Raw genomic sequence first — 461,373 nt, forward strand, 5'->3', positions numbered from 1 at the left:
CCCCGGGGACGTCCTCGAGGAGCAGGTGTCCTTCGGCGAGCAGCACGGCGAGCGTGGTGCGGACGAGCTCGGGCCGTCCGGTCACGACGTGCTCGATGGCGGAACGCATCCGGTCGGTCGTGCCGACGAGGTCGGTGAGCTCGTCGGACGAGGGAACGGACTGCAGCATGGGCGCCTCCTTGCGGTCGGGTCCGAGCCTACGGTGCGCCTCGCCCGTCGCGGGACGACTCGGACGACTTCCACCCGGGTGCGGGTCCCCCCACTTCCCTCCACGGGTTCTCCCGGGCTCGTGAGCGCCGGCGTGGACATACCCGGACAGAGCGGTACGAGGTACCCGTGAAGCGCGTGTGACGGGCCTGTGCAGGAACGAAACAGGACGCGTGTCGGAAATTCTCCTCCACTTCTCACCACGGCTCTGACCTGCGATAACGCTGCTCCACCAGGGTGAAACCCCCGATTTTCGACGTGCTCGTGGAGGGAAGTGGAGTACCGTGGAGGCACGTGGTGAGGCGGGGAGCGGGTGCTCTCCGGGCGGTCGTCCCGCCGCCGCGTCGAGGGCTCGGAGGGAGGCGTGGTGTCGCATGAGACGGTCGGCGTCCTGGGCTCCGGCATGCCCTTCCTGGGCACCTACACACCGCGCCTCGACGACAAGGGCCGGCTCATCCTCCCGGCCAAGTTCCGGCCGCAGCTCGCGCAGGGACTGGTCATGACACGGGGTCAGGAGCGCTGCCTCTTCCTGCTGCCGCTGGACGAGTTCCGCCGCTACCACGACCAGCTGCGGCAGGCGCCCGTGACGAGCAAGCAGGCGCGCGACTACCTGCGCGTGTTCCTGTCCGGCGCGAACGACGAGCTGCCCGACAAGCAGGGCCGTGTGTCGATCCCGCCGATGCTCCGCCAGTACGCGGGTCTCGACCGCGACGTCGCCGTGATCGGCGCCGGCACGCGCGTCGAGATCTGGGACCTGCAGGCGTGGGAGACGTACCTCGCCGAGCAGGAGGCCGGATACGCCGACGCGACCGAGGAGGTCTTCCCGCAGGGGCGGTGGTGACACCCGTCGTGACACCAGCCCGGCTCCCGCCCGACGAGATCTCCTCCCGACCGCTCTGCCGCACTTCCCCGCGGCAGAGGGCCGGTGGGGGATCTGGTCGGACGGCGGAGGGGCTGACCGACCACCAACCACCGAGCACCCGGTCCACGCACCGGCACACCCACGACGACCGCGACCCAGCCGAGAGGAGGAGCCCGTGGGCCAGCAGAAGAACCCCGACGACCGCGGCGCCGCCTCGCGGCACGTGCCCGTCCTGCTCGAGCGTTGCCTGGAGCTGCTCGCGCCGGCGCTCGAGGTCGAGGGCGCGGTGATGGTCGACTCGACGCTCGGCATGGGCGGGCACACCGAGGGCGTGCTGCGCCGGTTCCCGCACGTGCGGGTCGTCGGCCTCGACCGGGACACGCAGGCGATCGCGCTCGCGAGCGAGCGGCTCGCGCCGTTCGGCGACCGGTTCACGGGCGTGCACGCGGTGTACGACGAGATCCGCGACGTGCTCGCCGACCTCGGGATCCCGGCGGTGCAGGGCGTGCTCATGGACCTGGGCGTGTCGTCGCTGCAGCTCGACGAGGTCGAGCGCGGCTTCTCGTACGCGCAGGACGCGCCGCTCGACATGCGCATGGACGCCACGACCGGCCTCACGGCCGCGGACGTGCTCAACACGTACGACGAGCGCGACCTCGCGCGGGTCCTGCGGACGTACGGCGAGGAGCGGTTCGCCCCGCGCATCGCCCGCGCGATCGTGCGGGCACGTGCGAGCGCGCCGCTGGCGCGCACGGGCGAGCTCGTCGACCTCGTGCGGTCCGCGATCCCCGCGGCGGCGCGCGCGACCGGCGGCCACCCGGCCAAGCGCACGTTCCAGGCGCTGCGCATCGAGGTCAACCACGAGCTGGACGCGCTGGCGCGGGCGCTGCCGGAGTCCGTCGAGGCCCTGGCGGTCGGCGGCCGGATCGTCGTCGAGGCGTATCAGTCCCTCGAGGACCGGATGGTCAAGCAGACGTTCGCGGCCGGCGCGACCGTGAGCGCGCCGCCCGACCTGCCCGTGGTCCCGGACACCCACCAGCCGTACCTGCGGCTGGTGACCCGCGGAGCGGAGGAGGCCGACGAGGCCGAGCTCGCCCGCAACCCCCGTTCGCAGTCGGTGCGGCTGCGCGCGGCAGAGCGTCTGCGCACCACACCGGACCACCTGCGTCCCGCACCGAGGAGGGCAGCATGAGCGCCAGCAGCGCAGCCCGCGCGTACCCCGCTCCGGCCCGTCCGTACGGCACGACGACGGCGCCGACCCCCGCCCGTCAGCCCGCGCCGCCGCGGCTGCGGCTCGTGCGCGCGCCCTCGCACGCCCGCACGCGCGTCCCGTTCGTGCTCGTGTGCATGGGCGTGCTCGCCGCGGCCCTGCTCGGCGCGCTCCTGCTCAACACGCAGATGGCGAAGAACTCGTACGAGAAGTACGACCTGGGCATCGAGCTGGGCCGCCTGGACCAGGACGCCAAGGACCTGTCCGCGGCGCTCGACGCCAAGGGCTCGCCGTCCCAGCTCGCCAAGGCGGCGAGCGCTCTCGGGATGGTCCCGTCGGAGGGCACCGGGTGGATCCGGCTGTCCGACGGCACGGTGCAGGGCGCTGCCGGCGGGCGCTGATGACGGACGTCACGACGCGGCGCGCGGACCGTGCCCCGCGTGGCGGTCCGGACGCACGGACCGGCAGCAGGCACAGTGGCTCCGTGAGCTCCACGACGGTGCGTCGGCCGCCGGGCGGCCGCCAGGCCCCCCGCGCGACGGCGTCGACCGTCCGCGCCGGGGCGCCCGCGCAGGCCGCCCCGGCGCGCGCGCGGGGCTCGGTGGCCCCGCCGATCGTCGTGCCCCGCCCCGCCCGGCCCGTCCGGGCGGGGCGGCGGGCGCGTCTCGTCGTCCTCGTGGTGGCGGTCGTGACCGTCGTGGCGGTGTTCGCGGGGCGACTCGTCTACGTGCAGGCGGTGCGCGGCCCGTCGGTCGCGCAGCAGGCGCGCGACGAGCGCCTGTCGACCATCTCGATCATCGGTGCGCGCGGCCAGATCACGGACCGGGACGGCGTGGCGCTCGCGACGTCGGTGGAGCGGTACGACATCTCGGTGAACCAGCGCCTCGTGGGCGAGTACCGGGGCAAGGGTGCGCCCGACGACCCGGACGGCGCGCTCGGCGTGGCCAAGCGGCTCGCGCCGCTGCTCGGGGTCGACGCCGCGCAGCTCGGCGGCGAGCTCGTCGGGAAGCGGAGCTTCAAGTACCTGCGCAAGGGCGTGCTGCCGCAGGTCGCGCGCGAGATCTTCGCGATGCGCCTGCCGGGCATCAACGTCGACAAGGTCGCGGACCGCGTCTACCCGAACGGCGCGCTCGCCGGGAACGTCATCGGCTTCGTCAACTCCAACGGCCAGGGCCTGGAAGGCCTGGAGGCGTCGCTCGACGACCGCCTCAAGGGCACGCCGGGCACCGAGGTGTTCGAGCGCGGCGCGAAGGGCCAGGAGGTGCCGGGCGGCTACTTCGAGGGGACGCCCGCGACGCAGGGCGACTCGGTCACGCTCACGATCGACTCCGACATCCAGTGGAAGGCCGAGAGCCTGCTCACCGAGCAGATCACGAAGACGGGCTCCGACTCGGGCACGATCGTCGTGATGGACGTCCGCACGGGCGAGGTGCTCGCACTCGCGGACTCCGGCACACGGGACCCGAACAAGCCGGGCGACTCGGCGGGCGGCTCGCTCGCGCCGTCGATCTCGAACGTGTTCGAGCCCGGCTCGACGGGCAAGGTCATCACGATGGCGGCGGTGCTCGAGGAGGGCCTCGTCACGCCGACCGACAAGTGGACGGTGCCGTACCGGCTGACGGTCGAGAACGGCCAGACGTTCAAGGACTCGCACGAGCACGAGACCCAGCACCTGACGACCGCGGGCGTGCTCGCGGAGTCGTCGAACACCGGGACCGTGCAGATCGGCTCGAAGCTGAGCATCGACCAGCGGTACCGGTGGCTGGAGCGGTTCGGCTTCGGGTCGAAGACCGGCATCGACCTCGCGGGGGAGTCCGCGGGGCTGTTCGGCGACCGCAACAACGCGCGCACGCCGTACGTGGTGCTGTTCGGGCAGGGTGTCTCGGTGAACGCGATCCAGGCGACGCAGGTGCTCGCCACCGTGGCCAACGACGGCGTGCGCGTGCAGCCGCACGTCGTCAAGGGCTGGACGTCACCCGACGGGACGTTCACGCCGTCGAAGGACGCCGCACGCACGCGCATCATCTCGAAGGAGACCGCGCGCACGGTCATGACGATGCTCGAGTCCGTGGTCGACGACGGCACCGGATCGACCGCGTCGATCCCGGGCTACCGCGTCGCGGGCAAGACCGGGACGGCCCAGAACTGGATCAACGGCGGCAAGCAGGGCATCACGGCGTCGTTCATCGGGGTGGTCCCCGCGGACTCGCCGCGGCTCGCGATCAGCGTGATCCTGCACAACCCGCGGACCTCGGAGTACGGCAGCGTGGTCGCGGCGCCCGTGTTCAGCAAGATCGGTGCGTACGCCCTGAGCGAGCTGGGCGTCCCGCCCTCGGGGACCAAGGCCACGCTGTTCCCGACGACGTGGTGAGCCCGGCCGCCGGGACGGGTGCCGGAGCGGTCCGCCGCGCGTCGGGCGACGGCGGCCACGGTAGATTCCTCCCCATGACCTCGACGGCCCGGATGCGACCTGCGCATCCCGTCGACCTCCCCCTGACCGCTCTCGCCGACGCGTTCTCGCTGGTCAGCGTCGGGTCGGACGGGTCGGGCACGACGATCCACGGTGTGAGCATGGCGTCCGACGACGTGCTGCCCGGCGAGCTGTTCGTCGCGGTGCCCGGCGCGCGCGTGCACGGCGCGCGGTTCGCCGCGCAGGCCGTCGACGCCGGTGCGGTGGCCGTCGTCACCGACGCGGCGGGACTCGAGGTCCTCGGCGACCTGGCGCAGCGGGTCCCTGTCCTGCTCGCCGACGACCCGCGCGCGCTCGCCGGGCCGCTCGCGGCGCACGTCGCGGGCGACCCCGCGCGGCACCTGCGCACGGTGGGCGTCACGGGCACCAACGGCAAGACCACCACCACGTACTTCGTCGACGCGGCGCTGCGCGCGGTCCACGCGACCACCGCGGTGCTCGGCACGGTCGAGCTGCGCATCGGGTCCGAGGCGATCGAGAGCCCGCGGACCACGGTCGAGGCGCCCGTGCTGCAGCACGTGCTCGCGCTGGCGGTCGAGCGCGGCGCGACCGCGGTCGCGATGGAGGTCTCGTCGCACGCGCTCGCGCTGCACCGCGTGGCCGGGACGACGTTCGACGTCGTCGGGTTCACCAACCTGCAGCGCGACCACCTGGACTTCCACGGCGACATGGACGGCTACTTCCGCGACAAGGCGCGGCTGTTCCAGCCGGGCCAGGCGCGCCGGGGCGTCGTCGTCGTCGACGACGAGTGGGGCCGCCGGCTGGTGCGCGAGGCACGGATCCCCGTCGAGTCCGTCGCGACGCACGTGGGTGACCCCACGGAGGCGGACTGGAAGGTCGTGTCGGCCGACGTCGGACTCGACGGCGTGGGCTCGACGTTCACGCTGCGCGGCCCGGACGGCACCGAGCACGTCGCCGCGAGCCCGCTGCCCGGTCTGGTCAACGTCTCGAACGCCGCGCTCGCGATCGTGCTCGCGCACGCCGCGGGCGTCGACCTGGCGACCGCGATCGACGCGGTCGGCCACGCGCACGCGGTGCCGGGACGCATGGAGCGCGTGATCGAGCGCGCACCGGGCCGCCCGCTCGGCATCGTCGACTACGCGCACACGCCCGACGCGCTCGTGCTCGCGCTCGAGGCCGTGCGGCCCATCACGCCGGGCCGCCTCGTCATCGTGTTCGGCTCCGACGGTGACCGGGACCGCGGCAAGCGCCCGATCATGGGCGAGATCGCCGCCCGGCTCGCCGACGTGCTCGTCGTGACCGACGAGAACCCTCGCTCGGAGGACCCGGGTGAGATCCGCGCCGCCATCCTGGCCGGCGTGCGTCAGGTGCGGCCCGACCTGGCGGACGTGCACGAGGTGTCCCCGCGCTCGGAGGCGCTGCGCCTCGGCGTCGCGCTCGCGGGCGAGGGGGACACCGTGATCGTCACGGGCAAGGGCCACGAACCGACCCAGGAGATCGCCGGAGTGTTCCACCGGTACAACGACCGAGACGTCTACCTGCAGGCCGTCGCCGACGGTCTCGCGGACGCGCCGCCGCTGCCCGCCACGGGCGGTGCCGCGTGATCGCGCTGACCGCGGCGCAGATCGCGGAGGCGACGGGCGGCACGCTGCACGGCGTCGCGCACGCGCAGGTGGTCGCGGGTGCGGTCGTCACGGACTCGCGGCAGGTCGAGCCGGGCGGGCTGTTCGTCGCGCTGCCCGGCGAGCACGTGGACGGTCACGACTTCGCGGCCGCGGCCGTCGCGGCGGGTGCCGCCGCCGTGCTCGCCGCGCGGCCCCTGACGGGCGAGGACGGCACGCCCCTGCCGACGGTCGTCGTGCCCGACGTCGAGGTCGCGCTCGGCGACCTGGCACGCGACGTGCTCGCGCAGCTGCGCGAGGCCTCCCTCGCCCCCGGTGGCAGCGGGCTGCAGGTCATCGGCGTCACCGGCTCGGTGGGCAAGACGACGACGAAGGACCTGCTCGCGCAGCTGTGCGGCGCGGCCGGCCCGACCGTCGCGCCCGTGCGGTCCTTCAACAACGAGATCGGCCTGCCGCTGACGGTCCTGCGCGCCGACGAGGGCACGCGCTTCCTCGTGCTCGAGATGGGCGCCTCCGGACCGGGCCACCTCACCTACCTCACGCGCATCGCGCCGCCCGACGTGGCGGTCGTGCTCGTCGTCGGCCACGCGCACCTCGGCGGGTTCGGCGGCGGCATCGAGGGCGTCGCGCGTGCGAAGTCCGAGATCGTCCAGGGGCTGCTGCCCGAGGGCGTCGCCGTGCTCAACGCCGACGACCCGCGCGTCGTCGCGATGGCCGAGCTCGCGCCCGGCGAGGTCGTGACGTTCGGCCAGTCGCAGGGTGCCCGCGTGCGCGCGACCGGTGTGAGCGTCGACCGGGCGGGCCGCGCGCGGTTCACGCTCGTCGTGGGCGACGGCACGCCCGAGCGCGAGCAGGCGGACGTCGCGCTGCGCCTCGTGGGGGAGCACCACGTGCACAACGCGCTCGCCGCGGCCGCCGCGGCGCTCACCGCGGGCCTCACGCTCGACGAGGTCGCGGCCGGGCTGTCCGCCGCGGACGCGCTGTCGCCGCACCGCATGCACGTCGTCGACCGCGCCGACGGCGTGACCGTCATCGACGACTCCTACAACGCGAACCCCGACTCGATGCGCGCCGCGCTCAAGGCGCTCGCGGTCGTCGCGGGGCGCGACCGGCGGTCGATCGCCGTGCTCGGCGAGATGCTCGAGCTCGGCGAGGGCTCCCGCGAGGCGCACGACGCGATCGGCCGGCTCGCGGTGCGCCTCAACATCGGCCTGACCGTCGTCGTCGGCGAGGGCGCGCGCGCCATCCGCGACGGCGCGAACCACGAGGGCAGCTGGGGCGACGAGGTCGCGCTCGCGGACGACGTCGACGCGGCCGCGGCGTTCCTGGCCGACGAGCTGCGCGCGGGCGACGTCGTGCTCGTGAAGTCGTCGTACGGCGCGGGGCTGTGGCGCCTGGGTGACATCCTCACCGCTGAGCCCACCGACGCGCCCACCGACGCGCCCACCGCGGCTGCGCAGGTGAGCGGCTCGTGAGGGCCGTCCTCATCTCGGGCGGCGTCGCGATGCTCGTCGCGCTGCTCGGGACGCCGCTGTTCATCCGGTTCCTCGTGCGCCGCCAGTACGGGCAGTTCATCCGCCAGGACGGGCCGACCGCGCACTTCACCAAGCGCGGCACCCCCACCATGGGCGGTGTCGTGATCATCGGCGCGACGCTGCTCGGCTGGGCGGCGGCCCTGCTGCTCACGGGCACGCGACCGTCGGTGTCCGAGATCCTCGTGCTGTTCCTCATGACCGGCCTCGGCCTGGTCGGGTTCCTCGACGACTTCATCAAGATCAGCCGCCAGCGCAGCCTCGGGCTCAAGGCCCGCTGGAAGATCGTCGGGCAGGGCCTGGTCGGCGTGGCGTTCGCGGTCGCCGCGCTGCAGTTCCCGAACGACCTGTTCCGCACGCCCGCGTCGACCAAGATCTCGTTCATCCGCGACACCGGGATCGACCTCGCGTTCGCGGGCGCGACCATCGGGCTGATCCTGTTCGTGATCTGGGCGAACTTCCTCATCACGGCCTGGTCCAACGCGGTCAACCTCACCGACGGGCTCGACGGGCTCGCCACGGGCGTCTCGCTCATCGTGTTCGGCGCGTACGTCGTGATCTGCGTGTGGCAGTTCAACCAGTCGTGCCAGATCCTCACGTCCGCCGGGCCGCGCTGCTACGAGACGCGCGACCCGCTCGCGCTCGCCGTCGTGGCCGCCGCGATCACGGGCGCGTGCTTCGGGTTCCTGTGGTGGAACGCGAGCCCCGCCAAGATCTTCATGGGCGACACGGGCTCGCTCGCGCTGGGCGGCGCGCTCGCGGGCCTGTCGATCCTCACGCGCACCGAGATCCTCGCGGCGATCGTCGGCGGCCTGTTCGTGCTCGAGGTCCTGTCGGACGTCATCCAGATCGGCTTCTTCAAGATGACCGGCAGACGCGTGTTCAAGATGGCGCCGCTGCACCACCACTTCGAGCTCGGGGGCTGGGGCGAGGTCACGATCGTCATCCGGTTCTGGATCATCGCGGGGCTGTTCGTCGCGCTCGGGGTCGGGATCTTCTACGCCGAGTGGGTGGCCGGCTAGGTGTCGCAGCAGGGACCTGCCCAGCCGGGGCCCGACGAGGCCGCCCAGCCGCCGCTCGACCTCGAGGGCGCGCGCGTCGTCGTCGCGGGGCTCGGCGTGTCCGGACGCGCCGCGGCGGAGGTGCTCGCGGCGCGCGGGGCCCGCGTCGTGCCGGTCGACGACGCGTCCGACGAGGCCGTCTCGAGCGCCGAGTACCTCGCCGGGGACGGGCTCGCGCGCGCCGACCTCGTCGTGACGTCGCCCGGGCTCGCACCGCACCACCCGCTGCTCGCGGCGGCCGCCGCCCAGGGGCTGCCGGTGTGGAGCGAGGTCGAGCTCGCGTGGCGCGTGCGCGTTCCGGGGCCGTCGGGGGCGCCTGCGCCGTGGCTCGCGCTCACGGGGACCAACGGCAAGACGACGACCGTCGGGATGCTCGAGTCGATCCTGGCGGCCGCGGGGCGCAGCGCGCTCGCCGTCGGCAACGTCGGCACGCCGATCGTGCACGCGGCGACCGACCCGACGCTGGACGTGCTCGCGGTCGAGCTGTCGAGCTTCCAGCTGCACTTCACGCGCAGCATGTCGGCGCAGGCCGCCGCGGTGCTCAACGTCGCGCCCGACCACCTCGACTGGCACGGCTCGCTCGAGGCGTACGCGGCCGACAAGGCGCGCGTGTACGAGCACGCGCAGCTCGCGTGCGTCTACAACCTCGCGGACCCGCGCACCGAGCAGATGGTGCGCGACGCGGACGTCGTCGACGGCGCCGTCGCGGTCGGCTTCACGCTCGGCACGCCGGGCGTCGGGCAGATCGGCCTCGTCGAGGACGTGCTCGTGGACCGCGGGTTCGCCCGGCTGCGGCACACGCACGCGGCCGAGCTCGGCACGCTCGACGACCTCGCGGCGCTGGCCGGCCCGGACGGCACCGTGCCGCCGCACGTCGTCGCCGACGCGCTCGCGGCCGCCGCGCTCGCGCTCGCGCACGGCGTCGAGCCGTCGCACGTGCGCGACGGGCTGCGAGCCTTCGCGCCGGGACGCCACCGCATCGAGACGGTCGCGACCGAGGTCGTCCCGGTCGGCGACCAGCCGGTGAGCGTGAGCTACGTCGACGACTCCAAGGCCACGAACGCCCACGCCGCCGCGGCGTCCCTGGGGGCGTTCCCCGCCGCGAGCGTGGTGTGGGTCGCGGGTGGCCTGGCGAAGGGCGCGCGGTTCGACGACCTCGTGCGCACGCGCCGCGACCGCCTCGCGGGCGTCGTCCTGATCGGCGTCGACCGCGAGCCGCTGCGGGACGCGCTCGCCCGACACGCGCCCGAGGTCCCCGTCGTCGAGATCGTCCCCGGTGAGACTGGGGACGTGATGACCTCCGCCGTGGCCGCCGCGCGCACCCTCGTGCGCCCCGGGCCCGCGACCGGCACCACGGTGCTGCTCGCGCCCGCCTGCGCGTCCATGGACCAGTTCGCCTCGTACGCCGCGCGCGGTGACGCGTTCGCCGCGGCCGCGCGTGCGGCGGTGGGCGAGGGAGGCGAGCGGGCGGGCGGACGCGCGTGAGCGCCGTGCCGCACGGCGTCGCCGCCGACGACGCAGCGACCGACCCGGCGACCGACCCGACGACCGCGCGCCCGCGCAGGTCGCTCCTGGGCCACTGGAACAGCGTCGTCACGAGCTACTACGTGCTGATCGGCGCGAGCGCGCTGCTGCTCGTCATCGGGCTCGTCATGGTGCTGTCGAGCTCGAGCGTCGAGTCTCTCGACAAGAACGGCAACGCGTACGCGGTGTTCCTCGACCAGGCGAAGTTCGCGCTCGTCGGGCTGCCCATCGCGGTCGTGCTGTCCCGCATGCCCGTGCGGTTCTTCAAGGCCATCGCGTGGCCCGCGCTCGGCGCCGCGGTCGCGTTCCAGTCGCTCGTGTTCCTCGGACTGGGCACCGGCGCGGGCGGCAACACGAACTGGGTGCGCCTGCCGGGCGGCATCACCGCGCAGCCGTCGGAGACGATCAAGCTCGCGCTCGCGCTGTGGCTGGGTGCCGTCCTCGCGCGCAAGCAGCCGTACCTCGAGCAGTGGAAGCACGTGTTCGTCCCCGCCGTGCCGGTCGCGGGGCTCGCGATCGGCGCGGTGCTCCTGGGCCACGACCTGGGCACGGCGCTCGTGCTGTTCGTGCTCGTCGCCGGCGCGATGTTCGTCGCCGGCGTGCCCTTGCGCATGTTCGCGGTCGCGGGCGTGCTCGCCGGCGGCGCGGTCGCCGCGCTCGTCGTGCTCAGCCCGAACCGGATGGCGCGCATCGGCAGCTGGCTCGGCGGGGACGAGTGCTCGGCCTCGGCGGACTGCTACCAGACGCTGCACGGCAGCTGGGGGCTCGCGAGCGGCGGGATCGGCGGGCTCGGGCTCGGCCAGAGCCGCGAGAAGTGGTCCTACCTGCCCGCGGCGCACAACGACTTCATCTTCGCGATCCTGGGCGAGGAGCTCGGCCTGGTCGGCACGCTCATCGTGCTCGGGCTGTTCGGCCTGCTCGCGTTCGCGATGATCCGCGTCATCAGCCGGCACCCGGACCCGTTCGTCAAGATCGCGACCGGTGCCGTGCTCGCGTGGATCGTCGGCCAGGCGTTCGTCAACATCGCGGTCGTCATCGGCCTCGCGCCGGTCATCGGCGTGCCGCTGCCGCTCGTCTCCGCGGGCGGCTCGGCACTCATCATGACGCTCGCCGCGCTCGGCGTGGTCATCGCGTTCGCGCGCGACGAGCCCGGGGCGGCGGACGCGCTCGCGGCGCGTGCCGGTGCCGTGCGACGCTCGCTCGCGGTCGTCGGGCTCGGCCGGGGCGCCACGCGTGCCGACCGGTCGCGGACGGCCGCAGCTTCCACGACGTCGAGAGGTGGTGGACGTGCCTGACGCACGCCCCGTGTCCGTACTCCTGGCGGGCGGCGGCACCGCCGGTCACGTCAACCCGCTCGTGGCGGTCGCCGACGAGCTGCGCCGCCGGCACCCCGACGCGACCCTCACCGCGCTCGGCACGGCGGAGGGCCTCGAGGCGCGCCTCGTGCCCGCCGCGGGGCTGCCGCTCGCAGAGGTCCCGCGCGTGCCGCTGCCGCGCCGCCCGTCCCTCGACCTGCTGCGGCTGCCCGGCCGCCTGCGCGCGGCGATCGCCGCGGCCGGCCGCGCGATCGACGACAGCGGCGCGCAGGTCGTCGTCGGCTTCGGCGGCTACGTCGCGACGCCCGCGTACCTCGCCGCGCGCCGGCGCGGCGTCCCGGTGGTGGTGCACGAGCAGAACGCGCGGCCGGGACTCGCGAACCGGCTGGGTGCGCGGTGGGCCCGCGCCGTCGCCGTGACGTTCCCGGGCACGTCCCTGCCCGGTGCGGTCGTCACCGGGCTCCCGCTGCGCGCTCCCGTCGCGGCGCTCGTCGCCGACCGGGCGGCCGACGCGGCCGGCGCGCGCCGGCGCGCGGCGCGGACGCTCGGGCTCGACCCCGACCTGCCGACGCTGCTCGTCACCGGCGGCTCGCTGGGCGCGGCGAGCGTCAACGCCGCCGTCGCGGCCGCGGCGGGCGACCTGCTCGCGGCGGGCGTCCAGGTGCTGCACCTCACGGGACGGGACAAGTCCGCGCCCGTCGTCGCGGCGCGCGACGCCCTCGTGGCGGGCGGCAGCGCGACGTCCGAGGACGTGGCGCGCTACCACGTGCTCGAGTACCTCGACGAGATGCACCTCGCGCTCGCGTGCGCGGACCTCGTGCTCGCACGCTCGGGTGCGGGCACCGTCTGCGAGGTCGCGGCGCTCGGGCTGCCCGCGGTGTACGTGCCGCTGCCGATCGGCAACGGCGAGCAGCGCCGCAACGCGGCGCCCGTGGTCGCCGCGGGCGGCGCGCTGCTCGTCGCCGACGACGACCTGGACGGCGCGTGGGTCACCGCGCACCTTCCCGCGCTGCTCGTCGGCCCGCAGGCCGAGGAGGCGCGGGCCCGCATGGCGGCCGCGGCCGCGTCGGTGGGCGTGCCCGACGCCGCGGGCCGCGTGGTCGACCTCGTCGAGGCACAGCTCACCGCCGGGAGCGCCGCGTGACCGGGGTCGACGGCACGACGCCCGTGCCCGTCGCGGAGCTCGGACGTGTCCACCTCGTGGGCGTCGGCGGCGCCGGCATGTCGGCGGTCGCGCTGCTGCTCGCCGCACGCGGGCTGTCGGTCAGCGGGTCCGACGCGGCCGACGGCCCGGCGCTGCCGGGGCTGCGCGCCGCGGGCGTGGACGTGCACGTGGGGCACGACGCCGCGCTCGTCGCGGGCGTCGACACGCTCGTCGTCTCGTCAGCGGTCCGCGAGACGAACCCCGAGCTCGCCGCGGCGCGCGCCGCGGGGCTGCGCGTGCTGCACCGCTCGCAGGCGCTCGCGTCCCTCATGGCGGACCGGGACGGTGTCGCGGTCGCGGGCGCGCACGGCAAGACCACGACGTCCGCGATGATCGCGACCGGCCTGCTCGCGGTGGGCGCCGACCCGTCGTTCGCGATCGGCGGCACGGTGCTGACCGACGACGGGCCCGTGGGAGGCGGCCGAGACGGGGCGGGTCCGGCGTTCGTCGCGGAGGCCGACGAGTCCGACGGCTCGTTCCTCGCGTACGCGCCGCTCGTGTCGGTGGTGACCAACGTCGAGCCCGACCATCTCGACCACTACGGCACCCGGGAGGCGTTCGAGGACGCGTTCGTCGCGTTCACGGCGCGCCTGCGCCCGGGCGGGCTGCTGGTCGCGTGCGGCGACGACGACGGGGCGCGCCGCCTCGTCGCGCGCGTGGCCGACGACCTCGCGGCCCGTGGCGTCGACGTCGTCACGTACGGCCGTTCGGACGACGCGGACGTGCGTGTGGGCGAGGTCGTCGCGGGGGAGACCGAGCGCTGGACGTTCGACCTCACGCCCCGCGACGCCGCACCGACGAGCGTCACGCTCGCGGCGCCCGGCGCGCACAACGCGCTCAACGCCGCCGCGGCGTGGGCGGTGCTCGTGCGCCTCGGCGTGGCCGGCGAGGATGCCGCGCGTGCGCTCGGCGCGTTCCGGGGGACCGGGCGCCGGTTCGAGGACCGCGGCACCGCCGACGGCGTGCGGGTGGTCGACGATTACGCGCACCACCCGACCGAGGTCGCCGCGCTGCTGCGGGCGGCGCGCACGGTCGCGGGTCCCGGGCGCGTGCTCGTGCTGTTCCAACCGCACCTGTTCTCGCGCACCCGGACGTTCGCGACCGAGTTCGGCGCGGCGCTCGACCTCGCGGACGTCGTCGTCGTGACCGACGTCTACGCGGCCCGCGAGGACCCGGACCCGAGCGTCACGGGCGCGCTCGTCGTCGACCGCGTGCCGGCGCCCGGCAAGGCGACGTTCGTGGCGGACCGGCACGAAGCCGCGCGCGCGATCGCGGACGCGGCGCGTCCCGGCGACCTGCTGCTGACGGTCGGCGCGGGCGACGTCACCGCGCTCGGACCCGAGATCCTCGACCACCTCGCCGCGCGGGGGCGGGACGCGTCATGAGCCCGTCCCGGCCGCCGCGGCCGCCCGTCCCGCGGCCGTCGCCGCGCCCGCGTCCGACCCCGCGGGTCGTGACGTCGCGCTCGACCGAGCCGTCTGCGCCCGAGGCTGGGACCCCGAAGGCCGGGACGCCGAAGGCTGGGACCCCGAAGGCGGGGACCCCGAAGGCTGAGACACCCGAGGCGGCGAGGCCGAGGTCGGCCACCGCCAGGGCGGCGACGCCGAAGGCTGCGCCGCCCGCCCCGGCGACACCGCCGGCCGGTGGCCGGACCGTCGTCCGCGGTGGGTCCACGGACGCGGCGCCCGCGAGCGTCCCGGTCCGCGGCGGCGGCCCGCCGAGCGTCGCGATCCGCGTCCCCCCGGTCGTGTCCACCACGTCGGCCGCGCGGTTCGAGGAGCGCGCACGCATGCGTCGCACGCTCGCGCGGCGCCAGGCGATCGGGCTCGTGAGCGCGGCGGCGGTGCTGGGTGCGCTCGCGTGGCTCCTGTTCTTCTCGCCCGTGCTCGCCCTCGACGCACGTGAGCTGACGATCGAGATCGAGGGTGCGAACTCGGTGGTGGCGGCGGACGAGGTGCGCGCGCTCGTCGAGGCACGCGACGAGACGCCGTTGCCGCGGCTGGACACGGGCGCGATCCGGCAGGACGTGCTCGACGTGCCGGGGGTCCGGGACGTCACGGTGTCGCGCGACTGGCCGCACGGGCTGACCGTCACGATCGTCGCCCGCGAGCCCGTGGCGGCGGTGCCCGCGGACGGCCGCAAGGGCTTCACGCTGCTCGACGAGGCGGGCGTGCAGGTCGGGCACGTCACGAAGGCGCCGCAGGACCTGCCGGTGGTCGACGTGCCTGCGGGTGACGCGCGCACGCTCGGGGCGGTGCTGGACGTCGTCGAGCAGCTGCCGCCGGAGCTCGCGGCGCGCGTGGGCTCGGTGTCGGCGCGCACGCAGGACACGGTGTCGATGAAGCTGCGCGGCGGTCTGCGGGTCGACTGGGGGAGCTCGGCGCAGACGCCGCTGAAGGCCGCGGTGCTGGCGACGCTGCTGGGCTCGGACGCGGTCGAGGGCGCGAAGGTCGTCGACGTGTCGGCGCCGCGCATGCCGATCGTCGAGTGACCCCGGGCCGGGGCCGGGGCGTCGAGAGCGGCCCGCGCACGCGCGGGCACCCGGTGCCGCACGGATGTGCGCAGGCTCGTCACGCGACACGCGCGCGCGGTCGTTGATCGAGGGGTGACCGCGACCTAGCGTCACGCCCTGACAGGACACCTGACATAACTATAACCCTCAAGTTGAGGGTGAAGGTTTGAGCGGTCGTCGCCGCGGCGTGTCGCGGGGGCGGACGTCGTGGGAGCGGCTCACCGCCCCGAACGACATCACCGGGCCCGCGCCCGACAGGCTCGCACGATCGGCACGAAACGAGAGGCACCCACCGTGGCAGCTCCGCAGAACTACCTGGCGGTCATCAAGGTCGTCGGGATCGGCGGCGGCGGCGTGAACGCCGTGAACCGCATGATCGAGGTCGGCCTCAAGGGTGTCGAGTTCATCGCCGTCAACACCGACGCCCAGGCCCTGCTGATGTCGGACGCCGACGTCAAGCTCGACGTCGGCCGCGAGCTCACGCGCGGCCTCGGCGCCGGCGCGGACCCCGAGGTCGGCAAGAAGGCCGCCGAGGACCACGCGGAGGAGATCGAGGACGTCCTGCGCGGCGCCGACATGGTCTTCGTCACCGCGGGCGAGGGCGGCGGCACCGGCACGGGCGGCGCGCCCGTCGTGGCCCGCATCGCGCGCTCGCTCGGCGCGCTGACGATCGGTGTCGTCACCCGCCCGTTCACGTTCGAGGGCCGGCGCCGCTCGGTGCAGGCCGACGCGGGCATCGACGCGCTGCGCGCCGAGGTCGACACGCTCATCGTCATCCCCAACGACCGCCTGCTGCAGATCTCCGACCGCTCGGTGTCCGTCCTCGACGCGTTCCACTCGGCCGACCAGGTGCTGCTGTCCGGTGTCCAGGGCATCACGGACCTCATCACCACGCCGGGCCTCATCAACCTCGACTTCGCGGACGTGAAGTCCGTCATGCAGGGCGCGGGCTCGGCGCTCATGGGCATCGGGTACGCACGCGGCGACGACCGCGCGGTGCAGGCCGCCGAGATGGCGATCAGCTCGCCGCTGCTCGAGGCCAGCATCGACGGCGCGCACGGCGTGCTGCTGTCGATCCAGGGCGGCTCGGACCTCGGTCTGTTCGAGATCAACGAGGCCGCGCGACTGGTCCAGGAGGCCGCGCACCCCGAGGCGAACATCATCTTCGGCGCGGTCATCGACGACGCCCTGGGCGACGAGGTGCGCGTGACCGTCATCGCGGCGGGCTTCGACGGGGGCTCGCCCGTGGTGCGGCGCGACGCGCGCGCGCTCGGCCAGGTCTCCGGTGCGGCGCCGCGCCAGGTCCCGAACGTGCCCGCGCCGCGCCCCGAGGTCGTCGACCCCGCGCCGGCGTTCGCGCCCGCGCCGGTGTCCGCGGCCACGGCACCCGTGCCCGAGGTCCCGGCGTTCCTCTCGACCGACGCCGAGCCGCGCCCCGTGACGGGCGCGCTCGAGGTGCCGCGGATCTTCACGGAGGACGAGCCGCGCCGTGAGCGTGAGCGCGAGGAGCTCGACGTGCCGGACTTCCTCAAGTGACGTCCCGCTCGTGACCGACCGCGACGGGGCCGGGATCCACCTCGACGAGGTCGATCTCGGCCCCGGCGTCGTCGCCGGGTTCACCGACCGCCGCGGCGGCGCGAGCCGGGCGCCGTTCGACGGGCTCGACCTCGGCGCGCACGTGGGGGACGACCCGGACGCCGTCGCCGAGAACCGTCGCCGGCTCGCGGCGCGCGTGGGCTGCCGCGTGGCCTTCGTCGACCAGGTGCACGGCGCCGACGTCCTCGCGGTGGGTCCCGGCGACCTGCCCGACGACGTGCTGGCCCCGGCCGGGACGGCGGACGCGCTCGTGACGACGAGCCGTGACGTCGCACTCGCGGTGCTCGTGGCCGACTGCGTGCCGGTTCTCCTCGCGGACGCCGACGCGGGCGTGGTCGCCGCCGCGCACGCGGGCCGCCGCGGGCTCGTCGAGGGGGTGGTCGGAGCGGCGCTCGACGCGCTCGTGGCGCGCGGCGGCGACGTCCGGCGCGTGCGAGCGGCGGTCGGCCCGGCCGTCGCGGGCGTGTCCTACGAGGTCCCGGCCGCGCTGCACGACGAGGTCGTGGCGCTCGTCCCCGCGGCAGCGGCCCGCACCGCGTGGGGGACGCCGGCGCTCGACCTGCCCGCGGGCGTCGAGGCCCAGCTGCGCGCCGCCGGGGTCCGGGAGGTCGTGCGGTCGGTGCGCGACACGTGGCTCGACGGCTCGCTGTTCTCCTACCGCAGGAACGCGGCGGACGGCGGCCGCACGGGTCGGTTCGCCGGGGTCGTGCGACTTGTCTGACATGTCCGTCATGGGACGACTGTGCGGATCCGCTCTTGACAGACGCGCACGAGACCCTCACACGACACGGCGTGTCGCGGGCCGAGCGATCCGCCGCCCGTTGCTAGCGTGACCAGCGGAGAAGGACGGCCCACGGTCGTCGTGGTGACGGGCCGCGGCAGACGTGGGGCGACGAGCAGGTCCGGACGACGTCCGGGGGAGGAGCGGGGCCATGGCCGGAGCGCTGCGCAAGACGATGCTGTACCTCGGCCTGGCCGACGACGGCGCCGCGAACGGCGAGTACCCCGACGAGTTCGAGGGGGCGGACGTGCCGATGGAGCACGAGGAGCACGAGGCGCAGGTCACGCCGTTCCGGCCGACCCGCGTCGCAGCGGTCGAGCAGCCGCAGCCGGTGTCCGAGCTGCGCCGGATCACGACGATCCACCCGCGCTCGTACAACGACGCGCGCAAGATCGGCGAGGCGTTCCGTGAGGGGACGCCCGTGATCATGAACCTGACCGACATGGACGACGCGGACGCCAAGCGTCTCGTCGACTTCTCCGCAGGGCTGATCTTCGGGCTGCACGGCGCGATCGAGCGGGTCACCAACAAGGTGTTCCTGCTGTCGCCCGCGCACGTCGAGGTCGCGGGCGACTCGGCGGCCGGTGCCGCGAGCCGCGCGGGGTTCTACAACCAGAGCTGACGCGTGGCCGTCGTCTTCCAGCTGCTGACGTTCGTCGTCTTCGTCTTCTTCCTGTTCCTGCTCGTGCGCCTCGTGCTGGACTGGGTGATGTTCTTCGCGCGCCAGTGGCGACCCCGCGGGGTGGCCCTGGTGGTCGCGGAGGCGACGTACACGGTGACCGACCCGCCGCTGCGGGCGCTGCGCCGCGTGCTGCCGCCGCTCACGCTGGGTCCGGTCCGCCTGGACCTGGCGTTCCTGGTGCTGTTCCTGCTGTGCAGCATCCTGTTGTCCGTGCTCCCGGGGCTCGCGGCGCGGTTCTGAACTCCGTCCTGACTCGCGTGCACGCGCGTCCCTGACGCGATCCGTCCGCTACGGTGGCCGAGGTGGACGAGTCACTGCCGGCCACCAGCTCCACCTACCCCGCACGACCGATCGAGGTGACGACGATGGCACTGCTGACCGCAGACGACGTCCTGAACAAGAAGTTCCAGGCGACCAAGTTCCGTGAGGGCTACGACCAGGACGAGGTCGACGACTTCCTGGACGAGGTGGTCAACACCCTGCGCGACCTCCAGGGCGAGAACGAGGACCTCAAGACCAAGCTCGCGGCCGCCGAGCGGCGCATCGCCGAGCTGAGCCGCGCGGGCGCGCAGCAGGCCGTCGCCGCGCCCGTGGCGCCCCCGAAGCCCGAGCCCGTGCCCGAGCCCGTCGTGCAGGCGCCCGCGCCCGTCGTGGCGGCTGCTCCTTCGCCCGTGCACTCGAGCGAGCCCGAGTCGGCCACCGGCATGCTGCAGCTCGCCCAGAAGCTCCACGACGACTACGTGCGCAGCGGCCAGGAGGAGTCCGAGCGGCTCATCGGCGAGGCCAAGACGCAGGCGAACCGCATCGTGCGGGAGGCCGAGGAGACGTCGCAGCGCACGCTCGGCCAGCTGGAGCAGGAGCGGTCCCTGCTCGAGCGCAAGATCGACGAGCTGCGCGTGTTCGAGCGCGATTACCGCACGCGCCTGAAGAGCTACCTCGAGAACCTGCTCGGCGACCTCGACAACCGTGGCAACGCGCTGCCGCCGCGCTCATCGGCCGCCCAGCCCGTGGGCGAGGGGCACAACCTCTAGACCTCCTGCCGCGCGGGCGGCCGACAGCCGGGGTACTGTCGGTCGTCTGCGCTGGTCAGCGCCATGGCACGCCGGGTTTTCACCCGGCGTGTCGTGTTGTGCGGACCCGTATGCACGTCTACAGTCACGTGACCTCACAGACAGGGGGCTGGCAGTGGTGAACGACTCGCTCAGCAGCACGGTCGTCGTTCCTGACGACACCAAGGAGCTCTCGCGGCTCGCCAAGCTCTTCCCGGTCCGTGACGGCGAGAAGCCGTGGACCGCGCGCGAGGTCAAGGACGTCGCCGACGACCTGGTCTCCGACGTCGACCGGCTCACAGGCGAGCTGGCCGCGGCGGACGCCGAGTTGTCCGACCTCCTGCGCAACTCGGGCGACGGCGCCGGCGACGACCAGGCCGACTCCGGCTCGTCGGCGCTCGAGCGCGAGCAGGAGCTCACGCTCGTCAACAACACGCGCGACATGCTGGGCCAGACGCAGCACGCTCTCGCACGGATCAGCGCGGGCACGTTCGCGACGTGCGAGTCGTGCGGCAAGGCGATCGGCAAGGCACGCCTGCAGGCCTTCCCGCGCGCCACGCTGTGCGTCGAGTGCAAGCAGCGTGAGGAGCGGCGCTGACGCGTCGTCCGTCGGGCGCGCGTCCGCAAGGACCGGGCGCCCGTAGACTCCTGCGGTGCCTTCCACCCTCCCCGACGGGGACCTCCCGGACGAGCCCACCGTCGACGCAGGCGTGAGGGTCGCGCCCGTGACCGACGCGCCGACGCGACGCCGCCGGCTGCTCGCGCTGCTGCTCGGCCTCGCCGCGGGCGTCCTCGTCGTCGACCAGCTCACCAAGGCGTGGGCGCTGAACGCGCTCGACGGTGAACGCCGCGACGTGCTCGGCTCGCTGCTCGGCCTGCAGCTCGTGTTCAACGAGGGCGCCGCGCTGTCGATCGCCGAGGGCATGACGTGGGTGCTGACGCTCGTCGCCGTCGTGGTCGTCGTCGTCATCGTGCGCGTCGCGCAGCGGATCGGCTCGACCGCGTGGGCGGTCGCGCTCGGTCTGCTGCTCGGCGGTGCGGTCGGCAACCTCGTGGACCGGCTCGTGCGTGAGCCCGGCTTCGCGCGCGGGCGCGTCATCGACTTCATCGCGTACCTCGACTGGTTCGTGGGCAACGTCGCCGACATCGCGATCGTCGTCGCCGCCGGGCTCGTCGTGCTGCTCGTGGCGCGCGGCATCCGCGTCGACGGCACGCGGGAGTCCGATCACCACGAGTCCGACCGTCACGGGCCCGAGAGCCCGGCCGAGAGCCCGGCCGAGAGCCCGTCCGACGACCACGGGTCGGACGCGGCGGACGAGGCGGAGCGTGCCCGTGGCTGACGTGCGGAGCCTGCCGGTGCCCGACGGGCTCGCGGGTGAGCGGGTCGACGCCGGCCTGTCGCGCCTGCTCGGCCTGTCGCGCACGCGCGCGGCGGAGATCGCGGAGGCGGGCGGCGTGCGGGTCGACGGACGTGAGGTCGGCAAGTCCGACCGGCTCGCCGCCGGCGCCTGGCTCGAGGTCGAGATCCCGTCGGCGGCCCCCGTGGCACCCGAGGTCGTGCCCGAGCCCGTGCCGGGCATGGCGATCGTGCACGACGACGACGACGTGGTCGTGGTGGACAAGCCGGTGGGCGTCGCTGCGCACCCGTCGCCGGGCTGGACCGGGCCGACGGTCGTCGGCGCGCTGGCCGCGGCGGGCTACCGGATCTCGACGTCCGGCGCGTCGGAGCGGCAGGGCGTGGTGCACCGCCTCGACGTCGGCACGAGCGGGCTGATGGTCGTGGCCAAGAGCGAGCACGCGTACACCGCGCTCAAGCGCGCGTTCAAGGAGCGCGCGGTCGACAAGGTCTACCACGCGCTCGTGCAGGGCCACCCGGAGCCGACGTCGGGCACGATCGACGCGCCCATCGGACGGCACCCGAGCCAGGACTGGAAGTTCGCGGTGGTCGCGGGCGGCAAGCCGTCGGTCACGCACTACGAGCTGCTCGAGGCGTTCCCGGCCGCGTCACTCGTCGAGGTGCATCTCGAGACGGGGCGCACGCACCAGATCCGCGTGCACTTCTCGGCGCTGCGGCACCCGTGCGTGGGCGACCTGACGTACGGCGCGGACCCCGCGCTCGCGAAGCGTGCGGGCGTCGAGCGGCAGTGGCTGCACGCGGTCCGCCTGGGCTTCGAGCATCCCGGCACGGGGCAGTGGCTCGAGGTCGAGAGCCGGTACCCGGACGACCTGCAGCGCGCACTCGACGTGATCTCCGCCGGCTACCGCTGAGTCGGGCCGGGGCTGTCCCCGCGGCGACCTAGACTCGCTCCGTGGCAGCCGGAGCAGCAGTGCAGGACCCGTCCTTCGTCCACCTCCACGTGCACACCGAGTACTCGATGCTCGACGGTGCCGCTCGGCTGCCTCAGCTGTTCCAGGAGGTCGAGCGGCTGGGCCAGACCGCGATCGCGACGACGGACCACGGCTACCTCTTCGGCGCGTTCGACTTCTGGTCCAAGGCCACCTCGGCGGGGATCAAGCCGATCATCGGGGTCGAGGCGTACGTGACGCCCGGCACGAGCCGGTTCGACCAGACGCGCGTGCGGTTCGGCCAGCAGGGCCAGGAGAGCGACGACGTCTCCGCGCGCGGCTCCTACACGCACATGACGTTGCTGGCCCGCAACAACGAGGGCCTGCTCAACCTGTTCCGGGCGAGCTCGCTCGCCTCGCTCGAGGGCCAGATGGGCAAGTGGCCGCGCATGGACCGCGACCTGCTCCAGCGGTACGGCAGCGGGCTGATCGCGACCACGGGCTGCCCGTCGGGCGAGGTGCAGACGCGCCTGCGCCTCGGGCAGTGGGACGAGGCGGTGCGGGCCGCGGGCGAGCTGCAGGACATCTTCGGCAAGGACTACTTCTACGTCGAGCTGATGGACCACGGGCTCGACATCGAGACGCGCGTGTTCAAGGACCTCCTGCGGCTCGCGGAGTCGATCGGCGCGCCCCTGGTGGCAACGAACGACCTGCATTACGTGACCGAGGAGGACGCGTCGTCGCAGGAGGCGCTGCTCGCGATCAACTCGGGCTCGGCGCTCACCGAGCCGACGTACGAGCAGGGCGGCAACCGGTTCGCGTTCGAGGGGTCGGGCTACTACGTGAAGTCGGCGCAGGAGATGCGCCGCATCTGGGCCGAGCTGCCGGAGGCGTGCGACAACACGCTGCGCATCGCCGAGCAGTGCGAGGTGTCGTTCAACACCAGGGCGAACTACATGCCGAACTACCCCGTCCCGGCGGGGGAGGACGAGACGAGCTGGTTCGTCAAGGAGGTCGAGAAGGGGCTGCACGAGCGGTACCCCGGCGGCATCCCCGACGACGTGCGCAAGCAGGCCGACTACGAGACCGGCGTCATCACGCAGATGGGCTTCCCGGGGTACTTTCTCGTCGTCGCCGACTTCATCAACTGGGCCAAGGACAACGGCATCCGCGTCGGGCCGGGTCGTGGCTCGGGTGCCGGCTCGATGGCCGCGTACGCGATGCGCATCACGGACCTCGACCCGCTGCGTCACGGCCTGATCTTCGAGCGGTTCCTCAACCCGGACCGCGTCTCGATGCCCGACTTCGACGTCGACTTCGACGAGCGTCGTCGCGGCGAGGTCATCAAGTACGTCACCGAGAAGTACGGCGAGGACCGTGTCGCGCAGATCGTCACGTACGGCACGATCAAGGCCAAGCAGGCCCTCAAGGACTCCTCGCGCCTGCTGGGCTTCCCGTTCGCGATGGGCGAGAAGCTCACGAAGGCGATGCCGCCCGCGATCATGGGCAAGGACATCAGCCTCACGGGCATCTTCGACCCGACCGACAAGCGGTACCACGAGGCGGAGGAGTTCCGGCAGGTCCACGCCGCGGACCCGGACGCGCAGCGTGTCGTCGAGCTCGCCAAGGGCATCGAGGGCCTGAAGCGGCAGTGGGGTGTGCACGCGGCCGGCGTCATCATGTCGAGCCACCCGCTGATCGACATCATCCCGATCATGCGCCGACCGCAGGACGGCGCGGTGATCACGCAGTTCGACTACCCCACGTGTGAGGGCCTCGGCCTGATCAAGATGGACTTCCTGGGGCTGCGCAACCTCACGATCCTCGACGACGCGCTCGAGAACATCGTGATGAACGGCAAGGACCCGCTGGTCCTGGAGGACCTCGAGCTCGACGACGCCGAGAGCTACCAGCTGCTCGCGCGCGGCGACACGCTCGGGGTGTTCCAGCTCGACGGCGGCCCGATGCGCTCGCTGCTGCGCCTGATGAAGCCCGACAACTTCGAGGACATCTCCGCCGTCCTCGCGCTGTACCGCCCCGGCCCGATGGGCGTGAACTCGCACACGAACTACGCGCTGCGCAAGAACGGCCAGCAGGAGATCACGCCCATCCACCCCGAGCTGGAGGAGCCGCTCGCGGAGATCCTCGGCCAGACCTACGGCCTGATCGTGTACCAGGAGCAGGTCATGGCCACGGCCCAGAAGGTCGCCGGCTTCACGCTCGGTCAGGCCGACGTGCTGCGCCGTGCCATGGGCAAGAAGAAGAAGTCCGAGCTCGACAAGCAGCAGGCGGACTTCTTCGCGGGCATGACCGAGCGGGGCTTCTCGAAGGACGCGCAGCAGGCGCTGTGGAACGTGCTCGAGTCGTTCGCGGACTACGCGTTCAACAAGGCGCACACCGCGGCGTACGGGCTCGTCTCGTACTGGACCGCGTACCTCAAGGCGCACTACCCGGCCGAGTACATGGCGGCGCTGCTGACGTCGGTGCGCGACGACAAGGACAAGTCGGCGCTGTACCTCAACGAGTGCCGTCGCATGGGCATCACGGTGCTGCCGCCGGACGTGAACTCCTCCGCCGCGAACTTCACGGCGGTCGGTGTCGACATCCGGTTCGGCCTCACGGCGATCCGCAACGTCGGCGCGAACGTCGTCGACGCGATCGTGCGCACACGCGAGGAGAAGGGCGCGTACACGTCGTTCACCGACTTCCTGGACAAGGTGCCGGCGGTCGTGTGCAACAAGCGGACCATCGAGTCGCTCGTCAAGGCGGGCGCGTTCGACTCGCTCGGGCACCCGCGCAAGGCGCTCCTGCTCATCCACGAGCAGGCGGTCGACGCGGTCATCGGCGTCAAGCGCAAGGAGGCCGAGGGTCAGTTCGACCTGTTCGCGGACGTGTTCGGGGGCGAGGACGAGGCCGGCTTCCAGGTCGCGATCCCGGACCTGCCCGACTGGGACAAGAAGCAGCGGCTCGCGTTCGAGCGCGAGATGCTCGGCCTGTACGTCTCCGACCACCCGCTGTCGGGGCTCGAGCACGTCCTCGCGCAGGCGGCGGACGTGTCGATCGCGACGCTCAACGCCGACGAGCTGCGGCCGGACGGCTCGACGGTCGTCGTCGCGGGGCTCATCACGAGCCTGCAGCGCAAGATGTCCAAGCAGGGCAACGCGTGGGCCGCGGTCACGCTCGAGGACCTGGAGGGCTCCGTCGAGGTCATGTTCTTCGGCGAGACCTACGTGGCGTACTCGACCGTGCTGGCGGAGGACGCGGTCGTCGTGGTCAAGGGCCGCGTGCGGCGGCGCGACGAGACGATGCAGCTGCAGGCGATGGAGGTCACGCTGCCGGACGTCAACGTGGCTGCGGACGCGCCCGTCGTCGTGACGCTGCCCGTGGCGCGTTGCACGCAGCCCGTGGTGGAGCGCCTCAAGGAGGTGCTCACGACGCACCCGGGCGTCACGGAGGTGCACCTGCGCCTCACGCAGCCCGGCCGCGCGACGGTCATGCGGCTCGACGACGGCCTGCGCGTGACCCGCAACCCCTCGCTGTTCGGCGACCTCAAGGCCCTGCTCGGACCGGGCTGCCTGACGGGCTGAGGGGGCCCGCTCAGAGCTCGACGGTCACGCGCTGCACGCCGCCGGGCAGGTCGACCTCGACGACGTCGCCGGCGCGCAGCTGGCGGCCGCGGCGCGTCTCGGGCTCGCCGTTGACCGTGACGGCGCCGTCGTCGAGGAGTGCGCGGGCGTGCCCGCCGGACTCGGCGAGGTTCACGAGCTTGAGGAACTGGCCGAGGCGGATCGGCTCGTCGGGGTGGCTCACGTGCCCAGTGTGCGGCACGCTCGGCGTGACACCCTTTATCTAACCCTTGCGTTATATAACGCGGTGCGCAAGCATGGTCGTCATGCACCCGATGGACGCTCTCGGTGACCCGGTCCGCCGGCGCCTCGTCGAGCTCGTCGGTGCGGGCGAGCAGCCCGCGGGCGACCTCGCGGCGGCCGTCGGTGCGGAGTTCGGGATCAGCCAGCCCGCGGTGTCCCGGCACCTGCGGGTCCTGCGCGAGGCCGGTCTCGTCGAGTCCCGTCCGCGCGGCACGGTCCGCCTGTACGCGCTGCGCCCGGACGCGGTCGACGAGGTGGGGCGCTGGGCCGACGAGGTCGTGCGGGCGTGGCGACCGCGCCTCGACGCCCTGGCGACCGAGGTCGCCCGCGGGCGTCGCGCGTCGCGCGTCGGCGACGAGGGCGCGGGACGACCCGACGCCGCTGGACCCAGCACGCCACGTCCCAGCACGGCACGTCCCAGCACGGCACGTCCCAGCACGGCACCGCACGAGGAGGACGCATGAGCACGCACACGCCCGACAGCACCCCGACGCCCAGCCCGACGTCCAGCCCGTCGCCCTCAGGGGTCCTCGGCCCGGACGGCACGGTGCACGTCGACGCCGACGGCGCCCGCGTCGAGTTCCGCCGCCGGTACCCGACGAGCCCGGACGACCTGTGGTCCGCGATCACGGAGCCCGCGCGCGCCCGACGGTGGCTCGGCGCGCTGCACGGCGACCTGCGGGCCGGCGGCGCGTACGAGCTGCGCATGGGCGAGGACCGTCCCGACGCGGAGGACGTCGCGCACGGCGACGTCCTCGCGTGCGAGCCGCCGCACGTGCTGGAGCTCACGTGGTCGTTCCCGGGCGAGCGGTCGTCGCACCTGCGGGCACGGGTCGAGCCCGACGACGACGGTGCCGTGCTCACGCTCGTCCACACCGCCCTGGACCCCGCGGCCGCGCGCGGGTACGGCGGCGGCTGGCACGTCGTGCTCGACCAGCTCGACGACCACTGCGCCGGGCGGCCCGTGCGCACGTGGCGGGCGCTGTACGACGAGCGGTGCGCCCGCTACCACCCCTGACCGCGGCCGACGGGGACGCCGCAGAAGCCTGCCGGCCGCCTGACCGGAGCCCGGACGGCCCGGCCCCGGGGACCGCTCGCGACCTAGACTCGGAGCATGATCTCCCGCATCGACCTGCGTGGTCGCACGCTGTCCCGCCGTGAGCTCCTCGCCGAGCTGCCCCGTGCGGAGGTCGACGTGGAGCACGCGGGCGCGCAGGTCGCGCCGATCCTCGACGCGGTGCGCGAGCAGGGCGCGGCCGCGCTGCGCCACCTCGCCGAGCGGTTCGACGGCGTGCGCCCCGAGCACCTGCGGGTTCCCGCTCGCGCTCTCGCGGACGCGGTCGACCAGCTGGACCCCCAGGTCCGCGCGGCGCTGGAGGAGACGATCGCGCGCGTGCGGAAGGTGCACGCGGCGCAGCGGCCCGCCGGGTTCACGGTCGAGGTCGCGCCGGGCGCCCAGGTGCGCCAGCGCTGGATCCCCGTGCGGCGCGTCGGGCTGTACGTGCCGGGCGGGCTCGCGGTGTACCCGTCGTCGGTCGTCATGAACGTCGTCGCCGCCCAGGAGGCGGGCGTGGAGGCGCTCGCGGTCGCGAGCCCTCCGCAGAAGGACCGCGGCGGCCTGCCGGACGCGACGGTCCTGGCGACGTGCGCGCTGCTCGGCGTCGACGAGGTGTACGCCGTGGGCGGCGCGCAGGCGGTCGGCATGTTCGCGTACGGCGCGGACGGCGAGACCGAGACGGACGGCGCGGTGCTGTGCGAGCCGGTCGACGTCGTGACGGGCCCGGGCAACGTGTACGTCGCGGCCGCGAAGCGCCTGGTGCGCGGCGTGGTCGGCATCGACGCCGAGGCGGGTCCCACCGAGATCGCGATCCTCGCGGACGGCACGGCGGATCCGGTGCACGTCGCGGCGGACCTCATCAGCCAGGCCGAGCACGACCCGCTGGCCGCCTCCGTGCTGGTCACGCCGAGCGTCGAGCTCGCGGGCGCGGTCGAGGCCAAGCTCGTCGACCTCGTCGAGTCGACGTTCCACCGGGCGCGCGTCGCCACCGCGCTGGACGGCACGCAGTCCGCCGTGGTGCTGGTCGACGACCTCGAGGCGGGCCTCGCCGTGGTCAACGCGTACGGTGCGGAGCACCTCGAGATCCAGACGGCCGACGCCGCGGCGGTGGCGGACCGGGTCACGAGCGCGGGGGCGATCTTCGTCGGCCCGTTCTCGCCCGTGTCGCTGGGCGACTACATGGCGGGCTCGAACCACGTCCTGCCGACGGGCGGCTGCGCGCACTTCACGAGCGGCCTGGGCGTGCACTCGTTCGTCCGCGCGGTCCAGGTGATCGAGTACGACGCGGACGCGCTCGGGGCCGTGGCCGACCGGATCGTCGCGTTCGCGAACGCCGAGGGCCTGCCCGCGCACGGCGACGCCGTGCGCGCGCGGTTCTGAGCGCGGTGCCCGCCGTGGACCGCGCCGACCTTCCGGTGGGCGGTCGGCCTAGGATCGCCGCCGTGAGCCAGCCCGTGACCGACGCCGCAGCATCGACCGCGCCCGGGGCGCCGCGCCTGCCGATCCGGCCCGAGCTCGCCGGGCTCGAGCCGTACGGCGCGCCTCAGCTGGACGTGCCGGTGCTGCTCAACGTCAACGAGAACCCGTACGCGCCGTCGGAGCAGGTCGTGGCGGACATCGCCGCGGCCGTCGCGGACGCCGCGCGGGGGCTCAACCGCTACCCGGACCGCGACTTCGAGGCGCTGCGCACGGACCTCGCGGCGTACCTGCTCGCGGAGTCGGGCGTCGTGCTGCGCGCGGAGCAGATCTGGGCCGCCAACGGGTCGAACGAGGTCATGCTGCACCTGCTGCAGGCGTTCGGCGGGCCGGGCCGGACCGCGCTGTCGTTCGCGCCCACGTACTCGATGTACCCGGAGTACGCGCGCGACACGAGCACCGCGTGGGTCGCGGGGCGGCGAGCCGAGGACTTCAGCCTCGACCCGCAGGCCGCGCGGGCCGCGATCGCCGACCACGCGCCGTCGGTCGTGCTGCTCGCGAGCCCCAACAACCCGACGGGCACCGCGCTGCCGCTCGAGACCGTCCGCGCGGTGCTCGACGCCGCCGCGCAGGTGCCGGGCGGCTGCGTCGTCGTGGTCGACGAGGCGTACGGCGAGTTCCGCCGTGCGGGCACGCCGTCGGCGCTCGAGCTCCTGGAGGAGCACCCGCACCTCGCGGTGAGCCGCACGATGTCCAAGGCGTTCGGGCTCGCGGGTGCCCGGGTGGGCTACCTGGCGGCGTCGCGCGCGCTCGTCGACGCGTTGCGCGTCGTGCGGCTGCCGTACCACCTGTCGGCGGTCACGCAGGCGGTCGCGCGCGCGGCGCTCGCGCACTCGGCCGAGCTGATGGCCCAGGTGGGCTCGCTGCGCGACGAGCGGGACGCGCTCGTGGCGTGGCTGCGCGGGCGTGGTCTGCAGGTCGCGGACTCCGACGCGAACTTCGTGCTGTTCGGCCTCTTCGACGACCGGCGTGCGGTGTGGCAAGGTCTGCTCGACCGCGGAGTCCTGGTCCGGGAGGTCGGACCGCCGGGATGGCTGCGGGTGTCGGTCGGGACCCCGGACGAGACGCAGGCGTTCAAGGACGCCCTGGTGGAGGTGGCAGGACTGTGAGCACTTCGTCGGAGCCCTCGACGGGAACGGAGCGCCCCGCGCGCCGCACGGCACGCATCGAGCGCACGACGAGCGAGTCGAACGTCGTGGTCGAGCTCGACCTCGACGGCACGGGCCGTACGGACATCTCGACGACCGTGCCGTTCTACGACCACATGCTCACGGCGCTGGGCAAGCACTCGCTCATCGACCTGACGGTCAAGGCGACGGGCGACACGCACATCGACGCGCACCACACGGTCGAGGACGTCGCGATCTGCCTGGGCGAGGCGCTGCGTGCGGCGCTCGGCGACAAGCGCGGCATCTCGCGGTTCGGCGACGCGCTCGTGCCGCTCGACGAGGCGCTCGCGCAGGCCGTCGTCGACGTGTCCGGCCGGCCGTACCTGGTGCACACGGGGGAGCCCGAGGGCCAGGAGTACCACCTCATCGGCGGGCACTTCACGGGCTCGCTGACGCGGCACGTGCTCGAGTCGATCGCGCACCACGCGGCGTTCTCGATCCACGTGCGCGTGCTCGAGGGGCGCGACCCGCACCACATCGTCGAGGCCCAGTTCAAGGCGCTCGCGCGTGCCCTGCGGTTCGCCGTCCAGCTCGACCCGCGCGTGGAGGGCGTCCCGTCGACCAAGGGCGCGCTGTGAGCGCGTCGGACGGCACGCGCCCCGAGGGCACCGAGCCCGACGAGCCGAGCGAGCCGGCCGAAGCCGCCGGGGCCGCGGCAGCGCCCCACGAGCTCGACGGCATCGTCGTGCCCGACGACCTGTCGAGCCTGCTCGACGGCCCGCAGGAGACCCCGAGCGTCGCGCTCGTCGTGACGCAGGTCGCCGCACCCGAGCCGCTCGCGGCCGCGTGCGCGATCGCGCACGTCGAGATCGACGCGGTCCCGACGCCCGTGGGCGCGGTCGCGGTCCTGCGGGACCCGGCCGCCGCCGACGCGGGCGCGGCCGCAATCTCGCAGCTGCTGCGCCAGACGCCGGTCGTCCTGCTGACGCGCCGCGAGGGGCAGATCGCCGCGGCGCGGTGGGTCGGTGGCGCACGGGACGACGAGCTGCCCGCGGGGCTCGTGCTCGCGGACGCCCCGCCCGTGCTCGAGGACCTGCTGCTGGGCTCGGAGCAGGCGTCCGCGGTGCCGGGCGTGGTGACGAGCGTCGGCATGTCCCGGTGGCAGGCGATGCGCGCGCTCGCGCGCGGTCGCAAGCGCTGACCGGCGGCCCGTCCGACGCCCCTCCTGGCGACGTGTCGAGAGGGTCGTCGAGGTCCCGTGTCACACGCGGCGCGAACCCGGACATCCCTGTGGTGAACGACGACCGACCACAGGAGGAACCGACGATGACGCTGCACGAGCCCCTGACCGACGACGACCTGCGCGCCCGCATCGCGGCCGCGGACCCGTGGTCCGCCCCGGACCTCGACGACGTGCTGGCCCCGCTCGTGGCCCGGCACGCGACGGCCGACCGCGCTCCCGCCCCGGTGACCCGCCTGCCGCTGCGCCACGCGCGGCGCTGGGCGGTCGCGGGCACCGGTACCGCGGTGGCCCTCGCGCTCACGGCGGCGGGGGTCGCGTCGGGTGCGTGGACCGGCGAGCACGCGGGCGGCACGCCCGACGGCCTGCTGGTGGTCGACAGCGTGACGTACCGGAACGAGAGCGGCACCGACACGTCCGAGATGCTCGACCTGTCGCACCCTGACGCCCCGGCGGTGGTCGCGTCGCTCGCACCGCGCCACGAGCCGCTGCCGGCGTGGCTGACCTGGGACGAGGTCGCGGCGTACGTCCTGCCCGTGCCCGTCGACGAGCCGAGCGTGACGTCCGCCGACGGCATCACGGCCTCCCTGCACTCGGTCGCGGGCGCCGCGTGGCAGGCGCAGTGGTTCGCTGCCCGCGCGGCGGGCGACGACGTGGCGGCCGCTCGCGCGCTCGACGCGTGGGAGGCGGCGCTCGAGGCGACGCGGTGGGCGTGGGAGGAGGAGTCGTGGAAGGGCCGGGAGCGGCTCGTCGCCGACGTGCGCGCGGGTGACGCGGCTGCGATGCTCCAGGACCTCGAGGCGAACGGGGTCGCGGACTTCGTCGAGCGGATCGGCGCGGACGGCGACCCCGCCACGACCGACGAGCTCCCGGGGCTCGACCCCGCGGGAGCCGGCCTCGCGGGGGACGGCCGGTGAGTGCGCAGGTCAGCGACCTGGTGGCGCCGCGAGACGAGATCGATGGCACCGAGCGGGCGGCGACCCCGGTCGCAGCCGTGACCCGATCGGACGACCGGGTCACGGTGCTCGTGCGGACGTTCGGGCCGCGCGTGCTGGGCTACCTCGCGCGGCGCGTGCGGCACCGGGAGGACGCCGCGGACGTGTTCTCGCAGACGCTCGCGACGGTGTGGCGTCGCCGCGACGACGTGCCGTCGGACGATGACGAGGCGCTCGCCTGGATGATCGGGGTCGCGCGGCTCACGCTGGCGAACGGCGCACGGGCCGCGCGACGGCGCGACGCGCTGGTGCGACGGCTGCGCGACGAGATCGTCGTGCGTGCGGCGCAGCGGCCCGGCAGCGAGGTGGGCGAGCAGGTGCGGGACGCCCTCGCGCGCCTGTCGGAGCAGGACCAGGAGATCCTGCGGCTCGACGCGTGGGACGGGCTGACCGGCGACCAGATCGCGACGGTGCTCGACCTGACGCCCGCGGCTGCGCGACAGCGGCTGTCGCGGGCGCGCGGGCGGCTGCGGGCCGTGCTCGAGGCGGACGGCGCGGCGGCGTCGCGCTAAACGATTCCGGGTCCCGCGGTCGGGGTGCGGCGGTGCTTGTCTCGGACCTGTTGGTCCGAGCGTCCGCCGCGCCCCGACACCGCCGTCGGGGACCGGTCTCCGGGCACCGTGCACGGCGGGCGTCACACGGAAGGACTCCTCCATGAGCCGCAGTCCACGACTCAGCCCCGCTCCACGAATCAGCCCACTTCCACGTCGCAGCCCACGTCTGCTGGCCGCCTCGGTCGCGCTCGCCGCGCTGCTGGCGCTGCTCACCCTCGCGACGGCCCGGCCGGCCGCGGCGGACACCGAGATCTGCGAGCAGTACGGCACGACGACCGTCCAGGGCGGCCGCTACGTCGTCGGGAACAACCGCTGGGGCACGAGCGCGACGCAGTGCATCTCGGTGGACGACCGGGGCTTCCGCATCACGCGCGCCGACGGGCAGACCGCGACGAACGGCGCCCCGAAGTCCTACCCGACGATCTACGCGGGCTGCCACTACGGCACGTGCTCGAGCTCCGAGGTCATCGGCCCGAACGGCGTGCGGGTGTCCGACTCGCGGTTCGCGTCGATCCAGACGAGCGTGTCGATGACGTACCCGTCCAGCGGCACGTACGACGCGGCGTACGACATCTGGTTCCACCGGTCGCAACCGAGCGCGACGACGGGCCAGAACGACGGCGCGGAGCTGATGATCTGGCTCAACCGGCAGGGGTCGATCCAGCCGATCGGCTCGAAGGTGGCCACCGTGAACCTCGCGGGCTCGACGTGGGACGTGTGGTTCGGCAACACCGGCTGGAACGTCGTCTCCTACGTGCGCACCTCGACGGCCGGCTCCGTGAGCTTCTCGGTCAAGACGTTCTTCGACGACATGCTCGCGCGCGGCTACGGGCAGTCGTCCTGGTACCTCACGAGCGTCCAGGCGGGCTTCGAGCCGTGGATCGGCGGGACGGGTCTCGCGGTGACGGACTTCTCGGTCACGGGCAACGGCCAGCCGCCGACGCAGACCACCCCGCCGCCGACCCAGACCACGCCGCCGCCGGGCGGCTCGTCCGGCTCGTGCTCGGCGACGTACGCGCTCGTCGGGTCGTGGGGCGGCGGGTTCCAGGCGAACGTCACCGTGAAGGCCGGGTCGAGCGGCGTCAACGGGTGGACGGTGCGCGGCACGCTGCCGTCCGGCTCGGGCGTGCAGAACGTCTGGAACGGCCGGTCGACGGGGTCGGGCTCGTCGCTCGTCGTGGCGAACGAGTCCTACAACGGCTCGCTCGCACCGGGCGCGTCGACGACGTTCGGGTTCGTCGGGACGGGCAACGCGCCGTCGTCCCTGGCGCTCACCTGCGGGTGACGCGCCGACGACGTCTCGCCCGCTGGTAGACGCGGCGGGTCGGTGGGCACGCGCGGGTAACCTGGGCGCGTGCCCACCCCCCGCGTCGTCGTGCTCGACTACGGCTTCGGCAACGTGCGCTCCGCGGTCCGCGCGCTCGCACGCGTCGGCGCCGATGTCGAGCTCACCGCCGACAAGACCGCCGCCGCCGAGGCCGACGGCCTCGTCGTGCCCGGTGTCGGGGCGTTCGCGGCCGTGATGGCCGGGCTGCGCGGCGTGGGCGGGGACCAGGTCGTCGACCGGCGCCTCGCGGGCGGCCGGCCCGTCCTCGGCATCTGCGTCGGCATGCAGGTGATGTTCGCCGAGGGCGTTGAGCACGGGAAGCGCACCGAGGGCCTGGGGGAGTGGCCCGGCGTGGTCGACCGGCTCGAGGCGGACGTCGTGCCGCACATGGGCTGGGCGACCGTCGAGCCCCCCGAGGGCTCGGTCCTGTTCGACGGCCTGCACGACGAGCGGTTCTACTTCGTGCACTCGTACGCCGCGCGCGCGTTCCCGCTCACGGACTCGCCGACGGAGCGCATGACCCCGCCGCTCGTGACGTGGTCCGAGCACGGTGACCGGTTCGTCGCGGCGGTCGAGAACGGCCCGCTGTCCGCGACCCAGTTCCACCCCGAGAAGTCCGGCGACGCGGGCGCGCAGCTGCTGCGCAACTGGCTCGACTCGCTGCGCTGACCCCGCGCTCCCGCGCGTGACCCGACCCGACCCGTCCGGAGGACGAACCCGCATGACCGACCCCCGCCTCGAGCTGCTGCCCGCCGTCGACGTCGCCGACGGGCAGGCCGTCCGACTCGTGCAGGGGGAGGCCGGCTCGGAGACCTCGTACGGCGACCCGCTGTCCGCCGCGCTCGACTGGCAGGTCGGCGGCGCCGAGTGGATCCACCTGGTCGACCTCGACGCGGCGTTCGGGCGCGGCTCGAACGCGCCGCTGCTCGCCGAGGTCACGGCCGAGCTCGCGGGCAGGGGCGTCAAGGTCGAGCTGTCGGGCGGCATCCGCGACGACGCGTCGCTCGAGCGCGCGCTCGCGACCGGCGCGACGCGCGTCAACCTCGGCACCGCGGCGCTCGAGGACCCCGAGTGGACGGCGCGGGTCATCGCCTCGCACGGCGCGCAGATCGCGGTCGGCCTCGACGTGCGCGGCACGACGCTCGCGGCGCGCGGCTGGACGCAGGAGGGCGGCGACCTCTGGGAGGTGCTCGCGCGCCTCGAGGACGCGGGCTGCGCGCGCTACGTCGTGACCGACGTGACGAAGGACGGCACGCTGCGCGGCCCGAACGTGCAGCTCCTGCGCGACGTGTGCGCGCGCACGCAGGCGCCCGTGGTCGCGTCGGGCGGCATCTCGAGCCTCGACGACCTGCGCGTGCTGCGCACGCTCGTCGGCGAGGGCGTCGAGGGCGCGATCGTGGGCAAGGCGCTGTACGCGGGGGCGTTCACGCTGCCCGAGGCGCTCGACGTCGCGGGGCGTCCCACGGCGGAGGGCTGACGCGTGGCCGGCCGCGAGCTGCCGCCCTCGTCGCCGTTCGCATCCGACGACGGCTCGGCGGACCCGGGGGTCGCCGCGGCGCTCGCGGCGTACGGCACGGGTGAGGGCTCGCTCGCGGGCGTCGTCGCGGCGCTCGCGGGCACGCGCGTGCTGGTGCCCGTGCTCGCGGAGCTCGAGCTCGCGGACGTGGTCGTGCACGACGGGCACGAGCACACGGTCGACAAGGAGGCGTCGGCCGGCATCGTGGCGCTGCAGACGCCCGACGGACGGCGCGCGCTGCCGGCGTTCACGTCGGTGTCGACGATGACCGCGTGGCGCGCCGACGCGCGTCCCGTGCCCACGGGCGTCGCGCGCGCCGCGCTGTCGGCGGTGCAGGAGGGCTGGGAGGTCGTGGTCGTGGACCCGGGCGGGCCCGTGACCGCGCTGCTGCCGCGCCCCGCGGTGTGGGCGCTCGCCAAGCAGGAGGAGTGGGTCCCGGCGGTCGACGGCGGCGCGGTCGCCGGCGACGTGGCCGCCGCGGTCGCCCGGGCGCTCGACGGCGTCCCCGCCGTGGTGCGAGCCGACGTCGAGCCCGGACGCCGGGCCGAGCTCGCGGTCGTCGCGACGCTCGTCGCCGGGCTCGACCGCCCCGCGCTCGAGCGCACGGTCGCGGGGATCAACGCCGCGCTCGCCGCGGAAGAGGTCGTGGCCGAGCGCGTCGACTCGCTCGAGCTGCGGCTGCGCAGCGCGTCCTGACCGCACCCGACCGTCGCACCCGGCCGTCGCATCCGGCCGTCACATCCGGCCCCGAGGAGTCGGGGGACCGGACGCGACGGCCGACTCGAGGGTGACCGCCGTCAGCGGTCGGCGAACGCCGAGACCGCGTGCGACACGGCCTTCGCGACGGCCGTGACCGCGAGGGCGGCGCCGACCGACGCGACCGCGGCCACGGCGACGAGCTGCCCGCCGAGGATCACGCGGTTGAGGTCCAGCGCGGGACGCCAGTGCACGCCGTCGTCATCGACGACGAACACGCCGACCGCCTTGACGTGCGCGCCGTAGCCACCGCCGCCGCCGTGCCCGCCCCCGTACCCGCCGTGCGGGTCGCCGTCCGTCGCCGTGTCGTCGGACTCACCCTCACCGCCCGTCTCGTCGCCGGGTGCCGTCGCGTCCCACGTGTCGGCACCCGAGCCGCGCGTCCAGTAGTCCCGGGCGCGCCGCGCCCACGAGCCCGTCGGGAGCGCGCCGCCGCCCTCCCCGTCGCCCGCGCCCAGGCCGGTCGCGGCCCACACCCGCGCGACCGGGATCACGGTCACGCCGTCGCGCTCGTACGCCTCGCCGAACACCCGGCGCACGGTGAAGGTCTCGTTGGCGGCGGTCGCGAGCGCCGACGGGTCGAAGCGAGGGACGTGTGCCATGGCTGCCTCCTGCGGTCGGGTGGTGCGCCGCGGTGCGACGCCCGTGCTCGATCCTGTCGCGCTCGCGCGCACCAGGTCCAGGGCTCCGGGCCGTCCGGCGTCGCTCGTGGACGATCCCCGTGCACGGCCCGCGGTCGCCGTGCGGTCAGTCGGTGCAGGTCGGGGCCGGGGAGACCTGCGACTCGTCGTCGAGCATCTCGCGCAGCGTGCTCACCGGGACGACGAAGCTCGCGCCGTCCTCGCCGCGTGCGTAGACCACGCCGACGACACGCCCCTGCGAGTCCAGCACCGGCGAGCCGGACGAGCCGAGCTCGACGCGCGCGTCGGTCACGAGCACCTCACCGAGGTTCTCGTTCAGGGGGTCGGTCGTCGCTCCGATCACGTTCCCGGTCGTCATGGTCAGCCGGCTCCCGCGCGGGTAGCCGACGATCGTGACCGACGCGCCGGGCACCGGGTCGGTCGGCGCGAGGCCGCCGAACGCGGGCAGCGGGTCGACGGTGCGGACGAACGCGAGGTCCGCGAGCGGAGCGGAGCTCGCGGCCTGCGCGCGCACGTCCCGCCCGTCGTACGTGCTGATCTCGAGCGCCGCGGACTCCGAGACGACGTGCCGGTTCGTGACGAGCGTGTGGTCGTCGATCGCGAATCCCGACCCGGTGGACAGCGACCCGCAGCCGACGTTGCGGATGCGCACGGACATGCGGATCGCGGCGTCGAAGCCGTCGGGCGACAGCGCACCGCCCGGCGACGACGACGGCAGCGACGACGACGGCAGCGGCTCGGCGATGACGGTCAGCGCGGTCGGCACCGGGTCGGGCAGCGGCGGCAGCGCACCGCACCCGGTGAGCGCGAGCGCCGCGGACGCGCAGGCCGCCGCGGCCCCCCACGCCCCGGGCGGGCGGCGCGCGCGCGTCACGGCTCGAGCTCGTGCTGGAGCTGCTCGTTCGCCTCGGTGGCCTGGCCGCACAGCGCGTCCACGTCGTCGCGGAACCGGCGCAGCGCGCCCGGCTCGTGGGCGTCGGCGCTGTCCATGTACGTGATGAGCTGCTGCTGGCCCGCGATGCAGGTGGCGAGCGCGGTGGCCACCTTGCCCGCGGCCTCGGAGACGCGCGCCTGGTAGTCGACGAGCTGCTGCTGCGCGGCCGAGTCGTCGCCGAGCTGGGCCTTCTCGTTCGCGAGCTCGGTGATCCGCTCCTGCGCGGTGCTCAGCTGCTCGCGCGTGTCGTCGAGGACCTGCTGCGCGGCGGTGAGGTCGCCACGCGTCCGCTCGAGGTCCGCGGCCGCGGTCGCGGCGAGCGACTCCCAGCCCGCGCTCGACGCGCGCCACTCGTCGGTCGCACGCCACAGGTACGCCACCAGCGCGCCGCCGGCGATCAGGACGAGCGCGAGGGTCGTCGCGAGCACGGGCACGACGCGCGAACGGCGCCGCCCGGGAGCCGCCTCGACCGCGGGCTCCGGCTCGGGCGCGGAGATCGGCACCGCCTCGAGGACCGGTGCCGGCTCGGGCTCCCGCTCGGGCGGCGGCGGAGGCGGCGTGGGTGCGGTCGGCGAGGGTGCGGTCGGCGAGGGTGCGGCCGGCAGGGGTGCGGCAGCCGAGTGCGCGTCGTCGTGGCCGCCGTGCGACGGTCCGCCGGCGCGCACGACCCACCCGGGGGTGCCCGACGTCCGTCCCCCGGTCGCGCGTGTGTCCTCCAGCGGCACCCGCACAGGATAGGCGCGCGGACCGGAGCACGCCCCGGGCCGGGTGACAATGATGGGATGTCTTCGTCCTCCTACGGGTCCGTGCTGCGCCTGCCCGCGGTCGCGCGGCTGTACGCGGTCGCGTTCGTGTGCCGCATCCCCGCGGCGATGGTGGGCGTCGTCCTCACGCTGCACGTGGTCACCTCGCTCGGGCGCGGGTACGGGCAGGCGGGCGTCGTCGCGGGCGCGTCGACCGTGGGCATCGCGATCGGTGCGCCGTGGCGCGGACGGCTGGTCGACCGGGTGGGGCTGCGCCGCGCGGTCGCGCCGTCGGTCGTCGTCGAGTCGGCGGTGTGGCTCGTCGCGCCGCACCTGGACTACCACGCGCTCGTCGGCGCCGCGTTCGTCGCCGGCTTGTTCCTCGTGCCCGTGTTCTCGGTCGCGCGCCAGTCGCTCGCCGTGCTCGTGCCGCCCGCGCAGCAGCGCACCGCCTTCGCGCTCGACTCGGTGCTCGTCGAGGTGACGTTCATGCTCGCGCCCGTCGTCGGCGTCCTGATCGCGACGCAGGTCTCGACGACGGCCGCGCTCACCGTCGTCGGCGTCGCGACCGTGGGCGGCGGTGTCCTGCTCATGTGGGCGGACCCGCCGACACGGTCGCAGCGCCCGGCGCCCGTGCTGCCCGCGCAGCTCGACGCGCCCGCGCACGGCCTGGGCGCCGCCGAGCCCGCGCCCGCGCGCCTGCGCGTCGTGACGCCCGAGCTCGTCGTGCTGCTCGTCGCCGCCGCGGCGGCGGCGTTCGTGCTCATCGGCACCGACGTGGCGCTCGTCGCGTCGCTCAACGACGCCGGCCGCCCCGGCGACGTCGGCTGGATGGTCGCGCTGTGGGCGGGCGGCTCGGTCGTCGGCGGCCTGGTGCACGGCGCACGGGCGAGTTCCCCGCCGCCGCTCGTGCTCGTCGTGCTGCTCGCGCTCGCGGTGGTCCCCGCGGCGTTCGCGCCCGTGCCCGTGTGGCTCGCGGTCGCGGTGTTCGTCGCGGGCCTGCCGTGCGCGCCGACGCTCGCGTCGATCAACGCGACGCTGGTGCGGATCGCGCCCGAGGAGCGGCGCGGCGAGGTCATGGGCTGGTCCGGGACCATGTCGACGGTCGGGAACGCGCTCGGCGCGCCGCTGTGCGGGTGGGTCATCGACCGCGTCCACCCAGGCGCGGGCTTCCTCACGGCGGCCGTCGTCGGCGGTGGCGTCGCGGTCGGCGGGCTCACGGTGCAGCACGTTGTCCGACGACGGCGCGCCCCGGCCGCGATCGCGGGCTGACCTCCGTCGGACCCCGAGGGGCGACCCGGTCAGGGGCGGTGTCAGCTCACCGGGCTGGTGAGCTTCTCCCCGGGGCCCTCGCCCGGCGCGTCCGGGAACGGGGACGCCTCGCGGAACGCGAGCTGCAGCGAGCGCAGCCCGTCGCGCAGCGAGCGGGCGTGCTGGTTGCCGATGTCGGGCGCCGACGCGGTCACGAGCGCGGCGAGCGCTGTGATGAGCTTGCGGGCCTCGTCGAGGTCCAGGTACTGCGCGCCGCCGCCGTCGGGTCCGTCCTCGGCGAGGCCGCACTTGACGGCCGCTGCGCTCATGAGGTGCACCGCGGCGGTGACGATCACCTCGACCGCGGCGACGTCCGCGATGTCCCGGGTCGCGTCGCCGGCGGGGTCGTGGGTCGTGGCCTCGTCGCTCATGCGCACATCCTCGCACCCGGTGCGCGTCGCCCTCGTCGTGCCCGACGTGGCGTGCGTCTCCCCACTCGGACGCGGACGACCCCCGCACCCGGGTGGGGTACGGGGGTCGTCGGGAGGGGCCGTGCGGGCCCCGTCCGGGGACGGCTCAGGCGACGGGCGTCGCCGAGGTCGCCGGCGTGCCGCTCTCGACGGGCGCGGTGCCGTCGAGTGCGGCGCGCAGCGCGGCACCGAGGCCGGCGTCGACGTGCGTCCAGTACTGGATCGCGCGCTCGCGGATGTCCGCGCGGCGCACCCCGCCGACGTGACCCGTGATCGTCTCGAGGAAGCGCGCACGGGCGGCGTCGTCGAAGACCTCGCGGTAGAGCGTGCCGGCCTGGCCGAAGTCGTCGTCCTGCGCGTGCAGCGTCGCCGCGGCGCGCGTCAGGTCGCCGTCCGACTCCCAGCCGCCGTCGGTCGCGCGGGTCGGGTCCGCCGCCGGACCGCCCGCCGAGTTGGGTGCGTACACCGGCGTCGTCGCCGACTCGAAGTGGTAGCGCGCCGCGCCGTCCTTCGAGTACGAGTGCACGGACGACTTCGGCGCGTTGACGGGCAGCTGTGCGTGGTTCGTGCCGACGCGGTACCGGTGCGCGTCCGCGTACGAGAAGATCCGCGCGAGGAGCATCTTGTCGGGGCTCGCCGCGATGCCCGGCACGAAGTTGCTCGGCGCGAACGTCGCCTGCTCGATCTGCGCGAAGTAGTTCTCCGGGTTGCGGTTGAGCTCCATCACGCCGACCTCGACGAGCGGGTAGTCCGCGTGCGGCCACACCTTCGTCAGGTCGAACGGGTTGAAGCGGTACGTCTTCGCGTCCTCGTACGGCATGACCTGGACGGACAGCGTCCAGCGCGGGAAGTCGCCCGCCTCGATGTGCTCGTACAGGTCGCGGATGTGCACGTCCGCGTCCGATCCCGCGAGCTGCGACGCCTCGTCGGCGCTCAGGTTCTTGATGCCCTGCTGCGTCTTGAAGTGGTACTTGACCCAGAACCGCTCGCCCGCGGCGTTGATCCACTGGTAGGTGTGCGAGCCGAACCCGTCCATGTGCCGCCACGACGCCGGGATGCCGCGGTCACCCATGAGCCACGTCACCTGGTGCGCCGACTCGGGCGACAGCGACCAGAAGTCCCACTGCATGTCGTTGTCGCGCAGGTGCGAGCCGGGCAGGCGCTTCTGCGAGTGGATGAAGTCGGGGAACTTGATGCCGTCGCGGATGAAGAAGACGGGCGTGTTGTTCCCGACGAGGTCGTAGTTGCCCTCGGACGTGTAGAACTTCAGCGCGAAGCCGCGCGGGTCGCGCCACGTGTCGGGGGAGCCGAGCTCGCCCGCGACCGTCGAGAAGCGCGCGAGCATCTCCGTCGAGGCGCCCGGCTGGAACACGGCGGCGCGCGTGTACGCCGAGACGTCCCCGGTCACCGTGAACGTGCCGAACGCGCCGCCGCCCTTGGCGTGCACGACGCGCTCGGGCACGCGCTCGCGGTTGAACTGCGCGAGCTTCTCGACGAGGTAGTGGTCGTGCAGGACGATCGGGCCGTCCGCGCCGACCGACAGCGCGTGCGCGTCGGACGCGACGGGCGCGCCGGAGTTCGTCGTGGTGGCGGGCACGTGAGACATGGGTGTCCTCTCGGTGGTGGGCATGGCAGGGCACGTCCCGGCGGAGCCGGTCCGTGGCGTGGGGGACCCGCTGCACGCTCGCGCGTGCTGCGGACGGGTGGGGGAGCGGCGGTCTAGGCCACGTGCTCCGGATCGGTGGCGGTGGTCGTGGTGCCGGTGGTCGTGGTGCCGGTGGTCGTGCCGGGGCCGTCGTCGCGGCAGGCCGCGCACAGGCCCCAGAACGTCACCTCGGCGGCCTCGATGGCGAAGCCGCTCGTCCCGCTCGGCTCGAGGCAGGGCGCCTCGCCGACGACGCAGTCGACGTCCTCGACCGCGCCGCACGAGCGGCACACGACGTGGTGGTGGTTGTCGTCGACCCGACGCTCGTAGCGCGCGGGGTGGCCCGCGGGCTCGATGCGCCGCACGATGCCGGCCTGCGTGAACGCGGCCAGCACGTCGTAGATCGCCTGGACCGAGACCGACGGCATGCGGGTGCGCACGCCGCGCAGCACCGCGTCCGCGTCGGCGTGCGGCGACGCCGTGAGGGCCTCGAGCACGGCGAGCCGCGGTGCGGTGACCCGCAGGCCCCGGCTGCGCAGGAGCTGGTCGTCGTCCATGTCCCACACCCCATCATATAAACTGGAACCATTCAAGTTATGGAACGACTCCAGATCACGGGTCGCGTGCCCCTCGACGACTGCCCGCCGACCCGCTGTCGGCAGGTGCCGGGGTGTCTGGTAGCCTGGTCCATCGACTGACCTGTGCCGTACCCGCCCGCGAGGGACCGGAGTGCGGAGCAGGTGCACAAGTGGAGTCTCTCCCACCTTGGACCCGACCGTCCGGCGCGAGCCGGCGACAGGGTCCGGGTCCCGGTCTACGACGGACGTCGACCCGGCTCGCGCCGGGAGGACGGGCGTCGTGCGTGCGCATGCTCGTCGTGCGCCGGATCGACAGAGGCCTCCACCTGTGCCCGGGGTGGAGGCCTTCTTCGTCCCCGGCGGTCAGTCACGACGAACCTGGAGGAGCACCCATCAGCGAGCCCCGCATCAACGATCGGATCCGCGTCGCCGAGGTCCGCCTGGTCGGCCCTGCCGGCGAGCAGGTCGGCATCGTCCGCGTGGAAGACGCACTGCGCCTGGCCCAGGACGCCGACCTCGACCTGGTCGAGGTCGCCCCCGACGCCCGCCCGCCCGTGGTCAAGATCATGGACTACGGGAAGTACAAGTACGAGGCGGACATGAAGGCCCGCGAGGCCCGGCGGAACCAGGCCAACACGGTCCTCAAGGAGATCCGCTTCCGGCTCAAGATCGATCCGCACGACTACGGCACCAAGAAGGGCCACGTCGAGCGGTTCCTCAAGGCCGGCGACAAGGTCAAGGTCATGATCATGTTCCGCGGCCGCGAGCAGTCGCGCCCGGAGATGGGCTTCCGTCTGCTGCAGCGGCTCGCCGCCGACGTCGCCGAGTTCGGCTTCGTCGAGAGCTCACCCAAGCAGGACGGGCGCAACATGATCATGGTGCTCGGGCCGACCAAGAAGAAGGCCGAGCAGCGCCAGGAGCAGCGTCGTCAGGCTCAGGCCGCCGCGGCGCGCGACGCCAACGCGACCGCGAAGGCCGCCCAGGCCGCCGCCCCGGAGGCCGACGAGGTCGACGAGGCGCCCGTGGTGAGCACGCCCGCCGCAGCGCCCGCGCCCGTCGAGGCCGCGCGTCCCGACGCGCAGGTCGAGGCGCAGGCCGAGACGACCCCGGAGGCGCCCGCCGTCGAGCCCGTGGTCGAGCCCGTGGTCGAGCCCGTGGTCGAGAAGGCCGCGCCCCGCCCGGCCACCGCCGAGAAGCGTGCGCCCAAGGCTCCCGCCGCGACGGCCGAGGCCGCCCCCGCGGCGCCGAAGCCTGCGGCAGCGCCGAAGCCTGCGGCGACGCCGAAGCCGACCGCCACGCCCAAGCCGAGCGCCGCGGCCGCCAAGCCCGCCGCGCCGCGGCCGGCACCGCGGCCCCGGCCGAGCGCGCCGCGCAGCACCGACTGACCCGAGACGGCCGGACGCCCCCCGCGGACCGGCCCCCGAACGAGTCGCACGAACCCGTGCGATGCGAACGACAAGGAGACACGGCAGCCATGCCGAAGAACAAGACGCACTCCGGTGCCAAGAAGCGCTTCCGCGTGACGGGGACGGGCAAGGTCATGCGCGAGCAGGCCAACGGTCGCCACCTGCTGGAGCACAAGTCGAGCCGCCGCACCCGCCGCATCGCCGGTGACGTGGTCGTCTCCGCTGCCGACACCCCGAAGATCAAGAAGCTGCTCGGCAAGTGACTCGTCCGGGCGCCCTCCGGCGCCCGGGGTCCTTCCGGCCCTGACCAAGCAAGGAGCATCACGTGGCACGCGTGAAGCGGGCGGTCAACGCCCAGAAGAAGCGTCGTTCGACCCTCGAGCGGGCCAGCGGTTACCGCGGCCAGCGCTCGCGCCTGTACCGCAAGGCGAAGGAGCAGGTCACCCACTCCCTCGTCTACTCGTACCGCGACCGCAAGGCGCGCAAGGCGGACTTCCGCAAGCTGTGGATCCAGCGCATCAACGCTGCGGCCCGCGCGGAGGGCATCACCTACAACCGCCTGATCCAGGGCCTCAAGCTCGCGGGCATCGAGGTCGACCGCCGTGTCCTCGCGGACCTCGCGGTCAACGACGTGGCGGCGTTCAACACGCTCGTCAAGGCGGCCAAGGACGCGCTCCCGGCCGACGTCAACGCCCCCAAGGCGGCCTGACGCGCCACGCGCGAGCAGTGCTGTCGACGAAGCCCCCGGCCCCGCGCCGGGGGCTTCGTCGTCCCCCCCGTCGTCCCCCCCGTCGTCCCCCCCGTCGTCCCCCCGTCGCCCCCGGCGTCCCCTCCGTCGTCCGGAGCCGCCGCGACCCGCGATGATGGACCCGTGGACGCACGAGACCTGCTGACCAACCCGCGCAGCGACCGGGTGCGTGCCGTACGCGCGCTCGCCGGGCGCGCGATGCGCGAGCGGCACGGCCGGTTCGTCGTCGAGGGACCGCAGGCCGTGCGCGAGGCCGTCTCGCCCGCCGGTCGCGTGCACGTGCGCGACCTGTACCTCACCTCGGCGGCGGCGCGGCGGTACGACGAGATCGTGGCCGCCGCGGCGCAGCGCGGCGTGCGGACCACGCTCGGCGACGAGGCCGTGCTCACCGCGATGAGCCCCGACGCGCAGGGCGTGGTCGCGGTGGCCGACCTGCTCGAACCCGGTCTCGACGCGGTGCTCGCCGCGGAGCCGCGGCTCGTCGCGCTGCTCGCTCAGGTCCGTGACCCCGGCAACGCGGGCACGGTGATCCGCGCCGCGGACGCCGCGGGCGCGGGCGGCGTGCTGCTGAGCGCGGCGAGCGTCGACGTGCACAACCCCAAGGTCGTGCGCTCGACCGCGGGCTCGCTGTTCCACCTCCCGGTCGGCCACGGCGTCGCCACGTCCGACGCGGTCGCGGCGCTGCGGCGCGCGGGGCTCACGGTCCTCGCCGCCGACGGCGCGGGCGAGCACGACCTCGACGACCTGCTCGACGTCGCGGGAGCGGCCCCCGCGGGCGTGCCCGACCTCGCCGCGCCGACGGCCTGGCTGTTCGGCAACGAGGCGTGGGGGTTGCCGGACGCGGAGCGCGCGCTGGCCGACGCGGTCGTGCGCGTGCCGCTGCACGGGCGGGCCGAGTCGCTCAACCTCGCGACGGCCGCGACGGTGTGCCTGTACGCGAGCGCGCGGGCGCAGCGCCGCGCACCGACCGGGACCCGGACGCCCGCGCCGACGGCGGGGGACCTGGCGTCGTGAGGACCTTCGCGGCCGTGTGGCCGCCCGACGAGGTGCTCGACCACCTGGACCTCACGCTCGCCACCGTGCGCGGGGGTCCGTCGGGGCGGTCGTCGGACGTGCGCTGGTCCGCGCGCGAGACGTGGCACCTGACCACCGCGTTCTACGGCGACGTGCCCGACGGGCTCGTGCCGGACCTCGTCGCGGGGCTCGGTGAGGCGTGCGCGGCGCTCGATCCGTACCCGGTGGGCCTGCGCGGCGCGGGGGTGTTCTCGCACCGCACGCTGTGGGTCGGCGCGGGCGGTGACCTCGACGCCCACCAGCGCGTGGTGCGTGCGTCGCGGGAGGCGGGGGAGTCGGTCGGTGCGCAGCAGGACGCGCGGGTGCGTGAGCGTCCGCACCTGACGATCGGGCGGGCCCGCCCGGGCAGCGGGCCGCCGCGGCGCCGCTCGTCGCGGCCCCCGTCGGACGGCGGGCGTGGGCCCGAGACCCGGGGCGTCGGCGAGGACCCGCTGGCGTCGCTCGTGCGCGCGCTCGCGGTGTACGAGGGTCCGCGCTGGACGGTCGACGAGGTGCGGGTCGTGGAGTCGATGCCCGGCGCGGGTCGCGGCGGCGGTCCCCTGTACCGCACGGTCGAGCGCCTCCCGTTGCGCGGCGCCGGTTCCTGACGCGCGGGACCGTGGACGCGGACCGTGCTGGCCCGGGTGGACGCGGCCGTGCCATGCTGGGTCCGTGATCGCTCGACGTGCGGCGGCTGGTCGCCGATTTCCGAGGCCCGTTCCCGGGCCGCGCTGACGCGCACGTGAGCTGAGCCGCGCCGGCTCGTCGCCCTGCGGGGTGGACGGGTGCCGCCGCGGGCTGGACCTCTCCGACGGCCCTGGAGCGGGCGCCCTAGACTTGCCCGCTGGTCGGGCGCGCTGGTGCGCGCCCGCCGCACGCCCACCTTCGGAAGGTTCGGATGTCCGAGACCCCTGCTGCTGCCGACGGCAGCGCACCTGACCTGTCCCCGCTCGACGAGGCCGGTGTCACCGCCGCCCTCGACGCGGCGCTCGCCGACGTCGCCGCTGCCGGCGACCTCGACGCGCTGAAGTCCGTGCGCCTGGCGCACACGGGCGACCGCAGCCCGCTGGCCGTCGCCAACCGTGCGATCGGCGGCCTCGCGCCCGCCGAGAAGGGCGCCGCCGGCCGCCTCGTCGGCCAGGCGCGCGGCCGCCTCAACCAGGCGATCGCCGCGCGGCAGACCGTGCTCGAGGCCGAGCGCGACGCGCGCGTGCTCGTCGAGGAGACGCTCGACGTCACGCTGCCCGTCGACCGCCGCCCGCGCGGCGCCCGTCACCCGCTCGAGGTGCTCGCGCAGCGCGTCGCCGACGTGTTCGTCGCGATGGGCTGGGAGATCGCCGAGGGCCCGGAGCTCGAGGCCGAGTGGTTCAACTTCGACGCGCTGAACTTCGGCGTCGACCACCCCGCGCGGCAGATGCAGGACACGTTCTACGTGGCGAACCCCGACGGTTCCGACGAGCCGTCGAACCTGGTGCTGCGTACGCACACGAGCCCCGTGCAGGCCCGTTCGCTGCTCGAGCGCGGCGTGCCGGTCTACATCGCGTGCCCCGGCAAGGTGTTCCGTACGGACGAGCTCGACGCGACGCACACGCCGGTGTTCCACCAGGTCGAGGGTCTCGCGATCGACAAGGGCCTGACGATGGCGCACCTCAAGGGCACGCTGGACCACTTCGCCAAGGCGATGTTCGGCCCCGACGCCCGCACCCGGCTGCGCCCGTCGTACTTCCCGTTCACCGAGCCGTCCGCCGAGATGGACCTGTGGTTCCCGCAGAAGAAGGGCGGGCCCGGCTGGATCGAGTGGGGCGGCTGCGGCATGGTCAACCCGAACGTGCTGCGGGCCTGCGGCGTGGACCCGGAGGTGTACTCGGGCTTCGCGTTCGGCATGGGCATCGAGCGCACCCTCATGCTCCGGCACGGCATCGGCCTCATGCACGACATGGTCGAGGGCGACGTGCGGTTCTCCACCCAGTTCCAGGCGGTGATCTGATGCCTCGCATCCCCCTGTCGTGGCTCGGCGAGCACGTCGAGCTCCCGGCCGGCCTGACGGCCGAGAAGCTCGCGGCCGACCTCGTGCGGGTCGGTCTCGAGGAGGAGGCGATCCACGCCGCCGCCGTGACGGGCCCGCTCGTCGTCGGTCGCGTCGTGGAGCGCAGCCCCGAGCCGCAGAAGAACGGCAAGACGATCAACTGGTGCCGCGTCGACGTCGGCGAGACGCACAACGAGGTCCGCGAGGACGGCACGCGCGGGCCCCGGGGCATCGTGTGCGGCGCGCACAACTTCGACGTGGGGGACCACGTCGTCGTCGCGCTGCCCGGCGCGGTGCTGCCCGGCCCGTTCCCGATCGCGTCGCGCAAGACGTACGGGCACGTGAGCGACGGGATGATCTGCTCGGCGCGCGAGCTGGGCCTGGGCGAGGACCACTCCGGGATCATCGTGCTGAGCGAGATCGGCCTCGACGCACCGGTCGGCACCGACGCGCGCGAGCTGCTCGGGCTCGGCGAGGAGGTCCTCGAGATCAACGTGACCCCGGACCGGGGCTACTGCTTCTCGATGCGGGGCGTCGCACGCGAGTACGCGCACTCGACGGGTGCCACGTTCACCGACCCGGGCCTGCCGGAGCCGCGGGACGCGCGCCCGGCCGGCTTCGCGGTCGAGATCGAGGACGAGGCGCCCATCCACGGCGTGCCCGGTGCGGACCGGTTCGTCGCGCAGGTCGTGCGGGGCGTGCGGGCGAACGACCCGTCGCCCGCGTGGATGCGGCGTCGGCTGCAGCAGGCGGGCATGCGCCCGATCTCGCTCGCGGTCGACGTCACGAACTACGTGATGCTCGACCTGGGGCAGCCGCTGCACGCGTACGACCTCGCGACGCTCGCGGAGCCGATCGTCGTGCGCCGGGCCCGCCCGGGCGAGACGATCCGCACGCTCGACGACCAGGTGCGCAGCCTCGACCCCGAGGACCTGCTCATCACGGACTCGCCCGACGGGCGCGGGTCGCGGCCGATCGGGCTCGCGGCCGTCATGGGTGGCGGCGAGACCGAGGTCGGGCCGACGACGAGCGACCTGCTGATCGAGGCCGCGCACTTCGACGCGGTGACGGTGGCGCGCACGGCGCGCCGGCACAAGCTGCCGTCCGAGGCGGCCAAGCGGTTCGAGCGTGGCGTGGACCCGCGGCTGCCGCGCGTCGCGGTGCAGCGGGTCGTCGACCTGCTCGTCGAGCACGGTGGCGGCACGGCGGACGACGCGCTGACCGACGTGGACCGGACGACACCCGTCGCGCCGTTCGAGCTCGACCTCGACCAGCCGGGCCGGCTCGTCGGCGTGGCGTACTCGCACGACGAGGTCCGCGGCGTGCTCGCCGAGATCGGCTGCGCCGTGCGGGACGTGCGCGAGGGCGTCGTCGCGGTCACGCCGCCCACGTGGCGGCCGGACCTCGCGACGGGCGTCGACCTGGTCGAGGAGGTCGCGCGCCTGCGCGGCTACGACGCGATCCCGTCGGTGGTGCCGCCGGCGCCCGCCGGGCTGGGCCTCACGTGGGAGCAGCGCACACGTCGGGCGGTCGCGGACTCGCTCGCGGAGTCGGGGCTCGTGGAGGTGCTGAGCTACCCGTTCGTCTCGACCGAGCAGCTCGACGCGCTCGCGCTGCCGGCCGACGACGAGCGTCGTCGCGCGGTCCGGCTGGTCAACCCGCTGTCGGACGCGCAGCCGCTCATGCGCACGGACCTGCTGGTGACGCTGCTGGACACCGCGCGCCGCAACGTGGCCCGAGGCAACGCCGACGTGTGCGTGTTCGAGGTCGGTCTCGTGACGCTGCCGGCGGCCGGTGCGGGCGCCGCGCCGGCGCTGCCCGGTGGGGTGCGGCCGTCCGACGAGGCCCTCGCGGCGCTCGCGGCGGCGGTCCCGGCGCAGCCCCGGCACGTCGCGGGAGTCCTCGCGGGTCGTCTCGAGCCCGCCGGCGTGTGGGGCCCGGGGCGCCGCGCGGACCACGGTGACGCGATCGCCGCCGCGCAGCGCGCGGCGCAGGTCGCGGGCCTCGAGGTCCGGCTCGTCGCCGACGCCTCCCGGGCGCCCTGGCACCCGGGCCGGTGCGCGCGCGTGGAGACGGTCGACGGCGTCGTGCTGGGCTGGGCGGGCGAGCTGCACCCGAACGTCGTCGCGGCGCACGACCTGCCGGCGCGGGCCGCGGCGTTCGAGCTCGACCTCGACGCGGTGCTCGCGGCCGCGCCGCGCGACGCGCGGCAGGCGCGCGGGGTCTCGACGTTCCCGGTCGCCAAGGAGGACGTCGCGCTCGTCGTGCCGTCCGACGTGCCGGCCGCGGACGTGCTGGACGCGGTGCGCACGGGGGCGGCGGCGAGTCCCGCGGGCGACGTGGTCGAGGACGTGCGGCTGTTCGACGTGTACGAGGGCGACCAGGTCGCCCCCGGGCACCGCTCGCTCGCGTTCTCGCTGCGGCTGCGCGCGGCGGACCGCACGCTCACGGCCGCCGAGACCGCGGGCGTGCGCGAGGCGGTCGTCGCGGAGGCGGGGGCGCGCTTCGGCGCGACGTTGCGCGCCTGACGTCGGCTCGAAGGCCCCGGTCGATCTCGACGGTCGGCCGGGGCCTTCGTCGTACCCACGCGGTCGTCATGGGACGTCCGATGAGTTCACCGCATCGTTACTCACCAGTAGTTGCGACAAAACGGGCCGCGCGACAGGGTGAACGCGGGTCGCCCTACCGGGTGACCGCTCGTGCGTTCCCCGACGAAGGAGAGCCCCCCGTGCTCCGTGGCACCAGATCGTTCACCGGGGGCATCGCCGCCCTCGCCGTCGTGCTCGCGGGAGGGCTCGCCGCCGCCCCCGCGCACGCAGCCGTCTCGACGGCCGCGCCGCTGCTGGTCAACGAGGTGTACGGCGGGGGAGGCAACTCCGGGGCGCCGTTCGACCGCGACTTCGTCGAGCTCTACAACCCGGGCGACGACGACATCGACCTCACGGCGTACTCGGTGCAGTACGCGTCGGTCACGGGGTCGACGTGGCAGGTGACGCGGCTGAGCGGGACCGTGCGCGCGGGTGGGACGTTCGTCGTCGGGCAGGCGTTCGGCAGCAACACCGACGCGCCCGACGTGCCGGTCGACCTCGAGGGCACGATCCCGATGAGCGGCACGGGCGGCAAGGTCGCCCTCGTGGCGGGCGTGAACCCGCTGACCTGCGGCACCGGCTGCGCGGCGCTGGACTCCGTCGTCGACCTCGTCGGCTGGGGACCCACGGCCTCGTCGTACGCGGGGTCCGGGCCCGCGCCGGCCACGACGAACCCGACCTCGGTCTCCCGCGACGCGGAGCACACGCACACCGCGGACAACGCCGCCGACTTCACGGTCGGTGCGCCGACCCCGCAGAAGTCGGACGGCGGCGGCGACCCGGACCCCGAGGGCCCGCTCACCATCGCGGAGATCCAGGGGACGGGTGCGGCCTCGCCGTACGTCGGTGCCACCGTCACCACGCAGGGCGTCGTGACGGCCGCCTACCCGACCGGCGGGCGCGACGGCTACGTGATCCAGACCGCCGGGACCGGCGGGACGCTCGGGGAGCGCACCGCGTCCGACGGCCTGTTCGTCTACTCCGCGAGCACCGACGACCTCGTGACGATCGGCGACGAGGTGCGGGTCACGGGCGCGGTGAGCGAGTTCAACGGGCTGACCGAGATCACGGTGACGAGCGCCGCCGACCTCGAGATCCTCGACTCCGACGCGACCGTGACCCCGCTGACGGGCGCGTGGCCGGCGACCGCCGCGGCGCGCGAGGCGATCGAGTCGATGCTGTTCGCCCCGACCGGCGACCTGACCGTCTCCAACACGTTCTCGACGAACCAGTACGGCGAGGTCGGCCTGGCGACGGGCACCACCCCGCTGCTGCAGTGGACCGAGGTCGCCGACCCGCAGGACACCGCCGCGGTCCAGGCCGTCAAGGACGACAACGCCGCGCGCGGCGTCGTGCTCGACGACGGCGCGACGACGAACTACCTCTCGTCCGCCAACCAGTCGCGCGTGCCGCCGTACGTGTCCCTGACGAACCCGGTGCGCGTCGGCGCGTCGGTCACGTTCGACGAGCCGGTCGTCGTCACGTACCTCAACAACGCGTGGAAGCTCGACCCGACGCAGCCCCTCGTCGGCCCGACCGACGGCCCCGTGACGTTCGAGAACACGCGCACCGAGCTGCCGCGTGACGTGGGCGGCGACCTGACCGTCGCGTCGTTCAACGTCCTCAACTACTTCACGACGCTCGGCGCGACCACGTCCGGCTGCGTGCCGTACACCGACCGCACGGGCGACCCCGTGACCGTCGACACCGGGTGCGACCCGCGCGGCGCGTGGGACCCCGAGGACCTGGCGCGTCAGCAGGCCAAGATCGTCACCGCGATCAACGACCTCGACGCGGACGTCGTCGGACTGCTCGAGATCGAGAACTCGGCGGTCGTCGACGGCGTGGACGACGAGGCGCTCGGCACGCTCGTCGACGCGCTCAACGACGCCGCGGGTGAGGACCGCTGGGCGTTCGTGCCGTCGTCGTCGGACCTGCCGCCCGTCGGCGAGATGGACGTCATCACGAACGCGTTGATCTACCAGCCGACCGCGGTCGAGCGCGTGGGAGACTCGCGTGCGCTCGGCACGCTGTCGGGCTCCGGCGAGGCGTTCGCGAACGCGCGCGAGCCGATCGCCCAGGCGTTCGCGCCCGTCGGCGGCGGCGAGCCGGTGCTCGTGGCGGTCAACCACTTCAAGTCCAAGGGCTCGGCGGGTCCGCTGCCGGGCGACGCGGACTCCGGCGACGGGCAGGGCGCGTCGAACGCGTCGCGCGTCGCGCAGGCCACCGCGCTGCGGGACTGGGTCGCGGACATCCGGGGCGACGTCGAGGCGGTCGCGCTCGTGGGCGACTTCAACGCCTACACGCTCGAGGACCCGCTCAAGGTGCTGTACGACGCGGGTTACACCGACGCGGCCGCCGAGCTCGCGCCGGGGGAGTACTCGTACTCGTTCGGCGGGCTGTCGGGATCGCTCGACCACGTGCTGCTCAACGAGGCGGCGCTCGAACGGGCCACGGGTGCCGACGTGTGGGAGATCAACGCCGAGGAGTCCATCGCGCTCGAGTACAGCCGGTACAACTACCACGGGGCGCTGTTCTACGCGGACGACGAGTACCGCTCGTCGGACCACGACCCGGTGCTCGTGGGGCTGAGCGCCGGTGAGAGCAACGGCGGTCCGCTCGACCTGACGTTCCTCAACATCAACGACTACCACGGGCGCATCGAGTCGGTGACGACCGCGGGCGTCACCTCGTCGAACACCGTGAAGTTCGCCGGGACCGTCGAGAAGCTGCGTGCGGAGGCGGCCGGACCGGTCGCGTTCCTGTCCGCGGGCGACAACATCGGCGCGTCGCTGTTCGCGTCAGCGGTCCAGAAGGACCAGCCGACGATCGACGTGCTCAACGCGCTCGAGCTGACGGCCTCCGCGGTCGGCAACCACGAGCTCGACCAGGGCTACGCGGACCTGACCGACCGCGTGATCGGCCCGGACGGCGCACGCAACGCGCAGTGGGCCTACCTCGGCGCGAACGTGTACCTCGACGGCACCACGACGCCCGCGCTGGACGAGTACACGACGTTCGACATGGACGGCGTGACGGTCGCGGTGATCGGCGCGATCACGGAGGAGACCCCGGCGCTCGTGACGCCCGCGGGCATCGCGAACCTCGACTTCGGGAACCCGGTCGAGGCCGTCAACCGCGTCGCGGCGCAGCTCACGGACGGTGACGAGAGCAACGGCGAGGCCGACGTGATCGTCGCCGAGTACCACGAGGGCGCGGGCTCGGGCACGCCCGACGGCTCGACGCTCGAGGAGGAGGTGGCCGCAGGCGGCGCGTTCGCGGAGATCGTCACCGAGACCTCGGCGGCGGTGGACGCGATCTTCACGGGTCACACCCACAAGCAGTACGCGTGGGCGGGCGACGTCCCCGGCGTGGCCGGCAAGACCCGTCCGATCGTGCAGACGGGCTCGTACGGCGAGTTCCTCGGCAAGGTCGTCCTGACCTACGACCCGGCGACCGACGAGGTCGTGTCGCACACCGAGGAGAACGTCGCGCGGGTCACCACCGCGGACGAGACGCTGATCGCGACCTACCCGCGCGTCGCGCAGGTCAAGGCGATCGTCGACGAGGCGATCGCGTTCGCCGACGTCATCGGGAGCGAGCCCGTGGGGTCGGTGACGGCCGACATCACGACCGCGTACACGGGCGGCTCGTACGTCGACGGCGTCTACGTGGGCTCCGGCCCGCTGCCGTCGACGGGTCGCGACGACCGGGCGAGCGAGTCGACGCTCGGCAACCTCGTCGCGAACGCGCTGCGGGACACGCTCGCCGACGAGCGGCTGGGCGGCGCGCAGATCGGCGTCGTCAACCCGGGCGGTCTGCGCAACGAGCTGTACTACGCGAGGTCGGGTGCCGAGGAGACCGACGGGATCGTCACGTTCGCCGAGGCGAACGCGGTGCTGCCGTTCGTGAACAACCTCTGGACGACGACGCTGACCGGTGAGCAGCTGCTCACGATGCTCAACCAGCAGTGGCAGCGGGACGCCGACGGCAACGTGCCGTCACGCGCGTACCTGCAGCTCGGGCTGTCCGACAACGTGTCGTACACCTACGACGCGACCCTGCCGGAGGGCAGCCGCATCACGTCCGTGACGATCGACGGCGAGCCGCTCGATCCCGAGGCGGACTACCGCGTCGGCACGTTCTCGTTCCTCGCGACGGGCGGCGACAACTTCCGGGTGTTCACGCAGGGCACCGACACGCGCGACTCGGGTCTCGTCGACCGCGACGCGTGGATCGCGTTCCTCGAGTCGCACCCCGACCTGTCGCCCGACTTCGCGCGGCACGCGGTCGCCGTGTCCGGCCTGCCGTCGACGGTCGCGGCCGGGGACTCGGTCGACCTCGGGGTGTCCCGCCTCGACCTCACGAGCCTGGGCTCGCCGCAGAACACGAGCCTCGACGTCCGCCTCGACGGGGAGTCGATCGGTGAGGTCGCCGTCACCGGCGGTGCGGCCACGGTCGCGGTGCAGATCCCGGTCGGGACCTCGGCGGGTGCGCACGAGCTCACGCTCGTCGCGGCGCCGAGCGGCACGACGGTGCACGTCCCGCTGACCGTCGAGGCGGCCACGCCGACGACGACGGTGCTCACGATGACCGGCGACCCGGTCGCGGGCGCGACGCAGACGCTGCACGCAGCGGTCTCGCCCGAGGCCGCCGTCGGCACCGTCACGTTCGTGGACGGCACGACCTGGCTCGGGACCGTGGCGGTCCGGGGCGGCGTCGCGACGCTCGACGTGCAGCTCGGGGCGGGCTCGCACGACCTGCGCGCCGTGTTCACCCCGACCGACGACCGGCACGACGCCTCGACGGGGACCCTGTCGGTGACGATCGTGACCACGTCGTCGTCGACCACGGTGCTCGAGGTCACGCCGCACAAGGTCGCCTTCGGCGGCCACGTCACGGCGAAGGTCACCGTGAAGGCGGACGGGGCCGTGCCCACGGGCGTCGTCCAGATCCGCGAAGGTCAGGAGGTGCTCGGGGCCGGGACGCTCGTGCCCGAGGGACCGGGCAGCGCGACGTCCGGCAAGGGCAGGCCGAAGCCGGCCACCGCGACGGCGACCGTCGTGCTCCCGCGCACGCTCGCGGTCGGCAAGCACTCGCTCACCGCCGTCTACGGGGGCGCGCCCGGAGTCGAGGCGTCGACCTCGAAGCCGGTCACCCTCACCGTCACCCAGGCGCGACCGACGATCACCCTGACGACCCCGAGCTGGACGGTGACCAAGGGCAGCACACCGGTCGTCACCGTCACGGTCGCGGGCGCGCCGGGTGCTCCGGCGCCGGGCGGCACGGTGGCGCTCGAGGTGGGCCGGACGACCTACCTGGGGACGTTGAGCGGTGGCACGGCGACGTTCACGCTCGCCAAGGTGACGAAGACCGTCAAGGTCACGGCGACGTACGCCGGCGACAGCGGCTACTCGAAGGCCTCCGCGAGCGAGCGGCTCGTGGTCGACCCGAAGGGCGGGCACCCGCACCCGAAGCCCAAGCCGTGATGCGCTGACCGCACCACCCGAGGGCGCCCGGCCGGACCACCTCCGGCCGGGCGCCCTCGTCGTGCGCCGTCCCACTGGGCGGTCGCGGGGCGGACGAACAGGACACGGCACCGCTAGCCTGGCCGCACTGACACGGGGTGCCCTGCGCGCAGGGCTGAGATCACACCCGCCGAACCTGATCTAGTTCGTACTAGCGAAGGGATGTCGTCTCCATGACGTCTGCCGTTCCGTCCTGCCCTCCTGCCGGCCGCTCCGCCGCCGGCCCCGACGAGGTCGGCGCCCGTCGCCCGAGCCGCAACGGCATCGCGGCCGACGCCGCGCAGGCGCTCGCGGCCCTGCGCTCGCGCACGCCGCTCGTGCAGTGCCTCACGAACGAGGTGACGACGAACCTCGTCGCCAACACGCTGCTGGCGGCGGGCGCGTCGCCCGCGATGACGGCGGTCCCGGGGGAGGCCGAGCAGCTCGCGGGCGTCGCGGGCGCGGTGCTCGCGAACCTCGGCACGCCCGGCCCGGACCTGCGCGCGTGCCTCGAGCCGGCGGTGACAGCGGCGCGCCGGGCGGGGGTGCCGTGGGTGCTCGACCCGGTCGCGGTCGGTGTGCTGTCGGTCCGCACGCAGCTCGCCGAGCAGCTCCTCGCCGCGCGGCCGACGGTCGTGCGCGGCAACGCGAGCGAGGTCCGCGCGCTCGCGGGCCTCGCGTCGTCGGGCCGTGGTGTGGACGCGCGCGACACGGTCGACGACGCGTACGGCGCGGCGGTGCGCCTCGCGCGTGCGACCGGCGGCGTGGTCGCGGTGTCGGGTGCGGTCGACCTCGTCGTCGCGGGGGACACCGTGGTGCGGGTCTCGGCGGGGGACCCGCTGCTGACCGCCATCACGGGTGCCGGGTGCGCACTCGGCGGGCTGGCGGCGGCATTCGCCGCGGTCGCCGACCCGCTGACCGCGGCCGTGGGCGCGTCGCTCGTGCTCGGCGTCGCGGCCGAGCGTGCCGCGCTCGCCGCGCGGGGACCGGCCTCGTTCCAGGTCGCGCTGCTCGACGAGCTCTACGGGCTGCGGCCCGAGCACGTCGTCGGGCTGGGCGACCGGCTGACGGTGGAGCCCGTGCCCGCCGACGAGCGTGTCGGGGCCCCCGCGTGAGCCGCGTGGCGGGCGTGCCGGGAGCCACGAGCGTGACCGGGACGGTGCGGCGCCCCGCGTTCCCCGGCGGGCCGTACCTGGTGCTCGACGCCGACGTGTGCGCGGCGGCGGGGCGCGCCCCGGCGGACGTCGCGGCCGACGCGGTGCGGGCGGGCGTCGGGGTCGTGCAGGTGCGCGCGACGCGCACGGGCGTGCGTGACCTCGTCGCGCTCACGGTCGCCGTGGCGGACGCGGTCCGCATCGCCGGGCCCGCCCGCCTCGTGGTCGACGACCGCGTGGACGTGGTGCTCGCGGCGCGGGCCCGCGGCGCCGTCGTCGACGGTGTGCACGTGGGCCAGCGGGACCTCGAGGCCGCCGACGCGCGCGCCCTGCTCGGGCCGGACGCGGTCGTCGGGGTCTCGGCGGCTCGGCCGCAGGACGTGCGCGCGGTCCCGGCCGACCTCATCGACTACATCGGCGCCGGCCCGGTGCGCCTCACGCCCACCAAACCGGAGGCCGCCGTCGCACTCGGCCTCGACGGGCTCGCCGCGGCGGTGGCGTGCACCGACCTGCCGGTCGTGGCCATCGGCGGGCTCGACGTGCACGACGTCGACGCGGTGCGCGCTGCGGGGGCGCGAGGGCTCGCGGTGGTCTCCGCGGTCTGCTCCGCCCCCGACCCGTCCGCCGCGGCCGCGGCGCTCGTCGCGGCGTGGAACGCGAGCCCGGTGGTCGTGTCGGCGTCGGCGGGTGCACGGTGACCGCCTCGCGCGTGCGTGCGCTGTCGATCGCCGGCACGGACCCGACCGGCGGCGCCGGGATCCAGGCCGACCTCAAGTCGTTCGCCGCGCACGGGGCCTACGGCATGGCCGTCGTGACGGCGCTCGTCGCGCAGAACACGCGGGGCGTGCGCGCGGTCCACGTACCGGAGCCGGACTTCCTGCGCGCGCAGCTCGACGCCGTGAGCGACGACGTGTCGGTGGACGCGGTGAAGATCGGCATGCTCGCGACGCCGCAGGTCGCGGCAGAGGTGACGGCGTGGCTCGACCGGCAGCGCGCCGCGGGCCGTCGGCCCGTCGTCGTGCTGGACCCGGTCATGGTCGCGACGAGCGGGGACCGGCTGCTCGAGCCGGAGGCCGAGGCCGCGGTGCGCGCGCTGGTGGCGCGTGCGGACCTGGTCACGCCGAACCTGCCCGAGCTGGCGGTGCTGGTGGACGAGCCGACCGCGGGCACGTGGGCGCACGCGCTCGACCAGGCCCACCGGCTCGCGAGCGGGTCCGGGACCACGGTGCTGCTCAAGGGCGGGCACCTGGGCGGGTCGACGAGCCCGGACGCGCTGGTCGGCCCGGACGGCCAGGTCGTCGAGATCGCGGCGCAGCGCGTCGTCTCGACGAGCACGCACGGCACGGGCTGCTCGCTGTCGGCCGCGGTCGCGGCGCTGCGGCCCGTGCGTGACGGCTGGCCCGAGACGGTCCGCGAGGCGAAGCGGTGGCTCACGGGTGCGATCGCCGCGGGCGAGGGCCTGCAGGTCGGCTCGGGGCACGGCCCGGTCGACCACCTGCACCACGCGCCCGGTCTGGGTGCGCGCGCCTTCACGGCGGACGTCGCGGGTCGCGTCGCCGACGCGACGCGCCGGTCGGCCGAGCTGCCGTTCGTGCGGGCGCTCGTCGAGGGCACGCTGCCTGCCGAGCGGTTCGAGGACTACGTGCGGCAGGACGCGCTGTACCTCACGGACTACTCGCGCGTCCTGGCGCGTGCGAGCCAGCTAGCGCCCGACGGGGAGGGCCAGGCGTTCTTCGCGCGCGGGGCCGCCGCGTGCCTCGACGTCGAGCGACGGCTGCACGACGAGCGCCTCGCGCGGGCCGGACGGCGCGCGGTCCGCGTCGCGGGGCCGTCGCGGGTGACGACCGCGTACGTCGACCACCTGCTCGCCGTCGCGGCGACGGGGTCGTACGCCGACGTCGTCGCGGCGGTGCTCCCGTGCTACTGGGTGTACGCCGACCTCGGGGCGCAGCTGCGTGCCCGGGTCACACACCTGTCGGCGGATCTCGCGACCCACCCGTACGGCGACTGGCTCGGGACGTACGGCGACACCGAGTTCGCCCAACTGGCGGTACGGGCACGCGAGCTGGCCGACGCCGCCGCCCGCCCGCTGGACGCCGCGGGCCGTGCCCGGATGCGGCACGTGCTCGCCGTCTCCTGCGAGCACGAGGTCGCGTTCTTCGCCCAGGTCGGCACCGCGCCGCATCCGGCTACCCAGGTGCAGGACGACCCCGCGGTGCCGGGCACGCTCGCACGCTCGTCGGCGGACGCCGTGCCCGTGGCGTGACACGACGAGCGGCCCGGCCGCAGGACCCGGGCCGCTCGTCGTCGAGGCGTCGACGGCGCGAGAGCGTCAGAGGAAGTCGTGGTACGCGGGCAGGTCGAGCACGCCGTTGCCCGAGAGCCCGATGACGATCGTCTCGTCGGTCGTCGCGGCCCGCGCGTGCGCGATCGCCCCGGCGACCGCGTGCGTCGACTCGGGGGCCGGGATGATGCCCTCGGCCCGCGCGAACTCGAGGCCCGCCGCGAACGCGGTCTCCTGGTCGACGGCGATCGCCTCGAGGAGCCCGAGCTCGAGCGCGTGCGACACCATCGGCGCCATGCCGTGGTAGCGCAGACCTCCCGCGTGGATGGGCGGCGGCACGAAGTCCTTGCCGAGCGTGTGCATCTTGAGCAGCGGCGTCAGGCCGGCGACGTCGCCGAAGTCGTACCGGTACTCGCCCTGCGTGAGCGAGGGGCACGCGGCGGGCTCGCACGCGACGACGCGCGTCGACGTGCCCTCGCGCAGGTTGCGGCCGATGAACGGGAAGCTGAGGCCCGCGAGGTTCGACCCGCCGCCCGCGCACCCGAACACGACGTCGGCGCTCGCGCCGATCTCGTCGAGCTGGGCGAGCGCCTCCTGACCGATCACGGACTGGTGCAGCAGCACGTGGTTGAGCACCGAGCCGAGCGCGTAGTGCGCGTCCGGGTCCTGCGCGGCGACCTCGACGGCCTCCGAGATGGCCATGCCGAGCGACCCGGTGGTGTCCGGGTCGGCCGCGAGCATCGCGCGCCCCGCCTCGGTGAGGTCCGACGGCGACGGGTGGCACACGCCCCCGTACGTCTCCATCTGCATGCGGCGGTACGGCTTCGCGTCGTACGACGCGCGCACCTGCCACACCTCGCACTGCAGGCCGAGCAGCGAGCACGCGAACGACAGCGACGCGCCCCACTGGCCGGCGCCCGTCTCGGTCGTGAGCTTCGTCGTGCCCTCGATCGCGTTGTAGTACGCCTGCGCGACCGCGGTGTTCGGCTTGTGCGAGCCCGCCGGGGAGACGCCCTCGTACTTGTAGTAGATCGTCGCGGGCGTGCCGAGGGCGCGCTCGAGGCGCAGCGCGCGGATCAGCGGCGACGGTCGCCACAGCGCGTAGATCTCCCGGACGGTCTGCGGGATCTCGACGTACCGCTCGGTGCTGACCTCCTGCGCGATGAGCGCCATCGGGAACAGCGGCGCGAGGTCGTCGGGTCCGAGCGGCTCACGCGTGCCGGGGTGCAGCGCGGGCGGTGCGGGCTCGGGCAGGTCCGCCGCGAGGTTGTACCAGTGCGTCGGGACCTGCGACGGCACGACGGTGCCGACGGGTTCCGTGAGCGGACGGGATGCGGGGCGGACGTCCGGGGATGTCGTCATGCGGGGGCCTCCTGGGCGCGTCGTGGTGCGGTGCGGGCCGCCGACGCGCGGAGCGAGAGACCACGACGCCGTGGGTCCGCAGGGCGAGCCTAGGGGAGAGCCCCGCTGCTCAGGCCCCGATCCAGCGTGCGCTCGAGCAGCTCGACCCGCACCGTGCCGTCCTTGGTGTCGAGCTCCCCGACGCGCCGGAACCCGAGCCGCGCGTGGAACGCCGACGAGCCGGGGTTGGGCGGGTCGAGGTTGACCTCGCACGTCACGCGCCCGAGCCCGAGCGCCCGGGCGCGGGCGTCGACGGCGGCGTAGAGGGCGCGCCCGACACCGCGGCCGTGCGCGTGGGGCGCGACGACGATGCGGTCGACGTACAGCGAGCCGGGCCGGTGCTGCGCGAACCACCGGTAGTTCTCGCTCGCGTACGCCGCGCCGGGCGCGAGCGCGAGCAGGAACCCGAGCACCTCGTCGTCCGTGTGCGCGACGACCGCGACGTCGCACCCCGGCACGTGCGCGGCCAGCCCGTCGAGCCCGAGCGCGTTGACGGCGGGCACCGCCGCGTCGTTGAGCGCGGCGAGCAGCGGCAGGTCGTCGGCCCGGACGTCCCGCACGACGACCACGCCCGTGACCTCGCCCGTGAGGTTGCCCGTGACGTCGCCCATGACGTCTTTCGTGGGGACCGGGGTCAGATCGCGCACGAGTCGTCGGTGCACGCGTCGGCGGCCGGGTCCCCGGCCAGGACCTGGAGCGGGTTCGCCTCACGCCAGCCCGCGTCGAGCAGCTGGGTGAACACCGGCGCGGGTTGGGCACCCGAGACCGCGTACCGGCGGTCGACGACGAAGAACGGCACGCCGCTCACGCCGAGCTCGCGCGCCGCGGCGATGTCCGCGTCGACGGCGGAGGACTGCGCGTCGCCCGCGAGGAACGCGGCGACGGCGTCGTCGTCGAGCCCGGCGAGCGCGAACCCGGCCTCGCGCGCGACCGCGACGAGCGCGTCGGTGACGCCGAGGTCCGCGCCGCGCTCGAAGTGCGCGGAGAACAGCGCCTCGAGCGTGCGCTCGACGAGCGCCTCGCCGCCGGTCTCGCGCGCGAGGTGCACGAGGCGGTGCGCGTCGTACGTGTTGAACGTCAGCACCGTGTCGAAGTCGTACGCGAGGCCCTCGCCCGCGGCGACGGCGGTGACGTGCTCGAACATCCGCTGCACCTGGTCGAGCGGGAGCCCCTTCAGCTCGGCGAGCGCCTCGGCCTCGGGGCGGCCCGGGCCGCGCGGGGTGTCCGGGGAGAGCTGGTAGGCGCGCCACACCACCTCGACGTGCGCGCGGTGCGGGAACGCCGCGAGGGCGGTCGCGAACCGGCGCTTGCCGATGTAGCACCACGGGCAGGCGACGTCGGACCACACCTCGACCGTGATCGTGCGGACGGGGCTCGGGGTGGACGTGCCCAGGTCAGGGCTCACAGCAGGGCTCACGGCAGGAGGAGGACCTTTCCGGTCGTGGCGCGCGACTCGAGCGCGCGGTGGGCGTCGGCCGCGGCCGACAGGGGGAAGCGGGCACCGACGCGCACGTCGAGGCGACCGTCGGCGACCGCGCCGAACAGCTCGGCGGCACGCCACTCGAGCTCGGAGCGGTCGGCGACGTAGTCCCCGAGCGTCGGACGCGTGAGGAACACGGACCCCGCGGCGTTGAGCCGCTGCGGGTCGATGGGCGGGACCGGACCGGAGGACGCGCCGTACAGCACGAGCGTGCCGCGGCGGGCGAGCGACGCGAGCGACGCGTCGAACGTGTCGCGGCCGACGCCGTCGTACACCGTGTCGACCCCGCGCCCGTCGGTCAGCTCACGCACGCGCGCGGGCAGGTCGGTGGTCAGGTCGTCGAGCTCGCGGTAGCGGATCACGTCGGCGGCGCCCGCTGCGCGCGCGAGCGCCTCCTTCTCGACCGACCCGACGGTCGCGATCACGTGCCCGCCGCGCTGGGTCGCGAGCTGCGTGAGCAGCAGGCCGACGCCGCCGGCGGCCGCGTGCACGAGCACCCGGGTGCCCGGCTCGACGGGGGCCGTGGAGGTGACGAGGTAGTGCGCGGTCATGCCCTGCAGCGGCAGCGCGGCCGCGACCTCGTCGTCCACGCCGTCCGGGACGTGCAGCAGCTCGCGCTGCGGGACGACGACGAGCTCGGCGTACGAGCCGGGAGCGGCGGACCACGCGACGCGGTCACCGGCGGTGAACCCGGTGACCTGCGCGCCGGTCGCGACGACCGTCCCGGCGCCCTCGGAGCCGGGGACGTGCGGGAACGGCGCGGGGTACACCCCGCCGCGACGGTAGGTGTCGATGAAGTTGACGCCGGCCGCGGCGACCCGCACGAGCACCTCGTGCGGCCCCGGCGTCGGGTCGGGTCGGGTGACGGACGACAGGACCTCGGGTCCACCGGCGCGGGTGGCTTCGACGGCGTGCACGTCGAGCCGAACACCCGGGGCGCGGCTTTTCATCCCGAGTCGTCATCCCGAGCCGGTGCGATCCTCGTCCTCGGCGGCATGAACCCCGCAGCGCGGCACCACTGCAGCACGGCACAATCCCGCAGCACGGCACAACCCCGCAGCACGGCACAACCCCGCGGCACGGCACAACCCCGCAGTGGTGTCCCGACGCTCTGGTGGTGAGGGAGCCGAGGAGGGGTCGTGGGGCGCAGCTGGGAACCGTTGCTGGAGCACGTCGTGCGGGAGCGCTATGCACGCCTGCTCTCGTACGCGGTGCTGTTGGTGGGCGCCGACGACGCGCCCGACGTGGTGCAGGACGCGCTGGTGTCGGCGTTCTCCGGCCGGGCGCGGTTCACGGTCGCCGCCGAGGCCGAGCAGTACGTGCGACGGGCGATCGCGATGCGTTCGATCGACACCGCGCGTCGGCGTCGTCGGGGGCGCGCGCTCGCGGACCGGCTCGCGAGCCTGCGCCAGGAGGTCGCGCACCTCGAGCCGACGACGCTGGCGACCCAGGTCTCCGAGGCGCTCGCGGAGCTGCCGCCCCGGATGCGGGCGTGCGTGGTGCTGCGGCACCTCGAGGACCTGTCGGTGCGCGACACCGCCACCGCGCTCGGCATCGGCGAGGGCTCGGTCAAGCGGTACACGGCCGACGGCGTCGCGCGCCTCGCGGCGCGCCTCGGCACGGCTCCCCCCGACGAGCAGATCCGCGTCATCCCCGCAGGAGGTGCGTCATGACCGACCTCGACGAGCTGCTGAACCGCGCGTGGGACGAGCACGCGCGCACCGCCGCGGACCTCGACACGTCGGCCGTGCTCGACGACGCGCGCGCGCAGGTGCGCCACCGCCGCGCCGTGCGGCACTCGGTGCTGTCCGTCGGGGGAGCCGCCGCTGTGGGCGTCCTCGTGTGGGGCGCGCTCGCGGTGCCGTCGCCGCGGCACGACGCCCCGCCGGCGTCCCCCACGCCCACGGTCACGACGACCCCGCCGACGACCCCGCCGACGTCGCCCACGCCGACGCCGGACCGCACGAGCGAGGCGACGTCGGCCCCGACGGTGAACGGGGTCGCCGGCGACCTCCCGCCGTACCGGCCCGCGCCCGAGGGTCTCCTGCGGTCCGCGGGTCGCGGCTGGGTGCTGTCGCTGTTCCCGGTGCTCGACGCGCCCGAGCCCGAACGTGCCGAGCCGGGCGACGAGGTCGGGTCCGACGAGCCCGTGTGGGTGCTGCGCGACGTGCTGGTCACGTCGCCGCAGGGCCAGACCTACCTGGTGCACCGGTACGACGAGCCCGTCCACCGGGTCCAGCTCGCTGCGTGGTCCGCGGGGTCGCCAACGGCGGTCGTCGTGGTCGACGACAACGACGGCCAGGCGAGGGCGGACCTGGACCTCACGACGGGCGGGGTCGAGCGCCGCGGCCCGGTGGGTTCGGGCCTGCGCCTGCTCGGCACGCGCGCCGACGGCACGGAGGTGTGGCAGGACTTCTCGGGCGACACGGGCGAGGTGCGGGTCCACACGTACCGTCCGGCCGACGGGGCGACGACGTCGGTCGAGGCGCCGCGTCGGGTACCGATGCTGGGGGTCGACGCCGAGCTCCGGCAGGCGGTGTCGCTCGACGGGGACGGCGAGGACGCGCTGCCCGTCGTGGACCTCGCGAGCGGTGCGCGGCGCGACGTCGCGATCGGCGACGGGCTCGGCTCGTGCCACCACTCCGGGGTCCTGGAACCCGGGACGGTGCTCGTGCGGTGCTACGACGGCAAGGAGGGGACCTCGGTGACCGTGTGGCGGGTCCCGCTCGACGGGGCCGGGGCGCAGCGGCTCGATCCCGAGGTCGTCGCCGGTCAGGAGTGGCTCGAGCGGGCGGTCGCCGTCTCGGCGATGGACGGGTCCGGGGGCTCGGCCCTCGTCGTGTCGGCGTTCCATGACCGTCCCACGCGCGTGTGGCGGTGGGACGGCGACGAGGCGGTGGCGCTGGACAGCCCGGCGCTGGCGGCGATGCTCACCGAGCGGACGATGTTCCGCAGCGAGGTCGTGCGGGACGGAGCGCTGTACCTGGCGCTGGGGGAGTTCGGCAACGGACCCTCGACCGAGCGTGTCGTCCGCATCTCGCTCGCGGACGGCGGGGCGAGCGAGCTGGTGGGGAGGTACGCGACGACCGTCGGCCTGGCACCCCAGCACACGGTGGCGAGGTGAGACCGCGGGAGGCCGGCGGACGCCACGTGCATGCATCGATTCGCGCGAACGTGTATGTTCATGCGCATGTCGTTCACAGTCGCGGTCGCGGGCGCGAGCGGGTACGCCGGGGGCGAGATGCTCCGGCTGCTGCTGCAGCACCCCGAGGCAAGCATCGGAGCGGTCACGGCCCACGCGAACGCGGGCTCGCGGCTCGGTGAGCACCAGCCCCACCTGCGACGTCTCGCCGACCGCGTGCTCGACCCGACGACGCCCGACTCGCTGGCCGGCCACGACGTCGTCGTCCTGGCGCTGCCGCACGGCGCGTCGGGCGCGGTCGCGGCCGAGCTCGCGCAGCGCGACCCCGGCACGGTCGTCGTCGACCTCGGGGCCGACCACCGGCTGACCGACGCGGCCGACTGGCTCGCGTACTACGGCAGCGAGCACGCCGGCACGTGGCCGTACGGCCTTCCGGAGCTGCTGCACGCGAGCGAGCAGGTGGCCGCACAGCAGCGCGCCGCGCTCGCGGGCACGACGCGCATCGCGGTCCCGGGCTGCAACGTCACGGCCGTGACGCTCGGCCTGCAGCCGGGCGTCGCCGCCGGGCTGATCGAGCCGACCGACCTCGTCGCGGTGCTCGCCAACGGCTACTCGGGCGCGGGCAAGAGCCTCAAGCCGCACCTGCTCGCGTCCGAGGGCCTGGGCATGGCGCAGCCGTACGCGGTCGGCGGCTCGCACCGGCACATCCCCGAGATCGCGCAGAACCTGCGCGCCGCGGGCGCGCCCGACGTCACGATCTCGTTCACCCCGACGCTCGTACCGATGTCGCGCGGCATCCTCGCCACGGCGACCGCGCGCCTCGTCCCGGGGACGGACCCGTCCGCGGTCCGCGCGGCGTGGGAGAGCGCGTACGCCGACGAGCCGTTCGTCCACCTGCTGCCCGAGGGCCAGTGGCCGACGACCGCCGCGACGCTCGGCGCGAACACCGCGCTCGTGCAGGTCGCGGTGGACGAGCGCGCCGGCCGCGTCGTGACCGTCACCGCGATCGACAACCTCGTCAAGGGCACCGCCGGCGGCGCCCTGCAGTCGCTCAACCTCGCGCTCGGCCTGCCCGAGCCGCTCGGCCTGCCCCTGGACGGAGTCGCACCGTGACCACGACCGAGACCGCTACCGGCTCCGAGCAGCGCTCGCCCGGCGTCACCGCCCCGCTCGGCTTCCGTGCGAGCGGCGTCACGGCGGGCCTCAAGCCGTCGGGCAAGCCCGACCTCGCGCTCGTCGTGAACGACGGCCCGCTGCAGGTGGGCGCCGCGGTGTTCACCTCCAACCGCGTCGTCGGCCACCCCGTGACCTGGTCGCGCCAGGTCGTCTCCGACGGCGTCGTCAGCGCGGTCGTCCTCAACTCCGGCGGCGCGAACGTCTGCACCGGGCCCGAGGGCTTCCTCGACGTGCACCGCACGGCCGAGACGGTCGCCGACGCGGTCGGCGTCTCCGCGGGCGACGTCGTCGTGTGCTCGACGGGCCTGATCGGCGAGCGCCTGCCGATCGACACGCTGCTCGCGGGCGTGGCCCCCGCCGCTGCCGCGCTGTCCGAGACCGGTGGCCCCGGCGCCGCGCAGGCGATCATGACCACGGACACCGTGCCGAAGACGGCCGACATGACGGTCGAGGGTGACGACGGCGTGTGGCGCGTCGGCGGGATGGCCAAGGGCGCGGGCATGCTCGCACCCGGCCTCGCGACGATGCTGTGCGTCATCACGACCGACGCCGTGGTCGACGCCGCGCTCGCGGACGCGGCGCTGCGCGCGGCCACCTCCCAGACGTTCGACCGCGTCGACTCCGACGGCTGCATGTCCACGTCCGACACGGTCACGCTCCTCGCGTCGGGTGCGTCGGGCGTGTCGCCGGACCCGGCCGGCTTCACCGCCGCCGTCACGGCCGTCGCCGCGCAGCTCGCGCGCCAGCTCGTCGCGGACGCCGAGGGCGCGACGCACGACATCGCGATCACCGTCACGGGCGCGTCCACCGAGGAGGCCGGGCTCGCGGTCGCGCGCGCGATCTCGCGCTCCAACCTGTTCAAGGCCGCGGTGTACGGCAACGACCCGAACTGGGGTCGCGTGCTCGCGTCGGTGGGGACGGTGCCGCCGCAGGTCGCGCCGTTCGACCCCGACGCGCTGGACGTCACGATCAACGGCGTGATGATCTGCCGTGCGGGCGGTGCGCACGAGCCCCGCACGAAGGTCGACCTCGCCTCGTCGCGCGAGGTGCACGTCCTGGTCGACCTGCACGCGGGCGACGAGGTCGTGACCCTGTGGACCAACGACCTCACGCACGCCTACGTCTCCGAGAACAGCGAGTACTCCACGTGAGCCACGACGACTCGAGCACCGACCCGAGCACCGACCCGAGCACGACGAGCGTCCCCGAGGACTTCGTCTTCGACACCCGCACCGACCTGCGCCCCGACCAGAAGGCCGAGGTGCTCATCCAGGCGCTCCCGTGGCTGCAGAAGTTCGCGGGCGCGCTCGTCGTCGTGAAGTACGGCGGCAACGCGATGGTGGACGAGGAGCTCAAGCGCGCGTTCGCGGAGGACATGGTCTTCCTGCGGCAGGTGGGCCTGCGTCCCGTCGTCGTGCACGGCGGCGGCCCGCAGATCAACGCGATGCTCGACCGGCTCGGCATCGAGTCCGAGTTCCGCGGCGGCCTGCGCGTCACCACCCCGGAGGCCATGGAGGTCGTCCGGATGGTGCTCACGGGCCAGGTGTCGCGCGAGCTCGTCGGCCTGCTCAACGCGCACGGCCCGCACGCGGTCGGCCTGTCCGGCGAGGACGGTGGCCTGTTCCAGGCGCGCCGCCGCAAGGCGTTCGTCGGCGGTGAGGCGGTCGACGTGGGCCTCGTCGGCGACGTCGTGCAGGTCAACCCCGGTGCGGTGCAGGACCTGCTCGACGCGGGCCGGATCCCGGTCGTCAGCACGGTCGCCCCCGACATGGACGACCCGACGCAGGTCCTCAACGTCAACGCCGACACCGCGGCGGCCGCGCTCGCGGTCGCGCTCGGCGCGCGCAAGCTCATCGTGCTCACCGACGTCGAGGGCCTGTACCTGAGCTGGCCGGACCGCTCGTCGCTCGTGCGCCGCCTGTCGGCGAGCCAGCTCGCCGAGGTCCTGCCCACGCTCGACTCGGGCATGCGGCCGAAGATGGAGGCCTGCTGGCGTGCCGTGACCGGTGGCGTCGGGCGGGCCCACGTCATCGACGGCCGCGCGCCGCACTCGATCCTCGTCGAGGTCTTCACCTCGGACGGCATCGGCACGATGGTGCTGCCCGACCAGGAGCCCGCGGACGCCCCGTTCACCGCCCCCATCCCCGTCGTCCACCCGGAGGTGCCCGCATGAGCGAGCCGACGACCACGCCGGCCGCCCCGGCACCCCCCGCCGCCCCGACGACCCGCCGCGCGCTGCGCCAGGCGGCCGCGACCGTCGACGGCCTGCCCGTCTCGGTCGCGGGCGGGTCCGTCGCGGAGTGGACCGAGCGCTACTCGCGCGCGGTCATGGACACGTTCGGCCCGCCGCAGCGCGTGCTCGTGCGCGGCGAGGGCCCGTACGTGTGGGACGCGGACGGCAACCGCTACCTCGACCTGCTGGGCGGCATCGCGGTGAACAGCCTGGGCCACGCGCACCCGACGCTCACGGCGGCGATCAGCGCGCAGCTCGGGACGCTCGGTCACGTGTCGAACTTCTTCGGCAGCCCGACGCAGATCGCGTTCGCCGAGCGTCTGCTCGAGCTCGCGCAGGCACCCGAGGGGTCGCGCGTGTTCTTCACCAACTCCGGCACGGAGGCCAACGAGGCGGCGTTCAAGCTCGCGCGCCGCACGGGCCGCACGCGGGTCCTCGCGCTCGAGGGCGCGTTCCACGGCCGCACGATGGGCGCGCTCGCGCTCACGCACAAGGCCGCGTACCGCGAGCCGTTCGAGCCGCTGCCCGGGGGCGTCGAGTGGGTGCCGTTCGGCGACGTCGACGCGCTCGAGGCCGCGCTCGAGCCGGGCGACGTCTCCGCGCTGTTCGTCGAGCCGCTGCAGGGCGAGGCGGGCGTGCTGCCGCTGCCCCCGGGCTACCTGGCCCGGGCGCGCGAGCTGACCGCGCGCCACGGGACGCTGCTCGTCGTCGACGAGGTGCAGACCGGCATGGGGCGCACGGGCGAGTGGTTCGCGCACCAGCTGCCGCACGTCGGCGGCGGCGTGGTGCCGGACGCGGTCACGGTCGCGAAGGGCCTGGGCGGGGGCTTCCCGGTCGGCGCGCTCATCGCGTTCGGCGACACGGCGGCGACGCTGCTGGGCCGCGGCCAGCACGGCACGACGTTCGGCGGCAACCCGGTCGCGGCGGCCGCGGGGCTCGCGACGATCGGCGTCATCGAGCGCGACGACCTGCTCGCGCACGTGCGCGACGTGGGCGCGGCGCTGCGCGCCCGCGTCACCGAGCTCGACCACCCGCTCGTGGCGGGCGTGCGCGGCGAGGGCCTGCTCATCGGGATCGGGCTGACGGCCGCCGTCGCCCCGGCGCTCGCGTCGCGCGCACTGGCCGCGGGGTTCATCGTGAACCCGGTGAACCCGACGTCGATCCGGCTCGCTCCGCCGCTCGTCGTGACGCACGAGCAGCTCGGCACGTTCGTCGACTTCCTCGCGGCGCTCGACCCGGGCGAGGTGGCGGCGTGACGCGGCACTTCCTGCGCGACGACGACCTGTCGCCCGCCGAGCAGCGGCAGGTGCTCGAGCTCGCGCTCGCGTTCCACGACGACCGGTACATCCGCACGCCGCTCGCGGGCCCGCGTGCGGTCGCGGTCATCTTCGACAAGCCGACGCTGCGCACGCAGGTGTCGTTCTCCACGGGGATCGCCGAGCTCGGCGGCTTCCCGCTCGCGGTGGACGGCAAGCTCGCGCAGATCGGCACGCGCGAGTCGATCCCGGACACCGCGCGCGTCCTGGGCCGGCAGGTCGCGGCCGTCGTGTGGCGCACGCACGCGCAGGAGCGCATCGAGGCGATGGCGCAGCACGCGGGCGTGCCCGTGGTGAACGCGCTCACCGACGACTTCCACCCGTGCCAGGTGCTCGCGGACCTGTCGGCCGTCGCGCTGCACCGCGGCGGGGTCGGCGCGCTGGCGGGGCTCACGCTCGCGTACGTGGGCGACGGCGCGAACAACATGGCGCACTCGTACCTGCTCGGCGGCGCGACCGCGGGGCTGCACGTGCGGATCGGCTCGCCCGAGGGCTACCGCCCGGCGCCCGAGGTCGTCGCCGCGGCGCAGCGCGTCGCCGAGCAGACCGGCGGGTCGGTCTCGGTGGTCGGCTCGATCGCCGAGGCGGTGACGGGTGCCGACGTGGTCGCGACCGACACGTGGGTCTCGATGGGCCAGGAGGACGAGGCGGACGAGCGCGAGCTGCCGTTCGTCCCGTTCCGGCTCGACGAGGCCGCGCTCGCGCTCGCCGCCCCCGGCGCGCAGGTGCTGCACTGCCTGCCCGCGTACCGCGGCAAGGAGATCACCGCGGGCGTGCTCGACGGCCCGCAGTCGATCGTGTGGGACGAGGCGGAGTTCCGCCTGCACGCCCAGAAGGCCCTCCTGACGTTCCTGCTCGAGGCCCGGTGACGGCCGTGTCCGTGTCGAGCACGACGAGCACCCCGTCGACCGCCGCCGGCGCCTCGGGTGGGCCGGGCGCCTCGTCGGCCTCGTCCGTGCCGCAGACGAAGGCGGCGCGGCAGGCGCTCGTCGCCTCGCTGCTCACCCGCGAGCAGGTGCACTCCCAGCAGCAGCTCGCGGACCTGCTCGCCGCGGCGGGCGTGAGCGTGACCCAGGCGACGCTGTCACGCGACCTCGTCGAGCTGCAGGCCGTCAAGGTGCGCACGCCGTCGGGCACGCTCGTCTACGCGGTGCCCGGCGAGGGCGCGGTGCGCTCCCTGCCGAGCGCTCCGGCGGCCGACACCGAGCACCTCGCGGCGCGGCTCGAGCGCCTGTGCGCGGAGCTCCTGCTCACCGCGGAGTCGTCCGGCAACCTCGTCGTGCTCCGCACCCCGCCCGGCGGCGCGCAGTACCTCGCCTCCGCGATCGACCACTCGGTCCTGCCCGCCGTGCTCGGCACGATCGCGGGCGACGACACCGTCCTCGTGGTGTCGCGCGACCCCGACGGCGCCGCGCTGGCGTCGCGCTTCCTGACCCTCGCGTCCGGCGAATGACGGCCGCGACCTCTCGTACGCCCCACCCACCCCAGCTCGTAGAAAGTGAACTCTCATGACTGAGCGCGTCGTCCTCGCGTACTCCGGCGGTCTGGACACGTCCGTCGGCATCGGCTGGATCGCCGAGGCCACCGGCGCCGAGGTGATCGCGGTCGCCGTCGACGTCGGCCAGGGCGGTGAGGACCTCAACGTCATCCGTCAGCGCGCGCTCGACTGCGGCGCCGTCGAGGCCTACGTGGCCGACGCGCGTGACGAGTTCGCCGAGGAGTACTGCATGCCGGCGCTGCAGGCCAACGGCCTGTACCTCGACCGGTACCCGCTCGTCTCGGCGCTGTCGCGTCCGGTGATCGTCAAGCACCTCGTGCGCGCCGCGCGCCAGTTCGGGGCGACGACCGTCGCGCACGGCTGCACCGGCAAGGGCAACGACCAGGTGCGCTTCGAGGTCGGCATCACGTCGATCGCGCCGGACCTGACGTGCCTCGCGCCGGTCCGCGACCTCGCGCTCACGCGCGACAAGGCGATCGAGTTCGCGGAGAAGCACAAGCTCCCGATCGCGACGACGAAGCACAACCCGTTCTCGATCGACCAGAACGTGTGGGGCCGCGCGGTGGAGACCGGCTTCCTCGAGGACATCTGGAACGGTCCGACGAAGGACGTCTACACCTACACCGACGACCCGACGTTCCCGCCGGTCGCCGACGAGGTCGTCATCACGTTCGAGCAGGGTGTCCCGGTCGCGCTCGACGGCGTGCCGGTCACGCCGCTGCAGGCGATCCAGGAGATGAACCGCCGCGCGGGTGCGCAGGGCGTCGGCCGGATCGACATCGTCGAGGACCGCCTGGTCGGCATCAAGTCCCGCGAGGTGTACGAGGCGCCGGGTGCGATCGCGCTGATCGCCGCGCACCAGGAGCTCGAGAACGTGACGGTCGAGCGCGAGCAGGCGCGGTTCAAGCGCCAGGTCGAGCAGCGCTGGACCGAGCTGGTCTACGACGGCCAGTGGTTCAGCCCGCTCAAGCGCTCGCTCGACACGTTCATCGCGGACACGCAGCGTTACGTCTCGGGCGACGTGCGCCTCGTGCTGCACGGCGGCCGCGCGACGGTCACGGGCCGCCGCTCGGACTCGTCGCTGTACGACTTCAACCTCGCGACGTACGACACGGGCGACACGTTCGACCAGGCGGCCGCGAAGGGCTTCATCGAGATCTACGGCCTGTCGAGCAAGCTCGCCGCGGCGCGCGACGTGAAGTTCGGCCACGGCGTGGACCTCGGCACGCAGGGCGGGATCGATGCCTGAGACGCCCGTGGCCGGTGAGCCGGACGCGCCGCTCGCCCTGTGGGGCGGCCGGTTCGCGTCCGGCCCGGCCGCGGCCCTCGCCGACCTGTCGCGTTCGACGCAGTTCGACTGGCGGCTCGCGGACGTCGACATCTCGGGCTCGGTCGCGCACGCGCACGTGCTGCACGCCGCGGGTCTGCTGTCCGACGACGAGGTCGCGGGCATGGTCGACGCGCTCGAGCGGCTGCGGGCCGACGTCGCGTCGGGAGCGTTCGGCCCGTCGCCCGACGACGAGGACGTGCACACCGCGCTCGAGCGCGGCCTGATCGAGCGCGCGGGCGCGGACCTGGGCGGCAAGCTGCGCGCGGGCCGCTCGCGCAACGACCAGATCGCGACGCTCGTGCGCATGTACCTGCGCCGCGAGGCGCGCGCGATCTCCGGCCTCGTGCTGGACGTCGTCGACGCCCTCGTCGCGCAGGCGCAGGCCGCGGGCGACGCGCCCATGCCGGGGCGCACGCACCTGCAGCACGCGCAGCCGGTGCTGCTCGCGCACAGCCTGCTCGCGCACGCGTGGCCGCTGCTGCGCGACGTCGAGCGGTACACCGACTGGGACCGACGCGCGGCGGTGTCGCCGTACGGCTCGGGTGCGCTGGCCGGCTCGTCGCTCGGCCTGGACCCGGCCGCCGTGGCCGCCGGGCTCGGGTTCGACGCGCCCGTCGAGAACTCGATCGACGGCACCGCGTCGCGCGACGTCGTCGCGGAGTTCGCGTTCGTCTCGGCGATGCTCGCGGTCGACCTGTCGCGGCTCGCCGAGGAGGTCATCCTCTGGGCGACCAAGGAGTTCGGCTTCGTCCGGCTGCACGACTCGTTCTCGACCGGGTCGAGCATCATGCCGCAGAAGAAGAACCCGGACGTCGCGGAGCTCGCGCGCGGCAAGGCGGGTCGGCTCGTCGGCGACCTCACGGGCCTGCTGACGACGCTCAAGGGTCTGCCGCTCGCGTACAACCGCGACCTGCAGGAGGACAAGGAGCCGGTGTTCGACCAGGTCGACCAGCTCACGGTCCTGCTGCCGGCGTTCGCGGGGATGATCGCCACGCTCACGTTCGACACCGAGCGCATGGCGTCGCTCGCGCCGCAGGGCTTCTCGCTCGCGACGGACATCGCCGAGTGGCTGGTGCGCGAGGGCGTGCCGTTCCGGGTCGCCCACGAGGTCGCGGGGGAGTGCGTCCGCGCGTGCGAGGCGCACACGCCGGCGATCGAGCTGTGGGAGCTGTCCGACGACGAGCTCGCGGCGATCTCGCCGCACCTGACACCGCAGGTGCGCTCGGTGCTCTCGGTCGAGGGCTCGCTCGCGTCCCGCTCGGCGCACGGCGGCACGGCACCCGTGCGCGTGCGTGAGCAGCTGGGCCGTGCGGCCGCGCGTGCCACGGAGCTGCGCGCCTGGGCGGCGCCGACGCGGTGACCGACGGTGTGACCACCGGGGCGACGACGGGCTCCGACGAGGGCGCGCTCGGGCTGGTGCTCGAGCGCGCCCTCGTCGCGTCACCCCGGCTCGGCCCCGTGCGCGTGGTGTGCGTCGACGGCCCCGCGGGCTCGGGCAAGACGACCGCGGCGGACGCGCTCGTCGCGCTGGCGTCCGCGCGGCGCGTGCGCGCGGTCGTCGTGCACCTCGACGACCTGTACGAGGGCTGGTCCGGCCTCGAGGGCTCGCTGTGGCCGCGGCTGTCCGCCCAGGTGCTCGAGCCGCTGCGCCGCGGCCTGCCCGGACGGTTCCAGCGGTACGACTGGTCCGCCGAGCGGTTCGCGGACTGGGTCGACGTCCCGCTTCCCGAGCTGCTCGTGGTCGAGGGCTGCGGCTCCGCGCGGCGCGCGTGCGACCCGGTCGCGGTGCTGCGCGTGTGGGTCGAGGCCGACCGCGCGCTGCGCCTGAACCGTGGGCTCGCGCGCGACGGCGAGGACGCCCGCGCGCACTGGCTGCGATGGATGGACGACGAGGCCGCGCACTTCGCCCGCGAACGCACGCGTGAACGCGCCGACGTCCGACTGGACGCGTTTGGCAGGATGACCCCATGACGCCCGCGGCGGACGCCCCCCGCGAACCGGTCCTCGAGGACCGGGAGCTCGCGCACGCCGCGATCCCGTCCGTCGTCCCGTCGGGTTCGTCGTCGGTCGCACCCTCGTCGGACGTGCCGCGCTCGCCGGACGCCGCGGACCCGCTGCGCTTCGTCGCGATCCCCGCCCGCACCTGGTACGCGCGGGACGTGCACACCGTGGCGCGCGACCTCCTGGGCGCGTACCTGACGTCGCGCACGCCCGAGGGCGAGGTGACGGTCCGGCTGACCGAGGTCGAGGCGTACGCGGGCTCCGACGACCCCGGCTCGCACGCGTTCCGCGGCCGCACCGCGCGCAACGCGGTGATGTTCGCCGAGCCCGGCAGGCTCTACGTGTACCGGCACCTCGGGCTGCACCACTGCGTCAACGTGGTCACCGAGCCGACGGGACGCGCGGCGGCGGTCCTGCTGCGCGCGGGCGAGGTCGTCTCCGGGGCCGAGCTCGCCTGGGCGCGGCGCGAGCACGTGGGCGTCGTCGACTCCCACCGCCAGCTCGCACGCGGCCCCGCACGGCTCGCCGTCTGCCTCGGGATCGACCGGTCCTGGAACGGCGACGACGTGACCGAGGCCGGCGGACGCGTCGTGCTGCACCGGCACGAGGGACCCGTCCTCTCGACGCAGGCGAGCGGCCCACGCGTGGGCGTGTCCGGCCCGGGCGGGGACGTGTCCCGGCACCCGTGGCGCTACTGGCTCGTCGGCGAGCCGAGCGTGTCGGCCTACCGCCCGGCGTACCGCTCCTCGGCCTCGCGCTCGCGCGGCTCGTCGGACGGGTATCGCCCGCCGGCGTCGGAAGACGTCCCGTGACGGGACGACGACGTCGGCCGCGCCGCGGATCCCCCGCGGCCCCTCTCGACCGTGACCTCGCCGCACGCCGTGCGGCCCCCTGACCGGAGACCAGACGTGACCCACATCCTCGACGAGCTCGCGTGGCGCGGGCTCATCGCCCACACGACCGACGTCGACGCGCTGCGCGAGGCGCTGTCCGGCGGGCCCGTGACGCTCTACTGCGGCTTCGACCCGACCGCGCCGAGCCTGCACATCGGCAACCTCGTCCAGATCCTCACCGTGCGCCGGCTCCAGGACGCCGGCCACCGTCCGATCGCGCTCGTCGGCGGCGCGACGGGCCTGATCGGCGACCCGAAGATGACGGGGGAGCGCACGCTCAACTCGCGTGACGTCGTCGCGGGCTGGGTCGAGCGGATCCGCGCCCAGATCGCACCGCTGCTGCGGTTCGACGGCGACAACGCCGCGACGCTGGTGAACAACCTGGACTGGACGGCGCCGCTGTCCGCCATCGACTTCCTGCGCGACGTCGGCCAGCACTTCCGGCTCGGCACGATGATCGCCAAGGACACGGTGGCCCGCCGCCTCGCGAGCGAGCAGGGGATCTCGTTCACGGAGTTCAGCTACCAGGTGCTCCAGGGCATGGACTTCCTCGAGCTGTACCGCCGGCACGGCGTCACGCTCCAGACAGGCGGGTCGGACCAGTGGGGCAACCTGCTGTCGGGCGTCGAGCTGATCCGCAAGGTCGAGGGCGCCGCGGTGCACGCGCTGACCACCCCGCTCATCACCAAGGCCGACGGCACCAAGTTCGGCAAGACGGAGTCGGGCACCGTGTGGCTCGACCCGCAGATGACGACGCCGTACGCCTTCTACCAGTTCTGGCTCAACGCGGACGACGCGGACGTGCTCGGGTACCTCAAGGTGTTCACGTTCCGCACGCGAGAGGAGATCGACGAGCTCGCCGAGGCCGTCGCGAGCCGGCCGGCAGCGCGTGAGGCGCAGCGCGCGCTGGCGTACGACGTGACGGCGCTCGTGCACGGGGCGGCGGCGGCCGACGCGGTCGTCGCCGCGTCGCAGGCGCTCTTCGGGCGCGGGTCGCTCGCCGACCTCGACGCCGGGACGCTCGGTGCCGCGGTGGCCGAGCTGCCCACGGCCTCGGGCAAGGTCGGCGACCTCGTCGTCGACCTGCTCGCGGCGACCGGCGTCGTCAAGAGCAAGTCCGAGGCGCGTCGCGCCGTCGCGGAGGGCGGGGCGTCGGTCAACAACGTCCGCGTCGCCGACGAGGACGCGACGCTCGGTGAGCAGGACCTGCTGCACGGCCGGTGGGCCGTGCTCCGCCGGGGCAAGCGCACGCTCGCGGTCGTCGACACCGCGGTCTGACCCGGCACCACCCGCGGTGCCGGCCGTCGCCCGTCCCGCCCACCGTGATCGGCCGAAGGCCGGGTCCGTACGCCCCGTGAGGGGGTCGGCGGACCCGGCCTTCGCCGTCCGGGGCCTCCGCCGACGGCCCCCGGGTGGGCGTTCGCGCAGGTCAGGCGCCAGATCGAGCCTGGTGAGCGGCGTCACGCCGCCGGCGATTTGGCGTTCGCCGCAACATCCGCGTAATGTTCTCGAGGTCGCCCGGCAGGGAGGAACGGACACGGAGCCGGATCCGCAAGGATCTGGATGTGGCTGGTCCCGCAGGCGAACAACCCCGACCAGATCGCAGGACGCTTCGTGCGCCCTCGGCCCGGTCGGGCCCAGGACCCTGGTCCAGGGCCGCTCGACAAGGCGGTTCCGAACGGCCGGGAGATAGGGTAGAATGGTGAAGCCCCGAGTGCGGAAAGCACGAGGGGAAACAACAAGCCTCTCGTCCAGGATCGCAAGATCCTGAGGAGATGCGCGTCTGTTCCTTGAGAACTCAACAGTGTGCCAAGTAGTCGATGCCATATGGCTCGCTTCGCGTTTGCGGGGTGGGTTGATGGTTGAGATCTGGATTCCTGCGTCCACCCCGTGGATGTGGGGTCCTTTTTGAAGCCGAATCTACGCGGCCTTTCGGGGTCGTTCGTAATGTTTGTTGCTGGTGCTTTCGGGTGCTGGTGGCGTTGAACATTGACGGAGAGTTTGATTCTGGCTCAGGACGAACGCTGGCGGCGTGCTTAACACATGCAAGTCGAACGGTGAAGACCAGCTTGCTGGTTGGATCAGTGGCGAACGGGTGAGTAACACGTGAGCAACCTGCCCTTCACTCTGGGATAAGCCCTGGAAACGGGGCCTAATACCGGATATGACACTGCTACGCATGTGGTGGTGTGGAAAGATTTATCGGTGGGGGATGGGCTCGCGGCCTATCAGCTTGTTGGTGGGGTGATGGCCTACCAAGGCGACGACGGGTAGCCGGCCTGAGAGGGCGACCGGCCACACTGGGACTGAGACACGGCCCAGACTCCTACGGGAGGCAGCAGTGGGGAATATTGCACAATGGGCGCAAGCCTGATGCAGCGACGCCGCGTGAGGGATGACGGCCTTCGGGTTGTAAACCTCTTTCAGCAGGGAAGAAGCGCAAGTGACGGTACCTGCAGAAGAAGCGCCGGCTAACTACGTGCCAGCAGCCGCGGTGATACGTAGGGCGCAAGCGTTGTCCGGAATTATTGGGCGTAAAGAGCTCGTAGGCGGTTAGTCGCGTCTGCTGTGAAAACTCGAGGCTCAACCTCGGGCTTGCAGTGGGTACGGGCTGACTAGAGTGCGGTAGGGGTGACTGGAATTCCTGGTGTAGCGGTGGAATGCGCAGATATCAGGAGGAACACCGATGGCGAAGGCAGGTCACTGGGCCGCAACTGACGCTGAGGAGCGAAAGCATGGGGAGCGAACAGGATTAGATACCCTGGTAGTCCATGCCGTAAACGTTGGGCACTAGGTGTGGGACCCATTCCACGGGTTCCGTGCCGCAGCTAACGCATTAAGTGCCCCGCCTGGGGAGTACGGCCGCAAGGCTAAAACTCAAAGAAATTGACGGGGGCCCGCACAAGCGGCGGAGCATGCGGATTAATTCGATGCAACGCGAAGAACCTTACCAAGGCTTGACATACACCGGAAAAGTGCAGAGATGTGCTCCCCGTAAGGTCGGTGTACAGGTGGTGCATGGTTGTCGTCAGCTCGTGTCGTGAGATGTTGGGTTAAGTCCCGCAACGAGCGCAACCCTCGTCCCATGTTGCCAGCGGGTTATGCCGGGGACTCATGGGAGACTGCCGGGGTCAACTCGGAGGAAGGTGGGGATGACGTCAAATCATCATGCCCCTTATGTCTTGGGCTTCACGCATGCTACAATGGCCGGTACAAAGGGCTGCGATACCGTAAGGTGGAGCGAATCCCAAAAAGCCGGTCTCAGTTCGGATTGGGGTCTGCAACTCGACCCCATGAAGTCGGAGTCGCTAGTAATCGCAGATCAGCAACGCTGCGGTGAATACGTTCCCGGGCCTTGTACACACCGCCCGTCAAGTCACGAAAGTCGGTAACACCCGAAGCCGGTGGCCCAACCCTTGGGGGGGAGCCGTCGAAGGTGGGACTGGCGATTGGGACTAAGTCGTAACAAGGTAGCCGTACCGGAAGGTGCGGCTGGATCACCTCCTTTCTAAGGAGCATCTGGCAGCTGGTCGGCCCTGTCGTGGGGTCGGGGTGGTTGTCCAGGCCCATGCCCGTGCCGAACGTGTGCGGGGTGGTGCTCACGGGTGGAACATCGACTACGGCTCATCTGGTGGTGGGTGGCGTCTAGTACGCCTGCGGTCTTCGGGTCGCGGGGAGGGAACGACGTTCGTCTGGTTGCTGGGTGGGCTTGGCACGCTGTTGGGTCCTGAGGGAACAGCCGGTTGGTTGTTGTCTCGGGGCGATGCCCGAGCCGGCGCCCTTGTGTGGGGTGTCGTGCTGGGGGGTGGCCTTCGGGTCGTCACGGGTTCACGTACCACGCCAGCTCTTCGGGGTCGGTGTCGGCGGGGCCGGGTGTGGCGGGTCGGTCGTTGCTTGAGAACTGCACAGTGGACGCGAGCATCTTTGTAAAGTCTTTGTGGTCAAGTTTATAAGGGCACAGGGTGGATGCCTTGGCACTAGGAGCCGAAGAAGGACGTTGTAGCCTGCGATAAGCCTCGGGGAGTTGGCAAACGAACCGTGATCCGAGGATCTCCGAATGGGGAAACCCCGCCGCAGTCATGTGCGGTGACCCACACCTGAATATATAGGGTGTGTGGAGGGAACGCCGGGAAGTGAAACATCTCAGTACCGGCAGGAAGAGATATTCCGTGAGTAGTGGCGAGCGAAAGCGGATCAGGCCAAACCGATCGCGTGTTCAAGCCGGCAGGCGTTGCGCGTTCGGGGTTGTGGGACCTTTCAGTCAGGACTGCCGTCCTGGCAGGGAGTCAGAAAGTCGCGTCATAGTCGAAGGGCATTGAAAGGCCCGGCACAGAGGGTGGTACCCCCGTAGACGAAATGGCGTGGCCTCCCGAGAGGGATCCCAAGTAGCTCCGGGCCCGAGAAACCTGGAGTGAATCTGCACAGACCACTGTGTAAGCCTAAATACTACCTAGTGACCGATAGCGGACAAGTACCGTGAGGGAAAGGTGAAAAGTACCCCGGGAGGGGAGTGAAATAGTACCTGAAACCGTGTGCCTACAATCCGTCGGAGCCTCCCTAGCAGGGGTGACGGCGTGCCTTTTGAAGAATGAGCCTGCGAGTTAGTGGTACGTGGCGAGGTTAACCCGTGTGGGGAAGCCGTAGCGAAAGCGAGTCCGAACAGGGCGTTTGAGTCGCGTGCTCTAGACCCGAAGCGAAGTGATCTAGCCATGGGCAGGTTGAAGCGCGGGTAAGACCGCGTGGAGGACCGAACCCACCTGGGTTGAAAACCGGGGGGATGACCTGTGGTTAGGGGTGAAAGGCCAATCAAACTTCGTGATAGCTGGTTCTCCCCGAAATGCATTTAGGTGCAGCGTCACGCGTTTCTTGCCGGAGGTAGAGCTACTGGATAGCCGATGGGCCCCACCAGGTTACTGACGTTAGCCAAACTCCGAATGCCGGTAAGCCAGAGCGTGGCAGTGAGACTGCGGGGGATAAGCTCCGTAGTCGAGAGGGAAACAGCCCAGACCACCAGCTAAGGCCCCTAAGCGTGTGCTAAGTGGGAAAGGATGTGGAGTTGCACAGACAACCAGGAGGTTGGCTTAGAAGCAGCCACCCTTGAAAGAGTGCGTAATAGCTCACTGGTCAAGTGATTCCGCGCCGACAATGTAGCGGGGCTCAAGCACACCGCCGAAGCTGTGGCATTCACACTTTCGACAAGCCTTCGTGGTTCAGTCGTGTGGATGGGTAGGGGAGCGTCGTGTGGCGGGTGAAGCAGCGGGGTAACCCAGTTGTGGACGCCACACGAGTGAGAATGCAGGCATGAGTAGCGAATGACGGGTGAGAAACCCGTCCGCCGAATGACCAAGGGTTCCAGGGCCAGGCTAATCCGCCCTGGGTAAGTCGGGACCTAAGGCGAGGCCGACAGGCGTAGTCGATGGACAACGGGTTGATATTCCCGTACCGGCGAAGGACCGCCCATACCGAGCCCGGTGATGCTGACCGTCCGAGCCGACGCACCGCACCTTCGGGTGCACCGCGTCGGGGAGCACGGGACCCGAACCGGTAGTAGGTAAGCGTATTAACAGGGGTGACGCAGGAAGGTAGCCAAGCGTGGCGATGGTTGTCCACGTCCAAGGTCGTAGGGCGAGGTGTAGGCAAATCCGCACCTCATGAAGCCTGAGAGCTGACGGTGACCGCGATAGCGGGAATCTGGTGATCCTATGCTGCCTAGAAAAGCCTCGACGCGAGGTCCTAGCCGCCCGTACCCCAAACCGACTCAGGTGGTCAGGTAGAGAATACCAAGGCGATCGAGCGAATCGTGGTTAAGGAACTCGGCAAAATGCCCCCGTAACTTCGGGAGAAGGGGGGCCTGAAGCGTGAACCGACTTGCTCGGGGAGCGTGGAGGGCCGCAGAGACCAGGGAGAAGCGACTGTTTACTAAAAACACAGGTCCGTGCGAAGTCGCAAGACGATGTATACGGACTGACGCCTGCCCGGTGCTGGAAGGTTAAGAGGACGGGTCAGCCGCAAGGCGAAGCTCAGAATTTAAGCCCCAGTAAACGGCGGTGGTAACTATAACCATCCTAAGGTAGCGAAATTCCTTGTCGGGTAAGTTCCGACCTGCACGAATGGCGTAACGACTTCTCCGCTGTCTCAACCGCGAACTCGGCGAAATTGCACTACGAGTAAAGATGCTCGTTACGCGCAGCAGGACGGAAAGACCCCGGGACCTTTACTATAGCTTGGTATTGGTGTTCGGTGCGGCTTGTGTAGGATAGGTGGGAGACTGTGAAGCCGGCACGCCAGTGTCGGTGGAGTCATCGTTGAAATACCACTCTGGTCGCTCTGGATATCTAACCTCGGTCCGTGATCCGGACCAGGGACAGTGCCTGGTGGGTAGTTTAACTGGGGCGGTTGCCTCCTAAAATGTAACGGAGGCGCTCAAAGGTTCCCTCAGCCTGGTTGGCAATCAGGTGGCGAGTGCAAGTGCACAAGGGAGCTTGACTGTGAGACAGACATGTCGAGCAGGGACGAAAGTCGGAACTAGTGATCCGGCGGTGGCTTGTGGAAGCGCCGTCGCTCAACGGATAAAAGGTACCCCGGGGATAACAGGCTGATCTTGCCCAAGAGTCCATATCGACGGCATGGTTTGGCACCTCGATGTCGGCTCGTCGCATCCTGGGGCTGGAGTAGGTCCCAAGGGTTGGGCTGTTCGCCCATTAAAGCGGTACGCGAGCTGGGTTTAGAACGTCGTGAGACAGTTCGGTCCCTATCCGCTGCGCGCGCAGGAAACTTGAGAAGGGCTGTCCCTAGTACGAGAGGACCGGGACGGACGAACCTCTGGTGTGCCAGTTGTTCCGCCAGGAGCACGGCTGGTTGGCTACGTTCGGAAGGGATAACCGCTGAAAGCATCTAAGCGGGAAGCCTGCTTCAAGATGAGGTTTCCACGCCCTCAGGGGCGAGAGGCTCCCAGCTAGAACACTGGGTCGATAGGCCGGATGTGGAAGGCAGGACTAACGACTGCCGCAGCTGACCGGTACTAATCAGCCGACAACTTCACCACAACTTACTTGCTACGCGTCCACTGTGCGGTTCCCGAGAAACGAACGACACCCGTTCGACCACGGTCGAACCGGTTCCCGTTCACAACTCGACAAAGTTACGGCGGTCATAGCGAAGGGGAAACGCCCGGTCCCATTCCGAACCCGGAAGCTAAGCCCTTCAGCGCCGATGGTACTGCACTCGCCAGGGTGTGGGAGAGTAGGACGCCGCCGGACACCATTCAGAAGAAGCCACCCCACACGGGGTGGCTTCTTCTGTTTCCCCTGCATTCTGGTCGTGGCTGTTCGGGCCGCATCCAGAGCAGCAGCCGAGGGCGGCGCGCCGGGGGTCGAGTGGCACGAGATGGCGAGGGCAGGAGCAGTTCCGGACCGCGTCACGCGTGCGCCACGCACGTGCGGGGCCGGCGTGAGCGGTTCGGCGGGGCGACCTTGCGGATGAGACGATGGCCGCTGAGACGAGGAGAGCATCAGATGAACAGCGACGGAACGGGTCGGCGCGACACGCGCGGCTCGAGCGAGCCGTACGGCTCGCGCAGCGGCGCCGGCGACCGGGGCGGCCGTCAGGGCGGCCAGGGTCAAGGCCGCGGCGGACGAGGTGCGAGCGGGGGCACGTCGAGCGATCGCCGCGCGGGCGGGCAGCGCGACTCTCGCCCCTCGCGTGACGGCCAGGGGTCGCGGGGCACGTCGGGCTACGACCGTTCGTCGGCGTACGACCGCTCGACGTCCGGGCGGTCGTCCGGTCGTCCGTCGTCGGGGCGTCCTTCCTACGACCGTTCCGCGTCCGAGGGCTCGTCGGGTGGCGAGCGCGGCGGGCAGCGCTGGAGCTCCTCCGGCGGACCGCGTCGCGGCACGGGCGGTCCTGGTGCGGCGTCGCGGGACGACGCGGGCGAGCGGCGGAGCCGTCCCTTCGTCGCGGGCGAGCGTTCGCGACGGGCCGACTGGAACGAGGGCGGTCGACGTGAGCAGGGCGGGCGCGACGACTCCCGTGGGCGCGAGACGGGCCGCCCGGCTCGCAGTGGTTCCGCGCCCGCTCGTCGGTACGGGCGCCCCGAGGGCGTCGGTCCGACGGGTGACGCGTTCGAGCGGCCGTCGTGGTCGCGCGGGACGGGGCGCAGCGACGACTCGTCGTCCTCGCGTCGTCCGACCGGTGGGCGACCCGACTCCGGGGAGCGCGGTGCCTACGGCGGCCGCGGCGGTCGACCGGACCGCGGTGAGCGCCCCGCGTACGGCGGCCGCCCCCAGCAGGGCGACCGCCGAGGTGTCGGCCGGCCCGAGTCGGGCGCGCGTGGCGGGTACGGCGACCGGCCTCAGGGCGGGGAGCGTCGTGGCGGGTACGGCGACCGGCCCGAGCCTGGTAGGCAGGGTGCGTCCGGTGGGCGCGGGGACTCCCGCGGACGGTATGGGCGCGGCGAGAGCCATGGGGGGTACCGCTCGGACGAGCGGTCCGGACGCGGCGGCTACGAGCAGCGCGCGGTCGAGGGCGGTCGCCGCCCGGCCGGCGACCGGTCCGAGCGTGGTGACCGGGCGCGCGGCTCGTACGGTCGGGACCGTGACGAGAGCCGTGGGGAGGCCGGCACGTACGGTCGTCCCGCCGGCGGTCGTCCGGAGCGTGGCGCCAGGCCGCGGCGCGGCGACGGACCCGGGCGTGGGTACGGTCGGTCGTACGGAGCCGGTGACGCGAGCGGTGACCGCGCCTCGCGGGGCCCGTCGCGCGGCGGCGAACGGTCGTTCGGCGGCCGTCCCGACCGTGACGCCGACACGCGCCGGCCGACGCGGCCGCCGCAGGACCAGCGCGTCGCGGGGCCCGAGATCCCGGAGGACGTGGTCTTCGGCGACCTCGACAGGGCCGCGCGGGCACCGCTTCGGACCCTCTCGAAGGACAACGCGAACCTCGTCGGCCGCCACCTGGTGATGGTCGGTCGACTCCTCGACGCGGACCCCGAGCTCGCGTACGAGCACGCGCAGGCGGCGGTGCGTCGTGGTGGGCGCGTGGACATCGTCCGTGAGGCCGCCGGTCTGGCCGCCTACCGCACGGGTCGCTTCGCGGAGGCGCTGCGTGAGCTGCGCACCGTGCGGCGGCTCAACGGCTCCTCGGAGCACCTGCCCGTGATGGCGGACTGCGAGCGTGGTCTCGGGCGGCCCGAGCGGGCGATCGCGCTCGCGCAGTCGCCCGAGGCGGAGACGCTCGACGCCGAGGCGCGGGTCGAGCTCGCGATCGTCGTGAGCGGCGCGCGCCTGGACCTCGACGAGGCCGAGGCGGCGGTCGCCGTCCTCGGCACGGCCGAGGTGCGGGCCGCGTCCGGCCCGCAGGCGGTGCGGGTCGCGGTCGCGCGGTCCGCGGCGCTCGAGGCGGCAGGGCGGGCGGACGAGGCGCAGGCCGAGCTCGCCCGGTTCAGCGCGGAGCAGGTCGCCGAGGTGACCGAGGGACCGTCCGAGGAGGACGACGACATCGTCGTGTTCGACGTCGAGGAGGACCTCGACGACGTCCCGGCCGACGAGGACGCGCGCGACGAGGGCGTGGTCAGCGGGGGCGCGGTCACCGAGGGCGCGGACACTCCGGGCGCGGGCGCCCGACCGGGTCACGAGACCGAGGACGACGTCCCGGGTGACGAGGACGCGGCGCTCGTCGTCGCTCCGTCGGCGCAGGGCACGTCCGCGCCGCATGTCGACGACACCGAGGTCGACGAGACCGACGTCGACGAGGCCGACGTCGACGAGACCGATGTCGACGGCACCGGTGCGGACGAGAGCGTGGAGGTCGACGACGAGGAGGACGCGCGCGCATGAGCGCACGGTTGATCGCGGCCCCGGTGCCGCCCGCGCAGGCGTACGACCTGGCGCTCGTCGACCTCGACGGCGTCGCGTACCGGGGGCACGAGCCGATCGAGCACGCGTCCGACGGGCTCACCGGCGCCCGCGAGGCGGGGATGCGGCTCGTGTTCGTGACGAACAACGCGTCGCGCGAGCCCGAGTCGGTCGCCGACCAGCTGACCGGGCTCGGCATCCCGACGACGCCCGGCGAGGTCATGACCGCGGCCCAGGCGTGCGCCCAGCTGTTGCGCACGCGCCTCGAGCGTGGGGCCCGGGTGCTCGTCGTCGGTGGTGCGGGTCTGCGCACGGCCGTGCGGCAGGCCGGGTTCGAGATCGTGGAGTCGGCCGACGACGAGCCGGTCGCGGTCGCTCAGGGCTTCGCTCCCGAGGTGGGGTGGACACAGCTCGCGGAGGCCGCGTACGCGATCGAGCGCGGCGCGTGGCACGTCGCGTCGAACCTGGACCTGAGCCTGCCGACCGCGCGCGGGTTCGCGCCGGGCAACGGCTCGCTCGTGGGCGCCGTGCGGGCCGCGACGGGCGTGCAGCCCGACAGCGCGGGCAAGCCGTCGCCGACCATGTACCACATGGCCGTCGAGCGGGCGAGGGCCCGCCAGGCGCTCGTCGTCGGCGACCGGCTCGACACGGACCTCGCGGGTGCGCGCTCCGGCGGGTTCGTCGGGCTGCACGTGCTCACGGGGGTGAGCTCGGCGCGCGACGACGTGCTGGCGCACCCGGGGGAGCGGCCGCACCTCATCGGTGCGGACCTGCGATCGCTGCACGAGACGCACCCGGAGCCCGAGCCGGGCGCCGACGGGTGGTGGACCTGCCGCGAGGCGGCTGCCCGCGTGGTCGACGGACGGCTCGAGCTGGGGCGTGGCGGGCAGGACTCGGACGCGCACCGGCTCGACCAGGTGCGCGCGGCGTGCGCCGCGGCCTGGGCGGCGGTCGACGGTGGTGACGAGCTCGAGGCGTCGTCGGTGCCCGAGCTCGGACCGTCTGCGGTCTAGCACCGGGACGTCGCGCGCCCTGCGGCCGGCTCCGCCCGCGCGCCTGTCGGCGGACGGGGCGTGCACCGACCTGTGGGTCACGCCGTGTCGCGTGGGCACGGGCGGGTAGCGTGGTGCAGCGGCCCGGGGCGGGTCGACGTGCCGGTGGGTAGTGACGACGAGCGGACGGAGGTCGACGTGAGCGACGACGAGCGTGAGGCACCGACGCCCGCCGGACTGGCGGCGCGCACTCAGTCGCGCACCGTCGTCCCGACCGCCCCGCAGGCCGTCCCGGCCGCCCCGCAGTCCGCCCCGAGCACCGAGCCGGTCGCCGAGCGGGCCGGCCTCGAACCGGCGCCGGTCGAGGACGCCTCTGCGGCCCGCGTCACGGGCGACGCCGCGGTCGACGAGGCGCTCAGCGTGCTCGACGGCCTCGCCGATCGGCCGCTCACCGAGCACGTCGCGGCGTTCGACGCGGTCCACTCCGCGCTGCAGGACCGGCTGGCCGAGGCGCAGGGCTGACCGCGTGACCACCCGACTCGACACGGAGCTGGTGCGTCGCGGCCTGGCCCGGTCGCGCCGCCACGCCGGTGAGCTCATCGCCGCCGGGCGCGTCAGCGTCGACGGGCGCCCCGTGCACCGCAGCGCGACGCAGGTCGACCCGGAGCGCGGCGTCACGGTCGCGCAGCACGACGACCCGGGGTACGCGTCGCGCGCCGGGCACAAGCTCGCGGGCGCGCTCGATGCGCTCGGCGACCTCGACGTCGCAGGTCGGCGCTGCCTGGACGCGGGCGCGAGCACGGGCGGCTTCACGGACGTCCTGCTGCGCCGCGGTGCGCTGTCGGTGTGCGCGGTCGACGTGGGGCACGACCAGCTCGTCGCCCGGCTGCGGGACGACCCGCGCGTCGAGGTGCGTGAGGGCGTCAACGTCCGCACGCTCGCGGCGGGCGACGTGGACCCCGCGCCGAGCCTCGTCGTCGCGGACCTGTCCTTCATCTCGCTGCCGCTGGTCCTGCCCGCTCTCGCCGCGGTCGCCGCGCCGGACGCGGACCTGCTCGCGATGGTCAAGCCGCAGTTCGAGGTCGGCCGGGGGCGGCTCGGCTCGGGCGGCGTGGTACGCGACCCGCGGCTGCGCGCGGAGGCTGTCGTGACCGTGGCGCGCGCCGCGGCCGACCTCGGGCTCGGGGTCCTCGGGGTCGTCCCGAGCCCGCTGCCGGGACCGAGCGGCAACGTCGAGTACTTCCTGTGGCTGCGGGCCGTGCCCGCGCCGCAGGTTCCCGTCGAGCGGATCGAGCGCGTCGTGAGCGGCGCGCTCCCCGGAGGTGTCCTGTGACGCGTCGTGCCCTGATCGTCACCCACCGCGGGCGGCTCGAGGCGGTGAGCGCCACGCGCGAGGCCGTGCGGGTGCTCCAAGGCGCCGGCATCGAGCCGGTCCTCGCCTCCGAGGAGACCGTGGCGGGGGACCTGCCCGACTTCGAGCTCGCGATCGTGCTCGGCGGGGACGGAACGATCCTGCGGGCGGCGGAGCTCACGCGTGGCACGGGCGTCCCGCTGCTGGGTGTGAACCTCGGGCACGTCGGGTTCCTCGCGGAGAGCGAGCGCGACGACGTGGGTGAGGCGGTCCGACGGCTGACGGAGGGCGACTTCGAGGTCGAGGAGCGTGTCACGCTGCGTGTGCGCGTGCTGCTCCCCGGCGGGGACGTCGTGGAGGACTGGGCGCTCAACGAGGCGGCGCTCGAGAAGGCGGAGCGCTCGCGTATCCTCGAGGTCGCGGTCGAGGTCGACGGACGGCCGCTGTCGAGCTTCGGCTGCGACGGCGTGGTCGCCGCGACGGCCACGGGCTCCACGGCGCACGCGTTCTCCGCGGGCGGTCCGGTCGTGTGGCCGGACGTGGACGGCATGATCCTGGTGCCGATCTCGGCGCACGCGCTGTTCGCGCGGCCGCTCGTCGTCGGCCCGGGCAGCCGCCTCGCGCTCGAGGTGCTGGAGCGCTCGCCCGCACCGGGACAGCTCACGTGCGACGGGCGCCGGGTGGTGGACGTGCCGCAGGGCGCGCGGGTCGAGGTGACGCGCAGCGACGTGCCGGTGCGGCTCGCGCGGCTGAGCCCCGCACCGTTCACCACGCGGCTCGTGCAGAAGTTCGCGCTGCCGGTCACGGGGTGGCGTGGTCTCGCTGCCGCGCGTCGCAACGGCGCGGGTGCGCCCGGAGTCGGCACCGACGAGGGCGACGGTGGTGCGCGGTGATCGAGGAGATCCGGATCAACGACCTGGGCGTGATCGGGGCCGCGGACGTGCGGCTCGGTCGCGGCCTGACGGTGCTCACGGGCGAGACCGGCGCCGGCAAGACGATGGTGCTCACCGCGTTGTCGCTGCTGCTCGGCGGCAAGGCCGACCCGGCGACCGTGCGCACGGGCGCGGGTTCGGCAGCCGTCGAGGGACGTGTCGTGCTCGCGCCGGGGCACCCCGCGCTCGAGCGTGCGGCCGAGGCCGGTGGTGCGGTGGACGACGACGGCAGCCTGCTGCTGGTGCGGACCGTCGGCGCCGCGGGGGAGGCCGGCTCGGGTCGCTCGCGCGCCTTCGTCGGGGGGCGGTCGGTGCCCCAGGCCGTGCTGGCCGAGCTCGCGGAGTCGCTCGTGACGGTGCACGGGCAGGCGGACCAGGCGCGGCTGCGCTCACCCGCGCACCAGCGCGCCGCTCTCGACGAGTTCGCGGGGCCGGACCACGCGCAGACGCTGCGCGCCTACCGCGACGCGTGGACCGAGCGCGTGCGGGTGCGCGCCGAGCGCGGGGAGCTCGTCGAGCGTGCGCAGGACCGCTCGCGCGAGGCCGAGCTGCTGCGGCTCGGGCTCGCTGAGGTCGAGCGCGTCGACCCGCAGCCCGGTGAGGACGTCGAGCTCGCGGCTGAGGAGGCGCGGCTGGCGCACGCGGAGGAGCTGCGGGTCGCGGCGGTCACGGCGCACGACGCGCTCGCGGGCGACACCGAGTCCGGCAGCGGGCTCGTGAGCGCCGCGGACCTCGTCGAGCAGGCGCGGCGTGCGCTCGAGCACGTCGGGACGCACGACCCCGCGCTGGCCGACCTCGCGACGCGTGTCGGCGAGGCGGGGTACGTCCTCGCGGACGCCGCCGCGGAGCTCTCGTCGTACGCGTCCGACCTGCAGGCCGACCCGCGCCGGCTCGAGGTCGTCAACCAGCGGCGCGCCGAGCTCGCGACGCTCACGCGCGCGTACGGCAAGGACGTCGCCGAGGTGCTCGAGTGGTCGCGCACCGCGAGCCTGCGGCTGCTCGAGCTCGAGGGCGGGGACCAGCGGATCGAGGAGCTGGACGCGCGGCTGGCCGAGCTCGACGCGCGGCTCGCCGAGCTCGCGGGCACCGTCTCGGCGGCGCGCACGGCCGCGGCGGAGCGGCTCGCGAAGGCGGTGTCCGCCGAGCTCGCGGGGCTCGCGATGGCCGGCGCGCGGGTCGAGGTCGTCGTGCGGCCCGCCGACGAGCCGGGCCCGCACGGGGCCGACGACGTCGAGATGCTGCTCGTGCCGCACGCGGGCGCGCCCGCCCGGCCGCTGGGCAAGGGCGCCTCCGGCGGCGAGCTGTCGCGCGTGATGCTCGCGCTCGAGGTGGCGCTGGCCGAGCGCGCGGGCGCCGAGCGGCCGGGTACGTTCGTGTTCGACGAGGTCGACGCCGGCGTCGGCGGCAAGGCCGCGGTCGAGGTCGGGCGGCGGCTCGCGGCGCTCGCGCGCGACGCGCAGGTGCTCGTCGTGACGCACCTCGCTCAGGTCGCGGCGTTCGCCGACCACCACCTCGTCGTGTCGAAGTCGAGCCACGGCGGGGTCGACGTCGTCACCGCATCGGACGTGAGGTCCGTCACGGACGACGAGCGTGTGCGCGAGCTCGCACGCATGCTGAGCGGTCAGGACGACTCGGACTCGGCACGCGCGCACGCGGCGGAGCTTCTGGAGCTGTCGGGCATGGGACGATGAACCACGATGAGAGCCACTCTGCGTCGTCGTCGTCCGCCCGCGCCTGAACCCGGGGTCGCCGGACCCGCCCGTGTCGACCGTCGGACCAAGTCGCTGACCAAGCGCCTGCGCCCCGGCGACATCGCCGTCATCGACCACGAGGACCTGGACCGCGTGTCGGCCGAGGCCCTCGTCGCGTGCCAGCCCGCGGCCGTGCTCAACGCGGCGCGCTCGACGTCCGGCCGGTACCCGAACCTCGGCCCCGAGATCCTCGTCGAGGCGGGCATCCCGCTGATCGACGACCTCGGTCCCGACGTCATGGGCATCACCGAGGGGCACCACGTCCGGGTCCTCGACGGTGCCGTGCACGACGGCGCGACCCTCGTCGCGGAGGGGGTCGAGCAGACCGAGGCGAGCGTCGCGCTCGCGATGGAGGAGGCGCGCGCCGGCCTCTCGGTGCAGCTCGAGTCGTTCGCCGCGAACACGATGGACTACCTGCGCCGCGAGCGGGACCTGCTGCTCGACGGCGTGGGCGTCCCCGACATCGACACGCGCATCGACGGCCGCCAGGTGCTCATCGTGGTGCGCGGGTACCACTACAAGGAGGACCTCGTCACGCTGCGCCCGTACATCCGTGAGTACCGCCCGGTGCTCATCGGCGTCGACGGCGGAGCGGACGCGATCCTCGAGGCCGGCTGGCGGCCCGACATGATCGTCGGCGACATGGACTCCGTCTCCGACCGGGCGCTGTCGTGCGGTGCGGAGGTCGTCGTGCACGCCTACCGCGACGGCCGCGCGCCCGGCATCGCGCGCGTCGAGCAGCTCGGCGTCCCGCACGTCGTGTTCCCGGCGACGGGCACGAGCGAGGACGTCGCGATGCTTCTCGCCGACGACAAGGGCGCCGAGCTGATCGTCGCGGTCGGCACGCACGCCACGCTCGTCGAGTTCCTCGACAAGGGCCGATCGGGCATGGCGAGCACGTTCCTCACGCGCCTGCGCGTCGGCGGCAAGCTCGTCGACGCCAAGGGCGTCTCGCGCCTGTACCGCCAGCGGATCTCGAACCTGCAGCTCACGCTCCTCGTGCTCGCCGGCCTGCTCGCTCTGGGCGTCGCGCTCGCCTCCACCGAGGCCGGGCAGACGTTCTTCGGGCTCGTGGGCGCGCGCGTCGACGACTTCACCTCGTGGGTCCGCGGCCTCTTCGGAGGCGCCGCATGAGCACCCACGCCGCCCCGGGCACGACCCACGGAGAGACCGCCTCGTGATCGACTTCCGCTACCACCTCGTCTCGCTCATCTCGGTGTTCCTCGCCCTCGCGGTGGGCATCGCGCTGGGCGCCGGCCCGCTCAAGGAGACGATCGGTGACACCCTCACCGGTCAGGTCGACCAGCTGCGCACCGAGAAGGACGAGCTGCGCGCACAGCTCGACGCGACCACGGGCGACCTCGCGGACGCGCGGACGTTCGTCGACGCGTCCGGCCCGGCGCTGCTCGACGGTGCGCTCGAGGAGCGCCGCATCGCGGTCGTCGCGCTGGGCGACGTGCCCGAGGCCGAGCGCACCGCGGTCGACCAGCGCCTCGCCGAGTCGGGTGCCGACGTCACCGCGCACGTGACGCTCACGGACGCCTGGTTCGACCCGGACCTGCGCTCGTACCGCAACGCGCTCGTCGGCCTCGTGCTCGAGAACCTCGACCCCGCGCCCGCCGACGACGCGACGCTCGACGAGCAGCTCGCGCAGGCGCTCGTGCAGGGCCTCACGGGCGCGGACCCGGCCTCGCCGGACACCCTGACGGCGGACGCCGGGAACGTCCTCGCGATCCTGTCTGAGGGCGACAACCCGATGATCTCGCTCGCGGACCCCGTCACGACCGGCGCGGACGCGATCGTCGTCCTCGCGGTCCCGGTCGAGCCCGCCGCCGACGACGCGGCGGCGACCCCGACGAACGAGGCGGACGCCGAGGCCTCGACCGACGCGCACGTCGCGGTGCTCCGTGCGGCACAGGACCTGTCGGAGGGCTCCGTGCTCGTCGACGGCCCGCGCGGCCCCGGCAGCCTCGTGGACGTCGTGCTCGCGGACGAGGCGCTCGCGTCGCGCCTGGCGACGGTCTCGGGCGCCGAGCTCGTCACCGGCCAGGTCACGGTGCCGCTCGCGCTCGCGGCGCGCATCGCGGGCGCCAACGGGCACTACGGGTTCGGCGACGGTGAGACGCCACTGCCCGTCCCGGTGCTCCTGCCGCCCGTCGACCGCACGCCCGTCACGGTCGACCCCGAGCAGGAGGGTGGACAGCCGCAGGGCGAGGCGACGGCGACCGCGACCGCAGGTGCCGGCGGATGAGCGTGACGCGACGGTTCGTCGCAGCGGCGACGGCGCGGACCGTCACCGCGGTCGTGCGGGCCGTGCTCGAGGAGCACGCACCCGGCGGGCAGCAGCGCTGGCTGCGCACGAACCACCGCGGTGAGCCCGTCAGCATGCTCGAGGGGCCGTCCGTCGCGGCGGGCGTGCTCGCGGGCGCGCTCGTCGCACCCGGACGTGCCGCGGCGGCGACCGCGGTCGCGACCGCGACGGGCGCGGCGTTCGGCATCGTCGACGACCTCGCGGAGGACACCGAGGACCGGCGCAAGGGTCTGCGCGGCCACCTCGGTGCGCTCGCGCAGGGGCGCGTCACGACGGGCGGGCTCAAGGTCCTCGGCATCGGCGCGGGCGCGCTGCTGGCCGCCGCGATCGCCACGCCGCGCACGTCGTCGACCGGCGAGCGCCGCGGGCTGCTCGGCTGGGGTGCGGACGTCGCGATGTCGGGCGCGCTCGTCGCGACGAGCGCGAACCTCGTCAACCTGCTCGACCTTCGCCCCGGGCGCGCGCTCAAGGCGAGCACGCTCACCGCGCTGCCGCTCGTCGCCGCACCCGGCGGGGGTGCCGTCGGCGCCGCGTCGGTGGTCGGCGCCTCGGCGGCGGCCGCGGGGGCGGACCTCGCGGAGACCGACATGCTCGGCGACGGGGGCGCGAACGCGCTCGGGGCAGCGCTCGGCGCGTCGCTCGTGCTGAGCGCACCCCGTCCGGTGCGGCTCGCCGCGCTCGCCGCGACGCTCGGCCTGACGCTCGCCAGCGAGAAGGTGAGCTTCACGACCGTCATCGAGTCGACGCCCGTGCTGCGCGACATCGACCGCTGGGGCCGGCGACCCGTGCACGTCCCGGCCGAGCCGCCGGGCGACGAGGGGTGAGCCCTCAGGTCCGCCGCGCGCTCGGCGGGCTCGCCGGGGCCGCGGCCATGATCGCCGCGGTCACGGTGCTCTCGCGGCTCCTGGGGTTCGCGCGGTGGCTCCTGCAGGCGTCGCAGGTCGGCGACGGCGCGATCGGCGACGCGTACAACTCGGCGAACCTGCTGCCCAACGTCCTGTTCGAGGTCGCGGCCGGCGGCGCGCTCGCGGGTGCGCTGATCCCGCTGCTCGCCGCGCCCATCGCGCGCGGTGACCGGCGCGAGGTCGAGCGGACCGCGTCCGGCGCGCTGGGCTGGACGCTGCTCGTCCTCGGTCCGCTCGCGCTGCTGCTCGCGGCGCTCGCGTCCCCGATCGCGCACGTGCTCGCGCACACGCCCGACCAGGTCGCGCTCATCCGGTTCTTCATCCTGGTCTTCGCGGTGCAGGTGCCGATGTACGGCGTGGCGGTGCTCCTGTACGCGGTGCTGCAGGCGCACAAGAAGTTCTTCTGGCCGGCGTTCGCGCCCGTCATCTCCTCGCTCGTCGTCATGACGACGTACCTCGTCTACGGCGCGCTCGCGAACGGCGAGCGGTCGGACCCCGACGCGCTCGCGGCGGGTGCGCTCGACGCGCTCGCGTGGGGCACGACCCTCGGCGTCGCGGCGATGTGCCTGCCGATGTTCGTGCCCGTGCACCGGCTCGGGGTGCGGCTGCGCGTGACGCTGCGGTTCCCTCCGGGCGTCGGGGCGCGCCTCCTGCGTCTCGCGCTCGCGGGCGTCGGGTCGGTCGCGGCGCAGCAGCTCGCGCTGCTCGTCGTCATGCTCGTCTCGTGGTGGCAGCCGTACGCCGAGACGGGGACGCTCACCCGCTTCCTCTACACGCAGCAGGTGTACCTGCTGCCGTACGCCGTGCTGGTCGTGCCGCTGGCGACGTCCACGTTCCCGCGGCTCGCGGCGCGCGCGTCCGCGGGGGACCGGGCCGGCTTCGCGACGATGGCCGCGGTCACGACGCGCGCCGTGCTCGTCGCCGCGGGGGTGGGCGTCGCGGTCGTCGTGGCCGCCGCTCCCGCCGTCGCGACCGTGTTCGCGCACATCGCCGGCAACGCCGCGATGGGCGACCAGATGAGTCTCGCGCTGACCTGGATGATGCCGGGGCTCGCCGGGTTCGCGCTGCTGTTCCACGTCTCGCGCTCGCTGTACGCCCTCGAGCGGGGCCGCGCGGCCGTCACGGCGAACGTGCTCGGCTGGGGTCTCATGGCGCTCGCCGCGGTCATCCTGGTGCGCATCGGTGTCCCGGACGGCGGTGCGGTCGTCTCGATCGGCGCCGCGAGCAGCGTCGGCATGCTCGTCGCCGGCGTGACCGCGCTCGTCCTGCTGCGACGCGCCGCCGGCCCGGGTGCGCTGCTCGGGCTCGCGCGCACGACCGCGGTGCTGCTGGCCGGCGTCGGCGTCGCGGCGGTCGCCGGGCGGTGGGTCGCGGACGCGGTCCAGGACGTCGCCGGCGACGGGGTGTGGACGGCGATCGGTGCCGGTGCGGGGGCGGGCACGCTCGCGCTCGCGGTCGTCGCCGCGGTCGTCGGGCTCGCGGACCGGTCCACGGTGGTCGGCGTGCTGCGGGCTGAGCGGCCGGCCGGGTCGACGCCGCCCACCCGCGTCCCGGGAACGCGGTGACGGACGTTCGGCGGCCGCCGCGCGCCGACGCGCGCGCCGCGGCCGGTACGTGGTCCGACTCACCGCGCGCCGAGCACCTCAGTGGCGACGACGTCGGGTAGGCTGGAATCCCGTGACAGAGCGCGCGCACCGACTCTCCGGGCGGTCGGACCACCTGACCCGGCACATCTTCGTCACCGGGGGAGTTGCCTCCTCTCTCGGCAAGGGCCTGACGGCGAGCAGCCTCGGCCGACTCCTCCGCTCGCGTGGCCTGACGGTCACCATGCAGAAGCTCGACCCGTACATCAACGTGGACCCGGGCACCATGAACCCGTTCCAGCACGGCGAGGTCTTCGTGACCGACGACGGCGCGGAGACGGACCTCGACGTCGGCCACTACGAGCGGTTCCTCGACGTGAACCTCGTCGGCTCGGCCAACGTCACCACCGGCCAGGTCTACTCGCAGGTCATCGCCAAGGAGCGCCGCGGCGAGTACCTCGGCGACACCGTGCAGGTCATCCCGCACATCACGGACGAGATCAAGGAGCGCATGCGCTCCCAGGCGTCCGAGGGCGTCGACGTGATCATCACCGAGATCGGCGGCACGGTGGGCGACATCGAGTCGCAGCCGTTCCTCGAGGCCGCCCGCCAGGTGCGCCACGACCTGGGCCGCGACAACGTGTTCTTCCTGCACGTGTCGCTGCTGCCGTACATCGGCCCGTCCGGTGAGCTCAAGACGAAGCCGACGCAGCACTCGGTCGCCGCGCTGCGCAGCATCGGCATCCAGCCCGACGCGATCGTGCTGCGTGCGGACCGCGAGGTCCCCGAGTCGATCAAGCGCAAGATCGCGCTGTTCTGCGACGTCGACGTCGACTCGGTCGCGATCGCCAAGGACGCGCCGAGCATCTACGACATCCCGCGCGTGCTGCACTCCGAGGGCCTCGACGCGTACGTCGTGCAGCGCCTCGGCCTGCCGTTCCGCGACGTCGAGTGGAGCGGCTGGGACGAGCTGCTCAAGCGCGTGCACGAGCCCGCGCACTCCGTCGAGGTCGCGCTCGTCGGCAAGTACATCGACCTGCCGGACGCGTACCTGTCCGTGACCGAGGCCCTGCGTGCCGGTGGTTTCCACCACGACGCGAAGGTCGTCATCCGCTGGGTCACCTCCGACGACTGCCAGACCCCCGAAGGCGCGCAGTCGGCGCTCGAGGGCGTCGACGCGGTGCTCGTGCCCGGCGGGTTCGGCGTGCGCGGCATCGAGGGCAAGCTCGGCGCGCTGCGCTGGGCCCGCGAGAACCAGGTGCCGACCCTCGGCCTGTGCCTCGGCCTGCAGTGCATGGTCATCGAGTACGCGCGCAACGTCCTGGGCCTCGAGGGCGCGTCGTCGTCGGAGTTCGACGACGACCCGGCGCACCCCGTCATCGCGACGATGGCCGAGCAGCTCGCGATCGTCGGCGGCGGCGGTGACCTGGGCGGCACCATGCGCCTGGGCGCGTACGACGCGGTCCTGACGCCGGGCTCGGTGGTCGCGGAGGCGTACGGCGCCACGCGGATCAGCGAGCGGCACCGCCACCGCTACGAGGTCAACAACGCCTACCGCGACAAGCTCGAGGAGGCCGGCCTGGTGATCTCGGGCGTCTCGCCCGACACCTCGCTCGTCGAGTTCGTCGAGCTGCCGCGGGAGACCCACCCGTACTACGTCTCGACGCAGGCGCACCCGGAGTTCAAGTCGCGGCCGAACCGTGCCCACCCGCTGTTCGCGGGTCTCATCGGTGCGGCGCTCGCGCAGCGGGACGACAGCTGAGCACCCCGCGCGACCGTGCCCAGGACCGCCCGGTCCTGGAGCACGACGTCGTGTACCGCGGACGCGTCTGGGGCGTCGCGCGTGACGTCGTCGACCTGGGGGATTCCCAGGTCGTGCGGGAGTACGTCGCGCACACGGGTGCGGTCGCGGTGATCGCGCTCGACGACGAGGACCGCGTCCTGCTGCTGTCGCAGTACCGCCACCCCGTGCGGCACGTGCTGTGGGAGCCTCCCGCGGGTCTGCTGGACGTGCCGGGCGAGGACCCGGTCCGCGCGGCGGCCCGCGAGCTCGCCGAGGAGGCCGACCTCGTGGCCGGCCGCTGGTGGCGGCTCGTGGACTTCTTCACCACGCCGGGCGGCTCGTCGGAGCGGATCACGGTGTTCCTGGCGCGTGAGCTGTCGCCCGTGCCGGACGCCGATCGGTTCGTCCGCGAGGACGAGGAGGCCGCCATGGTGCCCGAGTGGGTGCCGCTCGACGAGGCGGTCGCGGGCGTGCTGGGGGACCGGTTCGCGAGCCCGTCCACGGCGGTCGGCGTGCTCGCCGCGGCGGCGGCGCGCGCCCGCGGCTGGGACACCCTCGAGGCCGTCACCCTCTGAGCGCCGGGGCTGACGAGGGCCGAGCGAGGGCCGGGTCGGGAGTCGCATCCCGACCCGGCCTTCGTCGTCCGTCCTGGTTCAGCGGCTCGTGCTGCGCCGGTACTGCGCGTTGGCGAGCGGGATGAACACCGCCAGGAAGATCACCGCCCAGATGAGCGTGTAGAGCGCGGCGTTCTGCAGCGGCCAGGACGTGGGCTCGGGGACCCCCGCGGGGATGTTCCCGAACAGCTCGCGCGACGCCTGCGTGACGGCCGAGACCGGGTTCCACTCGGCGAACGTCTGCAGCACCTTCGGGAGCGTCTCGAGCGGGACGAACGTGTTCGCGACGAACGTCAGCGGGAAGATCACGATGAACGTCGCGTTGTTGAACACCTCGACGCTGGGCACGAGCATCCCGAGCCACGCCATGATCCAGGAGATCGCGTAGGCGAACACGATGAGCAGCGCGAAGCCGGCGATCGCCTCGAGCGGCGAGGAGTGGATGCTCCAGCCGACGAGCAGGCCGGTCAGCGACATCACGATCAGCACGAGCACGTTGTTGATGACGTCGGACAACGTGCGCCCCGTGAGCACCGCAGACGGTGCCATGGGCAGCGAGCGGAAGCGGTCGATGATGCCCTTCTTGACGTCCTCCGCGAGCCCCGCACCGGTGATCGTGGCGCCGAAGATGACCGTCTGGGCGAAGATGCCGGCCATGAGGAACTCGCGGTAGGCGCTCGGGTCCGTCCCGCCGGGCACCTGGATGGCCCCGCCGAACACGTACGCGAACAGCAGGACGAACATGATCGGCGAGAGCGTCGTGAAGACCAGCAGGTCCGGGACGCGCTTGATCTTGATGACGTTGCGGCGGGCGACGACGTTCGCGTCGCTCAGCACGGTGGGCAGTGCCATCACTCACCCTCCTTCGCGGGGTTCTCGTCGTCCTCCGCCGGGCGGCCGGTGAGAGCGAGGAACACGTCGTCGAGCGTCGGCCTGCGCAGGCCCACGTCGTCGAGCGCGATCTGCTCCGCGTCCAGCAGCCGCAGCGCCTCGGTCAGGGTGCGCGCACCGCCGGTCACCGGCATGAGGAACGTGCGCCGGTTCTCGTCCAGGGTCGGGTGGCCCACGCCCAGGGGGCCGAGCAGCTCGGCGGCGCGGTGCAGCGTCGTGGCGTCGGCGACGGACAGCTCGAGCCGCTCTCCGCCGACCTGGAGCTTGAGCTGGTCCGCCGTGCCCTGCGCGATCACCTTGCCGTGGTCGATGACCACGATCTCGTCGGCCAGCACGTCGGCCTCCTCGAGGTACTGCGTGGTGAGCAGGAGCGTCGTCCCGCCCGCGACCAGGGTCTGGATGACCTCCCACATGTCCGCGCGTCCGCGCGGGTCGAGGCCCGTGGTCGGCTCGTCGAGGAAGATCACGGGCGGGCTCGCGACGAGCGCGCCCGCGAGGTCGAGGCGGCGGCGCATGCCGCCCGAGTACGTGCGCGACGGCCGGTCCGCGGCGTCCTCGAGCCGGAACTGCGCGAGCAGCTCGCGCGCCCGCTCGCGGGACCGCTTCTTGCCGAGGTGGTAGAGGCGGCCGATCATCTCGAGGTTCTCGTACCCGGTGAGGTACTCGTCGACGGCCGCGTACTGCCCCGACAGGCCGATGCGACGGCGGACCGCGCGCGGGTCGTGCAGCACGTCGATGCCCGTGACGTGCGCCGAGCCCTCGTCGGGCCGCAGGAGCGTCGCGAGGACGCGGACGGTGGTGGTCTTGCCCGCACCGTTCGGGCCGAGCAGGCCCAGGACGCTGCCCTGGGGGACGGTGAGGTCGACGCCGTCGAGCGCGACGACCTCCTTGTACCGCTTCACGAGCCCCCGCGCGACGACGGCGGGCTGCGCCTGCGGTGCGACGTCCGGCGGGGCGGACCCCGCGGATGCGTGCCGGCCTGCGTGCCGGTCGATGGTGTCGTCGGTCATGGTCGCGACTCTAGGTGTGACGTCTGACACGGAACACCCCGTTTTGCCCGGTGTGCTCCCGGCGCCGGTGCGTGGCCGCCGCGGGGGTGCGGTCGCCCGGCGCGCGACCGGACGTCAGGACGTGGGCGTGACCTGCGTCGTCGCCCCGGCGGTCGCCCGGGTACGCGTGCACAGCCACACGCGCGTCGTGCCGGCGGCCAGCAGCGCGGCGCCCACGAGGTGCAGGTTCACGAGCGCGATCGGCAGACCGGTCGCCGTCTGGACGTACCCGATCGCGCCCTGCGCGACCGACAGCGCGAGCAGCACGAGCGCCGCCCGGTGCACGGCGGGGGCCTCGGTGCCAGCCGGGCCGCCGCGGCGGGTGCGCCAGAGCAGCACGAGCAGCACGGCGACGAACGCCCACACGGCCGCGGCGTGCACGCGCGCCATGACCAGCGGGTCGGCGGCGAGGCGGTAGCCGACCTCGTCGTCGCCCGAGTGCGGGCCCGCGCCGGTCGTCAGCGTGCCGAGCACGAGCACGACGACCATGAGGCCCGCGGCGACGTGCGCGAGCAGCCGGGTCGTGCGGTCGACGAGCAGGGTGGGGGCGCCGTCGGCGCCCTCGTCGGCGCGGTGCAGCAGCACGAGCGACGCGGAGACCAGCGCCATCGAGAGCAGGAAGTGCATCGAGACGAGGATCGGCGGCAGCTCCAGGAGCACGAGCACGCCACCGACGACGGCCTGCGCGACGACGCCGGCGAGCGGCACCCAGCCGAGCAGGCGGAACGAGCGCGAGCGAGTCCGGTCCGGCCACACCACGTACGCGACGGCGACCGCCGCGAGCGTGAGCACGAACGTCATGAGCCGGTTCCCGAACTCGACGAACACGTGGTAAGTCGTCGCGTCGTGAAGCACGGGGACGAAGCTGCCCGGCTCGCACTGCGGCCACGTGGAGCAGCCGAGCCCCGACGCGGTCAGCCGCACCGCGCCTCCGGTCCCGACGATCGCGATCTGCAGCACGAGGTTCGCGACGAGGACCGAGCGCGCGTGCTCGCGCAGCCAGGCCAGCAGCGCCGTCCAGCGACCGCGCAGGCCGCGGGCGGCGCCGCGCTCGGGGACGACAGACGTGGGGCTCGCACTCACGGGACCAGCCTAGGCGGCGCCGTCCCGGCCCCGGCTCGCGGGCGGACCGGTCCGGGTGTGACGTTGTGCGCGTCGACGAGAGGTCAGTGCCAGCGGAACAGGCGCGCGGCGCCCCACCCGAGCGCGGCGGTCCACGCGACGAGCACCACCACGGACCACGCCGGGAGCGTGCCGTCCTGGAACGCCCCGCGCATGGCCTCGCCCAGCGCACCCGAGGGCAGCAGGAGCGCCAGGTGGGCGAGCGCACCGGGCAGGCGGTCCGCGGGGACGATGACGCCACCGGCGACCGCGAGCAGCAGGAGCGCGAGGTTCGCGACCGCCAGCACGGCCTCGGCGCGCAGCGTGCCGGCGACCAGCAGCGCGAGCGACGTGAACGCCGCCGTCCCGAGCAGCACCGCCACGAGCGACAGGACGACACCGAGCGCGTCGGGCCGCCAGCCGAGCGCGACCGCCGTGAGCCCGATGACGAGCACCTGCACGAGCTCGACGACGAGCACGCCGAGCACCTTCCCCGCGAGCAGCCCGCCGCGCCCGAGCGGTGTGGTGGACAGCAGCCGCAGCACGCCGTTGCGCCGGTCGAACGCCGACGCGATCGCCTGCGACGTGAACGACGACGTCATGACGGCGAGCGCGAGGATGCCGGGGGTGAAGAAGTCGATGCGGCTCAGCCCGCCGGTGTCGACGTCGAGGACGTCGGCCTGCACGAGCCCGACGAGCGCGAGGACCGGGACGACGACCGTCACGAGCAGCTGCTCGCCGTTGCGCAGGATCGCGCGCGCCTCGAACGAGGTCTGCGCGACGACGCGGGAGCGGCGCGACGAGGCGCCGGCGTGCGCTGGCGAGCCGGTGGTGGGTCCGCTCATCGCAGGGTCCGTCCGGTGAGGTCGAGGAAGACGTCCTCGAGCGTGCGGCGGCCGACGGTGAGCCGCGTCGCGAGCACGTCCTGCTCGGCGAGCCACCGCGTCAGGGCGGCGACGGTCGTCGGGCCGACGGCCCCGACGACCGCGTACGAGCCGGGGGAGGTCTCCGTCGCCGTCACCGCGGGGGCGTCGCCGGCGGTGAGGGCCGCGGCGAGCGCGGCGAGGTCGAGCCCGGGTGCCGCGTCGAGGCGCAGCGTGCGGTCGTCGCCCGACGAGACGAGGTCGCGCACCGAGCCCTGCGCGATGACCCTGCCGTGGTCGACGACGACGACGTGGTCGGCGAGGTCCTCCGCCTCGTCCATGAGGTGCGTCGTGAGCACGACCGCCACGCCCTCGTCGCGCAGCTCGCGCACGAGGTCCCACACGGCGCGGCGGGACTGCGGGTCCATGCCCGCGCTCGGCTCGTCGAGGAACGCGACCTGCGGGCGCCCGACGACGGCCGCGGCGAGCGCGAGGCGCTGGCGTTGCCCGCCTGACAGGCGACGCACGGTGGTGCGCGCGAAGGACGCGAGCCCGAGGCGTTCGGTGAGCTCGTCGAGCGGACGCGGGTCGGCGTACATGCGGGCGACGTGCTCGAGCATGTGCGCGGCGGGCACGCCCGTGGGCAGGCCGCCGTCCTGCAGCATGACGCCGACGCGGGGGCGCAGCTCACGGGCGTCGTCGACCGGGTCCAGCCCGAGGACGCGCACCGTGCCCGCGTCGGGGCGGCGCAGCCCCTCGCAGCACTCGATCGTCGTCGTCTTGCCCGCGCCGTTCGGCCCGAGGACGGCGGTCACGGCACCGGGGCGCGCGACGAGGTCGAGACCGTCGACGACGGCGCGGTCGCCGTAGCGCTTGACGAGTGCGGAGATCTCGACGGCGTGCTCGGCGACGGGGGAGGCGGGCACGGACGACGAGTCTAGGTGGCCACGGACGCCGCGCGCCCGCGGGTCCGTGCGCCGTCGCGTGGGGCACGTCACACCGTGGACGGGAAGGCGCGAAGGGTTGCCTTGCTTGCGGATACTGAATTTGGCAACAACCATGTTGTCGATATCCGTCGTCGGGCTCGTCGTGCCTCGCATCGCCAACTCGGCACCCCGGCGGCTCTCGAACGGCCGTCCCCCGGGCCGACGCCCCGCACAGCGGGAGCGACGGACGCCGGGAACGGGCCGAACCGACCGGGGAGGTGGGATGAGCAAGGTCACGCACGTCGCGCGCACCCCGGACGCCCACGCCCCGGCCGCGCACGCCACCGCCCCGCACGCCACCGCCCCGCACGCCACCGCCCCGCACGCCACCGCCCCGCACGCCACGGCCCCGTACGCGGGCCACGGCGACGACACCGCCGACGCCTCGACGCGTCAGCGGGTCCTGCAGCTCGTCGCGGGCGAGGGGCCCATCACGGCCGCCGACCTCGCGGCCCGGCTCGACCTGACGCCCGCCGCGATCCGCCGTCACCTCGGCGTGCTCGAGGGCGTCGCGCAGATCGCGGTGCACGACGGCGTGGGTCTCGGCCCCGCACGGCGTGGCCGGCCCGCCAAGCGGTACGTCGTGACGGCGCAGGGTCAGAGCGCGCTGTCGCACCGGTACGCCGAGATCGCGACCGACGCGCTGCGGTTCCTCGCCGACACGGTGGGGACCGAGGCCGTCGAGCGGTTCGCGGCGCAGCGCGTCGCCGAGCTCGAGGCACGGCTCGCGCCGCGGGTCGACGAGGCCGCGGGCGACGACGTCACGGGACGCGTGGAGCGCCTCGCGGACGCGTTGTCCGACGACGGCTACGCGGCCACGGCGCGCACGGTGCCCGGCCTGCACGCCGTCCAGCTGTGCCAGGGCCACTGCCCGGTGCAGGACGTCGCGCACGAGTTCCCGCAGCTGTGCGACGCCGAGACGCGCGCGTTCTCGCGCCTGCTCGGCGTCCACGTGCAGCGGCTCGCGACCCTCGCGGGCGGCGGGCACGTGTGCACCACGAACATCCCGGTCGCCCAGCCGCCACCCGCGGCGGGCACCGCCCCGACCAGCAACCCCCCTGTGCTCGCCCCGGAAGGAACGAACGCATGAGCGCACCCACGCAGGACCCGGCACAGCCGATGACGCAGGACGAGGCCATCGCCTCGATCGGCAACTACACCTACGGCTGGCACGACCCGGACGTCGCGGGCGCGACCGCTCGGCGAGGGCTGGACGAGGACGTCGTCCGTGAGATCTCGCGGCTCAAGAACGAGCCCGAGTGGATGCTCAAGACGCGCCTGAAGGCGCTGCGCATGTTCGAGAAGAAGCCCATGCCCTGGTGGGGCGCGGACCTGTCGGGCATCGACTTCGACAACATCAAGTACTTCGTGCGGTCCACGGAGAAGCAGGCGGCCAGCTGGGACGACCTGCCCGAGGACATCAAGAGCACGTACGACCGGCTCGGCATCCCGGAGGCGGAGAAGCAGCGCCTCGTCGCGGGCGTCGCCGCGCAGTACGAGTCCGAGGTCGTCTACCACCAGATCCAGGAGTCGCTCGAGGAGCAGGGCGTCATCTTCCTCGACACCGACACGGGCCTGCGCGAGCACCCGGAGATCTTCGAGCAGTACTTCGGCTCCGTGATCCCCCCGGGCGACAACAAGTTCGCGTCGCTCAACACCGCCGTGTGGTCGGGCGGCTCGTTCGTCTACGTCCCGCCGGGCGTGCACGTCGAGATCCCGCTGCAGGCCTACTTCCGCATCAACACGGAGAACATGGGCCAGTTCGAGCGGACGCTGATCATCGCGGACGAGGGCTCGTACGTGCACTACGTCGAGGGCTGCACCGCGCCGGTGTACTCCTCGGACTCGCTGCACTCGGCCGTCGTCGAGATCATCGTCAAGAAGAACGCCCGCGTGCGGTACACGACGATCCAGAACTGGTCGAACAACGTGTACAACCTCGTGACCAAGCGGGCGACCGCCGCCGAGGGCGCGACCATGGAGTGGGTCGACGGCAACATCGGCTCGAAGGTCACCATGAAGTACCCGGCGATCTACCTCATGGGCGAGCACGCGCGCGGCGAGACGCTGTCGATCGCGTTCGCCGGCGAGGGCCAGCACCAGGACGCGGGCTCGAAGATGGTGCACGCCGCGCCGCACACCTCGAGCTCGATCGTCTCGAAGTCGGTCGCGCGCGGCGGTGGCCGCACGTCGTACCGCGGCCTCGTGCAGATCCTCGAGGGCGCCTCGCACTCCGCGTCCAACGTGCTGTGCGACGCGCTGCTCGTCGACCAGATCTCCCGCTCGGACACCTACCCGTACGTCGACGTCCGCGAGGACGACGTGTCGATGGGCCACGAGGCCACGGTGTCCCGCGTGAGCGAGGACCAGCTGTTCTACCTGATGTCCCGAGGCATGCCGGAGACGGAGGCCATGGCGATGATCGTGCGCGGGTTCGTCGAGCCCATCGCGCGTGAGCTGCCCATGGAGTACGCCCTCGAGCTGAACCGCCTCATCGAGCTGCAGATGGAAGGGGCCGTCGGCTGATGACGACCACCACGAACGAGTCGGGGCTGTCGACCGACCACTCCCGCGCGGTCGCGGACGGCGCGCACACCCACGGCGTGGGCGGCGTGCCCGAGGCGTCGCGCGCCGAGCGCCGTACCTCCTTCGACGTCACGGACTTCCCGGTCCCGAACGGTCGCGAGGAGGAGTGGCGGTTCACCCCGGTCGACCGCCTCGCGCCGCTGTTCGCGGCCGCGACCGACGGCGTGCTCGCCGGTCACGGCGTGCTGACCACGGTCGTCGAGTCGCCCGAGGCGGGCGTCGAGATCGTCGACCGCGGCGACGCGCGCCTCGGCACGGTCGGCAAGCCCGGTGACCGGGCCGCCGCCGTCGCGTGGGCCTCCGCGCCGCGCGCGACGCTCGTGACGATCCCGCGCGAGGCCGTGGCGTCCAAGGTCACGTCCGTGCGCATCGAGGGCGTCGAGGGCGCCGGCAGTAACGAGGCGCCGCTCGAGCCGAGCGCCGCGCACCTCGTCGTGAAGGCCGAGGCGCTGTCGCAGGGCACGGTCGTCATCGACCACGTCGGTCACGCCGCGCTCACCGAGACGGTCGAGATCGTCGCGGAGGACGGCGCGCACCTCACGGTCGTGTCCGTGCACGACTGGGCCGACGGCTCGGTGCACAACGCGTCGCACCGCCTCAAGGTCGGCCGCGACGCGACGGTCAAGCACATCGTCGTGACGCTCGGCGGCGACGTCGTGCGCGTGACGCCCGACGCGGAGTTCTCCGGCGAGGGCGGCTCGGTCACGATGCTCGGCCTGTACTTCGCCGACGCGTCGCAGCACCAGGAGCACCGCCTGTTCGTCGACCACGCGGTGCCGAACTGCGTCAGCCGCGTGACCTACAAGGGCGCGCTGCAGGGCGAGGGCGCGCACACCGTGTGGGTCGGCGACGTGCTGATCCGCGCCGAGGCCGAGGGCACCGACACGTACGAGCTCAACCGCAACCTCGTCCTCACGGACGGCGCGCGCGCGGACTCGGTGCCGAACCTCGAGATCGAGACCGGTGTCATCGAGGGCGCGGGTCACGCGTCCGCGACCGGACGGTTCGACGACGAGCAGCTGTTCTACCTGCGGGCCCGCGGCATCCCCGAGCCCGACGCACGTCGCCTCGTCGTGCGCGGGTTCTTCGCCGAGCTCGTGCACGAGATCGGCGTGCCGGAGGTCGAGGAGCGCCTCATCGCCGCGATCGAGGCCGAGCTCGAGGAGTCGATGTCCGTGCTCGACCAGGTCGCCGTCGAGGGCAGCGAGACGGGCGCCGTCGTGGAGCAGGCATGACCGCACAGCTCGCGTGCTACGCGTCCGACGTGCCCGTCGGCGGCACGCTGCGCGTCGAGCTCGAGGCCGAGACCGGGACGGTCGAGGTCGCGATCGTGCGCGACGACGACGGCGAGCTGCACGCGATCAGCGACATCTGCTCGCACGGCGCCGTCTCTCTGTCCGACGGCGAGGTCGAGGGCTGCACGATCGAGTGCTGGCTGCACGGCTCGCGGTTCGACCTGCGCTCCGGCAAGCCGCTCGGCCCGCCCGCCGTCACCCCCGTCCCCGTCTACCCGGTCACGCTGGACGGCGAGCGCGTGCTCGTCGACGTGGACCGGACTCTCTGACCTTTTCACTGAGGAGCAACCCCGCATGACCACCCTGGAGATCCGCGACCTGCACGTCAGCGTCGAGACCAAGGAGGGCCCCAAGCCCATCCTGCGCGGTGTCGACCTGACCGTGAACAGCGGCGAGACGCACGCGATCATGGGCCCCAACGGCTCGGGCAAGTCGACGCTCGCGTACTCGCTCGCCGGGCACCCGAAGTACCAGATCACGAGCGGCACCGTGCTGCTCGACGGCGAGGACGTCCTGGAGATGTCCGTCGACGAGCGCGCCCGCGCCGGCATGTTCCTCGCGATGCAGTACCCGGTCGAGGTGCCGGGCGTGTCGGTGTCGAACTTCCTGCGCACGGCGAAGACCGCGATCGACGGCGAGGCGCCCGCGCTGCGCTCGTGGGTCAAGGACGTCAAGAACGCCATGGAGAACCTGCGCATGGACTCGACGTTCGCGGAGCGCTCCGTGAACGAGGGCTTCTCCGGCGGTGAGAAGAAGCGCCACGAGATCCTGCAGATGGAGCTCCTCAAGCCGCGCATCGCGATCCTCGACGAGACCGACTCCGGCCTCGACGTCGACGCGCTGCGCATCGTGTCCGAGGGCGTCAACCGCGTCCGCTCGACGAGCGACGTGGGCGTCCTGCTCATCACGCACTACACGCGCATCCTGCGCTACATCAAGCCCGACTTCGTGCACGTCTTCGTCGACGGCCGCATCGCGGAGGAGGGCGGCCCGGAGCTCGCCGAGCGCCTCGAGAACGAGGGCTACGACCGGTTCCTGGTCACCTCCTGACCCGTTGGTCGACCCATCCGTGCCGGGCGGCGGTGACGTCGTCCGGCACTCCACCCACCTGGCCACGTCGAGGGGATCCGCAGTGAGCACCACCCTGGAGGCCGCCGAGCTGGCGGCGGTGCGGGCCGACTTCCCGCTGCTCGAGCGCACGCTGCGCGACGGCCGGCGGCTGGTCTACCTGGACTCGGGCGCCACGTCGCAGAAGCCCGACGTGGTGCTCGACGCGGAGCAGGACTTCTACCTGCAGCGCAACGCCGCGGTGCACCGCGGCGCGCACCAGCTCGCCGAGGAGGCGACCGAGGCGTTCGAGGACGCACGGGCGCGCGTCGCGTCGTTCGTCGGGGTCTCGCCCGGCGAGCTCGTCTGGACGAGCAACGCGACCGCGGGCATCAACCTCGTCGCGTACGCGCTGTCGAACGCGACCGCGGGCCGCGGGGGAGCGGCGGCGCAGCGGTTCGCGCTGCGGCCCGGCGACGAGATCGTCGTGACCGAGGCCGAGCACCACGCGAACCTCGTGCCGTGGCAGGAGCTCGCGCTGCGCACGGGCGCGACGCTGCGCTGGATCGGCGTGGACGACGACGGGCGGCTGCGCACCGACGAGCTCGCGAGCGTCGTGACGGACCGCACGCGCGTCCTGGCGTTCACGCACGCGTCCAACGTGACCGGCGCGATCACCGACGTGCCCGCGTTCGTCTCCCGGGCCCGCGAGGTCGGCGCGCTCACCGTGCTCGACGCGTGCCAGTCGGTGCCGCACCTGCCGGTCGACCTGCACGAGCTCGGCGTCGACTTCGCCGCGTTCTCGGGCCACAAGATGCTCGCCCCCACGGGCGTCGGCGCGCTGTACGGGCGGCGCGAGCTGCTCGAGGCGCTCCCGCCCGTGACCACGGGCGGCTCGATGGTCGAGGTCGTCACCATGACGGAGACGACGTACGCGCCGCCGCCGCAGCGCTTCGAGGCCGGGACGCAGATGGTGTCGCAGGCCGTCGCGATGGGCGCGGCCGCGACCTACCTGTCCGACCTGGGCATGGAGGCCGTCGCGGCGCACGAGCACCACCTCGCGGGCCTCCTGCTCGACGCGGTGGCGTCCGTACCGGGCGTGCGGGTCGTCGGCCCGACCGACACGCGCGACCGCCTCGCGGCCGTGTCGTTCGTCGTGGACGGCGTGCACGCGCACGACGTCGGCCAGGTGCTCGACGACGCGGGCGTCGCGGTGCGCGTCGGGCACCACTGCGCGCAGCCCCTGCACCGCAGGTTCGGCGTGGCCGCCACGGCGCGCGCCACCGCCGCGGTGTACACGACCGACGAGGAGATCGCCGTGTTCCGGGAAGCACTCGCGGGGGTCCGCGCGTTCTTCGGACTGACGGACTGACGGCGGAGAGGTCGCACATGAGCAGCTCGATGGAGCAGCTGTACCAGCAGGTGATCCTGGACCACGCGAAGTTCCCGCACGGGCGGGGGCTGGGCGACGCGGTCTCGGGCGCCCACTCGGCGCAGTCGCACCAGGTGAACCCCACGTGCGGCGACGAGGTGACGCTGCAGGTCGACGTCGACGACTCCGGTGTGGTCCGCGGGCTGCGCTGGGAGGGCCAGGGGTGCTCGATCTCGCAGGCCTCGGTCTCCGTCCTGCACGACCTGGTCCTCGACCAGCCGCTCACGACCGTCGACACCCTCGCCGCGTCGTTCCGTGACCTCATGCAGTCCAAGGGCCAGGGGCTCGACGACGACGACGCCGAGGAGGCGCTCGGCGACGCCGCCGCCTTCACGGGCGTCGGCAAGTACTCCGCACGCGTGAAGTGCGCCCTGCTCGGCTGGGTCGCCCTGAACGACGCACTCATCAAGACCGGCTCCCGGGAGGACGCATGACCAGCCCCACCACGGGCTCCCCGACGACCGTCGCCGACGTCGAGGAGGCGATGCGCGACGTGATCGACCCCGAGCTCGGGATCAACGTCGTGGACCTCGGCCTCGTGTACGGCATCGCGCTCGAGCAGAACACCGCCGTCATCGACATGACGCTCACCTCGGCGGCCTGCCCGCTGACGGACGTCATCGAGGACCAGTCCGCGCAGGCGCTCGACGGCATCGTCGACGGCTTCCGCATCAACTGGGTGTGGATGCCGCCGTGGGGCCCGGAGAAGATCACGGACGACGGCCGCGAGCAGATGCGGGCGCTCGGCTTCAACATCTGACACACCTCGCGCACAGGCGGTGGACGGCGGACTCGTCGTCCACCGCATCCGTTCGTGTGACGCTCCTTGCTCGGGCGAGCCCGCCCGCGTTAGCGTCTCGGCAGGTCAAGAGTGACCAGCGACACGCCCTCCGCGTGCTGGTCCGGCAACCGCGCAACCTCGCGCACGGTGCCCCGGGGGAAGACCGGCCCGACGGCGACCGCCGCCGGGAAGTGCGAAGGGAGTACACCCATGTCCGAGACGTACCTGCGCGCCGACGGTCTCGTCGAGCTGCGCCCCGACCCCGCGACCCTCGCGCAGGCCGCGCGCACCGGGGTCACCGTCATCACCCGCGGGGAGCTGTGCACCGCGTGCCTCGTCGGCGACTGGGGACAGTCGCTGCTCAAGGTCACCAAGACGCTGTGCGACGACTGCACGTGGCTCGAGTCCGAGGTCGCGCGCCGTGCCGGGACCGCGCGGTCGCGTGCGGGCCGGCCGGCCGGCGGCGGGGTCCTGCAGGTCGCCGGGAGGACGGACCCGTACGACGAGGCGTGGGCGCCGGTCCGGGCCGCGTACGGGGTGCGCACGCGGCGGCTGGTCGAGGTGTTCGACCGGGCCGTGGCGCTCGGCGTCCCGCTCGTCGACATCGACACGGGCGACGGTGACGGGCGCACCGTCCGCGCCGTCGCGCGGGAGGACCTGCGCCGGCACGAGCTGCTGGACGAGTCCGCGCCGGTGCGGGTGCGCCGGTTCGCCGCGTGGCTGCGCGTCCTGGCTCCCGAGGACCACGCCGCGCGCGCGGACGTGCTCGCGGACGTCCGGGGGCTCGCCCGCGCCCTGTGCGCGCACCAGGACGAGGTCCGTGCGGCGCGGGCGCGGGCGGACCTGGAACGCGCCACGCGCGAGGCGGTCCAGGGGCTCACGGCGGTCGGGCGCGCCCCCGTCGCGCTGGGAGCGGCGGCGGGACGGGTGGTCCGCACGCGGCTGACTCGGTCCGGCTCCCGGGCATGAGGCGGCCGCCCCACACCTGACCCCAAGCGAGGGACGGCGGTGCGACCCTCTGCGGGCGCGCACCGCCGTCCCCGCCGCCGTCAGCGGTAGCTGGGGCGCAGGCGCACGCGCTGCTGGTGCTTCGAGGTCTCCTTGGCGATCTCGACGATGCTCGAGCGCGAGGCGATGAAGTCGCTGAACGACGTGAACCCCAGCGGGCGCTCGGCGAACGCCGGGTCGAGGCGCATCATCTGGCTCTTGACCTCGCCGTACGAGAGCCAGGGCTCGTCGTCCTTCTTCGCGTGGATGAGGCGCATGGCGCGCATGAGCAGCTGCGTGGCGCGGCGCTGCGCGGCGCGGTCGCCGTTCGGCGCGGGCTGCGCGGCGCGTTCGTCGGACGTGTCGGCCGCGGGGGAGGGCTCGGGTGCGGCGGTGGCCGGCTCGTCGGGCTCGTCGTCCTCGGGCGGTGCGCTCGTGTCGAGGATCGCGTCGTAGTCCGCGTACTCGTCGCACGCGGACATCAGGGAGCGGCTCGTCGAGCCCGCGACGCCCACGCCGATGACGGTGCGGCCGAGGCGCTTGGCGCGCTGCGCGAGCGCGATGTAGTCGGAGTCGCCCGCGATGATCACGACGTGCGTGAGGTCCTCGAGGCGGAACAGGTCCTCGATGACGTCGACCGCGAGCCGGATGTCCGCGCCGTTCTTCATGCGCGGGCCGACGGGGAACAGCTGCGTGAGGTCGACCGCGCGGTCGATGAGCTGCTGGTGGTAGCCGGCGTTCACGGGCTGCGACCAGTCGGCGTACGCGCGGCTGACGACGACGCGGCCGAACGACGACGCGTAGTCGATGATCGCGTCCACGTCGACCCGCGCGGCGCGCAGCCTCGTGGCGACCTCGCCGTCGCCGTCGGGTCGGTGGCGGCGCGCGTCGTCGGACTGGAACGCGCCGCGGCGGTGCACCTGGTCGTACCGGGAGATGACGATGTTGTCGAAGTCGATGTAGACGCCCACGCGGGCGGAGCTGTCGTCGGTGCTCATGCCCGGAGTCTGCCGGACGCGAGAGTCACAGGCGTGACAGATGGTGTCACACGCGGTGTCACAGGCCGCGTCACAGGCGGCGTCACAGGTCGGTGGCGGCGAAGGTGTCGCACGCCGCGAGGTCGCGCTGCTGGTAGCCGGTGGTGAACCAGCGCTGGCGCTGCTCGCTCGAGCCGTGCGTCCAGGAGTCGGGGTTCACGCCGCCGCCGGACTGCTGCTGGATGTGGTCGTCGCCGACGGCCTCGGCCGCGTCGATGGCCTGCGCGAGCTCGTCGGCGGTGATGGGCTTGAGGTAGGTGACGCCGGTGTCCGGGTCCTTCGTCGTCGCGGCGGTGCCCGCCCACATGCCCGCGTAGCAGTCGGCCTGCAGCTCGACACGCACGGAGTCCGACTCCGCGCCGGAACCGCGCCGGTCGGAGGAGTCGAACACGCCCGTGACGTTCTGGATGTGGTGGCCGTACTCGTGCGCGTACACGTACATCTCCGCCAGCGGGCCGCCCTGTGCGCCGAACTGGCTGGTCAGCAGGTCGAAGAAGCCGAGGTCGAGGTAGATGCTCTGGTCGCCGGGGCAGTAGAACGGCCCGGACGACGAGGACGCGTTCCCGCACGCGGTGCTCACGGCGGACGTGAACTCGACGGCCTCGGGGATGGTCGCGTCGGCCTTGCGGAGCGTGGGTGCCCAGTACGTGTCGAGCGAGTCGAGCGTCGCGGACAGGCGGCACGCGCGGTCGGTGTTCGCCTGCTCGGCGGTGCACGCGCCGATCGTGCCGTCGTCGCCGGGCTCGCCGCCTCCGCCGAGCAGTGCGCCCGGGTCGACGTTGCCGCCCGACAGCAGCGTGATCGCGAGGATCACGAGCAGGCCGAGCCCGCCGACGCCGCCGCCGATCGCCATACCCTTGCCGCCCGCCGAGCGGCGCGACTGCACGCGCCCGCCGCCGAAGTTGCCACCCTCCTGGAACGTCACATCCGGGACGGTAGTCCGCGCACGCGCGCAACGCGATTCAGCCCGGCGTGATTCAGCCTGTCGGTGACGTCCGGCGCGTTCATCCCTCGCCCAGGCCGCGCGCGGCGAGAGCCTCGCCCGTGGCGCGCGCGTGCCCGACGATCCGCACGGCCGCGGGCACGACGACCGCTCGCGGCGAACGCTCGAGCCCGCGGGCACGCGCGGCGTCGCGGGACTCGCCCGCGGCCTGCAGGAGCAGCGGGACCGAGCGCAGCATGAGGCTCACCGCGAGCGCGACGGTCTCCGGCGCGAGGCCCACGTGGCGCAGGGGAGCGGCGGCCCGGCGCAGCGCGTCGAGCAGGTCGTCGGCGCGCGTGGTGGCGGTGACGACCGTGGCGAGCAGCACGAGCGCGACGAGGTCGGCCGCGGTCTCGACGCCCGACTCCCACCCGCGTGACCAGGTCTGGTACCCGCCGACGAGCAGCGCGACGACCCCGACACGTGCGAGCCCGGCGCGCGTGCGGTGCCAGGAGAGCCCCGCGACGACGTGGCACGCGAGCGCGACGGCGAGCGCGACGAGCGCGGACGCCGGCCCGCGGACCACGAGGACGACGACGCCCGCCACGGCGAGCGCGGCGAGCTTGGCGAGCGCCGGGGCGCGGTGCAGCACCGAGGTGCCCGGCTGGTGCAGCCCGAGCGGGCCGGTCCACGCGGGGCGCAGGGGTGCGCCGGCGCGCGTCACCGGCCCTCCGTCGCAGGCAGGCGCGGGCCCGCCATGAGCTCCCGGTACGCGGTGACGGCCGCGGCGGGCTCGCCGTCGTGCACGACGCGGCCGTCGTCGACGACGAGCACGCGGTCGGCCCGCAGCGCAGCGTCGAGGTCGTGCGTCACGACGACGACCTGCTGCGGCAGGCTCGCGAGCAGGTCGTCGACCGCGGACCGCCAGCGCAGGTCGAGCAGCGTCGTCGGCTCGTCGCACACCAGGACGTCCGGGTCGGTCGCGAGCACGGAGGTGAGCGCGAGGAGCTGGCGCTGGCCGCCGGACAGCGCGTGCACGGGCAGGTCGGCGCGGTCTGCGAGCCCGACGCGCGCGAGCGCCGCACGCGCCCGCGCGTCGCGCTCTCCCGCGTCGGGCACGGTGCGCCGCAGCGACAGCGCGACGTCCTCGACGGGCGTGGGCATGACGATCTGCGCGTCGGGGTCGGTGAACACGAACCCGACCCGCCGCCGGACGGCGGGGCCGTCGGACCGCGTGTCGAGGCCGTCGACGCGCACGGTCCCGGACGACGGCAGCACGAGCCCGTTGAGCAGGCGCGCGAGCGTCGACTTGCCCGAGCCGTTCGCGCCGACGACCGCGACGCGGCGCTCGGTGAGCCGCAGGGTGACCGGGCCGAGCAGGCGCGTCACGGTGTCCGGGCCGCCCGACGGGTCGGGGGTCCAAGCCGTGACGAGCGCCTCGCTCAGCTCGATCATCAGCGGCGCCGGCGCAGCAGGTCGGGGTAGCTCGCGAACACCGCGAGCGCGACCGCGGCCGCCAGGAGGTTCTTGACGGTGTCGCCCGGGAAGAACACCGAGCCCGCCGCGAACGCCTCGCCGGCCGTGAGGTCGGTGCGCGCGACGATGCCCGCGATGCCGAGCGGGTGGATCGTCAGCGCGGTGGCCGTCAGGCCGCTCGCCACGAGGACGAGGTAGCGCGCGGCGCCCGTCGCCTTGCGCGCGGCGCCCGCGAGCAGGCCGGCGAGCGCGGCCGCGAGCGGGAAGCCGACCAGGTAGCCGACGCTCGGCCCCGCGAGCACCGCGAGCCCGCCCGTGCCGCCGGAGAACACCGGGACGCCCGCGAGGCCCACCGCGAGGTAGAGGAGCACCGCGAGCGCGCCGCGGCGCCAGCCGAGCACGAGGCCCGCGAGGACGACGCCGAACGTCTGCAGCGTGACGGGCACCCCTGTGCCGGTCGGGATGCCCGGGATGATCGCGCACACGGTGATGAACGCCGCGAAGACCGCGACGAGGGCGACGTCGGTCGTGACGGGGGTGGCCCGCTCGGCGGGCTCCGGCAGCGCGGCGTCCAGGACGGCGGCGGGGTTGCCGGCCGTCGGGTCCGCGGCCTCGGCCGCGAGCACGGTCCCGGGCGCGCCTCCGGGCGCACCTCCGGACGCACCTCCGGACGCACCTCTGGGGGCGGTCGCGTGCGGTGCTCCGGGCGGTGCGGCGTTCTGGCGTGCGTCGGTCACGGGTGGCCCCCTCGGGTCGGTGTGTGCTCCGGTGCGTCGTCGTGCGGGTCGGTACGGGTCGTCGTCCACGCTCGTGCGCTCGTGCTCGTCGTCGGGCGGCTGCGGGACGCGCTGCCGGGTGCCCGCCGGTGGGCGGGGGAAAGGACGACGGTCGTCACGCTAGTGCTCGTTAGGATGGTCGGCGTTTGTGCGCCCGCCCAGAACGAGTGCGGGCTTTCCGGAGGAAACCACCACGTGATCACCGCCCACGGCGTCGGCCTGCGCATCGGCGCACGCGAGCTGCTCGCCGAGACCTCGTTCCGCATCGCTGCGGGCGACCGTATCGGTCTCGTCGGCCGCAACGGCGCCGGCAAGACGACGCTCACCAAGACGCTCGCGGGCCAGTCCCAGCCGACGAGCGGCACGATCACGCGCGGGGAGGTCGGCTACCTGCCGCAGGACCCCGCGACCGGCGACCTCGACGTGCTCGCCCTGGATCGCGTGCTGTCGGCGCGCGGCCTCGACGAGATCGTGCGCAACATGCGCGCGACCGAGCACCTCATGGCCGACGGCAGCGACGACGAGCGCGAGAAGGCCATGGCGCGCTACTCGCGCCTGGAGGCGCGGTTCACCGCGGCCGGCGGTTACGCGGCCGAGTCGGAGGCGCACCGGATCACCGCGAACCTCGGGCTGGACGACCGCGTGCTCGCCCAGACGCTCGGGACGCTCTCGGGCGGCCAGCGCCGCCGCGTGGAGCTCGCGCGCATCCTGTTCTCGGGCGTCGAGACGCTCCTGCTCGACGAGCCGACCAACCACCTGGACGCCGACTCGATCGCGTGGCTGCGGGACTACCTCAAGACGTACTCCGGCGGGTTCGTCGTGATCTCCCACGACGTCGAGCTGCTGCGCGCGACCGTGAACAAGGTGTTCCACCTCGACGCGAACCGGGCCGCGCTCGACCAGTACAACCTCGGCTGGGACGCGTACCTGCTGCAGCGCGAGACGGACGAGAAGCGCCGCCGCCGCGAGCGAGCCAACGCCGAGAAGAAGGCCGCGGCGCTCCTGGCGCAGGCCGACAAGATGCGCGCGAAGGCCACCAAGGCCGTCGCGGCGCAGAACATGGCGCGCCGCGCGGAGAAGATGCTCTCGGGCCTCGAGGAGGTCCGTGCGAGCGACAAGGTCGCCAAGCTGCGGTTCCCGGACCCGGCGCCGTGCGGGCGCACGCCGCTCACGGCGTCCGACCTGTCGAAGTCGTACGGGTCGCAGGAGGTCTTCACGGGCGTCGACCTCGCGATCGACCGCGGCTCGCGCGTCGTCGTGCTGGGCCTCAACGGCGCGGGCAAGACGACGCTGCTGCGACTGCTGGCCGGCATCGAGGCGCCGGACACCGGTGAGGTGCACCCGGGCCACGGGCTCAAGCTCGGGTACTACGCGCAGGAGCACGAGACGCTCGACCTCGAGCGCACCGTCGTGGAGAACCTGCGCTCCGCGGCACCCGACCTCACCGACACGCAGGTGCGCTCGGTGCTCGGGTCGTTCCTGTTCTCTGGCGACGACGCCGACAAGCCCGCGCGCGTGCTCTCGGGCGGCGAGAAGACGCGCCTCGCGCTCGCGGCGCTCGTCGTGTCGTCGGCGAACGTGCTGCTGCTCGACGAGCCCACGAACAACCTGGACCCCGCGAGCCGTGAGGAGATCCTGGCGGCGCTGCGCGGCTACCAGGGCGCGGTGGTGCTCGTGAGCCACGACGAGGGTGCCGTCGCGGCGCTCGACCCGGAGCGCGTCCTGCTGCTGCCGGACGGCGACGAGGACCTGTGGAGCGCGGACTACCTGGACCTCATCACGCTCGCCTGACCGCTCGCGGTCCGTGCGGCGGTCAGCCCGCCGTGCGGCTCGCGTCGTCGGACGTCTGCGCGTCGATGAGCGCGTCCTCCTCGGCCTCCGCGCGGCCCTCGCGCCGCCGCGGCCGGGCCGGGCGGACGGGCGCCGCGGGGGCGGTCCCCGGCCCGGGGGCGAACGGTGCGCCCGTCCCGTCGCGCTCCTCGACCAGCTCGCGGCGCGCGAGCCACGTGAAGCCGACGAGCCCGCCGAGTGCGAAGGCCCACCACTGGAACGCGTACGACAGGTGCGAGCCCGGGTCGAGGTCGGGCGCGGGCAGCGCGCCGAGCGTGCTCGTCGCAGCCGGCTCCTCGGTCACCGACTGCCCGAACGCGCCCGTGAACACGGGCTCGTCGGCCAGGCCCGCCGCCGTCATGACCTGCGCGGGGTGGATCGCCTGCACCGAGCCGGCGGGCGCGCCGCGGTCGGTCGCCGACTCGGCCTGCCGCACGCGCGCGACCAGCACGACCTCGCCCGCGGGCGGCGGCGGGACGTCGACGTCCGCGCTCGCGTCCGCACCGGTCGGCACCCAGCCGCGGTCGACGACGAGGACGCCGCCCGTCGGCGCGACCCGGAACGGCACGAGCACGTGGTACGCCGGGGTGCCGCCGACCGGGCGGTTGCGCAGCAGGACGGTCGCGTCCGGCAGGTACGTCCCGACGACGCGCACCTGCGACCACTCGTCGTCGTCGGCGAGCGCGGCGTCCGTCGACGGCAGCACGTCGGCCAGCGGGACCGGCGTCGCGTCGTAGTTGCGCTCCACGGTCGCGATCCGGGCGTCGCGCCACTCGTGCCGGTGCCACTGCCAGCGGCCCAGGAACGTGCACGCGACCGCGACGAGCACCCCGACGAGCACGAGCACGACCGCCCGGCGTCGGGCGGGGCTCACGGCGCGTCCGACGACGCGAGCTCGGTCACCGGGACGGTGTCCTTGAGGAAGCCGCGCACGTCGAGGAACTGCGTGAGGTGCTCGCGGTGCTCGTCGCACGCGAGCCACACCTTGCGGCGCTCGGGCACGTGCAGCTTGGGGTTGTTCCACAGCAGCGCCCAGGTCGCCTCGCTGCGGCAGCCGCGGGCGCTGCAGATCGGCTCGTCGACCGGGTCGGGCACGGGCAGGGTCACGGCCGGCCTCCGGCAGGGTCGTCGGGTGTGTCGCCGAGCTGCGCGGGCCGGCCGCCCGGGCCGATCTCGCGCGGGTCGACGAAGGGCTCCATCTCGTCGCGCCGCTCGCGTCCCGCGTTCGCGAAGATCACCGCGACGTAGGGCAGGACGACGGCGGCGACGACGAGCACCAGGGACACCCACGTCGGCACGTGCGACCACGTGACGATCGCGAGCACGAAGCACACGATGCGGATGCCCATCTGGGCGAGGTAGCGGCGCTGGCGCCGCGCGACGTCCTCGCCCAGGGGCTCGGGGGCAGCGGTGATCCGCTGGACCGGCTCCTCGCGACGACGTGACCTCACCGGTCGATCGTACGTTCCCCCACCGGACGACCTGCCCGCCGTCCACCTGCGTCGCCGCTTGTGGGGCTCCCACAACTGGCGGGCGACAACCTGTGCCGCGCCGGAACCGCGACGAGCGCACCCGCTCGGATACCGTCGTGACTCGTGCCTGAGACTTCCGACAACTCCAGCGTCCCGTCCGGCGACGAGCGACCCGCACCCCGGGTCGTGCTCGTCACGGGCGCCAACCGCGGCATCGGCCGGGCGATCGCGCAGCGGTTCGTCGCGGCGGGGGACCGGGTCGCGACGATCTACCGCTCCGGCGAGCTGCCCGAGGGCGTCTTCGGCGTGGTCGGCGACGTGCGCGACACCGCGTCGGTCGACGCCGCGTTCACGGCGATCGAGGCCGAGCTCGGCCCGGTCGAGGTGCTCGTCGCGAACGCGGGCGTGACCCGCGACCAGCTCCTCATGCGGATGACCGACGAGGAGTTCGACGAGGTCCTCGACGTCAACCTCAAGGGCGCGTTCCGCTGCGTGCGCCGCGCGAGCAAGCCCATGATCCGCCTGCGTCGCGGGCGCATCGTGCTCATCTCGTCGGTCGTCGGCCTGTACGGCGGGCCCGGCCAGGTGAACTACTCGTCGTCGAAGGCCGCGCTCGTCGGCATGGCCCGCTCGATCACGCGCGAGCTCGGCGGGCGCGGGATCACCGCGAACGTCGTCGCGCCCGGCTTCATCGACACCGACATGACGCGCGCGCTGCCCGAGGCGACGCAGGCGTCCTACAAGGCCGCGATCCCTGCGGGCCGGTTCGCCGCGCCCGACGAGGTCGCCGCGGCCGTCGAGTACCTCGCGTCCCCCGCCGCCGCGTACGTCAGCGGCGCCGTGCTGCCCGTCGACGGCGGCCTCGGCATGGGCCACTGACGCACCCCGAACCCGCACCACCGAGGAGAGACACACCATGGGCCTGCTCACCGGCAAGAAGCTCCTGATCACCGGCGTCCTGACGGACGGATCCATCGCGTTCCACGTCGCGCGCCTCGCGCAGGAGGAGGGTGCCGAGGTCGTCCTGACGTCCTTCGGCCGGCAGTTCCGGCTCACGCAGGTCATCGCGCGCCGCCTGCCCGTCGAGGCCCCCGTGGTGCAGCTCGACGTCACCGACGCCGACGACCTCGCGGCGCTCCCGGACCGCGTGCGCGAGGCCGGCTTCGACCGCCTCGACGGCGTCGTGCACTCGATCGGCTTCGCGCCGCAGTCCGTCATGGGCGGCAACTTCCTCGCGGGCGAGTGGGCGGACGTCGCCACCGCGCTCGAGGTGTCGGCGTACTCGCTGAAGTCCCTCGCGGTCGCCGCGCAGCCGCTGCTCACCGACGGCGGGTCGGTCGTCGGCCTGACGTTCGACGCGAAGTTCGCGTGGCCGGTCTACGACTGGATGGGCGTCGCCAAGGCGGCGTTCGAGGCCACGTCCCGCTACCTCGCGCGCGACCTCGGCCCGTCGGGCGTGCGCGTGAACCTCGTGTCCGCCGGCCCGATCCGCACGACGGCGGCCAAGTCGATCCCCGGCTTCGAGACCATGGAGTCGCGCTGGTCCGACCGCGCGCCCCTCGGCTGGGACGTCACGAACCCCGAGCCGGCCGCGCGCGCCGTGGCGGCGCTCCTGTCCGACTGGTTCCCCGCGACCACGGGCGAGATCGTGCACGTCGACGGCGGCGTGCACGCGATGGGTCAGTGACCACGGAGAGTGACGCGATGGGTGCGGCGGACGCCTCCGGGTGGCACGCTGGCCCCGTGAGCACGCGACGGCTCGTGCTGCTGCGCCACGCGAAGGCGGAGCACCCCGACGGCATCCCCGACCACGAACGACCGCTCGCCCTCGCCGGCCGTCGGCAGTGCCCGCTCGTCGGGGCGGCGATGGCGGAGTCCGGGATCTCGCCCGACCTCGTGTGGTGCTCGTCCGCGCTGCGCACGCGCCAGACGTGGGAGCTCGTGCGGGGCGCGCTCGGGCTCGAGCCGCCTGTCGAGTACCGCGGCGAGGTCTACGACGCCGGGGTGCGTTCGCTCGTCTCGCTCGTGGCGAGCGCGCCCGCCACCGTGCGCACCCTCGTCGTCGTGGGGCACGAGCCGACCATGTCGCACGCGGCGGCGACGCTCGCGGGTCCGGGTTCCGACGAGGCCGCGGTCGCGCGCGTGCAGGTCGGCGTGCCCACCGCGTCCTGGTCGTGGCTCGAGCTCGACGGCGCGTGGAGCGACCTGCAGCCGCGCACGGCGCGCCTGATGCGGCTCGTCACCGCGTCCTGACGCGGCTCACCGCGCGGCGGGCGTCGCGTGCGACCGACCTGCTCAGGCGAACGGGGCGAGCGCGAGCGCGGCGTCGAGCCGACCGTCGATCGTCGCGTCCGCGTGCTGCTGCACGACCGGCTTGGCGTTGAACGCGATGCCGAACCCGGCGGTCGCGAGCATGTCGAGGTCGTTCGCGCCGTCGCCGATCGCGACCGTGCGCGCGAGGTCGACCCCGACGCTCGCCGCGTAGTCGCGCAGCGCGACCGCCTTGGCGGCACGGTCCACCACGGCACCCGTGACCCGGCCCGTGAGCCGTCCGTCGGCGACCTCAAGCGCGTTGGCGCGCACGAGCGTGATGCCGAGCGTCGCGGCGAGCGGTCGCACGAGCTCGACGAACCCGCCCGAGACGAGGCCGACCACCCAGCCGCGCTGCTGCACCGCGGAGACGAGCTCGCGCGCGCCGGGGGAGAGCTCCATCTGCGCGCGCACGTCCGCGAGCACCGTGACCGGCAGCCCCGCGAGCGTCGCGACGCGCTCGTGCAGCGACGCCGCGAAGTCCAGCTCACCGCGCATCGCGCGCTCGGTGATCTCGGTGACGAGCTCGAGCGAGCCGGCGTGCGCGGCGAGCATCTCGATCACCTCGCCCGTGATGAGCGTGGAGTCGACGTCCATCACGAGCAGGCCGGCGGCAGGGTTCGTCACGGCGTGCAGGGTACCGAGCGGCGCTCGTCAGGACCCCGGCCGTCCACGGTGACGCACCCGCGCGGGCGACCGGTGGCCCGCGCGGGTACGGACCGGGTTCAGTCCGTGATGACGGAGCCCTTCGGGACGACCGTGAGGCCCGACTCGGTGACCGTGAAACCGCGCGCGCGGTCGTGCTCGTGGTCCAGCCCGATGCGCGCCCGCTCGGGCACGATCACGTTCTTGTCGAGGATCGCGCGGTGCACCTGCGCGTACCGGCTGACCTGCACGCCGTCCATCAGCACCGAGTCCGTGACCTGCGCCCACGAGTGCAGGCGGATGCCCGGCGACAGCACCGAGCCGGACACCGTCGCGCCCGACACCACGACACCAGGGGAGACGATCGAGTCCGCCGCGTGCCCGAGGCGCCCCGCGCCCGCGTGCACGAACTTCGCGGGCGGCAGGCCCGTGTACCCGGTGTGCAGCGGCCACTCGTCGTTGTAGAGGTTGAACACCGGCTCGACCGCGATGAGGTCGATGTTCGCCTCGTAGAACGCGTCGAGCGTCCCGACGTCGCGCCAGTAGTCGCGGTCGCGCGGCGTCGAGCCCGGCACGTCGTTGCGGATGAAGTCGTACACGCCCGCGGTCCCGCGCTCGACGAACCACGGGACGATGTCGCCGCCCATGTCGTGACGCGAGTTCACGTCCTCGGCGTCCACCGAGACGGCGTGGCGCAGCGCGTCCGCGTCGATCACGTAGTTGCCCATCGACGCGAGGACCTCGTGCGGCGAGTCGGCCAGGCCGACGGCGTCGGTCGGCTTCTCGCGGAACGCCTTGATGCGGGTCGGGTCGTCCGCCTGCGTCTCGATGACGCCGAACTGGTCGGCCTCGTCGAGCGGCTGGCGGATGCCCGCGACCGTGAGCTCGGCGCCCGACTCGACGTGCGCCTGCACCATCTGGGAGAAGTCCATGCGGTACACGTGGTCGGCGCCGACCACGACCACGATGTCGGGGCGCTCGTCGTCGATGATGTTCAGGCACTGGTAGATCGCGTCGGCCGAGCCGAGGTACCAGTGCTTGCCGACGCGCTGCTGCGCGGGCACGGCGGCGACGTAGTTGCCCAGCAGGGCCGACATGCGCCACGTCTTCGAGACGTGCCGGTCCAGGCTGTGGGACTTGTACTGCGTCAGCACGATGACGTGCAGGTAGTGGGAGTTGATGACGTTGGACAGGGCGAAGTCGATGAGCCGGTAGATCCCGCCGAACGGGACGGCCGGCTTCGCCCGGTGGGCCGTGAGCGGCATGAGTCGCTTGCCCTCGCCACCTGCGAGGACGATGGCCAGGACGCGCGGTTGTGCCATGCCCCGAACCCTAGGCCCGACGGGCGGTGCGAGCGAGGCCAGCGGCACTTCACGCGCTAGCGTGTCGCGCATCACGGCCCGCGGTTGACCGGGCCACCCGTCCACGGAGGTCGTCAGTGCGCGTCGACATGCTCACCCGGGAGTACCCCCCGCACGTCTACGGCGGAGCCGGGGTCCATGTCGCGGAGCTCGCGGCTGTCCTGCGGGTCAGCGTCGACGTGCGTGTGCACTGCTTCGACGGGCCGCGCGACGACGCGTCGCGCGAGCAGGGCGTGCACGGGTACGCGGTGCCCGGCGGGCTGTCCGGCACGAACGCCGCGCTGCAGACGCTCGGCGTCGACCTGGAGATCGTCGCGGGCATCGGCGCGGGCGTGGGCGAGGACGACGTCGCGACCGACCTGGTGCACTCCCACACCTGGTACGCCAACCTCGCCGGGCACCTCGCGAGCCTGCTGCACGACGTGCCGCACGTCCTGACCGCGCACAGCCTCGAGCCGCTGCGGCCGTGGAAGGCCGAGCAGCTCGGCGGCGGGTACGCCGTGTCGAGCTGGGTCGAGCGCACCGCGTACGAGAGCGCCGCCGGCGTCATCGCGGTCTCCGGCGGGATGCGCGAGGACATCCTGCGCAGCTACCCGGCCGTCGACCCCGACCGCGTGCACGTCGTGCACAACGGCATCGACCTCGCCGCGTGGCGCCGCCCGACGGCCGACGACGCGCTCGCGAGGGCTGACGCGACCGTGCGCGCCCTGGGCATCGACCCCGCGCGGCCCGCCGTGGTGTTCGTCGGGCGCATCACGCGCCAGAAGGGCCTGCCGTACCTGCTGCGGGCCGCCGAGTCGCTGCCGGCCGACGTGCAGCTCGTGCTGTGCGCCGGCGCGCCGGACACCCCCGAGATCGCCGCCGAGGTCACCGGGCTGGTCCAGGCGCTGCGCGAGCGGCGCACGGGCGTGGTGTGGATCGAGCAGATGCTGCCGCGCGAGGACCTGGTCGCGGTGCTGGCCGCGTCGACCGTGTTCGTCTGCCCCTCGGTCTACGAGCCGCTGGGCATCGTCAACCTCGAGGCGATGGCCGTCGGGCTGCCCGTCGTCGGGACCGCGACCGGCGGCATCCCCGAGGTCGTGGACGACGGCGTGACGGGCTGGCTCGTCCCGATCGACCAGGTGCAGGACGGCACGGGCACGCCGCGCGACCCCGAGCGGTTCGTCGCCGACCTCGCCGCCGCGCTCACCGAGGCCGTGACCGACGTCGAGCGCGCACGGCGCTGGGGCGTCGCGGCGCGCCGGCGCGTCGAGGACCACTTCTCGTGGGCCGCGGTCGCCGAGAGCACGCTCGAGGTCTACCGGCGCGTGCTGGCCTGAGCCCCGGGCCGCTACCGCGCGCCGCCACCGGGTCCCGACGCGGGTCCCGACGCGGGCCCCGCGAACGTCGCGGCCGACAGCGCGCGCCGCGCGAGGCGGTCGACGTCGCGCAGCGCCGCGGTGCGCTGGTCGGCCTGCCACAGGTTGACCGCGCCGCCGTCGTCGCGCGCGGCGAGGTCGACGATCGCGAGCAGCCGGGCGGCGCTCGCGAGGATGCGTGCGCGCCGCGCGTCCAGGCGGTCCGGCAGCCGCCACGTGGGCACGCCCGCGTCACGCAGCGCGACGACGTGCGCCGCGTGCTCGTCGTCCCAGTGCGCGACGTCGAGGCGCACGAGCGCGTCCGTGACGTCCGCGAGCCCGCGCCGCAGACCGCGGTCGGCGTCCTCGAGGGTGCCGAGCGCCTGCACCGCGAGCGTCCAGTCGGGCACCTCGGTCTCGTGCCACGTGACCAGGTGGCCCGGCTCGAGCGCCGAGCCGAACGTGGTGACCTCCGGGACGAGCGCGAGGCTGCGGCCGGCCGCGCGCAGCAGGACGACCTCGCGCGCGTCGAGCGCCGCGGCGCTCACCGCGGCGGGCACGCCCGCGACGTCGCCCGGCGCCGGCAGCAGCGCGACGACGTCGAGGTCGGGCGCCGTCCAGGACCGCACCGCCTCGGCCAGGTCGAGACGCGCGCCGGTCCTGTCGACGACCTCGTGCGGCTCGTCGTCGGCCTGCACACCGCGCAGCGCGGCGTCGGACGGGGCACGGCGTGCCGCGCCCGCTGCGAGCCACAGCGCGAGCACGACACCACGGGGCAGGTCCAGGTCGGGCACCCGCCCACGGTACGGCGTGCCGCGGCGGGCGCGCCGCGAGGGGCGTCGCGCGGGGCCGGCGCCCGCTCGCAGGTCACCCGGCCGGGCGTCGCCGCACCGGTGTGCCGACCGTCACGCGCGGGGCGTGTGCGCGGCAACGGGTGCGCGAACGTTAGGGTCGTGCCATGACCGACGTGCTCGACCTCCAGGACGTGACGATCAGACGGGGGACGACGACGATCCTCGACGGCGTGTCGTGGACGGTCCGCGAGGGCGAGCGCTGGGTCGTCCTGGGGCGCAACGGCGCGGGCAAGACGACGCTCCTGCAGGTCGCCTCGGGGCGCATGCACCCCACGAGCGGCTCGGCGCAGCTGCTCGGCAGCCGGCTCGGCAGCGTCGACGTGTTCGAGCTGCGGCCCCGCATCGGGCTGTCGAGCTCCGCGCTCGCGGACAAGATCCCCACGGGTGAGCTCGTGCGCGACGTCGTGCTGACCGCGGCGTACGGCATGACGGGACGCTGGCGCGAGGAGTACGAGGACCTCGACGAGACGCGCGCGACCGACCTGCTGCGCGCGTTCGGCGTCGAGCACCTCGGTGACCGGTACTTCGGCACCCTCAGCGAGGGCGAGCGCAAGCGCGTGCAGATCGCGCGTGCGCTCATGGCGGATCCCGAGCTGCTGCTGCTCGACGAGCCCGCCGCGGGCCTGGACCTGGGCGGCCGCGAGGAGCTCGTCGCCGCGCTCGCCGAGCTGGCCGACGACCGCCGTTCGCCCGTCCTGGTGCTCGTGACGCACCACGTGGAGGAGATCCCGCCGGGCTTCACGCACCTGCTGCTGCTGCGGGACGGCGCGGTGCACGCGTCGGGCCCGATCGACGAGGTCCTCACCGCCGAGCAGCTGTCGGGCGCGTTCGGCCTCGACCTCCTGCTCGACCGCCACGCGGGCCGCTGGTCCGCGCGCGCCGCGTCGCTCGCCTGACCGGCCCTCGTCTCGGTCCCGGACCGGGCGACGAACCGAGGAGACGAACCGAGGGACCGGCGCGAAACCTCACAAGACCGTCAAGCGTGTGCATAGGATCGGTGCACGACGACGATCGGGAGGTGCGCGCGGTGGAGTGGCTCTGGTGGGTCGGCAGCGCCCTGGTGCTCGGCATCCTCGAGATGCTCTCGCTCGAGCTCGTCTTCATCATGACCGCGGGCGGGGCACTCGCAGGCGGGATCGCCAGCGCGGCCGGAGCGCCGCTGTGGGCGCAGATCGTCATCGCGGCCGTCGTCTCGGTGCTGCTGCTCGTCACGCTGCGGCCGTGGCTGCTGCGGCACCTGCGCCGCCGTACGCCGCTCGTCGAGACCAACGCGTCCGCGCTCGTCGGGCGTGACGCCGTCGTCATCGCGACCGTCACGGGCGAGACGGGCCGGGTCAAGCTCGCGGGCGAGGTGTGGAGCGCCCGGACCACCGACCTGGACGCCCTGCCGCCCGGGACCGCGGTCACCGTCACGCGCATCGACGGCGCCACCGCGGTCGTCGTCCCCACGCCGCGCGCCTGACGCGGCACCCGAACCGGCCAGACCCCCACGGACCCAGGAGGCTCCATGAGCGAGGACACCACCACCGACGTCGGCCAGCTCGCGTTGATCGTCGTGGGCGGGCTCGTCCTGATCTTCGTGCTCGTCGCGCTGTTCCGGTCGGTGCGGATCGTGCCGCAGGCGGTCGCGGTCATCGTCGAGCGGCTCGGCCGCTACAGCCGCACGCTGGACGCGGGCCTGCACCTGCTGATCCCGTTCATCGACCGCGTGCGCGCGAGCGTCGACCTGCGCGAGCAGGTCGTCTCGTTCCCGCCGCAGCCCGTGATCACGTCCGACAACCTCGTGGTGAGCATCGACACCGTCATCTACTTCCAGGTGACGTCCCCGAAGGACGCGGTCTACGAGATCGCGAACTACATCACGGGTATCGAGCAGCTCACCGTCACCACGCTGCGCAACGTCATCGGCTCGATGGACCTCGAGCAGACGCTCACGAGCCGCGACCAGATCAACGGCCAGCTGCGCGGCGTCCTCGACGAGGCGACCGGCAAGTGGGGCATCCGCGTGAACCGCGTCGAGCTCAAGGCCATCGACCCGCCCGCGTCCGTGCAGGGCTCGATGGAGCAGCAGATGCGTGCCGAGCGTGACCGCCGTGCGGCGATCCTCACGGCCGAGGGCGTCAAGCAGTCGCAGATCCTCACGGCCGAGGGCGAGAAGCAGTCGGCGATCCTGAGGGCGGAGGGCGAGGCGCAGTCCGCGATCCTGCGCGCCGAGGGTGAGGCTCGCGCGATCCTGCAGGTGTTCGACGCCGTGCACCGTGGCGACGCCGACCCCAAGCTGCTCGCGTACCAGTACCTGCAGACGCTGCCGAAGATCGCGGCCTACCCGTCGAACAAGATGTGGTTCCTGCCCGCCGAGCTCACGGGCGCGCTCGGGCAGATGGCCAAGGGGTTCGGCGGGTGGCCGGCCCCGGGCGCCACGGGCTCGGAGCGTCCCGCGGGGGAGTCGCCGCTCGCGGACGACGACCTGCCGCCCGTGACGCTCACCGACCCGGCCGAGGCGCTCGCCGAGGCCCGGCGCGAGTCCGCGGCCGCGACGGCCGACGCGACGAGCGCCGGCACACTGTCGGGCCGTCCGTTCGACCCGGCCGCCGAGCTCGGGCAGCACCCGGGCGGTGCGGCGGTCCCGCCGCGTCCTGCGACCCCGCCCACCCCGCCGGTCCCGCCGCAGGCGACGCCGCCCGTGCCGCCGCAGGCGACCCCGCCGGCGCCGCCGCGCGACGAGCCGCCCGCACCGCCGCAGCCGCGCGACCAGGGCTGAGGCCCGCCGCACGCGCACCTCGAACGCACACCTCGAACGCACACCCCGAACGCGCACCCCCGTCCGGACCCGTCCGCGGCGGGGGTGTCGTGCTGTGCGCTGAGGGCGAACTCCGTTCACCTGCAGCCTGCAGTCACCTAGCGTGGCGGGGACGTGGTCGGTCCCCGCGCGTGCGCGGGCCCCGGCCGGGTGTGCCCCCGGGACGTGAGGAGCGTCGATGCTCAACCGGCTGCTGAAGGAGCACCTGCGCCCGTACTCGGGCGCGGTGACGGCCGTCGTCGTCCTGCAGCTCGTGCAGACGCTCGCGACGCTCTACCTGCCGAGCCTCAACGCGCGGATCATCGACGACGGCGTGGCGCAGGGGGACACCGACACGATCATGCGGCTCGGCGGCGTCATGCTCGTCGTGAGCCTCGTGCAGGTCGTCACGTCGATCGGCGCGGTCTGGTACGGCTCGTACGCCGCGACGGGCTTCGGACGTGACCTGCGTCGCCGGCTGTTCGCGCACGTGCAGACGTTCTCCGCGCGCGAGCTCGGGCAGTTCGGCGCACCGACGCTGATCACGCGCACCACCAACGACGTGCAGCAGATCCAGATGGTCGCGCTCATGACGTTCACGTTCGTGCTGATGGCGCCGATCATGCTCGTCGGCGGCGTGGTCATGGCGTTGCAGGAGGACCTCGGGCTGTCCTGGGTGCTGCTGGTCGCGGTGCCCGTGCTCGGGGTCGTCATCGCGTCGATCGTGTCGCGGATGATCCCGTACTTCCGGGTCATGCAGAAGCGCATCGACGCGATCAACCGCGTGCTGCGCGAGCAGATCGCGGGCGTGCGCGTGGTGCGCGCCTTCGTCCGGGAGGACCGCGAGGCCGCGAGGTTCGACGACGCCAACCGCGCGCTGTACGACACGTCGCTGCGTACCGGTCAGCTCATGGCGCTGATGTTCCCCGCGGTCATGCTGGTGCTCAACGTGACGAGCACGTCGGTCCTGTGGTTCGGCGGGCACCGCGTCGCGGACGGCGCGATGCAGATCGGCCAGCTCACCGCGTTCCTGTCGTACCTCGCGTACATCCTCATCGCCGTGATGATGAGCACGATGATGTTCGTCATGTTCCCGCGCGCGGTCGTCGCGGCGGGACGCGTCGGTGAGGTGCTCGACACGACGACGAGCGTGCTGCCGCCGGTCGCGCCGGTGCCGCTGCCCGCCGACGGGCGGGCCCGTGCCCGGCTCGAGCTGCGCGGCGTCGAGTTCCGGTACCCGGGTGCCGAGCGGGCCGTGCTCGAGGACGTCGACCTGGTGGTCGAGCCGGGCCGGACCACGGCGATCATCGGCTCGACGGGCTCGGGCAAGTCGACGCTGCTCAACCTCGTGCCCCGGCTCTACGACGTCACGGACGGGCAGGTGCTGCTCGGCGGGGTCGACGTGCGCGACGTCGCGCTGCCCGAGCTGTGGGCGCAGATCGGCCTGGTCCCGCAGAAGCCGTACCTGTTCGCCGGGACGGTGCGCTCCAACCTCGGGTACGGCGCACCGGGGGCGGACGACGACGAGCTGTGGCACGCGCTCGAGGTCGCGCAGGCACGCGAGTTCGTCGAGGCGATGCCCGGCGGGCTCGACGCGGCGATCGCGCAGGGCGGCACGAACGTCTCGGGCGGGCAGCGCCAGCGCCTCGCCATCGCGAGGGCGCTCGCGGCCCGGCCGCGCGTGTACCTGTTCGACGACTCGTTCTCGGCGCTCGACTACGCCACCGACGCCGCGCTGCGTGCCGCGCTGGTGCCCGAGACGCGCGACGCGGGCGTGCTCGTGGTCGCGCAGCGCGTCGCGACGATCCGGCACGCCGAGCACATCGTCGTGCTCGACGAGGGACGCGTGGTCGGGCAGGGCACGCACGACGAGCTGCTCGCGACGAACGCGACCTACCAGGAGATCGTGTACTCCCAGCTCAGCGCGCAGGAGGCGGCGTGAACGCGGCAGCGGGCCGTCCGGTGGCCCCGACCACGGCCCCGGGCGCGCCCGCGGCCGCCGCGCGTCCGGCCGGCCCGCGGCGTCCCGGTCCCGGGCACGGCCCGATGGGCGGCGGGATGGGCATGCCGGGCGAGAAGTCCATGAACTTCCGCACGTCCGGTCGGCGGTTCCTGCGCGACCTGCGGCCCGAGCGCGTGCGGCTCGTGGCGGTCGTGGTCCTCGGCGTCGCGTCGGTGGTGCTCGCGGTCGTCGGGCCCAAGCTGCTCGGCACGGCGACGGACGTGCTGTTCGAGGGCGTCGTCGGCTCGATGCTGCCCGCGGGCGTCTCGCAGGACGAGGCGGTCGCGGGGCTGCGCGCGCAGGGGCAGGACCAGCTCGCGGACATGGTCTCCGGCATGCAGGTGGTGCCCGGGCAGGGCGTGGACTTCGACCGCCTGGGCTCGGTCCTGCTGATCGTGCTCGCGGTGTACGTCGGCTCGTTCCTGTTCGGCTGGGCGCAGGGGCGCATGACCGCGGGCGTGGTGCAGCGCACCGTGCTGCGGCTGCGCGCCGACGTCGAGGCGAAGCTCTCGCGCGTCCCGCTGAGCTACGTCGACGGCCAGCCGCGCGGCGAGCTGCTCTCGCGCGTGACCAACGACATCGACAACGTCGCCCAGACCCTGCAGCAGACGCTCAGCCAGGTGATCACCTCGCTCCTGACGGTCGTCGGCGTGCTCGCGATGATGTTCTGGATCTCGCCGCTGCTCGCGGTCGTGGCGCTCGTGACCGTGCCGGCGTCGATGCTCGTGGCCGCGCTCATCGCGCGGCGCTCGCGACCGCGGTTCATCGAGCAGTGGACGTACACCGGGCAGGTCAACGCGCACATCGAGGAGATGTTCACCGGGCACACGCTCGTGCAGGTGTTCAACCGCTCCGACGACGCGGTGGCGACGTTCACGGAGCGCAACGAGGCGCTCTACGACTCGAGCCGGCGCGCGCAGTTCATCTCCGGCACGATCCAGCCGGCTCTCGGGTTCCTGTCGAACCTCAACTACGTCATCGTCGCGGTCGTCGGCGGCCTGCGGGTGGCGTCCGGGTCGATGACGCTCGGCGACGTCCAGGCGTTCATCCAGTACTCGCGCCAGTTCACCCAGCCGATCACGCAGCTCGCGAGCATGGCCAACCTCCTGCAGTCGGGTGTCGCCTCCGTCGAGCGGGTGTACGAGCTGCTGGACGCCCCGGAGCAGGAGCCCGACCTGCAGGTGCCCGCGCGCCTGCCGCGACCCGTGCGCGGACGCGTCGAGTTCGAGCACGTCGCGTTCTCGTACTCGCCCGACGCGCCGCTCATCACCGACCTGTCGCTCGTGGCGGAGCCGGGCCACACGGTCGCGATCGTCGGCCCCACCGGTGCGGGCAAGACGACGCTCGTCAACCTGCTCATGCGGTTCTACGAGATCGACGCGGGTCGGATCACGCTCGACGGCGTCGACACGCGCGACCTGACGCGTGACGAGCTGCGCCGCCAGACGGGCATGGTGCTGCAGGACACGTGGCTGTTCGGCGGCACGATCGAGGAGAACCTCGCGTACGGCGTGGACGGCGCGACCCGCGAGCAGGTGGTGGCGGCGGCCGAGGCGACGCACGTCGACCGGTTCGTGCGGACGCTGCCCGACGGGTACGACACGGTGATCGACGACGAGGGCACGGGCGTCTCGGCGGGGGAGAAGCAGCTCCTGACGATCGCGCGCGCGTTCCTGTCCGACCCGGCGATCCTCATCCTCGACGAGGCGACCTCGTCGGTCGACACCCGCACCGAGGTGCTCGTGCAGCGCGCGATGAACGCGCTGCGCGCGGGGCGCACGTCGTTCGTCATCGCGCACCGGCTGTCGACCATCCGGGACGCGGACGCGATCCTCGTCATGGAGCACGGGTCGATCGTCGAGCAGGGCACGCACGACGAGCTGCTCGCCGCGGGCGGCGCGTACGCGCGGCTCTACCAGAGCCAGTTCGCCGCCGCGGCGACGGACGAGGCCTGACCGGCGGACCGAAAGGGCGCTGCCGACGCGTATCCACGTCCGCGTGTCGGCATGAACCGTTTCGGGCGTTGTTCACCCAGGTCGCGGATGGGGACGGTGGTGGCGACCGCGCCCGCGCGCCGGGCCACATCGTGGCGGCCTGCCGCGGGGCACCGACTCCCCCTGGAGGAACGATGCGATCGTCCGCACCACCCGCCCGACGAGGTCTCCTGCGCCGTGTCGGCCGCGCCGCCCTGGCCGTTCCGATGGCCCTCGCCCTGGGCCTGGGCGCCCTGACGCTGGCGGCTCCGTCGGCGAGCGCGCACGGCTCGGTCACCGACCCGCCGACCCGCAACTACAGCTGCTGGGAGCGGTGGGGCGACGACCACCTCAACCCCCAGATGGCGACGGACGACCCGATGTGCTGGCAGGCGTTCCAGGACAACCCGAACGCGATGTGGAACTGGAACGGCCTGTTCCGCGAGAACGTCGGCGGCCAGCACCAGGCCGTGATCCCCGACGGGCAGCTCTGCAGCGGCGGCCGCACGCAGAACGGCCTGTACAAGTCGATGGACACGGTCGGCGCATGGACGGCGACGCGGGTGCCGAACTCGTTCCGCCTGACCCTGACGGACGGCGCGAAGCACGGGGCCGACTACCTGAAGATCTACGTCACGAAGCCGGGCTTCGACCCGACCACGCAGGCCCTCACATGGGGTTCGCTCGACCTGGTGAAGACCACCGGCTCGTACCCGACGACCGGCCTGTACCAGACCGACGTCTCGCTGCCGAACCGCAGCGGCCGGGCCGTGCTGTACACGATCTGGCAGGCGAGCCACCTCGACCAGCCGTACTACCTGTGCAGCGACATCATCATCGGTGAGGGCGGCGAGACCGACCCGACCGAGGAGCCCACGGAGGACCCGACGGACGAGCCCACAGACGACCCGACGGACGAGCCGACGGACGAGCCGACGGACGAGCCGACGGACGAGCCGACCGACGAGCCGACGCAGAACCCGACGGGCGCCTGCACCGCGACCGTGAAGGTCAGCTCGAGCTGGTCCGGCGGCTACGTCGCGGACGTGGTCGTCACGGCCGGGTCCGGCGGGGTCAACGGCTGGAAGGTCACCGTCAACGGCGGGACCATCACGCAGGCCTGGGGCGGGACCGCCTCCGGCAACGTGATCTCGAATGCGGAGTGGAACGGCAAGCTGGCCTCCGGCCAGACCGCGTCGGCCGGGTTCCTCGGCTCGGGATCCGGTTCCGGGCTGAGCGCGACCTGCGCGGCAGCCTGACCTGACGCACGAGGCCCGGGACGCACGCCGCGTCCCGGGCCTCGTCGCGCGTCGGGCCGAGCGGCACCGGGCGCGGCGCGGGAGACTGGCGCGAACCGGGACGAGACGGGCGTGGCCGCCGCTGCCCGAGGGTGGCTAGGGTCGGCCTGCGACGGCGGCAGGGGGCGGCCGCCGGAGAGGGGGCGAGCGTGCACCGGTGGCGGCGCGGGACGACCGAGCACGAGACGCCCGACGTGCTCGAGCTGCGGGTGCACGGCGTGGCGAACACCCCGCCGGCGAGCATGCTCGAGCTCGCGCCCGGACAGGTCGAGCAGGTCGACGGCGACGAGCTCGGCAGCTTCTGGACCCCGACGGCGGCTGCCGCGGCGGTCCCGAGACGTGCGGGTGACCCGCGCGAGGTGCCGCCCGGCGTGCGTCGGGAGGCGTACTCGTGGGGTGCGATGGCCCGGCTGTCGGCGGTGCCCGGCCTCGGGCGCGTGAGCGGGGTCGTCGCCGGGGTCGTGCGAGCGCTGTGGGTGCTGATCGTCCCGTTCGGCCTCGCCAACGTCGCGTACTGGTCCCGGGACGCGGACGAGCCGCACGGGCGTCGGTCGTCGGCGGGCGGCGGCCTCGTGCGGCTGTTCGGGCTGCTCCTGACGCTGCTGTGGCTCGCGACGGTCTCCACCGTCACGCTCGGCGTCGTCGCCGCGCAGTGCTACGGTCCGCGCGTGACGTCGGGCGAGGTCACGTACGTGCAGGTCTGCGCGGCGCTGCCGGGGTGGACCGACGCCGCGGCCCGCTGGTCCACGGGCGGACGCACGGCGGCGCTCGTCGGCCTGACCGCTGTGGTGCTCGTGGTGCTCGCGGCTGCGGGCTCGACGGGGCGGCTGCGGTACGAGCGGCGCATGTCGACGACGAAGGCGCGCGGGCTGGCCGAGGGCGAGCGCCTCGGCTCGCGCGGGCGGTGGCCGCTGCTGGCGCGACCGGGGTTCTGGACGCACGCGCGCCGGTCGTCGGTGCAGTGGTTCGCGCACCTCGCGGCCGCGTTCGCGACGCTCGCGGGGCTCGTGTCGTGGCACTACCTGTACCGGGACGTGCCGCAGTGCACGCGCTCCGACGGCTTCGGGACGCGCGGGTGCCTCGACGCCGCGGTGTGGGCGCACGACGGGCGCCTGCCGTGGGCGCTGGCCGTGCTCGCGGCGGGCGTGGTCGTCGCGCTGGCGGCCTGGCGCACGGGCCGGCTGCGGCTCGACCCGCTGCGCAGCGGAGGCTCGACCCTCGCCGCCGAGGTGCGCGTCCCGCGCACGGCGGAGGTGCTGCTCCTGCTCGCCTCGCTCGCGCTGCTCGGCTGGGTGGTCACGGCGGTCGCGCTCTCGGGCGACGAGCCGCTGCGCCCCGCGGACGCCGCGTCCCCCCCGTTCCTCGGGCTGCACGCGCTGCCGCGCACGGTCGTCGCGCTCATGGTGCTGCTCGTCCTCGCGGCCGTGGGGATCCGCGCGCACCTGCGCGCCACCGTCTGGGTCCCGCTCGTCCTGGTCACCGCGGCGAGCGGAGGCCTCGCGGTGCTGTGGTCCGACGGCACGTGGGGCGTCGTGTGGCGCACGGTGGCCGGCGTCGGGCTCGTCGTCCTCGGCGGTGTCGCGTGGGTCGTGAGCCGGCGCCGTCCGCAGCGCGCGAGCGAAGGCTGGTCGGGCCGTGGCCCGGCCGTGCTGCTCGCGCTCGCGGGCGGGCTCGCGATGGTGCTGAGCGCCGCGGCGGTGCTCGGGACGGTCGCGTGGCTGGACGCGCCCGCCGCCGCGGAGAACCAGCGCCTGTCGCCGCAGACCACGCAGGCGCTCGACGAGGCCGCGGCGCAGGACCCGCTGCGCGACCCGGTCGTCGTGCAGGGCCCGTCCGCGGCGCACCTGCATGTCCCGCCGGGGTACGAGCAGTTCGCGGTCGCGAGCGTCGCCGGGGTCCTGCTGCTCGTCCTCCTGCTGGTCGTGCTCGGGCTCCGCACGGCCGCGCTGCGGCACAGCGTCGTGCCCGCCGTGCCGGGCGGACCTCGACCGGACCCGGCCACCGGCGAGGAGCGGGCGGTGCAGGCGGCCCGACGACGAGCAGCGCTCGCGCAGCGCGCGGAGCGTCTGGTCGGCGCGCTCGCGGTGCTGCACGTGCTCGCGCTCGTCGGGTCGCTCGCGCTGCCCGACCCGCACGCCGCGTACGACGGGCCGTTCGGCACGCTGTGGGCGCTCGCGGTCGACCTGTCCGGTGCGGCGGTCGTCACCGCGTTCGGCCTCGTCGTCGCGAGCGTCGTGCTCGCCGGGTCGAAGAAGGCGCTCGCGCGACCGTGGGGGCTGCTCTGGGACCTCATGTGCTTCCTGCCGCGCGCCGCGCACCCGTTCGCGCCGCCGTGCTACGCCGAACGCGTCGTGCCCGAGCTCCGGGCGCGCATCGACGCGTGGCTCGGCGACGACGGGACGCCGCTGCCCGGTGGCGACGCGACGCGTGCGCGCCGCCGCGTGCTGCTCTCGGCGCACAGCCTCGGCGGGGTCGTCGCGGTCGCGACGCTGCTCGCGCGGTGGGACGGCCCGGCCGGTCCGCACGACCACCGGGTGGGTCTGCTGACGTACGGCACGCAGCTGCGCGCGTACTTCGGCCGGTTCTTCCCCGAGCTGTTCGGTCCGGCGGTGCTCGGTACGCGCCCGAGCCTCGGTGCCCGCATGTGGGCGGCCGACCCGTGGCAGCAGGAAGCCCCCGCCGAGCCGGGTCCGACGCCGGGGCCGACGGTGCTCGGCTCGCTCACGTCGTCCGACGGCGGGTCCGCGGCCGTGCGGTGGCGCAGCCTGTGGCGGCGGACCGACTTCATCGGCTTCCCGGTCGACGCCTACGCGGGATCGCCCGTCGACGCGCCCGCGAGCGAGATCGACGACGACGCGTACCTGCTGCAGGTCGTCGCGCACTCCGGCTACCCGCGGGCGCCGGAGTACCGCCGCGAGCTCGACACGCTCGTCGCGCGTCTGCGAGCCAGCCGCCCCGTCGCCCGGACGCGCCGGACGACGGTCCCGGGCCGCACGCGCCGGTGACACGTATCCTCAGCCGGTGCGCCGCGACCGCCTGACCTGGACGTTCTACGGGTGCTTCGTGGCGTGGGGCTGGTTCCTGTACAGCTTCAACCCGAGCGTCCCGCTCCTCGCCGACGAGCTCGGCATCTCCGACGCGCAGGCCGGCCTGCACGGCACCGCGATGGCGGTGGGCGCGATCGCGGCGAGCTGGGTCACGCCCCGGCTGGTGGCGCGCGAGGGGCGGCGCAGCGCCGTGGTCGTCGGTCTGGGGCTCGTCGCGGCGGGGGTCCTGGCGCTCGTGCTCGCGCGCTCGCTCGCCGTGAGCCTGCCCGCGGTGGCGCTGCTCGCGCTCGGCGGGAACGTCGCGATCGCGTCGTCGCAGGCCGGGCTCGCGCAGCACCACGGACCCGCGGCGTCCGCCGCGGTGACCGAGGCGAACGGTGTCGGGTCGAGCGTCGGGCTCGTCGGACCGCTCGCGGCCGGCGCGTGCGTCGCGATCGGGTGGGGGTGGCGGCCTGCGGTCGCGGTGACGATCGCGCTCACGGTCCTCACCGCGTGGGGAGCGTCCCGGCTGCCCGTCGGCGGTGCGATGACCCCGCCCGCCACGCCGCGCGGCCGGGCCGCGCGCGTGCGGCGACCGCTCGCGCCCGTGGGTGCGGACGTCCCCGTCCGCGGCTCGGTCGAGGCGCTGGCCCCGGTCGAGCCGCTGCCCGACGAGCTCGCCGACGGGCCCGGGTCCGCGCATGCGCCGGCCAGCCCGACCACCCGCCGGTCCGCCGGCGCGGCGTGGTGCTTCCTCGCGGCCGTCGTCGCGGCGATCGCGCTCGAGAACATCACCACGTACTGGTCCACCGACCTCGTGCGCGAGCAGACGGCGGCGGGCGCGGGCATCGCGACGGCCACGACCGCCGGCTTCGTTGCGGGTCTGTCCGGTGTGCGGTTCCTCGTCGGACCGCTGTCGCTGCGCGTGCGCCCCGCGATGCTGCTCGCCGCCTCGTTCGTCGTGACCGTGCTCGGCTGGGCGGTGCTGTGGACCGCGTCGTCGTCCACCGTGGCCGTCGTCGGGCTCGTCGTCGCCGGCTTCGGCTGCGGCGTCCAGTACCCGCTGTCGATCGCGCTCCTGCTGTCCACGGCCCCCGGCGCGCAGGACGCCGCGCAGGCGCGCGCGACGCTCGCCGGCGGCCTCGCGATCGGGCTCGCCCCCTTCCTGCTCGGCGCGCTCGCCGACGCCGTCGGCGTGCACACCGCCTTCCTCGTGCTGCCCGCCGTCGCGGTGGTCGGGGGAGCGGTCGCGCTCGTCGGTGGTCGGCTCGTCGCCCGCACGCCACTACCCTGACCGCCGACCCCCGACGAAGGAGATCGACCCATGGCCGCCCTCGACCACCGCACCACCTCGACCGTGCTCACCGTGCTGGACGAGCACGGCAGCCCGCTCGCGGACCGAGACGTGGTGATCGCGCAGACGCGGCACGCGTTCGGGTTCGGCTGCATCGCCTTCGACGAGGTCCGCCTCGCCCCCGGGGAGCGGCCACCGCTCGACGACCTGTGGCACGGGCTGTTCGACACCGCGACGCTGCCGTTCTACTGGCGGTACTTCGAGCCCGAGGAGGGCCGTCCGCGCACCGCGGCGCTCGAGGCGGCCGCGCGCCGGCTCGTCGAGCGAGGAGTGCGCGTCAAGGGGCACCCGCTGCTGTGGCACACGCTCGCGCCGCAGTGGCTGCTCGGCCGGCCCGTGGAGGAGGTCGAGCGGATCGCGCGCGAGCGGATCACGCGCGACGTCACGGCGTTCGCGGGCCTCGTCGACACGTGGGACGCGATCAACGAGGTCGTGATCATGCCCGTGTTCCGCGCCGAGGAGAACGCCGTCACCCCGCTCGCGTGGCAGCGCGGGCGCATCGAGACCATCCGGCTCGCGTTCGAGACCGCACGCGAGGCCAACCCGAACGCGACGCTGCTGCTCAACGACTTCGACATGTCGACCGCGTACGAGTGCCTCATCGAGGGTGTCCTCGAGGCCGGGATCCAGGTCGACGCGCTCGGGCTGCAGAGCCACATGCACCAGGGCTGGTGGGGCGAGGAGAAGACGCACCGCGTGCTGGAGCGCTTCTCGCGGTTCGGCCTGCCGCTGCACTTCACCGAGACGACGCTCGTGTCCGGCCACCTCATGCCGCCCGAGATCGACGACCTCAACGACTACGTCGTCGACTCGTGGCCCTCGACGCCCGAGGGGGAGGAGCGCCAGGCCGCCGAGCTCGCGCGGCACTACACGCTGCTCGCCGAGCACCCCGCGGTGCAGTCGGTGACGTACTGGGGGCTCGGCGACGAGGGCGCGTGGCTCGGTGCCCCCGCCGGGCTCGTGCGCCGCGACGGCACGCCGAAGCCCGCCTACCACGCGCTGCGCGACCTGGTGCGCGGCGAGTGGTGGCACGCACCGACCACGCTGCGCACCGACGCCGAGGGCCGGGTCACCGTCACCGGCTGGCGCGGCGACTACGAGGGGCGCGTGGCCGGCGAGCACGCGGCGTTCGTCGTCGACGACGACGCGCAGGCCGTGGTGCGCCTCGCCCGCGACTGACGCGGGAGACTGGGGCCCGTGCGTCTCGACCTGCTGACCGTCACCGACCCGTCCGACGAGCGGCTCGCCGACTACGTCTCGTTGACGGACGTCGCGCTGCGCTCGCGGCACGAGCCCGCCAAGGGTCTGTACATCGCGGAGAGCTCGACCGTGCTCGAGCGCGCGCTGCGCGCGGGGCACCGGCCGCGCTCGGTGCTGCTCGCGCCCCGGTGGGTGCCGGACCTCGAGCGGATGGTCGCGTCGCTGCCCTCCTCGGCTGGTGCGGGCGGGTCCGACGAGCCCGCCGTGCCGGTCTACGTCGCCGACGAGCCCGTGCTCGAGGCCATCACCGGCTTCCACGTGCACCGCGGCGCGCTCGCGGCCATGCACCGCCCGCCGCTGCCCGACCCGGCCGAGCTGCTCGCGGGGGCGCGCCGCGTCGCGGTGCTCGAGGACATCGTCGACCACACCAACGTGGGCGCCGCGTTCCGCTCGGCCGCCGCGCTCGGCGTGAACGCGGTGCTCGTGACGCCGCGCTGCGCCGACCCGCTCTACCGGCGCTCGGTGCGCGTGTCGATGGGCACCGTGTTCCAGGTGCCGTGGACGCGCGTCGACCCGTGGCCCGCGGGCGTCGAGACGCTCCGGGAGGCGGGGTTCGTCTCCGCGGCGCTCGCGCTGTCCGACGACGCGATCACGCTCGACGACCTCGTCGCGGACCTGCCGGACCGGCTGGCGCTCGTGCTCGGCGCGGAGGGCCACGGGCTGAAGCCGACGACCGTGGCGGCGTGCGACCTCGTCGTGCGCATCCCGATGGCCGGGGGAGTCGACTCGCTCAACGTCGCCGCGGCGGCTGCCGTCGCGTTCTGGGCGACGCGCGCCGCGGAGTGACCCCGCGCCGGATCACCGTCGTTCGGGCGCGGGGTCGGTCGGTTCCCGTCAGTCCCAGAAGGGCGGGAGCTCGTCGGCCTGCGCCTGCGCCACCGCGAGGAACGTGGTGACGACCGGCTCGTCGCGGCTCTCGTCGGCGGTCTCGAGGGTCTCGGTGGGGGCGGCCAGGAGGAGGTGCATGACTCGATGGTCTGACGTCCGGGAAGGGGTTCTCAGGGACGTCCGTCCCGACTCCGGCACGCGTGCCGGGAGGCGCTGACCACATCTCCACGAGCGCGCCACGGCCCGGTCACAAGCGCGTCAAGGAAGCGCGTGCTGCGGGCCAAGTCCGCTCACGAGAGCGCGATGCCCTCGATCACCTCGACCCCCGGCAGACGCGCGAGAAGCGCGCCCGGGAGGGCGATCTTCGACCGACGCAGACCGCTGCCGACCACCACGAGCTCGCCGGCCTCGTCGGGCACCGTCACGCGCGCGTCGACCAGCACGCGGTAGCCGTCCGGCAGCCCGACCGGCGTGATGCCGCCGTACTCCATGCCCGACTCGGCCGTCGCGCGGTCCATCGGGAGGAACGACGCCTTGCGCACGTCCAGCAGCCGCTTGACCGCGTTGTTGACGTCCGCCCGGGTGGTCGCGCGCACCACGGCCGCCGCGACGCGCTCCGCGCCCTCGCGGCGGCCCGCGACGAGCACGCAGTTGGCCGACGCGGACGGCGGCAGCGCGTACGCGTCGGTGAGCGCCGCCGTGTCGGCGAGGTCCGGGTCGATCTCCGCGACGAGCACGTGCTGCGCGACGTCGCCGTCGGCCGCGGCCCACGCGCTGATCGCGCGCGCCGTCGGCGGGGCGACGAGGTCGAGGTGCTCGATCGCCGGCTTCCAGTCCAGGGTCCCGAGAGTCACGCGCCGCACCCTACCGACCCACCCGAGCCCCCGACCCGCCCGTCCCGCCCGCCGGTCGCCGGGGGGCGGGTCAGCGCTGGTAGGTGCCGACCAGGACGCCGCGCGCGAGCGTGTGGAACACCAGCGCGCAGCTCACGGCCCCGGGCGGCGCGTCGGGCGTCAGGCCGAGGTCCGCGGAGTCGAGCGCGTGGACGACGAGGAAGTAGCGGTGCACCTGGTCGCCCGGAGGCGGCGCGCAGCCGATGTACCCGACCGTCCCGTCGTCGTTGCGGAGCTGGAACGCGCCCGTGGGCAGTCCGCCGCCGTCGGGCGAGCCCGCGCCGGCTGGCAGCGACGTGACGTCCGCGCCCAGGCCCAGCACGGTCCAGTGGAACCATCCGGCGACGCCCGGCGCGTCCGGGTCGAACACGCTCACGGCGAAGCCCGCGGTCTCGGCCGGGAACCCGGTCCACGAGACCTGCGGCGAGACGTTGCTCCCGGCGGGGGTGTTGGTGTGGACGTCCGGGACGCGCTCACCGTGCGTCCAGTCCGCGCTCGTGACCTCGAACGAGGGCACCGCGGGCAGCAGCGAGTACGGGTCCGGCGCGACGGGGCGGGTGATCGAGACCATGCGGTCCTCCGGGTCAGGCGGTGCTGTCGGGGTGGGTGGCCGAGCCCATCGTGGCGGGCACACGCGCGGCGCGCACGTGCTCACGCGCGTGGGCGAGCGCCGCGTCGAGGTCGTCGAACAGGTGCGACTCGTGGCGCAGCGCCGCGATGACGCCGATCGACTCCGCCACGCGCCGGTGCTCGGGGCGCAGCCCCTTGAGCAGCACGACGACGCCGCGCCGCTCGAGGTCGGTGACGATCTGCTCGAGCGCGTGCGCGCCGCTCGTGTCGATCACGGTGACGCGGGACAGGCGCAGCACCACGACGCGCACGTCGGTGACCGCCATGAGCTCGTCCAGGAAGCGCCGGACGTCGGCGAAGAACAGCGCGCCGTCGATCCGGTACACCGCGATGTGCTCGTGCAGCAGCTCGCGCTCGGTGTCCGCCGCGATCACCTCGTCGGGCGGGTCCTCGCGGTGCAGCCCGCTGGAGCGGGCGATCGCCCGCAGCGACAGCACGGCGGCGACGGCGACGCCGACCTCGACCGCGAGCACGAGGTCGAACGCGACGGTCACGACGAGCGTCGCGACGAGCACGAGCGTGCCCGCGCGTCCCGAGCGGCAGATGGCCTTCGCCGCGCGCAGGTCGACCATGCGGGCCGCGGTGACGAGCAGGACGGCGGCCAGCACGGCCACCGGGATGCGGCCGACGAGCGGCGCGGCGGCGTAGACGACGAGCGCGAGGACCGCGGCGTGGCTCAGCGCCGCGACGCGGGTGCGCGCGCCCGTGCGGACGTTGACCGCGGTCCGGGCGATCGCACCGGTCGCGGGCAGGCCGCCGAACAGCCCGGACGCGACGTTCGCGACGCCCTGGCCGACGAGCTCGCGGTTGGGGCGTGTGCGCGGCACGTCGTCGGCCATGCCGTCCGCGACGTGCGCCGACAGCAGGGACTCGAGCGCGGCGAGCGCGGCGACCGCCAGGGCGGAGGAGAACAGCGCGCTCGTCGTCGCGAGGTCCACGACGGGCAGGTGCGGTGCGGGCAGGCTCGACGGCAGCGCGCCGATGCGCTCCACGTCGAGGTGCGCGACCTCGACGACGACCGTGGCGACCGCGACGGCGACGAGCGACGCGGGGATCGCGCGGTGGACGCGCGGCAGGCCGACGACGAGCGCGACACCCAGGACGACGAGCAGGAGCGGCGCGACGGCCGCGGACCAGTCCGTGTCGGCGACGGTCTGCACGGCGACGAGCGCGGCGTTCTCGCCCTCGGCCTTGGGCGTGCCGAGCGCCAGCGGGACCTGCTGCAGCGCGATCACCACGCCGATCCCCATGGTGAACCCCTCGACCACGGGCCACGGCAGGTACGCGACCAGCCGGCCGAGCCCGAGCACGCCCGCGAGCACGACGATGCCGCCGGCCATGATCGCGACGACGGGCACCCACTGCGGCCCGTACCGCGCGACGATCGGCACGAGCACGACGGCCATCGCGCCGGTCGGGCCGCTGACCTGCAGGTGCGACCCGCCGAGCACGGCTGCCACGGCGCCCGCGACCACGGCGGTGACCAGCCCCGCGGCGGCGCCCGTGCCGGAGGACACGCCGAAGCCGAGCGCGAGGGGCAGCGCGACGACCGCGACCGTCAGCCCGGCGACCAGGTCGCGCCGCCATGAGCGGGAGAGTCCGGTGTAGTCGTCGCGGCCGGGCAGCAGCGCGCGCAGGCGGCGCAGGGTGAGCCAGGGGTCCTGCGGGGTGGGGGCTGAGGGGGTGGCTGCGGTGGCGGCGCTCACCGCGTCTCCTCGAGCAGCTCGGTGCGGCGGGTGGCGGCGTCGACGAGGACGGCGCGTGCGGCCGCGAGCATGTCCGCGACCGCGGGCAGCGCGAGCGTGTAGTGCACCGCGTTGCCGCGGCGGGTCGCGGTCACGACGCCGGCGCGTCGCAGGACGGCGAGGTGCTGCGAGAGGTGGGAGGCCTCGAGGTCGAGCTCGGTGAGCAGGTCGGCGACCTGGCGGTCGTGTTCGACGAGCAGCTCGAGGGTGCGCACGCGCACGGGGTGGCTCAGGGCCTTGAACAGCTCTGCCTTGACCTCGGCGAGGGGTCGGTCGATGCCGGACTGCGGCACGGGTGCTCCAGGGGTGGGGAGAACGCCTGATGGATTGATGAATCTGTCAAACCATACGCCTCCTCGGGTGGGGATCGCGACGTCGTCGTCCATGTGGGTGAGAGGGGGCCGCAGGGCCTCCCGCAGGTTGACATCACGATCCTCGGAGCGTGTACTAGAACTGTCGAACAGACGTTCGAACAGACGATCGCTGATGGTGAACCTGCAGGTCAGAGACGTCTGTGCAGGTGCCGGACTCCGGCGACGACGTCCACAGGGGTGCAGCGATGACGGTCGACGTGCTGTCGCGAGAGGAGCGGGTCGCGCGCGCCCGCCTCGCGCTCGCGCACGCCGAGCGCCGCACCGGGGCGCGCAGCGTGCTGCTGCACGAGCGGCCCGTCGCCGCGGTCCCGACCGTCCCTGAGACGGCGGTCCCCGAGCCGGCAGCGGCCGCTGTGCCGGTGGCTCCTGAGCCGACGGTCCACGCCCCGCAGGAGCAGCCCGTACGGGCGCCCGGTGTGCTGTCGACCGCGCTGCTCACCACCGAGCGTCCCGCGCTGCCCGTCCCGCCCGCGATCGCCCCGCTCCTGCCGGATGGGCTCCGGCGCGGCGCGACCACCGCGGTCCTGGGCTCGACGTCGCTCGCGCTCGCGCTCCTGGCCTCGGCGAGCGCCGCCGGGTCCTGGGCGGCCGTCGTCGGGCAGCCCGCGCTCGGGCTGCTCGCCGCCGCGGAGTCCGGCGTCGTGCTCGACCGCCTCGCGGTCGTCCCGCATCCGGGGCCGGACGCCGCGCTCGTCCTGTCGGCCCTGCTGGACGGGGTCGACGTGGTCGTCGTCGGACCGCAGGCGCGGCTCGTCGACGCGGACCGGCGCCGCCTGTCCGCCCGCGCGCGGGAACGCGGTGCGGTGCTGCTCGCCACCACGCCCTGGCCGGGCGCGCAGGCCGTGCTGACCGCGGAGCGCGGCGCCTGGTCGGGGCTCGGGGACGGGCACGGCCGCCTGCGGACCCACCGGGTGCGGGTCGCCCGCGCCGGGCGTGCCGGTGCCGGGGTACCGCTCGCGCTCGACCTGACGTTCCCGCTGCCCGTGCCCGGGCAGGACACCGCGGTCGCGGCCGCGGCGCCGCGCGCCGAGCGGCGGGCGCCCGCGCTGAGGCTCGTCGGATGAGGGGCGTCCGATGACGGGCGAGGACGAGGGACGTCGGCCGACGAGCACGCGCACCACGGTCCTGTGGGTGCCCGACTGGCCCGTGGTCGCGGCGTCGCAGTCGCTCGAGGTCCCGCGGCACGTGCCTGCCGCGGTGCTGCTCGGCCAGCACGTCGTCGCGGTGGGCGCGCTCGCGCGCGTCGAGGGCGTGCGGCGCGGCATGCGCCGCCGGCAGGCGCAGTCCGTGTGCCCCGAGCTCGAGCTGCTGCCCGCGGACGACGCCCGCGACACGCGCCTGTTCGAGCCCGTCGCGGTCGCGGCGGAGAGCGTGGTCGCCGGGGTCGAGGTGGTCCGCCCGGGGCTCCTGCTGCTGCCCGCCGGCGGCGCGAGCCGGTACCACGGCTCGGAGGAGAACCTCGCCGAGCGGCTCGTCGAGGCGGTCGCGCAGCACACGGGCCACGAGTGCGCCGTGGGCACGGCGGACGGTCTGCTCGCCGCGGTGGTCGCGGCCCGCACCGGGGCGCTCGTGCCGCCCGGCGGGTCGGCGCAGTTCCTCGCGTCCCGTCCGATGACGGAGCTCGGCTTCGCGGCGACCACCGAGGACACCGGGCGGCAGGTCGACGAGCTCGTGGACCTGCTGCACCGCCTCGGGCTGCGCCGGCTCGGGCACCTCGCGGCGCTGCCCGCCGCGGACGTGCACGCGAGGTTCGGGCGGCTCGGGACGTGGGCGCACGTGCTCGCGCGCGGCGAGGACGAACGCCCACCCGTGCGCCGCCGCCCCGAGGCGGACCTCGAGGTCACCACCGAGCTCGACCCGCCCGTCGACCGGGTCGACACCGCGACGTTCGCGGGCCGCCGGCTCGCCGAGGAGCTGCACGCCATGCTCGTCGAACGCTCGCTCACGTGCGGGCGGCTGGAGATCGCGGCACGCACCGACGAGGGGGCCGACCTGGTGCGCGCGTGGCGCACGGACCTCGGTGGCTGGGGCGGGCTGTCGCCGTCGCGCATCACGGACCGCATCCGCTGGCAGCTCGAGAGCTGGCTGTCGACCACGGCGGTCGCCACGGCCCGCTCGCGCGCGCTCGACGACCGTGCCGGAGGGCGGGGACGTCGGCAGGGCGCACATCAGGGCGGACGGCAGGGCCAGGACGGGCGCACCGACGAGGACGCGCAGTGGGCGCTCGACGCGCGCACCGCGCACGAGTCCGACGACACCCCGCCCGTCACGCTCGTGCGTCTGTCGGTCACGGCGCTCGACGTCGCACCCGCGGGCGCCGAGCAGGGGAGGCTGTGGGGCGGGCCGTCGGGCGGCGACCTGCGCGCGCACCGCGCGATGGACCGCGTGCAGGCGATCCTCGGCGGCAGCGGGCTGCTCGCCGCGAGCGTGCAGGGCGGGCGCGACGTGCGCGAGCAGGTGCACGTGCGCCCGTGGGGCGAGCAGGGTGCCGCGCCGCTGCCCCTCGACCGCCCCTGGCCGGGCCGGATCCCGCCCCCGGCGCCCGCGACCGTGCTGCCCGAGCCCGAGCCCGTGCAGGTGCACGACGCGGCGGGCGACGAGGTGCTGCTCGACGGCCGCGAGGGGCTCGCGGGCGAGCCGGCGTGGGTGCGCTGGTCGCAGGGGCGGCGCAGCCGCGTGCGCGGGTGGGCGGGGCCGTGGGTGCTGGCCGGACGGTGGTGGAGCGGCCAGGAGCCGCGCGCGCACCTGCAGGTCGCGTTCGACGACGAGCCCGCGGCGCTGCTCGTCGCGACGGCCGCCGGGTGGGCGTGCGAGGCCCGTTATGACTGAGCGGAGCCGCGAGGCGCGGTACGCCGAGCTGCACGCGCACTCCGCGTTCAGCTTCCTCGACGGCGCGAGCCAGCCCGAGGAGCTCGCCGCGGAGGCCGCACGGCTCGGGCTCGAGGCGCTCGCGCTCACCGACCACGACGGGCTGTACGGCGTGGTGCGGTTCGCGGAGGCCGCACGCAAGGTCGGCCTGCCGACCGTGTTCGGCGCCGAGCTGCACCTGCCCGCACCCACCGCGCGGCGCCACGGCCGCGAGCCCGCGCCGCCGCCCGGCCCGCCCGTGCTCGACGAGCCCACGGGCGTGCCCGACCCGCGATCGACCCACCTGCTGGTGCTCGCGCGCGGCCCGGACGGTTACCGCGCGCTGTCGCGCGCGATCGCGGAGGGCCACCTGCGCACGGGGCGCAAGGGCGCCGCGGAGTACGACCTGGAGCAGCTGGCGGAAACGGCGAGGGGTCAGTGGCTCGTCCTGACCGGGTGCCGCAAGGGCGCCGTGCGGCGCGCGCTCGCGGGCGGCGACCCCTCGGGCGTCGTCCCGGTCGCCCCCGACGGGCTGTCCGCGGCGGAGCGCGAGCTCGACCGGCTCGTCGCGCTGTTCGGGCGGGACAACGTCGCGGTCGAGGTCACGGCCGCGGGGGACGCGTACGACGACGAGCGCGCCGACGCGCTGGCCGAGCTCGCGCGCCGGGCGGGGCTCCCGCTCGTCGCCACCACCGCGGCGCACCACGCGAGCCCGCGCGACGCGGACCTCGCGGCGGCGCTCGCCGCGGTGCGGGCGCGCAGCTCGCTCGACGACCTCGACGGCTGGCTGCCCGCGGGCACGGGCGCGCACCTGCGTTCGGCGCGCGAGATGCTCGCGCGGCACCGCCGGCACCCGCAGGCGGTCGCGGCGGCCGCGGACCTCGCGGCGCAGTGCGCGTTCGACCTGTCACTCGTCGCGCCGACGCTGCCGCCGTACCCGGTCCCCGAGGGGCACACCGAGGCCACGTGGCTGCGCGAGCTCGTGCGCCGCGGTGCGCTCGAGCTCTACGGTCCGCCCGAGGCCGAGCGCGTGCCGGGCGCGTGGGCGCAGCTCGAGCACGAGCTGCGCGTCATCGAGGAGCTCGGGTTCCCGGGCTACTTCCTGGTGGTCTACGACCTGGTGAAGTTCTGCCGGGACAACGGGATCCTCGCGCAGGGCCGCGGCTCGGCCGCGAACTCCGCGGTCTGCTACGTGCTGCGCGTGACCGCTGTCGACGCGGTGCACCACGGCCTGCTGTTCGAGCGGTTCCTGGCGCCCGAGCGCGACGGCCCGCCGGACATCGACGTGGACATCGAGTCCGCGCGTCGCGAGGAGGTCATCCAGCACGTCTACGCGGTGCACGGGCGCGAGCACGCCGCGCAGGTCGCGAACGTCATCTCCTACCGCCCGCGCTCGGCGGTGCGGGACGCGGCGCGCGCGCTCGGGTACGACGCGGGCCAGCAGGACGCGTGGGCGAAGTCGATCGAACGGTGGGGGAGCCTGCGCGAGCGGCCCGCGGCCCCGCCGCCACCGGACGGCCCGAACGTGCTGGTCCGCCCCGCAGGACCGCACGCCGGCCACGCCGGCCCCTGGCCGGGGTCCGCGTCTGCGACGGCGGCGCCCGTGGTCACGGACCGCCACGAGCGCTCCGCGCGGCGTGGTGCCATGTGGACCTCGGGCACCCCCGGCTCGTCGGCGCCGCGACGTGCGCCCCGGGGTGCGGAGATCCCGGGGCTGGCGACCGCGGACGGGCACGACGTGGTCCCGACGACGCTGCCGCCCTCGGCCGACGACGAGGGGGAGATCCCCGAGCAGGTGATCGACCTCGCGGAGCGGTTCCTACGCCTACCGCGCCACCTGGGGATCCACTCGGGCGGCATGGTCATGTGCGACCGCCCCGTGATCGAGGTGTGCCCCGTGGAGTGGGCGCGCATGCCCGGGCGCACGGTGCTGCAGTGGGACAAGGAGGACTGCGCCGACGCGGGGCTCGTGAAGTTCGACCTGCTGGGCCTCGGGATGCTCACGGCACTGCGTATCGCGTTCGGCTACGTGCGCGAGCACGGCGGACCGGACCTCGACCTGCACGCACTGCCGCAGGACGACCCGCTGGTGTACGACCTGCTGAGCGCGGCGGACACCGTCGGGGTGTTCCAGGTGGAGTCGCGCGCGCAGATGGGCACCTTGCCGCGGCTGCAGCCCCGCACGTTCTACGACATCGTCATCGAGGTCGCGCTGATCCGCCCGGGTCCCATCCAGGGCAACTCCGTGCACCCGTACATCGAGCGGGCGCGCGGTCGGCAGCCCGTGACGTACCTGCACCCGCTGCTCGAGCCGTCGCTGAGCAAGACGCTCGGCGTGCCGCTGTTCCAGGAGCAGCTCATGCAGATGGCGATCGACGTCGCGGACTTCACGCCCGCGGAGGCCGACCAGCTGCGCCGCGCGATGGGTTCGAAGCGCTCGACGGAACGCATGCTCGCGCTCAAGGAGCGGCTCATGACGGGCATGGCGGGTCATGGGATCTCGCGCGAGGTCGGCGAGCAGATCTTCGACAAGCTCAAGGCGTTCGCCGACTTCGGGTTCCCCGAGTCGCACGCGTACTCGTTCGCGTTCCTCGTGTACGCGAGCGCGTGGCTCAAGGTGCACCACCCCGCCGCGTTCTACGCGGGGATCCTCGCGGCGCAGCCCATGGGCTTCTACTCGCCGCAGAGCCTCGCCGCGGACGCCCGCCGGCACGGGGTCGAGGTGCTGCGCCCGGACGTGCAGCACTCCCGCGGGCAGGCGTGCGTCGAGCGCGTCGCGCCGGAGCCCGCCGGGGGTGAGCCACGGCTCGTGCCCCGCCCGAGCGGCACGGGGCCGACCCCCGAGGCGGGCGTGCGCACCGGTCCTGCCACGGGTGCTGCGGGAGGGGTGCGCGCGCTCGCGGTCCGGCTCGGGCTGGTCGCGGTCCGGGGGATCGGGGAGCCGCTCGCGCAGCGCATCGTCGACGAGCGCGAGGCCCACGGCCCGTTCGTCGACCAGCGGGACCTGGCGCGTCGCGTGCGGCTCACGACCCCGCAGCTCGAGGCGCTCGCGACCGCGGGTGCGCTCGACTCGCTGGGCGTGAGCAGGCGCGAGGCGTTGTGGGCCGCGGGCGCGCTCGCGCAGGAGGGTCCCGAGACGCTCCCGGGCGTGAGCGTGGGCGTGGCCGCGCCGACCCTGCCGGGTCTGAGCCCGGTGGAGACCGCGACCGCTGACGTGTGGGCGACGGGTGTGTCCGTGGACTCCTACCCGACGCAGTTCGTGCGTGACGGGCTCGACGAGGCGGGGGTGCTGCGGGTCGTGCAGGCGTTCCGGCACGAGTCCGGGCGTCGCGTCGCGGTCGCGGGCGTGGTGACGCACCGCCAGCGCCCGGGCACGGCCGGCGGTGTGACGTTCCTGTCCCTGGAGGACGAGACGGGGCTGCTCAACATCGTCTGCTCGGCGGGCCTGTGGCAGCGGTTCCGACGCGTGGCGCGCACGAGCCGCGCGCTCGTCGTCCGGGGTCTGCTGGAACGCCAGGACGGCGCGACGAACCTCGTCGCGGAGCACCTGGCGCCGCTGTCGCTCAAGGTCCGCTCGTCGTCGCGCGACTTCCAGTGAGCCCCGACGACGGCGGCGTCACGGGGCGGCGAACGCCACCACGTCGGACGGCACGACCGCGGCCGTGCGGCCGGGTGCGCTCTGGAACGACCAGTACAGGTTCGTGTGCGAGACGACCTGATCGGGCTCGGGCGCGCCCCACTCCGTGAGGTCCTCGGTGGTGTGCGCGTCGGCCACCAGCGTCACGTCGTACCCGCGCGTGAACGCCCCGTGGATCGTCGAGCGGATGCATGCGTCGCTCTGCGCACCGGCGACGACGAGGTGCCCGACCCCGCGTTCCGCGAGCAGCGACTCGAGCGGCGTGTCCTCGAACGAGTCGCCGTACTGCTTGTCGACGCGCGCCTCGTCGGGGGAGAAGCCGACCTCCGGCACGATCTGCCAGCCGTCCTCGCCGGGGACGAGCCCTTCGGCGGGCGCCTGGTGCTGGACCCACACCACGGGGACGTCCTCCTGGCGCGCTCGGGTGACGAGCGACGCGATCCGGCCGAGCACGGCGTCACGTTCGTACGCCTGCGCGACCACGGCGTTCTGCACGTCGATGACGAGCAGTGCGGTACCGGGGCGGTTGTCGAATGTGGTCATGGTCACAGCCAAGCACGGGGGTCTGACAACGCCCGGGCATCGCGCGTCAGCCCAGGTCGGACGCCTGGTCAGCGCTGTGCGTGCCGTTCCGCGCGGTCCCGCACGCCCAGGAGCATGCGGCGCGTCATGACCGAGCTCGCCAGGCCGATCGCCTCGTTGACCGGTACTGCCCACCACTGCGGCCGCGCGTACCGCTCGCGCACGACGAGCCTCGTCGTGCGGTCCCGCCCCGGGTGCAGCGTGAACGACCAGCTGAACGTCGCGTCGGGAGCGGTGAGCACGAGCGCGTGCGGCGGGTCGACCGTCGTGACGGCGAGCGCCGCGGACGCGGCGAGGCGCACCTCGTCGCCCGGCGCGAGGTCCTGCCACCGCTCCTCGACGTGGTCCGCCGAGTGGATGCCGAGGCCTGCGAGGTTCTCGAGCCAGTCGTACGAGTAGAACCCGCCGCGCCCCTGACCGAGCTGCACGAGCCACGGCCACACGTCCCGCGCGGGGGCCGCGACGGTGATGGCGCGTGTCGCGACGAGGCCGGGGTCGTGGACGACGTCGTCGCCCGCGAGCGTCGCGTCGAGCTCGTCCTCCGTCGCGCCCCACTGCAGCCCCCACGTGCGCGCCACGGGCAGGAGCGCGACGGCCGCCGCGACCGTGAGCGCGCCCACCGCCCGGGGAGTGGGTCGACGAACAGGGGACATGCCCCCAGCGCACCGCACCCGCGCCCGACGAGCAAGCGACGAACGTCCCGCAGGACGCGCTCCCGGGTCGGCCCGGTGGTCGGTGTGGGCGGTCGGCGGGACGATGCGGACATGCTGCTCGCCGAGGTCGCCGACACGTCCCGCGCGCTCGCCGCGACGCGCTCGCACCTGGCGAAGCGCGCGCTGCTCGTCGACCTGTTGCGTCGTACCCCGCCGGCGGACGTGCCGATCGTGGCGCACTACCTCGGCGGTGAGCTGCGCCAGCGGCGCACCGGGCTGGGCTGGCGCTCGCTCGCGCAGCTCCCCGAGCCCGCGACCGAGCCGACCCTGACGCTCGCGGACGTCGACGCCACGTTCGCGCAGATGGCGCAGCTGTCCGGTCCGGGCTCGACGACTCAGCGCCAGGCGCTCACGGCGCGGATGTTCGCCGCGGCGACCGCGCCTGAGCAGGAGCTCCTGCGCGGCCTCGTCACCGGTGAGCTGCGCCAGGGTGCCCTCGACGCGCTGCTGCTCGACGCCGTCGCGGAGGCCGCGGGTGTGCCCGCGACGACCGTGCGACGCGCGGCGATGCTCGCGGGCGCCACCGCGCCGGTCGCGTCCGCCGCGCTCGGGGCGGGCGGTCCCGACGAGGCCGCGAGCGTCCTCGCCGGCTTCGGGCTCACCGTCGGCCGGGCGGTGCGGCCCATGCTCGCGCAGTCCGCGACAGACGTGGCGACCGCGCTGACCGACGTCGGGCCCGGGCCGGCGGTCGTCGACGCCAAGCTCGACGGCATCCGCATCCAGGTGCACCGCCACGACGACGACGTGCGCGTGTTCACCCGCAGCCTCGACGACATCACCGCGCGTGTCCCCGAGATCGTCGACCTCGTGCGCACCCTGCCGGGCGGCCCGCTCGTGCTCGACGGCGAGGCGCTCGTCGTCGACGACACCGGACGTCCCGTCGCGTTCCAGGACACCGCGGCCCGCGCCGCGAGCGGCGACGCGCAGGTCGCGGCGCAGTACGTGCTGCGCCCGTTCTTCTTCGACGTCCTGCACGCCGACGGCGACGACCTGCTCGACGAGCCCCTGCACGACCGGCTCGCGGTGCTCGGCCGCCTGCTCGCCGACCACCCCGCCGCGAGCATCGACCGCGTCGTGACGACCGACCCCGACGAGGCGGGCACCCACCTGCGCGGCGTGCTCGCCGCCGGCCACGAAGGGGTCGTCGTCAAGGCGCTCGACTCGCCCTACGAGGCCGGGCGTCGCGGCGGCGCGTGGGTCAAGGTCAAGCCCCGCCACACGCTCGACCTCGTCGTGCTCGCCGTCGAGTGGGGCTCGGGTCGCAGGCGCGGCCTGCTGTCGAACATCCACCTCGGCGCGCGCGACGGCGAGGGCGGCTTCGTCATGCTCGGCAAGACGTTCAAGGGCATGACCGACGAGATGCTGCGCTGGCAGACCGAGCGCTTCACCGAGCTCGCGACGACGCCGCTCGACGACTGGGTCGTCCACGTCCGCCCCGAGCAGGTCGTCGAGATCGCGTTCGACGGCCTTCAACGTTCGACCCGCTACCCGGGCGGCCTCGCCCTGCGGTTCGCCCGCGTCGTCCGCTACCGCGACGACAAGACCCCCGCCGAGGCGGACACGATCGACACGGTCCGCGCGCTCGCGACGGGAGCGTCGTGAGTCAGGCGGCGGTCGGGGCGGTGCGGCGGTGGGAGCGGGGGCGCGGGACGGGGACCTCGTGGCCGTCCATGGCCGCGTCCTCGAGCATGGCGCCCGCCTCGTCCTCGGGGATGCCGAGGGCGACGCTGAGCTCGGAGCTGAGGACCTCGCGCGCGGAGCGCAGGAGCTCGCGCTCGGCGGTGCCGGAGGCGTTGTGGCCCGAGTGGCGCAGGATCTCGCGCATGACGACGGCACGCTCGGTGGCGAGGCCGGTCTGCAGGCGCATCCCGTAGTCCTTGATGCGGCGGGACCAGCCGCTCTCGGGCGGCAGGCTGTCGCCGTGCAGGACGGCGATGACCTCGTCGACCTGGTCGCGCGTCATGACGGCGCGGATGCCGATCGTCTCGGCGCTCGGCATCGGCACGGAGACGTGCAGGTCGTGCTCGGGCTGCTCGAGCTCGAGGTAGTCGATCGCGCGGCCGCGGATGGTGCGCGTGACGACCGCGCTGATGCGCATCGGTCCGTGGTGGGGGTGGACGACTGTCTGACCGACGGTGAAGGGCACTGACTTCTCATTCGACGAGGCGATGCCGCGCCGTCGTCGTCGTGGTCTCGGTGGCCCGACGGCGGGTCGACGCGTGAGCCTCGCGCGTCGGCCGGGCTTCGGACGACCTCATGGGGCGGGGGTCCCGCGAGGACGCCGTGCAGCGCGACATCTCCCATTGTCCCTCACTTCGTCGCGCCAGGTCGGGTGGCGTCCCTCACCCCGCGCGGTCGTGGCGTGCGACCGCGCGGGCTCGGCGGTCGATCGCGGCCGCGACGACGTCCGTGACGTGGGGTGCGACGTGCAGGTTGAGGGCGGGCTCGAAGAGCTCGGCCTCGATGAGGACGATGCCGTGCTCAGCCGAGTCGACCAGGTCGACGCGCGCGTAGAGCGGGACGTCGAGTCCGGTGACCTCACTGACCGCGGCGAGCGTCCGCCGGGCGAACGCCTCCTCGTCGGCGGTCGTCGGGACTGGCTGCGGGTGCTCCTGGTAGACGCCGCCGATGAGCCCGCCGCCGGGGGCGAGCAGCGCGCCCTTGCCGATCGCGTGCGTGAGCTCGCCGTCGACGAGGTAGAGCGCCTTCTCCGCACCCGACGACAGCTCGGGCACCTCGGGCTGCACCATCACCACGCCGCCGGCGGCGACGATCCGCTCCGCGAGCTCGAGCGCGGCGGGGTCGTCGGCGGCGAACAGCCCGGTGTCCCGCGCACCGGCCGACACGGCGGGCTTGAGGACGACGAGCGCGCCCGCCGGGAACGCCGCGAGGTCGCGCACGACCTCGTCGGCCCGGGTGCGGTACGTCGTCGGGACCACCGCGACGCCCAGCGCCTCGAGCTGCGCGAGGTAGCGCTTGTCGAGGTTCCAGCGCACGAGCGCGGGGTCGTTGAGGACGGTCGTCGTCCTCTCCGCGTGCGCGAGCCAGGCGGTGAACTCGTCCAGCCGGTCCGGGTAGTCCCACGGGCTGCGCAGGACGAGCAGGTCGTACGACGCGACGTCGAGCGACTGGTCGTGCCACACGACGGGTCCGGCCTCGAGGCCGCGGGCGCGCAGGGCGGCGACGAGCGGGGCCGTGTCGTGGTCCAGGTCCTCGAGCGGGTAGGAGTCGGTGACGACGACCCCGACACGCGGGGCAGGGGAGGTGGGGGCGGGCGTGCTCACGAGCACGTGACTGTAGGCGCCTGCGGGCGCCCGACCGGGATCAGCGCTGCGCGTCGCGCCAGGAGACCCACTTCTGGGCGAGTGACAGGTCGTAGTCCGGCCCGCTCGTCCCGATCGTCAGGAGCGTCGCACCCGCGCCGAGCAGACCGTCGGCGACGTCCTCGGGCGGGGCCGAGACGCCGATGGAGCGCTCGACGAGCGTCGTGGTGTCGCGGCCGACCGCGGCGCCGTGCTCGTCGAGGATCGCGCTCTTGCGCGTGAGCGACTCGGCGTCGCCGAACGAGTGCCAGAGGTCCGCGTGCTCCGCGACGATCCGCAGCATCTTCTTCTCGCCGCTGCCGCCGATGAGCACGGGGATCTCACGCGTGGGCACCGGGTTGGACTTCGCCCACCGGGCCTTGATGCGCGGCAGCGCCTCCGCGAGCGCCGCGATGCGCTCGCCCGCGGTGCCGAACTCGTAGCCGAACTCGTCGTAGTCCCGCTCGAACCAGCCCGCGCCGATCCCCAGGATCAGCCGGCCGCCGCTGATGTGGTCGACCGTGCGGGCCATGTCCGCGAGCAGCTCGGGGTTGCGGTACGAGTTGCAGGTCACGAGCGCGCCGATCTCGACCCGCTCGGTCTGCTCGGCCCATGCACCGAGCATCGTCCAGCACTCGAAGTGCTTGCCGTCCGGGTCGCCCGACAGCGGGTAGAAGTGGTCCCAGTTGAAGACGACGTCGACGCCCAGGTCCTCGGCGCGGAGCACCGCGTCACGGATCTGGCCGTAGTCGGCGTGCTGGGGCGCGAGCTGGACACCGATGCGCACGGGGAAGGTCATGCGCGCCAACGTACGGCCCGATCCGCGGCGTGCGCCCCTGTTTCGCCTCTCAGTGAACGGCGGTCTCGTCGTCCGGACGCGCGACGCACGCCACGAGGGCGTCGACGACGTCCTCGACGGGGATCCGCTCCTGCTCGATCCGTCGTACGTCGGCGGGGCCCGATGTCGCGATCTGCGCGTAGGCGGCGCTCTCGGCGTCAGTGAGCTCGCGGAGCGGAGTCGAGGACGGCCGCAGCAGGCGGCCCCGGCGGTCTCTCGCGACGCCGCGCGACCGGTACCGCTCGAGCGCGACGGCGTCCATCAGGAGTGAGACGACGTCGTGCGCGGGACCGGCCGTGGGCGAGGCCTCGCGCAGCGCGGCGCGGAGGGAGTCCAGGATCGCGAAGCCGTCCGCGTCGATGTCTCCCCAGTACACGACCTTCTCGGCCGAGCGGACCCAGGGGATCTCGGCGATCAGCGTGGCAGCAGCGCGGCCGCCACCCTCGACGACGACAGCGTCGTCGACCGGCGGAAGCCGAAGCCGGCAGTCGCGGTTCTCGACCACCAGCACGAGCCGCGGCTCGTACGGCAGGGTGTGGCAGTCGCCCGCCGTCCAGGCGTCGTGCCGTCGGCCGCCGGTGGCGAGATAGCCGGGGTCCACGTACGTGAGATGAGCTACGGGTGGCCTGTGCATGGTCTCGGTGAGGACGTCGCGACCGGTGAGCAGCAGCAGCCGCCGCGCATGCTGGTCCACCCACTTCGCATGCGCTCCCGGGATCGGCAGCGACCGTGGTGTGTGCTCGGACAGGTCTGGATGCTCGGCGAGCCACGCCACCGCATCGAGCGCCACGCGCGCGTCGTCATCGTCCAGCCCCACCAGCGAGCGAAGCGCCGAAGCGTTCGCGGACCCGCCATGTTCGGTCAGGTCGAGAAGGAGCCGACGCGCACGAGCGGCGTCGAGCGCGAAGTCGTCGTACCCGCCGTGCGACCCCAGGAACGTGTCGAGCGCCTGAGTGCCTTCGACACGGAGCAAGGCAGGGAGCGGCGTCAGCACGCCCAGCAGCGGGACGGGGGCCCGGATCACACCGACCCCTGACGGCGCGGTGCGCTCCAGCTCTCGCCACTGGTCGTGCCACGTCCGACGGCGCTCGGCCGGCACGCGGAGGTGGTCGGCGCCGCTCCGCTCCCCGGGACGCAACGCCACCTCGACGACCCACGGCTCGTGCGAGAGGTGCTCGCTCACCAGGGCGTCCGCCCAGCTCGCGCGCCATCTGCGAGCCACCGCGGCAACGGCCTCGGACACGTCGAGGAGTCGGCTCATGCGGAGCCTTGGTCAGCGACGCCGGCGACGGGCTTCGCGCGTGAGCGCCCTGCAGCGTCCTTGAGGACGATGTACTGGAGATCGACATGGGGCTCGATCGCGCTGACCTTGTCGTTCGGCGCCCCGACCACGAGCTGGAACCCGAGGCCGCGCCACGCGCCGATCGCGCGACCGGTGAACCGCGCGTCGGCCTTGATGAGCGCCTCATCGAGGAACACAGGCGCGTACCGCGGGCGCTCCGCGCCTGCGTCTCCGAGCTGGTACCGCAGCGCGGCGCCGACGATGAAGGCCACGAGCTCCTGCGACTCGCCTCCCGACTTCTCACCGATGTGGTCGTACAACGCGACGTGCGCGCCCGCGAGGTCGACCTTCTCGGCGGACAGGCGGACGTGTCTGCGGACGTCGACGAGGTCGGCGTAGTCGGGTGAGTGGCGGCGGATGCGGTCGATGAGCCGCGACATGCGGAAGTACCGCCGCTCGCGCTCGGCATCGTTCGCCTCGGTCGCGAGGAGCTCACGCAGGTCGCGGAGCTCCTTGCGGAAGCGAGCGACGACCGTCGACTGGGTGTCTCTGGCGTCGATGCGCAGCCGGTGGTGGTCGTCCGCGAACGGGAGTTCGGCGAGGATCTCGTTGACGGGCCGGATTCGGTCCTTGATCTCTCTGACCGAGCGTGCCAGTGCGCTGTGCAGGTCCGTGAGGTCGTTGCCGGACAGCCGCAGCAGGCTCTTGCGCCACTCGGACTCGAGCTCGTGGAGGGCGTTCGTCTCGAGCTCGATCAGGATCCGCTCGAAGTCGATGTACGAACCCTCGGGGTCGGTCCCCAGGTTCGGGTCGCGCCACCGCTCGACGAAGGTCTCGAACGTCCGGCGCAGTGCGTCTCGCTGCGTGCTGATCGCCTGCTGCGCCGCGTGCCGGTCCGCGAGAAGGAGCGCCCCCGCCCTCGCGATGACGTCGTCGAACGCGCGCAGTGCCCGCTCGTCGTCGGGCGCTGTGGACCCCGAGATGGCGCTCGTCTGCTCTGCGAGAAGGCCCTCGAGGTATGCCCCTTGCGGCTCGGAGACGACGACGCCGGCAGACTCGGCAGCGTCGAGAGCACCTTGGGCTGCGTCGACCTCCTCGCTCGTGCCGGTCCACCGCACCTGCAGCTCGGCCGCCAGCCCCTTCGAGCGGCCGAGCTCCTCGGTGAGCGCCATGATCGTGGTGTCCAGCTCGCCGGCTCGGCGCTGTAGGCGCGTGACCTCGGGGTTGCCCGACGTGACCTCGTCGATCATCGCAGCCCACCGATCACGAGACTGCTCGACCGCTGCGACGTCGACCTGCGGCCAGGTCAGCTCGGTGACCGTCTCGTATGCCCGACGTGCCGCCTCGTATCCGTCCAGCGCATCGGCTGCCGTCGCGGCCCGTTGGTCGGCGGCGTCGAGGCGCTCCTGGGCGCGTTCGATGCGGCGGTCCAGATCCGCGAGGCGGCGGGTGTTCGTGAAGCCCAGGATGTTCGCCCGACCCTGACCGCCGTGTGCTCCACGCATGCCTTGCGAGACCTGGCCGGAGCGGGTGAGGGCCTGCGGATGCTGAGCCAGCTCCGCCGTGGTGTCGACGCACACGAAGTCGAACCGCCGAACGAGCTCGCTCCGCAGCCATCCCGTGAACGGCGTCCTGCGGTAGTCGAGCCGACCCGGCAGGGTCCGGGAGTCGACCGCGACGTCGTCGCGGACTCCGGTCTGAACACCCTGGAAGGAGATGCGATGCGTCGTGCGGACGGAGTCGATCGACGCCCGGAACGTCCGCACGTTGGCCGAGTCGACGAGCATGACCGTCGCGAAGCTGCCGAGCGCGAGGTTGAACGCGTCGCGCCAAGGCTCGTGCTCGGTGCGGACCTCGACGAGCTCGGCGACGAAGGGCAGGTCGTCGATCGACAGCCCAGCGGCCTCGGCCAGGGCGGCTCGCGCGCGGTGCAGGTCGGTCGGGATGTTGTCCCGACGCGCGGCAGCTGCGGCGCGCTCGGCTCGCAGGTCGGCGAGGTCGGCGACGGCCTCCTTCTTCTCCGACATCGCGTCGAACAGCGCCTGGCGGGCGGCGTTCTTCGCGTCCGCGTCGCGCAACGCGTCGTGCGCCAGGGCGACGAGCGCCGCGTGCTCGGCCGCGGTCGTCACCGACGCGTCGGGCAGGGCCGCGAGCGCCTCGTCGAGCCGGGCGCGTGCGCGCTCGACGGTCGCAAGGCGCTGCTCGGCGGCCGCGAGCTCGCGCTGCGCGGTCGCGAGGCGGTCGCCGCCCGAGGTCCACAGCGTCTCCTTGACGCCGTCGAGCTCCGCGCGTGCGGCGGCGATGCGGGCCTCGGTCTCCGCGACCAGGTCGCGTGCGCGGTGGTGGCGGTGCTGCAGGTCGGCCTCGGTTGCGCGCAGCAGGTCGAGGCGGTGCGCGTGCTTCCACAGCGCGGCGGGGGAGGTGCCGTCGTCGAACGTGCCGATCTCGTCGATGACGCGCAACCGGGCCGCGGCCTCGTCGATGTCCGCGCGGTAGGCGCGGATCGGCTCGAGCGCCTTGACCTGCTGGCGCGCCGTGATCATCTGGTCGCGCGTGCCGGTGAGCTTGTCGAACTGCTCGACGACCGCGTCGGCCGTCGCGAACGTGTCGGGCTCCTCGAGGACCATCGCCTTGTACAGCGCGTCGACGGTCGTGATCTGCTGGCCTGCCTGGATGCGGCCGAGCAGCGCGACGGCCTTGTGCCCGTCGCCCGCTGCACCGATGCCGAGCGTCGAGTGCAGGCGCGCGGTGAACTCGCGGTCCGTGTCGTAGACCGACAGCCCGGCCTCGGTCAGCGCCGGGCGGGAGAACCGCGTGGCCGCGGCGCGCTCCAGGTCACGCAGGTCGAGCTCGCCGTCACGCGTCGCACGCACCGCTGCGACGTCCTCGAGCGTGCGCGCGGCCGACGGCACGTACCAGGCGCGCACGGCGGTGAACTGCGTGCCCGACTGGTCGGCCCACGTCATCGCGATCGCCGACCACGTGTCCCGGCCGTCACCGCGCAGCACGCGCTGGCGCGTGCCGTCCTCGGTGCGCGACTCGTCGAGCTTGCCGCGCGCGTAGGACAGGATGTTGCGCTGGTCCTTGCCGCGCGGACGCCCGACGACCCCGCCGTTGGACGCGCCGTTGAACGGGGTCGTGTGCGGCATGAGGAGCGCGATGTACGCGTCCATGAGCGTGGACTTGCCCGAGCCGGAGCCGCCCGACAGCAGCGTCGCCGTGGCGGCGAGACGCACGCGGTGGTGGCCGTCGTAGCCGCCCCAGTTGACGAGCTGCAGGTCGCGCGCGACCCACTGCTGTCCCGTGGACGCGGCCGGGATCAGTCCGAACAGGGTGTCGACCATCGTCATCGCGCGGCCTCCTCGGTCTCGTCGTCGCCGGTCTCGTCGGACGGGGTCCCGACGACGCCCGCACGGCCCTCGGCGCGCTCGCGCAGCCAGTCGCGCAGCTCGGCCAGACGCTCGTTGCTGAGCACCACCTCGACGAGCGCCGTCACCCGGAACCGGCCCTCGGACTCCTCGTCGATGATCCCGTCCTTGGCGAGGCGCGCGACGGCCGCGCGGATCTCGCGCTGGTGCGTCGCGACGTTCGTGTCGTCGGGGTCGAAGTACGTCAGCGCGGTCGCCTCGATCTCCTCGACGTCGACGCGCACCGACGTCTCGCCCGCGCCGCGCTCCCGCTGGAACACGGTCCGCAGGTGCACCAGCACGAGGGTCTCGGCGCGCGAGTACGGCTCGTCGCGCAGCAGCACGGGCACGTCGAGCTCCGCCGAGCGCACCTGCCGCTTGTACGCGACGCCGCGCACGTGGTCGACGACGAGGTGCACGAACAGGTCGTGCAGGCGCGACTCGATCACCTGCTGGTTCTCCAGCAGCGTGCGCCACTGCGCGCGGTTGCGGTCCGCGACGAGGAAGCGGCGCTGCAGCAGCCGGACGAGCACGCGGCGCACGTCCGCGTCGAGCGCGCCGGTGTCGCCCGCGAACAGCTCCGCCGGGTCGTCCTCCATCGCGACGGGGGAGATGAAGCCGGCCTCGTCGGCGGTGGCGGTCGTCGTGTCAGTCATCGTCGTCCTTCGTGCGGGTGGTTCCCGTGCTCGTGCCCGTGCTCGTGGTGACCGCGCCGAATGCCAGGCGGCGGCGCGTGCCGTCGGGCCGGACCGCGTCGACGAACGCGAGCCGGTCCGTCTCGGTCATGCCGTGGGTGTGCGCGAGCTCGAGCAGCCCGAGCAGGTCGACGGGCCGGCGCAGCTCGTCGGGCGCGGCGTCGAACACGGCAGCGACGTCCACGTCGTCGTCCGACGAGGCCGCGAACGCCGCCAGGTGCGCATCGAGCTCCGCGTAGTGCGGGCCACCCCACGCGCGCGCGTCGTCGGCCGGGACACCGCCGTCCTCGTCATCCCAGTCCGTCAGCGGGTCCGGGGGCTCGGGGGAGCGCAGGTCGCCGACGGTCTGCCGCAGGTGCTCGACGTCCGCGACGGGCAGCCGCCGCACGGGCGGCACGGACTCGAACCGGCGCGCGTCCGGCATCCACGCCTGCATCCCCGTCATCACGTCGCGCAGCAGGGCGTCGACCTGGCGGTCGCGCAGCGGGTCGTGGTTGCGCACCTGAGCGGTGATCACGTACGACGCCTCGCGCTGCGCCGCGAACACCTGCTCCAGGCCCGCCTCGATGCGGCGCACCACGTCCCGCAGGTCGCCGCGCTGCTGCGCGTCGAGCCGCCGCGCGAAGCGGTGGCGCAGCACCACGTCGAGGTTGCTCGCGAGGTCGTCGAGCCGCTGCGGGTCACCGATGAGCCGCAGCGCACCGGCGAACGCGCGGCCCTCGACCGTCGACTCCATGACGTGCTCGCCGCGCTGCAGGTACTCGCGCAGCACGTCACCCGTCGGGCGCTCGTCCTGCCGTAGCGCGGTGACCACGTCGCGCTGCATCGCCTTGATCGACTCCGCGACGCGCGCGAAGTCCGCCGGCAGCTCGCGCATGAGGTGCACGACGTTCTCGGCCTGCTCGAGCAGCTCCTCGTCGTCGACCTCGTCGACCACGCCCGTGCGCTGCACGCGCTCCAGCTCCGTCTGCAACGCCTTGATCTGCGCGTCCAGCCGCGCGACGCGCACCATCGCGTCCGGGTCCGCGTCCTGCGCGAGCCGCTCGACCGCGTCCAGCAGCGTCCGCACGCGCGACTGCGACACGCGCGCCCGTGCACCGCCCGCGCGGCCCGCGACCTCGAGCGCCCCGACAGCGTGCGCCGACAGGCGGTAGACCTCGACGTCGTCGTCCAGCACCTGCCGCACCAGCCAGCCCGCATCCGCCCACTGCCGGCACAGGTCACGCGCCGTCCCGGTGGGCAGGTCGTCCCCGAACCCCGCCGAGCGGAGCTGGTCGAGCGCGTCGCCGACCTCGGTGTGAGCGTCTGCCACGGGGACCGTGGGGCGCTCGGCGGTGAACACGAGCGACAGCAGCGAGACGACGAGAGGCGCGTGCCGCTTGTGCAGGAGGTCCAGCATCGGGTTCTGGAAGGCCCGGACGGCGCCCAGGTACGCCGCTTCGGCACGAGTGATCATCGCGGGACACCTTAGGCGGCGCGGCCTGCGGCCCTCCGTAGGCTCTCGCGGGCGAGTTGCCCGGCTCGTCGGGCGCGGCGCGGGGAGTGCCGCCGGCAGCGGTGCGCCCGCAGCCGCCTGGCCTTCCTCGGGCGAGCCGGGACGACCTGGAGCGGTCAGGCGCGCCTGACGCAGGTCGTCTTCGTCCAGGCCGACCAGTTTCCCGCACGGTCGGCTGCGCGCACCGAGATACACACCCTGTTGGACCGCGCCACCGAGAACGTCCGGGTCTTCTTGCTGGTGGGAGACAGCACCTTCCATGCCGACAGCGGCTGGCCCACCCGCGACCGGGCGACGCGGACCTGGAACGACTTGACGCCGGTACCGCGGTCCGTCGCCGCCCAGCGCGCCTCGGTCTCGGGGCCGCGGATGACGGAGGTGGGGAACGAGGCGCGAGGGACGGGTGCGGTTCCGTCGTACGTGAATCGCACCCTGGCAGCCCCCGCCGTCGCGTAAGCGAGCCGGACCTCAAGGCTGTGCGGCCCGTCGGGCAGTCCGCGCGGCGACCATGGCGACGTGCACGACTTCTCAACCCCATCGACGCTGCAGACGAACTGAGGGTGGGGCTCGCTAGACGTGAACCGGTACAGCGCGTCACGGTTCACGATCGCGCCGCTCGCGGCTCCAGTGATCGTCACTGCAGGGTCGCTCACGGGTCGGAACACCGTGAGCGTCGAGCCTGCCGGGACAGCAAGGATGCCGTCGCCCTGAGCCATGCCGAGGCGCGGGGGGGCGGCCCACTCCGCGACGAACCGCATCGTGCTGGGCGCCTTTCCCCGCCAGACCAGCGCGCCCGTGCGCACATCGCGCATGTCAACCTTCCCGTCACGACGCCCCTCGAGCACGTAGCCGTTCACAACGAGCGGTGGGGTCACGTGGTCGGTACCGGGTGCCTGCCACAGCGGCTCGCCAGACCTTGCGTCGCGCACTGTAAGCAGCCCGCCCGCGACCGTGACCATGTGGGTCTGGTCGAACGCGGGCGTGGTCCAGGCCTGGTACGTCGCGATCTCGAGCTCGGAACCGGTTGCTGCGTCCAGGATGCTCGGCCAGGCGGTGACGTCGAGGTCCCGGACGTACACGCGACCGTCGTGCAGGACAGGGGTCGTGCCACCGCCGCCGGTGCACTTGCCCGAGTGCACCCAGGTGACGGAGCCGTCGAACGCCAGCTTGTAGGTGACCTTGCATGCGGAGGACACGTAGATGCCCTCGTCGTCGAGCGCAGGTGCGCTCGAGCCCCCGACGTCGACCGCCGTCATCCAGATGATGCGGCCGGTGTCCTGATCGACCGCGTACATGATCCCGCCGCTGCCGGTGCCGACGACGTACACGACGCCGTCGCGTGCCGCGGGCGGTGTGTCGAAGACGTGCTGGAAGGGCAGCTCGACGTTCCACTGCAGGGCGCCCGTTCTCGCGTCGAGCGCCATCATCCCGCCACGGTCGTTCGTCACGAAGATGCGTCCGGCGTCGTATGAGAACGAACTCGCTCCGCCGGTGACCCCGCCGACGAGCTGTGGGCCCCACACCACGTGCCCGTCGGATGCCGAGAGGGCCGTGACGCTGCGCCCCCGCTCGTACTTGTCGTCAGACATCGCGAACACGAGACCGTCCGCTATCAGGGGGTAGGCCACCTCGCCGATGAGCTGCACGGACCAGGCTTGGGAGAGCGGTCCGCGGAACGCAGGGTCCTGCGAGTGCCCGTCGTGCCGAGCGTTCTGCTGGAAGGTCACGGCGGGGTACGAGTCCGGTGCGGGGGGTGCCTCGGCCCCGGCGCTCGTCGAGGGGGCGGTCCCGAGGATGAGCACCATCACAGCAGTCGCCCCCACCGCACGTGCGTGCCTCAGCATCAATCCTCCAGCGTGGTGGTCGTGGGCGAACAGTACGCCGGCCGGGGGCCGGCGCCGTGGGACCGACCGGGGCGTGGGTTGCAGTCACCGGATCGGTGTGAGCGGTGGGCTCGTGCGTTCCGGTGCGGTTCAGTCTCGCCACGGGCACCTCCCTGGACCGCAGGGTGCGTGCGGCTCCCACGCGCCGGGATCTTCGTGGCACACGCCCCGGCCGGTGGACGAGGCGCCAAGCGGCATCAGGTGCGACTGCAGCGGAGCGTGCGTGAGCCGGCGCGTTCGTCGAGGGCAAGACGTGCGGTCACGTCACGTCGTCGAGGGCCGACCAGCCGGGCCAGGTGCGTGGAGAGTCCGGGGCGCGCTTGCCGAGACGGCGAACGGGCCGGGCACGACCTTGTCCCGGGGGATCCCGAAGACGTCGGTGCTCAGGTCCAGGTCGGACCCGTCGGGGTTGGTCCAGGGCATCTCGGCCTGGTAGCTCGTCCCGAGGCGCGTGGTCGTCACCGGGTCGACGACGTCGAGCTCGCCCGCGAAGCTGACGTCGACGCGGACGGTGCCGGCCTCGGCGTCGACCACCTCGACCCGCACGGGTGACGCGCCGACCACGAGTGCGGTGTCCTCCGCGCGGAACGGCTCGGCGCCCTCCGCGTAGAGGTTCCCCTCGACCCACACCGGGAGCCGTGGACCGGCCAGGTCGCTGCCCGGCTCGTTCGGGTACTCCTGCGGCGTCGGGTAGGCGTCGTACTGCGACGTGCCGACGGGGGTCGGGGTGAACGTCGCCTGACCGGGCACGCCGTCCATGTCGATCGCGCCGGACCAGAAGCTGGCGAGCGCGGGCTCGTCGTGCGCGTCCTCGTCGGACCCGGTCCCGCCGTCGCCGACGAAGACGTTGTTGTAGAACCGGTCGTCGCCGCCGAGGATGTTCGAGACGCCGAACACGGCCGTGGCGTGCGGGACGTGGTACGGCGTGTACCGCTGGTGCTCCGTGCAGTTCGCGATGCGACCCGCGACGTAGTTGTGCACGTACGCACCGCCTGAGGACATGTCCTTGACAGCCCACGGCGACAGGAAGAGGTTCGAGTCCACGAGGTACGGGCCGTGGCAGACCTCGACCATGAAGTCCTCGGCGGTCGAGGCGTAGAACACGTTGCGCCGCACCAGGGTGCCCTGGGCCTGCCAGTCGAGCCACAGCGCCCGGTGCGTGTGGTGGATCGTGTTCCCGCTGATCACGGTGTCGAGGGCGGCGTGCAGCTTGATCCCCGCGACCTCGGCGCCGTGCCACTGCCGCTTCACGTGGATGTGCGAGATGTGGTTGTCGGCGATGGTCGAGAACGCCGCCCCCAGGTGCCCGACGACGCCGGCCTGCTCGCAGTCCCGGATCGTGTTGCGGCGCACCGTGTGGGAGCCGATGTGGTCCCGGTGCCAGGGGAGCGGTTCGCCGGCGTCCGGCCCGCCGAGGACGAGGGCCCGCTGGATCACCTCGCGCTCACGCTGTGTGCCGCCCTTGGCGCCCGCGGCCCCCGCGGTCCACTCGTTCTGCCCGGTGCCGGCCTCCTTGCCGAGCGAGACGCCGACGTTCTTCGAGTCGGTGATCGTGTTGTCCTCGATCACCCAGCCCTTCGACCAGTGCGGACCGATGAGGCCCTCCTGCAGCGCGGTGGGCGGTGCCCACTGCGTGGCGGCCTTCGTCAGGGTGAACCCGCGCACCGTGATGTGGTCGACGCCCGTCTCCGCGGGCCAGAACACGAAGGTGCGGACGTTGATCTCGATCTCGTGGTCGGCCGGGTCCGCGCCGCCGAAGTTCGCCCAGATCGTCGTGACGTCGTCGCCCACCTCGCAGTACCAGGTCAGCAGCGAGCCCTGGGGGTCGAACGAGTCGGGGGTGACCTCGGGGTGCTCGACGCCGCCGAGCGTCAGCGCCTCGTACATCGACCTGCCGTCGAGGTACACCTCGCCCGTGTGCCAGGTGTTCACCCGGTCGAAGAACCAGTCCCCGCCGATGCGCTCCGCGTACGGGTTGCGATCCCCGAACAGGGCGTTCGGCACCTGGGCGACCCAGACGCGGCCCTCGGAACCGGGGTGGGGGCGCCAGTCGGTGACCACCTCGGCACCGGTGATCGTCACAGGCTCGAAGCGCCCGTCCGGGCCCACCGCGGCCTGGTAGGTGATCGGTGCGTCGGCCGTGCCGCCGCGCGGCGGGTTCACCCACTCGCGGTACACACCTTCGTGCACCGCGACGGTGTCGCCCGGCAGGGCGGCCTGAGCGGCACGGTTGATGGTCCGGAACGGGGTCTCGGCCGAGCCGTCAGCGCGGTCGGAGCCGGTGACGGCGACGTGCAGGATGGTCACGACAACGCCTTTCGTCGATCACGGGGGGTCGTGGGGTGGGGCGGGGGAGAGCGTCAGGCCTCCGCGGGCTCCTGCTCACGCTTCACGTACCCGCGGTCCACGAAGAACCGCTCGAGCAGGTAGCACCACCACACGAGGATCAGGCCTGGTGCCACGAACACCGCGGGCATGAAGTTCCAGACGGCGACGCCCGCGACGAACACGGCGATCCCGAGCAGGAACGTCAGGCTGGGTGTCGTCAGCCCCAAGGTGAACCCGTTGCGCAGCTGGCGCCAGGTCGGGTTGGTGAACCGGGCGACCAGGGGCAGGCACCAGAAGATCAGGAGCAGCAGGAACAGCCCGATGACGAGGAGGGGCACCAGGACCTCGGCCAGACCCAGGGTGGGCAGGTAGGAGAGCGTGAGGACGCCGAGGGCAGCGATCAGGACGGCCAGCAGGCCGACGACGGTCGCCTGCTTCCAGCTCTGCCGCCAGGCCTTCGTCGCGACCGCCCACGCACCCGCGTCCTTGCCCAGGACGTACCGCCGGCACACCTCGTAGGCGACGACCGTGCCCGCTCCCGCCGTCACGACGAGGCAGACGCTCACGAGCCAGAACAGGCTGATCAGGATGACGGAGCCCAGCGAGTCGAGGATGCGCCACAGCAGCGACGCGGGGTTGAAGCGGAAGATGGTCGGGCCTCTCGGTGGACGAAGCGGTGTGTCGGCGAGGACGGAGGTCGGCCTCCCGCGTCGCCGCGGGAGGCCGACGTCGTCAGCCCTTCACGGAGCCGATCATGAGACCGGACACGAAGTGCTTCTGCAGGAACGGGTAGACGAGCAGGATCGGGATGGCCGCCACCATGGTGATCGCCGAGCGCAGCGCGATCGGGGTGGTGAGCTGACCGCCGGCTCCCACCGCGGCCGCGTTGGCCGCGCTGTTCCCGGAGTTCGCGCCCGCGTTCATCGAGCTCGCCAGCAGCTTCTGCAGCTCGTACTGCAGGGTGGTCAGCGCCGGGTCACCCGAGTTGTAGAGCAGGGTGTCCAGCCACGCGTTCCAGCTGCCGACGGCCACGAACAGACCCACCACGGCCAGCACGGGCTTGCACAGCGGCATGATGATCTGCCACCACGTGCGGAACTCGCCCGCGCCGTCGATCCGTGCCGACTCGGTGATCTCCTCGGGGATCGACTTCATGTACGTGCGCAGGATGATCAGGTTGAACGCGCTGATGATCACCGGCACCCAGTAGGCCTGGAAGCTGTTCAGCATCCCCAGGTCCTTGATCAGCAGGTAGTTGGGGATCAGGCCGGCGTCGAAGTACAGCGTGAGCACGAAGATCAGCGTGATCGGGCGGCGGAAGATGAACTCCTTGCGGCTGAGCGCGTAGGCGAGCATCGAGGTGAACACGAGGTTCGTCGCGACGACCACGACCGTCTTCAGCACGCTCATGATGAACGCCTGGTAGATCGAGTCCATGTTGAACACGACCTCGTAGTTCTTCAGCGAGAAGACCCGGGGCCAGATGCCGATCCCGCCGCGGACGGCGTCCATGCCGTCGTTGAGGGAGATGGCGAGCGTGTTCAGCAGCGGGTAGAGCATGAGTGCCGCGAGGAGCACCAGGAAGGACGTGTTGAGCGTCGTGAAGATGATCCGCTCGGGCGTCCACTTGTTGCGCGGCGACCTGTTCTTCCGCGAGGCTCGCTGCTCCAGAGGCTTCGAGGCAACGGTGCTTGACATGAAGTCCTCCTAGACCAGCGTCTCTTGGTTGAGGCGCTTGGCCGCCATGTTCGCCGAGCCGACCAGGATGATGGCGACGACTGTCTTGAAGATGCCCGCGACGACGGCGAGTGAATAGTTCCCGAGCTGGTACCCGTAGCGCAGCACGAAGACGTCGATGGTCTCGGCCGTCTCCGAGATCAGGCCGTTCCCGAGGAAGTACGGCAGCTCGAAGTTGGTGGACAGGATCCAGCCGCTGTTGATGATGAGCAGCACGACGATCGTGGGACGGATCCCCGGGAGCGTGATGTTCCACATCTTGCGCCAGCGGCCCGCGCCGTCGACCTCGGCGGCCTCGTACAGGCTCGGGTCGATCGCGGTGATCGCGGCCAGGTAGAGGATCGTGTTCCAGCCGAGCTCCTTCCACAGGCTCGTCCCGGCGACGATCCCCCAGAAGTGGTTCGGCTCGGTCAGGAACAGGATGGGCTCGTCGACGAGCCCCAGGTTCATGAGTCCCTGGTTGATGAACCCGCCGGACGAGGGCAACGAGAGCGCCACCGACGCGAGGCTCGCCACGATGACCCAGCTGAGGAAGTGGGGCATGTACGTGATGTTCTGCATGATGCGCTTGAACGGGAGGTTCTTGACCTCGTTCAGCAGCAGCGCCAGGACGATCGCGCCCACGGTCCCGACGACGAGCGTCAGGATCGACTGCCCGAGCGTGTTGACCACGACTCGGCGGAACCGTTCGCCGTTGACGCCGGTGAACAGGTCGACGAAGTTCTCGAAGCCGACCCACTCCTGGTTCCAGATGCTGCCGCGACCCGGCTTGTAGTCCTGGAAGGCGATCGCCCACCCGTAGACGGGGACGTACTTGAACAGGATCTGGTACATCAGCAGCGGCACCGCCATCAGCAGGAGGACCCGCTGCGCCTTGATCCTGTCCCACGTGATCTTGCGCTTGGGCTCCTTGGGCGGCTTGGCCGCTCGCGTCCGGGGCTTGCGGCGTGGAGCACGCGAGCTGCTCGCGGGCTCGTCGGCCGGTTCGAGCCCGGTGGCGGTCACCAGGTTGACCGGTGCGTCCGTCATCTGTCCAACCTCGTCGTCAGAAGCAGTGGGGGGTCACCGAGAACGGACCGTGGTGGGGGGCTCGCGCCCCCCACCACGACCGCTCGCGGGCTGTTACCAGTTGGCCAGTCGCTCCTGGATGCCGGCGTTGATCGCGTCCTCGTACACCTTGACGTCGATCTTCTTGATGGTGTCGACGTACGCCTGCCAGTTCGAGTCGAAGTCGGCCGGGTTGCCGGCGATGATCTTCGGCAGGTTCTGGACGTTCGCGTCGGTCAGCTGCTGGTTGACCTGGTTGGCGTCGTCGGAGAGCGTGATGTTCCACGCCGGGTAGTACTTCGGGTTCTCCGGCTGCGGGTTCATGAACTCGAGCCAGGTCTTCTTGCCGTACGCGTCCATGACCTTGCGGTCGTACTCGCTCAGCGTCGCGAAGAACTCGGTCGGCTGGTCGTCGGGGCTGTACGCGTTGCCGTCGGAGAACTGGCCGTTGTGCTTGGGCAGCACGTCGAGCAGCGCCTCGAGACGGTTGGAGGCACGCCACGTCAGGTCGCGGGAGTTGGCGCGCTGCTCGTCCGTGCGGGTGAACATGCCGTCCTCGCCGACCTGGTAGTCCTCACCCTCGACGCCCCACGAGAGCACCTTCTGCCACGGCTCGCTGAGCATGAGGTCGAGGAACTTGAGCGCCTTCTCCGGCTGCTTGCTGGAGGTCGAGATGCCGAAGCCCTGGTTGGTGTTCATGACGGGACGGTCGGCGTACCACGGCTCGGCACCGTCGTAGACGGGCATGAGCGGCACGTAGGTGTACTCGTCCTTGCCGGCGCTGCGCAGCGAGTCCGTCGCGGTCTGGAAGTCCCAGCCCTGGTCGTGCATGCCGAGGACGGCGCCGGTCGCGAGCTTCGCGACGTACTGGTCGAACGTCAGCGTGAAGGACTCGCGGTCGACGAGACCGTCGGCGTACTTCTGGTTCAGGACCTTGTAGAAGTCCTTCGCGATGTCCTTGTCGGCGTAGATCTCGGCGTTGTCGCTGTCGTCGACGATGACGCCGCCGTTGTTCGGCGAGCCGGCCAGCAGCGCCGGCGGGTTCGTCATGCCCCACTCACGGCCGGTCGAGGCGAGGACCTCGAAGCCGATGGTCGGGGCACCCTCGGTCTGGGGGTTCTTCTCGAGGTAGTTCTCGATGAGCTCGAAGTAGCGCTCGAGCGTCATGTTGCTGAGGTCCGGCCAGCCGGCGTCCTCGAGCACGCGCTTCTGGATCCAGAACGCGGGACCGTAGTAGGTGCCGCCGGTCGGCTCGCCGTAGAAGCGGTTGTAGTTCGGGAAGATGTACAGGCCGTGCTCGACCTCTTCGCCCGAGTAGCTCATCTTCTTGATGTCGTCCTCGACGTGCGTGGCGAGGTTGGGGTAGTCCCCGGTCGCCAGCATGTCGTCGAGGCGCAGGAGGGCACCGCCCTCGAGCAGACGCATCTTCAGGTCGGTGGTCCCGATGAGGTCGGGGTACTGCCCGCCGGCGAGCATGACGCCGATCTTCTGGTCCACGTTGTCCGGGGTCACGATCTCGTACTCGAGGGTGACGCCGAGCTGGTCCTTGAGCAGCTTGGTGATCTTGTTGTCGGCGGCCGGAGCCTGCGAGGCCGTCGTGATCCAGGTCGTGAGGGTCGTCGGGTTGCTGGGGGTCAGGACGCCCGACTTGTCCGCGAGATCTCCCTCGGGGATGACGGCAGCCGTCGAGGGACCCTCTTCGGGGTCGGCGTCGGAGGTGCAGGCGACAAGGCCGGCGGACAGTGCCGCCACCATGGCGAGAGCTGACAACTTCGTTCTTGCGGTACGCACCGAGGTCTCTCCCTTGAGAACAGTTCCGGTCGGCCTTGACTGGAACCCGTGCACATCGGACGCCTAGGGGCTTGGCGTCCGCATCCCGGCGGGATTTTAGCGTTAAAGTAGAGACGCCCTTCGCGGCCCGTCAAGCCCTCGCAAGTCTCGAAATGATCACGGCCACTTTCGGGTGCCGCCGTCCGTGGCGGGGAGGGCGCGGAAGTCCCGGCGATGCGCCCGCCCGTACCGGACACGGCGGTGGTGCACTCGACGAGGGTGTCCGGCGCGGAGGTCGGCAGGGCGCCGCAAGTTTCGATCACGAGGTCCTCGACAGGGTCTTGCGGTCCCGCGTTTTATCGATATATTGAGCGCGCCCCGGCGGCGTGGCCGGGGCCTGCGGTCCGACGAGCGCTCGTCGGACAGGCAGGGCGTCGCGGGAAGGAGGATCCCCGTGGTGAGGATGGCGGACGTGGCCCGCGCGGCCGGCGTCTCGGTCATGACCGTGTCGAACGTCCTCAACGAGCGCATCCCCGTCGGCGAGTCGACGCGCGCCCGGGTCATGGAGGCGGTCGAGGCCCTCGGGTACGAGGTCAACCTGACCGCGCGGCATCTTCGGGCCGGACGGACCGACACCGTCGCCTTCGTCGTCCCGAGCTTCCACGACTACTTCGGCGAGCTCGCCGACCAGGTCGCCCCGCTGGTCGAGGCGGAGGGACGTCACCTCGTGCTCGAGCGCACGAGTGCGAACGCGCAGCAGGAGATGGAGGCGCTGAGCGTCGGGCGGCTGCAGACCTACGACGGGGTCCTGCTGTCCATCGCCGGCCTCGACCTGGAGCAGCTGAGCCGGGTGCGCACGTCCAAGCCCATCGTGCTGCTGGGCGAGCGCGACGTCCCCGACCACCTCGACCACGTGCGCCTCGCGAACGAGTCGGGTGGCCGCCTCGCCACAGCGCACATGATCGAGCGCGGATCGCGCCGCATCCTCGCCCTCGGGTGCTCGTCGGACGGCGCCCACATGATGACCACGGACCGCCGCGTCGGCTGGGAGGACGCGCACCGTGAGGCCGGTCTCACCGCAGATCCGGCCTACGTCGTGCCCGTCAGCGACTACACGTCGCTCGGCGGCCGCGACGCGATGCTCGAGGTCATCGCGTCAGGGCTGCCGTTCGACGGGGTCTTCGCCGTCACCGACATCGTCGCCCTCGGAGCGTTGTCCGCCCTCGCGGACGCCGGGCTGCGCGTACCCGACGACGTCCAGCTCGCCGGGTTCGACAACCTCGACATGTCGCGGTTCGTCCCTCCGGGTATCACGTCGGTCGACGCGAACCACGAGGGGGTGGCCGAGGCGGCCGTCCGGCTGCTGCACCGCCAGATGTCGGGCTGGTCCGGTCCGGCCGAGCACGTCGTCGCACCCGTCCGTCTCGTGGTGCGTGGATCCACCCGCGGCGGCGCCTAGCGGCCAGTCAGCTGCCCTCCGCGTCACCCCAGTCGATACCCGGTCGAAGGAGACCAACCCCGTGAGCACCCCTGCGCCTCCGCCTGCCCCTACGGCGGTCGAGACGACGACCACCACGACAGCGATCATCGACCTCGACCTGCCCGGCGCGACGATCAGCCGGCACGTGTACGGGCATTTCGCCGAGCACCTGGGCCGGTGCATCTACGGCGGGTTCTGGGTCGGTGAGGACTCCCCGGTGCCGAACGTGCGGGGCATCCGTTCGGACGTGGTCGAGGCGCTGCGCGCGCTGCAGATCCCGAACCTGCGCTGGCCGGGCGGGTGCTTCGCCGACGACTACCACTGGCGCGACGGCATCGGCCCGCGCGACCAGCGCCCCCGGATGGTCAACTCCCACTGGGGCGACGTCGTCGAGGACAACTCCTTCGGCACGCACGAGTTCATGGACCTGTGCGAGCTGCTCGGCGCCGACCCCTACGTCAGCGGCAACGTCGGCTCCGGCACCGTCGCGGAGATGTCGGACTGGGTCGAGTACCTGACCCGGGCGGACGACTCGCCGATGGCCGCGCTGCGCCGCGAGAACGGCCGCGACGAGCCCTGGCGGGTGCCGTTCTGGGGTCTGGGGAACGAGGCGTGGGGCTGCGGCGGACAGCTGCGTGCGGAGCAGTTCGCGTCGCTGGCCCGCCAGTACGCCACGTACTCGCGCAACCACGGCGGCAACACCCTGTACCGGATCGCGGCCGGCGCCGACTCGGGTGACCTGCACTGGACCGAGACGCTCATGCGCTCGTTCGACGACCTCGCCGCCGACCCGGCCGCGCCCGCCGGTCCGTTCCAGGCCGTCTCGCTGCACTACTACACGATGTCGGGCTCGTGGGGCGACAAGGGCGACGCCACGGGCTTCAGCACCGACGAGTGGTACACGACGATGGCCAGGGCGCACCGCATGGAGGAGCTGCTCACGCGCCACTCGACGGTGATGGACCGGTACGACCCGCACCGCAAGGTGGGCCTCGTCGTCGACGAGTGGGGCACCTGGTGGAACGTCGAGAAGGGCACCAACCCCGGGTTCCTGTACCAGCAGAACACGCTGCGCGACGCGCTCGTCGCGTCCACCCACTTCGACGCGTTCCACCGGCACGCCGAGCGGGTCGTCATGGCGAACATCGCGCAGACGGTCAACGTGCTGCAGGCCATGATCCTGACCGACCCCGACACGGGCGCGCTCGTCCTCACCCCGACGTACCACGTGTTCGCGATGAACGCCGGGCACCACGACGCCGCCGCGCTCGCCGTGCACCTGCGGGACGTGACGACCCGGACGGTCGACGGGACCGAGCTGCCGCTGGTCTCGGCGTCCGCGTCGGTCAAGGACGACACCGCGCTGGTCTCGCTGTCGAACCTCGACACCGACGCCGACCGCACGGTCGTGCTCGACCTGCGCGGTCGCGAGGTCGTGGGCCACGAGGCTCGCGTGCTGACCGCGCCCGCACTCGACGCGCACAACACCCCCGAGCACCTCGACGCCGTCGCGCCGACGGGGCACGCGGGCGTGCGACCCCATGCGCGCGGGCTCGAGGTCGACCTCCCGGCCCACTCCTACGTCACCGTCGGTCTCGACCTGCGCTGATGGGACAGGGCGACCGGGCGCTCACCTTCGCCGCCCCCGTCCTCTTCACGGACGTCCCGGATCCGGACGTCGTCCACGACGGTCGGTATTACTACATGGTCAGCACGACGATGTACTTCGCGCCGAGCGTGCCGATCATGCGCTCGAGCGACCTGGTGCACTGGTCGATCGCGGGCTACACCGGCCCGATCCTCGACGACACGGACGCGCTCGCGTTGCGCGACGGGCGCAGCGCGTACGGGCAGGGCAGCTGGGCCGCGAGCATCCGGTTCCACGCGGGCACGTACTACGTCTCGGTTGGCAGCCTGACCACCGACCGGACGTACGTGTACGCGACGCCGAGCATCGAGCACGGTCCGTGGACGAGGTCGGTCCTCGACGGCTACGCCCACGACCAGTCGCTCCTGTTCGACGACGGCGAGGTCTACCTCGTCCACGGCGCGGGGGCGATCGACCTGCGCCGGCTGCGGCGCCAGGCCGACGGGACGTTCGCCTGGGACGGCCCGGCGGCGCGGCTCGTCGAGGACGCCGACGTCGACCAGGCCGACGGGCTGCACGCGGAGGGCGCGCACGCCTACAAGATCGGCGACCACTACTACGTGTTCATGATCCAGTGGCCGACGGGCGGGATCCGCCAGCAGGTCGTGTGGCGGTCGACGTCGCTCACGCCGCAGTCCCAGGGCGGGACCTGGGAGGGTCGCGTCGTGCTCAGCCAGGCGGTGCCGGTCGCGGGGCGCCCGGGCGGAGGCGTGGCGCAGGGCGGCGTCGTCCAGGCGTCCGACGGGCAGTGGTACGCCGTGCTGTTCCAGGACGAGGGCCCGCTCGGGCGCTCGCCGCAGCTCGCGCGCGTGACCTGGCAGGACGGCTGGCCGGTCGTCAGGCTCGACCCGGCGGAGTCGCCGCCGACGGGGGAGAGGGAGCTCCTCGTCTCGGACGACTTCGACGACCGGCCCGCGCCGGCCGGCTACTGGAGCACGACGAACGCCGCAGCCCTGACGGCGTCGGACGAGAACGCCTGGAACGGGTCGAGCCTCGCTCTCCCGTGGCAGTGGAACCACAACCCGGACCAGCGCTTCTGGTCGCTCACCGCCCGGCCCGGCCACCTGCGCCTGACCACGGGCAGCATCGCGTCGGGCATCCTCGACGCCCGCAACACGCTCACCCAGCGCACGTACGGCCCGACGAGCGTCGCGGCGATCTCGCTCGACGTCTCCGGGATGAAGGACGGCGACGTCGCCGGCCTGGCCGCGTTCCAGCAGAAGTACGGGTACGTGGCTGTCGAGATGGCCGACGGTGCTCGCCGACTGGTGATGCGCCGTGCCGACCCGAACGGGCGCGTGGCCTTCACCAGCGCTCCCGTGCCGCTCGCGGCCGAGACCGTCCTGCTCCGCGTGGACGTGGACTTCCGGGACGCCGCCGACCGCGCGTCGTTCGCGTACTCGCTCGACGGCGACGGCTGGACGACGATCGGCGACGACCTCGCGATGGAGTACAGCCTCGACCACTTCACGGGGTACCGGTTCGCGATCTTCTGCTACGCGACCGCCGAGACCGGCGGGCACGTGGACGTCGACTGGTTCCGCGTCGACGACGACATCGACAGCACACTGCCGTCAGCACGACGCTGAGCGGCCGTCGTCAGAGCGTGACCGCTCGTGACTCGAGCCACGACGCGATCACGGCGAGCTCGGGGTGGACGTCTCCGGCGACCTCGCGGACGAAGGACCTTGTTCTCCTGCTCCAGCAGCCGAGTCCGGGCCACTACCGCTCTGACGCTGGACTTTGCGGTGGTGGCAAGCCGCCAACTCTTGTTTGCGATCGCCTAGTAAAGTTGGTGACCGCGTACTAACGTTTGCGCCAGAGGAGGTAGCCCATGGACGCGACCCACCCACTCGCTGTGGTCACTCCGACGCTCGACGGTGACGTGCTGACTCACCTCGCACTGACGCGAGCTGCGTTCACGCCAGGCCAACTCGCGCGCCTCCTGCCACCGAAGTCGCGGGGTGAGAACCAGGACCTCCGGCCGGTATCGGTCGAAGGTGTCCGCAAAGTACTCAACCGGCTCGCACACCAAGGCATCGTGACGGCGACCCGGGTGGGCAACTCTGCGGTGACGTACGAGTTGAACCGTGAGCACCTCGCAGCCGATGGGGTAGTCGCACTGGCGAACCAGGCGCGAACGCTGCGCACACGCCTCGAGGAGCACCTCGAAGGATGGGGTACCCCACCGGTGTATGCCGCGCTGTTCGGTTCGTGGGCTCGCGGTGCCGCGACGGTCGACTCGGACGTCGACCTCTTCCTGGTGCGGCCCGACGACGCGGACGAAGACGAGTGGGCTGACCAGGTCGACGAACTGCAGCACCGTGTCTCCCGGTGGACCGGCAACGATGCCCGGCCGTTTGTCATCGACGAGACGGACCTGCCGCCCATGGCAACCGAACCGGTCCTGGCGTCCATCCGAACGGAGGGCCTAACGGTGCACGGCGACCCCAACTGGTTGCGGAAGCGCGTCAAGCCGCGTCGACTGATCAAGCGGAACATGGAGACCTCATGAGCACCAAGAAGGCCGACGTGAACGTCCGTGCAGGCCGGCTCGCCAAGGCAAGACAGTTCGCTGCCGTCGCGCACGACGTCCTCGACCTCGCGGACGAAGCGCAGGACGTCGCCGACGCGTTCGTCACCCTCGCGGTCCACGCGGGCATCGCCGCCTCCGACGTGATCTGCAGCGCGCGGCTGGGCATATACCACCACGGCGAACGACACGAGGAAGCAGTTGCACTGCTGAAGAAGGCGGATGCTGACGCGGCGAAGCACCTCGACAGACTCCTCCAGATGAAGACGCTCGCGGGCTACTCCTACACGCCGGTGTCTGGCGAGAAGCGAGTGAAAGCCGAACGCGCGATGGACGCGCTCATCGCTACCGCTAACTCGGTGTAGGTCCGTGGGTCGACTGGAGGTGGTGGGCGGTCACAAGGGGACTGCTGCACGATCGGTTGACACCGGGTGAGTGGTGATCATGCCGCGAGAGCGGCGTTCTGGGCGGCAAAGGCGAGGGGACTGCTGCGGGGCTGGTCGACACTCCGTCTGTGCGACGAGGTCCCGCTGGAAGGATGTGGCTGTGCCCAAGAAGTTGCCGCCTGAGTTCAAGCGTGACGTCGTGCGGTCGCCCGCCGCGGCGACCTGACGCACGCCGAGGTCGCCGCCGACTTCGACATCTCGATTGAGTCGGTGCGGCGTTGGGTGCGCCAGGCCGACATCGACGACGGAGTCGTGGACGGCAAGACCACCAGTGAGCAGAACGAGCTGGTCCAGCTGCGCCGCTGCCGCTGACGGGTGCCGCCGCGGGTGACGCCGGGAGAAGCGCCGCCTGGAGCAGGAGAACGAGATCCTGCGCCGCGCGGCGGCCTACTTCGCCGCCGGCTCGCTCCCAAAATGAGCTACCCGCTGGTCCGTGACTTGGCTCCGATAAGCGATCGCGAGTTGCAGGACGCCTACCTGACCAACGCCCTGATCGACGCCCACGGCGACGACCCCGAGTTCGGCTACCGCTTGTGGGCCGACGAGCGCGAGCGCAGATGGACCATCTGCCCGCCGACGAGGGTCCGACCGGTGGGGTGCGCGTCGTGCACGTCGAGCGGTGCGTGCCAACCGGCAGTCTGCGCGTCGCGCATCGCGGGCATCACGATGCTCACGACGCTGCGCCGCCGAGGGCCGCGAGGATGAGCTCCCTCGCCCGGTTCAGGGTGCGTGGGTCGTCGTGCTCGGCCAGGTTCGCCGCCAGCACGAGTGGCGGCACGGGGTTCTCGGGCAACTCGTGGGCGACGTGCAGGACGACCGTGGCTCGGGGACCCCCGGGTCGCAGCAGGTGATCCGCGCGCAGCGCGTCGAGCTCGTCGTCGCGGACGTAACCCTCGACCGTGCTGCCCGCACCGAGGTGTGAGCGGGAGTCGGAGAGGCCGGAGGGGACGACCCGGGAGTCGTCGAGCAGCGCCGCGGCGGCGCGGGACTCGAACAGCATCCGCCGTGCGCGGGACGCGACCCATGACGAGAGAAGTCGCTCCGGCTCGCTGTCGTGGGCGAGCCGACGGCGCCGCTGGCGCCACCGGTACGCGTCCTGGGGTCCGTACTCCACCGGTGCGTCCGCCGCGAGGACCGCCCAGGCGACGTCGGGGGACATCGGACGCCCGCGGGCCCGCCCCGAGGGGAGCGACGTGGACTCGACGAGCCACTGGCCGCCCACTTGCCGGGCGCGGACCCGGCCTGCGCCGATGAGCTGACGCACGCGCTGCGGTGACACGTCGAGCAGCTCCGCTGCCTCCTTGACCGAGACCTCCATAGGCACAACCCCAGCGACAAGGAAAGAGAAGTGCCTATGTCGGCCATCGAGACGAGCACCTCGGCAGGTGCTTGGTTGCCGCCCTGATGCGAGGAGCGGTCTCGGCTGACGTGATGATGAACGAGAGACGCCCTCGACCGCGTCTCCGCGGTCGAGGGCGTCTTCGTCGCTGTCTCAACGAGTGTCCGGAGGGGGACTTGAACCCCCACGCCCTTTCGGGCACTAGCACCTCAAGCTAGCGCGTCTGCCATTCCGCCACCCGGACAGGTGGTCACTGCGGGATCCCGGAGGAGCCCCGCGGTGCGGCAGAAAACATAGCACGGTGCGTCGCCGGGACACGCATCGGCCCCGCGGGGCAGACTCGTCACGGCAGGGCGAGACATGACGACACAGGACGAACCGGGTGACCCCCAGCGGGTGACCCGAGGTGCGCGAGGAGAGGTGCCGGGATGGCGGAGCCGGGCGTCGGGTCGCAGGGCGCTCGTCCCGCACGACGGGTCGCGGGGACGGCCCGCAGGACGCCGCCACCTGCGGAGCCGGACGCGCCGCGCTGGCTGCGCTCGCTGGCGGGCGTCTCGTGGCGACTGATCGTCGCCGTCATCGCGGTCGGCATGGTGTTCTACGCGACGTCGCAGGTGAAGCTGCTGTTCATCGCGGTGTTCCTCGCGCTGGTCTTCACCGCGGTGCTGCGGCCGCTCGTCGAGTGGTTCAGCAAGGTCATGCCGCGGTTCCTCGCCACCGCCCTGGCGATCATCTCCGGGTTCCTGTTCTTCGCCGGCCTGCTCACGTACGTGGGGTACTCGGTGGCGAACGAGTGGGAGGACCTGTCCCAGCAGTTCAGCGACGGCATCGACCAGATCATCGAGTTCCTCGAGAGCGACACGCTGCCGTTCACCATCACGAGCGAGCAGATCGCCGGCTGGATCAGCGACGCGCAGCAGTGGGTGCAGGACCACGCGACCGAGCTCGCGGGCCAGGCCGCCGAGCGTGCCGGGTCCGTCGTCGAGGTGTTCACGGCGCTCGCGCTGGCGATCTTCTGCACGGTGTTCTTCCTGGCGCGCGGCCAGGAGATGTGGACGTGGTTCCTCAACCAGATCCCCGCGCGGTTCCGTGAGGGTTGGATCAAGGCCGGCGGTGCGGGCTGGTACACGTTCTCCGGCTACACGCGGGGAACCGTGATCATCGCAGTGACCGACGGGATGCTCGCGTTCGTGCTGCTGCTGGTCCTCGGTGTGCCGCTCGCGGCGCCGCTGGCGGTGCTCGTGTTCATCGGCGCCTTCATCCCGCTGATCGGCGCGCCCGCCGCGATGATCATCGCGATGATCGTGGCGCTCGCGGCCAACGGGTTCTGGTCCGCGGTGATCGTCGGCATCGGCATCGCGCTCATCGGGCAGTTCGAGGGGCACGTGCTGCAGCCGCTCGTCATGGGCAAGCAGGTGTCGATCCACCCGGTGGTGGTCGCGCTCGCGGTCGCGGGCGGGACGCTGACGGCGGGGATCCTCGGTGCGGTGGTGAGCGTGCCGCTCGTCGCGGTCGCGTGGGCGGTGTTCTCGCGGCTGCGCACGCTGGACCCGCCGATGGAGGCGGACGACGCGGACGACGAGGTGGGCCCGGTCGACACCGAGCGGCGACACGACCAGGACGCGGCGACGCCGTCCTGAGCCGCTGTTCCTCGGGGCCAGGACGGCGCCGCCACGCACCGCTGCGTCAGGACGTGGGAGCCTCGCCGTCGTCGCTCGCTTCGACGTCCTCGTCCGACGACGTGCCCGCCGGCTCCTCGGCGGCGGCGGTCGACGTGGGCGTCGGCTCGGCCTCGGCCGCCTCCCGGTCCGCCATGGTCCTCGTGGGGTCGTCGGGGTCGACGAGCGCCCCGAACGCGTCGGTGAACGCGCGGGCGAACGCGTCGGTGTCGGCGAGGTCGCCCCTGTACGGCTGACCGCCGACGATGATGACCGGCGACGTCGTCACCGTCGCCACGCCGAACGGCACGTAGCCCGCGGCGCGCTCGGTCGCCGCGCGCGCCCAGTCGGTGTGGTCGCCGTGGCGGACGCACTGCACGGCTGCGTCGCCGGCGCCCGCGCGGGAGACGAGCGAGGCGAGCTCGTCGGTCGACAGGCCGTCGGCGGGGAGCGTCGGGACCTCGTCGAGCAGCGCGGTGTGCGTGGCGAGGACGAGGTCGGGGGAGTGCTCGGCGACGCACGCGAGCGCACCGGCGGCGCGCACCGAGTAGTCACCGGTCGTCGCGATCGTCGTCGGCCCGTCGGTGGGTTGCGCCGATCGCGTGTCCGCGGCCTGGTCGACCGACCCTGCCGTGCTCGTCGGCGTCGGGACCGGTGTGGCGAGGACGTCCGTGCCGTCGAGGAGGGCGAGCGGGCGGATCTCGAACGTGGCGTTGCCGTCGGTCACCCACTCGGTGACCTGCTCACGGTTCATGGACCACCAGGTCGCGGCCATCGGGTCGCGGTAGTCGACGAATGCGACCACGGGCAGGACCCCGGGATCCGTGACGTACGGGCTGGGCACGTCGTCGGGCTCGAGCGCCGCGGTGCGCACGGTCGACAGCGTCGAGCCGTCGCCGCTGACGACCACGCCGTCGGACACCATGTTCGCGGGGCCGATCGCCGCGGCGCGGGCGCGGGACTGCGCGGTGACGACGACGGCGCCGACGAGAGCCGCGCACCCGACGACGGCGCCCGCGCGCAGCCCGATGCGGCGCAGCCGCGCCCGGCGTGCTCGTCGGGCCCGCTCGATCTCGGCGAGCTGACGGTCGATCGCGAGCCGCTGCTTGCGCGCGGCCTTGGCCTTGGCGGACCTGGCGTGGCTCATGTCGTGCTGTGCGTTTCTGTGAGGTGGGACACGTCGGGCCTTACCGTGCCCACGTCACCTGGACGCCACATGAGACGAGTCTGGGAGAAACCTGGGAATCGGTCCTCGCGCACGAGGGTCTAGCGCACGAGGGTCTAGCGCACGAGGGTCTAGCGCACGAGGGACTAGCGCACGAGGGACTAGCGCACGAGGGTGTCGACGAGCCGGGTGAGCTGGTGGACGTAGTGCCCGCCGAACAGCAGGACGTGGACCCCCACGGGGTAGAGCTGGTGCAGGCCGGTCCGGCGCTGCCAGCCCGGGCGCAGGGGCCACGCCTCGTCGTACGCGGCGAGGACGTCGTCGAGGAACGGCAGCCCGAACAGCGCGAGCATCGCGAGGTCCGTCTCGCGGTGCCCGCCGTGCGCCGCGGGGTCGATGAGCGTCGCGCCGTGGGCGGTCCACATGACGTTGCCCGCCCACAGGTCGCCGTGCAGGCGCGCGGGCGGCTCGCCGTCGTCCCACCGGCCCGCCTCGGCGCGGTCGGCGACGCGCAGCAGGTCGTCCAGCAGGTCGTCGGGCGCGAACCCGACGAGGTCGCGCGCGAGCGGTCGCAGCCGCGCCTGCGCGAGGTGCTCGCCCCAGTGCTCGGTCGCGCCCGCCGGCATCGTGAGCGGCGCCTCGAGCGGCCCGAACCACGTGTCGCCGGTCCAGCCGTCGGGCGGGATGCCGAACGCGTCGGCGCCCGCGGCATGCGTTCGCGCGAGCGAGCGGCCCAGCTCGACCGCGGCGGCACGCGTCGGCGGCACGGCCGTGAGCTGCTCGAGGTCGAGATGGTCCTCGCCGACGTCGAGGACCCGCACGACCGGCGCGCCGCCGGCGGCGCGCAGCCACTCGAGGCCCGCGGCCTCGCAACGGAAGAAGCCAGGCGGTGTGCCGGCGCGACTCTTGCGGAACACGTCGCCGATCCTCTCGCGTCGACGGCTCGCGCGGCGGATGCTGGGACCGGCAGGTCCGCGACCCGGCACCCGCCGCCGCCCCGAGGCACCACCACCGCCTGAAGGAGCCGACATGATCGTCGCCGTCCCCACCGAGACCAAGAACCGCGAGTACCGCGTCGCGCTGACGCCCGCAGGCGTGCACCACCTCGTGACCGAGGGCCACCGTGTCCTCGTCCAGTCCGGCGCGGGCGTGGGCTCCGCGATCGGCGACGACGAGTACCGGGCCGCCGGTGCGGAGGTCGTCGCGGACGCCGCGACCGTGTGGGGCGAGGCGGACCTCGTCTGCAAGGTCAAGGAGCCGACACCCGCGGAGTTCGTGCACCTGCGCGAGGACCTCGTGCTGTTCACCTACCTGCACCTGGCCGCCGACCGCCCCGCGACCGACGCGCTGCTCGCCGCCGGGACGACCGCGATCGCGTACGAGACCGTGCAGCTGCCCGACGGTTCGCTGCCGCTCCTGGCTCCCATGAGCGAGGTCGCCGGACGGCTCGCGGCGCAGGTCGGGGCGTACCACCTCATGCGCAACGAGGGCGGCGCGGGCGTGCTGCTCGGCGGCGTGCCGGGCGTGGACCCCGCGAAGGTCGTCGTCCTGGGCGGCGGGACGGTCGGGTGGCACGCCGCCCAGATCGCGCTCGGCATGCGCGCCGACGTCACGGTCCTCGACCTGTCGATGCCGCGGCTGCGGGAGATCGACGCGGCCAGCGCCGGACGCATCCGCACCCTCGCGTCGAACCGCTGGGCGCTGGAGCGCGAGGTCGCCGACGCGGACCTGGTCATCGGTGCCGTGCTCGTCCCGGGCGCGCGCGCCCCGCGCCTGGTCTCCGACGCGCTCGTCGCGCGGATGCGGCCCGGCTCGGTGCTCGTCGACGTGGCGGTCGATCAGGGCGGGTGCTTCGAGTCCACGCACCCCACCACGCACGACGACCCGACGTACCTCGTCGAGGGCTGCGTCTTCTACTGCGTGGCCAACATGCCCGGGGCCGTCCCCGTGACGTCCACGCGCGCGCTGACCAACGTCACGCTCCCGTACGTGCACGCGCTCGCGTCCCGCGGGTGGCGGGCCGCGGTGTCCGACGACCCCGCGCTCGCGAGCGGCCTGACCACGCACGGCGGGCGGCTCGTCAACGCCGCGGTCGCGGCCGCGCACGGGTACCCGTCGGTGTCCGTCGCCGACGCGACGGCCTGAACGCGGGGCACCCCGGTGGCCGGTCGCTACCGCAACGTGCGCGCAACGAACCGCGCCTAGTCTCACGCCATGGACGTGGCGGTGGTGGGAGCGACGGGAGACGTCGGGCGGCAGATCTGCACGCAGCTCGTCGAACGGCGCGTGCTGCCGCCGACCTCGCGGCTGCAGCTCGTCGGGCGGCCCGACGGACGGTCGGCGACCGCGACACACGGTCTCGCGGCCGACCTCGTGGACGCGTACGACGAGCACGCCCCGCTCCTCGACGTCGCGCTCGACCCGGCGGACGTGGTCGCCGACGTCGTGGTCGTCGCAGCCGGACGCACCGCGGGCACGCAGCCCGGGGAGTCGGTGGACCGCAGCGGGCTCGCCCGCGACAACGCGCGCGTGTTCGCCACCTACGCCGACGCGCTGGCCCGCCACGGGTCCGGACGCGAGGTCGTCGTCGTGGTGTCCAACCCCGTCGAGCTCGGCGTCGCGCTCCTCGGCGACGCGCTCGGCCGGCACCGGGTCATCGGCATGGGCGCGTGGCTCGACACGCTGCGGTTCCGCCGTGAGGTCGCGGCCTCGATCGGCGTGCGACGCCACCGGGTCGGCGGGTTCGCCGTCGGCCAGCACGGCGACGACCTCGTCCCGCTGTGGTCGACGGTCCGGATCGCGGGCCTCGACCCCGCCGAGCGCCGCGCCGAGGTCGGCCGCGTCCGGGGACCGCGCACGCTCGCGACGTACGACGACGAGATCGCCGCGGCCAAGCACGCCCTGTCGACCGCCGCGGTGCAGGACCTGGCCGGCGCGTTCCGGCTCGTCGACACCTGGCCGCCTGACGTGCGGCTCGCCGCACGACCCTGGATGACCCAGCAGAGCGGCGCCAAGACCGCCGCCGGCACCGCGAGCGCGACCATCGACCTCATCGAGACGGTGCTCGACGGCCGCGACACCGTCGTCGCGGGTCAGGTGCTGCTCGACGGCGAGGTCGCCCTCGCGGGCCAGCCCGTGCACGGCGTGCTCGGTGTCCCCGTGGTGCTCGGACCCGAGGGCTGGACGCAGGTGCTGCTGCCCGCGCTCGCGGACGACGAGCACGAGCGGCTCGCCGCGGTGGCCCGGCGCATCGCGGCCGGCGTGGCGCCGTGGACCGACGTCGTCGAGGTGGAGGAGCCGGAGGGGGCGGTGCGATGAACGAGATCGAGGACCTGCACGACGACCGCTGGGTCGTGTTCGTGCGCGGAGCCAACCGGCCGGGCACGGTCGCGGCCGTGACGGCGGTGTTCGCGACGCGCGGCATCAGCTTCGACGCGCTCGCCACGAGCGACGCCGGCCCGCAGGACGGGCTCGTGACGGTGACGTTCCGCACCACCGAGCGCCGTCAGCACGAGCTCGTGCGCGCCGTGGAGCGGCTCGCGGCCGTCTCGGGCGTCGTCGTGCGTCGCGCGGAGGACCTGGGGGTGCGCGCGGCGGGGGTCTGCCACCTGCCGCGCGACGTGACGTTCCGGCCGCCGCCGCACGCCGCGGTGAGCTGGTCGGGGGAGTCGCAGCTGGGTCAGCCCGTGCTCGTGGAGGGACCGCTCGTGGACGTCGAGCACGTCGTCGCGGCCGCGCAGGAGGCGGGCGCGCGCTCGTCGGCGATCGTCATCCAGCCGCCGTCCAGCCTCTGAGGTCCCCGGGCGGGGCCGGGCCGCGACCCGGCCCCGCCCGGGGCTCGCCGCGGCGTCAGGCCGCGCGCTCCAGCTGCCGGTGCTCGCCGCCCGGACCGTGCCCGTGACGCTTGCCGGGCTTGCCCGGACCGTGATGGTGCCCCGGCTTGCCGGGGCCGCTCACGCCGTTGATCGCGGACGTGTCGTGCGCGAGGCTCGCGGTCGCGTACGCCACCGCCGGGGCCATGATCCCGATCGCGGTACGGCTGACGTTCGCCAGGTCGTCGTCGGCCGTGTGGTAGTTCGGGTCGTGGCGGATGCCGGGCGTGCCGCCGAACAGCGCGACCTCCTCGTCGGTCTTGATGTCGTCGGCGCCCGTGAACAGGCCCGAGGCCGCGATGCCGTTGAGGATGAACGCCTGGTAGTCCGACCGGCCGGAGAACTCGGTGTCCACCCACGGCTGCCCGATGCCGTCGAAGTAGTCCGTCAGGACCGCCTCGGTCTGCGCCGAGCCCTCGGGCACGTCGACCGGCGCCTCGTACGTCGACTCGTCCGCGTCGTACACGCCGATGATGTAGTTCGGCGAGCCGACCATGTCGAAGTTGAGGTACGTCGCGATGCGGTCGAGCTCGCCGGGCTTCGTCGCGAGCTCGTTCACGTACTCCGTGGAGCCGATGAGGCCGAGCTCCTCGGCGCCCCACCACGCGAACCGCACGGTGTTGTTGTGCTTCTTGTGCTTGGCGAGCTGCACCGCGACCTCCAGCAGCACCGCGGACCCCGAGCCGTTGTCGTTGATCCCCGGTCCCTCCTCGACGCCGTCGAGGTGCGCGCCGAGCATGACGACGTTGTCGTCGCGCCCGGCCTTGGTCTCGGCGATGACGTTGAAGCTCGTGCGCTCCTCCTCGTGGAACCGCGTGTCGAGCGTGAGCGTCGCGCCGCCCTCCGTCACGGTCTCGACGACCGCGAGCCCGTCTGCCATCCCCATGCCCGCGACGGGGAGCGAGACCAGGTCCTCCTCGCCGAGGGTGCCGAACAGCATCTCCTCGACGTTGTTGTAGACGACGAGCCCCACGGCCCCGGCCGCCTCGGCCGTCACCGCCTTCTGCGCGAACGTGCAGGCGCCGCGGCTGACCACGGCGATCGTGCCGGCCGTCTCGACGTCCCCCCACGCGTCGGGGGTGCAGCCCGTCGGGTCGACGGGCACCGACGCCGGGGCGCTCACTCCGCCCGCGGGGCTGTTCGGCGCGTACTGCATCTGGTCGACCGCGTACGACTCGCCCGTCGAGAGCGTCAGGCTCGCGGCGTCGACGACCTCGAGCCCGAACGTGAACGGGTCCCGTGTCGTGCGGTAGCCGGCCTTCTTCAGCGTGCGCTCGACGTAGCGCGCGCTCGCCTCGTACCCCTCGGTGAGGGCCGCCCGGTTGCCGTCGTGGCGGTCGGCGATGCGCTGGAGCTCCTCGAGGTGCCGCCACACGCCGCGGGTCGTGACCTGCTGAGCGAAGCGGTCGGGGTCGAGGTGGTGCCCGCGGCCGTGCGCGGAGGCGGGCGGGGCGAGAAGCGCGCTCGTGCCGACCACGAGCGTGACCAGGGTGCCCGCGAGGGCGGTGGTGCGTCGTGCTGCCACGGTGGTGTCCCTTCGTCGCAGGACGGCGGCCGGTCGACCGCCGTCGGTGTCGCCCGAACGGGCGACACCGAGCCCACGGTGGCCGATCCGGTCCGAGATGTCACGACTTCCACCGACTTGCGTGTCCTGACGTGCCGTGCCCCAGCGGAGAGCGGGTGGCGTGGGCGATGATGCGGGGCATGAAGCGTGAGCCGCTCGACCCCGAGAACCCGTTCGCCGCACCGTCGCCGCTGCCGTACGGCCTGCCCGACTACACCCGCATCCGGACGGAGCACTACCTGCCCGCGGTCGTGCACGGCATGGCCGAGCACCGCGCGCAGGTCGAGGTCGTCGCGACCGACCCGAGCGAGCCGACGGCGGAGAACACGCTCGTCGCGCTCGAGCGCGCGGGCCGCACGCTGCACCGGGCGCTCACGGCGTTCTTCAACTCCTCGAGCGCGGACTCCTCACCCGAGCTCGATGCGCTCGAGGAGGAGATCGCCCCCCGCCTGGCGGCGCACCTCGACGCGATCCACCTCGACCGGCGGCTGTTCGCGCGGCTCGAGGCGCTCGTCGCGCAGGTCGAGGCGGGCACGCTCACGCTCGAGCCCGACACCGCCTGGCTGCTCGAGCGCACCCATACCGCGTTCGTGCGGGCGGGCGTCCGGCTGGACGAGGCGGCGCAGGAGCGTCTGCGCGAGCTCAACGCGCGCATCACGACGCTCGCCACGGTGTTCGGCCGCGAGGTCCTGGCCGCCACCAACGCCGCGGCCGTGCTCGTGACGGACGAGGCCGAGCTCGACGGTCTGCCCGACGACGCGCGCGCGGCCGCGGCCCGGGCGGCGCGCGAGCGGGGCCACGACTCGGGGTGGCTGCTCGAGCTGCAGCTGCCGACCGGCCAGCCGCAGCTCGTGACGCTGCGCGACCGCGGCGTGCGCGAGCGCCTGTTCCGCGCGTCGGTGTCCCGCGGGCTGTCGGGGGAGCACGACACGCGAGCGACGCTCCTGGAGCTCGCCCGGCTGCGTGCCGAGCGCGCGCAGCTGCTCGGCTACCGGCACCACGCCGCCTACGTCGCGGAGGACGCCACGGCGCGCTCCGCGGAGGCCGTGGCCGACATCCTGGGCCGGCTCGCGCCCGCGGCCGTCGCGAATGCGCGCCGCGAGGCCGACGAGCTGACCGCGGCGCTGCACGAGGACCACCCCGGCGCGACGCTCGAGCCGTGGGACTGGGCGTACTACGCCGAGCGGGTCCGCTCGCGCGCCCGGGCGCTCGACGAGACCGCGCTGCGCCCGTACCTGGAGCTCGACCGCGTGCTGCACGAGGGCGTGTTCCGCGCCGCGACCGCGCTGTACGGGCTGACGTTCACCGAGCGCACCGACCTCGTCGGGTACCACCCGGACGTGCGCGTGTTCGAGGTGCACGACGCCGACGGCTCGGGGCTGGGGCTGTTCCTCGCGGACTACTGGACGCGCGAGTCGAAGCGCGGCGGTGCGTGGATGAACAACCTCGTCGACCAGTCGACGCTGCTGGGCGAGCCGCCCGTCGTCGTGAACAACCTCAACATCCCCAAGCCCCCGGACGGCCAGCCCACGCTGCTCACGTGGGACGAGGTCACGACGATGTTCCACGAGTTCGGGCACGCGCTGCACGGGCTGCTGTCGGCGGTGCGCTACCCCTCGCAGTCGGGCACCGAGGTGCCGCGTGACTTCGTCGAGTACCCGTCGCAGGTCAACGAGATCTGGGCGTGGGAGCCGCAGGTGCTGCAGGCGTTCGCGGTGCACCACGAGACGGGCGAGCCCATGCCGTCGGCGTGGGTCGAGACACTGCTGGCCGGTCGGCAGGACGGCGAGGGCTTCAAGACCACCGAGTACCTCGCGGCCGCGCTGCTGGACCAGGCATGGTACCGCCTGTCGCCCGACGAGGTCCCGACCGACCCGGAGCAGGTCGAGGCGTTCGAGGCCGCGGCGCTCGAGCGGGCCGGGGTGGCGTTCGCGCCCGTGCCCCCGCGCTACCGCAGCGCGTACTTCAACCACGTGTTCTCGAGCGGGTACTCGGCGGGCTACTACTCGTACATCTGGTCCGAGGTGCTCGACGCCGACACCGTCGAGTGGTTCCGCGAGAACGGCGGCCTGCGCCGCGAGAACGGCGACGTGTTCCGCGCGCGGCTGCTGTCGCGCGGCGGGTCGGTCGACCCGATGGACTCGTTCCGCGACCTGCGCGGCCGCGACCCGCAGATCGCGCCGCTGCTCGAGCGGCGCGGCCTCACCGCGGCGGCGACCGCCTGAGCGCCGCGACCTCGGCCGCGGAGGGCGGGCTGCTGCGCGACCAGACACCGGCGTAGGCGTCCGCGAGCGTCGGCCAGACGAGGCGTCGGACCTCGTCGGCGGACGCCTGCGGGTCGCCGGGGACCGGCGCCAGGACGACGACGTCGTGCGGGATCGTGCGCCCGGCGGCGTCCCGGCGGCCCTCCGGGTCGGCGAAGCGCAGCACGACGAGCGACCCGACCCGCCGGGCGACCTCCCGCTCGCCCTCGAGGCCGGCGAACGCGCGGTCGTACGTCGCGAGCGGGTCCGCGAGCCCGCCGTCGAGCAGGAACCGGAAGCCCCACGTGCGTCCGCGCGTGGCCCACACGAGGTTCATCTCGTGCCGGTGACGAGCAGGTCGTCCTGCACACCCTGCTCGAGGTCGAGCCGGAACTGCGTCAGCACCGCGCGCAGGTGGTCCCCGTCGGCCCGTGCCTTCGCGTTGATCGACCTGAGCGTCGGGCCGCTGTGCTGGAGCGCGGCCGCGAGCAGCGGGAGCGTGCGCGCCGCGAACGGGCCGAACCGCGGGACCTTCGAGAACCACGGTGCCGCGCCGCCCACGAGCGGGGCGATCGCGGCCGCGTTGTCCGCGAGGCGGTCGAGCCACCGGCGCGGGATCTCGATCCGCTCGGCCCACCGCACGAGCCGCTCCAGCGGCAGGAGGCACGCCACGGGCAGCAGCAGGTCGAGCCCGACGCGCCGGTCGACCTCGATCCGGTCCGCCTCGAACCGGGCCGACGAGAGCAGCATGAAGTCCTCGCCCAGCGACAGCGCCTCGGGCACCTGCACGAGCTCCTTGAGGACCTGGTGCAGCGCGTCGACGTCGCCCGCGGCCTTCTCGATCAGCAGGTCCTGGAAGGCGTGCACGTCCATGTCCGGGTGCAGGTCCGCCTTGGACAGCGCCAGGATCCAGATGCGCGGGAAGTCCACGAGCGGCTCACCGTCGTCGAGCAGGTCCGCCGTGAACCGGACGACGCCCTCGCGCAGACCCCACAGCAGCGACTTGAGGTACTTCTCCTCCTCGCCGGCGCGGTCCAGCAGCTTCTGGCCGTCGACGAGGATCACGGCCACGTCGGAGCGCAGCAGGGCGCGGAACGACTCGAGGCGGCGCGCGGCCTCCTGCTCGGTGCTCGGCTCCTCCTCGAACCACTCGCCCGGGTAGTCGTGCCACACGAGCCGGAGCTCGTCGAACGCGGCGGCCGACGACGAGCCCTTCGGGTGCTTCTTGAGCTGCAGCGTGAACGCGTACGCGGTGGACGCGAAGCGCGTCGGCTCGGGGGCGCGCGCGGCGTTCTTCATCCCGAGGTAGTTCTGCCGCAGCCGGTTGCCCTGACCCACGTCGTCGGCGACGAGGCGGTACAGACCCTCCTTCTGGAACGTCTGCTCCTGCGCCGCGCCGTAGAAGGACGAGACCAGGACGGTCTTGCCGCTCCCGCTCTCCCCGAACACCGCGACGTGCTGCTCCCGCACGCGAAGGGTCGCCATCCGCGCACTGTACCGACGGCACCGGCCGCCGGGCGGGGCAGCGGTCGGGCGTCCTCCGACTGCCCGTTCTCGCGCCGTGAGACGGGGCTGGACGCCGTGGGGGGCCGCGCGGTGCGCGGGTACGGTGGACGTGTGCCCAGCAGCCAGACCACCCCGACGTCCCCGACCCTGACGGCCGCCGACGAGGTCGTCGACATCTGTCGCGAGCTCATCCGGTTCGACACGTCGAACTACGGCGACAACAGCGGACCGGGGGAGCGGGCCGCCGCGGAGTACACCGCGACACTGCTGAGCGACGTCGGCATCGAGCCCGAGGTGTTCGAGAGCGCGCCGGGCCGCACGAGCCTCGTCGCCCGCATCGAGGGCGCGGACCGCTCGCGCCCCGCGCTCGTCCTGCACGGACACCTCGACGTCGTCCCGGCGCGCGCGCAGGACTGGACCGTCGACCCGTTCGCGGGCCACGTCGACGGGGACCTGCTGTGGGGCCGCGGTGCGGTCGACATGAAGGACATGGACGCGATGATCCTGTCGGTCGTGCGGCAGATGGCCCGCGAGGGCCGCAGGCCCGCTCGCGACGTCGTCCTCGCGATGTTCGCCGACGAGGAGGCGGGCGGCGCGTACGGCGCGCGCTGGGCCGTCGACAACCGTCCCGAGCTGTTCGAGGGCGCGACCGAGGCGATCAGCGAGGTCGGCGGCTTCTCGGTCGCGATCGGCGACCGTCGGGCCTACCTGCTGCAGACCGCCGAGAAGGGCCTCGCGTGGCTGCGGCTCGTCGCGGACGGGCGCGCGGGGCACGGCAGCCAGGTCTCGCCCGACAACGCGGTGACCCACGTCGCCGAGGCCGTCGCGCGGATCGGCCGGCACGCGTGGCCGCTCGACCTCACCCCGACGGTGCGCGCGCTGCTCGAGGGTGTCGCAGACCTCACCGGTCTGCCGTTCGACCCCGAGGACGAGCACGGGATCGACGCGCTCGTCGCGGCGCTCGGGTCGGCGAGCCGGTTCGTCGGCGCGACGCTGCGGCACACCACCAACCCGACGCAGCTCACGGCGGGGTACAAGGCGAACGTCATTCCCGGCCGCGCGGAGGCCGCGGTCGACACGCGGTTCCTGCCGGGGCGCGAGGAGGAGTTCTGGTCCACGTTCGGCGAGCTCGCCGGGCCGCACGTGCGTGTCGAGAAGATCCACCACGACGTCGCGCTCGAGGCGCCCACGTCGGGTGCGCTCGTCGACGCGATGACGGACGCGCTCGTGGCGGAGGACCCGCAGGCCGTGGTCCTGCCGTACACGCTCTCGGCCGGCACGGACAACAAGTCGCTGTCCCGGCTGGGGATCACCGGCTACGGGTTCGTGCCGCTGCGGCTGCCCGCCGACCTGGACTTCGCGGGCATGTTCCACGGCGTCGACGAGCGCGTGTCGATCGACGCCCTGAAGTTCGGCACGCGCGTCCTGGACCGCCTGCTCGCGACCGCCTGAGCGGTCCTCGTCGCGCGAGCCCGCTCAGTCGAGCGTGCTGCGCACGCGCAGGACCTTGCGGCGCAGCCACACGCGCCGCTCACCGCCCTCGTAGAGCACGGTCCGGGCCAGCTCCCAGCGGCCGTACTCGGCCTGCTCGGTGAGCAGCTGACGTGCCTCGCTGCGGCTCGTGCTGCGCGGCAGGGTGATCACCCGGTACTCGTACTGCCCGCCTTGGGCGACCCAGTCCCGGCGCCGCGGACGTGTCCCGACCGTCATCCGTCACCTCGTCCCCTGTCGTGGCTCGCGTCGGACGTGCGGCCATTGTGCCCCCTCGACCCGTCCGATCCACGCAGGCGGAGAGATGCGTCACAGCGGCCCGGCCGTGGGACCGGGCACGTCGGCCCTGCCGGGTGACGCGTTGCGGCGGTAGCGTTCGGGGCATGACCGTCGACCCCCGTGCCGCGCTGGACCGATTCATCGCCGCGCTCGAGGCGCACTACAACGCCGTCGTCGCGCGCAAGGGCGAGGACGACCCTGCGGTCGACGACGCCTACGACGTGCTCGCGGACGCGTTCGAGGTGTACGACGACGCGCTCGGCACGATCCACGGGGAGGCCACGCCGTTCTACCTCGCCGAGGAGGAGGACGACGAGGACGAGTACGAGGACGACGTCGACGACGCGGACGACGCCGACGACGACACCGACGGCGACTTCGACGACGAGTACGACGACGAGATCGAGGTCGAGCCGGCGCGCTGAGCGGCCTCAGAACCGCTCGGGGTAGCCCACCGTCGGCGCGGAGACGTCGTCGAGCGCCTGGACGATCTCGTCCGGCAGCTCGAGGTCGAGCGACGAGAGCGCACCGCGCAGCTGCGCCGACGTGCGCGCCCCGACGACCGCACCCGCCACGCCCTCGCGGTGGGCGAGCCACGCGAGCGCGACCTCGAGGGGCTGGCGCTGCAGGCCGCTCGCGGCGGTGACGACCGCGTCGACCACGGCCGACGCGGACCCCGTCAGGTACGGCTGCACGAAGCCCGCGAGGTGCGGTGAGGCCGCGCGCGAGTCGGCGGGGACCGTGCGGCGGTACTTGCCGGTGAGCACGCCCCGCCCGAGCGGCGACCACGCGAGGACACCGGCACCCAGCGCCCGCGCGGCGGGCAGCACCTCGCGCTCGATGCCGCGCTGCAGCAGCGAGTACTCCATCTCGACGGCGGCGAGCCCGACGTGGTCACGCACGTCGTCGAGCAGTCCGGCGAGCCGCGCGACCTGCCAGCCGGGGTGGTTCGCGACGCCCACGTAGCGCGCGCGGCCCGACAGCACGGCCTGGCGCAGCGCGGACGCGGTCTCCTCGAGCGGCGTGCGCGGGTCGGGCGTCTGCACGAGGAACAGGTCGACGTGGTCGGTGCGCAGGCGCGCGAGGGACGCGTCGAGCGAGGCGAGCAGGCCACCGCGGGACGCGTCGACCGTTGGGCCGTCGGCGGTGCGCCGCACGCCCGCCTTGGTGCACAGCACGAGGTCCTCGCGCGGCACCACGTCGCCGATGAGCGAGCCCAGGAGCTCCTCGGCCCCGCCGTCCGCGTACGAGGCCGAGGTGTCGACGAGCGAGCCGCCCGCGCCGACGAGGTCGCGCAGCAGCTCGGCCGCCTCGTGCTCGTCGGTGTCGCGGCTCCAGGTCATCGTGCCCAGGCCGATCCGCGACACGCGCAGGCCCGTGCGGCCCACGTGACGATGCTCCATGGTGCGCCACCCTAGCCCGGCGACCTGCGCGTTGAGGGAGGTCGGGCGTTCGGGAGATATCGTGGCGGCCCGTGGCAGAGATCAGCGGGTTCGACGCAATCATCTTGGGTCTGGTGCAGGGGCTCACCGAGTTCCTGCCCGTCTCGTCCAGCGCGCACCTGCGGATCGTGGGCGACCTGATGGGCGGCGACCCGGGCGCGGCGTTCACCGCGATCACCCAGCTCGGCACCGAGACGGCGGTGCTCCTGTACTTCCGCCACGACATCAAGCGGATCGTGCTCGCGTGGTGGCACGCGCTGCGCGGGCGCTACGGCACGGACATGCGCGCACGCCTCGGCGCCCCGCGCGGCGAGCGGCCGGACCACGACGCGCTCATGGCGTGGTTCATCGCGGCGGGCTCGGTGCCGATCGTCGTGCTCGGCCTGGCGTTCCAGGACTCGATCGAGAACACGTTCCGCAACCTGTGGCTCGTCGTCGCGACGCTCGCGATCTTCGCGGTCCTGCTCGGCTGGGCCGACAAGGTCGGACGGCACGCGCGGCCGCTCGAGGAGCTGACCGTGCGCGACGCGGTGAAGTTCGGGTTCTGGCAGGCGCTCGCGCTCATCCCGGGCGTCTCGCGGTCGGGCGGCACCATCACCGGCGGTCTGCTCATGGGCTACACCCGCGAGGCTGCCGCCCGGTACTCGTTCCTGCTGGCCATCCCCGCCGTGTTCGGCTCGGGGCTGTACCAGCTCGCGAAGTCGGTCGACGACTTCGGGAAGGCCGGGACGCCCGGCTTCGGGGTCACGCTGCTCGCGACCGTCGTCGCGTTCGCCGTCGGCTACCTCGTGATCATCGCGTTCCTGAAGATCGTCTCGACGTTCAGCTACAAGCCGTTCGTCTACTACCGCCTCGGCCTGGCCGCGCTCGTCGTCGTGCTCCTGCTCACGGGTGCGGTCGACGCGATGCCCGCCGAGGTCGCCGCGGAGTGACTCCCGGCGCTCACAGCCAGCCGGAGCGCCGGAACGCGTGGTGCAGCAGGCCGCACGCCACCGCCATGAGCGCGAGCGCGAGCGGGTAGCCGAGCCGCCAGTCGAGCTCCGGCATGTACCGGAAGTTCATGCCGTAGACCCCCGCGACGAGCGTGGGCACGGTGATCATCGCGGCCCACGCGGAGATCTTGCGCATGTCCTCGTTCTGCCGCACCGACACCGCGCTCAGGTGGACCGAGAGCATCGCGTCGAGCAGGCCGTCGTGCGCGTCCAGGTGGGCGTCGACGCGGTCCGAGCGCTCGCGCACGCGACGCAGCCACGCGCTCGACGCCGCCAGGCCCGGCACGGGTCGGTCCTCGGCACGCGCCTCCTGCGCCTCGGCCTCGAGCTCGGGAAGCGCGCTCGTCATCGGGCCGAGCGCACGCCGGGCCTCGGCGATCTCGCGCTTGAGCCCGTACACGGCACCCAGCGAGTCCTCGTCGCGGTCGGGCCGTCGGCCGCGGACCGGCGGCTCCACGACGAGCTGCTCGAGCCGTGCGACCGCGTCACCCAGCCCGGTCTCCACGTCGGACGCGCGTGTCACGAGCGTCAGCAGGATCGCGGCGAGCACCTGCCGGGTCCCGGTATCCGGCACGGGCAGCCCGCCGCACAGCCGGTGCGCCGCGGACGCGAGCACGCCCGCGTCGCCCTGCTCCCACGCGATGACGAGCCGGTCCGTCATGACGCAGGTCAGCGCGCCCGTGCGCACGTCTTGGGACGCCTCGACGTAGGTCACGGTCGGGACGGTCAGCAGGATCTCGCCGGCGCCTGACCGGTTCACGTGCCCGCGCACGTGCCGCCCCGAGTCGTCCACCTGGCCGCCCGGGCTCCGCCCCAGGGTCGTGAGCGGGTGCTCGTCGAGCATCGCCAGGCCCTGCTCGCTGACGCCGCCGCGGCGCGCCAGGTCGAGCAGCGCGGCGCCGTCTCCCACGACGACCCACGCCAGCCCGGGCCCCGGGACACCCGGCACCTGGGACACCTCGCGCCACCCGTGCTCGTCGCGCACGTACGCGCGCCGTTCGCCGCTCACCCGGCGATTGTGTCGCGGACCGCACCGCGGCGCTTCGCAGCGGGCCCTCACGCCCCGTTAGGCTGCGCTCGTGCTCACCTGGCCGGCCCCGCAGATCCCCGAGCTCCCCGGCCACGGCGGCCCCGTCCGCGTGCGCGACTCGTCCTCGGGCGAGCTCGTCGTGGCGGCACCCGGCGAGGACGCGTCGCTGTACGTGTGCGGCATCACGCCGTACGACGCGACGCACCTCGGCCACGCGGCGACCTACGTCGCGTTCGACGTCCTGGGTCGGGCTTGGCGCGACGAGGGCAAGAAGGTGCGCTACGCGTCGAACGTCACCGACGTCGACGACCCGCTGCTCGAGCGCGCGACCGCGACGGGCGTCGACTGGCGCGAGCTCGCCGACGACCAGGTCGCGCTGTACTGCGAGGACATGACCGCGCTCGGCGTCGTCCCGCCCGACGCGTGGGCCGGGGTCGTGGAGTCGATCCCGCGGATCGTCGCCGCCGTCGAGAAGCTCGTCGCGGACGGCGCCGCCTACCGGGTGCCCGCGCCCGATGCGGCCGGCGACGACGTGTACGCCGACCTCACGGCCGACGAGCGCTTCGGCGGCGTCGCGCACCTCGACGGCTCGACGATGCTCGCCCAGTTCGCCGAGCGCGGGGGAGACCCCGACCGGGCCGGCAAGCGCGCACCGCTCGACCCGCTGCTGTGGCGCGCCGCGCGCGACGGCGAGCCGTCGTGGGACGGCGGGTCGCTCGGCGCGGGTCGTCCCGGCTGGCACATCGAGTGCGCCGTGATCGCGGGCGACGCGCTCGGTGGCTCGTTCGACGTCGAGGGGGGCGGGTCCGACCTGCTGTTCCCGCACCACGAGATGAGCACCTCGCACCTGCGCCTGCTGTCCGGCGGCACCGGTGGTCGGGTCCACGTGCACGCCGGCATGGTCGGCCTCGACGGCGAGAAGATGAGCAAGTCGCGCGGCAACCTCGTGCTCGTCTCCGCGCTGCGCGCGGCCGGTGTCGACCCGATGGCGATCCGGCTCGCGATCCTGGCGCACCGCTACCGCGACGACTGGGACTGGACCGACGCCGGGCTCGTCGCCGCGCAGGAGCGACTCGCGCGGTGGCGCCGGGCGATGTCCGGCAACGGCGGCGCGGACTCCGCGCCCGTGCTCGACGCCGTGCGTGCCGCCGTGGCCGACGACCTCGACACGCCGCGCGCGCTGGCGGTCGTCGACGCGTGGGCCGCGCAGACGCTCGCCGACTCGCAGGACGGCGGCGCGTGCTTCGTCGAGGGCGCACCCGGCGTCGTGGCGCGCACGATCGACGCGCTGCTCGGCGTCCGTCTCTAGCCCGACGGTCGTCCGGCGCCGCGGACCCCCGGCGGTCGGCGTGCGTCAGGCGCTGCCCGTGCCCTTGTCGCGGCGGCGCAGGTAGCGCTCGAACTCCTCGGCGATCGCGTCGCCGGACGCCTCGGGCAGGTCGACCGTGTCCTTGGCCTCCTCGAGCTGGCGCACGTACTCGCCGATCTCGCCGTCCTCGCCCGCGAGCTCGTCGACGCCCGCCTGCCACGCCGCGGCCTCGTCGGGCAGGTCGCCCATCGCGATGGGCTCGCCGAGCACCTCCTCGAGGCGACGCAGGATCGCGAGCGTCGCCTTGGGCGACGGCGGGTGCGCCACGTAGTGCGGCACCGCGGCCCAGAGCGACATCGCCGCCAGGCCGCGCGCGCCCGCCTCGTGCTGCAGCACGCCGACGATGCCCGTCGGGCCCTCGTACGTGCTCGGCTCGACGCCGAGCAGGTCGCGCACGTCCCCGTCGTCCGACGTCACCGTCACGGGGATCGGACGGCTGTGCGGCACGTCCGCCAGCAGCGCGCCGACCGTCACGACGGTGTCCACCTCGAGCGTCGCCGCGATGTCGAGCAGCTCGTGGCAGTACCGGCGCCACCGCATCGACGGCTCGATGCCGTGCACGAGCACGACGCGCCGACCCGAGTGCGGCGCGGTCGCGACGACCACCGCGGTCGTCGGCCACGTGATCTCACGCGTGCCGTCCTCGCGCAGCGCGACGTGCGGGCGGTTGACCTGGAAGTCGTGGTACTCCTCCGGATCGAGCTCGTCGACGTGCTCGGCGTGCCACGCGTCGTGCAGGTGCTCGAGCGCGTGCGTCGCGGCACCGCCCGCGTCGTTCCAGCCCTCGAAGGCGGCGAGCAGGACCGTGCGGTCCGCGGGCAGCTCGTGGGAGTCGCTCATCGGTCCAGCGTAGGCCGCGCACGCCGACGGGCACCCGCGGGGCGCCGCCGGACGGGTGACGCGAGGGCCACGCGGGTGCCGCCGCGAAAGCCGACGTGCGCGCCGACGCGCGGGCCGACGCGCGGGCCGACGCGGCGTCAGTGGCGGCGGCTGCCGGCGATCACGGGTCCCGAGAACAGCGCGATCCCGAGCATGAAGCCGAAGTCGTACCAGTTCCCGTTGTTGTCGACCTCGTAGATCGAGACCGTGTCGGTGAACAGCGACACGATGAACGTGACCGGCAGGATCATGCCGTGCCACAGGCCCCACCAGAAGTTCGCGCCGCTCGGCGTCTGCTCGACGTTCGCGCCCGCGGCGCACGCGCCCAGGAGCACGAGCACCCCCAGGACGACGACCAGCGCGGTACCCGTCCGACGGGCCATGGCCCCCACCTCCGTGCCGAGCGACGTCACCGGCGACGCGCCGGTGACGAGCCCAGTGAACCGCGCGCTCCGCTCGGCGTCGAGGGCAACCGCGCGCTCGGCGCGGCAGGGCCGCCGGGTGGACCGGCGTAGGGTCGACCGCGACTGCGAGCCACCCGGACCGACCGCTGCACTGCTCGCGCCGACACCCCACGGAGACGACGTGACCAGCCCGCGCACGACCATGCCCGCCTCGAGCATGCCCGCCTCGAGCACGCCCGCCTCGAGCACGGCCGCCTCGAGCACGACCGGCGGGCGACCGCTCCCCGCGGCCGTGCTGTGGGACATGGACGGCACGCTCATCGACACCGAGCCGCTGTGGATGGCCGCGGAGATCGAGCTGACCTCGCGGTTCGGCGTGCCGTGGACCGCGCAGGACGCGACCGAGCTCGTCGGGTCCGCGATGGTGCACTCCGCGGGCGTCCTGCGGGCACGGGGTGTGGACCTGCCCGTCCCGACGATCGTCGACGAGCTGACCGCGTCGGTCGCGCGCGGTGTCGCGCGGCAGGTGCCGTGGCAGCCCGGCGCCCGCGACGCCCTGGCGACCCTGCGCGCCGCGGGCGTCCCGCTCGCGCTCGTCACGTCGTCGTACCGGCCGCTCGCCGAGCCGTTCGCGACCGTCGCGGGCGTGTTCGACGTCGTCGTCGCCGGGGACGACGTGTCGCGCCCCAAGCCCGAACCCGAGCCGTACCTGGCCGCCGCCCGTGCGCTGGGCGTGCCCGTCGAGCGGTGCGTCGCGGTCGAGGACTCGCGTTCGGGGATCGCCTCGGCGCTCGCGTCGGGTGCGCGCACGCTCGCGGTCGACGGCGTCCAGCCGGTCGCCGACCGCCCGGGCCTGAGCCGCATCCGCACGCTGCGTGACCTCACGCTCGACGTGCTGCGCGACCTCGCCGCGGGAGTCGTGCTCGAGGTCCCGCCGACCCGCTGACCCGCCGGCCGTTCCGCCGCGTCAGGCGACGGTGACGGCGTCGGCCTCGACGGTGGCGGCGGTGCCCGCCGAGCGCGGACGCACGCCGATGGCGCGCTCGACCGCGTCGGGATCGACGAGCGGGGGAGTGCCGCCGTACTCGGGGCAGTGCGCGCGGAACGAGCACCAGTCGCACAGGCGTGAGCGGCGCGTGCGCCAGTCGTCGGCCGCGGCAGCCTCCTGGATACCTGCCCAGATCGAGCGGATGCGCGCCTCGAACGTCAGCATCTCGGGCTCGGTCGGCTCGTGCTGCAGCATCGTCCCGTCGCCCAGGTACTCGAGCTGCAGGCGCTTGGGGAGCACGCCGCGCGTGCGCCACAGCACGTACGCGTAGAACCGCATCTGGAACAGCGCCGAGCTCTCGTAGCCCGCGCGGGGCGACTTCCCGGTCTTGTAGTCGACCACGCGCACCCACCCGTTGGGTGCGACGTCGACCCGGTCGACGATGCCGCGCAGCTGCGGGCCGTCCTCGAGGTCGGTGACCACGTACAGCTCGCGCTCGGCGGGCTCGAGGCGCCGCGGGTCCTCGAGCGTGAAGTACGTCGCGAGCAGCGAGCGGGCCGAGTCGAGCCAGTCGGCGAGCGCGCCGTCGTCAGCGAACAGCTCCGCGACCTCGGGCGTGCGCTCGCGCAGCAGGTCCCACTGCTCGGGGAGGAGTCCGTGCGCCGCCTGGAGCGTGCGCTGCACGGCCGGCAGGCCGAACAGGTTCTCCAGCACCGCGTGGACGAGCGTGCCGCGCGCGGCGGCGCTGCTGGGCGGCTCGGGGAGACGGTCGACCACGCGGAACCGGAACAGCAGCGGGCACTGCAGGAAGTCGCCCGCACGCGAGGGCGAGAGCCCCGGCCGGGTCGCGGGCCGCGCGGTCGTCGTCCCGTCGGTGGTCGCCGAGGGATCTGCCGAGGAACCTCCCGTGGGAGCGTCCGCGGAAGCGTCTGCGGCAACCGCCACGGACGTCTCCGAGGAGACCTCCGCGACGTCCGCCGGGACGGGGTCGGCGGGAGCGGTCGGCGCGAGCGCGGGCGGAGCAGGTGTCACCCCGCCAGGCTAGGTCGTGCCGCCCACACCACGGCACGACGCGCGGGAGGACCCGGCGTCCGGTCCGCCTAGGCTGGTGCGGTGAGCACCCCCGCGCCGCCTCGTCGGACCACCCAGGGCTGGGTCATCGGGCACGTCGCAGGCGCACCCGTGATCCTCGCGCCGAGCTGGCTGCTGGCGGTCGCGGTGCTGACCGCGCTGTCGGTGCCCGCGGCGCGCGCGCTGACCGGGCTCGACGGGTCCGCGGTGTGGGTCGTGGCGCTCGCGTTCGTCGTGCTGCTGTTCGCGTCGGTGTTCCTGCACGAGGTCGCGCACGGTCTCGTCGCGCGCGCCCGAGGCCAGCAGCCGCACGAGTTCGTCCTCACGCTGTGGGGCGGGCACACCGCGTTCGGCGGCGCCGCGCCGACGCCGGCGACCAACGCGCTCGTCGCGATCGTCGGACCGGTCGTGAACCTCGCGCTCGGCGCGCTGTTCGGCGGCCTGCTCGCGCTCGACGTCGCGCCGCGCGGCACGGTCGTCTGGGCGCTGCTGTGGTCGGGCGCCGTGACCAACGGGTTCGTCGGGCTGTTCAACCTGCTGCCCGGTCTGCCGCTCGACGGCGGCCGCGTGCTCGAGGCGGCCGTGTGGTCGGCGACCAAGAGCCGGTACACCGGGACGGTCGCGGCCGGCTGGGTCGGTCGCGTGGTCGCGGCGGGCGTCGTGGTGTGGGCCCTGTGGATCCCCGTCACCGGCGGCGGGGGCGACGTCCTCGACGTCATGTGGGCCGTCCTCATCGGCGCGTTCCTGTGGGCGGGCGCGTCCGGCGCGATCCGCGGCGCGCGTGCGCAGCGCAACGTCGACGGCGTGACCGTGGAGTCCGTCGGGCACCGCGCGGTGACCGTCGGGCACGGCGACTCGCTCGCGCACGCGGGCTCGGTGGCCGCGGCCGCGGGCGTCGCCGACGTCGTCGTGCTCGCGCCCGACGGCCGTCCCGCGGCGTACGTCGACCGTGCCGCGGCCGCGAGCGTCCCGCCCGAGGCGGCGGGCACGACGCCAGTGACGGCCGTGTGCGTCCCGCTGCCCGTCGGCGCGACGGTCGACGGCACGCTCGTCGGGCAGGAGCTGCTGCGGGACCTCGCGCGCGCCACCCGGCTGTCGCCCGTCGTCGTCGCGCTCGTCGACGGGCGCGTCACGGGGCTCCTGCACGCGAACGAGGTCGTCGCCGCGATCCGAGCGTGAGCCCGGGCGTGAGCCCGCGTGGACCCGCCTGACCCCCGTGTCCCGGGGGCGGACCCCGCGCACCTAGACTCGACCGCCGTGACCACGACCCCCGCGCCCTCCGCCCCCACACCCCGGCCGACGGGCGCCGACCTGCGCCGCGGACCGTTCCGCGCCCGCGACCGCGTGCAGCTCACCGACCCGCGCGGCCGGCTGCACACCATCACGCTCGCGCCGGACGCGACGTTCCACACGCACAAGGGCTACTTCCGCCACGACGAGCTCATCGGCAAGCCCGAGGGGTCGGTCGTGGTGAGCAGCGGCGGCGTCGAGTACCTCGCGCTGCGGCCGCTGCTCGCGGACCACGTGCTGTCGATGCCGCGCGGCGCGGCGGTGGTGTACCCCAAGGACGCGGGCCAGATCGTGACGATGGCGGACATCTACCCGGGCGCGACCGTCGTCGAGGCGGGCGTCGGCTCGGGAGCGCTCACGATGTCGCTGCTGCGCGCCGTCGGGGACGGCGGGTCGCTGCACTCGATCGAGCGCCGCGAGGACTTCGCGGACATCGCGCGCGGCAACGTCGAGGGCTTCTTCGGCGGGCCGCACCCCGCGTGGCAGCTGTCCATCGGCGACCTCGCGGACGTGCTGCCGCAGGTCGCCGCGCCCGGCAGCGTCGACCGGGTCGTGCTCGACATGCTCGCGCCGTGGGAGAACCTCGAGGCGGTCGCGGACGCGCTCGTGCCCGGCGGCGTGCTGGTCTGCTACGTCGCGACGACGACGCAGCTGTCGCGGCTCGCGGAGGACGTGCGCGCCGACGGCCGGTACACCGAGCCCGCGGCGTGGGAGTCGATGGTGCGCGGCTGGCACCTCGAGGGCCTCGCGGTGCGCCCCGAGCACCGGATGATCGGCCACACGGGGTTCCTGCTGACGACCCGCCGGCTCGCCGACGGCGTCGACGCGCCGCTGCGCAAGCGCCGCCCCGCCAAGGGCTCGTACCCGGTCGCGGAGGACGGCGCGCCCGTCGAGGACCCCACGCTGTGGACGCCGGAGGCGCTCGGTGAGCGCGAGACGTCGGCGAAGAAGGTGCGCCGCGCGCAGCGCGACGCCCACCCGGAGCGCCCCCGCCCCTGACGCCGAGCCCGGACGTCGAGACCGGACGTCGAGCCGCGTGCGGCGTTGCGCGGGGGTTCCGTCGCGGTGACGGTTGCGTCACGGGATTCGGACACGGCGGCATTCGGCCTGCCACGGGCACAGACTGGTGGTTAGGGTGGCGACCCCACGGCGGGCACGCCGGCCGTGGCACGACGCGAGGAGGCCGACATGACCGAACCGGCACCGACGGGACGAGACCTGCAGCGCGAGCTCGCGCTGCTGGCGGCCAAGAACGAGCGGCTCTCGGACGCTCTGCTGGCCGCGCGTGAGCAGATCGTCGAGCTCAAGCGCCAGGTGGACGACCTCGCCAAGCCCCCGGGCACGTACGCCGTGTTCCTCGGCGCGCGCCGCGACGGCTCGGTGGACGTCATCTCCGCGGGGCGCAAGATGCACGTGGGCGCGAGCCCGGCGGTCGACCTCACGCGGCTGCGGCCGGGCCAGGAGGTCATGCTCAACGAGGCGCTCACGGTCGTCGAGGCCGGCGGCTACGAGAACGTCGGCGAGATCGTCACGGTCAAGGAGCTGCTCGGCCAGGGCCGCGCGCTCGTCGTGGGACGCGGCGACGAGGAGCGCGTGGTGCGCTTCGCGGGGCAGGTGTCCGACGCGGGAGTGCGCGTGGGCGACGCGCTGACGATCGACTCCCGCAGCGGGTTCGTGTTCGAGGTGATCCCGCGGGCCGAGGTCGAGGAGCTCGTCCTCGAGGAGGTCCCGGATATCGAGTACGAGGACATCGGGGGCCTGGGCCCGCAGATCGAGGCGATCAAGGACGCCGTCGAGCTGCCGTTCCTGCACCCGGAGCTGTTCCGCGAGCACGGCCTGCGCCCGCCCAAGGGCGTGCTGCTGTACGGCCCGCCCGGATGCGGCAAGACGCTGATCGCGAAGGCGGTCGCGCACTCGCTCGCCGCGACGGCGGCGCGGGCGCGCGGCGAGGAGGGCCAGGAGGCCAAGAGCTACTTCCTGAACGTCAAGGGCCCTGAGCTGTTGAACAAGTACGTGGGCGAGACCGAGCGGCACATCCGCCTGATCTTCGCCCGGGCCCGCGAGAAGGCGTCGCAGGGGCACCCGGTCGTCGTGTTCTTCGACGAGATGGAGTCGCTGTTCCGCACGCGCGGCACGGGCGTCTCGTCCGACGTGGAGACGACGATCGTGCCGCAGCTGCTCGCCGAGATCGACGGCGTCGAGCGGCTCGAGAACGTCATCGTGATCGGCGCGTCGAACCGCGAGGACATGATCGACCCGGCGATCCTGCGGCCCGGCCGCCTCGACGTGAAGATCAAGATCGAGCGGCCCGACGCCGAGGGCGCGAAGGAGATCTTCTCGAAGTACCTCACGCCCGACCTGCCGATCCACCCCGACGACCTGGCCGAGCACGGCGACTCGAAGGCCGCGGCGGTCGAGGCGATGGTGGCGCGCGTCGTCGAGCGCATGTACTCCGAGTCCGACGAGAACCGGTTCCTCGAGGTCACGTACGCGTCGGGCGACAAGGAGGTCCTGTACTTCAAGGACTTCAACTCGGGCGCGATGATCCAGAACGTCGTGGACCGTGCCAAGAAGCAGGCGATCAAGGACCTGCTCGCCACGGGCCAGCGCGGTATCCGGGTCGAGCACCTGCTGGCGGCGTGCGTCGACGAGTTCAAGGAGAACGAGGACCTGCCGAACACGACGAACCCCGACGACTGGGCGCGCATCTCCGGCAAGAAGGGGGAGCGCATCGTCTTCATCCGCACGATCGTGCAGGGCAAGAAGGGCACGGACGGCTCGCGCACGATCGAGACCGTCACGAGCACGGGGCAGTACCTCTAGCGCCGACGACGACGCAGCCGACGGCGACGGCCGGCCGGCCCGGTCCGCGGACCAGGTCGTCCGGCCGTCGCGCGCCGTCCTAGGGTGGGCGCCGTGACCGTGCGCCGTGTGATGGGGATCGAGACCGAGTACGGCGTGCTGCAGCCAGGCCGGCCGATGGCCAACCCGATGCTGCTGTCGAGCCACGTGGTCGCGGTGCACGCCGCGGCGCGCGGGGCGGGCCGGACCAAGGCGCGCTGGGACTACGACGACGAGGACCCGCTCATGGACGCGCGCGGGTTCCACCTGCAGCGCGCCTCCGCCCACCCGTCGCTGCTGACGGACGACCCGACGCGACCCGCGCCCTCGGGCGACGGCCCGCAGGAGCTCGAGCGTCCCGAGGTCGAGGAGTACGAGGACCCGGGCGCCGCGAACGTCATCCTGTCGAACGGCGCCCGCCTGTACGTCGACCACGCGCACCCGGAGTACTCCTCGCCCGAGGTCACGAACCCGCGCGACGCGGTGGTGTGGGACCGCGCGGGCGAGCAGGTGATGCTCGCCTCGGTGCGCGCGCTCGCGTCGGTACCCGCGCTGCCGGACGTCGCGCTGTACAAGAACAACGTCGACGGCAAGGGCGCGACCTACGGCACGCACGAGAACTACCTCGTGGACCGTGCCGTGCCGTTCGGCGACCTCGCGGCGCGGCTCATCCCGTTCTTCGTCACGCGCCAGGTGTTCACCGGCGCCGGGCGCGTCGGGATCGGCCAGCGCGGCGAGCACGCGGGCTTCCAGCTGTCGCAGCGCGCGGACTACGTCGAGGCCGAGATCGGCCTGGAGACCACGCTGCGTCGTCCGATCGTCAACACTCGCGACGAGCCGCACGCCGACCCGGCGCGCTGGCGTCGCCTGCACGTGATCGTCGGCGACGCGACGATGCTCGAGGCCGCGACGTACGTGCGGCTCGGCACGACGTCCCTGGTGCTCTGGCTCATCGAGCGTGCGGTCGCCGAGGGCGGCGCGGGTGGGGCGCTCGCCGCGGTCGACCGGCTCACGCTGCGCGACCCGGTCGCGGCCGTGCACCAGGTCAGCCACGACACGACGCTGACCGCGCGTGTCGAGCTCGCGGACGGGCGCCGGCTCACGGCGCTCGAGGTGCAGCGCGAGTACCTGGGCGCGGTCCGGACGGCGCTGGACCACGTGGGGGCGCCGCTCGACGACGACACGCGCGACGTGCTGGCGCGCTGGGACTCGCTGCTCGACCGCCTCGGCACGGACCCGTCGTCGTGCGCGCGCGAGGTCGAGTGGCTCGCCAAGCTGCGGCTGCTCGACGGCATGCGGCGGCGCGAGGACCTGCCGTGGGACCACCCGCGGCTCGCCGCGGTCGACCTGCAGTGGTCGGACGTGCGCCCGGAGCGGGGGTTGTACCACCGGCTCCGCGCCGCGGGTGCGGTCGAGCTTCTCGTGACGCCGCAGGAGGTGGACCGCGCGGTCGCGCACGCCCCGACCGACACGCGCGCGTTCTTCCGCGGCGAGGCGGTCGCGCGGTACGGCGACCAGGTCTCGGCCGCGTCGTGGGACTCGGTCGTGTTCGACGTGCCGGGCGCGGCGACGTTGCAGCGCGTCCCGATGCGCGACCCGCTGCGCGGGACGCAGGCGCACGTCGGCGCGCTGCTCGACGCGAGCCCCGACGCCGCGTCGCTGCTCGCCGCCCTGGGGGCCTGACCGCCCCCGTCCCGCGTTCGCCCCGCGGCGGCGGCGTCAGCGGAGCCGGGCGACGAACCGCGTGGCCTCGCGCGCGTCGCGCAGCCGGCGCTCGTAGGTCACGCCGACGACGGTGAGCACGACGCCGCCGGCGAACAGCAGCGGCCACCAGCCGACGTGCGAGACCACCGAGGCGCCGGCGGCCACGAGCTGCAGGGCGACCTCGGCCGCGAGCACGGCGGCGCCGACGACGAACGGTGCCTGCAACCGGCGGGCCGCTCCGACGAGCACCGCGGCGACGCCACCGACGAGCGCGACCGTCCACCGCCACGGCGTCGGTGCGGCCTGGAGACCGACGAGCGCGGGCACGAGCACGAGCCCGCACGGGACCCCGAGCGCGGGCCAGGAGCGCGCGGCGGGGTCGTGCGCGAGCCGCGCCGCCCCGACGGCCCCCGCGAGCACGCCCGCGACGCCCAGCACCGCGTCGAGCGGGAGCGGGCCGGCGCTCACGACGCCGGTGAGCGTCGCGAGGCCGAGCAGCGTGAGCCCCTGCCCGACCAGGACGGGCCGGTCCCGGCGCACGCCGACGAGCGCGAGGGCCGTGCCGACCACGGCGACCGCGGCGAGCCGCGCGACCGCGAACGGCTCGACGCCGTCGGCCGCCGTCGTGCCGGCGGCGGTGCCGGCGACGACGAGGGTGGGGAGCGCGGCGACGAGCAGGGCGGCCCACGCGCCGGCGAGCACGCTCGTGCGCGGCGCGCCCGCGCGGTTCGCGGCGAGGGTCGCGAGACCGAGGACCGCCGCCGCGGCGAGGCCCCACGCCTCGCCTCCGGAGCCGTCGGCGACGGCCGTGGCGGCGCGTCGCACGGGCCCCAGGACCGCGAGCAGCCCGACGCACCCGGCCAGCGCGGTGGCCACGGACCGGCTCGCGGGCACGCGCGAGCCCGCGAGCCACCAGGCCGCCGCGGCCAGGAGCACGAGCCCGCCGGTCAGCAGCGCGGTGCGGTCGAGGTGCGCCGAGCCGACGGTGAGGGAGTCGCTGACGAGCGCCGGGGGGACGCCGACGAGCAGCACGCCGGCGATGAGGAACGACACGGCGGACGCGCTCCGCTGCCGCGAGAGCTCCGCTCCGTCCGGCTGCGGGGGTGCGGCGGCCCGGCGCAGCCGCGCGACGCCGATGCCGGCGAGCACCAGGCCGAGCGGTGCGGCGTAGGCCTCGGGGAGGCCGACGTCCCGCGCGGCGAGCCCCGTCCACGACGCGACGACCGCGAGGCCCAGCGCCCACCACCGCAGCGCACGGCGGTCCGGCGCCAGGGCGACGACGCCGGCCGTCACGGCCAGCAGGACGAGCTCGAGCGTCACGACCCCCGCGGCGGGCGCGGCGGCGAGCGCGAGTCCCGCGACGACCGCCCCGCTGACCTCGAGCGCGGACCGCAGGCCGCGCGCGGCGCCGCCGACGGCGCGGGCCACGAGCGCCCCGGCGCACGCGAGCACGCACGCCACCAGCGACGTCGTCCCGGCCGCGGGACGCCCGGTCGCGAGGTGCGCGGTGAGCACGACCGTGGCCGCGGCCGGCACGACGAGCCCGGTGGCGACGCGCCGCGCGGCGGGTCCGACGCGACCGCGCCCGAGCAGCGCGAGCGCGAGGCACTGGACCGCGGCGGCGAGGGGGAGCGCCACGAGCGGCAGGGCCGGACGGAGGTCGGCGCCGGCCGGACCGGCGTCGACGGCCGCGGCCGTCGCGACGAGCCACGTGACCGACTGCACGGCCGCGGCGGTCGGGAGCAGGACGATCCGCCGCGGTCGGGAGACGAGCCGCGGCAGGACGAGCGCGACGACCGTGAGGCCGAGCGCGGCGGCGGCGAGCAGCGCCGCGTCACGGGCGCCCGCACCGGCGAGCCGCAGCGCGGTCGCGACCGCGGCGGTCGCCAGCACGGCGGCGACGCCGGTGCCCGCGGCGCGCGCCGACCGACCGCCCCAGTTCGCCGCGACGAGCGCGACGCCCGTCCCGACGGCCAGCGTGACCGTCAGTGCGACGCGCTCGGCCGTCGTCGCGTCGGCCGCGACGCCGGTGGCCGACGCGACGACCGCGGCCGCGGACGCGAGGACGGCAAGCGTGCGCGTGTGGCGGCGCCAGGGCGACGGCAGCGGCACGACGAGCGCGGCGAGCGTGACCGCCGCGAACGCGGCGACCGCCTGGGGCGGCGAGCCGACGAGCAGGGCGACGCCCTCGAGCACGGCGACGCAGGCCAGCGCGGCCGCGACGTGCCGGACGACCGGCGCGAGCCGGAGCCCGACGGCGGCCGCCACCAGGACGCTCGACGCCGTGGTCACGACCGCCCCCGCGGCCCACGCGAAGTCGTCGCCGCCGGGCTCGAGCACGGCCGCGGTCGCGGCGAGCGCGAGGAGGACCACCTCGGGCAGCGCGGACGCGGCGGCGGCGACCGCGGCGACCGCGGATGCGACGTCGGTGCGCGAGCGCACGGCCGGGGGAGCGACGAGCGCGGCCAGGGCTGCGAGGACCGCGACGGCCGCCGCGCCGGGCGCGGACCACGGCACGGCGGCCTCGGTGACGGGCGGCACGGCGACCGCGGCGGTCGCGACCGCGAGCAGGCCGGCGCCGCCGGCCCAGGCGCCGGCGGCGGCTGCGCGGGTGACCGCGCTCTGCACCGCGAACGCCGCGACCGCGACGACCGCGAGCACGACGAGCGCGGCCGTGGGTCCCGCGTCGTCGGTCCTCGCGAGCGCCACCACCGGCACGACGACGAGCGGGACCGCGAGAGCGACCGCACCGGTCGCGAGCACGCGACGCTCCGCGACGCGCGCTCGCACGGCCGGCAGATGCCGGGTGGACGTCGCGGCGAACGCGAGCAGCAGCCCGCCCATCGCACCGGCCGCGGTGCGGGCGTCGAGCACGGCGGGCAGCGGCGCGACCGGGACGAGCACGGCCGCCGCGACCGTCCCCGCCCGCAGACCGGTGCGGGCGCCGTAGAGCGCGAGCAGGCCGCCGCACGCGGCGAGGCCGACCCCGCCCACGAGCCAGCCGGGTGCACCCCCGAGCAGCCCGGTGGCCCACAGCGCCCAGACGTCGAGCGTCAGCAGCACGGACCCGAGCGCGGCCACCGCCTCCGCCGAGACGCGCAGCCCGCGGCGGCGCAGCACGACGGCGAGCGCGAGGACGGCGGCCGTGCCGAGCGCGATGACCGCGGCGCGCGCGCCCAGGGTCAGCAGCTCCCAGGTGAACACGAGGAACACGAGGCTCGCCACGGCGAGCAGCGCGGCGCCGAGCGCGACCAGGACGGTCTGCACGGGCCACGGCTGGCGCGCGGGCTGCCGGGCCGGCGGCGGCGTCGACGCTCCCGGGGGTGCGTACGGCGCCGGCCCGACGGCGGGGGCGGGCCGTGGCACGGACGGCGGCGGGGTCGACGGTCGCGGCGGGGGCGGGGGCGGGCCCAACGGACCGACCGGGGTGGTGGCCGGGGCACCCGCCGTGACGCGGGCCGCGGCGGGCGCCGCAGCGCTGCGCCGCACGGCACCGACGACGTCGGCCTGGTGCGCGAGCGCCGCCGCGGCCGCGCGCGAGGCCTCCCACACGGCCGCACCCGCCGGTCCGGCGAGCCCGAGGCCGCAGCCGTCGCAGCGTGTGCCGGCCAGGCGTGCGCCGCACCCCGGGCAACGGCCGGGGTCGAGCAGCAGCCGTCGCGCCTCCTCGAGCGCACCGGCGCGGGGGTGGGGGACGGGTGGGCGGGTCATGGCGGGCATCATGGCAGCAAGCCGGGCGTGACGAGCGCGTCTCGCCCACCTGTCACCCGAGGCAGTCGTGTCCGGGATGGGCCTAGGGTGGGCGCAGGAGCACCAAGCGACGCCGAGGAGGTCCTCATGGCAGGTCAGGAGCGGATCAACCCGCGCCGGGACGACGACGAGCCGGTCGACGACGCGCCGGAGCCCGTCGCGCCCGCCGCGCAGAGCCGGGACGCCGAGGTCGACGCGCTGCTCGACGAGATCGACGACGTGCTGGAGCAGAACGCGGAGCAGTTCGTCCGCGGCTTCGTCCAGAAGGGTGGTCAGTGAGCGCCCATGACGCACCCTGACCCGCTCGCGGCGGGCCGACTCCCGGCCGCCTTCATGACCCCGGGCTCGTCGTCGTTCGTCGACTTCCTCGCCGCCCATGCGCCGTCGCTGCTGCCCGGGAACCGCCCGCTCGTCGGCGCCGAGCAGCTGCACGCCCCGCACGGCACGACGATCGTGGCGGTCGTGTGCACGGGCGGCATCGTCATGGCCGGGGACCGTCGCGCGACGATGGGCTCGATGATCGCGAGCCGCGAGATCGAGAAGGTCTTCCCGGCCGACGAGTACTCGGCGGTGGGCATCGCGGGCACCGCGGGCCTCGCGGTCGAGCTCGTGCGGCTGTTCCAGCTCGAGCTCGAGCACTACGAGAAGATCGAGGGCAGCCTGCTGTCGCTCGACGGCAAGGCGAACCGCCTGTCCACGATGATCCGCGGCAACCTGGGCCTCGCGCTGCAGGGTCTGGCGGTCGTGCCGCTGTTCGGCGGCTACGACCTCGAGCGCGGCATCGGCCGGATCTTCTCGTACGACGTCACGGGCGGCCGGTACGAGGAGCACGACCACCACGCGGTCGGGTCGGGCTCGGTGTTCGCACGCGGCTCGCTCAAGAAGCTGTGGCGTCCCGGCCTGTCGCCGGTCGACGCCGTGCGGGTCGCGGTCGAGGCGCTCGTCGACGCCGCGGACGACGACTCCGCCACGGGCGGTCCCGACACGACGCGCCGCATCTGGCCGGTCGTCGCGACCGTCACCGAGTCCGGCTACCTGCGGGTGCCGGACGCCGAGCTCGAGCAGGTCGCCGAGGCCGTCGTCGCGGAACGCCGCGCGCAGCACGCACGAGGGGGTGAGCGCGCGTGAGCATGCCGTTCTACGTCTCGCCCGAGCAGCTCATGAAGGACCGGGCCGACTACGCGCGCAAGGGCATCGCGCGCGGCCGCAGCGTCGTCGTCGTGCAGTACGACGAGGGCATCGCGTTCGCCACCGAGAACGCGTCGCGCGCGCTGCACAAGGTCTCGGAGATCTACGACCGCATCGCGTTCGCGGCGGTCGGCAAGTACAACGAGTTCGAGAACCTGCGCGTCGCGGGCGTGCGGTACGCGGACCTGCGCGGCTACTCCTACGACCGCGAGGACGTCACGGCCCGGGCCCTGGCGAACGCGTACACGCAGACGCTCGGCACGGTGTTCACCACCGAGTCCAAGCCGCTCGAGGTCGAGCTCGTCGTGGCCGAGGTGGGCCGCGAGGCCGAGGGCGACCAGATCTACCGGCTGACGTACGACGGCTCGGTGGCCGACGAGCACGGCTGGGTCGTCATGGGCGGCCAGGCGGAGCGCCTCGGCACGCTCGTGGGCGACGCGTGGCAGCCGGGCATGACGCTGCCGCAGGTGCTGCGGCTCGCGGTGCGCGCGCTCGGTGCGCCGCCCGAGGACGGCGGCGAGCAGCGCACGATCCCCGCGGCCCAGCTCGAGGTCGCCGTGCTGGACCGGACCCGTCCGCGCCGCGCGTTCCGCCGTCTGGCGGGGCCGCTGCTGGAGGACCTGCTGGAGGGCTGATGGACAAGCGGATCTTCGGCCTCGAGACGGAGTACGGCGTCACGTGCGCCGCCACGGACGGGCGCGGGCTGTCGGCCGACGAGGTCGCGCGCTACCTGTTCCGCAAGGTGGTGGCGTGGGGGCGCTCGTCGAACGTGTTCCTGCGCAACGGGTCACGGCTGTACCTCGACGTCGGCTCGCACCCCGAGTACGCGACGGCGGAGTGCGACGACGTGCGCCAGCTCGTCACGCACGACCGCGCGGGTGAGCGGATCCTCGAGGGGCTGGTGGCGGACGCGCAGCAGCGCCTCGAGCACGAGGGCCTGCCGGGCACCATCCACCTGTTCAAGAACAACACGGACTCCGCGGGCAACTCCTACGGCTGCCACGAGAACTACCTCGTGCGGCGCCAGGGTGACTTCGCGCGGTTGTCGGACGTGCTCGTGCCGTTCCTCATCACGCGGCAGGTGCTCACGGGCGCGGGCAAGGTCCTGGCGACCCCGCGGGGCGCGGTGTACTGCCTGTCGCAGCGCGCCGACCACATCTGGGAGGCCGTCTCGAGCGCGACGACCCGCTCGCGCCCGATCATCAACACGCGCGACGAGCCGCACGCCGACGCCGAGCACTTCCGCCGGCTGCACGTGATCGTGGGCGACTCCTCGATGTCCGAGTCGACGACGATGCTCAAGGTCGGGGCGACCGACCTGGTGCTGCGCCTCGTCGAGGCGGGCATCCCGATCCGCGACATGTCGCTCGAGAACCCGATCCGCGCGATCCGCGAGATCAGCCACGACATGACGGGCACCGCGCCGATCACGCTCGCGAGCGGGCGCACGACCACCGCGCTCGACCTGCAGGAGGAGTACCTGTCCCGCGTGAGCGACTTCGTCGCGCAGCGCGGCGGGGGGTCGCCGCAGGACAAGCAGGTGCTCGAGCTGTGGGAGCGCGGGCTGCACGCGCTGCGGACGCAGGACCTGTCGCTCGTGGAGCGCGAGCTCGACTGGGTCATCAAGTACCGGCTCATCGAGCGCTACCGCGCCAAGCACGACCTGCCGCTGTCGGACGTACGCGTCCAGCGCCTCGACCTGGCGTACCACGACATCTCGCGCACCGAGGGCCTGTACAACCTGCTGGCCGCGAAGGGCCTGGTCGAGCGCCTGACGACCGACCTCGAGGTGTTCGAGGCGACGAGCGTGCCGCCGCAGACGACCCGTGCCAAGCTGCGCGGCGACTTCGTGCGCGCCGCCCAGGAGGCGCGCCGGGACTACACGGTCGACTGGGTGCACCTCAAGCTCAACGACCAGGCGCAGCGCACCGTGCTGTGCAAGGACCCGTTCCGCAACGTCGACGAGCGCGTGGAGAGGCTCATCGAGTCGATGTGACGTGCGGCGGTCACGTCACCGGCCGATCACCGGCCGTCACCGGCCATCGACCTGCGGCGGCCGGCACCGGCCTGCCGGGTCCACGCCGTAGAGTGTCGGCCGTTCACCGCCGGACCACCGGCGCGGCGACGACGAGGGGACGAACGGCAGGTGCGAGGACTGCGACGCGCGCGAGGCGCGCTGGCCGCCGTGTGCGTGGCGGCGGTCGCGCTGACCGGCTGCTCGGACTCCGAGGAGGCCCCGCCCGACGTCGTCGTGACGGGCGACGCGGGCGTCGCGCCGACGCTCACGTACGTCGCGCCGCTGCAGGTGACCGAGACCTACCGCGAGGCCGTGTGGCAGGGGACCGGGCCCGCGCTCGTCGACGGTGCGCCGATCCTCATCGACTACTGGCTCGAGAACGCGTCGGAGGCGACGCTCGTGCGCGACAGCTTCTCGGGCAGCCCGCGCTCGCAGCTCCTCACGCGCGCGGACCTCGGCGCGGACCTGTACGAGACGCTCAGCGGGCAGCGTGTCGGAGCGCGCCTGCTGCAGGTCGCCCCGGCGTCCGAGCGGGGCGACGAGTACCCGACCGCGACCGTCATCGACGTGCTGCCGACGCGCGCCGAGGGCAGCGAGGTCGAGCCTCTCGAGGGGTTCCCCGCGGTGGGCGAGGCGAAGGACGGTGCCCCGACGTTCACCCCCGTGGAGTCGAAGCCCCCCGCGACGCTGCGCGTGCAGCCCGTCCTGCGCGGCGCCGGCAAGCAGGTCGTCGCGAGCGACACGGTCACGGTGCAGTTCACCGGCTGGGCGTGGACCAGCGGTGAGGAGTTCGACTCGACCTGGGCGTCGGGCGGCCTGCCGCTGTCGTTCTCGCTGCAGGACGTGCCCGCGTGGCAGGAAGGGCTCGTCGACCAGCCCGTCGGCAGCCGCGTCATGCTCATCGTGCCGCCGTCGTACGCGCTCGGCGTGACCCAGAGCGAGGAGCTCTCCGGTCAGACCGTCGTGTTCGTCGTCGACATCCTCAACGCCCGCACCCCCGGAGGGACTGCCCCGTGAGCCTCGCCCTGCGCGTCATCCCGTGCCTCGACGTCGACGCAGGTCGCGTCGTCAAGGGCGTGAACTTCGAGAACCTGCGCGACGCGGGCGACCCGGTCGAGCTCGCGCACCGCTACGACGCGGAGGGTGCCGACGAGCTGACGTTCCTCGACGTGTCCGCGTCGTCGGGCAACCGCGAGACGACCTACGACGTCGTGCGCCGCACCGCGGAGGAGGTGTTCGTCCCGCTCACGGTGGGTGGAGGCGTGCGCTCGGCCGACGACGTGGACCGCCTGCTGCGCGCGGGCGCCGACAAGGTCGGCGTGAACACCGCGGCGATCGCCCGCGCCGAGCTGATCGCCGAGATCGCGGACCGGTTCGGCTCGCAGGTGCTCGTGCTGTCGGTCGACGCGCGGCGCGTGACCGGTGACGTGCGGACCGACTCGGGCTACGAGGTGACGACGCACGGCGGGCGCCGCGGCACCGGGATCGACGCGGTCGCGTGGGCGGCGCGCGCCGCCGAGCTGGGCGCGGGGGAGATCCTGCTCAACTCGATGGACGCCGACGGCACGACCTCGGGTTTCGACCTGCAGATGCTGCGCGACGTGCGGGCCCAGGTGTCGGTGCCGCTCATCGCGAGCGGCGGCGCGGGGACGCCCGAGCACTTCGTCGAGGCCGCGCGGGCGGGTGCGGACGCCGTGCTCGCCGCGAGCGTGTTCCACTTCGGCACGCTCACCGTCGGTGACGTCAAGCACGCGCTGCGCGAGGCCGGCATCACGGTCCGCTGAGGCCGGGGCCCGTCAGGGCAGCGGCAGGCGCGCGGCGAGCGCCGCGACGTCGGCGTCCTCGCCCTGCACGACGAGCGTCGTGGCCGCGCCCCGTCCCGCGAGCCACAGCACGAGCTCGCCGGCGGCGCCCCGCACGACGACCGTGCCGTGGTCGCCGCGCGGACGCCGCACGTGGGTGCGCGGACCGTCGTGGCGCACGAGCACCAGCCCGACGGGCACGCGCGAGGTCCGCAACCGGGCGAACCGGGCCGCGTCCCGCCACAACGCCTCGACGAGCCCGGGCTCGAGCGGCCGCTCGCGGGGCGTGCCGTCGCCGCGGCGCACGTCCTCGCCGTGCACGTACAGCTCGGTGAGGTTCGCGGCGTCGCCGGCCAGGGCGGTGGGGTGCCAGCGCGGCGGACCGGCCTCCACGCGGTCGACGAGCGCGGCGTACCCGGCCTCGTCGGCGGCGGTCGCCGCGAGCTCGTCGACCGCGCGGTCGGCGACGTCCGTGACGCGCGCCGCGGCGAGCCCGAGACCGACGCGCACCGAGCGCTCCCGCAGCACGACGTGCGCCGCGAGGTGGCGTGCCTGCCACCCGTCGCACAGCGTCGGCGCGTCCGGCGGGACCGCCCGCAGGGCCTCGACGAGATCGGCGCGCAGCGCGGGGTGCCAGGTCATGCGCGTCATCGTGCCATCGCGCGACGCGTCCTCGCGCGGCGAACGGTGCCCGGGGAAACCTGTTGGTCCGCCGTGAGACGATGACCGTCCCCCTCTCGGACCGGAAGGTGTTCGCCATGCCCTCGCCCCGTTCGTCGTCGACGTCGACGCAGGGTCCGGGGATGCGCCTGACGGGGTCCACGGCGCGGCGCGCGGTGACGCTGATCTGGCGGGGCATGCGGGCGCACCCGTGGACGTACGCCGCGGCGGTCGGCACGGCCGCGCTGTTCGGCGCCACGACCGTCGTGCTGAGCCGCGCGCTCGGCTGGGCGACCGACGACGTCGTGGTCCCGGCGCTCGCCGGGGACGCGGCCGCGCGCGGGCGCATCTGGTGGGCGGGTGGCGTCATCGCGCTCGTCGCGGTGACGCTCGCGGTCGGGGTCGCGGGCCGGCGCATCTTCGCCGGGCTCGGGTACGCCCAGATCCAGGAGGACCACCGCCTGCGCGTCACGCGCCAGTACCTACGCCTGCCCATGTCGTGGCACCGGCGGCACCCGACGGGGCAGCTGCTGTCCAACGCGGGCGCGGACGTCGAGGCCGCGACCTCGGTGTTCAACCCCCTGCCGTTCGCGCTCGGGGTCGTCGTCATGCTCGTGGTCGCGACCGTCGCGCTGCTGCGCACCGACGTGTGGCTCGCGCTGGCCGCGCTCGTCGTCGTGCCGCTCGCGGTCGTCGCCAACGCCTGGTTCCAGCGCCGCATGTCGCCCGCGATCACCCACGCGCAGCAGCTGCGCGCCGAGGTGGCGGACGTCGCGCACGAGAGCTTCGAGGCGGGACTGCTCGTCACGTCGCTCGGCACGCAGGCGCGCGAGGAGCGACGCTTCGCGGAGCGGTCGAGCGCGCTCGCCGACGCGAACGTGCGCGTCGGCGTGGTGCGCGCGTTCTTCGACCCGGTGATCGACCTGCTGCCGAACGTCGGGACGCTGACGGTCCTGGTCGTCGGGACGTGGCGCGTCGCGGAGGGCGGCATCGGCACGGGCGACGTGGTCGCCGCGGCGTACCTGCTGACGCTCCTCGCGGTGCCGGTGCGCGCGTTCGGCTGGGTCCTCGGCGAGATCCCGCGCGCGCTCGTCGGCTACGACCGGGTCGCGCGCGTCGTGGACAGCCGCGGCGCGCTGCCCGAGGGGCGCACGCCGTGGGCCGGCACCGGGGCGGGTGCGCGCGTGACGTTCGAGCACGCGACGCGGCGCGTGGACACGCCGCAGGGACCGCTGACGCTCGTCGACGACGTCGACCTCGACGTCGAGCCCGGGCGCGTCGTCGCGGTCGTCGGGCCGACGGGTGCGGGCAAGACGAGCCTCGTCGCGCTCGTGTCACGCCTCGCGGACCCCGACGAGGGTGCGGTGCGCGTGGACGGCGTCGACCTGCGCGACCTCGCCCCGGACGCCCTGACACGGCACGTCGCGCTCGTCGCGCAGCACGCGTTCGTGTTCGAGGACACGGTGCGCGGCAACGTCACGCTCGCAGACCCGGAGGACACCGACGCCCCGTCCGACGACGAGGTGTGGGACGCGCTGCGCGTCGCGCGCGTCGACGACGTGGTCCGTGAGCTGCCCGGCGGTCTCGACGCGCACCTCGGTGAGCGCGGCGCGAACCTGTCCGGAGGGCAGCGCCAGCGGCTCGCGCTCGCGCGTGCCCTCGTGCGCCGGCCCCGCGTGCTCCTGCTCGACGACGCGACCTCGGCGGTCGACCCGCGCGTCGAGCAGGAGATCCTGCGCGGGCTGCGCGGCACTGCCGCGCGCCAGGGACCCACCGTCCTGCTCGTGGCCTACCGGATGTCGTCGGTGCTGCTCGCGGACGAGGTCGTGCACCTCGACGGCGGGCGCGTCGTCGACCGCGGGTCGCACGCCGAGCTGCTCGCGCGCGACCCGGGTTACCGCGACCTCGCGACCGCGTACGAGCGCGAGAGCGAGCGACGCGCCCGACGGGACTGGGACGAGGGCGACGGGCCGGGCGACGGCGTGGAGGACGACGAGCCGTACGCCGAGCTCGACGAGGTGGACGCACGATGACGACGACGCAGACCCCCGCGCAGGACCAGCCGCAGACCACGCAGCGTGGGCACGCGATGGCGCCCGCCTCGACCCTCGGCGTGCTCGCCACCCTGCGCCGCGGCGTCGAGGTCTCGCCACGGCTCGTCGAGGGACTCGGCCTGACCGTCCTGCTCGCGACGGCCGCGGCCGTCGGCAGGGTGCTCGTGCCCGTCGCCGTCCAGCAGACCATCGACACGGGCATCCTCGCCGAGGGCGGGCCGGACGTGCGTCGCGTCGCGGCGCTCGCGGGCTTCGCGGCGCTCGGGCTCGTGCTGGGCGCCCTGTGCTCGGCCGCGGTGAACATCCGGCTGTTCCGCTCGAGCGAGGCGGGCCTGCTGCAGCTGCGCACCCGCGCGTTCCGGCACGTGCACGACCTGTCGGTCCTCACGCGCGGCACCGAGCGCCGCGGCAGCCTCGTCTCGCGCGTCACCTCGGACGTCGACACGATCTCGCTGTTCGTGCAGTGGGGCGGGATCATGCTGCTCGTCTCGGTGCTGCAGATCATCGTCGCGACCGCGCTCATGTCGGTGTACTCCTGGCAGCTCACGCTGCTGGTCTGGCTCGGGTTCGTCCCGCTCGTCGCGGCTCTGCAGCCGTTGCAGAAGCGCGTCAACGCCCGGTACTCCGCGGTGCGCGAGCGGTACGGCGCGATGCTCGGCGCGGTGTCCGAGTCCGTCGTCGGCGCCGAGACCATCCGGGCGTACGGCGTCGCCGCCCGCACGCAGCGCGCGACCGACGCCGCCATCCACGCGACGCGCAAGGCGATGGTCCGTGCGCAGAACCTCGTCGCGGTCGTGTTCTCCTCCGGGGTGCTGACCGCGAACCTCGTGCTCGCCCTCGTGGTCGTCGCCGGCACGTCGCTCGGCGTCACGGGCGACCTCACGCCGGGCCGGCTGCTGGCGTTCCTGTTCCTCGTGCAGCTGTTCACCGGGCCGGTCCAGATGGCCACCGAGATCCTCAACGAGCTGCAGAACGCGGTCGCGGGCTGGCGGCGCGTGCTGGGCGTGCTCGAGACGCCCGTCGAGGTCGCGGACCCCGTCGACGGCGTGGCCAGCCCGCGCGGACCGGCGGCGCTCGAGCTGCGGGGCGTCGGCTTCGCGTACCCCGACGGCCCGCCCGTGCTGCAGGGCGTGGACGTGACCGTGCCCCCGGGCTCGTCGCTCGCGGTCGTCGGCGCGACCGGGTCGGGCAAGACGACGATCGCGCGGCTCGTCGCGCGCCTCGTCGACCCCACGCACGGGCAGGTGCTGCTCGACGGCACGGACCTGCGCACCGTCCGACGCGCCGACCTGCGCCGGCGCGTCGTGCTCGTGCCCCAGGAGGGGTTCCTGTTCGACGGCACGCTCGCGGAGAACATCGCCTACGGGCTGCGCCGCGACGACGACCCCGCGTGGGCGCCCGCCGCCGACGACCCGCGCGTGCGCGACGCGGTCGACGCCCTCGGGCTCGGCCCGTGGGTCGACGAGCTCGGCGCGGGGCTCGCGACCCCGGTCGGGCAGCGCGGCGAGTCGCTCTCGGCGGGGGAGCGGCAGCTCGTCGCGCTCGCGCGGGCGTACCTCGCCGACGCGGACCTGCTGCTGCTCGACGAGGCGACGTCCGCGGTCGACCCGGCCACCGAGGTCCGGCTCGCGCGTGCGCTCGCCGGGCTCACCGCGGGGCGCACGACCATCACGATCGCGCACCGCCTGTCGACGGCCGAGGCCGCGGACGCCGTGCTCGTCGTCGACTCCGGCCGGGTGGTCGAGCACGGTCCGCACGACGAGCTCGTCGCGGCCGGCGGGCTGTACGCGACCATGCACGGGGCGTGGGTCGCGCAGACCCGCTGAGCGCCGCGCTGCGCACGTCCAGGTCCGTGGACGCTGCCCGAGGTCGCGGGCACCGGCGTGGCAGGATTCTCGGGTGCCCACCCTGGACCCCGCAGTCGCGTCGCGTCTCAAGCGCGACGACCACGGCCTCGTCGCCGCGATCGTGCAGCAGCACGACACGCGTGAGGTGCTCATGCTCGGCTGGATGGACGACGAGGCGCTGCGCCGCACCCTCACGTCCGGTCGCGTGACGTTCTGGTCCCGCTCGCGCCAGGAGTACTGGCGCAAGGGCGACACGTCCGGCCACGTGCAGCACGTGAAGGCCGTGAGCATCGACTGCGACGGCGACGCGCTGCTCGTCGAGGTCGACCAGGTGGGCGCCGCGTGCCACACCGGCACGCGGACGTGCTTCGAGGCGGGCGGCCCGCTGCCGGTGACGGCCGACGAGGCGGGCCACGAGACGGCCACCGAGACGCAGGAGCGGGCATGAGCACGACGTCCGGCACGACGACCGTCCCCGACGCGACCGCGCAGGTCCCGTGGGGGAGCACGTGGCCGTCGCTCGACGGGTTCCGCGACCTGGCCCGGGACCGCCGCGTCGTCCCCGTGGTGCGCCGCCTGCTGGCCGACGACGTGACCCCGGTCGGGCTGTACCGCACGCTCGCGGCGGGACGCCCCGGCACGTTCGTCCTCGAGTCGGCCGAGGCCGACGGGACGTGGGCGCGCTGGTCGTTCGTCGGCGTGCGCTCGCGCGCGACGCTCACGGTGCGGGACGGCCAGGCCGTCTGGACGGGTGACGTCCCGGTCGGGGTCCCGACGGACGGGGACGTGCTCGACGTGCTCGGCGACACCCTCGACGTGCTGCGCACGCCCGTGCTGCCCGGCCTGCCGCCGCTGACCGGCGGGCTCGTCGGCGCGCTCGGGTGGGACGTCGTGCACCACTGGGAGCCGACCCTGCCGCGCAAGGCGCCCGAGGAGCTCGACGTCCCCGAGGTGACGCTGCTGCTCGCCACCGACCTCGCGGTCGTCGACCACCAGGACGGGTCGGTGTGGCTCGTCGCGAACGCGATCAACTTCGACGACACCGACGAACGCGTCGACGAGGCGTACGCGGACGCCGTCGCGCGGCTCGACGCGATGCAGGCGTCACTGCTGCACCCCGCGCCCTCCGCGGTCGCGGTCCTCGCGGACGCACCCGAGCCCGAGCTGCGGTTCCGCAGCACGCGCGAGGAGTTCGACCAGGCCGTGCGGTTCGGCAAGGAGGCGATCCGCGACGGCGAGGTGTTCCAGGTCGTCATCTCCCAGCGCCTCGACCTGGACTGCCCGGCCGACCCGCTCGACGTGTACCGCGTGCTGCGCACCATCAACCCGAGCCCGTACATGTACTACCTGCAGCTGCAGGACGCGGACGGCTCGGACTTCGCGGTCGTCGGTTCGAGCCCCGAGACGCTCGTGAAGGTCGACGACGGGCACGTCACGACGTTCCCGATCGCCGGTTCGCGGCCGCGGGGCGCGACGCCCGAGGAGGACCGCGCGCTCGCCGACGAGGTGCTCGCCGACCCGAAGGAGCGCGCGGAGCACATCATGCTCGTCGACCTGTCGCGCAACGACATGGTCAAGGTCTGCGAGCCGACGAGCGTCGAGGTCGTCGAGTTCATGGCCGTGCGCCGGTTCTCGCACATCATGCACATCACGTCGACCGTCGTCGGGCGGCTGCGTGCGGGCGCGACCGCGCTGCAGACGCTCATGGCGACGTTCCCCGCGGGCACGCTCTCCGGTGCGCCCAAGCCCCGGGCGATCGCGCTCATCGACGAGGTCGAGCCCGCGCGCCGCGGCATCTACGGCGGGACGGTCGGCTACTTCGACTTCGCGGGCAACATGGACATGGCCATCGCGATCCGCACCGCGCTCATCCGCGACGGGCGGGCGTCCGTGCAGGCCGGCGGCGGGATCGTCGCGGACTCGGTGCCCGAGCTCGAGTACCTCGAGTCGCGTAACAAGGCCCAGGCGGCGGTGCGCGCGATCCAGGTCGCGTCCCGCCTGCGACGAGCGGATGGCTGAGACGCCCCGTCGGGCGGGGCGTGGCCGCGCCGCGGGGCTCCTGGTCCTCGCGGCCGGGCTGACGGGGCTCGTGGCCGTCGTCCCGTGGCTCACGGTCGACACGACGACGGTGCTGGGCGTGCCGCGCACGATCTCGGTGTCGGGCTCCTCGGCCGCGCCGTCGCTCGTCGCGGCCGCGCTCGTGCTGCTCGCCGCCGCAGGGGCGGTGGCGCTCGTCGGCCGTGCCGGGCGGTGGGTCGTGGCCGGCGCCGTCGCGCTGGCCGGCGCGCTCGTGGTCGTCGACGCCGTGGGGGTGCTGCGCGCGCCCGTCGACACGGCCGCGCCCCGCGTGGTCGAGGAGCTGGGCCTCGAGCGCGCGCTGGAGGCCGCGGTGTCGCCGTGGCCGTGGGTCGCGGTCGTCGTCGGGGTGCTGGACGTGCTGCTGGCGGTGTGGCTCGTGCGGGCGAGCGCGGCGTGGTCGACCGGGCGCCGCCACGAGAGCGGGACGACGGACGCGCCCCCCGCCGGCCGCGGCGGTGCGCCGCTCTCCGAGCGCGACCAGTGGGACGCGCTGACGCGCGGCGACGACCCGACCGAGGGGTCGGACGGCGTCCCGCGCGCCGACGACTGACGCCGGTCCTGGGCGCGGGCGCGCGCGCCGGACCGCCCCGGCCGGGCTGTGGTCCGCGTCGCAGCGGACGTGCCGGAGCGCACGGTCGGGCGCACGCTAGGGTGAGCGGCGAACCTCGTACGGAAAGGTCGACGATGGCCGACAACACCCTCGCGCACCGCGCGCAGAACCCCACGACCACCGAGGCGGTGCACCTGCCGCCGACGGCCCCGCCGACGAACCACGGTCATACCGTGGCGGCCTGGACCACCACGTGGGTCGTGGTCGGGGGCGCGCTGGTCGCCGCGCTCGCGATGGTCTTCGCGCAGGTCTGGCTGTTCTGGGTGGGTCTCGCCGTGTGCGTGCTCGGCCTGGTGATCGGCAAGGTGCTGCAGGTCGTCGGCTACGGCCAGGGCGGTGCCCAGACGCTCGCGCGCCAGAAGGCGCGCGGGGGCCACTGACCCGATGAACGCGCCCGTGCCGCCCTCGCCCGACGAGCCGCGCGACCCGTCGGCCCCGTCCGAGCCCCTTCAGCCGTCCGTCCCCGACGAGCCGGGTGCCGCGGCGCCCGCGAGCTCCGACCAGGGCGGCACGAGCGACCCCAGCACGCGGGAGAGCAGCACGGCGGAGAGCGCCGCGGAGAGCCCCTCCGACCCGACACCGACGGGGTACACCCCGCCGTCCTACGAGGCGCCGGCGGGCTACGTCGCGCGCCCGGTCTACGAGCCGCCCGCGACGTTCGGCGTGCCCTCCTCGTCGGCCGGCACACCCTCGTCGGCCGGCACACCCGCATCGGCCGCCTCGCCCTCGTCGTCGGACGACGACACCGACGAGCCCTCGTCGCCGGTCGCGACGCCCCCCGACACGCAGCCCGCGTCCGAGGTCCCGCTCTACGGCACCCCGCCCGAGCCCGGCGCCGACCCGTACGCCGCGCCCGCCTACGGCACTGCGCCCGTGGCCCCGCCCGGGTACGGCACCGCGCCGTCCGGCGGCCCCGCCTACGGCGCGCCGCAGTCGCCGTACGGCGCGTGGCCCACGGACCCGTACGCGACGCCGCCGCGGGCGAGCAGCCCGCTGGCGACGTGGTCGCTCGTGCTCGGGATCCTCGGCGTCGTGCTCGCGTGCGGCTGCTCGTTCGTCGGTCTCGCCGCCGCCGTGCCCGCGATCCTGCTCGGCAACCGCGCCAAGTCGGACGCGGCCCGGGGCCTCGTCTCGAACGTGTCCGCCGCGCGGGCGGGCGTGATCCTCGGCTGGGTCGGCGTGGGGCTCGCGGTCCTGCGCACCGTCAGCGGCATCGCCACGTACACCCAGAGCTCGCTCTAGGCGCGGCATGGGCGCGCCGGTCGTGGGCCAGCAGGTCACCACACCGCCCGCGACGGCGCCCCGCCGTCGTGCGTGGCGTGGTCCCGCGCTCACCGCGGGGATCGTGCTCGCCGGGACCGCCGTGGTCGCGCTGCGCGACCCCCACGTGTCGGGGAGCTACGGCTACTGCCCGCTGTACGCGGCCGCGGGGCTGTTCTGCCCGGCGTGCGGCGGCCTGCGCGCCACGCACGACCTCGCGCACGGCGACCTCGCCGCGGCGTGGGCGATGAACCCGCTGTGGGTCGCGCTCGTCCCCGTCGTCGTGGCGCTGTGGGGGTGGTGGGCCGTGCGCGTGGCGCGCGGTCGGACCGCGCCGGTGCTGCCGTCGTGGTCGGCGTGGGTGTTCCTCGCGCTGCTCCTGGTGTTCGGCGTGCTGCGCAACCTGCCGGGTCTCGAGGCTCTCGCGCCCTGATCGTCCCGGTCCGCCGGGAAGGTCCTCGTCCGCCCCGGGGGCGTCGGGACGCGCGCCCGCTCCGCGCCGTCCCCAGCGGCCTCGTCCTGCGTCGGGATCGGTCCTCGGCCTGGCAGAGTGTCCCCAGCACGTCCCGAACCGCACCCACGACTGGAGCACCGCGATGAGCACGCCCGACCAGCCGACCGAGCCGCAGCAGCCGAGCGAGCCGTCGTCGCCGTACGCGCCGCCGTCGGCGGGGTCGTCGGGCGGGTCCCAGCCCACGCCGCCCGTCGACCAGCCCCCGGCGTACGACCAGCCGCCCGCCTACGGGCAGCCCGCGGCGGACCAGCCGCCCGCGTACGGTCAGCAGCCGTCCTACGGCCAGCCTCCTGCCTACGGTCAGGCTCCCGCGTACGGTCAGCAGCCCTACGGCCAGGCTCAGTACGGGCAGGCTCCGTACGGCCAGGCTCCGTACGGCCAGGGTCCGTACGGCCAGCAGCCGTACGGGCAGGCTCCCGGGTACGGCGGCTACCCGGGGTACCCGCCCGGCGCCTTCCCCAAGAACAGCCTCGGGGTGTGGGCGCTCGTCCTCGGCATCGCCAGCCTCGTGATGTGCGGCCCGTTCTCGGGCATCGCGGCGATCATCGTCGGCAACCACGCCAAGCGGGCCGTCGCCGCCGGTCAGGCCGACAACGGCAGCCTCGCGACCGCCGGCGTCGTCACCGGCTGGATCGGCACGGCCCTGTGGGTCGTCCTCATCGGGTTCGCCCTGCTCGCCGTGATCGCGGCGCCCGGCAGCACCGTCAGGGGCTACTGACCACGCCCGCGCGCGACCTGGTCCACCTGTCGGGCCGTGGTCCGGGTCACTCCGCGGCGCCTCTACGATGACCGGGGGACGGACCTCGCACGGCCGCACGGCAGCGGGTCCGCCCGGGACGCGAACGAGGGGTGTGGTGGCCATGAGCGTGCTCGACGAGATCGTCGCGGGGGTCCGGGAGGACCTCGCGGCACGGGAGGCGCGCACGCCGCTCGCCGAGGTCAAGGAGCTCGCGGCACGTCGCGAGTCGGCGATCGACGCGGTCGCGCGCCTGCGGGTCGAGGACGCGGTCACGGTCATCGCCGAGGTCAAGCGCTCGAGCCCGTCGAAGGGTGCGCTCGCGCAGATCTCCGACCCGGCCGCGCTGGCCGCGGAGTACGAGAAGGGCGGAGCGGCCGCGATCTCGGTGCTCACCGAGGAGCGCCGGTTCAACGGCTCGCTCGCGGACCTCGACGCGGTGCGCGCCCGGGTCGACATCCCGGTGCTGCGCAAGGACTTCATCGTGTCGCCCTACCAGGTGTGGGAGGCCCGCGCGCACGGGGCCGACGTGTGCCTGCTCATCGTCGCGGCGCTCGAGCAGACGGTGCTCGAGTCGCTCGTCGAGCGCGTGCACTCGCTCGGCATGACCGCGCTCGTCGAGGTCCACGACGTGGACGAGGTCGACCGCGCGGTCGACGCGGGCGCCCGGGTCATCGGCGTGAACGCGCGCGACCTGCGCTCGCTCGAGGTCGACCGCGGGACGTTCGCGCGCGTCGCGCCCCGGATCCCGTCCGACGTCGTGAAGATCGCCGAGTCGGGCGTGCGCGGACCGCACGACGTCGTCGACTACGCGCGCGCCGGTGCCGACGCGGTGCTCGTCGGCGAGGCGCTCGTCACCGACGACGCGCCGCGGCAGTCCGTCGCCGACCTCGTCGCGGCCGGCGCCCACCCGTCCCTGCGCGCGGTGCGCCAGTGAGCGGGGTCGACAGCGGTCGGCCGGTCGTCCCGGGCCAGGAGCCCCGGCTCGGCTCGCTCGCCACGCACGTCGGGCCGTACTGGGGCGACTTCGGCGGCCGGTTCGTGCCCGAGGCGCTCATCGCGGCCCTCGACGAGCTCGACACGGCGTATCACAAGGCCCTGGCGGACCCGGCGTTCGGTGCCGAGCTCGCGCGCCTGCACCGCACGTACACCGGTCGTCCCAGCCCGCTGACCGAGGTGCCGCGGTTCGCGGCGCACGTCGGCGGCGGCGCCCGCGTGTTCCTCAAGCGCGAGGACCTCAACCACACGGGCTCGCACAAGATCAACAACGTGCTCGGCCAGGCGCTGCTCGTGAAGCGACTGGGCAAGTCGCGCGTGATCGCGGAGACGGGCGCCGGGCAGCACGGCGTCGCGACGGCCACGGCCGCCGCGCTGCTGGGCCTGGAGTGCACCGTGTACATGGGCGAGGAGGACACGCAGCGCCAGGCGCTCAACGTCGCCCGCATGCGCCTGCTCGGCGCCGAGGTCGTCCCGGTGACGATCGGCACGCGCACGCTCAAGGACGCGATCAACGAGGCGCTGCGCGACTGGGTCGCGAACGTCGAGACGACGCACTACCTGCTCGGCACGGTCACGGGCCCGCACCCGTTCCCGGAGATGGTGCGCGACTTCCACAAGCTCATCGGCGAGGAGGCGCGCGCGCAGCTGCTCGGCGAGATCGGCCGGCTGCCCGACGCCGTGGCGGCGTGCGTGGGCGGCGGCTCGAACGCGATGGGCATCTTCAACGCGTTCCTGGACGACGAGGGTGTGCGGCTGTTCGGCTTCGAGGCGGGCGGTCGCGGGCTCGGCCCCGGGGACCACGCGGCGCGGTTCTCGGGCGGTGCCCCGGGTGTGCTGCACGGCGCGCGCTCGTACCTGCTGCAGGACGAGGACGGGCAGACGATCCCGAGCCACTCGGTCTCGGCGGGCCTCGACTACCCGAGCGTCGGCCCGGAGCACTCGTGGCTGCACGACATCGGCCGCGCGACGTACCTGCCGGTCTCGGACGCCGAGGCCATGGATGCGTTCCGGCTCCTGTGCCGGACCGAGGGGATCATCCCCGCGATCGAGTCCGCGCACGCGCTGGCGGGCGCGATCCAGCTCGGGCCGCAGGTCGGCGAGTGGTCCGACGAGCCCGTGGTCCTGGTGAACCTGTCGGGGCGCGGTGACAAGGACGTGGCCACGGCCGCGCGGTGGTTCGGCCTGCTCGACGCGGGCGACGAGGGCGAGGGGGACCGGTGAGCGGCGGGCAGACGACGAGCGCGACGCCGGGTGCCACGACGGGCGCCACGACCGGCGCCACGACGGGACCGCTCCTCGACGGTCTCGCGGCCCAGGGCCGCGCGGCGCTCGTCGGCTACCTCCCGGTCGGGTACCCGTCGGTGCCGGGCTCGGTCCAGGCGGTGCGCACGATGATCGACGCCGGAGTGGACGTCGTCGAGCTCGGCATGCCGTACACCGACCCGGTCATGGACGGCCCCGTCATCCAGCGCGCGGTCGACCACGCGCTGCGGGGCGGCACGCGCGTGCGGGACACGCTCACGGCGGTCGAGCAGGTCGCGGGCCGCGGCGCCCCGGTGCTCGTCATGACGTACTGGAACCTGGTCCTGCGCTACGGCGTCGAGGCGTACGCGCGCGACCTCGCGGCGGCCGGCGGAGCCGGCCTCATCACGCCGGACCTCGTGCCCGACGAGGCCGAGGCGTGGATCGCGGCGTCGGACGCGCACGGCCTCGACCGGGTGTTCCTGGTCGCCCCGAGCTCGACGCCCGAGCGGCTCGCGAGCACGGTCGCCGCGTCGCGCGGCTTCGTGTACGCGGCGTCGACCATGGGCGTCACGGGGGAGCGTGCGACAGTGGGCTCGCGGGCCGAGCAGCTCGTCGCCGACACCCGCGCGGCGGGCGCGCCGCGGGTGTGCGTCGGCCTGGGCGTGTCGCGCCCCGAGCAGGCGGCGCAGGTGGCCTCGTACGCCGACGGCGTGATCGTCGGCTCGGCGTTCGTCCGCTCGCTGCTGGACGTGTCCGACGAGGCCACGGGTCTCGACCGTCTCGCCGAGGTCACGGCCGCGCTCGCCGCGGGGGTGCGCTCGGCGCAGCGTCCGGCGGGCGGTTCGGTCGACGGGTCCGCGCGGTGAGCCTCGCGTCGCTCGTCGGGACCGCGCCCGCGGGCGGGCTTGTCGAGGGCGGGTTCGTCGACGGCGGGTTCGTCCACGGCGTCCGCGCCGCGATCCCGAGCCCGTCGCACGGCGTGTGGTACCTCGGCCCCCTGCCGCTGCGTGCGTACGCGCTCGCGATCCTCGTCGGGATCGTGGCCGCGGTGCTCCTGACGCAGCGCCGGTGGGAGGAGCGCGGCGGTGACCGGGACCAGGTCGTCGAGATCGCGTTCTGGGCCGTGCCGTTCGGCATCCTCGGCGGGCGGATCTACCACCTGGTCACGTCGCCGGACGCGTACTTCGGCGAGGGCGGCGACCCCTGGAAGGCGTTCGCGATCTGGGAGGGCGGCCTCGGGATCTGGGGCGCCGTCGCTCTCGGCGCGGTCGGCGCTTGGATCGGGTGCCGCCGGCAGGGCGTGCGACTCGCCCCGTTCGCCGACGCGCTCGCGCCCGGTCTGCTCGTGGCCCAGGCGATCGGCCGGCTCGGCAACTGGTTCAACCAGGAGCTGTTCGGCGGTCCGACGACCCTGCCGTGGGGCCTGCGGGTCGACGACTCGGTCGCCGAGGCGGCCGGGTACGCCGCCGGGACGCTGTTCCACCCGACGTTCCTGTACGAGATGGCGTGGAACCTCGCCGGCGCCGCGCTGCTGGTGTGGGCGGACCGCAGGTTCCGGCTCGGGCACGGCCGGGTGTTCTGGCTGTACGTCGTGGTGTACACCTCGGGCCGCCTGTGGATCGAGGCGCTGCGCATCGACCCCGCCCACGGCTTCCTGGGGTTGCGCCTCAACGTCTGGACGTCGATGCTGGTCGGCCTCGGGGCGCTGGTAGCGTTCGTGGTGGTCGGGCGTCGGCATCCTGGACGCGACACGACCGTCCTGCTGGACCCGTCGGCGGAACCCACGCAACAGGCCTCCCAGCAGGAGGACGTCCCGCAGGACACGGACACCGACTCGGCGGCCGTCCCTGCGGACGACGAGGACGGTCATCCGGCCCGTTGACGACGGGCCCGGACCGGCCCCGGACGTGGCCGATCATCAGTGATCCGAGTCACACAGGGCGATGCGGCCACCCGTTCAGGCGGGTTGTATCGTCGCCCACCACAAGGGCCGACGACGTCCCGATCCCCCCAAGTTCGTGCGAGCCCCGGTCCGGCCGGGGCACTGTGAGGACGGTAGAGATGACGTCGCCCAGCGGTCTGCCGAGCACGTCGCTCGACCACGCGGCGTACCCCCTGTACGACCCGTCGGCCGAGCACGACGCCTGCGGCTTCGCGTTCGTCGCGACGCTGCGCGGAACTCCTGGGCGCGACATCGTCGACGCCGGGCTCACCGCGCTGCTCAACCTGGACCACCGCGGCGCCGTCGGCGCCGAGGAGGACTCCGGCGACGGCGCCGGCATCCTGACCCAGATCCCCGACGCGTTCCTGCGCGACGTGGTGGACGCGGACCTGCCTCCCGTCGGCTACTACGCGATCGGCATGGCGTTCCTGTCGCAGGACGAGGCCGAGCGCACCGCGGCGATCGCCGCGATCGAGGCCGTGGCCGCCGAGGAGAAGCTCGACGTGCTCGCCTGGCGCGACGTCGTCGTCACCGCGGACCTCGTCGGGCCCACGGCGCGCGCGTCGATGCCGGTGTTCCGCCAGCTCGTCGTCGCGGACCCGTCGCGCGAGCTGTCCGGGATCGACCTCGACCGCCGCGCGTACCGCCTGCGCAAGCGCGCGGAGCGCGAGCACGGCGTCTACTTCGCGTCGCTGTCGGCCCGCACCATCACGTACAAGGGCATGCTCACGACCGGCCAGCTCGAGCCGTTCTTCGCGGACCTGTCCGACCCGCGCTACGCGTCCGAGATCGCGCTCGTGCACTCGCGCTTCTCGACGAACACGTTCCCGTCGTGGGAGCTCGCGCAGCCGTTCCGGATGGTCGCGCACAACGGCGAGATCAACACGGTGCGCGGCAACCGCAACTGGATGGCCGCCCGCGAGGGCATGCTCGCGTCCGACGAGCTCGGCGACCTCGCCCCGCTGCTGCCGGTCTGTACGCCCGGCGGCTCGGACTCGGGCAGCTTCGACGAGGTGCTCGAGCTGCTGCACCTGTCGGGCCGCTCGCTGCCGCACTCCGTGATGATGATGATCCCGGAGCCGTGGGAGAACCACGCGCAGATGGATCCCGCCACGCGCGCGTTCTTCGAGTACCACTCGACGCTCATGGAGCCGTGGGACGGCCCGGCCGCCATGACGTTCACCGACGGCACGCTCATCGGCGCGGTGCAGGACCGCAACGGCCTGCGCCCCGGCCGCTACTGGGTGACCGAGGACGGCCTCGTCGTGTGCGCGTCGGAGTCCGGCGTGCTCGACATCGACCCCGCGTCGGTCGTCGCGAAGGGCCGCCTCGAGCCCGGCCTGTTCTTCCTCGTCGACACCGGCCAGGGCCGGATCATCGCCGACGCCGAGGTCATGTCCCAGCTCGCGGCGCAGCGCCCGTACGCGCAGTGGGTCGAGGAGAACTCGGTCTACCTCGAGCAGCTGCCGGAGCGCGAGCACGTCGCGCACTCCGCCGCCTCGGTGCGCCGCCGCCAGCGCGCGTTCGGGTACACCGAGGAGGAGCTCAAGATCCTCCTCACGCCCATGGCCGCGACCGGCGCCGAGCCGCTGGGCGCCATGGGGTCCGACACGCCGGTCGCGGTGCTCTCGCAGCGCCCGCGGCTGCTGTTCGACTACTTCACGCAGATGTTCGCGCAGGTGACCAACCCGCCGCTGGACGCGATCCGCGAGGAGCTCGTGACCGCGATCGGCGGCGCGATCGGCCCCGAGCCGAACCTGCTGGCCGACGGCCCGGAGCACGCGCGCAAGCTCGTCCTGCCGTTCCCGGTGCTCGACAACGACCAGCTCGCCAAGATCGTGCACGTCGACAAGGAGCCCCGCCACGGGTTCCGCACGACGACGATCCGCGGCCTGTACAAGGCGTCCGGCGGGGGAGCGGCGCTCGAGGCGCGCCTCGAGGAGATCTTCGCCGAGGTCGACCGCGCGGTCGCCGACGGCGTCAGCTTCGTCGTGCTGTCCGACCGCAACTCCGACGCGGAGCTCGCGCCGATCCCGTCGCTCCTGCTGCTGAGCGCGGTGCACCACCACACGCTGCGGCGCCACACCCGCACGCAGATCTCGCTCGTCGTCGAGGCCGGCGACGTGCGCGAGGTGCACCACGTCGCGCTGCTCATCGGGTTCGGGGCGGCCGCGGTCAACCCGTACCTCGCGATGGAGACCGTCGAGGACCTCTCGCGGCACGGCTACCTCGGCGACGTCACGCCCGAGAAGGCCGTCAAGAACCTCATCAAGGCGCTCGGCAAGGGCGTCCTGAAGGTCATGTCGAAGATGGGCATCTCGACGATCGCGTCGTACCGCGGCGCGCAGGTGTTCGAGGCGATCGGCCTGTCGCAGGCGCTCGTCGACCGGTACTTCACCGGGACGACGAGCCGGCTCGGCGGGATCGGGCTGGACGTCATCGCGGCCGAGGTCGCGGCGCGGCACGCCGACGCGTACCCCGCGTCCGGCAACCGCCAGCCGCACCAGCGGCTCGCAGTCGGTGGCGAGTACCAGTGGCGCCGGGACGGCGAGGACCACCTCTTCGACCCCGAGACTGTCTTCCGCCTGCAGCACTCGACGCGCACGCGCCAGATGGACGTGTTCCGCCAGTACACGCAGCGCGTCGACGACCAGGCGAAGCGCCTCATGACGCTGCGCGGTCTGCTCGCCTTCAAGGAGGGCGTGCGCGAGCCCGTGCCGCTCGACGAGGTCGAGCCCGTGAGCGAGATCGTCAAGCGGTTCAGCACGGGCGCGATGTCCTACGGCTCGATCTCGGCCGAGGCGCACGAGACGCTCGCGATCGCGATGAACCGCCTCGGCGCGAAGTCCAACACGGGCGAGGGCGGCGAGGACCCGGAGCGCCTGCACGACCCGGAGCGGCGCTCCGCGATCAAGCAGATCGCCTCGGGCCGGTTCGGCGTGACGTCGGAGTACCTCACGAACGCCGACGACATCCAGATCAAGCTCGCGCAGGGCGCCAAGCCCGGCGAGGGCGGTCAGCTGCCCGGTCACAAGGTGTACCCGTGGGTCGCGAAGACGAGGCACTCGACGCCGGGCGTCGGCCTCATCTCGCCGCCGCCGCACCACGACATCTACTCGATCGAGGACCTCGCGCAGCTCATCCACGACGCGAAGAACGCGAACCCGCGCGCCCGGATCCACACCAAGCTCGTCTCCGAGTTCGGCGTGGGCACGATCGCCGCGGGCGTGGCCAAGGCGCACTCGGACGTCATCCTCATCTCGGGCCACGACGGCGGCACGGGCGCGAGCCCGCTGACGTCGCTCAAGCACGCGGGCACGCCGTGGGAGATCGGCCTGGCCGAGACGCAGCAGACGCTCGTCCTCAACGACCTGCGCGACCGCGTCGTCGTCCAGGTGGACGGCCAGCTCAAGACGGGCCGCGACGTCGTGGTCGGCGCGCTGCTCGGCGCGGAGGAGTTCGGCTTCGCGACCGCCCCGCTCGTCGTGTCCGGCTGCGTCATGATGCGCGTCTGCCACCTCGACACCTGCCCGGTGGGCGTCGCGACGCAGAACCCGGAGCTGCGCGCGCGCTTCACGGGCAAGCCGGAGTTCGTCGAGGCGTTCTTCGAGTTCATCGCGACCGAGGTGCGCGAGCACCTCGCGGCGCTCGGGTTCCGGACGCTCGAGGAGGCCGTCGGTCACGTCGAGCTGCTCGAGACGCGCAGCGCGATCGAGCACTGGAAGGCCGAGGGTCTCGACCTGGAGCCGGTGCTGGCCGTGCCGCAGCCCAAGCCGGGCTCGGCGCTGCACCACACCAAGAACCAGGACCACGGCCTGGAGCGCGCGCTCGACAACCGCCTCATCGCGCTGTCGGCCGACGCCCTGGAGCGCCGCGAGCCGGTGCGGATCGCGCTGCCCGTGCGCAACGTCAACCGGACGGTCGGCACGATGCTCGGCCACGAGGTCACGCGGCGATTCGGCGGCGAGGGCCTGCCCGACGACACGATCGACGTCACGCTGACGGGCTCGGCCGGCCAGTCGTTCGGCGCGTTCGTGCCGCGCGGCATCACGCTGCGGCTGTTCGGCGACGCGAACGACTACGTCGCCAAGGGCCTGTCGGGCGGCCGCATCATCGTGCGGCCCGACCGCAGCGCGGTGCTCTCGTCGAGCCACAACGTGATCGCGGGCAACGTGATCGGCTACGGCGCGACGTCCGGCGAGGTGTTCCTGCGGGGCCTGACCGGTGAGCGGTTCGCGGTCCGCAACTCGGGTGCGACGCTCGTCGTCGAGGGCGTGGGCGACCACGCGTGCGAGTACATGACCGGCGGGACCGTCGTCGTCCTCGGGCGCACCGGCCGCAACTTCGGTGCAGGCATGTCGGGCGGCACGGCCTACGTGGTCGACCTGCAGACCGAGCTCGTCAACACCGACGCGGTCCGCACCGGGGAGCTGTCCCTCGCGCCGCTCGACGACGAGGACGCCGCGGTCGTCGGCGACCTGCTGCGGCGCTACGCCGAGGAGACCGGCTCGCCGGTCGCCGTCGAGCTGCTCCAGGGTGACTGGCGCTCGCGCTTCACCCGTGTCCTGCCCACCGAGTTCTCGCGCGTCCGGCGTGCGCTCGCGCAGGCCGAGGCCGAGGGCCTCGACCCGACGGCGCCCGGCGTGTGGGACCAGATCCTGGAGGTGGCGCGTGGCTGACCCCCGTGGCTTCCTGAAGGTGCGGGAGCGCGAGCTCCCGCCGAACCGGCCCGTCGAGGTGCGCCTGCGCGACTGGAAGGACGTGCACGCCCACCTGCAGGAGGGCCAGCCGTACCTCAAGGAGCAGGCCGGCCGCTGCATGGACTGCGGCATCCCGTTCTGCCACAACGGCTGCCCCCTCGGGAACCTCATCCCCGAGTGGAACGACCTCGTGTGGCGCGGGCAGTGGGCGGACGCGATCGACCGCCTGCACGCGACGAACAACTTCCCCGAGTTCACGGGGCGCATCTGCCCGGCGCCGTGCGAGTCGTCGTGCGTGCTGGGCATCAACCAGCCGCCGGTGACGATCAAGAACGTCGAGGTCTCGATCATCGACGAGGCGTTCGACCGCGGACTGGTCACACCGCAGGTGCCGCAGCGGCTCACGGGTCACACGGTGGCGGTCGTCGGCTCGGGCCCGGCCGGTCTGGCCGCCGCGCAGCAGCTCACGCGCGCCGGTCACACCGTCGCGGTGTACGAGCGGGACGACGCGATCGGCGGCCTGCTGCGGTACGGCGTGCCGGACTTCAAGCTCGAGAAGGTCCACATCGACCGGCGCATCGCGCAGATGGAGGCCGAGGGCACGCGGTTCCGGCCCGGCGTCGAGATCGGCCGCGACGTCACGTGGGCGCAGCTGCAGGCCCGCTACGACGCGATCGTGATCGCGACGGGTGCGACCGTGCCGCGCGAGCTGCGCGTCCCGGGCACCGAGCTCGACGGTGTGATGTTCGCGATGGACTTCCTGCACCCGGCGAACGCCGCGGCCGCGGGCAGGACCGTCGAGGGCCAGGTGACGGCGGAGGGCAAGCACGTCGTCATCATCGGCGGCGGCGACACCGGCTCGGACTGCCTCGGCACCGCGCTGCGCCAGGGTGCCGCGTCGGTCACGACGCTCGCCATCGGCAAGAAGCCGCCGACGGAGCGCCCCGCGCACCAGCCGTGGCCCACGGACCCGATCCTGTTCGAGGTCTCGTCCTCGCACGAGGAGGGCGGTGAGCGCGCGTACCTCGCGTCGACCGTCGGCTTCCTGCCCGACGAGACGGGCTCGCGCGTCGGCGCGCTGCGCCTGGCGACCACCGAGTACCTGCCGGACGGCCGCCGCGTGCCGACCGCCGGGACCGAGCGCGACATCCCGGCGGACCTCGTGCTCATCGCGATGGGCTTCACCGGCCCGGAGACGCAGGCCGTCGTCGAGCAGCTCGGCGTCGAGGTCACGCCGCGCGGCGCGTTCGCGCGGACCGACGACTTCGCGACCGCCGTCCCCGGCGTGTTCGTCGCGGGTGACGCCGGCCGCGGCCAGTCGCTCGTCGTGTGGGCGATCGCCGAGGGCCGCGCGGCGGCCGCCGCGGTGGACACCTACCTGTCCGGCGCGACGGAGCTCCCGCGTCCCGTCGAGGCCGACACGGTGGCCCTGCGACCCTGAACCCACCCCCCAGCCCGGCGAGTCGTCCAGACACGCCGGGTCCACTACCGGGACGGCGCCCTGACCTGTCAGGACGTTCGGACCGGCCAGACATACCCGAAAGGCATAGGCTCGCCTTCATGCGTAGAGCAAAGATCGTCTGCACCCTCGGCCCGGCCACGGAGTCGCTCGACATGATCCAGGCGCTGGTCGACGCCGGCATGGACGTGGCGCGCATCAACCGGAGCCACGGCGAGCCCGAGGAGCACGCCAAGGTCATCCAGAACGTCCGTGCCGCGGCGCAGGCCTCGGGCCGCTCGGTCGCCGTGCTCGTGGACCTGCAGGGTCCGAAGATCCGCCTCGGTCGCTTCATCGAGGGCGGCCACGACGTCGCCGTCGGCGACACGCTGACCATCACGACCGACGACGTCGAGGGCACCAAGGACCGCGTCTCGACGACGTTCAAGGGCCTGCCGGGCGACGTGAAGCCGGGCGACCCGATCCTCATCGACGACGGCAAGGTGCTCGTGCGCGTCGTCGAGGTCAACGGCAATGACGTCGTCACGCGCGTCGAGGTGCCGGGCCGCGTCTCCAACAACAAGGGCCTCAACCTGCCCGGCGTCGCGGTGTCCGTGCCCGCGCTGAGCGACAAGGACGAGACCGACCTGCGGTGGGGCCTCGCGCAGGGCGCGGACTTCATCGCCCTGTCCTTCGTGCGCAACGCCGCGGACTACGACCGCGTGCGTCAGATCATGGAGGAGGAGGGCCGGATCGTCCCGGTCGTCGCCAAGATCGAGAAGCCGCAGGCGGTCGAGAACCTCGCCGAGATCGTGCAGGCGTTCGACGGCATCATGGTCGCCCGCGGTGACCTGGGCGTCGAGCTGCCGCTCGAGCAGGTGCCGCTCGTGCAGAAGCGCGCGGTCGAGCTCGCGCGCCGTAACGCCAAGCCGGTCATCGTGGCGACGCAGGTGCTCGAGTCCATGACGACGAACCCGCGCCCGACGCGCGCGGAGGCGTCCGACTGCGCCAACGCCGTGCTCGACGGCGCGGACGCGGTCATGCTCTCGGGCGAGACCAGCGTGGGCGACTACCCGATCGAGACGGTGCGCACGATGGCGCGCATCATCGAGGCCACCGAGCAGCTCGGCCGTGAGCGCATCGCGCCCCTCGGCTCGACGCCGCACACGCGCGGTGGCGCGATCACCCGCGCCGCGGCCGAGATCGGTGAGCGGATCGGCGTGAAGTACCTCGTGACGTTCACGCAGTCCGGAGACTCGGCGCGCCGCATGTCGCGCCTGCGCTCGCCCATCCCGCTGCTCGCCTTCACGCCGGTCGAGTCGGTGCGCAACGTGCTGTCGCTGTCGTGGGGCACGCAGACGTACCAGGTGCCGCAGGTCGCGAGCACCGACGAGATGGTCGACCAGGTCGACAAGACGCTGCAGGCGCACGGTCTCGCGGAGACCGGTGACTACGTCGTCGTCGTGTCCGGTGCCCCGGTGGGCGTCGTCGGGTCCACGAACTCGATCGTGGTGCACAAGATCGGCGACGAGTCGGACCGCGTCGCCTGACGCGGCACCGCCTGACACGGAGGCCCGCTCCGCCCGACCCTCACCGGTCCGGTCGGCGCGGGCCTTCGTCGTGCGGGAGCCGGTGCGCAGCCCCCGCGCGGGTCAGGACCGCGGCGCGAGCTCCTGGAGCGCGGCGACCAGGACACGGTTGAACTCCTGCGGCGCGTGCGTGTTGACGTCGTGGCCCGCGCCGGGCACCACGGTGAGCCGTGCGCCGGCGTGCGCGCGCAGGTAGCGGCGCTCCTCGAGCCGGAGCGGGTCGCGCCGGCCGTTGACGAGCCAGACGGGCAGGCTGAGGCGGCGCAGGTCGGCCAGCGGGGAGCAGGTCGCGAGCGCGGCGAGCATGTCGGTCACGACGTACCAGGTCCCGCCGCCCAGGTGCAGCGCGTCCGTCACCCACGTGGACACGCGGCGGTACGCACGCAGCAGCGGTCCGCGGGTCTGCGTCGAGCAGCCCGCGGCGACGACGCCGGCGATCGTGCGCTCGTGGCGGCCGGCGTACGCGAGGCTCACGTAGCCGCCCAGCGAGAGCCCGACGAGCAGGGGCGGCGTGCCGAACGAGCGGACCGCCGCGTCGACGGCCTCCAGCGCGCCGTCGAGCGTGAACCGCTCGTGTGCGCGGGCGCCGTGCCCGGGCAGGTCGATCGCGAGCGTAGGGTGCCCGAGCCGCTCGAGCTCGGCGACCTGCGGTGCCCAGATCGCCGACGACGTGCGCGTGCCGTGCACCATGACGATCGGGCGCGCCGAGCCGGCGCCGCCGGACTCGGCGTGCGAGGCGGCGACGGCGGCGGCCACGACGACTTCGGGGACCTCGGGGACGACGACGGCGTCGTGCGTGCGGTCCCAGGGCGCGCGCCCGTCGGCAGGCGTGCGCTGGTGCGGCAGGGCGGGTGCGGCGACCGGGGTGGTGGTACCGGACGGGCCGTGCGGGGTGCTGCTGATGATCTCTCCCGGGTCGCGAGGTGCGGTGAGCATACGCGCGGCACCTGGGAACGGCGGGGGAGAGCGGACGGTGCGCACAGGACCTGCGCACGTCGTCCCGAAGGGCGTGACACGCGGCCCCGGACCCCACGGTGACGTGCGCCGCTCGTCGGGATCTGCGCGTTCACCTCAGGCGTGGGCCGCCGGGTGCCGATAGGTGCGAAGACGACCGTCGTGCCATGGGAGGTGCCGTGAAGCAGCTGGGCGAGATCCTGCTCGAGGAAGGCCTGGTGACCGAGGCGCAGCTCCTGTCCGCCCTGGACGAGCAGCTGACGTCCGGCGGGTCGCTCGGCCGGACGCTGGTCGAGCTCGGGATGCTCACCGAGAACCAGCTGGTCCAGGCCCTCGCGGCGCAGGTCGGCATGCAGTTCGTCGACCTCGACGAGTACCCCGTTGACCGGGCCGCGGTGTCCATGGTCCCGGGTGCGCTGTGCCGCCGGTACACCGTGCTGCCCGTCGGGATCCAGAACGGCGTGCTGATCCTGGCGACCGCAGACCCGGGCAACGTCATGGCGGTCGACGACGTGCGCTCGGTGTCCGGCATGCAGGTCACGCCCGTGATCTCCACGTACGACAACATGGTGCGGGCGATCGACCGGTACGTGCGCGCCGACGGCGAGATGGAGAACCTCTCGTCGGCGTTCGAGGAGTCGCAGCCGGAACCCGAGGCCGACCTGTCGCGCATGGGCGACATCGTCGACGACGACGCGCCCATCGTCCGGTACGTCAACCTGCTCGTGACGCAGGCGATCACCGACCGCGCGTCCGACATCCACATCGAGCCGACCGAGCACGACCTGCGCGTGCGGTACCGCATCGACGGCGTGCTGCACGAGACGCAGCGCTCGCCGAAGAACATCACCGGTGGCGTCATCTCGCGCGTGAAGATCATGAGCGACATCGACATCGCCGAGAAGCGCAAGCCGCAGGACGGCCGCATGTCCGTCATGCACAACGGGCGCAAGATCGACCTCCGCGTGGCGACGCTGCCGACCGTGTGGGGCGAGAAGATCGTCATGCGCATCCTCGACAACTCCACGGCGAGCCTCGACCTGCGCGACCTGTCGTTCCTCGACCACAACTACGAGACGTACAAGGAGTCGTACACCAAGCCGTACGGCATGATCCTGGTCACCGGCCCCACCGGTTCGGGCAAGTCGACGACGCTGTACGCGACGCTCAACGCCGTCTCGAAGCCCGACATCAACGTCATCACGGTCGAGGACCCGGTCGAGTACCGGCTCGCGGGCATCAACCAGGTGCAGGTCAACCCGAAGGCCGGTCTGACGTTCGCCGCCGCGCTGCGCTCGATCCTGCGCTCCGACCCCGACGTCGTGCTCCTCGGTGAGATCCGTGACCACGAGACCGCGCAGATCGCGGTCGAGGCGGCCCTCACCGGTCACCTCGTGCTCTCGACGCTGCACACCAACGACGCACCGTCGGCCGTGACGCGTCTGACCGAGATGGGCATCGAGCCGTTCCTCGTCGGCTCGGCGCTCGACTGCGTGGTCGCCCAGCGACTCGCGCGTCGCCTGTGCCCGAAGTGCAAGGTGCCCTACCAGCCGACGCCCGGCGAGATGGAGGCCGCGCGCTTCCCGTGGGTGCCGGGGGAGCCGATCCCGGAGCTGTACCGGCCGGGCGGCTGCAGCACGTGCTCGAAGACCGGCTACAAGGGCCGGCTCGCGCTGCACGAGGTCATGCGCGTCACCGAGGAGATCGAGCGGCACGCCGTCGCGCACTCCTCCGCGGCGGACATCGCGAGCACCGCGGTGCACCAGGGGATGATCTCGCTGCGCAACGACGGCTGGTACAAGGTCGCGATGGGACTGACGTCGATCGAGGAGATCCTGCGCGTCGTCGCCTGACCTGCACGAAGGGGCGATACGTCCGGTGTGATCCGCTCAAGTCGGGCCTGACGACCGCCGATGAACCGACCGTGGCCGCTTTCGGCCCGACGCGAGGTCGCGGGACGCGCGACTCCCGAGAGGGGAATGACGTGAGCGAGTACTACCAGCCGCAGGGCGAGCCCGCGCGACCCCTGCCCCCCTACCGCCCGGCCGGCCCCCAGGCGGGCGCGCCCGCGGCCCCGGGGCAGACGGTGTTCTCGCCGATCCCGTCGCAGTCGACCGCGCACCCCGTGGCGCCCGGCGCGCCCGCGGAGCCGCTGCCGACCGTGCCGGCGCAGCCCGCGCCCGGGGCGCCGCTGCGCGTGTCGACGCAGGCCCCGGTCAGCGCACCGCAGTCGGTCGCGGCCGTCCGCGAGCAGTTCCGTCCCGCGCAGGCCTCGGCCGCTGGCACGCCCGCGCACCCCACGTTCTCGGGCGCCACGTTCACGCCGGACAGCACGGGCGCCCCCGCCGGTCCCGCGACGTTCACGCCGGGTGGGACGCGGACGTTCAACCCCGTCCCGTCGCAGTCGCCCTCCGCACCGCTCCCCTCGGCACCGCTGCCCTCCGCACCGCTGCCCGCGGCGCCCGCCGTGCCGGGTGGCGCGGCGTTCATGCCGGCTCCCCAGGCCCCCGCGGCCCCCGCGGCTCCCGTGGCACCCTCGGGGCCGGCGGCTCCCGCGGGTGGTGCGCCCGGGGGAGCGGGCGCGCCGAAGCGCGAGCGCGGTGCGGCGCGCGTCGGCATGGCGCAGGAGCGCCAGGAGGGCGACGTCCAGGTCGACGAGGTGCTCGCGAAGATGGTCGAGCTCGGGGCCTCGGACGCGCACTTCACGACCGGCGCGCCGCCCATGGTGCGGATCTCCGGCTCGCTCAAGCCGCTCGAGGGCTTCGGCCCGCTGATGCCGGACCCGCTGCGCCGCGCGCTGTACGCGATCCTCACGCAGAAGCAGCGCGAGACGTTCGAGGCGAACCTCGAGCTCGACTTCTCGCACGCCGTGCGCGGCCTCGCGCGGTTCCGCGTGAACCTCTACCAGCAGCGCGAGTCCATCGGTGCCGCGTTCCGTGTGATCCCCTACGAGATCAAGCCGCTCGAGGACCTGGGTGTCCCCGCGGTCGTCGCGAACTTCGCCGGCCTGCCGCGCGGGCTCGTGCTCGTCACGGGTCCGACGGGTTCCGGCAAGTCGACGACGCTCGCCGCGATCGTCGACCTCGCGAACCGCACCCGCGAGGACCACATCATGACGGTCGAGGACCCGATCGAGTTCCTCCACCGGCACAAGAAGTCGCTCATCAACCAGCGCGAGGTCGGTGCGGACACGCTGTCGTTCGCGAACGCGCTCAAGCACGTGCTGCGCCAGGACCCGGACATCATCCTGGTCGGTGAGATGCGTGACCTCGAGACGATCTCGGTCGCGCTGACCGCGGCCGAGACCGGTCACCTCGTGTTCGCCACGCTGCACACGCAGGACGCGGCGCAGACGATCGACCGCGTGATCGACGTGTTCCCCGCGCACCAGCAGGACCAGGTGCGCACGCAGCTCGCCGGTGCGATCCAGGGCGTCGTCTGCCAGACCCTGTGCAAGCGCGCCGACGGCCCGGGCCGCGCGGTCGCGACCGAGGTGCTCGTCGCGACCCCCGCGATCCGCAACCTCATCCGTGAGGGCAAGACGCACCAGATCTACTCGTCGATGCAGGCCGGCGCGAAGCAGGGCATGCACACGATGGACCAGCACCTCGCCGAGCTCGTCAAGCAGGGGAAGATCTCGTACGAGGTCGGGCTCGAGAAGGCGCACCACGCCGAGGACTTCAACCGGCTCACCGGGCGGTTCTCGGGCGCGACCCAGGGCAGCGCGAACGTCGCCGACCCCGTGCTCACGGGTGAGGCGATGCTCGGCGCTCCCATGAACCCCGGACAGGTGATGTGATGGCAGCCGAGGCCAAGACGTTCGAGTACGCGGTCCGGGACAAGTCCGGCAAGCTCGTCAAGGGCCGCGTCGAGGCGCCCAACCAGGCAGCGGTCGCCAACCGTCTGCGGGACATGGGTCTCGCGGCGGTCTCGATCTCCGAGGTCAGCTCCTCGGGCCTCAACCGCGAGATCAGCATCGGCGGCGACAAGATCTCGCTCAAGGACCTCGCGGTCATGTCGCGTCAGCTGTCGACGATGATCGACTCGGGCCTGTCGCTGCTGCGCGCGCTGTCGATCCTCGCCGAGCAGACCGAGAACAAGGCGCTCGCCAAGATCATCGGGCAGGTGCGCAGCGACGTCGAGGTCGGTGGCGCCCTGTCGGTCGCGCTGCAGAAGCACGAGCAGGTGTTCCCGCCGCTCATGATCAACATGGTCAAGGCCGGCGAGGTCGGCGGCTTCCTCGACAAGGCGCTCGTCTCGGTGGCGAACAACTTCGAGGCCGAGGTGAAGCTGCGCAACAAGATCAAGTCGGCGATGACCTACCCCGTGGTCGTCTTCGTCTTCGCGATCCTCGCGTCGATCGGCATGCTGCTGTTCATCGTCCCGGTCTTCTCGGGGATGTTCACGACGCTCGGCGGCACGCTGCCGTTGCCGACGCAGATCCTCGTCAACCTGTCGCAGGCGCTGAAGATCATCATCGGGCCGCTCGTGGTGGGGCTCGTGGTGTTCTCGGTCTGGTGGGGCAAGCACAAGAACGACCGGGCGGTCCGCGAGCGGCTCGACCCCATCAAGCTCAAGCTGCCCGTGTTCGGCAACCTGTTCCGCAAGATCGCGGTGGCGCGCTTCACGCGCAACTTCGGCACCATGATCCACTCGGGCGTGCCGCTGCTGCAGGCGCTCGAGGTCGTCGGCGAGACGAGCGGCAGCACCGTGATCGAGCGCGCAGCGAAGGACGTGCAGGAGTCGGTGCGGCGCGGTGAGTCCCTCGCCGGGCCGCTGGGCGAGCACACGGTCTTCCCGCCCATGGTCGTGCAGATGATGGCCGTCGGTGAGGACACCGGTGCGTTGGACACGATGCTCGGCAAGGTCGCGGACTTCTACGACGACGAGGTCGAGTCGACCACCGAGCAGCTCACGAGCCTCATCGAGCCGCTCATGATCGTCGTCATCGGCGCGATCATCGGCTCGATGGTCATCGCGCTGTACATGCCGATCTTCGGGATCTTCGACCTCATCAACTGAGCTTTGTGCGTCGCATTCGTGCGCACGACCTGGGCGCGGTCCGTTTTGTCGGGACCGCGCCCAAGTCGTGCCATCCGAGGGTGTCTGCGCCGTTCGGGTGAAACTCGCGACGGCGGGGAACCGGCGCTCAAGTGGGGGTGGTCCGCGGACGATGAAGCGGATGCAGTTCTGAACCGGCCCTCCGGGGTCGGAGTGGCATTGAAACCGTTATTCAGACCCGACTTCAGGAGCTCAGCAATGATCGCTCGCATCCGCAAGTCCATGGAGGAGAAGGACCAGGGCTTCACCCTGATCGAGCTCCTCGTCGTCATGATCATCATCGGCATCCTCGCGGCCATCGCGATCCCGGTGTTCCTCAACCAGCGCAAGAAGGCCGAGGACTCGGCGGCCAAGGCCGACGTCTCCACCCTCGGCAAGGAGATCGCCACCTACTTCGTCGACTGGGACGGCGCCACCGCCGTGACCGCGGGCATCACGGCCCCCCCGAACGCGAAGCTCCAGGTCAACGGCGAGGACGTCGGCAACGCGTCCAAGAACGTCGAGTTCGGCGGCCTCACCGGCGCGGCTGACGACCAGGACTGGTGCGTCTACGTCACCAACGCCAAGGGCGACAAGGCGGCGACCGGCTACAAGTACTCGGCGGCCGGCGGCCTCGAAGAGGGCACCTGCTGACCTAGGTAGCTCGGAAAGGGCGGGAGCGACTGCTCCCGCCCTTTCTTCGCCCCTCGGTGCCCGATTGCGACGGTGTTGTCGGAATCGGCGCGGTACCGGGTGGGAATCACTCTTCCTGCCTATTCCCACACCATTCCCACGAGGATTGGATAGGACGACGACCGCAACCACGCGGTACGGAGAAAGGCCTGGCACATGATCGTTCGTGCGCTGCGACGACGCAGCCGCGCCGTCGCCGAGCAGGGCGACGCGGGGTTCTCGATGGTCGAGCTGGTCGTGGCGATGCTGGTCCTCGGGATGATGTCGACGGTCGTCATCGCGATCGTCCTGCAGACCCAGGCGCTGGGCGTGTCCAACCGCTCGCGCGTCGCGGCGGCGAACCTCGCCGCGCGGGAGATCGACATCGTCCGCGAGGAGTTCTCCCGGACGGCCGACTCGCCGGCCGCGGTCGCGGACGAGGGCACCGTCCTCAACCCCCACCCGTTGCAGGGTCAGACCGCGGGCCAGCCGCTCGTCGTCGACGGCACCGCGTACACCGTGCGCCGCACGAGCGCGTGGAACCTCACGGGGACCGGCGTCTCGGCGTGCGACGGCGGCAGCGTCGTGAACTACCCGACGCTGCGCGTGGCGGTCAGCGTCACGTGGGACGGGATGGGTCGGGTGGCCCCGGTGACGTCGGTGGCGGCGCTGGCCCCCAAGAAGGACGACAAGGTCGTCGGGACCCACGGCTACGTCGCGGTGAAGGTCACGAACGCGAAGGGGCAGCCCAACGCGGGCCGCACCGTGGTGGTCTACTCCGCGTCCGAGTCGCGCACGGGCATGACGGACGTGACCGGGTGCGCCGTCGTGCAGGTGAACCCGGCGGGCTCGGGGACGATGTACTCGGCGAAGCTCGCGGACGCCGGCCACGTGGACCTGTCGGGCACGGCGGAGCCGGTCAAGTCGGTCGGGATGGTCGAGCGCGGCAAGCTCAACAACAACGTGACGTTCGCGTACGACGCGGCGATGCAGCTGCGGGTCCGGTTCGTCGACGAGTCGGGTGCGCTGGTCGACGACGCGGCGATCGCGGGCCAGCCCTACACGCTCGTCGCGGCCGAGTTCGCGGGGGCGACCGGATCGACGCTGCTCGTCGCCGACCACAACGAGGTGCTGCTCGAGGGGCTGTGGCCGACGCAGTACGGCGCGTACTTCGGTGTCACGGCGCCGGTCGACGGCTACGTGACGGTCGGCCCGGAGGGGCCCGGGACGCCGACGATCGACGTCGAGGTGCCCTGGTGACCGGGCTCGTGCGCCGGTGGCGCGAGCGGACCATGGACAGGGGGGTCGACGACCGAGGGACGACGCTCGCCGAGCTGCTCATCGGCATGACGATCTTCTCGATCCTCATGGCGGCCGTCACGACGATGGCGGTCGGCTACCACCGCGTGCACGCCGAGAACGTCGCGCGGCAGGACCAGGTCGACGCGACGCGCACCGCGAGCGAGCGACTCACGAAGGTCATCCGCACGGTCGTCAAGCCCAGCCAGCTCATCAGCTGCACGACGTCGGTGTGCTCGGAGATCGACGCGTTCGTGAGCGCGTCGAGCACCGCGATGAAGTTCTACGCGAACCTCGACAACGCGGGGAACGCCGTCGGTCCGCGCCAGGTCACGTACATGCTCGACCCGACGGGAGCGGGTGAGGCGCGGCTCGTGGAGCGCGTGCAGGTCCCGGACTCGGCGACGCCGGGTGCGAACGGCTACACGTACTGCGACGCCCTCGCGGCGGGCGCGAGCGCCGCGTGCAAGGGCCGGATGACGACGCGCGTCCTGGTCGAGGGGGTGCGCACGGACGGGCCTGTCGCGACGTTCGTGTACTTCGACAACGCGGGGCAGCGGATGACGCCCGCCTCGGGCGCGGCGCTGTCCGCCGCCCAGATCGACCAGGTGCTGTCGATCGAGCTCACCCTGCGAGTCCGGTCGCACGACCGGAACTCGACCGGGCCCACCACCTACATCCAGCGCATCCTGCTGCCGAACTCGCAGGCGGTGCTGCGTCCCGGGGAGGACGAATGAGCACGGACCGTCGGTCCCGACACCCGCAGCACGCACGGCGTGCCTCGCGTCGTGGCGGCCTGCTGCGCCTGCGCGCGGCGGGCGACGACGAGCAGGGCTCGACGCTCGTCGTCGTGGTCGGCACGATGCTCATCCTGGGCATGCTCGCGATGACCGGCCTCGCGTACACGATCAGCAGCCAGCGGTTCGCGCGCTACGACCAGGACTACTCGGCGGCCATGGCGGCCGCGCAGTCCGGCGTCGAGGACTTCATCAGCCGCATCAACCGCATGGACGCGTACGGCTACACGCCGGACTGCTCGAACCCCGCGTGGCGCGGTCCCATGCCGTCGAGCAGCAACTCGTGCGGGTGGAACCCCTCGACGACGCCCGGCTGGTCGCCCGTCGAGCCCGGGCAGACGAACCCGGCCGCGCCGCACTTCCACTACGCGATCGACGGCTCGCAGCGCGCGCAGGGCACGTACCGGCTCGTCGTCACGGGCCGGGTGAACGACACGTTCCGCACGATCGACACGACGGTCGGCAAGGGCGGCTCGACCGACTACGTGTACTACACGGACTTCGAGTCGGCGGACCCCGCGAACGTGCAGGCGTACGGCCCGGGCGGGACGTCGGTCGTCGCGTGCGGCTCGCTCGGGTCCGGCTCGGCCTCGTACTGGCACTCCAGCCCGAGCCGCTCGGGCAAGGGCTGCACGGAGATCACGTTCATCGGCGGCGACGAGCTCGACGGTGAGGTGTTCACGAACGACACGATGCTCGGCACGTCGTACGGCGGGAAGAAGCCCTCGTTCCTCAAGCAGGTGTGGACCGCGGACCGCAAGTGCGCGAACGCGACGGCGTCGTCCTCGTCGTGGGAGTCGAACTGCATGCGGTCCGGCTCGGTCGGCAACTTCAACGGCATCAAGCCGAAGTACCACGATCCGCTGTACCTCCCGGACAACTCGGCGGCGTTCGCCTCGACGCCGGGATGCCACTACTACGGCTCGACGCGGATCGTGTTCAACGCGAACGGCACGATGACCGTCTGGAACAAGAAGTCGGTCAACGGCGACACGCCGCCACTCGCGACGCCGGTGCCCGGCGGCCCCACCCCGAGCTGCGGCTCGCTCAGCGCGCTCGACAGCACGGCGGGTGCGACCGTCCCCGTGCCGACCGACATGGTGGTCTACGTCGACCACTCGGGTACGGCCAACCGTCAGTGCTTCGGTGGGGAGCTGGGCGGCCCGTCGGGGCAGACGCTGCCTGTCGGCACGTACACGGGCGCTGCGCCGACCTCTCTGTCGTCGACGTACACGGCCGACGAGAACATGACCGAGCTCACCAAGTACTGCGGCCAGGGCAACCTCTACGCGCAGGGCGTGGTGAACGGCCGCGTCACCCTCGCGTCCGCGCAGTCGATCGTCGTCACGGGGGACCTCGTCCTCGCGGGCGGCACCGTGACGGGCACCGACCTGCTCGGCCTGGTGGCCACGAACTCGGTCGAGATCTTCCACCCGCGGCAGGGCACGATGAAGGCGCAGAAGAAGTGCACCGCCTACTACTGGAACGGCACCTGCAAGACGTACTCGTCGACGCAGTTCGAGTGGAAGGGGACGCTCGAGAGCGTCGGTGAGGTGAGCGGCTGGCCGAAGCGCTACAAGGAGCCGGGTGCCACGGCGAACCACCCGACGGACGGCATCCAGATCGCCGGCTCCATCCAGACGCTCCAGCACTCGTTCTACGTCCAGAAGTACAACGTGGGCGGCGACAAGGGCACGCTCCTGGTCAAGGGCTCGATCGCCCAGCGCTGGCGCGGGATCGTCGGCCAGACCGTGAGCGGGACGCAGAACGGCTACACGAAGCTCTACCAGTACGACACCCGTCTGCAGTTCACGACCCCGCCGTACTTCCCCAAGTGGGCGAACGCGAAGTACACGCTGCGCTACTCCGGGGAGGTGAGCACGGACCCTGCGCTGCGGTCGTGAGGGTCCGGTTCAGCCTGCACGGTCCGCTTCGCCCGTCTCGCAGGACGAGATGCGCGTCCGATCGGGTCACATGCCCTCATGCCTGCCCCGACCTGCGCCGATATGTCCTGCGAGCTTCCGGGTGCCCAGCGGCGGGGGAGCGATTTCACCGACGTGGGAGGGCGCATGACGGTCGACCGAGGCGTCGACGTCCGCGACGACTCCGGATTCACGCTCATGGAGCTCCTCGTCGCGATGATGCTCATCGGGGGCGTGCTCCTGGGGCTCGCCGCGGTGCAGACCTCCGCGCTCGTGACGACCGCGCAGACACGCCAGCGCACGCTCGGCACCGCCGTGACCAACCAGGTCATGGAGGAGCTGCGCGCGCTGCCCTGGAACACGCTCAACAAGGGTCTGCACGCGTCGTTCGCGTCGGCCGCCGGGGGAGACCCGAACGTCGACGGCGCACGGCTGCGCCCGCCCGTCGAACCCATGATCGACGAGGTGCTCGTGACCAGCACGACGCAGGCGACCGACAAGGCGCCGCTGTCGGGCTCGGGCGGCACCAACGTCACGGCCACGTCGAACCCCGAGGCGCCCGGCATCGTCTTCACGTCCCGGTCGTACGTCACGCGTCCCGCGGCGGGTGGTGAGTCGCTCGCCCTGACGGTGATCACGACCTGGCGCGCGAACCAGACCGCCGACGAGCGGCACGTGCTCATGCGGTCGACCGCGTACGCCCCGAGCGGCGGCTGCGGCGACCCGAACAACCAGCCGTACCTCGGGGCGTGCCAGGCGCTGTTCTCCGCGAGCGCGGGCGGCACGGCTCCGCAGACGACGATCACGGCGGCGTTCGGCGGTGAGACGACCGACCCGGAGGTCGACGCGACGACGCCGATCCTGCCCGGCACGGACATCACGGTCGCGACGATGCGCGGCGGGCAGACGGGCGTCGGCGTGACCGCGCAGCAGTCCACGGCGGTCGAGTCGAGCGCACTGCACGCGGCGGGTTCGCTCACCGCCGCCGGCGCGCCGTCGGCGAGCGCGTCGACGGGCGGCGAGGCCGTCGAGAACCAGGCGTCGAACGACGTCGGTTCCGAGGGCGCCGCGCCCACGGACCCGTCGCCGGTCACCTCGAACGGCGTCGCCGGGTCGCTCGCGATCGACGGCGGGGACCTGCGCATGGTGATCACCCCCGGTTCGGGGAGCCAGGCCAAGGTCAGCGCGTCCACGGTCACCAAGTGCACGGCGGCGCTGCCCGCGGGCGTGCCGTGCGCGGCGTCCGACCTGGCGAGCGCGGTCGCGTCGACCACGACGCTCTCGGTGGGCGCCACCAACCTGCAGCTCGTCCGCGTCGCGTCGTCGTCGATCACGGGCTGGGGTGCGCGGTTCGCGGGCGTCGCGGGCGTCGCCGCCACGGGCTGCTCCACGGTGTCCGGTCCGGGCTGCGTCGCCGCCGGTGCCTCGCGCAGCGTCGGTGCCGTCCAGCTCGGGTCCGCGTCGTGGAGCGGTGGGGCCGCGAGCAGCGGGCTGATCCAGGTCACGTCCTATTCGGACTCCACGCGCGTCGAGCGTGGGCTCTCGCAGCGCACGGCCGCGCCGGTGACGGCGCGCTCGGGGTCGCTGCGCTACTGGAACGGCTCCGCGTACACGACCGTGTCGATCACGGGCTCCACGAGCGTCACGGCGAGCACCGGGACCGTCACCTGGACCGGCGGCGGCTACACGGTGCGCGCGACCGGGCAGGTCGCGGTGACCCCGGTGACGGACCTCGCGTCCGCCCCGGACCCGGCCGGCTGCACCGGCGAGGGCTGCTCGATCTCGACCGAGACGGGCACGGTGTCGCTCTCGGTGCACTACCGCGTCGAGGGCCCCTCGGGCGTGTCCGCGTTCGTGACGACGACGACGCTCGGCGCCGCGCGCGCCGCGGCCGGCTTCAAGGCGGCGCCCGGTGCCTGACCTGATGACGCGCGTGCGCGCGCTGCGCGACCGCCGGGGCGACGAGTCCGGCTACACGCTGGCCGAGCTCCTCGTCGTGATGTCGATCTTCATCGGGCTCATGACGATCGTGTTCTCGATCATGCTCATGATGTCCCGCCAGACGAAGGACAACCTCGCGCGGACCGAGGCGGCCGACCAGGTCCGGATCGGGCTCATGCAGATCGACCGGCAGGTCCGGTCCGGCAACGTGATCTCCGACCCTGCGGCCGAGTCGTTCGGCATGTCCGGCGCCGACACCTACTACTCGCTGCGCGTCTACACGCAGACCGACGGTGTCTACCAGTGCGTGCAGTGGCGTGTGGTGTTCGACGCCGACGGCTTCGGCCGGCTCGAGTACCGGTCCTGGAAGCCCTCGTGGCAGTCGACGGGCGGGGTGGAGGCGTGGCGGACCGTCGCGCGCGACCTCGTCAAGCCGTCCGCGACGACCGTCGACGTCGACGACCCGTCGACGTGGCCGCCGTTCTTCGTCGAGAGCAGCGACGCGGAGACGTCGTCGACCGCCCAGACCATCCGGGTGACCCTGCGCGTCAAGGACCCCGACCAGAGCGAGGGCTCGAAGCCCGCGACCGTCACGTCGACCCTGACGGGCCGCAACACGATCTTCGGCTACCCGGCCGACACGTGCTCGCCCGTCCCGGCGCCGTAGGAGAAGGAGGAGCAGCATGAGTGCAGCGATCCGCCGACGGCTCGGCGACGCGCGCGACGACCGGGGGAGCGTGCTGGTGGCCGCGGTCGCAGTCGCACTTGTGGGCGCGATGCTCGCGGTCCTGGTCGTCGCGACCGTGATCAGCGCGGCCCGCAGCTCGGGCAAGGACCGGGCGCGCAGCACCGAGGTGCACTCGGCCGAGGGCGTCGTCGACACCGTCTACGAGCTGCTCGAGACCACGACGCCGTGCCGGTGGCCCGCGACGGGCTCCGCGGTGACGGGGACGTCGCCGTCGGTCGTGCGCGGCTCGGCCGACGTCGCCTACTTCGACAAGGACGGCCACGCGCTCACGTGCGCGGGCGGCGCGGTCACGGGCGGCGTGCCGGCCACCGCGGTCGTGACCGCGACCGCGACCGCGGGCGACGGCTCGACACGGACCATGCAGTCGAAGGTCGCGCTCACGCCGACCGTCGTCAACGGCCGCGGCGCCGCGATCTTCGCCGCCAACAGCATCCTCACGACGAACTCGTTCACCGTGACGACGGCGCTCCCGGACACGCAGGTCGACGTGTGGGTCGACTCGGGTGACGTGGACTGCAACTCGAACGTCACGGTGAACGGCAACATGATCGTCGCGAACGGCGGGGTGCGGATGGCGAACGCGTGCCGCATCACCGGGAACCTGTGGAGCAAGAAGAACGTCGAGATCTCGCAGGCCCACTCCGGTGGCCTGCAGAGCGTCGGTGGTTCGCTGTTCGCCACCGCCGACGCGCGCATGAACTCGGGCGTCAAGATCGGCGGCGACATCGTCCTGACCGGCTCGCTCACGCAGTGGGGTCCGATCCAGGTGGGCGGCGCGATCCGCACCGGTGTCGCGGGGTCGCAGATCCCGCAGTACGTCTCCAAGCGTCTTCCGGAGGTCACGTACCGCCCCGACGACTGGACGGGCTTCGTGATCTCGGGCGACCGGCAGGCCGCGTACCGCAGCTGGGTCCGGTCCAACGCCGCGGCGAACGGCGCGCAGTCGTGGGCGGCGTCGATGAACGCCTCGGGCACGCAGTGCAGCGTCGCGGGTGCGAGCTACGACCTCAACGGCCCCCTCGTCGGCCCCACGGTGCCCACGCTGTTCGACACGCGCAACTGCTCGCAGACGCGGTTCGAGAACGGGCTGAACATCAAGCTGCGCTCCGACCTCGTGCTGTTCGTCAACAGCTTCTACTCGACGGGCAACTTCCGGGTCACCTCGGCGGACGGCAACCAGCACAACTTCTGGATCATCGTCGCCGACAAGAACCCCAACGGCGTCGCGGAGTGCTCCGGCGGCATCGGTGACATCAAGGGTGACTCGGGCAGCCTCGCGGTCTCGCCCATCACGGTCTTCATGTACACGCCGTGCACGATCGACACGAACAACGACACGCAGCTCTCGGGGCAGCTCTACGGTGGCACCGTCAACCTCCGCAACCCCGTGACCATCAACTACGTCCCCATCGGCATCCCGGGCGTCGAACTGCCGTCGACCGAGCCCGAGGGGGACGCGGGCTACCGCGTGGACGTCGTCTACAAGCGCGAGATCGGAACCCCCTGAGCGCATGACCGCAGCACTCGCCGTCGCGGCCGGCATCGTGGGCCTCGCGATCGGCTCGTTCCTCAACGTCGTCGTCTGGCGCGTCCCGAGGGGCGAGTCGGTCGTCTCCCCGCCGTCGGCGTGCCCGCGGTGCGGCCACGCGATCCGTCGGCGCGACAACGTCCCGGTGCTGTCGTGGCTCGTGCTGCGGGGCCGCTGCCGCGACTGCGGCGAGCCGATCTCGGTGCGCTACCCGCTCGTCGAGCTCGCGACCGGGGTGCTGTTCGCGCTGACGGCGTGGTGGGCGGGACCCGTCTGGGTCCTCCCGGCGCTGCTGTACCTCGCGGCGATCTCGGTCGCGCTCGCGCTCATCGACCTCGACACCAGCCGGCTTCCGGACGCCATCGTCCTGCCGTCCTACCCCGTCGCCCTCGTGCTCCTCGCGCTCGGCAGCGCGAACCCCGGGGGAGAGGCGGACTGGTGGGCCCTCGTGCGCGCGGTGATCGGCGGCGTGGCGATGTTCACCGCCTACCTCGTCACGGTCCTCGTGAAGCCGGGCGGCATGGGTCTCGGCGACGTCAAGCTCGCGGGCGTGCTCGGGCTGTACCTGGGCTGGTTCGGCTGGGGTGCGCTCGCCGTGGGGTGGTTCGCGGCCTTCGTGTTCGGCGGGGTGTTCTCGATCGCGCTCATGGCGATGCGTCGCGCGGGCCGCACGTCGCGCATCCCGTTCGGCCCCTGGATGCTGCTCGGCGCCGCGTTCGGGATCGTCGTCGGGCCCGCGCTGTCGTCCTGGTACCTGGGCAGCCTCTGACCTGGGACGGCGCGCCGCCCGGATGGTCGTCGACGGACCGGGCGAACGCTCGCTCATTCGGCTCAAGTCGGGACCGATCGCGCCCGATACGTCAGTGAATCCGCTCGTCGGCTCAGCATGAAGGGACACTCGTGGCCAACACACGTGTCATCGGCCTCGACATCGGGACGACCGCGGTCCGCGCGGCGGAGCTCGAGTTCGGCGCCGGTGGGCCGAAGGGCAAGACACCCCCCACGCTCGTGCGCTACGGCGAGGTCGCCGTCCCGCTCGGTGCCGTGCGCGACGGTGAGGTCATCCAGCCCGAGAGCGTGGCGACCGCGCTGCGCCAGCTCTGGTCGCAGACGAAGTTCGAGTCCAAGGACGTGATCCTGGGCGTCGGCAACCAGCGCGTGCTCGTGCGCGAGCTCGAGGTGCCGTGGATGCCGCTCGCGCAGATCAAGGAGTCGCTGCCCTACCAGGTCGGCGAGATGCTCCCGATGGCCGTCGACGACGCGCTGCTCGACTTCTACCCCACGGGCGAGTCCGACGGTCAGCAGGGCCGCCAGGCGCGCGGCATGCTGGTCGCTGCGCAGCGCGACACGGTCACCGCGAACGTCCTCGCCGCCGAGGGGGCCGGCCTGCACCCGCAGATGGTCGACCTCAACGCGTTCGCCCTCCTGCGGGCGCTCGCGCGCGGCGACCTCGCGAACGCGACGGTCGCCTTCGTCGACGTCGGCGCGACGATCACCACGGTCGTGATCGCGGCGCGCGGCGTCCCGCGTCTCGTGCGTTCGCTGCCCTCGGGCGGCCAGCAGGTGACCAACGCGGTCGCGACCGCGCGCGGCATCTCGGCCCCCGAGGCGGAGGCGCTCAAGCGTGAGATCGGCATCGGCTACGCGGTCTCGCCCGACCGCCAGGACGCCGCCGAGGCCATCGGGCACGTCGTGCGCGGGCTGGTCGAGTCGGTGCGCAACACGTTCGTGTACTACGCGGGCAACAACCCCGGCGCGGGCATCGACGTCGTCGTCCTGTCCGGCGGCGGCTCGCACCTGCCGGGCTTCGGGCAGTACCTGTCGAGCGCGAGCCGCCTGCCGGTGACGCTCGCCGACCCGCTCGCGGGGCTGCGCACGGCGAAGACCGCGCGCCGCGACCAGATCACGGGGCGTGAGTCGTTCGTGGCTCTGCCCGTCGGACTCGCCTACGGAGTTGCAGCATGAGCGCGCTGCTGGAGCGGCCCCTCGTCAAGGGCAGGTCGAAGTCGTCGCAGCCGTCGATCGTCGGCACGACCCTGCCGCAGGTCAACCTGCTGCCGCCGGAGGTCCGCGCGGCCCGCGGCCTGCGCAAGACCAAGCGCATGCTCGTGTTCGTGCTGCTCGGCACGCTCGCGCTGTGCGTGCTCGCCTGGCTGTTCTCCCTGTTCGAGGCGACGAGCGCGCAGTCGGAGCTCGACGCTGCGAACGCCGAGACGGAGCGGATCCAGGGCCAGCTGTCGGACCCGAAGTACGCGGAGGTCCCGAGGGTGCTCGGTGCGCTCGACGCGAGCCGGAAGGCCCTTCCGCTCGCGATGGCGACCGACGTCAACTGGTCGGCCTACGTCGGTGCGATCGCAGCCGTCCTGCCCGAGGGGGCGAGCATCGACTCGTTCACCGTCACCTACGCGACGCCCATGACGGGTGCTGCAGACCCGACGGACCCCCTGCAGTCGCCGAGCCTGGGGCAGATCGCGTTCACGGGCCGTTCCGTCACCGTGCCGGACACGGCCGCGTGGCTCAAGGCGCTCAACTCCGTCCCGGGGTTCCAGGACGCGTGGCTCGCGTCCGCGGCCGTCACCGGTGACGAGGAGTACGGCGACTACTACGCGTTCTCGTCGACCGTCCAGGTCTCCGAGGCAGCGCTGACGCACCGGTTCGACCCGGTGGCCCCGGCCGAGGACGCCGACAGCACCGACGAGTCGGCGACCGCCGAAGGCACGGAGGACTGACGTGGGCAGCAGCAAGAAGACCTGGATCGGTGGCGCGGCGTTCGTCGCCGTGCTGCTCGCGGCGGCGACGTACCTCCTGCTCGTCTCTCCGAACATAACCGTCGCCTCCGAGCGGCGTGCCGAGGCAGAGGACGCGCGCGCCTTCAACGACGTGCTCGGGCTCAAGCTCACGAAGCTGAAGTCGGACTTCGACAAGCTCGACGACTACAAGGCCGAGCTGGCCGCCGCCGAGACCAAGATCCCCGCGACCGCGCAGCTCGAGACGTACCTCGACGGCCTGGATGCCATCGCGGTCGCACGCAGCGTGACGATCACCGCGGTGACGGCAGGAACCCCCGAGGAGTTCGTCCTGCCGAAGGTGGAGGAGCCTGCGCCCGCCGCGAGCGAGGGCTCGGAGGGCTCGTCCGAGGAGTCCTCGGAGTCGAGCGAGGACCCCGACCCGTCGAGCGGTGAGAAGGACGACGAGGACAAGGGCCCGAAGATCCCGGCGGGCCTCACCGCGATCCCGGTGTCCGTCACGGTGCTCGGCACGTACGAGAACACGATGGCGTTCCTCGACGACGTCCACAAGACGAGCCCGCGCGTGTTCCTCGTCTCCGCGCTGACGGGCACGTCGCAGAAGGAGTCCGAGGGCAACGGCGGCAAGCCCGCCACCGCGGACGGTGACCAGGAGCTCGTCATCACCGGCTACATCTACGTGCTGCCGAACGGGCTCGTCGCCCCGGCGCCGACGGACCCGCAGGAGCCGGTCCAGCTGCCGTCGAACCCCGGCAAGAACCCGCTCCTGCCGGTGCAGGGCGGCTGATCAGGGGCTCGCGCACACGATCGACGGTGGGCGCCCGGGGTGTGGACTCGCACCCGGGGCGCCCACCGTCGCATGGGAGGATCACGTCATGCTGCGGTGGTTGACGTCGGGTGAGTCGCACGGTCCGGCGCTGGTCGGGGTCCTCGAGGGGCTCCCGGCCGGCGTGGAGGTCGTGACGCAGGACATCCAGGACGCGCTCGCGCGGCGCCGGCTCGGGTACGGGCGTGGCGCGCGCATGAAGTTCGAGCAGGACGAGGTCCGCGTGCTCGCCGGCCTGCGGCACGGTCTCACGCAGGGCGGGCCGGTCGCGATCGAGGTCGGCAACACCGAGTGGCCCAAGTGGGTCGAGGTCATGTCCGCCGACCCGGTCGAGGACCCGGCCGTGCTGCAGCGCGCGCGCAACGCGCCGCTCACGCGTCCGCGCCCGGGCCACGCCGACCTGGTGGGCATGCGCAAGTACGGCTTCGACGACGCGCGTCCCGTCCTCGAGCGCGCCTCGGCGCGCGAGACCGCGACGCGCGTGGCGCTCGGGACCGTCGCCGCGAAGCTCCTCGAGCAGGCGGCCGGGATCCGGCTCGTGTCGCACGTCGTCGGCATCGGTCCGGTGGCCGTGCCCGACGACGCGGCGCTGCCGCACCCCGACGACGTCGCGGCGCTCGACGCGGACCCGGTGCGCTGCTTCCACGCCGAGACGTCGGCCGCGATGGTCGCCGAGATCGACGAGTGCCACAAGGACGGCGACACGCTCGGTGGTGTCGTCGAGGTGCTCGCGTACGGCGTCCCGTCCGGCCTCGGCTCGTACGTGCACGCCGACCGTCGTCTCGACGCGCGTCTCGCGGCCGCGCTCATGGGCATCCAGGCCATCAAGGGCGTCGAGGTGGGTGACGGGTTCCGCACCGCGACTCGTAGGGGCTCGCAGGCGCACGACGAGATCGAGCGTGTCGACGGGCGCGTGCAGCGCCGGTCGAACCGTGCCGGTGGCCTCGAGGGCGGGATGACGAACGGGGAGATCCTGCGCGTGCGCGCGGCGATGAAGCCGATCTCGACGGTCCCGCGGGCGCTCGCGACGATCGACACGAGCACGGGCGAGGCGGCCAAGGCGCAGCACCAGCGCTCGGACGTCTGCGCCGTGCCGCCGGCGGCCGTTGTGGCCGAGGCGATGGTCGCGCTCGTGCTCGCCGACGCCCTCCTGGAGAAGACCGGCGGCGACTCGGTCGCCGAGGTGCGCCGCAACCTCCAGGCGTACCTGGACGCGGTGCCCGAGCTGCTGCGCTGAGCCCCTCGGGCGTCCGCGGGAGCGGGCGACACCCGGGACGACGAAGGTCCGGTCACCCTCGGGGGTGCCGGACCTTCGTCGTGCAGCGGGCCGCCGGTCAGCGGGCGACGACCCGCACGGTGGCGCTCGCCGGGCTGTTCCCGAGGTTGCTGGTCGCCAGGACCCGGAACCAGTAGGTCTTGCCCTTGGTCGCCTTCTTCCACGTGTAGCTCGTCGTGGTCGGGGTGAGCGTCGTCAGCGTCGTGAACGTCGAGCCGTTCGTCGAGTACTGGACCTTGTACGCGGAGATCTTCGACCCGTTGGCCGCCGACGCCTTCCACGCGACCTTGACGGTCTTCGTGGCCGGCGTCGTGACCTTGACGCTCGTCGGGGCGGACGGCTTGGTCGCGGGCGTGACGGCCACGCTCGTCGACCAGGCGCCGTCGCCGAGCTGCGTGCGCGCCGCGACGCGCAGCTGGTAGTACGAGCCGTTCTTGAGTCCCGTCACCTTGAGGGTGCGGGCGGACGCCGAGGCGGTGGGCCCGACGCGCCAGGTCGTCCACCCGGTCGTCGCGCTCTTCGCGCGGTACTGGATGGCGTACGCCGTGATGGCCGCGCCGCCGTTGGACGCCGGGGGAGACCACGTGAGCGTCGCGGACGCGTTGCCGCGCGCCACCTTGACGTTCAGCGGGGCGGTCGGCACGCCGAGCGTCGCGGCGCTGAGCGTCGCCGAGGGGCCCTCGCCGACCGCGTTGATCGGCGCGACGCTGATCGTGTAGCCGGACTTCGCGGTCAGGCCGGTGATCGTGACGTTCGGGGTGGTGGACGTCGCGGCGGCCGGCACGGTGACCCAGCTTCCCGTGCCCTTGGCGTACTTGACCGCGTAGCCCGTGATCGCGGACCCTCCGGTCCCCGCGCCGCTCGGCGCGCTCCACGTGACCCGCAGCGAGCTCGCGGTCGCGGTCGCGGCGAGGTTCGTCACGGGGGACTTCGGGGCGCTCGCCGTGGTGCCGGACTTGATGCCGGACCACGGGCTGCCGCCCTCGGAGTTGTACGCCTGGAGCTGGAACTCGTACGTCGTGGCGACCGCGAGCCCGGTGAGCGTGCGGGACTCGGCGCCCGCGGGGACCTCGACGACGGTCCACTCGGTGGTGGTGCCCGTGGTGTTCGACGCGCGGTACGCGAGCCGGTACGCGGGCGCCGCGACCGCGCCGCGGTTCGCGCCCGTGGGCGTCGCCCACACGACCTCCGCCTGCGTGCCGGTGATCGTCAGCTTCGAGATCGTCACGCCGGCGGGCGGGTTCGTCACGCTGAACGTGCCGACCGAGGACTTGCCGAGCTTGACCCGCGTGCTCGCCGTGCTGGCCTTCTCCGGCACGGCCGTGACCTGCCAGTAGTAGGTGGTGCCGTACGCGAGTGTCGCCGGGATGGCGTACGAGGTCGCGAGCGTCTCGGCGGGAGTCACCGAGTCGAGCGTGCCGGCCGCGGTCCCGTACTGCACGAGGTAGCGCGACGCGTCCGGGACGGGCTCCCAGTCGAGGACGCGGTTCGCGCTGGTGAGGACGGCCCCGTCGGCGGTCACGCGCGCCGGCGCCGGCGCCGCGACCGTGAACGTGCCGGAGGTCGCCTCGAGCGACGCGTAGCCGCTGCTGTCGTAGCTGACGACGAGCCACTCGTAGGTGCCGTCGTCGAGGTCGCGGACCGTGGCTGCGGTCTGGGTGACCTGCGTGAAGCTCGTCGGCCACTGCGTGCCGACCGCGCGCACCTTGTAGCCGTACTTCGCGGCCGCCGTGGTGCCGGTCCACGACAGCGTCGCGGAGGTGCCGTCCACCTGCGTGGACAGTCCGGTGGGCTTGGGGGCCGCGACCGTGAACGACTGCGGGCCCGTGTAGTTGCCCGGGTTGCCGAGCGCGTCGAGCGCCGCGACCTTGAACGTGTACACGCCGGGCGCGAGCGGCTTCTGCGCGGCGTCGAGCGTCTTGGCCACGTACCACGGGTACTCGACCTTGAGCACGCCCTTCGAGACGTTGGACGAGTCGAGGACGGTGACCGCGTACCCGCGGCTCCCGCCGTCCGCGGGCGCCGAGAGCGACTGCGGGCGCCAGGACAGCACGACCGAGCCGTCGGCCGACGTCGTGACGGGCGTGACGCCCTCGAAGTCGATCGGCGTGCTGTCCTTCTGCCAGAAGTGGCCGGTGGTGAACGTCGAGCCGACAGGGACGGTGTACTCGCTGAACTGGTCGTTCATCGAGATCCCGCGCACCCGCCAGCAGTACTCGCCCGACGTCTCGTCGTCGAACACGCCGTTGACCCGCAGGTGGGTCTGCATGGTCCACTGCGTCGTCACGTGCACGCTGCAGTCGTAGTCGTGGAAGACCTCGACCTGGTAGGCGTTCGCGCCCAGGACGGGGGCCCACCTCATGAGGGGGGCGGGCTTGCCCGTCGTCGTGCTCGACTCCGAGGCCCACGACGCCTCGTCGACGACCGCCGTCGTCGCGGTCGCCGCGCGGGCAGGGAGCACCTCGAAGTAGCGCTTGCGGGAGGTGTCACCGTCGTCCACGTCGGACCACAGCGACTCCTGCGAGCCGGCCGGCGTCGCGGCCTGCAGCGTCGTCGTCGCCGAGCCCGAGTAGTCGACCGCGCGCACGCGCCACTCGTAGAGGCCGCCCGCGTCCATGCGCTGGGACTTCGTCGCCAGCCAGAGGCAGGTGGAGTCGCCGTCGAGCGCGCCGCCGTCGACGGTGCCCTCGGTCACCTTCGCGACGACCGACACGGACGTCGAGGCCGTGCGGCACGTGAGCGTCTTGCGGGTGTCCTCCGGGCCTCCGCTCAGGATCGGGATGGCCTGGACCTCGTAGAGGGTCGCACGCGGGACCGGGTTCCAGGTCAGCAGCACCTCGTCGAGCGCGACCTGCGTGGGGTTGCCGTAGTCGGTCGAGCCGAACGTCGGCACGGGGTACGTCTTGGTGAAGCCGTCGGCGGGCGTCGTCGGCTCGTCCTGACCGCCCCATGCCTTGCGGAACTGCTTCGCGACCGACGGCTGCCCGGGGTTGCCGAGGGGGTCGTACGCGGTGACCTGCCACCAGTAGTTGCCGTCGACGAGCTGCGTGAGCGGCACGTACGTGGTGCTCGTGGACTCCGCCGTGACCTTGGCCGTCGTGACGAGACCCGTGGCGCCGTCGACCGACTGTCCGATCACGATCGTGTACCGCATGGCCCCGGCGACGGGCGTCCACGAGAACCTCAGGTCGCTGAGCACCGGGTCGGTGCTGGTCGGCTCGAGGAGCGTCGGCGCGGAGTCGTCGGCCGTCCAGCGGACCGTGAACACGCCCGGCTCGGTCTGCGCGGGGCCCGTGACCGGGTCGGTGGTCGCCGTCGCGGACGTGGGGTTCGCGAAGACGGCCTGGACCTTCCAGTACCACTGCACCGGCGCGTCGGGGGACGTGCGCGCGAGCGGGCCCGTCGGCGTGTGCGCGGTGCCCGTGAGGCCCGGGACGGTCGTCGTCACCCCGGTGGCCCACTCGGGGCTCGACGAGTACGTCAGCGTGTAGGAGACCGCACCGCGGACCGCGGACCACCGGAACGTCACCGGGTCCGGGTAGTCCACGACCGCGTCGCGTGCGGGCGACAGCAGGGTCGGGACCTCGGCGGCCGGGGCGTCGACGAGCGCGGGCGCGGAGAAGTCGCCACGCGACGCGTCGGTCGTGCCGGAGGTGTGGGCGGCGACGCGCCAGTACAGCCCGCGGTCCTCGAGGCTGCCGAGCGAGCGCTCGGGGATCCAGGTGCGCGCCGTGGTGGTCCGGGTCGCGACGATGTTCGACGTCGCGAACTGGTCGTCCGTCGCGAGCTGGATCGTGTACCCGGTCGCGCCGTCCACGCCGCTCCACGTGAAGCGCGTGTCACCGTCCACGACCCGCGTCTGCAGGTCGTCGGGGACGGCGACGAGGACGGTTGCGGCGGTCGCGGGGGCGACGAACGTCGCGGCACCTCCCACGGCCACCAGGGCGGCCGTCACGAGGGCGGCGGCGGTCTTGCGCAGGATCACGATGCCTCCAGGCACGCGGGTCACACGGGTCGTCCAGTCATCGGCACGGGCGAACGCCGAGGTGAGGGCAAGGTTCGCGTTGATCGGACGATTCACTCGTCCGGCGCCTTTCCGCCCGTCAGACCTGCGCGCCTCGGTCGCCATGCGGACGCACCGGGCGGCGCGGGGACGCTGGACTAGGCTCCGGGCGTGCCTCTCGCCGACCATCCCGGGCCCCGCGTCGTCCTCGTCGGACCGCCCGGTTCGGGCAAGTCCACGGTGGGGGCGGCGTTGGCCCAGCGGTGGCAGCTCGCGCTGCGCGACACGGACGCGGACGTCGAGGCGGTGGCGGGCAAGCCGATCGCGGAGATCTTCGTCGACGACGGCGAGCCGGCGTTCCGCGCGCTCGAGCGGGCTGCGGTCGCGGCAGCCGTCGCGGAGCACACGGGGGTGCTCGCGCTGGGCGGCGGCGCCGTGCTCGACGAGAGCACGCGACGGGTCCTCGCGGAGTACTGCGACGCGGGTGGCGTCGTCGTGTTCCTCGACGTGACGCTCGCGCACGCCGCGCCGCGCGTCGGGCTGAACCGGTCCCGCCCGCTCCTGCTCGGCAACCCGCGCGCGCAGTGGCAGGCGCTCATGGAGGCGCGCCGCCCGGTGTACGAGGACGTGGCGACGCTGCGGGTGCTCACCGACGGGTTGCGGCCCGCGGAGGTCGCCGAGGCGGTGGAGACGGCGCTGGCGCAGGCTCGCGCGCAGGGGACGGACGAGCCGTCGGGGACACCGGCGGACGAGGCGACGACGAGGCAGGGGGACGCGTGAGCGACGTACGACGGGTGACGGTGCAGGGGGAGCAGCCCTACGACGTGGTGATCGGGCGCAACCTGCTCGCCGAGCTGCCGGCGACGCTGGGGGAGTCGGTGCGGCGCGTGCTCGTCGTGCACCCCGCGGCGCTCGCGACGACGGCGGACGTGATCATCGAGGACCTGCGCGCGCACGGCTACGAGACGTTCGGCGCGGAGGTGCCCGACGCGGAGGAGTCGAAGACCGCGCAGGTCGCGGCGTTCCTGTGGGGCGTGCTGGGCCAGGCGGACTTCACGCGTTCGGACGCGATCGTCGCGGTGGGCGGCGGCGCGACCACGGACCTCGGTGGGTTCGTCGCGGCGACGTGGCTGCGCGGCATCCGGGTCGTGCAGGTCCCGACGACGGTGCTCGCGATGGTCGACGCCGCCGTGGGCGGCAAGACCGGCATCAACACCGCGGAGGGCAAGAACCTCGTCGGCGCGTTCCACCCGCCGGCGGCCGTGCTGTGCGACCTGGCGGCGCTCGAGTCGATGCAACGGTTCGACTTCGTCGCGGGGCTCGCAGAGGTCGTCAAGACGGGCTTCATCGCCGACCCGCGCATCCTCGAGCTCGTCGAGGCGAACGTCGAGCTGCTGCAGGACCCGGTCGCCGCGGCGCGCTCGGAGGTGCTGCTCGAGCTCGTCGAGCGTGCGGTCGTCGTGAAGGCGAGGGTCGTGGGGGAGGACCTCAAGGAGGCCGGCCTGCGCGAGATCCTCAACTACGGCCACACGTTCGGTCACGCGATCGAGCAGGTCGAGCGCTACCAGTGGCGGCACGGCGCGGCGGTGTCGGTCGGCATGGTGTACGTCGCGGAGCTGTCCCGGCTCGCGGGCAAGCTGTCCGACGAGGTCGTGGACCGGCACCGCGCGGTGCTCACCTCGCTCGGGCTGCCGACGACGTACCCCGGCGACCGCTGGGAGCGGCTGCTGGGGGCGATGCGCCGCGACAAGAAGTCGCGCGGCGACCTGCTGCGGTTCGTCGTGCTGGAGGACATCGGCCACCCCACGCGGCTGGAGGGTCCCGACCCGACGCTGCTCGCGGCGGCGTACGCCGAGGTCGCGGAGGGGGCGACGTCGTCGTCCGCAGTCTCGCTGTGAGGACGCCCGTCGTGCCGCACGGCGCGTCGCCGCGTCCCCGGCGGGCGGGGCGCGGCCCCGTCGATAGGCTTCCCGTATGACGCGAGTGCTGGTGCTCAACGGTCCGAACCTGGCCCGGTTGGGCACTCGCGAGCCGGAGGTGTACGGCTCGACGTCGTACACGGACCTCGAGTCGGCCGTGCGGCGCTGGGGAGCCGCGCTCGGCCTCGAGGTCGACGTGCGGCAGACCGACGACGAGGCCGAGCTCATCGGCTGGCTGCACGAGGCGGTCGACACGCGGTCCGACGTGGTGCTCAACCCGGCGGCGTTCACGCACTACTCGTACGGGATGCGGGACGCGGCGGCGCAGGTCACGGGCGCGCACCTGCGGCTCGTCGAGGTGCACATCACGAACCCGTACGCGCGGGAGGCGTTCCGCCACACGTCGGTCGTCGGCGCGGTGGCGACGGGCACGGTCGCCGGCTTCGGGCTCGACTCGTACCGGCTGGCGCTGTCGGCGCTCGCCCCCGTGGACTGAACAAGTCCCAGTACTTGTGCGCTGCTGAACAAGGCTTCACACTGGTGGCATGCTCGTCCTGACGATCGACCAGCGGGGCAGCCGCCGCGACGGCGACCGGGTGCCCGAGCTCCTGCGCGCGTTCGAGGACGCCTGGCCCGGGATCGTGGCCGGCTCGCCCGCGCCGACGCCTGAGGGCGTCGCCCTCGGCTTCGAGCGCACGGTGGGGGACGAGGTCCAGGGCGTCCTCGAGGACGGCACGCTCGCCGTCGCGCTCACGCTGCGCGTCCTGCGGACCGGGGGCTGGAGCGTCGGCATCGGCTGCGGGCGCGTCGACGAGCCGCTCGCCGAGACGTCCCGCGCGGCGTCCGGCACCGCGTTCGTGCTCGCCCGCGACGCCGTCGAGGCCGCCAAGAGCCGCCAGCGCGTGGTCCCGTTCGCGGTGCGCGGCGCGCACCACCAGGCGGGGCTCGACGCCGAGGCCGTCCTCACGCTGGTCGCCGCGACCGCCGCGCGGCGCACCACCGCGGGCTGGGAGGCGGTCGACGCGGTCGACGCTGCGGGTCCCGACGCGCGTCAGGAGGACGTGGCCTCCGCGATGGGGATCACGCAGCAGGCCGTGAGCCAGCGCCTGCGCACCGCGCTGTACGACGAGGCGCGCGCCGCGTCCGGGGCCGCCGCGCGGCTCCTGCTCGCGGCGCAGGGCTGAGCGCGCGGGCCCTAGAACGTGAGCGTCGCGAGCAGCCCGCACCCCGCGGCCCACAGCAGCGACGCGAGCGTGCCGATCACGAACCGCTCCGACGCGCCGGGGTTCTCCTTCAGCTCGGGGTAGCGACCCAGACCCTTGACCGCGACGACGATCGCCACCCCGGCAGGCTGGCCGAGCAGCACGCACGCGGTCACCGCTGCGCGCTCGAGGAAGCCGATCCACGTGCCGCCGCGCAGCGCGGCACGCGCCGCCGGGCCGTCCGGGCCGGCCGGGTCGAGCGACGACGCGGGCGCGGGCGGGGGCGGCACGGGTCCGGGGTCGACGGGCGCACCGCGAGGTCCGGGCACGGGGTCCGCGCCCGGCCGGGAGGCGAGGCGCAGCACGCCGGAGACGAACCACCAGCCGCCGCCGACGGAGACGACGAGCGCGCCGAGGACCGCGAGCACCGTGAGCATGCGCCTACCGAACCACAGTCCACCCGCGCACGTGGCCGTTCGCGCTCCCGAACCCGGCCGACCCCGCGGATGCTCCGGCCACCAGCCGCGACACCCGGAGCAACAGCGGGCTGGGGGGCGGGCGGGTCGCGGCGGACGGTGGCGCGCGTGGCGGGACGGTACGATGGTCGGCGGCCTGCGGCCGGACGCGACCACCCCGGATCACCAGCGAGGAGACCCGTCGGGTGCGGGGCGCGCGAGCCGCCTCGATCCACCTCGACAGGAAGCGACGAACCGTGGCGACCACCAACGACCTCAAGAACGGCACCGTGCTGCGCATCGACGGCCAGCTCTGGACCGTCATCGAGTTCCAGCACGTCAAGCCCGGCAAGGGCGGCGCGTTCGTGCGCACCAAGCTGAAGAACGTCCTGTCCGGCAAGGTCGTCGACCGCACGTTCAACGCCGGCGTGAAGGTCGAGACGGCCAACGTCGACAAGCGCGAGATGCAGTACCTGTACAAGGACGGCGACGACTTCGTGTTCATGGACACGGACACGTACGACCAGCTGCACGTCCCGGCCGCGACGGTCGGCGACGCCGCGAACTTCCTGCTCGAGAACCAGAACGCGCTCGTCGCGACGAACGAGGGCGCGCCGCTCTACGTCGAGCTGCCGCCGTCGGTGACCCTGCTGGTCACGTACACCGAGCCCGGCCTGCAGGGCGACCGGTCGAGCGCCGGCACCAAGCCGGCGACGCTCGAGACCGGCTACGAGATCCAGGTCCCGCTGTTCCTCGAGGCCGACACCAAGGTCAAGGTCGACACGCGCGACGGCTCCTACCTGGGTCGCGTGAACGACTGACGTGGGAGCCCGGTCCAAGGCCCGCAAGCGGGCCGTCGACGTCCTCTTCGAGGCCGACCAGCGCGGTGTCGAACCCGTGACGCTGCTCGCGCAGCGCATCGCCGAGCCCGGCACCGAGGCGGCGCTGCCGCAGTACGCGGTCGAGATCGTCGAGGGCGTCGTCGCGCGCCTCGCCCGCATCGACGAGGTCCTCGCCTCGCACTCGCACGGCTGGACGATCGAGCGGATGCCGGCGGTCGACCGCGCGGTGCTGCGGGTCGGCACGTGGGAGGTGCTGTTCAACGACGAGGTGCCGGACGCGGTCGCGGTCGACGAGGCGGTGGACCTGGTCCGTGCGCTGTCGACGGACGAGTCCCCGACGTTCGTGAACGGCCTGCTGGGCCGGATCGTCGAGCTCAAGCCGATGCTGCTGGCCTGAGCCCGCCCGCACGCCCGCCCGCACGTCACGAGGCGCGTCGTCCCCGCCGGGCGGCGCGCCTCGCCGGGCGTGACCCGGCGGCGCCCGAACCGGCACCGGATCGTGACCAGGACCGGCCACCGGCGGACCGGCGATCGGCTACACCTGGTCCCGTGACGGACCAGCAGAGGACGCCGGGGCGCGGGCGACGCGCCAGGACGTGGAAGATCGCCGCCGGAGCGGGGGCGGTCACGATCGTCCTGGGTGCGGCCGGGGTGGCCTCCGGCTGCCTGCCGCTCGCGTCGGCGTGCCCGGGGCCGACCGTGCAGGTCCGACCCGAGGGCCAGGCCTCGTACGGCTCGGGACCGGACCTCACGTCGGCGACGGCAGGTGAGCCGATCACCGTGGCCGGCTACGGGTTCGGCTTCTGCGACGACACGGGCGGTGAGCTGTGCTCGCGCGACGGCCGGGTGTCCGGCCCGCGGGACGTGACCGTGACGTGGCAGGTCCCGGGGCACGAGCCCAGCACGGTCGGGACCGGGAAGATCGACGGCGCGGCGTCGTTCCGCATCGACGTCGTCCTGCCCGAGCAGGACGCCGGGCAGTCGGGGCTGCTCGTCGTGCGGCGCGGCGACGTCGGGGACCGGTACGAGCCCTACTCGTTCCCCCTGCTCGTCGAGCAGGCCTGAGCCGCCGCGCTCAGGCGCGGTGGTGCATCAGGTCGAACCGGTCGTCCGCGCGCGGTGACGGCACGACGCGCAGCGGACGCGTGTCCTCCCACTGCGAGCCCGGGCGCGGGCCGCGGACGGGGATCGTCGGCGCCGCCCGTCCGAGGAAGTTGCCCTGCACCCGTCGGACGCCGAGCTCCACGAGCGCGTCCAGGTCCGCGGCGCGTTCCACGCCTTCGGCGACGACGTCGAGCCCGTGCGCGGACGCCAGCTCGAGTATCGCCCGCACCACGGAGGCACCGCGCTCGGTGTCGACCTCGCGGACGAACGAGCGGTCGATCTTGAGGACGTCGACGGGCAGCCGTGCGAGCCGCGCGAGCGAGGAGTAGCCGGTGCCGAAGTCGTCGACGGCGATGCGCGTGCCCCGTGCGCGCAGCTCGGACAGCACCGGCACCGCGGCGACGGTCTGCACGAGCGCGCTCTCGGTGATCTCGAGCGTGAGGTGCTCCCAGTACGTGGTGCCCCACGCGGTCTCGATCTGCTCGAGCGCGTCCGGCTCCGAGAGGTGGCGGGCGGCGAGGTTCACGGACACGGGCATCTGGAACCGGTCGAGCGCGCGCCGGGCCTGGCTCAGCATCGACAGTCCGATGGGCACGATGAGGCCGGTCTCCTCGGCGAGCTCCAGCCAGTCGACGGGCAGCAGCAGCCGGCCGTGGTGGTCCCAGCGGGCCAGCGCCTCGACCTGGAGCACCTCGAGCGTGCGCGCGTCGACGATCGGCTGGTAGTGCGCGGTGAAGAGGCCGTCCGCGACCGCGGCCTCGAGCGCGGAGCGCTGCACGCGCTCGGCCTCGACGGCGCGGCGCAGCGCGCGGTCGAACACCCGGAAGCCGGAGCGCGAGCGCTTGGCCTCGAGCATCGCGGTGTCGGCGTGCCGCACGAGCGCCTCGACGTCGACGACGTCGCCGGGCTGCCAGGTCGCGATGCCGACGGACAGGCGCGACGGCCGGTTGCCGGGGGAGCGGTCGACGAAGCCCTCGCGCAGCGAGCGGGCGATCGAGACGAGCTCGGGGTCGAGCGGCGCGCGCGAGATCACCACGACGAACTCGTCGCCGCCGAGCCGTCCGACGAACGTCTCCTCGTCCGGGATCGCGCCGCGCAGGAACGTCGCGACGCGGCACAGCATGTCGTCGCCGCCCGCGTGCCCGTGCACGTCGTTGTAGCGCTTGAAGCCGTCGAGGTCGCAGTAGACGAGCGAGACGCGCGTGCGCTCGACGTTGGCGCGCTCGAGCACCTCGTGCAGGTGCTTCTGCACGGCGCGACGGTTCGGCAGGCCGGTGAGCGCGTCGGCGAACGCGGTGCGGTTGAGCTGGCGCGTGAGCGTGTAGCGCTCCGCTGCGGCGGAGACGATCTGCGCGAGGTCGACGAGGAACGCCCGCTGGTGGGCGTCGCGCACCTGCGTGCTGTAGAGCTCGCACACGTACCGGCCGTGCGCGATGGGCCGCAGCGTGCCCTCGACCGCGGGGTCGCCGAGGACCTTGCGGGCCTCGTCGCGTGCCTGGAGCAGCAGGGTGTCGGCGTCGCGCGCGAACCACGCGGCGTTGGAGACGCGTGCGATGGCGTCGCGCATCCGGTGCTGCCGGCTCGCCTCGTCCTGCGACTGGCGCACGCGCACGAGCGCGAGCGCGGCGAGCCCGAACGCGATCGGGACGGCCCACAGCGCGGCGAGCAGGGAGCTGATGTCGCGGTCCGGCATGAACCCGCTCGCGACGAGCATGCTGACGGACTCGAGCCCCGCGGCGACGAGGAGCGCGCCCCACACCGTGACGGAGTGCCGCCCGAGCGTGACGACCACGTAGGACAGGACGACGAGGGTCGCGACGACGAGCGTCGAGCCGACCACGAGGTCGCTGCGCGGGCCGGCGTCGCGGACCTCGGGCACGAGCCACGCGATCGCGTGCGCGGCGAGCGGGACGGCCGCCCCGGCGACCCACCACGACGTGCGCGGACCCTGCGCGAAGGCGCGGGTCGTCGGGAGCGCGAGGAGCAGGAAGCCGGCGACGAGCAGGATGTGCGCGAAGGTCAGGACGGTCTGCGTGGTCCCGGGTGCGAGGTATCCGGCGACCGCGCCGACGAGAAGCATGAGGCCGATGTCCGCGGACCAGGCGAGCCCCCACACGGCGCCCACGGGCCGACGGTCGGTGCGCCACCAGAGCCACTGCAGCACGAGGAGGCCCGCCACCAGACCTGCCGCCAGCAGCTGGACCGCGCAGACCCACGTGGGAACCGACCCGAGCACGGTGGTTGCTTCGGCGCGCACGGGCCCCGACATGACCCGGCATTCGGGTGACGTGGCCCCCAACGGGCGAAATGTTCTTCTCATCCGGACACTCCCTGCGCATGGGGCAACTGAGGCAATACGCTCTCTGGGGCCCGGTGGACACAAGCCCTGGGTGCGACGACGAGCGGAGAAGACTTCATGACGACCTGGACCCGCGCCAGACGAGCGATCGCGACGGTCGCCTGCGGCGGCCTCGCGGCGACCCTGGTGGGTGCCGCGCTCGCGCCGGCGGCCACCGCGGCAGGCGGCGACGGCACGCTCCCGAAGAAGGAGGCGCCGGCCGTCGAGAAGGAGGAGACGCTCGTCGCGGGCGTCGTCTACAGCTTCAAGGGCGGCCTGGCCGCTGCCGCGGGCTCGGCCGACGCGGTCGCGGCGCGCGCCTCGGTGCACGCGTCGGTCCAGTCGGCCCTCAAGGCCAGCGGCGCCCGGGTCACGAACGGCGCGCACGCGGTCGACGCGGGCGGCACGTGGGCCGTCGAGTTCGCGACCCCCGTTCCCGCGGCGCAGGCGCGCGCGGCGATCGAGGCGCTCGACGGGGTCCCCGGGATCTCGGACGTGGAGCCGAACTACATCTCGACGGCCGACGCCGCGGCGCCGATCGTCCCGAAGGACCCGTACGTCAAGCAGTACCAGTGGAACATCTGGGACTACTCGTCGCGCGGCACCATCGACGGCGTCGCCTGGCCCACGGGCGGGTACTCGAGCCACGCGACGGCGCTGTGGCCCGCGACCAAGGGCAAGAACGTCGTGGTCGCCGTGCTCGACACGGGCCGCACCGCGCACCCGCAGCTCGACGACGTGACGGTCGCGGGCTACGACATGATCTCGAACAAGGACCGCGCGCGTGACGGCAACGGTCGCGACTCCAACCCGCAGGACCAGGGTGACTGGGACGACGAGGGCCCGAGCTCGTGGCACGGGACGCACGTGGCGGGCATCGTCGCCGCGAAGTGGGACGGTGCGCGAGGCGTCGGCGTCGCGCCCGGTGTCCGGATCCAGCACGTGCGCGTGCTCGGCTACGAGGGCGGCACGTCGGCGGACATCGCCGCGGCCATCACGTGGGCGTCCGGCGGCACGGTGAGCGGCACGTCGAAGAACAAGACGCCCGCGAAGGTCATCAACCTGTCGCTCGGCGGCAAGCACGAGTGCGGTGCCATGACGCAGCGCGCGATCGACAACGCGCGCAAGCGCGGCGCGGTGATCGTGGTCTCGGCCGGCAACTCGGCCACCAGCGCGTCGCTGTACGGGCCCGCCAACTGCAAGAACGTCATCACGGTCGCGGCGCTCGACGAGTACGGCCAGCGCGCCAGCTACTCGAACTACGGCAAGGACGTGGAGATCGGGGCACCCGGCGGCGAGTACGCCTCGGGCTACCGCATGATCCTGTCCACGCTGAACACGGGCACCACGCGCCCGGCCACGCAGACGTGGGGCACGAACATGGGCACGAGCCAGGCGGCGCCGCACGTCTCCGCCGCGGCGGCGATGCTCACGTCGCTGGGCCTCAAGGGCAGCGCGGTCGAGTCGGCGGTGAAGAAGGCCACCTCGCCCTTCCCGAACTACCCGAACTACCCCGAGTACAACTGCACGACGTCCAAGTGCGGCGCCGGCTACCTCAACCTGCAGAAGGTGCTCGCGCCGGCCGGTGACGTCACCATCTCGGGCACGGCGAAGGTCGGCAGCACCGTCACGGCGAAGTACAACTTCGCGGGCAAGGTCAACGGGTACAAGTTCCAGTGGTACCGCGACGGCAAGGCGATCTCGGGCGCGACGGGCAAGACCCGCACCCTGACGTCCAACGACAAGGGCAAGGTCATCAAGGTCCGCGTGGTCCCGGTCGGCACCGGCTCGTACGTGTCGATCTCGAAGTACTCGGCGGGCACCAAGGTCGGCTGAGTCCTGCCGTTCTGGTCAGGAGGGGCGGGTGCGTCGACGACGCGCCCGCCCCTCGTGCGTCCCGCGGCGGACGCCGCGCGTCAGCGGGCGCCGCTCGTGGCAGGGTGACCGCGTGACGCGTGCGCAGGAGGTCGCCACGAGGCTGCGGGCGGCGGGGTGCGTGTTCGCCGAGGACGAGGCCGCGCTCCTGCTCGGTCACGCGCGCGAGACCGGCGCCGACGAGCGCGAGCTCGACGCGCTCGTCGCGCGGCGGTGCGCGGGCGAGCCGCTCGAGCTCGTCGTCGGGTGGGCGGCGTTCGCGGGGCTGCGGGTGACGGTCGCGCCGGGCGTGTTCGTTCCGCGGCGTCGCACCGAGCTGCTCGTGGCGGTCGTGGACGGCCTCCTGCAGGCCCGGGGCGTGCAGGGCGGGCCGCCCGTGGTCGTGGACCTGTGCTGCGGGACGGGCGCGCTGGCGGCGGCGGTGCAGGCACGGTGGCCGCACGCGGACGTGCACGCGGCGGACGTCGACCCGGCCGCGGTCGCGTGCGCGCGCCGCAACGTGCGCACCGTCCACGAGGGGGACCTGTTCGCGGCGCTCCCGGAGGCGCTGCGCGGGTCCGTCGACGTGCTCGTCGCGAACGCACCGTACGTCCCGTCGCACGCGGTGGCGACGATGCCGAGCGAGGCGCGCGACCACGAGGCACTGGTCGCGCTCGACGGGGGCGCCGACGGGCTCGACCTGCACCGCCGGATCGCGGCGGACGTCGGCGCGTGGCTCGTGCCCGGCGGTCACGTCGTGGTCGAGACGAGCCCGCGCCAGGCCGCGACGAGCGCGCGGCTGCTGCGCGACCGGGGCCTCGTGGTCCGCACCGTGCGCGACGACGAGCGCGACGGGACGGCGGTCGTCGGGCGCCGCGTGAGCCACGTCGCACGGACGCTCGGCAGGTCCGCGGCGACCAGGCGGTAGGGTGACGAGGACCGCTGACCTTCCTTTAACTCCCGTCCTGTGAGGCGGGGAAGGAGTCGCTCATGAGCACTGCCCTGCCCACTCCGTCCGACGGTGGCACTCCCGTGGTTCCCCCTGTGGTCGACCCTGTGGTCGACCCCCTCGTCCACTCCCCGACACCACCCTCCGGCAGTCCCGCGGACCCCCCCGAGAGCGCGACGGCGACCGTCGTCCTCGGCGAGGCGGAGATCGCCCGGGCGCTGACCCGCATCGCGCACGAGATCCTCGAGCGCAACAAGGGCGGCCAGGACGTGGTCCTGCTCGGCATCCCGACGCGCGGCGTCCCGCTGGCCCACCGGCTCGCGGCGCGCATCGCCGACGTGGAGCCCGGCCTCGACGCCGAGCAGCTCGTCGGCAGCCTCGACGTGACGATGTACCGCGACGACCTGCACCAGCAGCCGACCCGGACGATCGGCGCGACGCACGTACCGGGCGACCTCGAGGACAAGGTCGTCGTGCTCGTCGACGACGTGCTGTTCTCGGGCCGCACGATCCGCGCGGCGCTCGACGCGATCTCCGACCTGGGCCGCCCGCGCGCGGTGCAGCTCGCGGCGCTCGTCGACCGCGGCCACCGCGAGCTGCCGATCCGCGCGGACTTCGTCGGCAAGAACCTGCCCACCTCGCTGTCGGAGCGCGTGCGCGTGCTGCTGAGCGAGCGCGACGGCCGCGACGCGGTCCTGATCGAGGGTCCGGCGCACGAGTCGCCGGCGCCGACGCAGGGAGGTGCGGCGTGAGGCACCTGCTGTCCGCGGGCGACCTGACCCGCGACGAGGCGGTCCTGATCCTCGACACGGCCGGCCAGATGGCCGCCACGCAGGCGCGAGAGATCAAGAAGCTCCCGACGCTGCGCGGCCGCACGGTCGTCAACCTGTTCTTCGAGGACTCGACGCGGACGCGCATCAGCTTCGAGACGGCCGCGAAGCGCCTGTCGGCGGACGTCATCAACTTCTCGGCCAAGGGCTCGAGCGTGTCGAAGGGCGAGTCGCTCAAGGACACCGCGCTGACGCTGCAGGCCATGGGCGCGGACGCGGTCGTCATCCGCCACCAGGCGAGCGGCGCGCCGCACACGCTCGCGACGTCGGGCTGGACGCACGGCGCGGTGGTCAACGCCGGCGACGGGACGCACCAGCACCCCACGCAGGCGCTGCTCGACGCCTACACCCTGCGCCGGCACCTCGTCGGCGCGGGCGGCACGCAGGACGCGACCGGGCGCGACCTCGACGGCCTGCACGTGACGATCGTCGGCGACGTGCTGCACAGCCGCGTCGCGCGCTCGAACGTGCAGCTGCTGCACACGCTCGGCGCGCGCGTCACGCTCGTCGCGCCCCCGACGCTCGTGCCCGTGGGCGTCGAGGCGTGGCCGTGCGACGTGAGCTACCGCCTGGACGACGTGATCGCCGACGGCAAGCCCGACGCGGTCATGATGCTGCGCGTCCAGCGCGAGCGGATGTCGAGCGCGGGCGGCGGCTTCTTCCCGAGCCCGCTGGAGTACACGCGGGGCTACGGCCTCGACGCGCGCCGCCTCGACGCGCTGCCGGAGCACGCGGTCGTGCTGCACCCGGGCCCGATGAACCGGGGCCTGGAGATCTCCGCGGACGCGGCGGACAGCCCGCGTGCCGTCATCGTCGAGCAGGTCGCGAACGGCGTCGCGGTCCGCATGGCGGTGCTGTACCTGCTGCTGGCGGGTGGGCAGCCCACGCCCGCTGCCGGCCAGCCCCTCTCGAACAGGAGTGCCGAGTGACCACGTACCTGCTGCGCGACGTCTCCCCGCTGGGCGGGGACCGCACGGACGTCCTGCTCGCCGACGGCGTCGTGGCGCAGATCGGCGACGGGCTGGAGGCGCCGCAGGACGCGGTCGTCGTCGACGCCGCGGGCCTGGTGGCGCTGCCCGGTCTCGTCGACCTGCACACCCACCTGCGCGAGCCGGGGCGGGAGGACGCCGAGACCATCGCGACGGGCACGCGCGCCGCGGCCGTCGGCGGGTTCACCGCGGTGCACGCCATGGCGAACACGTCGCCGACGCAGGACACCGCGGGCGTCGTCGAGCAGGTGTGGCACCTCGGGCGCCGCGCGGGCTGGGTCGACGTGTTCCCCGTCGGCGCTGTCACCGTCGGCCTCGAGGGCGAGCGGCTCGCCGAGCTCGGCGCGATGGCCGACTCGGCCGCGCGCGTGCGCGTGTTCTCCGACGACGGCAAGTGCGTGCACGACCCGGTGGTCATGCGCCGCGCGCTCGAGTACGTCAAGGCGTTCGACGGCGTCGTCGCGCAGCACGCGCAGGAGCCGCGACTGACGGCCGGCTCGCAGATGCACGAGGGCGTCGTCTCGGCCGAGCTCGGGCTCGCGGGCTGGCCCGCGGTCGCCGAGGAGGCGATCATCGCGCGCGACGTGCTGCTCGCCGAGCACGTGGGCTCGCGGCTGCACGTGTGCCACCTGTCGACCGCCGGCTCGGTCGAGATCGTGCGCTGGGCCAAGTCGCGGGGCATCGACGTCACGGCCGAGGTCACGCCGCACCACCTGGTGCTGACCGACGAGCTCGCGCGCGGGTACGACCCGATCTACAAGGTCAACCCGCCGCTGCGCACGCAGGCGGACGTCGAGGCGGTGCGCGAGGGCCTCGCGGACGGCACGATCGACATCGTCGCGACCGACCACGCGCCGCACCCGCGCGAGGACAAGGACTGCGAGTGGGCCGCGGCCGCGTTCGGCATGACCGGCCTGGAGACCGCGCTGTCCGTCGTGCAGGAGACGATGGTCGACACCGGCCGCATGACATGGGCGGACGTGGCGCGGGTCCTGTCGACCGCTCCCGCGCGCATCGGGCGCGTCGACGACCGGCACGGCCGACCGATCGCGGTCGGCGAGCCGGCGAACCTCACGCTCGTCGACCCGGCCGCGCGGCGCGTCGTGCGCCCCGAGGCGCAGGCCACCAAGTCGGTGAACTCCCCGTTCCGCGGGCGTGAGCTGCCGGGCGTGGTCGTCGCGACGTTCCTGCGCGGTCGGGCGACCGTGCTCGACGGCGTGCCGCGCGACGACGACGCGGCGGTGGCGCGGTGAGCCCGCGCCAGTCCGTCACGGCAGTCGTCCTCCTCGTCGTCGTGGTGCTCGTCTGGTGGGGGATGCGCGCCGGCTGGGAGCACCGACGACGACGCACGCAGGACGTGGTGCCCACGATCCCCGCGGTGCGCGACGACCTCGGGGCGCTGCTCGCCGGGCCGTTCGAGGCGGTCTACGTCTCGACGACGCTCGCGGGCGACTGGCTCGAGCGCGTCGTGGCGAACGACCTCGGTGTGCGCAGCCGGGCCGAGGTCAGCGTGCACGCGACCGGGGTGCTCGTGCGGCGCACCGGGGCGCACGACGTGTTCGTCCCGCGCGAGTCGTTGCGCGGTGCCGGGCGCGCGTCCGGGATCGCCGGCAAGGTCGTCGGTCGCGACGGCCTCGTCGTGGTGAGCTGGCTGCCGCCCGGCGCGCCCGACGACCGCGGCCTCGACACCGGACTGCTGCCGCGCCACGCGGCCGACCGCGACGCCCTGCTGGCCGCGGTCGCCGCCCTCGAGACCCAGAACCCCGCCGCGCCGAGCGGCAACCAGGAGACGCCATGACCGAGACCACCACCCCCACGCCGACCACCGCCGCCACGGGCGTCCGTGTCCCGGCGCGCCTCGTCCTCGAGGACGGCCGCAGCTTCGCGGGCCACGCGTTCGGCGCCCGCGGCACGACGCTGGGCGAGATCGTCTTCAACACCGGCATGACCGGCTACCAGGAGACGCTGACCGACCCGAGCTACCACCGCCAGATCGTCGTGATGACCGCGCCGCACATCGGCAACACCGGCGTCAACGACGAGGACCCCGAGTCGGGGCGCATCTGGGTGGCCGGGTACGTCGTGCGGGACCCCGCGCGGGTGCCGTCGAACTGGCGCTCGCGCCGGTCGCTGGACGACGAGCTCGCGGCGCAGGGCGTCGTGGGCATCTCTGGCCTGGACACGCGTGCCCTCACGCGCCACCTGCGGGAGCGGGGCGTCATGCGCGCCGGGATCTTCTCGGGTGACGCGCTGGGCGACAAGACCGACTCGGAGCTGCTCGAGGAGGTCCTGACCGCGCCCGCGATGGTGGGCGCCGACCTCGCGGGCGAGGTCACGACGAGCGAGCCCTACGTGGTCGACGCGCTCGACGAGGACGGCTCGCCGCTCGCGCAGCCGCGTGCGGTCGTCGCCGCGGTCGACCTCGGCATCAAGGCCATGACGCCGCAGCGCATGGCGGAGCGCGGCATCCGCGTCCACGTGCTGCCCTCGACGTCGACGATCGAGGACGTCCTCGCGGTCGAGCCCGACGGCGTGTTCTTCTCCAACGGCCCGGGTGACCCCGGCGCCGCGACGCACGAGATCGAGCTGCTGCGCGACGTGCTCGACCGCCGGATCCCGTTCTTCGGCATCTGCTACGGCAACCAGCTGCTGGGCCGTGCGCTCGGGTTCGGCACGTACAAGCTGGGCTACGGCCACCGCGGCGTGAACCAGCCGGTCGTCGACCGCGCCACGGGCAAGGTCGAGATCACCGCGCACAACCACGGCTTCGCGGTCGACGCGCCGCTCGACGGCGAGACCGTCGCGCCGCACGACGGCGGTCGGTACGGGCGCGTCGTCGTGTCGCACGTCGACCTCAACGACGACGTGGTCGAGGGTCTGCGGGCGCTCGACCTGCCGGCGTTCTCGGTGCAGTACCACCCCGAGGCCGCGGCCGGCCCGCACGACGCCGCGTACCTGTTCGACCGCTTCCTCGACCTCATGCACTCGACCACGAAGGGCGCCGCCTGATGCCTCGCCGCACCGACATCTCCAGCGTCCTGGTCATCGGGTCCGGCCCGATCGTCATCGGCCAGGCGTGCGAGTTCGACTACTCGGGCACGCAGGCGTGCCGCGTGCTCAAGGAGGAGGGCCTGCGCGTCGTCCTCGTGAACTCGAACCCGGCCACGATCATGACCGACCCCGAGTTCGCGGACGCGACGTACGTCGAGCCCATCACGACCGAGGTGCTGACCTCGATCATCGCCAAGGAGCGCCCGGACGCGATCCTGCCGACCCTCGGCGGGCAGACCGCGCTCAACGCGGCGATCGCGCTCGACGAGGCGGGCGTCCTGGCGAAGTACGACGTCGAGCTCATCGGCGCGAACATCCCCGCGATCCAGAAGGGCGAGGACCGCGAGCAGTTCAAGCAGGTCGTCGAGGTGTGCGGCGGCGAGTCCGCGCGCTCCGCGATCGTGCACACGATGGACGACGCGCTCGCCGCGGTCGAGGACCTCGGCTACCCGGTGGTCGTGCGCCCGTCGTTCACGATGGGCGGCCTGGGCTCGGGCATCGCGTACGACGAGGAGGACCTGCGCCGGATCGTCGGGCAGGGCCTGCACTACTCGCCGACCACCGAGGTGCTCCTCGAGGAGTCGATCCTCGGCTGGAAGGAGTACGAGCTCGAGCTCATGCGCGACAAGCACGACAACGTCGTGGTCGTCTGCTCGATCGAGAACGTGGACCCGGTCGGCGTGCACACGGGCGACTCGGTCACCGTCGCGCCCGCGTTGACGCTCACGGACCGCGAGTACCAGAAGCTGCGCGACATCGGCATCGCGGTGATCCGCGAGGTCGGCGTCGACACCGGCGGCTGCAACATCCAGTTCGCGGTCGAGCCGACCACGGGCCGCGTCGTCGTCATCGAGATGAACCCGCGCGTGTCGCGCTCGTCGGCGCTCGCGTCGAAGGCCACGGGCTTCCCGATCGCGAAGATCGCCGCGAAGCTCGCGGTGGGGTACACGCTCGACGAGATCCCGAACGACATCACGGGCTCGACGCCCGCGAGCTTCGAGCCGACGCTCGACTACGTCGTCGTGAAGGTCCCGCGGTTCGCGTTCGAGAAGTTCCCGGCCGCCGACGCGACGCTCACGACGACCATGAAGTCCGTCGGCGAGGCCATGGCGCTGGGCCGCAACTTCACCGAGGCGCTCGGCAAGGCGATGCGCTCGATCGACAAGAAGGGCTCGGTGTTCCACTGGGCGGGCGAGGCGCCGTCGGGGGACGAGCTCGACGCGCTCGTCGAGAGCATCGCGCGTCCCACCGAGCACCGGTTGATCGACGTGCAGCAGGTGCTGCGCGCGGGCGTGAGCGTCGAGAAGGTCTACGAGCGCACGGGCATCGACCCGTGGTTCCTCGACCAGCTCGTGCTGATCAACGAGGTCGCCGAGGAGACCCGCACGGCGCCTGCGCTGACGCGCGACGTGCTCGAGCACGCCAAGCGGCACGGCCTGTCCGACGTGCAGGTCGCGCAGCTGCGCGGCACCACCGAGGACGCGGTGCGCGGCGCGCGCCACGCGGTCGGCCTCCGCCCGGTCTACAAGACGGTCGACACGTGCGCGGCCGAGTTCGCGGCGCTCACGCCGTACCACTACTCGACGTACGACGAGGAGAGCGAGGTCGCCCCTCGCGAGCGTCCGGCGATCCTCATCCTCGGCTCGGGTCCGAACCGCATCGGCCAGGGCATCGAGTTCGACTACTCGTGCGTGCACGCCGCGCTCACGCTCAAGGGCGAGTACGAGACCGTCATGGTCAACTGCAACCCCGAGACCGTGTCGACGGACTACGACACGTCCGACCGCCTGTACTTCGAGCCGCTCACGTTCGAGGACGTGCTCGAGGTCTACACCGCGGAGCTCGCGGCCGGTCCGGTCGCGGGCGTCATCGTGACGCTCGGCGGCCAGACGCCGTTGTCGCTCGCGCAGCGCCTGCAGGACGCGGGGCTGCCGATCCTCGGCACCGCGCCGGACGCGATCGACGCCGCCGAGGACCGCGGCGAGTTCGGCAAGGTGCTCGAGGCGGCCGGCCTGCCCGCGCCCGCGTTCGGCACCGCGACCACGCTCGCCGGCGCGCGGGACACCGCACGCCGGATCGGCTTCCCGGTGCTCGTGCGCCCGTCGTACGTCCTGGGTGGCCGCGGCATGGAGATCGTCTACGACGAGGCGCACCTCACCGAGTACGTCGAGCGCGCGCTCGAGAACGCCGCCGACGGCGGTCGTGCGGGCACGCTCTCGCCGCTGCTGATCGACCGGTTCCTCGACGACGCGATCGAGATCGACGTCGACGCGCTGTTCGACGGCGAGGAGCTGTTCCTCGGCGGCGTGATGGAGCACATCGAGGAGGCCGGCATCCACTCCGGCGACTCGGCGTGCGTGCTGCCGCCCGTCACGCTCTCGCTGGCCGAGCTCGAGCGGATCCGCCTCTCGACCGAGGCGATCGCCCGGGGCGTCGGGGTGCGCGGGCTGCTCAACATCCAGTTCGCGCTCGTGAGCGACGTGCTCTACGTGCTCGAGGCCAACCCGCGCGCGTCGCGCACCGTGCCGTTCGTGTCGAAGGCGACGGGCGTCTCGCTCGCGAAGGCCGCGGCGCACGTCATGACGGGCAAGACGATCGCGCAGCTCAAGGCCGAGGGCCTGCTCCCGGCCGCGGACGCCTCCGTGCTCGACCTGGAGGCGCCGATCGCCGTCAAGGAGGCCGTGCTGCCGTTCAAGCGGTTCCGCACGGGCGAGGGGCACGTGGTCGACACGGTGCTCGGGCCGGAGATGCGCTCGACCGGCGAGGTCATGGGCTTCGACACCGACTTCCCGACGGCGTTCGCGAAGTCCCAGGACGCGGCGTTCGGCGGCCTGCCGTCGTCGGGCAAGGCGTTCATCTCGGTCGCGGACCGGGACAAGCGCTCGATCGTGTTCCCGGTCAAGCGCCTCACGGAGCTCGGCTTCGAGATCCTCGCGACCGAGGGCACCGCGACGGTGCTGCGCCGCAACGGCATCCGCTCGACGGTCGTGCGCAAGCACTCGGCGGGGCGCGGCGCGGCCGGCGAGCCGACGATCGTCGACCTGATCGTCGCGGGCGAGGTCGACATGATCGTCAACACGCCGTCCGGCCAGGGCGCGCGTGCCGACGGGTACGAGATCCGCGCGGCCACGGTCGCGGCGGACAAGGCGCTCGTCACGACGGTCCAGCAGCTCGGTGCTGCCGTGCAGGCGATCGAGGCGGCCCAGGCGGGCCCGTACGCGGTCACGAGCCTGCAGGAGCACGAGAGCGCGACGGTGGCCCGCCGCGAGGCGGTCACCGCGTGAGCGCGACGGGGGAGCGGGCGCCCTTCGGGGCTCGGCTCGCGGACGCGATGGCCGCGCACGGTCCGCTGTGCGTCGGCATCGACCCGCACGCGAGCCTGCTCGACGCGTGGGGCCTGCCCGACGACGCCGAGGGGCTGCGCCGGTTCGCGCTGACCGTCATGGAGGCCGTGGGCGGCCGCGTGGCGGCGGTCAAGCCGCAGGCGGCGTTCTTCGAGCGCCACGGCTCGCGCGGGCTCGCGGTGCTCGAGGAGGTCGTCGCGGCGGGGCGCGAGACGGGCACGCTCGTCGTCGTCGACGCCAAGCGCGGGGACATCGGCTCGACCATGGGCGCGTACGCGGACGCGTTCCTGCGCGACGGCTCGCCGCTGGCGGGCGACGCGCTCACGGTCTCGCCGTTCCTCGGGTTCGGCTCGCTCGCGCCCGCGGTGGACCTGGCGCTCGCCACGGGGCGCGGCCTGTTCGTGCTGTGCCTCACGTCGAACCCCGAGGGGCGCGACGTGCAGCACGCGGTGGCGCCGGACCCGGCGACGGGTGCACCGCGGTCCGTGGCGGCCGCGGTGGCCGCGCAGGCCGCCGCGCTCAACCAGGGAGCGCAGCCCCTCGGGTCGATCGGCCTCGTGGTCGGCGCGACCGTCGGCGACGCCGCGCAGGTCACCGGCACCGACCTGCTGGCCGTCAACGGCCCGTTCCTCGCGCCGGGCGTGGGCGCGCAGGGCGCCGGTCCCGACGAGCTGCGCGCGGTGTTCGGTGACGCGCGCGGACGCGTGCTGGCGTCCTCCTCGCGCGGCGTGCTGCGTGCCGGGCCCGACGTGGCGGCCCTGCGGGACGCCGCCCTGACGGCCGCTCAGGAGGCCGCGACGGCGTTGAGCTGACCCGACCGGAGGGGGAGCCGAACCACTCGGCGAGCGGGGTGCGTCCGCGGGGGCCGCGCACCTCGCTCGTCGTCGTGCCCGGCGCGGGCCGTTCCCGCAGGTCGCGGGTCCGTCTTGTCGGGCGTGTTCACATTGCCGACCCCTGAGGCGGTCGCTAGGTTCACAGGTGCGGCCCGCGATCACGCGGGCGCCGGTCCGGTCAGGGGGCGGGCTCAACGCCCCACGTCCGCTCCGTTCAGGCAGCTGGGCTGGTGAAGCTCTGGATGAGAAGGTGACGCGCGTGGCACTCCCTCCGCTGACTCCCGAACAGCGCGCTGCAGCGCTGCAGAAGGCCGCCGCTGCCCGGCAGGCCCGTGCCGAGGTGAAGAACCGCCTCAAGTACTCCCAGGGCAGCCTCTCCGAGGTCATCGCCCAGGGTCAGCAGGACGAGACGATCGGCAAGCTCAAGGTCGTGTCCCTGCTCGAGTCCCTCCCGGGCGTGGGGAAGGTCAAGGCCCGGGCGATCATGTCCGACATCGGCATCTCCGAGACGCGCCGCGTGCGCGGGCTCGGCCCGCACCAGGTCGACGAGCTCGTCAAGAGGTTCGGCTGAGGTAGGGTCGCGCTGCGTCGTCGGACGTCCGTCAGCGGGCGGTCCGGCGACGCAGCAGCGCATCCCCGAGCGAGGAGTTCTCAGCCGCCATGACGACGACGCCTGCGCGGCTCACCGTGCTCGCGGGACCCACGGCGGTCGGCAAGGGGACGGTCTCGGCCGACGTCCGTGCGCGCTACCCGCAGGTGTGGCTGTCGGTGTCCGCGACGACGCGTGCGCCGCGCCCCGGCGAGGTCGACGGGGTGCACTACCACTTCGTCTCCGCGCAGGAGTTCGACCGCATGGTCGCGGACGGCGAGCTCCTCGAGTGGGCCGTGGTGCACGGGCGCAACCGCTACGGCACGCCGCGCGGACCCGTCCAGGAGCGCCTCGCGGCGGGCGTGCCGACGCTGCTCGAGATCGACCTGCAGGGTGCGCGGCAGGTCCGCGAGACCATGCCGGACGCGCGTTTCGTCTTCCTCGCGCCGCCGTCGTTCGACGAGCTCGTGCGACGCCTCGTGGGCCGCGGCACCGAGGACGCCGAGGAGCGTGAGCGCCGGCTGGCCACGGCGCGCGTCGAGCTCGCGGCGGAGCCGGAGTTCGACCACGTGATCGTCAACGACGACGTGACCCGCGCCACGGACGAGCTGGTGCGCGTCATGGGCGTGGTCCCCGCGTGACCCGCGGGTAGACTGCTCTCAGCTCGTCCCCTGATCCCACCCTCGAACTCGGGAGTTCCTCCGTGTCCGGAACCGTCGCCGCCCCCACGGGCATCACCGACCCGCCGATCGACCAGCTCCTCGAGCGTGCTGACTCGAAGTACGCGCTCGTGCTCTACTCGGCCAAGCGCGCGCGCCAGATCAACGCGTACTACTCGCAGCTCAACGAGGGCCTGCTGGAGTACGTCGGCCCGCTCGTCGAGACGCGTCCGCAGGAGAAGCCGCTGTCGATCGCGATGCGCGAGATCGACAAGGGTCTCCTGACGGTCGAGGCCACCGAGGGCTGAGCCCCACGCCCGTGCGCGTCGTCCTGGGTGTCGCGGGCGGCATCGCCGCCTACAAGGCGGTCCTGCTGCTGCGCCTGCTGCGTGAGGCGGGCCACGAGGTGCGGGTCGTGCCGACGCGCGCGGCCCTCGAGTTCGTGGGGCGTCCCACGTGGGAGGCCCTGTCGGGCCGGCGCGTGACGACGGACGTGTTCGAGGACGTCGACGAGGTCGCGCACGTCGCGATCGGCCAGCACGCGGACCTCGTCGTCGTCGCACCCGCGACCGCGGACCTGCTCGCGCGGGCCGCGACGGGCCAGGCCGACGACCTGCTGACAGCGACGCTCCTGGTCACGCGCGCGCCGGTGCTGCTCGCGCCGGCGATGCACACCGAGATGTGGGAGCACCCCGCGACGGTCGCCAACGTCGCCACCCTGCGCTCGCGTGGCGTGCACGTGCTGGACCCCGCCTCCGGCCGGCTCACGGGCACCGACACGGGCCCGGGGCGGCTCCCGGAGCCCGAGGAGATCGCCGCGGCGGCCCTCGCGCTCGTCGCCGACGCGGGACGACCGGCCGCACCGGCACCCGCACCCACCGTTGCACCCGCGCGCCCCGCCGACCTCGCGGGACGGCACGTCGTCGTGTCCGCGGGCGGCACGCGCGAGCCCATCGACCCGGTGCGGTACCTCGGCAACCGCTCGTCCGGGAGGCAGGGCGTCGCACTCGCGCGAGCCGCTCTCGAGCGCGGTGCGCGTGTGACGCTCGTCGCGGCGAACCTGTCCGTCGCGCCGCCGGCGGGGGCCGAGGTCGTGACGGTCGAGACCGCGGCGCAGCTGCGCGACGCGGTGCGCACGTCCGCCAAGGACGCCGACGTCGTGGTGATGGCCGCGGCCGTCGCGGACTTCCGGCCGGTGAGCCCGGCAGACGCCAAGATCAAGAAGCGCGAGGGCACGGCGGCCCCCACGATCGAGCTGGTCGAGACCGTCGACGTGCTCGCCGAGCTCGCGCGCGACCGCGTCCGCCCTGGTCAGGTCGTCGTCGGCTTCGCCGCCGAGACCGGTGACGCGCAGGGGAGCGTGCTCGAGCACGGCCGCGCGAAGGCGCGGCGCAAGCGCGCCGACCTGCTGGCCGTCAACGCCGTGGGCGACGGCCTCGGCTTCGGCACCGACGACAACGAGGTGACGATCCTCGACGCCGCGGGCGACCCCGTGGCGAGCGCGCGCGGCAGCAAGGACGACGTCGCGCACGCGCTGTGGGACGCCGTCCGCGCGCTGGGCTGAGCGCAGGACGCGTCCCGCACGCGATTACGCTGGTCCCATGACTGATCCCGCGATGCGCCTCTTCACGTCCGAGTCGGTGACGGAGGGGCATCCGGACAAGGTCTGCGACCAGATCTCGGACGCGATCCTGGACGCGATCCTGGAGCAGGACCCGGTCGCCCGGGTCGCGGTCGAGACCATGGTGACCACCGGCCTCGTGCACGTGGCCGGAGAGGTCACCACCGAGGCGTACGTCGAGATCCCGCAGATCATCCGGCAGGTCGTGCGCGGCATCGGCTACACGTCGTCGCACATCGGGTTCGACGGCGAGTCGTGCGGCGTGTCGGTCTCGATCGGGCAGCAGTCGCCCGACATCGCGATGGGCGTCGACAAGTCCATCGAGGTCCGGCAGGACGCCGACGACCACGACGAGCTGGACCTGCAGGGTGCGGGCGACCAGGGCCTGATGTTCGGCTACGCGTCCGACGACACGCCGTCGCTCATGCCGCTGCCGATCTGGCTCGCGCACCGCCTGTCCGAGCGGCTCGCGCGCGTCCGCAAGGAGGGGATCGTCCCCGGCCTGCGGCCCGACGGGAAGACGCAGGTGACGATCGGCTACGAGGGCGACCGCCCGGTCCGGCTCGACGCGCTCGTCCTGTCGACGCAGCACGAGCCCGACGTCCAGCTCGACACGCACCTGCGCCCGGGGATCCTCGAGCACGTGATCCGCCCGGTGCTCGACCAGGTGGACCTCGACACCTCGTCGTACGACCTGTTCGTCAACCCGACCGGCCAGTTCGTCGTCGGCGGTCCGCAGGGTGACGCCGGCCTCACGGGGCGCAAGATCATCGTCGACACGTACGGCGGCTGGGCGCGGCACGGCGGCGGCGCGTTCTCCGGCAAGGACCCGTCGAAGGTCGACCGGTCGGCGGCGTACGCGATGCGGTGGGTCGCCAAGAACGTCGTCGCGGCAGGGCTCGCGCGGCGGTGCGAGGTCCAGGTCGCGTACGCGATCGGCAAGGCGCACCCCGTGGGTCTGTACGTCGAGACGTTCGGCACGGGCGTCGTGGACGACGCGCGGCTCACCGACGCGATCCGGCAGGTCTTCGACCTGCGGCCCGCGGCGATCATCCGCACGCTCGACCTCCAGCGGCCCATCTACCGCCGGACGGCGGCGTACGGGCACTTCGGCCGCGAGCTGCCGGACTTCACGTGGGAGCGCACGGACCGCGTCGACGACCTGCGCGCGGCCGTCGGCTGACACCGCCCGTCGCCCGTGCGGCGGCCGTGGCCCCGAGGTGATGCCGCCGCGTGGGCCGCTGATGGTGAGATGAGCGCGTGGACCCGGAGCAGCTGACGCTCGAGGGCGTGCCCGCGCCGCGCGCACGCCGGCGTCCGCGCGCCGCCGCGCTCGAGGTGGCGGACGTGCTCCCGGTCGCCCGCGTGTGCGTCGACCTGCCGCCCGCGCACCTCGACCGGTCGTTCGAGTACCTCGTGCCCGCCGCGATGGCCGACGACGCCGTGCCCGGCACGCGCGTCAAGGTGCGGTTCGGCGGGCAGGACGTCGACGGGTACCTGCTCGAGCGTGTCGCCGACGCCGAGCACGAGGGGCGCCTGGTGCCGGTACGCCGGCTCGTGTCGCCCGAGCCCGTGCTCACGCCGCAGGTCGCACGCCTCGCGCGGGCGGTCGCCGACCGGTGGGCGGGCACGCTCGCCGACGTGCTGCGGCTCGCCGTGCCGCCGCGCCACGCGCGCGTCGAGGCGGAGCCGCAGGCCGCGGAGCCCGCCGTCGTCCCGCCGCCGTCGCCCGACGCGACGGCGTGGGCGGACTACCGCGGCGGGGCCGCGTTCGTGCAGCACGTGCGCGGCGGGGGAGCGCCCCGTGCGGTGTGGACCGCGCTGCCGGGCGGACCGGAGCAGGGGTGGCCCGCAGCGGTCGCGCAGGCCGTCGCCGCCGCCGTGCTGGGCGGCCGCGGCGCGCTCGTGGTCCTGCCCGACGGGCGCGACGTGGACCGGGCGCTCGACGCGCTCGCCGCCGCCGGTGTCCCGCGCTGGGAGGCGGGGGTCCGGGGCGGTGCCGTCCGGCTCACGGCCGAGGAGGGACCGGCCGCGCGCTACCGCGCGTTCCTCGCGGCCGTCCGGGGGCACGCGGACGTCGTCGTCGGGACGCGGGCGGCCGCGTTCGCGCCCGTGCGCGACCTGGGCCTGGCCGTCTGCTGGGACGACGGCGACTCGCTGCACGCCGAGCCGCGCGCGCCGTACCCGCACGTGCGCGAGGTCCTCGCGCTGCGCTCCGACCTCGAGGGCGCGGCGCTGCTCGTCGGCGCGCACGGGCGCACGGTCGAGGCCCAGGCGCTCGTCGCGTCCGGGTGGGCGCGCGACGTGAGTGCCGACCGTCCTCGCGTGCGTGCCCGGGCGCCGCGCGTGCAGGCGCTCACGTCCACCGAGCTCGCACGCGAAGGTGCCGCCGCGGCGGCACGCCTGCCGACACCCGCGTGGCGCACCATCCGGGACCGGCTCGCGGACGGGCCCGTGCTCGTCCAGGTGCCGCGCGCGGGCTACCTGCCCGCGGTGGCGTGCGGGCGGTGCCGCGCGTCCGCACGCTGCACGGCGTGCCACGGTCCGCTCGGGCTGCACCGCGCGGACGGCACCCCGACGTGCGGCTGGTGCGGGCGGATGGCGACCGACTGGCGGTGCGACGAGTGCGGGGCGTCCGCGCTGCGGTCGGTCCGCGTCGGCTCGGAGCGCACCGCCGAGGAGCTGGGGCGCGCGTTCCCGGGCGTGCCGGTCGTCGTGTCCGGGGCGCGCGCCGCGGCGGGCGTCGTCGCGCAGGTCGCCGACCGTCCGGCGCTCGTCGTCGCGACCCCGGGCGCCGAGCCCGTCGCACCCGCGGGCTACGCCGCCGCCGTGCTGCTCGACGCCGCGGTCTCGACGGCGGGCTCGTCGCTCGGCGTCCTGCCCGACGCCGTCCGGCGCTGGCTCGCGGCGGCCGCGCTCGTGCGGCCCGCGGGGGCGGGCGGCGTCGTTCTGCTGGTCGGTGACGCCGAGCCGCGCGCGTCGCAGGCGCTCGTGCGCTGGGACCCGGTGGGCCTCGCGGAGCGCGAGCTCGACGAGCGCGGCGAGCTCGGGCTCCCGCCGAGCGTGCGGATCGCGTCCGTCACGGGCACCCGCGAGGCGGTCACCGCCGTCGTGCAACGCGTCCGTGCCGCGACCCTGCCGACACCGCTCGACGTGCTCGGGCCCGTGCCGGTCCCGGGCGCCGAGCGAGGCGCGTTCGAGCCGGACGTGCGCACGCTGCTGCGCGTGCCGCGCGTGGGCGGTGCCGCGCTCGCGACCGCGGTCGCGGCGTCGCTCGCGGTGCGGTCCGCGAAGCGCGAGGGCGGCACCGTGCGCGTCCAGCTCGACCCGTCGGACCTCGGCTGACGGTCGCGGGACCGCACGCGACCGACCCGGTCTCGGGGCCTGCCCCGGAGCCGGTGCGGCCCCGACCCCCGCGCGCTCCTAGGATCGAGCCCATGCGTCTGCTGTTCGCCGGTACCCCGTCGCCCGCGCTGGCGAGCCTCGAGGCCCTCCTCGCGTCACGTCACGAGGTCGTGGCCGTCCTCACGCGCCCCGACGCGCGCTCGGGCCGCGGGCGGTCGCTCGCCCCGAGCCCCGTCAAGGAGCGCGCGCTCGAGGCGGGCATCCCCGTTCTCACGCCGCGCACGCTGCGCGACGACGCGGTGGTCGAGGAGATCCGCGCGCTCGGCGTCGACGCCGCGCCCGTCGTCGCGTACGGCAACCTCGTGCCCGCGTCGCTGCTCGCGGTGCCCACGCACGGCTGGGTCAACCTGCACTTCTCGGTGCTGCCCGCCTGGCGCGGGGCGGCACCCGTCCAGCACGCGATCATGGCGGGCGACGAGGTCACGGGCGCCACGACGTTCCTGCTGGAGGAAGGGCTGGACACCGGACCCGTGCTCGGCACGCTCACCGAGACCATCCGACCGCGCGACACGGCGGGCGACCTGCTCGACCGCCTCGCGGTCGCCGGCGCGACGCTCCTGGTGCGCACGCTCGACGCGCTCGAGGACGGGCACCTCACGCCCGTCGCGCAGCCGCTCGACGGCATCAGCCACGCGCCGAAGGTCGAGGTCGAGGACGCGCGCGTGCGGTGGGGCGCGCCCGCGCACGTCGTCGACCGCCGCATCCGCGGCTGCACGCCGGCGCCCGGAGCCTGGACGACGCTGCCGGACGGGACGCGTCTGGGACTCGGACCGGTCACGCAGGTCGCGGACGTGAGCGACCTCGCGCCGGGCGAGGTGCGCGCGGGCAAGCGCGAGGTGCTCGTCGGGACTGCGGGGCACGCCGTGCGGCTCGGCGAGGTGACGCCTCCCGGCAAGCGCGCGATGCCCGCGGCGGACTGGGCACGCGGCGCGCGCCTTGCGGAGGGCACGGTGCTCGGCACGGATCTCGGCACGGACCTCGGCACGGATCTCGGCACGGATCTCGGCACGGTCCCGGGCGCGGGCGTCGGCACGGCCGGCGGTGCCGCATGAGTCCGCACGAGCACGGCGGGAGCCACCCGCGGCGCGGCCAGGGCGGTGGGCCGGGTCGGTCCGGCTCCGGTCGTCCCGGCTCCGGTCGTCCGGGTTCCGGCGAGCGTGGTTCCGGCGAGCGGGGTTCCGACGAGCGTCGGGACGCACGCGGGCGGCAGCGCGGCGCGGCGCGTGTCGAGGGACGCGGGCAGCGCTCCGCGCAGGTACCGTCGCAGCGCGCGCGGACGGCCGACGTCGCGCGCGCGACGGCGTACGACGTGCTGCGCGCGGTCGACGAGGGCGACTCGTACGCCAACCTCGTCCTGCCGCCGCTGCTGCGCGAGCGCGGCGTGCGCGGCCGGGACGCGGCGTTCGCGACCGAGCTGACGTACGGGACGCTGCGCCTGCGCGGGCGGTACGACGCGGTGGTCGAGCAGGCGGCGGGCCGTGAGGTCACGCGCATCGACCCGCCCGTGCTCGACCTGCTGCGCCTGGGCGCGCACCAGCTGCTCGGCATGCGCGTGCCGGCGCACGCGGCGGTCTCGCAGACCGTCGGCCTCGCGCGCGAGCGCGTCGGGGCGGGCGCGTCGCAGTTCGTCAACGCCGTGCTTCGCGCGGTCGCGCGCGACGAGCTGGACGCGTGGCTGACGCTGATCGGTGACGCGGCGGACCCGCAGGAGTCCGACGCGGTCGCGCGGCTCGCGGTCACGCAGAGCCACCCCGAGTGGGTCGTGCGGGCGCTGCGCGAGGCCTTGGTGGGCGACGGCCGGGCGCCGGACGACGTCGCGGACCTGCTCGCCGCGGACAACGCGGCGCCACGCGTCGCGCTCGTCGCGCGGCCGGGCCTGGTGACGCCCGAGGAGCTGCGCGAGCAGGCGGGCGCCGAGGCCGTGCCGGGCCGCGTCTCGCCCGTCGCGGTGCTCCCGGGCGGCGGCGACCCCGCGGGTGTCGACGCGGTGCGCACGGGACGCGCGGGCGTGCAGGACGAGGGCAGCCAGCTCGTCGCGCTGGCCCTCGCGGCGGCACCGCTGGACGGCCGTGACGAGCGCTGGCTCGACCTGTGCGCGGGTCCCGGCGGCAAGGCCGCGCTCCTGGCCGCGCTCGCCGCGCAGCGTGGCGCGCGGCTCGTCGCGAACGAGGTCCAGCCGCACCGCGCCCGACTCGTCGAGCAGTCCCTGCGGGCGGTCGCGACGAGCGCGGTCGAGGCGGTGCGGACGGGCGACGGGCGCGAGGTGGGGGCGACCGAGCCGGGCGCGTACGACCGTGTGATGGTCGACGCGCCGTGCACGGGCCTCGGCGCGCTGCGACGCCGCCCGGAGTCGCGGTGGCGGCGCACGCCCGCGGACCTCGTGGGCCTGGCGGCGCTGCAGCGCGAGCTCCTGGGCTCGGCGCTGCGCGCGGTGCGGCCCGGCGGCGTGGTCGCGTACGTGACGTGCTCCCCGCACCTCGCGGAGACGCGCCTGGTGGTGACGGACGCGGTGCGCGCCGCGGCCAAGGTGGGGATCGTGGTCGAGACGCTCGACGCGCGGGCCGTGGCGCGCGACGTCGCGGCGGGGCCGCTCGACCTCGTCGGCGACCGGCTCGACCTGCAGCTGTGGCCGCACGTGCACGGCACCGACGCGATGCACCTGACGCTGCTGCGGCGGCGCTGACCCCGCGGGACGTGGGGTGCCACGCCGGGTCGGCGACCTGCCGAGACGCCCCGGCGCGGTCACCGCGTCGCCTGGCTAGGCTGACCGCGTGCCCGCCAAGATCGCGCCCAGCATCCTGTCCGCCGACTTCGTCAACCTCGAGCGCGAGCTCGGTCGCATCGCCAACGCGGACCTCGTGCACGTCGACGTCATGGACAACCACTTCGTGCCGAACCTGACGCTCGGCCTGCCCGTGGTGCGGCGTATCGCCGAGATCTCGCCGGTGCCGGTGGACGTCCACCTCATGATCGAGGACGCCGACCGGTGGGCGCCGGAGTTCGCGCGCGCGGGCGCCGCGTCGGTGACGTTCCACGCCGAGGCGACGCAGGCCCCCGTGCGGCTCGCACGCGAGCTGCGCGCGCTCGGGGCGCGCGCGGGCGTCGCGCTGCGGCCCGCGTCGCCCGTGGAGCCGTTCCTCGACCTGCTGTCCGAGCTCGACATGGTGCTCGTCATGACGGTCGAGCCGGGGTTCGGCGGGCAGTCGTTCATCGAGGGCACGCTGCCGAAGATCCGCCGTACGCGGCAGGCGATCACCGAGGCGGGCACGGACACGTGGCTGCAGGTCGACGGCGGGATCTCGCGAGAGACGATCGCGCGCGTCGCGCAGGCCGGGGCCGACGTGTTCGTCGCCGGCTCGGCGGTGTACGGCGCCGACGACGTCGCGGGCGAGATCGACGCGCTGCGTGGTCTCGCGTCCACGATCTGGGCCTGACGCGCTCGTCGTCCGACGCACCCCGCCGGGTGTGGCATCATCCAGACAAGGCCACGGCGTCCGTCGCGGCCGAGTACACGTGCTCCGGGGTCGGTGAAAGTCCGAGCCGGCGGTGACAGTCCGCGACCCGCTGAGGGCGACGAGAGTCGTCCGAGGCGGTTGACCTGGTGGAACTCCAGGACCGACGGTGAAAGTCCGGATGGGAGGAAGTACGTGGCGGCGCGCCCGGTGGCGTGCCGTTGACGCGTGGTGCTCTCCCACGCGCACCCCCGGAGCCCGCACGGGCCGGGAGGTGGACATGACGAGCACAGGCGACGAGCGCGCGGCGATGACGCGCGCGTTCGAGCTCGCGCGGCGCGGCCCCGAGCACGACCCGAACCCCCGCGTCGGCTGCGTCCTGCTGCGGCCCGACCCGTCGGGCACCGGCGCGGCGACCGTGGGCGAGGGCTGGCACCGCGGCGCGGGCACGCCGCATGCCGAGGTCGCGGCCCTCGCCGACGCGGTCGCGCGCGGCGAGGACACGCGCGGCGTCACCGCGGTCGTCACGCTCGAGCCCTGCTCGCACACCGGCCGCACGGGCCCGTGCACCGAGGCGCTGCTCGCGGCGGGCGTCGCGCGCATCGTCGTCGCGGTGCGGGACCCCAACCCCGTCGCGGCGGGCGGCGTCGAGATCCTGCGCGCGGCGGGCGTCGACGTCGTCACGGACGTGCTGGCCGACGAGGGGCGCGCGCTGCTGGGCTCGTGGCTGCCGTCGGTGGGCGCCGACCGACCGTTCGTCACGCTCAAGACCGCCACCACGCTCGACGGCCGGATCGCCGCTGCGGACGGGTCGAGCCGGTGGATCACGTCGTCCGTGGCGCGTCGCCACGCGCACGAGCTGCGGGCCCAGGTCGACGCGATCGTCGTCGGCACGGGCACCGCGCTGCGCGACGACCCCTCGCTCACGGCCCGCACCGCGGACGGAGCCCTCGCCGCAACCCAGCCGTTGCGCGTCGTGGTCGGGCACCGCGACGTCCCGCCGGGCGCGCGTCTGCACGGCCCCGGCGGCGCACTCGTCCAGGTGCGCACGCACGACCCCGCCCAGGTGCTGCGCGAGCTCGCGTGGCGCGGCGCCCGGCGCGTGCTCGTCGAGGGCGGTCCGACGCTCGCCGCCGCGTTCCTGCGCGCGGGCCTCGTCGACGAGGTGCACGCGTACGTCGCACCCGTCCTGCTGGGTGCCGGGCCGTCCGCCGTCGGCGACCTCGGCATCACGTCCATCGCCGCAGCCGTGCGGCTCGAGCCGGTCAGCGTGCTGCCGCTCGGGCCGGACGTGCTCGTCGTCGCCACACCCCTGCGGGAGGTCTGACATGTTCACCGGGATCGTCGAGGAGCTGGGCTCCGTCGTCGCCGTCGAGGACCGCGGGCAGGACGCCCGCCTGGTCGTGCGGGGGCCGCTCGTCGTGTCCGACGCGCACCGGGGCGACTCGATCGCCGTCGACGGCGTGTGTCTCACGGTGAGCGAGCTGCCGGGGGACGGGACGTTCGCCGCCGACGTCATGCCGGAGTCGTTGCGGCGCACCGCGCTCGGCACGCTGCGGGCGGGTGCACCGGTCAACCTCGAGCGCGCGCTGGCCGTCGGCGGGCGGTACGGCGGGCACGTCGTGCAGGGGCACGTCGACGGCGTCGGCGCCGTGCTGCGGCGCGATCCGGGGGAGCGGTGGGACGAGGTCGAGATCGGCCTGCCGGGCGAGCTCGCGCGGTACGTCGCCGAGAAGGGCTCGATCGCGGTGTCGGGCGTCTCCTTGACCGTGACGCACGTCGGCGACGAGTCGTTCGGGGTCTCGCTCATCCCGACGACGCTCGCGCACACGACCCTGGGCACGCTCGTCGTGGGCTCGCCCGTGAACCTGGAGGTGGACGTGCTCGCGAAGTACGCCGAGCGGCTGCTGACGGCGGTGGCGCGATGACCGACGTCGTGACGGGCACCGTCGAGGACGCGCTCGAGGCGCTGCGGCGGGGCCGCCCCGTGCTGGTCGCGGACTCGCCCGACCGCGAGAACGAGGCCGACGTCATCCTGGCCGCCGAGTCCGCGACACCCGAGTGGGTGGCCTGGACCATCCGCCACTCGTCGGGCTACCTGTGCGCGCCGATGCCCGCGAGCCGCGCCGACGCGCTCGACCTGCCGCTCATGGTCCCGCACAGCCAGGACCCGCGTCGCACCGCCTACACCGTGACGGTCGACGCCGCGACGGGCGTGACCACCGGGATCTCGGCCGCGGACCGCGCCCGGACGCTGCGCGTCCTGGCGGACCCCGCGAGCGGGCCCGTCGACCTCATCCGGCCCGGGCACGTGCTCCCGCTGCGCGCGGTGCCCGGCGGCGTGCTGCACCGCGCGGGGCACACCGAGGCGGCCGTCGACCTGTGCCGGCTCGCGGGCCTGCGGCCCGTGGGCGCGATCGCCGAGCTCGTGAACGACGACGGCACGATGGTCCGGCTCACGCAGGCGTCCCGGATCGCGCAGGACGAGGGCCTCGTGCTGCTGACGATCGCGGACCTGGTCGCGTGGCGGCGCGAGCACGACGACACCGTCGAGCCGCCCACCGCCGGCGACGGACGCCCGCGCGTGCACGCGACGCACACCGCGTACCTGCCGACCAGGCACGGCGACTTCCGCATCCACGGCTTCCGCGACCTGCGTACGGGCGACGAGCACGTCGCGCTCGTGCCGACGCGCGGCCTCGCCGCGGTGCCCGTCGTGCGCGTGCACTCGGAGTGCCTCACGGGAGACGCGTTCGGCTCGGCGCGCTGCGACTGCGGTCCGCAGCTCGACGCCGCGCTGCGGCTCGCCGCCGAGCAGGGCGGCGCCGTCGTGTACCTGCGCGGGCACGAGGGCCGGGGGATCGGGCTGCTCGCCAAGGTCGCGGCGTACGCGCTGCAGGACGAGGGCCGCGACACGGTCGAGGCGAACCTCGACCTCGGCTGGCCCGCCGACCGGCGCGAGTACGGCGCCGCGGCCGCGATCCTGCGCGACCTCGGCGTCGACCGCGTCCAGCTCCTGACGAACAACCCCGCCAAGGTCGCGGGGCTGCGCGCGCACGGGGTGGACGTGGTCGAGGTGCGCGGCCTCGAGGTGGGCCGCACGCCCCAGAACGAGGAGTACCTGCGCACCAAGGCGCGCTCGATGGGGCACCTGCTGCACCTCGACGACCCGGCCGACGTGCGCGAGCCGATCCCGGTCAACCCGGTGCACGCGGCACCCGCGACCCCCGGTGCGGACCGCACCGACCACACCTACGCACCCCTGGAGGAGCTCGCATGAGCGGCGCCGGAGCACCCAGCATCACCGTCGACGGGACCGGCCTGCGCGTCGTCGTCGTCGCGGCCTCGTGGCACCAGGTCGTCATGGACGGCCTGATCGACGGCGCGGTGCGCGCGCTGGCCGAGGCGCACGTCGAGAACCTCACGGTCGTGCGCGTGCCGGGCACGTTCGAGCTACCCGTCGCGGCGGCCGTCGCGGCGCGCGGCGGCGCGGACGCCGTGGTCGCGCTCGGCGTCGTGATCCGGGGTGGGACCCCGCACTTCGAGTACGTGTGCGCGGGCGCGACGAACGGCCTGACGGACGTCGCGGTGACCACGGGCGTGCCCGTCGGGTTCGGCGTCCTGACGTGCGACGACGAGCAGCAGGCGCTCGACCGTGCCGGGCTGCCCGGCTCGAGCGAGGACAAGGGCTACGAGGCGGCGCAGGCCGCGGTCGCCACGGTGGCCGCGCTGCGCGGGCTGGGTCCCGCGTGACCGGACCGCTCGGCTGGCTGTTCGACGCGACCGTGACGGTCGCGGGCCACGACATCCTCTGGCGGGAGGTCGTCGGGAACCTGTTCGGCCTCGCGTCCGCCGTCGGTGGGCTGCGCCGGCGGGTGTGGGCGTGGCCGGTCGGGATCGTCGGCAACGTCCTGCTGTTCACGGTCTTCCTCGGTGCCGTGTTCGGCACGCCGCAGGACCGGGACCTGTACGGGCAGGCCGGGCGGCAGGTGTTCTTCGTCGTCGTGTCGGTGTACGGCTGGGTGCGCTGGAGCCGGACGCGCCGCGACGCGCGTGCCTCCGGAGTCCCCGACGCGCCCGCCGTCGAGCCACGATGGGCGGGACTGCGCGGGTGGGCGGTGCTCGGCCCCGCAGCGGTCGTCGGGACGGTGGGGTTCGCCTGGGTGTTCCGCGAGCTCGGCTCGTGGGGTCCGTGGGCCGACGCCTGGATCTTCACCGGCTCGCTGCTCGCGACGTACGGCATGGCGCGCGGGTACATCGAGTTCTGGCTCATCTGGATCGCGGTGGACATCGTCGGCGTCCCGCTCCTGCTCTCGGCGGGCTACTACCCGTCCGCCGTCCTGTACCTGGTCTACGGCGGCGTCGTCACCTACGGGTTCGTCGTGTGGTGGCGCGCGCGGCGCGTCGGACCGGCGCTGCAGGTCCGGGCGGACGCGGTGACGGGGCCGGTGACGGACGCGGCGACCGTCCCAGCCGCCGAACCTGCGACGAGCGCCCTGGGCGCAACGTCTACCCTTGGGCGACGTGAAGACGTTTGAGTCGCTGTTCGCCGAGCTGTCCGAGAAGGCGGTGACCAGGCCCGCGGGCTCGGGCACGGTCGCCGAGCTGGACGCCGGCGTGCACGCGATCGGCAAGAAGATCGTCGAGGAGGCGGCCGAGGTCTGGATGGCCGCGGAGCACGAGGGTGACGAGCGCACGGCCGAGGAGATCTCGCAGCTCCTCTACCACCTGCAGGTGCTCATGGTGGCGCGCGGGCTCACGCTCGACGACGTCTACGCGCACCTGTAGAGCGCGCCCCCGCCCGTCGTCACCCCTGACCCGAAGGAACCCCCCGTGCTGCGCATCGCCGTCCCCAACAAGGGCTCGCTGTCCGAGCCCGCCGTCGAGATGCTGCGGGAGGCGGGCTACCGCCAGCGCCGCGACTCGCGCGAGCTCGTCCTGCCCGACCCGGACAACGACGTCGAGTTCTTCTTCCTGCGGCCGCGCGACATCGCGGTCTACGTGGGGGCGGGGACCGTCGACGTCGGCATCACCGGTCGTGACCTGCTGCTCGACTCCGAGTCCGCCGCGGTCGAGCACCTGGGGCTCGGCTTCGCGCGCTCGACGTTCCGGTTCGCGACGACCGCGGGCGCGATGAGCGACATCGCACAGATCGCCGGCAAGCGCGTCGCCACGTCCTACCCGGTGCTCGTGCGCAGCACGCTCGCCCAGCGGGGTGTGGAGCCCGCGGGCGTCGTGCGCCTGGACGGCGCGGTCGAGTCCGCGATCCGCCTGGGCGTCGCGGACGTCATCGCGGACGTCGTCGAGACCGGCTCGACGCTGCGGGCCGCCGGGCTCGAGGTGTTCGGCGAGGCCCTGCTGCACTCCGAGGCCGTCCTCGCGCGCCGCTCGGACGTCGAGGCGCCCGAGGGGCTCGACGTGCTCACGCGTCGCCTGCAGGGTGTGCTCACCGCGCGCCAGTACGTCCTCATGGACTACGACTGCCCGATCGACCTCGTCGAGCAGGCCGTCGCGATCACGCCCGGCCTCGAGTCGCCGACCGTCTCGCCGCTGCACAACCGCGAGTGGGCCGCCGTGCGCGCGATGGTGCGCCGCGACCAGACGAACCGCGTGATGGACCAGCTCTACGACCTGGGTGCGCGCGCCATCCTCGTCACGTCGATCCACGCCTGCAGGCTCTAGTGGACCTGACCCCGTTCCGGCCCCGGCTCGCGCGGCTCGCGTCGCTGGGGCTCGCGGGTGTCGTGGTGGTCGCCACCGTCGTGCTCGTCGTGCTCATGCCCGGTCTGACGTCGCTCGACGTCGCGAGCTTCGCGCTGTTCGCCCTCGCGATCGTCTGGTTCTGCTGGCGGCAGGCGTCCGTGGCGGCGGTGCCCGACGAGAACGGGATCACGGTCCGCAACCTGCTCGTCACCACGCGGCTGACGTGGGCGCAGGTCGTGGCGGTGCGGTTCGGCGACAGCCCGTGGGTCCAGCTCGACCTCGCGGACGGCGACACGCTCGCGGTCATGGGCATCCAGCGCGCCGACGGCGAGCGTGCGCAGGCCGAGGCGCGCCGGCTGTCGACACTCGTCGCCGCACGGACGCGGACCGACCGGGACGACTGAGCGCCGACGACGACGCCGCGCGCCCCCGGCGCACGTCAGGGCAGCGTCGTCAGGGCAGCCTCGTCACAGCAGCGTCGTCGCGTGCACGCCCGCGGCGCCTGCCGCGAGGAACGCCGCGGGGTCCTGGTCCAGGCCGCGGCCCATGGTCGACAGGCGCACGGGTGACGTGGCGAGCGCACGGCGCAGCTCGTCGCCCGCCTCGACCTCGACCAGGCGGTGCCGCCCGACGGGCTCGACGAGCGAGGCGGCCTGGTGGCGCACGCGCTCCGCGAGCGGCCCGAGCACCTCGTCGGACGGGTCGAGCAGCGGCACGACGACGTCCGCGGGGCACAGCGCGACACGGCCGTACGCGGTCAGCGAGTGGTGCGAGATCCCGAGGTGCCGCTCGCGCGGGTCGGCGCCCGAGACGCGCAGCGACGCGACGGGCCGCCCACCGAGCACCGCGGCGGCGTTGACCGCCTCGCCCGCGGCGACGCCGGAGAAGCCCCAGCGCGTGCCGGTCCCGAGGTTGCCGGGGCCCTGCACGACGACCGCGAGGTCCGCACCCGCCACGTGCCGCGCGGCCAGCAGCGCGGTGTGCACCGAGACGGCCTCGAGGTCGCCCCCGAAGGCCTGCCCGGCCGTGATGCACGTCGAGATCCACCCCGCGTCGCGCAGGCCCGCGACGGCGCGCGAGAACCAGGCGGGCAGCGCGCCTCCGTCGGTCATGACGTACGCGACGCTCGGTGCCGGCCGACCGCGCCGCTCGGCCTCGAGCCGCGCGCCCGCGACGACCGCCGGCAGCGCGGAGTGCAGGTCGGCGACGACGACGGGGAGCTCCGCGAGGTCGTCGGCGTCGCGCATGGTCTCGTGGTGCTCGGACTCCTGGTCGTCGACCCCCAGCACCATGGCCTGCAGCGGCGTGTAGCGCGCCTTGACGAGGTGCCCGGGGGTGGGCGGCGGGTCGACGGGCTTGCCGTCGGCGGGCGCGATGACCAGGGCGTACCCGCCCGTCCCGAGCCCGCGCGCGAGTGCGGACACGTTGAGCCAGACGCGGCGTCCCGCCGCGACCTCGCCGACGAGCGCGGGGTAGGCGAGCGCCTTGACCCGGGCGGGCAGGGTGGGGTCCGCCCAGGGTTGGTCGAGGGCCACGGTGAGCTCGGTGGCCCCCTGCCACGACGTTCCGACCTGCTCGACGACACCGACGCGCCACGTGATCACGTCGGTAACGCTACCGGCCACTACGGTGGACCCGATGCCCAGTCCGATCGACCCCGCCGAGCGCCTGCTCAACCTCCTCATCGCCCTCGTGAACTCGCGCGGACGTATGACCAAGGAGCAGGTGCGTGCCTCCGTCGCCGGCTACGCCGACGCGCCGTCCGACGACGCCTTCGAGCGGATGTTCGAGCGCGACAAGGACACGCTGCGCGAGCTCGGCATCCCGCTCGTGACGGTCACCGACGCGGGGCACGGCGACGACATCGGCTACCGGATCGACCTCGACGCGTACGCGCTGCCGCCGATCGACCTCACGGCCGCCGAGCTCGGCGTGCTCACCCTCGCCGCGCAGACGTGGCAGGACCGCACGATGCGCGGCGACACGTCGCGCGCCCTGACCAAGCTGCGCGCGGTGGGGCAGGGGCCCGGTGCGACCGACCTCGTCGCGGGCCTCGCGCCGCGCGTGCGGTCGGGCGGGAGCGTGTTCGCGCCGCTGCTGGACGCCGCGCAGGCGCGCCAGCTCGTGCGGCTCACGTACCGCGCGGCGAGCACGGGCGAGGTGCGCGAGCGTCGCGTCGAGCCGTGGCAGCTCGTCGCGCGCCGTGGCGGCTGGGTGCTCGTCGGCTGGGACCAGGACCGGGAGGCGCCGCGCTCGTTCCGGCTGAGCCGCATCGAGGGCTCGATCCGTGCGCTCGGCGAGCCCGGGGCGTTCCCGCCGCCCGACCCCGAGGTCGTCGACCGGGCGCTCGCCGCGTGGCGCGCGGGCCCGCCGCGCGTCGCGACGCTCGCCGTCCTCCCCGAGCGCGCGGAGGCGACGCGCGTGCGTGCCGTCGCGCCGCCCGCCGACGCCGAGGACCGGGTGACCGACGCGCTCGTCGCACCCCTGCTGGCGGGCCGCGACGTCGTGCACGTCGAGTACCGCAACGCCTGGGAGCTGGCGGAGGAGCTCGTCGGGTACGGCGACGCGGTGCTCGTCATCGACCCGCCCGAGGTGCGCGGGCACGTGCTCAGCCTGCTGCGCCGCGCGGCCGCGCTCGCGTCGCAGGCCGACGAGGCCGGTGGGGACGGGCGGGTGCAGGACGACGTGCAGGACCTCGCGGTGGCCGACGGCGCGTCGGAGGTGCGTCGTGGCTGAGCGCGCGAGCGACCGCGTCGTGCGGCTGCTGGGCATGATCGCGTTCCTCGACCGGCACGAGGGTGCCTCGGTCGAGGAGCTCGCGCACCAGTTCGGCGTCTCGACGCAGCAGGTCATGGCCGACGTCGACACGCTCTGGGTCAGCGGGACGCCCGGCTACCTGCCCTACGACCTCATCGACTTCGACTTCTCGTCGTACGAGCGCGGCGTCGTGCGGCTCACCGAGTCGCGTGGCATGACCCGCCCGCTGCGGCTGTCCGCCCGCGAGGGCGTCGCGCTCGTCGCGGCGCTGCGTGCTCTCGACGCCGGGCTGGGCGGCGCTCTCGACGACGAGCGCGCGCAGGTCGTGCGCTCGGCGCTCGCCAAGCTGACCGCCGCAGTGGGTGACGCGGCCGGCACCGTGGACGTGTCGCTCACGCTCGCCGCCGCGCCCGCGGTGGCGTCCGCGCTCGCGACCGCGCTGCGGGAGGGCCGTCGCCTGCACGTGCGCTACGTCAACGCGGCCGACGTGGCCTCGGAGCGCGACGTCGACCCGATCCGGCTCGTGACGGACACCGACCGCTCCTACCTGCTCGGCTGGTGCTACGCGGTGGAGGGCGAGCGGCTGTTCCGCGTCGACCGGATCCTGTCCGCGCGTGTGCTGGACGTGCCCGCCGAGCACCACCCCGTGCCCCCGGGCGGGGGAGAGTTCGTCCCCGGCGACGACGGCGCGCTCGTGACGCTGCACCTGACGAGCCACGGCCGGTGGGTCGCGGAGAGCACGCCCGTGCAGGAGGTGCGCAACCTGCCCGACGGGTCGTTCGAGATCGACCTGCGCATCGTCAGCCCGGCCTGGCTGCGCCACCTGGTGCTGCAGGCCGCCGACGACGTGCTCGACGTGCGGCCCGCGTCGGTCGCCGCCGAGGTGGCGCGCGTCGCGCGTGCCGCGCTCGCCGCGTACGGCCCGCTCGCGGACCTGCCCGCTCCGGTCGGGGACCAGGGCCACGAGGGCGGTGCCTGACGTGTGGTTCGCGCTGTGGTCCGTGCTCGTCGTCGGGACGCTCGTCGGCGCGTTCTTCCTGGGGCGGCGCCTGTGGCGCTCGCTCGTGGCGCTCGGGCGCGAGCTCGCGCGGGCGGGTGAGGTGAGCGCCGAGCTCGCCGACCGGGCGGCCGAGCTCGCCGACCTGGCCGCGCAGCAGCGCGCGAGCACCGACCCCACGCTGTTCGCCGACCGCGACGAGCTGCGCGACGCCGTGCGGGGGCTGCGCCGCGAGCGGGCGGCACGGCGCGAGGAGCGCGCGCGCCGGCACGCCGAGACCGCGCGGGGCTGGCGCGCCTACTGGACCTGACCCGCCGGCCCGCGGGTGCGGGGACGACCCTGACCCGCCGACCGGGCCGGCGGACCTGGTCGCGCTGCGGCGGCGGTTAGGATCACGTGGTCGCGCATCGTCCGTCGAGGGGCTGTCATGGGTAGGAATGCACTGCAGGGCTGGCACATCGTCGTCCTGGTCGTGGTGATCCTGCTCCTGTTCGGAGCCAAGCGGCTGCCCGACCTGGCCAAGAGCGTCGGCCAGTCGATGAAGATCTTCAAGCGTGAGGTCAAGGACCTCACCACGGACGCGCCGGCGCCCGCGCCGCCCGCCTCGTCGTCGACCGCGCCCGCCGCGCCGCCCGTGACGCCGCCGGAGCCGCCCGTCGCGCAGCCGCCCACGACGCCCGGGCCGGCCGCCCCCACGCCGCAGGACCAGCCGGGCGAGAGCGGCCCGAGCACGTCCGCCTGAGGGCGGCGTGTCCACCGATCGCCGCGGTGCCGCCCCCGGCGGGCGCATGCCGCTGCGCCAGCACCTGCTGGAGCTGCGCCGACGCCTGTTCTTCGCCGCGCTCGGCCTCGTGGTCGGCGCGGTGGCGGGCTGGTTCCTCTACGACCCCGTGCTCGACCTGCTCCAGCAGCCGCTGCGTGACGTCGCGCAGGAGCGGGACTCGATCGTCGCGCTGAACTTCGCGGGCGTCGCGACGTCGTTCGACATGAAGATCAAGGTCTCGCTGTTCCTCGGGGTGTTCGTCTCGAGCCCGTGGTGGCTGTACCAGCTGTGGGCGTTCGTCACCCCGGGGCTCACGCGCAAGGAGCGGCACTACGCCGTCGGCTTCCTCGCCGCGGCCGTCCCGCTGTTCCTCGCCGGCGCCGCGCTCGCGTTCTGGGCGCTGCCGACCGCGGTGCGGGTCCTGACGGAGTTCACGCCCGACGAGGCCACGAACCTCATCGACGCGCAGACGTACCTCAGCTTCGTCATGCGGCTGCTGCTCGCGTTCGGGCTCGCCTTCCTGCTGCCCGTGCTCATGGTCGCGATGAACTTCGCCGGCATCGGCCGCGCCGCGACCTGGCGGCGCGGGTGGCGATGGGCCGTGGTCGTCGCGTTCACGTTCGCCGCCGTCATGACCCCCACGCCCGACGCGCTGACGATGATCGCGGTCGCGCTGCCCATCTGCGGCCTGTACTTCGTCGCGCTCGGCGTGTGCACGCTGCACGACCGGCGCGTCGACCGCCGGCGCGCGGACCAGGGCCTGCCGACGCTCGACGGGACGCTCCCGTCGGAGCCGGAGCCGCGCGCGTGACGGCCCGCATCGGGCTGGTCGTGAACCCGACCGCGGGCAAGGGGCGTGGCACGACCGCAGGACCGGACGCGCACGCGCGCCTGCGCGCGCTCGGCCTGGACGTCGAGGACCTGTCGGGCCCGTCGCTCGCGCAGGCCACCGACCGGGCGCGCGCCGCGGCCGTCGCCGGTCTCGACGCGGTCGTCGTCGTCGGTGGGGACGGCATGGTGCACCTCGGGGCGAACGTCGTCGCGGGCACCGACGTGCCGCTCGGCATCATCGCCGCGGGGACGGGCAACGACGTCGCGCGCACGCTCGGCCTGCCACGCGGGGACGTGGCGGCGTCCGTCGAGGCGATCGGCCGGGCGCTGGCGGGCACGCCGCGGCGCGTCGACGCGGTGCGCGTCGGGCCGCCCGGGACGTCGGCGCGCGAGTGGTACGTCGGGGTGCTGTCGTGCGGCCTCGACGCGGCCGTCAACGCGCGCGCCAACGGGTACACGTGGCCGCGCGGCGAGAGCCGGTACGTGCGCGCGCTCGTCGCGGAGGTCGGGCGCTACCGGCCGTTCGGCTACCGCGTCACGTACGACGGGACCGTCTGGGAGTCCGGCAGCCCGATCGTGGCGGTCGCGAACTGCGGCTGGTTCGGCGGGGGCGTGAACATCGCCCCGCAGGCGCGCGTCGACGACGGCCTGCTCGACATCGTCGTCGCCGCACCCCTCGCGCGGCCCGGTGTCCTGAAGATCCTGCCGCGGGTGTACCGCGGCACGCACACGGCCGACCCGGCGGTGCGGGTGCTGCAGGCGCGCAGCGTCCTGGTCGAGCCGCTGACCGCGCTCGGCGCCGCTCCGCCGCCGGCGTTCGCGGACGGGGAGCGGGCCGGTCCGCTCCCGCTGCAGCTCGACGTGGTGCCCGGTGCGCTGAGGGTGCTCGCCTGAGTGCCTAGGGTGGTGGCGTGCCCTCCCGTTCCCGTCACCGCAGGCATCGCGCCGCTGGTCCCGCCGGTTCTCCCGCCGCGGCGACCTCGCCGTCCACGCCCTCGTCGACCTTCGCGCCACGCGACCCCGACGAGCCGTCGCCGGCCGAGCGCTACGCCGCGGCGCGCCGGCGCGCGCAGGACGAGGCGAGCGAGCTCGCGCAGTTCCGCGAGCTGATCGGCTTCCAGCTGGACGAGTTCCAGCTCGAGTCGTGCCGGGCGCTCGAGCGCGGCAGCGGCGTGCTGGTCGCGGCACCGACCGGAGCGGGCAAGACCGTCGTCGGTGAGTTCGCGGTCCACCTCGCGCTGCGCGCGGGACGCAAGGCGTTCTACACGACGCCCATCAAGGCGCTGTCGAACCAGAAGTACAACGACCTGGTCCGCCGCTACGGCCCGGACCAGGTGGGGCTGCTCACGGGTGACACGACGATCAACTCCGAGGCGCCCGTGGTCGTCATGACCACCGAGGTGCTCCGCAACATGCTGTACGCGGGGTCCGGGACGCTCGTCGGGCTCGGCTTCGTCGTCATGGACGAGGTGCACTACCTCGCGGACCGGTTCCGTGGACCGGTCTGGGAGGAGGTCATCATCCACCTGCCCGACGACGTGCAGCTCGTCTCGCTGTCGGCGACGGTCTCCAACGCCGAGGAGTTCGGCGACTGGCTCGCGATGGTGCGGGGCGACACGACAGTGGTCGTGAGCGAGCACCGGCCCGTGCCGCTCGGGCAGCACGTCCTGGTACGGGACGAGCTGCTCGAGCTGTACGCCGGGCACGTCGACCCGACGGACCCGGGCGTGGACCCGCCCATCAACCCCGACCTGCGGCGCCTGCTGTCCAGCCGGTCGTCCGACGAGCGGCGCGGGCCGGGCGACCGCGGGTACCGCGGCCGCGGCGGTCACCGGCCCGGCGGCGGACGGCCCGTCGGCGTGGGCGTGCGCCCCGTGCCGCGGTTCGCGATGGTCGACCTGCTCGACCGCGAGGGACTGCTGCCCGCGATCGTGTTCATCTTCTCCCGCGCGGGGTGCGAAGCCGCGGTGCAGCAGTGCCTCGCGGCGGGCGTGCGCCTGACGACGCCGGCCGAGCAGTCCGAGATCCGCCAGGTCGTCGAGGAGCGCTGCGCGGCCGTGCCGCCCGAGGACCTCGACGTGCTCGGGTACTGGCAGCTGGCCGACGCCCTCACGCGCGGCGTGGCGGCGCACCACGCGGGGATGCTGCCGCTGTTCAAGGAGACCGTCGAGGAGCTGTTCTCGCGCGGCCTGGTCAAGGTCGTGTTCGCGACCGAGACGCTCGCGCTCGGCATCAACATGCCCGCGCGCTCCGTCGTGCTCGAGAAGCTCGTGAAGTGGGACGGCTCGCGGCACGTCGACATCACGCCGGGGGAGTACACGCAGCTCACCGGCCGCGCGGGGCGGCGCGGCATCGACGTCGAGGGCCACGCGGTCGTCGTCGCGCACCAGGGACTGGACCCGGTGCAGCTCGCGGGCCTCGCGTCGAAGCGGCTGTACCCGCTGCGCTCGAGCTTCCGCCCGACGTACAACATGGCCGTCAACCTCGTGGCGCAGGTCGGCCGCGAGCGTGCGCGTGAGGTGCTCGAGACGTCCTTCGCGCAGTTCCAGGCCGACCGGGGGGTCGTCGGGCTCGCGCGGCAGGCGCAGGCGCACACCGAGGCGCTCGAGGGGTACGCCGAGGCGATGCAGTGCCACCTGGGCGACTTCGCGGAGTACGCCGCGCTGCGCCGGGAGATCTCGCGCGCGGAGAAGGACGCGACGCGACAGGAGGCGGGGGCGCGCCGTGCGCGTGCGGTCGCCTCGCTCGAGGGCCTGCGGCCCGGGGACGTGCTGGAGGTGCCCACCGGGCGCCGCAGCGGCTTCGTCGTGGTGGTCGACCCCGGCCAGAAGGGTGGGTTCGACGGCCCGCGCCCCACCGTGCTGACGACCGACCGTCAGGTCCGCAAGCTCACCGCGGCGGACGTGGGCGCCGGCGTGCGGACCGTGGGCCACGTGCGCGTGCCGCGCGACCTCAACGTGCGGGTGCCTGCCGCCCGACGGGACCTGGCCGCCCGGCTGCGCGCCGCGGTCGAGGACGTCGTCCCCGAGCGCCGCGCGCGCACCCGTGGACCGTCACCGGCGCAGGAGGACGCGCGTGCGGCCGAGCTGCGGCGGAGGCTGCGTGCGCACCCCTGCCACGCGTGCCCGGAGCGGGAGGACCACGCGCGCTGGGCCGAGCGCTGGGCGCGCCTGAAGTCCGAGCACGACGCGCTCGTCGGACGGATCCAGGGCCGCACCGGCTCGATCTCGGCGGTGTTCGACCGCACGTGCGACGTGCTCGTGACGCTCGGCTACCTCGAGCCCTCCGACGACCCCGCGGGCGACCCGGCAGGGGAGCGGGGGGACCGGCGCGGCCTGCGGGTCACGCCCGACGGCCGCTGGCTGCGCCGCCTGTACGCCGAGAACGACCTGCTGCTCGCCGAGTGCCTGCGCCGGGGGGTGTGGGACGAGCTCGACCCGCCGGCCCTCGCGGCGGCCGTCTCGACGCTCGTGTACCGCTCGCGCCGTGACGAGGACACCGAGCCGCACGTGCCCGGCGGTCCCCGCTCACGCCTGGGTGTGGCGCTCGAGGGCACGGTGCGCGCGTGGTCCGAGCTCGAGGACCTGGAGTCGGCGCACCAGCTCGAGACGATCCAGCCGCTCGACCTGGGCCTCGTCGAGGCCGTGCACCGGTGGGCCGCGGGTCGCAGCCTCGACGCGGTGCTGCGCGGCGGGGAGCTGACCGCGGGCGACTTCGTGCGGTGGTGCAAGCAGGTGATCGACGTCCTCGACCAGCTCTCGCAGGCGGCGCCGCACACGCGGCTGCGCGCGACCGCGGACCGCGCGGTGGACGCGCTGCGCCGCGGGGTCGTCGCGTACTCCTCGGTCTGACGTCCCTCCCGTGCCCTATCGTGCGCGTGTGAGCTCCACCCTCTACCGCGGCGGCGTCGTCCACTCGCCCGCCGACCCGTTCGCCGAGGCCGTGCTCGTCGAGGACGGCACGATCGCGTGGCTCGGGGCGGACGACACCGCCGACGGCTTCGCGTCGCGCGCCGACGAGGTGGTCGACCTCGACGGCGCGCTCGTCACGCCGGGCTTCGTCGACGCGCACGTGCACGTGCTCGAGACCGGGCTCGCGCTCGAGTCGGTCGACCTCAGCGGGACGCGTTCGCTGGGCGAGGCGCTCGACGCCGTCCGGCGCGTCGCCGACGCGCGGGGCGGCCGCGACGAGGTGCTGCTGGGCTTCGGCTGGGACGAGACCTCCTGGCCCGAGGGGCGCGCGCCCACGGCTGCGGAGGTCGACGCCGCGGCGGGCGGGCGGGCGGTCTACCTCGGTCGTGCCGACCTGCACAGCGCCGTCGTCTCGAGCGAGCTCGCGCGGCGCCACGGGCTCACGGCCCTGGCGGGCTGGTCCGCCGACGGCCGCGTCGAGGGCGACGCGCACCACGTGGCGCGGGACGCCGCTCGGGAGGTCGACGCGGAGCGCCGCACGCGCCTGTACCGCCGCGCGCTGACGGAGGCCGCCGCGCGCGGCGTGGTGTCGGTGCACGAGCACTCGGCGCCGCACATCGACACGCGCGCGGGGCTGGTCGAGCTCCTCGACCTCACGCGCGACGCCGTGAGCGGGCTGCCGCACCTCGTCGGCTACCGCGGCGAGGCGTGCGTGACCGTCGACGACGCCCGTGAGGTGCTCGAGGCGATCCCGGGCCTGACGGGCCTCGGGGGTGACCTCAACGTCGACGGCTCGATCGGCTCGCGGACCGCGGCGTTGCGCGCGCCCTACGCGGACGCCCCGGGGGACGGCGTGCTGCACCTGACGGCCGAGCGCATCGCGAACCACATCACGGCCGCGTCCCGCGCGGGCGTGCAGGCCGGCTTCCACGTGACCGGCGACCGCGCGATGGACGAGCTGCTGATCGGGCTGCGCGCGGCGGTCGACGTCGACGGGCCGGCCGCGATCGCGCGGACGGGCGTGCGTGTCGAGCACGCGGAGATGGTCGACGCGCCGACGCTCGCGGCGCTCGTGCTGCTCGGCGTCCGGCTGTCGGTGCAGCCCGCGTTCGACGCGTGGTGGGGCGGCCCGGACGGCATGTACGCGGCGCGCCTCGGGGCGGGCCGCGCGGCCGCGCTCAACCCGCTCGCGGATCTCGCGAGCGCGGGCGTGCCGCTCGCGTTCGGCTCGGACTCGCCCGTGACGCCCGTCGACGGGTGGGCGGGCGTGCGCGCGGCCGTCGAGCACCACGCGGTCGAGCAGCGGCTGTCCGCCCGCGCCGCGTTCCGCGCCGCGACCCGTGGCGGGTGGCGGCTCGCGGGTCACGACCAGGTCGGCGAGCTGCGGGTCGGCTCGCCCGCCCACCTGGCGGTCTGGCGCGCCGACCACCTCGCGGTGCAGGCGCCCGACGGTCGGCTGTCGGCGTGGAACCCCGACGCCCAGGCGGGCACGCCGTTGCTGCCGCTCCTCGGTGCGGACGAGCCGCCGCCGCGGTGTCTGCGCACCGTGCGCGACGGGGTCGTCCTGTACGACACGCTGGCCTGACGTCGACGGGCTCGCCTCGGCTCGGCCGGGGTGGGCTCGGGCTCTGGTGCGACCGGGTGAAACCGGGCGTGCGGAGGGTGGAATCTCCCGCGGTCCCGGCGCCCCGTGGGGTCACCCGTTCGGCGCAGTTCCTGGACGCGTGTCCGTGTATACCGCGACACGCGGCGCGACACGCCGGGCAACGGTTCGGGTAAGCAGCAAATCCGGGCATGCTGACCTGCGGCGAGTCCCGTGGCCTGCGGGGACGCCGGGCTTGACACCGTTCTCCAGAGCGGTAGTTTTCCGGGTGACCCGCCGCCCAAGGCGAAGCAGACGACGACGAGGTCCCGCCCAGGACGAGCCGACGACGCCCGTCCGGGGGACGCCTCTCGAGGCGGTTCGCTGGCTCCGACCGGGCCCGCGTGTTCAGTAGACAACGGTCAACGCGCCGCGGCGCCCGACCGGTACGAAGGACACGCGGGCCGGTCGGTCGGCCGGCACCCGGGCCGGCGCGACGATCGCGAGCGGACGGCCGTCGCGGTGCCCGCGCGGCACGGGTCCGACGTCCGTCGGGACCCTGGGTTTTCTCGCCTAGGCTGGCGCGGTGTCCGCCGCCGTCGCCCGCCCGTCCCGCTGGTGGACCCTGCTGCTCGCGGTCGCCGGTGGGCTGCTGACGCGGTTGTCGTTCCCCGACCCGGGTGTCTGGCCGGCGGCGTTCGGCGGCATCGCTCTGCTGTACCTCGCGCTGCGCCGCGACGGCGCGTGGTGGAACGCGCTCGTCGGCCTCGTGTGGGGGATGGCGTTCTTCCCCGCGCTCATCACCTGGGCCGACGACGCGGTCGGTCCCGTGCCCTGGCTCGCGCTGTCGCTCGCGTGCGCGGCCTACGTGGCGCTGTTCGGCGCGGCCTGGACGTGGGCCCGGCGCGGCGAGGCCGTGTGGCGCAGCGTGTGGTGGCAGCTGCCCGTGTTCGTCGTCGTGTGGGTCGCCCTCGAGGAGGCCCTCGCGGCGTGGCCGTTCGGCGGGTTCCCGTGGGGGCGGATGGCGTTCTCGCAGTCGGACTCGCCGCTCGTGGCGTTCGCCTCCCTTGGCGGCGTACCGGCGCTCAGCGCGGTCACGGTGGGCGCCGGCGTGCTGCTGGGCACCAGCCTGGGTGCCGTGCGCCACGCGCGCCTGGTGCGGGCGGGCAGCGCGGGGCTGGCCGCGGTCCTGCTCGTCGTCGTGGGCGTCGCCATCCCGCTGCCCACGGCCGCGCAGAGCGGCGTCCTTCGGGTCGGCGCGGTGCAGGGGAACGTCCCCGGTCAGGGGCTCGACGCGTTCGGGCGGCGCGCGGTCGTGCTGGACAACCACGTCCAGGGCACGCGTGCGCTGCTCGAGAGGGTCGGTCCGGGCGAGCTCGACCTGGTGCTGTGGCCCGAGAACGGCACGGACATCGACCCGCAGGTCGACGACGAGGCGGCCGCCGCGATCGACGGCGCCGCCGAGGCCGTGGGCGCGCCGATGCTCGTCGGGACGGTGCAGTACCCCGAGTCAGGAGGCCGGTACAACACCTCGGTCTTGTGGGAGCCCGGACAAGGCGTGGTCGCGTCGTACTCCAAGCAGCACCCCGCGCCGTTCGCCGAGTACATCCCGATGCGACCGGTCGCACGCTTCTTCTCCGACGCCGTCGACCTCGTGACGCGCGACATGCTCCCCGGGACGCGTCCCGGGTTCGTCCCGCTCGAGTCCGCGCGCCTCGAGCGCACGGTCGGCATCGGGGACGTCATCTGCTTCGAGGTCGCGTACGACAGCCTCGTGCGGTCCGCCGTCCGCGCGGGCGGCGAGGTGCTCGTCGTGCAGACCAACAACGCGACGTTCGGCTGGTCCGACGAGTCGACGCAGCAGCTCGCGATGTCGCGCATCCGCGCCGTCGAGCACGGACGGGCCACCGTCCAGGTCTCCACGGTGGGCGTCAGTGCGGTCATCGAGCCCAACGGGGCCGTCACGCAACGCACCGAGCTGTTCACGGCGGACCAGATGATCGCTAGCCTTCCGCTGCGCACGTCGCAGACGTGGGCGACGCGCCTGGGGGGCTGGCCGGCGTGGGTCATCGACGCCCTCGCGCTGGCTGCCGTGGTCTCAGGCGCCGTAGGAGCCGCGCGTCTGCGCGGCACGAACCGGGGGGAGCCCGCGTGAGTTCTCGAGTGCTCGTCGTCGTCCCGACGTACAACGAGAAGGAGTCGATCCCCGGCGCGCTCGCCCGCCTGCTGGAGCACGTCCCGACGGCGGACGTCCTGGTGGTCGACGACGCGTCGCCCGACGGCACCGGCCCGCTCGTCGAGCAGATCGCCGCCGACGAGCGCGCGGCGGGCGTGGCCCGCGGCGTCAGCGTGCTGCACCGCGCCGGCAAGCAGGGCCTGGGCGCCGCGTACGTCGCGGGCTTCGCGTGGGCGCTCGAGCGCGACTACGACGTCGTGGTCGAGATGGACGCCGACGGCTCGCACCGCGCGCAGGACCTGCCGGCGCTGCTCGCCGCGGTGCCCGACGCGGACCTGGTGCTCGGATCGCGCTGGGTCCCCGGCGGCGAGGTCGTCAACTGGCCCAAGAACCGCGAGGTCCTGTCCCGCGGTGCGAACACCTACACGCGCATCCTGCTCGGCATCCCGGTGCACGACGCCACGGGCGGCTTCCGCGCCTACCGCGCGAGCCTGCTGCGTGAGCTCCGGCTCTCGGACGTCGCGTCGCGCGGCTACTGCTTCCAGATCGACATGACGCTGCGGTCGTTGCGTGCCGGCGCGCGCGTGGTCGAGGTGCCCATCACGTTCGTCGAGCGTGAGCTCGGGGCGTCGAAGATGAGCCGCGACATCGTCGTCGAGGCCCTGCTCAAGGTCACCGGGTGGGGAATCGCAGAACGCTCCCGCCAGGTGGCGGGAGCGTTCCGGAAGCTGACGGGCCGACGCGTGGAGCAGCCGACCGGGTCCTAAGGCGACCGAGGGGGAGTCGGGCGCCTCAGGGGGTCAGGCGCTGCGGCGGAGCTTGCCGGCGCGCAGCAGGTCGAGGCGCTCGTCCAGGAGCTCCTCGAGCTCACCGATCGTGCGGCGCTCGAGCAGCATGTCCCAGTGGGTACGCGGGGGCTTGGTGGCCTTGGCCTCGGGCTTGGACGCGTCCCGCAGGAGCGCCTCGGCGCCGCAGCGGCACTCCCAGACGACCGGGACGTCCGCCTCGACCGAGAACGGGAGGATGATCGTGTGGCCGTTCGGGCAGTCGTAGTGCGCCTGGAGACGAGGGGCGAAGTCGACGCCCTCCTCGGTCTCCATGCTCTGCGACCCGATGCGCATGCCGCGCAGGGACCTGTTCGCCATGGGTGTGACCTCCGTGCCGGATCGCGGCCGTCGAGTGTGGGTTTCCACCGACGTCAACGGTGGTGAGCTCTTCAGTGTTCCAGCGTGACGTGAAGGCTTCGTGAACGCACGCGGAGAGCGGCGCGCAGGTTTACCGTGCGGGGGTGACGTTCCCCACGCCTGCACCCACCCCGACGCCGCCCGCACGGGACGAACCGCTCCCGACCATGACGTTCCGCCGGCTGGGCGACTCCGGACTGGTCGTGTCGACCGCCGGGCTCGGCTGCAACACGTTCGGCGCCACGCTCCCTGACGAGGGGGTCGGCCCGCTCGTCGACGCCGCGATCGACGCGGGCGTGACGTTCTTCGACACCGCGGACGTGTACGGTGACCGGCCGGGTCGCAGCGAGGAGCTGTTGGGAGAGGCGCTGCGCGGTCGCCGCGACGACGTCGTGGTCGCGACGAAGTTCGGACTCGACGTCGGTGGCCTGAACGGCCCGGACTGGGGCGCCCGCGGCTCGCGGCGGTACGTCCGCCGTGCGGTCGAGGGGTCGCTGCGCCGCCTCCGGACGGACTGGATCGACCTGTACCAGCTGCACCGGCCCGACCCGGCCACGCCGGTCGAGGAGACGCTCGCGGCACTGCACGAGCTCGTCGTCGAGGGCAAGGTGCGCTACGTCGGGTCGTCCAACTTCGCCGCATGGCAGGTGGTCGAGGCCGACTGGACGGCGCGCACGGCAGGGCTGACACCGTTCGTCTCGGCGCAGAACCGGTACAGCCTGCTCGACCGCTCGGTCGAGGCCGAGCTGGTCCCGGCCGCCGAGGCATCGGGCGTCGGCGTCCTTCCGTACACGCCGCTCGCGTCCGGTCTGCTCACGGGCAAGTACCGCCGCGGCGAGGCCGCTCCGGCGGGCTCCCGGCTCACCCGCATGCCGGAGCGGCTGCGCGCCGCGGACTTCGACCGCATCGAGGCCCTCGACGCGCTGGCGGCCGAGTGGGGCGTGGACCTGCCGACCGTCGCGCTGGGTGGGCTCGCCGCGCAGCCGGCCGTCGCCTCGGTGATCGCGGGGGCCCGGACGCCCGAGCAGCTGCGGGCCAACGTCGCCTCGATCCTCTGGGAGCCGGACCTGGCGCAGCTCGCCGCGATCGACGACGCGGCACCCGGCCCGGCCTGACGCCGCGCCGCGTTCAGAGCTCGTCCCAGAGGGCGGCCTCGGGGTCGTCGTCCGGGCCGGTCGCCGGCCAGGGCACCAGCACCGTCGGTCCGTGCGGTCCGACCGTCACGACGGCGGCGAGCGGCACGCCCGCGCGCTGCGCGGACCGCTCGAGCTCGGTCGACCACGTGAGCTGGTCGCACACGTCCTCGTCGGTGTCACCGACGAGCGCCGCGACCACGGAGCCGCCCGCCGCGTGGTGCTCCAGGAGCGACGCGAGGTCGTCGCACAGCAGGTCCGCGAAGCCGGGATCGGGCGCGAGCGGCCGGTCGCTGATGGCGAGCACGAACGGCAGGAGCCGGTCGTCGGCGTCGAGCAGCACGCACCACAGCGCGGCGGGCCCGCGTGCCTCGGGTCCGACGAGCAGGCGCAGGACGCGCGCGGCGTCGGTGGGGGTGCGGATCGGCGAGCCGGACAGCTCGGCGAGGTCGGCGAGGTCGTCGTCGGGACCGTGGGCGTCCCAGTGGCGTGGGGTCATGCGCGCCACGGTGCCCGCCCGCGAGCGCCCGTGGGCGGCCCCGTACGGCGTCTGTGGAGCGGCCGGACGTGGCGCGGGGCTGGGGTCGGGTGGCGACCGGACCGCTAGTCGAGCGGCAGGTCGCCCGCGAAGACCCGGTCGGGGTCGTAGGCGGCGAGCACGCCGCGCAGCCGCGCCATCGTCGCGGGTGGGTACGTCAGCGCCCACCGGCCCGGCGAGGTGTCGAAGCTGCGGTACACGCCCGTCACGGCGCCGCCCAGGCCCGACCAGAGCGCGTCCAGCCTCGGCGCCGAGACCTCGTCGGAGACGGCGGACAGCGAGAAGTTCTGCGTCCGGTGCGCGTACGCGGTCGCGTCGGCCGGCACGTCGTTGACGGCGCCACCGACCGCGCGGAGCTGGGCCATCGGGGCGACGCCGGCGCGCAGGACCTCGGCCAGCGTCGCCGCCACGTCGGGCGTGACGTGCTCGACGAGCCCACCGCGGACGTACGGGCGTCCCTGGCCGTGGTGGCGGGCGTGGTGCGCGGGCACCACGGCGGCGTACGGCAGCTGCTGCGCCTGCTGCTGGAGGACCGGTCCCGCTGCGAGCAGAGGCTCGATCGCCCGCACGGCGGCCTGGGTGTCGTCGCCCGCCCACACGGTCATCGCGTACCCGATCGGCTGCGAGCGGCCGCCGGGGGTGAGCGTGAGGAAGCTCGTGAGCTCGCGTGGCGCGGCCTCGACGAGCGCGGCCCAGTCGGTCACGAGCCGTTCCGGGTCGTGCGCGTCGTACGTGACGACCGCGAGGACGACCTCGTCGAGCGGGACGGCCTCGACGTCGACCGAGGTCACGACGCCCACGTTCGACCCGGCACCGCGCACCGCCCAGAACAGGTCGGGGTCGTGCTCGTCGTCGGTGCGCACCACCGTCCCGTCGGCGAGCACGACCTCCGCGGCGCGGACGCGGTCGAGCGTGAGACCGGTCGAGCGGCCCAGGAGCCCGTGCCCGCCCGCCGTGACGAGCCCACCCACGCCCACGTCACCCATGTCGCCGGACGACACCGCGAGCCCGTGCGGTGCGAGCGCCGCGGCGACGTCGCCCCAGCGGGCGCCCGCCCCCAGCCGCACGAGTCGGCGCTCGGCGTCGAGCACGCGCACGTCCGCCAGTCGCCCGACGTCGAGGACGACTCCTCCGTCGTTGGTGGCCTTGCCTCCGATGCCGTGCCCGCCGGACCGCACGGCGAGCGGCACGTCCTGGCCGCGAGCGAACCGCAGCGCCGCGGCGACCTGGTCGGTCGAGGCGGGCTGGAGCACGAGCCCGGGGGAGCCGGGCCAGATGTACGTCGAGCGGACGGAGCCGTACGCGCGGTCGCCGGGCTCCACGGTGCGCACGCCCGCCGGGACGTGGTCGTACGCGATGCCCGGGAGCCGCGCCGCGAGCGCGGCGACCGAGCGGACGGGACCGCCCGGCGTCCCCGCGGCCTCCCGCTCGGCGGCGACGGCCTCGCGCAGCGCGGGTGCGACCTCCTGGCCGAAGACCTCGAGCGTGTGCGCGTCGTCGCCACCGAGCACGAACGTCGAGAACCCGTGCTCGAGCACCAGCGGGAGCAGCTCGTCGACCCACTGGTCGACGGGACCCTGCAGGAAGCCGGACGACGACGGCGCGAACCCGCCGCTGCCCAGGTTGAGCAGGCGTCGCACCTCGCGCGGGTCGCGCCCGGCCGCGAGCGCGGCCTCGTCGATGCGCGCGTTCGCGGCGGGCACGTCGGTGAGCGTCAGGTAGCCGAGGCTCGGCAGCCAGCCGTCGGCCTGTCGCCCGACGAGCGCGAGCATGCGTGGCTTGTACGCGCCGACCCAGATCGGCACGTCGTGCGCGGGTGCCGGGCCGCGCTTGGCGCCCGTCACGGCGTGGAACGTCCCGCCCGCTCGCAGCACGCCGGCGGCGTCGGTGTCCCACAGACCGCGGATGACGTCGATCGCCTCGTCGAGCGCCTGGACAGCGTCCCCGGGGGACAGGCGCGGCGCGCCCATCGCCTCGATGGCGTCCCAGAACGCGCCGGCGCCCAGGCCGAGCACGGCGCGGCCGCCGGACAGGAGGTCCAGGCTCGCCACCGCCTTGGCGAGCACGGCGGGCGGGCGCAGCGGGAGGTTGAGCACGTTGCCGGCGACCTGGACGCGTTCGGTCGCGGCCGCGACCCACGTCAGCAGGGTCCACGTGTCGAGGAACGCGGGCTGGTACGGGTGGTCCTGGAACGTCACGAGGTCGAGCCCCGCGGCCTCCGAGGTCCGCGCGAGCGCGACGACGCGCTGCGGGTCGGCGGCGGCGGGCGTGAGGAAGCTGCCGAAGGCGAGCTCGTGACCGTAGTCCGGCATCTGTCAGACCTTCCGTGGGGGACGTGCACCTGACGCAACCGTGGGTCGTGCGCGGCTGTTCCACGCGGGGCCCGGCGGCGAATCGTTTCGGGAGGGAACGCGCTTCCCGACGGGTCTTGCGGTCGCCTGTGCACGCTCCCGTACGTTGCGGAGCATGCGACGGACGACGACGTACCGGGCACGATCCGCGATGGCACCGGCCGCCCTCGGCGCTGCGGGCGCGCTGGTGGTGGCGGGGCTCGCCGCGAGCCCCGCGACCGCCGCAGCGGGCTGCTCGGCCTCGTACGCCGTGACGAGCCAGTGGTCCGGCGGGTTCGGCGCGGACGTCGTCGTCCGGAACCTGGGGGACCCGCTGTCCGGCTGGACCGTCTCCTGGTCCTTCCCGGACGGACAGACCGTGAGCCAGGCCTGGAACGCGACCGTCACGCAGTCCGGCAGCACAGCCACGGCGCGCAACGTCGACTGGAACGCGGGCCTCGCGACGGGCGGCTCGGCGTCGTTCGGGTTCATCGGCACGTGGCAGTCGGCCAACGGCGTCCCGACGAGCGTGTCCCTCAACGGGACGCCCTGCACGGGCGCGGTGTCGCCGACGAGCACACCGACCTCGACCCCGTCGAGCAGCCCCAGCAGCACGCCCTCGCCCACGCCCACGGCGTCACCCACGCCCGACCCGACCCCGACGAGCACGACCCCGCCCGCGGGCGCGTGGCAGGCCGAACGCCTGGACCGCGGCCTCATCAGCGTGCGGTCCGGCAGCGGCAACCTCGTGCAGTGGCGGCTGCTCGGTACGGACCCGCGCGACGTCGCGTTCCACGTCTACCGTGACGGCGCGCGCCTGACCGCTTCGCCCCTGACCACCACCACGAGCTACCTCGACGCGGGCGCCTCGTCGTCGGCGCGCTACACGGTGCGCGCGGTCGTGAACGGGATCGAGCAGGCGGCCTCCGCGGCGAGCCTCACGTTCGCGAACGGGTACCTGGACGTGCCGATCTCCAAGCCCGGCGGTGACTACACCGCGAACGACGCGAGCGTCGGCGACCTCGACGGGGACGGGGACCTCGACCTCGTCCTCAAGTGGGACCCGACGAACGCGAAGGACAACTCGCAGTCCGGCGTGACCGGCAACGTGTACCTCGACGGGTACCGGCTCGACGGCACGCGGCTGTGGCGCATCGACCTGGGCCGCAACATCCGCGCCGGCGCGCACTACACGCAGTTCCAGGTGTACGACTTCGACGGCGACGGGGGAGCGGAGGTCGCAGTCAAGACCGCGGACGGCACGCGGTCCGGCACCGGCCAGGTCATCGGCGACGCGAACGCCGACCACCGCAACTCGTCGGGCTACGTGCTGAGCGGTCCCGAGTACTTCACGGTGTTCGAGGGCGCCGACGGCCGGATCGGGGCGACCACGTCGTACGTCCCCGCGCGCGGCACGGTCTCGAGCTGGGGCGACTCGTACGGCAACCGCGTCGACCGGTTCCTCGCCGGCACCGCGTACCTCGACGGTGTGCGCCCGTCGATCATCATGGCGCGCGGCTACTACACGCGGGCCGTCGTCGTCGCGTGGGACTACCGCGGCGGCACCCTCACTCGCCGGTGGACGTTCGACTCGAACAGCTCGAGCAGCGGCAACGCGTCCGTCGCGGGACAGGGCAACCACTCGCTCGCGATCGCGGACGTCGACGCCGACGGGCGTCAGGAGATCCTCTACGGCGCCGCCGCGATCGACGACGACGGGCGCTTCCTGTGGAGCAACGGCACGGGCCACGGCGACGCCGGCCATGTGGGCGACCTCATCCCGAGCCGACCCGGCCTCGAGTACTACAAGGTCACCGAGGACACCTCGCAGCCGAACTCGTGGATGGCCGACGCGCGCACGGGGCAGATCCTGTGGCGTACCGGCTCGGGCAGCGACAACGGCCGCGGCGTCTCCGACGACGTGTGGGCCGGGTCCCCGGGCGCCGAGTCCTGGTCGTCGTCGGACTCGCAGCTGCGCAGCACGTCCGGCCAGGAGATCGGCCGCAAGCCCTCGTCGGCGAACTTCCTCGCCTGGTGGGACGGCGACCCGGTGCGCGAGCTGCTCGACCAGACGCGGATCGACAAGTACGGCACGGGCGGCGACACGCGCCTGCTCACGGCCTCCGGGGTGCACTCGAACAACGGCACGAAGGCCACGCCGTCGCTGTCCGGCGACCTGCTGGGGGACTGGCGCGAGGAGGTCGTCTGGCCGACGAGCGACGACTCCGCGCTGCGCATCTACGCGACCCCGATCACGACGAGCCTGCGGCTGCCGACCCTGCTGCACGACCAGACGTACCGTGTCGCGATCGCGTGGCAGAACACGGCGTACAACCAGCCGCCGCACACCGGCTTCTTCCTCGGCGACGGGTTCAGCGCCCCCGCCTGGCCGGTGATCTACACGCCCTGACGAGCGCCGACGCGGGTCGCGGCGACCGCCGCGCAGAAGGCAGCGACCGCCGGGTCGGTGCCCTCGACCGTGCTCGGGGCGTCACCGGGCGCCAGGAACACCGCGACGAGGCGCGCGCCCGGGTCGGTGTCGAGCCGCGGCAGGTAGGTGTCCCGCCAGGTCCACAGGTTCGGGTGCCGGTACACGTCGCACGCCTCGGCGGGGGAGAGCATCGCGACCGCCCGCTCGAGCTGGGTCCGCGAGAGCGGGAAGGCGGCCGTCCCGTGGGCGTACCCGACGACGTGCGCGACGACCACCCCGGGCAACGGGTGCTCGCCGGAGTTCACGAGCGGGAAGTGCTCGGGCTGTGGACCGGAGGCGCCGGACGGGACGAGCCCCACGCCGTGCGCGGCGGGGCGCACCCACCCGTCGATCGCCAGCTCGAAGGCCTCGCGTGCTGCCGTGATCTCGTCCGCCGTCACCCATCGCGCCATGACCGGCACCCTGTCACGGCCCGCGCCGGGCACCCAGGCATTTCGCGCGGGCCGAGCGCACCGCCTCGCGCGGCACAGGGGTGTCGCGCGAAGGCACGGAGCGGGAGCATGGGCCGATGAGCCTCGTGCAGGTCGCCCAGCGCGCCACCGACCTCGACCGGTCCGCCGCGTTCTACGCCGATCTCCTCGGCCGGGCTCCCGCGGCACGGTTCGAGCCACCATGCCTGGTGTTCTTCGACCTCGACGGGGTCCGGCTGCTGCTCGAGGCGGGTGCGCCGTCGGCGACCCTGTACCTGCGCGTCGACGACGTCGCCGCGACGGTGGAACGACTGCGCGGCGCCGGTGTGCCCGTCGAGGGCGAGCCGCACGTGATCTTCCACCACGCGGACGACGCCCTCGGCCCTGCGGGTACCGACGAGTGGCAGGCGTTCGTCCGTGACCCCGACGGCAACCTCGTCGGACTCGTCGAGCACCGCCGTTGAACCGCGCGCGCGACGACGTCGGGAGCCGCGTCGTCGCTGCTCAGGAACTCGTCGGACGGCGCGTCGCCGTATCGGCGAGCTCGGGCGGCCACACGACCGCGAACCGCTCGCACACGATCTCGTCCTGCTCCGACCACGTGACCCCGCGCGCGGCGCACGTCCGGGTCCAGTAGCGGCGGTGCTCGCGGCGCCACGACTCGAGCGTCCGGTCGTCCTCGCCCTCGTCGTACGCGAAGTCCGCGTCGACCTCGTCGAACGTCGCGAGCCGCAGCTCCGTCGTGCGCAGGACCACGACCGGCCGCCCGGTGCCGTCGCACGCGATCCAGTGCCCGCCGATGCGCGGCAGCGGGTCGCCCACCGCCGTGAACGCGTCGACGAGCTCGGCGGTCGCGCGCTTGGGGCCGTGCGTGACGGCGCGCAGCAGCGCGTCGGCGAGGGCGGGGGAGTCGCCGAAGTGCTCGACGCTGTAGTCGGACGCCGCGGCGGCGCTCGGGTGCGCGGCCGCGTACGCCGCCCACAGCGCGCCGGCGGCCTCGCGGTCGACCTCGGGCAGGGCATCGCTCATGCACGCAGCGTGCCAGCCCGGCGCCGAGGGATCGAGCCGGGGCCGTCCTGCGCGCCGCGCTGTCAGTCGCGCACGTCCGTCAGTCGCGCACGTCGCCGATGCGGATGTGGTTGCCGAACGGGTCGCGGATCGCGAAGTCGCGGCCGTACGGCTGATCCGTGGGCTCCTGCGTGACGTCGACCCCCGCCTCGACCAGCCGGGCGAACGTCCCGTCGACGTCGTCCGTCGTGAACGCGAGCCAGCCACCGCCCGCACCCTTGGTCACCAGGTCGCGCACCTGCTCGGCCGTGGCGTCGTCGTGCGCCGGCGGGCCGGGTCGCTCGAGCAGGATCTGCTTGCGGTCGCCCGGCACCCGGACGGTGAGCCAGCGCATGGCGCCGAAGTCGACGTCGGCACCGACCTCGAGGCCCAGCACGTCGACGTAGAACGCCAGCGCCTCGTCCTGGTCGAGGACGAAGATCGACGAGAGGTTGTTGCGTTCGAGCACGAGAGGCGTCCTGACCTGCGGTTTCATCGATCGTTTGCCGACGACGACCACGCTAGGGGAGCCGGGGGAGATGCGCTTCTCCGAAACTGCTCGGTCGCCCCCACCGCATCGACCACGAGCCCGAGCCAGGCTCCGGCGTCCCGGCCAGCGTCTCGCGGTAGGCCGTGGGGGAGCACCCCACCACCTCGGCGAACGTGCGGCTGAACGTGCCGAGGCTCGTGAACCCGACCGCGAGGCACACGTCGGTGACGCTCGTGCTCGTCGTCCGCAGCAGGAACATCGCGCGCTCGACCCGGCGGCGCTGCAGGTACCGGTACGGCGTCTCGCCGAACACGCGTCGGAACTCGTGCGCGAAGTGCGACGTGGACATCAACGCCACGCGCGCGAGCGATGCGACGTCCAGCGGTGCCGCGTAGGCGCGGTCCATGGCGTCACGTGCACGCAGCAGCCGACGGTTGAGGTCCTCGGCGTCGCGGTTCACGAGCGGCCTGGCGAACCGTGGGCACAGGCGGGGTCGAACGGACGTGCGAACGTCCTGGCAGGCAGCGTCATGCCGGCTGCCAGAGCTCAATGCGGTTACCGTCCGGGTCGGTGACCCAGCCGAAGCGTTCCACGCCGTCCATGTCCTGCGTCTCGTCGTCGACGGTCGCGCCGTGGGCGCGCAGCTGCGCGAGCATCGCGTCCAGGTCGCGGACCCGGAAGTCGAGCATCGTGCGCTGCGTCGGCGCGCCCTCGCTCTGGCAGGGCCCTGGGAGCAAGCCGATAATGCACATTATGTCAGAACGGCCAGAGAGAACGACGGCCCATCTCCGGGACGCCGTCCCCTGTCGTCAGAGGTGGCGCGGGAGCTTGAGGACGTAGCGCTCCTCCGTGACGTCCGGGTCGCGCGGCACCGCCATGCGCTCACCGGTACGCGCGAAGCCCGCGCGCACGTACAGGTCGCCGGCCGCGTTGTTGCCGTCGACGAGCCACAGCGACAGCGTGCGGGCCTTCTCGGCGATCGCGGCCTGGCGCACGGCGTCCAGGAGCGCCCACGCGATCCCCCGGCGACGCGCCTCGGGCGCGACCCAGAGGCTGACGATGTGCCGGTCGTCCGTCGGCGACCCGGGCTCCAGCAGCGTCGAGACGAGCGCACGGACCTCGCCGTCGTCGTCGATCGCGATCCACGTCGGCACGGTGCGCGTGCGCATCCGCCAGTGCTTCTCCTTGAAGCGCTCCTCGCGCTCCAGTGACGAGCCGAAGGCGTCCGGGTCCTCGCGGAGCGCACGCAGACGGATGTCGCGCACTCGTGCCCAGTCGTCCTCAGTTGCCCGCGTGATCTGCACGTTCACAGGATGCCGTACGAACAGGCGCTCACTCGCCACCGCCATGCCCGAGCGGGTCGGGCACGGAGCGCGCCACGTCGGCGACCTCCTCCTCGGGGCGCGGCGGGATCGTCTCGTCCTCCTCGAGGAGCGGGATCTCCTCGGTGCTCCCGGGCAGGTCAGGGTGCTGCTCGGTCATGAGGTCACCTCCTGGTTCGCGAGCTCGACGGACTCCCCCGTGGCCAGCGCGACGAGCTCGGAGCCACGCACGAGGCGGCCGACCAGGGTGTGCAGCAGGCCGAGCCCGCGCTCGTTGAGCAGCCCGTCGTGGATCGGCACGATGCGCCGCGCGCCGACGTCCCTGGCGCGGTCCACGGCCTCCGTCAGGGTGAACCACGGGCCGGAGATCGGCAGCAGGTGGACGTCGGGCCGGTCGGTGGGCTGCACGTGCGCATCACCGGGGTGGAGCACGCCCTCGACGAGGTACGCGACGTTGGGGATGCGCGGGATGTCGGGGTGGATCACCGCGTGCCACTCCCCCAGGACCCGGACCGAGAAGCCCGCGGCCTCGACGTGATCGCCGCCGCTGACGACGTGCAGGAGGTCCTGCGGTGCGTCCGCCTCGCGCAGCAGCGCCACGGCGGGTGCCGGGCCCCACAGGGGGATCCCGCCCCGGACGGCCTCGGCGACCCGGTCGACCGCGAGGTGGTCGGCGTGCTCGTGCGTCACGAGGATCGCCTGGGCCCCGTCGAGCGCGTCGTCGAGCGCGCAGAACGAGCCGGGGTCGATCAGCAGGTGGCGACGGTCGTCGTCGAGCCGGACGCAGGAGTGGCCCCACCGGGTCAGGCGCAGTGTCATGTGGGTGATTCTGCGCGTCCACCAGCGCGGACGCACGCTGCCACGCCCACCTTCGTCCCGGTCCGCACCGTTCGCGCCGGTGGGACACGGTCCCCTCGGGCACGCCGCAGCCGATACGGTTGCCGGGTGCTCGTGCTCGGTGTGTGCAGCCTCAAGGGTGGCGTCGGCAAGACGTCCGTGACGCTCGGTCTGGCCTCCGCGGCCCTCGAACGAGGGTTGCGCACCCTCGTCGTCGACATGGACCCGCAGGGTGACTGCACCATGTCGCTCGGCGCGCGTCCCGAGCAGGGCGACGTGTCCGACGTGCTCGACGCGCCGAGCGCCGAGACCGTGCGGTCCGCGACGGTGGCGAGCTCGTGGGCGGAGGACGGGCTCGACGTGCTCGTCGGCTCGGAACGCAACGCCAAGCACGACCGCCTCGGTGACAGCGACTTCGACCGGCTGCGGTTCGCGCTGTCCTGGGTGCAGGACTACGACCTGGTGCTCGTGGACTGCCCGCCGTCGCTCGGCTCGCTCACGCGCACCGGCCTGACCGCGTGCGACCGCGCGATGGTCGTCACGGAGCCCGGCCTGTTCGCCGTCATGGCCGTCGGCCGCGCCATGCGCACGATCGACGAGCTGCGCCGCGGCCCCGCGCCCCAGCTGCAGCCGCTCGGCATCGCGGTCAACCGCGTGCGCGCGCGCTCGCTGGAGCAGGCCTACCGGCTCGAGGAGCTCGGCTCGCTGTACGGGCCGCTGCTGCTGTCCCCCTCGGTCCCCGAGCGTGCCGCACTGCAGCAGGCTCAGGGCGCCGCGCAGCCCGTGCACGCCTGGCCGGGCCAGGCGGCCGCGGAGCTGTCCGGCATCTTCGACGCGCTGCTGGACCGCGCGCTGCGCGCCCCGCGCCGGTAACTCTCTCCCCCGGGGTCCGGCCTGCGCATGACGAAGGCCCGGGGTCCCACGGACCACGGGCCTTCGGTACGTCAGGGGTCGTCGGGCTCAGCCCGCCGAGCGTGCGCGCCGGCGCATCGCCAGCTCGTCGTGCACGTTCTCGCCGGCCGGCGGGGCCGCCTCCTCCTCGGCGCGCTCCGTCGGGAGCTCCGCGAGGGTGCCCTCGACCTCGCGCCACACGCGGCCGACCGCGATGCCGAACACGCCCTGCCCGCCCTGGACCAGGTCGATGACCTCGTCGGCCGACGTGCACTCGTAGACCGAGGCGCCGTCGGACATGAGCGTGATCTGGGCCAGGTCGTCCACGCCGCGCTCGCGCAGGTGGCCGACCGCGGTGCGGATCTGCTGCAGCGAGACGCCCGTGTCGAGCAGTCGCTTCACGACCTTGAGCACCAGGATGTCGCGGAACGAGTAGAGCCGCTGGGTGCCCGAGCCGGTGGCCGGGCGCACGGACGGCTCCACGAGGCCCGTGCGGGCCCAGTAGTCGAGCTGCCGGTACGTGATGCCGGCGGCGCGGCACGCGGTCGGGCCGCGGTAGCCGGTCGCGTCGTCCAGGTCCGGCAGGTCGTCGTCGAACAGGAGGCCCTGCGCGCGCTGCGGGACGATCGTCACGTCCTCCGCGTTCTCGTTGGCCACGCTTCCTCCAGTCGTCGTGCGGTCGTGCGATCGCCCGACCGCCTGTGGGCAACGCTAGGGACCCCGACCCCCGGACGCAACGACACGCGGGGCGTGTCGCGGTCGGCGTGTCTGAAGTTCAACCTCAAGGTGAAGGTTGAGGTCCCGATCCCCTCTCCCCCGGCTCGTCACCGGTCTCGAAGTCCTCCGGCGTGACCTGGTCGAGGAACTCGCGGAACCGCTCGACGTCCTCGTCCGGACTGTCCTCGCGCTGCACCTCGACCCCCGCCACGGCGACCACCTCGGCCGAGCACAGCACCGGGATGCCGAACCGCAGCGCGACCGCGATCGCGTCCGACGCGCGCGAGTCGACCCGCGCGCCGTTGCCCAGCAGCAGCTCCGCGTAGAAGACGCCGTCCTCGAGCCGGGTGATCGCGGCGCGCTGCACCTGGTCGCCCTCGGCGAGGATCACGTCGCGCAGCAGGTCGTGCGTCATCGGACGCGGCGGGACCACGCCCGCCTGGGCCGCGGCGATCGCGCCCGCCTCGTGCGGCCCCACCAGGATCGGGACGACGAGCTCGGAGTCCGGGTCCAGGAGCAGCACGACGTTCTCGTCCACGGTCGGGTGCCGTCGCACCCCGACCACCTCGACGACGACGAGATCCGGGTCCACAGGGTCCACGCTACGTCTCCCGGCGCCGCTTCGCGCCGGACGCGCGACGACCGGGCACGCGTCCGCGTCCGGCGCCCGGGCGGCCGTCCCTCACGGCAGGAGGTCGGCCACCGACGAGCGCACGAGAGCCGTGTGCATGCGCGCGCACAACTCCCCCAGCTCCGCGGCGATCGTCGCCGCGCGGGCCCGGGCCGACGCGTTGCGCTGGCCCTTCCAGGGCGCCACGGCCTGCTCGACGAGGTCGGCCTGCCGCTCCGCGGCAGCACGGAACTGCCGCAGGTGCCGCACGTCGATGCCGTGCTCGGCGAGCGCCGCCGCCGTCACGACGATCTCGCGCGCCCACGGCTCGAATCCCCCGCCGGGACCGGGCGTCAGGACGCCGGCCTCGACCAGCTCGGCGACGAGCGACGCCTCGACCCCCGCGTCGCGCGCGAGCGCGTCGGCGGACAGCCGTGCGTCGGGACGCGTCAGGACGCCGTCCGCGGCGGCCAGGCGGGCGCGCGGCGCGGGCTCGTCCTCCTCGCCCGCGTCGAGCGCCGCGAGGCGCTCACCGATCACCTTGAGCGGCATGTAGCGGTCGCGCTGCTGGCGCAGCACGAAGCGCAGGCGCTCCACGTCGGCCGGCGAGTACTGCCGGTAGCCGGCCGGCGTGCGGACCGGCTCCACGAGCCCCTGCTCCTCGAGGAACCGCAGCTTCGAGGGCGTGACCGCCGGGAACTCGATCTGCAGCGCCTGGAGCACGTCCGAGATGCGCATGCTGGCGCGGCGCGAGATGCCCCGCGGCCACGGCTCGTGCGTCGCGGCCTGCTCCTCGGTCGGCGCGACGCCCGCGTCGACCGGCTCCGGGGCGGAGCGGCGCGCGCTCACCGCAGCGCCCGTCGACTGGCTCACGCGCGGGTCCCCGTGCGCGTCATGCGTCCTCGCGGTGCGGGCTCGGGTGGAACGTCATGCGGTACTTGCCGATCTGCACCTCGTCGCCCGCGCGCAGCACGGCCGACTCGATGCGCTGCCGGTTGACGTACGTGCCGTTCAGCGAGCCGATGTCCCGCACGGCGAACTGCGCGCCCTCGCGCACGAACTCCGCGTGCTTGCGCGAGACCGTCACGTCGTCGAGGAAGATGTCCGCCTGCGTCGACCGACCCGCGACCGTGCGCTCCGCGTCCAGCAGGAACCGGGCACCCGCGCTCGGCCCACGCTGCATCACGAGCAGCGCGGACGTCGGCGGCAGCGCCTGCACCGCGGCCGACTCCTCGGGCGTGAGCCCGACCGGTGCACCCTGCTCGATCTCGACCGGGCCGATCTGGCCGAAGTTGACGGTCGTCTCCGGGCCGGCGGCGCGCGTGGTCCGCTCGTCGTCGGTCATTAGGCCTCCCGTGTCCGTCATCGGTTGTCTGGTCGAACCCGTCGTCGGGTCGCGTCCCGATCGCTCCACCCTATGCAACGCCACGCCCTGGCGCAGCCCTCCGTCCGAGTCACGAACGCCCTCGTCAGCCCGCCTCGACCGGCACCGGGCTCGCGTACGCCGGGTCGGGCAGCGAGCGGACCGCGGTGACGACGACCTCGTCGCGCTCCTCGACGGTCCCCGTGGCCCCCGTGCCGCGCACCGTGGCCATCGCGCCGCCCGGGATCTGCAGCGCGATCGACAAGGTCGACGGGTCGCCGATCGCGAGCCACACGTACGGCGGCTCGAGCCGCTCGCCGTCGAGCAGCACGTCGCCACGCGTCCCCGTGAACGCCGAGCTCGCCGTCACGCGGTGGTCGTTGAGCTGGATCGCCTCAGCGCCCGCGTTGCGCAGCTCCTCGAGCATGTTGAGCATCGTGACGGGCTGCAGGTCCCGGCCCGGGTCGAGCAGCGTCACCTGGACGCCCGGCCCCTGCGCCGGCAGACGGCCCGAGAGGATGCCCTGCGTGATCGCGCTGCGGCGCAGCGAGTCGATCGCCGCGGCCTGGCCGTCCGAGCCCGACGCGAGCCGGTCCCGCTCGCCGCGCAGCTCCGAGACCTCGCGACGCAGCTGGTCGCCGCGCTCGGTCGTCTCGTCGAGCACGCGCACGAGCTCCGACTGCCGCAGGCCCGACAGCGCGCTCTCGTCGTTCTGGCGCACCTGGACGACGACCGCGAAGCCGAGCAGCGCGCACAGCACGCCGGCGACCAGCTGCGCGCGCGTCGCGCGGGGAGCCATCGCGCGCGCGAGCGCCGCCCACCCGCTGCGTGCGGGGACGTCGACGAGTGCTGCGCTCGCCGACGGGACGGGGACCCGCTCGACCGGCTCGTCCCCCTCGGCGCCGTCGTGTGCCGCGCCGTCCGGGTCGTCCGCGAGGATCTCGCCCTCGAGATCGACGTCGAGATCGGCTCCGAGACGATCGGTGCCGGACTCGTCGGCACCGGGCTCCGTGCCGCCGAGCGTGTCCTCCGCGAGCTCGGCGTAGACCGGCTCGAAGCTCTCGGGCTCGTCGTCCGCGGGCGGGAGGGGGTCGTACAGCGGCCGGGCGAGCTCGTCGTCCGAAGGTCGCAGGTCGACGGACGTGTCGTCGGCGAGGTCCTCGAGCACGGAGCCGTCGGGCACACCCTCGGCGGGCACAGCGTCGGCGGGCACACCCTCGGCGGGCACAGCGTCGGCGGGCACACCCTCGGCGGGCACGGCGTCGTCGGGCACGGCGTCGTCGGGCATGAGGTCCTCGGGCCCCGGGTCGTCCGCACGGTCGTCATGGCCGGCGTGCTCGTCCGCGGGGTCGACCGGGACGACGGCGTCGTCCGCGGGGTCGTCGTGCACGACGTCGTCACCCGGGGGGTCGTCGTGCACGACGTCGTCACCCGTGGGGTCGCCGCTCCGCACGTCGAGCGGCTCCTCGGCAGGCCGGAGGGTGGGGTCGTCGTCGCCCGCGGGACGCGCGTCGGCGAGCGGGTCGAACACCGCGGGTACGACGCCGTCGCGGGCGGGCGCCGCGACGCGGTCCTGGCCCGCGGGCTCGTCGTCGGCGTCGCGTGCGGTCATGGTCAGGCCTTGAACAGGTGGCGGCGGATCGACGCGGCGTTGGAGAAGATGCGGATGCCGAGCACGACGACGACGGCGGTCGACAGCTGGCTGCCGACCCCGAGCTGGTCGCCCAGGAAGACGATGAGCGCGGCGACGATCACGTTCGACAGGAACGAGATGAGGAAGACGCGGTCGTCGAAGATGCCGTCGAGCATCGCGCGCACGCCGCCGAAGATCGCGTCGAGCGCGGCGACGACCGCGATCGGCAGGTACGGCTGCAGCTCGGCGGGCACGGTGGGCTGCAGGACGAGTCCGGCGACCACGCCGACGACGAGTCCGATCACCGCGATCACGGCTGTCCCTCCCCACGCTCACGCACGGTTGCGACGTGCGGCTCGGCGGGCAGCGCGGCCGCGTGCGTGGCCGACCCTGCCACACGCGCCGCGCGGGACGAAACTGACCTGCTCGGCGCGTCGCCCGCCCGGTGGACGGCGGACGCGTCGAGCGACATCTCGCCGTCGCCGCTCCCCGGGTCGACCGTGCCGCCCGACGGCGAGTCCACGGCCGCGTCCGGGGTGTTCTTCGGGGTGGGCGTCGGGCGCAGCTCGGCCGGCAGCCCGTCGTCGGGCACGGTCGCGTGCCGCAGCGTCACCTGCCCGGCGCCCGGGAGCCACAGCGAGTCCTGGCGCGAGATGTCCACGCCGATGCCGTACGTGCTCCGCAGCGCGGTGAGGAGCTGGCCGGCGGTGTCGCGTGCGAGGCCCGTCTGGAGCTCCACGGGGTTGCCGAGCGCCTCGACGCGGTACGGGCCCGACAGGGGCACGAGGTCGACGAGGACCGCGCTGCCCGCGCTGCGGATCGCGGTCGTGGCCGTGACGCGCTGGTCGTTGATCGCGATCGCCTCGGCGCCCGCGGACCACAGGCCGTTCACGACGATCTGGAGGTCGACGTCCTGCACGCGCGCGTCGTCGTCGCCCGCGTCCGGGTCGGCGTCGGGCGCGTCGGACAGCTCGACGCGCAGCCCGGGGCCCGCGACGGGGACCTGGCCCGCCTCGACGGCTCCGACGGTCGCGGCCTGCTGCAGCGCGGTGCTCTCCGGGCCGATGAGCGCGGACTGCAGCGCGGCGATCTGCGAGCTGAGCGACGCGACCTCCTCCTGCAGCTCGGCGGCCTCGTCGTTGCGCTCGACGATGCTCGACTCGAGGAGCTCGCGGGCCTCCTGCGCGGCGGCGGTCGGCTGGTGCAGCGCGATCGCGGCCGCCGAGCTCGCGAGGCCCACGCCGACGGCGACGACGAGGATGACCGCGCGACGCGCGGCGTGCGGGCGGGGTGCGGTCCCCGCGGCCCGGCGCGCGGCGACCAGTGCGTAGCCCTCGTCGAGCGAGGAGCTGTAGACCTCGTTGAGCAGCGTCATCGACGCGTCGGGCCGACGCCCGGCGCCACCCGCCGTGGTGTGCCGCGTCGTCACGCGGTGGCCTCCTGCGCGGGCGGCCCGTGCAGCAGGCGCCGGGCCTGGAGCAGGTACAGCGCGCCGGCGAACCAGTACAGCCCGACCCCCCACAGCGCGAACGCCCATCCGGCGACCTCGGCGACGGTGCCGACCCAGGAGTCCCACGACGCGAGCAGCAGGAGCGGGAACGCGTACAGCAGCGCGAACGTGCCGGCCTTGCCCGCGAGGTGCACCTGCGGCGGCGGGTAGCCCGCGCGCCCGAGCACGATCAGCATGACCCCGAGCACGACCTCGCGCGCGAGGATCACGACGAGCAGCCACAACGGCACGACACCCCGCCAGACGAGCCCGACGAGCGTCACGGCGATGAACAGGCGGTCCGCCGCCGGGTCGAGGAGCTGGCCGAGCCTGCTGACCTGACCGAGGCGCCGGGCGAGCACGCCGTCGAGCCAGTCGCTCGCCCCGGAGACCGCGAGCACCACGACGGCCCAGCCGTCGCGGCCGGACGCGATCAGGACGCCGAACACGGGCACCAGCAGCAGGCGCGCGAAGCTGATGGCGTTGGGCACCGTCAGCACGCGCGTGCTGATCTCGGGGCCGTCGCCGTGCTCGCCCCGTGTGCCCTGCTGTGCCTTCTCCGTCACGCGCGTGCCGCTCCCTCGTCGTGTGCGCGCCCGATCCTATGCGGCCGGGACGTGCGCCCCGCGCACCCGGCGCGCTCGCGTGCGAGGCTGTCGCCGTGCACTCCAACGACCCGGACGTGATCGACCGCCTGCTGCGCTCCCCCGGCCGGTGGGCCGTCGTCGGGCTGTCGCAGAACACGGCTCGCGCCGCGTACGGCGTCTCGGCGTACCTGCAGCGACTCGGCCACGAGGTCGTCCCCGTGCACCCGTCGGCCGCGACCGTGCACGGCGCGCCGGGGTACGCGACGCTCGCGGACGTCCCGGGCGACGTCGACGTCGTCGACGTGTTCGTCAACGCGAGGCTCGCGGGCGCCGTCGTGGACGAGGCGATCGCGCGCGGTGCTCGCGCGGTGTGGCTGCAGCTCGACGTCGTCGACGAGGCCGCGGCGGCACGTGCGCGGGACGCCGGGCTGGACGTCGTGATGGACGCGTGCCCCGCGATCGAGGGGCCCGCACGCGGCCTGTGACCGTCGACGGTCCGCGGGTGTGCGCGAACTCACCCGGCTCGCGGCGTGCCCTGGCCTGCCCGGACGGCCGCGCGACCGGTAGGCTGTCGCCGATCGCGGAGTTCGTCGCGTCCCCCCAGAAGTTCGAGTCGACAGACGCCCTGGCCACCGGCCGGCGTCGCGTCGCGTGCGTGAGGCACCTGCCAGGTGCGTGTCGGGGCTGCGACAGCCGTGCGCCATCCGGGCGCCGGTTCAGTCCTCCCTCGAACGGAACGGCCTTCCATGTCGCTGCCCTCGGGCACCCGTGCGCCTTCGCACGTCCTCACCACCTCCTCGACTGACGCGAGCACGCCCGCGCCCGCCGGTCCCGACTCCCCCGTCGGCGCGCCCGCGCCGACGTTCGACGACCTGGGTCTGCCCGCCGCGCTGCACCGTGCGGTCACGGACCTCGGCTTCACCACGCCGTCCGCCATCCAGGAGCGCGCCGTCCCGGCCCTGCTCGGCGGGCGCGACCTGCTCGGCGTCGCCCAGACCGGCACCGGCAAGACCGCCGCGTTCGGCCTCCCGCTGCTCGCCGCGGTGGACCCGGAGCTGCGCGCCGTGCAGGCCGTGGTGCTCGCCCCCACGCGTGAGCTCGCGATGCAGGTCGCGGACGCGATCTCGTCGTTCGCGGCGCACCTTCCCGGCGTCGACGTCGTGCCCGTGTACGGCGGCTCGCCGTACCTGCCGCAGCAGCGCGCGCTGCAGCGCGGCGCGCAGGTCGTCGTCGGGACGCCCGGCCGCGTGATCGACCACCTGGAGCGCGGGTCGCTCGTGCTCGACCAGGTGCGCTTCCTCGTGCTCGACGAGGCCGACGAGATGCTGCGCATGGGCTTCGCGGAGGACGTCGACAAGGTCCTCTCGCGCGCGCCGCGCGAGCGTCAGGTCGCGCTGTTCTCGGCCACGATGCCCGCGCCGATCCGCCGCGTCGCGGAGCAGCACATGGTCGACCCGGTCGAGGTGACCGTGGCCCGTCAGTCCTCGACCGTGACGACCGTGCGCCAGACGTACGCGGTGGTCCCGCACCGGCACAAGGCGGGTGCGCTCGCACGCGTCCTCGCCGTGACGGAGGCGGACGCCGCGATCGTGTTCGTCCGCACGCGCGGCAACGCCGAGGAGCTCGGCTCGGCGCTCGTCGAGCGCGGCGTGTCGGCGGCCTACATCTCGGGCGACGTCGCCCAGGGCGAGCGGGAGAAGATCGTCGAGCGGCTGCGCAGCGGCGCGCTCGACGTGCTCGTCGCCACCGACGTCGCGGCCCGCGGGCTCGACGTCGAGCGCATCGGCCTCGTCGTGAACTACGACGTCCCGCGCGAGCCGGAGACGTACGTGCACCGCATCGGCCGTACGGGCCGCGCGGGCCGCGACGGCACCGCGCTGACGTTCGTGACGCCCGCGGAGCAGTCCCGCCTGCGCACGATCGAGCGCACGACCCGGACCACGCTCGAGCAGGTGGCCATCCCGTCCCCCGCCGAGGTCAGCGCGCACCGCGTGCGCACGCTGCTGGCGCGCGTCCCGCAGCGCACGGAGGCCGGGCGCCTCGACGTGTACCGCACCGCGGTCGCCGACCTCGTGCGCCAGGAGCCCGGTACGGACCTCGCCGAGCTGCTCGCGACCGTGCTCGCGCTCGCCGTGGGCGACGAGGGCCCCGCCGCGGCGGACGACCTCGACGACGCGCTCGCGCGCGCCGCGGCGATGCCGACCCGCGACCGGGTCGGGGCGCACCGCGACGGCGCGCCGCCGCGCGAGCGCCGCCGCACGAGCACGCACATCGCGGGCGGTCCGCCGCGCTGGCGCGTCGCCGTGGGTCACCGGGACGGCCTGCAGCCGGGTGCGCTGGTCGGCGCGCTCACCGGCGAGGGCGGCCTGACCGGCGCGGACGTCGGCAAGATCGACATCTTCCCCAGCTTCGCGCTCGTCGACATCCCCGGCGGGCTCTCCCCCGAGGCCGTCGACCGCCTGTCGCGCACGCGCGTCGCGGGTCGGCCGCTGCGCATCCGCGTGGACTCCGGCCCGCGCGGCGGTCAGGGCGCGAGCCGCGCCGGCCACGCGCCGTCGCGCGCCCGGTCCTGACGCCCGGCCGGCACCGTCCGACGGTGCACGGCCGACCCGAGCCGCACGAACGCCCCTCGCCCGCATCCGCCGGGCGAGGGGCGTTCGCCGTCAGGTCACAGGTGGGTGCGCACCGGTCCTCCCGCGGCGCGCGCCAGGGCGATGTCCGCCTCGCGCAGCACGGCCGAGACGTCCGCGCAGCCCCGCACGCTCGGCACGACGCCCACGCGCACGCGTTCGCCCAGCTCGGCCTCGAGGGAGTCGATGACGCGACGCACGCGCATCGGCACGCCCGCACCCGCGGTGTCCTCGAGGAGCAGCGCGATCTGGTCCTCCGCGATGCGCGCCGCCGTGTCGCCAGCGCGGACCGCGGCCTGCAGCCGCTCCGCGAGCTGCCGGACCGAGAGCGTCGGCTCGCCGCGCGACACCTGGTCCAGCCCCGGCAGGCGCACCACGACGAGCGCGCAGTCGAACTCGTGCACGCGGTGCGCACGCACGACCGCACCGCCGAGCCGGTCGAGGAACAGCAGCCGCGTCGCCAGGCCCGTCTCGGACTCGCGCAGCGCGTCCTGCTGCTGCGCGATCTCCGACTGCTTGCGCTCGGTGATGTCGACGATCGTCCCGACGACCCGCGCCGGGCAGCCCGCGTCGTCGAGCACCGTCATCGCACGGCACATGAGCCAGCGGTACTCGCCCGTCGCGGACCGCACGCGGTGCTCGATCTCGAGCGTGGTGTCGACGCCCGCGAGCGTGGCCGCGATCGCGGTGGAGACCTCGTCGCGGTCGGCCGGGTGCACGCGCTCGAGCCACTCGGTCGGCGACGAGCCGACGGCCTCGTCGTCGTAGCCGAGCGTCCGCTTCCAGCGCGGCGAGTAGTAGACCGTGCCGGCCGAGACGTCCCAGTCCCACGTGCCGTCGTCGGCCGCCATCGACGCGAGCGCGTAGTGCTCCTCGCTCGCACGGACGGCGTCGGCGAGCGCCCGCTCGCGCGCGGCGGCCTGCTCGAGCTGCACCCGCTGCTCGTGCAGGGACTCGAGCATGCTCTGCTGGTCCAGCGCGACGGCGAGCAGCGCCGCCCAGTGGTTGGCCCGGTCGCGTGCCGTGGTGGAGCGTGCGTCGACGGCGCCCTCGAGGGCGAGCAGCCCCCAGTCGCTGTGCCCGCAGGTCACGGGGACGACGAACGTCGCCTCGGCGGTCATGCCGCCGCGCAGCATCGCGGCGGGCGGGAACTCCGCGGCCACCGTCCGGCTCCCGACGAGCCGCGCGAGCCCGCCCGAGCCGTCGCGGACCCCCACGATCTCGAGCGGGCGGTCCGGACCGGTCGTGTCGTCGGCCCAGAGCGCGAGACACGCGCGGCCCCGCAGGGAGCGCGGCAGCCAGTCGAGCGTGCGCGGGTCGGCGCCGTCGCTGCGCAGCAGGTCGGTCGCCACCTCGTACTGGTGCACCAGCGTCGACTCCAGGCGGCCGGAGCGTTGCAGCAGCGCGGCGGTGCAGCCACGGGTGAGCGCGAGGATGACCTCGGTGGTCGCGGACTCGACGGCCTCGCGGGCGCGGGCGTCGAGGTCGTCACCGGCGAGCAGCTGGTCGTGCGCGCGGCGCACGACCGCGACGAGCAGCTCGAGAGCGTCCGGGTAGGGCTGCAGGCCCGTCGTGAGCTCGGTCAGGCGCGACATCGCGAGGTCCTCGGGCAGCACTCCGCCGCGTGCCGCGGTGAGCGGCTCGACGACCGCGCGCCACCAGGCCTCCTGGGGCGATCGCCGCTCGTGCCGCTCACCGCCTCGGACGCCGCGGCCGTCGGTGTGGCCGTCGCGGTGCCCGGCACGCGCCGCGTGCGGCGTCGGCACGGTGACCCGACCGCCCGCGAACGCGGTCCGCACGAGGTCGAGCAGCTCGTCGCGCCAGTCGGTGCCGGAGTCCTCGATGCGGCGCAGCGGCGTGCACCCGCACGACTCGCGCACCACGAGCGACGTGGGCGTGCGGTGCTCGCCCACGGGCACGGCCTCGCCGCGCAGACGCGCGAGCAGGAGCCGCACGGCGGCCTCGCCGACGCGGTCGAAGTGCGCGTCGACCGTGGTCAGGCGCGGTGTGAGCCGCGCACCGAAGTCGGCGTGGTCGAACGCCACGACCGCCTGGTCGCGCGGGACCGACAGCCCGGCCTGACGCAGCCCCGCCACGAAGCCGGACGCGTTGCGGTCGGTCGCGACGACGACCGCGGTCGTGCGCATCCCGTCGGCGAGCATGAGCCGGGCGGCGGCCTGGCCACCGGCCTCGTTGTTGTCGCTCGCCGGGTAGACCCAGCCGTCGTCGGGGGCGATGTCGTTGGCCAGGAGCGTCTCGCGGTAGGCCTCGAATCGTTCCCGCATGTCCCGCTGGTCGAGACAGCCGATGAAGCCGATGGACCGGTGACCGTGCGCGACGAGGTGCTCGACGGACGCCCGGACGCCGTGCGCGTTGTCCGGCAGGACGACCGGTGCGGTGCCCGCGGACTCGTCCTCGCTGACCAGCACGACGGGGATCCCGGAGTGCTCGATGGCGAGCAGCCGGTTCGCCGGGAGGGCCCCCGAGAGGACCACGAGACCGTCCACCGCGTCGATCGCCACGGGGACGTCGTCCGAGGTCACGACGGGTTCACGCTCGAGTCCGGCGCGGTACGTCTGCACCGCGACCACACGGTGCCCCCCTGCCCGGCACGCGCGTGCCACCCCGGCGATGACCGCGCCGAAGTAGAAGCCGCCCACGACGGGGGCGAGCACGCCCACCGTGCGTCGAGCAGGTCCGGGAAGAGGGCCCCGTCGCCCAGGTGTCGCTGCCGTCACCGGTCACCCCGTCCACATCGTCGGAGCCGAGATGATGCCATTCGTCCGCATCGGGCGACAGACTAGGTGATCGTGGCAACTCCGGCAGCCCCCAGATCAGGACGACGACCGACCATCGCCGACGTGGCTCGCGCCGCGGGCGTGTCGACGGCGGTCGTGTCGTACGCCCTCAACGACCGACGCGGTGTCTCCGTGGCGACTCGGGAACGCGTCCTGCGCGTGGCCGACGAGCTCGGCTGGCGCCCCAACCCCGCCGCACGCTCGATGCGCGCCGGCGCGCAGGCCGTGGGACTCGCGGTCGTCGCGGGTGAGACGCTGCACGGCGCGCCCGTGCTCGACGTCGTCGCGGTCCTGCAGAGCGCACTGCACGAGCGCGGGCTCGGCGTGGACCTGCGTGTCGTGCCCGACGTGGCAGCCGCGGCGGAGCTCTACCGCCGCTGGGGCGCGGAACGGCGCTGCGAGGTCGTCGTCGTGCCCGAGGTGCGGGCCGACGACGTGCGGCTGCGCGCCGCCGCGGACGCCGGGCTGCGGCCCGTGGCGATCGGCCCCGTCGGCGTCGCACCGGGCCTCGCGGCCGTCGAGGTGGACGACGAGGAGGCGTACGCGCGCGTCGCGCGGTACCTGCTGGGCCTGGGGCACACGCGGGTCGCGCTCGTGGCCGACCCGGCGGACCGGCTGCGCACCGCGGCGTGCGAGCGCGGGATGCGCGAGGGGCTGGGCGACGGCGAGGGCTCGGTGGACGTCGTCGTGACGGACGGCAGCGTCGAGGGCGCCGCGGGCGCGACCCGCCGGCTGCTGACGCAGACCGTGCGTCCGACGGCGGTGGTGCTGGCGAGCGACGTCATGGCGCTCGCCGGTCTGGACGTGGCGCGCCGGACGGGGCTCGTCGTCCCGTGGGACGTGTCGGTGGTGGCGGGCGCGGACAGCGTGCTGTGCCGGCTCGCGACGCCCGCGCTCACGAGCCTGCCCTCGCTCGCGCACGACCTGGGCGACGCGCTCGCGGCGGCCGTGACGGGGACGCTCGACGCGGGCGAGGACCCCGAGCCGACGCGCGTCCCGCTGTCGGTGGGTGCGCTCGCGGTGCGCGGGAGCACGGCGCCGCACGCGCACTGACGGTCGCGCGTCCGCGTCCGGCGGCTTCCGCAGGCGCGGACGCACCGTGACGGACCGAGGTGAACCGTGTCACGGAACCGCTTCCGCGACTGTCCCGTATCCGCGAATCGATTAGGTCGCTCCCGCCGGGATCGCGTAGATGGTGGGTTGAGTCCTGGTCACCGACGACCCCGGCGACCCTCGCCCGCGCACTGTCGCGCGGGCGTGCCGTTCGACCCACACGGAGGACCACGTGTCCCGACACGGACCCAGCGTCGCCAGGCGACGCCGTCGTACCGTCGGCGCAGCCACGACGGCCGCACTCGTCGCACTTCCCCTCTCCCTGGCGTTCCTGTCGCCGGCCACGGCCGCCGAGGCGCGCGTCGACAACCCGTACGCCGGTGCCGTCCAGTACGTGAACCCCACGTGGGCGAACTCGGTGCGCAGCTCGGCCGCCAAGCAGAGCGACGCGTCGCTCGCGGCGAAGATGCAGACCGTCGCCAAGCAGCCGACCGCCGTCTGGATGGACCGCATCAGCGCCATCACGGGCAACGCGGACGGCAAGGGCCTGAAGTTCCACCTCGACAACGCGGTGCAGCAGCAGAAGGCCGCGGGCAAGCCGCTGGTCTTCAACCTGGTCATCTACAACCTGCCGGGTCGTGACTGCTACGCGCTCGCCTCGAACGGCGAGCTCCCCGCGACGGATGCGGGCTTCGCGCGGTACAAGAGCGAGTACATCGACCCGATCGTCGACCTCCTCGGCCAGCCCGAGTACTCGAACCTGCGGATCTCCGCGACGATCGAGCCCGACTCGCTGCCGAACCTCATCACCAACATCAGCGAGTCGGCGTGCCAGCAGGCCGCGCCGTACTACCGCCAGGGCGTGAAGTACGCGCTCGACGAGCTGTACTCGCTGGGCAACGTCTACAGCTACATCGACATCGGCCACTCCGGCTGGCTCGGCTGGGACTCGAACGCGGGCCCGTCGGCGAAGATCTTCGCCGAGGTCGCCAAGTCGACCAAGGCCGGCTTCGCGTCGATCACGGGCTTCGTGTCCGACGTCGCGAACACCACGCCGCTCGTCGAGCCGTTCCTCACGGACCCGACGCTCAACATCGGTGGCAACCCGATCCGCTCGAGCAAGTTCTACGAGTGGAACACGGACTTCGACGAGGCCGACTTCACGGCGCACATGCACCGTCTGCTGGTCGCCGAGGGCTTCCCGTCGAGCCTCGGCATGCTCGTCGACACCTCGCGCAACGGCTGGGGCGGCCCGAACCGTCCGACGAAGGTCTCGTCGAGCACGAGCCTCGAGACGTACGTGAACGAGTCGCGCGTCGACCGTCGCGTGCACCGCGGTGCCTGGTGCAACCCGCTCGGCGCGGGCATCGGTGAGCTCCCGCAGGCGTCGCCGTCCGGCTACAGCGAGTCGCACCTCGACGCGTTCGTCTGGATCAAGCCCCCGGGCGAGTCCGACGGTGCCTCGACGGAGATCGACAACGACCAGGGCAAGCGGTTCGACCGCATGTGCGACCCGACGTTCGTCTCGCCGAAGCTGAGCAACAACCTCACGGGCGCCACGCCCAACGCGCCGCTCGCCGGCCAGTGGTTCGAGGACCAGTTCGTCACGCTCGTGAAGAACGCGTACCCGGCCATCTCCGGCTCGGACGGCCCTGGCCCGGACCCGACGGACGAGCCGACCGAGGACCCGACGGACGACCCCACGGACGACCCCACGGACGACCCGACGGACGACCCGACCGACGACCCGACGGACGACCCCACTGAGGACCCGACCGACACGCAGGCGCCGTCGGTGCCCAGCGGCCTGACGGCCGGCACGGTCACCGAGACCTCCGTGGCGCTGTCCTGGACCGCCTCGACCGACAACGTCGGCGTGACGGGCTACGACGTCTACCGCAACGGGTCGAAGGTCGGCTCGTCGTCCGGCACGACGTACTCGGACACCGGCCTGACCGCTGCCACCGCGTACCAGTACTCGGTCGCCGCGAAGGACGCCGCGGGCAACGTCTCGCAGCGCTCGTCCGCGCTGTCGGTCACGACGAAGTCCCCGGTCACGACCGGCTCGTGCAAGGTCGAGTACAACGCGTCGAGCTGGAACACGGGCTTCACCGCCTCGGTCCGGGTGACCAACACCGGCACGACCGCGCTCAACGGCTGGACCCTGACGTTCCCGTTCGCCAACGGCCAGACGGTCCAGCAGGGCTGGTCGGCTGACTGGAGCCAGTCCGGGACGACCGTGACCGCCAAGAACGCCGCGTGGAACGGGTCGCTGGCCGCCGGCCAGACCGTCGACATCGGCTTCAACGGTGCGCACAACGGCACGAACAACAAGCCGGCGAGCTTCACGCTCAACGGCGCCACCTGCACCGTCGGGTGACCTCGACCGCGGGCGGTCGTGCTCCGGCACGGCCGCCCGCGGCTCGTCCCGCCCGCCGCTCACGAGCGGCGGGCACCACCACCGAACGCCCCCGCACCTCATGTCCCGACGAGGAGAACCGTGTCCGTTCCCGCTTCCGTGACCCGACGACGCTCGCTGCGTGCGCGCGTCGTCGCCGGCATCGCCGCCGTCGCGGCGATCGCCGCTCCCCTGGCCGTCGCCGCCGCGAGCCCGGTGGCGGCCGCCTCCACCAGCGACTGGCTGCACGTGCAGGGCAACAAGATCGTCGACGAGTCAGGCAAGGAGGTCTGGCTCACCGGCGCGAACTGGTTCGGCTTCAACGCGACCGAGCGCGTCTTCCACGGCCTGTGGGCGGTGAACCTCGAGGACGTCACCCGCTCGATGGCGGAGCACGGCATCAACATCGTGCGCGTGCCGATCTCGACCCAGCTGCTGCTCGAGTGGAAGGCCGGCAAGGCGGCGGTCTCCTCGGGCGTCAACACGTACGTGAACCCCGAGCTCGAGGGCAAGACCTCGCTCGAGGTGTTCGACCGCTTCCTCGCGCTGTCGGAGAAGTACGGCCTGAAGGTCATGCTCGACCTGCACAGCGCGGAGGCCGACAACGCCGGCCACTTCCACCCCGTGTGGTGGAAGGGCACGATCACGGTCGACGACTTCTACGCCGGCTGGGAGTGGGTCACGGCCCGCTACAAGAACAACGACACGCTCGTCGCGATGGACATCAAGAACGAGCCGCACGGCACGGCGAGCTCCTCGCCGCGCGCGAAGTGGGACTCGTCGACGGACCAGGACAACTTCAAGTACCTCTGCGAGACCACGGGCAAGAAGATCCTCGCGATCAACCCCAAGGTCCTCATCCTGTGCGAGGGCATCGAGGTCTATCCCAAGCCGGGCGTCTCGTGGTCGTCGACCAACAACAAGGAGTTCTACGGCACCTGGTGGGGCGGCAACCTGCGCGGCGTCACCGACCACCCGATCAAGCTCGGTGCGAACCAGCTCGTGTACTCCCCGCACGACTACGGGCCGCTCGTGTTCGAGCAGGACTGGTTCCAGAAGCCGTTCACGAAGGCGACGCTCGAGTCGGACGTCTGGGACCCGAACTGGCTGTTCATCCACAAGCAGGGCATCGCGCCGCTGCTCATCGGCGAGTGGGGCGGCCGTGTCGGCCAGGACGAGCGTCAGGACCGCTGGCTGACCGCGCTGCGCGACCTCATGATCGAGCGCCGCATCTCGCACACGTTCTGGTCGCTCAACCCGAACTCGGGTGACACGGGCGGCCTGCTGCTCGACGACTGGAAGACGTGGGACTCCGCCAAGTACGAGCTGCTCAAGCCCGGCCTGTGGCAGGACGGCGGCAAGTTCGTGAGCCTCGACCACCAGGTGAAGCTCGGTGGCCCGAACAGCACGACCGGCAAGTCCCTCAGCGAGGTCGGCGACCGGCCGGACCCGACGGACGACCCGACGCAGGACCCGACGGACGACCCGACCGAGGATCCCACCGAGGACCCCACGGACGACCCCACCGAGGACCCGACGGACGACCCGACGCAGGACCCGACCGGGTCGTGCACGGTCACCTACCAGGCGAACGCGTGGAGCACCGGCATGTCGGTGGGCGTGAAGGTGAAGAACACCGGGACCAGCTCCCTGAACGGCTGGACGCTGCAGTTCACGCTGCCGTCGGGCCAGAAGCTCGAGCAGGGCTGGAGCGGCACCTGGTCGCAGTCGGGCCAGACGGTGTCCGTGACGAACGCCCCGTGGAACGGCACGCTCGCCGCGGGCGGGACCGTCGAGGTCGGGTTCAACGGCTCGCACACCGGCTCGTCCACCGCACCGACCGCGTTCACGCTCAACGGCGCGGCCTGCACGACCGCCTGACCGGCGGCCACGATCGGGCGCCGGTGGTGGGAGGAGACGGCTCCCCCACCACCGGCGCCGTCCAACGTCCCGCCCCGCGGAGCCGACGACCGCGGGGCGGGACCGACGTCCGCGGTCCGACGAGCATGCGCACGTTCGTCGGACCGCGGTCGCACACGTGCGCCGGGCTGCTCGGCGGCGACTGAGCGGCGACGGAGCGCTCAGGAGTGCCGCGAGAGCGCGGCGCGCGTCGCGGCGAGCAGGTCGTCGACGTCCTGCTCGGTCGTGTCGAACGCGCACATGAGACGCACGGTGCCGTGCGTCCAGTCGTAGAACCGCCAGCGCCGACGCAGGTCGTCGGCCACGGCCGGGGCGAGCCGGGCGAACACGCCGTTCGCCTGCGCGGGGTGCAGCAGCTCGACCCCCGCGTCCCGCAGCCCGGCGGCGAGCCGGGCGGCCATCGCGTTCGCGTGCGCCGCGGAGCGCAGCCACAGGTCGCCCTCGTACAGCGCGACGAGCTGCGCGGACAGGAACCGCATCTTCGACGCGAGCTGCATGTCCATCTTGCGCAGGTAGGGCATGCCGGTCGCGGCGGCGGGGTCGAGCACGACGACGGCCTCCGCGAACAGCGTGCCGTTCTTGGTGCCGCCGAGCGAGACGACGTCGACGCCCGCGTCGGTCGTGAGCGCCCGCAACGGGACGCCGAGCGACGCGGCCGCGTTCGCGAGCCGGGCCCCGTCGACGTGCACCTTGAGGCCGAGCGCGTGCGCGTGCTGGGCGACCGCACGGATCTCGTCGGGCGTGTACACCGTGCCGACCTCGGTCGACTCGGTCAGCGACACGACGCCGGGCTGTGCGCGGTGCTCGTCGCCGAACCCCCACGCCTCGCGGTCGACGAGCTCGGGCGTGAGCTTGCCGTCGGACGTCGGGACGGGCAGCAGCTTGAGGCCCGCGACGCGCTCGGGCGCGCCGTTCTCGTCGGTGTGGATGTGCGCGTCGCTCGAGCACACGACCGCGCCCCACGGCGGCAGGACCGCCTGCAGGCTGAGGACGTTCGCGCCCGTGCCGTTGAACACCGGGAACGCCTCGGCCAGCTCACCGAAGTGCGCCCGCACGACGTCCTGCAGCCGCGCGGTCCACGCGTCGGCACCGTAGGACGTCTCGTGCCCGCCGTTCGCGGCGACGAGCGCGGCCATGACCTCGGGGTGGGCTCCCGCGTAGTTGTCGGACGCGAAGTCGCGGCGCGTCGGGTCGTGCGCCGGTGCGAGGTCGGTGCTCGTGGTGGGTTCCGTCGTGGGGTGCGCAGTCACGCCCCCAGTCTCCCCCGTGCGCGCCGCGCTCCGGCCACGCGGGGGTCGCGGACGGCTGTCGGGCGGCTGTCGGGTGTTCGTGGAGGGATGGTCGCCGCGCGCGCCCGGCCGGGCTGCGGGATGATCCAGGCCGACCGCGAGGAGGACAGGTGCGCCCCGACGACCGCAACGAGACCTTCACCGAGCGCATGGACCGCAACTGGGACGAGCTGCTGCAGGAGCTGCGGGTCACCCAGACCGGTGCGCAGATCCTCACCGGCTTCCTGCTGACGATCCCGTTCCAGCAGCGGTTCGGCGACCTGGACGCCTACCAGCAGGACCTGTACCTGGTGCTGGTGCTGCTGGCGATCCTCGCGACCGCGCTGATCGTCGCGCCCGTGAGCCTGCACCGCGTGCTGTTCCGCAGGCGCATGAAGCCCCAGCTCGTGGACGCGGGGAACGTGCTCGCGCGGCTCGGGCTCGCGGTGCTGGCGGTCACGCTCGCCGGCAGCGCGTCGTTCGTGTTCGACGTCGTGCTCGACCGCGTCGCCGGGGTCGTCGTCGGCGTGAGCGGGCTCGTGGTGCTCGCCGTGTGCTGGTGGGTGCTGCCGCAGCTGCTCGCGCGCCGCGCGCAGGGACGACGAAGGCCCGACCCCCGCACTGCGGGGACCGGGCCTTCGTGAGGCTGCGTCAGCCCTGGACGGCGCGCTTGAGCGTGCTGCCCGCGGTCAGCTTCACGCGGTGGCCGGCCGGGATGTCGAGCTTCTCGCCGGTCTGGGGGTTGATGCCCGTGCGCGCGGCGCGCTCGGCGCTCCCGATCGCCAGGAAGCCCGGGATCGAGACGGTCTCGCCGGCGGCGAGCTGCTCGACGACGACGTCCTGGAACGCGCGCAGCACCTTGTCGGTGTCGGTCGCGGTCAGGCCCGCCTTGGCGGCAACTGCCTGGACGAGCTCGGTGCGGTTGAGGCTCACGTGAGTTCGACTCCTGTCTTGTCCTACGGCCGGCGGTCTCGGCGGCCGCAGGGGCGACCCTAGCCCGCCGGACGGGGGCCTTCGCGCACGTCAGACGTCGTGGCGTGCGATCTTCGTCACGCGTGCGTGCGCGCCAGGAGCCGCTCGACCGGCCAGGTGTTGACCACACGCGCCGAGTCGATGCCGTGCCGGACGGCCCGCAGGCACCCCGTGAGCTGCCAGTCGAGCTGACCGGGCGCGTGCGCGTCGGTGTCGATCGCGAAGTCGCAGCCGGCCTCGACCGCGAGCGCGAGCAGGTCGTGCGGGGGGTCGAGGCGGTCGGGGCGGCAGTTGATCTCGACGGCGACGCCGTTCTCGGCGCACGCCGCGAACACGGCGCGCGCGTCGAACTCGCTCTGGGGCCGTTCGCGGCCCAGCAGCCGGCGCCCGGTGCAGTGGCCGAGCACGTCGGTGGCCGGGTCGCGCACGGCGGCGATCATCCGCCGGGTCATGGCTGCGCGGTCCATGCGGAGCTTGGAGTGCACGGAAGCGACGACGACGTCGAGCTCGCCGAGCAGGTCCGGGTCCTGGTCGAGCGTGCCGTCGTCGAGGATGTCGACCTCGATGCCGGTCAGGACACGGAACGGTGTGACGGCGCGGTTGAGCGCCGCGACCTGGTCGAGCTGGGCGCGCAGGCGTGCGGCGGACAGCCCGTTGGCGACGGTGAGGCGTGGCGAGTGGTCGGTGATCGCCTGGTACTCGTGGCCGAGCTCGAGCGCGGCGAGCAGCATCTCCTGGACGGAGGCGCCGCCGTCGCTCGCGTCGGAGTGCGCGTGCAGGTCGCCTCGGAGCGCGTCGCGCAGCGTGCGGGCGGCCGCGGCGTCCGCGCCCGCGGAGTCGAGCGCGGCGGTGACGGACTCCCCGAGCTCGCGCTCGAGCTGAACGAGATAGGGGACGTCCTTGCCGCGCCAGGCGAGCTCGACGACCCCGGCGGTGCGGGCGCCGACCGACGGCAGCTCGGTGAGCCCGCCTGCTGCGACGAGCGCGGCGACGCGTGCGGGTGTCTGCTGCTCGACGACGCTCGCGGCGGTGCGGAACGCCTCGCTGCGGTAGGACGTGGCCTGCGCGCGCTCGAGCAGGAACGCCACGCGTCGCAGGGCCGCGACGGCGCGGTCGCGGCGCTGCGCGTCGTCGGCTCCGGTGGCGCGCGACGAGACCGGCGGGGTCACGACGCCTTGGCCTTGGCCTTCTTGCGGGTCGGCTTGGGCGCGTCGTCGTCGGACGCCTTCTTGCGCGAGCGCGACTTCGCGGCGGGCTTGTCGGCGGCGGGCTCGTCGGCGTCGGCCCCCTGCTCACGGCCCTCGTCGGCGGGTCCCTCGCCGCGGGCGGTGCGCGCCTTCTCGACGCTGCGCTGCAGCGCGGCGAGCAGGTCGACGACCTCGGCGCCCTCGCCGCCCTCGGGCGCGGCGGGCTGCGGCAGCGACCGGGTGTCGCCCGAGGACACCTTGGCCTCGATGAGCTGCGTGAGCGCCGCCTCGTACCGGTCCTCGAACTGCGAGGGGTCGAAGTCCGAGGCGAGCGAGTCGACGAGCGACTTCGCCATCGACAGCTCGGCGGGCTTGACGGTGACGTCGGCGTCGAGGATCGGGAAGTCCGCGGCGCGCACCTCGTCGGGCCACAGCAGGGTCTGCAGGCAGATGACCTTGTCGCGCACGCGCAGCACCGCCATCGTCTCGCGCTGGCGCAGGGCGACCTTGACGACCGCCATCCGGTCGGCCTCCTCGAGCGCACCGCGCAGCAGCGCGTACGGCTTCGCGGCGGTCTTGTCGGGCTCGAGGTAGTACGTCTTGCCGAGCAGGATCGGGTCGACCTGGTCGGCGGGCACGAACTCGAGCACCTCGATCTCGCGCTCGGTCGAGAGCGGCAGGCGCGAGAAGTCCTCGTCGGTGAGGATCACGAGCTCGCCGTCCGCGGTCTCGTAGCCCTTGGAGATCTCGTCCATCGTCACGGGCTCGCCGTCCACGCTGCAGACCTTGCGGTAGCGGATGCGCCCGCCGTCGGCGGCGTGCACCTGGTGCAGCGTGACCTCGTGCTCCCCGGTCGCGGCGTACAGCCGGACCGGGACGTTGACGAGGCCGAACGCGACCGCGCCCTTCCAGATCGCCCGCATCGTGCGCCTCCGTCGTTCGTGCGTCCCGCCTGACCTGCGGTCCGACCTGTTCTCCAGCCTGCCAGGGGCACGCCGTCCGCGCTCGTGGCGACGCGCGGCATCCCCCGTCGGGGTGCACCGCGGATCTGTGCGGCGCTCCCCCGCGCGCCCGCGGACCCCGTCCTGGGCAGGATGGACCCGTGCTCCCCATGCTGGCCACCCCCGCGACCTCGGGCGAGCTGCCGCGCGGTCCCGCGTGGGCGTTCGAGGTCAAGTGGGACGGCGTGCGCGTGATCGCGGACACCACGGGCGGTGGGCTGCGGCTGTGGAGCCGCGCCGAGCGTGAGGTGACGCCCGCGTACCCGGAGCTCGCGGGCCTCGTGTCCCTGCCGGACACGTTGCTCGACGGCGAGGTCGTCGCGATGGACGCGGGCATCCCGTCGTTCCCGGCGATCGCGGAGCGCATGCACGTGCGTGACCCGCGCCGCGCGGCCGAGCTCGCGCGCGTGCGACCGGTGACGTACCTCGTGTTCGACGCGCTGCGGGTCGCGGGCGTGGACCTCGCGTCGCGCCCGTACGACGAGCGCCGCGCGGTGCTCGAGGCGCTCACGCTGCCCGACCACGTGGCACTCTCACCGGTCTACACCGACGGCGACGAGCTCTGGTCGGTCACGGGGGCGCACGGGCTGGAGGGCGTCGTCGCGAAGCGTCGTGCGTCGCCGTACCGGCCGGGCGTCCGCTCGCCCGACTGGGTCAAGGCGGCGCACCGCCACCACGTCGCGGTGCTCGTGGGCGGGTGGCGCGAGGAGACCAACGGGTCGGGCCGGCTCGGCGCGCTGCTGCTCGGCGCGCGTGACGCCGCGGGGTCCCTGCGATATCTCGGCCGTGCGGGCAGCGGGATCACGGGCGCGCTCGCGCGCCGCCTGCACGACGCGGTCGCGCCGCTCGGCACGGCTGTGAGCCCGTTCGACGACGAGGTACCGCGCGTCGACGCGCGCGGCACGCACTGGTGCACGCCGACGCTCGTCGTGCAGGTGCGCTACCTGACCCGCACACCCCAGGGCCGGCTGCGCCAGCCGGTCGTGCTGGGCGCGCGGGACGACACGAGCCCGGACCCCTGGGAGGCGGCATGACACCGGAGCGCCAGACGTTCGACGTGGGCGGCACGCAGGTGCGCGTCTCGCACCTCGACAAGGTGCTGTACCCGTCGACGGGCACGACGAAGGCGGAGCTCATCGACTACGTCGTGCGCGTCGCGCCCGCGCTGCTGCGTCAGCTCGAGGACCGGCCGGTCACCCGCATCCGGTTCCCCGACGGCGTGGACGGCCAGCCGTTCTTCGAGAAGAACGTGCCTCGGGGTGCGCCGGACTGGCTGCGGCACCGGGTGCTGCCGGCCGCGCCGGGCAACGACGACGAGGGCACGGAGCTCGACCTGCCGTTCCTCGACGACCTCGCGGGCCTGGTGTGGGCGACGAACGCGGGTGCGCTCGAGCTGCACACGCCGCAGTGGTCCGTCACGCGCGGCGGCAAGGTGCGGGGCGCGGACCGGCTCGTCGTCGACCTCGACCCGGGCACGGGCGCGGGTCTCGCGGAGTGCGTGCAGGTCGCGCACCTCGTCGCGCGGCGGCTCGCGAAGGACGGCCTGACGACGACCGTGCCCGTCACGTCGGGCAGCAAGGGCATGCAGCTGTACGCGCCGCTCCCCCGCCGTCGCCCCGCGGTCGAGGTGCGTCAGTACGCGCGGGACCTGGCGCACGAGCTCGCGCGCGAGCACCCGCAGCTCGTCGTCGCCGTCATGCGCAAGGACCTGCGCGGGGGCAAGGTGCTGCTCGACTGGTCGCAGAACCACCCCGCGAAGACGACGATCACGCCGTACTCGCTGCGCGGGCGGCACGAGCCGCGGGTAGCGGCGCCGCGCTGGTGGGACGAGGTGGGCCCGGGCCTGGCGCAGCTGTCCCCCACGGACGTCGCGCGGCGGCTCGCGGAGCGTGGCGACCCGTTCGAGGACGGGGCCGGCCGGCCCTCGGCCACCTGATCGGTTCGTGCGCCGTGGTCGCCCGGGGCGTCGTCCCGTCTGCGATGGCGAGGCGTCGCGACGTGCGGCAGCGTGGACTCCCCGGGCCGACGACGACGGCCCGCGACGACGAGACGAGGAGCCCGACATGGCGCGCAAGGACCTGCCGAAGTACACCGTCCCTTCGCTGACCCCCGAGGACGGCGCGGCGGTCGCGGCGATCCTCCAGGAGCGGCTGGACGCCCTCAACGACCTCGCGCTGACGCTGAAGCACATCCACTGGAACGTCGTGGGCCCGCACTTCATCGCGGTGCACGAGATGATCGACCCTCAGGTCGACGCCGTGCGTGCCATGGTGGACGCGATCGCCGAGAGGATCGCTACGCTCGGCGTCGCACCGGTGGGAACTCCGGGTGCGCTCGTGAAGAACCGCACGTGGGACGACTACAGCATCGGCCGTGCGTCCACCACGGAGCACCTGGGCGCGCTCGACGAGGTCTACGTCGGCGTCATCACCGCGCACCGCAAGGCCGCCGCCGACACCGAGGAGCTCGACACCGTGACCAACGACCTGCTGGTCGGCCACCTGCACGAGCTGGAGCTGTTCCACTGGTTCGTCCGCGCGCACCTCGAGTCGTCGGGCGGCGCGCTGAGCACCGCCGGCGCGACCACCGAGAAGGAGGCCGCACGTGCGGCCTCGGGCGCGGCGCGCAAGGCCTCGGCGGCCAGGTGAGCCCACGCACGACGGACGGAGCCCGGCCGGGCGCCCACGACGAGCGGGCCGACGAGCGCGGCGACGACCTGCGCGCGGTCCGGCCCGGGGCGTCGCGGCCGGGCTCGGCCGACCCCGCGGCGCGGCTGCACCTCGCGGCCCGGCTCGAGGACGCGATCGACCGCCGGGTCGCGGCGGTGCTGCGGCGACGCGGCTGGACGCTGCGGATCGAGCCGTACGCGGGGTACGGCGCTCCGGGCTGGGTCCGGGTGTTCGCCCGCACGCTGCTGGCCGCGCCCGTGGTGCACGAGGAGGACCTGCCCGGCGCGGGCGCTGCCGCGCAGGCCGGCGCGCGCACCGCAGCGGCGCTGCGCGGCTGGCGGTCGTTCGCGACCGCGCAGGTCGCGGGCGCGCACCTCGAGGTGCGGGTCGGTGAGCGGGTGCACCACGTGGTCACCGACCGCGGCGGCTACCTGGACGTGCGGCTCGAGAGCGACCTGGAGCCCGGGTGGCACGACGTCGAGCTGCGCGCGGCGGACGGCGCCTTCGCGACCGCGCCGGTGCACGTCATCGGGCCCGACGTGCGCTCGGGCATCGTGAGCGACATCGACGACACGGTGCTCGTCACGCGCCTGCCCCGCATCTTCGTCGCGGCGTGGAACACGCTCGTGCGGCACGAGAACGCCCGCGAGCCCGTCCCCGGCATGGCCGGCCTGTACGCACGGCTCGTCGCCGGTCGGGACCTGCCGGTGGTGTACCTGTCGACCGGGGCGTGGAACGCCGCGCCCGCGATCGGTCGCTTCCTGCGGCGCTTCGGTTTCCCCCCGGGTCCGATGCTGCTGACCGACTGGGGCCCGACGAACACGGGCTGGTTCCGCAGCGGGCGCGAGCACAAGCTGTCGCAGCTGCGCCGGCTGACCGAGGAGCTCCCCCAGGTGTCCTGGGTGCTGGTCGGCGACGACGGGCAGCACGACCCGCAGATCTACGCGCACGCCGCGCAGGAGCGCCCCGAGCGGGTCCGCGCGATCCTCGTGCGCCAGCTGACGTTCGCCGAGCACGTGCTCGCGCACGGGCTGCCCGTCCCGGCCTCGGGCTCGGTGCGCGCGGAGGACCGCGCGTCGCGCGGCGGGATCCCCGTGCTGCAGGGCGCGGACGGCTACGAGCTGCTGCGCGCCGTGCAGCGCGCGCAGATCACCCTCGAGTAGGGCCCTCGAGTAGGGCCCTCGAGCAGGATCAGAGCCGGTCCGGGTCGTCCCACTCGTCGTTGCTCGAGACGGGCTCGTCGTCGGGCAGGAGCTCGGTCGCGGTGAGCGAGCGCGGTGCCCTGCTCGGGTCTCCCCCGGACCGCGCGTCGGCGGCGGCGAGCACCGCGTCGTCGGGGAGGCGCTCGGCGATGCGCTCGGCGGCCGGGTTCGAGACGAGGTCGTGATCGCGCGGCATGCCAACGTTCTACCCGGTCAGGGGCGGTCCCGCACCCTTTCGGGCACATCGGGCGGGACCGACGCGCGACATCCGCCCTGCTCAGGGCACCGCCAGAGACCAAGGTCACATGTCGGGAAGATCACAGATGCCTCGCGGTGAAGATTCTCGACATCAACTTACGATCGAGAGCGTGCCTCCCCGGAACACCGCCCCCGGAACCGATCCCCGCACCGACACGGACCTCGACGTCCTGCTCGTCGGCGGGGGGATCATGAGCGCGACGCTCGCGAGCCTCCTGAGCACGCTCGAGCCGTCCTGGCGCATCGAGATCCACGAGAGACGCGACGCCGTCGCGCAGGAGAGCTCGAACCCCTGGAACAACGCGGGCACCGGCCACGCCGCGCTCTGCGAGCTCAACTACACGCCTCAGCGCCCCGACGGCACGGTCGACATCACCAAGGCCGTGACGATCAACGAGCAGTTCGAGCTGTCGCGCGAGCTGTGGCACTACCTCGCCGGCAAGGACCGCCTGCCCGGCGGCACCGGCTTCCTGTCCGCCACGCCGCACATGACGTTCGTGCGCGGCGCCGAGGGCGTCGACTACCTGCGCCGCCGCTACGAGGCGCTCAGCAGCCACCCGCTGTTCTCGGACCTCGAGTTCTCGACGGACCCGGAGCAGATCCGCGAGTGGGCCCCGCTGCTGGTCGCGGACCGCGACCCCGACGAGCCGGTCGCCGCGACGCGCGCCACCGCGGGGACGGACGTCGACTTCGGCGCCCTGACGCGGTCGATGGTCGACGACACGGTGCGCCGCGGCGCGTCGCTGCACCTCGAGTCCGAGGTCACCCGCCTGCGCCGTCGCAAGGACGGCACGTGGCGCGTGACGCTGCGTGACCGTCGCTGGAACGGGCACGGGCGCGCGCGGACCGTCACGGCGCGGTTCGTCTTCATCGGCGCCGGAGGTGGCGCGCTCGGCCTGCTGCAGAAGTCCGGCATCCCCGAGATCAAGGGCTACGCGGGCTTCCCGATCAGCGGCCAGTTCCTGCGCACGACGAACCCCGCGATCGTCGCGGAGCACCACGCCAAGGTCTACGGCCGTGCCGAGATCGGCGCTCCCCCGATGTCCGTGCCGCACCTCGACACGCGCGTCGTCGACGGCGAGACCGCGATCATGTTCGGCCCGTACGCGGGCTGGAGCATGAAGTTCCTCAAGCACGGCTCGTGGCTCGACCTGGTCAAGTCGATCCGCCCGGGCAACCTCGTCCCGATGCTCGCGGTCGGCCTGCACAACCTGGACCTGCTGAAGTACCTCATCAGCGAGGTCACCGCGTCGCGCGAGGCCCGCTTCGCCGCACTCCGCACGTTCGTGCCGGCGGCACGCGCGCGCGACTGGGAGCTCATCACCGCGGGGCAGCGCGTCCAGGTCATCAAGAAGGGCAAGGGCGGCGGCGTCCTCGAGTTCGGCACGGAGCTCGTGACGTCCGCGGACGGCTCGATCGCGGGTCTCCTCGGCGCGTCGCCGGGTGCCTCGACCGCGGTCGCGACGATGGTCACGCTGCTCGAGCGCTGCTTCGCGGAGCGCCTGGAGTCCTGGCAGCCCACGCTGCGCGAGATGATGCCGAGCCTCGGCGGCGGCACCTGGGACGAGTCGTTCGAGCTCGACCGCTTGGTCGACGAGGCGTTCTCGTCCGATCATTCAGCGTGACCCCGGACGAACCCACCGCCCCCGAGGCCGTCAGCGCCCAGATGCGCCGCGCGAAGGCGCAGGCGTTCACGGACCACACGACGGTCGGTCTCGTGCACAACGAGCCGGACGGACGCGTGACGATCGCGTGCGCCTGCGGCATGCAGCTCACGAACGGCCCGACGTGGTCGCTCGACGAGCACATCCGCCTGCACCGCGCCGAGGCGCGCTTCCTCGCGCTCGCCGCGGTCGCACCCGCGGGCATCCCGCGCCTCGTGCCGTGGCCGGTGCCGGGCGTCGAGACGCACGCCTAGCACCGGCCGCGGTCTCGGCCGCGCGGGCCGTGGGACGCGTCAGTCGTGCACGACGACGAGCGCGTCGTCGTGCTCGTGCGGCAGCCCCAGCTCGTGAGCGCGCTCGTGCGCCTCGCGCGCCGCCATCCGCTCCGCGATGCGCGCCTGCACCTCGGGCCGCCGCAGGGGCGGGACGGTCGGTGGCGGGGTGCGGCGCTCGGGCAGCTCGGCGAGGATCGCCGCGGTCGCGGCGGCCACCGCACGGACGGCCGCCTCGAACGGCTCGCGGGTCGCGGCCGACGGGGTGCGCACACCCGTCACCTTGCGCACGTACTGGACGGCCGCCGCCTCGATCTCGGCGTCGGTCGCGGGCGGCTCGAGCCCGCGCAGGGTCGTGATGTTCCGGCACATGCTCCCGACGCTACGCCGTGGTCACGGCGACGTCAGGAGGTCGCGGGGACTCGCTGCTCGAGCTCGAGCAGCGCCGTCTTGGCGGCGTCGCCGCCCGCGTACCGGCCCGGCGAGCCGTCGGAGCGCACCACCCGGTGGCACGGCACGACGAGCGGCACGGGGTTGAGCGCGCACGCCGTCCCCACGGCGCGCACCGCGCGCGGACTGCCCGCCGCGGCCGCCACCTGCGCGTAGCTCTCGGTGCGCCCGTAGCCGATCCGCGGCAGGTGCTCGACGACCGCGCGCCGGAACCCCGTCGCGAGCCGCAGGTCGAGGGGCACGTCGAACCGCCGGCGTGTGCCGGCGAAGTACTCGTCCAGCTGGCGCGCGACCGCGTCCAGCCGGCGGGGCGCCGCGAGCACGCGTGGGCTGACGCGGGCCGCGAGGTCGGCCAGCACGGCCTCGTGGTCCTGCACCGCGAACGCGACGCGCACGAGCCCGACCGGCGTGGCCGCGAGCAGGAGCGCGCCGACCGGGGCGTCGAGCGTGCGGTACGCGACGTCGAGGAGCCCGGCGTCCTCGGCTCGTGCGGCCAGCAGCGCACGCAGGTCGTCCAGCTCGCCGGGTCCGGGTGCGGGCACGGCCCCCAGCAGGCGTGCGGTCTCGTCGTCGACGGCGCTCATCGTCGTCCTCCCCTCTCCTTGTCCGCGGCGGGCGCGTCGCCCTCCTCGTCCGACCACCACCGCGGCGCCGTGCGACGCAGCGTCGCGACACCGTCGGCCGCCGCCCGCCGCGCGGCCTCGACGCTCCCGCCGAGCTCCGCGGCGACGTCCGCGTACGGCAGGCCGGCGAGGTGGTGCAGCGCGACCGCGTGCCGCTGCTTGTCCGGGAGCGTCGCCAGCGCGCCCCACAGGTCCAGGTCGCGGTACGCGTCACGCGTGGGCGCGTCCGGGAGGTCGCCGACGGGCACGGCCCGGCGACGCGTGGCACGCCACACGTCGACCGCCTTGCGGCGCGCGATCGTCACGAGCCAGGCCTCGACGTTCACACCGGGCTCGAGCGTCGGCCACGCGCGCAGCGCCGCGAGGAACGTCTCGGCCCACGCGTCCTGCGCGTCGTGCGGCCCGACGACCGCGCGGCACACGCGCAGCACCGTCGCGCCGTGCGCGCGCACGACCTCCTCGAACGGTCCCGGCATGGTCACAGTGTGCAGACGTCGGGGGTCGCCGTGGCGTGAGGTCCCGTCCGGGATCCGACGCACGGGCGGTCGCCGCGGCGCGCACGGCGGCCCGGCGTGCACGCCATCGGGTGCCGGCTGCGGCAGGATGTCGCCGTGACCTCGACGAACTCCCTGCCGGCCCGGTCCCGGGTCGTCGCCCAGGCCCTCGCGGACGCAGGAGTCGAGGGCGAGGTGATCGAGCTGCCGGACTCCGCACGGACGGCGGCCGAGGCCGCCGCGGCCCTCGGCTGCCAGGTCGGGCAGATCGCCAACAGCCTCGTGTTCTGGGCGGACGGCGCGCCGCTGCTGGTGATGACCAGCGGCCGGCACCGCGTGGACACGACCGCGCTCGCCCGTCGGCTCGGCAAGGCGACGCTCGAGCGCGCGACGCCCGACCAGGTGCGGCTCGCGACGGGTCAGGCGATCGGCGGCGTCGCGCCCGTGGGTCACCCGACGCCGCTCGAGACGGTCGTCGACGAGACGCTCGCCGAGTACACGCGCGTGTGGACCGCAGGCGGCACACCGCACACGGTCTTCCCGACGACGTTCGAGGAGCTCGTGCGGCTCACGGGCGCCTCGGTGCATCCCGTCACGAGCTGACGCGACGCGCGTCACGCACGCGCCGGGACCTTCGTGCCGACTCCGCGCACCGACGCGGGAGGATGCTGTCAGCGTCATCACCGGCAGTGTCAGCGAGGTGATCGAGATGCGGATCGACGGACCGGTGGTCGTGGCCGTCGACGGCACGCAGCGCAGCGCGCGGACGCTGCGCTGGGGCGTGGAGGCCGCGGTGCAGCGCCGAGCCCGGCTCGTCGTCGCCCACGTGGCGGCCCCGGCGGTCGGACCGTGGACGTGGGCGGGTGCCCCTGCCGTCCCGCCGGACGACGACGCGCTCGCCGACGAGCTGCGCCAGGTGTGCTCCACGGTCGCCCGCGACCACCCGGACCTCGAGGTCACGGCCGCACTGCTGCACGGGTCCACGGTCCCGGCGCTGACCGAGTACACACGGGACGCGCAGCTGCTCGTCACGGGCCGGCGAGGCTCGCAGCCCGCGACGCTCACGGTGGGCACGGCCCTGTCCTGGCGCGCCCGGTGCCCCGTCGCGATCGTCCGCGAGGACCTCGTGACGTCCGGGCCCGTGGTCGTCGGGGTCGACGACACGCCCGGGTCCTGGTTCGCGGCCGGGCTCGCGGCGCGCGAGGCGCAGCACCGCGGCGTGCCGCTGCACGTGCTGCACGTGCGGCGCACGCGCGACGACGACGCGGGCCGGCGGACCGCGCTCGACGTCGCGGCGGACCTCGCCGAGACCTACCCGACGCTGCCGGTGCGCACGTTCCTGTCGGACGGCGACCCGGTGCGGACCCTCGTCGACGCGTCGCGGACCGCCGGGCTCGTCGTCGTGGGCACGCACCAGGTGCGCGGGTTGCGCCGGCTCGTCGGGCGGCGCGTGGCGGGACTCGCGTCGTGCCCCGTGCTCGTCGTGCGCGACGAGGCGCCGTAGCGCCGGCGCCGACGTATCTGGGGGCAGGCTGCGGGTTCCTCATCGACGACCGCCGCGGGCGGAGGGCGAGGAGGCCTGCCATGTCGTACACGGGCGACGGGCGGCTGCCCGTCATCTACGTCCGAGGGTTCGCGGGAGGGCGCGGCGGCATCAACAACGCGGTCGCGGACCCGTTCTACGGGTTCAACGAGGGCTCGGTGCAGGTCCGCGTCGTCGACTCGGTGCGTCCGCAGTTCCACCAGTTCGAGAGCCCTCTGCTACGGCTGATGATCGACCACCAGTACCAGTTGCTCGTGGAGGGGAACCAGGCGGCCTACCTGCAGAACAAGGCCGACGGCGCGATCCCCGCCGCGACGATCTGGGTGCACCGCTTCTACGACGCCTACGCGACCGACATGGTCGAGGGCGCACCGGACTTCAGCATCGAGTCCGCGTCGAAGAAGCTGTTCGAGATGGTGCAGCTCGTGCGGCGCAGGACGGGCGCGCCGCGGGTCTTCCTGGTCGCGCACTCGATGGGCGGGCTCGTCGTGCGCGGCATGCTGCAGCGCGTGATCCCCGACCTGCGCGGTGCGGACGGGACGCCCCTGGCCGCCGAGGACTTCGTGGACCGGGTGTTCACGTACGCGACACCGCACGGTGGGATCGAGTTCGACTTCGGGTTCGGGCTCGTCGAGAAGCTGCGGGACACGCTGGGCGTGCAGGGCGCCGACATCTTCGGACCGCGCCGCATGCGCGAGTACCTGACCCCGACGACCGCGCCGGCCCCGGAGGGTGCGTTCACGGCGACCGCGCTCCCGCAGGGGGGCTTCCCGCGCGAGCGGTTCTTCTGCCTCGTCGGGACGAACGCGTCCGACTACGACGTCGCGCTCGGGCTGTCGGCGCGCGCGGTGGGCCCGCGCAGCGACGGCCTCGTGCAGATCGACAACGCCTACCTCGAGGGCACGCCACGCGCGTTCGTGCACCGCAGCCACTCGGGCCGCTACGGGATCGTCAACTCCGAGGAGGGCTACCAGAACCTGCGCCGCTTCCTGTTCGGTGACCTGGAGGTCACGGCCGACCTCACGGGGCTGCAGCTGCCCGGGAACGAGAAGGACGACACCGTGTGGCAGCTCGAGAGCCAGATGTCGATCCGCGGCCTGCCCGTCGTGCTGCACGAGCAGAGCGCCGCGCACCTGTGCCCGATCCAGATCGAGCGCCCGAAGAACAAGGACGACGCCACGCGGCCGGTGCCGCTCGTCCGCACCTACCTGTCCTCGAAGGCGACCCGGCCGGACGACCCGCTCACGGGCGAGAAGTCGACGACCATGCGGCACGTGCTGCGCCTGCGGCTGCTGTCGCTGCGCAAGTCCGGGGGCCTGCTGTCGTTCCTCGACCACCTCGAGCAGGCCGAGGACTGGTCCGACGTCCTCGTGGTCGACATCGAGATGAGGAAGGACGCCGCGCCGCGCACGTGGGCCGCGTGGGGGTCCCAGATCACCGGCGCGCTGCGCGACTGGGCGCCGGACCCGGAGACGACTGCGCCGCTGAGGGACGAGGAGGCCGCGCCCGGGGTCTGGCGCGCGTGCGTCGCCGTGCCGGACGCCGCGCGTGAGCTGCTCGGCGAGGGGGCGGCCGTCACGATCCAGGTGCAGGGCCGCGCCACGCTCGACCGCCCGGTGCCCGTGTGACCGACCTGACCGGAGGGTCCCGTCCTCGCGCGTGCGCCGTGTGAGAGCCTGGGGTCCAGAGCCCGCAGACGGGCTCCCGGACGAGGGTGCCGTACCCGGACAGCGACAAGACGGCACGTCGGAGCTCGCCATGGCATGGTTCGTCCTCGTCCTGTCCGGAGCCCTCGAAGCCGTCTGGGCCACCGCCCTCGGCCGCTCGGAGGGTCTGCACCGTCTCGCCCCGACGGTCGTGTTCGTGGTCGCGCTGACCGCGAGCATGCTGGGGCTCGGCTACGCGATGCGCACGCTGCCCGTGGGCACGGCGTACGCCGTGTGGGTCGGCATCGGCGCGTCCCTCACGGTCGGCTGGGCGATGCTCAGCGGCGCCGAGCCCGTGAGCGCGGTGCGTCTGCTCCTGGTGCTCGGCATCGTGGCGTGCGTGGTCGGGCTCAAGCTCGTCCACTGACGCCCGTCGGGATCAGGCGGGCATCGCCTTCGGGCCGGTCGCCCGGGGAGTCTGCGGCGGCCCGACGAACCAGCTCACCGACCGGGCGACGTCTCCGGCCCGCAGCCACTCGTGCCGCTCGGAGCGCGGGTCGTCCTGGTCGTCGCGCCACGCCACCATGACGTGCTCCGCGGTCCACCGCACCGCACGCGCGGGACGCCACTCCTCGGTCCCGTCGAGCCAGACGACGCGGACGATGACCGGGATGTCGCCCTGGGGGCGGACCGGGATGCGCTCGGGAGCCTCCCGGTTCGCGACCTCGCGCCGGGTGCCGCGCGGCGCCCATGCCCCGGCGCGGGGGTTCGTGCTGTGCTCCACGCGACCATGCTACTCGCACACCTGTTCGAACGACGAGCTGCCCTGCCGCTCTCACCCGGCCGCCGTGCGGGCGCAGGCCGCACCAGGTGCCATCCTGTCCCCGTGACCGCCGAGCAGACCGCACCCGAGGTGCGCCGCGGGTACGCCCGTGGCCGGGCGACGCGCGAGGAGATCCTCGAGGCCGCGCTCGTGCTGTTCGGCGAGGTCGGCTACCACACGGCGTCGCTGCGGGAGATCGCCGCGCGCGTCGGGATCTCCCACCCGGGGCTGCTGCACCACTTCCCCAGCAAGGCGGCGCTGCTGGAGGCCGTGCTGCAGCGGCGCGACGACGTCGACGACGCCGCGATGGCGCGTGACCTCGCGTCCGGAGTGGACTACCTCGAGGCGCTCGTGCGCGTGGTCGAGCGCAACGCGGCACGTCCGGGCATCGTCGAGCTGTTCGCGACGCTGTCGAGCGAGGCGACCGCGCCTTCGCACCCCGCGCACGCGTACTTCGAGCGCCGGTACGCCCGCACGCTCGCGGACCTGGTGCACGTGTTCGAGCAGCACCGCGCGGAGGGCAGGCTGCGCGAGGGTCTCGAGCCGGTCGCGGCGGCGCGGCGCATGATCGCCGTCATGGACGGTCTCCAGGTGCAGTGGCTGCTCGGCGCAGGCTCCCCCGCGACGCGCGTCGACATGGTCGAGCACGTGCGCGCGCAGTACCTGTCCTACCTGCGCGACTAGCGCTCGTCGTCGCCCTCGTCGTCGCCCTCGTCGGCGTTCGCGAGCGCGACGAGCGCCGCGAGGTCGTCGTGGTCGACGGGCGCGAAGCCGGAGTCGACGAGCGCACGCGCGGGCATCTGCAGGATCATCGCGCGCATCGTCTCGTCGAGGTCCGTGAGGCCCTGCTCCCCCTCGGGCGGCGCGAGCAGCGGCGCCAGGACCTGCGCGCCGCGCGGGTGGTCGAGCCATTCGCCGATGGTCGACATCGCGGTGAGCTCGCCCCACAGCGGCTCGCCGTCGACCTCGACCTCGGCCGCGCCGCGCACGTCGCGCGACGACGCGCCGACCTCGACGACGAACGTGCCGCCCTCGACGACCCATCGCCGCAGGCCCGGGTGCCAGTAGGACAGGTCCCGGGCGGTGAGCGTGAACGACGCGGTGGCCGACTCACCCGGGTCGAGCACGAGCTTGGTGAACGCCTTGAGCTCGCGCACGGGACGCATCACGCTCGCCTGCGGGTCGCGCACGTACACCTGCACGACCTCCGCCCCGGTGCGCGCGCCGAGGTTGGTGACGCGCACGTCGACGTCGAGCGCGACGTCGGCGCCCGAGCCGCGGACCTGCACGCGCACGTCGTCGTACCCGAACGTCGTGTACGTCAGGCCGTGCCCGAACGGGAACGCGACGTCGAGCTTGCGCGTGTCGTACCAGCGGTACCCGACGAGCACGCCCTCGCCGTACCGCACGTGCCCGAACTCGCCCGGGAAGGCCCCGAACGCCGGGGTGTCCTCGAGCCGCAACGGGACGGTCTCCGCGAGCCGGCCGGACGGCGCCACGGCGCCCGTGAGCACGTCGGCGACGGCCGAGCCGCCCGCCTGCCCGCCGAGCCACGTCACGAGGATCGCGGCGGCGTCGTCGCGCCACGGCATGTCGACCACCGAGCCGCCCGCGAGCACGACGACGACCCGGCGGGTGACGGCGGCGACGGCGTGCAGCAGCGCGACCTGGTTCTCGGGCAGGCCGAGGCGGGGCCGGTCGTAGCCCTCGGACTCGTCGGGCGCCGGCAGGCCGAGGTGCACGACGACGGTGCCCGCGTCGCGCGCGGCGGCGACCGCCGACTCGAGCAGCGCTGCGTCGTCCCCCGGGCGTCCGTCGGGCAGCGTGTAGCCGGGTTCGAACGCGACGTCCCCGAGCTCCGCACGCAGCGCGGTCAGCGCGTCGTCGAGCTGCGTCGGGTTGACCTGCGAGGACCCCGCACCCTGGTAGCGCGGCGTGCGGGCGAGCTCGCCGACGACGAGCACGCGGCCGCCGGCCAGCGGCAGGAGCGGGGCACCGTCGACCGGCTCGTTCTTCAGCAGCACCGTGCCGGCGGCGGCGGCCTCGCGGGCGAGGGCGTGGTGCGCGTGGGCGTCGTAGGTCCCGGGCGCGTCGAGCGCGGGCTGGGCGCGTGCGACGACCTCGAGGACGCGGCGCACGGCGCGGTCGAGCACGGCCTCGTCCAGCCGTCCCTCGCGCACGGCCGCGACGACCGCCTCGTCGGCCCGCGGTCCTGCCGACGGCATCTGCAGGTCGAGCCCGGCGGCGAGCGAGACCGCGCGGTCCTGGACGGCACCCCAGTCGGAGACGACGAGGCCGTCGAAGCCCCACTCGTCGCGCAGCACCTGCGTGAGCAGCCAGTCGTGCTCGGACGCGTACGTGCCGTTGATCTTGTTGTAGGCGCACATCACGGTCCAGGGCCGCGCGCGCGTCACGACGCGCTCGAACGCGGGCAGGTAGATCTCGCGCAGGGTGCGCTCGTCGACGTCCACCGACACGCGCATGCGGTCGGTCTCCTGGTTGTTGGCGGCGAAGTGCTTGAGCGAGGTGCCGACGCCCTGCGACTGGACGCCCGCGACGAGCGCCGCGGCGAGCTCGCCCGAGACCACCGGGTCCTCGGCGAGGTACTCGAAGTTCCGCCCGCACAGCGGCGTGCGCTTCATGTTGACGCCCGGTCCGAGCAGCACGGCGACCTGCGCGGCCCGCGTCTCGCGACCGAGGGCCTCCCCGACGCGACGGGCGAGGTCGACGTCCCACGTCGAGCCGAGCGCTGCCGCGGTCGGGAAGCAGGTCGCGGGGTCCGCACCGCCGAGCCCCAGGCCGGCCGAGGCGGCCGACTGCTTGCGCAGGCCGTGCGGGCCGTCGGTGACCATGACCGACGGCACGTCGAGGCGTTCGACGCCCTTGAGGTGCCAGAAGTCGGCACCCGACGTGAGCGCCGCCTTCTCCTCGAGCGTGAGCCGGGTCAGGACGTCGTCGACGTCGAACATGGCACCTCCTCGTGCGGGTCCGTCAGCCGAGGCTAGCCGATCACCTACCGGGTGGTAGGTGTGACGTGGGTAGCACGTGCTTGCGTGTCGCCGGACCCGGGTCTACCTTGGTAGTTGAACGTGCAACTATCTCGCCGCCCATGCTGGAGCCCCGCCCCATGACCACCCCCCACGTCGCCGCCGTCACCGACGAGCAGGTCATCAACCCCGACACGACGATGGACGCGGTCACCCTGCGCGTCGGCGACCTCGAGCGCATGACCGCCTACTACTCCGGCGCGCTCGCCATGGAGCCGCTCGAGGAGCGCAGCCGCGGGCGCGAGGTGCACCGCGTGCTCGGCCGAGGCGCGACGCCGATGCTCCGGCTCGTCCACACCCCCGACCTGCCGCCGGTCGACCCGCGCCAGTCCGGCCTGTTCCACACCGCGTTCCTGTTCGACGACCGGACGAGCCTCGCCGCGACCGTCTACCGCGCCGCGCAGGACCCGCTCAGCCGGTTCGTCGGCTCCAGCGACCACTCCGTGAGCGAGGCGTTCTACTTCACCGACCCCGAGGGCAACGGGATCGAGCTCTACACCGACCGGGACCGCGACCTGTGGCTCCACCAGCGCGGCCAGATCATGATGACCAGCGACTACCTCGACCCGAACCAGTTCCTGCGCGAGCACCTCACGCAGGAGGCGGTCGACGCGGGCCCCCGTCTCGCCGGGCGCGTCGGGCACGTGCACCTGCAGGTGGGCGACATCGCGCGCGCCGACGACTTCTACGTCCACGCCCTCGGCTTCGAGGCGACCATGCGCGAGTACCCGGGTGCGCTGTTCGCGTCCGCCGGCGGGTACCACCACCACATCGCGATGAACGTGTGGAACAGCCAAGGCGCCGGTCCGCGCGCCTCGACGCTCGGCCTCGGCGACGTCGCGGTCACCGTGCCGACGCGCGACGACCTCGACGCGCTCGCGGCCCGGCTGCGCGCGCGGGGCGTGGCGTTCGCCGACGACGGCCGCGCCGTCACGACGCGCGACCCGTGGGACACCCAGGTCACCGTCTCGCTGCCCGGCTCGACCACCGAGGACGTGCTCGCGCGCTGACGGCGCGATCACCCGCTGATCGTCGCGACGAGTTCGTCGACGTCCGCGGTCGCCACCTCGACCGTCAGGGCGCCCGCACGCAGCTCGTCGTCGACGGTCACGAGGACGTCCGCCTGGAGCCGGGCCACCGCCAGGTACTCCGCCCGGCGCACGTCCGGCCAGCCCAGCCGGTCGGCCAGCTGCCACGCGACGCGCCGGGACACCCGGTCCGCGAGCAGCCGCATGCGCAGCGTCGCGATCCCGTCGAGGTCCGCGAACCCCTCGCGTTCGGTGCGATCGCCGCGCCGCACCTCGTCGCGCAGGAGTGCGAGCGCGTCGGACCGCAGGAGCCCCGGCCCGACGAGGCTGTGCTCGGCCGGCACTCTGAGGCCCGTGCGCACGAGCCGGACCGCGACGGGTGCGTCGATCGCGTAACGAGTCACGTGCCGAGCGTGCCACGCGGGGTGCGCGGCGACCAGGCCGCGCACCCCGCGCGACCGGTCAGCGTCCGGGCAGCCCGGACGGACCCGCGCGGTGCCCGACGACCGCGGGAACCGCGGCCGCCGGGTGCACCTCGCGCCGCAGGGTCGGCCGCCAGCCCGCGTCCGACCCCACGTCTGTGCCGTGCGCCGCGTCGTACGCGGCCAGCAGGTCCACCGGCCGGTGGTTCACGACGTTCCCCCGCTCAGTGAGCGCCGTCCCCTTGTAGAGGCCGATGACGGACGACGGGTCGAACGGGCCGGTGAACGCGTTCTTCTCGGCCACGAGCCGGGACTCGACACCCAGACCCCAGCTGTAGACGTACTCGTAGTCGTCCCGCGGGGAGGCGACGTAGCTGTTGTTGTAGACGTCCACCTGCCCGAACCGCACGCGCGGGGTGCGCTGCCCGAGGTCACGGAACTCGTTGTGGTGCAGCGTGACGCGCAGCAGACCACGGTCGGTCGTGCGCGAGTCGCTGTTGCCGATGAGCATGACCTTGTCGTGGTCGTGGAACCTGTTCCAGGAGATCGTCACCTGGTCGGACGCCCGCACGACGTCGAGCAGTCCGTCGTGCGCCTGCATCGGGCGGCCGAACGCGACCGGCTGGGCGGCGTCGAGGTTGTCGCCGTCGGACAGGTCGTTGTGGTCGATCCAGACGTTCGTCGCGCCGTAGACCGTCAGCAGGTCCCACTCGGAGTTCCAGTTCCCGAGCTCGCCGTCGGTCGGGTCCCAGGCCGGGAAGCAGTCGTAGGCGTCCGTCAGCGTGAGTCCTCGGACGATCACGTTGCGCACGTCCCGGACCTGCAGTGCGGCCCCCGTGATCTCGGCTCCGGGCAGCCCGACGAGCGTGGTGTTGGCGCCGATGCGGATCTCGATCCGCGCACGCTGCGCGGCCGCCGACGCGACGCGCGCGTCCTCGACCGGGCCCGACGGCTCGGTGTCGCGGCCCCAGACCTGCGGGTCGTAGGCCGCGAGGTAGTCGTCGTAGGAGAACCCGTCGCGTGCGTAGTCCGCGCACGTGAGCGGGTGTCCCTCGTCGTCCGTGTTGGCGTCGATCGTGCCGCGGACGAGCACGATCTTGGGCCCGTCGCCCGCGACGGCCGCGACGAGCTCGGCGCGCGTGCTCACGACGACCGGCGTGAGGGCGGCGCTCCCGCCCGTGGTGCCGGCGCCGGCGGACCCCCACCCGTCGCCCGGCCGCAGCGTCTGCCGCGCGAGCGCGAGGTCGCGCGGGGACGGGGCCCCGCGCCGCGGGTCGTGCGGTCCGTGCCTGCCGGGGCCGCCCGTGTCGGGTGCCGGACCGGGCCCCGCGACGGCAGGGGCGGCCGTCAGGGCGAACGTCGCGGCTGCTGCGACCGCGACGAGCGTGCGTCGCAGGTGGGGACCGCGTCGGATGGTGCGTCGTCTCATCGTCGTCGACCCTTCGACGAGCGCCGCCGGACGCCGTCGTCCGACGAGGGAAAGCGCTTTCTGGACGGTAGCAGTGCGATCCGTCGCACGGAAAGCGCCTTCCGCGGGTTGGTCAGCCCACCCGGCTGTCGTCGGGCTCGACCCACGCCGCGGCTCGGGAAGGGCCGTCAGTCGCGCGCCACCGGCACGAGCGTGACATCCCGCAGCACGGTCCCGTCCACGACCGCCGTCATCATGGTGCACACCGGCTGCCGCCGCCGGTCCGTCGGCGAGCCGGGGTTGAGCAGGCGCGTGCCTGCCGGTGTCACGGCGTCCCACGGGATGTGGCTGTGCCCGAACACGAGCAGGTCGGGCCGGTCGTCCGCGAACCGCCCGTCGACGCGCCGCGCCCGTCCGTCCGCGGGTCCCGTCTCGTGCACGACCGCCACCCGCAGACCCTCGACGACGACCCGGGCGACCTCGGGGAGCCGCGCGCGAAGCCCCGGCCCGTCGTTGTTGCCGAACACCCCGACGAGCCGCGCGGCACGGTCCTCGAACGCGTCGAGCGTCGCGACGTCCACCCAGTCTCCCGCGTGCACCACCACGTCGGCCTCGTCCACCGCACGCCACACGTCGTCCGGCACGCGCCGGGCGCGAGCAGGCACGTGCGTGTCCGACACCAGGAGCAGTCGCGCGACCATGGCCCCATCGTGCCCGTCGCTCGTCCGGGCCTGCCGGTCCGACGCCCGCCGTTCAGCCCGACGGCGCGGTGGACGGCGCGGTGTACGGCGCGGTGGACGCCTCGTCGACCCTGGTCGAGGCAGCGGGCGTGCGGTGCTCGGTCAGCGCCTCCTGGAAGGCACCGACCGTCGCCGCGTCGACGGTCCCGGTCACGGGGACGCCCAGGGCCTCCTGCGCCTCCCCGAGCGCGGCCGCGAGGTCGTCGGTCCATCGGCCGTCCACCGGGCCGTCCCAGTACCCCGCGAGCGCGAGCGTCTGCTGCAGGGCGGCCGTCGTGACGAGCGCCTCGTCGGCCGCGTCGTCGCCCAGGGCCGCCAGCTCCTCCTCGAGCGCCGCCGCCGTCGCCTTGTCGACGGTGCCGGTCTGCGGCAGGCCGTGCGCCTCCTGCAGGGCCTCGACGGCCGCGACCGTCACGGGTCCGTAGATGCCGTCGACCTCCTCGGCGTAGTACCCCGCGTCCGCAAGGGACTGCTGCAACGCGCTCGTGTAGTCGCTCGCGGCCGCGACCGCCTGCGCCTGCTCGTCGTCGCTCAGGCAGCCGGACTGCGCGAGGACCTGCAGCCACGCCGTCTCGAGCGCGACGGCGGCAGCGTTGAACTGCTCGGCGGCCTGGGCGAGCGGAGTCTCGGCGGTGATCCCGGCGACGGTGCTCGTGAAGTCGGCCTCGGCTCGCTCGACGCGCTCCACCGTGGCCGGCGCGACGGCCGGGGCCGGGCTCGTCGGCCGAGGTATCGGCGCGGGTGGTGCCTGGCTCGCGGCGACCGCCTGGGCGCTCGCGAGCCGGTCCTGCGCGTCGGCCAGGTCGCCCTGCGCGGTGAGCACCGCGTCGCGTGTGTCGACCACCGCCTCACTGGCGCGGTGGGCCTCTTGCGACGGCGCCAGCAGGTCCGCGCCCGCGTCCTGCACGTCGCCGACGGTCGGGGAGGTCGCGTGCAGCACGTCGCCGTACCGGTCGAGCGACGACACGTACGAGGCGGACGCGTCGCAGAAGTCGGCCACCGCGTCGGCCGCGGCCTTCTCGGCTCCGTCCAGGGCGCGCTCAGCCGCCTTCACCTCGGCCTCGGCGGCGGCCACCGGCGACGCCGTGCTGCTGCACGCGACCAGAGCCAGGACGACGCACACGGACCCGAGCCCCACGAAGGGACGCCGTGCGACGCCGGCGCGCGGCGCGCGGCGAGGCCTCGGCGCCCGCAACCAGACGCCGCGCCGTGTCGAGGTCCCTCGCGCAGGTCGCGGCACGGGCATGCCCCTCTCAGGAGTGCGACGACCGGGGCGGGCCGCGACACGTGCCGAGTCGGTGCCGCCGGATCTGGCCCACAGCCATCGTCGAAGCGTCACCGGGACCGCAGCACCACCCGGCACGGGTGATCGAGCCCGGTTCGAGCGCGAGGAGGGCACGACGTGCACGAAGGTCCCAGGTCACCCGTGCGCGGGACGGCTAGCGTCGAGGAGGAAGACACCCCGCCAGCGACGACGAGAGGTCTCCCATCAGCTCCGCAACGGTCCCCGCCGCCGCGCACCCTCCGGCAGACAGGAGGCGCGGGGGGACGGTGCCGCGCGCCGAGCGGCTGCGGCGGCCCAGCCGGTCCACCATCGGCCTGGTCGCCGGACCGGTCCTCGCGGCGCTCACGGCATGGCTCGTGCCGGACATGACGCCGCAGGCCGCCGACACGCCGCACCACGCCGGCGCGCTCACCGCCGCGACGCTCGTCCTCATGGGCGTGTGGTGGATGACCGAGGCGCTCCCGCTCGCGGTCACCGCGCTGCTCCCGCTCGTCGTGCTGCCCGTCGCGGGCGTCGCGCCCATGTCGGACGTCGCCGCGCCGTACGCGAACAAGGTCATCTTCCTGTTCCTGGGCGGGTTCGTGCTCGCGATCGCGCTGCAGCGCTGGGACGTGCACCTGCGCATCGCGCTGGGCGTCGTGCGCCTCGTCGGCACCGCCCCGCGCCGGCTCGTGCTCGGCATGATGACCGCGACCGCGCTGGTCAGCATGTGGGTGTCCAACACCGCGACCGCGGTCATGATGCTGCCCATCGGGGTGTCCGTCCTCGCGATGCTCGGACGCGAGCGCGGCAGCGTCGACCCCCGGCTGTCGTCGGCGCTCATGCTCGGCATCGCGTACTCCGCGACGATCGGCTCGTTCGGGACCGTCATCGCGAGCCCGCCGAACGCCCTCCTGGTCGGGTACCTGTCGGAGACGTACGGCATCGAGATCGGCTTCGGTCGGTGGATGGCGGTCGGGCTCCCGCTGTCGGTCGTGTTCCTCGTGCTCGCCTGGCTCGTGCTCACGCGCGTCGTCTTCCGGTTCGACCCCGCTCCCCTGTGCTCCGACGACTCGGTGGTCCGTCGCGAGCTGCGCCGCCTCGGGCCCATGGGTGCGCCCCAGCACCGCGTCGTCGCGGTGTTCGCGCTCGCGGCCGTCTCGTGGATCGCCCTGCCGTTCGTCTGGCCCGGGTCGCCCGTGTCCGACGAGGTCGTGGCCGTCGTCGTCGCGGTCCTGCTGTTCCTGCTGCCCTCGGGCGCCGACTGCGGCGGGCGGCTGCTCGACTGGTCGGACACCCGGGACCTGCCGTGGGGCATCCTGCTGCTGTTCGGCGGCGGCCTCGCGCTCGCGTCGCAGATCACCGCGTCCGGGCTGTCGGTGTGGATCGGCGAGCGCGCGCACGGGCTCGACGGGCTGCCGCCGGTCGTGGTGGTCGCGGCCGTGTGTGCGCTGACCGTGCTGCTCACCGAGTTCATGTCGAACACCGCGACGGCCGCGACGCTGCTGCCGATCATGAGCGGCGTCGGCGTCGCGCTCGGCCTCGGGCCGCTGCTGCTGGCCGCGCCCGTGGCGCTGGCCGCCGGGTGCACGTTCATGATGCCCGCAGCCACGCCGCCCAACGCGATCGCGTACTCGTCGGGCTACGTCCGCGTCCCCGACATGCTGCGTGCCGGACTGCCGCTGAGCGTCGCGTCGATCGTGCTCGTGACGCTCACGGTCACGACGCTGGGACGGTGGGTGCTGGGCGCCTGAGACGGGGCATGCGGCGGCGCGAGAGCGAGTCCCCACACGCGCGGCGTCACCGAAGCTCGGACGGGTGTGTGCCGGGCAGCGGTCGTCAGGTGACCAGGATCTGGGTCGCGGCCTGCTTCGCCTCGGCGGCGGCCCACTGCGCCTGACGCAGCGACTGCGGACGGCAGCGCTGCTCGAGCGCCGCCAGGTCGTCGTCGTGCGTCGTCCTCGCCGCCTTGCCGACGAGCTGCCAGACGCCTCAGGCCTGGTGAGACGACGTCTCACCAGGCCTGATGTCGTCGGGCTGACAGGATTTGAACCTGCGACCCCTTGACCCCCAGTCAAGTGCGCTACCAAGCTGCGCCACAGCCCGATGGCTCCCGAAGAAGCCTGCGACAGCCTACCGTACGTGCGCGGGTGCCCCCGACTCCCCCGACGCGGTGCGCCTGCCCTGCCGGATGACGTCGAGCTCGGCGGAGATGAGGCCGAGCATGAGGACGTCCAGCGCGAGCCCGCCGTAGCCGGCCCACTCGTCGACCCGCAGCAGCGCGACCTGCGTGACGAGCAGGCTGACGAGGACGCCGCGCCGGAACCAGCCGAACGCCTGCTCGCGGTCGTGGGCGAGGAGCCCCAGCACGCACGCGGTGACGGTCCCGACGCCCCCGGCGACGAGCGTCACTACGAGCCACGCGGCGGTCCCGCCCTCACGCGCGAGCCACAGCCCGCGCCCGACGCCGACGACCGCGGTCCCGACGACGACGGCGACGGCGACCCGCGGGAGCCAGGCCGCGCGGACCAGGTGCCGCGTGAACCGCACGACCGCGCGGGAGACCGCCGCGACGGGGTCGGGCAGCTCGCTGCCGTCGGGCCGCACGGTCGCGACGAGCCCGGCCGCCTCGTCGTGCCCCGGCACGCCCTCGGCACGCTCGACGAGCGACGAGGCGTGCGACCGGACGCGCGGCGAGAAGCCCCCGGCGACGCCCGCGACGGCCTGGTCGACCCCGGCGGCGAGGTACTCGACGGGGTCGTGACGCCCGCCCGTGACGGCCTCGCCGACGAGCGCGAGGACCACGACGGCGACGTACACGAGCATCGCGGTGGGCCCGTAGAAGTAGTCGTAGTCGTCGGTGACGAACTTGCCGACCTCGTCGATGAACAGGCCGAAGCCGACGCCGGCGAGCAGCACGACGGCGGGCCGCACGACCGGACCGAGGAAGGACAGCGCCAGCACCACGGCCAGGGCCAGCAGCAGCCCGCCCCACAGCACGTGGGAGATGTGCAGCCCCTCGCCGCCGACCTGCGGGAAGCCGGTCGCGGCCAGCGCTCCGCGCGTGACGAGCACGGTCAGCACGGTGACGACGAGGAACCCCGTCAGGTGGCGCGAGGCGTCCGGGTCGCGCGGCAGACCCCAGCGCAGCAGGGTGCCGCGCACCCCACGCCGACCGGACCCCGCCGCAGCCGTCACCGCTTGCGCTTCTCCCGCACGCGCACCGAGATCGAGATGGGCGTGCCCTCGAACCCGAACGTCTCGCGCAGCCGGCGCTCGATGTACCGGCGGTAGCCGGGGTCGAGGAAGCCCGTGGTGAAGATGACGAACCGCGGCGGGCGCGTCGAGGCCTGCGTCGCGAACAGGATGCGCGGCTGCTTGCCGCCGCGCAGCGGGTGCGGGTGCGCGGCGACGAGCTCGCCGAGGAAGGCGTTGAGCCGGCCGGTGGGGATGCGCATGTCCCACGAGTCGAGCGCGGTCTCGAGCGCGGGCACGAGGCGTTCGGCGTGCCAGCCGGTCTTCGCGGAGATGTTGACCCGCGGCGCCCAGGTGACCTGCACGAGCTCCTTCTCGATCTCCCGCTCGAGGTACGGGCGGCGGTCCGCGTCCATGAGGTCCCACTTGTTGTACGCGATGACGAGCGCGCGCCCGGCGTCGATGACCTGCTGCACGACACGCGTGTCCTGCTCGGTCATGGGCTGCGACGCGTCGAGCAGGACGACCGCGACCTCGGCCTTCTCGATCGCGGCCTGCGTGCGCAGGCTCGCGTAGAAGTCCGCGCCGGACGTCTGGTGCACGCGGCGGCGGATGCCCGCGGTGTCGACGAACACCCACGGCACGCCCTTGAGCTCGATGAGCTCGTCGACCGGGTCGCGCGTGGTCCCCGCGATGTCGTCGACGACGACGCGCTCGGCACCGGCCACCTTGTTGAGCAGCGAGGACTTGCCGACGTTGGGGCGTCCGACGAGCGCGACGCGGCGCGGGCCGGTCGGGCGGACGACGCCGTGCTCGGACGTCTCGGGCAGCGCGTCGAGGATCGCGTCGAGCAGGTCGCCGGTGCCGCGGCCGTGCAGGGCCGAGACGGGGTACGGCTCGCCGAGCCCGAGGCTCCACAGCACGGCGGCGTCGGCCTCGGCGGCGGGCCCGTCGACCTTGTTGGCACAGAGCACGACGGGCTTGCCGGACCGGCGCAGCAGCCGCACGACCTGCTCGTCGGTGTCCGTGGACCCCACGGTCGCGTCGACGACGAACACGACGGCGTCGGCCAGGGCGATCGCGACCTCCGCCTGCTCGGCGACGCGCTTGTCGATCCCGGCGACGTCGACCTCCCAGCCGCCGGTGTCGACGAGCGTGAACCGGCGGCCGGACCACTCCGCCGGGTAGCTCACGCGGTCGCGCGTCACGCCGGGCTTGTCCTCGACGACCGCCTCGCGACGGCCGAGGATCCGGTTGACGAGGGTCGACTTGCCGACGTTCGGGCGCCCGACGATCGCGAGGACCGGCAGTGCCGCCTCGGCGCCGGCGCCGTCCTCGTCGTCGCCCTCGGCGTGCAGGAGCGCGAGGTCGTCGTCCTCGAGCTCGTACTCGGCCAGACCGGCACGCAGCGCACGCTCACGCTCGGCGTCCCCGGCCTCGTCGGGCAGGACGAACTCGACCTCAGGCTCACTCATGGAGCCCATTGTCCCTGACGAACGCCCTGGACCGGACCTCGGGACGACGCCCGCGACGAGTCGTGGCCCACAGTGGGGCCGTCAGAGCGCCTCGGCGGCCAGCGGCGAGTCGGTCGGCAGCGTCAGGCCGGTCGCCTCCACCGTCGCGGCGACGTGCAGCGCGAGCGCGTCGCGCAGCTGCTCGTTCGCGAGCGCCATCGCCTGCTTCCCGGGCACGCCGACCGGCTTCTCGACGACGACGGGCACGCCGAACGCGATCACGATCCGGCGCCGCGGGCGCGGGATGTGGTTCACGCCCTCGCCCGTGCGCCGCGTGCCGAGCACCGCGACGGGCACGACCGGGGCCTTGCCGTTGAGCGCGAGCCACGTGATGCCCGCGCGCGAGTCCGACGCGTCACCCCGCCCGCGCGAGCCCTCGGGGAAGATCCCGACGACTCCCCCGCGCTTCAGCACGCCCAGCGCGGTGGACAGCGCGCGCCGGCCCCCGTCGCGGTCGACGGGGATCTGCCCGGCGGCCCGCAGGACCCACCCGACCGGCCCGGAGAACATCTCCTCCTTGACCAGGATGTGCGTGCCGCGCGGTGCTGCCCCGGCGAGCAGCGGGCCGTCGATCACGCTCGTGTGGTTCGCGGCGAGCAGCACGGGTCCCTCGTGGGGCACGTGCTCGCGTCCGACGACGCGCGTGTCCCACACGACGTGCGCGAGGAACCACCCGAGCCACCGGGACCAGCGCGGGCCCCACGGCGAGGGCAGGTCGGGACCGGCCACGCGCGTCACCGCCCCGTGACCTGCGCGACCACCGCGAGCACGGCCTGCACGGTCTGCTCGAAGTCCAGGTCGGAGGAGTCGACGGTCACGACGCCGTCCGCGGCGACGTGGAACTGCACGACCGTGGAGTCGTCCGCGTCGCGGCGCAGCACCTGGTCGCGCGTCGCCTCGACGGACGCGGCGTCGTCGGACCCGTGCACGTCGCGCGCGCGGCGCGCGAGCCGGGCCTCCTCGGACGCCGTGAGCAGCACGCGCACGTCCGCGTCGGGCGCGACGACGGTGGTGATGTCGCGGCCCTCCGCGACGATCCCGCGACCTGCCGAGTACGACGAGGCGGCGGCCTGCTCCGCGATCGCGGCACGCTGCCGGCGGCGCAGCTCGTCGCGCACCTCGAGGTTCGTCGCGACCGCGCTCACCGCGGCCGAGATCCGGGTCTCACGGATCGCCTCGCCCACGTCGGTCCCGCCGACGACGACGTGCGGCGCGTCCGGGTCGACGCCCTGGTCGAGCGGCAGGTCACGCACCGTCTGAGCGACCGCCGCCTGGTCGTCGAGCGCCACGCCCGTGTGCAGGCACCACCAGGTCGCGGCGCGGTACATCGCACCCGTGTCGAGGTACGCCAGGCCCAGGCGCCGCGCGACCTCGCGGGACACGCTCGACTTGCCCGACCCCGAGGGTCCGTCCACCGCGACGACGAGCGCGCTCACACGACCAGCCTCCATCCACGTTCCGCCAGCTCCCACTCGAGCTTGGTCGCACTGCCCGGCAGCACCGAGATGACCGCCATGCCCACCTGTCGGCCCGCGGCGTGCTCGAGGCGCAGGTCCTCGAGGTTGACGCCGGTCTCGCCGACCTCGGTGAGCAGGCGCGCGAGCTCGCCGGGCGAGTCGGGCACGAGCACCGTGACCTCCTCGTAGGCCCGCTGCGCGCCGCCGTGCTTGCCGGGGATGCGCGCGACGCCCTCGTTGCCCGCCGCGATCGCGCGTGCGATCGTCACGAGCACACCCGCGCCCACCGTCTCGGGGCCCGTCGCGTCGTCGGCGTGCGCGAGCGCCGCGATCACCGCGTCCAGGTCGGTGCGCAGCGACTCGAGGACCGGCCGGACCGCCGCGGAGTTCGCCGCGAGGATCGAGGTCCACAGCTCGGGGTCGGACGCCGCGATGCGCGTGACGTCCCGCAAGCCCTGACCCGCCAGCCCGAGCGCGCTCTCGTCGACGTCCACGAGCCGCGCCGCGACCAGCGACGAGACGACCTGGGGCACGTGCGACACGGCCGCGACCGCCGCGTCGTGCGCGTCGGCGTCCATCGTGACGGGCACGGCCCCCAGGTCCACGGCGAGCGCGCGCACCGCGAGCACCGCGTCGGGCGACGACTCCTCGGACTGCGCGATGACCCACGGCCGGCCCAGGAACAGGTCCGGCACGGCGGCCGACGGGCCCGAGCGCTCACGCCCGGCCATCGGGTGCGAGCCGACGTACCGGGCGAGCGGCGCACCGTGCTCCCGCAGCTCGGCGAGCACGTGCCCCTTGACCGACGCCACGTCGGTGACGACGGCGTGCGGGTACGCCTCGAGCTGACGGCGCACGACGCTCGCGGTGACGTCCGGCGGCGCCGCGACGACGACGAGCGCGGGCTCGTCGTCGTCCGGGCTCGCGGGACGGCCCGCGCCCACGTCACGCGCGAGCGCGACCGCGGTGCGGGACGGGTCCTCCAGGCGCACGTCCACGCCCTCCGCGCGCAGGCGCAGCCCCACGGACGCGCCGATCAGCCCGGCGCCGACGACGAGGACGGGGCCGCGGGTCGCGGCCGTCACATCCCCGCCTGGGACATGAGCGACCCCAGCTCGACCTGCGAAAGCACGCGCGTGCGGCCCTGCTTGAGGTCGCCCAGGCGGATCGGCCCGATGCGCGTGCGGACGAGCTTGGTGACCGGGTGGCCGACCTCGTCGAGCATGCGCCGCACGATGCGGTTGCGACCCTCGTGGATCACGATCTCCACGAGCGACAGGTGCGGCAGGGCCTGGACGATCGTCACCTTGTCCGCCTTGGCGGGGCCGTCGTCGAGCTCGACTCCCCGCTGCAGGCGCGTGGCCGTCGCGGGCGTCACGCGGCCCTGGACCTCGGCCAGGTACGTCTTGGCGACGCCGTGCGACGGGTGCGACAGGTGGTTCGCGAGCTCGCCGTCGCTCGTGAGCAGCAGCAGGCCCTCGGTGTCGGCGTCGAGCCGCCCGACGTGGAACAGCCGCTCGGAGCGGTCGCGCACGAACTGCGCGACCGACGGGCGACCCTGCTCGTCGTGCATGGTCGACACGACGCCCTTGGGCTTGTTCAGCGCGATCGTGACGTGCGACGTGTCGAGCTGGACGCGCAGGCCGTCGACGAGGACGACCGCGTTCTTCGGGTCGACACGCACCCCGAGCTCGAGCACGACCTGCCCGTCCACCTCGACGCGACCCGAGGTGATGAGCGTCTCGCACGCGCGCCGCGAGCCGAGGCCCGCCGCCGCGAGGAGCTTCTGCAGGCGCACGCCGTCGGGGTCGTGCACGTCGATCGTGACCGGCGCGGGCGCGCGACGAGCAGGCTGCGGGCGGCCCGTGCGGGTCGACGCCGGCTTCCCGCGCGACGCACCGCCGGCGGCCTGCCCGCGGTGCGGCTTCTTGCCGCCGCCCGAGGCACCGCCACGCGAGGCGCCCGGTCGTCCGGGTCGTCCGCCGTCCGAGCGCCGAGGCTGGGGGGTCATGCGGGTCCTCCGATCGTGGCGCCGGTGTCGTCGACGCCCTCGAGGGCGTCGATCTCCGGCAGGTAAGGCGCGAGCGGGGGCAGCTCGTCCAGGCTGGACAGGCCCATCCGCTCCAAGAAGTATCCCGTGGTCCCGTACAGGAGCGCACCGCTCGTCGGCTCCGTGCCCACCTCGACGACGAGCCCGCGTGCCGTGAGCGTGCGCATCACGCCGTCCACGTTCACGCCTCGCACGGCCGAGACCTGCCCGCGGGTGACCGGTTGACGGTACGCCACGACCGCGAGCGTCTCGAGCGCCGCCTGCGTGAGCCGCGCCGTCTGGCCGTCGAGCACGAACCGTCCGACGACGTCCGCGTACGCCGGTGCGGAGTAGATGCGCCAGCCCTCCCCCGCGTGACGCAGCTCGAACCCGCGCGCGCGGCCGCCGTGCTCGCCGCGGTACTCCGCCGCGAGCTCGGCGAGCAGCTCCTCGACGCGGCCGGTCGGCAGCGCGAGCACGCTCGCGAGCCGGACGGTCGCGATCGGCTCGTCGGCGACCATGAGGACCGCCTCGAGCGCGGCCAGGGCGCCGCCCGGGAGGGCGTCGACGTCGACCTGCGGGGTCTCGGGCGTCACGGCGCCCGTCTCGTCGTCCTGCACGCTCATGCGTCCTCCCCGTCGTGCGTGTCGTGCGCGGTGCTGGCCGTGACGGCGCCCGTCGAGCCGGCAGATGTGTCGTCCGTCGGCGCGTCGCTCGACGGCGGCGGCGCGGCGTCGTCCTGGTCGAAGTCGTCGGACACCGTGACCTCGCCCTCGGCCGCGCCCGTCCACCGCACGGTGAGCTCGCCGAGCGGGCTGACCTGGTCGAAGCCCACGGCACCCTCGCGGAACAGCTCGAGCAGCGCGAGGAAGCGCGTGACCACGACGATCGTCGACCCCGCGTCCGCGACGAGCGCGCGGAACGACGCGGAGCCGTGGTGCCGCAGGCGGTCGACGAGCACCGCGGCCTGCTCGCGCACCGAGACCGGGGGCGCGTGCAGGTGACTGATGTCGACCCCCGGCGGCGGCGCCTTGGGCGTCAGGGCCTTCGCGGCGAGGGCTGCGAGCTGGTCCGGGCCGACCTGCCACACGAGCTCCGGCAGCAGCGCGGCCAGGTGCGGCTCGAGCGCGACCGTGCGCGGGAAGCGCCGGCCCTCCGTGGCCCACCGGTGCGCGAGGTCCGCGGCCACCTGCTTGTACGCGCGGTACTGCAGCAGCCGCGCGAACAGCAGGTCGCGCGCCTCGAGCAGCTCGAGGTCCTCGGCGTCCTCCACGTCCGCCGAAGGCAGCAGCCGCGCCGCCTTGAGGTCGAGCAACGTCGCGGCGACCACGAGGAACTCCGAGGCGCGGTTGAGGTCCCATGCCGCCTCGGCCGCGCGGATGTACGCGATGAACTCGTCCGTCACGCGCGCGAGCGCGACCTCGGTGATGTCGAGCTTGTGCTTCGCGATCAGCCCCAGCAGCAGGTCGAACGGGCCGCTGAAGTTGTCGAGGTGCACCTCGAAGCCCGCGGTGCCGGCGGGAGAGCCGTCCGCCGGGGTGCCGGTCGCCTGCGCGGGCTCCTCGGCCGTGCGGGTGTCGCCGTCGCCGCCGGGCGCGGCCTCAGGCCGCGTCGCCACGGGCGACGAGCTCGCGCGCGAGCTGGCGGTAGGCCGCGGCGCCCGAGTGCGTGGGTGCGTACGTCGTGATCGGCTCGGCAGCCACGGTCGCGTCGGGGAACTTCACGGTGCGCCCGATCACGGTCTGCAGCAGCGTGTCGCCGAACGCCTCGTGGACGCGCGCGACGACCTCGCGCGCGTGCAGCGTGCGCGAGTCGTACATCGTGGCGAGGATGCCGTCGACCTCGAGGCGCGGGTTGAGCCGGTCGCGCACCTTCTCGATCGTCTCGATGAGCAGCGCGACACCGCGCAGCGCGAAGAACTCGCACTCCAGCGGGATGAGCACGCCGTGCGCGGCCGTCAGGGCGTTCACGGTGAGCAGGCCGAGCGACGGCTGGCAGTCGATGAGGACGACGTCGTAGTCGTCGAGGACCGGGCGCAGCGCGCGCGAGAGCACCGACTCACGGGCCACCTCGCCGACGAGCTGGACCTCGGCGGCGGACAGGTCGATGTTCGCGGGCAGCAGGTCGAGCCCGGGGGTGGCGGTCTGGCGCAGGACGTCGGCGACCTGCGCGTCGCGCTCCATGAGCAGGTTGTAGACCGTGAGGTCGAGCTCGTGCGGGCTGATGCCGAGGCCGACGGACGCGGCACCCTGCGGGTCGAAGTCGACGATGAGCACGCGGCGGCCGTACTCGGCGAGCGCGGCGGCCAGGTTGATGGTGGTCGTCGTCTTGCCGACGCCGCCCTTCTGGTTGCACATCGCGATCACGCGCGCAGGCCCGTGCGAGGCGAGCGGCGCCGGCTCCGGGAAGTGCGGGAGCGGACGCCCGACGGCGTCGACCTGGTCCTGCGTCGTCTCGCTGGTCACCACGACGGACAACCTACCGGAGCATGCGCCCCTGGTGCGGGTACCGCGCCAGGTCCGTGGACGACCGCGCGCTCACCGCGCCCGCGGGTGGCTGAGCTGGTACACCTCGCGCAGCGTGTCGGGCGTCACCAGCGTGTAGATCTGCGTGGTGGTGACCGACGCGTGCCCCAGCAGCTCCTGCACGACGCGCACGTCGGCGCCACCCTGCAGCAGGTGCGTCGCGAACGAGTGTCGCAGCGTGTGCGGGGACAGGTGCGCCGCAGCGGCATCCGGGTCGCCGTCCTTCCCGACGAGCCCCGCACGCTCGGCCGCGGTGCGCAGCGCCGCCCACGCGGACTGGCGCGACAGTCGCGCGCCGCGCGTGTTGAGGAAGACCGCCGGCGTGCCCCGGCCGTGCGCGGCGAGCGCGGGCCGTCCCCGCACCAGGTAGGCCTCGACCGCCTCGAGCGCGAACGAGCCGAGCGGGACGACGCGCTCCTTGGAGCCCTTGCCGAACAGGCGCACCGCCGCGCGCCCGGGGGTGGCGTCGACGTCGTCGACGTCCAGGCCCACGGCCTCGGAGATCCGGGCTCCGGTCGCGTAGAGCAGCTCGAGCAGGGCACGGTCCCGCAGCGCGGTCGGTCCGTCGCCGAGCCCCGCGGCGTCGATGAGGCGCCCGACCTCCTCGACCGTGATGGCCTTGGGCAGCCGCCGCGGCTGCGCGGGCGGGCGCACCGCGCGGGCCGCGTCGCTCGTCGTGACCCCGTCCCGCACCCAGAACCGGTGCCAGCCGCGCACCGCGACCACGGCGCGCGCCGACGACGACGCGGACAGCACGCTGCCCCCGTCCGCGCCCGTGCGCACCGCCACCAGGAAGTCCTCGACGTCCTGCTCGACGACGTCGTCGGGCGAGCGACGCCCCCGCGACTCGAGGTACGCGACGTACCGGCCGAGGTCGCGGCGGTACGCCGCGGTGGTGTTGCGCGACAGGCCGCGCTCCACGGTCAGGTGCGCGAGGTAGTCCTCGAGCGCACGCGCGAGCGGCGAGCGCGAGACGTCGTCCGCCACCGCGCGCCCGACGTCACAGGGGCAGGAACACGTCGACCGACACGGCGACCGACAGGAGCGTGAGGTAGGTGATCGACGCGTGGAACACGCTCATCGCGCGCAGCTTGCCGCGCGCCGGGTCCTCCGCGCGCCGCAGCAGGCGGATGCACGAGACCAGGAACCACGCGCCGAGCGCGGTCGCGACGAGCGCGTACACCCACGTCATGCCCGCGGCGGGCACCAGGAGCAGCGAGCACGCGATCATCGCGAGCGTGTAGCCGATCATCTCGCGCGCGACCTTGGTGTCCTTCGCGACGACCGGGAGCATCGGCACGCCCGCGGCCGCGTAGTCCTTGCGGAACTTCATCGACAGCGGCCAGTAGTGCGGCGGGGTCCAGAAGAAGATGACGCCGAACAGCAGCACCGCGGGCCAGCCCACGCCGCCCGTCACCGCCGACCAGCCGATGAGGACCGGCATGCAGCCGGCCGCGCCGCCCCACACGATGTTCTGCGGCGTGCGGCGCTTGAGGATCATCGTGTAGCCCACGACGTAGATGAGGATCGCGCCGGCGGTCAGCATCGAGGACACCGGGTTCGCCAGGAACCACAGCCACACGAGGCTCACGACGCCGAGCACCAGCCCGAACGTCAGCGCCGCGCGGGGGCTGATCTCACCCGTCGCCGTGGGCCGGCGGCGCGTGCGGTTCATGACCTTGTCGATGTCGCGGTCGATGTAGCAGTTCAGGACGTTCGCCGAGCCGGCCGCGGCGGCACCGCCGACGAGCGTGGCGACGACGAGCCCCAGGCTCGGCCAGCCGCCCTGCGCGAGGATCATCGTCGGGATCGTCGTGACGAGCAGCAGCTCGATGACGCGCGGCTTGGTCAGCGTCACGTACGGCCCGACGACCGCGCCCACGCGGTGCAGCACGCCGCCGCGGAACTCCCCCGCCGTCGTGCCCTCGGCCGCACCGTCGGCCGCACCATCGGACGTGCGAGCCGTCGCTCCGTGCGTCGTCGAACCGTGCGTCGAGCCGTGCACGCGCCGCGCGCCGGTCGGGGACGCGGCGTCGACCGACCGGTCGTCGACGGACGAGGGGCTCGTGAGGCGCACGCGGGACGGTTCCGTTCGTTTCGTGCCGACCGGGCGGCGCGGCCCGTCGTCGGGACTCACGCGCGCGTCGCTCGGGGATCTGACGTCGCCTCGCCATGCTACGCCCCGGTGCAGGACGAAAGCCCCTCGGACGGGGGGCGCGCGTCGTGTGAGATGGGTCGCTCGCCGCACAGCCACTCCCACGGGGCTGTGAGAGTGGCCGGAGACTGGTCACGGGTACGGCCCTCGTGCGCGTGCGCTATAGGCTCGAGCGGCGAGCCGGAGTCCGTCCGGATGCCCGTCACGTCCCGACCCGTCCCCCGGACGGTGCGAGGACGAGAGCGGCGCCGGGCCAGCCACGGACGAGGACGCGTCCCGGGACCTGCCCGGGCGCGCGCGGCCAGCAAGCACGCAAGTCGGAGAACGTCACCCGGCTCCCCCCGGGTGGGAATGAGGTGCGGTGAACGCGAAGGCTCCCCTGGCGCAGACGGTCGGCTGGACCGACCTGGACGTGAAGGCCGTGGACACGGTGCGCGTCCTGGCCGCTGACGCCGTCGAGAAGGTGGGCAACGGCCACCCGGGGACGGCGATCAGCCTCGCCCCCGTGGCGTACCTGCTGTACCAGAACGTGCTGCGGCACGACCCGAAGGACACCCACTGGCTCGGCCGCGACCGCTTCGTGCTGTCGGCCGGCCACTCGTGCCTGACCCAGTACATCCAGCTCTACCTCGGCGGGTTCGGCCTCGAGCTCGAGGACCTGCAGGCGCTGCGGACCTGGGGCTCGAAGACCCCGGGGCACCCCGAGTACAAGCACACGGCGGGCGTCGAGATCACGACCGGCCCTCTCGGCCAGGGCCTGGCCTCGGCCGTCGGCTTCGCGATGGCGCAGCGGCGCGAGCGCAACCTGCTCGACCCCGACGCGGCGCCCGGCACGAGCCCGTTCGACCACTACACGTACGTCATCGTGTCCGACGGCGACCTGCAGGAAGGCGTCACGAGCGAGGCGTCGTCGATCGCCGGCACGCAGGAGCTCGGCAACCTGATCGTGCTGTGGGACGACAACCACATCTCGATCGAGGGCGACACGCAGATCGCGTTCACCGAGGACGTCCTGGCCCGCTACGAGGCGTACGGCTGGCACGTCCAGTTCGTCGACTGGACGGCCGGCGGCGAGTACCGCGAGGACGTCGACGCGCTGCACGCGGCGATCGAGGCGGCCAAGGCCGTCACCGACAAGCCCTCGTTCATCGGCATCCGCACGCTCATCGCGTGGCCGACCCCGGGCAAGACCGACGACCACTCGTCGCACGGCTCGAAGCTCGGCTCGGACTCGATCCGCGGCCTCAAGGAGCTGCTCGGCTTCGACCCCGACGCCGCGTTCGAGGTCGCACCCGAGGTGCTCGCGCACACGCGCTCGCTCGCCGACCGCGCCGCAGCCGCGCGCGACGAGTGGCAGGAGTCGTTCGACGCGTGGGCCGCCGCGAACCCCGAGCGCAAGGCGCTGCTCGACCGCCTCGTCGCGCACGAGCTGCCCGAGGGCTGGGAGGCCTCGCTGCCGGTGTTCACGGCGGGCAAGGCCGTGGCGACCCGCGCCGCGTCGGGTGAGGTGCTCTCCGCGATCGCGGACGCGCTGCCCGAGCTGTGGGGCGGCTCGGCCGACCTCGCGGGCTCGAACAACACGACGATGAAGGGCCAGCCGTCCTTCATCCCGGCGAAGCGCTCGACGCACGAGTTCGCGGGCGACGAGGGCGGCCGCACCCTGCACTTCGGCATCCGCGAGCACGGCATGGGCGCGATCCTGTCCGGCATCACGCTGCACGGCCTGACGCGCGCGTACGGCGGGACGTTCCTGCAGTTCGCCGACTACATGCGCGGATCGGTCCGCCTGGCCGCGCTCATGGGCGTGCCGTCCGTGTACGTCTGGACGCACGACTCCATCGGCCTCGGCGAGGACGGCCCGACGCACCAGCCGGTCGAGCACCTGACCGCGCTGCGCGCGATCCCCGGCCTGTCCGTGGTCCGCCCGGCGGACGCGAACGAGACCGCGCAGGCGTGGAAGGCCGTCCTCGAGCACCGTGACGGGCCGGTCGGCCTCATCCTCACGCGCCAGAACGTCCCCACGTTCCCGCGCGGCGAGGAGGGCTTCGCGGGCGCCGAGGGCGTCGCCAAGGGCGCGTACGTGCTGCTCGAGGCGAGCACCGGCGCGCCCGAGGTCATCCTCATCGGCACGGGCTCCGAGGTGCAGCTCGCGGTCGAGGCGCGCGAGGTCCTCGAGGCCGCCGGCGTCCCGACGCGCGTCGTCTCGGCGCCGTCGCTCGAGTGGTTCGCGGCGCAGGACGCCGAGTACCGCGAGTCGGTGCTCCCGTCGTCCGTCCGGGCTCGTGTCTCGGTCGAGGCGGGCATCGCCCTGTCGTGGCACAAGATCGTGGGCGACGCGGGCCGCACGGTCTCGCTCGAGCACTTCGGCGCCTCGGCGGACTACCAGACCCTGTACCGCGAGTTCGGCATCACGACGGAGGCCGTGGTCGCGGCCGCGCACGAGTCGATCGCCGCGGCGCGGGGTGACGCGGCGCCGTCCGCCGAGCAGGCCGCCCCGACGGCCGTCGGCACCGGCGACCAGCAGGGCTGACCAGCACGACCTGCCCAGCAGGACTGACGCAGGACTGATCCGGCGCGGTCGCGGGGTGCCCTCCAGCAGGCACTCCGCGACCGCCCGGACCAGGATGATCGAGAGGCCTCGCGGCTCGGCCGCGCGCAGCCGGCGGCTGCATGAGGGAAGGAACGACCATGGCACCGAGCGGACCCCTCGCACGGCTCACCGAGGCGGGAGTCGCCGTCTGGCTCGACGACCTGTCGCGCGAGCGCCTGCGCTCCGGCAACCTCGCCGCGCTCGTCGAGCGTGGCGTGGTGGGCGTGACGACGAACCCCACGATCTTCGCCGCGGCGATCAGCCAGGGCGACGCGTACGACGAGCAGCTGCGTGCTCTCGCGGCGCAGGGCGCGGACGTCGACCAGGCCGTCTTCGCGATCACCACCGACGACGTGCGGGCCGCGGCCGACGTGCTGCGCCCCGTCCACGACGCCACCCAGGGCCAGGACGGTCGCGTCTCGATCGAGGTCGACCCGCGGCTCGCGCACGACACGGACGCCACGGTCGAGTCCGCGAAGGCGCTGTGGGCGACGGTCGACCGGCCCAACGTGTTCATCAAGATCCCCGCGACGCTCGAGGGCCTGCCGGCGATCACCGCGGTGCTCGCCGAGGGCATCAGCGTCAACGTCACGCTGATCTTCTCGCTGCAGCGGTACGCCGCGGTGCTCGACGCCTTCCAGGAGGGCCTCGAGCAGGCGCGCGCGAACGGCCACGACCTCGCACCGATCGCCTCGGTCGCCTCGTTCTTCGTCTCGCGCGTGGACACGGCGATCGACCCGCGCCTCGACGCGCTCGGCACGCCCGAGGCCACCGAGCTGCGCGGCAAGGCGGCGATCGCGAACGCGCGGCTCGCCTACGGGATCTACGAGGAGGTCGTGGCGTCCGAGCGGTGGCAGGCCCTGGCCGCGGCCGGCGCGCGCCCGCAGCGCCCGCTGTGGGCGTCGACCGGCGTCAAGGACCCGGCCTACCCGGACACGCTGTACGTCGACGAGCTCGTCGTCGCGGGCGTCGTCAACACGATGCCCGAGAAGACGCTCGAGGCCGTGGCCGACCACGGCGGCGACGCGCACGACACGGTGACGGGCACGCAGGCCGACGCCGCACGCCTGCTCGACCGCCTCGTCGCGCTCGGCATCGACATCGACGACGTCGCGCACGAGCTCGAGGTCGAGGGCGTCGCCAAGTTCGAGGCGAGCTGGGAGCAGCTCCTCGCGAAGGTGTCCGAGGGCCTCGAGCAGGCCGCCGCGCGCGCGGCGGACGCCTCGTGAGCCTCGCGAAGGTCGCCCAGGGCGTCAACCCGCTGCGCGACCCGCGCGACCGCCGCCTGCCTCGCATCGCCGGCCCGTGCGGCCTGGTGATCTTCGGCGTGACGGGCGACCTGGCGCGCAAGAAGCTCATGCCCGCGGTGTACGACCTGACCAACCGCGGCCTGCTCCCCCCGGGCTTCGCGCTCACCGGGTTCGCCCGCCGCGACTGGGAGACGCAGGACTTCGCGCAGATCGTGCACGACTCCGTCAAGGAGCACGCCCGCACGCCGTTCCGCGAGTCGACGTGGCGGCAGCTGTCCGAGGGCATCCGTTTCGTGCAGGGCACCTTCGACGACCCGTCGGCGTTCGACCGTCTGCGCGAGACGGTCGAGGAGCTCGACGTGTCCCGCGGCACCGGCGGCAACCACGCGTTCTACCTGTCGGTGCCGCCGTCGTCGTTCCCGATCGTCTGCGAGCAGCTGTCCCGCTCGGGCCTGTCGCAGCCGCAGGACGGCCGCTGGCGCCGCGTGGTGATCGAGAAGCCGTTCGGCCACGACCTGGCGAGCGCGCGTGAGCTGCAGGACATCGTCTCGTCCGTGTTCCGGCCGGACGACATCTTCCGGATCGACCACTACCTGGGCAAGGAGACGGTCCAGAACCTGCTGGCGCTGCGCTTCGCGAACCAGCTGTTCGAGCCGATCTGGAACGCCAACTACGTCGACCACGTGCAGATCACGATGGCCGAGGACATCGGCATCGGTGGCCGCGCGGGGTACTACGACGGCATCGGCGCGGCGCGCGACGTCATCCAGAACCACCTGCTGCAGCTCCTCGCGCTGACCGCGATGGAGGAGCCGGTGTCGTTCGACGCCGCGGCGCTGCGGGCCGAGAAGGAGAAGGTGCTCTCGGCCGTGCGCGTGCCGCGCGACATCGCGCGCCACACCGCGCGCGGGCAGTACACCGCCGGCTGGCAGGGTGGCGAGCCGGTCGTCGGATTCCTCGAGGAGGAGGGCTTCAACCCGCACTCCACCACCGAGACGTATGCAGCCATCCGCGTGGACATCGACACACGCCGCTGGGCGGGCGTGCCGTTCTACCTCCGGACCGGCAAGCGGCTCGGCAAGCGCGTCACGGAGATCGCGGTCGTCTTCAAGAAGGCGCCGCACCTGCCGTTCGAGTCGACGGCCACCGAGGAGCTCGGGAAGAACGCGCTGGTCATCCGGGTGCAGCCCGACGAGGGCGTCACGCTGCGGTTCGGCGCGAAGGTGCCCGGCACGCAGATGGAGGTCCGCGACGTCACGATGGACTTCGGCTACGGGCACGCGTTCACCGAGGCGTCGCCCGAGGCGTACGAGCGCCTCATCCTCGACGTCCTCCTGGGCGACCCGCCGCTGTTCCCGCAGAACACCGAGGTCGAGCTGTCCTGGAAGATCCTGGACCCGATCATCGAGTACTGGTCGCGCCACGGGAAGCCGGACGGTTACCGCGCCGGCACGTGGGGACCGGCCTCGGCCGACGAGATGATGGCCCGCGACGGGCGCCAGTGGAGGCTGCCGTGATCATCGACATGCCGGGCACGACGACCCGCGCGGTCGCCAAGCGCCTGCTCACCGAGCGCGACGAGGGTGGCGCGGTCGCCCTCGGCCGCGTGCTGACGCTCGTCGTCGACACGGGCGACCACGACCCGGAGCACGCGATCGCCGCCGCGAACGACGCGAGCCGCGAGCACCCGTGCCGGGTCATCCTCATCACGTCGCAGCAGCCTGGCGGCGCGCCCGTCGACGTCGGCCTGGACGCCCAGATCCGCCTCGGCGGTGACGCGGGCGCGAGCGAGGTCATCATCCTGCGTCCGACGGGCGAGGTCGCCGAGCACCTCGACACGCTCGTCATGCCGCTGCTGCTGCCGGACGCGCCGATCGTCGCGTGGTGGCCGTACGAGCCCCCCGAGGTCCCCTCGGAGCACCCGCTCGGACGCATGGCGCAGCGCCGCATCACCGACTCGGTCCGCTCGTCGGACCCCGGCCGGTGGCTGCGGACGCTCGCGGGCTCGTACCAGGAGGGCGACACCGACCTCGCATGGACCCGGTCGACCCTGTGGCGCGGGCTCATCGCCGCGACGCTCGAGCAGCCGCCGTACGAGCCCGTGCGGCGCGCGGTGGTCTCCGGCCAGGGCACGCACACGTCGGTGGACATGGTCGCGGCCTGGCTCGCGCACGCGCTGCGGTGCCCGGTCGAGGTCGAGCGGATCGACGACGCCCCGGCGATCACGCAGGTGCGGCTCGAGCGCGCGTCCGGCGACATCGTGCTCGACAGGCCCGACGGCAAGACCGCCGCGCTGCGCCAGCCCGAGCAGCCCGAGCACCGCATCGCGCTGCCGATCCGGCACCTGCGCGAGTGCCTCGCGGAAGAGCTGCGGCGCCTCGACCCCGACGAGGTCTACGGTGACGTGCTCACCAAGGGCCTGACCAAGATCCCGGCCGCATGAGCGCGGCACGCGAGGTCGTCGTCCACCCCGACGCGGAGGTGCTCGCGCAGGCCACCGCGGCGCGGCTGCTCGTCGCGCTCGTCGACGCGCAGTCGCACCGCGCTCCCCTGCACGTCGTCCTGACCGGCGGGACCGTCGGCATCCGCACGCTCGCGGCCGTCGCGGCCTCCCCCGTGCGTGACGCCGTCGACTGGACGCAGGTGCACCTCTGGTGGGGCGACGAGCGGTTCCTGCCGGACGGCGACGCGGACCGCAACGAGACGCAGGCGCGGGACGCGCTCCTGACCGCCCTCGCGGACGCCCTGCCCGCTGAGAACATCCACGCCGTCCCCGCGCTCGACACGCTCGTGACGACACCGGAGGCGGCCGCTGAGGCGTACGCCGCCGAGCTCGCGAGGTTCGCGCCCGAGGGCTCGGACGTCCCCGCGTTCGACGTGCTGCTGCTCGGCATGGGGCCGGACGGGCACGTCGCGTCCCTGTTCCCGGAGCACCCGGCGCTCGCGGCGCAGGGCGCGACGACGGGGGTGCACGGCTCCCCCAAGCCGCCGCCGCTGCGCGTCTCCCTCACGTTCGACGCGATCCGGGCCGCGCGCCAGGTGTGGGTCGTGGCCGCGGGAGCCGAGAAGGCGCCCGCCGTCGCCTCCGCGCTCGCGTCGGACCCGGTCGAGACCACGCCCGCCGCCGGTGCGCTCGGTGCCGAGCGCACGCTGTGGCTCGTCGACGCGGCCGCCGCCGCCCAGCTACCTGCAGGCGGGCCCACCGCCTGAGACCGAAGGGAGCGCACGTGACCGACAGCCCGACGCAGGACCACCCCCCGGACGACAGCGGGCTGTGGGCCCGTGTGGACGACTACTTCGCGGTCCTGGCACCGGAGGACGACGCGCTCGTCGCGACCCGGCGGCGCGCCGACGAGGCGGGCCTGCCCGACATCGCGGTCGCACCCAACCAGGGCAAGCTGCTGCAGCTGCTCGCAACGCTCACGGGCGCGCGGCGGGTGCTCGAGATCGGCACGCTCGGCGGGTACAGCACGCTCTGGCTCACGCGGGCGCTGCCCGCGGACGGGCGGGTCGTCACGCTCGAGCTCGAGCAGCACCACGCGCAGGTCGCGCGGGAGTCGCTCGACGCCGCAGGCGTCGGGGAGCGGGTCGACGTGCTCGTCGGTCCCGCGGCCGACTCTCTCTCCGCCCTCGCCGAGCAGGACGTCGAGCCGTTCGACCTCGTGTTCGTGGACGCGGACAAGCAGCAGCTCGCGCTCTACCTCGAGCGCACGCTCCCCCTCGTCCGGCCCGGCGCGGTCGTCGTGGTGGACAACGTCGTGCGCCTGGGAGCGGTGGTCGAGCCAGACCACCCCGACGACCGCGTGCAGGGCGTGCGACGGATGGTCGACCTGCTGACGGACCACCCGCGCTTCGACGCGACCGTCGTCCAGACCGTCGGCGTCAAGGGCTACGACGGCTTCGCGCTGCTCCGCGTCCTGCCCTGAGCCCGTGGCTTGAGCCCGTGTCCTGAGCCCGCGTCCTGAGACCTGTCCTGACGGCACGGACGACGAAGGGGCCGCTGCAGTCCGTGCAGCGGCCCCTTCCGGGTCTCGGTGTGCGGTCGACGACCGCGGTGGGCGGCGGTGCTCAGCCGCCGCGGCGCGCCCGCAGGGCGGCCAGCGCCTCGTCCAGGATGGCCGCGCCGTCCTCGTCGGACCGGCGCTCCTTCACGTACGCGAGGTGCGTCTTGTACGGCTCGTTGCGGACCGGCGCCGGCGGGTTCTCCTGGTCCTGCCCCGCGGGGAACCCGCAGCGCGGGCAGTCCCACGTGACGGGGGCCTCCTCGGCCGCCTCCTCCGCGAAGCTCGGCCGCGTCTCGTGGCCGTTCGCGCACCAGTAGGAGATCCAGATGCGGGGAGCCGCGTCGCCGCGCTCCGCCTCGCCCATCGGGCCCGCGCCGACGCGGGAGCCCCGGATCGCGTTGCCGCTCGCCATGGTCGCCCGCCTCAGCCGTCGTAGCGCTCGATGAGGCCGAGCACGACGATGACCGCGGTCCACACGAGCGCGACACCCACCGTGATCCGGTTGAGGTTGCGCTCGGCGACTCCGGAGCTGCCGGCGCTGGACGTGATGCCGCCGCCGAACATGTCGGAGAGGCCACCGCCCTTGCCCTTGTGGAGGAGCACCAGCGGGACGAGGAGCAGGCTGGTCAGGACCAGCAGCGCCTGCATCGAGATCTTCAGGGCGGTCACGTCGGTGTCGTTCCTCACTAGCGATCCGGTCGCCCGCGCGAGGAGTGCGGGCCGGGGTACAGGGTAGGCGACGAGTCGCCCGGGAATCCACATCGACGCCCCGGTACGCCCGTCCGTGAGACGGGAGCACCGGGGCGCCGATCAGGTCAGGTCAGAGACCGACCGCGTGGGACTGGTAGCGCACGATCTTCGCGAACTCCTCGGGGTCGAGGCTCGCGCCGCCGACGAGCGCACCGTCGACGTCCGGCTTCGCCATGATCGACGCGACGTTCGACGACTTCACCGAGCCGCCGTACAGCACGCGCACGGCGTCCGCCGTCTCGGCGTCGTACAGCTCCGCGACGCGCGTGCGGATCGCCTCGGCGAGCTCCTGCGCGTCCTCGGGGGTCGCGGTCTCGCCCGTGCCGATGGCCCAGACGGGCTCGTACGCCACGACGACCTCGCGCACCTGCTCGGCCGTGAGGCCGTCGAGACCGCCGTCGAGCTGCGCGAGCGTCACCTGGACGTGCTCGCCCGCCTTGCGCGACTCGAGCTTCTCGCCCACGCACAGGATCGGCTTGAGGCCGGCAGCCAGCGCGTTCTTGACCTTCGCGTTGACGAGCGCGTCGTCCTCCGCGTGGTACTCACGACGCTCCGAGTGACCGACGAGCGCGTAGGTCACGCCGAGCTTGGTGAGGAACGCGGGCGCGATCTCACCCGTGTACGCGCCGGAGGTGTGCGCCGACACGTCCTGCGCGCCGTACACGATCTCGAGCTTGTCCGCGTCGACGAGCGTCTGCACGCTGCGCAGGTCGGTGAACGGCGGCACGACCGCGACCTCGACGGTCGAGTAGTCGTGCTTGCCGTCCTTGAGCGTCCACGCGAGCTTCTGGAGCGTGTGGACCGCCTCGTGGTGGTCCAGGTTCATCTTCCAGTTGCCCGCCATCAGGGGGGTGCGTGCCATGCGTCAGTCCTCCAGGACGGCGATGCCGGGGAGGGTCTTGCCCTCCAGGAACTCCAGGCTCGCGCCGCCACCGGTGGAGATGTGGCCGAACCCGGACTCGTCGAAGCCGAGCGTGCGCACGGCCGCGGCCGAGTCGCCGCCGCCGACGATGGTGAACGCGCCGGCCTTGCCCGCGTCGATCAGCGCCTGCGCGACGGCCTTGGTGCCGCCCGCGAACGCCTCGAACTCGAACACGCCCGCAGGGCCGTTCCAGACGACGGTCTTCGCGTCCACGATCTTCGACGCGAACAGCTTCTCCGACTCGGGGCCGATGTCGAGGCCCATCTTGCCGTCGGGGATCTGGTCGGCGGCCACGACCGCCACCGGGGTGTCCGCGGCGAACGAGTCGCCCACGCGGATGTCCACCGGCAGGACGATCTCGACGCCGTCCTTCTCGGCCTGCGCGAGGTAGCCCTTGACCGTCTCGATCTGGTCCTCCTCGAGCAGCGAGGAGCCCACGGAGTAGCCCTTGGCGGCGAGGAACGTGAACAGCATGCCGCCGCCGATCACGAGGCGGTTCGCCTTGCCCAGCAGGTTCGAGATGACGCCGAGCTTGTCCGAGACCTTCGAGCCGCCGAGGACGACGACGTAGGGGCGGGCCGGGTCGTCGGTCGCCTTGCGCAGCGACGAGACCTCGTTGAGGACGAGCTTGCCGACAGCGTGGGGCAGCTTGAGCGCGACGTCGTAGACCGAGGCCTGCTTGCGGTGCACGACGCCGAAGCCGTCGGACACGAACGCGTCCGCGAGGGCCGCGAGGTCGTCCGCGAGGGAGCCGCGCTCCGCCTCGTCCTTGCTGGTCTCGCGCGCGTCGAAGCGGATGTTCTCGAGCAGCGCGATGTCGCCGTCCTGCAGCGCGGCGACGGTCTCCTTGGCGGACTCGCCGACCGTGTCCTGCGCGAGCGCGACGGGCTTGCCGAGCAGCTCGCCCAGGCGCGCGGCGACCGGCGCGAGCGAGTACTTGGCCTCGGGCGCGCCCTTCGGGCGGCCGAGGTGCGCGGTCACCACGACGCGCGCGCCGGCGTCGAGCAGCGCGCTCAGCGTGGGCAGCGCGGCGCGGATGCGGCCGTCGTCGGTGATGGTCGTGCCGTCGAGCGGCACGTTGAAGTCGGAGCGGACGAGCACGCGCTTGCCGCGCAGGTCGCCGAGGTCCTCGATGGTCTTCATGGTCTCCTACCAGGGGTACCGGGTGGTCAGTGGCTCAGCCGGGCTCACAACGACAGCGTCCGCGTGCGCCGAGGCCGTGGCCGGGGCGCACGCGGACGCATGTGCTGTGGTGCTACGAGTGCCGCAGGGGCGTCAGAGACGCTCGCCCACGTACGACGTCAGCGCGACGAGCGAGTTGGAGTAGCCCCACTCGTTGTCGTACCAGGAGACGACCTTGACCAGGTCGCCCGACACCTTCGTGAGCTTCGAGTCGAAGATGCTCTGGTGCGGGTCGGTCACGATGTCGCTCGAGACGATCTCGTCCTCGACGTAGGACAGCACGCCCTTGAGCGGGCCCTCGGCGGCGGCCTTGACCGCGGCGTTGACCTCCTCGACCGTGACCTCGCGCGAGGCGGTGAAGGTCAGGTCGGTGGCCGAGCCGGTGATCGTCGGCACGCGCAGCGCGTAGCCGTCGAGCTTGCCCTTGAGCTCCGGGAGCACGAGCGCGACGGCCTTGGCCGCACCCGTCGAGGTCGGGACGATGTTCTGCGCGGCGGCGCGGGCGCGACGCAGGTCGCGGTGCGGGCCGTCCTGCAGGTTCTGGTCGCCCGTGTACGCGTGGATCGTGGTCATGAGGCCACGCTCGATGCCGATCGCGTCGTTGAGCGCCTTCGCCAGCGGGGCGAGGCAGTTCGTCGTGCAGGACGCGTTCGAGATGATGTGCTGCGTCGCCGGGTCGTACAGCTCGTGGTTCACGCCGACGACGAACGTGCCGTCCTCGTTCTTGGCGGGAGCCGAGATGATGACCTTCTTGGCGCCGGCGTCGATGTGCGCCTTGGCCTTGGTCGCGTCGGTGAAGAAGCCCGTCGACTCGATGACGATGTCCGCGCCCAGGTCGGCCCAGGGAAGGTCGGCCGGGTTGCGCTCCGCGAGCGCACGGATCTTCTTGCCGTCGACGATGATGTTCTCGTCGTCGAAGTCCACGCTCAGGGGGAAGCGACCGAGGACCGTGTCGTACTTCAGCAGGTGCGCGAGCGTCTTGTTGTCCGTGAGGTCGTTGACGCCCACGATCTCGATGTCCGCGCCCGACGCGATGATGGCCCGGTAGAAGTTCCGGCCGATGCGGCCGAAGCCGTTGATGCCGACCTTGATGGTCACGTGCCCTCCTCGGCAGCGCCGACGGGGTCGGCGCACAATGTGGTGGTGGGTTCCCGCACGCCGATGTGCGTGCCTCACGCCTTGGGCCGCCGCGGTTCCGGGCGGCGGTCTTGACCAGACCGGTTCGTGCCCAGAGCGTGACGACCGTGTGACGATCGGATGTCCCGAGCCTATACCCCCGGGCCGTAGGACCATGCAGCGAAGGTCCCAGACCGCCCCGCTGTCCACGTGCTGGGATGCGGCGCGACCTGCATCGACGGGTGTCGCCGACACCCCGCCGCGCCGGGCCTCAGAGGTCCAGCAGCTCCGGCGACAGACCCGCCTCGGTGTCGGGGATGCCGAGCTCCGCGGCCCGCTTGTCGGCGGTCGCGAGCAGGCGCCGGATGCGGCCGGCGACCGCGTCCTTGGTGAGCGGCGGGTCCGCGAGCTTGCCCAGCTCCTCGAGCGACGCGTCCTTGTGCGCGAGCCGCAGCTGACCGGCCTCGCGCAGGTGGTCGGGCAGGTCGTCGGCCAGGATCTCGAACGCGCGCTCCACGCGCGCGCCGGCCGCGACGGCCGCACGGGCCGAGCGGCGCAGGTTCGCGTCGTCGAAGTTCGCGAGCCGGTTCGCGGTCCCCCGCACCTCGCGGCGCACGCGACGCTCCTCCCACACGAGCATCGCCTCGTGCGCGCCGATCCGCGTGAGCATCGCGCCGATCGCATCGCCGTCGCGGATGACCACGCGGTCCACGCCGCGCACCTCGCGCGCCTTCGCGGGGATGTTCATGCGCCGTGCCGCACCGACGAGCGCGAGCGCCGCCTCCGGCCCCGGGCACGTGACCTCGAGCGACGACGAGCGCCCCGGCTCCGTCAGCGAGCCGTGCGCCAGGAAGGCTCCGCGCCACGCCGCCTCGGCCTCCGCGATGCCGCCCGCGACGACCTGCGGCGGCAACCCGCGCACGGGCCGGCCGCGGTTGTCGAGCAGACCGGTCTGCCGCGCGAGCGACTCACCGTCCTTCACGACCCGCACCACGTAGTGGCTGCCGCGGCGCAGACCGCCGCCGGACACGACGATGATCTCGCTCTCGTGCCCGTAGACCTCGGAGATCGCCTGGCGCAGGCGACGCGCGGCGATGGCGGTGTCGAGCTCGGCCTCGATGACGATGCGGCCGGAGATGATGTGCAGCCCGCCCGCGAACCTGAGGGTCGCGGCGACCTCGGCCTTGCGGCAGGAGGTCTTGTCCACCTGGAGTCGGGCGAGCTCGTCCTTCACCTGTGCCGTCAACGCCATGGGCGTCATCCTGCCATTCTCGCGAGGCCGTGGTGGACGGTTGTCCTCATCGCGGCCGCCGGCCCACCCCGTCCTGGACGTCGCCGAGCACTCCCTCGACGACGTCGCGCAGCGCGGCGGCCAGTCGCAACGGGTCGTGCCGCGGCGTCCCGTCCGACCGGCCGACCTGTCGCAGCAGGAGACGAGCGTCACGGGCCTCGCAGTGCGCCGACAGCCGGGACACGTCCTCCACCGCGCGTGGGTCGGCGACCACCGCGTGGACGGCGAGCTCGGGCGCGTGGTCGTGCAGCACCGACAGGTAGTCCTCCGCCCGCAGCCCCGCGGTCTCGCCGTGCTCCTCGGGCGAGAGGTTGAGCACGACGACGACGCGCGCTGCCGAGCGGTGCAGCGCCGCCCGCAGCTCGGGGACGAGCAAGTTGGGCAGCACGGACGTGAACCAGGAGCCCGGGCCGAGCACCACCCACTCCGCGCGCTCGACCGCCGCCACCGCGTGCCGGCACGCGGGCGGGTCGGACGGCACGAGCCGGACGTGCGTGATGGGGTCCGTGGTGCGCGCGACCGCGCTCTGCCCGCGCACGGTCTCGACGACGCCCGACGGACGGCGCACGTCGGCCTCGATGAGCAGCGGCACCTCCGTCATCGGCAGCACGCGCCCGCGCGCACCGAGCAGGCGGCCGACCCAGTCCAGGCCCGCGACAGGGTCGCCCAGCAGCTCCCACAGCGTCACGATCAGCAGGTTGCCCATCGCGTGCTCGTCCAGCGGCCCGTCGGTGTGGAACCGGTGCTGCAGCACGTCGCGCCACGTGCGGCCCCAGTCGGAGTCGTCACACAGCGCCGCCAGGGCCATCCGCAGGTCGCCCGGCGGCAGCACCGCGAGCTCGGCCCGCAGCCGACCCGAGGAGCCGCCGTCGTCGGCGACCGTCACCACGGCCGTGATCTGGTCGGTCATGAGCCGCAGCGCGGACAACGTCGCGGACACCCCGTGCCCGCCGCCGAACGCGACCACGGCCGGGCCGCGGTGCGTCGAGCGGACACCCGGGACCGGCCCCACGCCGCTCGCGGGCGTCGGTGCCCCGCGGACCTCGGCGCTCACCGGTCCGCCTCGCGGCCTCGTCGTCCTCCCGTGGTCGGGCTCCCGGCCCGGGTTACCTGCCCGTTCACTCTTTGCCCAGGTCACGCGCCGCGACCGTGACCCGGTGCCCCGCGTCGCGCAGGCGCGCCGCGATCGCCTCGCTGATCGCGACCGACCGGTGCTTGCCCCCCGTGCAGCCGACCGCGATGGTCACGTAGCGCTTCTCCTCGTTGAGGTACCCCGACAGCACCGGCTCGAGCGCCTCGACGTACCGGTCCACGAACTGCGTCGCGCCCGGCAGCCCCAGCACGTAGTCCCGCACCGGCGCGTCGCGCCCCGTGAGGTGGCGCAGCTCGCTCACCCAGTACGGGTTGGCCAGGAATCGCACGTCGACCACGTGGTCGGCGTCGAGCGGGATGCCGTACTTGAACCCGAACGACGTGATCGTGACCCGCAGGTGGTCGTCGGCGTCGCCCGCGACGAGCGAGCGGACCTGCCGCGCGAGGTCGTGCACGTTGAGCTCGGACGTGTCGATGACGTTGTCGGCGCGCTCCCGGATGTCGGAGAGCACCGAGCGCTCCTCGCGGATGCCGTCGAGCAGCGTGCCGGTCCCCTGCAGCGGGTGCGGCCGACGCACCTGCTCGTAGCGGCGCACGAGCACCTCGTCGGACGCGTCGAGGAACAGGATCCGGTACTCGACGCCCGCCGCCCGCAGCCCGCCGAGCACCTCCGCCAGGTCGTCGAAGAACCCGCGACCACGCACGTCGATCACCGCGGCGACGCGGTGCGCACGGGTCTCGGGCGGGCCGCTCGTGAGCATCCCGACGAGGTGCGTGAGCATCTGCGCGGGGAGGTTGTCCACGACGTACCAGTCGAGGTCCTCGAGGACGGCCGCCGCGCGCGTGCGACCCGCGCCCGACATGCCCGTGATGATGAGCACCTGCGGCTGGTGGAGCCGGGGGTGCTCGGTCGCGGCGTCGATCGCCGGGATCCCGGCCGGGACCGTGATGGGCGAGGGCTCGTCGGTCATGTCCCCAGCATGCCAGCGGACCCGGCGAGAGCCTCGGTGAAGGGCCCGGTGGGCGGGTCGTCGGGCAGGTCGGTGGGCGGGTCGGTGGGCGGGTCGGTGGAAGGGCCACCGTCGTCGGATGCCGGCGCGAGCGCCGCCACCACCGCGGCCGCCGTCCGCTCCCCCATGCCCGGGACCGACGCGATCTCCTCGACGCTCGCCGCACGCAGCCGCTTCACCGAGCCGAAGTGCCGCAGCAGCGCCTTCTGGCGTGCCGGACCGAGGCCGGGCACGTCGTCGAGCACCGAGGTCGTCATCCCCTTGCTGCGGCGCTTGCGGTGCGCGTTGATCGCGAACCGGTGCGCCTCGTCGCGCACGCGCTGCAGCAGGTACAGGCCCTCGGAGCTGCGCTGCAGGATCACCGGGTAGTCGTCACCCGGAACCCACACCTCCTCGAGCCGCTTCGCGAGCCCGCACAGGGCCACGTCGTCGATCCCGAGCTCCTCGAGCGCGCGCGCGGCCGCGGCGACCTGCGGCGGGCCGCCGTCCACGACGACGAGGTTGGGCGGGTACGCGAACCGCCGCGGCCGGCCCGTCGTCTCGTCGATCGGCCCCGAGGCCAGCCGCTCCCCGTCCTCGGCGTCCGCGTCCCCGAGCTCGACGTCCCCGGACTCGGAGCGCTCGGCCAGGTAGCGGCGGAACCGGCGCGTGATGACCTCGTGCATCGCCTCGGTGTCGTCCGCCGCGCCCTCGCCGTGCCGCCCGCGCACCGAGAACAGGCGGTACTCGCTCTTGCGCGCGAGCCCGTCCTCGAACACCACCATCGACGCCGACTGGTACGTGCCCTGGTTGTGCGACACGTCGTAGCACTCGATGCGCAGCGGGGCGGTGGCCAGCCCCAGCGCCTCCTGGATCTCGCGCAGCGCCTGGCTGCGTGAGGTCAGGTCCCCCGCACGCCGCGTGCGGTGCAGGTTCAGCGCGTGCTCGGCGTTGCGGTGCACGGTCTGCGCGAGCTCGCGCTTGTCCCCGCGCTGCGGCACGCGGACCCGCACCCGCGAGCCGCGCAGCCCCGTGAGCCACGACTCGACCTGCTCGACGTCGGTCGGCAGCACCGGGACCAGCACCTCACGCGGGACCGCGCCGCCGTCCGCCTCGTCGGTGCCGTACACCTGCTGCAGCAGGTGCTCCACCAGGCCCGCGTCGTCGACGTCCTCGACCTTCTCGACGACCCAGCCACGCTGGCCGCGGATGCGCCCGTCGCGCACGTGGAACACCTGCACGGCCGCCTCGAGGTCGTCTCCCGCGAGGCCGAACACGTCCGCCTCCGTGCCGTCGGGGAGCACGACCGCGTTGCGCTCGGTCGCGCGCCGCAGCGTCTGGATGTCGTCGCGCAGCCGTGCGGCGCGCTCGTAGTCGAGCTCGGCGGCCGCCTCCTGCATGCGACGCGTCAGCCGCTTCTCGAACTTCGTCGTGTCGCCCGCCATGAAGTCGCAGAAGTCCTGCGCGAGCTTGTGGTGGTCGTCGGGCGAGATGCGCCCCACGCAGGGCGCCGAGCACTTGTCGATGTAGCCGAGCAGGCACGGGCGGCCCTGCTGGTGCGCGCGCTTGAACACGCCCGCGGAACACGTGCGCACCGGGAACACCCGCAGCAGCAGGTCGACCGTCTCGCGGATCGCCCACGCGTGCGCGTACGGGCCGAAGTACCGCGTGCCCTTGCGCTTGGCACCGCGCATGACCTGCACGCGCGGGAACTCGTCCGCGAGCGTCACCGCGAGGTACGGGTACGACTTGTCGTCCCGGTACTTCACGTTGAAGCGGGGGTCGAACTCCTTGATCCACGAGTACTCGAGCGCGAGCGCCTCGACCTCCGTGCCGACCACGGTCCACTGGACGGACGCCGCGGTGGTCACCATCGTCTGGGTGCGCGGGTGCAGCCCCGCGACGTCCTGGAAGTAGCTGTTCAGGCGCTGCCGCAGGCTCTTGGCCTTGCCGACGTAGATGACGCGGCCGTTGCCGTCGCGGAACCGGTACACGCCCGGCGAGTCGGGGATCTCCCCCGGCGCGGGTCGGTACGTCGCGGGATCAGCCATGGTCCGAGCCTAGTTCGCACCGGTGACACACCCTGCGCCCGGACCGTCGCCCCGGGACGCGGTGGACCGGCCTGCACGCCGCGCGCCCGGACGACCCGCGCGCGGGCCCGGGGACGGCTAGCGTGTCGGCATGGCGCAGCTGCTGCACTCCTACTCGGTGGACGTGACCTGGACCGGAGCGGGCGAGGCGGGGACGTCGACGTACACGTCGTACGGCCGCGACCACGAGCTCACGTCGGGCGACAAGCTGCCCCTGCCGGGCACGTCGGACCCCGGCTTCCGGGGTGACCCCTCGCGGTGGTCCCCCGAGGACCTCGTCGTCGGCGCGCTGGCGCAGTGCCACATGCTGTGGTTCCTGCACCTCGCCGCCGCGGCGGGCGTGGTGGTCGTCGGTTACGCCGACGCCGCGTCCGGGACCATGCGGATCGAGTCCGCCGGGCACGGGCAGTTCACCGAGGTCGTCCTGCGTCCCCGCGTCGTGGTGCGCAACCGCGTGCTCGCCGACGGCACGCCGGTGACCGACGGGCTGCTGGGGGATCTGCACCACCGTGCGCACGAGCACTGCTTCGTCGCGCGGTCGGTCAACTTCACCGTGCGTCACGAGCCCGTTCCGGTCGCGTTCGAGCGCTCCTGACCCCCGGCACGACGAACGTCCCGGCCGGCGCCGCGCCGCAGCGGGCACCCCCGGCATGTGACGTCGCTCAGGCCGAGACCGCCGCGGGCTCGAGCTCGAGCACCTCCGCGAGGAAGCGCCCGGTGTGGCTCGCCGGCACTCCCGCGACGTGCTCGGGCGTCCCCTCGGCGACGACCATGCCGCCGCCCGAGCCGCCCTCGGGACCCATGTCGATGACCCAGTCCGCGTTCTTGATGACATCGAGGTTGTGCTCGATGACGATGACCGTGTTGCCCTTGTCGACGAGTGACTGGAGCACGCCGAGCAGCTTGCGGATGTCCTCGAAGTGCAGGCCGGTCGTCGGCTCGTCGAGCACGTACGCGGTGCGGCCCGTGGAGCGGCGCTGGAGCTCGGAGGCGAGCTTGACGCGCTGCGCCTCGCCGCCGGACAGCGTCGGCGCGGGCTGACCGAGCCGGACGTACCCGAGGCCGACGTCGACGAGCGTCTTGAGGTGCCGGCTGATCGCGGGCACCGCACCGAAGAACTCGGCCGCCTCCTCGATCGGCATGTCGAGCACGTCGGCGACCGTCTTGCCCTTGAAGTGCACCTCGAGCGTCTCGCGGTTGTACCGCGCGCCGTGGCACACCTCGCACGGGACGTACACGTCCGGGAGGAAGTTCATCTCGATCTTCAGCGTGCCGTCGCCCGAGCACGCCTCGCAGCGCCCTCCCTTGACGTTGAACGAGAACCGGCCGGGCGTGTAGCCGCGGACCTTCGCCTCGGTGGTCTCCGCGAACAGCTTGCGGATGTTGTCCCACACGCCGGTGTACGTGGCCGGGTTCGAGCGCGGGGTGCGGCCGATCGGACCCTGGTCGACGTGCACGACCTTGTCGAGCTGGTCCAGCCCGGTGACGCGCTTGTGGCGCCCGGCCACCTGGCGTGCGCCGTTGAGCTCGTTCGCCATGACCGTGTAGAGGATCGAGTTCACGAGCGTCGACTTGCCCGACCCCGACACACCGGTGACGGCCGTCAGCACGCCGAGCGGGAACGAGACGTCGATACCGCGCAGGTTGTGCTCGCGCGCGCCCTGGACCGTGACCACCCGCGTGCGGTCGACGGGGCGCCGCTCGGCGGGCATCGGGATCTGCCGACGTCCCGACAGGTACGCGCCCGTCACGGACTCGCCCGCCGCGAGCAGGCCCGCGAGGTCGCCGGAGTGCACGACGCGACCGCCGTGCTCGCCCGCGCCCGGACCGATGTCGACGATCCAGTCGGCCATCCGGATGGTGTCCTCGTCGTGCTCGACGACGATGAGCGTGTTGCCCAGGTCCCGCAGGCGCGTGAGCGTGTCGATCAGACGGCGGTTGTCGCGCTGGTGCAGGCCGATGGACGGCTCGTCGAGCACGTAGAGGACGCCCACCAGGCCCGAGCCGATCTGGGTCGCGAGCCGGATGCGCTGCGCCTCGCCGCCGGACAGCGTCCCGGCCGGACGCATGAGCGACAGGTAGTCGAGGCCCACGTCGAGAAGGAACCCGAGGCGTGCCTGGATCTCCTTGAGCACCTGCGCGGCGATCTGCCGCTCGCGCTCGCCCAGCTCGAGCGCGTCGAGGAAGTCGCGCGCCTCGCGGATCGGCAGCTCGCAGACCTCGGCGATCGACCGACCACCGACGCGCACCGCGAGCACCTCGGGCTTGAGCCGCTGGCCCTGGCACGTGGGGCACGGGACCTCGCGCATGAAGCCTTCGTACTTGTCCTTGCTCCACTCCGACTCGGTCTCGGCGTGCCGGCGCTCGAGGAACGTGATGACGCCCTCGAACCCGGTCGAGTACTGCCGCTCACGGCCCCACCGGTTGCGGTAGCGCACGTGCACCTTGTGGTTGCGTCCGTGCAGGATCGCGTCCCGCGCGCGCTGCGGCAGCGCGCGCCAGGGCGCGTCCATCGAGAAGCCCATCTCCTCGGCGAGCGCCGAGAGCACGCGCTCGAAGTACTCCGAGGACGTCTGCGCCCACGGGACCACCGCGCCCTGCGCGAGGGAGAGCTCCTCGTCGGGCACGACGAGCTCGGGGTCGACCTCCAGACGCGAGCCGATGCCGGTGCACTCGGGGCACGCGCCGTACGGGGCGTTGAACGAGAACGTGCGCGGCTCGACCTCCTCGAGCGTGAGGACGTGGTCGTTCGGGCACGCGCGCTGCTCGGAGAAGCGGCGCTCCTTGTCCGGGTCGTCGGCGTCCCGGTCGACGAGGTCCACGACGAGCAGGCCGCCGGACAGCCCGAGCGCGGTCTCGACCGAGTCGGTGAGCCGGCGCTGGACGCCCTCGCGCGCGACCAGGCGGTCCACGACGACCTCGATGTCGTGCTTGAGCTTCTTCTCGAGCGTCGGGGGTGACGTGAGCTGCACGACCTCGCCGTCGACCCGGGCACGCGAGAAGCCCTTGGCCTGGAGCTCGGCGAACAGGTCGACGTACTCGCCCTTGCGGCCGCGCACCACGGGTGCGAGCACCTGGTAGCGCGTGCCCTCGGGCAACTCGAGGAGGCGGTCGACGATCTGCTGCGGCGTCTGCGCGGTCACGCGCTCGCCGCACACCGGGCAGTACTGGGTCCCGGCACGCGCGTACAGCAGGCGCAGGTAGTCGTAGACCTCGGTGATCGTCCCGACCGTCGAGCGCGGGTTCCGGTTGGTCGACTTCTGGTCGATCGACACCGCGGGCGACAGGCCCTCGATGAAGTCCACGTCGGGCTTGTCCATCTGGCCGAGGAACTGGCGCGCGTACGCGGACAGCGACTCGACGTACCGCCGCTGCCCCTCGGCGAAGATCGTGTCGAAGGCCAGCGACGACTTCCCCGACCCGGACAGGCCGGTGAAGACGATCATCTTGTCCCGGGGAAGGTCCAGGTCGACGTTGCGGAGGTTGTGCTCGCGGGCGCCCTGCACCACCAGACGGTCATTCACGGCGTGCAGTCTACGTTCCACCACCGACATTCGCACACCCGTTCGACGGGTGTGACGCCCGCCTCGTCGTGCCGAGCGCGCCCGACCATCGCATGCTGGGACGCACCATGACGCCGGATCCCCAGACCACTTCCCCGACGACCGACCCCGAGCCGCTCCCCGTCCCTGTCGCCGAGTACGCGGTCGTCGGCGACGGGCGCACGACCGCGCTCGTCTCCCGGCGCGGGTCGATCGACTGGCTCTGCCTCCCGCACGTCGACTCGGCGGCCTGCTTCGCGCGCCTGCTCGGCACCGAGGACAACGGGCGCTGGCTCCTGACCGTGCCCGACGCCCACACCGTCACGCGCCGCTACCTGGACGACTCGTTCGTCCTCGAGACCACGTACCGCTCCCCCACCGGGACGGCCGTCGTCACCGACTCGATGCCGATCTCCGACGGCCGCGCGGACGTCGTGCGGCACGTGCGGTGCACGCGGGGCACGGTACGGCTCGAGCACGAGTGGGTCGTGCGGTTCGGGTACGGGGCGATCGAGCCGTGGGTCACGCGCACCGGCGGGCCCGAGCAGGTGATCCGCGCGGTGGCAGGACCGGACGCGCTCGTCCTGCGCGGCACCCGCCTGCCCCGCGCGCACGACCACCGCCACCGCGACGAGTTCGAGCTGCGGGAGGGCGCGGAGGTCGAGCTCGAGCTCACCTGGACACCGTCCTGGGAGCCCCTGCCGCCCGCGCTCCCCGCCGCGGCGCGCGTCGACACGACGCGCGTCGCCTGGGGCCTGTGGGCGCGCGGCGCGCGGTACGCCGGACCGCACCGCGAGGCCGTCGTCCGTTCCCTGCTCGTCCTGCGGCTCCTCACCGACTTCGAGACCGGCGGCATTGCCGCGGCGGCGACGACGAGCCTGCCGGAGGACTTCGGCGGCGCCCGCAACTGGGACTACCGCTACTGCTGGCTCCGGGACGCGGCGATGACGCTCGCGGCGCTGCTCGAGCAGGGCTTCCGCGACGAGGCGACGCAGTGGCGCGACTGGCTGCTGCGCGCCGTGGCCGGCGACCCCGCCGACCTGCAGATCATGTACCGCCTCGACGGCGGCCGGGACCTGCCCGAGCGCGAGGTCGCGCACCTGCCGGGCTACGCCGGCTCCCGGCCGGTCCGTCTCGGCAACGCGGCCGTCGGCCAGGTGCAGAACGACGTGCTGGGCGAGGTGATGTGCGCGCTGCACGACGCACGGCGCGCCGGCATCCCGGAGTCGAGCGACTCGTGGTCGCTGCAGCGTCACCTCGTCGAGGAGCTGCTCGCCCACTGGCGCGAGCCCGACCGCGGGATCTGGGAGGTGCGCGGCGACCCGCAGCACTTCGTGCACTCGAAGGTCATGGCGTGGGCCGCGGTCGACCGGGCCGTCCGTGCGGTCGAGGAGCACGGCCTCGACGGGCCGGTCGAGCGCTGGCGCGCGGCGCGCGAGGAGATCCGCGCCGACGTGCTGACACGCGGCTGGGACGCGGCGCGCGGGACGTTCGTGCAGTCCTACGGTGCGACGCACACCGACGCGTCGCTCCTGCAGCTCGTGCAGGTCGGCTTCCTGCCGCCGGACGACCCCCGTGTGCGCGGCACGGTCGCCGCCGTGCGCGCCGAGCTCGAGGTCGCGCCCGGCCTGCTGCGCCGGTACCGCACCGACCGCACGGACGACGGCGTGCCCGGCGACGAGCACGCGTTCCTCGCCTGCTCGGCATGGCTCGCGGACGCGCTCGCGCGCGGCGGGCAGGTCCGCGACGCGTGCGACATCCTGGACACGCTCGTCGGGGTCACGAACGACGTCGGCCTCCTCGCCGAGCAGTACGACCCCGTGGGCCGGCGCATGGCGGGCAACGTCCCCCAGGCGCTGTCGCACCTCGCCCTCGTCCGCGCGGCGCACGCCGTCGCGCTCGCCACCGGCACCTCAGGAGGACCCGCATGACCCACGAGCCCTGGACGGGCGACGTGACGCCCGGCGGCCCGACAGCGCTGCGGGTCCTCGACGAGGTCGAGATCCGCAAGGTGTCCGTCGGCCCCATGGACAACGACGCGTACCTGGTCACCTGCCGCCGCGAGGGCGCGCAGCTGCTGGTCGACGCCGCGGCGGACCCCGACCGGCTGCTCGCCCTCGTGCGCGAGGGCAACCCCGGCGCCCGGCTCGACGTGGTCGTCACGACGCACCGGCACCGCGACCACGTCGGTGCGCTCGCGTCCGTCGTGGCGGTGACGGGCGCGCAGACCGCGGCGGGCGCCGACGACGCCGACGCGATCACCGAGACGACGGACGTGCCGATCGGGCGACGCCTGCACGACGGTGACCTGGTGGTCGTCGGGCACGCGACGCTCGAGGTCGTCGCGCTGCGCGGGCACACGCCCGGCTCGGTCGCGCTCGCGTACCGCGAGCCCGAGCACGCGCGGGCACCCGGTGCGGTGCCCGGGCGGGTGCACCTGTTCACGGGCGACTCGCTGTTCCCCGGTGGCGTCGGGCGCACCTCGGGCCCGCAGGACTTCACGTCGCTGCTCGACGACGTCGTGGCGCGGGTGTTCGACCGGTTCGACGACGAGACGTGGGTCTACCCCGGCCACGGGCGCGACACCACGCTCGGCGCGGAGCGTCCGCACCTCGACGAGTGGCGCGCTCGGGGCTGGTGAGCCCGGTCCGCGCGCGGGCGGTGCCCGGTCAGGCCTCCGGCGGACCGAGCACCGACGTCGCGACGGTCGCGTGCGCGGACTCGTCGTCGGACGGGTGGAAGATCCCGGCGAGCACGTCGCGGTACAGCCGGCCGAGCTCGTTGCCGCTGAAGTACGACCCACCACCCGCGGCGCGCAGCGCGAGCTCGACCACCTGCCGTGCCGACTCCGTCGCGCGGACCTTGAGCCCGACGAGCTGCGCGAACCAGCGCCCACCGTGGTCGACCTGCTCGTCGACGTCGCGCGCCAGGGCGAACACCTGCAGCTCGGCGCCGTCCTGCAGGAGCGCGGCGTCGGCGATGCGCCACCGGATGTCGGGGTCCTGCGCGTACGGCCGCCCGTCGTTCTTGAACGACGTCCGACGGCGAGCGGCGGCAACCGCGAGCTCGACGGCGCGCCGGCCGATGCCCGTGTAGACCGCGCCGAGCAGGATCTCGAACACCGAGAACAGCGCGAAGATGAACGAGTCGGCCGACGGCCCCGCGGGGAGGCTCCGGTACACACGCTCGGGCGATGCGTAGGCGCCGTCGAGCACGGTCGTCGTCGACTGCGTCGCACGCATGCCGAGCGTGTCCCAGTCGTCCTTGGCGGTGACGCCCTCCCGCCCGACGACGCCGTGCACGAGACGCGGGTCGGCCGGGTCCGAGTCGTCGAGACCGAACGTCGCGAGCCGTGTCCACACGGGCGACAGGGACGTGAAGATCTTCGTGCCGAAGAACCGGTAGCCGCCGTCGGGCTGACGCTCGGCGCGCGTCCGCGAGCCGAACATCACCAGGTCGTTGCCGGCCTCGGAGTTGCCGAACGCGAACACCTCGCCGGCCGCCGCGTCCTGCAGCACGAACGCGAACGCGTCGTCGCCGCGATCGACGAGCTGCGCAGCGAGCCCCGTCACGACGAGGTGCATGTTGACGGCCAGCGCGGTCGCGGGCGCCGCTGCCGCGAGGCGGACCTGCTCGCGCGCGACCTCCTCGAGCGTGAGCCCCGCACCGCCCAGCCGCTGCGGCACGAACGCGCGCAGGTAGCCCGCCTCCGCCAGCTCGGCGAGGTCGTCGTGCGGGAACGTGTTCTCCCGGTCGTGCGTCGCGGCGCGCTCGTGCACCCGGGCCAGCAGGTCGTCGGACAGGATCGTGCGCAGCTCGCGCGCCATGGTCGCCTCTCTCTCGTGTCGGGTCAGGTGGGCTCGGCTCGGAGGGTCAGCTCACGTGGTCCGGGTGGGAGCCCGAACGCTCGCCGCGGTCGAGCGCCGCGATCCGCTCGTGGTCCTGCGCGGTCAGCTCGAGGTCCGCCGCCGCGAGGTTCTCGCGGATGCGGGCCGGCGTCACCGACTTCGGGATGACCGCGATGCCCAGATCGAGGTGCCAGCGCAGCACCACCTGCGCGGGCGTGGCGCCGTGCTCGCGCGCGATGTCGGCGAGCACCGGGTCCGCCAGGACCGCTCCCCGTCCCAGTGGTGACCACGCCTGCGTCACCACCCCGAGCTCGGCGTGCAGGGCCCGCAGCTCGCGCTGCTGCAGGTACGGGTGCAGCTCGACCTGGTTCACCACGGGCACCTCGCCCGAGTCCTGCACGATGCGCTCGAGGTGGTCGGGCTGGAAGTTCGAGACGCCGACCGACCGCACCCGGCCCTCGTCCCGCAGCCGCAGCAGCGTGCGCCACGTCGGCACGTACCGGTCGCGCGCAGGCGCCGGCCAGTGGATGAGGTACAGGTCCGGTGCGCCCAGCCCGAGGCGCTCGACCGACTCCTCGAACGCCGCCTCCGCACGGTCGCCGTGCGCGTCGTTCCACAGCTTCGTCGTGACGAACACGTCGTCACGGTCGAGGCCGCTGGCCCGCACCGCACGGCCCACCGCCGCCTCGTTGCCGTACAACGTCGCCGTGTCGACGAGCCGGTACCCGGCCGTGAGCGCCTCCGTCACGGCCGGTCCCGCCGCCTCGTCGGACACCTTGTAGACCCCGAACCCGAGGACCGGCATACGCATGCCGTCGGCCAGCGTCACGCGTGTGGTCATCCCGCCACTCTGCCACCCGACCAGGCCGGACGCAGGCACGGACCCCGCAGGTGTGCGCGACCCCACGTCCGCGTCGGGCAGGATGTCTGCCATGCCCACCTTCGCCGTCCGGTACACGTACGACGAGCGCACCGACGCTCGTGACCACTTCCGCCCGGAGCACCGCGCGTACCTCGCGGGCCTCGCCGACGCGGGCGCGCTCAAGGGCTCCGGCCCGTGGACCGACGGTGCGCCCGGCGCGCTCCTCGTCCTCGTCGCTGACGACGAGGACCGCGTGCGCGCGATGCTCGCGGACGACCCGTTCCAGCGCGAGGGGCTCGTCGCGGCCACCGAGGTGCGCGGCTGGGACGTCGTCCTCGGCCCCTGGGCCTCCTGACCCTCGCAGGTCAGGAGGACGTGAGCGCCGCCCGGGCGTCGCGCGCGGACTTCATGAGGCTCACGGCCGCCGTCGTCCCGAGGATCACGACGATCGCGACGAGCGACAGCCAGATCGGGATCTCGGGCGCCCACGACACGGGCTCTCCGCCGTTGATGAACGGCACCTCGTTCTCGTGCAGCGCCTCGAGCACGAGCTTGACGCCGATGAAGCCGAGCAGCACCGCGAGCCCGTAGCTCAGGTACACCAGCCGCGCGAGCAGGTCGCCCAGCAGGAAGTACAGCTGCCGCAGACCCATGAGCGCGAACAGGTTCGCCATCATGATCAGGTACGGCTCGCTCGTCAGGCCGAACAGCGCGGGGATCGAGTCGAACGCGAACAGCAGGTCCGTCGCCCCCAACGCGATCAGCACGATCAGCATCGGCGTGATGAGCCGCCGGCCGTTCTCGACGACCGTGAGCTTCACGCCGTGGTACTGCGTGGTCGACGGGAACCAGCGCTGCACCAGGCGCAGCAGCAGAGGCGGGTGGAACTCCTCCGGCTCGTCGTCGGACCCCTCGCGCGCGACCTTCCACGCGGTCCACACCAGGAACGCGCCGAACAGGTAGAACACCCAGCTGAACGTGCTGACGATCGCCGACCCCAGCAGGATGAACACCGTCCGGAACACGAGCGCGAGCACGATCCCGACGAGCAGCGCGGTCTGCTGGTACTGCCGCGGCACCGCGAACCGGCCCATGATCAGCATGAAGACGAACAGGTTGTCGACCGACAGCGAGTACTCGGTGAGCCAGCCCGCGAAGAACTCCCCCGCGTACTGACCGCCGGACGTCACCAGGACGCCGAGGCCGAACAGGACGGCGAGGGCGACGAAGAAGCCGAGGTGGCGCAGGCACTCCGCGGTGCTCGGCACGTGCGGGCGACGTCCCACGACGACCACGTCGACGATCAGCAGCGCGGTGACGACTCCCAGCGAGACCGCCCACACCAGCAACGAGACGTCCACTTCACTCCTGTCCGGCGGCGACGCGACGGTCGCTGCGTGTCTTGACGAGGCTGGCGACGGTCGCGACCGCGAGCGTCCCCAGGATCACGGTGAGCGAGAGCCAGATCGGGATCTCGGGCGCCCACTCGACGTGCTCGCCGCCGTTGACGAACGGCAGCTCGTTGGTGTGCATCGCGTGCAGCAGGAGCTTCACGCCGATGAAGCCGAGGATGACCGCCAGGCCCTGCGAGAGGTACACGAGCCGCTCGAGCAGCCCCCCGATGAGGAAGTACAGCTGGCGCAGGCCGAGCAGCGCGAAGGCGTTCGCGGTGAAGACGATGTACGGCTCCTCGGTCAGGCCGTAGATCGCGGGGATCGAGTCGAGCGCGAACAGGATGTCCGTCGAGCCGATCGCGACCATCACCAGGAGCATCGGCGTCAGCAGGCGCTTGCCGTCGACCACGGTCGTGAGGCGGTCGCGGTCGTACTCGGTCGTCGTCGGGAACAGCCGACGCACGAACCGCACGACGACCCCGTCGCCGCCCTGCTCCTCCTCGGCTGTGTCGTGGTCCTCGCGCGCGAGCTTCACGCCCGTGTACACGAGGAACGCACCGAAGATGTAGAAGACCCACGACCAGCGTTCGATCGCCGCCGCGCCCAGCAGGATGAAGATCGTCCGCAGCACTAGGGCGATCGCGACCCCGACGAGAAGGACCTTCTGCTGGAACGCCCGCGGGACGGCGAACCTCGTCATGATGATGAGGAACACGAACAGGTTGTCGACCGACAGGCTCTTCTCGGTCACGTACCCCGCGAAGTACTCCGCGCCGTGGTCCCAGCCCCAGAACGCGCCGACAGCCACGCCGAACAGCAGCGCGAGGACGATGTACACCGTCGACCACCAGGCCGACTCGCGGAACGTCGGTTCGTGCGGCGTGCGCACGTGTGCGAAGAAGTCGAAGACGAGCAGACCGACGACGCCGACCCCGGTGAGCGACCAGACAAGGCTCGAGACATCCACGGACAGACCTCCGGTACGAGATGTGTGTCAGTACCGAAGGTCTCCCCCGCCCGAGCTCCGGGCCGACCGCGCCGGGCTCCGTCGGACGCCGCCGCGGCACGCTGCCGGACTGCGACCGGCGGCGTCCGTGATGACGACGCGACCGATTGTGGGGTACTCCCCTTCACCGCCCGCCATCGTAGGCGACGATCGCCCCGGGTGCCGCGCACGGCTCACTGCACGCAGAACTCGTTGCCCTCCGGGTCCTGCATCGTCACCCAGAAGCTGCCGTTCTCCTCCATCTCGTAGAGGCGACGCGCCCCGAGCCGCTCGAGCTCACCGACCCGCGCGCGCACGGCGACGGGACGCTGGTCGCGCGGGAGGTCCGGGCGGACGGTCACGTCGAGGTGCACGCGGTTCTTGCCCGCCTTCTCCTCGGGGACCTTCTGGAACCACAGGCGCGGGCCGGCGCCGTCGGGGTCGACGACCGCGTACGCCGTGTCCCGCTGGTCGAGCGGGACACCCATCGCGTCGAGGGCCTCGTCCCACGTCGCGTACGGCGGCGGCGGGGAGTCCTCGACGTACCCGAGCACCTCGGCCCAGAAGGCGCCGAGCGTGGGCGGGCTCGCGGCGTCGAACGTGACCTGGATCCGTGCTGCCATGCTCACTCCTCGTGTCGGTCAGGCGGTCGCGGCCTGCATCTGCCGCAGCTCCTTCTTCAGGCCGGAGATCTCGTCGCGCAGGCGCGCGGCGAGCTCGAACTGCAGCTCCCCCGCCGCCGCGTGCATCTGCTCGGTGAGCTCCTGGATGAGCGTGGCGAGCTCGCCCGCCGCCGCACCGGTGAGGCGTGTGCGCTCGTCCGCGGGCGCGGCCTTCGAGCCGAACCCCGGGACGGGCGCCTTGCCGCGGCTCGCCTGGCGACCGCCGCCGCCCAGCAGCTCGGCGGTGTCCGCGTCCTCCCGCGCCAGCATGTCGGTGATGTCACCGATCTTCTTGCGCAGCGGCTGCGGGTCGATCCCGTGCTCGAGGTTGTACGCGACCTGCTTCTCGCGGCGCCGGTTCGTCTCGTCGATCGCGAGCTGCATCGCCGCCGTGACCTTGTCCGCATACATGTGGACCTGACCCGACACGTTGCGCGCCGCGCGCCCGATCGTCTGGATGAGCGACTTGCCCGAGCGCAGGAAGCCCTCCTTGTCCGCGTCGAGGATCGCCACGAGCGAGACCTCGGGCAGGTCCAGTCCCTCGCGCAGCAGGTTGATCCCGACCAGCACGTCGTACTCGCCGAGCCGCAGCTCGCGCAGCAGCTCCACGCGGCGCAGCGTGTCGACCTCGGAGTGCAGGTAGCGCACCCGCACGCCCTTCTCGAGCAGGTAGTCCGTGAGGTCCTCGGCCATCTTCTTGGTGAGCGTCGTGACGAGCACGCGCTCGTCGCGCTCGACACGGTCACGGATCTCGCCGAGCAGGTCGTCGATCTGTCCCTTGGTCGGCTTGACCACGACCTCCGGGTCGACGAGGCCCGTCGGCCGGATGATCTGCTCGACCACGCCGTCGGCCATCGACAGCTCGTAGTCGCCGGGCGTGGCCGACAGGTACACCGTCTGGCCGATCCGCTCGACGAACTCCTCCCACCGCAGCGGCCGGTTGTCGGTGGCGCTCGGCAGGCGGAACCCGTGCTCGACGAGCGAGCGCTTGCGCGACATGTCGCCCTCGAACATGGCACCGATCTGCGGAACGGTCACGTGCGACTCGTCGATGACGAGCAGGAAGTCCTCGGGAAAGAAGTCCAGCAACGTGTTGGGGGCCGAGCCGGCGGCGCGCCCGTCGATGTGGCGCGAGTAGTTCTCGATGCCGGAGCACGAGCCGACCTGGCGCATCAGCTCGATGTCGTACGTCGTGCGCATGCGCAGGCGCTGGGCCTCCAGCAGCTTGTTCTGCCGCTCGAGCTCGGCCAGCCGCTCCTCGAGCTCGGCCTCGATCCCGTGGATCGCGCGCTCCATGCGCTCGGGCCCGGCGACGTAGTGCGTCGCGGGGAAGATCATCATCTCGTCCTCGGCGCGGACCACCTCGCCCGTCAGCGGGTGCAGGGTGGCGATCGCCTCGATCTCGTCACCGAAGAACTCGATGCGGACCGCCAGCTCCTCGTACATCGGGATGATCTCGACCGTGTCACCGCGCACCCGGAACGTGCCGCGCGTGAACGCCATGTCGTTGCGCGAGTACTGCATCTGCACGAACCGGCGCAGGAGCTGGTCGCGGTCGACCTGGTCACCGACGCGCAGCGTGACCATGCGGTCCACGTACTCCTGCGGCGTGCCCAGGCCGTAGATGCAGGACACCGACGCGACGACGACGACGTCGCGTCGCGTGAGCAGCGAGGACGTCGCCGAGTGCCGCAGCCGCTCGACCTCGTCGTTGATCGACGAGTCCTTCTCGATGTACGTGTCCGTCTGCGCGATGTACGCCTCGGGCTGGTAGTAGTCGTAGTACGAGACGAAGTACTCGACCGCGTTGTTCGGCAGCAGCTCGCGGAACTCCGTCGCGAGCTGCGCCGCCAGCGTCTTGTTCGGCGCCATGACGAGGGTGGGCCGCTGCACCTGCTCGATCAGCCAGGCGGTCGTCGCCGACTTGCCGGTGCCCGTCGCACCCAGCAGCACGACGTCCTTCTCGCCGGCCTGCAGCCGGCGCGTGAGCTCGGCGATCGCCTGGGGCTGGTCGCCGGACGGCGTGTACTCGGACACGACCTCGAAGGGCGCGACGGTCCGCTGGAGCTCCGTGACTGGACGCATGGCCCCACCGTACGTCGGACCACCGACACACCCGTCCGCGCCCGCGTCATCCGCGGGCGCGGGGGTTCACTCCTTGCCGTCGACCAGCGTGACGATCGCGTTGGGGTCCTCACGGATCACCGCGGACACGTACCAGTCCATGAAGGCCTCGTACGCGCGGAACCCGAGGAGCTTGCGCTTCGCCATCGGGACGAGCGCGTTGACGCCGCCCTCCTTCGTGCGGAAGAACGTGATCGCGGTGCGGGCCGTCGTCCGGCCCACCGCACGGTCGGTCTTCACGTCGAAGCGGAGCAGCTCGGTGCCCTCGATGTGGTCGCGCAGCGACACCGTCGTCGAGTGCGGCGTGCGCGCCTCGACCCGGAACCGACCCGCGTCCGAGTCTCCCGACATCGCGGCCTTCTCCGCGAGCTCGAGCATGCGACCCTCGGAAAGCGCCGACGACACGACCGACACGGACGCGCGCGTCTGGGCGGGCTTGACCATCCGCTCGTACCTCCTTGTTGCGGCGACCTCTTCGGCACCGGATGTGTCGTCTATCGGTCGGCCGACCGTCGAAGTTGAGCCCTCACCAGGCACAAGGCACTTTCGTCCCCGGCTTGGCGGGAACATATCGGGTACGTGCGCGGTGCGGAACGGCCGTTCCCAGATCGTGACCGGGCGCGCCCCGGACGCCGCCGCGGTTCACGCCTTCGTGTGACGGCGGGACGGCTCAGCCGTGGCGCGCGTCGGTCTCCTCCGCGGCGCGCTCCTGCGTGCGCTCGGTGCACAACCGGTCCCACAGCTCGTCGACCTGGGCCCGCAGGTGTGCGTCCGTGCCGGACCCGTCGAGCACGACGTCCGCCGCCGCCAGCCGCTCGTCGTCGCTCGCCTGCGCCGCGACCCGCGCCTCGGCGTCGTCGCGCGACATGCCGCGCAGTCGCACCAGCCGCTCGACGCGCAGCACCGCGGGTGCGTGGACGACGACGACCAGGTGGAACGAGCCCGCCTGACCGGTCTCGACCAGCAGCGGGATGTCGTGGACGACGACCGCGCCGGGGTCGGCCGTGGCCGCCGCCGCCTCGCGCTCGGCCGAGAGCCGGCGCACCACGGGGTGCACGATCGCCTCGAGCGCACGCCGATGCTCGTCGTCCCCGAACACCAGGGACGCCAGTGCGGCCCGGTCGAGCGACCCGTCCGCCGCGAGCACGCCCTCCCCGAACGACTCGACCACCGCGTCGAGGCCCGGGGTGCCGGGCGCCACGGCCTGGCGGGCGAGCGCGTCGGCGTCGACGACGACCGCACCCAGCTCCGCGAGGCGGCGAGCCGCCACCGACTTGCCTGCCGCGATCCCGCCCGTCAACCCGATGCGCTGCATGGGCCCATCCTGCCCGCACGGACGCCCCCGCGCCCACGCCGGGCGGCGCCGGGCACGACCCGACCGCCCGCGGCCCTCGGTGGCACGGCGCGCACGACGGCGCTGACGCCGACGGGCCGGCCACCCGAAGGTGACCGGCCCGTCGTGGACCCTGCCGCGGACGCGTCCCGCGGCGCGTTCAGCTGCTCAGTTGCCCGTGAGCTTCTCGCGCAGAGCGGCGAGCGCCTCGTCGGACGCGAGCGTCCCCGTGGCCTCGTCGGTCGACGACGAGTAGGTCGACGGCGCCGGAGCAGCACCCTCGGGCGTCTGCGCCTCGGCGTCGGCCTTCTGCGCGTCGGCGACCTGCTTGCGGTGCGCCTCCCAGCGGGCGTGCGCGGCCGCGTACTGGGCCTCCCACGCCTCGCGCTGCGCCTCGAAGCCCTCGAGCCACTCGTTCGTCGTCGGGTCGAAGCCCTCCGGGTACTTGTAGTTGCCCTGCTCGTCGTACTCGGCCGCCATGCCGTACAGCGCGGGGTCGAAGTCCTCCGACTCGGGGTCGAAGCCCTCGTTCGCCTGCTTGAGCGACAGCGAGATGCGGCGACGCTCGAGGTCGATGTCGATGACCTTGACGAACACGTCGTCGCCGACCTGCACGACCTGCTCCGGGATCTCGACGTGGCGCACGGCCAGCTCCGAGATGTGCACCAGACCCTCGATGCCGTCCTCGACGCGCACGAACGCACCGAACGGGACGAGCTTGGTGACCTTGCCGGGCACGACCTGGCCGATGGCGTGCGTCCGGGCGAACGCCTGCCACGGGTCCTCCTGCGTCGCCTTCAGCGACAGCGAGACCCGCTCGCGGTCGAAGTCGACGTCCAGGACCTCGACCGTGACCTCCTGGCCGACCTCGACGACCTCGGACGGGTGGTCGATGTGCTTCCAGGACAGCTCGGAGACGTGCACGAGCCCGTCCACGCCGCCCAGGTCGACGAACGCACCGAAGTTGACGATCGACGAGACGACACCGGGACGCACCTGGCCCTTCTGCAGCGTCTGCAGGAAGGTGGAGCGGACCTCGGACTGCGTCTGCTCGAGCCACGCGCGGCGCGACAGGACCACGTTGTTGCGGTTCTTGTCGAGCTCGATGATCTTGGCCTCGATCTCCTTGCCCACGTAGGGGCCGAGGTCGCGGACACGACGCATCTCGACGAGCGACGCGGGAAGGAAGCCGCGCAGACCGATGTCGAGGATGAGGCCGCCCTTGACGACCTCGATGACGGTGCCGGTGACGACGCCGTCCTCCTCCTTGATCTTCTCGATCGTGCCCCACGCGCGCTCGTACTGCGCCCGCTTCTTGGACAGGATCAGCCGGCCCTCCTTGTCCTCCTTCTGGAGGACGAGGGCCTCGACCTCGTCGCCGACCTTGACGACCTCGCCGGGGTCCACGTCGTGCTTGATGGACAGCTCGCGGGAGGGGATGACGCCCTCGGTCTTGTAGCCGATGTCCAGCAGGACCTCGTCGCGGTCGACCTTGACGACGACGCCCTCGACGATGTCGCCGTCGTTGAAGTACTTGATGGTGGCGTCGATCGCGGCGAGGAGGTCCTCGGCCGTGCCGATGTCGTTGACCGCGACCTGCGGCGTGCCGGACTTCGCGGGGGTGGAGATGCTCATGTAGTGGTGGGCTCCGATGCGGACAGGAAGTAGTTCGGACGTGGACGGCGTGCGCGACTCGACGACGGGATCACGTGGATGTGTTCTCGAGGCCCCCGACGGCCCGCCACGGCTCCCGACGAACGGGAGATCGCGCAGGCACGCGAGAAGAAGGCGCGCGGCACCGCCGTCCACCCTATCGGTGGATGGCGCGAGCGGTCAAAGCGTGTTTCGCGGGCTCAGGCGAGCGCGCTGGCGACCGCGAGCAGCTCGGCGGGGACGTGCTTGACCTTGCCCGCGACCTCCTCGAGCGGGACCAGCTCGACCCGGTCGCCGCGCAGCGCGGTCATGACGTTCGAGCGCCCCTGCGAGACCGCGTCGATGGCTGCGACGCCGAACCGGCTGCCGAGGATCCGGTCGGTCGGCGTGGGCGTGCCGCCGCGCTGCACGTGACCGAGGACGGTCACGCGCGTGTCGAAGCCGGTGCGCTGCTCGATCTCCGCCTTGAGCCGCTCGCCGATCGCACCCGCGACGATCTCGCCGAACTTGCCGACCTGCGTCTCGTAGTGCATCGCCGTGCCCTCGGCGGGCACCGCGCCCTCCGCGACGACGATGATCGAGAAGCTCGCGTGCGCGCGGTGGCGGTGCTTGAGGAACCGCTCGATGCGCTCGATGTCGAACGGGGCCTCGGGCGCCAGCACGATCTCCGCGCCGCCCGCGATGCCCGCGGTCGTCGCGATCCAGCCCGCGTGCCGGCCCATCACCTCGACGATCATGACGCGGTTGTGGCTCTCCGCGGTCGTGTGGATGCGGTCCACCGCGTCGGTCGCGACCGTGACGGCCGTGTCGAAGCCGATCGACTGGTCGGTGCCCCACACGTCGTTGTCGATCGTCTTGGGGATCGCGACGATCTTCACGCCCGCCTCGGCCATCTTGCTCGCGGCGTGCAGCGTGCCGTCGCCACCGATGCAGATCAGCGCCTCGAGCCGCTCCGCCTCGAGCGTGGCGAGCACCGCGTCGATGCCGCCGTCGGACGAGTGCGGGTGGAACCGTGCCGTGCCCAGCAGCGTGCCGCCGACGGGGAGGACGTTGCGGATGTCCTTGCGCGTGAGGGGCTGGACGTCGCCGTCGACCACGCCCTTCCAGCCGTTGCGGAAGCCGACGATCTGGTGGCCGTACTCCCCCTCGCCTCGCTTGACCACGGCCCGGATGGCTGCGTTCAGCCCCGGGACGTCGCCACCACCGGTGAGCAGACCGACTCGCACGCGTGCGCTCCTTCGTCGACAACAGTTGGGGACAGCGGTCCGCGCGTCGTCGGGCGTCCGTGTGCACGTCAGCCTATCCGCGCCCGACGCGCGGCGGGCAGACCTTCCGTCCCACAGGCGTCGGGGAGACTGGTGGCATGGCCCCCGCCGCGCACGACGACGACCACCTGACCGAGGAGCTCGCCGAGGTGGCGTTCCGCCACGTGGCCGACGACGGCACCGCGGGACGCCGCTGGTGGGACGCGAACGCCGCCGAGTACCTCGACGAGCACGGCGAGTTCCTGGGCCCCGCGGACTTCGTGTGGTGCCCGGAGGGCCTGCGCGAGGCCGACGCCCATCTCCTCGGCGACCTCGCTCCCGGCACGCGCGTCCTCGAGGTCGGCGCGGGCGCCGCTCAGTGCAGCCGCTGGCTCGCCGCTCAGGGTGCGCGCGTCCTCGCGACCGACGTGTCGCGGTCGATGCTCGCCGCGGGTCGCCGGTACGACGAGGTCGCCGGCGTGCGGGTGCCCGCGGTCGTCGCCGACGCGCGCCGCCTGCCGCTGCCCGACGCGTGCGTCGACGTCGCGTTCACGGCGTTCGGCGCGATCCCGTTCGTCCCCGACGCCCGCGCCGTGCACGCCGAGGCGGCGCGCGTGCTGCGTCCGGGTGGACGGTGGGTGTTCGCGGTGACGCACCCGCTGCGGTGGGCGTTCCCCGACGACCCCGAAGGCCTGACCGCGATCCGCTCGTACTTCGACCGGCGCCCGTACGTCGAGCTCGGCTCGTCGGGTTCGGTCCTGTACGCCGAGTACCACCGCACGCTCGGTGACCACGTGGCCGACGTCGTCGGCGCCGGCCTGGTCCTCGACCGCGTGGTGGAGCCCCAGTGGCCCGCGGGCCACGAGCGCACGTGGGGCGGCTGGGGCCCCGTGCGCGGTGCGCTCCTGCCGGGCACCGCGATCTTCGTGACGCATCGTCCCTGACGCCCCCGTGGCGCCCCGTGCCGCCCCGTGGCGCACGGTCGGGCGGCCCGCAGGGCGCAGGGTGGCACGACGACGGGCGGCCCCGGACGCGGGACCGCCCGTCGCGGTGACGTGCCGGGTCAGTGGACGGTGGCCTTCTCGGCGCCGGCACCGGTGAGCGAGCGCACCTCCATCTCCGCGAACTTCTCCGGGTGCGGCTTCTCCTTCGACAGGTACGTCCCGACGATGCCGAGGAGGAACGCGAGCGGGATCGAGATCAGGCCCGGGTTCTCCAGCGGGATCAGGTGGAAGTCGATCGAGGTGTCCTTGATCATCGACAGGCTCTCGCCCGTGACGGGGTCGACCTTGCCGGAGACCACCGGCGAGAACGTGATGAGCACGACGCACGAGATCAGACCGCCGTACATGCTCCACAAGGCGCCCGACGTGTTGAACCGCTTCCAGAACAGCGAGTACAGGATCGTCGGGAGGTTCGCGCTCGCCGCGACGGCGAACGCGAGCGCGACGAGGAACGCGACGTTCTGCCCGTTGGCGAAGATGCCGCCGATGATCGCCAGGATCCCGATCGCGACGACGGTGATCCGCGCGACGCGCACCTCGCCGTCGGGACGCACCTGGCCGCGCTTGATGACGTTCGCGTAGATGTCGTGCGCGAACGACGTCGCGGCGGTGATCGTCAGACCCGCGACGACCGCCAGGATCGTCGCGAACGCGACGGCCGAGATCACGCCGAGCAGGACCGTCCCGCCCAGCTCGAACGCGAGCAGCGGCGCCGCGGAGTTCACGCCGCCCGGTGCGGCCTTGATCGTCTCCGGTCCGACGAGCGCACCCGCGCCGTAGCCGAGCACCAGCGTGAACAGGTAGAAGATGCCGATCAGCCAGATCGCCCACACCACCGAGCGCCGCGCCTCCTTGGCGGACGGCACCGTGTAGAAGCGCATGAGGACGTGCGGAAGGCCCGCGGTGCCGAGGACGAGCGCCAGGGCCAGCGACAGGAAGTTGAGCTGGCTGGTGGCGCTCGCGCCGTACTGCTTGCCGGGGCCGAGCAGCGCCTCGCCGCCCTCGCCCGCGGCGTCGACCGCGCCCTGCATGACCTCGGACAGGCTGAACCCGAACTTCGCGAGCACCCACAGCGTCATGACGCCGGCGCCCAGGATGAGCAGGACGGCCTTGATGATCTGCACCCAGGTGGTGCCCTTCATGCCGCCGACGAGCACGTACAGGATCATGAGCGCGCCGACGACCGCGATGACGACGCCCTGCGCCGCCACGCCCTCGATGCCGAGCAGCAGCGCGACGAGCCCGCCCGCGCCGGCCATCTGGGCCAGCAGGTAGAAGAACACGACCGCGAGCGTCGACAGCGCCGCCGCCATCCGCACCGGCCGCTGCTTGAGCCGGAAGGACAGGACGTCCGCCATGGTGAACCGGCCCGTGTTGCGCAGCAGCTCGGCGACGAGCAGGAGTGCGACGAGCCACGCGACCAGGAAGCCGATCGAGTACAGGAAGCCGTCGTACCCGTTGAGCGCGATCGCGCCGCAGATGCCCAGGAAGGACGCGGCCGAGAGATAGTCGCCCGCGATCGCGGTCCCGTTCTGCGGGCCGGTGAACGAGCGTCCCGCGGCGTAGTAGTCCGCCGCCGTCTTGTTGTTGCGCGACGCCCGGAACACGATGACGAGCGTCACCAGGACGAACAGCGCGAAGATCCCGATGTTGACGATCGGCTCGCCGACGGTCTCGGACTCGGCGGCGAGGACCGCCGCCCCCTGGAGCCCGCTCATGCGTGCTCACCCGACCCGAGCTCGCCGTCCTCGATCTTCGCGCGCAGGTCCTCGGCGACCGGGTCCTGCCGGTCGTTCGCCCACCGCGCGTAGATCATCGTGATCGCGAACGTGGAGACGAACTGCCCGAGGCCGAACAGCAGGCCGACGGTGATGTTCCCCCACACCTTGGTGGCCATGAAGTCGTGCGCGTAGTTCGCGAGCAGGACGTAGACGAAGTACCACACCAGGAACAGGGCGGTCATGGGGAAGACGAAGCGCCGGAACCGGCTGCGCAACGCCTGGAAGTCAGGACTGTCCTGCACCACCTGGTACGGGGTCTGCGGTGGTTCGTCGATCATCTCTGACACACGCGTCTCCTCCCGAACGGGCGAACGGCACCGTTGCCGCCGGCCACGAGTGTGACCCACGACACGCCGTCGGGCCGAGAGACACACCCGACATTTCACCGAAAAGAAACACACGGCGACCGAAACAGTCGTCCCACCACCGATGGGCCGAGCGACCTGCCGTCGAGGTCAGTGACCCGCCTCGTGCCAGCTCGCTCCGACGCCGACGCTCACGTCGAGGGGGACATCGAGCCGACCGTCGGGCAGCGACGCGTCGGCCGCCGCCATCTGCTCACGGACGAGCGCCTCGACCTCGTCCCGCTCGCCCGGGGCAACCTCGACGACGAGCTCGTCGTGGACCTGCAGGAGCATCCGCGAGGCCAGGCCTCGGCGGCGCAGCTCGGCATCCACCCCGAGCATCGCCAGCTTGATGAGGTCGGCCGCGCTGCCCTGGATCGGCGCGTTGAGCGCCATGCGCTCGGCCGCCTCCCGGCGCTGCCGGTTGTCGCTCGTGAGGTCCGGCAGGTAGCGCCGGCGGTCGAGGATCGTCGCGGTGTACCCCGTCGCACGCGCCTGGTCGACGACGCCCGTGAGGTACTCGCGCACGCCGCCGAAGCGCGCGAAGTAGTCCTTCATGAGCTCGGCGGCCTCGGACACCTCGATCGAGAGCTGCTGCGACAGGCCGTACGACGAGAGCCCGTACGCCAACCCGTAGGACATGGCCTTGATCTTCGAGCGCTGCGCGGCCGTCACCGCGTCGGTCGGCACGCCGAACACGCGCGACCCGACGTAGCTGTGCAGGTCCTCGCCCGAGCGGAACGCCTCGATGAGACCCTCGTCGCCCGACAGGTGCGCCATGATCCGCATCTCGATCTGCGAGTAGTCCGCCGTCAGCAGCGTCTCGTACCCCGCGCCGACCACGAACGCCCGCCGGATCTGCCGGCCCGCCTCGGTGCGGATCGGGATGTTCTGCAGGTTCGGGTCCGTCGACGACAGACGCCCCGTCGCGGCGATCGTCTGCTGGAACGTCGTGTGGATCCGGCCGTCGGGCGCCACCGACCGCTGCAGGCCCTCCACCGTCTGCCGCAGGCGGATCGCGTCACGGTGCGCGAGCAGGTGCTCGAGGAAGGGGTGCTGCGTGCGCGCGAACAGGTCCGTCAGCGCCGCGGCGTCCGTCGTGTAGCCCGTCTTGATGCGCTTCGTCTTCGGCATCTGGAGCTGGTCGAACAGCACCTCCTGGAGCTGCTTGGGCGACCCCAGGTTCACCTCGCGCCCGATCACCGCGTACGCCTCCTGCGCGGCGCGCGTGACCTCGCCGTCGAACTCGCGCTCGAGGTGGTGCAGCCAGTCCGCGTCGACCGCGATGCCGGCACCCTCCATGCGCACCAGCACGGCCTGCAGCGGCAGCTCCACGTCGCGCAGCAGGTGCGCCGCCCCGCGGTCGTCCACCTCGGAGGCGAGCACGTCGGCGAGGTCCCGGACCGCCGCCGCGCGGACCGCGGCCCGACGGTCCTCCCCCGTGCCGTCGAGCTCGAGGTCGAGCGCACCCTGGCCGCCCGCAGCGGCCTCGTCCTCGCCGAGCTCACGGTGCAGGTACCCGATCGCGAGGTCCGGCAGGTCGTACGCGCGCCGGTCGGGCTGGCACAGGTACGCGGCGAGCTCGGTGTCCGACCGCACGCCGGCGAGCGTCAGCCCGCGACCGCGCAGCGCGTGCGCCGCGACCTTGGCACCGTGCACGACCTTGCCGCGCGACTCGTCGGAGAGCCAGCCGGCGAGCGCCTGCTCGTCGGCGGGCCCCACCTCGGCGAGGTCCACCACGGCGGCGCGACCGTCGGCGTCCGCGACCGCGACACCCCACGCGTCGCCGCCCGCGGGCGAGCCCGACCCGCGCACGTCGAGGCCGAGCACGGTCCCCGAGCGCTCCGCGAGCCAGCCCCCGAGGGCGCCGTCCTCGAGCTCGGCGAGCTCGAGCGCCGCCGCCGCGACGGCGACCGCCGACGTGCTCGACTCGTCGGGGAGCATCGCGAAGAGGCGGTCACGCAGCGTGCGGAACTCGAGCTCGTCGAGGATCGTGTGCAACGCCTGGCGGTCCCACGCCCGCGCCTCGAGGTCCTCGGGCCCCAGGGGCAGCTCGAGGTCCGTGACGAGCTGGTTGAGCTGCCGGTTGAGCTGGACCTGCGCGAGGTTCGCCCGCAGCGACTCCCCCGCCTTGCCGGTGATCCTGTCCGCCGCGGCGACGACCCCCTCGAGACCGTCGTACTGCGTGAGCCACTTGGCGGCGGTCTTGGGTCCGACGCCGGGGACGCCCGGCAGGTTGTCGGAGGTCTCGCCGACGAGAGCCGCGAGGTCGCTGTAGCGCTCGGGCGGGACGCCGTACTTGGCCGTGACCGCCTCGGGCGTCATGCGCGCGAGCTCGGAGACACCGCGCACCGGGTAGAGCACCGTGACGTCGTCGCGCACGAGCTGGAACGCGTCCCGGTCGCCGGTGCAGATGAGCACCTGCATGCCCTGCGCGGTCGCCTGCGTCGCGAGCGTCGCGAGCACGTCGTCCGCCTCGAACCGCTCCTTCGTGATGACCGGGATGTGCAGCGGCTCCAGCACGCGCCGGATGACGTCCACCTGGCCGCGGAACGGCTCCGGGGTCGCGTCGCGCGTGCCCTTGTACGCCTCGTACTGCTCCGTGCGGAACGTCGTGCGCCCGAGGTCGAACGCCACCGCGACGTGCGTGGGCTGCTCGTCGCGCAGCAGGTTGGCGAGCATCGACGTGAAGCCGAACACCGCGTTCGTCGGCTGGCCCGACGACGTCGCGAAGTTCTCCACCGGCAGCGCGAAGAACGCCCGGTACGCCATCGAGTGGCCGTCGATCAGCAGGAGGCGCGCCGGCTCCCGCCCCTGCTCCCCGTGCTGCCCGCCGCGCGCGTCCTGGTCCACTTCCCGCTGTGCCTCGCTCACGGGTGCCAACCTATCTGCCATGACCGACACGCCCGAGACCGCGCCCACCGGACACCCCGACCCCGGGACCCCCCGATCAGGGCTCCCGGAGTCGCTCGTCGACGAGAGGGGCACGCTCATCGAGCGGCTGGGGATCGTCGTCCGCGAGGTCAGCGCCGAGCGCGCGGTGGCGACCATGCCCGTCGCCGGCAACACCCAGCCGTTCGGCCTCCTGCACGGCGGCGCGACCGCCGCGCTCGCCGAGACGCTCGGCTCGTACGCCGCGGTCGCCCACGCGGGACCGGGTCGCCTCGCCGTGGGCATCGAGCTGAACGCGACGCACCACCGATCCGCGCGGTCGGGGACCGTCACGGGGACGGCCGAGGCGGTGCACCTGGGACGGACGCTCGCGACCTACGAGATCGTCGTCGACGACGAGGCCGGCCGCCGGCTGTGCACGGCACGCCTCACGTGCATGATCCTCGACGGGCGTTGAGTCCCGGGGCGGCCTGACACGGGACCGGCCGCGTCAGGCAGCCGTCGTCACCAGCCGCGGCCGGGCGTGGCCGTCGGGCGGCGCATCGCGGCAGACCGGTCGATCCGCAGGCCGAGCGAGGTGGTCTGCTCGGCCTCGGCGGGCTGGCGCGCGGCACGCGCCTGCCGACGCCGCGCGATGAGGTCCTCGAGCCCGCGCGGACCCGGTCGGCGCGCGGCGACCACGGTCGCGCCGTCGTGCTGCAGACGTCGCTGCAGGGCGGCGGTCCCGGCCACCCGGAACGCCGCCGCGGGGGCGAACCCGAGCCGTGCGAGGAAGCGCTGCATGCCGCGTGCACCGGGCAGCGGCGCCGCGTACACCTCGGCCGCGCCGTTCTGCTCCGCGAGGGACACCGCGTGCGCGAGCAGCGCGTGGCCCAGCCCGCGCCGACGCGCGGTACCGACGACGTAGATCGCCTCGAGCGCGAGCGACGTGCCGTCCTGGAACAGGCTCGGGCCGACGAGACGCCCCAGGAGGAGACCCGCGGGCTGCTCGTCGAGGGTCCCGACGAGGACCATCCCGCCGTCGACCCCCAGGAGCGCGCCGAGCTGGCGGCGCAGACGCTCGGTGTCGTCGGTGCACAGCTGGACGCCCGTCCCCGCCTCCTTGCGTGCCTCGAGGCACAGGTGGACGAGGTCGTCGAGGTCGGCGGGCTGGGCAGCGCGCGCTTGCACTCCAGGACGCACGGTTTCGAGCACCTCCGGCGGACGAGGGGGATCCGGACTCCGGCACGCCCCGCTGCCCACGACGGCGCCGACGTCGATCATGGACCACACCGGGCCACCGTGCCTAGTCCCCGGACCGGCCACCGGGACCGTTCCGAGCCGACGTCCGGGACGATCCCGGACACTTCGCCGCGGGCCCACGCGCGACACCCGCACACCCCGGACGGACGTTCTGCGCGCACCGCACGCGTCCGATCGTGCGACACGCGCCCGTCCTCTGGGCAAGGCGAAACGAGATCGACACAATCAGTGCCTAACGTCGGCCGCGCCTCGCGCCCGGCACGGCTCGAGCACGTGTCCGTACGGACCAGCAGGACCCAGCACGACCCAGCAGGAACCAGCACGACCCAGCACCTTGCACCACGCAGGACGACCGCCTGACCCCCCGGGCGGTGTTGCGAGCACAGGACGGAGGTCCTAGGTGAGCGCTCTCGCCCATCCAGGACGAGCACCGGGCACGGCACGACACACGATCTCGAGGCGCACCAGGCGCGCGGCAGGCACGCTCGTGCTCGCCCTGGCCGCGCTCCTCGCCGTCGTCCTGCACGCGGCACCGGCAGCCGCGACCGCCGCGGAGCCCTGCACCCCTGACGCGACGACCGGGTGCGTGCTCGGGACGATCAAGACGGCCGCCGGCGAGCCGGCGGTCGGCGTCGTCCTCACCGTCGAGGGCGGGGGCGAGAGCGTCGAGGTGACGACGGGGGCCGACGGCACCTGGTCGGTCCCGGTCACCGCCGCCGGGGACTACACGGTGACGATCGACCCCGCGACGCTGCCCGAGGGCGAGAGCCTGCGGGACCCGTCCGTGACGTCACGGACGGTCAAGGTGCTGCTCAACTCGCAGTCCCGCGCGCTGTTCGCGCTCGGCGAGCCGACCGGCGGCACGACGACCGCACCCACGCAGGGAGCGACGTCCGGACCGGACGACGAGGCGCCGAGCTCCGGGGGCGGCTCGAGCACCGGCGGCGTGACGGGCAAGCGCGTCGCGCAGCAGTTCGCGAACGGCCTCGTGTTCGGGCTGCTCCTGGCGCTCGCGTCGGTCGGTCTCTCGCTCATCTACGGCACGACCGGGCTGAGCAGCTTCGCGCACGGCGAGCAGGTCACGCTCGGCGCGATCCTCGCCTACTTCTTCGTCCAGACCGTCGGGCTCGACCTGTGGCTCGCGGCCGTGCTCGCGACGCTGGTCGGAGCCGCGTCGGGCTGGCTGCAGGACGCGGGGATCTGGCGCCCGCTGCGACGCAAGCGCATCGGCCTCACGCAGCAGATGATCGTCACGATCGGTCTGTCGATGGTGCTGCAGTACCTCTTCCAGTTCCTGCTCGGGGGCGGGCGCCTGCGCATCGACACCACGAACCCGACGCGCGTCACGATCGGGCCGGTCTCCCTGACCCAGCAGGCGCTCGTGTCGGCGGGGATCGCGGTCGTCGTGCTCGCGGCCGTCGCGGTGTTCCTCCTCTACAGCCGCACGGGCCGCGCGACGCGCGCCGTGTCCGACAACCCGGCGCTCGCCGCCGCGTCGGGCATCGGGGTCGAGCGCGTGATCCGGGTCGTGTGGACGGGCGCCGCGGGCCTCGCGGCCCTGGGCGGGGTGCTCACCGGCCTGTACTTCCAGTCGACCGCCTGGAACATGGGCGGCACCGTGCTGCTCCTGATGTTCGCGGCCGTCACGCTCGGCGGGCTCGGCACGGCGTGGGGTGCGCTCGCCGGGTCGATCGTCATCGGCGTCGTCGCCGAGATGTCGAGCCTCGTCATCCCGTCCGACATGAAGTACGCAGGAGCGCTGCTCATCCTCATCCTCGTCCTCCTCGTGCGGCCCCAGGGCATCCTGGGCCGCCGGGACCGGATCGGCTGAGGCCAGGAGGGACACCATGGACTGGACCCGGATCCTCACCAACGTCGCCGGCGAGGCGTTCGCGCCCGCGACGGCGGCCTACGCGCTCGCGGCGATCGGCCTCAACGTGCACTTCGGCATGACGGGACTGCTCAACTTCGGCCAGGCAGGCTTCGTGCTCCTCGGCGCGTACTCCTACGCGATCACCGCGATCGCCGGGTGGCCGTTCTGGGCGTCGGTGCTCGCCGCGATCGCGTCGGCCGTCGTGTTCGGCATCATCCTCGGCATCCCGACGCTCAAGCTGCGCGGCGACTACCTGTCGATCGTCACGATCGCCGCCGCGGAGATCGTCCGCATCGTCAGCCGCTCGACCTCGCTCACCGAGCTCACCGGTGGCAACTCCGGGCTGTCGGGAGGTGACGGGTTCAAGAAGTCCTTCGAGGCGTTGTGCCCGTTCCCGGACGGCTCCACGACGATCTGGCTGTGGACCTACCCGAACTGCACCTCGGGCTCGTGGTGGCTGCGTGTCGCCGCGTGGAGCGCGGTCGCGGTCGGCTGCCTGCTCGTGTGGCGCTGGATGCGCTCGCCCTGGGGCCGCGTGCTCAAGGGTGTGCGCGAGGACGAGGACGCGGTGCGCGCGCTCGGCAAGAACGTGTACGGCTACAAGATGCAGGCGCTCGTGCTCGGCGGCATCGGCGGCGCGATCGCGGGCATCTTCTACACGCTGCCCACCGCCGTGCAGGCCGACTCGATGGGCCGCACCATGACGTTCAACATCTGGACGATCCTGCTGCTGGGCGGCGCCGCGACCGTCTTCGGACCCGTGCTCGGATCGGTGCTCATGTGGACCGTGTTCATGCTCGTCAAGAGCGTGCTGCGCGACCTCGACCTGTCGTTCATCTCGAGCACGCAGTCCGAGGCCTTCTCCTGGATGCTCGTCGGGCTCACGCTGATGCTGCTCGTGATCTTCCGGCCACAAGGCATCCTCGGCGACAAGAAGGAGCTGTCGATCGATGTCCGCTGAGACGCCCCCGACCCCCGACGCCGGGTCGCCCGACGTGGACGCCCCCCAGGTCGTCCCGCGCGAGCGCATCGCCCGCGACCTCGCCGCGGTGCCCCGCGTGCCGGGCGCATCCAAGCCCGACCCGATCATCGTCGCCTCGGGCGTGCGCCGGACGTTCGGCGGCATCAACGCCGTCGACGTCGAGCACCTCGAGGTGCAGCGCGGCGCCATCACGGCGCTCATCGGCCCGAACGGTGCCGGTAAGACGACGCTGTTCAACCTCCTGACGGGGTTCGACCGCGCCGACGCCGGCGAGTGGACGTTCGAGGGCCGCCCGGCCCACGGCAAGCCGGCGGCGCGCATGGCAGGGGCCGGCATGGTGCGCACGTTCCAGCTCACCAAGGCCCTGTCGCGCATGACCGTCATGGACAACATGCGCCTCGGTGCGACCGCCCAGCGCGGCGAGAACCTGCTCGGGTCCCTCCTGCCGTGGCTCTGGCGGACGCAGGAGGCCGAGATCACCGAGCGCGCGCGCGAGCTGCTCGAGCGCTTCAAGCTCGACACCAAGGCCGACGATTTCGCCGGCAGCCTGTCGGGCGGGCAGCGCAAGCTGCTGGAGATGGCACGCGCGCTCATGACGCGCCCCACGATGGTCATGCTCGACGAGCCGATGGCCGGCGTGAACCCCGCGCTGACCCAGTCGCTCCTCGGGCACATCGAGGCGCTGCGCGACGAGGGCATGACCGTGCTCTTCGTCGAGCACGACATGCACATGGTGCGCCACATCTCCGACTGGGTCGTCGTGATGGCGGAGGGGCGCATCGTCGCCGAGGGGCCGCCCGAGACGATCATGCAGGACCAGGCCGTCGTCGACGCCTACCTCGGTGCGCACCACGACACCGACCTGGGCGACGACTCGCTGCTCGAGGACGACGTCGTCGAGCAGTACGAGGCAGAGGCCGAGGCCGAGGAGGCGACGCAGTGACCACCCAGACCACGGCCCCGGACGTCCACCGCGGCGCTCCCGACGGCGAGCCGCTGCTCGACGCGCGCGACCTGTACGCGGGCTACCTGCCCGGCGTCGACATCCTCAACGGCTGCAACCTGGTGCTGCACCCCGGGGAGCTCGTCGGCATCATCGGCCCCAACGGCGCCGGCAAGTCGACGCTGCTCAAGGCGCTGTTCGGGCTCGTGCCGATCCGGCAGGGCAGCGTCACGCTCGCCGGCGACACGATCACCAACCTGCGCGCGGACAAGCTGGTCCGCCGCGGCGTCGGCTTCGTCCCGCAGACCAACAACGTGTTCCCCTCGCTCACGATCGAGGAGAACCTGCAGATGGGGATCTTCCAGGACCACAAGCGGTTCGCGGAGCGGTTCGAGTTCGTCACCGACATCTTCCCCGCGCTCGGCGAGCGTCGCCGTCAGCGCGCGGGCTCGTTGTCGGGCGGCGAGCGGCAGATGGTCGCGATGGGCCGCGCGCTCATGATGGAGCCGTCCGTGCTGCTGCTCGACGAGCCCTCGGCGGGCCTGTCCCCCGTCCGCCAGGACGAGGCGTTCCTGCGCACCCGCAAGATCAACAAGGCCGGCGTGTCGATCGTCATCGTCGAGCAGAACGCGCGTCGATGCCTGCAGATCTGCGACCGCGCGTACGTGCTCGACCAGGGCCGCAACGCCTACTCGGGCCCCGGGCGCGAGCTCATGCACGACCCGAAGGTCATCGAGCTCTACCTGGGCACGCTCGCGAGCGACGTCGAGGCGGCCGCGAAGGACAAGGACCAGCCCGCGGGCTGAGCCGCGCCCCACGAGCGACGAGAGGGCTCGATCCCCCAGGGGTCGAGCCCTCTCGTGTCGTCCGCGCGGCGACGGACATGACCGGACGTCTGGACCGGACTGCACGGCCGGACTGCGCGGCCGGACCTCGCAGCCGGACTCGGACGCGCGTCGGCCCCGACGGTCACCGCGACCGTCGGGGCCGACGTGTCAGCTCACCGAGGCATCAGCCCTCGACGGAGCCCTCCACGGCCTTCTTCCACGTGTTCGTGTTGTCGTCGCCGTACTCGTAGATGCCGATGAACGCCGACGACGGGTCGTTGTCCTCGTTGAACGGACCCGCACCCGAGACGGCCTCGTAGTCGATGTCCTTGCCCGCGGAAACGAGGTCGGCGCACTCCTTCCAGCCGGTGCACTTCTCGCCGCCGTTCGCGCCGGACACCGCCGCCAGGTTCTGCTGGATCGTCGCGCCGTCGGTGCCGCCGCCCTTGAGGGCCGCGAGACCGATGAGGATCGCCGCGTCGTACGACTCGGGACCGTACGCGTAGTCCGTCAGGTCGGGGTCGACCTCGAGCATGCGCGCCTTGAAGTCGTCGTTCGGGTACGCGCCGGGGATGGTGCCCTGCGACGTCCACGCGGCGAGCGTGCCCGCCTCGAAGTCCTTCGAGTAGTCGGCCGTGTTGCCGTCGACCATGTAGATGCGACCCTCGTAGCCTGCTGCGACGAGCTCGGGGACGATCGACTTGGTCTGCTCGAACGCGATGATCGCGATCGCCTCGGGTGCACCACCGTTGTTCGACGTCATGACGCCCGCGACCGGGTCGGCGAACGAGGACGACGTCGGGTCGAACTCCTCGTCCTTGTTGCCGTAGGTCACGACCGCGCCGGCGGCCTCGACCGTCGACTTCACGACGTCGCGCAGCGACGTGCCGTACTCCTCGTTGAAGACGAGGATGCCGAGGTTCGTCACGCCGTCGTCGAGGATGAGGTTGCCGAGCGCCGAGCCCTGGACGGTGTCCGGCGGCGCGGTGCGGAAGTAGAAGTCGCTGTACCCCGACAGGCTCGTGGCCGTGTTGGCGGGCGAGATCATGACGACCTTGGCGTTGGTGATGTCGTCGACGACGAGCTGCGTGACCGACGAGGACGCGGCGCCGATGACGGCCTGCACGCCCTTGGACTGCAGGTCGGTCCACGACTGGGGCGCGACGTCACCGTGGTCGGCGTCGGACGAGTCGGCGTGGTGCACGACGACGTCCTTGCCGTTGATGCCGCCGTTGTCGTTGATCTCCTTCACCGCGAGGTCCACGCCGGCGATCTCGGGCGGGCCGAGGTAGGCGAGCGAACCGGTCTGCGGCAGCAGCGTGCCGATGACGAGCTCGCCGTCGCCGCCACCGCCGGTCGGCGCGGCGGACGTGCCGGCGGCACCGGGCGTCTCGTCGTCCGAGGAGCCGTCCGACCCGCAGGCGGTCAGGGCCAGTGCGACTGCGCCGGCGAGGGCTGCTGCCCTCATCGCGTGATGAGAACGAACCATGGGCGTTCCAACCTCTCCGTGAGGGGTGCGTCCGGGATGCCGGTGGGGTCCGGTTCCCGTACAACGTGACGCGACGGTAACCATGGTTTGTATCCAGAATGTGTCCGCCAAGATCGCGCACCGCTTCGTTGCCAACTCGTGATGAAACGGATCACTCGAACGGACCTGCCCGAGACGCGAGACGACTGATCTCGACACCGAAGACGGCGAACGGCGCGCGAACGGGTGACGGGCCGACGACAATCGACGCGTGCGCCTCGCGACCTTCAACATCCAGCACGGCCGGACCGCCGACGACCGCCGCGTCGACGTCGCACGGTTCGCCCGCGCCGTGCGCGAGCTCGACGCCGACGTGCTGGCGCTGCAGGAGGTCGACCACCACCAGCTGCGCTCCGGCCGCGCGGACCTCACCGCGGTCGCCGCGCAGGCGTCGGGAGCGGTCGACGCGCGCCTGGCCGTGACGCTGCGCGGACCTGTCGGGCTCTGGCGCGAGCCGCGCGACGCCGCAGCGCCGCGGGGCGCGGCGTACGGGGTCGCGCTCGTGTCGCGCCTGCCGGTGCTCGAGTGGCGCACGGTCCGGCTCCCCCGCCGCCCGGGCCTCACCTGGACCCGCCGCGCCGGGCGGCTGCCCCGCCCGCACCACGACCACCCGCGCGCAGCGCTCGTCGCGGTGCTCAGCACGCCGCACGGCCCGCTCACCGTCGCGTGCGCGCACCTGTCGTTCCTGGCGGGCCAGAACGTGGTGCAGGCACGCCACCTCGCACGCGCGCTCGCGGACCTCCCGCGTCCGCTCGTCGTCCTGGGCGACCTCAACGTCGGCCCGGCGAGCGCGCGTGCCGCGACGGGCCTGCGTTCGCTCGCCGACGCGCCCACCTACCCCGTGCACGCGCCGACCGCGCAGATCGACCACGTGCTTGCCGAGGGTGACGTCGCGGCTCTGGGACCGGCGCGCAGCGTCGACACCGGGCTGTCCGACCACCGCGCACTCGTCGTCGACGTGCGCCTCGGACCCGAGCGGTCCTGACGACGACGCCCCCGTCGCGGCCGGCCGGAGCCGTCGCGACGAGGGCGTCGTGAAGCAGGTGAGGTCACGCCCCGCCGACCTGCTCGATGACCGCGTCCGCCACCTCACGCATGGTCAGGCGGCGGTCCATCGACGTCTTCTGGATCCACCGGAACGACTCCGGCTCCGTGAGGCCCATCTTCGTCATGAGCAGGCCCTTGGCCCGGTCCACGCGCTTGCGGGTCTCGAACCGCTCCGCGAGGTCCGCGACCTCCGACTCGAGCGCGCTGATCTGCGCGTAGCGGGAGATCGCGATCTCCACCGCCGGCAGCAGGTCCGCCGGGCTGAACGGCTTCACCACGTACGCCATCGCGCCCGCGTCACGCGCCCGCTCGACGAGCTCGGTCTGCGAGAACGCCGTGAGCAGAACCACCGGCGCGACGTGCTCCTTGGCGATCCGCTCGGCCGCGGAGATGCCGTCGAGGACGGGCATCTTCACGTCCATCACGACGACGTCGGGCTTGAGCTGGGTCGCGAGCGCGATCGCCTGCTCGCCGTCGCCCGCCTCGCCGACGACGTCGAACCCGCCGTCGCGGAGGGTCTCGACGACGTCCATGCGGATGAGCGCCTCGTCCTCGGCGACGACGGCGCGCCGCGCCGGTCGCGCGCTCGTCGGCGAGGCGGTCGAGCCCGTGTCGGGCAGGTCCACCGCGTCGGGGCTCGCCTGGGCGGGGTCGGGGCTGGCGTCCTTGGTCACGGACACAGCGTAATGGCCGCGCGTCCCGTCGCACCGCGCGCACGCCGTGTGAGCCCGTTCACGCACGCCACCGCCGTCCGGTGCGGCTCCGCACGCCGATATGCTGACCGCCTGGCCCCGATAGCCCAACCGGCAGAGGCGTTCGGCTCAAACCCGATCCAGTGTGGGTTCGAATCCCACTCGGGGCACCGCATCCCGCGACCGCTCGTCGGCTGTCAGCCGAACGTCTCCAGGAGGAGCGAGCGCTCGGCGTCGGTGAGGTTCGTCGCGACCAGCGTGCTGCTCTGGAGCTGGCGGAGCCGCTCGCCGAGCCGGTCCATGTCCGCGTTCTCGGTCACGGCGCACAGCAGCGACGTCCCCTCGGTGAGCTGGTCGCGGATGCTCTCCAGGTCCTCCTCGGGGATGCCCACGCCGGCCACGGACTTCGTGATCGCCCCCGCGCCCGCGCCGACGGCGGCGCCGAGCAGTGGCGCGAAGAACAGCCCGCCGAACAGCAGCCCCCAGAACGCGCCCCACGCGGTGCCACGCTTGGTCTCGTCGCGCGAGTGGTGCAGCTCGGGTCGCTGCTCACCGTTCGGCCAGGCGATCACCGCGTGGTCGACGAGCTTCACCAGGCCGTCACCCTGGGCGGCCTTGAGCGCGACGACGGCCTTGGCCGCGCCGTCCTCGGTCTCGAACTTCCACGCCGTGAACGTCGTCATCGTGGCCTCCGTGTCGGCTCGACGGTCGGCTCAGCTGTCGGTTCAGCTGCCGGTCCGACCCCCACGGTCGCCATCGTCGGCGCACGTCCGACGGCCTGCCATCACCCCGCGGGGGTGATGTCCAGGGCGGCCTGCAGCGCCGCGTCCATCGCCTCGACGGGGCCCGGGCGGCCCGTCATCAGACGCACCTGCTCGGCGGCCTGGTGCAGGAGCATCCGCTCACCCCCGACGGCGACGCCCCCGAGCTCCACCCACCGCGCGTGCAGCGCGGTCGGGCGCGGGTCGTACGCGACGTCGAGCAGCACCCCGGCGGGCGCCCGGTCGAGGCGCTCGGCGATCGGGTCGGCGGCACGCGGCGGGAGCGTCGAGACGACGACGTCCGCGGCGAGCGACGCGGCGGGCGCCTCGTCGAGCGGCCGCAGGACCGGCTCGACGCCCATCCGGTGCGCGGCGCGCAGCAGGGCGCCGGCGCGCGCGACCGACCGGACGAGCACGCGCGGCGTCGTGCAGCCGAGCTCGGCGAGTGCGGCGAGCGTCGACGAGGCGGTCGCGCCGGCGCCGAGCACGACGGCTTCACGCACGGTCGCGCCCGGGGCGAGTCCCTCCCGCAGGGCCGCGACGAGCCCGTGCACGTCGGTGTTCGCGCCGACGAGCGTGCGCCCCGGCCCGCTGCCCTGCAGCAGGACGGTGTTCACGGCCCCGACGACCTGGGCGAGCGGCTCGACGTGGTCGAGCAGGGGGATCACGGTCTGCTTGAGCGGCATGGTCAGGCTGAGACCGACCCACTCGTCGGGCAGGCCCGCCACGAAGCCCGCGAGCTGCTCCTCGGTGACGTCGTGCGCCTCGTAGGCCCAGTCGTCGAGCCCGAGCGCGGCGTACGCGGCGCGGTGCAGCGTGGGCGACAGCGAGTGCGCGACGGGGTGCCCCAGGACGGCGGCACGGCGTCGGACGGCGTGCGTGGTGCTCACTGCGGGTTCTCGGCCAGCCACTCGTTCATGGCCGCGACGCACTTGCCGTGCTCGGCCTCGGTCTCGCTGAACCACGTCTCGCCGCTCTCGAGGTTGACCGTGCACCAGTACATCCAGTCGCCGTCCGCGGGGTTCATGACGGCGCTGATGGACGCCTTGCCGGGCGAGGCGATCGGCGTGGGCGGCAGCCCCTTGTGGCGGCGCAGGTTGTACGGGTTGGACGTGTCCTCGAGCATCGACTGCGTCAGCTCGGTGCCGTTCACGCCCGCGCCGTACGCGACCGCGGCGTCGATGTCGAGACGCCAGTCCTGATCGAGGCGGTTCTCGATGGTGCGCGCGATCTTCGGGCGGTCGTCGTCGAGCTTGCCCTCGCGCTCGACCAGCGACGCCTTGATGAGCGTGGTCTGCCACTGGTCCTCGGGCACGCCGAGGTCGGTGAGGACCTGCACGGTCTTGCTCACCATCGTCTTCAGCACGCTCGTCGCGTCGTCGTCGGGCTGGACCGCGTACGTCGCGGGGTACAGCCACCCCTCGATCTCGCCGCCGGCCTGCTCGGGCAGGCCGATGGCGGCCGTGTCCTCGGCCGCCGCCTCGACCGACTCGGCGGACACACCCAGGGCGTCCCCGATCAGGGCGTAGATCTGCGTGGCACGCCGGCCTTCGGGGACGGCCAGCTTCTCCTCGACGCGTGTCGCGGGGTTGAGCAGCGCCGTCACGGCGTCGGCCGCGGGGATCTCGAGGAGCATCGAGTACGTGCCGGGCTGGATGCCGGTCGCGCCGGGTGTCGAGTCGTACGCGTCGACGAACGCGCTGACGGAGGCGACCACGCCCGCGTCCTTGAGCGTCGTGCCGATCGCCTGCCCGGAGTCGCCCGGGTTGACCACGATCTCCACGGAGCCGTGGCCCGGCCCCGGGTAGTCGGTCGCGGTCGCGATCTTCCCGTCGCCGTCGAACATGTCGCCGAGCATCGACCACACCAGGTAGCCGGCTCCGCCGACGAGGACCAGGACGAGGAGCACGACCCACGTCGTGCGGCGCCGCCGTGCCTTGCGCGCCCGGGCGGCCTTGCGGCGGTCGCGGCTGTCGCGACGCGTGGAACGAGCCTGCGGTGCCTCACCGGCATCAGGGCGTGCGGGGGCCCACCACTCGGTCTGACTCTCGCTCACGTCGGGTTCTCCCCATCGTCGGCCGTCTTGCACGGTCGGGTCTGCCGGTCAGGCCACGGGGTCCACCCCCGCGCCGGCCGTCTCGCTCGTCTCACTCGTCGTCTGCGGTGTCGATGCCCGCGACCATCTCCTGGAACTCGTCGTACGTCACCGCGAACAGGGTCTCGCCGGTCTCCGCGTCGACCATGGTCCAGAACAGCCAGTCGCCGTCTGCGGGCGCGAGCACCGCGTCGAGCGAGGCCGCACCGGGTGTGGCGATCGGCGTCGGCGGCAGACCGAGGTGAGCGTAGGTGTTGAACGGGTTGTCGGTCGCCGCGCGCATCGCGTCGGTCGGCGGCGACGTCGTCCCCGCACCGTAGGAGACGGTCGCCGGGATCTCGAGCGGACGCTCCTTGTCCAGCCGGTTCTCGATGAGCGCCGCGAACGTCGGGCGCATCGCGTCGGAGGTCATCTCCCGTTCGACGAGCGACGCCTTGGTCAGCACCGACTGCCACACGTCCGGGTCGACGCCGCGGTCCGTCAGGTCCTGGACCGTGCGCGCGACGAGCTGGGCCAGCACCTGCGCCGCGCCGGCGTCGGACGCGACCTCGTAGGTGCCCGCGGCCAGCCACCCCTCGACCTTGCCGCCCGCCTGCGCGGGGAGCCCGATCGCCTCGGGGTCCTGGGCCGCGGCCTGCAGGTCGGCGAGCGGGATCGTCGTCTTCTCGGACAGCTTCGCCAGGATCTGCCACGACGCGAGGCCCTCGGCGAGGGTCACCGTCAGGGACGCCTTGCTCGCGGGGTCGAGCAGCGCGGCGATCGCGTCCGCGGAGCTCATCTCGAGCGCCAGCTCGTACGTGCCCGGTGCGATCTCGCCCGCGGCCTGCGACGCGTAGACCTCGGCGAAGGTGTCCGCGTCCGCGACGACACCGGCCTCGACCAGCGCGGCACCGATCGCGGCCGCGCCGGCGTCCGCCTCGATCGTGACCCGCACCGATCCGTGGCCGGGCCCCGGGAAGTCGGACACCTTCACGACGGCCTGGGTCGCCGGCGCCTCCTCGTCGCTCGCGAGGAGCGACGCGACGACGTACGCGGCACCACCGAGCAGGGCGAGCACCACCAGCGTCACGACGAGCGTGCGCCGCCGGCCCTCCTGCCGCTCACGGACCTGGCGCTCGTGCCCGGAGCGCCGATCGCGCCGCGACGGCGGTGCGGGCTGCGCCGAGCGCTGCTGCGCCTGGTGCTGCGCTGCGGGGTCGGGCGCGGGCGGGGCGACGCGGGGCGTGGCCCCGTCCGTCGTCCACCACTGCGTCTGGCTGCCGCCCGTCACGTCCGCGTCGCTCCACCGTCGTCCGTCGCGTCGCCCACAGCCCCCTGACCCGCCGGCCCGAGCGAGGGGTCCACCTCGACCCGTTCTCCGGGACGGTGTCCCGTCGCACGCTCGGCGTCCAACGCGTACTGCAGGATCACCACCGCTGCGGCCTGGTCGACCACGTCGCGGTGGCGGCGTCCGGATCGGCCGGACGCAAACAGCGCCTGATGCGCGGACACCGTGCTCATCCGCTCATCGACCAGCCGCACCTCGATCGGTGCGACGGCCTGCGCCAGTGTGCCAGCGTACGCGCGCGCGGAGTGTGAGGACGCGCTTTCCGCACCCGAAAGGTGCCGGGGCAGACCGACGTACACACACCCCGCACATCGCTCGCGCGCCTCTCGCACGATCCGTGCGACGTCCTTGGGCAGCCGTCCCGGACGGTCGCGCGAGTCGCGGGCGAGCGTCTCGACGGGCGTCGCGAGGGTGCCGTCCGGGTCGCTGGCCGCGAGGCCGACCCGCACCGTGCCGACGTCGACCGCGAGCCGCGGGCCGCGCACGAGCGCGGCGTGGTCGTCCGGCGCGTCCGGCCGAGGTGTCCCCGGGTCGGACGCGCCGGACGGCGCGTGCGCCATCAGGACGCGACCGCGGTCCGCACCGCGGCGAGCGCGTCGGCCAGCTTGCCGGCGTCGGAGCCGCCGCCCTGCGCGAGGTCGTCCTTGCCACCGCCACCGCCGCCGAGGACCTGCGACGCCGTGCGGACAAGCGCACCGGCCTTGAGGCCCGCCTCGCGCGCCGCGGCGTTCGTCGCGACGACGACGACCGGGCGACCCTTGGCGACACCGCCGACCGCGACGACGCTCGGCGCGGACTCGCCGAGCCGCGACCGCACGTCGAGCACGAGCGTGCGCAGGTCGTCGGGCGACTGCTCCCCCGCGTCGTGCGCGACGACGCGCGTGACACCGACCTGCTCGGCACCCGAGGCGAGCGAGCCCGCGAGGGCCAGGACCTGCGCCTGGCGCAGCGCCGCGAGCTCCTTCTCGGACTCCTTGAGCTTGGTCATGAGGCCCGAGACGCGCTCGGCGAGCTCGTCGGGACGCGCGCCCAGCAGGCCCGAGAGCTGTCCGACGAGCGCGCGCTCCTTGGCCTGGTAGCCGTACGCGCCCGCGCCGACGAGGGCGTCGACGCGCCGCACGCCCGAGCCGATCGCCGACTCCGAGAGCAGCGTGACGAGCCCGAGCTCGCCGGAGCGGCGCACGTGCGTACCCGCGCAGAGCTCGAGCGACCAGTCACCGCCGATCGACACGACGCGCACCTCGTTGCCGTACTTCTCGCCGAACAGCGCCATCGCGCCCATCGCGCGCGCCTCGTCGATCGGCTTGATCGAGTCCGTGACCTCGAGGTCGTCCTGCAGGCGCTCGTTGACGCGCGCCTCGATCTCCGCGACGACCTCGGAGGGCGTGGCGGACGGCGAGCGGAAGTCGAACCGCAGCCGGCTGGGCGCGTTGAGCGAGCCCGCCTGCGTGGCGGTCTCGCCGAGCGACTCGTGCAGCGCCTTGTGCACCAGGTGCGTGGCGGTGTGCGCCCGCGCGATCGCCCGGCGGCGCGCGGTGTCGATCGACGCGGTCCCGGGCTCGCCGAGCGTCACGGTGCCGTCGACCAGGCGGCCGTGGTGCACCGACAGGCCCTTGAGCGGAGCCTGCACGTCGTCGACCTCGATGCGCGCACCGTTGTCGAGCACGATCGTGCCGGTGTCGGCCTGCTGACCGCCGGCCTCGGCGTAGAACGGCGTCACGTCGAGCACGACCTCGACGTCCGCCGGGGCGGTCGCCGCGGGCGCGGGGACGCCGTCGACGAGCAGCCCGACGACCTTCGCGCGCGCCTGCGCGTCGGTGTAGCCGACGAACGTCACGGGCTTCGCCGACTCCGACGCGAGCGTCTGGTGCAGGTCCTGGTACGCGACCAGGTTCGCGTGACCGGCGCGCTTGGCGAGGGCGTCGGCACGCGCCCGCGCGCGCTGCTCCGCCATGAGCGTGCGGAACGCCTCGCGGTCGACGTCGACGCCGTGCTCCTCGGCCATCTCGAGCGTGAGGTCGATCGGGAAGCCGTACGTGTCGTGCAGCTGGAACGCGTCCGCACCCGAGAGCACGGGACGAGCGCCCGCGGCGGCCGGCGTGCTCGCCTTGGCGCTCGCGACGGCCGTGTCGAGGATCGTCGTGCCCGCAGCGAGGGTACGGCGGAACGCCTCCTCCTCCGCGTACGCGACCTGGCTGATGCGGTCGAACTCCCGCTCGAGCTCCGGGTAGGAGTCCTTCATCGCGTCGCGGCTCATTGGCAGCAGGACGGGCAGCGCCGGGTCGTCGACGCCGAGCAGGCGCATCGCGCGGATCGAGCGGCGCAGCAGACGCCGCAGCACGTAGCCGCGGCCCTCGTTCGACGGCGTCACGCCGTCGCCCATGAGCATGAGCCCCGAGCGCACGTGGTCGGCCACGACCCGCATGCGCACGTCGTCGTCGTGGTCGGCGCCGTAGCGGCGGCCGGACATCTGCACCGCGCCGTCGATGACGGGACGCACCTGGTCGATCTCGTACAGGTTGTCGACGCCCTGCAGCAGGTACGCGACGCGCTCCAGGCCCATGCCCGTGTCGATGTTCTTCTGCTTGAGGTCGCCGAGGATCGGGAACGACTCCTTGGTGCCGCCGTTGTCCCGCTCGTACTGCATGAACACGAGGTTCCAGATCTCGAGGTACCGGTCCTCGTCGACGACCGGGCCCCCCTCGGCGCCGTACTGCGGGCCGCGGTCGACGTAGATCTCCGAGCACGGGCCCGCCGGGCCGCGCGCACCCGTGGACCAGAAGTTGTCCTTCATGCCACGGCGCTGGATGCGCTCGTCGGGCAGGCCGGCGATGCGCTTCCACAGCGCAGCCGCCTCGTCGTCGTCGTGGAAGACCGTCACCCAGATCGAGTCGGGGTCGAAGCCGTACCCGCCGTCCGCCTGGCTGCCCGTGACGAGCTCCCAGGCGTAGGTGATCGCCCCCTCCTTGAAGTAGTCGCCGAAGGAGAAGTTGCCGTTCATCTGGAAGAACGTGCCGTGGCGGGTGGTCTTGCCGACCTCCTCGATGTCGAGCGTGCGCACGCACTTCTGCACGCTCGTGGCGCGCGGCCACGGCGGGGTCTGCTCACCGAGCATGTACGGGATGAACGGCACCATGCCCGCGATCACGAACAGCGTCGACGGGTCGGGCGAGATGAGCGGGGCCGACGGCACGACCGCGTGGCCGCGGGCGGAGAAGAAGTCGAGCCAGCGCTGGCGGATCTCGGCGGTACGCATGATGTCCTCGGTGGTCGTGACGGTGGGCCGGGCGGCCCGGGGGTGCTGCCGCGCGACGAGCGCGGCGGGGGTCTGTGGGGTCTGTCCGGTCAGAAGAACGCCGCGTCGGCGTCGTCGTCCGGGTCCTCGAGGGGACCGGCCCAGTCGGGCGGGACGCGCCGCTCGCGCTGCGGCGCTCGGCGGGCGCCGCCGCGCGCGTCGCCCCAGGCGGAGCGCAGCTCGGCGACCCGGCGGTCCTTGTCCGCGCGGACCGCGTCGACGTCCACGTCGCCGACGAGCTCGCTGCGCAGCTGCGCCTCGCGCTCCGCCATGCCGGCGGCGAACTCGTGACGCGCCGTGGCGAACGCGCGCGTGAGCGCCGAGGCGCCCGTCACGACGTCGGTCGTGCCCTGCGGCAGGTACGCCTCGGCGACCGCCCGGCCCTTGCGGATCACGACGACGGTGACGGCGACACCGACGCCGACCCAGAACAGGCGGCGCATCAGCGGCCCTTGCGCGCCCCGGCGGCGAACCCGCCGAACGCGCGTCGCACGCCGTACGAGAAGGCCGCGGCCTTGACCATCGGGCCGCCGACGGTCGCGGCGAACAGCGCGGTGAGCGCGGAGACGTTCTGCGACACCTGCGCCGCGGCCGTCGTCACCTTGTCGACGTTGTCGAGCTGGCCGTTCGAGGACGCGACGAGCTGGGCGGCCTCGTCGAGCACCGGAACGGTGTGGTCCGTGAGCTCCTTGACCGAGTCGCGCGTCTCGTCCAGGACGCGTCCCAGCTTGAGCAGCGGGACCGCGAGCAGGCCGACGAGCAGCACGAAGGCGATCGCCGCGATGAGCCCCGCGACATCAGAGACCGACATCCCTCGTCCTTCCTCGATGACTGTTGCACCCTACCTGGGCCACGCGCGCGACCGTGCACCGGCCACGCGTACCCCGGGGGCGCGTCGTCCCGCCCTCCGGGGACGACGGAGCCCCGCCGCGCAGGTCGCGCGACGGGGCTCCGTGACGTGGTGCGAGCTGCGTCAGCGGGCGTAGTACTCGACGACGAGCTGGACCTCGCAGGTCACCGGGACCTCGGCGCGCTTCGGGTCGCGGACCAGGACGGCCGACAGCTTCTCGAGCTGGACGTCGAGGTAGCCCGGGACGGCCGGCAGCACGTCGCGGTGCGCGCCGGCGGCGGCGACCTGGAACGGCGTGGTCGCCTGGCTCTTCGGCTTGACCTGGATGGTCTGGCCGACCTTCACGCGGAACGAGGGGCGGTCGACGATCTTGCCGTCGACGAGGATGTGACGGTGCGTCACGGCCTGGCGCGCCTGCAGGATCGTGCGGGCGAAGCCGGAGCGCAGGACGAGCGCGTCGAGACGGGTCTCGAGGATCTCGACGAGCGCCTCACCGGTCAGGCCCGGGGCCTTGCGGGCGTCCTGGTAGGCACGGGCGAGCTGCTTCTCGCGGAGCGCGTACTGCGCGCGCAGACGCTGCTTCTCGCGCAGACGCACCGCGTAGTCCGACTCGGTGCGGCGACGGGCGCGGCCGTGCTCACCGGGCGGGTAGGGGCGCTTCTCGAAGTGCTTGACGGCCTTGGGCGTCAGGGCCAGGCCGAGGGCGCGGCTCAGGCGGACCTGGCGGCGCGAACGGGTCACACTGCTCACAGAGGTACTTCCTGTCGTGTTCGTTGACGTCACGCCGGGCGGACGGTGCCCGCCGGCGTGGGGCCGACCTTCGAGGGAACGCGTGTGCCGGCGAGCGGTCGTCGGAAGCGATGCTCCGGATCGGTGCTCGTGCGGCGCGGTCCTGGCTAGGGCCCCAGGGTGGTCCTGCGCGACGCGACCCCGAGGGACACGGCGGCGCACATGACCGGTCAACCTTACCCGCACCCGCGGCCGGGCGACGAATCCGCGCCTGGGACGTGGCTCACGTCTCGAGGATCTGGCGGATCCGCTCGAGCCGGTCGGCCACCTGACGCTCGTACCCGCGGTCGGTCGGCTCGTAGTAGCGGGAGCCCACGAGCTCGTCCGGCAGGTACTGCTGCGCCGCGACGCCGTGCGGCTCGTCGTGCGCGTACACGTACCCCTTCCCGTGCCCGTGCTGCTGCGCGCCCGGGTAGTGCGCGTCGCGCAGGTGCGTCGGCACCGACCCGAGGCGACCCGCGCGCACGTCCGCCAGCGCGCGGTCCACCCCGACGTACGCGGCGTTCGACTTCGGCGCGGTCGCCAGGTGCACGACGGCCTCGGCGAGCACGATGCGTGCCTCCGGCATCCCGATGAGCTGCACGGCCTGGGCCGCGGCCACCGCGGTCTGCAGCGCGCTCGGGTCCGCCATGCCGACGTCCTCCGCGGCGGCGATGACGATGCGCCGCGCGATGAACCGCGGGTCCTCCCCCGCGGCGATCATCCGCGCGAGGTAGTGCAGCGACGCGTCGACGTCCGAGCCGCGCATCGACTTGATGAACGCGCTGATCACGTCGTAGTGCTGGTCGCCGTCGCGGTCGTAACGGACCGCCGCGACGTCGATCGCGCGCTCGACCGTCGCGAGGTCCACCGGCACGGGCGCATCGGGGTCCGCCGCGACGGTCCGCTCGGCGTCGCTCAGCGCGGCCCCCGCGGCGGCCTCCAGGATCGTCAGCGCCTTGCGCGCGTCGCCGCCCGCGAGCCGCAGCAGGTGCTCCTCCGCGTCCTCGGCGAGTGCGACGCTCCCGGCCAGCCCGCGCTCGTCGGCCACCGCACGGCGCACGAGCGCACGCACGTCGTCGACCCCCAGCGGCTGCAGCGTCAGGAGCAGCGAGCGGGACAGCAGCGGCGAGTTCACCGAGAACGAGGGGTTCTCCGTGGTCGCCGCCACCAGCGTGACCCACCGGTTCTCCACGCTCGGCAGCAGGGCGTCCTGCTGCGCCTTGGTGAACCGGTGGACCTCGTCGATGAACAGGACCGTCTCGTCCCCGCCCGCGGCGAGCCGACGACGCGCGTCGTCGACGACCTGGCGCACGTCCTTGACGCCCGCGGTGACGGCCGACAGCTCGACGAACCGGCGACCGGAGGTCGAGGCGACCAGGTACGCCAGCGTCGTCTTGCCCGTGCCGGGAGGGCCCCAGAGCACGACCGACGACGGCGCGGCGCGGCGCTCCGACTCCCCCGCCGGTTCCACGAGCCGGCGCAGCGGCGACCCGGGCACGAGCAGGTGGGACTGGCCGGCGACCTCCTCGAGCGAGCGCGGGCGCATCCGCACGGCGAGCGGGGCCCCGGCCGACGGCGCGGGCACGCCTGCGGTCGTCGATCCGACCGCGTCGAACAGGTCCATGCGCGCAGCGTACGTCGCGCCGCCCACGACCCCCGGCCACGCGCCCCGGCCGACGCCCCCGAGGACGGCGAGTCGTCCACAGCCGGGCGCTCGGGTGTGCGCGTCGGTGCGCCGACCTGCGAGCATGGCGCCGTGTTCGCCAGACTCGGCCGCCTCGTGGCACACCGTCCCCGCACCGTCGTCGCCGTCTGGCTCGTCCTCGCCGGGCTCGGCTACGCGTTCGCCGTCGGCGCGGTGGGGGGCGAGTCGGTGTTCGACCGCGTGACCACGGGCGAGCCCACCGTGCCGGGCTCGGAGAGCGTCGAGGGCCGCGACCTGCTCTCGGAGTCGCAGGACGGCGGGGCGTCCGTGACCCTGGTCGTCTCCGGCGTCGACCCCACGGACCCCGCGCTCTCGGCCGCGCTCGACGCACCGCGCCGCGAGCTCGGGGCGATCGCCGGCGTCGAGGCCGTGATCGACCCGCTCGCACTCCCCGGCGGCGTCGAGAGCCCCGCGGCCGCGCCGCTGGTCGCACGCTCGGGCGACGGCTTCCTCGTCGTCGTCGACCTCGACGCCGCGCTGACCCCCACGGCACGCGACACCGCGATCGCGGACGTCGCCCGGCGCCTCGGCCAGGTGCCCGGCGAGCTGCGCGACGTCGCCCCGGACGCCACGGGGGTCGTGGGCGGCTCACGGCTGATCGTCCAGGAGATCACCTCGCAGATCCGCGAGGACCTGCGCACGGGCGAGGCCGTCACGCTGCCGCTCGCGCTCGTGGTGATGATCCTGGTGTTCGGCGGGTTCCTCGCCGCCGCGATGCCGATGGCCGGTGCGCTCGCGTCCATCGCGGGCGGACTCGCGGCCGTCCTCGGCCTCAGCCACCTCATGGACGTCGACTCGTCGGTCGTCAACGTCGTGACCGTGCTCGGTCTCGGCCTGTCGATCGACTACGGCCTCCTGATCGTCTCCCGGTTCCGGGAGGAGCTGCACCGGCTCGTCGACGACGACGGCGGGCGGGCCGCGAGGCGGCGGCGCGGCGACGGGGCCGTCGCGTCCGCGATCGAGCGGACCATGGCGACCGCCGGACGCACCGTGGCGTTCTCCGCCGTGACCGTCGCCGTCGCGATCAGCTCGCTGCTCGTGTTCTCGCCCGACATCCTGCGCGCGATCGGCGCGGGCGGGGTGGCCGTCGTGCTCATCGCGGTCGCGACCGCGCTGACGCTCGTGCCCGCGCTGCTCACGCTCACGGGCCGCCGGCTCCTGCGGCCGGGGCTCCTCGCCCGCATCCCGGGGATCCGCGCGATCCTCGCGCGCACCATGGACACCGCGCGCGAGGAGGGCGCGTTCTCCCGCTTCGCCGAGCGCGTCCAGCGCCACCCGTGGGTGTTCCTCGGTGGCGCCGTCCTCGTGCTGCTCGTCCTCGCGCTCCCCCTCGCGCACCTCGAGCTGCGCAGCTCGACGACCGGCCTGCTGCCGCCGACGAGCACGCAGCGCACGTTCGTCGAGACACTCGCGCGCGAGTACCCCGCCGCGACGTCGCCCGCCGTGACGGTCGTCGCCGAGACCTCGCTCGAGCAGGGCGAGGCCTGGGCGCGGGAGCTCGCCGAGCTCGACGGCGTCGCGACCGTGGACGCCCCGACCGCGTCCGGCCCGTACGTCGTCATCGGCGTGCGACCGGACAGCGCCGACGCGGGCGGGAGCGTCGCCCGCGACGTCGTCACCGCTGTCCGCGGCGTCGACCCCGGGTTCCCCACGTGGGTCACCGGCCAGGCGGCGTTCCAGATCGACTTCGTCACCGCGCTGCAGGACGACGCGCCGCTCGCGGTGCTCGTCGTCGTCGTCGCGACGCTCCTGCTGCTCTTCCTCATGACCGGGTCGTTCGTGCTGCCGGTCAAGGCGCTGCTGACGAACGCCCTCTCGCTCGCCGCGTCCGTCGGCGTGCTCGTGTGGGCGTTCCAGGACGGGTACCTCGACGACCTGCTGGGCTTCGTCTCCACGGGCGGCATCGAGACGTACGTGCTCGCGCTGGTGCTCGCGTTCGGGTTCGGCCTCGCGATGGACTACGAGGTGTTCCTCGTCTCGCGCATCAAGGAGCTGCACGACCAGGGCCGCTCGACCGACGACGCCGTGCGCCTCGGCCTGCAGCGCTCGGGACGCATCATCACGTCAGCCGCCGCGATCATCATCCTGGTCTTCGGCGGGTTCATGGTGGGTCAGCTCCTGGTCATCAAGGAGGTCGGCTTCGCGTTGGCCGTCGCCGTCCTCATCGACGCGACGATCGTGCGCCTCGTGCTCGTGCCCGCGACCATGACCGCGCTCGGCGAGGCGAACTGGTGGGCGCCGCGCTGGGCGAAGCGGGTCCACGCGCGCCTCGCGATCACGCACTGACACGCGCCCCGGACGCCGGAGGGCCCGACCCGTCGACGACAGGTCGGGCCCTCCGGCGTGCGGCGCGGGTCAGGCGGTCGGCTCGGCCGCCGGCTTCGCCTCCTTGGGCTTCGCGTCCACACCTGCCTCGCGGCGCTGCTCCGGCGTGATCGGCGCGGGCGCCTGCGTGAGCGGGTCGTAGCCGCCGCCCGACTTCGGGAACGCGATGACCTCGCGGATCGACTCCGACGCCGTGAGCAGCGCGACGATGCGGTCCCAGCCGAACGCGATCCCGCCGTGCGGCGGCGCGCCGAACTGGAACGCGTCGAGCAGGAAGCCGAACTTCTCCTGCGCCTCGTCGGGGCCGATGCCCATGACCTCGAACACGCGCTGCTGCACGTCGCGACGGTGGATACGGATCGAGCCGCCGCCGATCTCGTTGCCGTTGCAGACGATGTCGTACGCGTACGCGAGCGCGTTGCCCGGGTCCTGCTCGAACGTGTCGATCCACTCCGGCGTCGGGGACGTGAACGCGTGGTGCACGGCCGTCCAGGCACCGCCGCCGACCGCGACGTCGTCGTCCTCGCCCGTCGGCTTGAACAGCGGCGCGTCGACCACCCACACGAACGACCACTGCGACTCGTCGATCAGCCCGCCGCGGCGGCCGATCTCGAGGCGCGCCGCGCCCAGGAGTGCGCGCGCCTCGGACTGCTTGCCCGCGGCGAAGAAGATCGCGTCGCCCGGCTGCGCGCCCGTCGCGGCGGCGAGGCCGGCCCGCTCGTCGTCGGTGATGTTCTTGGCGACCGGCCCGCCGAGCTCGCCGTCCTCGCCGACCGTCACGTACGCGAGGCCCTTGGCACCGCGCTGCTTGGCCCACTCCTGCCACGCGTCGAACCCGCGGCGCGGCGTGGACGCGCCGCCCGGCTGGACGACGGCGCCGACGTACGGCGCCTGGAACACGCGGAACGGGGTGTCCTTGAAGTAGTCGGTGAGCTCGGTGAGCTCGAGACCGAAGCGCAGGTCCGGCTTGTCGGAGCCGTACTTCTCCATCGCCTCGGCGAACGTCATGCGGCGGATCGGCGTCGGGATCTCGACGTCGACCAGGCGCCACAGCGCGACGAGGACCTCCTCGGCGAGCGCGATGACGTCGTCCTGCTCGACGAAGCTCATCTCGACGTCGAGCTGGGTGAACTCGGGCTGCCGGTCGGCGCGGAAGTCCTCGTCGCGGTAGCAGCGGGCGATCTGGTAGTAGCGCTCCATGCCGGCGACCATGAGCAGCTGCTTGAACAGCTGCGGCGACTGCGGCAGCGCGTACCAGCTCCCGGGCGACAGGCGCGCGGGCACCAGGAAGTCGCGCGCGCCCTCGGGGGTCGAGCGGGTCAGCGTGGGCGTCTCGATCTCGACGAAGTCGTGCGCGTCCAGCACGGCGCGGGCGGCACGGTTCGCCGCGGCACGCAGGCGCAGCGCACGCGCCGGGGCCGGGCGACGCAGGTCCAGGTAGCGGTGCTTGAGACGTGCCTCCTCGCCCACGGTCTCGTCGAGCGACGACGACACCTGGAACGGCAGCGGCGCGGACTCGTTCAGCACGACGACGTCGGTCGCGACGACCTCGATCTCGCCCGTCGCCAGGTTCGCGTTCTCGTTCCCCTCGGGACGACGACCCACCTCACCGGTGACCTGCAGGACGTACTCCGAGCGCAGGCCGTGCGCGACGGCCTCGTCCCGGATCACGACCTGCGCGATCCCGGACGCGTCCCGCAGGTCCACGAAGGCGACGCCGCCGTGATCGCGCCGACGGTCCACCCAGCCCGTGAGGGTGACGGTGGAGCCGATGTGCTCGGCCCGCAGCGAGCCGGCGGTGTGGGTGCGCAGCACGGAAGGTCCTTCGCTTCAGGGGTCGGGGTTCACGGGACCCGGCACGTGGTCGGGGCCCCGACGATCATAGTTGCGCGCCGGGGTCCGACCCGCCGGGTCGTCGGGTCCGGGTAGCGGCACGGACGCGGGGTCAGAACAGGCTGGGCTGGACCTCGGCCGCCACGTCGTGGGCCTCCGCCTCGCGGCGCCGCCAGCGCAGCCCGTCGTCGGGGCGCTCGCTCCGGTCGAGCCCGTGCCGGGCGAGCAGGGGTCGCGCGCGGGACGTGAGCCACGCGCGGTACTCCCGGTGCGCGTACGACCCGCGCCCGTAGACGCGTCCGTACCCGGCGACCAGGTCGGGCCGCTCACGCTCGAGCCACGCCAGGAACCACTCGCGCGCCCCTGGCCGCAGGTGCAGGGGCAGGATCGTCGCGCGCTGCGCACCCGCCGCCGCGACCTCGGCGAACAGGCGGTCGAGGTGGTCGGTGGAGTCCGTCAGCCACGGGAGCACGGGTGCGACCATGACGTGCACGGGCAGGCCGGCGTCGCGGATCGCCCGCACCAGGTCGAGCCTCGCGCGCGCGGTCGGCGTGCCGGGCTCGAGCCGCTGCTGCAGCTCGTCGTCCAGCACCGCGATCGACACCGCGAGCGAGACCGGCACGTCCACGTCCGCGAGCAGCGGCAGGTCCCGCCGCAGGAGCGTGCCCTTGGTAAGGATCGAGAACGGCGTGCCCGAGCCGGCGAGCGCGTCGATCACACCCGGCATGAGCCGGTAGCGCCCCTCCGCCCGCTGGTACGGGTCGGTGTTCGTGCCGAGCGCGACGTGCTCGCGCGCCCACGACGGCCGCTGGACCTCGGCGTGCAGCACGTCGGCGACGTTCGTCTTCACGACGATCTGCGTGTCGAAGTCGCGGCCCGCGTCCAGGTCCAGGTACCGGTGCGTGCCCCGCGCGAAGCAGTACACGCACCGGTGCAGGCACCCGCGCATCGGGTTCACGGTCCATCGGAACGGGACCTGCGAGGCGGCGGGCACGTGCGACAGCGCGGTCCGGGCGCGCACCTCGTGGAACGTGACGCCCGCGAAGTCGGGTGTCCGGACCGTGCGCACGAGGCCGGCGAGCTCCAGCCCCGGGAGCACGCCGGCGTCCTGCTCGAGCTTCTGACCGTCCCACCGCACACGTCGATTCGAACACATGTACGCACGACGAGCAAGGTGTGCGCGGGCCGCGCGGGTCGGACGGTGACGCGCGTCAGCCCTCCGACGACGCGGCGACGACGCGCGGGTGCAGGTCCTCGGCGGGCGGGCTCCACGTCGCGACGTCCGCCGCCACCTGGTCGCCGGAACGGATGTCCTTGACCTCGTCGGCCGCGCCGCCCGCCTCGGCGGGACCGGGGAACCACACGAACGGGATGCCGCGACGGTCGGCGTGCCGGATCTGCTTGCCGAACTTCGCCGCGGACGGCGCGACCTCGACCGGGATGCCCCGTGCGCGCAGCGCCGTGGCGACCGCGTCCGAGCGGTGCCGGTCCTCCTCCGACGACACCGCGACGAGCACCGCGGACGGCACCGAGCGCGTGGCCCGCACGAGCCCCGCGCCGAGCAGGCGCGACACGAGCCGCGAGACGCCGATCGACAGCCCGACGCCCGGGTACGTCGTCGCGCCGTCGGACGCGAGCGTGTCGTACCGGCCGCCCGAGCAGATCGACCCGAGCTGCTCGTGCCCGACGAGCACCGTCTCGTAGACCGAGCCGGTGTAGTAGTCGAGCCCGCGCGCGATCTTCAGGTCCGCGACGACGACGCCCGGCGCGCGGTCCTGCGCCGCGCGCACCAGCTGCCCGAGCTCCCCCAGACCCTCGTCGAGCAGCGCGTGGCGGGCACCGACCTCGGCGGCGAGCTCCAGGACGCGGTCGACGACGTCCTCGTCGGTCCCGCTGATCCCCGCGAGCCGCAGGCACGCGCGCGCCTGCTCCTCGCTCGCACCCGCCTCCGCGACGAGCAGCTCGGCGACCGCGTCGGCGCCGATCTTGTCGAGCTTGTCGATGCTGCGCAGCACACCCTCGACGTCGTCCAGCCCGATGCCGCGGTAGAAGCCCTCCGCGACCTTGCGGTTGTTCACCAGGATCCGCACGGGCGGCAGCCCGATCTCGCGCAGCGCGGTCAGCGCCTCCGCCATGACGAGCGGGAGCTCGACCTCGTAGTGGTACGGCAGCGCGCCCGCGCCGACGACGTCGATGTCCGCCTGCACGAACTCACGGAACCGGCCGTCCTGGGGCCGCTCACCACGCCACACCTTCTGGATCTGGTACCGCCGGAACGGGAACGCGAGGTGCCCCGCGTTCTCGAGCACGTACCGCGCGAACGGCACCGTGAGGTCGAAGTGCAGGCCGAGCTGGCCCGCGCGCTCGGGCGTCGCGTCGGGGTCCTCCTGCAGGCGTCGCAGGACGTAGACCTCCTTGGACGTCTCACCCTTGCGCAGCAGCTGGTCGAGCGGCTCGACCGCCCGCGTCTCGATGCCCGCGAACCCGTGCAGCTCGAACGTGCGGCGCAGCACGTCGAGCACGTGCTGCTCGACGATGCGCCCCTCGGGCAGCCACTCGGGGAATCCGGACAGGGGTGTGGGTCGCGCCATGCCCCCGATCCTCCCAGACGTACGCAGCGGGTTTCCGCCGTGCCCGCGACGCGAGCCGCGGACGAGCGTCAGCGCCCCGCGGGGAACCCGCCGGCGAGGAACGGGTTGGTCGCGAGCTCACGGGCCACGTCGCTCGTCGGGCCGTGCCCCGGCACCACCCGCGTCGCGGGGTCGAGCCGCGCGACGACCTCGCGCAGCGTGCGCGCCATGACCTCCGGGTCACCGCCCGGCAGGTCGGTGCGCCCGACCGTCCCCGCGAACAGCACGTCGCCCGTGAACGCGACGCCGTCGACGAGGTAGAGCGTCGAGCCCTCCGTGTGACCCGGGGCGTGCCGCGCGACGAGCACGACCGGGCCGAGCTCGAGGCGCACGTCGTCGTCGCGCTCGCGCGCGCCCTCGTCGGCCCCCGACGGCGTGCCGAACGTGCTCAGGTCGTCGGGGCGCTCGTACGCCGCGGGATCCGCACCGACCGCCGCGAGCGACTGCGCGAGCGGACCCGACGGGTCGTGCGCCGCTCCCCCGAGCACCCCGAGCGTCCCGAACGGGTCGACGAGCCGGTAGGCGTCGCGCGCGTGGACGTGCACCGCGACGCCCAGCCGGCGCGCGAGCGGCCCGGCGTCCCACACGTGGTCCGCGTGCCCGTGCGTCACCAGCACGCCCTGCGGCACCAGACCGCGCTCCTCGACCAGGGAGACGACCGCGTCCGCGACGAGCGCCCCCGCGTCCACGACGACGCACGCGCCGTCGTCCGCGACGAGCACGCTCGTGCGGGCGCCGAACACCGGGGACACGACCGTCAGGAGCTCCACGACACGCAGGCTAGACGCCCTGCGTCACACCTGCCGACGCGCTCGCCGACGCGCGCCGCGACCTGGTCCGACACCCCCGTGTCACCCGGACGCCGTCCCAGCGCGCGGCACGGGGATCGCGCACCCCTGTCACCTGCCTAGACTGTCCGGGGTTCCACTGTGCGACGGTGCGGGAGACGTCCGTGCGCACGGTGCATCGACAGTCACGCGAGGAGTGCGGGTGTCCAACAAGCGGGAGCGCGAGTACGAGCGCCGCCGGTACGAGAAGTGGCAGGCACGGCAGGCCGAGGCCAAGGCGCGGCAGCGCCGCCAGCGCATCGTCGCGGGGTCGGTCGTCGGGGCACTGGTGGTCGTGATCGGCGTCGTCGCCGCCGTCGTCGCGAACGGGTCCGACGACACGGCCGGGTCGCCGACCGAGCCGGGCGACACGACCACCGCCACCACCCCCGCGGCCGAGGCGACGAACTCCGACCTCGTCCCCGACCCGGCGCTCGCCGAGGACCGCGAGTGGACCGGCGAGATCACGCTCGGCCAGGGCGCGCTCGGGATCAGCCTCGACGGTGCCGCGGCGCCCCAGGCCGTCGCCAACTTCGTGACGCTCGCGCAGGACGGGTTCTTCGACGGCACGACGTGCCACCGGCTCACCACCGAGGGCATCTACGTCCTGCAGTGCGGCGACCCCGAGGGGACCGGCCTGGGCGGTCCGGGCTACTCGTGGGGGCCGGTCGAGAACGCCCCGGCGGACGACGTGTACCCCGCGGGCACGATCGCCATGGCGCGCCAGAGCGGCAACGGCAGCTCGATGGGCTCGCAGTTCTTCCTCGTGTACGAGGACAGCAAGATCCCGTCCGACGGGGCGGGTGGCTACACCGTGTTCGGCCAGGTGACGTCCGGTCTGGACGTCGTCACGGCCATCGCCGACGCGGGCACTGCGGACGGGTCGACCGACGGCTCCCCCGTGTCCGACGTCATCATCGAGGGAGTGAAGATCCAGTGACGCAGACCCCGGACCAGTCGGCCCCGAGCACGGCCGACGCCGCCGCCGACCAGGTCGAGACGCCGCAGCAGAACGCTCCCGAAGGCGAGACGCACGTGGACCCGACCACCACCGAGACACCCGTCGAGGCCGTCGCGGAGACGCCCGCCGACGAGGCCGCTCCCGAGCCCGCTCCCGAGGCCGCCACCGAGGCGTCCCAGGCCGAGGAGTCCTCGGCCGACGAGGCTCCCGCCGAGGAGACCCCTGTCGAGCCGAGCGAGGAGACCCCGGCCGCCGAGGCTCCCGCCGACGAGGCTCCCGCCGACGAGGCGCCGGCCGCGGAGAGCACGCCCGAGGTCGCCCCGGCCCCGACGCCGCGACCCACGCCCGCCTCGGTCAAGCCCGGCCCGCGCCCGGTCCCGCGCCCCCCGGTCGCGGCGCCTGCCGCGCCGGCCGCCGCCACGGCACCGGCCGTCGCGCCGGTCCCCCCGGTCGACGCCGCCGAGGCCGCGCACGCCGCGACGTTCGGCTCGGTCGACGCCGAGGGCACCGTGACGGTGCGCGAGGCGTCGGGCGAGCGCGTCGTCGGCCAGTACCCGGGCGCCACGCCCGAGGAGGCCATCGGCCTGTACGTCCGCCGCTTCCTCGACCTGCAGGCCAAGGTCGCGCTGTTCGAGGCCCGCCTCGGCGCGACGGACCTGTCGGTGAAGGAGATCGACCAGACGCTCGCGAAGCTCACGGAGGAGACGGCCGAGCCGGCCGCCGTGGGTGACCTCGACGGCCTGCGCGCGCGCCTGGACGCGCTGCGGGGCGTCGCCGCCGAGCGTCGCGCGCAGGCCGAGGCCGAGCGCCAGGCCGCGCGCGCCGCGGCGGTCGAGGCTCGCACGGCGATCGTCGAGCAGGCCGAGAAGATCGCCGCCACGGACCCGAGCCGCATCCAGTGGCGGCCCGCGGGCGAGCAGCTGCGCACCCTGCTCGACCAGTGGAAGGACGCGCAGCGCTCCGGCCCGCGTCTGGACCGGCCGACGGAGGAGGCGCTGTGGAAGCGGTTCAGCCACGCGCGCACCACGTTCGACCGTGAGCGTCGGCACTTCTTCGCCCAGCTGGAGCAGTCCAACGCGCAGGCGAAGGCCGCCAAGGAGCGTCTGGTCGCCGAGGCCGAGAGCCTGCAGTCGAGCACCGACTGGGGTGCCACGGCGGGTGCGTTCCGTGACCTCATGACGCAGTGGAAGGCCGCCGGGCGCGCGAGCCGCGCGGACGACGACGCGCTGTGGGCCCGGTTCCGCGCGGCGCAGGACGCGTTCTTCGCGGCACGCGACGCGCAGAACGCCGCGACCGACGCGGAGTTCCGGGCGAACCTCGAGGTCAAGGAGTCGATCCTGGTCGAGGCCGAGGCGCTCGTCCCGGTCACCGACCTCGTGGCCGCCAAGGCGGCCATCCGCAGCATCCAGGACCGCTGGGAGGCCGCGGGCAAGGTGCCGCGCGCCGACATCCAGCGTGTCGAGGGCCGCCTGCGCGCGGTCGAGAACGCGATCCGCGACGCCGAGCAGAAGCAGTGGACGCGTACCAACCCCGAGACGCGCGCCCGCGCCGAGGGTGCGGCCGCGCAGCTCGAGCAGGCCATCGCGGGCCTCGAGGCGGACCTGGAGAAGGCGAAGGCCGCCAAGGACCAGCGCCGCATCGACGAGGCGCAGGCTGCGCTCGACGCGCGCCGGGCGTGGCTCGAGCAGGTCCAGCGCGCCGCGCAGGACGCACGCGGCTGACCCTCGCGCCTGTCCACAGGCGCTCGCACGTCGCCGGAGGGCGTCGGGCATCCTCACGGGATGACCGGCGCCCTCTCGCTCCTTCCCGCCCCGTCCGTGCTGCCGCGCCTCGTGCGCCGCGGCGACCTGCCGCCCGGCGAGTGGGTCGGGATGCTGCTCGACGGCGTGCTCGTGGCGCTGACCGACGACGTCGCGGTGACGTCCGAGCGCCCGCCCGATCCCGCCGACCGCGCCCGCGCCCTCGCCTCGGCGCTGCCCCGGCGCGGCGTGCTCGGCCGGGACGCCGCCGCATGGGTCCACGCCGGTGGACGGGCACCGGCCCGCGCGTGCGTGCTCGTGCCGGTGGGTGTGCGCCGCCCGGACGCGCGGCCCGACCGTTCGTGCGCCGAGACGGTGTTCGCTCCGGACGACGTCGTCATCGTCGACGGTGTGCCGGTCACCGCGCCCGCCCGGACGGGTGCGGACGTCGCGCGGTGGCTCGACCACCGGGACGCGGTCGAGCGGCTCGTCGCCCTGGCCGCCGCGGGCGTGGACCTCGACGACGTGCGCGGTCGCCTGGTCGCGATGACGGGCCGCCGGCACGTGAGACGAGCGTTCGACGCGCTCGAGGCTGCTCGGGACCAGGCGGGGTTCGACGCACCGGCGACAGCGCCCGGGACGTGACGCCCGGGGCGTGACGCCCGGGCCCGGCGACCCGGGTCCTGAGCGCGTCAGCGCAGCGCGTCGTCGGGGCGCGCCCCGGTGATGCGGTACACGTCGAACACGCCCTCGATCTTGCGCACCGCCGCGAGCACCGACGCGAGGTGCGAGGGCTCGGCCATCTCGAACACGAACCGCGACATCGCCACCCGGTCACGCGACGTCGAGACGGACGCCGACAGGATGTTCACGTGGTGGTCCGACAGGACCCGTGTGACGTCCGAGAGCAGCCGCGCCCGGTCGAGCGCCTCGACCTGGATCTGCACGAGGAACAGCGACGAGGACGTGTGGCTCCACTCGACGTCGACCATGCGCTCGGGCTGCTGGCGCAGCTGCTCGACGTTGATGCAGTCGGTGCGGTGCACGCTCACGCCGGCGCCGCGCGTCACGAAGCCGACGATGTCGTCCCCGGGTACGGGCGTGCAGCACTTGGCGAGCTTGACCCACACGTCGTCGACACCGCGGACGACGACGCCGGGGTCGCCCGTGCGCACCCGGCGGGCGGTCGGGCCGGGACGAGCCGTCTCGGCGAGGTCCTCCTCGGCTCCCGTCTCACCGCCGAGCGCCTGCACGAGTCGCTGCACGACGGTGGACGCGGCGACCTGGCCCTCGCCGACCGCGGCGTAGAGCGCGGACACGTCCGCGAACCGCATCTCCGTGGCGAGCGCGACGAGCGACTCGTGCGACAGCAGGCGCTGCATCGGCAGGTTCTGCTTGCGCATCGCCTTGGCGATCGAGTCCTTGCCGTGCTCGATGGCCTCCTCGCGGCGCTCCTTGGAGAACCACTGGCGGATCTTGTTGCGCGCACGGGGGCTCTTGACGAAGCCCAGCCAGTCCCGGCTCGGGCCGGCGGTCTCGGACTTCGAGGTGAAGACGTCGACGACGTCGCCGTTCTCGAGCGTCGAGTCGAGCGGGACGAGCCGCCCGTTGACGCGTGCGCCCATGGTCCGGTGGCCGACCTCGGTGTGCACCGCGTACGCGAAGTCGACGGGTGTCGACCCCTGCGGCAGCGCGATGACGTCGCCCTTGGGTGTGAAGACGTACACCTCGGACCCGGCGATCTCGAACCGCAGCGAGTCGAGGAACTCCGTGGGGTCGGCCGTCTCGCGCTGCCAGTCGACGAGCTGGCGCAGCCACGCCATGTCGCCGCCGGCGGGCGCCTCGGCCTGCGCTCCCCCGCTGTTCTTCGCGTTCTCCTTGTACTTCCAGTGCGCCGCGACGCCGTACTCCGCGCGCCGGTGCATGTCGTGCGTGCGGATCTGGATCTCGACGGGCTTGCCGCCGGGGCCGATCACGGTGGTGTGCAGCGACTGGTACAGGTTGAACTTGGGCATCGCGATGTAGTCCTTGAACCGGCCGGGCACCGGGTTCCACCGCGCGTGCAGCGCACCGAGCGCCGCGTAGCAGTCACGGACCGTGTCGACCAGGACGCGCACACCCACCAGGTCGTAGATGTCGGCGAAGTCGCGGCCGCGCACGATCATCTTCTGGTAGATCGAGTAGTAGTGCTTCGGGCGACCGGTCACGGTCGCCTTGATCTTCGCCGCACGCAGGTCGGCACCGACCTGGTCCCGGACGACCGCGAGGTACTCCTCGCGGGCCGGCGCACGCTCGGCGACGAGGTGCACGATCTCGTCGTAGACCTTCGGGTAGAGCGTCGCGAACGACAGGTCCTCGAGCTCCCACTTGATCGTGTTCATGCCGAGGCGGTGGGCCAGCGGCGCGTAGATCTCGAGCGTCTCGCGCGCCTTCTTCTCCGCGGACGCCGCCGGGACGAACTTCCAGGTGCGGGCGTTGTGCAGGCGGTCGGCGAGCTTGATGACGAGGACGCGGATGTCGTGCGCCATCGCGACGACCATCTTGCGCACCGTCTCGGCCTGCGCCGCGTCGCCGTACGTGACCTTGTCGAGCTTCGTCACGCCGTCGACGAGCATCGCGACCTCGGGACCGAACTCGCGCCGCAGCTGCTCGAGCGAGTACTCGGTGTCCTCGACCGTGTCGTGCAGGAGCGCCGCGACGAGCGTCGAGGGCGTCATGCCGAGCTCGGCGAGGATCGTCGCGACCGCGACCGGGTGCGTGATGTACGGGTCGCCGCTCTTGCGGAGCTGGCCGCGGTGCGCGCGCTCCGCGACGACGTACGCGCGCTCGACCGTGCCGAGGTCGGCCTTCGGGTGGTTCGCGCGTGCGGCCTGCAGGACCGGCTCGAGCGCCGGGTACGCGGGACCGCGCGTCCCGCCGAACCTCGTCAGGCGCGCGCGTACGCGGGACGCCGACGAGCCCGACTGCTCGCCGGTCGCTGGCGCCGGCCCGGTGGGCTGGGCCGCTGACGGCGACCGATCGCCCGCGGCGGGCGCGACGAGGTCCTCGGCCACCCGGTCTCCCTCCGTGCTGCTCACGCTGGATCGCACGAGTCTACGTCCGCGAGGAGGGTCGACCGCGCGACGGCCCGCCGAGCGGCCGTCGGGGCACACCGGCGACGGACGCACCGGCAGGTCGGACGAGCCGGAGGCGGCGCGTCGCCCGACGGTCAGTCGACGGTGACGACCGTGTCGACGGCCAGGCCCGGCAGGTGGGCGCGCCCGCCGAGACCCGCGAGCTCCACGAGGAACGACAGCCCGACGACGTCCGCGCCGCAGGACCGCAGCAGGCCGACCGTCGCGGCGGCGGTGCCGCCCGTCGCGAGCACGTCGTCCACGACGAGCACCCGCGCGCCGGGCGTGATCGTCGCCGGGTGGATCTCGATCTCGGCCTCGCCGTACTCGAGCGCGTACGTGGCCGACGCGGTCGGCCCGGGCAGCTTGCCGGCCTTGCGGACCGGCACGAGTCCGGCGCCGAGCGCGGTCGCGACGGGAGCCGCGAGCAGGAAGCCGCGCGCCTCCATCCCCGCGACGAGGTCGACCTCCCCCGCGACCGACGCCATGGCCGTCACGACGTCCGCGAACGCCCGGGCGTCGGCGAGCAGCGGGGTGATGTCCCGGAACAGGACCCCCGGCTGCGGATAGTCGGGTACGAGCCGGACGAGCTCGGTGACCCGGCGCGCGACGGCGTCGCGTGCCGGGTCACCGGTGACGGTCTCGCTCATCGGGCGGGCTTGCGCCGCTTCGGCTGGGCGGCCTGGCCCTGGTGCGCACCCGGACGCAGCTGGCCGGCGGCCCGCGCGGCGGACGCGACCGCGACGGCCTCGCCCTCGGCGCCCGGGACGCGCGACGCGAGGACCTTCGCCGTGTGCGCCTTGATGCGCGGCTCACGCTCGCGCAGGCTCACCTCGAGCGGCGTCGCGAGGAAGATCGACGAGTACGCGCCGACGAGCATGCCGACGAACAGCGCGAGCGCGATGTCACGCAGCGTGCCGGCACCGAGGACGAACGCACCGACGAACAGGATCGCGGACACCGGCAGGAGCGCCACCACGGACGTGTTGATCGACCGCACCAGCGTCTGGTTGACCGCCAGGTTGGCCTTCTCGGCGTACGTGAACCGCGTCTGGTCGAGCGTGTCCGCGGTGTTCTCACGCACCTTGTCGAACACGACGACCGTGTCGTAGATCGAGTACCCGAGGATCGTCAGGAAGCCGATCACCGTGGCGGGCGTGACCTCCCAGCCGACGCCCGCGTAGAGGCCGACCGTGATCACCAGGTCGTGCAGCAGCGCGATGATCGCGGCGAGCGCCATGCGCCAGTTCCGGAAGTACGCGGTCATGACGAGCGAGACGAACACGAGGAACACGACGATGCCGCTGACGGCCTTGCTGGACACGTCCGCGCCCCACGTCGGGCCGACGAACTGCGTCGTGATGTCGTCCGCGGAGACGTCGAACGCGCTCTGCAGCGCCGCCGCGATCTCCTTGAGCTCCTCGTCCGGCAGCTCGGCGACCTGGATGCGCAGCGAGTCGGCGCCGAGGTTGGTCACCTCGGGCGACTCGTTGCCCGCCACCCCCAGCACCGTGTCGATCGCGAGCTGCTGGTCCCGGTCACCCTCGATGCCCGAGACGACGAACTCCGACCCGCCGCGGAACTCGATGCCCGGGTTGAGCCCGGGCTTGAACAGCAGGAAGCCCGAGATCAGGACGAGGACCGCCGAGACCACGTAGAAGATCCTGCGGCGGCCGACGATGTCGTACGAACGACGGCCCGTGTACAGGTCGTTGCCCCACTGGGCGAATCCGGCGGCCATCAGCGCTCGCTCCCCTCGGCCGGCGAGTCGCCGGTCGCGTCGTCGATCGGTGCGTCGGCGGCGTCCTGCGTGGAGCGCTGCTGCGCCGCACGCTGCGCCGCCTTGCGCTGCGCGATCGTCAGTCCGTCGCCGCGCCCGCCGACGCCGGACGCCACCGGCGTCCGGACCTCGGCGGCCACGGGCGCCTCGCCGGGCTCGGTGTCCTCGCGACGGCCCATCGCGACCTTGCCGCGACCGACGTAGCGCGTGCCCGGGACACCGAGGCGCCGCGGGTCGAGACCGGAGGCCGGGTGGCCCTCGTTGAAGAACCGGGTCTTCGCGAGCAGCTCCATCATCGGGTGCGTGAACAGGAACACCACGATGACGTCGATGACCGTGGTCAGACCCAGCGTGAACGCGAAACCGCGCACACCGCCGACCGCGAGGAAGTACAGGACGATCGCCGCGATGAGGTTGACCGCGTCGGACGCCAGGATCGTGCGGCGGGCCCGCGCCCAGCCGCGCTCGACCGCGGCGCCGAGCGTGCGGCCCTCACGCAGCTCGTCACGGATGCGCTCGAAGTAGACGATGAACGAGTCCGCCGTGATACCGATCGCCACGATCAGACCCGCGACGCCCGGCAGCGACAGGCGGTAGCCCTGCGTCCAGGAGAGCATCGCGATCACGCCGAACGTGAGCGTCGCGGCGATGAGCAGCGACGCGACCGTCAGCAGCCCGAGCGCGCGGTACTGGATCAGCGAGTACAGGACGACCAGCAGCAGACCGATGACGCCCGCGAGCAGACCCTTCTGGAGCTGCTCGGTGCCGAGCGTCGCGGAGATCTGCTGCTCCGACTGCACCTCGAAGTTCAGCGGCAGCGAACCGAAGTTCAGCCGGTTCGCGAGCGACGCCGCGGTCGTCTGGTTGAAGCTGCCCGAGATCTGCGCCTTGCCGTTCGGGATCGTCTCGTCGACGCTCGGCGCCGAGATCACGAGCCCGTCGAGGACCATCGCGAACTGGTTCAGCGGGGTCGAGAGCGACGCGAGCCTGGTCGTGACGTCCGCGAACTGCTTCCCACCCGTCGACGTGAACTCCATGTTGACGATCCAACGGCTGCCGATCGCACCGTTCGCGAGGGTCTCGAGGCCGGAGCCGGCGGACGAGATCTCGGAGCCGTCGATCTCGACCGGGCCGAGGATGTACTTGAGCATCGAGGCGTTGCCCTCGGAGTCGACGCCGCACGTGACGAACGCCTTGTCCGGGTCACCCGAGATGCCGCCGGCGAGGCTCGCCGGGTCGGTGCAGTCGAGCGCGTCGTACTGCGCCTGGATCTCGTCCGTGATCCAGTACGCCGCGTCGCTGGCGGAGCTCGGCTCGCTCGGGGCCGTCGCGGCCGGCGTGGGCTCCTCGGTCGCGTCCTGCGTCGGCTCCGCGGTGGCGTCCTGCGTCGGCTCGGCCGTCGCGGCGACCGCGGGCGCGCTCTCGTCGTCCGTCGCGTCGGCGGTCGTGTCGGTCGACGACGTGGGGGCGGGCTCGACCGTCGCGTCGGCGGACGTCGGCTCGGCGGTCGGCTCCTCCTCGGCCTCACCCGTCGGCTCGGCGTCGGGGTCCGTGCTGGGGTCCGCGCTCGGGTCGACGCTCGGCTCGGTGGTCGGCTGCGCGGGGACCGCGACCTCCTCGACCAGCACCGGCCGGAACTCCATGTGCGACGACCGGCTGACCGCCGCGATGGTCTCCTCGGACGCCTTGCCGGGGATCGCGACGACGATGTTGTTGCCGCCCTGGCTGGAGATCTCCGCCTCGGCGACGCCGGACCCGTCGACCCGCTGCCTGATGACGTTGATCGCCTGGGTGATGTCCTCCGACGTCGGCTCACGGCCGTCGGTGGTCACCGGGGTCAGGATGATCTGCGTCCCGCCCTCGAGGTCGAGGGCGAGCTTGGGCGTCCAGGTCGCGTCGGACGTCTTCGTACCGATGAAGACCGCGATGAACGGCAGGAGCACGATGACCACAAGGGTGATCAGCGTGCGGACCGGCCGGCGGCGGCGTGTGGGTGGGGCCAACGGAGTTCTTCTCTCGTGCGCGCACCGGTCGCGCGTGCGACCGGTGGGGACTGGGTCCGACGAACCGTTCGTCGGACCGCGGGACTACTTCCGGTCGGTGTCGTCGTCGCCCCGGGTGGGCGGCAGCGACGACAGGTCGTCGGGCACGTCGATCGGCTCGTCGTCGAGCTGGTCGGCGGGCTCGTCGTCCTCGGTGCCGTCCTCGTCGGACGGCTGGTCGTCGGCGACGGGCGCCTCGACCTTCTTGGCGATCGCGGCGCGGACCCACCGGGTGCGGCTGCCCGGCGCCGACTCGAGCGTGATCGTGTCGTCGTCCACGTCGACGACGACACCGATCATCCCGGAGGCGGTCATGACCTCGTCCCCGGGCTGGAGGGTGCTGCGGAACTCCTGCTGCGCGCGCTGCTGCTTGCGGCTCTTGCGCGACATGAACCAGAACGCGGCGACCGCGAGGATGAGGATCAGGTACATCGAGTAGCCGCCGCCACCGGTGGTGGCGGCCGCGGTGTCGGCCGCGGGCGCGGCGCTGAGCAGAGTCACAACAGGGTCCTCACGTTCGATCGTGTCCGGGGCAGTCTAGGCGCAGGCGCCCAGCGCTCCAACGCACGTCCAGGTGCGAGGGGTTCCCGCACCGCGGGGAGCCTCTCACACGCAGCCGTGTGCCGGGTCCGGCCGGGACGAACTGCCCAGGAGGACCGCCGGTCAGGCGAACAGGGTCCCCGGGTCCTGCGGCGGTGCGAGCCCCAGGTGGGACCAGGCGGACGGCAGCGCCACCCGACCGCGTGGCGTGCGTCCGACGAGCCCCTCGCGCACCAGGAAGGGCTCGGCGACCGTCTCCACGGTCTCGGGCTCCTCGCCCACGGCGACCGCGAGCGTCGTGAGGCCGACCGGCCCGCCGCCGAACCGCAGGCACAGCGCCTCGAGCACCGACCGGTCGAGGCGATCGAGGCCGCGCTCGTCGACCTCGTACACCTCCAGCGCGGCGCGCGCCGCGGCGAGGCTCAGGGTGCCGTCGCCGCGCACCTCGGCCCAGTCCCGCACGCGCCGCAGGAGGCGGTTCGCGATGCGGGGCGTGCCGCGCGAGCGCGACGCGATCTCCCGCGCCGCGGCACCCGCGAGCCGCACACCGAGCAGCCCGGCCGAGCGCAGCAGCACCTGCTCGAGCTCGTCGGCGTCGTAGAAGTCCAGGTGGCCCGTGAAGCCGAAGCGGTCGCGCAGCGGCGCCGGCAGCAGGCCGGCGCGCGTGGTGGCGCCGACCACGGTGAACGGCGGGAGCGACAGCGGGATCGCGGACGCCCCCGCGCCCTTGCCGACCACGACGTCGACGCGGAAGTCCTCCATCGCCACGTACAGCAGCTCCTCGGCGGGGCGCGCGATGCGGTGGATCTCGTCGAGGAACAGCACCTCGCCCTCCTCGAGCGAGGAGAGCACGGCCGCGAGGTCGCCCGCGTGCTGGATCGCCGGACCGCTCGTCACCCGCAGGGACGTGCCGAGCTCGGCCGCGATGATCATCGCGAGCGTCGTCTTGCCCAGTCCGGGCGGGCCGGACAGCAGCACGTGGTCGGGCGCCCGCCCACGGGCGCGCGCGGCATCCAGGACCACCGAGAGCTGCTCGCGCACCACCCGCTGTCCGACGAACTCCGCGAGCCGCCGCGGGCGCAGCGCCGCCTCGGCGGCGCGCTCCAGGTCGTCCGCGCCTGCGTGCACGAGCGACTCCGCGGGGAAGCGCTCGGTCACGAGCTCGGAGAGCTCGTCGTCGCGGTCAGCCACGCCCGCCGCCCAGGCTCCGCAGCGCCGCGCGCAGCACGCCCGGCACCTCGTCGGCCCGCAGCGGGCCCTCGACGTCCTCGAGAACGGTGGCGACGGCCTGCTCGGCGACCTTCACGTTCCACCCGAGGCCGACGAGCGCGTCGACGACCTGCTGGCGCCGGTCGTCCGCCGCGGGCGGCACGGCGGGCGCCTCGCCCGCCGCCGTGACCGGGGCCGGGGCGCCGAGGCGGTCCTTGAGCTCGAGCACGATGCGCTGGGCGCCCTTGCGGCCGATGCCCGGCACGCGCTCGAGCGCCTTGAGGTCCTCGTCGGCGACCGCGCGGCGCAGCCCGTCCGGCGTGTGCACCGCGAGCATCGCCAGGGCGAGGCGCGGGCCGACGCCGCTGACCGTCTGCACGGTCTCGAAGACCTCGCGCTCGTCGTCGTCCACGAAGCCGAACAGCGTGAGCGAGTCCTCGCGCACGACGAGCGAGGTGTGCAGCGTCGACTCCTGGCCCACCCGCAGCTGCGCGAGCGTCGCGGGCGTCGCCTGCACGAGCATCCCGACGCCTCCGACCTCGACCACCGCCGAGTCCAGCCGCACCGCGAGCACCATCCCGCGCACCGAGGCGATCACGCGCCCTCCCTCGTCGTCACGGCCGTCCGCTGCTCGTCGGGACGACCTGCCCGGGCCACTCTCCCACAGGGGCGAACATCTGTACGAACGACACGCTCAGCGTCGCGCGGCCTGCTCCGCCGCGGCCCACGCCCGCTGCGCCGGCGTCAGGGCGGAACCCGGCCGCTGCGGGGCGCCGAGCACACCCGCCGGTCGCCACAGGTGGCAGATCGCGAGGGCCAGCGCGTCCGCCGCGTCCGCCGGTCGAGGCACCTCGTCGAGACGCAGCAGCCGCGCGACCATCGTCTGCACCTGCGGCTTGTCGGCGCGACCGCTCCCGGTCACCGCGGCCTTGACCTCGGACGGCGTGTGGAGCGCGACGGGGATGCGGCGCCGCGCGGCCGCCACCATCGCGAGGCCCGCGACCTGCGCGGTCCCCATGACCGTGCGCACGTTGTGCTGCGCGAACACGCGCTCGACCGCGACCGTGTCGGGCGCGTGCTCCTCGAGCCACTCCTCGATCCGCCGCTCGATGACGAGCAGCCGCTGGTCGACGTCGAGCGTCGGGACGGACGTCGCGACGCCGACCGCGACGAGCTGCACGCGGCGTCCCGGCAGGCCGTCGACCACGCCGAGGCCGCACCGCGTCAGGCCGGGGTCGACACCGAGGACTCGCACGTCCGCATCGTCGCACCCCGCCGCCCGCGAACCGGGCACCGCGCCGCCGCGAGTCGGTCACCGCGGCCCGGACACGCGCGAGGGGCGCGCCACCGGCAGGTCGCGCGCCCCTCGTCGAGCGTCGGGCTCAGTCGTTCTCGAGCTCCGCCATGACCTCGTCGGAGGCGTCGAAGTTCGCGTAGACGTTCTGCACGTCGTCGGAGTCCTCGAGCGCGTCGATGAGCCGCAGGATCTTGCGGGCGCCCTCGGCGTCGACCTCGATCTGCGTGGACGGCCACCACACGACGTCCGCGGAGTCGTAGTCGATGCCCGCCTCCTGCAGCGCGGTGCGCACGGGCACGAGGTCGGTCGCCTCGCTCAGCACCTCGAACGACTCGCCGAGGTCGTTGACCTCCTCGCCGCCCGCCTCGAGGACGGCCTCCATGACCGCCTCCTCGTCGGTGCCCTCCTGGGGCACGATGACGACGCCCTTGCGGCTGAAGATGTACGCGACGGAGCCCGGGTCGGCCATCTGGCCGCCGTTGCGCGTGAACGCCACGCGGACGTCGGACGCAGCGCGGTTGCGGTTGTCGGTGAGGCACTCGACGAGCACCGCGACGCCGCCGGGGCCGTAGCCCTCGTACATGATCGTCTGGTAGTCCGCGCCGCCGGCCTCCTGGCCCGAGCCGCGCTTGACCGCCCGGTCGATGTTGTCGTTGGGGACGGACGACTTCTTGGCCTTCTGGATGGCGTCGAACAGCGTGGGGTTGCCCGCAGGGTCACCACCGCCCGTCCGGGCGGCCACCTCGATGTTCTTGATGAGCTTCGCGAAGAGCTTGCCGCGCTTCGCGTCGATCACGGCCTTCTTGTGCTTGGTGGTGGCCCACTTGGAGTGACCCGACATGCGCTCGTTACCCCTGGGTGTCGCGGACGATCTGGACGAAGAGACGGTGCACCCGGGTGTCGCCGGTCACCTCGGGATGGAAGGAGGTCACCAGCAGCGGTCCCTGGCGGACCGCGACGATCCTACCGGCGGCCGGGCCGGACTCGACCCGCCCGACCACGGACGCGGCCGGGCCGACCTCCTCCACCCACGGTGCGCGGATGAACACGGCGTGCAGCGGACCGTCCTCGACGCCCTCGATCGCGAGGTCCGTCTCGAAAGAGTCGACCTGCCGGCCGAACGCGTTGCGGCGCACGGTGATGTCCACGCCGCCGAGGGTCCGCTGGCCCTCGATGCCGCCCAGCACCCGGTCGGCGAGCAGGATCATGCCCGCGCAGGAGCCGTACGCGGGCATCCCGGCGTGCAGCCGCGCACGCACCGGCTCGAACAGGTCGAACGCGCGCAGCAGCTTGTCGATCGTCGTCGACTCGCCGCCGGGGATGACGAGCGCGTCGACCGCGTCGAGCTCGGACACGCGACGCACGGGGACGGCGCGCGCGCCCTCCGTCTCCAGCGCGTGCGCGTGCTCGCGCACGTCCCCCTGCAGGGCCAGGACACCGACGGTGACAGTCACCCGGCGATCCTAGGTCGCCCGCGGCGGTGCTCCACGCGCGCGTTCACGTCCGGCGCCCCGTCCCGACGACGCCGCCCGGCTCGGGCCACGACGGCCGCGGCGGTCACCGGGCGGCGGCCGCGCGCAGCGAGCTCCCGGCGGCCGGTCGGACCTCGTCCGCCAGGCGCGCGAGCCCTTCGAGCAGCCGGTCGCGCGGCGCGGCGAGGCTGACGCGGACCATGCGGTGCGCGCCCTCCCCGAACGTCGACCCGGGCGCGACCGCCACGTGCCGCCGTTCGAGCAGTCGCGTCGCGAACGCGTCGGTGTCGGACGTGCCCACGTCGACCATGAGGTAGAACGCGCCGTCCGGCTCGCAGTACCGCAGCCCGCGCGCGGCGAGCAGCCCGACCGCGGCGTCGCGCCGGTCCCAGTACGACTCGACCGCGTCGTGCACCCACTCCTGCGAGCCCGTCAGGGCGGCGAGCGCGGCGACCTGCCCGCTGGTCGACGGGCACGCGAGCGTCGCCTCGGCGACGTGCCCGACGAGCTCGACGAGCTCCGGGTCGGGCAGGTGCGCGAGGCCGACGCGCCACCCCGTCATCGCGTACGTCTTGGACATGGAGTGGAAGACGAGGACGCGCGCGTCGGTGTCGAACGCCGCGGGGCTCACGTGCGGGGTGTCGAACGTGATGGCCTCGTAGCACTCGTCGGACAGCACCCACAGGTCGTGGCGCCGCGCGAGCTCGACGAGCGCCTCGAGCGTCGCGGCGGGGTACACCGCGCCCGTGGGGTTGTTGGGCGAGCACACGACGATTGCGCGCGTGCGCGGCGTGATCACCGCCTCGACGTCCTCGACGCGCGGGACGAAGCCCTCGCGTGCGTGCGTCGCGTACGTCGTGGGCACCAGTCCGCACGCACGCGCGGCCATCGCCCAGTTCGGGAAGGTGGGGTCGGGCAGCAGGACCTCGTCGCCGGGGCCGAGGAGCGCGGTCATGACGGTCGTGAGCCCGCTCATCGCGCCGTGCGTGACGACGACCGACGAGGCGTCGGCCCGGGCACCGGACCGGCGCGCGATGCGCTCCGCCGCGGCCTCCCGCAGCGTCTCGAGGCCCAGGCTCGAGGTGTAGCCGAGCGCACCGTCGCGGGCCGCCCGCGCGACGGCCTCCACGACGTGCGCGGGCGGCCGCGCGTCCGGCTCGCCGATCTCGAGGTGGATCGCCTCCGGGTCGCGCAGCGCGAGCTCCATGAGGGTCCGGATGCCGCTGCGCGGGATGGCGCGCGCGGGAGACGTCGAGGACAGGAAGGGCATGCACCGACCGTAGGCCGCCCAGGTCACGCGCAGGTTACCGACCAGTATGGTCGCCACCCGGACGGGCGACTCACTCGCGCGCGAGGCCCAGGTGCCGCGTCTCGCCGTCCCACGACGGGAGCAGGCTCGCGACGAGCCCGGCCAGCCCCTCCGGGAACACCTCGATCTCGACGGCCGCGAGGTCGGGCAACGACCACCACCGCAGCTCGTCGATCACGTCCTGCTCGAGCGCCGTCCAGCCCGAACGGTCCTCCGCGACGAACGACGTCGACGCCACACGCGCCAGGAAGATCTCCTCGTCCTGCCGGCAGTGCTCGAAGAAGAAGTCGAAGATCGCCGAACGTGTGAACACCGGTCCGACGAGCGCGTCGTCGGCCAGCACGATGCCCGTCTCCTCGCGCACCTCACGCACCGCGGCCTCGCGCGCGGACTCCCCCGCGTCGATCCCGCCGCCGATCGTGAACCACCACGAGCGCTCGGGCTGGTCCGCGTCGTGGCCCCGGATCAGCAGCACGCGGTCGTCCTCGTCGAGCAGGATCACGCGCGCCGCCGTGCGGAACAGCAGGCCGTCGGCCCCGCGCGTCCACTCGGGTCCCAGCGCGTGGTCCGGGCGCCCGTCGTCGCTGGTCGCGTCCGCGGCCACCGCGAGGTCCGGACCCGCAGGCGCGACGAAGGCCGCGGGCTCGTCGTCGCCCGCGGCCTTCGTCGGCACCGGTGAGGTCACCAGCCCCGCTCGGCCAGCCGGTGCGGCACCGGCACGTCGTCGACGTTGATGCCGACCATCGCCTCGCCCAGGCCGCGCGAGACCTTCGCGATCACGTCGGGGTCGTCGTAGAACGTCGTGGCCTTGACGATGGCAGCCGCGCGCTCGGCCGGGTTGCCGGACTTGAAGATGCCCGAGCCGACGAACACGCCCTCGGCGCCGAGCTGCATCATCATCGCGGCGTCGGCCGGCGTCGCGATGCCGCCCGCGGTGAACAGCACGACCGGGAGCTTGCCCGCGGTCGCGACCTCCTTGACGAGCTCGTACGGCGCCTGCAGCTCCTTGGCCGCGAGGTACAGCTCGTCCTCGGGCAGGGAGGTCAGGCGGCGGATCTCGTCGCGCAGCGTGCGCATGTGGGTCGTCGCGTTCGACACGTCACCCGTGCCGGCCTCACCCTTCGAGCGGATCATCGCCGCGCCCTCGGTGATGCGGCGCAGCGCCTCGCCCAGGTTCGTCGCACCGCACACGAACGGCACGGTGAACGCCCACTTGTCGATGTGGTGCGCGTAGTCCGCGGGCGTCAGCACCTCGGACTCGTCGACGTAGTCCACGCCGAGGCTCTGCAGCACCTGCGCCTCGACGAAGTGGCCGATGCGCGCCTTCGCCATGACCGGGATGGAGACGGCCTCGATGATGCCGTCGATCAGGTCGGGGTCGCTCATGCGCGCCACGCCGCCCTGCGCGCGGATGTCCGCCGGGACGCGCTCGAGGGCCATGACGGCCACGGCGCCCGCGTCCTCGGCGATCTTCGCCTGCTCCGCGGTGACGACGTCCATGATGACGCCGCCCTTGAGCATCTCGGCCATCCCGCGCTTGACGCGCGCGGTGCCGACGACGCCGGCCGCGTCGCTCGTGGGGGTGGGCTGGCTGATGTCGCTGGTCACGTCGAGCCTCGCAGGTGAAAGTGCGGTCACGGGGTGTGCGGTCGGGGGCGCCGTCGCGCGTGGGCGGGTCGTCCACACGAGGACGGGCACCGCGACGGACCGAACCCGGCCATCTTAGTGCGTGGCCCCGCGGCGGCCGCCCGCGTGTCTCACGTGCGCCGCGCCGGCCCGCCGCGGCGGCTCAGCCCACGCCGGGCCGCGCGAGCGCTCCCGGCCACGCGTCGTCGAGCTCGAGCGTGCGCGGCTCGGGCGCGTGGCCCGCGAGCCGCAGGACCCGCACGAGCCGGCCACGGCGCACGCGCTGCGTCTGCAGCACCGCCTCGTTGTGGAACCGGCGCGCGATCTCCGCGCGGTACCAGGCCGAGCTCAGGGCGTCGAGCAGCTCGTCGCCGCCCGGCAGCGAGCGCATCGCGGCGATCTCGTCGCGGTCGTCGAGGACCGCGCGCAGCGTCGCGCTGAGCTCGCTCTCGACCTGCCCGCGCTCCTCGCGCAGCTCGTCCAGCGTCGGCGGCCCGTCGCCCGTCGGTGAGGACAGGGCCCGCTCGCCGCTCGAGCGCGGGTCCGACAGCAGGAGCGAGAGCAGCTCGGGCGGCACGTCCGGGCGCGCGACCGCGCTGTCCGCCGCGAGCGCCGACCACGCCGCCTCGCCCACGAGCACCGACGACACCGGGTCGAGCAGGCCGGACGTCGCGAGCTCGGCGGCCACCGTCGCGCGCCGCACGAGCTGCGCCTGCACGACGCTGCGCGACGCGCCGACCTTGCGGTGCAACCGGTCGAGCCGCGACGCCGCGACCCACACCCACCACACCAGGACGGCGAGCACCACGACGACGACGCCCGCGACCTCGGTCCACCTCATCGGGCCTCACCCCTGCCGCGGCGCAGCTCCATGAGCCGTGCGCCGCGCAGCGAGGACGGGTCCTCGCCCACGGGAGCGTGCCGGCCCGCCACGGCCATCTCGTACACCGCGAGCACCTGGTCGGTGACGGCGGACCAGTCGTACCGGCGCACGACGGCGCTCGCGTGCTTCTCGACGCGTGCGCGCAGCTCCGCGTCGCCGAGCACGCGCAGGAGCGTGCGGGCCAGGTCGTCGCTGTCCCCCGTACGGAACAGCACGCCGGCGGCGCCGTCGTCGAGCACGCGCGAGAACGCCCCGAGGTCGCTCGCGACGACCGTGGCACCCGCGCTCATCGCCTCGACGAGCACGATGCCGAAGCTCTCCCCACCCGTCTGAGGCGCGACGTAGACGTCGACCGACGCGAGCAGGCGGGCCTTGTCCTCGTCGGACACGCCACCGAGGAACTCGACCGAACCGGCCTGCTCCCCCAGCACCTCGCGCGCCTGCTCCTCCCCCGTCTCGCCGCGCCCGGCGACCAGGAACCGCGCCCCGGGCACGTGCGC

Annotated in this window: 409 protein-coding genes, 3 tRNA genes, 3 rRNA genes and 4 riboswitches (2 of these 419 running past the window's edge); of the genes, 245 read left to right on the top strand and 170 right to left on the bottom strand. The window is 73.7% G+C overall.

The features are described from left to right. Positions 1 to 169, bottom strand: the 5' portion of a protein-coding gene (locus F1D97_RS10185) for an AAA family ATPase (RefSeq protein ID WP_236120414.1). Its footprint begins 833 nt before the window's first position; the window shows 169 of its 1,002 coding nt (coding positions 1-169); its start codon is at positions 167 to 169; its stop codon lies off the left edge, out of view. A gap of 441 nt (positions 170 to 610) precedes the next feature. Here F1D97_RS10185 and mraZ point away from each other — a divergent pair, with 441 nt between their 5' ends. The 21 genes from mraZ to dnaE all read left to right on the top strand — a co-directional run bounded on the left by mraZ (position 611) and on the right by dnaE (position 25,462). After that, entirely contained in the window at positions 611 to 1,048 is a 438-nt protein-coding gene (gene mraZ / locus F1D97_RS10190; RefSeq protein ID WP_094182104.1) for a division/cell wall cluster transcriptional repressor MraZ, read from the top strand. A gap of 196 nt (positions 1,049 to 1,244) precedes the next feature. Continuing rightward, positions 1,245 to 2,261, top strand: coding sequence for a 16S rRNA (cytosine(1402)-N(4))-methyltransferase RsmH (gene rsmH / locus F1D97_RS10195; protein WP_236120415.1), 1,017 nt, complete (start codon positions 1,245 to 1,247; stop codon positions 2,259 to 2,261). Beyond that, entirely contained in the window at positions 2,258 to 2,680 is a 423-nt protein-coding gene (locus tag F1D97_RS10200; protein ID WP_236120416.1) for a hypothetical protein, read from the top strand. Before rsmH ends, F1D97_RS10200 begins: the two co-directional genes overlap by 4 nt. An 83-nt stretch (positions 2,681 to 2,763) precedes the next feature. Next, on the top strand, positions 2,764 to 4,650 hold the full coding sequence (locus tag F1D97_RS10205) for a peptidoglycan D,D-transpeptidase FtsI family protein (protein ID WP_236120417.1): 1,887 nt from the start codon (positions 2,764 to 2,766) through the stop codon (positions 4,648 to 4,650). 74 nt (positions 4,651 to 4,724) lie between these two features. Then, the gene (locus F1D97_RS10210; protein ID WP_236120418.1) at positions 4,725 to 6,314 is read left to right on the top strand and encodes a UDP-N-acetylmuramoyl-L-alanyl-D-glutamate--2,6-diaminopimelate ligase; all 1,590 of its coding nucleotides are present in this window, start codon (positions 4,725 to 4,727) and stop codon (positions 6,312 to 6,314) included. Then, positions 6,311 to 7,807 carry a UDP-N-acetylmuramoyl-tripeptide--D-alanyl-D-alanine ligase gene (locus F1D97_RS10215; protein ID WP_236120419.1) on the top strand — a complete coding sequence of 499 codons (1,497 nt, stop codon included), beginning with the start codon at positions 6,311 to 6,313 and terminating at the stop codon, positions 7,805 to 7,807. The genes F1D97_RS10210 and F1D97_RS10215 overlap by 4 nt, the downstream gene beginning before the upstream one ends. Beyond that, a complete protein-coding gene (gene mraY / locus F1D97_RS10220) occupies positions 7,804 to 8,886 on the top strand; it encodes a phospho-N-acetylmuramoyl-pentapeptide-transferase (RefSeq protein WP_236120420.1) in 1,083 nt (360 codons plus the stop codon). The genes F1D97_RS10215 and mraY overlap by 4 nt, the downstream gene beginning before the upstream one ends. After that, positions 8,887 to 10,410 (top strand): UDP-N-acetylmuramoyl-L-alanine--D-glutamate ligase, encoded by a 1,524-nt coding sequence (murD, locus tag F1D97_RS10225; RefSeq protein ID WP_236120421.1) that lies wholly within the window; start codon positions 8,887 to 8,889, stop codon positions 10,408 to 10,410. Beyond that, complete coding sequence (gene ftsW, locus F1D97_RS10230; RefSeq protein WP_449727690.1) at positions 10,407 to 11,744, top strand: putative lipid II flippase FtsW; 1,338 nt, start codon at positions 10,407 to 10,409, stop codon at positions 11,742 to 11,744. The genes murD and ftsW overlap by 4 nt, the downstream gene beginning before the upstream one ends. Continuing rightward, on the top strand, positions 11,737 to 12,909 hold the full coding sequence (locus F1D97_RS10235; RefSeq protein ID WP_236120422.1) for a UDP-N-acetylglucosamine--N-acetylmuramyl-(pentapeptide) pyrophosphoryl-undecaprenol N-acetylglucosamine transferase: 1,173 nt from the start codon (positions 11,737 to 11,739) through the stop codon (positions 12,907 to 12,909). Before ftsW ends, F1D97_RS10235 begins: the two co-directional genes overlap by 8 nt. A gap of 77 nt (positions 12,910 to 12,986) precedes the next feature. Continuing rightward, entirely contained in the window at positions 12,987 to 14,354 is a 1,368-nt protein-coding gene (gene murC, locus F1D97_RS10240; protein WP_236123559.1) for a UDP-N-acetylmuramate--L-alanine ligase, read from the top strand. A 404-nt stretch (positions 14,355 to 14,758) separates the two neighbouring features. Beyond that, positions 14,759 to 15,460, top strand: coding sequence for a cell division protein FtsQ/DivIB (locus tag F1D97_RS10245; RefSeq protein ID WP_236120423.1), 702 nt, complete (start codon positions 14,759 to 14,761; stop codon positions 15,458 to 15,460). A gap of 315 nt (positions 15,461 to 15,775) precedes the next feature. Continuing rightward, positions 15,776 to 17,017 (top strand): cell division protein FtsZ, encoded by a 1,242-nt coding sequence (gene ftsZ, locus F1D97_RS10250; RefSeq protein WP_236120424.1) that lies wholly within the window; start codon positions 15,776 to 15,778, stop codon positions 17,015 to 17,017. Positions 17,018 to 17,027: 10 nt separating this feature from the next. Next, positions 17,028 to 17,798 (top strand): peptidoglycan editing factor PgeF, encoded by a 771-nt coding sequence (pgeF, locus tag F1D97_RS10255; RefSeq protein ID WP_236120425.1) that lies wholly within the window; start codon positions 17,028 to 17,030, stop codon positions 17,796 to 17,798. A 211-nt stretch (positions 17,799 to 18,009) separates the two neighbouring features. After that, entirely contained in the window at positions 18,010 to 18,480 is a 471-nt protein-coding gene (locus tag F1D97_RS10260; protein ID WP_236120426.1) for a cell division protein SepF, read from the top strand. A gap of 3 nt (positions 18,481 to 18,483) precedes the next feature. After that, the gene (locus F1D97_RS10265; RefSeq protein WP_236120427.1) at positions 18,484 to 18,780 is read left to right on the top strand and encodes a YggT family protein; all 297 of its coding nucleotides are present in this window, start codon (positions 18,484 to 18,486) and stop codon (positions 18,778 to 18,780) included. Positions 18,781 to 18,905: 125 nt separating this feature from the next. Continuing rightward, positions 18,906 to 19,571 (top strand): DivIVA domain-containing protein, encoded by a 666-nt coding sequence (locus F1D97_RS10270; protein ID WP_236120428.1) that lies wholly within the window; start codon positions 18,906 to 18,908, stop codon positions 19,569 to 19,571. 154 nt (positions 19,572 to 19,725) lie between these two features. Continuing rightward, positions 19,726 to 20,187 carry a TraR/DksA family transcriptional regulator gene (locus F1D97_RS10275; protein ID WP_236120429.1) on the top strand — a complete coding sequence of 154 codons (462 nt, stop codon included), beginning with the start codon at positions 19,726 to 19,728 and terminating at the stop codon, positions 20,185 to 20,187. A gap of 55 nt (positions 20,188 to 20,242) precedes the next feature. Further along, positions 20,243 to 20,929 (top strand): signal peptidase II, encoded by a 687-nt coding sequence (locus F1D97_RS10280; RefSeq protein ID WP_396022511.1) that lies wholly within the window; start codon positions 20,243 to 20,245, stop codon positions 20,927 to 20,929. Continuing rightward, positions 20,922 to 21,857 (top strand): RluA family pseudouridine synthase, encoded by a 936-nt coding sequence (locus tag F1D97_RS10285; protein WP_236120430.1) that lies wholly within the window; start codon positions 20,922 to 20,924, stop codon positions 21,855 to 21,857. The genes F1D97_RS10280 and F1D97_RS10285 overlap by 8 nt, the downstream gene beginning before the upstream one ends. 41 nt (positions 21,858 to 21,898) lie before the next feature. Next, on the top strand, positions 21,899 to 25,462 hold the full coding sequence (dnaE, locus tag F1D97_RS10290; RefSeq protein ID WP_255701571.1) for a DNA polymerase III subunit alpha: 3,564 nt from the start codon (positions 21,899 to 21,901) through the stop codon (positions 25,460 to 25,462). A gap of 10 nt (positions 25,463 to 25,472) precedes the next feature. On the opposite strand, the gene F1D97_RS10295 is transcribed toward dnaE, so the two are convergent. Then, the gene (locus F1D97_RS10295; protein ID WP_236120431.1) at positions 25,473 to 25,685 is read right to left on the bottom strand and encodes an RNA-binding S4 domain-containing protein; all 213 of its coding nucleotides are present in this window, start codon (positions 25,683 to 25,685) and stop codon (positions 25,473 to 25,475) included. A gap of 82 nt (positions 25,686 to 25,767) precedes the next feature. On the opposite strand from F1D97_RS10295, the gene F1D97_RS10300 reads away from it, so the two are divergent. The 12 genes from F1D97_RS10300 (at position 25,768) to F1D97_RS10355 (ending at position 35,714) form a co-directional block, all read left to right on the top strand. Continuing rightward, positions 25,768 to 26,208: an ArsR/SmtB family transcription factor gene (locus F1D97_RS10300; RefSeq protein WP_236120432.1), complete on the top strand. Its 441-nt coding sequence runs from the start codon at positions 25,768 to 25,770 to the stop codon at positions 26,206 to 26,208. Continuing rightward, complete coding sequence (locus F1D97_RS10305; RefSeq protein WP_236120433.1) at positions 26,205 to 26,762, top strand: SRPBCC family protein; 558 nt, start codon at positions 26,205 to 26,207, stop codon at positions 26,760 to 26,762. The genes F1D97_RS10300 and F1D97_RS10305 overlap by 4 nt, the downstream gene beginning before the upstream one ends. Positions 26,763 to 26,858: 96 nt before the next feature. Continuing rightward, complete coding sequence (gene hisD, locus F1D97_RS10310) at positions 26,859 to 28,181, top strand: histidinol dehydrogenase (protein ID WP_236120434.1); 1,323 nt, start codon at positions 26,859 to 26,861, stop codon at positions 28,179 to 28,181. A gap of 62 nt (positions 28,182 to 28,243) precedes the next feature. Continuing rightward, positions 28,244 to 29,386: a histidinol-phosphate transaminase gene (locus F1D97_RS10315; protein WP_236120435.1), complete on the top strand. Its 1,143-nt coding sequence runs from the start codon at positions 28,244 to 28,246 to the stop codon at positions 29,384 to 29,386. Then, positions 29,383 to 30,024 carry an imidazoleglycerol-phosphate dehydratase HisB gene (gene hisB / locus F1D97_RS10320; RefSeq protein ID WP_236120436.1) on the top strand — a complete coding sequence of 214 codons (642 nt, stop codon included), beginning with the start codon at positions 29,383 to 29,385 and terminating at the stop codon, positions 30,022 to 30,024. Before F1D97_RS10315 ends, hisB begins: the two co-directional genes overlap by 4 nt. Further along, entirely contained in the window at positions 30,021 to 30,587 is a 567-nt protein-coding gene (locus F1D97_RS10325; protein ID WP_317618850.1) for a hypothetical protein, read from the top strand. The genes hisB and F1D97_RS10325 overlap by 4 nt, the downstream gene beginning before the upstream one ends. Before the next feature lie 125 nt (positions 30,588 to 30,712). Further along, on the top strand, positions 30,713 to 31,543 hold the full coding sequence (locus tag F1D97_RS10330; RefSeq protein WP_236120437.1) for a hypothetical protein: 831 nt from the start codon (positions 30,713 to 30,715) through the stop codon (positions 31,541 to 31,543). A 77-nt stretch (positions 31,544 to 31,620) separates the two neighbouring features. Then, positions 31,621 to 32,133: an RNA polymerase sigma factor gene (locus F1D97_RS10335; protein WP_236120438.1), complete on the top strand. Its 513-nt coding sequence runs from the start codon at positions 31,621 to 31,623 to the stop codon at positions 32,131 to 32,133. Positions 32,134 to 32,275: 142 nt separating this feature from the next. After that, entirely contained in the window at positions 32,276 to 33,460 is a 1,185-nt protein-coding gene (locus tag F1D97_RS10340) for a GH12 family glycosyl hydrolase domain-containing protein (RefSeq protein WP_236120439.1), read from the top strand. Between the two features lie 69 nt (positions 33,461 to 33,529). Continuing rightward, entirely contained in the window at positions 33,530 to 34,171 is a 642-nt protein-coding gene (gene hisH, locus F1D97_RS10345) for an imidazole glycerol phosphate synthase subunit HisH (protein ID WP_236120440.1), read from the top strand. 52 nt (positions 34,172 to 34,223) lie between these two features. Then, positions 34,224 to 34,979: a bifunctional 1-(5-phosphoribosyl)-5-((5-phosphoribosylamino)methylideneamino)imidazole-4-carboxamide isomerase/phosphoribosylanthranilate isomerase PriA gene (gene priA / locus F1D97_RS10350; RefSeq protein ID WP_236120441.1), complete on the top strand. Its 756-nt coding sequence runs from the start codon at positions 34,224 to 34,226 to the stop codon at positions 34,977 to 34,979. Between the two features lie 3 nt (positions 34,980 to 34,982). Continuing rightward, positions 34,983 to 35,714 (top strand): SseB family protein, encoded by a 732-nt coding sequence (locus F1D97_RS10355; RefSeq protein ID WP_236120442.1) that lies wholly within the window; start codon positions 34,983 to 34,985, stop codon positions 35,712 to 35,714. A gap of 101 nt (positions 35,715 to 35,815) precedes the next feature. Here the strand turns inward: F1D97_RS10355 and F1D97_RS10360 are convergent, their stop codons facing one another. From F1D97_RS10360 to F1D97_RS10370, 3 genes are all read right to left on the bottom strand, one after another. Continuing rightward, a complete protein-coding gene (locus tag F1D97_RS10360) occupies positions 35,816 to 36,376 on the bottom strand; it encodes a hypothetical protein (protein ID WP_236120443.1) in 561 nt (186 codons plus the stop codon). Positions 36,377 to 36,521: 145 nt separating this feature from the next. Further along, complete coding sequence (locus F1D97_RS10365; protein WP_236120444.1) at positions 36,522 to 37,289, bottom strand: S1 family peptidase; 768 nt, start codon at positions 37,287 to 37,289, stop codon at positions 36,522 to 36,524. Next, complete coding sequence (locus F1D97_RS10370; RefSeq protein WP_236120445.1) at positions 37,286 to 38,074, bottom strand: hypothetical protein; 789 nt, start codon at positions 38,072 to 38,074, stop codon at positions 37,286 to 37,288. Before F1D97_RS10370 ends, F1D97_RS10365 begins: the two co-directional genes overlap by 4 nt. Before the next feature lie 57 nt (positions 38,075 to 38,131). On the opposite strand from F1D97_RS10370, the gene F1D97_RS10375 reads away from it, so the two are divergent. Then, a complete protein-coding gene (locus F1D97_RS10375) occupies positions 38,132 to 39,364 on the top strand; it encodes an MFS transporter (RefSeq protein ID WP_236120446.1) in 1,233 nt (410 codons plus the stop codon). Between the two features lie 41 nt (positions 39,365 to 39,405). Here F1D97_RS10375 and F1D97_RS10380 read toward each other — a convergent pair whose 3' ends face one another. The 3 genes from F1D97_RS10380 to F1D97_RS10390 form a co-directional block, all read right to left on the bottom strand. Beyond that, positions 39,406 to 39,774 (bottom strand): DUF1844 domain-containing protein, encoded by a 369-nt coding sequence (locus F1D97_RS10380; protein ID WP_236120447.1) that lies wholly within the window; start codon positions 39,772 to 39,774, stop codon positions 39,406 to 39,408. 145 nt (positions 39,775 to 39,919) lie between these two features. Then, a complete protein-coding gene (locus F1D97_RS10385) occupies positions 39,920 to 41,419 on the bottom strand; it encodes a catalase (protein WP_236120448.1) in 1,500 nt (499 codons plus the stop codon). A gap of 113 nt (positions 41,420 to 41,532) precedes the next feature. Further along, positions 41,533 to 42,015 (bottom strand): Fur family transcriptional regulator, encoded by a 483-nt coding sequence (locus F1D97_RS10390; protein WP_236120449.1) that lies wholly within the window; start codon positions 42,013 to 42,015, stop codon positions 41,533 to 41,535. 461 nt (positions 42,016 to 42,476) lie between these two features. Between F1D97_RS10390 and infC the strand changes: the two genes are divergently transcribed. The 11 genes from infC to thiD all read left to right on the top strand — a co-directional run bounded on the left by infC (position 42,477) and on the right by thiD (position 58,784). Beyond that, on the top strand, positions 42,477 to 43,421 hold the full coding sequence (gene infC / locus F1D97_RS10395; protein ID WP_236123563.1) for a translation initiation factor IF-3: 945 nt from the start codon (positions 42,477 to 42,479) through the stop codon (positions 43,419 to 43,421). An 89-nt stretch (positions 43,422 to 43,510) separates the two neighbouring features. After that, positions 43,511 to 43,705: a 50S ribosomal protein L35 gene (rpmI, locus tag F1D97_RS10400; protein ID WP_013883985.1), complete on the top strand. Its 195-nt coding sequence runs from the start codon at positions 43,511 to 43,513 to the stop codon at positions 43,703 to 43,705. Positions 43,706 to 43,767: 62 nt separating this feature from the next. Next, positions 43,768 to 44,151: a 50S ribosomal protein L20 gene (gene rplT / locus F1D97_RS10405; protein WP_146807520.1), complete on the top strand. Its 384-nt coding sequence runs from the start codon at positions 43,768 to 43,770 to the stop codon at positions 44,149 to 44,151. A 237-nt stretch (positions 44,152 to 44,388) separates the two neighbouring features. Next, positions 44,389 to 45,204 carry a TrmH family RNA methyltransferase gene (locus F1D97_RS10410; RefSeq protein ID WP_396022590.1) on the top strand — a complete coding sequence of 272 codons (816 nt, stop codon included), beginning with the start codon at positions 44,389 to 44,391 and terminating at the stop codon, positions 45,202 to 45,204. Further along, positions 45,201 to 45,851, top strand: a complete 651-nt coding sequence (locus F1D97_RS10415) for a 2'-5' RNA ligase family protein (protein ID WP_236120451.1) — start codon at positions 45,201 to 45,203, stop codon at positions 45,849 to 45,851. The genes F1D97_RS10410 and F1D97_RS10415 overlap by 4 nt, the downstream gene beginning before the upstream one ends. A 290-nt stretch (positions 45,852 to 46,141) precedes the next feature. Then, entirely contained in the window at positions 46,142 to 47,230 is a 1,089-nt protein-coding gene (gene pheS, locus F1D97_RS10420) for a phenylalanine--tRNA ligase subunit alpha (RefSeq protein ID WP_236120452.1), read from the top strand. Next, positions 47,230 to 49,797, top strand: a complete 2,568-nt coding sequence (gene pheT, locus F1D97_RS10425; protein WP_236120453.1) for a phenylalanine--tRNA ligase subunit beta — start codon at positions 47,230 to 47,232, stop codon at positions 49,795 to 49,797. Before pheS ends, pheT begins: the two co-directional genes overlap by 1 nt. A 200-nt stretch (positions 49,798 to 49,997) precedes the next feature. After that, positions 49,998 to 55,346, top strand: a complete 5,349-nt coding sequence (locus tag F1D97_RS10430) for an ExeM/NucH family extracellular endonuclease (RefSeq protein WP_236120454.1) — start codon at positions 49,998 to 50,000, stop codon at positions 55,344 to 55,346. Positions 55,347 to 55,469: 123 nt separating this feature from the next. Next, a riboswitch (TPP riboswitch) is annotated at positions 55,470 to 55,565 on the top strand. Beyond that, entirely contained in the window at positions 55,559 to 56,479 is a 921-nt protein-coding gene (gene thiM, locus F1D97_RS10435; protein WP_236120455.1) for a hydroxyethylthiazole kinase, read from the top strand. Its footprint overlaps the riboswitch before it by 7 nt. After that, the gene (locus F1D97_RS10440; protein WP_236120456.1) at positions 56,476 to 57,216 is read left to right on the top strand and encodes a thiamine phosphate synthase; all 741 of its coding nucleotides are present in this window, start codon (positions 56,476 to 56,478) and stop codon (positions 57,214 to 57,216) included. Before thiM ends, F1D97_RS10440 begins: the two co-directional genes overlap by 4 nt. Further along, positions 57,213 to 58,784: a bifunctional hydroxymethylpyrimidine kinase/phosphomethylpyrimidine kinase gene (gene thiD / locus F1D97_RS10445; RefSeq protein ID WP_236120457.1), complete on the top strand. Its 1,572-nt coding sequence runs from the start codon at positions 57,213 to 57,215 to the stop codon at positions 58,782 to 58,784. The genes F1D97_RS10440 and thiD overlap by 4 nt, the downstream gene beginning before the upstream one ends. A 66-nt stretch (positions 58,785 to 58,850) precedes the next feature. On the opposite strand, the gene F1D97_RS10450 is transcribed toward thiD, so the two are convergent. From F1D97_RS10450 to F1D97_RS10465, 4 genes are all read right to left on the bottom strand, one after another. Continuing rightward, the gene (locus F1D97_RS10450) at positions 58,851 to 60,164 is read right to left on the bottom strand and encodes a TrpB-like pyridoxal phosphate-dependent enzyme (RefSeq protein WP_236120458.1); all 1,314 of its coding nucleotides are present in this window, start codon (positions 60,162 to 60,164) and stop codon (positions 58,851 to 58,853) included. Positions 60,165 to 60,253: 89 nt separating this feature from the next. After that, positions 60,254 to 60,814, bottom strand: a complete 561-nt coding sequence (locus tag F1D97_RS10455) for a GNAT family N-acetyltransferase (RefSeq protein WP_236120459.1) — start codon at positions 60,812 to 60,814, stop codon at positions 60,254 to 60,256. Between the two features lie 23 nt (positions 60,815 to 60,837). Further along, positions 60,838 to 61,620, bottom strand: a complete 783-nt coding sequence (locus F1D97_RS10460) for a DsbA family oxidoreductase (protein WP_236120460.1) — start codon at positions 61,618 to 61,620, stop codon at positions 60,838 to 60,840. Then, positions 61,617 to 62,600, bottom strand: coding sequence for a quinone oxidoreductase family protein (locus F1D97_RS10465; protein WP_236120461.1), 984 nt, complete (start codon positions 62,598 to 62,600; stop codon positions 61,617 to 61,619). The genes F1D97_RS10460 and F1D97_RS10465 overlap by 4 nt, the downstream gene beginning before the upstream one ends. A gap of 222 nt (positions 62,601 to 62,822) precedes the next feature. On the opposite strand from F1D97_RS10465, the gene F1D97_RS10470 reads away from it, so the two are divergent. The 28 genes from F1D97_RS10470 (at position 62,823) to F1D97_RS10605 (ending at position 97,303) form a co-directional block, all read left to right on the top strand. Next, the gene (locus F1D97_RS10470) at positions 62,823 to 63,356 is read left to right on the top strand and encodes a sigma-70 family RNA polymerase sigma factor (RefSeq protein ID WP_236120462.1); all 534 of its coding nucleotides are present in this window, start codon (positions 62,823 to 62,825) and stop codon (positions 63,354 to 63,356) included. Then, complete coding sequence (locus F1D97_RS10475; RefSeq protein WP_236120463.1) at positions 63,353 to 64,807, top strand: hypothetical protein; 1,455 nt, start codon at positions 63,353 to 63,355, stop codon at positions 64,805 to 64,807. Before F1D97_RS10470 ends, F1D97_RS10475 begins: the two co-directional genes overlap by 4 nt. A 66-nt stretch (positions 64,808 to 64,873) precedes the next feature. Then, on the top strand, positions 64,874 to 65,938 hold the full coding sequence (argC, locus tag F1D97_RS10480; RefSeq protein WP_236120464.1) for an N-acetyl-gamma-glutamyl-phosphate reductase: 1,065 nt from the start codon (positions 64,874 to 64,876) through the stop codon (positions 65,936 to 65,938). Then, the gene (gene argJ / locus F1D97_RS10485; RefSeq protein WP_236120465.1) at positions 65,935 to 67,152 is read left to right on the top strand and encodes a bifunctional glutamate N-acetyltransferase/amino-acid acetyltransferase ArgJ; all 1,218 of its coding nucleotides are present in this window, start codon (positions 65,935 to 65,937) and stop codon (positions 67,150 to 67,152) included. The genes argC and argJ overlap by 4 nt, the downstream gene beginning before the upstream one ends. A gap of 86 nt (positions 67,153 to 67,238) precedes the next feature. Continuing rightward, positions 67,239 to 68,174, top strand: a complete 936-nt coding sequence (gene argB, locus F1D97_RS10490) for an acetylglutamate kinase (RefSeq protein ID WP_236123564.1) — start codon at positions 67,239 to 67,241, stop codon at positions 68,172 to 68,174. Then, positions 68,171 to 69,490 (top strand): acetylornithine transaminase, encoded by a 1,320-nt coding sequence (locus F1D97_RS10495; protein ID WP_236120466.1) that lies wholly within the window; start codon positions 68,171 to 68,173, stop codon positions 69,488 to 69,490. Before argB ends, F1D97_RS10495 begins: the two co-directional genes overlap by 4 nt. Further along, positions 69,487 to 70,419, top strand: coding sequence for an ornithine carbamoyltransferase (gene argF / locus F1D97_RS10500; protein ID WP_236120467.1), 933 nt, complete (start codon positions 69,487 to 69,489; stop codon positions 70,417 to 70,419). Before F1D97_RS10495 ends, argF begins: the two co-directional genes overlap by 4 nt. Before the next feature lie 86 nt (positions 70,420 to 70,505). After that, a complete protein-coding gene (locus F1D97_RS10505) occupies positions 70,506 to 71,003 on the top strand; it encodes an arginine repressor (protein WP_236123565.1) in 498 nt (165 codons plus the stop codon). Between the two features lie 55 nt (positions 71,004 to 71,058). After that, positions 71,059 to 72,297, top strand: a complete 1,239-nt coding sequence (locus tag F1D97_RS10510; RefSeq protein WP_236120468.1) for an argininosuccinate synthase — start codon at positions 71,059 to 71,061, stop codon at positions 72,295 to 72,297. Then, entirely contained in the window at positions 72,290 to 73,738 is a 1,449-nt protein-coding gene (gene argH / locus F1D97_RS10515; RefSeq protein WP_236120469.1) for an argininosuccinate lyase, read from the top strand. The genes F1D97_RS10510 and argH overlap by 8 nt, the downstream gene beginning before the upstream one ends. Then, a complete protein-coding gene (locus F1D97_RS10520; protein WP_236120470.1) occupies positions 73,735 to 74,349 on the top strand; it encodes a nucleoside/nucleotide kinase family protein in 615 nt (204 codons plus the stop codon). The genes argH and F1D97_RS10520 overlap by 4 nt, the downstream gene beginning before the upstream one ends. After that, positions 74,346 to 75,191: a DNA-3-methyladenine glycosylase gene (locus F1D97_RS10525; RefSeq protein WP_317618851.1), complete on the top strand. Its 846-nt coding sequence runs from the start codon at positions 74,346 to 74,348 to the stop codon at positions 75,189 to 75,191. Before F1D97_RS10520 ends, F1D97_RS10525 begins: the two co-directional genes overlap by 4 nt. A 96-nt stretch (positions 75,192 to 75,287) precedes the next feature. Further along, entirely contained in the window at positions 75,288 to 76,550 is a 1,263-nt protein-coding gene (gene tyrS / locus F1D97_RS10530; RefSeq protein WP_236120471.1) for a tyrosine--tRNA ligase, read from the top strand. Positions 76,551 to 77,261: 711 nt separating this feature from the next. Then, a 16S ribosomal RNA gene (locus F1D97_RS10535) occupies positions 77,262 to 78,780 on the top strand. A 431-nt stretch (positions 78,781 to 79,211) separates the two neighbouring features. Further along, positions 79,212 to 82,317 (top strand): 23S ribosomal RNA (locus tag F1D97_RS10540). A 97-nt stretch (positions 82,318 to 82,414) separates the two neighbouring features. After that, positions 82,415 to 82,531: ribosomal RNA gene (rrf, locus tag F1D97_RS10545) — 5S ribosomal RNA — on the top strand. Together the 16S, 23S and 5S rRNA genes form the textbook arrangement of a ribosomal RNA operon. A gap of 1,605 nt (positions 82,532 to 84,136) precedes the next feature. Further along, positions 84,137 to 85,102 (top strand): hypothetical protein, encoded by a 966-nt coding sequence (locus tag F1D97_RS10550; RefSeq protein ID WP_236120472.1) that lies wholly within the window; start codon positions 84,137 to 84,139, stop codon positions 85,100 to 85,102. Further along, positions 85,099 to 86,133, top strand: a complete 1,035-nt coding sequence (locus F1D97_RS10555; protein ID WP_236120473.1) for an HAD-IIA family hydrolase — start codon at positions 85,099 to 85,101, stop codon at positions 86,131 to 86,133. Before F1D97_RS10550 ends, F1D97_RS10555 begins: the two co-directional genes overlap by 4 nt. A 177-nt stretch (positions 86,134 to 86,310) precedes the next feature. Next, on the top strand, positions 86,311 to 86,634 hold the full coding sequence (locus tag F1D97_RS10560) for a hypothetical protein (protein WP_236120474.1): 324 nt from the start codon (positions 86,311 to 86,313) through the stop codon (positions 86,632 to 86,634). Positions 86,635 to 86,638: 4 nt separating this feature from the next. Next, complete coding sequence (locus F1D97_RS10565; protein ID WP_236120475.1) at positions 86,639 to 87,445, top strand: TlyA family RNA methyltransferase; 807 nt, start codon at positions 86,639 to 86,641, stop codon at positions 87,443 to 87,445. Then, positions 87,442 to 88,356, top strand: a complete 915-nt coding sequence (locus F1D97_RS10570; protein ID WP_236120476.1) for an NAD kinase — start codon at positions 87,442 to 87,444, stop codon at positions 88,354 to 88,356. The genes F1D97_RS10565 and F1D97_RS10570 overlap by 4 nt, the downstream gene beginning before the upstream one ends. Then, positions 88,353 to 90,086: a DNA repair protein RecN gene (gene recN, locus F1D97_RS10575; RefSeq protein ID WP_236120477.1), complete on the top strand. Its 1,734-nt coding sequence runs from the start codon at positions 88,353 to 88,355 to the stop codon at positions 90,084 to 90,086. Before F1D97_RS10570 ends, recN begins: the two co-directional genes overlap by 4 nt. 6 nt (positions 90,087 to 90,092) lie before the next feature. Beyond that, positions 90,093 to 91,280, top strand: coding sequence for a putative cytokinetic ring protein SteA (steA, locus tag F1D97_RS10580; protein ID WP_236120478.1), 1,188 nt, complete (start codon positions 90,093 to 90,095; stop codon positions 91,278 to 91,280). A gap of 43 nt (positions 91,281 to 91,323) precedes the next feature. Further along, a complete protein-coding gene (locus F1D97_RS10585) occupies positions 91,324 to 92,397 on the top strand; it encodes a copper transporter (RefSeq protein ID WP_236120479.1) in 1,074 nt (357 codons plus the stop codon). Beyond that, positions 92,394 to 93,281, top strand: a complete 888-nt coding sequence (locus F1D97_RS10590; RefSeq protein ID WP_236120480.1) for a hypothetical protein — start codon at positions 92,394 to 92,396, stop codon at positions 93,279 to 93,281. The genes F1D97_RS10585 and F1D97_RS10590 overlap by 4 nt, the downstream gene beginning before the upstream one ends. After that, on the top strand, positions 93,278 to 94,927 hold the full coding sequence (murJ, locus tag F1D97_RS10595; protein WP_236120481.1) for a murein biosynthesis integral membrane protein MurJ: 1,650 nt from the start codon (positions 93,278 to 93,280) through the stop codon (positions 94,925 to 94,927). The genes F1D97_RS10590 and murJ overlap by 4 nt, the downstream gene beginning before the upstream one ends. 112 nt (positions 94,928 to 95,039) lie before the next feature. Then, a complete protein-coding gene (locus F1D97_RS10600) occupies positions 95,040 to 96,707 on the top strand; it encodes a CTP synthase (protein ID WP_317618852.1) in 1,668 nt (555 codons plus the stop codon). A gap of 50 nt (positions 96,708 to 96,757) precedes the next feature. Then, entirely contained in the window at positions 96,758 to 97,303 is a 546-nt protein-coding gene (locus F1D97_RS10605) for an NUDIX domain-containing protein (RefSeq protein ID WP_396022512.1), read from the top strand. 78 nt (positions 97,304 to 97,381) lie between these two features. Here F1D97_RS10605 and F1D97_RS10610 read toward each other — a convergent pair whose 3' ends face one another. The 5 genes from F1D97_RS10610 to F1D97_RS10630 form a co-directional block, all read right to left on the bottom strand. After that, on the bottom strand, positions 97,382 to 98,194 hold the full coding sequence (locus F1D97_RS10610) for an ABC transporter permease (RefSeq protein WP_236120482.1): 813 nt from the start codon (positions 98,192 to 98,194) through the stop codon (positions 97,382 to 97,384). Then, entirely contained in the window at positions 98,194 to 99,243 is a 1,050-nt protein-coding gene (locus F1D97_RS10615; protein ID WP_236120483.1) for an ATP-binding cassette domain-containing protein, read from the bottom strand. Before F1D97_RS10615 ends, F1D97_RS10610 begins: the two co-directional genes overlap by 1 nt. Positions 99,244 to 99,357: 114 nt before the next feature. Then, a complete protein-coding gene (locus tag F1D97_RS10620) occupies positions 99,358 to 100,365 on the bottom strand; it encodes a COX15/CtaA family protein (RefSeq protein WP_236120484.1) in 1,008 nt (335 codons plus the stop codon). Positions 100,366 to 100,448: 83 nt separating this feature from the next. Further along, positions 100,449 to 101,228, bottom strand: a complete 780-nt coding sequence (locus F1D97_RS10625; protein ID WP_236120485.1) for an ABC transporter permease — start codon at positions 101,226 to 101,228, stop codon at positions 100,449 to 100,451. Then, a complete protein-coding gene (locus F1D97_RS10630; protein WP_236120486.1) occupies positions 101,225 to 102,172 on the bottom strand; it encodes an ABC transporter ATP-binding protein in 948 nt (315 codons plus the stop codon). The genes F1D97_RS10625 and F1D97_RS10630 overlap by 4 nt, the downstream gene beginning before the upstream one ends. A gap of 283 nt (positions 102,173 to 102,455) precedes the next feature. Between F1D97_RS10630 and F1D97_RS10635 the strand changes: the two genes are divergently transcribed. The 9 genes from F1D97_RS10635 (at position 102,456) to F1D97_RS10675 (ending at position 110,342) form a co-directional block, all read left to right on the top strand. Continuing rightward, positions 102,456 to 103,322, top strand: a complete 867-nt coding sequence (locus F1D97_RS10635; protein WP_236120487.1) for a helix-turn-helix transcriptional regulator — start codon at positions 102,456 to 102,458, stop codon at positions 103,320 to 103,322. Beyond that, on the top strand, positions 103,319 to 104,758 hold the full coding sequence (sufB, locus tag F1D97_RS10640) for a Fe-S cluster assembly protein SufB (protein ID WP_236120488.1): 1,440 nt from the start codon (positions 103,319 to 103,321) through the stop codon (positions 104,756 to 104,758). The genes F1D97_RS10635 and sufB overlap by 4 nt, the downstream gene beginning before the upstream one ends. Next, positions 104,758 to 106,053 (top strand): Fe-S cluster assembly protein SufD, encoded by a 1,296-nt coding sequence (gene sufD, locus F1D97_RS10645; protein WP_236120489.1) that lies wholly within the window; start codon positions 104,758 to 104,760, stop codon positions 106,051 to 106,053. Before sufB ends, sufD begins: the two co-directional genes overlap by 1 nt. Beyond that, positions 106,050 to 106,382, top strand: a complete 333-nt coding sequence (locus F1D97_RS10650) for a non-heme iron oxygenase ferredoxin subunit (protein ID WP_236120490.1) — start codon at positions 106,050 to 106,052, stop codon at positions 106,380 to 106,382. Before sufD ends, F1D97_RS10650 begins: the two co-directional genes overlap by 4 nt. Positions 106,383 to 106,407: 25 nt before the next feature. After that, complete coding sequence (sufC, locus tag F1D97_RS10655) at positions 106,408 to 107,163, top strand: Fe-S cluster assembly ATPase SufC (protein ID WP_236120491.1); 756 nt, start codon at positions 106,408 to 106,410, stop codon at positions 107,161 to 107,163. Positions 107,164 to 107,245: 82 nt separating this feature from the next. After that, the gene (locus tag F1D97_RS10660; protein WP_236120492.1) at positions 107,246 to 108,532 is read left to right on the top strand and encodes a SufS family cysteine desulfurase; all 1,287 of its coding nucleotides are present in this window, start codon (positions 107,246 to 107,248) and stop codon (positions 108,530 to 108,532) included. Between the two features lie 17 nt (positions 108,533 to 108,549). Next, positions 108,550 to 109,026: a Fe-S cluster assembly sulfur transfer protein SufU gene (sufU, locus tag F1D97_RS10665; RefSeq protein WP_236120493.1), complete on the top strand. Its 477-nt coding sequence runs from the start codon at positions 108,550 to 108,552 to the stop codon at positions 109,024 to 109,026. Then, positions 109,023 to 109,352 carry a metal-sulfur cluster assembly factor gene (locus F1D97_RS10670; RefSeq protein ID WP_236120494.1) on the top strand — a complete coding sequence of 110 codons (330 nt, stop codon included), beginning with the start codon at positions 109,023 to 109,025 and terminating at the stop codon, positions 109,350 to 109,352. The genes sufU and F1D97_RS10670 overlap by 4 nt, the downstream gene beginning before the upstream one ends. 103 nt (positions 109,353 to 109,455) lie before the next feature. Next, positions 109,456 to 109,573, top strand: a riboswitch (SAM riboswitch). Between the two features lie 10 nt (positions 109,574 to 109,583). Then, positions 109,584 to 110,342 carry a hypothetical protein gene (locus F1D97_RS10675; RefSeq protein WP_236120495.1) on the top strand — a complete coding sequence of 253 codons (759 nt, stop codon included), beginning with the start codon at positions 109,584 to 109,586 and terminating at the stop codon, positions 110,340 to 110,342. Positions 110,343 to 110,422: 80 nt separating this feature from the next. Here the strand turns inward: F1D97_RS10675 and F1D97_RS10680 are convergent, their stop codons facing one another. From F1D97_RS10680 to F1D97_RS10700, 5 genes are all read right to left on the bottom strand, one after another. Further along, the gene (locus tag F1D97_RS10680) at positions 110,423 to 111,358 is read right to left on the bottom strand and encodes an NYN domain-containing protein (RefSeq protein ID WP_236120496.1); all 936 of its coding nucleotides are present in this window, start codon (positions 111,356 to 111,358) and stop codon (positions 110,423 to 110,425) included. A gap of 82 nt (positions 111,359 to 111,440) precedes the next feature. Further along, positions 111,441 to 112,322, bottom strand: coding sequence for a KPN_02809 family neutral zinc metallopeptidase (ypfJ, locus tag F1D97_RS10685; RefSeq protein ID WP_236120497.1), 882 nt, complete (start codon positions 112,320 to 112,322; stop codon positions 111,441 to 111,443). Between the two features lie 79 nt (positions 112,323 to 112,401). After that, a complete protein-coding gene (locus F1D97_RS10690) occupies positions 112,402 to 113,043 on the bottom strand; it encodes an energy-coupling factor transporter transmembrane component T (protein ID WP_236120498.1) in 642 nt (213 codons plus the stop codon). Further along, the gene (locus F1D97_RS10695; protein WP_236120499.1) at positions 113,040 to 113,774 is read right to left on the bottom strand and encodes an energy-coupling factor ABC transporter ATP-binding protein; all 735 of its coding nucleotides are present in this window, start codon (positions 113,772 to 113,774) and stop codon (positions 113,040 to 113,042) included. The genes F1D97_RS10690 and F1D97_RS10695 overlap by 4 nt, the downstream gene beginning before the upstream one ends. Continuing rightward, a complete protein-coding gene (locus F1D97_RS10700) occupies positions 113,774 to 114,421 on the bottom strand; it encodes a biotin transporter BioY (RefSeq protein ID WP_236120500.1) in 648 nt (215 codons plus the stop codon). The genes F1D97_RS10695 and F1D97_RS10700 overlap by 1 nt, the downstream gene beginning before the upstream one ends. Before the next feature lie 345 nt (positions 114,422 to 114,766). On the opposite strand from F1D97_RS10700, the gene F1D97_RS10705 reads away from it, so the two are divergent. After that, complete coding sequence (locus tag F1D97_RS10705; protein ID WP_236120501.1) at positions 114,767 to 116,362, top strand: ABC-F family ATP-binding cassette domain-containing protein; 1,596 nt, start codon at positions 114,767 to 114,769, stop codon at positions 116,360 to 116,362. Positions 116,363 to 116,384: 22 nt separating this feature from the next. On the opposite strand, the gene F1D97_RS10710 is transcribed toward F1D97_RS10705, so the two are convergent. The 3 genes from F1D97_RS10710 to F1D97_RS10720 are packed head-to-tail and all read right to left on the bottom strand — an operon-like array spanning position 116,385 to position 117,852. Next, positions 116,385 to 117,275, bottom strand: coding sequence for an SURF1 family cytochrome oxidase biogenesis protein (locus tag F1D97_RS10710; RefSeq protein WP_236120502.1), 891 nt, complete (start codon positions 117,273 to 117,275; stop codon positions 116,385 to 116,387). Then, the gene (locus F1D97_RS10715; protein WP_236120503.1) at positions 117,272 to 117,508 is read right to left on the bottom strand and encodes a hypothetical protein; all 237 of its coding nucleotides are present in this window, start codon (positions 117,506 to 117,508) and stop codon (positions 117,272 to 117,274) included. Before F1D97_RS10715 ends, F1D97_RS10710 begins: the two co-directional genes overlap by 4 nt. Continuing rightward, positions 117,505 to 117,852, bottom strand: coding sequence for a DUF3099 domain-containing protein (locus F1D97_RS10720; protein ID WP_236120504.1), 348 nt, complete (start codon positions 117,850 to 117,852; stop codon positions 117,505 to 117,507). Before F1D97_RS10720 ends, F1D97_RS10715 begins: the two co-directional genes overlap by 4 nt. A gap of 144 nt (positions 117,853 to 117,996) precedes the next feature. Here F1D97_RS10720 and fabG point away from each other — a divergent pair, with 144 nt between their 5' ends. The 3 genes from fabG to F1D97_RS10735 are packed head-to-tail and all read left to right on the top strand — an operon-like array spanning position 117,997 to position 120,126. After that, complete coding sequence (gene fabG / locus F1D97_RS10725) at positions 117,997 to 118,752, top strand: 3-oxoacyl-ACP reductase FabG (protein WP_236120505.1); 756 nt, start codon at positions 117,997 to 117,999, stop codon at positions 118,750 to 118,752. A gap of 37 nt (positions 118,753 to 118,789) precedes the next feature. Then, complete coding sequence (gene fabI / locus F1D97_RS10730) at positions 118,790 to 119,560, top strand: enoyl-ACP reductase FabI (RefSeq protein WP_236120506.1); 771 nt, start codon at positions 118,790 to 118,792, stop codon at positions 119,558 to 119,560. A 56-nt stretch (positions 119,561 to 119,616) separates the two neighbouring features. Next, positions 119,617 to 120,126: a SixA phosphatase family protein gene (locus F1D97_RS10735; RefSeq protein WP_317618853.1), complete on the top strand. Its 510-nt coding sequence runs from the start codon at positions 119,617 to 119,619 to the stop codon at positions 120,124 to 120,126. Between the two features lie 42 nt (positions 120,127 to 120,168). Here the strand turns inward: F1D97_RS10735 and serB are convergent, their stop codons facing one another. Further along, positions 120,169 to 120,780: a phosphoserine phosphatase SerB gene (gene serB, locus F1D97_RS10740; protein WP_236123570.1), complete on the bottom strand. Its 612-nt coding sequence runs from the start codon at positions 120,778 to 120,780 to the stop codon at positions 120,169 to 120,171. A gap of 128 nt (positions 120,781 to 120,908) precedes the next feature. Continuing rightward, positions 120,909 to 122,150, bottom strand: coding sequence for a glucose-1-phosphate adenylyltransferase (gene glgC, locus F1D97_RS10745; protein ID WP_236120507.1), 1,242 nt, complete (start codon positions 122,148 to 122,150; stop codon positions 120,909 to 120,911). A gap of 116 nt (positions 122,151 to 122,266) precedes the next feature. On the opposite strand from glgC, the gene glgA reads away from it, so the two are divergent. Next, complete coding sequence (glgA, locus tag F1D97_RS10750) at positions 122,267 to 123,508, top strand: glycogen synthase (protein ID WP_236120508.1); 1,242 nt, start codon at positions 122,267 to 122,269, stop codon at positions 123,506 to 123,508. 11 nt (positions 123,509 to 123,519) lie between these two features. Here glgA and F1D97_RS10755 read toward each other — a convergent pair whose 3' ends face one another. Further along, positions 123,520 to 124,320, bottom strand: coding sequence for a hypothetical protein (locus F1D97_RS10755; protein ID WP_236120509.1), 801 nt, complete (start codon positions 124,318 to 124,320; stop codon positions 123,520 to 123,522). Positions 124,321 to 124,484: 164 nt separating this feature from the next. Between F1D97_RS10755 and F1D97_RS10760 the strand changes: the two genes are divergently transcribed. The 10 genes from F1D97_RS10760 to F1D97_RS10805 all read left to right on the top strand — a co-directional run bounded on the left by F1D97_RS10760 (position 124,485) and on the right by F1D97_RS10805 (position 138,858). After that, positions 124,485 to 125,276 carry an ABC transporter ATP-binding protein gene (locus F1D97_RS10760; protein WP_236120510.1) on the top strand — a complete coding sequence of 264 codons (792 nt, stop codon included), beginning with the start codon at positions 124,485 to 124,487 and terminating at the stop codon, positions 125,274 to 125,276. A 131-nt stretch (positions 125,277 to 125,407) separates the two neighbouring features. Then, positions 125,408 to 125,842: an NfeD family protein gene (locus tag F1D97_RS10765; RefSeq protein WP_236120511.1), complete on the top strand. Its 435-nt coding sequence runs from the start codon at positions 125,408 to 125,410 to the stop codon at positions 125,840 to 125,842. A 45-nt stretch (positions 125,843 to 125,887) separates the two neighbouring features. Then, positions 125,888 to 127,141, top strand: coding sequence for an SPFH domain-containing protein (locus F1D97_RS10770; RefSeq protein WP_236120512.1), 1,254 nt, complete (start codon positions 125,888 to 125,890; stop codon positions 127,139 to 127,141). Positions 127,142 to 127,358: 217 nt separating this feature from the next. Continuing rightward, positions 127,359 to 129,101, top strand: a complete 1,743-nt coding sequence (locus tag F1D97_RS10775) for an ABC transporter ATP-binding protein (protein WP_236120513.1) — start codon at positions 127,359 to 127,361, stop codon at positions 129,099 to 129,101. A gap of 104 nt (positions 129,102 to 129,205) precedes the next feature. Next, positions 129,206 to 131,116, top strand: coding sequence for an ABC transporter ATP-binding protein (locus tag F1D97_RS10780; protein WP_236123571.1), 1,911 nt, complete (start codon positions 129,206 to 129,208; stop codon positions 131,114 to 131,116). Between the two features lie 245 nt (positions 131,117 to 131,361). Then, positions 131,362 to 132,393: a lytic polysaccharide monooxygenase gene (locus F1D97_RS10785; RefSeq protein WP_236120514.1), complete on the top strand. Its 1,032-nt coding sequence runs from the start codon at positions 131,362 to 131,364 to the stop codon at positions 132,391 to 132,393. Between the two features lie 188 nt (positions 132,394 to 132,581). Continuing rightward, positions 132,582 to 135,437: a hypothetical protein gene (locus tag F1D97_RS10790; protein ID WP_236120515.1), complete on the top strand. Its 2,856-nt coding sequence runs from the start codon at positions 132,582 to 132,584 to the stop codon at positions 135,435 to 135,437. Positions 135,438 to 135,453: 16 nt separating this feature from the next. Further along, positions 135,454 to 136,752 carry an MFS transporter gene (locus F1D97_RS10795; RefSeq protein WP_236120516.1) on the top strand — a complete coding sequence of 433 codons (1,299 nt, stop codon included), beginning with the start codon at positions 135,454 to 135,456 and terminating at the stop codon, positions 136,750 to 136,752. A gap of 30 nt (positions 136,753 to 136,782) precedes the next feature. After that, a complete protein-coding gene (locus F1D97_RS10800; RefSeq protein WP_236120517.1) occupies positions 136,783 to 137,991 on the top strand; it encodes an endo-1,4-beta-xylanase in 1,209 nt (402 codons plus the stop codon). Between the two features lie 18 nt (positions 137,992 to 138,009). After that, on the top strand, positions 138,010 to 138,858 hold the full coding sequence (locus F1D97_RS10805; RefSeq protein ID WP_236120518.1) for a TrmH family RNA methyltransferase: 849 nt from the start codon (positions 138,010 to 138,012) through the stop codon (positions 138,856 to 138,858). A gap of 48 nt (positions 138,859 to 138,906) precedes the next feature. On the opposite strand, the gene F1D97_RS17375 is transcribed toward F1D97_RS10805, so the two are convergent. The 5 genes from F1D97_RS17375 to F1D97_RS10825 all read right to left on the bottom strand — a co-directional run bounded on the left by F1D97_RS17375 (position 138,907) and on the right by F1D97_RS10825 (position 142,461). Beyond that, on the bottom strand, positions 138,907 to 139,038 hold the full coding sequence (locus F1D97_RS17375) for a hypothetical protein (RefSeq protein WP_255701572.1): 132 nt from the start codon (positions 139,036 to 139,038) through the stop codon (positions 138,907 to 138,909). A gap of 152 nt (positions 139,039 to 139,190) precedes the next feature. Further along, positions 139,191 to 139,754 (bottom strand): YbaK/EbsC family protein, encoded by a 564-nt coding sequence (locus F1D97_RS10810; RefSeq protein ID WP_236120519.1) that lies wholly within the window; start codon positions 139,752 to 139,754, stop codon positions 139,191 to 139,193. Positions 139,755 to 139,824: 70 nt separating this feature from the next. Next, entirely contained in the window at positions 139,825 to 140,364 is a 540-nt protein-coding gene (locus F1D97_RS10815; protein ID WP_236120520.1) for a YbhB/YbcL family Raf kinase inhibitor-like protein, read from the bottom strand. Positions 140,365 to 140,377: 13 nt separating this feature from the next. Further along, positions 140,378 to 142,129 (bottom strand): SulP family inorganic anion transporter, encoded by a 1,752-nt coding sequence (locus F1D97_RS10820; protein ID WP_236120521.1) that lies wholly within the window; start codon positions 142,127 to 142,129, stop codon positions 140,378 to 140,380. Next, positions 142,126 to 142,461 (bottom strand): ArsR/SmtB family transcription factor, encoded by a 336-nt coding sequence (locus F1D97_RS10825; RefSeq protein ID WP_236120522.1) that lies wholly within the window; start codon positions 142,459 to 142,461, stop codon positions 142,126 to 142,128. Before F1D97_RS10825 ends, F1D97_RS10820 begins: the two co-directional genes overlap by 4 nt. A 266-nt stretch (positions 142,462 to 142,727) precedes the next feature. Between F1D97_RS10825 and F1D97_RS10830 the strand changes: the two genes are divergently transcribed. Genes F1D97_RS10830 through F1D97_RS10840 form a run of 3 tightly spaced genes read left to right on the top strand, consistent with a single transcriptional unit; the run spans position 142,728 to position 148,987 of the window. Continuing rightward, positions 142,728 to 143,606, top strand: a complete 879-nt coding sequence (locus F1D97_RS10830) for a hypothetical protein (protein ID WP_236120523.1) — start codon at positions 142,728 to 142,730, stop codon at positions 143,604 to 143,606. Between the two features lie 10 nt (positions 143,607 to 143,616). After that, positions 143,617 to 145,371 carry a Y-family DNA polymerase gene (locus F1D97_RS10835; protein ID WP_236120524.1) on the top strand — a complete coding sequence of 585 codons (1,755 nt, stop codon included), beginning with the start codon at positions 143,617 to 143,619 and terminating at the stop codon, positions 145,369 to 145,371. Next, complete coding sequence (locus F1D97_RS10840; RefSeq protein WP_236120525.1) at positions 145,364 to 148,987, top strand: error-prone DNA polymerase; 3,624 nt, start codon at positions 145,364 to 145,366, stop codon at positions 148,985 to 148,987. Before F1D97_RS10835 ends, F1D97_RS10840 begins: the two co-directional genes overlap by 8 nt. An 18-nt stretch (positions 148,988 to 149,005) precedes the next feature. Here F1D97_RS10840 and F1D97_RS10845 read toward each other — a convergent pair whose 3' ends face one another. Together F1D97_RS10845 and F1D97_RS10850 are read right to left on the bottom strand one after the other, a co-directional pair. Continuing rightward, positions 149,006 to 149,569, bottom strand: a complete 564-nt coding sequence (locus F1D97_RS10845; protein WP_236120526.1) for a cysteine hydrolase family protein — start codon at positions 149,567 to 149,569, stop codon at positions 149,006 to 149,008. Between the two features lie 68 nt (positions 149,570 to 149,637). Continuing rightward, a complete protein-coding gene (locus F1D97_RS10850; protein ID WP_236120527.1) occupies positions 149,638 to 150,261 on the bottom strand; it encodes an SRPBCC family protein in 624 nt (207 codons plus the stop codon). 111 nt (positions 150,262 to 150,372) lie between these two features. Here F1D97_RS10850 and F1D97_RS10855 point away from each other — a divergent pair, with 111 nt between their 5' ends. Further along, a complete protein-coding gene (locus F1D97_RS10855) occupies positions 150,373 to 151,923 on the top strand; it encodes an ATP-dependent DNA ligase (RefSeq protein ID WP_236120528.1) in 1,551 nt (516 codons plus the stop codon). A 1-nt stretch (position 151,924) separates the two neighbouring features. Here F1D97_RS10855 and F1D97_RS10860 read toward each other — a convergent pair whose 3' ends face one another. From F1D97_RS10860 to F1D97_RS10920, 13 genes are all read right to left on the bottom strand, one after another. Then, the gene (locus F1D97_RS10860; RefSeq protein WP_236120529.1) at positions 151,925 to 152,419 is read right to left on the bottom strand and encodes a CarD family transcriptional regulator; all 495 of its coding nucleotides are present in this window, start codon (positions 152,417 to 152,419) and stop codon (positions 151,925 to 151,927) included. Positions 152,420 to 152,663: 244 nt separating this feature from the next. Then, a complete protein-coding gene (locus F1D97_RS10865) occupies positions 152,664 to 153,611 on the bottom strand; it encodes an ATP-grasp domain-containing protein (RefSeq protein ID WP_236120530.1) in 948 nt (315 codons plus the stop codon). Between the two features lie 34 nt (positions 153,612 to 153,645). Next, positions 153,646 to 154,422, bottom strand: a complete 777-nt coding sequence (locus F1D97_RS10870) for an LLM class F420-dependent oxidoreductase (RefSeq protein WP_236120531.1) — start codon at positions 154,420 to 154,422, stop codon at positions 153,646 to 153,648. Positions 154,423 to 154,471: 49 nt separating this feature from the next. Beyond that, positions 154,472 to 155,722: a DUF3322 and DUF2220 domain-containing protein gene (locus tag F1D97_RS10875; protein ID WP_236120532.1), complete on the bottom strand. Its 1,251-nt coding sequence runs from the start codon at positions 155,720 to 155,722 to the stop codon at positions 154,472 to 154,474. Beyond that, positions 155,719 to 159,093 carry an ATP-binding protein gene (locus F1D97_RS10880; protein ID WP_236120533.1) on the bottom strand — a complete coding sequence of 1,125 codons (3,375 nt, stop codon included), beginning with the start codon at positions 159,091 to 159,093 and terminating at the stop codon, positions 155,719 to 155,721. The genes F1D97_RS10875 and F1D97_RS10880 overlap by 4 nt, the downstream gene beginning before the upstream one ends. Further along, on the bottom strand, positions 159,090 to 159,806 hold the full coding sequence (locus F1D97_RS10885; protein WP_236120534.1) for a DUF4194 domain-containing protein: 717 nt from the start codon (positions 159,804 to 159,806) through the stop codon (positions 159,090 to 159,092). The genes F1D97_RS10880 and F1D97_RS10885 overlap by 4 nt, the downstream gene beginning before the upstream one ends. Then, positions 159,799 to 161,301 (bottom strand): DUF3375 domain-containing protein, encoded by a 1,503-nt coding sequence (locus tag F1D97_RS10890; RefSeq protein WP_236120535.1) that lies wholly within the window; start codon positions 161,299 to 161,301, stop codon positions 159,799 to 159,801. The genes F1D97_RS10885 and F1D97_RS10890 overlap by 8 nt, the downstream gene beginning before the upstream one ends. A 155-nt stretch (positions 161,302 to 161,456) precedes the next feature. Continuing rightward, positions 161,457 to 163,145 carry a PQQ-binding-like beta-propeller repeat protein gene (locus F1D97_RS10895; RefSeq protein ID WP_236120536.1) on the bottom strand — a complete coding sequence of 563 codons (1,689 nt, stop codon included), beginning with the start codon at positions 163,143 to 163,145 and terminating at the stop codon, positions 161,457 to 161,459. 342 nt (positions 163,146 to 163,487) lie between these two features. Next, on the bottom strand, positions 163,488 to 165,530 hold the full coding sequence (locus F1D97_RS10900) for a DUF1565 domain-containing protein (protein WP_236120537.1): 2,043 nt from the start codon (positions 165,528 to 165,530) through the stop codon (positions 163,488 to 163,490). Positions 165,531 to 165,583: 53 nt separating this feature from the next. Beyond that, the gene (locus F1D97_RS10905) at positions 165,584 to 166,117 is read right to left on the bottom strand and encodes a DUF624 domain-containing protein (protein WP_236120538.1); all 534 of its coding nucleotides are present in this window, start codon (positions 166,115 to 166,117) and stop codon (positions 165,584 to 165,586) included. 166 nt (positions 166,118 to 166,283) lie between these two features. Then, positions 166,284 to 167,249, bottom strand: coding sequence for a carbohydrate ABC transporter permease (locus tag F1D97_RS10910; RefSeq protein ID WP_236120539.1), 966 nt, complete (start codon positions 167,247 to 167,249; stop codon positions 166,284 to 166,286). Positions 167,250 to 167,258: 9 nt separating this feature from the next. Beyond that, positions 167,259 to 168,317 (bottom strand): ABC transporter permease, encoded by a 1,059-nt coding sequence (locus F1D97_RS10915; RefSeq protein ID WP_236120540.1) that lies wholly within the window; start codon positions 168,315 to 168,317, stop codon positions 167,259 to 167,261. Between the two features lie 93 nt (positions 168,318 to 168,410). Beyond that, entirely contained in the window at positions 168,411 to 170,090 is a 1,680-nt protein-coding gene (locus F1D97_RS10920) for an extracellular solute-binding protein (RefSeq protein ID WP_236120541.1), read from the bottom strand. A 478-nt stretch (positions 170,091 to 170,568) separates the two neighbouring features. On the opposite strand from F1D97_RS10920, the gene F1D97_RS10925 reads away from it, so the two are divergent. The 5 genes from F1D97_RS10925 (at position 170,569) to F1D97_RS10945 (ending at position 176,131) form a co-directional block, all read left to right on the top strand. After that, positions 170,569 to 171,564 (top strand): LacI family DNA-binding transcriptional regulator, encoded by a 996-nt coding sequence (locus tag F1D97_RS10925; protein ID WP_236123572.1) that lies wholly within the window; start codon positions 170,569 to 170,571, stop codon positions 171,562 to 171,564. A 61-nt stretch (positions 171,565 to 171,625) separates the two neighbouring features. Continuing rightward, positions 171,626 to 173,194 carry an alpha-N-arabinofuranosidase gene (locus tag F1D97_RS10930; protein ID WP_236120542.1) on the top strand — a complete coding sequence of 523 codons (1,569 nt, stop codon included), beginning with the start codon at positions 171,626 to 171,628 and terminating at the stop codon, positions 173,192 to 173,194. Further along, positions 173,194 to 174,822 (top strand): glycoside hydrolase family 43 protein, encoded by a 1,629-nt coding sequence (locus F1D97_RS10935; protein ID WP_236120543.1) that lies wholly within the window; start codon positions 173,194 to 173,196, stop codon positions 174,820 to 174,822. The genes F1D97_RS10930 and F1D97_RS10935 overlap by 1 nt, the downstream gene beginning before the upstream one ends. A 245-nt stretch (positions 174,823 to 175,067) precedes the next feature. Further along, a complete protein-coding gene (locus F1D97_RS10940; protein WP_236120544.1) occupies positions 175,068 to 175,748 on the top strand; it encodes a nucleotidyltransferase domain-containing protein in 681 nt (226 codons plus the stop codon). Continuing rightward, positions 175,745 to 176,131, top strand: coding sequence for a hypothetical protein (locus tag F1D97_RS10945; protein WP_236120545.1), 387 nt, complete (start codon positions 175,745 to 175,747; stop codon positions 176,129 to 176,131). Before F1D97_RS10940 ends, F1D97_RS10945 begins: the two co-directional genes overlap by 4 nt. A gap of 605 nt (positions 176,132 to 176,736) precedes the next feature. On the opposite strand, the gene F1D97_RS10950 is transcribed toward F1D97_RS10945, so the two are convergent. The 3 genes from F1D97_RS10950 to F1D97_RS10960 all read right to left on the bottom strand — a co-directional run bounded on the left by F1D97_RS10950 (position 176,737) and on the right by F1D97_RS10960 (position 177,795). Continuing rightward, entirely contained in the window at positions 176,737 to 176,886 is a 150-nt protein-coding gene (locus F1D97_RS10950) for a hypothetical protein (protein WP_236120546.1), read from the bottom strand. Then, positions 176,883 to 177,530 (bottom strand): helix-turn-helix domain-containing protein, encoded by a 648-nt coding sequence (locus F1D97_RS10955; protein WP_236120547.1) that lies wholly within the window; start codon positions 177,528 to 177,530, stop codon positions 176,883 to 176,885. The genes F1D97_RS10950 and F1D97_RS10955 overlap by 4 nt, the downstream gene beginning before the upstream one ends. A gap of 182 nt (positions 177,531 to 177,712) precedes the next feature. After that, positions 177,713 to 177,795 (bottom strand) — tRNA-Leu (locus F1D97_RS10960). A 184-nt stretch (positions 177,796 to 177,979) separates the two neighbouring features. On the opposite strand from F1D97_RS10960, the gene F1D97_RS10965 reads away from it, so the two are divergent. Continuing rightward, complete coding sequence (locus F1D97_RS10965; RefSeq protein WP_236120548.1) at positions 177,980 to 179,191, top strand: AI-2E family transporter; 1,212 nt, start codon at positions 177,980 to 177,982, stop codon at positions 179,189 to 179,191. 46 nt (positions 179,192 to 179,237) lie between these two features. Here the strand turns inward: F1D97_RS10965 and F1D97_RS10970 are convergent, their stop codons facing one another. Next, positions 179,238 to 180,356 (bottom strand): DsbA family protein, encoded by a 1,119-nt coding sequence (locus F1D97_RS10970; protein ID WP_236120549.1) that lies wholly within the window; start codon positions 180,354 to 180,356, stop codon positions 179,238 to 179,240. A 179-nt stretch (positions 180,357 to 180,535) separates the two neighbouring features. Continuing rightward, a complete protein-coding gene (locus F1D97_RS10975; RefSeq protein WP_236120550.1) occupies positions 180,536 to 181,291 on the bottom strand; it encodes a fructosamine kinase family protein in 756 nt (251 codons plus the stop codon). A 112-nt stretch (positions 181,292 to 181,403) separates the two neighbouring features. Here F1D97_RS10975 and ald point away from each other — a divergent pair, with 112 nt between their 5' ends. From ald to F1D97_RS10990, 3 genes are all read left to right on the top strand, one after another. Then, on the top strand, positions 181,404 to 182,519 hold the full coding sequence (gene ald / locus F1D97_RS10980) for an alanine dehydrogenase (protein ID WP_236120551.1): 1,116 nt from the start codon (positions 181,404 to 181,406) through the stop codon (positions 182,517 to 182,519). 69 nt (positions 182,520 to 182,588) lie between these two features. After that, entirely contained in the window at positions 182,589 to 183,692 is a 1,104-nt protein-coding gene (locus F1D97_RS10985; RefSeq protein WP_236120552.1) for a lactate/malate family dehydrogenase, read from the top strand. Beyond that, the gene (locus F1D97_RS10990) at positions 183,689 to 184,168 is read left to right on the top strand and encodes an ACT domain-containing protein (protein ID WP_236120553.1); all 480 of its coding nucleotides are present in this window, start codon (positions 183,689 to 183,691) and stop codon (positions 184,166 to 184,168) included. The genes F1D97_RS10985 and F1D97_RS10990 overlap by 4 nt, the downstream gene beginning before the upstream one ends. Before the next feature lie 55 nt (positions 184,169 to 184,223). Here the strand turns inward: F1D97_RS10990 and F1D97_RS10995 are convergent, their stop codons facing one another. Beyond that, a complete protein-coding gene (locus tag F1D97_RS10995; protein ID WP_236120554.1) occupies positions 184,224 to 185,771 on the bottom strand; it encodes a M20/M25/M40 family metallo-hydrolase in 1,548 nt (515 codons plus the stop codon). Positions 185,772 to 185,950: 179 nt separating this feature from the next. Between F1D97_RS10995 and F1D97_RS11000 the strand changes: the two genes are divergently transcribed. Then, positions 185,951 to 188,035: a M3 family metallopeptidase gene (locus F1D97_RS11000; protein WP_236120555.1), complete on the top strand. Its 2,085-nt coding sequence runs from the start codon at positions 185,951 to 185,953 to the stop codon at positions 188,033 to 188,035. Here the strand turns inward: F1D97_RS11000 and F1D97_RS11005 are convergent. After that, positions 188,013 to 188,390, bottom strand: coding sequence for a hypothetical protein (locus F1D97_RS11005; protein WP_236120556.1), 378 nt, complete (start codon positions 188,388 to 188,390; stop codon positions 188,013 to 188,015). The two genes, F1D97_RS11000 and F1D97_RS11005, sit on opposite strands and share 23 nt — an antisense overlap. Further along, complete coding sequence (locus F1D97_RS11010) at positions 188,387 to 189,538, bottom strand: TRAFAC clade GTPase domain-containing protein (RefSeq protein ID WP_236120557.1); 1,152 nt, start codon at positions 189,536 to 189,538, stop codon at positions 188,387 to 188,389. The genes F1D97_RS11005 and F1D97_RS11010 overlap by 4 nt, the downstream gene beginning before the upstream one ends. A 132-nt stretch (positions 189,539 to 189,670) precedes the next feature. On the opposite strand from F1D97_RS11010, the gene F1D97_RS11015 reads away from it, so the two are divergent. Continuing rightward, the gene (locus tag F1D97_RS11015) at positions 189,671 to 191,011 is read left to right on the top strand and encodes a M20/M25/M40 family metallo-hydrolase (protein ID WP_236120558.1); all 1,341 of its coding nucleotides are present in this window, start codon (positions 189,671 to 189,673) and stop codon (positions 191,009 to 191,011) included. A 24-nt stretch (positions 191,012 to 191,035) separates the two neighbouring features. On the opposite strand, the gene F1D97_RS11020 is transcribed toward F1D97_RS11015, so the two are convergent. Further along, positions 191,036 to 191,269, bottom strand: coding sequence for a DUF5703 family protein (locus tag F1D97_RS11020; RefSeq protein ID WP_236120559.1), 234 nt, complete (start codon positions 191,267 to 191,269; stop codon positions 191,036 to 191,038). 164 nt (positions 191,270 to 191,433) lie between these two features. On the opposite strand from F1D97_RS11020, the gene F1D97_RS11025 reads away from it, so the two are divergent. Further along, on the top strand, positions 191,434 to 191,754 hold the full coding sequence (locus F1D97_RS11025) for a primosomal protein (protein WP_236120560.1): 321 nt from the start codon (positions 191,434 to 191,436) through the stop codon (positions 191,752 to 191,754). 6 nt (positions 191,755 to 191,760) lie between these two features. On the opposite strand, the gene F1D97_RS11030 is transcribed toward F1D97_RS11025, so the two are convergent. Continuing rightward, positions 191,761 to 192,732, bottom strand: coding sequence for an aldo/keto reductase (locus F1D97_RS11030; protein WP_236120561.1), 972 nt, complete (start codon positions 192,730 to 192,732; stop codon positions 191,761 to 191,763). An 80-nt stretch (positions 192,733 to 192,812) separates the two neighbouring features. On the opposite strand from F1D97_RS11030, the gene F1D97_RS11035 reads away from it, so the two are divergent. Continuing rightward, entirely contained in the window at positions 192,813 to 193,703 is an 891-nt protein-coding gene (locus F1D97_RS11035; RefSeq protein ID WP_236123573.1) for an undecaprenyl-diphosphate phosphatase, read from the top strand. Between the two features lie 10 nt (positions 193,704 to 193,713). Here the strand turns inward: F1D97_RS11035 and F1D97_RS11040 are convergent, their stop codons facing one another. Beyond that, positions 193,714 to 194,772: a CorA family divalent cation transporter gene (locus tag F1D97_RS11040; protein ID WP_236120562.1), complete on the bottom strand. Its 1,059-nt coding sequence runs from the start codon at positions 194,770 to 194,772 to the stop codon at positions 193,714 to 193,716. A gap of 70 nt (positions 194,773 to 194,842) precedes the next feature. Between F1D97_RS11040 and mshC the strand changes: the two genes are divergently transcribed. Then, complete coding sequence (gene mshC, locus F1D97_RS11045; protein ID WP_236120563.1) at positions 194,843 to 196,102, top strand: cysteine--1-D-myo-inosityl 2-amino-2-deoxy-alpha-D-glucopyranoside ligase; 1,260 nt, start codon at positions 194,843 to 194,845, stop codon at positions 196,100 to 196,102. A gap of 45 nt (positions 196,103 to 196,147) precedes the next feature. On the opposite strand, the gene F1D97_RS11050 is transcribed toward mshC, so the two are convergent. After that, complete coding sequence (locus tag F1D97_RS11050) at positions 196,148 to 197,002, bottom strand: PAC2 family protein (protein ID WP_236120564.1); 855 nt, start codon at positions 197,000 to 197,002, stop codon at positions 196,148 to 196,150. Positions 197,003 to 197,139: 137 nt separating this feature from the next. Further along, complete coding sequence (locus F1D97_RS11055; protein WP_236120565.1) at positions 197,140 to 197,424, bottom strand: hypothetical protein; 285 nt, start codon at positions 197,422 to 197,424, stop codon at positions 197,140 to 197,142. Positions 197,425 to 197,626: 202 nt separating this feature from the next. On the opposite strand from F1D97_RS11055, the gene F1D97_RS11060 reads away from it, so the two are divergent. Continuing rightward, positions 197,627 to 198,391 (top strand): HAD family hydrolase, encoded by a 765-nt coding sequence (locus F1D97_RS11060; protein WP_236120566.1) that lies wholly within the window; start codon positions 197,627 to 197,629, stop codon positions 198,389 to 198,391. Between the two features lie 21 nt (positions 198,392 to 198,412). Here the strand turns inward: F1D97_RS11060 and F1D97_RS11065 are convergent, their stop codons facing one another. Next, positions 198,413 to 199,378 carry a RecB family exonuclease gene (locus F1D97_RS11065; RefSeq protein WP_396022591.1) on the bottom strand — a complete coding sequence of 322 codons (966 nt, stop codon included), beginning with the start codon at positions 199,376 to 199,378 and terminating at the stop codon, positions 198,413 to 198,415. 168 nt (positions 199,379 to 199,546) lie between these two features. Between F1D97_RS11065 and F1D97_RS11070 the strand changes: the two genes are divergently transcribed. The 4 genes from F1D97_RS11070 to dop all read left to right on the top strand — a co-directional run bounded on the left by F1D97_RS11070 (position 199,547) and on the right by dop (position 205,318). Continuing rightward, positions 199,547 to 200,683, top strand: a complete 1,137-nt coding sequence (locus F1D97_RS11070) for a site-2 protease family protein (RefSeq protein ID WP_236120567.1) — start codon at positions 199,547 to 199,549, stop codon at positions 200,681 to 200,683. Positions 200,684 to 200,761: 78 nt separating this feature from the next. Then, positions 200,762 to 201,793, top strand: a complete 1,032-nt coding sequence (locus F1D97_RS11075; protein WP_236120568.1) for a tRNA (adenine-N1)-methyltransferase — start codon at positions 200,762 to 200,764, stop codon at positions 201,791 to 201,793. 189 nt (positions 201,794 to 201,982) lie between these two features. Further along, the gene (gene arc, locus F1D97_RS11080) at positions 201,983 to 203,617 is read left to right on the top strand and encodes a proteasome ATPase (RefSeq protein WP_236120569.1); all 1,635 of its coding nucleotides are present in this window, start codon (positions 201,983 to 201,985) and stop codon (positions 203,615 to 203,617) included. A gap of 93 nt (positions 203,618 to 203,710) precedes the next feature. Beyond that, entirely contained in the window at positions 203,711 to 205,318 is a 1,608-nt protein-coding gene (dop, locus tag F1D97_RS11085) for a depupylase/deamidase Dop (protein WP_317618859.1), read from the top strand. 36 nt (positions 205,319 to 205,354) lie between these two features. On the opposite strand, the gene F1D97_RS11090 is transcribed toward dop, so the two are convergent. Then, positions 205,355 to 209,050, bottom strand: a complete 3,696-nt coding sequence (locus F1D97_RS11090) for an SCO7613 C-terminal domain-containing membrane protein (RefSeq protein WP_236120570.1) — start codon at positions 209,048 to 209,050, stop codon at positions 205,355 to 205,357. Between the two features lie 126 nt (positions 209,051 to 209,176). Between F1D97_RS11090 and F1D97_RS11095 the strand changes: the two genes are divergently transcribed. The 6 genes from F1D97_RS11095 (at position 209,177) to hisF (ending at position 214,078) form a co-directional block, all read left to right on the top strand. Further along, complete coding sequence (locus F1D97_RS11095; protein ID WP_236120571.1) at positions 209,177 to 209,368, top strand: ubiquitin-like protein Pup; 192 nt, start codon at positions 209,177 to 209,179, stop codon at positions 209,366 to 209,368. 6 nt (positions 209,369 to 209,374) lie between these two features. Beyond that, positions 209,375 to 210,217, top strand: coding sequence for a proteasome subunit beta (prcB, locus tag F1D97_RS11100; RefSeq protein ID WP_236120572.1), 843 nt, complete (start codon positions 209,375 to 209,377; stop codon positions 210,215 to 210,217). Further along, positions 210,214 to 210,912 carry a proteasome subunit alpha gene (gene prcA, locus F1D97_RS11105; protein ID WP_236120573.1) on the top strand — a complete coding sequence of 233 codons (699 nt, stop codon included), beginning with the start codon at positions 210,214 to 210,216 and terminating at the stop codon, positions 210,910 to 210,912. The genes prcB and prcA overlap by 4 nt, the downstream gene beginning before the upstream one ends. After that, complete coding sequence (pafA, locus tag F1D97_RS11110) at positions 210,912 to 212,273, top strand: Pup--protein ligase (RefSeq protein WP_236120574.1); 1,362 nt, start codon at positions 210,912 to 210,914, stop codon at positions 212,271 to 212,273. Before prcA ends, pafA begins: the two co-directional genes overlap by 1 nt. A 150-nt stretch (positions 212,274 to 212,423) precedes the next feature. Further along, positions 212,424 to 213,311, top strand: a complete 888-nt coding sequence (locus tag F1D97_RS11115; RefSeq protein ID WP_236120575.1) for an FKBP-type peptidyl-prolyl cis-trans isomerase — start codon at positions 212,424 to 212,426, stop codon at positions 213,309 to 213,311. Beyond that, entirely contained in the window at positions 213,308 to 214,078 is a 771-nt protein-coding gene (gene hisF / locus F1D97_RS11120; RefSeq protein ID WP_236120576.1) for an imidazole glycerol phosphate synthase subunit HisF, read from the top strand. Before F1D97_RS11115 ends, hisF begins: the two co-directional genes overlap by 4 nt. A gap of 12 nt (positions 214,079 to 214,090) precedes the next feature. On the opposite strand, the gene F1D97_RS11125 is transcribed toward hisF, so the two are convergent. Continuing rightward, entirely contained in the window at positions 214,091 to 214,738 is a 648-nt protein-coding gene (locus F1D97_RS11125; protein ID WP_236120577.1) for a TIGR03085 family metal-binding protein, read from the bottom strand. Positions 214,739 to 214,854: 116 nt separating this feature from the next. Between F1D97_RS11125 and F1D97_RS11130 the strand changes: the two genes are divergently transcribed. The 16 genes from F1D97_RS11130 to pyk all read left to right on the top strand — a co-directional run bounded on the left by F1D97_RS11130 (position 214,855) and on the right by pyk (position 235,730). Continuing rightward, positions 214,855 to 216,789 (top strand): ABC transporter ATP-binding protein, encoded by a 1,935-nt coding sequence (locus F1D97_RS11130; RefSeq protein ID WP_236120578.1) that lies wholly within the window; start codon positions 214,855 to 214,857, stop codon positions 216,787 to 216,789. Beyond that, positions 216,786 to 218,636, top strand: a complete 1,851-nt coding sequence (locus tag F1D97_RS11135; RefSeq protein WP_236120579.1) for an ABC transporter ATP-binding protein — start codon at positions 216,786 to 216,788, stop codon at positions 218,634 to 218,636. The genes F1D97_RS11130 and F1D97_RS11135 overlap by 4 nt, the downstream gene beginning before the upstream one ends. 73 nt (positions 218,637 to 218,709) lie before the next feature. After that, a complete protein-coding gene (gene hisI, locus F1D97_RS11140; protein ID WP_236120580.1) occupies positions 218,710 to 219,105 on the top strand; it encodes a phosphoribosyl-AMP cyclohydrolase in 396 nt (131 codons plus the stop codon). Further along, complete coding sequence (locus F1D97_RS11145) at positions 219,102 to 220,676, top strand: anthranilate synthase component I (RefSeq protein WP_236120581.1); 1,575 nt, start codon at positions 219,102 to 219,104, stop codon at positions 220,674 to 220,676. The genes hisI and F1D97_RS11145 overlap by 4 nt, the downstream gene beginning before the upstream one ends. Beyond that, the gene (locus F1D97_RS11150; RefSeq protein WP_236120582.1) at positions 220,669 to 221,286 is read left to right on the top strand and encodes a Trp biosynthesis-associated membrane protein; all 618 of its coding nucleotides are present in this window, start codon (positions 220,669 to 220,671) and stop codon (positions 221,284 to 221,286) included. The genes F1D97_RS11145 and F1D97_RS11150 overlap by 8 nt, the downstream gene beginning before the upstream one ends. 134 nt (positions 221,287 to 221,420) lie before the next feature. Then, the gene (locus F1D97_RS11155) at positions 221,421 to 221,726 is read left to right on the top strand and encodes an HGxxPAAW family protein (protein ID WP_236120583.1); all 306 of its coding nucleotides are present in this window, start codon (positions 221,421 to 221,423) and stop codon (positions 221,724 to 221,726) included. A 4-nt stretch (positions 221,727 to 221,730) separates the two neighbouring features. Further along, positions 221,731 to 222,588, top strand: a complete 858-nt coding sequence (locus tag F1D97_RS11160; protein ID WP_236120584.1) for a DUF4190 domain-containing protein — start codon at positions 221,731 to 221,733, stop codon at positions 222,586 to 222,588. A gap of 7 nt (positions 222,589 to 222,595) precedes the next feature. Further along, on the top strand, positions 222,596 to 223,039 hold the full coding sequence (locus F1D97_RS11165; RefSeq protein ID WP_236120585.1) for a DUF2752 domain-containing protein: 444 nt from the start codon (positions 222,596 to 222,598) through the stop codon (positions 223,037 to 223,039). A gap of 163 nt (positions 223,040 to 223,202) precedes the next feature. Continuing rightward, complete coding sequence (locus tag F1D97_RS11170) at positions 223,203 to 223,838, top strand: DUF4190 domain-containing protein (protein ID WP_236120586.1); 636 nt, start codon at positions 223,203 to 223,205, stop codon at positions 223,836 to 223,838. A 142-nt stretch (positions 223,839 to 223,980) separates the two neighbouring features. Continuing rightward, positions 223,981 to 224,793 (top strand): indole-3-glycerol phosphate synthase TrpC, encoded by an 813-nt coding sequence (gene trpC / locus F1D97_RS11175; RefSeq protein ID WP_236120587.1) that lies wholly within the window; start codon positions 223,981 to 223,983, stop codon positions 224,791 to 224,793. Further along, positions 224,790 to 226,076 (top strand): tryptophan synthase subunit beta, encoded by a 1,287-nt coding sequence (gene trpB / locus F1D97_RS11180; protein ID WP_236120588.1) that lies wholly within the window; start codon positions 224,790 to 224,792, stop codon positions 226,074 to 226,076. The genes trpC and trpB overlap by 4 nt, the downstream gene beginning before the upstream one ends. Beyond that, positions 226,073 to 226,966: a tryptophan synthase subunit alpha gene (trpA, locus tag F1D97_RS11185; RefSeq protein WP_236120589.1), complete on the top strand. Its 894-nt coding sequence runs from the start codon at positions 226,073 to 226,075 to the stop codon at positions 226,964 to 226,966. Before trpB ends, trpA begins: the two co-directional genes overlap by 4 nt. Positions 226,967 to 227,058: 92 nt before the next feature. Then, positions 227,059 to 227,982: a prolipoprotein diacylglyceryl transferase gene (gene lgt / locus F1D97_RS11190; RefSeq protein WP_236123576.1), complete on the top strand. Its 924-nt coding sequence runs from the start codon at positions 227,059 to 227,061 to the stop codon at positions 227,980 to 227,982. Between the two features lie 179 nt (positions 227,983 to 228,161). Next, a complete protein-coding gene (gltB, locus tag F1D97_RS11195) occupies positions 228,162 to 232,721 on the top strand; it encodes a glutamate synthase large subunit (protein ID WP_236120590.1) in 4,560 nt (1,519 codons plus the stop codon). After that, positions 232,714 to 234,183, top strand: a complete 1,470-nt coding sequence (locus tag F1D97_RS11200) for a glutamate synthase subunit beta (protein ID WP_236120591.1) — start codon at positions 232,714 to 232,716, stop codon at positions 234,181 to 234,183. Before gltB ends, F1D97_RS11200 begins: the two co-directional genes overlap by 8 nt. A gap of 119 nt (positions 234,184 to 234,302) precedes the next feature. Continuing rightward, positions 234,303 to 235,730 carry a pyruvate kinase gene (gene pyk / locus F1D97_RS11205; RefSeq protein ID WP_236120592.1) on the top strand — a complete coding sequence of 476 codons (1,428 nt, stop codon included), beginning with the start codon at positions 234,303 to 234,305 and terminating at the stop codon, positions 235,728 to 235,730. Between the two features lie 102 nt (positions 235,731 to 235,832). Here the strand turns inward: pyk and F1D97_RS11210 are convergent, their stop codons facing one another. Further along, positions 235,833 to 236,705 (bottom strand): alpha/beta fold hydrolase, encoded by an 873-nt coding sequence (locus tag F1D97_RS11210; protein WP_236120593.1) that lies wholly within the window; start codon positions 236,703 to 236,705, stop codon positions 235,833 to 235,835. A 197-nt stretch (positions 236,706 to 236,902) separates the two neighbouring features. On the opposite strand from F1D97_RS11210, the gene F1D97_RS11215 reads away from it, so the two are divergent. The 15 genes from F1D97_RS11215 to aroC all read left to right on the top strand — a co-directional run bounded on the left by F1D97_RS11215 (position 236,903) and on the right by aroC (position 255,480). Next, positions 236,903 to 238,576 (top strand): GspE/PulE family protein, encoded by a 1,674-nt coding sequence (locus F1D97_RS11215; protein ID WP_236123577.1) that lies wholly within the window; start codon positions 236,903 to 236,905, stop codon positions 238,574 to 238,576. A gap of 131 nt (positions 238,577 to 238,707) precedes the next feature. Continuing rightward, complete coding sequence (locus F1D97_RS11220; RefSeq protein ID WP_317618860.1) at positions 238,708 to 240,522, top strand: type IV pilus twitching motility protein PilT; 1,815 nt, start codon at positions 238,708 to 238,710, stop codon at positions 240,520 to 240,522. Then, positions 240,522 to 241,745, top strand: coding sequence for a type II secretion system F family protein (locus tag F1D97_RS11225; protein ID WP_236120594.1), 1,224 nt, complete (start codon positions 240,522 to 240,524; stop codon positions 241,743 to 241,745). Before F1D97_RS11220 ends, F1D97_RS11225 begins: the two co-directional genes overlap by 1 nt. Positions 241,746 to 241,982: 237 nt before the next feature. Beyond that, entirely contained in the window at positions 241,983 to 242,417 is a 435-nt protein-coding gene (locus F1D97_RS11230; RefSeq protein WP_236120595.1) for a type II secretion system protein, read from the top strand. A 195-nt stretch (positions 242,418 to 242,612) separates the two neighbouring features. Further along, positions 242,613 to 243,695, top strand: a complete 1,083-nt coding sequence (locus F1D97_RS11235) for a type IV pilus modification PilV family protein (RefSeq protein ID WP_236120596.1) — start codon at positions 242,613 to 242,615, stop codon at positions 243,693 to 243,695. Continuing rightward, positions 243,692 to 244,471, top strand: a complete 780-nt coding sequence (locus tag F1D97_RS11240) for a PilW family protein (RefSeq protein WP_236120597.1) — start codon at positions 243,692 to 243,694, stop codon at positions 244,469 to 244,471. The genes F1D97_RS11235 and F1D97_RS11240 overlap by 4 nt, the downstream gene beginning before the upstream one ends. Continuing rightward, positions 244,468 to 246,435, top strand: a complete 1,968-nt coding sequence (locus F1D97_RS11245) for a type IV pilus modification PilV family protein (protein WP_236120598.1) — start codon at positions 244,468 to 244,470, stop codon at positions 246,433 to 246,435. The genes F1D97_RS11240 and F1D97_RS11245 overlap by 4 nt, the downstream gene beginning before the upstream one ends. A gap of 165 nt (positions 246,436 to 246,600) precedes the next feature. After that, positions 246,601 to 248,373: a prepilin-type N-terminal cleavage/methylation domain-containing protein gene (locus tag F1D97_RS11250; protein ID WP_236120599.1), complete on the top strand. Its 1,773-nt coding sequence runs from the start codon at positions 246,601 to 246,603 to the stop codon at positions 248,371 to 248,373. Further along, positions 248,366 to 249,061 (top strand): PulJ/GspJ family protein, encoded by a 696-nt coding sequence (locus F1D97_RS11255; RefSeq protein WP_236120600.1) that lies wholly within the window; start codon positions 248,366 to 248,368, stop codon positions 249,059 to 249,061. Before F1D97_RS11250 ends, F1D97_RS11255 begins: the two co-directional genes overlap by 8 nt. A gap of 16 nt (positions 249,062 to 249,077) precedes the next feature. After that, positions 249,078 to 250,649, top strand: a complete 1,572-nt coding sequence (locus F1D97_RS11260; protein ID WP_236120601.1) for a hypothetical protein — start codon at positions 249,078 to 249,080, stop codon at positions 250,647 to 250,649. A 4-nt stretch (positions 250,650 to 250,653) separates the two neighbouring features. Further along, complete coding sequence (locus tag F1D97_RS11265) at positions 250,654 to 251,439, top strand: prepilin peptidase (protein ID WP_236120602.1); 786 nt, start codon at positions 250,654 to 250,656, stop codon at positions 251,437 to 251,439. Between the two features lie 131 nt (positions 251,440 to 251,570). Then, positions 251,571 to 252,635, top strand: coding sequence for a type IV pilus assembly protein PilM (gene pilM / locus F1D97_RS11270; protein WP_236120603.1), 1,065 nt, complete (start codon positions 251,571 to 251,573; stop codon positions 252,633 to 252,635). Beyond that, positions 252,632 to 253,399: a PilN domain-containing protein gene (locus F1D97_RS11275; protein ID WP_236120604.1), complete on the top strand. Its 768-nt coding sequence runs from the start codon at positions 252,632 to 252,634 to the stop codon at positions 253,397 to 253,399. Before pilM ends, F1D97_RS11275 begins: the two co-directional genes overlap by 4 nt. A gap of 1 nt (position 253,400) precedes the next feature. Continuing rightward, entirely contained in the window at positions 253,401 to 254,204 is an 804-nt protein-coding gene (locus tag F1D97_RS11280; protein WP_236120605.1) for a hypothetical protein, read from the top strand. Positions 254,205 to 254,292: 88 nt separating this feature from the next. After that, a complete protein-coding gene (gene aroC, locus F1D97_RS11285; protein ID WP_236120606.1) occupies positions 254,293 to 255,480 on the top strand; it encodes a chorismate synthase in 1,188 nt (395 codons plus the stop codon). 97 nt (positions 255,481 to 255,577) lie between these two features. Here the strand turns inward: aroC and F1D97_RS11290 are convergent, their stop codons facing one another. Further along, positions 255,578 to 259,504, bottom strand: a complete 3,927-nt coding sequence (locus F1D97_RS11290) for a fibronectin type III domain-containing protein (RefSeq protein WP_236120607.1) — start codon at positions 259,502 to 259,504, stop codon at positions 255,578 to 255,580. Between the two features lie 189 nt (positions 259,505 to 259,693). On the opposite strand from F1D97_RS11290, the gene F1D97_RS11295 reads away from it, so the two are divergent. The 4 genes from F1D97_RS11295 to F1D97_RS11310 all read left to right on the top strand — a co-directional run bounded on the left by F1D97_RS11295 (position 259,694) and on the right by F1D97_RS11310 (position 262,625). After that, a complete protein-coding gene (locus tag F1D97_RS11295) occupies positions 259,694 to 260,302 on the top strand; it encodes a shikimate kinase (RefSeq protein ID WP_236120608.1) in 609 nt (202 codons plus the stop codon). After that, complete coding sequence (aroB, locus tag F1D97_RS11300) at positions 260,299 to 261,420, top strand: 3-dehydroquinate synthase (protein WP_236120609.1); 1,122 nt, start codon at positions 260,299 to 260,301, stop codon at positions 261,418 to 261,420. The genes F1D97_RS11295 and aroB overlap by 4 nt, the downstream gene beginning before the upstream one ends. Positions 261,421 to 261,496: 76 nt before the next feature. Next, positions 261,497 to 261,937, top strand: coding sequence for a type II 3-dehydroquinate dehydratase (locus F1D97_RS11305; protein ID WP_236120610.1), 441 nt, complete (start codon positions 261,497 to 261,499; stop codon positions 261,935 to 261,937). A 49-nt stretch (positions 261,938 to 261,986) separates the two neighbouring features. Continuing rightward, positions 261,987 to 262,625, top strand: a complete 639-nt coding sequence (locus F1D97_RS11310) for a hypothetical protein (RefSeq protein WP_236120611.1) — start codon at positions 261,987 to 261,989, stop codon at positions 262,623 to 262,625. Positions 262,626 to 262,636: 11 nt separating this feature from the next. Here the strand turns inward: F1D97_RS11310 and F1D97_RS11315 are convergent, their stop codons facing one another. Next, the gene (locus tag F1D97_RS11315) at positions 262,637 to 263,080 is read right to left on the bottom strand and encodes a cytochrome P450 (RefSeq protein ID WP_236120612.1); all 444 of its coding nucleotides are present in this window, start codon (positions 263,078 to 263,080) and stop codon (positions 262,637 to 262,639) included. A gap of 275 nt (positions 263,081 to 263,355) precedes the next feature. Between F1D97_RS11315 and efp the strand changes: the two genes are divergently transcribed. The 3 genes from efp (at position 263,356) to F1D97_RS11330 (ending at position 265,005) form a co-directional block, all read left to right on the top strand. Beyond that, positions 263,356 to 263,919: an elongation factor P gene (efp, locus tag F1D97_RS11320; protein WP_236120613.1), complete on the top strand. Its 564-nt coding sequence runs from the start codon at positions 263,356 to 263,358 to the stop codon at positions 263,917 to 263,919. Between the two features lies 1 nt (position 263,920). Then, positions 263,921 to 264,337, top strand: a complete 417-nt coding sequence (gene nusB / locus F1D97_RS11325) for a transcription antitermination factor NusB (protein ID WP_236120614.1) — start codon at positions 263,921 to 263,923, stop codon at positions 264,335 to 264,337. A gap of 152 nt (positions 264,338 to 264,489) precedes the next feature. Continuing rightward, a complete protein-coding gene (locus F1D97_RS11330) occupies positions 264,490 to 265,005 on the top strand; it encodes a hypothetical protein (protein WP_236120615.1) in 516 nt (171 codons plus the stop codon). A gap of 10 nt (positions 265,006 to 265,015) precedes the next feature. Here the strand turns inward: F1D97_RS11330 and F1D97_RS11335 are convergent, their stop codons facing one another. Further along, complete coding sequence (locus tag F1D97_RS11335; RefSeq protein ID WP_236120616.1) at positions 265,016 to 267,301, bottom strand: putative bifunctional diguanylate cyclase/phosphodiesterase; 2,286 nt, start codon at positions 267,299 to 267,301, stop codon at positions 265,016 to 265,018. A gap of 159 nt (positions 267,302 to 267,460) precedes the next feature. Between F1D97_RS11335 and F1D97_RS11340 the strand changes: the two genes are divergently transcribed. The 26 genes from F1D97_RS11340 to F1D97_RS11465 all read left to right on the top strand — a co-directional run bounded on the left by F1D97_RS11340 (position 267,461) and on the right by F1D97_RS11465 (position 295,065). Beyond that, the gene (locus tag F1D97_RS11340; RefSeq protein ID WP_236120617.1) at positions 267,461 to 269,218 is read left to right on the top strand and encodes a S8 family serine peptidase; all 1,758 of its coding nucleotides are present in this window, start codon (positions 267,461 to 267,463) and stop codon (positions 269,216 to 269,218) included. Positions 269,219 to 269,330: 112 nt separating this feature from the next. Beyond that, complete coding sequence (locus tag F1D97_RS11345; protein ID WP_236120618.1) at positions 269,331 to 270,164, top strand: putative protein N(5)-glutamine methyltransferase; 834 nt, start codon at positions 269,331 to 269,333, stop codon at positions 270,162 to 270,164. Between the two features lie 62 nt (positions 270,165 to 270,226). After that, complete coding sequence (gene pyrR, locus F1D97_RS11350) at positions 270,227 to 270,937, top strand: bifunctional pyr operon transcriptional regulator/uracil phosphoribosyltransferase PyrR (RefSeq protein ID WP_317618861.1); 711 nt, start codon at positions 270,227 to 270,229, stop codon at positions 270,935 to 270,937. Beyond that, positions 270,934 to 271,944 (top strand): aspartate carbamoyltransferase catalytic subunit, encoded by a 1,011-nt coding sequence (locus tag F1D97_RS11355; RefSeq protein WP_236120619.1) that lies wholly within the window; start codon positions 270,934 to 270,936, stop codon positions 271,942 to 271,944. Before pyrR ends, F1D97_RS11355 begins: the two co-directional genes overlap by 4 nt. Next, positions 271,941 to 273,257: a dihydroorotase gene (locus tag F1D97_RS11360; protein ID WP_236120620.1), complete on the top strand. Its 1,317-nt coding sequence runs from the start codon at positions 271,941 to 271,943 to the stop codon at positions 273,255 to 273,257. The genes F1D97_RS11355 and F1D97_RS11360 overlap by 4 nt, the downstream gene beginning before the upstream one ends. Continuing rightward, the gene (locus tag F1D97_RS11365; protein WP_236120621.1) at positions 273,254 to 273,802 is read left to right on the top strand and encodes a PH-like domain-containing protein; all 549 of its coding nucleotides are present in this window, start codon (positions 273,254 to 273,256) and stop codon (positions 273,800 to 273,802) included. The genes F1D97_RS11360 and F1D97_RS11365 overlap by 4 nt, the downstream gene beginning before the upstream one ends. Further along, positions 273,799 to 275,013 carry a glutamine-hydrolyzing carbamoyl-phosphate synthase small subunit gene (carA, locus tag F1D97_RS11370; RefSeq protein ID WP_236120622.1) on the top strand — a complete coding sequence of 405 codons (1,215 nt, stop codon included), beginning with the start codon at positions 273,799 to 273,801 and terminating at the stop codon, positions 275,011 to 275,013. Before F1D97_RS11365 ends, carA begins: the two co-directional genes overlap by 4 nt. Continuing rightward, positions 275,013 to 278,339 carry a carbamoyl-phosphate synthase large subunit gene (carB, locus tag F1D97_RS11375; protein ID WP_236120623.1) on the top strand — a complete coding sequence of 1,109 codons (3,327 nt, stop codon included), beginning with the start codon at positions 275,013 to 275,015 and terminating at the stop codon, positions 278,337 to 278,339. The genes carA and carB overlap by 1 nt, the downstream gene beginning before the upstream one ends. Then, complete coding sequence (gene pyrF, locus F1D97_RS11380) at positions 278,336 to 279,211, top strand: orotidine-5'-phosphate decarboxylase (protein ID WP_255701573.1); 876 nt, start codon at positions 278,336 to 278,338, stop codon at positions 279,209 to 279,211. The genes carB and pyrF overlap by 4 nt, the downstream gene beginning before the upstream one ends. A gap of 280 nt (positions 279,212 to 279,491) precedes the next feature. Then, a complete protein-coding gene (mihF, locus tag F1D97_RS11385; protein WP_094179986.1) occupies positions 279,492 to 279,803 on the top strand; it encodes an integration host factor, actinobacterial type in 312 nt (103 codons plus the stop codon). An 89-nt stretch (positions 279,804 to 279,892) separates the two neighbouring features. Further along, positions 279,893 to 280,462 carry a guanylate kinase gene (gmk, locus tag F1D97_RS11390; RefSeq protein ID WP_236120624.1) on the top strand — a complete coding sequence of 190 codons (570 nt, stop codon included), beginning with the start codon at positions 279,893 to 279,895 and terminating at the stop codon, positions 280,460 to 280,462. Positions 280,463 to 280,524: 62 nt separating this feature from the next. Continuing rightward, positions 280,525 to 280,788: a DNA-directed RNA polymerase subunit omega gene (gene rpoZ / locus F1D97_RS11395; protein WP_094179988.1), complete on the top strand. Its 264-nt coding sequence runs from the start codon at positions 280,525 to 280,527 to the stop codon at positions 280,786 to 280,788. 11 nt (positions 280,789 to 280,799) lie between these two features. Beyond that, a complete protein-coding gene (coaBC, locus tag F1D97_RS11400; protein WP_236120625.1) occupies positions 280,800 to 282,044 on the top strand; it encodes a bifunctional phosphopantothenoylcysteine decarboxylase/phosphopantothenate--cysteine ligase CoaBC in 1,245 nt (414 codons plus the stop codon). Between the two features lie 37 nt (positions 282,045 to 282,081). Next, a complete protein-coding gene (gene metK, locus F1D97_RS11405) occupies positions 282,082 to 283,284 on the top strand; it encodes a methionine adenosyltransferase (RefSeq protein WP_236120626.1) in 1,203 nt (400 codons plus the stop codon). A gap of 77 nt (positions 283,285 to 283,361) precedes the next feature. Beyond that, positions 283,362 to 285,446 (top strand): primosomal protein N', encoded by a 2,085-nt coding sequence (locus F1D97_RS11410; RefSeq protein ID WP_236120627.1) that lies wholly within the window; start codon positions 283,362 to 283,364, stop codon positions 285,444 to 285,446. Positions 285,447 to 285,538: 92 nt separating this feature from the next. Further along, on the top strand, positions 285,539 to 286,558 hold the full coding sequence (gene fmt / locus F1D97_RS11415; RefSeq protein ID WP_236120628.1) for a methionyl-tRNA formyltransferase: 1,020 nt from the start codon (positions 285,539 to 285,541) through the stop codon (positions 286,556 to 286,558). After that, positions 286,555 to 288,189 carry an RsmB/NOP family class I SAM-dependent RNA methyltransferase gene (locus F1D97_RS11420; protein ID WP_236120629.1) on the top strand — a complete coding sequence of 545 codons (1,635 nt, stop codon included), beginning with the start codon at positions 286,555 to 286,557 and terminating at the stop codon, positions 288,187 to 288,189. Before fmt ends, F1D97_RS11420 begins: the two co-directional genes overlap by 4 nt. Positions 288,190 to 288,277: 88 nt before the next feature. Then, positions 288,278 to 288,940: a ribulose-phosphate 3-epimerase gene (rpe, locus tag F1D97_RS11425; RefSeq protein WP_236120630.1), complete on the top strand. Its 663-nt coding sequence runs from the start codon at positions 288,278 to 288,280 to the stop codon at positions 288,938 to 288,940. A gap of 75 nt (positions 288,941 to 289,015) precedes the next feature. Then, positions 289,016 to 289,157, top strand: a riboswitch (FMN riboswitch). An 81-nt stretch (positions 289,158 to 289,238) separates the two neighbouring features. Continuing rightward, entirely contained in the window at positions 289,239 to 290,285 is a 1,047-nt protein-coding gene (gene ribD, locus F1D97_RS11430) for a bifunctional diaminohydroxyphosphoribosylaminopyrimidine deaminase/5-amino-6-(5-phosphoribosylamino)uracil reductase RibD (protein WP_236120631.1), read from the top strand. Between the two features lies 1 nt (position 290,286). After that, positions 290,287 to 290,886 carry a riboflavin synthase gene (locus tag F1D97_RS11435; protein ID WP_236120632.1) on the top strand — a complete coding sequence of 200 codons (600 nt, stop codon included), beginning with the start codon at positions 290,287 to 290,289 and terminating at the stop codon, positions 290,884 to 290,886. Next, positions 290,883 to 292,238, top strand: coding sequence for a 3,4-dihydroxy-2-butanone-4-phosphate synthase (gene ribB / locus F1D97_RS11440; protein WP_236120633.1), 1,356 nt, complete (start codon positions 290,883 to 290,885; stop codon positions 292,236 to 292,238). Before F1D97_RS11435 ends, ribB begins: the two co-directional genes overlap by 4 nt. Next, positions 292,235 to 292,711: a 6,7-dimethyl-8-ribityllumazine synthase gene (gene ribH, locus F1D97_RS11445; RefSeq protein ID WP_236120634.1), complete on the top strand. Its 477-nt coding sequence runs from the start codon at positions 292,235 to 292,237 to the stop codon at positions 292,709 to 292,711. The genes ribB and ribH overlap by 4 nt, the downstream gene beginning before the upstream one ends. Then, the gene (pnuC, locus tag F1D97_RS11450) at positions 292,708 to 293,496 is read left to right on the top strand and encodes a nicotinamide riboside transporter PnuC (RefSeq protein ID WP_236120635.1); all 789 of its coding nucleotides are present in this window, start codon (positions 292,708 to 292,710) and stop codon (positions 293,494 to 293,496) included. Before ribH ends, pnuC begins: the two co-directional genes overlap by 4 nt. Then, positions 293,483 to 293,746 carry a phosphoribosyl-ATP diphosphatase gene (locus F1D97_RS11455; protein ID WP_236120636.1) on the top strand — a complete coding sequence of 88 codons (264 nt, stop codon included), beginning with the start codon at positions 293,483 to 293,485 and terminating at the stop codon, positions 293,744 to 293,746. The genes pnuC and F1D97_RS11455 overlap by 14 nt, the downstream gene beginning before the upstream one ends. Positions 293,747 to 293,791: 45 nt before the next feature. Continuing rightward, on the top strand, positions 293,792 to 294,640 hold the full coding sequence (gene hisG, locus F1D97_RS11460) for an ATP phosphoribosyltransferase (RefSeq protein ID WP_236120637.1): 849 nt from the start codon (positions 293,792 to 293,794) through the stop codon (positions 294,638 to 294,640). Next, complete coding sequence (locus tag F1D97_RS11465) at positions 294,640 to 295,065, top strand: PH domain-containing protein (protein WP_317618862.1); 426 nt, start codon at positions 294,640 to 294,642, stop codon at positions 295,063 to 295,065. The genes hisG and F1D97_RS11465 overlap by 1 nt, the downstream gene beginning before the upstream one ends. A gap of 63 nt (positions 295,066 to 295,128) precedes the next feature. Here F1D97_RS11465 and F1D97_RS11470 read toward each other — a convergent pair whose 3' ends face one another. Then, positions 295,129 to 296,265 carry a DUF3866 family protein gene (locus F1D97_RS11470; RefSeq protein WP_236120638.1) on the bottom strand — a complete coding sequence of 379 codons (1,137 nt, stop codon included), beginning with the start codon at positions 296,263 to 296,265 and terminating at the stop codon, positions 295,129 to 295,131. 34 nt (positions 296,266 to 296,299) lie between these two features. On the opposite strand from F1D97_RS11470, the gene F1D97_RS11475 reads away from it, so the two are divergent. From F1D97_RS11475 to F1D97_RS11520, 10 genes are all read left to right on the top strand, one after another. After that, positions 296,300 to 297,397: a helix-turn-helix transcriptional regulator gene (locus tag F1D97_RS11475; protein ID WP_236120639.1), complete on the top strand. Its 1,098-nt coding sequence runs from the start codon at positions 296,300 to 296,302 to the stop codon at positions 297,395 to 297,397. Beyond that, positions 297,390 to 298,397, top strand: a complete 1,008-nt coding sequence (locus tag F1D97_RS11480) for a helix-turn-helix transcriptional regulator (protein ID WP_236120640.1) — start codon at positions 297,390 to 297,392, stop codon at positions 298,395 to 298,397. The genes F1D97_RS11475 and F1D97_RS11480 overlap by 8 nt, the downstream gene beginning before the upstream one ends. Further along, positions 298,390 to 298,725, top strand: coding sequence for a hypothetical protein (locus F1D97_RS11485; RefSeq protein ID WP_236120641.1), 336 nt, complete (start codon positions 298,390 to 298,392; stop codon positions 298,723 to 298,725). The genes F1D97_RS11480 and F1D97_RS11485 overlap by 8 nt, the downstream gene beginning before the upstream one ends. 117 nt (positions 298,726 to 298,842) lie before the next feature. Continuing rightward, complete coding sequence (gene tatA, locus F1D97_RS11490) at positions 298,843 to 299,157, top strand: Sec-independent protein translocase subunit TatA (RefSeq protein WP_236120642.1); 315 nt, start codon at positions 298,843 to 298,845, stop codon at positions 299,155 to 299,157. 46 nt (positions 299,158 to 299,203) lie between these two features. Then, complete coding sequence (gene tatC, locus F1D97_RS11495; protein ID WP_236123582.1) at positions 299,204 to 299,989, top strand: twin-arginine translocase subunit TatC; 786 nt, start codon at positions 299,204 to 299,206, stop codon at positions 299,987 to 299,989. Further along, positions 299,986 to 300,903, top strand: coding sequence for a diacylglycerol/lipid kinase family protein (locus F1D97_RS11500; protein WP_236120643.1), 918 nt, complete (start codon positions 299,986 to 299,988; stop codon positions 300,901 to 300,903). Before tatC ends, F1D97_RS11500 begins: the two co-directional genes overlap by 4 nt. A 17-nt stretch (positions 300,904 to 300,920) precedes the next feature. Next, positions 300,921 to 303,860 carry a DEAD/DEAH box helicase gene (locus F1D97_RS11505; RefSeq protein ID WP_236120644.1) on the top strand — a complete coding sequence of 980 codons (2,940 nt, stop codon included), beginning with the start codon at positions 300,921 to 300,923 and terminating at the stop codon, positions 303,858 to 303,860. Positions 303,861 to 303,888: 28 nt separating this feature from the next. After that, positions 303,889 to 305,505 (top strand): amidohydrolase, encoded by a 1,617-nt coding sequence (locus F1D97_RS11510; RefSeq protein ID WP_236120645.1) that lies wholly within the window; start codon positions 303,889 to 303,891, stop codon positions 305,503 to 305,505. A gap of 583 nt (positions 305,506 to 306,088) precedes the next feature. Next, positions 306,089 to 307,657: an apolipoprotein N-acyltransferase gene (gene lnt, locus F1D97_RS11515; protein ID WP_236120646.1), complete on the top strand. Its 1,569-nt coding sequence runs from the start codon at positions 306,089 to 306,091 to the stop codon at positions 307,655 to 307,657. Beyond that, on the top strand, positions 307,654 to 308,445 hold the full coding sequence (locus F1D97_RS11520; RefSeq protein ID WP_236120647.1) for a polyprenol monophosphomannose synthase: 792 nt from the start codon (positions 307,654 to 307,656) through the stop codon (positions 308,443 to 308,445). Before lnt ends, F1D97_RS11520 begins: the two co-directional genes overlap by 4 nt. Before the next feature lie 33 nt (positions 308,446 to 308,478). Here F1D97_RS11520 and F1D97_RS11525 read toward each other — a convergent pair whose 3' ends face one another. Beyond that, positions 308,479 to 308,823, bottom strand: coding sequence for an RNA polymerase-binding protein RbpA (locus F1D97_RS11525; protein WP_048341874.1), 345 nt, complete (start codon positions 308,821 to 308,823; stop codon positions 308,479 to 308,481). A 206-nt stretch (positions 308,824 to 309,029) separates the two neighbouring features. On the opposite strand from F1D97_RS11525, the gene F1D97_RS11530 reads away from it, so the two are divergent. Beyond that, positions 309,030 to 309,977 (top strand): aldo/keto reductase, encoded by a 948-nt coding sequence (locus F1D97_RS11530; protein WP_236123583.1) that lies wholly within the window; start codon positions 309,030 to 309,032, stop codon positions 309,975 to 309,977. 13 nt (positions 309,978 to 309,990) lie between these two features. Here F1D97_RS11530 and F1D97_RS11535 read toward each other — a convergent pair whose 3' ends face one another. Together F1D97_RS11535 and F1D97_RS11540 are read right to left on the bottom strand one after the other, a co-directional pair. Beyond that, positions 309,991 to 310,494 carry a hypothetical protein gene (locus tag F1D97_RS11535; RefSeq protein WP_236120648.1) on the bottom strand — a complete coding sequence of 168 codons (504 nt, stop codon included), beginning with the start codon at positions 310,492 to 310,494 and terminating at the stop codon, positions 309,991 to 309,993. Positions 310,495 to 310,598: 104 nt separating this feature from the next. After that, positions 310,599 to 312,845, bottom strand: coding sequence for an LLM class flavin-dependent oxidoreductase (locus F1D97_RS11540; protein ID WP_236120649.1), 2,247 nt, complete (start codon positions 312,843 to 312,845; stop codon positions 310,599 to 310,601). Between the two features lie 154 nt (positions 312,846 to 312,999). On the opposite strand from F1D97_RS11540, the gene F1D97_RS11545 reads away from it, so the two are divergent. Further along, positions 313,000 to 315,273 (top strand): rhamnogalacturonan lyase family protein, encoded by a 2,274-nt coding sequence (locus tag F1D97_RS11545; RefSeq protein WP_236120650.1) that lies wholly within the window; start codon positions 313,000 to 313,002, stop codon positions 315,271 to 315,273. Here the strand turns inward: F1D97_RS11545 and F1D97_RS11550 are convergent. Continuing rightward, complete coding sequence (locus tag F1D97_RS11550; protein ID WP_236120651.1) at positions 315,261 to 315,746, bottom strand: hypothetical protein; 486 nt, start codon at positions 315,744 to 315,746, stop codon at positions 315,261 to 315,263. The two genes, F1D97_RS11545 and F1D97_RS11550, sit on opposite strands and share 13 nt — an antisense overlap. A gap of 116 nt (positions 315,747 to 315,862) precedes the next feature. Between F1D97_RS11550 and F1D97_RS11555 the strand changes: the two genes are divergently transcribed. Then, positions 315,863 to 316,228, top strand: a complete 366-nt coding sequence (locus tag F1D97_RS11555; RefSeq protein ID WP_236120652.1) for a VOC family protein — start codon at positions 315,863 to 315,865, stop codon at positions 316,226 to 316,228. A gap of 40 nt (positions 316,229 to 316,268) precedes the next feature. Here F1D97_RS11555 and F1D97_RS11560 read toward each other — a convergent pair whose 3' ends face one another. From F1D97_RS11560 to F1D97_RS11590, 7 genes are all read right to left on the bottom strand, one after another. Then, the gene (locus F1D97_RS11560; protein ID WP_236120653.1) at positions 316,269 to 316,793 is read right to left on the bottom strand and encodes an ASCH domain-containing protein; all 525 of its coding nucleotides are present in this window, start codon (positions 316,791 to 316,793) and stop codon (positions 316,269 to 316,271) included. 79 nt (positions 316,794 to 316,872) lie between these two features. Next, positions 316,873 to 317,280 (bottom strand): VOC family protein, encoded by a 408-nt coding sequence (locus F1D97_RS11565; protein WP_236120654.1) that lies wholly within the window; start codon positions 317,278 to 317,280, stop codon positions 316,873 to 316,875. Between the two features lie 52 nt (positions 317,281 to 317,332). Then, the gene (locus tag F1D97_RS11570) at positions 317,333 to 317,761 is read right to left on the bottom strand and encodes a helix-turn-helix domain-containing protein (protein ID WP_236120655.1); all 429 of its coding nucleotides are present in this window, start codon (positions 317,759 to 317,761) and stop codon (positions 317,333 to 317,335) included. A gap of 67 nt (positions 317,762 to 317,828) precedes the next feature. Continuing rightward, positions 317,829 to 318,038: a VOC family protein gene (locus F1D97_RS11575; protein ID WP_236120656.1), complete on the bottom strand. Its 210-nt coding sequence runs from the start codon at positions 318,036 to 318,038 to the stop codon at positions 317,829 to 317,831. Positions 318,039 to 318,110: 72 nt separating this feature from the next. Beyond that, the gene (locus tag F1D97_RS11580) at positions 318,111 to 318,605 is read right to left on the bottom strand and encodes a GNAT family N-acetyltransferase (protein WP_236120657.1); all 495 of its coding nucleotides are present in this window, start codon (positions 318,603 to 318,605) and stop codon (positions 318,111 to 318,113) included. A 28-nt stretch (positions 318,606 to 318,633) separates the two neighbouring features. After that, on the bottom strand, positions 318,634 to 318,783 hold the full coding sequence (locus F1D97_RS11585) for a hypothetical protein (RefSeq protein WP_236120658.1): 150 nt from the start codon (positions 318,781 to 318,783) through the stop codon (positions 318,634 to 318,636). Beyond that, positions 318,780 to 319,442 (bottom strand): MBL fold metallo-hydrolase, encoded by a 663-nt coding sequence (locus F1D97_RS11590; RefSeq protein ID WP_236120659.1) that lies wholly within the window; start codon positions 319,440 to 319,442, stop codon positions 318,780 to 318,782. Before F1D97_RS11590 ends, F1D97_RS11585 begins: the two co-directional genes overlap by 4 nt. A 126-nt stretch (positions 319,443 to 319,568) precedes the next feature. Between F1D97_RS11590 and F1D97_RS11595 the strand changes: the two genes are divergently transcribed. Next, on the top strand, positions 319,569 to 320,333 hold the full coding sequence (locus tag F1D97_RS11595) for a ParA family protein (RefSeq protein WP_236120660.1): 765 nt from the start codon (positions 319,569 to 319,571) through the stop codon (positions 320,331 to 320,333). Between the two features lie 87 nt (positions 320,334 to 320,420). On the opposite strand, the gene F1D97_RS11600 is transcribed toward F1D97_RS11595, so the two are convergent. The 8 genes from F1D97_RS11600 to F1D97_RS11635 form a co-directional block, all read right to left on the bottom strand. Further along, the gene (locus tag F1D97_RS11600; protein WP_317618863.1) at positions 320,421 to 321,008 is read right to left on the bottom strand and encodes a MerR family transcriptional regulator; all 588 of its coding nucleotides are present in this window, start codon (positions 321,006 to 321,008) and stop codon (positions 320,421 to 320,423) included. Positions 321,009 to 321,132: 124 nt separating this feature from the next. Further along, a complete protein-coding gene (locus tag F1D97_RS11605; protein ID WP_236120661.1) occupies positions 321,133 to 321,660 on the bottom strand; it encodes a bifunctional nuclease family protein in 528 nt (175 codons plus the stop codon). A gap of 90 nt (positions 321,661 to 321,750) precedes the next feature. Continuing rightward, positions 321,751 to 322,434 (bottom strand): transcriptional regulator FtsR, encoded by a 684-nt coding sequence (gene ftsR, locus F1D97_RS11610; protein WP_396022592.1) that lies wholly within the window; start codon positions 322,432 to 322,434, stop codon positions 321,751 to 321,753. 136 nt (positions 322,435 to 322,570) lie between these two features. Beyond that, complete coding sequence (locus F1D97_RS11615; protein ID WP_236120663.1) at positions 322,571 to 323,023, bottom strand: FHA domain-containing protein; 453 nt, start codon at positions 323,021 to 323,023, stop codon at positions 322,571 to 322,573. Between the two features lie 124 nt (positions 323,024 to 323,147). Continuing rightward, positions 323,148 to 324,653 carry a DUF881 domain-containing protein gene (locus F1D97_RS11620; protein ID WP_236120664.1) on the bottom strand — a complete coding sequence of 502 codons (1,506 nt, stop codon included), beginning with the start codon at positions 324,651 to 324,653 and terminating at the stop codon, positions 323,148 to 323,150. 2 nt (positions 324,654 to 324,655) lie between these two features. Next, positions 324,656 to 324,988, bottom strand: a complete 333-nt coding sequence (locus tag F1D97_RS11625) for a small basic family protein (RefSeq protein ID WP_048341858.1) — start codon at positions 324,986 to 324,988, stop codon at positions 324,656 to 324,658. Next, positions 324,985 to 326,103: a DUF881 domain-containing protein gene (locus F1D97_RS11630; RefSeq protein ID WP_236120665.1), complete on the bottom strand. Its 1,119-nt coding sequence runs from the start codon at positions 326,101 to 326,103 to the stop codon at positions 324,985 to 324,987. The genes F1D97_RS11625 and F1D97_RS11630 overlap by 4 nt, the downstream gene beginning before the upstream one ends. Then, positions 326,100 to 326,729 carry a CDP-alcohol phosphatidyltransferase family protein gene (locus tag F1D97_RS11635; RefSeq protein WP_236120666.1) on the bottom strand — a complete coding sequence of 210 codons (630 nt, stop codon included), beginning with the start codon at positions 326,727 to 326,729 and terminating at the stop codon, positions 326,100 to 326,102. The genes F1D97_RS11630 and F1D97_RS11635 overlap by 4 nt, the downstream gene beginning before the upstream one ends. 38 nt (positions 326,730 to 326,767) lie before the next feature. On the opposite strand from F1D97_RS11635, the gene F1D97_RS11640 reads away from it, so the two are divergent. Both F1D97_RS11640 and F1D97_RS11645 read left to right on the top strand, forming a co-directional pair. After that, on the top strand, positions 326,768 to 327,235 hold the full coding sequence (locus F1D97_RS11640) for a CoA-binding protein (RefSeq protein ID WP_236120667.1): 468 nt from the start codon (positions 326,768 to 326,770) through the stop codon (positions 327,233 to 327,235). A gap of 261 nt (positions 327,236 to 327,496) precedes the next feature. Beyond that, complete coding sequence (locus tag F1D97_RS11645) at positions 327,497 to 329,323, top strand: DEAD/DEAH box helicase (RefSeq protein WP_236120668.1); 1,827 nt, start codon at positions 327,497 to 327,499, stop codon at positions 329,321 to 329,323. Positions 329,324 to 329,418: 95 nt separating this feature from the next. Here F1D97_RS11645 and F1D97_RS11650 read toward each other — a convergent pair whose 3' ends face one another. Continuing rightward, positions 329,419 to 332,055, bottom strand: a complete 2,637-nt coding sequence (locus tag F1D97_RS11650) for a substrate-binding domain-containing protein (protein WP_236120669.1) — start codon at positions 332,053 to 332,055, stop codon at positions 329,419 to 329,421. Positions 332,056 to 332,241: 186 nt separating this feature from the next. Here F1D97_RS11650 and F1D97_RS11655 point away from each other — a divergent pair, with 186 nt between their 5' ends. From F1D97_RS11655 to F1D97_RS11665, 3 genes are all read left to right on the top strand, one after another. Then, a complete protein-coding gene (locus tag F1D97_RS11655) occupies positions 332,242 to 333,231 on the top strand; it encodes a LacI family DNA-binding transcriptional regulator (RefSeq protein WP_236120670.1) in 990 nt (329 codons plus the stop codon). Positions 333,232 to 333,463: 232 nt separating this feature from the next. Then, the gene (locus tag F1D97_RS11660; protein WP_236120671.1) at positions 333,464 to 335,611 is read left to right on the top strand and encodes a glycoside hydrolase family 6 protein; all 2,148 of its coding nucleotides are present in this window, start codon (positions 333,464 to 333,466) and stop codon (positions 335,609 to 335,611) included. Between the two features lie 120 nt (positions 335,612 to 335,731). Then, positions 335,732 to 337,510, top strand: coding sequence for a cellulase family glycosylhydrolase (locus F1D97_RS11665; protein ID WP_236120672.1), 1,779 nt, complete (start codon positions 335,732 to 335,734; stop codon positions 337,508 to 337,510). Between the two features lie 200 nt (positions 337,511 to 337,710). Here F1D97_RS11665 and F1D97_RS11670 read toward each other — a convergent pair whose 3' ends face one another. Beyond that, positions 337,711 to 338,799, bottom strand: coding sequence for a threonine aldolase family protein (locus F1D97_RS11670; RefSeq protein ID WP_236120673.1), 1,089 nt, complete (start codon positions 338,797 to 338,799; stop codon positions 337,711 to 337,713). A gap of 188 nt (positions 338,800 to 338,987) precedes the next feature. On the opposite strand from F1D97_RS11670, the gene F1D97_RS11675 reads away from it, so the two are divergent. Continuing rightward, positions 338,988 to 339,461 carry a DUF6328 family protein gene (locus tag F1D97_RS11675; RefSeq protein ID WP_236123585.1) on the top strand — a complete coding sequence of 158 codons (474 nt, stop codon included), beginning with the start codon at positions 338,988 to 338,990 and terminating at the stop codon, positions 339,459 to 339,461. A 7-nt stretch (positions 339,462 to 339,468) separates the two neighbouring features. On the opposite strand, the gene F1D97_RS11680 is transcribed toward F1D97_RS11675, so the two are convergent. From F1D97_RS11680 to ku, 3 genes are all read right to left on the bottom strand, one after another. After that, complete coding sequence (locus tag F1D97_RS11680; RefSeq protein ID WP_236120674.1) at positions 339,469 to 339,750, bottom strand: HU family DNA-binding protein; 282 nt, start codon at positions 339,748 to 339,750, stop codon at positions 339,469 to 339,471. 116 nt (positions 339,751 to 339,866) lie between these two features. Beyond that, positions 339,867 to 340,958, bottom strand: a complete 1,092-nt coding sequence (locus F1D97_RS11685) for a PHP domain-containing protein (RefSeq protein ID WP_236120675.1) — start codon at positions 340,956 to 340,958, stop codon at positions 339,867 to 339,869. Continuing rightward, complete coding sequence (ku, locus tag F1D97_RS11690; RefSeq protein WP_236120676.1) at positions 340,955 to 341,899, bottom strand: non-homologous end joining protein Ku; 945 nt, start codon at positions 341,897 to 341,899, stop codon at positions 340,955 to 340,957. Before ku ends, F1D97_RS11685 begins: the two co-directional genes overlap by 4 nt. Before the next feature lie 188 nt (positions 341,900 to 342,087). On the opposite strand from ku, the gene ligD (F1D97_RS11695) reads away from it, so the two are divergent. From ligD (F1D97_RS11695) to F1D97_RS11710, 4 genes are all read left to right on the top strand, one after another. Continuing rightward, the gene (gene ligD / locus F1D97_RS11695; RefSeq protein WP_317618985.1) at positions 342,088 to 343,011 is read left to right on the top strand and encodes a non-homologous end-joining DNA ligase; all 924 of its coding nucleotides are present in this window, start codon (positions 342,088 to 342,090) and stop codon (positions 343,009 to 343,011) included. Next, positions 343,008 to 343,913: a non-homologous end-joining DNA ligase gene (gene ligD, locus F1D97_RS11700; protein WP_236120678.1), complete on the top strand. Its 906-nt coding sequence runs from the start codon at positions 343,008 to 343,010 to the stop codon at positions 343,911 to 343,913. The genes ligD (F1D97_RS11695) and ligD (F1D97_RS11700) overlap by 4 nt, the downstream gene beginning before the upstream one ends. A 127-nt stretch (positions 343,914 to 344,040) precedes the next feature. Beyond that, positions 344,041 to 344,625 (top strand): Dps family protein, encoded by a 585-nt coding sequence (locus tag F1D97_RS11705; RefSeq protein ID WP_236120679.1) that lies wholly within the window; start codon positions 344,041 to 344,043, stop codon positions 344,623 to 344,625. Beyond that, positions 344,622 to 345,809 carry an App1 family protein gene (locus tag F1D97_RS11710; protein WP_317618864.1) on the top strand — a complete coding sequence of 396 codons (1,188 nt, stop codon included), beginning with the start codon at positions 344,622 to 344,624 and terminating at the stop codon, positions 345,807 to 345,809. The genes F1D97_RS11705 and F1D97_RS11710 overlap by 4 nt, the downstream gene beginning before the upstream one ends. Positions 345,810 to 345,837: 28 nt before the next feature. On the opposite strand, the gene F1D97_RS11715 is transcribed toward F1D97_RS11710, so the two are convergent. Beyond that, entirely contained in the window at positions 345,838 to 346,044 is a 207-nt protein-coding gene (locus F1D97_RS11715) for a hypothetical protein (RefSeq protein ID WP_236120680.1), read from the bottom strand. Positions 346,045 to 346,216: 172 nt separating this feature from the next. Between F1D97_RS11715 and mqo the strand changes: the two genes are divergently transcribed. Together mqo and F1D97_RS11725 are read left to right on the top strand one after the other, a co-directional pair. After that, complete coding sequence (mqo, locus tag F1D97_RS11720; protein ID WP_255701574.1) at positions 346,217 to 347,731, top strand: malate dehydrogenase (quinone); 1,515 nt, start codon at positions 346,217 to 346,219, stop codon at positions 347,729 to 347,731. Further along, positions 347,728 to 348,024 carry a hypothetical protein gene (locus F1D97_RS11725; protein WP_396022513.1) on the top strand — a complete coding sequence of 99 codons (297 nt, stop codon included), beginning with the start codon at positions 347,728 to 347,730 and terminating at the stop codon, positions 348,022 to 348,024. The genes mqo and F1D97_RS11725 overlap by 4 nt, the downstream gene beginning before the upstream one ends. A gap of 39 nt (positions 348,025 to 348,063) precedes the next feature. Here the strand turns inward: F1D97_RS11725 and F1D97_RS11730 are convergent, their stop codons facing one another. The 3 genes from F1D97_RS11730 to F1D97_RS11740 are packed head-to-tail and all read right to left on the bottom strand — an operon-like array spanning position 348,064 to position 349,591. Beyond that, positions 348,064 to 348,414, bottom strand: a complete 351-nt coding sequence (locus tag F1D97_RS11730; RefSeq protein WP_236120681.1) for a DUF2277 domain-containing protein — start codon at positions 348,412 to 348,414, stop codon at positions 348,064 to 348,066. A 32-nt stretch (positions 348,415 to 348,446) separates the two neighbouring features. Beyond that, the gene (locus tag F1D97_RS11735) at positions 348,447 to 349,076 is read right to left on the bottom strand and encodes a methylated-DNA--[protein]-cysteine S-methyltransferase (protein ID WP_236120682.1); all 630 of its coding nucleotides are present in this window, start codon (positions 349,074 to 349,076) and stop codon (positions 348,447 to 348,449) included. Beyond that, complete coding sequence (locus F1D97_RS11740) at positions 349,073 to 349,591, bottom strand: RNA polymerase sigma factor (RefSeq protein ID WP_236120683.1); 519 nt, start codon at positions 349,589 to 349,591, stop codon at positions 349,073 to 349,075. The genes F1D97_RS11735 and F1D97_RS11740 overlap by 4 nt, the downstream gene beginning before the upstream one ends. Positions 349,592 to 349,726: 135 nt before the next feature. Here F1D97_RS11740 and F1D97_RS11745 point away from each other — a divergent pair, with 135 nt between their 5' ends. The 4 genes from F1D97_RS11745 (at position 349,727) to F1D97_RS11760 (ending at position 353,225) form a co-directional block, all read left to right on the top strand. Beyond that, positions 349,727 to 350,212, top strand: coding sequence for a YbaK/EbsC family protein (locus F1D97_RS11745; RefSeq protein ID WP_236120684.1), 486 nt, complete (start codon positions 349,727 to 349,729; stop codon positions 350,210 to 350,212). A 106-nt stretch (positions 350,213 to 350,318) separates the two neighbouring features. Beyond that, positions 350,319 to 351,113 (top strand): universal stress protein, encoded by a 795-nt coding sequence (locus F1D97_RS11750; protein ID WP_236120685.1) that lies wholly within the window; start codon positions 350,319 to 350,321, stop codon positions 351,111 to 351,113. Between the two features lie 80 nt (positions 351,114 to 351,193). Next, positions 351,194 to 352,780, top strand: coding sequence for an esterase/lipase family protein (locus tag F1D97_RS11755; protein ID WP_236120686.1), 1,587 nt, complete (start codon positions 351,194 to 351,196; stop codon positions 352,778 to 352,780). Positions 352,781 to 352,835: 55 nt separating this feature from the next. Then, a riboswitch (guanidine-III (ykkC-III) riboswitch) is annotated at positions 352,836 to 352,900 on the top strand. A 10-nt stretch (positions 352,901 to 352,910) separates the two neighbouring features. Further along, positions 352,911 to 353,225, top strand: coding sequence for a DMT family transporter (locus F1D97_RS11760; protein WP_236120687.1), 315 nt, complete (start codon positions 352,911 to 352,913; stop codon positions 353,223 to 353,225). A gap of 12 nt (positions 353,226 to 353,237) precedes the next feature. On the opposite strand, the gene F1D97_RS11765 is transcribed toward F1D97_RS11760, so the two are convergent. Beyond that, positions 353,238 to 353,582, bottom strand: a complete 345-nt coding sequence (locus tag F1D97_RS11765; RefSeq protein ID WP_236120688.1) for a hypothetical protein — start codon at positions 353,580 to 353,582, stop codon at positions 353,238 to 353,240. A gap of 102 nt (positions 353,583 to 353,684) precedes the next feature. On the opposite strand from F1D97_RS11765, the gene F1D97_RS11770 reads away from it, so the two are divergent. Next, positions 353,685 to 354,305, top strand: coding sequence for a TetR/AcrR family transcriptional regulator (locus tag F1D97_RS11770; protein ID WP_236120689.1), 621 nt, complete (start codon positions 353,685 to 353,687; stop codon positions 354,303 to 354,305). Here F1D97_RS11770 and F1D97_RS11775 read toward each other — a convergent pair. Beyond that, positions 354,302 to 356,590: an aryl-beta-d-glycosidase gene (locus F1D97_RS11775; RefSeq protein ID WP_236120690.1), complete on the bottom strand. Its 2,289-nt coding sequence runs from the start codon at positions 356,588 to 356,590 to the stop codon at positions 354,302 to 354,304. The genes F1D97_RS11770 and F1D97_RS11775 overlap by 4 nt on opposite strands. A 158-nt stretch (positions 356,591 to 356,748) precedes the next feature. On the opposite strand from F1D97_RS11775, the gene F1D97_RS11780 reads away from it, so the two are divergent. Continuing rightward, a complete protein-coding gene (locus tag F1D97_RS11780) occupies positions 356,749 to 357,678 on the top strand; it encodes a VOC family protein (protein ID WP_236120691.1) in 930 nt (309 codons plus the stop codon). Between the two features lie 8 nt (positions 357,679 to 357,686). On the opposite strand, the gene F1D97_RS11785 is transcribed toward F1D97_RS11780, so the two are convergent. The 4 genes from F1D97_RS11785 to F1D97_RS11800 all read right to left on the bottom strand — a co-directional run bounded on the left by F1D97_RS11785 (position 357,687) and on the right by F1D97_RS11800 (position 361,341). Beyond that, complete coding sequence (locus tag F1D97_RS11785; protein ID WP_236120692.1) at positions 357,687 to 358,100, bottom strand: hypothetical protein; 414 nt, start codon at positions 358,098 to 358,100, stop codon at positions 357,687 to 357,689. A gap of 58 nt (positions 358,101 to 358,158) precedes the next feature. Then, positions 358,159 to 359,547 carry a pectate lyase family protein gene (locus tag F1D97_RS11790; RefSeq protein ID WP_236120693.1) on the bottom strand — a complete coding sequence of 463 codons (1,389 nt, stop codon included), beginning with the start codon at positions 359,545 to 359,547 and terminating at the stop codon, positions 358,159 to 358,161. 167 nt (positions 359,548 to 359,714) lie between these two features. Beyond that, positions 359,715 to 360,227, bottom strand: a complete 513-nt coding sequence (locus F1D97_RS11795; protein WP_236120694.1) for a metallophosphoesterase family protein — start codon at positions 360,225 to 360,227, stop codon at positions 359,715 to 359,717. Between the two features lie 52 nt (positions 360,228 to 360,279). Next, positions 360,280 to 361,341: a peptidoglycan-binding domain-containing protein gene (locus F1D97_RS11800; protein WP_236120695.1), complete on the bottom strand. Its 1,062-nt coding sequence runs from the start codon at positions 361,339 to 361,341 to the stop codon at positions 360,280 to 360,282. Positions 361,342 to 361,817: 476 nt separating this feature from the next. Here F1D97_RS11800 and F1D97_RS11805 point away from each other — a divergent pair, with 476 nt between their 5' ends. Further along, a complete protein-coding gene (locus F1D97_RS11805; protein ID WP_236120696.1) occupies positions 361,818 to 363,284 on the top strand; it encodes an SLC13 family permease in 1,467 nt (488 codons plus the stop codon). Positions 363,285 to 363,562: 278 nt separating this feature from the next. Here the strand turns inward: F1D97_RS11805 and F1D97_RS11810 are convergent. The 12 genes from F1D97_RS11810 to F1D97_RS11865 all read right to left on the bottom strand — a co-directional run bounded on the left by F1D97_RS11810 (position 363,563) and on the right by F1D97_RS11865 (position 374,144). Continuing rightward, positions 363,563 to 363,636, bottom strand: a tRNA-Pro gene (locus tag F1D97_RS11810). 27 nt (positions 363,637 to 363,663) lie between these two features. Beyond that, positions 363,664 to 364,728 (bottom strand): hypothetical protein, encoded by a 1,065-nt coding sequence (locus F1D97_RS11815; RefSeq protein ID WP_236120697.1) that lies wholly within the window; start codon positions 364,726 to 364,728, stop codon positions 363,664 to 363,666. Further along, entirely contained in the window at positions 364,725 to 366,200 is a 1,476-nt protein-coding gene (gene der / locus F1D97_RS11820) for a ribosome biogenesis GTPase Der (RefSeq protein ID WP_236120698.1), read from the bottom strand. The genes F1D97_RS11815 and der overlap by 4 nt, the downstream gene beginning before the upstream one ends. A gap of 81 nt (positions 366,201 to 366,281) precedes the next feature. Next, positions 366,282 to 366,968 (bottom strand): lysophospholipid acyltransferase family protein, encoded by a 687-nt coding sequence (locus F1D97_RS11825; protein WP_317618865.1) that lies wholly within the window; start codon positions 366,966 to 366,968, stop codon positions 366,282 to 366,284. Between the two features lie 5 nt (positions 366,969 to 366,973). Continuing rightward, entirely contained in the window at positions 366,974 to 367,690 is a 717-nt protein-coding gene (gene cmk / locus F1D97_RS11830; RefSeq protein WP_236120700.1) for a (d)CMP kinase, read from the bottom strand. Then, positions 367,672 to 368,781 (bottom strand): prephenate dehydrogenase, encoded by a 1,110-nt coding sequence (locus tag F1D97_RS11835; protein WP_236120701.1) that lies wholly within the window; start codon positions 368,779 to 368,781, stop codon positions 367,672 to 367,674. Before F1D97_RS11835 ends, cmk begins: the two co-directional genes overlap by 19 nt. Beyond that, positions 368,778 to 369,707 carry a pseudouridine synthase gene (locus F1D97_RS11840; RefSeq protein WP_236120702.1) on the bottom strand — a complete coding sequence of 310 codons (930 nt, stop codon included), beginning with the start codon at positions 369,705 to 369,707 and terminating at the stop codon, positions 368,778 to 368,780. The genes F1D97_RS11835 and F1D97_RS11840 overlap by 4 nt, the downstream gene beginning before the upstream one ends. Further along, positions 369,704 to 370,351, bottom strand: a complete 648-nt coding sequence (scpB, locus tag F1D97_RS11845; protein WP_236120703.1) for an SMC-Scp complex subunit ScpB — start codon at positions 370,349 to 370,351, stop codon at positions 369,704 to 369,706. Before scpB ends, F1D97_RS11840 begins: the two co-directional genes overlap by 4 nt. Further along, positions 370,348 to 371,343, bottom strand: a complete 996-nt coding sequence (locus tag F1D97_RS11850) for a segregation and condensation protein A (protein ID WP_396022514.1) — start codon at positions 371,341 to 371,343, stop codon at positions 370,348 to 370,350. The genes scpB and F1D97_RS11850 overlap by 4 nt, the downstream gene beginning before the upstream one ends. After that, positions 371,327 to 372,193, bottom strand: coding sequence for a ParA family protein (locus F1D97_RS11855; protein ID WP_396022515.1), 867 nt, complete (start codon positions 372,191 to 372,193; stop codon positions 371,327 to 371,329). The genes F1D97_RS11850 and F1D97_RS11855 overlap by 17 nt, the downstream gene beginning before the upstream one ends. A 69-nt stretch (positions 372,194 to 372,262) precedes the next feature. Beyond that, entirely contained in the window at positions 372,263 to 373,237 is a 975-nt protein-coding gene (locus F1D97_RS11860; protein WP_236120704.1) for a site-specific tyrosine recombinase XerD, read from the bottom strand. A gap of 13 nt (positions 373,238 to 373,250) precedes the next feature. Next, on the bottom strand, positions 373,251 to 374,144 hold the full coding sequence (locus F1D97_RS11865; protein WP_396022594.1) for a heme o synthase: 894 nt from the start codon (positions 374,142 to 374,144) through the stop codon (positions 373,251 to 373,253). A 622-nt stretch (positions 374,145 to 374,766) separates the two neighbouring features. On the opposite strand from F1D97_RS11865, the gene tkt reads away from it, so the two are divergent. The 6 genes from tkt (at position 374,767) to F1D97_RS11895 (ending at position 382,171) form a co-directional block, all read left to right on the top strand. After that, the gene (tkt, locus tag F1D97_RS11870; protein ID WP_236120705.1) at positions 374,767 to 376,935 is read left to right on the top strand and encodes a transketolase; all 2,169 of its coding nucleotides are present in this window, start codon (positions 374,767 to 374,769) and stop codon (positions 376,933 to 376,935) included. A gap of 158 nt (positions 376,936 to 377,093) precedes the next feature. Continuing rightward, positions 377,094 to 378,224 carry a transaldolase gene (gene tal, locus F1D97_RS11875; protein WP_236120706.1) on the top strand — a complete coding sequence of 377 codons (1,131 nt, stop codon included), beginning with the start codon at positions 377,094 to 377,096 and terminating at the stop codon, positions 378,222 to 378,224. Continuing rightward, positions 378,221 to 379,762: a glucose-6-phosphate dehydrogenase gene (gene zwf / locus F1D97_RS11880; protein WP_236120707.1), complete on the top strand. Its 1,542-nt coding sequence runs from the start codon at positions 378,221 to 378,223 to the stop codon at positions 379,760 to 379,762. Before tal ends, zwf begins: the two co-directional genes overlap by 4 nt. Next, positions 379,759 to 380,688, top strand: a complete 930-nt coding sequence (locus tag F1D97_RS11885) for a glucose-6-phosphate dehydrogenase assembly protein OpcA (protein ID WP_236120708.1) — start codon at positions 379,759 to 379,761, stop codon at positions 380,686 to 380,688. The genes zwf and F1D97_RS11885 overlap by 4 nt, the downstream gene beginning before the upstream one ends. After that, complete coding sequence (gene pgl, locus F1D97_RS11890) at positions 380,685 to 381,455, top strand: 6-phosphogluconolactonase (RefSeq protein ID WP_236120709.1); 771 nt, start codon at positions 380,685 to 380,687, stop codon at positions 381,453 to 381,455. The genes F1D97_RS11885 and pgl overlap by 4 nt, the downstream gene beginning before the upstream one ends. Positions 381,456 to 381,472: 17 nt before the next feature. Continuing rightward, positions 381,473 to 382,171, top strand: coding sequence for an O-methyltransferase (locus F1D97_RS11895; protein WP_236120710.1), 699 nt, complete (start codon positions 381,473 to 381,475; stop codon positions 382,169 to 382,171). Between the two features lie 142 nt (positions 382,172 to 382,313). Here F1D97_RS11895 and F1D97_RS11900 read toward each other — a convergent pair whose 3' ends face one another. The 9 genes from F1D97_RS11900 to uvrC form a co-directional block, all read right to left on the bottom strand. Continuing rightward, complete coding sequence (locus tag F1D97_RS11900; RefSeq protein WP_094180060.1) at positions 382,314 to 382,661, bottom strand: RNA polymerase-binding protein RbpA; 348 nt, start codon at positions 382,659 to 382,661, stop codon at positions 382,314 to 382,316. A gap of 11 nt (positions 382,662 to 382,672) precedes the next feature. Next, positions 382,673 to 382,918, bottom strand: a complete 246-nt coding sequence (gene secG, locus F1D97_RS11905; protein ID WP_236120711.1) for a preprotein translocase subunit SecG — start codon at positions 382,916 to 382,918, stop codon at positions 382,673 to 382,675. 151 nt (positions 382,919 to 383,069) lie between these two features. Next, positions 383,070 to 383,861, bottom strand: coding sequence for a triose-phosphate isomerase (gene tpiA, locus F1D97_RS11910; RefSeq protein ID WP_236120712.1), 792 nt, complete (start codon positions 383,859 to 383,861; stop codon positions 383,070 to 383,072). Between the two features lie 3 nt (positions 383,862 to 383,864). Further along, complete coding sequence (locus F1D97_RS11915) at positions 383,865 to 385,064, bottom strand: phosphoglycerate kinase (RefSeq protein ID WP_236120713.1); 1,200 nt, start codon at positions 385,062 to 385,064, stop codon at positions 383,865 to 383,867. 132 nt (positions 385,065 to 385,196) lie between these two features. After that, positions 385,197 to 386,201, bottom strand: coding sequence for a type I glyceraldehyde-3-phosphate dehydrogenase (gene gap, locus F1D97_RS11920; RefSeq protein WP_236120714.1), 1,005 nt, complete (start codon positions 386,199 to 386,201; stop codon positions 385,197 to 385,199). 289 nt (positions 386,202 to 386,490) lie between these two features. Then, positions 386,491 to 387,471 carry a DNA-binding protein WhiA gene (whiA, locus tag F1D97_RS11925; RefSeq protein ID WP_236120715.1) on the bottom strand — a complete coding sequence of 327 codons (981 nt, stop codon included), beginning with the start codon at positions 387,469 to 387,471 and terminating at the stop codon, positions 386,491 to 386,493. Positions 387,472 to 387,517: 46 nt separating this feature from the next. After that, complete coding sequence (locus F1D97_RS11930) at positions 387,518 to 388,522, bottom strand: gluconeogenesis factor YvcK family protein (protein WP_236123592.1); 1,005 nt, start codon at positions 388,520 to 388,522, stop codon at positions 387,518 to 387,520. 106 nt (positions 388,523 to 388,628) lie between these two features. Continuing rightward, positions 388,629 to 389,573: an RNase adapter RapZ gene (gene rapZ / locus F1D97_RS11935; RefSeq protein ID WP_236120716.1), complete on the bottom strand. Its 945-nt coding sequence runs from the start codon at positions 389,571 to 389,573 to the stop codon at positions 388,629 to 388,631. Then, positions 389,570 to 391,642 (bottom strand): excinuclease ABC subunit UvrC, encoded by a 2,073-nt coding sequence (uvrC, locus tag F1D97_RS11940; RefSeq protein ID WP_236120717.1) that lies wholly within the window; start codon positions 391,640 to 391,642, stop codon positions 389,570 to 389,572. Before uvrC ends, rapZ begins: the two co-directional genes overlap by 4 nt. A 130-nt stretch (positions 391,643 to 391,772) precedes the next feature. Between uvrC and F1D97_RS11945 the strand changes: the two genes are divergently transcribed. Next, positions 391,773 to 392,276 (top strand): OsmC family protein, encoded by a 504-nt coding sequence (locus tag F1D97_RS11945; RefSeq protein ID WP_236120718.1) that lies wholly within the window; start codon positions 391,773 to 391,775, stop codon positions 392,274 to 392,276. Positions 392,277 to 392,343: 67 nt separating this feature from the next. Here F1D97_RS11945 and uvrA read toward each other — a convergent pair whose 3' ends face one another. After that, positions 392,344 to 395,205 (bottom strand): excinuclease ABC subunit UvrA, encoded by a 2,862-nt coding sequence (uvrA, locus tag F1D97_RS11950; protein ID WP_236120719.1) that lies wholly within the window; start codon positions 395,203 to 395,205, stop codon positions 392,344 to 392,346. 107 nt (positions 395,206 to 395,312) lie between these two features. Here uvrA and F1D97_RS11955 point away from each other — a divergent pair, with 107 nt between their 5' ends. Further along, positions 395,313 to 397,154, top strand: coding sequence for a glycoside hydrolase family 15 protein (locus F1D97_RS11955; RefSeq protein WP_236120720.1), 1,842 nt, complete (start codon positions 395,313 to 395,315; stop codon positions 397,152 to 397,154). Next, positions 397,151 to 397,864: an MBL fold metallo-hydrolase gene (locus F1D97_RS11960; RefSeq protein ID WP_236120721.1), complete on the top strand. Its 714-nt coding sequence runs from the start codon at positions 397,151 to 397,153 to the stop codon at positions 397,862 to 397,864. Before F1D97_RS11955 ends, F1D97_RS11960 begins: the two co-directional genes overlap by 4 nt. A 28-nt stretch (positions 397,865 to 397,892) precedes the next feature. Here the strand turns inward: F1D97_RS11960 and F1D97_RS11965 are convergent, their stop codons facing one another. Both F1D97_RS11965 and F1D97_RS11970 read right to left on the bottom strand, forming a co-directional pair. Beyond that, positions 397,893 to 399,050: an acyl-CoA dehydrogenase family protein gene (locus F1D97_RS11965; RefSeq protein WP_236120722.1), complete on the bottom strand. Its 1,158-nt coding sequence runs from the start codon at positions 399,048 to 399,050 to the stop codon at positions 397,893 to 397,895. A gap of 46 nt (positions 399,051 to 399,096) precedes the next feature. Further along, entirely contained in the window at positions 399,097 to 399,912 is an 816-nt protein-coding gene (locus F1D97_RS11970) for an aldo/keto reductase (protein WP_236120723.1), read from the bottom strand. 91 nt (positions 399,913 to 400,003) lie between these two features. Here F1D97_RS11970 and F1D97_RS11975 point away from each other — a divergent pair, with 91 nt between their 5' ends. After that, entirely contained in the window at positions 400,004 to 400,288 is a 285-nt protein-coding gene (locus F1D97_RS11975; RefSeq protein WP_236120724.1) for a YciI family protein, read from the top strand. 10 nt (positions 400,289 to 400,298) lie between these two features. Here the strand turns inward: F1D97_RS11975 and F1D97_RS11980 are convergent, their stop codons facing one another. From F1D97_RS11980 to F1D97_RS12015, 8 genes are all read right to left on the bottom strand, one after another. Next, entirely contained in the window at positions 400,299 to 401,294 is a 996-nt protein-coding gene (locus tag F1D97_RS11980) for a TerC family protein (RefSeq protein WP_236120725.1), read from the bottom strand. A 1-nt stretch (position 401,295) separates the two neighbouring features. Continuing rightward, complete coding sequence (locus F1D97_RS11985; RefSeq protein WP_236120726.1) at positions 401,296 to 402,294, bottom strand: TerC family protein; 999 nt, start codon at positions 402,292 to 402,294, stop codon at positions 401,296 to 401,298. Positions 402,295 to 402,506: 212 nt separating this feature from the next. Then, on the bottom strand, positions 402,507 to 402,935 hold the full coding sequence (locus tag F1D97_RS11990; protein ID WP_236120727.1) for a VOC family protein: 429 nt from the start codon (positions 402,933 to 402,935) through the stop codon (positions 402,507 to 402,509). Positions 402,936 to 402,953: 18 nt separating this feature from the next. Next, on the bottom strand, positions 402,954 to 405,059 hold the full coding sequence (uvrB, locus tag F1D97_RS11995; protein WP_236120728.1) for an excinuclease ABC subunit UvrB: 2,106 nt from the start codon (positions 405,057 to 405,059) through the stop codon (positions 402,954 to 402,956). 66 nt (positions 405,060 to 405,125) lie between these two features. Continuing rightward, complete coding sequence (locus tag F1D97_RS12000; protein WP_236120729.1) at positions 405,126 to 405,542, bottom strand: hypothetical protein; 417 nt, start codon at positions 405,540 to 405,542, stop codon at positions 405,126 to 405,128. A 226-nt stretch (positions 405,543 to 405,768) separates the two neighbouring features. Continuing rightward, positions 405,769 to 406,413, bottom strand: coding sequence for a dephospho-CoA kinase (coaE, locus tag F1D97_RS12005; protein ID WP_236120730.1), 645 nt, complete (start codon positions 406,411 to 406,413; stop codon positions 405,769 to 405,771). 186 nt (positions 406,414 to 406,599) lie between these two features. Next, positions 406,600 to 408,066, bottom strand: coding sequence for a 30S ribosomal protein S1 (gene rpsA, locus F1D97_RS12010; RefSeq protein WP_236120731.1), 1,467 nt, complete (start codon positions 408,064 to 408,066; stop codon positions 406,600 to 406,602). 218 nt (positions 408,067 to 408,284) lie between these two features. After that, positions 408,285 to 409,310, bottom strand: a complete 1,026-nt coding sequence (locus tag F1D97_RS12015) for a 6-phosphofructokinase (RefSeq protein WP_236120732.1) — start codon at positions 409,308 to 409,310, stop codon at positions 408,285 to 408,287. 137 nt (positions 409,311 to 409,447) lie between these two features. On the opposite strand from F1D97_RS12015, the gene F1D97_RS12020 reads away from it, so the two are divergent. Continuing rightward, the gene (locus F1D97_RS12020; protein WP_236120733.1) at positions 409,448 to 410,272 is read left to right on the top strand and encodes a class I SAM-dependent methyltransferase; all 825 of its coding nucleotides are present in this window, start codon (positions 409,448 to 409,450) and stop codon (positions 410,270 to 410,272) included. 119 nt (positions 410,273 to 410,391) lie between these two features. On the opposite strand, the gene F1D97_RS12025 is transcribed toward F1D97_RS12020, so the two are convergent. The 3 genes from F1D97_RS12025 to polA all read right to left on the bottom strand — a co-directional run bounded on the left by F1D97_RS12025 (position 410,392) and on the right by polA (position 415,229). Then, a complete protein-coding gene (locus tag F1D97_RS12025) occupies positions 410,392 to 412,050 on the bottom strand; it encodes a solute symporter family protein (protein ID WP_236120734.1) in 1,659 nt (552 codons plus the stop codon). Further along, complete coding sequence (locus F1D97_RS12030; RefSeq protein WP_396022596.1) at positions 412,047 to 412,391, bottom strand: DUF485 domain-containing protein; 345 nt, start codon at positions 412,389 to 412,391, stop codon at positions 412,047 to 412,049. Before F1D97_RS12030 ends, F1D97_RS12025 begins: the two co-directional genes overlap by 4 nt. A gap of 177 nt (positions 412,392 to 412,568) precedes the next feature. Then, positions 412,569 to 415,229 carry a DNA polymerase I gene (gene polA / locus F1D97_RS12035; protein ID WP_236123593.1) on the bottom strand — a complete coding sequence of 887 codons (2,661 nt, stop codon included), beginning with the start codon at positions 415,227 to 415,229 and terminating at the stop codon, positions 412,569 to 412,571. A 121-nt stretch (positions 415,230 to 415,350) separates the two neighbouring features. Here polA and F1D97_RS12040 point away from each other — a divergent pair, with 121 nt between their 5' ends. Next, positions 415,351 to 415,806, top strand: coding sequence for a hotdog fold thioesterase (locus F1D97_RS12040; protein WP_236120736.1), 456 nt, complete (start codon positions 415,351 to 415,353; stop codon positions 415,804 to 415,806). 47 nt (positions 415,807 to 415,853) lie between these two features. Here F1D97_RS12040 and F1D97_RS12045 read toward each other — a convergent pair whose 3' ends face one another. Next, positions 415,854 to 416,531 (bottom strand): GNAT family N-acetyltransferase, encoded by a 678-nt coding sequence (locus F1D97_RS12045; protein ID WP_236120737.1) that lies wholly within the window; start codon positions 416,529 to 416,531, stop codon positions 415,854 to 415,856. A 547-nt stretch (positions 416,532 to 417,078) separates the two neighbouring features. Between F1D97_RS12045 and F1D97_RS12050 the strand changes: the two genes are divergently transcribed. From F1D97_RS12050 to F1D97_RS12065, 4 genes are read left to right on the top strand one after another with little or no spacing between them, the layout of a single operon-like run. Next, positions 417,079 to 418,422: a branched-chain amino acid ABC transporter permease gene (locus F1D97_RS12050; RefSeq protein WP_236120738.1), complete on the top strand. Its 1,344-nt coding sequence runs from the start codon at positions 417,079 to 417,081 to the stop codon at positions 418,420 to 418,422. Positions 418,423 to 418,438: 16 nt separating this feature from the next. Continuing rightward, entirely contained in the window at positions 418,439 to 419,425 is a 987-nt protein-coding gene (locus tag F1D97_RS12055) for a branched-chain amino acid ABC transporter permease (RefSeq protein ID WP_236120739.1), read from the top strand. Further along, positions 419,415 to 420,389, top strand: coding sequence for an ABC transporter ATP-binding protein (locus tag F1D97_RS12060; RefSeq protein ID WP_236120740.1), 975 nt, complete (start codon positions 419,415 to 419,417; stop codon positions 420,387 to 420,389). The genes F1D97_RS12055 and F1D97_RS12060 overlap by 11 nt, the downstream gene beginning before the upstream one ends. Positions 420,390 to 420,442: 53 nt before the next feature. Further along, on the top strand, positions 420,443 to 421,195 hold the full coding sequence (locus F1D97_RS12065; RefSeq protein ID WP_396022597.1) for an ABC transporter ATP-binding protein: 753 nt from the start codon (positions 420,443 to 420,445) through the stop codon (positions 421,193 to 421,195). A gap of 205 nt (positions 421,196 to 421,400) precedes the next feature. Here F1D97_RS12065 and F1D97_RS12070 read toward each other — a convergent pair whose 3' ends face one another. Further along, positions 421,401 to 422,705, bottom strand: a complete 1,305-nt coding sequence (locus tag F1D97_RS12070) for an ABC transporter substrate-binding protein (RefSeq protein WP_236120742.1) — start codon at positions 422,703 to 422,705, stop codon at positions 421,401 to 421,403. 250 nt (positions 422,706 to 422,955) lie between these two features. Between F1D97_RS12070 and F1D97_RS12075 the strand changes: the two genes are divergently transcribed. Then, positions 422,956 to 423,729: an endonuclease/exonuclease/phosphatase family protein gene (locus F1D97_RS12075; protein ID WP_236120743.1), complete on the top strand. Its 774-nt coding sequence runs from the start codon at positions 422,956 to 422,958 to the stop codon at positions 423,727 to 423,729. A gap of 64 nt (positions 423,730 to 423,793) precedes the next feature. On the opposite strand, the gene F1D97_RS12080 is transcribed toward F1D97_RS12075, so the two are convergent. Beyond that, positions 423,794 to 424,417 (bottom strand): ANTAR domain-containing response regulator, encoded by a 624-nt coding sequence (locus tag F1D97_RS12080; protein WP_396022598.1) that lies wholly within the window; start codon positions 424,415 to 424,417, stop codon positions 423,794 to 423,796. Positions 424,418 to 424,579: 162 nt separating this feature from the next. Between F1D97_RS12080 and F1D97_RS12085 the strand changes: the two genes are divergently transcribed. Beyond that, positions 424,580 to 424,653 (top strand) — tRNA-Leu (locus tag F1D97_RS12085). Positions 424,654 to 424,680: 27 nt separating this feature from the next. On the opposite strand, the gene F1D97_RS12090 is transcribed toward F1D97_RS12085, so the two are convergent. From F1D97_RS12090 to F1D97_RS12135, 10 genes are all read right to left on the bottom strand, one after another. Next, positions 424,681 to 425,166, bottom strand: coding sequence for a DUF1269 domain-containing protein (locus tag F1D97_RS12090; RefSeq protein ID WP_236120745.1), 486 nt, complete (start codon positions 425,164 to 425,166; stop codon positions 424,681 to 424,683). Between the two features lie 101 nt (positions 425,167 to 425,267). Continuing rightward, positions 425,268 to 426,134, bottom strand: coding sequence for a shikimate dehydrogenase (locus F1D97_RS12095; protein WP_236120746.1), 867 nt, complete (start codon positions 426,132 to 426,134; stop codon positions 425,268 to 425,270). Further along, on the bottom strand, positions 426,131 to 427,300 hold the full coding sequence (gene mltG, locus F1D97_RS12100) for an endolytic transglycosylase MltG (protein WP_236120747.1): 1,170 nt from the start codon (positions 427,298 to 427,300) through the stop codon (positions 426,131 to 426,133). Before mltG (F1D97_RS12100) ends, F1D97_RS12095 begins: the two co-directional genes overlap by 4 nt. Positions 427,301 to 427,391: 91 nt before the next feature. Continuing rightward, complete coding sequence (gene mltG, locus F1D97_RS12105) at positions 427,392 to 428,609, bottom strand: endolytic transglycosylase MltG (RefSeq protein WP_236120748.1); 1,218 nt, start codon at positions 428,607 to 428,609, stop codon at positions 427,392 to 427,394. After that, a complete protein-coding gene (gene ruvX / locus F1D97_RS12110) occupies positions 428,606 to 429,226 on the bottom strand; it encodes a Holliday junction resolvase RuvX (RefSeq protein ID WP_236120749.1) in 621 nt (206 codons plus the stop codon). The genes mltG (F1D97_RS12105) and ruvX overlap by 4 nt, the downstream gene beginning before the upstream one ends. Next, a complete protein-coding gene (alaS, locus tag F1D97_RS12115) occupies positions 429,226 to 431,922 on the bottom strand; it encodes an alanine--tRNA ligase (protein WP_236120750.1) in 2,697 nt (898 codons plus the stop codon). The genes ruvX and alaS overlap by 1 nt, the downstream gene beginning before the upstream one ends. 89 nt (positions 431,923 to 432,011) lie before the next feature. Continuing rightward, complete coding sequence (locus tag F1D97_RS12120) at positions 432,012 to 432,404, bottom strand: hypothetical protein (RefSeq protein ID WP_236120751.1); 393 nt, start codon at positions 432,402 to 432,404, stop codon at positions 432,012 to 432,014. Beyond that, positions 432,404 to 432,772, bottom strand: a complete 369-nt coding sequence (locus tag F1D97_RS12125; RefSeq protein ID WP_236120752.1) for a DUF948 domain-containing protein — start codon at positions 432,770 to 432,772, stop codon at positions 432,404 to 432,406. The genes F1D97_RS12120 and F1D97_RS12125 overlap by 1 nt, the downstream gene beginning before the upstream one ends. Before the next feature lie 162 nt (positions 432,773 to 432,934). Next, a complete protein-coding gene (gene rpsD, locus F1D97_RS12130; protein WP_094180098.1) occupies positions 432,935 to 433,561 on the bottom strand; it encodes a 30S ribosomal protein S4 in 627 nt (208 codons plus the stop codon). 262 nt (positions 433,562 to 433,823) lie between these two features. Beyond that, the gene (locus tag F1D97_RS12135) at positions 433,824 to 435,206 is read right to left on the bottom strand and encodes a replication-associated recombination protein A (RefSeq protein ID WP_236120753.1); all 1,383 of its coding nucleotides are present in this window, start codon (positions 435,204 to 435,206) and stop codon (positions 433,824 to 433,826) included. Positions 435,207 to 435,362: 156 nt separating this feature from the next. Here F1D97_RS12135 and F1D97_RS12140 point away from each other — a divergent pair, with 156 nt between their 5' ends. Continuing rightward, positions 435,363 to 437,573 carry an MMPL family transporter gene (locus F1D97_RS12140; protein WP_236120754.1) on the top strand — a complete coding sequence of 737 codons (2,211 nt, stop codon included), beginning with the start codon at positions 435,363 to 435,365 and terminating at the stop codon, positions 437,571 to 437,573. 69 nt (positions 437,574 to 437,642) lie between these two features. Here the strand turns inward: F1D97_RS12140 and aspS are convergent, their stop codons facing one another. The 4 genes from aspS to F1D97_RS12160 form a co-directional block, all read right to left on the bottom strand. Then, positions 437,643 to 439,427, bottom strand: a complete 1,785-nt coding sequence (gene aspS, locus F1D97_RS12145; RefSeq protein WP_236120755.1) for an aspartate--tRNA ligase — start codon at positions 439,425 to 439,427, stop codon at positions 437,643 to 437,645. 130 nt (positions 439,428 to 439,557) lie between these two features. Beyond that, positions 439,558 to 440,583 carry an Rv2578c family radical SAM protein gene (locus F1D97_RS12150; protein ID WP_236120756.1) on the bottom strand — a complete coding sequence of 342 codons (1,026 nt, stop codon included), beginning with the start codon at positions 440,581 to 440,583 and terminating at the stop codon, positions 439,558 to 439,560. Between the two features lie 73 nt (positions 440,584 to 440,656). Next, on the bottom strand, positions 440,657 to 442,036 hold the full coding sequence (gene hisS, locus F1D97_RS12155) for a histidine--tRNA ligase (RefSeq protein WP_236120757.1): 1,380 nt from the start codon (positions 442,034 to 442,036) through the stop codon (positions 440,657 to 440,659). 68 nt (positions 442,037 to 442,104) lie between these two features. Next, positions 442,105 to 442,845, bottom strand: coding sequence for an MBL fold metallo-hydrolase (locus F1D97_RS12160; RefSeq protein ID WP_236120758.1), 741 nt, complete (start codon positions 442,843 to 442,845; stop codon positions 442,105 to 442,107). A gap of 220 nt (positions 442,846 to 443,065) precedes the next feature. Between F1D97_RS12160 and F1D97_RS12165 the strand changes: the two genes are divergently transcribed. Genes F1D97_RS12165 through F1D97_RS12175 form a run of 3 tightly spaced genes read left to right on the top strand, consistent with a single transcriptional unit; the run spans position 443,066 to position 446,247 of the window. Next, a complete protein-coding gene (locus tag F1D97_RS12165; RefSeq protein WP_236120759.1) occupies positions 443,066 to 443,842 on the top strand; it encodes a peptidylprolyl isomerase in 777 nt (258 codons plus the stop codon). After that, on the top strand, positions 443,839 to 445,584 hold the full coding sequence (locus F1D97_RS12170) for a DUF349 domain-containing protein (protein WP_236120760.1): 1,746 nt from the start codon (positions 443,839 to 443,841) through the stop codon (positions 445,582 to 445,584). The genes F1D97_RS12165 and F1D97_RS12170 overlap by 4 nt, the downstream gene beginning before the upstream one ends. A gap of 60 nt (positions 445,585 to 445,644) precedes the next feature. Then, positions 445,645 to 446,247: a hypothetical protein gene (locus F1D97_RS12175; protein WP_236120761.1), complete on the top strand. Its 603-nt coding sequence runs from the start codon at positions 445,645 to 445,647 to the stop codon at positions 446,245 to 446,247. Positions 446,248 to 446,294: 47 nt separating this feature from the next. Here F1D97_RS12175 and F1D97_RS12180 read toward each other — a convergent pair whose 3' ends face one another. The 15 genes from F1D97_RS12180 to F1D97_RS12250 all read right to left on the bottom strand — a co-directional run. Beyond that, positions 446,295 to 448,655: a RelA/SpoT family protein gene (locus tag F1D97_RS12180; RefSeq protein WP_236123594.1), complete on the bottom strand. Its 2,361-nt coding sequence runs from the start codon at positions 448,653 to 448,655 to the stop codon at positions 446,295 to 446,297. A 155-nt stretch (positions 448,656 to 448,810) separates the two neighbouring features. Then, on the bottom strand, positions 448,811 to 449,365 hold the full coding sequence (locus tag F1D97_RS12185) for an adenine phosphoribosyltransferase (RefSeq protein ID WP_236120762.1): 555 nt from the start codon (positions 449,363 to 449,365) through the stop codon (positions 448,811 to 448,813). Continuing rightward, positions 449,362 to 450,456 (bottom strand): protein translocase subunit SecF, encoded by a 1,095-nt coding sequence (secF, locus tag F1D97_RS12190; RefSeq protein ID WP_236120763.1) that lies wholly within the window; start codon positions 450,454 to 450,456, stop codon positions 449,362 to 449,364. Before secF ends, F1D97_RS12185 begins: the two co-directional genes overlap by 4 nt. Then, entirely contained in the window at positions 450,456 to 452,498 is a 2,043-nt protein-coding gene (secD, locus tag F1D97_RS12195; protein WP_236120764.1) for a protein translocase subunit SecD, read from the bottom strand. Before secD ends, secF begins: the two co-directional genes overlap by 1 nt. Positions 452,499 to 452,582: 84 nt before the next feature. Beyond that, positions 452,583 to 453,038: a preprotein translocase subunit YajC gene (gene yajC / locus F1D97_RS12200; RefSeq protein WP_236120765.1), complete on the bottom strand. Its 456-nt coding sequence runs from the start codon at positions 453,036 to 453,038 to the stop codon at positions 452,583 to 452,585. A 162-nt stretch (positions 453,039 to 453,200) separates the two neighbouring features. Beyond that, a complete protein-coding gene (gene ruvB, locus F1D97_RS12205; RefSeq protein ID WP_396022599.1) occupies positions 453,201 to 454,235 on the bottom strand; it encodes a Holliday junction branch migration DNA helicase RuvB in 1,035 nt (344 codons plus the stop codon). A gap of 25 nt (positions 454,236 to 454,260) precedes the next feature. Then, positions 454,261 to 454,884 carry a Holliday junction branch migration protein RuvA gene (ruvA, locus tag F1D97_RS12210; protein ID WP_236120767.1) on the bottom strand — a complete coding sequence of 208 codons (624 nt, stop codon included), beginning with the start codon at positions 454,882 to 454,884 and terminating at the stop codon, positions 454,261 to 454,263. Positions 454,885 to 454,980: 96 nt separating this feature from the next. Beyond that, a complete protein-coding gene (gene ruvC, locus F1D97_RS12215; protein ID WP_236120768.1) occupies positions 454,981 to 455,541 on the bottom strand; it encodes a crossover junction endodeoxyribonuclease RuvC in 561 nt (186 codons plus the stop codon). A 127-nt stretch (positions 455,542 to 455,668) separates the two neighbouring features. Further along, entirely contained in the window at positions 455,669 to 456,424 is a 756-nt protein-coding gene (locus tag F1D97_RS12220) for a YebC/PmpR family DNA-binding transcriptional regulator (RefSeq protein WP_236120769.1), read from the bottom strand. 7 nt (positions 456,425 to 456,431) lie between these two features. Then, positions 456,432 to 457,037, bottom strand: coding sequence for a pyridoxal 5'-phosphate synthase glutaminase subunit PdxT (gene pdxT, locus F1D97_RS12225; protein WP_236120770.1), 606 nt, complete (start codon positions 457,035 to 457,037; stop codon positions 456,432 to 456,434). Positions 457,038 to 457,140: 103 nt separating this feature from the next. After that, positions 457,141 to 458,325, bottom strand: a complete 1,185-nt coding sequence (locus F1D97_RS12230) for a pyridoxal phosphate-dependent aminotransferase (protein ID WP_236120771.1) — start codon at positions 458,323 to 458,325, stop codon at positions 457,141 to 457,143. 70 nt (positions 458,326 to 458,395) lie between these two features. Then, a complete protein-coding gene (locus F1D97_RS12235; protein ID WP_236120772.1) occupies positions 458,396 to 459,049 on the bottom strand; it encodes an NUDIX hydrolase in 654 nt (217 codons plus the stop codon). Next, positions 459,046 to 459,894 carry a pyridoxal 5'-phosphate synthase lyase subunit PdxS gene (pdxS, locus tag F1D97_RS12240; RefSeq protein ID WP_208405197.1) on the bottom strand — a complete coding sequence of 283 codons (849 nt, stop codon included), beginning with the start codon at positions 459,892 to 459,894 and terminating at the stop codon, positions 459,046 to 459,048. The genes F1D97_RS12235 and pdxS overlap by 4 nt, the downstream gene beginning before the upstream one ends. 259 nt (positions 459,895 to 460,153) lie before the next feature. Continuing rightward, positions 460,154 to 460,831, bottom strand: a complete 678-nt coding sequence (locus F1D97_RS12245; RefSeq protein WP_236120773.1) for a hypothetical protein — start codon at positions 460,829 to 460,831, stop codon at positions 460,154 to 460,156. Continuing rightward, positions 460,828 to 461,373, bottom strand: the 3' end of a protein-coding gene (locus tag F1D97_RS12250; RefSeq protein ID WP_236123595.1) for a glycosyltransferase family 4 protein. The gene runs 651 nt beyond the window's last position; 546 of the gene's 1,197 nt are visible here — the last part of the coding sequence; its start codon lies beyond the right edge, outside the window; its stop codon occupies positions 460,828 to 460,830. The genes F1D97_RS12245 and F1D97_RS12250 overlap by 4 nt, the downstream gene beginning before the upstream one ends.

It is taken from the genome of Cellulomonas palmilytica, assembly GCF_021590045.1.
In the GTDB taxonomy this organism is placed as follows: domain Bacteria; phylum Actinomycetota; class Actinomycetes; order Actinomycetales; family Cellulomonadaceae; genus Cellulomonas; species Cellulomonas palmilytica.

Excerpts from the sequence above, each read along its gene's own strand:
- mraZ (WP_094182104.1), top strand. The coding sequence starts at position 611 with ATGCCCTTCCTGGGCACCTACACACCGCGCCTCGACGACAAGGGCCGG.
- F1D97_RS10200 (WP_236120416.1), top strand. The coding sequence starts at position 2,258 with ATGAGCGCCAGCAGCGCAGCCCGCGCGTACCCCGCTCCGGCCCGTCCG.
- F1D97_RS10210 (WP_236120418.1), top strand. The coding sequence starts at position 4,725 with ATGACCTCGACGGCCCGGATGCGACCTGCGCATCCCGTCGACCTCCCC.
- murC (WP_236123559.1), top strand. The coding sequence starts at position 12,987 with ATGTCGGCGGTCGCGCTGCTGCTCGCCGCACGCGGGCTGTCGGTCAGC.
- F1D97_RS10245 (WP_236120423.1), top strand. The coding sequence starts at position 14,759 with ATGCGTCGCACGCTCGCGCGGCGCCAGGCGATCGGGCTCGTGAGCGCG.
- F1D97_RS10260 (WP_236120426.1), top strand. The coding sequence starts at position 18,010 with ATGGCCGGAGCGCTGCGCAAGACGATGCTGTACCTCGGCCTGGCCGAC.
- F1D97_RS10270 (WP_236120428.1), top strand. The coding sequence starts at position 18,906 with ATGGCACTGCTGACCGCAGACGACGTCCTGAACAAGAAGTTCCAGGCG.
- F1D97_RS10300 (WP_236120432.1), top strand. The coding sequence starts at position 25,768 with ATGCACCCGATGGACGCTCTCGGTGACCCGGTCCGCCGGCGCCTCGTC.
- F1D97_RS10305 (WP_236120433.1), top strand. The coding sequence starts at position 26,205 with ATGAGCACGCACACGCCCGACAGCACCCCGACGCCCAGCCCGACGTCC.
- hisD (WP_236120434.1), top strand. The coding sequence starts at position 26,859 with ATGATCTCCCGCATCGACCTGCGTGGTCGCACGCTGTCCCGCCGTGAG.
- F1D97_RS10330 (WP_236120437.1), top strand. The coding sequence starts at position 30,713 with ATGACGCTGCACGAGCCCCTGACCGACGACGACCTGCGCGCCCGCATC.
- F1D97_RS10340 (WP_236120439.1), top strand. The coding sequence starts at position 32,276 with ATGAGCCGCAGTCCACGACTCAGCCCCGCTCCACGAATCAGCCCACTT.
- priA (WP_236120441.1), top strand. The coding sequence starts at position 34,224 with ATGACCGACCCCCGCCTCGAGCTGCTGCCCGCCGTCGACGTCGCCGAC.
- F1D97_RS10360 (WP_236120443.1), bottom strand. The coding sequence starts at position 36,376 with ATGGCACACGTCCCTCGCTTCGACCCGTCGGCGCTCGCGACCGCCGCC.
- F1D97_RS10375 (WP_236120446.1), top strand. The coding sequence starts at position 38,132 with ATGTCTTCGTCCTCCTACGGGTCCGTGCTGCGCCTGCCCGCGGTCGCG.
- F1D97_RS10380 (WP_236120447.1), bottom strand. The coding sequence starts at position 39,774 with ATGAGCGACGAGGCCACGACCCACGACCCCGCCGGCGACGCGACCCGG.
- F1D97_RS10385 (WP_236120448.1), bottom strand. The coding sequence starts at position 41,419 with ATGTCTCACGTGCCCGCCACCACGACGAACTCCGGCGCGCCCGTCGCG.
- F1D97_RS10390 (WP_236120449.1), bottom strand. The coding sequence starts at position 42,015 with ATGGACGACGACCAGCTCCTGCGCAGCCGGGGCCTGCGGGTCACCGCA.
- rpmI (WP_013883985.1), top strand. The coding sequence starts at position 43,511 with ATGCCGAAGAACAAGACGCACTCCGGTGCCAAGAAGCGCTTCCGCGTG.
- F1D97_RS10410 (WP_396022590.1), top strand. The coding sequence starts at position 44,389 with ATGCGCGAGCGGCACGGCCGGTTCGTCGTCGAGGGACCGCAGGCCGTG.
- pheS (WP_236120452.1), top strand. The coding sequence starts at position 46,142 with ATGTCCGAGACCCCTGCTGCTGCCGACGGCAGCGCACCTGACCTGTCC.
- pheT (WP_236120453.1), top strand. The coding sequence starts at position 47,230 with ATGCCTCGCATCCCCCTGTCGTGGCTCGGCGAGCACGTCGAGCTCCCG.
- thiM (WP_236120455.1), top strand. The coding sequence starts at position 55,559 with ATGACGTCTGCCGTTCCGTCCTGCCCTCCTGCCGGCCGCTCCGCCGCC.
- F1D97_RS10450 (WP_236120458.1), bottom strand. The coding sequence starts at position 60,164 with ATGACGACATCCCCGGACGTCCGCCCCGCATCCCGTCCGCTCACGGAA.
- F1D97_RS10455 (WP_236120459.1), bottom strand. The coding sequence starts at position 60,814 with ATGGGCGACGTCACGGGCAACCTCACGGGCGAGGTCACGGGCGTGGTC.
- F1D97_RS10475 (WP_236120463.1), top strand. The coding sequence starts at position 63,353 with ATGACCGACCTCGACGAGCTGCTGAACCGCGCGTGGGACGAGCACGCG.
- argC (WP_236120464.1), top strand. The coding sequence starts at position 64,874 with ATGTCGTTCACAGTCGCGGTCGCGGGCGCGAGCGGGTACGCCGGGGGC.
- F1D97_RS10495 (WP_236120466.1), top strand. The coding sequence starts at position 68,171 with ATGAGCGAGCCGACGACCACGCCGGCCGCCCCGGCACCCCCCGCCGCC.
- F1D97_RS10510 (WP_236120468.1), top strand. The coding sequence starts at position 71,059 with ATGACTGAGCGCGTCGTCCTCGCGTACTCCGGCGGTCTGGACACGTCC.
- argH (WP_236120469.1), top strand. The coding sequence starts at position 72,290 with ATGCCTGAGACGCCCGTGGCCGGTGAGCCGGACGCGCCGCTCGCCCTG.
- F1D97_RS10525 (WP_317618851.1), top strand. The coding sequence starts at position 74,346 with ATGACGCCCGCGGCGGACGCCCCCCGCGAACCGGTCCTCGAGGACCGG.
- F1D97_RS10555 (WP_236120473.1), top strand. The coding sequence starts at position 85,099 with ATGAGCGCACGGTTGATCGCGGCCCCGGTGCCGCCCGCGCAGGCGTAC.
- steA (WP_236120478.1), top strand. The coding sequence starts at position 90,093 with ATGAGAGCCACTCTGCGTCGTCGTCGTCCGCCCGCGCCTGAACCCGGG.
- F1D97_RS10590 (WP_236120480.1), top strand. The coding sequence starts at position 92,394 with ATGAGCGTGACGCGACGGTTCGTCGCAGCGGCGACGGCGCGGACCGTC.
- F1D97_RS10610 (WP_236120482.1), bottom strand. The coding sequence starts at position 98,194 with ATGGCACTGCCCACCGTGCTGAGCGACGCGAACGTCGTCGCCCGCCGC.
- F1D97_RS10615 (WP_236120483.1), bottom strand. The coding sequence starts at position 99,243 with ATGACCGACGACACCATCGACCGGCACGCAGGCCGGCACGCATCCGCG.
- F1D97_RS10625 (WP_236120485.1), bottom strand. The coding sequence starts at position 101,228 with ATGAGCGGACCCACCACCGGCTCGCCAGCGCACGCCGGCGCCTCGTCG.
- F1D97_RS10635 (WP_236120487.1), top strand. The coding sequence starts at position 102,456 with ATGAGCAAGGTCACGCACGTCGCGCGCACCCCGGACGCCCACGCCCCG.
- sufB (WP_236120488.1), top strand. The coding sequence starts at position 103,319 with ATGAGCGCACCCACGCAGGACCCGGCACAGCCGATGACGCAGGACGAG.
- sufD (WP_236120489.1), top strand. The coding sequence starts at position 104,758 with ATGACGACCACCACGAACGAGTCGGGGCTGTCGACCGACCACTCCCGC.
- F1D97_RS10650 (WP_236120490.1), top strand. The coding sequence starts at position 106,050 with ATGACCGCACAGCTCGCGTGCTACGCGTCCGACGTGCCCGTCGGCGGC.
- sufC (WP_236120491.1), top strand. The coding sequence starts at position 106,408 with ATGACCACCCTGGAGATCCGCGACCTGCACGTCAGCGTCGAGACCAAG.
- sufU (WP_236120493.1), top strand. The coding sequence starts at position 108,550 with ATGAGCAGCTCGATGGAGCAGCTGTACCAGCAGGTGATCCTGGACCAC.
- F1D97_RS10670 (WP_236120494.1), top strand. The coding sequence starts at position 109,023 with ATGACCAGCCCCACCACGGGCTCCCCGACGACCGTCGCCGACGTCGAG.
- F1D97_RS10675 (WP_236120495.1), top strand. The coding sequence starts at position 109,584 with ATGTCCGAGACGTACCTGCGCGCCGACGGTCTCGTCGAGCTGCGCCCC.
- F1D97_RS10680 (WP_236120496.1), bottom strand. The coding sequence starts at position 111,358 with ATGAGCACCGACGACAGCTCCGCCCGCGTGGGCGTCTACATCGACTTC.
- F1D97_RS10695 (WP_236120499.1), bottom strand. The coding sequence starts at position 113,774 with ATGATCGAGCTGAGCGAGGCGCTCGTCACGGCTTGGACCCCCGACCCG.
- fabI (WP_236120506.1), top strand. The coding sequence starts at position 118,790 with ATGGGCCTGCTCACCGGCAAGAAGCTCCTGATCACCGGCGTCCTGACG.
- serB (WP_236123570.1), bottom strand. The coding sequence starts at position 120,780 with ATGGACGTCGACTCCACGCTCATCACGGGCGAGGTGATCGAGATGCTC.
- glgC (WP_236120507.1), bottom strand. The coding sequence starts at position 122,150 with ATGGCACAACCGCGCGTCCTGGCCATCGTCCTCGCAGGTGGCGAGGGC.
- F1D97_RS10760 (WP_236120510.1), top strand. The coding sequence starts at position 124,485 with ATGACCGACGTGCTCGACCTCCAGGACGTGACGATCAGACGGGGGACG.
- F1D97_RS10770 (WP_236120512.1), top strand. The coding sequence starts at position 125,888 with ATGAGCGAGGACACCACCACCGACGTCGGCCAGCTCGCGTTGATCGTC.
- F1D97_RS10775 (WP_236120513.1), top strand. The coding sequence starts at position 127,359 with ATGCTCAACCGGCTGCTGAAGGAGCACCTGCGCCCGTACTCGGGCGCG.
- F1D97_RS10780 (WP_236123571.1), top strand. The coding sequence starts at position 129,206 with ATGGGCGGCGGGATGGGCATGCCGGGCGAGAAGTCCATGAACTTCCGC.
- F1D97_RS10785 (WP_236120514.1), top strand. The coding sequence starts at position 131,362 with ATGGCCCTCGCCCTGGGCCTGGGCGCCCTGACGCTGGCGGCTCCGTCG.
- F1D97_RS10800 (WP_236120517.1), top strand. The coding sequence starts at position 136,783 with ATGGCCGCCCTCGACCACCGCACCACCTCGACCGTGCTCACCGTGCTG.
- F1D97_RS17375 (WP_255701572.1), bottom strand. The coding sequence starts at position 139,038 with ATGCACCTCCTCCTGGCCGCCCCCACCGAGACCCTCGAGACCGCCGAC.
- F1D97_RS10815 (WP_236120520.1), bottom strand. The coding sequence starts at position 140,364 with ATGGTCTCGATCACCCGCCCCGTCGCGCCGGACCCGTACTCGCTGCTG.
- F1D97_RS10830 (WP_236120523.1), top strand. The coding sequence starts at position 142,728 with ATGACGGTCGACGTGCTGTCGCGAGAGGAGCGGGTCGCGCGCGCCCGC.
- F1D97_RS10835 (WP_236120524.1), top strand. The coding sequence starts at position 143,617 with ATGACGGGCGAGGACGAGGGACGTCGGCCGACGAGCACGCGCACCACG.
- F1D97_RS10840 (WP_236120525.1), top strand. The coding sequence starts at position 145,364 with ATGACTGAGCGGAGCCGCGAGGCGCGGTACGCCGAGCTGCACGCGCAC.
- F1D97_RS10845 (WP_236120526.1), bottom strand. The coding sequence starts at position 149,569 with ATGACCACATTCGACAACCGCCCCGGTACCGCACTGCTCGTCATCGAC.
- F1D97_RS10850 (WP_236120527.1), bottom strand. The coding sequence starts at position 150,261 with ATGTCCCCTGTTCGTCGACCCACTCCCCGGGCGGTGGGCGCGCTCACG.
- F1D97_RS10855 (WP_236120528.1), top strand. The coding sequence starts at position 150,373 with ATGCTGCTCGCCGAGGTCGCCGACACGTCCCGCGCGCTCGCCGCGACG.
- F1D97_RS10860 (WP_236120529.1), bottom strand. The coding sequence starts at position 152,419 with ATGCGCATCAGCGCGGTCGTCACGCGCACCATCCGCGGCCGCGCGATC.
- F1D97_RS10870 (WP_236120531.1), bottom strand. The coding sequence starts at position 154,422 with ATGACCTTCCCCGTGCGCATCGGTGTCCAGCTCGCGCCCCAGCACGCC.
- F1D97_RS10875 (WP_236120532.1), bottom strand. The coding sequence starts at position 155,722 with ATGAGCCGACTCCTCGACGTGTCCGAGGCCGTTGCCGCGGTGGCTCGC.
- F1D97_RS10880 (WP_236120533.1), bottom strand. The coding sequence starts at position 159,093 with ATGACGATGGTCGACACCCTGTTCGGACTGATCCCGGCCGCGTCCACG.
- F1D97_RS10885 (WP_236120534.1), bottom strand. The coding sequence starts at position 159,806 with ATGACTGACACGACGACCGCCACCGCCGACGAGGCCGGCTTCATCTCC.
- F1D97_RS10890 (WP_236120535.1), bottom strand. The coding sequence starts at position 161,301 with ATGATCACTCGTGCCGAAGCGGCGTACCTGGGCGCCGTCCGGGCCTTC.
- F1D97_RS10895 (WP_236120536.1), bottom strand. The coding sequence starts at position 163,145 with ATGGTGCTCATCCTCGGGACCGCCCCCTCGACGAGCGCCGGGGCCGAG.
- F1D97_RS10910 (WP_236120539.1), bottom strand. The coding sequence starts at position 167,249 with ATGTCAAGCACCGTTGCCTCGAAGCCTCTGGAGCAGCGAGCCTCGCGG.
- F1D97_RS10915 (WP_236120540.1), bottom strand. The coding sequence starts at position 168,317 with ATGACGGACGCACCGGTCAACCTGGTGACCGCCACCGGGCTCGAACCG.
- F1D97_RS10920 (WP_236120541.1), bottom strand. The coding sequence starts at position 170,090 with ATGGTGGCGGCACTGTCCGCCGGCCTTGTCGCCTGCACCTCCGACGCC.
- F1D97_RS10925 (WP_236123572.1), top strand. The coding sequence starts at position 170,569 with ATGGCGGACGTGGCCCGCGCGGCCGGCGTCTCGGTCATGACCGTGTCG.
- F1D97_RS10935 (WP_236120543.1), top strand. The coding sequence starts at position 173,194 with ATGGGACAGGGCGACCGGGCGCTCACCTTCGCCGCCCCCGTCCTCTTC.
- F1D97_RS10940 (WP_236120544.1), top strand. The coding sequence starts at position 175,068 with ATGGACGCGACCCACCCACTCGCTGTGGTCACTCCGACGCTCGACGGT.
- F1D97_RS10945 (WP_236120545.1), top strand. The coding sequence starts at position 175,745 with ATGAGCACCAAGAAGGCCGACGTGAACGTCCGTGCAGGCCGGCTCGCC.
- F1D97_RS10955 (WP_236120547.1), bottom strand. The coding sequence starts at position 177,530 with ATGGAGGTCTCGGTCAAGGAGGCAGCGGAGCTGCTCGACGTGTCACCG.
- F1D97_RS10965 (WP_236120548.1), top strand. The coding sequence starts at position 177,980 with ATGGCGGAGCCGGGCGTCGGGTCGCAGGGCGCTCGTCCCGCACGACGG.
- F1D97_RS10970 (WP_236120549.1), bottom strand. The coding sequence starts at position 180,356 with ATGAGCCACGCCAGGTCCGCCAAGGCCAAGGCCGCGCGCAAGCAGCGG.
- ald (WP_236120551.1), top strand. The coding sequence starts at position 181,404 with ATGATCGTCGCCGTCCCCACCGAGACCAAGAACCGCGAGTACCGCGTC.
- F1D97_RS10985 (WP_236120552.1), top strand. The coding sequence starts at position 182,589 with ATGGACGTGGCGGTGGTGGGAGCGACGGGAGACGTCGGGCGGCAGATC.
- F1D97_RS10990 (WP_236120553.1), top strand. The coding sequence starts at position 183,689 with ATGAACGAGATCGAGGACCTGCACGACGACCGCTGGGTCGTGTTCGTG.
- F1D97_RS11000 (WP_236120555.1), top strand. The coding sequence starts at position 185,951 with ATGAAGCGTGAGCCGCTCGACCCCGAGAACCCGTTCGCCGCACCGTCG.
- F1D97_RS11005 (WP_236120556.1), bottom strand. The coding sequence starts at position 188,390 with ATGAACCTCGTGTGGGCCACGCGCGGACGCACGTGGGGCTTCCGGTTC.
- F1D97_RS11010 (WP_236120557.1), bottom strand. The coding sequence starts at position 189,538 with ATGGCGACCCTTCGCGTGCGGGAGCAGCACGTCGCGGTGTTCGGGGAG.
- F1D97_RS11020 (WP_236120559.1), bottom strand. The coding sequence starts at position 191,269 with ATGACGGTCGGGACACGTCCGCGGCGCCGGGACTGGGTCGCCCAAGGC.
- F1D97_RS11025 (WP_236120560.1), top strand. The coding sequence starts at position 191,434 with ATGACCGTCGACCCCCGTGCCGCGCTGGACCGATTCATCGCCGCGCTC.
- F1D97_RS11030 (WP_236120561.1), bottom strand. The coding sequence starts at position 192,732 with ATGGAGCATCGTCACGTGGGCCGCACGGGCCTGCGCGTGTCGCGGATC.
- F1D97_RS11050 (WP_236120564.1), bottom strand. The coding sequence starts at position 197,002 with ATGAGCGACTCCCACGAGCTGCCCGCGGACCGCACGGTCCTGCTCGCC.
- F1D97_RS11055 (WP_236120565.1), bottom strand. The coding sequence starts at position 197,424 with ATGGCCCGTCGGACGGGTACCGCGCTGGTCGTCGTCCTGGGGGTGCTC.
- arc (WP_236120569.1), top strand. The coding sequence starts at position 201,983 with ATGACCGAACCGGCACCGACGGGACGAGACCTGCAGCGCGAGCTCGCG.
- F1D97_RS11090 (WP_236120570.1), bottom strand. The coding sequence starts at position 209,050 with ATGACCCGCCCACCCGTCCCCCACCCCCGCGCCGGTGCGCTCGAGGAG.
- F1D97_RS11095 (WP_236120571.1), top strand. The coding sequence starts at position 209,177 with ATGGCAGGTCAGGAGCGGATCAACCCGCGCCGGGACGACGACGAGCCG.
- prcB (WP_236120572.1), top strand. The coding sequence starts at position 209,375 with ATGACGCACCCTGACCCGCTCGCGGCGGGCCGACTCCCGGCCGCCTTC.
- pafA (WP_236120574.1), top strand. The coding sequence starts at position 210,912 with ATGGACAAGCGGATCTTCGGCCTCGAGACGGAGTACGGCGTCACGTGC.
- F1D97_RS11125 (WP_236120577.1), bottom strand. The coding sequence starts at position 214,738 with ATGACCTGGCACCCCGCGCTGCGCGCCGATCTCGTCGAGGCCCTGCGG.
- F1D97_RS11130 (WP_236120578.1), top strand. The coding sequence starts at position 214,855 with ATGCCCTCGCCCCGTTCGTCGTCGACGTCGACGCAGGGTCCGGGGATG.
- F1D97_RS11135 (WP_236120579.1), top strand. The coding sequence starts at position 216,786 with ATGACGACGACGCAGACCCCCGCGCAGGACCAGCCGCAGACCACGCAG.
- F1D97_RS11145 (WP_236120581.1), top strand. The coding sequence starts at position 219,102 with ATGAGCACGACGTCCGGCACGACGACCGTCCCCGACGCGACCGCGCAG.
- F1D97_RS11150 (WP_236120582.1), top strand. The coding sequence starts at position 220,669 with ATGGCTGAGACGCCCCGTCGGGCGGGGCGTGGCCGCGCCGCGGGGCTC.
- F1D97_RS11155 (WP_236120583.1), top strand. The coding sequence starts at position 221,421 with ATGGCCGACAACACCCTCGCGCACCGCGCGCAGAACCCCACGACCACC.
- F1D97_RS11160 (WP_236120584.1), top strand. The coding sequence starts at position 221,731 with ATGAACGCGCCCGTGCCGCCCTCGCCCGACGAGCCGCGCGACCCGTCG.
- F1D97_RS11165 (WP_236120585.1), top strand. The coding sequence starts at position 222,596 with ATGGGCGCGCCGGTCGTGGGCCAGCAGGTCACCACACCGCCCGCGACG.
- F1D97_RS11170 (WP_236120586.1), top strand. The coding sequence starts at position 223,203 with ATGAGCACGCCCGACCAGCCGACCGAGCCGCAGCAGCCGAGCGAGCCG.
- trpC (WP_236120587.1), top strand. The coding sequence starts at position 223,981 with ATGAGCGTGCTCGACGAGATCGTCGCGGGGGTCCGGGAGGACCTCGCG.
- gltB (WP_236120590.1), top strand. The coding sequence starts at position 228,162 with ATGACGTCGCCCAGCGGTCTGCCGAGCACGTCGCTCGACCACGCGGCG.
- pyk (WP_236120592.1), top strand. The coding sequence starts at position 234,303 with ATGCGTAGAGCAAAGATCGTCTGCACCCTCGGCCCGGCCACGGAGTCG.
- F1D97_RS11210 (WP_236120593.1), bottom strand. The coding sequence starts at position 236,705 with ATGCTCACCGCACCTCGCGACCCGGGAGAGATCATCAGCAGCACCCCG.
- F1D97_RS11225 (WP_236120594.1), top strand. The coding sequence starts at position 240,522 with ATGGCAGCCGAGGCCAAGACGTTCGAGTACGCGGTCCGGGACAAGTCC.
- F1D97_RS11230 (WP_236120595.1), top strand. The coding sequence starts at position 241,983 with ATGATCGCTCGCATCCGCAAGTCCATGGAGGAGAAGGACCAGGGCTTC.
- F1D97_RS11235 (WP_236120596.1), top strand. The coding sequence starts at position 242,613 with ATGATCGTTCGTGCGCTGCGACGACGCAGCCGCGCCGTCGCCGAGCAG.
- F1D97_RS11245 (WP_236120598.1), top strand. The coding sequence starts at position 244,468 with ATGAGCACGGACCGTCGGTCCCGACACCCGCAGCACGCACGGCGTGCC.
- F1D97_RS11250 (WP_236120599.1), top strand. The coding sequence starts at position 246,601 with ATGACGGTCGACCGAGGCGTCGACGTCCGCGACGACTCCGGATTCACG.
- F1D97_RS11260 (WP_236120601.1), top strand. The coding sequence starts at position 249,078 with ATGAGTGCAGCGATCCGCCGACGGCTCGGCGACGCGCGCGACGACCGG.
- F1D97_RS11265 (WP_236120602.1), top strand. The coding sequence starts at position 250,654 with ATGACCGCAGCACTCGCCGTCGCGGCCGGCATCGTGGGCCTCGCGATC.
- F1D97_RS11275 (WP_236120604.1), top strand. The coding sequence starts at position 252,632 with ATGAGCGCGCTGCTGGAGCGGCCCCTCGTCAAGGGCAGGTCGAAGTCG.
- aroC (WP_236120606.1), top strand. The coding sequence starts at position 254,293 with ATGCTGCGGTGGTTGACGTCGGGTGAGTCGCACGGTCCGGCGCTGGTC.
- F1D97_RS11305 (WP_236120610.1), top strand. The coding sequence starts at position 261,497 with ATGACGCGAGTGCTGGTGCTCAACGGTCCGAACCTGGCCCGGTTGGGC.
- F1D97_RS11310 (WP_236120611.1), top strand. The coding sequence starts at position 261,987 with ATGCTCGTCCTGACGATCGACCAGCGGGGCAGCCGCCGCGACGGCGAC.
- F1D97_RS11315 (WP_236120612.1), bottom strand. The coding sequence starts at position 263,080 with ATGCTCACGGTGCTCGCGGTCCTCGGCGCGCTCGTCGTCTCCGTCGGC.
- F1D97_RS11340 (WP_236120617.1), top strand. The coding sequence starts at position 267,461 with ATGACGACCTGGACCCGCGCCAGACGAGCGATCGCGACGGTCGCCTGC.
- pyrR (WP_317618861.1), top strand. The coding sequence starts at position 270,227 with ATGAGCACTGCCCTGCCCACTCCGTCCGACGGTGGCACTCCCGTGGTT.
- carA (WP_236120622.1), top strand. The coding sequence starts at position 273,799 with ATGACCGAGACCACCACCCCCACGCCGACCACCGCCGCCACGGGCGTC.
- carB (WP_236120623.1), top strand. The coding sequence starts at position 275,013 with ATGCCTCGCCGCACCGACATCTCCAGCGTCCTGGTCATCGGGTCCGGC.
- gmk (WP_236120624.1), top strand. The coding sequence starts at position 279,893 with ATGACGACGACGCCTGCGCGGCTCACCGTGCTCGCGGGACCCACGGCG.
- metK (WP_236120626.1), top strand. The coding sequence starts at position 282,082 with ATGACTGATCCCGCGATGCGCCTCTTCACGTCCGAGTCGGTGACGGAG.
- fmt (WP_236120628.1), top strand. The coding sequence starts at position 285,539 with ATGCGTCTGCTGTTCGCCGGTACCCCGTCGCCCGCGCTGGCGAGCCTC.
- F1D97_RS11420 (WP_236120629.1), top strand. The coding sequence starts at position 286,555 with ATGAGTCCGCACGAGCACGGCGGGAGCCACCCGCGGCGCGGCCAGGGC.
- ribD (WP_236120631.1), top strand. The coding sequence starts at position 289,239 with ATGACGAGCACAGGCGACGAGCGCGCGGCGATGACGCGCGCGTTCGAG.
- F1D97_RS11435 (WP_236120632.1), top strand. The coding sequence starts at position 290,287 with ATGTTCACCGGGATCGTCGAGGAGCTGGGCTCCGTCGTCGCCGTCGAG.
- ribB (WP_236120633.1), top strand. The coding sequence starts at position 290,883 with ATGACCGACGTCGTGACGGGCACCGTCGAGGACGCGCTCGAGGCGCTG.
- ribH (WP_236120634.1), top strand. The coding sequence starts at position 292,235 with ATGAGCGGCGCCGGAGCACCCAGCATCACCGTCGACGGGACCGGCCTG.
- F1D97_RS11475 (WP_236120639.1), top strand. The coding sequence starts at position 296,300 with ATGCCCAGTCCGATCGACCCCGCCGAGCGCCTGCTCAACCTCCTCATC.
- tatA (WP_236120642.1), top strand. The coding sequence starts at position 298,843 with ATGGGTAGGAATGCACTGCAGGGCTGGCACATCGTCGTCCTGGTCGTG.
- tatC (WP_236123582.1), top strand. The coding sequence starts at position 299,204 with ATGCCGCTGCGCCAGCACCTGCTGGAGCTGCGCCGACGCCTGTTCTTC.
- F1D97_RS11525 (WP_048341874.1), bottom strand. The coding sequence starts at position 308,823 with ATGGCGAACAGGTCCCTGCGCGGCATGCGCATCGGGTCGCAGAGCATG.
- F1D97_RS11530 (WP_236123583.1), top strand. The coding sequence starts at position 309,030 with ATGACGTTCCGCCGGCTGGGCGACTCCGGACTGGTCGTGTCGACCGCC.
- F1D97_RS11535 (WP_236120648.1), bottom strand. The coding sequence starts at position 310,494 with ATGACCCCACGCCACTGGGACGCCCACGGTCCCGACGACGACCTCGCC.
- F1D97_RS11540 (WP_236120649.1), bottom strand. The coding sequence starts at position 312,845 with ATGCCGGACTACGGTCACGAGCTCGCCTTCGGCAGCTTCCTCACGCCC.
- F1D97_RS11545 (WP_236120650.1), top strand. The coding sequence starts at position 313,000 with ATGCGACGGACGACGACGTACCGGGCACGATCCGCGATGGCACCGGCC.
- F1D97_RS11550 (WP_236120651.1), bottom strand. The coding sequence starts at position 315,746 with ATGGCGCGATGGGTGACGGCGGACGAGATCACGGCAGCACGCGAGGCC.
- F1D97_RS11555 (WP_236120652.1), top strand. The coding sequence starts at position 315,863 with ATGAGCCTCGTGCAGGTCGCCCAGCGCGCCACCGACCTCGACCGGTCC.
- F1D97_RS11560 (WP_236120653.1), bottom strand. The coding sequence starts at position 316,793 with ATGAGCGATGCCCTGCCCGAGGTCGACCGCGAGGCCGCCGGCGCGCTG.
- F1D97_RS11585 (WP_236120658.1), bottom strand. The coding sequence starts at position 318,783 with ATGACCGAGCAGCACCCTGACCTGCCCGGGAGCACCGAGGAGATCCCG.
- F1D97_RS11590 (WP_236120659.1), bottom strand. The coding sequence starts at position 319,442 with ATGACACTGCGCCTGACCCGGTGGGGCCACTCCTGCGTCCGGCTCGAC.
- F1D97_RS11615 (WP_236120663.1), bottom strand. The coding sequence starts at position 323,023 with ATGACCGACGACGAGCGGACCACGCGCGCCGCCGGCCCGGAGACGACC.
- F1D97_RS11620 (WP_236120664.1), bottom strand. The coding sequence starts at position 324,653 with ATGACCGCACGCGACGCCGACGACGAGCCCGCGGGCCAGGACCGCGTC.
- F1D97_RS11640 (WP_236120667.1), top strand. The coding sequence starts at position 326,768 with ATGCGGCCGGGACGTGCGCCCCGCGCACCCGGCGCGCTCGCGTGCGAG.
- F1D97_RS11645 (WP_236120668.1), top strand. The coding sequence starts at position 327,497 with ATGTCGCTGCCCTCGGGCACCCGTGCGCCTTCGCACGTCCTCACCACC.
- F1D97_RS11675 (WP_236123585.1), top strand. The coding sequence starts at position 338,988 with ATGGACCGCAACTGGGACGAGCTGCTGCAGGAGCTGCGGGTCACCCAG.
- ku (WP_236120676.1), bottom strand. The coding sequence starts at position 341,899 with ATGCGGGCGATCTGGAAGGGCGCGGTCGCGTTCGGCCTCGTCAACGTC.
- ligD (WP_317618985.1), top strand. The coding sequence starts at position 342,088 with ATGCTGGCCACCCCCGCGACCTCGGGCGAGCTGCCGCGCGGTCCCGCG.
- ligD (WP_236120678.1), top strand. The coding sequence starts at position 343,008 with ATGACACCGGAGCGCCAGACGTTCGACGTGGGCGGCACGCAGGTGCGC.
- F1D97_RS11705 (WP_236120679.1), top strand. The coding sequence starts at position 344,041 with ATGGCGCGCAAGGACCTGCCGAAGTACACCGTCCCTTCGCTGACCCCC.
- F1D97_RS11715 (WP_236120680.1), bottom strand. The coding sequence starts at position 346,044 with ATGCCGCGCGATCACGACCTCGTCTCGAACCCGGCCGCCGAGCGCATC.
- F1D97_RS11730 (WP_236120681.1), bottom strand. The coding sequence starts at position 348,414 with ATGTGCCGGAACATCACGACCCTGCGCGGGCTCGAGCCGCCCGCGACC.
- F1D97_RS11735 (WP_236120682.1), bottom strand. The coding sequence starts at position 349,076 with ATGAGCGCCGTCGACGACGAGACCGCACGCCTGCTGGGGGCCGTGCCC.
- F1D97_RS11740 (WP_236120683.1), bottom strand. The coding sequence starts at position 349,591 with ATGCCGGGACCGTTCGAGGAGGTCGTGCGCGCGCACGGCGCGACGGTG.
- F1D97_RS11750 (WP_236120685.1), top strand. The coding sequence starts at position 350,319 with ATGCGGATCGACGGACCGGTGGTCGTGGCCGTCGACGGCACGCAGCGC.
- F1D97_RS11755 (WP_236120686.1), top strand. The coding sequence starts at position 351,194 with ATGTCGTACACGGGCGACGGGCGGCTGCCCGTCATCTACGTCCGAGGG.
- F1D97_RS11760 (WP_236120687.1), top strand. The coding sequence starts at position 352,911 with ATGGCATGGTTCGTCCTCGTCCTGTCCGGAGCCCTCGAAGCCGTCTGG.
- F1D97_RS11775 (WP_236120690.1), bottom strand. The coding sequence starts at position 356,590 with ATGTTCGACGTCGACGACGTCCTGACCCGGCTCACGCTCGAGGAGAAG.
- F1D97_RS11780 (WP_236120691.1), top strand. The coding sequence starts at position 356,749 with ATGACCACCCCCCACGTCGCCGCCGTCACCGACGAGCAGGTCATCAAC.
- F1D97_RS11790 (WP_236120693.1), bottom strand. The coding sequence starts at position 359,547 with ATGAGACGACGCACCATCCGACGCGGTCCCCACCTGCGACGCACGCTC.
- F1D97_RS11795 (WP_236120694.1), bottom strand. The coding sequence starts at position 360,227 with ATGGTCGCGCGACTGCTCCTGGTGTCGGACACGCACGTGCCTGCTCGC.
- der (WP_236120698.1), bottom strand. The coding sequence starts at position 366,200 with ATGAGTGAGCCTGAGGTCGAGTTCGTCCTGCCCGACGAGGCCGGGGAC.
- cmk (WP_236120700.1), bottom strand. The coding sequence starts at position 367,690 with ATGGAGGCTGGTCGTGTGAGCGCGCTCGTCGTCGCGGTGGACGGACCC.
- F1D97_RS11840 (WP_236120702.1), bottom strand. The coding sequence starts at position 369,707 with ATGACCCCCCAGCCTCGGCGCTCGGACGGCGGACGACCCGGACGACCG.
- scpB (WP_236120703.1), bottom strand. The coding sequence starts at position 370,351 with ATGAGCGTGCAGGACGACGAGACGGGCGCCGTGACGCCCGAGACCCCG.
- tal (WP_236120706.1), top strand. The coding sequence starts at position 377,094 with ATGGCACCGAGCGGACCCCTCGCACGGCTCACCGAGGCGGGAGTCGCC.
- pgl (WP_236120709.1), top strand. The coding sequence starts at position 380,685 with ATGAGCGCGGCACGCGAGGTCGTCGTCCACCCCGACGCGGAGGTGCTC.
- F1D97_RS11900 (WP_094180060.1), bottom strand. The coding sequence starts at position 382,661 with ATGGCGAGCGGCAACGCGATCCGGGGCTCCCGCGTCGGCGCGGGCCCG.
- tpiA (WP_236120712.1), bottom strand. The coding sequence starts at position 383,861 with ATGGCACGCACCCCCCTGATGGCGGGCAACTGGAAGATGAACCTGGAC.
- F1D97_RS11915 (WP_236120713.1), bottom strand. The coding sequence starts at position 385,064 with ATGAAGACCATCGAGGACCTCGGCGACCTGCGCGGCAAGCGCGTGCTC.
- whiA (WP_236120715.1), bottom strand. The coding sequence starts at position 387,471 with ATGGCGTTGACGGCACAGGTGAAGGACGAGCTCGCCCGACTCCAGGTG.
- rapZ (WP_236120716.1), bottom strand. The coding sequence starts at position 389,573 with ATGACCGACGAGCCCTCGCCCATCACGGTCCCGGCCGGGATCCCGGCG.
- uvrC (WP_236120717.1), bottom strand. The coding sequence starts at position 391,642 with ATGGCTGATCCCGCGACGTACCGACCCGCGCCGGGGGAGATCCCCGAC.
- F1D97_RS11945 (WP_236120718.1), top strand. The coding sequence starts at position 391,773 with ATGGCGCAGCTGCTGCACTCCTACTCGGTGGACGTGACCTGGACCGGA.
- F1D97_RS11955 (WP_236120720.1), top strand. The coding sequence starts at position 395,313 with ATGACGCCGGATCCCCAGACCACTTCCCCGACGACCGACCCCGAGCCG.
- F1D97_RS11960 (WP_236120721.1), top strand. The coding sequence starts at position 397,151 with ATGACCCACGAGCCCTGGACGGGCGACGTGACGCCCGGCGGCCCGACA.
- F1D97_RS11965 (WP_236120722.1), bottom strand. The coding sequence starts at position 399,050 with ATGGCGCGCGAGCTGCGCACGATCCTGTCCGACGACCTGCTGGCCCGG.
- F1D97_RS11970 (WP_236120723.1), bottom strand. The coding sequence starts at position 399,912 with ATGACCACACGCGTGACGCTGGCCGACGGCATGCGTATGCCGGTCCTC.
- F1D97_RS11975 (WP_236120724.1), top strand. The coding sequence starts at position 400,004 with ATGCCCACCTTCGCCGTCCGGTACACGTACGACGAGCGCACCGACGCT.
- F1D97_RS11990 (WP_236120727.1), bottom strand. The coding sequence starts at position 402,935 with ATGGCAGCACGGATCCAGGTCACGTTCGACGCCGCGAGCCCGCCCACG.
- uvrB (WP_236120728.1), bottom strand. The coding sequence starts at position 405,059 with ATGCGTCCAGTCACGGAGCTCCAGCGGACCGTCGCGCCCTTCGAGGTC.
- F1D97_RS12000 (WP_236120729.1), bottom strand. The coding sequence starts at position 405,542 with ATGGTCAAGCCCGCCCAGACGCGCGCGTCCGTGTCGGTCGTGTCGTCG.
- coaE (WP_236120730.1), bottom strand. The coding sequence starts at position 406,413 with ATGCAGCGCATCGGGTTGACGGGCGGGATCGCGGCAGGCAAGTCGGTG.
- rpsA (WP_236120731.1), bottom strand. The coding sequence starts at position 408,066 with ATGAGCATCTCCACCCCCGCGAAGTCCGGCACGCCGCAGGTCGCGGTC.
- F1D97_RS12020 (WP_236120733.1), top strand. The coding sequence starts at position 409,448 with ATGGCCCCCGCCGCGCACGACGACGACCACCTGACCGAGGAGCTCGCC.
- F1D97_RS12025 (WP_236120734.1), bottom strand. The coding sequence starts at position 412,050 with ATGAGCGGGCTCCAGGGGGCGGCGGTCCTCGCCGCCGAGTCCGAGACC.
- F1D97_RS12030 (WP_396022596.1), bottom strand. The coding sequence starts at position 412,391 with ATGATCGACGAACCACCGCAGACCCCGTACCAGGTGGTGCAGGACAGT.
- polA (WP_236123593.1), bottom strand. The coding sequence starts at position 415,229 with ATGGCGTACCGGGCGTTCTTCGCGCTGCCGGTGGAGAACTTCGCGACG.
- F1D97_RS12040 (WP_236120736.1), top strand. The coding sequence starts at position 415,351 with ATGACCGACACGCCCGAGACCGCGCCCACCGGACACCCCGACCCCGGG.
- F1D97_RS12055 (WP_236120739.1), top strand. The coding sequence starts at position 418,439 with ATGGACTGGACCCGGATCCTCACCAACGTCGCCGGCGAGGCGTTCGCG.
- F1D97_RS12060 (WP_236120740.1), top strand. The coding sequence starts at position 419,415 with ATGTCCGCTGAGACGCCCCCGACCCCCGACGCCGGGTCGCCCGACGTG.
- F1D97_RS12070 (WP_236120742.1), bottom strand. The coding sequence starts at position 422,705 with ATGGTTCGTTCTCATCACGCGATGAGGGCAGCAGCCCTCGCCGGCGCA.
- F1D97_RS12090 (WP_236120745.1), bottom strand. The coding sequence starts at position 425,166 with ATGACGACGTTCACGGCGTGGAAGTTCGAGACCGAGGACGGCGCGGCC.
- ruvX (WP_236120749.1), bottom strand. The coding sequence starts at position 429,226 with ATGGCGCACGCGCCGTCCGGCGCGTCCGACCCGGGGACACCTCGGCCG.
- alaS (WP_236120750.1), bottom strand. The coding sequence starts at position 431,922 with ATGCGTACCGCCGAGATCCGCCAGCGCTGGCTCGACTTCTTCTCCGCC.
- F1D97_RS12120 (WP_236120751.1), bottom strand. The coding sequence starts at position 432,404 with ATGCGCCGCCTGTTCTGGGTCGGCGTCGGTGTCGCCGTCACCGTCGTC.
- F1D97_RS12125 (WP_236120752.1), bottom strand. The coding sequence starts at position 432,772 with ATGTCGGTCTCTGATGTCGCGGGGCTCATCGCGGCGATCGCCTTCGTG.
- F1D97_RS12135 (WP_236120753.1), bottom strand. The coding sequence starts at position 435,206 with ATGGACCTGTTCGACGCGGTCGGATCGACGACCGCAGGCGTGCCCGCG.
- hisS (WP_236120757.1), bottom strand. The coding sequence starts at position 442,036 with ATGGCGCGACCCACACCCCTGTCCGGATTCCCCGAGTGGCTGCCCGAG.
- F1D97_RS12175 (WP_236120761.1), top strand. The coding sequence starts at position 445,645 with ATGACCGGCGCCCTCTCGCTCCTTCCCGCCCCGTCCGTGCTGCCGCGC.
- F1D97_RS12185 (WP_236120762.1), bottom strand. The coding sequence starts at position 449,365 with ATGAGCGAGACCGTCACCGGTGACCCGGCACGCGACGCCGTCGCGCGC.
- secF (WP_236120763.1), bottom strand. The coding sequence starts at position 450,456 with ATGGCCGCCGGATTCGCCCAGTGGGGCAACGACCTGTACACGGGCCGT.
- F1D97_RS12220 (WP_236120769.1), bottom strand. The coding sequence starts at position 456,424 with ATGTCGGGTCACTCCAAGTGGGCCACCACCAAGCACAAGAAGGCCGTG.
- F1D97_RS12230 (WP_236120771.1), bottom strand. The coding sequence starts at position 458,325 with ATGCCCTTCCTGTCCTCGACGTCTCCCGCGCGCGCCATCCCGCGCAGC.
- pdxS (WP_208405197.1), bottom strand. The coding sequence starts at position 459,894 with ATGGCCGAGATGCTCAAGGGCGGCGTCATCATGGACGTCGTCACCGCG.
- F1D97_RS12245 (WP_236120773.1), bottom strand. The coding sequence starts at position 460,831 with ATGAGGTGGACCGAGGTCGCGGGCGTCGTCGTCGTGGTGCTCGCCGTC.